Origin of the sequence: Bacillus cereus group sp. Sample62, from assembly GCF_036851315.1 — a bacterium.
Classification (GTDB): Bacteria; Bacillota; Bacilli; order Bacillales; family Bacillaceae_G; genus Bacillus_A; species Bacillus_A wiedmannii.
Genome location: NZ_JAFLPK010000001.1, coordinates 1,212,572 through 1,673,944 on the forward strand (window position 1 = coordinate 1,212,572; position 461,373 = coordinate 1,673,944).

Sequence of the window (461,373 nt, forward strand, 5' to 3'; positions counted from 1 at the left end):
AGGCGATATAAATCAATTACTTACAAGATTTCACATTACGAAAGATAACTTATTACAGTCTTTAATGACAGTTCGGGGGAATCAAAGAGTGACTAGTCAAAATCCAGAAGCAACTTATGAAGCGTTAGAAAAATATGGTCGTGATTTAGTGGCGGAAGTGAGAGCAGGGAAAATTGATCCTGTTATCGGTCGCGATAGTGAAATTCGACGTGTAATCCGCATTCTTTCACGTAAAACGAAAAACAACCCGGTTTTAATTGGTGAACCGGGTGTTGGTAAAACAGCAATCGTTGAAGGATTAGCACAGCGTATTGTGAAGAAGGATGTACCAGAAGGATTAAAAGATAGAACAATCTTCGCATTAGATATGAGTGCGCTTGTAGCTGGAGCGAAATTCCGTGGTGAGTTTGAAGAGCGTCTGCAAGCTGTATTAAATGAAATTAAAAAGAGTGAAGGCCGCATTTTATTATTCATCGATGAACTGCACACAATCGTCGGCGCTGGTAAAACAGAAGGTGCGATGGACGCAGGAAATATGTTAAAACCGATGCTTGCGCGTGGTGAACTGCATTGTATCGGGGCGACAACGCTCGATGAATATCGTAAATATATTGAGAAAGATCCAGCGCTAGAAAGACGTTTCCAACAAGTATTAGCAGAAGAACCAACTGTTGAAGATACAATTTCCATTTTACGTGGTTTAAAAGAGCGCTTTGAAATTTATCATGGTGTAAATATTCATGACCGCGCGATTGTAGCAGCGTCAGTTTTATCAGATCGATATATTTCGGATCGCTTCTTACCTGATAAAGCGATCGATCTTGTTGACGAAGCGTGTGCAACGATTCGTACAGAAATTGATTCTATGCCGACAGAATTAGATGAGGTAACGCGCCGCATTATGCAGCTAGAAATTGAAGAAGCGGCTCTTGGAAAAGAGAAGGACTTTGGTAGCCAAGAACGCCTGAAAACGTTGCAACGTGAATTATCGGATTTAAAAGAAGTTGCAAGTGGTATGAGAGCGAAATGGGAGAAAGAAAAAGAAGATATTCACAAAGTTCGTGACTTACGTGAACATTTAGAGCGACTGCGCCGTGAATTAGAAGAAGCAGAAGGTAATTACGATTTAAATAAAGCAGCGGAACTTCGTCACGGAAAAATTCCTGCAATTGAAAAAGAGTTAAAAGAAGCAGAAGAAATGGGCGCACATAATAAACAGGAAAATCGTTTGTTACGTGAGGAAGTAAGTGAAGAAGAGATTGCTGATATTGTTTCACGCTGGACTGGCATTCCTGTCGCAAAACTCGTTGAAGGTGAACGCGAGAAATTGCTAGGCTTAGAGCAAATTTTATCAGAGCGTGTTATCGGTCAAGAAGAAGCGGTAAGCCTTGTATCAGACGCAGTTCTTCGTGCGCGAGCTGGTATTAAAGATCCAAATCGTCCAATTGGTTCATTTATTTTCTTAGGACCTACAGGTGTTGGTAAAACTGAGCTTGCAAAAACATTAGCACAAACGTTATTTGACAGTGAAGAGCAAATGATTCGTATCGACATGTCTGAGTATATGGAGAAACACGCTGTGTCACGCTTAATTGGTGCGCCTCCTGGATATGTTGGATATGAAGAGGGCGGTCAATTAACAGAAGCGGTAAGACGTAAACCGTATTCAGTTATTTTGTTAGACGAAATCGAAAAAGCACATCCAGAAGTATTCAACATTTTATTACAAATGTTAGATGATGGACGCATTACAGATTCTCAAGGACGTACAGTAGACTTTAAAAACACGGTTATTATTATGACTTCAAATATAGGATCTGCTCATTTGTTAGATGGATTAGAAGCAGATGGCTCAATTAAAGAGGAATCAAGAGAACTTGTAATGGGGCAATTAAGAGGACATTTCCGACCAGAGTTTTTAAACCGTGTCGATGAAATTATTTTATTCAAACCTCTTACAACGAATGAAATTAAAGGTATTGTTGATAAAATTGTAAAAGAATTACAAGGTCGTTTAGCTGACCGTCATATTACGGTAGAATTAACAGACGCAGCGAGAGAGTTTGTTGTAGAAGCTGGCTTTGATCCGATGTACGGAGCTCGTCCATTAAAACGATATGTACAGCGTCAAGTTGAGACGAAATTAGCACGAGAATTAATTGCAGGAACGATTACTGATAACAGTCACGTAGTTGTTGATGTAGAAAATAACGAATTAGTCGTTCATGTAAAGTAAAATAAAAAAAGAGTTCGGATAAAATCCGGACTCTTTTTTTAGTGTTGTTCTACTGGCTCGTTTGGAATTGTAGCTGAAATTGCTAGTACTAATACCGCAAGAACAACTGAGAAAATAGACGCTTGGTTAAAATCGTATGTACCGCCAGTCATAGAGCCGATTACGTAGCTCATCATATGTACAAGTGCGAACGACCAAATTAATGCCCAAATGAAACGCATATTTTACACCTCTATTCGTTCAATCTGTCCTTATTGTAACACAATTGAAAAAAGAATATAGAAAAATATTTGTAGATTTTTCAACGCAAATTTGCATTCCGTTCATACATTATAGAAGAGTACTTTTATACGTTTAGAAAATAAGGCGGGGGAAAAATGAGTATTACGGAACGTTTTTTTTATTTAGAAAAAGAACCATGTGTCATTTATTTACCGGAGAAGCCAAATGGATTTTCTGTTATGCTTCTCGGTGATTATAACTACTTTATTGAGAATGGTACAAGTTTATGGACACAGCATGCAGGAAGATCTTATTTTTTACATGGCCTTATTGAGGAAGGCTACACGGTCTTTTCCTCTAATTTATACGGAAGACATTGGGGAAACGACCAATCTGTTCGTCTAGCAAAACGTTTATATGACGTTGTTTTGAGAAAAGAGACATTAAATGCGAAAATGCACATTATGGCAGATGGTATGGGTGCACTTGTAGCACTTGAAATGATGAACAAATACCCTGAATGTATACGCTCTGTCATTATGTTAAATCCGTGTTTAGATTTACCAGAATATGTGGAGTTTGAAAAAGAGCATAAGTTTTTTTACAAGAGACTCGTGAAGGAATTAAGTTTGGCGTATGATTCCAAAGAAGAAGAATTAGAATCCAAAATAAATAAGAAATCATTTACGCTTCTTCCGTCTTGTGTACCTGTTAAAGTTTTCGTATCAACACAAGAAAAAAGAGGAAGAAAACAGTTGTTACGTAAATATGAGAAAATGAGGCAATTCAATCAATGCGATACTTCTGTCTTATTCCATCTGCAAGATGTGAAATATAAAATGGTTAGGCAAACGACTGATTTCTTTAAAAAATATGAAGAAGAATTGTGAAGCTCCCATATACATAAATGAGGAGCTATTTGTTTCAAGGAGAAAGGGTTGGTGGTATGGAGCGCGTGCTAATTATAGGTGCACTTACGTTTGTAGGTTATCACCTTGTGAATAAAATGATTGCAGAAGAAGTAGAAGTGTACGGTCTTGATTTTGATGAATTCGAGAATATGACAAAAATTAATGAGGAGAAGTTATTGTTAATTGGGCGAAATGCGTTATTTACGTATTATTCGATAAGAGATGAAGATGGATGGAGATCAGTAGAAGGAGAGAAGTTCGATACGGTTTACTTTTGCTTATATGAGCCAAATCAACAAAGTGGTTTTCGGAATGAAAGAGTTATATTACAGTATTTAAAGCGGATTATAAGACTGTGTGCAGAACAGAAAGTGAAGTTAAATCTAATTTCTTCTATTGAAGTAGAAAACACAGATGAATCTGAAAATAAACGTTTATTTTCGAAAGTGGAAGAAGGATTGAAAAAAGGAGAGGCACCATATAGTGTATTTCGAGTTCCTACATTATATGGGCCATGGCAACCATCTTTTATGATGTATCATCAGCTCATTTTATCAGAACTGGATGAGAAAGAGTGCCATTATGCGAGTGAGGAAAACGGAAGTGATCTATTGTACGTGGAAGATGTATGTGAATACTTATGGGAAAATGGAATGAAAGAGGAGCATCTCGGCATATACAATTTACTTAGTGGTAAAAAGTCGTTATGGAAAAAAGGTATGAACCTTTTACGTGCAGCGGATAAAGTGAATAAAAAGAATGAGGAAGAACGAAATGATGCTGTCGAGGTTATTTCGATAAAAAGAAATACTCCGTTAGAATACGGTTTAAATAAACAATTGGCACATATGAAAAAATATAAAGAGTTATACGAAGGGTAGTGTACGTGTTACACTATTGTATGATTGTGAAATGAAAGTTTTTACGGAGAGGAAGAACGTAATATGAACGAAAAAAGCATGCAATTTTTACAAATCGCAATGAAGCATTTACCAGAAGCAAAGGCCATCTTAGATTCGAATGGAATTGCGCTTGATATGGAGAAAGCACAACCAGTATTAGAGTTATTGATGAAAGTTATGAACGAAGCATATGAGCTTGGGAAAGCAGAAAAAGAATAAAAAACATCTTTTTAGATGGAAGAGAGGCTCGAATCGTGGACAGAAGCGGTTCGGGCCTTTTTATATTTCGAAAGAAACAGAGAAAGGTATGTTTCTGTTTCTTTTAATAAACAATAAAGTGAATAATGCTGGATTTATGTTTTAGCTGAAATATATTCTAGACAAAAATACATTTATGTTTTAAAATTAGTACCAAGTCATAATAATTGATATAAAACGGAGGGCTGCGATGTGAACGTGGGCATTTTAGGGATCGGAAGATATGTGCCAGAAAAAGTAGTCACAAATCACGATTTAGAGAAAATCGTAGATACATCTGATGAATGGATTCGTACGAGAACGGGAATTGCAGAAAGACGCATTGCCGATGATACAATAGATACTTCATATATGGCGGTAGAGGCTTCTAAAAAAGCACTTGAAGATGCCGGGATTAGCGGAGAGGATATCGATCTGATTTTAGTGGCAACGGTAACACCAGATCGCGCATTCCCAGCAGTAGCTTGTGTCATTCAAGAAGCCATTGGCGCAAAACACGCAGCCGCAATGGATTTAAGTGCAGCGTGTGCTGGTTTTATGTACGGAATGATTACAGCGCAGCAATTTATTCAAACGGGAACTTATAAAAATGTATTAGTAGTTGGTAGTGATAAACTATCTAAAATTGTAGACTGGAATGATCGAAATACAGCAGTACTATTTGGAGACGGAGCCGGTGCTATCGTAATGGGGGCTGTTTCAGAAGGAAGAGGCGTTCTATCTTTCGAATTAGGAGCAGACGGAAGCGGCGGTAAGCATCTTTATCAAGACGAGTATGTTATGATGAACGGCAGAGAAGTCTTTAAATTTGCTGTTCGCCAACTTGGTGATTCCTGTCTTCGCGTGTTAGAAAAAGCGGGACTTACGAAAGAGGATGTGGACTTTTTAGTACCGCATCAAGCGAATATTCGTATTATGGAATCTGCAAGAGAGAGATTAAATTTACCACAAGAAAAAATGAGTATGACAATTGAAAAATTTGGTAATACATCAGCTTCTTCAATTCCAATTGCAATGGTAGAGGAATTGCAAAATGGACGTATTCAAGATGGTGATTTAATTATACTTGTTGGTTTCGGCGGCGGATTAACATGGGGAGCAGTTGCTCTTCGTTGGGGTAAATAAGGACTGAGAGAAAAAAAGGAGTGTATTTTGTATGGAGAAAAAGAGGGTCGTAATTACAGGACTAGGAGCTGTTACACCGATTGGAACAGATGTTGAAACAGCGTGGGAAAACATTAAAAAGGGTGTATCTGGAATCGGACGACTTACAAGAATTGATCCGGAACTATTTCCAGCAAAAGTAGCAGCAGAAATTAACGACTTTGAAGTCGAGAAATATATTGATAAAAAAGAAGCGCGCCGTATGGATCGCTTTACACAATATGCAGTAGCAGCAGCGAAAATGGCAGTTGCAGATGCAAAGCTTGAAATTACAGAAGAAAACGGACCTCGAATTGGTGTATGGATTGGTTCTGGAATTGGCGGTATGGAAACATACGAAGAACAATTTAAGATTTTTACTGAGAAAGGCCCGCGCCGCGTGAGCCCATTCTTCGTACCGATGATGATCCCAGATATGGCAGCAGGTCAAGTATCGATCGCAACAGGAGCAAAAGGAATTAACACTTGTTCTGTAACGGCTTGTGCATCTGGTGCAAACTCAATTGGTGATGCATTTAAAGCAATTCAACGCGGTGATGCTGATGCAATGATAACAGGCGGAGCAGAAGCGCCGTTAACAAGTATGGCATTTGCCGGATTTAGTTCAGCGAAAGCATTAACATTTAATGAAGATCCAGCAACAGCTTGCCGTCCATTTGATAAAAACCGTAGCGGTTTCGTAATGGGTGAAGGTTCAGGTATTTTAATTCTTGAAGAATTAGAGCACGCATTAGCTCGTGGTGCTCACATTTATGCGGAAATCGCTGGTTACGGTGCAACTGGTGATGCATTCCATATTACAATGCCGGCTCCTGGCGGTGAAGGCGGCGTGCGTGCAATGCGTCAAGCTTTAGCAGATGCAGGTCTACAGCCAGAAGATATTGATTACATTAATGCGCACGGTACAAGTACGGATGCGAATGAAAAGTATGAAACGATGGCAATTAAAGAAACGTTCGGTGAGCATGCGTACAAAGTAGCAATTAGCTCAACGAAATCAATGACAGGTCACTTATTAGGAGCAGCTGGTGCTGTTGAAGCGATCTTCTCAATTAAATCAATTACAGACGGAGTAATCCCTCCAACAATTAACTATGAAACACCAGATCCAGAATGTGACTTAGATTACGTACCGAATAAAGCGAGACAACAAGAAGTAAATGCAGTATTAAGTAACTCACTAGGATTCGGTGGTCATAACGCAGTATTAGTATTTAAATCGTATAAATAATAGATGAGATAAAGAGTTTTTTCGTAGCATATTACGAAAAAACTCTTTATTTATTTTTACGCCTTTTTCTCCTTTTGCATATACATAAGAAAAAGGAGGGATAAAGATGGGGATTGTTGAAACTGCTGAGTGGTTACATCTATATTATGGACGGCCAGAAAAGCTGTGTGAGAAGTTTACGAAGTATATCCCGCTGCCAAAAGAAAGATTGTATCGCTTTTTAATTTCTAAAGGTATGTATCGCCCGGTTATGCGAGGAGAACAGGAAATTAAAGAGTTAGAGAAGAAGGGAATTTGGAAAGAGTTACGTATGGAGTATGAGAAACTAAAAAATTGGTTAAAAGGTCCGGATGTCCCTGTCTTTATTTTATTATCAGATTCATATAATCGAACTGTACAAGAGGAGTATAACGGTAGGGCTGGATTATCTATGCGTCACGTTATTTTCTTATTCGTATGTGGACGGAATTCGGTGGAAGAATTAAAGGTGTTATTGGCGCATGAATATCACCACATATGCAGGTTACATCAAATTGAGACGAAAGAAACAGAATATACATTACTTGATACGATGATTATGGAAGGGTTAGCTGAGCAAGCAGTAACGGAAAGATATTCAGAAAAAAACAATGCACCGTGGACGATGTATCTTTCAAAAGAAGAGGCTATTTATTATTGGAAAACGGTTGTACATGAAAGAATAAGTATAAAACGAGGAACAAGGGAGCACGACATCTTATTAAATGGATTTCACTCTTACCCAAAGATGCTTGGCTATGCGCTTGGATTTCATATTGTCAAAGATTGTGTAACATTGGAAGGAGAAGATACACTTTCTTTATTATCTATAGATGCAAAAGAAATATTGAATAAAGCAAATACATTTCATATATAAAAAACAGGAGCTCTATTTCCTGTTTTTTTTAGTATTAATAGAAGAAAAAATAATAATTAGAATATATTTCCTTAGGTGGAATAAAGTTAAGAAAAATTGAACATAATGATTGATACAAACAGTAGTGAAGTGAGGGGTAGTGAATGTTATATCTACATGATGTATGGGTAAATTGGTTTGAAGGTGAAGAGAATGGGTATAACGTTTGTAATTTTTACGAATGGCGGAAAGATGATACGATTGAGCTATTAGATCAAGTGCCATTATTAAAAGTAGATGCCACATTATATCATTACATCGAGGACGAATTGTTAGAGCTTCCGCAAAAATTGTTGGAAGACGTACATCATAAGGCATATATTCGTAAAAATCATGAACGTTTGCAGCAAGAGTATTGCTTTGTTGTTACAGATGGAAAAGGAATTATTGCGATTGACACAATTGGTTACAATGTACCAATTCGAAAGAGCAGACTTATACCGCGCCAAGAGCAGATGGTATATGAGATGGTAGAAAACGTACAAGCAGAAAAGTATGAGTTCCAAGTAGAAGAAATGGAAAAAGAACATCATATTTTATCACCATCACCTTTCATTATGAATGGCTTAACTCGTAAAGAAAGACAGCTTAAACAATTATTATTTATGGCGTTAGATCAATTACATACAACGAAAAATACAGCAGAAATTCGCTATTGGTTCACAGAGTGGGATCCATCAGCATACGGAATGGTTCAACATATGGAATTTGAAGATATTTGGGCTAAACTGTATGATGAAGCGAAAACAGGCTGGTCTGAGAAGCACGAACAATTATGTGAGCGTCTCGTAAAAGGACAGCCATTTTTTGAAAAGTTATGGGAAATGGAAAACGAGCAAAAGGTAAATTAAAAAACCGCCAATTGGCGGTTTTTTAATTTGTTGTAACTTAGCTTCAGCGGCAAGAATATTCGGTGGCTTCGCGCCTTCCTGCGAGGCAAAAAGCGCCATTCCCCTCACATTCTAAGTGAGCCGCTTCCGCTTTATAAGAAATCCAGCTCCGGCGCCTAGCCCTTCGCTTTATAAGTTACCTACGTTTTCTACTTAATCCCATTGCGTTTTCTACTTTGCGTAGTTGTTTGAATGCAACGCGGTTTGCTTTTTCTGCACCTTTGTCTAGAATTTCGTCTAGTTCTGGTGAGTTGATTAGTTCGTTATATTTGTCTTGGATTGGACGAATTGCTTCTACGACTACTTGTGCTAGGTCGCCTTTGAAGTCTCCGTATCCTTTTCCTTCGTACATTGCTTCGATTTCTTCAACTGTTTTTCCAGAGAATGAAGAGTAGATTGTTAATAAGTTAGAGATGCCAGGTTTGTTTTCTTTATCAAATTTCACGATTCCTTCAGAATCAGTTACAGCACTTTTAATTTTCTTTTCAATTGTTTTTGGTTCATCAAGCATACTGATCATTGCTTTTGGGTTCGGATCAGATTTACTCATTTTTTTCGTAGGTTCTGTTAATGACATAACGCGAGCTCCTACTTTTGGAATACGAATTTCAGGAACAGTGAACACTTCACGGAAGCGTTTGTTGAAACGCTCTGCTAGGTCGCGTGTTAATTCCATATGTTGTTTTTGATCATCACCAACAGGTACGATTTCAGTGTTGTAAAGTAAAATATCAGCAGCCATTAATGGTGGATACGTTAGCAATCCAGCTGGAACTGAATCTCTACCAGAAGATTTATCTTTATATTGCGTCATACGCTCTAATTCTCCAACGTAAGCAACTGATTGCATAATCCATCCTAGTTGAGCGTGTGCTGGTACTTCTGATTGTACAAATAAAGTAGCTTTTTCTGGATCGATGCCGCATGCTACATAAAGTGCAGCAAGACTGCGAATGTTTTTACGAAGTTGTACGGGATCTTGAGGTACTGTAATCGCATGTTGGTTTACAATACAGAAATAACAGTCGTGTTCATTTTGAAGCTCTGTAAATTGCTTCATAGCTCCTAAATAGTTTCCAAGTGTAATCGTTCCACTCGGCTGAATACCAGAAAAGATAACTGACATAAGTAATTCCTCCTAAATTTGAATGCGTGATGGGGAAGAGAAGGCAAACAAAAAAGCCCATTCATCCCAAAAACTATAGGGACGAATGGACCGCGGTACCACCCTAATTATTTCACTACTGTGAAATCTCTCTAATCCATAATAACGTTTGGATATAACGCCAAAGCCTACTACTTTCGGTTCGGTTTGGTGCTCAAAAGCCCATTCCATACTGCGCAATTACTTGTTCACACCAGCCACAAGCTCTCTGAAATTGCCTCAATATGTACTCTTCTTTATCATCGCATACATATAAATTTATTTATTGTTACCTAAGCTCTTTTAATATGAAAGAACTAAAGTTTTATAACAAAATGTTTTGCTGATTATTATATCATATGGGATAGTGTTTGCAAACTACATCAAAATAGTAAAACTAATGAGGGTCGAGAACAACCCAAGAACGATACCGGTAATGCAAATTGGATACGTCCATTTGAATGAATATGTTTTATAAATACGTTCTTTCTTATCGGCAGGTTCCTCTACTTCTTCAATTAAAGACTCAATTTTTTTGTTCGTACCAAATACTCTTTGGAAGGCGTAAATTGTTACGTTAAAAAATCCATTTTGGAATATGAATAAAAAACCGCCTATAAGAATAAAAAATAGTGCGACATAAAACGATATGTTGACAAAATTCAACAAAAATTGCGATGAAACGAGGAATGCGCCAATACTAGAAGCGATTATCGCTATGAAAATTAGTATACAAGTATGAAAAAAAACTTTATTCAAAATGTTCCCCTCCGTCAAAATATTACTAGAATTATTATACTATAAAAGCTATAATATGTACTAGAATTAATTTTTTGAAAATTATACGCAATTAAAGGTCTGATTTCAAGATGATGGTAGCAATGTTAACGTATCCCTTTACAAAAAAATAAAAAAATAAACATTTTATTAAAAATTTTAACAAAAAAACAAAAAACTATATTCACAATTGTTATATTATATGTATAATGAAAATTGTAGAAACTTGGAGATTATTCTTTCAATTCTACATTTTTACAAGTGAGGGTACAGGAAGTGCAATTAGGGGAGGCAACACAACATGAAGAAAAAGATACCGTTATTACTTGCATCGACGTTGACTGTCAGTATGTTAGGAGCTTGTAGTTACCAAAAAGAGGATAATAAAGCAGGCGCAAAAGAAAAATCCTCAAACAAGCAAGTGTTAAATCTAACCGAGACAGCTGAAATCCCAACTATGGATACGACGTTATCAACAGATGCAACATCTTCTAACATCATGAATAACACAATGGAAGGATTATATCGTCTTGGGAAAGACGATAAGCTTGTTCCAGGTGTCGCTAAATCTTATGAGAAATCAGAGGATGGCAAAAAGTATGTATTTAAGTTACGTGAAGATGCGAAATGGTCTAATGGTGAACCTGTAACAGCGAAAGACTTCGTTTATTCTTGGCGAAGAGCTGTAGATTCAAACACGGGTGCCAAGTTTGCTTACATACTATTTGATGTTAAAAATGCGGAGAAAGTTAACAAAAAAGAATTACCAGTTGAAGAACTTGGTGTAAAGGCAATTGATGATCATACACTTGAAGTGGAATTAGATAACCCTGTTCCTTATTTTGTAAGTTTAACAGTCTATCCAACATTGTATCCTTTGAATGAGAAGTTTGTAACAGAACAAGGAGCCAAATTTGGATTAGAATCCAATACGACACTTTATAATGGTCCATTCGTATTAAATGAATGGAAGCATGAACAAAGTTTCCAACTTAAGAAAAATCCAACGTATTGGGAAAATAAAGAAGTAAAACTTGAGGAAATAAACTTCAATATTGTTAAGGATCGTTCAACTGCTATAAATTTATATGAAACGAAAGCGATTGATCGTGTCGTATTAACATCAGAGTTTGTAGATAAATACAAATCAGATGCTGACTTTAAAACGATTAAGAGACCATCTACACAATTTATTCGCTTAAATGAAAAGAATAAATTTTTAGCAAATAAAAATATCCGAAAAGCAATTGCAATGTCCTTTGAGCGTGAAAATATCGGGAAAGTTATCTTAAACGATGGTTCAGAGGGGATATATGGTTTTGTTCCGAAAGGCTTAGCAAAAGGTCCGAATGGAAAAGACTTCCGTGAAGAAAACGGAAAGCTTATAAAAGAGGATATTAAAGAAGCTCAAAAATACTGGGAAGCTGGTAAAAAAGAACTTGGTGTAGACAAAGTAGAGTTAGAGCTATTAAACTTTGATACTGATGATGCTAAAAAAATCGGAGAGTATTTAAAAGGCCAATTTGAAAAGAACTTACCAGGTTTAACAGTTTCAACAAAAATGCAGCCATTTGCACAAAAATTAAAACTTGAAGCAAGTGGAGATTACGCAATGTCATACGCGGGATGGAGTCCAGATTATATGGATCCAATGTCATTCCTTGAAATGTATACGACAGGTAATGCGCAAAACAAAGTAAATTATGCAAATGCAGCGTATGATGATTTAATTAAAAAAGCGAAAACAGAAGTTGATGTACAAGCTCGCTGGGATGCATTATTACAAGCAGAAAAACAACTACTTGAAGATGCAGCGATTGCTCCAGTATATCAACCAGGAAAAGCTTATTTACAACGTGGCTCAATTACTGGCCTATTAGAACATAAATATGGCGGAGAATTTAGCTATAAGTGGGTTGAACTAAAAAAATAAAAATGGTTTCCATCATGAATAAGGGTATATGCCTATGATGGGCATATGCTCTTATTTTAAAAAAATAAAAGTAAGAATATTTTAAACTATCTTATTGCTTTTGAGAAAAACGGGGAGGTGCTTGACTATGGGACGTTATGTATTAAAACGTTTCGTGTACATGGCTTTGACATTATTTTTAATTACTACACTGACTTTCTTTTTGATGAAATTACTTCCGGGTTCTCCGCTTAAAAACCAGGAGAAACTATCACCGGCACAAAAAGAAATCATTCTTGAAAAATATGGTTTAAATGATCCAGTACCAGTTCAATATGCACGTTACTTAGGTAACTTAGCAAAAGGTGATTTAGGGGTATCATTCCAATATGATAACCGTCCAGTAACAGATATGATTGTGGATCGTATTGGACCATCAGCACAACTTGGTTTACAAGCGATTATATTAGGAACATTTATCGGTTTAATTTTAGGAATCGTTGCAGCACTTCGTAACAATACGTGGGTCGATTATGGGGCGACAATTATTTCCGTACTCGGGATGTCGGTACCATCGTTCGTATTCGCCGCATTACTACAATATTTCGTAGGGGTAAAACTGGGGTGGTTCCCAGTAGCATTCTGGAAAGGGCCAGAGTTTACCGTAATGCCTACAATCGCTTTATCGATGGCAGTTATCGCAACAATCGCACGTTTTGCTCGTGCAGAGTTAATTGAAGTTATGCAAGCTGATTACATTTTAACAGCAAAAGCGAAAGGAATTAGCCAAGGCGTTATCATTATTAAACACGCACTTCGTAACGCGTTAATTCCAGTAGTAACAATTTTAGGACCAATGGTTGCAGGTTTAATTACAGGGACATTAGTTATTGAGCAAATTTATGCTGTACCAGGACTAGGGGAACAGTTCGTTAAATCTATTACAGTGAATGACTATACAGTTATTATGGGAACTACAATTTTCTATAGTGCGATTTTCATCTTAGTTATTTTCATTGTCGATATTTTATACGGAATTATTGATCCTCGTATTCGTTTAGCGGGAGGGAAAAAATGATGAAAGATGTACAAAAATTATCTCCAGATTTATTTCAACAAGCCAATCAAAATAATGTTGATAATGAAGTCATTGCCCGTCCAAGCTTAACGTTTTGGCAAGATGTAAGAAGACGTTTGTTCCAACATAAAGGAGCAATGTTCGGTTTCGTTTTATTAGCGCTTATTATATTACTAGCAGTTTTAGGACCGATGGTAAGTAAGCATTCTTATAAAGAGCAAGATTTAGGTCGTGCGAAATTACCACCGAAAATTCCTGTTATTGAAAATGTTCATTGGCTACCATTTGACGGTACAGATCAATATGGTGTTGACCAATATGAAAAACGTGATATTAAAGAGTATTTCTGGTTCGGTACAGATGATCTTGGACGCGATTTATGGACAAGAACATGGGAAGGTACGCGCGTATCATTATATATCGCTCTTTTAGCAGCAGCAATTGACTTAGTAATTGGGGTTGCTTATGGAGGTATTTCAGCGTTCTATGGCGGTAGAGTAGATAATATTATGCAACGTATTATGGAGATTATTAACGGTATTCCATACTTAATCATCGTTATTTTAATGGTAATCATTATGGGATCTGGTATATGGTCAATTACACTCGCAATGGCGATTACAGGTTGGATAGGGATGTCGCGTATCGTTCGTGGACAAATCCTGAAATTAAAAAATCAAGAATACGTATTAGCATCTCGTACATTAGGTGCAACAAATACACAGTTAATTGTAAAACACTTAATCCCGAACGTAATGGGACCAATTATCGTAATGACAATGTTTACAATTCCAACAGCAGTGTTTGGTGAGGCGTTCTTAAGCTTCATCGGTTTAGGTATTCAGCCACCATTCGCATCACTTGGTTCTCTTGTAAACGATGGTTATAAATCAATTCAAACGTATCCACATATGATGTTCATCCCAGCGGTTGTCATCAGTATGTTAATCTTAGCATTCAACTTAATGGCAGACGGATTACGCGACGCGTTAGATCCAAAAATGCGTAAGTAAAAGAGGGGAGAAGTAAAAATGAAAACATTGCTAGAGGTAAAAGATTTGCAAGTCTCCTTTGATACACATGCAGGTGAAGTACAAGCTGTACGCGGTGTTACTTTTGATTTGAAAAAAGGAGAAACATTAGCGATTGTAGGAGAATCTGGTTCTGGTAAATCAGTTACTTCTAAAGCGTTAATGGGATTAATTCCGAATCCTCCAGGACGTATTAAAAACGGTGAAATCGTATTTGAAGGTCGTGACTTAACGAAATTAACAGAAAAAGAAATGCAACAAGTGCGCGGTAAAGATATCGCGATGATTTTCCAAGATCCTATGACATCATTAAACCCAACGATGACAATTGGGAATCAAATTATGGAAGGTCTTATTAAACACCAAGGGATGAGTAAAGCAGACGCACGTAAAGTTGCGTTAGAATTAATCGACCTTGTAGGTATTCCGAATCCAGAAGCGCGTTTAAAACAATATCCTCACCAATTCTCAGGTGGTATGAGACAGCGTGTAGTTATTGCGATGGCGTTAGCTTGTAACCCGAAATTATTAATTGCCGATGAGCCGACAACAGCGCTAGACGTTACAATTCAGGCGCAAATTTTAGAGCTTATGAAAGACATTCAGCAAAAAACAGAAGCGGCAATCATTTTCATTACGCATGACTTAGGTGTAGTGGCAAACGTTGCGGACCGCGTAGCAGTTATGTACGCTGGTAAAGTTGTTGAAATTGGAACGGTTGATGAAATTTTCTACAATCCAAAACATCCGTATACTTGGGGCTTAATCGCATCTATGCCAAGTTTAGATGGTTCAGAAGAAGAATTATATGCAATCCCTGGAACGCCTCCAGATTTATTGAAGCCGCCAAAGGGAGATGCTTTTGCACCACGTAACCCACAGGCACTGAAAATTGATTTTGAAATGGACCCACCTTTATTTAAAGTAAGTGATACACACTATGCGGCAACTTGGTTACTTCACGAGCAAGCTCCAGAAGTAAAACCGCCGGCAGTTGTTGAAAAACGTATTCTTCAAATGAAAGCAGGTGAACAACATGACTAAACAACGTGAGAAATTAATTGAAGTAAAAAATGTAAAGCAGCACTTCGACGTGAGTGGTGGTGTTGTCAAAGCGGTTAATGATATTTCATTTGATATTTTCCGCGGAGAAACATTTGGTCTTGTAGGAGAATCAGGTTGTGGTAAATCGACAACTGGAAGAACGATTATTCGTTTATATGATGCAACTGCTGGTGAAGTATTGTTCGATGGTGAAAATGTACATGGTAAAAAATCACGCGCAGAGCTGAAGAAGTTCAACCGTAAAATGCAAATGATTTTCCAAGATCCATATGCATCATTAAACCCTCGTATGACAGTAGGGGATATTATTGCAGAAGGTATTGATATTCACGGACTAGCAAAAGGCAAAAAAGAGCGTATGGACCGTGTTCATGAATTATTAATCACAGTTGGTTTAAATAAAGAGCACGCAAACCGTTTCCCGCATGAATTCTCAGGTGGACAACGTCAACGTATCGGTATCGCTCGCGCACTTGCTGTAGAACCTGAATTTATCATTGCTGATGAGCCAATCTCAGCACTTGACGTATCAATCCAGGCGCAAGTTGTAAACTTACTGAAAAAGTTACAAAAAGAAAAAGGTTTAACATACTTATTCATTGCCCATGATTTATCAATGGTAAAATACATTAGTGACCGCATCGGCGTAATGTACCGTGGTCAAATCGTTGAGCTAACAACAAGTGAAGAGTTATATGCGAATCCAATTCATCCATATACTAAATCACTATTATCAGCAATTCCGCTTCCAGATCCAGATTATGAGCGCAATCGTAAACGTATCGTATACGATCCATCTCAGCATGATTATGCTAGTGAAGCACCGACAATGCGTGAAATTCGCCCAGGACATTTCGTATTATGTTCTGAAGCGGAGTATAAGAAATATAAAGAGATTTATCAATAATAAAAAAGCCAATCTTCCGTAACGGAAGATTGGCTTTTTTCTACTATATAATAAATTTGTCAACATTTCTCGGTAAGTCGATATATTTAAAGAATCGCAGATATAAGTTTCCTTTACTAATGAATACACCTTAATTAAAGGAGTATTATTGTGCCTGAACAGAAACACTCTCCTCTTGTTCTTCAGGTTTAACGAGTGCATAACGTTCCCACGCTCTACTTTTCCAGCGGAAGAACATAATGATGGCACGTGTCCATTCATCAATAGCAATCGCCAGCCAAATACCAACGAGCCCCATATCTAAATGAAAGGCGAAAAAGTAACCGAGTGGTAAACTCATTAACACCATAGAGAATGCTCCGATTAATACTGGGTACTTTGCATCACCAGCTGCGCGAAGTGAATTGATAATGACGATGTTCATCGTACGTCCCGTTTCAAGTAGTACACTTAGTAAAAGAACTGACGCACCTAACGTAATAATGTGCGGATTATCTGTAAACAGTCCCATTAATTGTGTACGGAATGTAACGACGAGACCGACCATACATAAAGTGACGCCAATTGCCCATTTTACACTTTTCCATACGCGTTCATACGCTTCGTCTTTTTCACCACCGCCAACGAGGCGTCCGATAATAATGGCTGTTCCCATACCAATCGCAATAGCGAATAAATAAGTGAACATAGAAATGTTCGTAGCGTATTGTCTAGCCGCTAATGATTCCGTTCCTAAATATGTTGCATAGTATAAGAAGACAATTTGGCAAGCTTGATACATAACCTGCTCAAATGCAGATGGAATCCCGATCTTTAAAATTTTCCCGATGTATTCTTTTGATAAGGTGAAGTAATATTGTAATTTCACACGATATTCCATAACGCGGTACAGTAACCAGAAGAAAACGATAAGCGCGATAAGTCGGCTGACAGCAGAAGAAATGGCAGCCCCTTGTACACCGAGCTCTGGGAAACCAAATTTCCCGAAAATGAGTACGTAGTTTCCAGCGATATGAATAATATTCATTCCAAGTGAAATAAACATCGCTTGCTTTGTGAAGCCGTGTACGCGGATAATTGCGGCTAATGAATTAATAATAGCTTGAAGGAAAATAGCTCCCCCGACGATGGATAAATAGTTTTGTGCATACATGAGTACATCGCCTTGTAAGTTCATTGCCATCATCATATGTTTTGAAAATAAAAGAAAACCAGCGCTTATAACGAGTCCGACCACTAAATTTAATGTGACGGCTAAAGCTGATATTTTAGATGCTTCCATAAAGCGTTTGGAACCGAGGTATTGAGATACGACGATAGCTGCGCCGTTCCCGATGACTTCTAGTACCAAAATAGCGATATGGAGATATTGATTCGCTGCACCAACCCCAGATACAGCATCGTCTGATAATGCACTTAACATGAAAGTATCAGCGATCCCCATTAACATAAATAGAAAAACTTCTAGAAAAATAGGCCATGTTAATAAGAATAAACTTAATTTCTCTGTCGGCCCGTTTTTTGCCTGAATTGCTGCCATGTCCGTCCCCTCTTTACCGATATCTATTTTTAGCAAAGTGTATCGTAACATACTTTCCTATCCTTTGCACTCATTTTAACCTACATATCTTTATTATGAAGGGAGCGCTATTTTATGATAAAAAGAGAAGGATAATTATGCAAAAAGTATTATGAGATATAAAATTTATTTTTCTCTGATAATTTAGAAAAATATAAAAATAATCATTTTTAACACTTTAGTAAGGATAAACGGCAATATGAAACGTTTACAAAGGTTTATTTTTTAACAGAAAATTTTAATAAAATAGAAATATAAATATACAAAAAATATATTTGTGTGTATAATATGAATTGTTAGAACATATATATATTTCTTTTTGTTTGAAAATGAAAGGGCTAACATTTTTGTGGAGGGTGGAAGTATGAAAAAAAAGATGCCAGTTTTTGTAGTATCAACAGTAGCGATGAGCATGATGTTAGGGGCATGTAGCTACCAAAAAGATGAACCGCAAGCGAACGCAAAAGGGGATAGCGGGAAAAGCGGTGCGAAACAAGTTATTAACTTAATTGAAACACAAGAAATTCCAACGATGGATCCAGCGTTATCAGCTGATGCAGTTTCTTCAAGAGTAATGACTAATACGATGGAAGGCTTATACAGTTTAGGAAAAGATGATAAGCTAGTTCCTGGTGTAGCGAAGGAATTCCAAAAGTCAGAAGACGGTAAAAAATATACATTTAAATTACGTGAAGATGCAAAATGGTCAAATGGTGAGCCTGTGACGGCGAAGGATTTCGTATACGCATGGAAAAGAGCGATTAACCCAGATACAGCTGCGAAATCAGCGTACATTATGTATGATATAAAAAATGCAGAGAAAATTAATAAAAAAGAGATGAGTCCGGATCAATTAGGTGTAAAAGCGATTGATGACTATACATTAGAAGTGGAATTAGACAATTCAATTCCATACCTTGTAGATTTAATGGTATATCCAATCTTCTATCCTGTGAATGAAAAGTTTGTAAAAGAGCAAGGTACGAAGTTTGGTTTGGAATCGAATACAACACTTTATAACGGACCATTTACATTAAGTGATTGGCAACATGAACGTAGCTTTAAAATGACAAAGAGCGCGTCATATTGGGACAATAAAGAAGTGAAGATTGAGGAAGTAAACTTTAATATTGTAAAAGATACGTCTACGCCAATTAATTTATATGAAACAAACGCAGTCGATCGAGCGACGTTATTAGCAGAGTTCATCGATAAATATAAAGGAAAACCAGATTTCCAAACAGTAGAAGATACATCTGTATTCTTCCTTCGTTTAAATCAAAAAGACCCAGCTTTAGCAAATAAAAATATTCGTAAAGCAATTTCACTTGCTTTTGAACGTAAGCCGTTCGTTGATACATTATTAAATAACGGTTCAAAGCCAGCGACAGGATTAATTCCTGATAACTTCATTAAAGGGCCAGATAAGAAAGACTTCCGTGCTGTAAATGGAGATATTGTAAAACCAAACGTGAAAGAAGCGAAGAAATATTGGGAAGCTGGTAAAAAAGAACTTGGTAAAAATGAAATCGAATTAGAGCTATTAAATGAAGACGTTGAATTATCGAAGAAAACAGGTGAATATTTAAAAGGTGAATTAGAAAAGAATTTACCAGGTTTAACAGTGAAAATTAAACAACAACCATTTGCGCAAAAACTAAAACTAGAAGATGCGGGCGATTATGTTATGTCATTCTCTGGATGGAGTGCAGACTTCCCAGATCCAGTTACATACCTTGATATGTTTGTAACGGACGGATCACAAAATAAAATGAAATACTCTAATCCGAAATATGATGAAATTATTACGAAAGCGAAGAAAGATGGAAGTGATGTAAATGCTCGTTGGAAAAACTTACTGGAAGCAGAGAAAATGTTACTTGATGATGCTGCGATTGTTCCAGTATATCAACGTGGTAGAGCGTACTTACAAAGAGAATCAATTAAAAATATGTACAACCATAAATATGGCGGCGATTTAAGCTTTAAATGGGCGTCAGTAGAGAAATAAGAAAAAAGCAGGTGATTACCTGCTTTTTTTAATATGTACGTTTCTTATAAATACCTTTCCCGCCAACTTGGTTCCAGCCGGATTGTACATCCAAACTTTTATTAACAAACTTCATCTTTTCTTTTCCGCCAAAGAGTTTTTCACCAATGCTATTTGTAATGACACCAATCAATGCTGTGATTCCGATGATGAGGGCAGCAACAGTGACAAAATCAATAAAAAAAGCAATCATTTGCAAATTCCCCCTTTGCCTGTCTGTATGTTTATTGTATGAGATAAAAGATAAAAAAGAAAGAAATGTCAGAAAAATAATTGATTTATTTTAGAAATCGTATAGACATGGATGAGGATGTTTGTTAAAATGAGAACAAGTGTTCTTTTTGATTCTCACTTGTATAGTCTTACATTTCTTAATTGATTTATCAAGAAAAGGTAAGAAAACGTTCTCTTTTTCATAGGGAAGATTATGGGGAAATATCTGTATATCACATGAAAAATCTATGACAAGCCAGTAATAAGAGGGTTGAAGGTTATTGTTGAAGTACAGCTGAAGTTAGTGTAATTATGTTACATAGCAGTGGAATACACGGAAGAGTTTTCTCAATTAGAAGGAAATTTACTGTATATTTCTTGCAAAATCTATTGTATAATGATTATAGAAGTTACTTATTAAAAGTAATTGTTGTTTGCTCAAAGTTGTTGCTTACATGAAATGTGATTTTTTGCACTTTGTTATCAGACAAGGTATCGTAAAAAATTGCTGAATTTAGAAATTTAAACTGTAATTAGTACAGAATTTGTACTCTTTAAGGAGAGTGAGCTTTGTATGGTAACATTATATAGTTCTCCAAGCTGTACGTCTTGTAGAAAGGCGAAATTATGGCTAGAGGAAAATCATATTCCTTATACAGAACGTAATATTTTCTCAGATCCATTAACGATTGAGGAAATTAAAGAGATTTTACGTATGACAGAAAGCGGAACGGATGAGATTATTTCTACTCGTTCAAAAGTTTTCCAAGAATTAAATGTAAATTTAGAGTCTTTACCACTTCAAGATTTATATAAGATGATTCGTGACTATCCAGGGATTTTACGTCGTCCAATTATGATTGACGAGAAACGCCTTCAAGTAGGTTACAATGAAGACGAAATCCGCCGTTTCTTACCACGTACAGTAAGAACGTTTCAATTACGTGAAGCACAGCGTCTTGTAAATTAATTATAATAATATGAAAACCTTCTACCTATTATATAGTAGAAGGTTTTTTTTAATGTTTCACGTTTCGTAATCGAACTTGTTGCACGATAATACCGATGAATAGAACAGTGAAAATGAATAAGAAAGGCATGCTTGTAGTGAAATTTGGATTATTATGAAAGAACGTTGCAAGCCTGTCTTCATGTGTAACCATTTTTCCTGCTGTATAGGCGAGAATCGCTGCTCCGCAATAAATGAGGAATGGAAAGCGTTCCATAAGTATTAAAATAAGTTTGCTACCCCAAATAATAATTGGAATAGAAATGAGTAAGCCGATTATTACGAGTAAAAATCTTCCGTGAGCTGCACCTGCAATGGCAATAACGTTGTCAAACCCCATAACGAGATCCGCGAATACAATTGTACGCACAGCTTGAAATAAAGTTGTTTTCCCCTGAATAGCAGAAAGATCGTTGCTATTATCAGTTAGTAAATTTACTGCAATTAATGTAAGTAAAACGCCCCCGATAAGTTGTAGAAATGGAATGTCGAGTAAATAGACAGCTAGTATAGTAAGGATAATTCTTAGTACGATTGCTAAAAGAGTACCAATCAAAATGGCTTTATTTCGTTTCGATTCAGGTAAATTTCGGCTAGCTAGTGCGATGACGATTGCGTTGTCACCACCTAATACAACATCGATACCGACAATCATAAGTACAGATGTTAAAAACTCTAAGTCCATTCGTCTGCCTCCATTTATGATGTATTAATAAGCGAACTGTATGTATGTGGTGAAGAGAGAGATTAAATCATCTTCTCTAATAAAAGTTTCACTTTATTACAGTGTACGGAGGAAGGTGGAAATGTATGTCCAAATTTTTCATGAGTGAGAAATCGCTATAATGATATATTTGTGTAGGTGGTCGAATGAAGATAGGCATATAACTATTTTTGTAAAATAAATCGATTTTATTTCCATTCTGGAGAATCTTATCATAAAATGAGAGTACAAGAATCTATTGATTTGTCATATGAGTGGGGAATCCCTTCATAACAATTATAAGCAGGAAGGGAGAGTTGTATTTTGGATATTGAAAGAATTAATGACCATACGATGAAATTTTTTATTACGTACATTGATATAGAGGATAGAGGATTTAATCGTGAAGAAATTTGGTATGACCGCGAACGAAGTGAAGAGCTCTTTTGGGAGATGATGGACGAAGCTCGTGATCATGATGATTTCTTTATTGATGGACCGTTATGGATTCAAGTGCAAGCAGTCGATAAAGGGATTGAAGTACTTGTAACGAAAGCAGAGCTTTCAAAGGATGGACAAAAGCTAGAACTACCAATAGGTGTAGATAAAATTATAGACATTCCTCTAGATGAAGGCATTGAATCATTATTCCAGCAAGAATTAGTGGAAGAGGTAGAAGAACAAGCCGGAACAAACTTTAACGAAGATGGTACGTTTGGCTTTTTAATTAAGTTTAATGATTTTGAAGATGTCATTTCATTAAGCCACCGTCTTATCTTTGAAGATATAAAAGATGAGCTGTATTCATTTGAGAACCGCTATTATGTATATGTGGAATTCGATGAAGTGCTACATGATGAAGAAGAAATTGATCGTATTTTAAGTATTGTTTTAGAATACGGAGAAGAATCAACTTTAACAATTCATCGTGTAAGTGAGTATGGGAAACAAATTGTGAAAGAGCGTGTGCTTGAAACAATTCGCAATAATTTTCCTGCTAAAACGTAGGCCGATTTCTGTAGTATGAAATCGGCTTTTTATATGAAGAATAGGAAAGCTTTCTTAGTAAGGAGGTAAGAGATGAAAAATACATTAAAGTTGATTTTCTTTGTTCTACTATTGTTCGCATTATTTGTTTCGTTACGTATGTTTATTGATGTAGCATTTTATTCGGATGTAATTGGGATAAAAGATGTTTCGATTTTAGGTATTATTAGTATTTTATTTACGGTATCTGCATTTTTAATTGGATGTGTTATTTTCTTAGAGAACCGTCATCCGTCTAAAACACTTACATGGCTCATTGTGTTAGGTATTTTTCCGGTATTTGGATTCTTCGCTTATTTATTATTTGGACAGAACTTTCGGAGGAAGAGAATGTTCCAAAAGAAGGCGTTGCTCGATGAACAAGCATTTTTACAATATAAGGGGCATGAAGATTACGAAGAACGGATTTTGCGCAATCATAAGCATCAAGAGCTGTTATTTCGTTTAGCGGACCGCTTAGGCGCTTTAAATATTTCATTTCAAACTGAAACGAGAACATTAACAAATGGAGATGAAACGTTTCAGGCCATTTTAGATGGATTAAAACGAGCGAAACACCACATTCATATGGAATATTACATTGTGCGTGATGATAAGCTTGGAACAGAAATTAAAGATATTTTAATACAGAAATCAAAAGAAGGTGTTGTCGTTCGTTTTTTATATGATGCGGTTGGAAGTTTTAGATTATCGAATTCATATATTGAAGAATTGAATGATGCAGGAGTAGAAATGATTCCGTTCTTCCCTGTGCGCTTTCCGATTTTAAACGATAAGATTAATTATCGAAACCACCGAAAAATCGTTATTATTGATGGAAATGAAGGGTTTGTCGGTGGATTAAATATTGGTGATGAATATTTAGGGAAGGATAAATATTTCGGTTTTTGGCGAGACACGCATTTATATTTGCGTGGTGAAGCTGTTCAAAGCTTGCAACTTATTTTCCTTCAAGATTGGTTTTATATGACTGGTGAGGCTGTGCTGGCCCCTGAATATTTACAAGCGAAAGCAGTTGAGGGTGATCATTGGGGAGGCGTACAGCTCGTTGCAGGTGGACCAGATAATAAATGGGAAACAATTAAACATTTATACTTTGCCATGATTGCTTCTGCGCGGAAATCCATTTGGATTGCGACGCCGTATTTCATTCCGGATGATGATATTTTATCCGCATTAAAGGTAGCGGCACTTGCTGGTATTGATGTCCGTTTGTTAATGCCGAGTAAGCCTGATAAGCGCACTGTCTTTTACGCATCGAGATCGTACTTCCCAGAGCTTTTAGATGCAGGGGTAAAGATATATGAATACGAAAAAGGTTTCCTCCATAGCAAAGTTGTCATTGTCGATTCTGATTTAGCTTCAATTGGGACTGCTAATATGGATATGAGAAGTTTTCATTTGAACTTTGAAGTAAATGCCTTTTTATATGATACAGACAGCATTCGAAAACTTGTTCAAGATTATAAAGAGGATATAGAAGAATCAAGTGAAATTCATGTCGATCGTTTTCATAAAAGGCGTCTTCATAGACGAATTGTTGAATCGACGTATCGATTATTATCACCTTTATTATAAAAAGAGATGTCCGAAATTGGGACATCTCTTTTTTAAAAGGAATTTGTAATAAATTGTAGAATATAAGGAGCTGAAAGGGTGTGATTCCGATGTTTATCGCCAAAAGAGAAAACGGAGAAAAAATTCATTTACTCTATCATCATGATGAAGAGCTTTTACATCGTATGCGTAAAATGGAAAGCTTCTTTTGCATAGCTTGCGGGAAGGAAGTGCAAATGAAATTAGGGAAACAAAAAAGTTGGCATTTTGCTCATAAGAAAATGGACGCGTGTCTTGCTTTTTATGAAGCAGAATCTATGTATCATATGCACGGTAAAGAATTGTTATATAGGTGGTTCAAACGTCAAAACTTTCCTGTGTATATAGAGCACTATCTTCCAGAAATTCAGCAACGACCAGATATTTTCATAAAGAGAGCAGGGAGAACAATTGCGATTGAATACCAATGCGCCAATCTCTCTATAGAGCAGCTGTACAAACGAACCTATTCGTATTGGCAAGCTGGTATACAGGTCATTTGGATCATTGGTGGAAATCAATTGAAAAGGCAATCAGTATATTGGATGAAATTCTCCTCATTTATGGCATTCTCCTTACAATCTTATCCTCAGCCATTTCTTATTTTCTTCTGTTCGAAACAAAAATCATTTATGAAATGCGCGTTTCTCACTTCATTTTCTACAAGCATCTCTTTCTCACATATTATCTATTTACCAACTGAAACGACTACTTTTGAAATGCTCTTTTCTCCCGTCTCTTTCCGAAAAGAAAGATTAGGTGAGGAATGGAAAAAGCGAAAGATCTATTTTCGGCAAAACGCTCTGCCGATTTGGAATTACAATCATAGGTCACTATTACGCCTCTTATATCAATGTAAATGTACCCCAGCAAATTTTCCTTCTGAAATCGGTGTGCCACTCCCGTCCTCATTTGCTTTTCAAACAAATCCATTTATATGGCAAGCTTTTCTATATATAAAGTGTATAGGTGAGCTTGCGGTAGGGGAGTGTATTTCCCTTCAATATGTATGTAGTTATGTGAAAACGTATACGAAAAGGCGCATGCTCCCGTACTTTTCACGGCATATATGGAAAGTAGCAGTTGCTGAATATATGACATTTTTATGTTATGCAGGTGTATTACAGAAAGTAGGGACTTATAAGTACCGGAAAAAAAGAGAGGTAGTTATGTTGAAAACAGAGGAGGAAGTTATAAAATCTGATGAAATTTGCTTAGCGTATGCCTTATCTTTATTTGAGGAAAAGTACAACATGAGAGAAGGAAAAGGGGATATAATAAAGACTGATCGTGAAGGAATTACATAAGAAAAATCGAATTGTATGTAAGTAGAGATATTTAAAGGAGGGCTTAAAGGATGTCTGAACAAAACACAGCAAAAACTTTACCAGATCGCAAAGAAATTGAAGAATCAAGTACGTGGCGATTAGAAGATATTTTTCAAACAGATGCAGAATGGGAAAAAGAATTCCAAGCCATTAAAGAGCTATTACCGAAGTTAACTGAATTTAAAGGGAAACTGGGTGACTCTGCGCACAATTTACTTGAAGCATTGCAATATGAAGATGAAATTTCAATGCGATTAGGTAAGCTATATACATATGCACATATGCGTTACGATCAAGATACAACAAACTCTGTGTATCAAGCGTTAAATGACCGCGCGACAAATTTATATTCACAAGTATCTAGTAGCACAGCATATATTGTGCCTGAAATTTTATCGATTTCAGAAGATACACTGCAAACATTCTTGAAAGAAAATAGAGACTTAAGTGTATACGAACATGCATTAGAAGAAATTACGCGTCAACGCCCGCACGTATTATCTGAAGCGGAAGAGGCTCTATTAGCAGAAGCATCTGAAGTAATGAGTGCGTCAAGTAATACATTTGGTATGTTGAATAATGCGGATTTGAAATTCCCATCTATTAAAGGTGAGGATGGAGAAGAAGTGGAAATTACACATGGTCGTTACATTCAGTTTTTAGAAAGTGATGATCGTCGTGTGCGCGAAGATGCATTCAAAGCTGTATATGAAACGTACGGAAAATATAAGAACACATTTGCAAGCACGTTAAGCGGAGCTGTGAAACGTAATAATTTCAATGCGCGTGTTCGTAAATACGATTCTGCACGTCAAGCGGCATTAAGTAATAACAATATTCCTGAAGCGGTGTATGATCAACTTGTTGAATCTGTAAATGATAATTTACACTTGCTACATCGTTACATTGATATTCGTAAGCGTGCACTAGGACTTGATGAGCTTCATATGTATGATTTATATACACCACTTGTACCAGAAGTGAAAATGAACGTGAAGTATGAAGAAGCACAAGACATGTTATTAAAGTCTTTAAACGTACTTGGTGATGAGTATGTTGACATTTTAAAAGAAGCATATGAAAATCGCTGGGTAGATGTGTATGAGAATAAAGGAAAGCGAAGCGGAGCATATTCATCTGGTGCATATGGAACAAATCCGTATATTTTAATGAACTGGCATGATAATGTAAATAATTTATATACACTTGCTCATGAGTTCGGTCATTCCGTGCATAGTTACTATACAAGAAAGACGCAGCCGCACGTATACGGTGATTATTCAATCTTCGTTGCGGAAGTAGCATCAACTTGTAATGAAGCACTTCTAAACGATTATTTATTAAAAACGACAGAAGATAAGAAAGAGCGTCTATACCTATTAAATCATTATTTAGAAGGATTCCGTGGTACTGTATTCCGTCAAACGATGTTCGCAGAGTTTGAGCATATTATTCATAAGAAAGTACAAGAAGGACATGCGGTTACGCCAGACATGTTAACGGAGATCTACTATGATTTAAATAAGAAATATTTCGGTGATGCTTTAGTAATCGATGAAGAAATTGGTTTAGAGTGGTCTCGTATTCCGCACTTCTACTACAACTATTACGTATACCAATACGCAACAGGATTTAGTGCAGCAACGGCTTTATCTAAACAAATTTTAGAAGAGGGGCAACCAGCAGTAGAACGTTACATTAATGAGTTCTTAAAAGCAGGAAGCTCAGATTATCCAATTGAAGTGCTGAAAAAAGCTGGAGTAGATATGGCATCTCCAGAACCGGTAAAAGAAGCGCTACAAGTATTTGAAGAGAAATTAAATGAATTAGAAGCATTATTATTTGAAGAGAAGTAATTGTAAAGACGAGGAATTTACCTCGTCTTTTTTTGTTTTAAATATTTTTTGTCGATATTTGTCGAAATAATAAGGTGAATTTCTTTCTTTTTTCTAAATTAGAAGGCAGTTTTACAGGTGATTTTTGTAGTTAAAACCCTTTAAATCGTTTTTTATGGTTGAAATAAGAGAGAGCGATGAAGATGACTCCAAATAAAAGAGGGAAGGCAATAATTTTAGGAAAAGCTTGTAGTAGAGAGAGGATGTACAAGAAAAAAGAAACGATGAAAGCTAGTAAGATAAGTAAAATATACGTTTTTTTCATACAGAACACCTCCAAAATAGCTTTTTTATAGCTTATTCAGAAATGAAAACGTTTAGAATGTGACAAAAGTGTGAAATTCGACAAAAGGGGTTGTCATCTGACGTCGAATCTTGTAATATAATAAGCGTGAACGAATTCACATACAAACATATACCCCTTTGTTTGAACGTGAAAATTTCTCCCATCCCCTTTAATATTTTTATAAGCCGTAAAGAAGAAGACCTGGTGTTTTACACCAGGTCTTTTTCTTTTGCTATCCATTTCCAATAACGCTCACATTTTACTTCAATCATTTGTACTTTTCGTTTCAGTTGTAATTTTTTCAGTTCACGCTCGATCTCTTGCTGCGAGCAGTCATATATAAATGCTACTTCTTTTGAAGATATAAATTGCGTTGCTTCTAGTAACACTTCTAAAGGTGGTAATGGTTCTGGCTCGATTTCACATTTTACAAGTTCTTTCAATAATTGTACGTATACGTCGTAGGAATAAGTTCCAGCGATTTTAATGCCTTCTTCATCTGAATTCGCATGAAAGAATACGAGAGAAGGTATTTCTGTAATATGCATCTCATTTGTAAATTTTAAGTCACATTGGAAAGCTTTTTTTGCGCTAGCGGAATGTAGGTCTTTTTTAAATTCTTCTACATCAATATCGCTATCTCTTGCACATGCAAGTAATAATTCGCAGTCAGGGTTTGATACATTTTCAAGGAAAATGTATTCTTGGAGTTTTCGCAAAAACTTCGAACCTGCTTTTCGGCCCTGTAACTCCGCTGCCTTAATTGCCATCGAAACTAAATATGGTGTTGACGATGCTTCTTGCATATGTACCTTTCCATCACATGAAAAACCTTGTAAACTTGTTGTCTTTTCCCACACAAATCGAATATTAGCAGGTTTATTCCATTTGTGTGAGGAAGCGTTCGTTCCGTCCACTTTTCCAGTTACGATATGACGAATAGAGAAGTATTTCCCGTATTCAAGCCATAGTTTAATAATAAAGGGCTCAATTTCCCAGCAATCTTTACAAAGTGGATCAATAAATAAATATGCTTCTACAGACTTATGCTCACATGCGGAAGGAGATGGCATATTTAAATGCGTTGCTTCCTGCTTATCCATTACACTTCACCTGTTTCGTTTGGAGTATTAACCATATGCTGAGCAGTTAACGCTAAACGTTCAAAAACGAACTCTCTTATATGACCGTGCACTCCTGTGTCATCCATTGCTTGCTCCATACATGATAGCCAAGCCTCTGCTCGTTTTGGAGTAATCTCAAACGGAAGATGGCGTGCTCTTAACATAGGATGACCATGTTCTTCAGTGTACAAATTAGGACCACCTAAATATTGCGTTAAAAATTGTTTCTGCTTCCTAGCGGTTTCTGTTAAATCATCCGGGAAGATGGGAGATAGGTCAGGGTGTTTACTGACATAGGAATAAAACGTGTCTACTAATATTGCAATGCATTGTTCACCGCCAATTGCTTCAAATGGTGTCATCGGTTGCTTGCTCATCCTTTATAAACTCCTTTTTCCATGAAATGTATATCTATTGTAGCAATGGAATGTTCTAGAGGGCAAATAAACAGCCTTCATAACGTTCTTTGCTTATTTTTCAAATGTAAAAGAATCTTTTCCTTTTAAAAAGTGAGATATATCCACTAGTAGAACGTATTCACTAGTGGAATTTTCACTTTAGCGTGCTTTGTTTTGTTTGGCAAGGAAAAAGCGTTTTACTTTATTATTTGTATGACGGATTGGTATGTCGTGCTGTTTTAATAAATGAATAAATGCAGCTTTTCCTGTTTCTTCATCTTGCACTTCAAATTCAATTTCATAATCATCGTGATTGTAATAGAAACTATGATCAAAGACAAGCGTTCCGCCTTCAAATAGTGTTTCGGCTCTTTCAGTTGTTAAACTACCCATATAAGTTAAAGTGGAAACAGGAATTTGTAATTTGTGTAGTTGATCCATTACAGCCCCTGGAATGATTACGTTTGTTTCCATCATCATTCTTGCTTCGTCTTCTGTTACGACTTGATGCGTTTCTAACAAGCCGACTTCTGCAGGTTGTTTCAATGTTAATGTATAAGTTTCTCCTTTATGACGAATACGAAGTGCAGAGCCAGCTTCTTTTAACGAGAAGCTCGTTGTTTCAAAGTAGTGATTCACCTGTTTCGTAAATACTTCAATAGAGAATGATTTACATAATGTATCGAATTCTTCTTCTGTAACAATATTTTTAAATTCAATTTCAATTTCTTGTGTCATTGTATGCGCGCTCCTTTTAAAAAATAATTCTTTACACATTATCGCTTTTTCATAAATTTGGTTCAATGTTTTATTTGTTTGCGTCCATGTTATGATACAATAATACTGTTAAGTAAGACAGGAAGTTGAGATGGAGGAGTTAGAGCATGCAAAATAAAATTCAAGTTAAGAGCGTAGAAAAGAGAGAGAATGCGCTTATTTTTTGTGCGGAAAATAATGAAATAGAGGTAAAGGAGTTAAGTGCGCGTAATCACGTACTTGTAGACTCAGACAATTTATCATTTTTATATATTTTAGAAAACGAATCATCTTTCATTTATGTAAGTATTCCGCACAAATGCTGGGAAGCAATGCATGAAGCGATGAATAACGATATAGTAATGTTCGTTCGTGTGAATGACGTTGAAATGGAATTAGAAAATTTAAAAGAAGAAGTAGAATATTTAGTTGAAAATATTGAAGGTAATGCAAATTACGGAGAAGAACTAGTAACTGCTGTAGAAAAAGTATTTCTATAAGCAAATGGATTGATTTTGGTGGTGGTTGAAATGAATCGAAATTGGGAAGAATTTTTAGCACCTTACCATCAAGCGGTGGCAGAGCTGAAAGTGAAACTAAAAGGAATGCGTACTCAATTTGCAATGTTAACAGAGCATTCTCCAATTGAGTTTGTAACAGGAAGGGTAAAGTCGGTTGCTAGTATTATTGATAAAGCGGAGAAGAGAAATGTACCGCTAGATCGGCTGAGAGAAGATATGCAAGACATCGCGGGCCTTCGAATGATGTGTCAATTTGTTGATGAGATTAAGCCTGTTGTAGAATATCTTCGAAAACGAAATGACTTTGAAATCGTGGAAGAACGTGATTATGTCACGCAAAAGAAAGATAGCGGCTATCGCTCTTATCACGTTGTCATTAGTTACCCTGTTCAAACGATTCAGGGAGAAAAAAAAGTATTGGTAGAAATCCAAATACGCACGTTAGCAATGAACTTTTGGGCAACAATTGAGCATTCTTTAAATTATAAATATAGTGGACGTTTTCCTGAAGATATTAAAATACGCTTGCAACGCGCAGCGGAAGCGGCGTTTTTATTAGATGAAGAAATGTCTTCTATTCGTCTTGAGATTCAAGAAGCGCAGAAAGCTTTTTCAAGAAAACAAGAAACGAAAGATTCCGAATCATAAACTAAAGGGTGTTGGGCGATGAAATTTACAATTATGTCAAAGGGAGATCAATCATCAGATACACTGGCAAGCACGATGAAAGAATACTTGCTAGATTTTGGATTTATAATGGATGAAAAGGAACCCGATATTGTAATTTCTGTTGGGGGAGATGGAACGCTTTTATATGCGTTTCATCGTTATTATAATCGATTGGATGAAACAGCATTTGTTGGTGTACATACAGGGCATTTAGGTTTCTATGCAGATTGGTTACCGACAGAAGTAGAGAAATTAGTAATTGCAATTGCTAAAACACCATTCCAAGTGGTGGAATATCCGCTTTTAGAAGTGATTATTCGCTATGTGAATGGGAGTAAAGAATCACAGTATTTGGCGATGAATGAAGCAACTGTAAAAAGTGCAGAAGGTACATTAGTAACAGAAGTAGAAATACGCGGAGAGTACTTTGAAACGTTCCGCGGAGATGGCCTTTGTATTTCTACTCCTTCGGGAAGTACTGCATATAATAAGGCGCTTGGCGGAGCGATTATTCACCCTTCTATTGAAGCGATTCAAATTGCAGAAATGGCATCTATTAATAACCGCGTGTTTCGTACTGTAGGCTCGCCACTCGTATTGCCGAAGCATCATACATGTGTGTTGAAGCCGGCTGCAGGAATGAACTTACAAATTACGGTGGACCATTTAACGATGGTTCATCAAGATGTGAAATCAATCCAGTATCGCGTTGCAAACGAGAAAGTACGATTTGTTCGTTTCCGTCCGTTCCCGTTCTGGAAACGAGTTCGTGACTCGTTTGTTGCAGATAAATAGAAAGGGTTTATATATTTGAACAGATTTACATTGAAATGGGATATAGAATCGGCTGAAGAGGGAACTTTAGTTAGAGAGTTTTTAAAAACAAAAGGGATTTCTAAAGCCGCCTTAACGGATATAAAATTTCGCGGCGGAGCTATTGAAGTAAATAATCAACATGCGAGTGTTCGTCATCAGTTGCAAGCTGGTGAAGAATTACGTGTCTTTTTTCCAGTGGAAGAAAGAAGTGAAGGGATGATTAAAGAAGATATCCCTTTATGTATTGTATATGAAGATGATGCGGTTCTTGTCATAAACAAAGAGGCGAACATGTCAACGATTCCGTCTAGAGAACATCCGGCAGGGAGTGTTGCGAATGCGCTCTTATCTCATTATGATAAGCAGCATCTTGCAAGTACGGTGCACATCGTAACAAGATTAGATCGTGATACTTCAGGGCTTATGCTTATTGCAAAAAATCGTTTCGTGCATCATCTTTTATCGAAACAGCATCAACAAAAAGCTGTGAAAAGAACATATGAAGCAATTGTTCACGGTGAGATGATAGAACGAGAAGGAACGATTGATGCACCGATTGGACGAAAATCGGATAGCATTATTGAGCGAACCGTTTGTGAAAATGGGCAAAGAGCAGTTACTCATTTTAGAGTGATGGATAGCACCAATCACAAGACGCATGTATCACTTGAGCTTGAGACCGGAAGAACGCATCAAATTCGTGTACATATGGCACATATAGGCCACCCGTTACTTGGTGATGATTTATATGGAGGACGAAGAGATGTGATAAAACGTCAAGCACTTCATAGTACATCTTTGACGTTTTATCATCCTATTTTAGAGAAGGAAATGTTTTTCACTACAACGATTCCAAGCGATATGGAAGAGGTATTAAGGCGTACTTAAAAAGGGAACAAAATTCTTATGAAACGAAGAATTTTGTTCCCTTTTTTCTTAGCGGAATAATATTAAAATTTGATTTTCACCCGTGCGCTTTATAACGAAAAAGCCACTTTCGGATTTTGTAGCAATGCCATCGTTATTTGGACGACAATATCCATGCGTTTCGCAAGTGCCGTCATCGCGTACTAACATTTGTCCAATTAATCCGACAGGAAGCCACTCGGTACGATCTTTTCTTGCTATATATTTGCAAGTCGGATCCCATCCTGTATTTAAAAGAGGTTGTATGTCTTGCGATTCCGTACGCACATATTGGCGTTTTCCAAAGTTATCTGTTTTATAGCGTTTTTGCCAACTTAAAGCACCGCTATTTCCTATAAGGGCGGGGGTTGCACTAGATATTCCTAAAATGAATGAATCGTTTGAAGTAGCGATCCGAATTTTTTCTTCGCTACTAAATGTAACGAAATAACCTACATCAATAAAATTATTGTCTGTTGTTTCAAACATTTGTGCAAAATCAGTTCCACTTGCATTGTAAGAAGCGCCATCAATATACATTTCCCCATTATGAGCAAGCCACTTTGCACCGATATTATGATCGGTTTCATTTGTGCCGTTTGCAATAAACCAAGAATAAGATTCTTCTGCTGTGCCGAAGCGCCCCATAATATGGCTACCTGCAAAATGAGCTGTTGATGTATGATTACCTTCCGCATGAGAAGAGAATCCGTTAGCGATAGTCGCGGTTCCCTCTGCATGTGCTGCTTCGCCTAAAGCGATTGTGTGTTTACCTTCCGCATGAGAATAAGAGCCACCTGCTGTCGTTTCACTTCCTTCACTATGGGAACTATGTCCAGTTGCTTTCGTTTTTGATCCTTCCGCATGAGAGAAAGAAGCTTTTGCGTGTGTAAGAAGTCCTTCTGCATGTGAAGCTGAACCCTCTGCATTAGAGTGAAGCCCCTCTGCATGTGCATACCGTCCCCCTTTTTTTACTTTTGTATTTTCAGGTGTAGGAGTTTGAATTATGATCGTTTTTTCTGTTTGTATATCATTGGATGGTGCTAATGCTTCTCTTATTTTTTTCACTTGATTTATAATAGCAGCTGGAATTTCTGATTCTGCTTTTTTATTTATTGCTACAGGGATGTCTTCTTCTGTATTTTTCTCTGTATGCTCAGAAGGCACAATCTGTTCAGTGTGAGTAGAGAGAGGTTTATTTTTTTGCTGCATCTTTGTTTTTCTATTATCGATTATGCGGCTCATTACAGCATTTTCTAAAGAGACATATTTTTGTTTAGCTTTGTTTTTGGGGGAAGCCCCTTGTCCGTCCGGTTCTTCTAAAGCTGCAGCTCGAATGCTGCACCAGTTGTTAATTCCGTACATGGGCAGATAAAAAGGCGGGCATTTTCTTTTTTGTTTAGAAGATTTTTTCTTCATTCTGTCACCTCCTGCGACAGTATATGCCGTGTAATTAAAAAAAGATGCACTTTATTGCATCTTTTTTTAATTACTTTACCTAGTTTTTATAGGAGAGCCGCCTAAATGATACGGTAATCCTCGTAATTTGTGAATGGTATCTAAATAAGGGTCGTTATGAAATTGGGCGAAATTTCTCAGGGACAAAAGACAGGGAGGAAGGGACGGAAACAGTCTCCATCTCAGGATAACGTAGTCCGGTTAGTTTGCCACCAAATACAGCGCCAGTGTCAATATTGACTGTATGATTTACGAAGCGAGGTTCTTTAACGGGTGTATGTCCATATACAATCCAATTTTTTCCTTTATATTCTTTTGCCCAGTCGCGCCGGACAGGAGAGCCGTCAGCATGTTTTTCTCCTGTAATATCGCCATATAATACAAAGGTTTGTACTTTTTTGTCTTGTCTTCCTATGTAATCTTGCCGAATTCCAGCGTGACATACAATTAACCTTTTCTCGTCGAGTACGTGATAAAAAGGAGAGTGCTCGTAAAGGGTGATAAATTTTTCTTTTATAATGTTTTGTTTATGAGAAGGCAGTGCTTCATATTCGGCAACAGTTGTTTCGAGTCCATGAGCGATTGTCACATTACGCCCAAGGAAAAAACGGTATAGTTTATTACAGTGATTTCCCGGAGCATAATAAGCTACTTTTTTATTTATAACAAGTTCCCATACAATTTCAATCATACGTAATGAATGAGGGCCGCGATCTGTAATATCACCAACAAATGCAATTTGGCGTTGATCAGGGTGAATTGGCAGATCACTATTCCAGTTATATCCGAGTTTCGTCGTTAAATCTTGAAACTCTTGAAAGCACCCATGAATATCCCCTATAATGTCATATTTCATATTTAAACCTCCACCATATTTTTCATTAGTATATCTAAAAAAGGATAGAGATAAAAATATACTGTTTTTGTTCGTCATTTAAACATAAAGATTTTCGTTCTTGAGCGAACGTTTAAAACGAATCCAATCGCTATCATGTATGTGAGTAAGGAACTTCCTCCGTAGCTCATAAGGGGTAATGTAATTCCTGTAATAGGTAGTAATCCGATGGTCATCCCGATATTTTGAAATACTTGAAAAGTAAACATTCCGATTGTACCAGCACAAATGTAACTACCGAAAGGGTCATTACTTTCTAAAGCGATATGAATCATGCGGAAAATAAGTAGGAAAAAAAGTGAAATAATAACACTTGCACCTAAAAAGCCGAATTGCTCAGCGACATTGGTGAAAATAAAATCTGTATGTGGTTCTGGAAAGTATACTTGTCCATTTCCCCAACCTTTTCCTTGCATTTCCCCTGATCCAGTAGCTAAGAAAGCTTGTCTTAATTGATAGCCTTGCGCATCATATTTGTATGGCGCTAACCAGCCGTAGAAGCGATTTAGTTGATATTCTTGTAAAATGTGTGCTTTAAAGAATTTTGTATGAGTGAAAAAAATATACGTTAATGTAACGCCAGCTACAAAAATACAAGAAACTAATCCGAAAATAAAACGCCAACGTATACCAGAAACTAGTATCATTGCTGCGAGCATAGCTGAAATTACCATTGTGTTCCCTAAATCAGGTTCCTTTGCAATAAGTAGTAGGGGTGGCAAACTTGTTGCACATATTTTTCCGAGTAATAAAAAATCGCCGTGTATTGTTCGGGAAAAATATTTCTCATTGTGATTTGCTATAATTCGTCCAGTGACGATAATTAAAAACAATTTCATGATTTCAGACGGCTGGAAATTTCCGATGCCAGGAAGCATGTACCAAGCGGTAGCACCTTTAATTGTAACGGCACCTGGTACTTGAAGTTCTAGTCCAATAAGTAGTACCAATGCAAAGCTATATAAATACCAAGCAATTTTTTGATAACGATCGAAATCAATAATCATAATCATACCAATGGCTATAAATCCAATGAAGTACCATTGGATTTGCTTTAATACAAAATTTACGCTTTGCAAAAATGGTGGTAAAGAGGCTTGTGCACTTGCAATTGCAAAGCAACTAACAGTCCCAATGGCAAATAAGATGAATAGTAATACGTAGTCTATTTGATATTGAGAATTTGGATCTTTCAATGTATGTATTCCTTTCTATCGCCTAGTAAGTATATGGATCATGTCATGGTAAAAATAATATACAAGCAGACTATGCATACATTTATTCCACTATTTGTGGGAAGTCATACATCACGAGGAAGGAATAGCTCCTCCCTTGTGATGGACTATATTGCACGGAGTTCTTTTGTAATGATATTTAAACAATAAGAAAGTCGTGCATGTGTATTTTTATCTGGAATGAGGTTTGGAAATAAATCGTAAAATTTGACCGCATTTTTATACCATCCGTAAGCTCTTATCAAACCTTTTTTATAATATTTAGTGTCTTGTAAGAAACCATACTTTTTCGAGGTTAAAACGAGCTGAGAAAAATCTTCACAGCCCTCAAGGAATTTGTGACGTACTTGCTGTCCAGTATGAAGACGGAATGAACTTAAGGGCTCAGTTATATACATCGCATCACCTTTTGAAAGTAAACTTATCCAAGAGGCCATATCAACACTACAACCATATTTTCTGCCATGTAAAGTGCCGAAAGGTTCCGTTAATAGGCTTTTTCTAAAGAGTACGATTGTAGGCTCACCGATAATATTTTGTCCTGCCATAAGCATACGGTTTCCAAAATCTTTCCCATTTAGTAGAGTATCTTCATCATATAATTTTTTCATGGAGGGATGTTGTTCAATTATATCTCCATTATCATCAATCCAAGTGCGATAGGATGTGATAAGTGCGAGATTTTTATTGAGGTCTTGTTGGAAATAAAACATCATTTTTTCGATTTTATTATTATAAAATGTATCATCGTCCATTAAGAAATTTATGTACTCTCCATTTGACTGTTCTAAGAGCATAAGGGCGTTATGAAATTGTCCTAGAGTAGAGGCATTTCGAATGTATGTTATATGTTTATGCTTATGTAAATAATGTCTGTATATTAATTTTTCTGTTTCATTATTTGTACTATCGTCCCCTACAATAATTTCAATATTTGAATACGTTTGCGCTAAAGCACTTTCTAAAGCAATTTTAAAATAATGTGGTCGATTATAGGTGGGAATAAGGATGGAAACGAGAGGCGGATTTTTTATATTATTCATATACAACTACCTTTCAGAAGTTTTTTGTGTAAGAATAATATCTTGATAACTTGTGTGTTCAGTTCTGCTACACCATGAACCATAATGAGGGGGGGACTGTATTTCTAGCCCATATTTATTTAATAGGGTACGAATATCTTCCTCAGGATAGGCAACTGCGAAATTAGGGATATCTTTATTTAGAACATAACAATTGTCAATTTGATGATAAAAACCTAACGTACTTAGTCCTGTATTTAAGTAATAGGATGATTCAGGGTTAATTAAAAAGAAAGTAATAAAACATCTCCCATCTTTTTTCAGAACTCGTGAAATCTCGCATACGTAATGTTCTAATTCTTTCGGAAGGAGATGGGTAAATACAGACGTTAAAAAAATAAAATCGAATGATTCATCTTCATATGGAAACTTGTATTGGGAAGCATCTTCTTTTCCATCGGGATTGTAGAATTGATTATATATATCGACATGTTCAAAATGGAAATTGTTACGGCGTGTAGAAATGTTATTTTTGCACCATGTAATTCCCGCATTGAATAAGTCAAATCCATAATAAGTACCTTCATCGCTTAAATAATTCATTAATGGAACCGCCATTCGGCCAATGCCACAGCCTACATCTAACACTGTTTCATTTGATTTTAAATTGCCAATTTCAATAAAATACTGCATAAACTCTTTTCCAACTTCTTCAAAATTACCACCTACATATTGAACGAGTTCTGGGGGTGGAATTAATGTGATTTTTTTCTCGTTTTCATTCATACATTCACTCCGTCCTTGTAGTAAAGTAGGGGATTTCTATTGTATATATAAGTTAATCATTTATAGTGAGGGGAACTTTACACAATTAGTTCTTATGAATAAGTAGTGTAATAGAACCCCTCAAAAAATAAAATTCTATTCTATTCTTTTCGCCAATAAATACCGAAATCATCAATCTTAGTAATAGGAGCTTTTAAGTTTCTTTCATTTCTGAAATCTGTTACAGCCTCTGCGCATGTTACCAATCCGTAATCATCAATAATAATATAGCCGCCTGTTGAAACTTTATCGTATAAGTTTACAAGACTATCCATCGTTGATTCATACATATCACCATCAAGGCGAGCAATTGCAATTTTTTCTACCGGTGCTGAAGGCAAGGTATCTTTAAACCAACCCTTTAAAAATTTCACCTGATCATTTAATAAATCGTATTTTCTAAAGTTTTCTTGCACTGTTTCTAAAGAAACTCGTAAGTAATCGAATGTGTGCAAATAATCACCGTAATCTTTCGGATATTGTTCTAAGTTAGGTGCTGGCAGACCTTCAAACGAATCGGCAACCCACACAGTACGATCCGTAATGTTGTTTGCTTGTAAAAAACCATTCATAAAAATGCATGATCCTCCGCGCCATACACCCGTTTCAATAAAATCACCTTCTATATTTTCCTTTACAACAGTTTCCATCGCCTCATGCAATTGATTCATACGTTTTCGACCAACCATACTGTGTGCTGCTCTTGGCCAATCTTTGCCACCTTGACGCTCACTTTTTGAAACGCTAGGATCAACGATTTTCAAATTGTGATTTTCTACGTATTGCTTAAGAAATAAAGGAAGTGGAACTGTAACTGGTTCATATGATAGCTCTTTAGATATATGTAGCGAAGCAGGTAAGTATGGTTCGTATTCTAACCATATTTCAAATAAAATTGTTTTCTTTAATAACTCGAGATAAAGCTGGATAGCTGATTTATTTTCCATATAAGTTCCTCCTGCGGAATGTCATACAACATTATGACTATGTAGAAAAGAAAGATTTAATGATTGAATTTACCAATGAAAAAGCAGTAAAACTGATATCAGTCTTACTGCTAAGTGCAAAATTAAGCTATTTTTTCAATAATAATTGATGCACTTGTACCAAGAGCTAGTGATAATCCAATTCCTGTAACAACTGCTTCAACGAGCGATGGTGTTGTAGTAATTTGTGTAATGGCTTGGATAACGATAGGAGCTCCAAGTGAAATTAAGCTTGTGCCTGCACCTGGTACAGGAATTCCATTAACTTGAATTCCAAGACTTCCTAATAAACTTACTGCCGCTGTATAAGCAATAACAGTAATTTTATAGAAACCAGTTTCACTAATTACGAAAGTATCGGCATCCATTTGAGAAATTGCTGTACCAAACTGAGATCCAACGGTATTAAATGGTACTGGATCATTAATCCCAAGAGCCAAAGAAACTGTAGCTGAGTTAAAGGCATACAATCCTGCTGGAAGTCCTAAGCCAGAAGGTCCAGTTGGTCCAGTTGGTCCAGTTGGTCCAGTTGGCCCAGTTGGTCCAGTCGGTCCGGTAGCGCCAGTAGCGCCAGTAGCACCAGTCGGTCCAGTAGCACCAGTTGGTCCAGTCGGTCCAGTCGGTCCAGTCGGTCCAGTTAGCCCAGTCGGTCCAGTCGGTCCAGTTAGCCCAGTCGGTCCAGTCGGTCCAGTCGGTCCAGTTAGCCCAGTCGGTCCAGTCGGTCCAGTTAGCCCAGTCGGTCCAGTCGGCCCAGTCGGTCCAGTCGGTCCAGTCGGCCCAGTTGGTCCAGTTGGTCCGGTCGGTCCAGAAGGTCCAGTTGGTACAGTTGGCCCAGTCGGCCCAGTTGGTCCAGTCGGTCCAGTCGGCCCGGTTGGAAGGGTAAACGGTGGTATTGGTGGTAATGTTGGTCCTACAAGATTAGGGTCAAATGCACTAGCTGATAAAGATTCATCGGGATTTAATCCATCTGAATAATTATTATTTGACATAAATTCACCTCCATAAAGCGTTCATTATATAGTAGATGCAAAACCGGAAGAAAATGACACGGACATTTGAATTATTGAAAAGAAATCTTAAACTGCTTGTGCAAGTTAAAAAAGTGGAAAGTTTATTGTATGTATAACATATGATTGATTTGGAAGAGGGTGATTATGTTGAACAAGCAAGGAATTACAATTAGTTTATGTATGATTGTTCGAGATGAGGAAGATACAATTGGTCGATGTTTAGACGCAGTAGAAAAAATCGTTGATGAAATTATTATAGTTGATACAGGTTCCATTGATCGAACGAAAGAAATTGTAGCTCAATATACCTCTAACATATATGACTTTCCATGGATTAATGATTTTGCGGCAGCTAGAAATTTTTCTTTTTCAAAAGCAACGCAAGAATATATATTATGGCTAGATGCTGATGATGTGTTATTAGAAGATGCTCAAGAGGCATTGAAGCTATTAAAAACAGAATTAGATTCTAATGTGGATGCTGTTTCGATGCCTTATCATCTTGTAATGGATTCTAATGGGAAACCTTTATACTGTACAAAAAGATATCGGCTTGTAAAGCGTGAAAAAGAATTTCAATGGTTTGGAAAGGTGCATGAGTATTTAGCTATTTTTGGTGAGATTTTTAATAGTAATGTTGCGATTACGCATAAGAAAGAAAAGAAAGTAACGAACCGCAATTTGAAAATTTTTCAGGATGCTGTAGCAGCTGGAGAAGAATTGAGTCCGAGAGATTTATTTTATTACGCGAATGAATCTATGGATAATCAAAAATACGATGATGCAGTTTTACTTTATGAAACATTTCTTAATCAAGATGAAGGTTGGTATGAAGAGAAAATTTATGCATGTGGTAAATTAGGGGATTGCTATGCAAAGCTTGGAATGTGGGAGAAGGCAGTTGAATCTTGTGTAAAGTCATTTCGGTATGATGTCCCTAGAGGAGAGAATTGTACAAGAATAGGATATATATATATGGATCAACAAAAATACAATGAAGCAATTTTTTGGTTTAAACTTGCAACAGAAGTGACAATGGCAACAGAGAGTCCTTTTCACAGTCCAGCTAGCTACACATGGATTCCCTATTTACAAATGTGTATTTGTTATAGCAAGTTAGGCGAGCAAGATAAAGCTTATTATTACAATGAATTAGCAGCTGCTTATGTTCCAAATAATGCTGCAATTGAATATAACCGCAAATATTTTCGGAGTGTTTTTGATAAACAATATAAGTCGTTATAGGTTGCATTTTTCTAGAAATGATGTATCACGATTCTAACTCTAATAGATTGGCTATATAGTAAAGTATCGGCAATGTAACCAGTACTGGTTACATCTATAGACTTTAGATGAGATTTATATTTCAAATTCAATTTGCATAAGGAGTGTGTAAAATGAATTCCCCAAAAAATTCTTTATACGAAGAAAAGTCCGGGCATTATTATAATGCAGTGAATCCGAATTTATTAAAGCATATAAAAAAGGAATGGAAAGAAGTTCTTGATATAGGTTGCTCGAGTGGTGCATTGGGAGCTGCCATAAAAGAAAATGGCACACGTGTATCTGGAATTGAGGCATTCCGAGAGGCGGCAGAACAAGCAAAAGAAAAACTAGATCATGTTGTTTTAGGCGATATAGAAACAATGGATATGCCGTATGAAGAGGAGCAATTTGATTGCGTTATATTTGGTGACGTATTAGAGCATTTATTTGATCCGTGGGCTGTAATAGAAAAAGTAAAACCATATATAAAGCAAAATGGTGTAATTTTGGCTAGTATACCGAACGTTTCACACATTTCAGTATTAGCTCCCTTACTTGCTGGGAATTGGACGTATACAGAATATGGTTTATTAGATAAAACACATATTCGTTTCTTTACATTTAATGAAATGCTACGAATGTTTTTAAAAGCAGGTTATTCAATTAGTAAAGTAGATCGTGTATATGTTGATCATAAAATGTATGAACCGCTTATCGAGGAGTTATATGGAATTTGTAAAAAATATCGTCTTGGAAGTGGGTTCATGGCTGAGACGGTTGTATTTCAATACATTATTGAAGCAGAAAAATCACAATTATGAGTACGGCAGATAAAACAATATTATTTGTTACGTGTATAAATGATCGGAAAATGTATGCACAATGTGCGCGACATATATTACAATTGCCAGTTCCTCCAGGATATACTATACAGTTTATGCCGATTCGGAATGCGAAAAGTATGACGAGCGGATATAATCAAGCAATTTCGCATCCAGCAAAATATAAAGTGTATATACATCAAGATGTTTTCATTGTAAATGTAGGATTTTTATATGGATTACTGCAATTGTTTCAGGAACATGAACATCTTGGAATGATTGGTATGATTGGAGCCCAATATGTTCCTCCAAATGGAATATGGAATGTAGGCAGAGGAGTTGTTGGAAAAGTCATCGGTTATATGAATGATTTATTTTATATGGCCAGTCAAGAAAAGCCGTACCATGAGTCAAAAACATTTATGCCAGTTGAATGTATTGACGGTTTATTAATGGCAACGCAATACGATATTCCGTGGCGTGAAGATTTGTTTGATGGGTTTGACTATTATGATGTGTCTCAATCATTTGAATTTAGAAAAGCAGGCTATACAGTTGGGGTTCCTGTACAGCGTGATGCGTGGTGCATTCACTATCATATAGATGTAAATATGACCAACTATGAAAAGTATAGAAAGATATTTGTGGAGCACTATATGTCAGATGTAAGTCAAGACGAATAGAGGGGCTACAAAATGAAAGATCATACGATATTAGTCGTTGTTTGTATAAATAATGAAGAGCTATTTGAACAATGCGAGAGACAAATACGAAACCTTTTTGTTCCCCCTGGTTATGTCGTACAAATTTTTCCGATACGAGATGCGAAAAGTATGGCAAGTGCATATAACCGAGCACTTTCATATCCCGCGAAGTATAAGGTTTATATACATCAAGATACTTATCTTATTAATCGTGAGATGTTTTATACACTTATTTCTCTTTTTAAAGATAACGAAAAACTTGGTTTAATTGGCGTAGCTGGTGCTCAATTTTTACCGAGTAACGGGATATGGTGGGAAGGAAAAAATTTAGTAGGGAAAGTGATTGAATACAGAAGACGGAATTATCAATTATTAAATTTGGATCAGCTGTTTTATGAGAATCAATCATTTATGTCAGTTCAAGCAATTGATGGATTATTAATGGCCACACAATATGATATTCCATGGCGAGAAGACTTGTTTCAAGGATTCCACTTTTATGATGTGTCGCAATCTTTAGAGTTTCAAAAGGCGGGTTATTTAATTGGTATCCCTAATCAAGCGAATTTATGGTGCATTCATTACAACGGGGATGAGTTTGATGCGGATACATATGAGAAGTATCGGAAAGTGTTTGTAGAACATTACAAAGATATACTATCTCCATCATAAGGGAGAGATGCAGGATGAAAGGAATTATTTTAGCAGGTGGAACTGGATCGAGATTATATCCCATAACGAAAGTAACGAATAAACATTTGCTTCCTGTTGGACGTTACCCAATGATTTATCATGCGGTATATAGGCTAAAACAATGTGAGATTACAGATATTATGATTATTACAGGTAAAGAGCATATGGGAGATGTTGTTAGTTTTTTAGGGAGCGGTCAAGAGTTTGGCGTGTCCTTTACGTATCGTGTGCAAGATAAGGCTGGCGGAATTGCACAAGCATTAGGGCTTTGTGAGGATTTCGTTGGGAATGATCGCAGTGTAGTTATATTAGGAGATAATATCTTTTCTGATGACATTCGTCCGTATGTTGAAGAGTTTGCAAATCAAAAAGAAGGTGCGAAAGTACTGCTGCAATCTGTAGATGATCCGGAGAGATTTGGCGTAGCAAATATTCAAAACCGAAAAATAATTGAAATTGAAGAAAAGCCGAAAGAGCCGAAAAGTTCCTATGCAGTTACAGGGATTTATTTGTATGATTCGAAAGTTTTTTCTTATATAAAAGAATTAAAACCTTCTGCAAGGGGAGAACTTGAGATTACAGATATTAATAATTGGTATTTAAAACGAGGGGTACTTACTTATAATGAAATGAGCGGTTGGTGGACTGATGCGGGAACTCATAATTCTCTTCAAAAGGCGAATACGTTAGCGCGGGATATAAACTTTGGTAAACAGTTTAACGGAGAATAGGTGAGAATATGAAAGTTGTAGAAATAAACTTTACCGACGCAAAATTGTTAGAACCGAGGTTGTTTGGAGATGAGCGTGGCTTTTTTACTGAAAGTTATAATAAGAAGGTGCTAGAAACATTAGGGGTTACGTACTCGTTTGTGCAGGATAATGTTTCTTATTCAGCAGAAGCGGGAACGATTCGGGGATTACACTTTCAAAAAAATCCGAAAGCTCAAACGAAACTTATTCAAGCTATGCAAGGAGCAATCTATGACGTTATCGTTGATTTGCGAAAAGATTCACCAACGTTTAAACAGTGGAGAGGATATATTTTAAGCGCGGATAACCATCGGCAATTGTTAGTGCCAAAAGGATTTGCACATGGTTTTTGTACACTTGTACCGCATACTATTGTTATGTATAAAGTAGATGAGTATTATAGTGCCGATCATGACTCAGGGGTACTTTGGGAAGATAAAGAGTTAGCAATTCCATGGCCGGTAACAAATCCTATTTTGTCTGACAAAGATCGAATATTACCGTTACTTCAGGAATGTGAAGATAGCTTTTGAGTAGGAGAGTTGTTTATGAATATATTAGTAACAGGTGGGGCTGGATTTATTGGAAGTAACTTTGTTCATTACATGTTACAAAGCTATGAAACATATAAAATTATTAATTACGACGCATTAACATATAGCGGGAATTTAAATAATGTGAAGTCTCTTCAAGGGCATCCTAATTACTCTTTTGTAAAAGGGGAAATTCAAAATGGAGAGCTGCTAGAGCATGTCATAAAAGAGCGAGACGTCCATGTGATTGTAAATTTCGCAGCTGAATCACATGTGGACCGTAGTATTGAAAATCCGATCCCTTTTTATGATACAAATGTAATTGGGACAGTCACATTATTAGAATTAGTAAAAAAATATCCACATATTAAACTCGTGCAAGTATCAACAGATGAGGTGTACGGCTCTTTAGGAAAAACAGGGCGATTTACCGAGGAAACCCCGTTAGCTCCAAATAGTCCATATTCTTCAAGCAAGGCGAGCGCCGACATGATAGCTTTATCTTATTATAAAACATATCAATTACCAGTTATAGTAACGCGTTGCTCCAATAATTATGGGCCGTACCAATATCCTGAAAAGTTAATTCCGTTAATGGTTACGAATGCGCTGGAAGGAAAAAAACTACCGTTATATGGCGATGGATTAAATGTAAGAGATTGGTTACATGTAACGGATCATTGTAGTGCGATTGATGTTGTTCTGCATAAGGGACGTATAGGAGAAGTATATAATATAGGTGGAAATAATGAAAAAAACAATGTAGATGTTGTGGAACAAATTATCTCTCTCTTAGGAAAAACGAAAGAAGATATTGCGTATGTTACAGACCGTTTAGGGCATGATCGTCGTTATGCGATTGATGCACAAAAGATGAAGAATGAGCTCGGGTGGGAACCGCAGTATACGTTTGAACAGGGGCTAAAAGAAACTGTGGAATGGTATGAATATCATATAGAATGGTGGAAACCACTAAAAGAAAAATAAGGGGCATATAAATGAAAGAACGGATTATCATAACGGGAGCAAATGGTCAATTGGGAAAGCAACTACAAGAAGAGTTAAATCCTGAAGAATATGACATATATCCATTTGATAAAAAGTTACTAGATATAACAAATATATCCCAAATGCAGCAAGTGGTACAAGAAATTAGGCCACATATAATTATTCATTGTGCAGCGTATACGAAGGTTGATCATGCTGAGAAAGAACAAGACCTTGCTTATGTAATAAATGCAATAGGAGCTCGCAATGTAGCGGTTGCTTCACAATTAGTAGGGGCAAAGTTAGTTTATATTAGTACCGATTATGTATTTCAAGGTGACAGACCAGATGGCTATCATGAGTTTCATAATCCATCACCGATAAATGTATACGGGGCTTCTAAGTATGCGGGAGAGCAGTTTGTCAAAGAGTTACATAATAAATATTTTATCATTCGAACATCGTGGTTATATGGTAAGTATGGAAACAATTTTGTGAAAACGATGATGCGGTTAGGAAAAGAAAGAGCAGAATTATCTGTTGTAGCGGATCAAATTGGTTCTCCTACTTATGTGGCGGATTTAAATGTGATGATTAATAAGCTCATTCATACTTCTTTATACGGTACGTATCATGTATCAAATAGAGGCTCATGTTCTTGGTTTGAATTTGCAAAAAAAATATTTTCGGATGCAAATATGAAAGTGAATGTATTACCTGTTTCAACCGAAGAATTTGGATCGGCGGCAGCGAGACCGAAATATTCTATTTTCCAACATAACATGCTACGATTAAATGGTTTTTCACAAATGCCTTCTTGGGAAGAAGGATTAGAGCGGTTTTTTATAGAAACAAAAAGTCATTAACAAAATTTAAGTTAATGACTTTTTTGTTTGCCTTTAAGAGGTTTTATGGTACTATAATTATAGTATCAGGTACTAATAACAAGTATAAGTAATTCTGGGAGGATATATCATGGAACTATTACAAGGGAAAACATTTGTTGTTATGGGCGTTGCGAACCAAAGAAGTATTGCGTGGGGAATTGCTCGCTCTTTGCATAATGCAGGTGCAAAATTAATATTCACATATGCAGGAGAACGTTTAGAAAGAAACGTTCGTGAATTAGCGGACACATTAGAAGGACAAGAATCACTTGTATTACCTTGTGATGTAACAAATGATGAAGAACTTACAGCTTGCTTTGAAACAATCAAGCAAGAGGTTGGTACAATTCACGGTGTTGCACACTGTATTGCTTTTGCAAATCGTGATGATTTAAAAGGTGAATTTGTAGATACTTCTCGCGATGGATTTTTACTTGCACAAAATATTAGTGCATTCTCTTTAACAGCTGTAGCAAGAGAAGCGAAGAAAGTAATGACAGAAGGCGGAAATATTTTAACGTTAACATATCTTGGCGGCGAGCGCGTTGTGAAAAACTATAACGTTATGGGTGTTGCGAAAGCTTCATTAGAAGCTAGCGTGAAATATTTAGCTAACGATTTAGGCCAACACGGCATTCGCGTTAACGCTATTTCTGCAGGACCAATTCGTACGTTATCTGCAAAAGGCGTAGGCGACTTTAACTCAATCTTAAGAGAAATTGAGGAGCGCGCACCACTTCGTCGTACAACAACTCCAGAAGAAGTTGGGGATACAGCAGTATTCTTATTCAGTGATTTAGCACGCGGCGTAACAGGAGAAAACATTCATGTTGATTCAGGATATCATATCCTAGGATAAATATAATAGTAATTTTTAAAGGACAATCTCTAAATGTTGAGGTTGTCCTTTTTATTTGTTCTTAGAAAGAACGATTTTTAACGAAAGTTCTTACCACGTTATGAATATAACTATAATAGTACACGATTTATTCAGCTACGTATGGAAGTGGGAGGGACGAGTGTGAAGAATAAAAATAAAAGTTCAACAGTTGGAAAACCGTTGTTATATATTGCGCAAGTAAATTTGGAACTTGCTGCACCGAAAATAAAAAGAATTATCTTAACAAACTTTGAAAATGAAGATCGAAAAGAGGAAAGTGATCGAAAAGAGGAAAGTAATAGAAACGAAAATATTGTAAGTAGTGCTGTGGAAGAGGTAATAGAGCAACAAGAAGAGCCACAAGTAGAAGAAAAAATAGCAGAAGAGGAACAAGTACAAGAGCAGCAAGAACAACAAGAGCCAGTGAGAACTGTCCCGTATAATAAATCATTTAAGGATATGAATAATGAAGAGAAGCTTCATTTTTTATTAAACCGCCCTCATTATATTCCGAAAATAAGGTGCAGAATAAAAACAGCTACAGTCTCATATGTTGGATCAATCATATCGTATCGTAATGGAATTGTAGCTATTATGCCGCCAAATAGTATGCGAGATATTAAGTTGTCTATAGATGATATCCAATCGATTAGTATGGCCGGCTTTTAAATATGTAAAGGTGGTAGAAAATCTTCTACCACCCCAATAGTTTTTTAGTTTACTTAACTTATTAGATAGAAACGTCGCGTAAGCACTGAATCGCACAGAAACAGCTTAAATCTACAGTGATACAAGTAGATGTCGATACTAATCTTGCATTTGGTACAGCTAAAAACGTACAAATTGGATCGTCACCAGGCGGTACAGGAGAACCGTCACCTAATACTACAGTTAACACACGTAAGACAGCACAGCTATCATCATCTACGCTTTCCACACGGAAAATTGGAGATCGGCAGCTAGTAAGGCTTGCAGATGGTGCAAATGCTTCAAAAGGTTCTCCAGTTTTTGTGTATAAAATAAAAGGGCGTGTATTTGCTACCGATGCAGTGTTGTGTGCACCTAAAAATGGAATTTCACAACCAGATCCACACGTTGTTGTAGAACAATCTTGTAATTCATTGATGAATTTTACAACGTCAACTACACAATGAGAAGAGCTATGGTGTTTATTTTCGTTACAACTCATTAATGTCACTCCTTATCTTCTTGTTTGTATTTACATTAATAAGATATTGGAGTCGAGGAGATTTGGTCACAATCTCAAGACCTTTTTTTTTAAATAGGCGAAAGAAGATAAGGGAAGGTGGAATCATGCTGTTTACAAGCTGGCTTTTATTTTTTATTTTTGCGTTAGCTGCCTTTAGGCTCACTCGTTTAATTGTTTATGATAAAATTACAGCCTTTTTGCGAAGACCGTTTATTGATGAATTAGAGGTTACAGAGCCGGATGGGAGTGTATCAACTTTTACAAAAGTAAAAGGGAAAGGATTAAGAAAGTGGGTTGGCGAATTATTAAGCTGTTATTGGTGTACAGGTGTATGGGTTAGTGCTTTTTTATTAGTTTTATATAATTGGATTCCTATCGTTGCAGAGCCGTTACTTGCATTATTAGCTATTGCAGGAGCAGCAGCAATCATTGAAACGATTACAGGATATTTTATGGGAGAATAATATATTTTCATAATACGAGAAAAAGCGGAGTTTAAAAGAATGAGGGAACGGAAATAAAGAGTTGTTCATATAGTAAATAGACAGAATTGACAGTAGAGGAGATGTTTGCTGTGAGTAATAGTCCAAGGCAAAATTCATATGACCTGCAGCAATGGTATCATATACAGCAACAACACCAAGCGCAACAACAGGCATACCAAGAACAATTACAACAACAAGGATTTGTGAAGAAAAAGGGATGTAATTGCGGGAAAAAGAAGAACACAATAAAACATTATGAAGAATGAAACACTCATATTACTGTGAGTGTTTTTTATTATAAATATAAAAAGCGGTATTTCTAATGAAGAAATACCGCTTTTTACTAGCTAATTTGTGCAACTGTTAATGCTGCAGCACGGATGTCTACAGTTCCAATTAACTCAACTGGTACAATTTGAATTAAATCACCAGGGTTTAAGTTAATAAGAATAACACCACTGGATACGTCTACTTCACCAGTACCAATAACGTTAGAACGAACTGCTGTACCTGATCCAGGAATAATGTTAGCTGGCGTACCTAATGATAAGAAGAAACGACCAGCTTCTGGTGCAACAGGTGAGTTATCAAGACTAATTGTTAATGTATAACTGATTTGATAAATACCAGCTCGTAGAATTCGAATGCCATCTCCAACACTTACTGTATCATTTATTACAGGAACAGTAATATTTGGGTTTGGACTTACGCTAGGTAATAGTAGTGGTGTGAATAGTGAAGCGAACTGAGGTGCAGACGCGTTGAAAGCAAAACCGAAGGCAGGTAGTGTACTAGCTGGTTTCGCCTCACAATCGATTTTAGTAAATTCGCAATCAGAAGAGAACATGTTTTTCACTCCTTTATCTGTTTCTACTTTCAGTTAATGAAAAGGACAGGTTCTATGTTCTAGACAAGTTCCCAATTTTATGAAAAATACATAATAATACCTTTTAAGCATGGATTGGGTGGCAGAAAACTCTGCCACCCAATCCATGCTTAAATTAATATTTAGTTTTATATAGAAACATCGCGTAAGCATTGAATAGCGCAGAAACAACTTAAATCAACAGTAATACAAGTAGATGTCGACACTAGCCTTGCATTTGGTACAGCTAAAAACGTACAGATTGGGTCGTCACCAGGTGGTACAGAGGTACCATCACCTAAAACTACAGTTAATACACGTAATACAGCACAGTCATCATCATCTATACTTTCTACGCGGAAAATGGGAGATCGGCAACTAGTAAGGCTTGAAGATGGTGCAAATGCTTCAAAAGGTTCTCCAGTCTTTGTGTATAAAATAAAAGGACGTGTATTCGCTACTGATGCATTGTTATGTGCACCTAAAAATGGAACTTCGCAACCGGATCCACATGTTGTAGTTGCGCATTCTTGTAATTCATGTATAAAACGAACGACATTCGATACACAGTTGAAATCACAATCATGGTGATGATGGTCTTCGTTACAATTGCAGCTCATTATGTTCACTCCTTATCGTGAGTTCTGACATACACTATTACAATATGAATGAGATATGGTTGATATTACGTTAATTCTTACGATAAAAGCAGGGAATTTATATAGTAGGGATGTACATAATGCAATATAAAAAAAGACATCCTTATTTAGTGGATGTCTTTTCAGGTAAATCTTTTCGCGCAGTATATAAAAAACGAGATATATCTAATTTTTTTCCTCTAAAAAATTGCGGAGAGGAAATGTAAAGTTCTTCTTTTGCACGTGTAATTGCGACATAAAGTAGTCGACGTTCTTCTTCTAAAGCTTCAGAAGTCTCTGTAACACGATCATTTGCATCTTTTAAAGAAGAAGTATGGGGAAGAATACCATCGCTCGCTCCAAGTAAAAAGACGCATGGAAATTCAAGGCCTTTTGCGTTATGAATAGACATAAGCGAAACAGCATTTTTTTCCGGCATTGTTTTTAATGCTTCCATTTCTTTTTGACCTTGAATTGCTTCATCAATAAATTGTAAGTATGCTGGAATATCGGTGAAACGAGTTGCTGACTCCATTAATTCTTCTAACATTTCTTCTTGTATATCTTTATGCATCGTAAAGGAAGAACGATCGTTACTTTGTAAGTACTCTAAATACTTTCCTTTACCATGAATAATTTCTTTTAATGCTTTTTTCGGTTCTAATTCTTTTATAAATTTAATAAAATCGATACGCTCATTTACCTTTTTTACTTGAAAAGGTTTCAAGCTCGGATTTAATAATAAGAAATGAAGAAGAGAAGGGAACCTCCCCTCACCATATTTCCATTGTTCACGTTCAATAAATGAAATACAATCATCACGCCCGATATACATAGTTGGCAATATATTTGAAAGTGATTCTAGTCGAAACGGTTCAATCACCAGTCTTAAATGATCTAATACAGGCTTAATTAAAGAATGTTCATAAAATGATTGACTCGCCCCGTGCTTAATAAACGGGATTTTGTGAATTGTAAGCTGATCAAGTAACGAACGGCTTACAGAATGTGTGCGATACAGTAAACAAAAATCTTTAAAGTTGCGTTCGCCGCTATCTACTTTTTCTTGAATGAGCTGCAAAATTTGATTTGCTTCATCAAGAGTCGTAGCAGGTCTTGCGTAAAAAGGTTGTACACCTTCTTCACGCACAGAATATAGCTCTTTATCAAAACGCTCCTGATTTAGTTTGATAACTTCATTTCCAAGCCCGACGATAAAAGGATTGGATCGATAATTCGTATTAAGTGCGATAATCGTAGTGTTATCAAATTCTTTTGGAAAAGATAAAATAATTTGGTGACTTGCTCCTCGCCAGCCATATATCGCCTGATCGTCATCACCTGCGATAAATAAATTATTTCTTGGCGTGGCTAACAATTTTACAATTTCATATTGTGCATACGATGTATCTTGGAACTCATCTACTTCAATATAGTGGAAACGTTGTTGTAATTGGGTAAGCAAAGGAACGTTATTTTCTAACATATAATATGTTTCTAATAAGATGTCATCGAAATCAATATAATTATATCGTTGTTTTACTTCTTCAAAACGCTCGTATACTTCTTTAAATTCTTGTTCAACGGGTGTTTTTGCTTTTACATCTTTCGGACGATTCAATTTGTTTTTCTCAAGTGAAATCATAGCGAGCATTGTTTCAGCATCATAATCGTCTTTTAGACGCAATTCTTTCAAGATTTTCTTTATCATAATTTGTTTATGTTTTTCGTTTGCTAAAATTTGCTGATTATATCCTTGACTACGAAGCAATTTTAAAAAGACAGAGTGGAATGTACCAGCAACAACGTAGCTACTTGCAGCACGATTCATACCTGGTAAATTTGCTACACGGTTTCGGATTTCTTCAGCTGCTTTTTGTGTAAATGTAAGCAATAAAATATTTCGTGGATGGACTTGTTTTACATTTACTAAATAACCTACGCGGGTTGTTAAAACAGATGTTTTTCCGCTTCCGGCACCAGCTAATGTAAGAACAGGACCTTCTGTCGTGCGTACGGCCTCTAATTGTTTTTCATTTAAAAAAACATTTTGTTGTTCGAGAGCGCGGAAATACGCTGCATCAGCATCTTCTTCCATAATTAAATGGGTAGATGTTTTTGGAATATGGTATGTTGCACGCGGAATGTCAGCGTGCGTTAATGATTTTTGTGAAAATTTTTCTTGTGTCATATATTCACCTTCAAAACTATAGCATCAACATTTAACTTTAGCGGAAGAAAAAGAAAATAGCAATGTAAAAAACAGGAGGGGATACCTCCTGTTTTCAAATTACAATTCTTTTATCATAACGATGTGAGGAATATTTGCTTCCATGAATACATCAGAATTCGTTACATATCCAAGTTTCTTATAGAAATCTTCAGCATGTGTTTGGGCATGCAGCTTTAATTTTGGTAGCGAGTTTTCATTCGCATACGCTTCAAGTGCATCCATAACAATTTTTCCAATGCCTTTTTTACGATGGGAAGCTAGTACACAAATGCGTTCCATTTTTCCTATTCCATCCAGTATGCGAAAACGACCAGCACCAACTGGAACATCATTATCATATATAACAACGTGTGTTGAAGTTTCTTCAAACTCATCATACTCTTCGTCAGCAGAAACTTGTTGCTCATTCACAAATACTTGCTTACGTACAGAGAATGCATCTCTTAGTTGTTCGTCCGTTTGTACGATCTGTGCGTGCAAATTAGTTGTTCCCCTTTCCAAGGTGGAATGTTTCGTATACAGTCCACGTTCCGTTTTCTAATTGATATAGAAGATGGAAGCGATCAATTGGTTGTTCATAATAGAAATCTTTCATACGTAATCGACCTAATACATCAGCATGCTCTGCATCTGATAAGCCTTGTCCGATTGTTAAATGAGGTACGAAAGCGTACTCGCGTTCTTGTATAAAGAATTCGCTATGCATCTCCTCATTTAAGAAAGTAAGTTCAGGTGTTTTTTCTACTTTAAAATAAAGAACATTATTAACAGGTGCGAATGAACCAACTTTTCCGACATGAAGAGTGAAAGGGTTCGTTTTACTTGCGATTGTATGTAACTCTTTTACAATCGATTCTAATTGTTCATCTTGCGTCTCAAAGGGTGTTTTCAATGTAATATGTGGCGGAACTAATGCGTAGTGCGGATCATAACGTTTACGCAATCCGTTCGCTTTATCTTGAATCATTTTAGATGGAAAAATTACAATGCCTAATTTCATGTTCCAATTCCTCCCTTTGTAAGTCTAGTTAGATTTTGAGAAAATAAATCTCTTCATCTATTATATCAAATTATTCTGAATACTGCTCTCTATTATTTCATTGATAGAATATGAGAGAAAGCTTTCGGTAAATCAGTCTGCCAATATTTCCACGTATGGTTACCTTCAAACTCTTCGTAATGCGTGATGAAATTTCTATCTGTCAGAAGCGTATTGAGCTCACGGTTCGGTTGTACGAAATCAGAAACTTGTCCATCAGTGCGTTTTACGGCTGTTTCTTCTGTCCCAATGACGTGATAAAGGTCTAGCGCCTCCGGATTTTTGAAGTCTTTCGCTAAGCTCATCACTGTTTCATCCACAAATGGTGATTGCATAACGACTTTACCGAATGTATGCGGATACATAAGTGCAGTCATGAAGGAAACTGTCCCGCCAAGAGAATCACCAATTAACACACGACCTTTTCCCATTTGGTACGTTGGATAATTTTCATCGATATATGGTGCAAGTTCATGAGCGAGGAAACGAATATACGCAGCGTTTTTCACTTCATTTGGGAAATATTTTTCTTTACGATCGTGTACATTTTTATATGGAATACCGACAATAATTGTACGGTCAATTTCTTCAGTTTCACGAAGGCGCTCAATTACACGGTGCGCTTTACCAAGCTGAAAATAATCTCTACCATCTTGTGCAATTACAACTGTATGTTTGTGCAGTGGTGTGTAATTTACCGGTAAGTAAACGAGAAGTGTAACATCTTCTTGAAGTGATGCGCTATAAAATGAAATTTCTTCAATTCTCCCTATTGTTTGATTCATGTAGATCCCCCTAAATAAAAATTTACTGTAATGATTGTAAGAGCGACGCTTGTAGTGAAAAAGAAAGAAATATTCACTAATAGGTGCTTTCGTTTCTATTTTACCATAATGGTACGAAGAATCTAAAAAATTAGTATTTAAGTTGTGAAAGAAAACGGATATAATGAAGTGGGATTTTTGACAGGTGAGAGGGGAGACGGAATTTGAAACAAGAAAGATCAATCGCACTACCATTAGCAATTTCCATTATAGCCATTTCATTCGCAGCAGTTTTTGTAAAGATGTCCTCAGCACCATCTTCAATATTAAGTATGTATCGATTATGGATTATCGTACTTATTATGCTGCCTATCGTTTGGAAAAAACGGGAAGAGTTTAGTAAGATTCAAATAAAAGATTGGGGATTTTTAATTGGATCTGGTTTCTTTTTAGCACTTCATTTTCTTTTATGGTTTGAATCTTTAAAGCATACGACAGTTGCTAGTTCGACTATTATTTTAGCGCTTCAACCAATCGTATCTTTAGTTGGAGGTTTTTTCTTATTTAAAGAAAGAACAACATACTCAGCCATTGCAACAATGGGAATAGCGATATTAGGAGTAATGTGTATTGGGTGGGGAGATTTAGGGTTAAGTGAACAAGCAATTTATGGAGATATATTATCCTTTTTAAGTGTAATAGCGGTTGTCGGTTATTTATTTATCGGGCAAACGACAGTAAAGAAAGTATCACACTGGATTTACAGCTTTACAGTCTTTGCATTCGCCGGTATTTTTATGGGGATTTATAATATAGTATTGCAAGTGCCTTTTACAGGTTATACGAAGTGGGACTGGACAGTTTTTCTTTTACTTGCAGTTGTGCCGACAGTGTCACACGTCATTAATAATTGGTTATTAAACTACGTAAATGCAACAACAATTTCAATGAGTATTTTAGGAGAACCCGTTGGAGCATCTATACTAGCGTTCTTCTTACTCGGTGAAAGACTAAATGTAATGCAAATTATCGGTAGCATGCTCGTATTGTTTGGTGTATCTGTTTTCTTACTACAGCAACAAAAACGAACAGCAAAAAATGTAGTAAACGAGCCGGCGTATACGCAGGAAATATAATGTTAGAGGAGAAAAGAGAAGTTGTGATACTTCTCTTTTTGTTTTACAGAAATATAGGGGAGGAAGGGAAGCTTAATGGAATTTCCATCAAAAAAAGATATATGGTTATATCCGATTTTTTTCGTTGTCATTGGAGCGTGTTTTGCTCCTCTATTTGCAGGAAAAGAGTATTTTCTTTTATTTTTTACACTTCCGTTAGCGATATTATTTATGTGGAGTTGGTTTTCGACAAAATACATCGTCGGAGAAGAAACAATTACAATTAGATCAGGTATCGTTAAAAAACGCATATTTATACGAGATATAAAACAAATTTCAAATACGAAAAATCCAATAGCAGCTCATGCATTGTCATTTGATCGACTTGAAATTGTTTACGGCGCACATAAAACAGAAGTTATTTCTCCTCAAGATAAAGACCAATTCATCAATCTCGTTACAAGTAAAAATTCACACATTGAAATCAAGTAAAAGAGTGGCTAGGAAGCCACTCTTTTACTTTGGATTTGTCATATAAGGTTGTACATGAATAATACATAGGTCACGGAACTTTCCTTCAGCAGTTGTGACAATTATGACTGCTCTTCCGGCACTTTTTCCAGCAATCGTTACCGTATCACCTTTTGGATACATTGTGATAACATCAGCATTCATATTTGTCCAAATAAGTTCTTTATTCGTTGCTTGCACTGGCAAAACGGAAGCTGATAACTCAGTGCTTTGTCCAGTTCTTACTTTCAACTTATTTTTTTCCATATGAACACCAATGACTGAAATAACAGAAGGAGCGATTGAAATTTTAGGTGGATTAGGTTGTATGTTCAAACAAGACGCAGAAGTATTTGAAATAGGTGAAAATTTTCGTGTTTGTTGTTGCTGGAAAGCTGCTAACATGTTGGAGTCCCCTTTCTGTATAAGTGCTGATAGTACTACTATAAAGGAGTAGTGTTATGTTTAATTTAACGAAACATAAAGAAATTGTTAAATTCGAGTAGAAGATTGTCGAACTTTCATAAAAAGAAAGCTCTGCTGATACGATAACAGCAGAGCTTTTCCTTTATAGATTATGACTATGTTGTTTTTCGAAATCCTCAAATTGCTCTTCAATTTCTTTTGAAGGTTGCGTTAGTAAACTAACAATTACGATTACTAGTAAACTAATAGTGAAACCAGGAATCATTTCATATAAGAATTCTTTTAAGAATTTGAATTGAGTCCAAATAATGACTGTAGCGGCACCAGAAACCATACCAGCAAGTGCGCCCCACTTCGTCATACGTTTCCAATATAAGCTTAATAAAATAGCAGGTCCGAATGAAGAACCAAATCCAGCCCAAGCGTATCCAACAAGAGCTAAAATCGTATCATTTTGTTTAAACGCTAATGCGCACCCAACTAATGCAATAACAAGTACAGCCATACGACCGACAAATACAAGTTCTTTATCAGAAGCAGAACGTTTAAAGAATGTACGATATAAATCTTCTGTTATAGCACTAGAAGTAACGAGTAACTGAGATGAAATTGTACTCATAACCGCTGCTAAAATCGCTGCTAATAAAAATCCAGTAATAAGTGGATGGAATAAAATAGTGCCAAGTTCAACGAAAATCGTTTCTGGATCAGAAAGTTTTAAACCTGCTTTTGAATAGTATGCAATACCGATAAGGCCAGTAAACATAGCTCCAGCAACAGAGAAAATCATCCAGCTCATACCAATGCGTCGTGCGCTTTTAATTTCTTTTACAGAAGAAATCGCCATAAAACGTACGATAATATGTGGTTGTCCAACATAACCAAGGCCCCATGCGAATAATGAAATAATTCCTAATACAGAAGTGCCTTTAAAAATATCTAATAATGCCGGATCGATAGATTTAATTGTTTCAAATGCTGGACCAAGTCCATTTACGTGCATAATTGTTACGACTGGAACAAGAATAAGAGCGACTACCATAATGATTCCTTGCACGAAGTCTGTCCAACTTACAGCTAAAAATCCACCAAATAATGTGTAAGCTACGACAACTCCACCAACGATAAGAAGACCAACATGGTAATTGAGTCCAAATGAATTTTCGAATAATACAGCGCCAGAGACAAATCCTGAAGCTACATAAAACGTGAAAAATATCATAATAACAAGTCCAGATACTAGGCGTAACATATGGGATTTGTCGTGGAAACGGTGTTCCAAAAATTCTGGGATAGTAATAGAGTTGTTTGCAATTTCAGAGTAGGTACGTAAGCGAGGAGCGACATAAAGCCAGTTTGCGTATGCGCCTAGTGTTAGGCCAATCGCAATCCAACTACTACTTAATCCAACGCTAAACATTGCACCGGGTAAGCCCATTAAAAGCCAACCACTCATATCAGCTGCTCCAGCACTTAATGCTGTTACTGCGGGGCCTAGTGTACGCCCGCCAAGCATATAATCTGTTAAGTTGGACGTTCGTTTATAGGCGAAATAGCCAATTACTAACATCCCGAGCATGTAAATAGAGATAGAAGTTAAAGTTAACATCTGCGTACTCATGTAGTTCCCCTTCCTTTTGTCATGTCTTTTGATGCGTTATGCATATTTATAATCTATCATGATTATTCTGAAAAATCCATACAGAAATACGAATTTTCAGAAATGTAAGCGTTTTTTGACATCGTTTTATTTTTTTAATATATAATATTCATGCAAAAAACCTTATTTTTAATAGAGTATTTATTATATTTACATAAAAAGAGGTTGTTTTGTCAATATAATATTGAAAGAAGAGAAAAATAAAATTCTTTTAAAAGTATTGACTTATGAAAAAAGTTAAGTCTATAATGAGTGCAACTTAAAAAAATGCAAGCGTTGATGAAGAAGAGTACACATGATGAACATGTCAGAGAGCTGATGGTTGGTGCGAATCAGTATGGGATTGATGTGGAATGGGCTTCGGAGCTTCCAAACCGAAACGAAAGAAGTAGGCTTTGGCGACATGATCTCATCGATACAAGAGACACGTATTGTTTTTGATACGGTAAAGTGCGTTACATTTGTAACGAATTAAGGTGGCACCACGGGAGTACCCGTCCTTTCTATAGGATGAGTACTCCCTTTTTGTGTACAAAAAATTAAATAAACGAAATCGTTTAAGTAAGAAGAGTACGTATATTGGAGACGTTACAGAGAGCCGGGGATAGGTGGGAGCCCGGTACGGTGCCATATACGGAATGGGCTTACGAGAGGTATGCTGAACAATTATTTTCAGTAGGCAACCCGGGTTCCGCCGTTACAAGGATAAGGTATATATTTTGTACCTGAACAAAGCGGGATGCTTTTGCGTCCAACATGAGGTGGTACCACGGTAAATTTATCGTCCTCTACATATTTTCGATATGTAGAGGACTTTTTTATTTTTCAGATTGAGGTGAAAGGCATGATGACAAAAGAGGAATTTATGAAGCAAAAAGAACAGGGAAGAGCATTTTTAGTAATCTTTGAAGAAGAAGGAGATAGCATTACGCCAATTTCTTTATATAGACGTATGAAGGGAAAGAAAAAGTTTTTATTAGAAAGCTCGCAGCTTCATCAAGATAAAGGACGCTATTCTTACTTAGGATGTAATCCATATGGTGAAGTAAAAAGCGTTGGTACGGAAGTGGAACGAACGATTTACGGCCAAACAGAAAAGCTGCAAGGTAACGTACTACAAGTGTTAGAAGAAGTAATCGCGTCAGCACAAGTAGACAGTCCATTTCCATTTTGCGGAGGAGCAGTTGGTTATATTGGCTATGACGTCATCCGGCAATATGAAAACATTGGAGCAGATTTAAACGATCCATTGAATATTCCGGAAGTACACCTTGTACTGTACCGTGAGTTTATCGTGTATGACCACGTACGCCAAAAATTATCATTTGTATATGTATGCAGGGAAGATGATGCAGCTTCTTATGAAGAAGTATATGAAAGATTGCAAGTATACAAAGAGGAAGTGCTACAGGAAGAAGCAGCGGAAGTAACTGAAATAAGGTCAACATTATCATTCACTTCTTCTATAACGGAAAAAGAGTTTTGTGAGATGGTAGAAACGGCGAAAGAACATATAAGAGCCGGGGACATATTCCAAGTCGTACTGTCACAGCGTTTGCAAAGTGAATGTATCGGTGATCCATTCGCGTTATACCGAAAACTTCGAATTGCCAATCCGTCACCATATATGTTCTATATCGATTTTCAAGATTATGTTGTACTCGGTTCTTCGCCGGAAAGCTTGTTATCAGTTAGAGAAGATAAGGTGATGACGAATCCAATTGCGGGTACGAGGCCGAGAGGGAAAACAAAGGAGCAAGATGCGGAAATTGAAAAAGAACTGTTAGAAAATGAGAAAGAACGAGCGGAGCACATGATGCTTGTAGATCTTGGGCGGAATGATATTGGCAGAGTAAGTGAAATTGGATCCGTGACGATAGATAAATATATGAAAGTAGAAAAATATTCTCACGTTATGCACATTGTATCTGAAGTTTACGGAACATTGCGAAAACAAATGAGTGGATTTGATGCATTAGCGTATTGCCTACCAGCAGGAACAGTGTCAGGAGCTCCGAAAATTAGAGCGATGGAAATTATAAATGAGTTAGAGAATGAAAAAAGAAATGTATACGCGGGTGCAGTTGGATACGTTAGTTTTTCAGGGAACCTTGATATGGCGCTCGCCATTCGAACGATGGTTGTAAAGGATGAAAAAGCATACGTTCAGGCAGGAGCGGGAATTGTTTATGATTCAGACCCAGTAGCTGAATATGAAGAAACGTTAAATAAAGCGAGAGCACTTTTGGAGGTAATGAAATGATTGTACTAATTGATAATTACGATTCATTCACATATAACTTGTATCAACTGTTAGGTGAATGCGAGGAAGAAATTGTTGTCGTAAGAAATGATCAAATAACGATAGGACAGTTAGAAGGGATGAATCCAACAGGAATTGTGCTATCACCAGGACCAGGAAAACCAGTGGATGCTGGCATTTGTATCGAAGTGATTCGTCATTTTTATAAGAACGTTCCCATATTAGGTATTTGCCTCGGACATCAGGCGATTATATCAGCATTTGGAGGAGAAATTGTTAGAGCGGAGCGCATTAAACATGGGAAAACATCTCGTGTGAAACATAACGGAATGTCAATCTTTTCATACGTGACACAGCCGCTAACAGCGATGCGCTACCATTCCCTTGTTGCAGCGCAAACGAGCTTGCCAGAGTGTTTTGACATACTAGCGACAGCGATGGACGATGGAGAAATTATGGCAGTTCGTCACAATTATTATCCGCTATTCGGATTACAGTTTCATCCGGAATCAATCGCGACAGAAGAAGGTGGAAAGTTAATACGTGCCTTTTTAACAGAAGTGAAGGAGGAGGAAAGAGTATGAATAACTATCTTCGTAAATTAGTGGAGGGACAACATTTAACAGAAGAGGAAATGTATAGAGCAGGGCTTCTTTTATTAAATGAAAACATATTGGAGAGTGAAATTGCAGCTTTCTTAGTCTTACTGAAAGCGAAAGGTGAAACAGCAGAAGAAATATACGGCCTTGTTCGAGCTCTTCGCGAAAAGGCATTACCATTTTCGAACCATATACAAGGAGCAATGGACAATTGCGGAACGGGTGGTGACGGTGCCCAAACGTTTAATATTAGTACAACATCGGCATTTGTACTGGCAGGAGCTGGCGTCAAGGTTGCAAAACACGGTAACCGTGCTGTATCTAGTAAAACAGGAAGTGCAGATTTATTAGAAGAACTCGGTGTAAATATTAGCAGTACGCCAAACGAAATTGATTATTTATTAGAGCATGTCGGAATCGCATTTTTATTCGCGCCAGCGATGCATCCAGCATTAAGGCGCATTATGAAAATAAGAAAAGAATTGAACGTGCCGACGATCTTTAACTTAATTGGCCCTTTAACAAATCCGGTGAATTTAGAAACACAATTCGTCGGCATTTATAAACGAGATATGTTACTACCAGTTGCGCAAGTATTACAGAAACTAGGTAGAAAACAAGCGCTTGTCGTAAACGGAAGTGGATTTTTAGATGAAGCATCATTGCAAGGAGAGAATCATGTTGTCATTTTGAAAGATAATGAAATAGTAGAAACGAGTATTGAGCCTGAGAAATATGGTTTCTCAGTAGTGAAAAACGAAGAGATTAGAGGCGGAGATTCGAAAGAAAATGCAAAGATTACGCTCGGCGTATTAAGTGGAGAAAAGGGTGTCTACCGCGATACTGTTTTATTAAATGCAGGTCTAGCCCTTTTCGCAAATGGAAAAGCAGAAACGATTGAAGAAGGAATTACACTAGCGGTGCATAGTATTGACTCTGGAAAAGCATTAGCCAAACTAAACTTATTAATTGCAGCAAGTCATGAAAAATTAGAAAGGGTGAATTAAAGTGGGGACGATTTTAGACAAAATTGTAGACCAAAAGAAAAAGGAAGTTGCGGCATTATATGAAATGTATACACCATTAAAAGAAAGTAGAAAGACACATTCACTTGTAGAAGCATTACAGCAGTTTACTGTCATTGCAGAAGTAAAGCGAGCATCACCATCAAAAGGGGATATCAATTTAAATGTTGATGTACGAAAACAAGTGAAAATATATGAAGAATGCGGCGCAGGAGCAGTTTCTGTTTTAACAGACGGTCAATTTTTTAAAGGGGCGTTTCACGATTTACAAACGGCAAGAGCAGAAAGCAATATTCCGCTTTTATGTAAAGATTTTATAATTGATAAGATTCAAATTGATAGAGCGTATGAAGCTGGCGCAGATATTATTTTATTAATTGTAGCGGCGTTAACGAAAGAAAAATTAAAAGAGCTGTACAGCTACGTACTAGAAAAAGGATTAGAAGCAATTGTTGAAGTTCATGATGAACGGGAATTAGAAATTGCAATCCAATTAAATCCGCACGTTATCGGTATTAACAACCGTAATTTAAAAACATTCGAAGTCGATTTAAGCCAAACAGAAAAGCTTGGAAAACGATTAAACGAGGAGAAATTACTTTGGATTAGTGAAAGCGGGATTCATTCAAAGGAAGATATTATTCGCGTCAAACGAGCTGGAGCGAAAGGTGTATTAGTTGGAGAAGCACTTATGACATCATCTTCTATTCATACCTTTTTTGAAGAGTGTAAGGTGAACATATGAAAGTGAAAATTTGCGGTATCACTGATGTTGAAACGGCAAACCGTGCTTGCGAATACGGAGCTGATGCAATTGGATTTGTTTTTGCAGAAAGTAAGCGGAAAATTACTCCAAGGCTAGCGAAAGAAATCATTCAGGAGCTTCCAGCAAACGTATTAAAAATCGGTGTTTTCGTAAATGAATCAGTAGAAGAGATCCAGAAAATTGCAGATGAATGCGGGTTAACGCATGTGCAACTACATGGGGATGAAGATAATCATCAAATCAGAAGATTGAATATTCCGTCTATAAAATCGCTCGGAGTAACTTCAGAGGATGATATGAAAAACGCTCAAACATATGAAGCGGATTATATATTGTTTGATAGCCCGAAAGAAAAGTTTCACGGAGGAAATGGAAAGACATTTTCATGGGAGCTACTCACACATATGCCAAAAGAGTTACGCGAGAAAACGATATTAGCTGGTGGATTAAACGCTCTTAATATAGAAGAAGCGATTCAAACTATTCAGCCATACATGGTCGATGTAAGTAGCGGAGTAGAGACAGAAGGAAAGAAAGATGTAGAGAAAATAAAACAATTTATTATAAAAGCGAAGGAGTGTTCCAAATGAATTACGCATATCCAGATGAAAAAGGTCACTACGGTATATACGGAGGACGATACGTTCCAGAAACGTTAATGCAATCTGTATTAGAACTAGAAGAAGCATATAAAGAAGCAATGCAAGATGAAGCGTTCCAAAAGGAATTAAATCATTATTTAAAAACATACATCGGAAGAGAAACACCGCTTTATTTCGCTGACAATATGACGAAGTATTGCGGCGGTGCAAAGATTTATTTAAAACGTGAAGATTTGAACCATACAGGAGCTCATAAAATTAACAATACAATCGGTCAGGCACTTCTTGCAGTACGAATGGGCAAGAAAAAAGTTGTCGCTGAAACAGGAGCAGGACAACACGGAGTTGCAACAGCTACTGTATGTGCCCTACTCGGATTAGAATGCGTCATCTTTATGGGAGAAGAAGATGTGAGACGTCAAAAATTAAATGTGTTCCGAATGGAATTACTCGGAGCGAAAGTAGAAAGCGTAGCGGCAGGTAGCGGTACATTAAAAGATGCGGTAAACGAGGCGCTTCGCTACTGGGTTTCACATGTACACGATACACACTACATTATGGGATCCGTTCTTGGACCACATCCATTCCCGCAAATTGTTCGTGATTTCCAAAGTGTAATTGGGAAAGAAACGAAAAAACAATATGAAGCGTTAGAAGGGAAATTACCAGAGGCAGTCGTTGCATGTATTGGTGGTGGTAGTAATGCGATGGGCATGTTTTATCCGTTCGTACACGATGAAGAAGTCGCTCTTTACGGCGTAGAAGCAGCTGGGAAAGGTGTTCATACAGAAAAGCACGCAGCTACTTTAACGAAAGGAAGCGTTGGTGTTTTACACGGATCGATGATGTACCTTCTGCAAAATGAAGAAGGACAAATTCAAGAAGCGCATTCTATTTCAGCGGGACTCGATTATCCAGGTGTTGGGCCAGAACATAGCTTGCTAAAAGATATTGGACGCGTTTCTTATCATTCAATAACAGACGAAGAAGCGTTAGAAGCATTTCAATTATTAACGAAAAAAGAAGGGATTATTCCGGCGTTAGAAAGCTCACATGCTGTCGCATACGCATTAAAATTAGCACCGCAAATGAAGAAAGACGAAGGACTTGTCATTTGTTTATCTGGTCGTGGGGATAAAGATGTAGAGAGTATAAAACGTTATATGGAAGAGGTGTAAAAAATGGGAGTAGAAAAAATTAAAGCAGCGTTTGAAAATGGTAAGAAAGCATTTATTCCGTACGTAATGGGCGGAGATGGTGGCCTTGAAAAATTAAAAGAAAGAATTTGTTTTCTAGATGAGGCAGGAGCGAGCATCGTTGAAATCGGCATTCCGTTTTCAGATCCAGTCGCAGACGGTCCAACGATTCAAAGAGCAGGGAAACGAGCGCTAGATAGCGGTGTAACAGTAAAAGGTATTTTTCAAGCATTAATAGAGGTAAGGAAAGAAGTGCAAATTCCGTTTGTGCTTATGACATATTTAAATCCAGTACTCGCATTCGGAAAAGAACGGTTCATCGAAAACTGTATAGAAGCAGGTGTAGACGGTATTATCGTTCCAGACTTACCGTATGAAGAACAAGATATTATTGCACCGGATCTTCGCACGGCAAATATCGCTTTAATCCCACTTGTTACCGTCACGAGCCCAATTGAGCGAATCGAGAAAATTACGAATGAATCAGAAGGATTTGTCTACGCCGTTACAGTAGCGGGCGTAACAGGAGTACGTCAAAACTTTAAAGATGAGATTCATAGTTACTTAGAAAAAGTAAAATCACATACGCATTTACCGGTAGTGGCAGGGTTCGGTATTTCAACGAAGGAACATGTAGAAGAAATGATTACAATATGTGACGGAGTTGTCGTTGGAAGTAAAGTTATTGAGCTGTTAGAAAATGAAAAACGAGAAGAAATATGTGAATTAATACAGGCAACAAAACAAAAAGAAGAGGCGTAAGTCTCTTCTTTTTGTTTTGCGTAATAAATGTTAAAATATACAGAAAATACATATAACTTAGAGGGTGAGAAAGCATGCTAAGACGGAAACTACTATATCTTCTTTTAACTGTACCATTATACGCTTGGCTCATTAGCATGACGAAAATAGAATTGATGGCTCTATTTTTAGGATATGTATTCATCTTTTCCAACTTAAATCGCATTCAAGAGCAATCTATTTTAGAAATATGTATATTTTCGATTAGTATAGAACTATTTAGTATCGTTTCGATTGTATTATTAAATGAATTATTCCGCTGGATCTATTCATTTGAATTAATGGAATTTGGAAATGTTGTATTGCAAGTAATATGTGCTTATATTATGTTTGTTGTGTTAGACAAAATAGTCGGACAGCAGAGCGTTTTTCAGGATAAAAGAAAATGGGAGTGAAAGGAGCCATTTGGCTCCTTTTTTGAATCTGTTGTAAAAACAATTGAAAATCATGGTATCTGTTATATAATAGTTAAAAATTGTATTTTTAATGAAAAGAGATGATAACATGGCCATATTGTTGGCACTTATCCCAATTATGATGATTTTCATTTGTTTATTTTTATTTAAACAAACGTCATTACGGTCCTCTTTAATTGCTTACGTTGTGTCTGTTGGAATCGTTTTACTCTCGCCAACGTTTCAATTAGGGATAAGTGAAACTGTGCACGCAACGATTAAAGGTTGGTTAATTTGTTTTATTGTCGGGTACGTTTTGTTTTTCGGTATTTTTTTATTTCACCTCATGAACAAAATGGGGTACATCGATCAAGTAGCACGTTTTTTAGAAGAAGTGACGCACGATCGTTTATTACAAATGCTTCTTATGTGTTTTGGTATTTGCCCGCTAATCGAATCAGTAAGTGGATTCGGAATTGGCTTTATGGTTGCAGCACCTATCTTTCTATCATTAGGCTATAAACCGTTTCAAGCTGTACTACTTTCATTTATTGGTTTACTAGCTAGTTCATGGGGCGCAATGGCAACTGGTACGATTATCGGTTCGCAGCTTATAAATATGCCGCTTACAACACTTGGTACAAATACGGCACTACTAAGCATTCCGATGTTTGCTTATTTCGTCATTCTTTCTTTACACGTTGTTGGTGGTTGGCAGGCTGTTATTGAAAAGTGGAAAGAAGGATCCGGTTTCTTTCTATTATTTTCTCTCGGAATCTATCTTTCTAACGCATACGTAAGTGTTGAACTCGCAGGTATATTAAGTTCTATCGTTACAATTACATTTGGTTTTCTTATCATTAAATTAAAAGGAAAAAGTGAGCAAAATTTAATGACAGAACATGCTGCGGCAACGGAGAGAGAAGTATCTATTATAAAAATTATTAGCCCTTATATATTCCTAACAGTTTGTATTTTACTTTCTCGCCTCGTACCAGCATTACATGATGTATTCAGATCATATGCAGTCCTTGATTTAAAATCATACTCTTATAAACTGGAGCTACTATATTCACCAGGATTTTGGCTCGGTATGACTTGCTTATTTACTATTATTTTCTTCCGCATTCCATCTCATATTATTAAACAATCACTCTCGCAAACGATAAAACAATGGATTCCTTTTGCGATTACAACGACAATGTTTATCGCCATTTCAGAACTAATGGGTGCATCTGGCATGCATTCATTACTGGCAAAAACAGCTGGTGAAACATTCGGTACATTTTTCGTTTTCGTTGCTCCGTTTATCGGCGGAATCGGTGGCTTTTTAACAGGTAGTAACGCCGGATCAAATGCGATGTTTATAAAACTACAAATGCAAACTGCGCAAAACGTAGCGCTTCCGTGGCAATACGTCACAACACTGCAAAACACCGCATCATCAGTGGCGACAATCGCTTGCCCTTCACGAATTACGCTAGGCGCGTATTTATGTAATATACCTTATCGTGAAAATGAACTATTAAAGAAGACGACGTTAATGATTTTTGGTGCGGTGTTACTTGTAGTGGTAGAGGTTATTTTTTGGTATATGTTGAGAAATTAAAAATCCTCCTAACATAGGAGGATTTTCTTTATGATTGGATAATGTTTTAAATATGAAAAGCTTCTATTAAATGAATAGGAGATGAAATGTATGCCCCTAAAAAACTACGGCGTGTTAAAAGGTACAGTTATACAATCTAAGATTGGAAAAGGGAAAACACCTCATTATCAAGTTCATTTACAAGGTGAAGCAGGAGTGGATTATCGTATTGCAATTAACGTAAAATCGCAAAGTTATCCGTCAGAAGTTTTATATTTTGCGAGCGACAATATTCGGTCAGAGGCGATTCATATTTTACCGACATTACCGTTCGGTTTTACAGAAGTAAAAAACAATGAACCGAAAGTAGCTTTAGACTACGTAAGAGGTAATGTATTTGATTCGAAACAAATGATTCCTTTACCTGCTGAAAAAGCAGGAGTGGATAATGATTTAAATGAAAAAATAGAACGTTATATAAAACGAGCAATAGAAGAAAAAGCAATTATTTATGCGTTCGGTGAAAGATGGGGACCAGAAGAACATACACCGGATTCTTACTTTCATTTCGAGCCAGGAAACGGTATACACGATATTCATATGAATCAAGGGAATGTAGAGAAATGGAAAGGTGATAATGGTATATGGCAAGACGGAGGAATACTTATTCACTTTGAAAAGGAAGAATCATGGATCGGTATTTTTCTTGCCTTCCAGTCGCAGTCATGGTGTACAGATGAAGAAGGACATGCTCGCGTTCCGGTTGAGCAATGTGATTATAAGAACAATAAGTGATGAGAAGAGGGCGTTCAAAACGAACGCCCTCCTCTTATTTTATAAAACCCAAAACTAACAAGTGTAGAAATACAAGAGAACAGCAGTGCCACGCTAGAAAACGCGATGAGGTACATATTATACTTCATCACTTTGCCAATTAGCTGGTTACTGTCGTACTGAAATAGTCCTGCGATTATGTTGAATAAAAATAATACGATAAACATGACGATCACACCGTCTATTGATCCTTTAATATCTGGTTTACTTAAAGCGATATGTGCAGAAATACAAATAGCGATAAATAAAAATAGCCAAAAGGAAGGATTCAATAAATTACTTATTGTAAATAAGCTTTTCAATAATACGAACGTCGACAAGAGCATGTTTTGAACCATTTCTATATTAATAGAAGTAGAAGCGATTGTTTTTTCGAGAGTTGTATTAAATAAGAAATATGAATTTGGTACGAAATAGCGCATTAAAAGGATTAACGCAGTAATACCAGAAATAATAGGACCGATTCCAATGAAGAAGTTCCCAATTCGTTGATATACACTTTTTTGATTGTATTGATGTTGTACGTAGCCTAAAGCACCTTGACTTGTATCCGTTGGGAAAAACTGCGTTGCTACAATTTTATGACGAAAAAGTACACACATAATGGCATGTCCAAGTTCATGAATAGGAACACCGATCCACGCCGTTAAAAGGAATCCTTTTCTTCCGAAAGCTCTCGACCAATACATGCGTGTGAGAGATTCTAAATAACCTAATAGAAATCCAATTACAATGATAACGCCAATTAAAGAAAATAATTGGATTACGCTTGTAAGGAGTATTTGAAAAATTGAGTTTACCAATTCCATTGTCTTTCATCCAATCTGTTAAAAATGTTATTTGTTCTGTTTCATAATAGCATTATTTTTCAAGATTGCTAGCACATATATTTTCTTTTGAAAGAAGGATTTCATAATCTTTTTCTTGTAGTCATGTTTTATGTCCAAAGTCATATATTGAATTTGTAACACCCTATACGGTATATGCTTAAGGAGGGAAGAGAGAATGAAATGTCCGGCGTGTCAGACGGAAAATACAGCAGAGGCAAAGTTTTGCGGGAATTGTGGACACTCGTTGACGGAGGAAGCAGTAGCGAGTGGTGCACAAGAAGATGAGCAACGAGCACGCGTAGCACCAGCAAAGGAAACTCGACCAAATGAAACGGTAGAGCAGGCGAAGCGGTTTGCGAGTGGCTATTTTCAGTTCTTTAAACATGCTTTCAAAGCACCGACAGCGATTATGAAAAGCGGTAAGGTTGAAGTACGACATGGAATTGTAAGTCTTGTTCTTATTTGTTTTTTAGGTGCATGTATTTTTTATAGAATGATGAGTGCTGCAGCAGCTGTTACGAAAATATTTGCACCAGATATAACTACTCCTACACTCTTTTTGGACTCTGTAACGGTCTTTTTATTTTTACTAATTTTAACTTTATTTGTCGGATTTATTATTTTTGTAAGTGGTAAGATGATGAAATCTTCTTTTTCGTTTCTTGAAGTATTTGGAATATGGGGAACGATAGCAACTCCGGCTATCGCTATATTAGTGCTTTCTTTTCTATTTAGTTTTTTATTAATCTTCTTCTTGCCAATCTTATTAGGGCTGGCTACAACGTATATGGGAATTAGTATAATTGTAGCTACAGTAAAACTAGATAACGGTGGATTAGATCTTGTCTATACTCTTTTTATCGCAAATGTTTTCATCGGAATTGCAACGTTTATCGTGTTTTGGTCTTACATAAACACGATAATTCAAACCTTTACACAGGGATTAACTGGCCTCTAAAGAAAAGGTGGTTGAATGGATGAATGTATGTACAAAGTGTGGACGCAGTTTGAAGATTGAATCTTATAATGTTGAACTCATCAAATCAAGAGAATAGAACACGTGAAAAAAGGTACAGTGCATAACTGTACCTTTTTTATGGTTTTTTATCTGAACCAGGATCCCTTGAGAAAAAGATATGAAAGAGGAATGTGACTTTACTTGCTCCTCCTGATGTACTTGCTTGCACATCAGATAATGCGCTAGATGTTAACACACCTTCAGAATGAGGGGGTACGACTATTTTGAGAGTATCATCTGATTCTGATGATGCAGTAACTGTTATTGTATCATCGGATAAGTTCAAAATTTTTACAGTACCGATTGGTAAGATGGACTTGCCAGCGTGTGATGCTGAAGCGAAGTGAGAGCCTTTCCAAATCGTTTGTGGGAAAGTTTCATCATTAGATAACCAAGCACGAGCACTATAAATGGTTGCGTTAATAGAAAATTCTTGATCAAGCGACAAGGCGGGTTTTGGTTCTTTCGGTTCCTCTGGAGTTTGAGCGAGAAGGCCGGCGCACATGTATGTTTCACCTACTTTCAATAGTTACTGTTATAGCATATTAAACATGTTGTTTATAAGACACGACACTTACCTATTAAGGCATAGGTTTGTGCACCAAATTTGAAGTTGAAATTCTCTTTCTTTACAATGGAAGTAGGTGTTATTTCTGTAAAATATGGAAAACGTAAAGAGTATGCAAAAAAGAAGGAGTGGTAAAGTGAACTATGTCATTATTGGCGGAGATGCAGCTGGTATGAGTGCAGCTATGCAAATTGTTAGAAACGATGAAAATGCAAATGTTGTGACGTTAGAAAAAGGTGAAATTTATTCGTACGCTCAGTGTGGATTACCATATGTCATTAGTGGTGCTATCGCTTCAACGGAAAAATTAATCGCGCGCAATGTAAAGACGTTTCGTGATAAATACGGAATTGATGCGAAAGTGCGTCATGAAGTAACGAAAGTTGATACGGAAAAGAAAATGGTGTACGCAGAGCATACAGAGACGAAAGATATTTTTCAATTTCCATATGACCGTTTACTAGTTGCAACTGGCGTACGCCCTGTTATGCCGGAATGGGAAGGACGAGAGTTACAAGGCGTTCATCTTTTAAAAACAATTCCGGATGCTGAGCGCATATTAAAAACGTTAGAGACGAATAAAGTTGAAGATGTAACCATTATTGGTGGTGGTGCAATTGGACTTGAGATGGCAGAAACATTCGTCGAACTTGGTAAGAAAGTAAGAATGATTGAGCGAAATGATCATATCGGTACGATTTATGATGCAGATATGGCTGAACATATACATAAAGAAGCAGGTAAACATAATATTGAAATTTTAACGAATGAAAATGTAAAAGCATTTAAAGGAAATGAAAGAGTGGAACAAATTGAAACGGATAAAGGAACGTATAAAGCAGATCTTGTTTTAGTATCAGTTGGAGTGAAGCCGAATACTGATTTTCTTGAAGGAACAAATATACGCACAAATTATAAAGGGGCAATCGAAGTAAATGCATATATGCAAACGAATGTGCAGGACGTATATGCAGCTGGTGATTGTGCCACACATTACCACGTTATAAAGGAAATTCATGATCATATCCCGCTCGGAACGACTGCTAATAAACAAGGCCGACTCGCTGGACTGAATATGCTTGATAAACGAAGAGCCTTTAAAGGTACGTTAGGTACAGGTATTATTAAATTTATGGATTTGACGCTCGCAAGAACAGGCTTAAATGAAAAAGAAGCAAAAGGGCTAAATATCCCATATAAGACGGTTAATGTAGATTCAACAAATATGGCCGGTTATTATCCAAGTGCTAAGCCACTTCACTTAAAATTACTATATCGCTCGGACACAAAACAATTATTAGGCGGACAAGTAATTGGAGAAGAAGGCGTAGATAAACGTATTGATGTAATCGCAATGGCACTTTTCAATAAAATGAGCATTCACGATTTAGAAGATGTCGATTTAAGTTACGCACCACCATATAACAGCGTTTGGGATCCAATTCAGCAAGCGGCAAGACGAGCGGAATAGCACTTTTTAAGTGCTATTTTTTCGTTAAAGGGGAATCGTCATTTTTGTCGAATGAAGAGGATTGGGAAATAGTTGCATATAGGGAAGGGGATTATTAAAAATGTTTGTAACACTTCAAGCAGTTCCAGAATCAGAAAAAGAAATATTACGTAATTTGTACGCACTATATCTTCATGACCTCTCTAAATTCACTGCTAACATAACTATTGGAGCGGACGGATTTTTTGAATACGAAGATTTGCATATGTTTTGGGTAAATGATGGAATCACTCCGTATTTTATTAAAAGTGACAATGATATTGTAGGGTTTTTATTGCTACTGGAACGTCCATACTTGAAAAAAGAAAATGACTTTAGCATAAATGACATTTTCATATTGAATCAGTACAAAGGAAAAGGAATCGGTAAACAAGTTATTGAGAATTTATTAAAGGAGAAAAGAGGACAATATTTCGTTATCGAACTTGTGAAAAATATACCAGCAGTTTCTTTTTGGAAGAAAGTATATAGGGAGCTAACCATCGAATTTGATGAGAAAACACAGTTAATCGATGATGAAGAATGTCTCGTTCAAACGTTTAAAATATAATGAAATCGGTGCCTCTAGTAGATTACTTTGAAATTTAACTTTATTTTGAATATACCGTTCGCCCTTGAAAACATAGTGCTTATCGCTTATATTTTCATATAGTATTTATTTTTAAATAAAGCAATGAACGAACCAGGGGGCACAGTATGGCAATTAACATGAAAACAATCGAAGAATGGATTGCTGAATCAAACGCAAGACAAGAAGAAGACTTTGGAAACGTTGTGGAAGAGATGAAAGAAGTATGCGTCGGACTTGATAATGCGACATTAATTTATACGAAAAATGTATTTTGTTTCGGTAAGAAAGTAGAAGTATTGTTCTTCTTCCAAGATCATGTCGTGATTGGACAAGAAAAAGAAGAATATGTTGAAATCGAAAAATTAAAGTATGAAGCAATTACACATAGCAACTTAAAAACAAATGACAAAAATACAACGTTAGAATTAAAGTTTGCTAATGGACAATCTATTAATTTAGATAGTTTAAATGATAACTACGGTACGAAAAACTGGTTATTTGCAAGACAAATTAAGAGTATCTTTAAGTTAATCTAGTAAAAAAGCACGCCGTCCACCGGCGTGCTTCTAATTACGCAAATCCCCTTTTAACCAATTCCGTGCTCGATACGCCCCAACAGGAATTTGAATGAGAGACGTTTCATTTCCAGTATCTATCCCGTATAACTGATCACATGAATTTGTATCAAAACTTAGTAATGGATGACCGCCCATCCCCATCGCGGTTGCGGCGAAAACGAGTTTATGGACGAGTATGCCAGCTTCCATTTGGTGAATACGGTACCCTCTATAGCCTAATGCACGTGTATAGTAATCTTTCTTTCCGACTACATGTAGGCAAAGCGGTACTTGAAAAAGATTCACGTTATCCATCGTCATACTAGATTGAAGGGGATAACGAAGGTCTCCATATCGAAGTGGTTGTATGGAATGCGTTTTACTGTTATAAGCGTAAGCACCGTTTTCTATATTTTTTACGTTATAAAAACATCCATATAAGGAAACGCGCGCATTTTCATTTACATACTGACCATCAAGGTCGTTGTAATAAGGGAAGGAGAGGCTCGCTTCTTGTAGTAAAGTAGCGAGCTCGGCTGCATCCCATTTCGTGAAAGTAAAGTCAGCATCAGGGGAATACCGTTCTTTACAAAGTTGTAAGAAATCATACGATAACCGTTCTACTTGCGGCAACTGTACAGCGTGCGCATGATGTTGATAGTGCTCTTCATGATGTAGTGTGTGGAAGTGTGCTGTCGATTCGATCATAGAAGCTTCATTTATTTTTGTTATCATAGGATGTTTATATACTTGCTTTGATCGAACGAAATATTCGTGTGCTAACGGCGGAATTTGCTGTAACAACTCATGAGAAGTAACTGTTTTATTTTCACGGTAATCATTGTGAAACCAATTAGTTTGCGATTCTGTACTTAAAGGAATAACAGCATACACACTTTCTTCGCTTTCTGACAGTCCGAGTAAATGATTGATTGCACGGTCTAGAAACTGAAAATATACGCCATTTGTGTAACCGAATTGTTTGGCACATGCAAGTAATTGTCCGATGAGAACACCGCTATCTAATCCTTGAAGTCGGTATGAAAAGTTATTGTATTTAAAGAAGTTTTTCCAAAACATAGTAGATACGAATGCAGCACCAAAACAAGACTGTATGTTACAACGATTGCCAAGTGCTTCCGAAAGATAAGAATCGAAATTTCCTTCACGAAGTAAAACAAGCCGGTGATGCGCGGCATCGTAATGGTAAATGCCGTCTGGATAATCGTCAATCTTTAAATATATATACAATTCATTTGGATATAAAGCGCCGCCTGAAGGGATAGATCTTCGGAATAAAATTTTCTCGCTATTTAGCTGACATAACTGAGTTAAACCGAATGAGTACCAAAGGTAATGACCAATTTCCTTCAAAGTTTGTGTAGTAGAAGAGTTAGGTAAAGATAATGGTATTTCTAAAGGGAGAGGGATGACAGGTACATTTCGATATAATTTATAAGGAAGTGGTGCATCTTCCCAGTCCACTTCATGATTCGGCATAATTTCATCGATAGAAAAATGGAGATGATGTAAAAAAGTATCTAGCTGCATAGAATCCCCTCCTTTACTATGGAAACGGATGCGGATGTGGATTTAATTGTTCATTCGTTAAAGGCTCAGCGCTATATCCAAGTGTCATCGGTACTGTATATACTCTATCTAGTCCTGTAACCCGAGTAAGATGGTGACCGAACGTCATCGGGAGCATGCCTGGAATAATGACTTTTACACAATGTAATCCGTTTTTTTCTATAAGGGGTACTGTTTGATCTACAACGATTACTTCAAGTCCAGATTGCTGCAGACGGTTTAAAAGTTGATGAAGATCGGATGTTAAATCTAGATCAACTGATTGTAATGCATTCATTTCTTGGAACGATTGCACAGGGGCATCGTCACGTAAAAGGAAGTGAAGCCGTTCTTCTGCTTCTTTCAATCCGTACAGCATACTATGGTCTTCCATTTTATTAACGAGATAAGGATCGTGTAAGCAGTTTTCGTAATGCTCTCTTTTTTGTTCGAGTTCATCGTCTGCTATTAGTAACATGCCTGCTATTTCATGGATGGCACTCTTTAAAGCGCGGACAGGGTCTAAATGAGAGCCTCCCGCACAAACAACGTTCATTCCATTTTCACGCGTATTTTTCGCAATTACCCATAAGCTTGGGATACCGTGTTCCATCGTTGCGTTAAAAGCATGTAACTCATACCCAGTAATCGTGTACAGCCGCTGAATCATTAATTGTAATTCCGTATCATTTGCTGAACTAAAATCAAGGCGGGGGAGAGGTAATTCGGCATACCAAGTGAGCAAAAAGGCGTCACGCTCTACAATTTCTAAAATGCCGTGAAAAATGGCTTCTTCTAAACTACCACCAATTGCACATCCATTTGATGTTTCATACACGAAAGCATCTCGATGACCGAGGCTATAATAAGCAATTGATTCAGGAACTAAAAGTGGCCGGTTTTGTAATAAAGAGTAGCCCCATACCCAGTTTTGTTCATAGTCAGGATCAAACGGCTTAAACGGAAAACTATTACGATTATAATGTTCATTTGTATGTACACCGAGCGAGAGTGGATTAAGTGCATGATCCTCTAACTCACGAAAACTGCCGTGTACATTTGTCTTTTTTCCTCGAGGTGACATACCACAATATCGTTCTAAACCTTCTAAAATAGCAGTTGCTTCACTTATTGCAAATGAATGAGTTCGGCCTGCAACACCCTCATTTCCAAACATTAATGGCATGTTTATAATAACGTCAGCAAATGGTAATAAAGAGTGCTGCATTTTTCCGTTTAACATACCGACCCGATAATCTAAATAATCTCTCGTTAAAAATGTGTTTAGTTCATGAATGGAACGACAGCGATATGCTGCTTCGCTTGTTTTTAAGCTCGGTTGTAACGAAATCGCTGCTGCATCTGCCGTATCATCAGGCAAATTGCTACATACAGGGCAGAGTGGATCGGGAAGAAAAGAATGCCGCGTACATTGCAGTGTTTGTAAGTTTAGTAAAATGAGTTCATTTTCTAAAGAAGAATGGTTATGAGTTAATATTTTCTCTGTTTCTGCACGAATAAGATGGCACATTTGTAACATGCCATTTTGGGTGGCACGTACATCACGCCTTGTTACATTATCTGCCTTTAACGCATATTTCCGCTGTAGTTCCCACATTTCTTGTTGATCAAAGCCAGCGATAAACCGGCGTCCATCAGAGCAGTTGGAACAGCCAGTTGCAAGAGGATGAATGTAAGGACCGATAATACCTTCACCAAATGAAGTGAATGCACGTAGCCATGGAATATGATTCGACCGAAACATTAGCTCGGCATCATGATGAATAGTAGAAGGAGAGCCATCATGTAATACGAGAGCGAGATGAATATTTTCAGGGAGTTCTTCTGTAAGGTTATGTTGGCGAATGATAGAATATTGTTTGCATAGTTGATCATGTACATAGTTTGCAAGTAAGCCATCTCCTATAAGCAATATATTTTGAGTCATAGACTGTCCTCCTTTGCAATTAATACACCGTACACACCATCTAAGTTTTCTTTCAAAAATGATTCAATGGCTAAATCAAACACGAATGGATAAAAATTATGTTCTTCTAAATGTTGCAAGGCAAGCTGTACAGATTGCGTGCTTGGAATTTCTTCTTCCGCTTGTATTTCCACTCTAAAAGAATCCGTGTCATATAAAATAATAGAGGATTCAGGCAAGATATTAGCTCTGTAAGGAGTCTCTTCATTTTGAATATGAAGAAGTGATAGTTGTAGTGCGTTTCGTAAGGCTAACGTCATATTAATATTAGATGCACCGTACCAGCGATCATTTATACCGATCCAAACGACAGGAAAGCTGAGAATCTCTTCACTTACTGCTATTTTAGGTGTTTCATGAATTGTAGAGAGAGCATCGTAATAAAATCTACAATGTTTATCATGAATTTCAGTTAAATCAATCGTCGTAATTTCTTCTAGCATATGTGACTGCCGCTCATACAATTTATTATTTAAATGTTGTTGTAGCGCCCGGTATACACCTTCTGTCATCGTTTCTCCAGCGCCAATACCGATATCATTATGTTCAGGAATAAGGCGATGCATAATTTCCGCTACGTATGTTTCAATTCCTGTTAAACCAGCTTCTCGGCGCGCTTCATTATGAGTTAAACCACCACAAGTCATAAGGGGCAGGAGGGAAGCAGGACCATCTGATAGTGGAGTAGCTACTTGAATATGGCATTGTGATAACGGTAATTGATATGAATCTTGTTCATCCCATACATGGAATAAACCAGCTTCTTTAGAAGTTAATGAGTCGAAAAAGCGGAATAAATCAGTTGAGGTATGTTGGTTGGACCGATGCTCAAGTTGTTCAGGAAGATTTTCTATCGTATCAATTGTAAAACTTTCATCAGTTGCGAGAGGATGTTTTATAAAAGGATGCCATGCTCCTTCGAGTGTTTCGTAATTTAATAAAAAGAATTGTGGTTCTTTTTCTCGGTAAGAATCATCAGCGACATGCTTAAGTAATTCAAATACGATTATATTTGCTAACATTGCAGATGGAAGTGGTGAAAATGATGCTGATGAATGTTCATTTTGTAAAGTTGTTTCATGTAGCCGATGCCATGCGGATTCCCAGCATTCTTCATGATTAGCTATTACGATAGGGCCCGCTATACCAAGTGCTGATAAACAGACGGCAGGTATGAAGTTCTTTCCTATTTCTCTACAAATCGTGTGAACTGCTCTTAGGCCTTCAATATCTCCATTTTGAGAAACATACAAAATCCAGTCGAAAGGCTCGAACACTTCATGAAGGGGAAGATCAATTGTCGTATCTATTTCCTGAACAAGGACATGATCATCAACTTCATGTGCAAGCTCTACTAGCTCATGAATGCGATCGTAATTTGTTTCCTCATAATCTGTAACAAGGTAATGAAAGGTAGGTAATCCTGATTCTAATAAAGAAGAAACTAAGGAAGTAAGCATATCTCCAGAACCAATTATAAGGACGTTTGCCGCGCGATACGTTTCGAATTTTAGAGCGCCTGAATGAGAATCAGCTTCTAAAAATTCAATTTGTGAAGCGTATCTATCAAGTAATGCGCTATTTAATGCATGAGGTGCATCTTGACTTACATCCCGAACGAAACCATTTTCATATAAAATCTCTCCAATTTCAAATACACGATTTTGATAGGGGAGAGGGAGACCATCGGTTATTTCTGCTAAAGAATAATTCCCGTTAAACATTGGCATTAATTTTTCAATCCAGTTGTAAATTCCATCACCGTCCATACGAAATGAACTGGCATTATTTCGAAAATAGACACCCCCGTTTGAGTCGGGGAGGAAAAAAGTATCCTTATTTACTTTAAGTTTTGCATCAATTGGAAGGTTATTCATTTTAATCCTCCTTACGTTTTAGGCATACATTATTAGCTTATGTTATGAAATTTGTCCCGTATGAACGCAATAAAAAAAGGCTGTAGAATAATTCATTCTACAGCCTGTGATAGATTATTAATCTATCAACCTTCTAATAATAATGATTTTGGATCTTCAAGCATATCTTTAACTGCAACAAGGAAGCTAACTGCTTCTTTACCATCAACAATACGGTGATCGTAAGATAGTGCAAGGTACATCATCGGACGGTTTTCCATACGCTCGTTATCAATCGCAACTGGACGTACTTGGATTTTATGCATTCCTAGAATACCTACTTGTGGGCTATTTAGGATTGGTGTTGACATTAGAGAACCGAATACACCACCGTTTGTAATTGTGAATGTACCACCTTGTAACTCTTTTAATGAAAGTTTATTATCGCGTGCTTTCAGACCTAAATTACGAATCTCGCTTTCAATTTCAGCGAAGTTCAATTGGTTAGCATCACGTACAACTGGAACAACTAATCCATCTGGAGCTGCTACTGCAATACCGATATCATAGAATTTTTTAATAATAAGCTCGTCGCCTTGAATTTCAGCATTTAATAATGGGAATTGTTTTAATGCTGCAACAACTGCTTTTGTGAAGAATGACATGAAGCCAAGACGTACATCATGTTTTTTCTCGAAAGCGTCTTTACGCTCTTTACGTAATTCCATGATTGCAGTCATATCAACTTCGTTAAATGTTGTTAACATTGCAGATGTTTGTTGAACTTCTACAAGGCGTTTTGCAATTGTTTGACGGCGGCGGGACATTTTCACGCGCTCAACTGGTTTTTCGAATTCCGTTTTTGCAACTGGAGCAGGAGCTGGACTTTTTGGAGCAGCTGGTGCTTCTTTTGGTGCGGCAGCATGAGCTTGTACATCGTGTGGTCTCACACGTCCAAGTGGATCTGTACTACGTACGTCGTTTAAGTCGATACCTAATTCACGAGCCATTTTTCTAGCAGCTGGTGATGCGATAGGACGGTTCGTATTCGGTAAACCTTGTAAAGCTGTAGTTTGCTCAGCATTTGGTGCCGCAGCTTTCGGTGCTTCAGTTGTTTCTTGTTTTGGCTGTTCAGCAGCCGGTGCAGGTGTACTTACTGCAACTGGTGCTCCGTTTGCATCTAAAATTGCGATAGTTGCACCAACTTCAACTGTATCCCCAGGTTCGCCTAGTAACTTCGATACAATACCTGAATCTTCTGCAATGATTTCTACATTGACTTTATCAGTTTCAAGCTCAACAACGCTGCCACCTTTCTCAACTTTGTCGCCTACGTTGATAAGCCATTGTGAGATAGTTCCTTCAGTAATAGATTCTGCAAGCTCAGGTACTTTAATTTCGATCATTTTAAATGTCCTCCCCTTATTTGCCTAACGGTGTGTTTTTTCTTCTTTTGTCTTCGGTAATCTCCATTTGTTAGCCTGCCCCCGGGCAGAATATCTGTCCGGGGAACAAGCTAGAAACCTTCGTTGTTACTTTCAGTTGCTGAAAACTTCAATTTCTTGTTTATCTTGACGGAAGTTATACTTCACATCTAAAGCGTGTGCAACAATTAGTTCTTGCTCAGCTTTGTGAGCGAATGGATCGCCGCCAGATGGGCTAGAGCGATCTGGGCGTCCAATATAACCTGTTTTCACTTTATCTCCAGCAAGTTCGAACAGAATTGGAGCCATGTAATGCCATGCGCCCATATTACGAGGTTCTTCTTGAACCCAAATAATTTCTTCTAAGTTTTTAAAGCGTTTAATAATAGATTGAACTTTCTCAGCAGGGAATGGGTACAGCTGTTCAATACGAACGACATGAACTTCATCTAAGTTATACTCATGTTTACCAGACTCAATTTCTGCTGCTAAGTCAATCGCCATTTTACCTGTGCTTAAAACAAGACGTTTTACTTTAGTTGGTTTCATGCCAAGGTTTTCTTGTTCTAGAGCAGGCTGGAAACGTCCTTCGCTTAACTGACTAGCAGTTGAAAGCGTAAGTGGGTGACGTAATAAACTCTTCGGCGTCATCAATACTAATGGTCGAACAGCTTCTGTTCCTAAGATAGATGCTTGACGACGTAAAATATGGAAGTATTGTGCCGCGCTCGTTAAGTTTGCAACTGTCCAGTTATTCTCAGCAGCTAACTGTAAGAAACGCTCTGGACGTGCACTAGAGTGCTCTGGTCCTTGACCTTCATAACCGTGCGGTAATAGAAGAACTAAACCAGATTTTTGACCCCATTTTGCTCTTCCAGCTGAAACATATTGATCAAATAATGCTTGCGCAGTATTTGAGAAGTCACCATATTGCGCTTCCCACATAACAAGAGTTTCTGGAGCGAATACGTTATAACCATACTCGTAACCAACAACAGCAGCTTCTGATAACGGACTGTTATGAACAGAGAAGGACGCATTAATGTTTGGTAAGCGATGTAATGGTGAATATGTTTCATTTGTATCAGTATCGTGTAATACGATATGACGGTGCGCGAATGTACCACGCTGTGAATCTTGACCAGTTAAACGAATTGGCGTACCTTCTTGTAAAATAGAAGCGAATGCTAATGACTCAGCAAGTGCCCATTCAATTTTACCGTTCTCTTCAAGAGCGTCTTTACGGCGTTCAAGAATTTTCTTTACTTTCGGATATACGTTAAAGCCTTCTGGCCAAGATAGTAGACCTTCATTAATTGCACGAAGTGAGTCAATCTCAACACCAGTATCAATTGGCTGAATGCCTTTTGCAACAACATCTGGCACTTTAACGTGAATTGTTGCAGCGCTCGTATCAGCTGGTGGTACTTGTGCATAGTCAGATTTTAATTGCTCTTGTATAAACTGAGTCATTGTTTCAACCTCATCTGCATTTAGAACACCAGCAGCTTGTAATTGATCTGCATAAATCGCTCTTACAGTTGGGTGGTTTTTAATCTTTTTGTACACTTGTGGTTGCGTAACTGCTGGGTCATCCATTTCGTTATGACCGTAGCGGCGGTAACCAATTAAATCGATTAAGAAGTCTTTTTTGAACAATGTACGATATTGAATCGCAAGGTTAGCAGCAGCAAGACAAGCTTCTGGATCATCAGCGTTCACGTGAACAATCGGAATATCGAAACCTTTTGCAAGGTCACTTGAATATTTCGTAGAACGAGAATCATAGCTATCAGTCGTAAAGCCAACTGCATTGTTTGCGATAACATGAATTGTTCCGCCTGTTTGGTACGCGTTCAATCTGCTCAAGTTCAACGTTTCAGATACAATACCTTGACCAGGGAATGCAGCATCACCATGAACTAAAATTACGAATGATTTTGAAGTATTTTGTTCTGGAAGACCAGATTTTTTACGATTCTCTTGAGCCGCACGTGCAAAACCTTCTACAACAGGGTTAACGAACTCAAGGTGACTTGGGTTATTTGCTAATGTAACGCGAGTGCTAACTTCTTCGTTACTAACGACTTGTTCTCTACCTAAATGGTATTTCACGTCGCCAGTCCAGCCAGAATTTGCGACTGCGCCTTCTATTTTTGCATGTTTGAACTCAGCAAACATGTGATTATATGGTTTTTCTAATACGTGTGCAAGTACGCTTAGACGACCGCGGTGAGCCATACCAATCATGACATCTTCTACGCCGCCCTTTGCACCTTCTAGAACAATTTCATCTAGAACAGGTACAAGCATATCAACGCCCTCGATAGAGAAACGCTTTTGCCCAACGAATGTTTTATGCAAGAATTGCTCGAAACCTTCAACAGCTGTTAAACGTTTTAAAAGAGCAGTTCGTTTTTTATTTGATAGTGGTTGACGCAATGAATTTGATTCCACCATTTGATGCAACCACGCGCGTTCTTCACTATCTTGTATATGAGAAAATTCATAAGCTAAAGATTTTGTATAAACGTCTTTTAATCTATGAATTACATCAAGTGCAGTGTGAATACCTTCTGGTGCATCTTGCCATACTGTTTTTGCTGGAATCGCTTTCAAGTCAGCATCGCTTAGTTCGTTCATTGCTTTCTCAAGAAGAGATTGTCCATTAGCAGCATCTTCCATCGGATTGATGTGAGCCAACGTATGCCCGAATGAACGAATCTGTTCAACAAGCTGAACGACTTTAAGAATTTTTTCAATGTTCCCTGTGTTTTGAGGAGAAAAATGTGTTGCTGTGTTGTCCCCTGTTACGACATCATCTTGAAACGAAGGAGCTCCAAAAATTTCAAAAAGCTCTTGTAATTCCGGATCAACAGAACCTGCTCCAGTTACGTAAAGATCATACTGCTCAATAACATAACCAAGGTTCGGACCATGGAACTTGGCCCAAGGGTTTGTCGTTGTATTCTTCCTCGTCATTTGTTTAAACCTCCCAATGCATATAATCCTTTTTCCATACAAAAGGTGCATTTTGCTCTTTTCAATAATTGATGAACCAATAATCAATGTAAATGTTTTCTTTACTCTTATGTTATTACAATAATTTACATAATACCAAACACTATTACTTATCTGTTTTGTAAAAAAACATTCACAATAACTTATCACCCAAGTTAATCTTTCATGTTATAAAGTAATTTTACAGAAAAATGGGGTGGATATATTTGGTATACCTACACGAATAACTAAAATTGTTGCATGTAAATATAAGTATAATAATTAGAATGTTTCGATAAAAACGAGTTCGAATTATGTATATTGAAATAATAAGCGCTTTCATTGATATTATACAACAATATAACGGAATGTAGTATAAAAAATAAAAAATTATGAATTTATCGTAAACTTTATTTAGATAGTGTTAAATATTGAAAGGAAAGTGAAGGATTTCTACAAAAAAAGTTGCTAAACATAAAAAATGCTTCATAAACAGTTAGTTTCTATAAATATGACGAAAAACACCGTAAAACCAATAACGCATTTTGTGGAATAAAGAGATGGATGAAATATTTTAAAAGGATAAAACAAATAGGGAGATATTAAATTTTAAAAATAGAGAGGAGGAGATATAGTAACAATTATTTACAGTGTTCCGCGTTTCATTTCAAAATAGACGTGCTGAAAATGAAAAGTTTCTTCTATATAAATAGAACGAAAAATAAATAAAATATATGTAAAGGAAACTTGACGTAAAGTTTACTTTACATATATACTCGATATAAGGGAGGAGGGAGGAATTTCCTTGGAAAATAAAATGGTCGAATACCGAAAAAAATTTGGACTATCTCAAGAAAAATTGGCTGAGAAACTTGGAGTTTCCAGACAAACCATCATTTCAATTGAAAAGGGAAAATACGATCCGTCACTTCCGTTAGCATTTGAAATAGCGAAAACATTTCAGACAACGATAGAACATGTATTTATTTACGAAGGAAAAGAAGAGGAGGAATAGGGATGAATTATTCACAAAAGTACTTTGTAATCATGGGAATTATTTTTCTATTTATGAGTGGATTTATGATATTAACAGGTATAATGACGCATTCTGCACCACCGGCTCCAACGTATACATTGCTTGCGATGATGATTATGTGTTTTTGCTTAAGTTACTTACATCCGCAATTTAAAGAAAAAGATGAGCGAATGAAACTCATTCGTTATAAAGGAATGTTCTTCAGCTTTTTTGCGCTAACGGCATATTATCTTCTTTTCTCTTTCGGTTTAAACTTAAAAATAATTACACTATCTGCTACTGAATTATTGAATATACTAATGGCACTTACGATGAGTACAGTTTTTATCTCATTTGTTGTTTTATCGAAAAGATATTAAGATGGAAGAGAGAAAGGAAGATTAACATATGCAAATGATGTATGCTTTTGGCATTGGACTTGTATTATTTTTAGCCGTATTCTTATTTATTCGGAAAGACGTTCAAGGTGGGACGTTAACGAAAAGAGGCTTTTATAAAATGATCGGCTGTTTAGTCGTTATGTTTATAGCGATCATCGTAATGATCGTTTTAATAAATCAGTCACTATAGAATGAACCTTACTTGAGTAAGGTTTTTTCTTTTTGTATAAAACCCTGAAAATCCCACTAAATCCATTTACTGCATATAATGGATATTATATAATTTAATAAAATGATAGATAAGGAGAATAGTATATGAATAAAAAAACTATCTTCTTTATAGCGATAAGTCTACTACTTATAGCTAGTATTACTTATATAATATGTAACAAACGAGAACATGTACCACCTATGTTAGTATGGGATGAACAAGAATACTATGTTACGAATGAACCTGTAAAAGCAGAAGAAGCTGGGCAAAAACTTGGCGAAGTGACGAAGAAAATTGAAACAAGCAAACAGCCTACTAAAGATAGTGAATCCAACACATTACAAGAAAAAATAGAAGTATTCACAATGATTGAAGAAGAAAAAGGTCCTCACTCACCTTTAATCGTAAAGGAGCCTTATAGTGATGAATATAGAGTAGTAAGACCGTTGTTACATGTACTATAAAGTGAAAAAGAGACTCATATGCAGACAGTAACTTCATATCCATGGTCGTTAAGAAAAATGTTTGATTTTTTCCTTTGCTTCATTCTTCCACCAATCGGTGCGATTTATATTTTGCTGAATCGAGAGGCGCTACAAAAGAGAGACTTCATTTTATATGTATTATTTGCTGCTATTAATATATCGCTTTGGTTATCGCTTATGGTCTTTGATCGGACTATGTGGATGGTAGCAGGGCATTATGTACTTGGAGCAATTGTTATTGTTGTTTCGAATATGAATAAGAGATAAGCCAGCAGTCTTAAAGTTGCTAGTTTTAATTTTGCTAATTATAATGAAGAAACAAATTTTTAATAGAGAGTAGTGGGCGTTATGAGATGGAAAGAGGGAACGTTTGAAAAAATAGAAACAAATGACTCGTCGATTGAGCAACTCATACATACATTCAAGGAACAAAACGTAAATGGCGGAGCGGTTATAAGCTGTTTTAAAGTACATAACGAAAATTTTTTCAAAGAAATACCACATTCGAAAGATGGACACGAGCACTTCTTTAGAAGAATCTTCAACTCTTTAGACATAATCAATAACTTAGAAGAGTTAAAAATACATACATCAGAAAAATATAAGTTTCATTTTGAAGAACATCTGGCAGTGATGCTTGATGGTAGCATTGCCGCTCAAATTTTGTGGGGCGGAGCATATGAAGGGTTTAAGGAACGACCAGTTATCGCAAAACAATTAGCAGTTAATCTATGTCAATATATGTTCCAAGATCGATACGAAGATATTAAAGTGTTCGAAAACTATCGCCCTTGGACAGATTGGTTTTACGATGTTGCGTGGGATGTTACTTGGATGGTTTTAGATAGTAAGGAGTGTAAAATGTGGATCATTTGTGCTACTGATACGGATTGATAGAAGAGGGCCTTGTAGGAATGCTGCAAGGCTCTTTATCTTTTGGGAATGAATAGAAAATGAATCATATAAATGCTATACTAAAAAATGTTTGTAATGTCAGTTTTATACTATTATATAGTGATGACTTACTAGAAAAGATAAGAGGAGAATAAACGTGAAAAAGATACAGAAATTATTGCTGTTAATGATGGTAATAGGATTAACAGTAGGTGTTTTAGCAGGATGTGCAAATCCGAAAGATACGACAGAAGAATTTTTAACAGCGATACAAAAAGGTGATGTTGAAAAGGCTCGTACATTTGTTGAGAATGACAAGGAATTTAATAAACTAAATGAAAAAACAGATGATGCTGAGGCAAAAGCAATGCTGAGTGCAATTACGAAAAACTTTAAATTTGAAAAGCTAGAAGAAGTATCGAAAAAAGATGACAAAGCAGAAGTGAAAGTGAAAATTACATCTGCCGATCTATCTGTTGCTGTAACAAAAGCAGTGGGAGAAGTTATGCCAATGGCCTTCGCTAGTGCCTTTAGCGAAGACAAAGAACAATCTGAAAAAGCGATTGAAAAAACGATGACATCAGCAATCGTCAAACACTTATCAGATAAAGATGCAATCATGGCAACTCGCGAAGTTACATTGAACTTAAAGAAAAACAAAGATGGCGACTATAAAATCGTTGCAGATGATAACTTGAAAGAAGTATTGTTTGCTAATGCGAAGTCTTTGGAGAAGATGTTTGGCGGGAAGTGATTGGCTTACATAAAAAAGAGAAACCATATCACGTAGAAGGTTGATATGGTTTCTCTTTTTTTTATGACCCCGGAGAGGCTCGAACTCACGACCTCCACCCTGTCAAGGTGGCGCTCTCCCTGCTGAGCTACGGGATCTTCAAAAATGATTATGTATTTGCACTTTTAATCATTATGTTAAAGCAATTATATATAATTAACTGAAATTTTACAATATTTTTATAGTAATCTTTTGAAGGGAAGTATTTGGGATCGTGCTAGTCGTGTATTAAGGAATATATAAGAAGAGAATGTAATGAAGAGTGGGTTCGAATAAAGCGGTTATATTATTTTTTCGGTACCAATCCAAAGGAACTTCATCACTTAAATCGACAAGAAAAGGGAATAAGAAGTGTAAAGGTAAGCTTAAAAGTTCTGGCATAGCGTTCAATGTTTTCTTTGATAGATACTGCCTCCTAAAACAATACGGGCAATCTTTTTCAAATGTCACGAGTATCGACCATACATCTTTTACTTTCCACTTCGTTTTACAATACGTACAACGCGCCATGGAGTTCCTCCTCATGTTAAGATTCATTCCAGTATATTCCATTTTATTGTACTAAAGTCAAGTGTATTTGGTGTGATAAAATGTAAGTTTATTGTTTTTTTAGATAGTAAAGCTATTAAATTTCATCACCTAAAACAAGCATAACCCCGTTCTGAATTTAGGACGGGGTTAAAATATAACAATAAAGCTAAGGGTTATTCAATGATCGTGCCCGATTGGTAAGGGCTAATAATCAGTGGGGGAAGACACCACTGATTAAAGTTTCACTGTATGTCCAGCTGTTTAAACATTGCCTAGGTAACTTCGCGTTAAGTTTGGGAGAACAATTTTTCCATTCTTACTGTATTTTTCGAATAACTCTGATAGGAGAGAAATAAAGTTTTTATACTCTTCGTCATTTTCTTTCGGAGCATAGGATCCTGATAAATTTCTTCCTAAGAAACCTTCATAATCAAAAAGTAAGTCATTTTGATATTCTTTAAACTCATACTTTCCATCTTTAAAAAAGCTTTTAAAAACTTCTGGAGTTTCTTCTATTCCACCGCTAAATCCTTTGAAATTTGGGCAGGTTTTCTGGCAAATATCTGCATTCTCTTTAATAATCGGGCTAGTTACATCTCTACTATTCCAAACAAGAGCAACATTTGCCTTTTGTTTCAAAATTCGTTGGCATTCGATTTTGAAAGCTTCTTTATCAAACCAATGAAATGCTTGAGCAACAGTTACTAAATCTACACTATTTTCTTTTAAAGTGGTATTTTCGGCAGTTGCTTTTATTGATTGAAAACGAGAATATTGGCTTAACGATTGCTCTGCCAGTTTTCTCATGTCATCATTTGGCTCAACTCCAATAACATGTAAACCACTTTCAAGCAGCTGGCGGCTAAATATCCCCGTACCTGAACCAATATCGGCCACAATTTGATTCTTATTTATTTCGTTAGTCGAAAGCAAATAATCAATATATTCATTAGGATAACTAGGGCGATATTTTGCATATATATCGGCCTTGTCAGTAAAATTTTCTGTTTTTTTCACCGCAATACCTTCTTTCCCGCGATATTATGTATAGAAATAGGAACCAAATAGTAATTTCCGCATCAGTCTCTAAGTTTACAACGTAAAAGTCCAGCTAAATGGAGCTGCCTTAGTTCTCTTATTCAAATTATACTATTTTCCATGATATCTTCCAAAAAAACCATGATTTCTTATTCATCTAAATGGTCTAATTGTTGAATAATATGACCATTTTTATATCGCACGAGGGGTATGTAGGATAAGCGGTTTCCATTTTCAATATCCCAATTGGCCAATATATCCTTTTTACAATTTACTTAAAATCATGTATAACAGAGATACAAGATTATTTTATAATTATTCAAGAGTAGAGGGAGAATTATTGTAATGGTAAGGAAAACGTTCAAGATGCGTGTATCTAAAAATAGAACGATTTCGATTAATGGCTCGATTCTTGATGTGGATGTTACACATGATGAGTTTTTACAAGAGTTTGTTGAGTGGGTCGATTCTAAAGGTTGGTCGTTTATGGGGATGACAGATGAGATTACACCCGAGGAAGCTAGTCAAAATTTAATAGATTCATTGATTGATGAGAAGGATAAGAAAGAATAATTCCTTCTTATTTTTTATTGTATATTTATGTTCTTTATCGTAAAAGTATGATATAGTAAAAAACAGTGAATATTCTTCCAATTTAATACAAATTACATATGGATTGGTAGGTTCGGTTTTTAAACTGTGAGAGTATAGTGAAAAGGGAGATTCATATGGTAAATTTTAAGAAAATTTTGGCTTTTATTACCGTTATTTGTTTATTTTTTTTGACACCTATGACGTTACGTGCTGAGACGAATGTTGGAGTGAATCCAGAACAAGTGGCACCACCACCTGCGGAAGGACCAAATGTTTTTAGTCAGTTTGCAACTGCGATTGATGCGAAAACTGGAGATGTTTTGTATGACAAAAACGCACATCATCGTGCATTTCCAGCTAGTATGACGAAAGTGTTAACAGCAATTTTACTTATGGAGCATACGAAGCCAGAGGATCAATTTACGTTTTCACAATTAGCATTAGATCAAGAGAAGAGTAATTATCAAATTGAGTTTCAACCTGGTGAGACGATTAATAGAAATACTGCGCTTATGATTTTAATGGTGCTGAGTGCGAATGATGTGTCGTATGCGATTGCGGAGCGTATTGGTGGAAGTGTTGAGAATTTCGCTCATATGATGAATGAGAAAGCGAAGCAATTAGGTGCTACAGATAGTCATTTTGTCACACCAAATGGATTGCATGATCCGAATCATTATACAACACCATTTGATATGGCTATGATTACGAGAGGTGTACAAAAGTATCCTGAGATTTTACAAGCGATGAATACGAAAAGGACGACAGTTACGACATCTAGCCAGACGGTTTCTATTTTTAATAAGTCTACTTATTTTGAAAATCCATATAGCATTGGCGGGAAGACGGGTTTTACAAATGAAGCGCGTAATACACTTGTTTTATTAAATGAGAAGGATGGCAATCGTATTATAAATGTAGTAATGGCTTCTCAAAGACCTGAAATTTATGAAGATTTGAAGCAGATGGCGGACTATTCTTTCGGTCAATTTGTGAAGCAAACTGTACTAGATAAACATAGCTGGCATCAAAAGGCAACGTATTTAAATAAAGATATCGATAGCGAGCTTGAAAAAAGTGCAGAGCTTATGCTTAAGAAAGATGAAGGGAAAAATGTGAGGACGATTTTCCGTGCGGCTTCATTAGATAAAGAGTCTTTGTATCATAAAGGAATTCATCGTGGTGAGGTAGTTGGTGCAGTTGATATTACGAAAAACAATCAAACAATTGCGACGATAAATGTTCTTTCTAAAGAAGATGTTACTTTTGCGATGCCTAAAAAAGATACGGCTACGCCTGAAGTAAACGAATCAAATGTGAAAATAATAAGCATTGGAATAGGTGCCGCTCTATTATTTGGAGCTATTTTATTTGTAGTGCTACGCCGAAATACAACAGGAATGAAATCAGAAGAAAAATAAATTACTAGTTAAAAGGCTGTGAAGAGACTTTGTCACAGTCTTTTTTTACATTAAAAATAACTAATAATTGTAAATTTTCTTATTGCATTTCTGTTATGTTCGTTATATTATTTACTTGTGTTCTTGTTAAAGAACAAGAGTGAATATTGCATACTTCAAATAATATAAAACAACGGAGAGGGAGAGAAACGATGAAATTAATTTGGAAGGTGATTAGCAACGTTATCTCATTTGTTTTATTTGCAGTAATGGTTTTATTAGCTTTTGTAGTTATTTCTTCAAAAGCGAGTGGTGGGGATCCAACATTGATGGGGTATCAATTTAAGAGCGTTCTTTCAGGATCGATGGAACCAACATTTTTGACAGGGTCAATCATTGCGATAGAGCCAACAAAAGATGGTTCTAAATATAAAAAAGGTGATGTTATTACGTTTAAAGAGAAAGATGACAAAATTGTCACTCACCGTATTATCGGTGTGAAGGATGCAAATGGAAAAGTAATGTATGAAACAAAAGGAGATAATAACAACGGACCAGATTTAGCACCAGTACTTGCAGAGAATGTAATCGGAAAGTATGCAGATATTACAGTTCCATACGTTGGTTATGGACTGAATTATGCGAGCTCAAAAGCGGGAGCAGCATTACTTCTTATTATTCCAGGAGTCTTTTTACTTGGCTATTCCGCGATTTCTATTTTTGGCGCTATTCGTAGCATCGACGGAGAAAAGAAAGAGAAAAAAGTAGAACAATCCGTCTAGTTATCTTAGTTATAATTTCCTACTAGGAAATTAACAAATATATATTATGGGGGATTTGGACATGACTTTAAAGAAAAAATTAGGGATGGGTATCGCATCAGCAGTACTAGGAGCAGCATTAGTTGGTGGAGGAACATTTGCATTCTTTAGCGATAAAGAAGTGTCAAATAATACATTTGCGACTGGTACGCTTGATTTATTATTAAATCCATCAACAGTTGTTAATGTATCGAATTTAAAGCCTGGTGATACAGTTGAAAAAGAATTTAAACTAGAAAATAAAGGTTCTTTAGATATTAAAAAGGTTCTATTAAAAACAGACTATAGTGTAGAAGATACGAAGAAAGACAATAAAGATGATTTTGGTAAACATATTAAAGTAACATTCTTAAAAAATGTAGACAAGCATGAAACAATCGTAAAAGAAACAACGCTAGATAAATTGAAGGGCGATACACTTACTGCGGTAAATAATGATTTAGCTGCTTGGTTCTGGGATGAAAAAGGTATTTCAGCAGGTAAATCTGATAAATTCAAAGTGAAATTTGAATTCGTTGATAATAAAAAAGATCAAAATGAATTCCAAGGCGATAAGTTACAATTAACTTGGACGTTTGATGCACAGCAAGGCGATGGTGAAACAAAATAATAAGGACGACAAAAAGAGACTATCAAAAGTGGTAGTCTCTTTTTCTGCTAAAAGTGAAATGTAGGAAGAAAAATAATTTTTTATATCATTTTATTATTCCCTTTATTATAATAAAGGTATAGTTCTTGATAAAGAACGAATTGTTCGATAGGAGAGATTAAAATGCTGAAGCCACCTCGGAAATTCAAAAAGATGCTTATTTTGCCATGTTTGTGTTCTATTACTTTTTATTTAGGCTCTCAAATAATGACTTATACAGAAGCAGCTTTCATTCATGAAACGAAAGTAGAGGCTACTATTTCTACAGCAAGTATTTTTCCAAAAACAGTTGATCAATTAACAGAACAAGCTAAGCAACATAAGGAAGTTATTTTGCATGAGTATGAAGGGATGAAGTCAAAATTAACTGTCACCTCTACTCAAGATTTAGAACAGGCGCTTGTTACGTGGAAGCAAGGGCGTGAGAAAATAGTTGCTGAGAGAGAATTGTTACAAAAAGTATATGTATCAATAGAAGGTCCTTACAATCAAGTGCAAGAAGAGTTAAAAGGTAATACAACCGAATCGAATAAGCAAGTATTCTCGTATGTGAATGCTGGTTTTCATATAGTGAAAGACAATTGTGAGTATGTTGATAAAGAGGTAAAGTTACAGGTGATTGATAAACAAATTCAAGATTTTGAGAAATTACTAGTAGAGGAAACAGCAAAACAAGTAAGTGAGGCTAAGAAACAAGAAGAAGCGAAAAAGCAAGAAGAGAGTAAAAAGCAAGAAGAAGCGAAAAAACTAGAAGAGAGTAAGAAGCAAGAAGAAGCGAAAAAACTAGAAGAGAGTAAGAAGCAAGAAGAAGCGAAAAAACTAGAAGAGAGTAAGAAGCAAGAAGAAGCGAAAAAACTAGAGGAGAAGAAACAAGAAGAAGCAAAAAAGCTGGAAGAGAAGAAGAAACAAGAAGAACAGAAAAATAAAGATAGCAAGTAAATACAGCAATATTTCAGAGCGAATAGAGGTTATAAATCCGAATAGGTGAGAGAGCATTGCGACTCACCTATTCGGTGTGTCTTCTTTATTTTAACAATACACGTCATATACGAGAAAACTGGTTGGCAGCATGATGGTGAAAGATAATAATTAGTATAGATAGTGAAAATTAAATACGTTTTTCTTTGTTTCTCAACAATTTTCCGAAAATTTAAAATGATATTGAGAAATAAAAATAACTGAAAATACTAATAAAAAAATGTTGTATTTATATAGAGTTGTTCGTTATAATGAACTTAAGGTTTTTAAAAGAGAACGAATATTAGCTAAGCTAATATAGTTTTCTTTATGTCCCTTATTGAAAAGATATAGGGGAAAAAATATAAAAAACAGCTAGGGGGAATTGATTGTGAGTCTGAAAAAGAAATTAGGTATGGGAGTTGCATCAGCAGCATTGGGGTTATCTTTAATTGGTGGAGGAACATTCGCTTACTTTAGCGATAAAGAAGTATCGAACAATACATTTGCAGCTGGGACGTTAGATCTTACATTAGACCCTAAAACGCTTGTAGATATTAAAGATTTAAAACCAGGGGATTCTATTAAGAAAGAGTTCTTATTAAAGAATAGCGGTTCATTAACAATTAAAGACGTTAAACTAGCGACAAAGTATACTGTGAAAGATGCAAAAGGCGATAATGCTGGTGAAGACTTTGGTAAGCACGTTAAAGTGAAATTCCTTTGGAACTGGGATAAACAAAGTGAGCCTGTATATGAAACAACTTTAGCTGATTTACAAAATGCTGATCCAGATCTTTTAGCTAAAGACATCTTTGCTCCTGAGTGGGGAGAAAAGGGTGGATTAGAAGCAGGCACAGAGGATTATCTGTGGGTACAATTTGAATTTGTAGATAATGAGAAAGAACAAAATATCTTCCAAGGTGATTCATTGAATTTAGAGTGGACATTCAATGCTAACCAAGAAGCTGGCGAAGAAAAATAATAAAAAAGCGGGTATCCCCCGCTTTTTTTATAAAGAAAAAGAAGTGCTGGTTGTTAGCACTTCTTTCTATTATTATTTTTGATTTTGCTTCCATTTTGTAAATTCAAGAAATTCACGAAATTGTTCTTTGGAGACACCTGAGCTCATCGCATCTTTAACGAGTTGTGTCCATTCGGAGTCTAAGTGATTTTCCTTTGTTATTTCATCATGAAGTAAAGTATCAACTGGAATTTGTAGAACTGCTGCGATTTTTTCAAGAAACTGAATGGAAGGGTTTTTTTGTAAATTTCGTTCTATAGAACTAATGTAAGATTTAGCAACACCAGCTTTTTCGGCAAGTTCAGTTAATGAAATACCTTTTTGTAAACGCAGGCGTTTTATACGTTCTCCAATCATATTTGCGCACCTTTCTATCAATATGTCGTCGTCTTATGATGTCATTATTATAACATAAACTTCTCTAAAAAGAACAAACCTATTGAGCCTGGCTTGATGGTTTCGTACGTTGGAAAAAATGTTCGATATCTTGCAGAGCGATACCAGCGTCTAAAGCTTCAAGTATTAAATCAATCCATTCTTGATCCAATGCGTCAGTCTTATCTTTGTACAAATGTAATTCCTCCCTAATTATCGGTCATAACTGCTGCTACAGAATACGTGATAATGCAATCGGATTTTTTATTTTTATGTAGTGAATTATCAAATATTTTGTAGATAAAACAAAGATAAAATCCCCATTAAATTCCCTCTATGGCGATTATAAAGTTTCTGACAAATATTTTCAATATTTTCAGAAAACATTGTTGAATTGTGATATATTCGTATGCTAACTATGGAATTTTTACAAATATATTAAAAACATTACATAATATGACTAAATATTGAAAAAATATTGAATTTTTAATAAAATTCAATTTGTAATACATATTTTTTATTAGGGGAGGAAATAAGGGATGAACAAGAAACCGTTCAAAGTTTTGTCATCAATCGCTTTGACAGCTGTGTTAGGTCTTTCATTCGGAGCGGGTGGCCAGTCTGCATATGCTGAAACACCTGTGAATAAGACAGCTACGAGCCCAGTCGATGATCATTTAATTCCAGAAGAACGTTTAGCAAATGCGCTAAAAAACCGTGGGGTAATTGATTCGAAGGCTTCAGAGACAGAAACAAAGAAAGCCGTCGAAAAATACGTAGAGAACAAAAAGGGTGAAAATCCTGGGAAAGAAGTATCAAATGGGGACCCACTTACGAAAGAAGCATCTGACTTTTTAAAGAAAGTGAAAGATGCGAAAGCGGATACGAAAGAAAAGTTAGACAAACCAGCAACAGGAACACCTGCAGCGACAGGCCCAGTTAAGGGTGGTCTAAATGGTAAAGTACCAACTTCTCCAGCAAAGGGAAAAGAATATAACGGTGAAGTTCGTAAAGATAAAGTACTCGTTTTACTTGTAGAGTACGCTGACTTTAAACATAACAATATTGATAAAGAACCTGGTTATATGTATACTGACGATTTTAACAAAGAACATTATGAAAAAATGTTATTCGGTAATGAGCCATTCGCATTAGAGGATGGCAGCAAAATCGAAACGTTTAAACAGTATTACGAAGAGCAATCTGGCGGTAGTTATACAGTAGACGGAACAGTTACAAAATGGTTAACAGTTCCTGGTAAAGCTGCTGATTACGGTGCGGATGGTGCGACAGGTCATGATAATAAAGGACCAAAAGGACCACGTGATTTAGTAAAAGATGCATTAAAAGCAGCTGTAGATAGCGGTATTGATTTATCAGAGTTTGACCAATTCGATCAATATGATGTAAATGGCGATGGAAATCAAAAACAACCGGACGGTTTAATCGATCACTTAATGATTATCCATGCGGGTGTTGGACAAGAAGCAGGCGGTGGTAAATTAGGTGACGATGCAATTTGGTCACATCGCTGGACTGTTGGACCAAAACCATTCCCAATTGAAGGCACACAAGCGAAAGTTCCATATTGGGGCGGAAAGATCGCAGCATTCGACTACACAATTGAACCAGAAGATGGCGCAGTTGGTGTATTCGCACATGAATATGGTCATGATTTAGGTCTTCCAGATGAGTATGATACAGATTATACTGGTGACGGTGAACCAATTCAAGCTTGGTCTGTTATGAGTGGCGGAAGCTGGGCTGGTAACATTGCAGGAACAACGCCAACGAGTTTCTCACCACAAAATAAAGAGTTTTTCCAAAAAACAATCGGTGGTAACTGGGCAAATATCGTAGAAGTAGATTACGAGAAATTAAATAAAGGTATCGGTCTAGCAACATATTTAGACCAAAGTGTTACGAAATCTAATCGCCCAGGTATGATTCGTGTTAACTTACCAGATAAAGATGTAAAAGCAATTGATCCAGCATTTGGTAAACAGTATTACTACAGCACAAAAGGTGACAATCTTCACACGAAAATGGAAACACCACTGTTCGATTTAACAAATGCAACGAATGCGAAATTCGATTTCAAATCATTATATGAGATTGAAGCTGAGTATGATTTCCTTGAAGTACACGCTGTAACAGAAGATGGTAAACAAACGTTAATTGAAAGACTTGGCGAGAAAGCAAATAGTGGAAAGGCAGATTCGACAAATGGAAAATGGATTGACAAGTCATATGATTTAAGTCAATTTAAAGGCAAGAAAGTTAAATTAACATTTGAGTACATTACGGATGGTGGTTTAGCATTAAATGGTTTCTTACTTGATAATGCGTCATTAACAGTAGATGGTAAAGTTGCATTCTCTGATGATGCAGAAGGTACACCGCAGTTCAAATTAGATGGATTCGCTGTATCTAATGGAACAGAGAAGAAAAAACATAACTATTATGTAGAGTGGAGAAACTATGCTGGTTCGGATAACGCATTGAAATATGCTCGCGGTCCAGAATATAACTCAGGTATGGTTGTATGGTATGCAGACTCAGCTTATATAGATAACTGGGTTGGTTTACATCCAGGACATGGTTTCCTTGGCGTAGTTGATTCTCATCCAGAAGCAATTGTTGGAACTTTAAATGGTAAACCAACAGTAGCAAGTAGTACACGATTCCAAATCGCTGATGCGGCGTTCTCATTTGATAAAACGCCAGCTTGGAAAGTTGTATCTCCAACGCGCGGAACGTATACGTATAATGGCTTAGCAGGCGTACCGAAGTTTGATGATTCGAAAACGTATATTAATAAACAGATTCCAGATGCAGGACGTATTTTACCGAATCTTGGCCTGAAGTTTGAAGTAGTAGGACAAGCTGATGATAATTCTGCAGGTGCTGTTCGTTTATATCGTTAATACAGTAAAACTACCGAGAGATTTTCTCTCGGTAGTTTTTTTGTGAGCAATGAATTTTATATGCAAGAAGAAATTATATATAATGTAACTTTACGAATAGAAATTTATTATATATGAAGTCTATATAAATAATGAAAGAATTGGATAAAAATAGTGGGAGAAGGTGAATGGATGATTGTTTCTTCTATTGTAAATAAACAAAAAGCATATTTTTATAATGGCCATACGAGAAGTGTAGAAGTGAGAAAGAATAATTTGAAGAAGCTTTATAAAGGCATTCAGCGTTTTGAAGAAGAAATATTTCAGGCATTGAAATTAGATTTAAATAAGTCAGTTCATGAGTCGTTTACAACGGAAGTTGGATATGTATTAAAAGAAATTTCCTTCCAATTGAAGCATATTTCATCGTGGAGTAAACCGAAGCGGGTTCGAACAGCACTCACTCATTTTGGATCAAAAGGAAAGGTAGTGCCTGAACCGTACGGTGTGACACTTATTATTGCACCGTGGAACTATCCGTTTCAATTAGCAATTGCACCTCTTGTAGGAGCGTTGGCGGCTGGAAATACAATTGTTTTAAAGCCGTCAGAGCTAACGCCAAACGTTTCCAAAGTGCTTACAAGGATGTTAGAGGAATTATTCCAAGAAGAGCTTGTAGCGGTAGTAGAAGGCGGTGTAGAAAAGAGTACGGAATTGTTAAAGGAACCGTTTGATTATATTTTCTTTACAGGTAGTGTCGGTGTTGGAAAAGTTGTGATGGAAGCTGCAGCGAAACGGTTGACGCCACTCACGTTAGAACTTGGGGGAAAAAGCCCATGTATTGTACATAAAGATGCAAAAATAGATGTAACAGCAAGACGAATTGTTTGGGGTAAGTTTTTAAATGCAGGGCAAACGTGTGTAGCGCCTGATTATATGTATGTGCATGCTTCGGTGAAAGAACAGTTAATCGAGGCATTACGACACGAAATTGCGGAGCAGTATGGAAAAGATCCACTAAACAATGACAATTATGTACGAATTGTGACTGAACGTCATTTTGACCGTTTATGTGCATTTTTGGAAGATGGTAAAACGGTAATTGGCGGGAACTATAAAAAAGAAACTTTACATATAGAACCAACAGTGTTAACAAATGTTACATGGCAAAGTACTGTTATGGAAGATGAAATTTTTGGTCCGATCTTACCAATTGTAGAATACGACAACATAGAAGAGGTAATTGGAACAATTCAGCAACATCCGAAGCCATTAGCGTTATATGTATTTTCTGAAGATAAAGAAGTACAAAAGAAAGTGACAAGTAATATTTCATATGGCGGAGGCTGTATTAATGATGTTGTCTATCATCTTGCAACGCCATATTTACCTTTTGGTGGTGTTGGAAGTAGTGGATTAGGTAGTTATCATGGGGAAGAAAGTTTTCGGACTTTTTCACATTATAAAAGCATTTTAGCCCAATCTACGGCATTCGATATGAAAATTCGTTACTCTTCTACAAAAAGTGCTTTAAAATTCATACGAAAGTTGTTAAAATGATGATGGTGTTTATCAGTAGGCGTAGCCGTATGATAATAGCCCCTTCGCAATGGAAGGGGTTTTTCTGTTCGACATATGTATCATGCAAAAATGAATCAAACATACTACATAAAGAATAGAAGAGAAGAGAACGCTGCTAAACAACCATTTTTGTTTGGATCGAAACAAAAAATAGTCTATAGAACATAAATATGTATTCATGAATATAAAAATTAAAATTTAAGGTAGATAGGACGGGAAAATGAAAAAGATTATTAAAGTTGAAGCAGTAGAAAAACATTTTGGAAATCAAGTGATTATCCCACCTCTTTCTTTAGACATTAAAGAAGGGGAATTTTTAACGATTTTAGGGCCGAGTGGTTGCGGGAAAACAACGTTACTTCGCATGATCGCAGGTTTTGAAACGCCAACTAAAGGGAATCTTTTATTAGATGATGAAAAGATTAACGATTTGCCACCATATAAGCGTCATATGAACTTAGTGTTCCAACATTATGCGCTATTCCCACATATGAATGTGGAGAAAAATATTTGTTTCGGTATGAAAATGCAGAAAGTACCGGCAGCAGAGCAGAAAGAGCGTGCTGAAGAGGCAATGCGTTTAACGCAGTTACTTGAATTCCGTAATCGTAAACCTGCAAAGCTTTCTGGTGGACAGCAGCAGCGTGTAGCAATTGCGAGAGCGATTGTGAATAACCCGCGTGTATTATTACTAGATGAGCCACTTGGGGCGTTAGACTTTAAGTTAAGAAAAGATTTGCAACGTGAATTGAAAAACTTACAACGTAATTTAGGAATTACATTCATATACGTAACGCACGATCAAGAAGAAGCAATGAGCATGAGTGATCGTATTGTCGTTATGAATAAAGGACATATTGAGCAAATCGGAACGCCGAAAGAAATTTACAATAAGCCGAAAACAATGTTCGTTGCGACATTTATCGGTGAAAATAATATTGTGAAAAACGGGGAAGGCTATGTAGCAATTCGCCCTGAAAACGTGAAGGTACGTTCGGTTGAAGAGCCGATTTTAAAAGAATACCATCTTGGACATATTGAAGACGTTGAGTTTGTTGGAAATATGGAAAAGCTGTATGTACGTGACGAGAAAACATCAGAATTACTAATGGCATATCAAACTGCTGAAGAAGCAGCGCAGTGGAGCATTGGAGATAATGTATACGTAGGCTGGGAGCAAGAGGACGAGGTGACCTTAAATTGAAAAAAGGGAAATTACTCGCACTACCGACAGTCGCGTGGCTGTTAATCTTCTTCCTAATTCCCCTTCTGTTTGTATTGGCATTTGCCTTTATGCAGCGCGGGGCATATGGGACAGTGGAAATGCAATTTACGTTAGAGAATATAGCTCGTGTGTTTGATCCACTATACATGGGAACGTTATGGGAAACTGTTAAGATTGCAGTTATTACAACAGTAATCTGTTTAGTAATTGGTTATCCATTTGCTTATACAATTACAATTGTTGATCGCAAATACCGTTCAATTCTTTTATTATTGGCAACGATCCCGTTTTGGATTAACTTCCTTGTTCGTTCATACGCATGGATTGTTATTTTACGTTCACAAGGTCTTGTAAACACATTGCTATTGAAACTAGGTATTATAAGTGAACCTTTAAATTTACTATATAACACACCTTCTGTAATACTCGGAATGGTCTATTCTTTATTACCATTTATGATTTTACCGGTGTATGCAGCGATTGAGCAGCTTGATAAGCGTAAGCTAGAAGCAGCTTATGATTTAGGAGCAACACCAGCAAAGGCATTTTGGAATGTAACAGTACCAATGACGATGTCAGGGATTGCTACTGGTTCTATTTTAGTGTTTGTTTCTTCTATCGGAATGTTTGTTGTATCAGACGTTATGGGTGGATCGAAAGTAGCATTAATAGGAAACGTAATTCAGAATCAATTCTTAGGAGCACGTGACTGGCCGTTTGGATCTGCGTTATCTATGATTGTTGTTCTATTCTCTGTTCTGTTAATTTACTTATATTATCGTGCAACGAAAGTATATAAATATGATGGGAACGGAGGGGAATAGGCAAAGATGAAGAAGTTTTTAGTTTCTTATTCTTGGTTAATTTTATTGTTCTTGTATTTTCCAATGATGGTTTTAATGGTATATTCCTTCAATGATTCTCGCATTAATGCGGAATGGGAAGGTTTTACATTCCATTGGTATACAGATTTATTTCAAAAGCAAGATGTTATTGATGCGTTTGTAAATAGTATGACGATTGCAATCGTAACGACGATTGTAACGACAGTTCTTGGTGTGATTTTCGCGATTGCATTACATCGCTATAAATATCGTTATGAAGGGGCTATTAACGGTCTTGTGTATTTACCAATTTTAATTCCTGATATTTTAATGGGATTATCTTTACTTATCTTATTTAGTCAATTAGGTATGGAACTTGGCAAAACAACAATTATTATTGCGCACATTACATTTAGTATTTCATTTGTTGTTGTTATTTTAGCAGCACGTCTTTCTGGTATGGGACGTGATTTAGAAGAGGCTGCGAATGATTTAGGAGCAACGCCGTGGCAAACGTTTCGTTATGTAACGTTTCCAGCAATTGCACCAGGAGTTGTTTCAGCTGCATTATTAACATTCACATTATCAATTGATGATTTTGTAATTAGTTTCTTCGTATCAGGACCAGGATCAACAACATTGCCATTATACATTTACAGTATGGTTAAGCGCGGAGTATCACCAGAAATTAATGCACTTTCTACAATTTTAATTGTGGCTATCGTAGGATTAATGGTTTTATCTGAAATCTTCCGTAACAAAGGTGCAGATGGTGAAGAAAACTCTGGAGGACACCTTCCTTTATAATACGAACGATATAGAAAGTACGAGGGGGTAATAAACCGATGAAATTAATAAAAAGATTAGCCGGCGCAGCGATTAGCTTTAGTCTTGTTGCTGGTGTACTTGCTGGTTGTGGTGAAAAGAAAGAAGAGTTAAACATTTATAGCTGGGCTGACAATTTTGATGAGCAAGTGCTAAGAGATTTTGAAAAGAAATATAACGTGAAAGTTAACTATGATAAGTACGCAAGCAACGAAGAAATGCTCGCGAAATTACAAGCTGGTGGCGCGAAGTATGATTTAATTCAGCCGTCTGATTACATGGTTAAAACAATGGCGAAAATGGATTTATTAGCGCCGTTAGATAAAAAGAATATCCCGAATATCGAAAATATGATTTCTAATTTCAAAACACCTGCGTTTGACCCAGAGAATAAATATTCTTTAGTATATACTTGGGGCGTAACAGGGATTGCATACAATAAAAAGTATGTGAAAGAAGCACCTACAAGCTGGGCTGATTTATGGAATGAGAAATATAAAGGGCATGTAACTTTATTAAATGATTCTCGTGAAGTGTTAGGAATGGGCCTTAAGAAGCATGGTTTCTCAAACAGCACGAAAGATGATGCACAGTTAAAGACAGCTGCGACTGATTTACAGAAGCTACTTCCAAACTTACTAGCATTTGATACAGATAATATTAAACAAAAATTCATTACAGAAGATGCTTGGATCGGAACAGTTTGGTCTGGAGATGCAGCATTTATTGCAAAAGATAATAAAGATGTAGAGTATGTTGTACCAAAAGAAGGCGGCACAATTTGGGCTGATACGTTAGCAATTCCAAAAGGTGCGAAAAACAAAGAGCTTGCAGAGAAGTTTATGAACTACTTATTAGATGAAAAAGTAAGTGTGAAAAACTACGAGTCAATTGGATACAGTAATCCTAATGAAAAAGCTCATCCTCTTCATAGTAAAGAATATCGTGAAAACCACATGATCTTCTTAACGAAAGAAGAATTAGATCGTACGGAATGGCTTGTTGATGTAGATGATAAGCTAAAAGACTATGATCGTTACTGGACAGAGTTAAAAACAAAAGGTAAATAAGTGAGAAAATGCGGTTTCTAAAGTAGAAATCGCATTTTTTCATAGTAGGAGGAAATCGTTTGAAAAAAAAGTTACATCAATATGAGGTAGTATGTATCGTTTTATTACTTACTGTATTTGGCATTGTTGCTTGGCGCGTACATGCGGGTGGCGTTACAGTGATGGATACATATGTCCGAGGAGTAGTAAAAGGATTACAAACAGAAAGTTCGCTTACATTTTTCTCAAACTATACAAAATTAGGGTCTGCCATTGGGATCTTAACTACGCTCGTTATAAGTTTGCTTGTTTTTTGGAGAAAACGTTTTTATGCTGCGATGATCGTGTATCCAATGGGCATTTTAATAACACATCTTGTGAATAAAGGGATAAAAGAAGTTGTGAAAAGGGAGCGGCCGTCGTTAAATGAAGCGTTGGATGCGCTTGGATATAGCTTCCCTAGTGGGCATGCAATGTTATCTATTATGACATTCGGGTTTCTTGCTTATATCATTGCGGCAAATTTGAAGAGTGTAACTGGGAAATATGTTATAACGATTTTCATGGGAATAGTAATTATATCGATTGGATTAAGTAGAGTGATTTTAAATGTACATTATCCAACTGATATTTTAGCTGGTTATTGCGTAGGTGGTATTTTGTTAATTATGGCGATTTACTGCCATCGTTTACTTACCGAGAGATTGGGACTTAATAAAGAGAGATAAAAAAACGGCTGGAAAAACTATCAATATAGTGTTTCCAGCCGTTTTTTGTTTGTACGAAGATGTGATACAGTATAAATGACAATTGAATTATTTAAAGTAGGTGAAAAAGTGTGAAAACAAATGTAAATAAAGTAGATAAGTGGGGGAAATTAGGAGCTTTTTTGTATCAGTTTCGTTATACAGTAATTGTAGCATTACTATTGGTTGCGATCGCACTCGGTATTTTCGCTCCAAAGCTGCCGGGAGTGTTAGGTGGTGATGGTTTCCAAACGGAAGGGGACTATCAAAAAACGAAAGAAATTTTAGATAAAGATTTTAAGAGGTCTCAAGACACACTTCTACTCGTTTTTGAAAAAAATAAGGGTGCTTCACATGAGGAATTTCAAAAGCAAGTAGAGGGAATTGTAAAGAATGTACAAGAGAAAGAGACATATGAATCTTTCCATCACCCAGTGCAAAATAAAGAAATGTTACAAGATGATATCGGCTATGCGACAATTTTATTTTCCGGGAAAACAAATAAAGAACGAATGGAAAAGACATTGCAATTTGCTGATAAAATCGAAAAGGAAAGTAATGCAGCATTAAAAGTAACGCCTACAGGGTTTCCAAAAATTAATCAAGAGATTAATGAAAGAACGCAAAATGATTTAAAAGTAGCAGAGATGATTGGGTTACCAATTGCATTTCTCGTATTACTATTTTCATTTGGTAGTCTTTTGGCATCTATTTTACCAATTGTAAATGGGGCACTTAGTGTTATTAGTACGATGGGCATATTATACTTTATAGGTAGTGATAAGGAACTATCTATCTTTGTGTTAAATGTTGCACCGATGATTGGACTGGCGCTATCTATTGATTTTGCGCTATTATTTGTAAATCGCTTTCGAGAGGAAGTTGCAAAGCGAACGGTAAAAGAAGCGATAGCAATTACATATCAGACAGCAGGGCGCGCAATCGTATTTTCAGGATTATGTGTATTTGTTGGATTATCCGGATTGTTTTTCTTTAAAATCGATTATATTCAGTCTGTCGCAATTAGCGGAATGATTGTTGTGATTATGAGTATTTTATTCTCACTCACACTTCTCCCAGCGCTATTATCATTAATTGGGAAACGAATATTAAAAAAGAATCAAGTAGCACATACACCGGCAAAGGCATGGCGTAAATTTGCGCAATTTGTAATGAAACATCCAATCGCAATGATTATTGTTGTTACAACATTTATTGTGATTTGCTTATTACCGTTACGTACAGCTAATTTGCAGTTCCCTGACGTAGAAGCTCTACCTAAACAAAGTGATACAAGAATTGCATATGAGAAGTACGAAGAGGCATTTAATAAAACTGCAAAAAAACATGCTGATGTTACGTTAGTGGTAGAGACGAAAAAAGATATGAAAGAAAAAGAAAGTTTACAAAAGATAGAAGAAGTCGTTCAACAGTTAAAAGATGATAAGAAAGTATATGAAGTTAGAAGCTTATACGACGGGTTAACTCGTATGAAAGCAGATCAAGTTGCTGGAATGTTAGAGTCGCCAGAAGCAGCGAAACTAGCTCCTATATTTGAAGCATATACGAAAGGAAATAAGACGACGATAGAAATCTTTTTGAAAACAAAACCACGTACTGAAACTGCTAAACAGTGGGTTCGTGATTTTAAACAAAATTATAAAGAAACAGATGTTACGTATTATTTAGGCGGGATGACGACGTTCCAACAAGAGTTAGAAGATGAAATTAAAGATAAAGTTGCAATTGGTATGTCTGTTATATTTGGATCGACCTTTGTTATATTATTATTTGCATTCCGGTCTATACTCATTCCGATTAAGGCAATTATTATGAATATACTTAGTTTAAGTGCAACAATAGGAATTGTTGTTTGGTTATTTGAAGGTGGGCATTTTGGTTTAGAAGCGAGTCCTGTTCTATTTGTCTTACCAATCTTCATTTTCGGTCTCGTATTTGGGCTTAGCATGGATTATGAAGTCTTTCTTATCTCACGTATTCATGAACTGTATGAAGAAACAGGAGATAACGATCAAGCGACATTAGAAGGACTTGTGTCAACAAGTAGAATCATTACATCAGCTGCGTTAATTATGATTGTTGTAACTGGTGCGTTTGCCTTTACTGATATTTTACCAGTACGGCAAATGGGGCTTGGCGTTGCATTAGCGATATTCCTTGATGCGACAATTATTCGTCTTATGCTCGTACCAAGTTTAATGAAATTGTTTGGAGACTGGAACTGGTGGTTACCATTTCGAAAGAAAAGAGAAAAATCATCGTAAAAAATACTCATCTTATAGATGAGTATTTTTTTATGAATAGCAAGACCTACATTTTGCAAATAGTATGTGATAAGAACATTACATATAAGTAGGTGAAGGCAATGTTTCGTTATTTTAAGTTTAAGCTAAATGATACAGTACAGTTTGCAGAAAACGATGGACATATGTATCGCATTGTCGGTTATCGGTTAGAAAAAGGATTTTATCCAAAAGATGAATGGACTCATATCATTTATGAATTGCTGAGAGATTTTGATGGGTATACGATGGATGCGGAAGAAGAAGAACTTGTAAAGGTCATTCAAGTAGAGGATGAGTATTACAAAATACAAGAAGTATCGGGCTATCGTTATCCAGTAAAAATGAAGCAAAAACAACACGTGATGAAAGTAGAAAAGATGGATGATTTATTAGATACGTATAATGATTATAAAAGATTGGCGGATTTCTTTAAAGATTTATCGTATGAGCAAAAAGCGGACGAAGTATTGCAGGAAATGAAACGGCGTAGAGCGTGAGGGGACAGTCTACTATAAGACTGTCCTCTATTTTTGACGGTGCATCAAATTGTGTTTTCCGTTACAATGAGAGAATCAATAGAAATAAGGTGATACAGTATGGAAACGAAGAAAAAGGGCGAATGGTGCGAAATTACTGTTCCAGCGAAATGGAATGGTATAAGTATTGATTCGTTATTAAAAATAGAATGGGAAATACCGAAAAAGTTGTTACATCAGCTTCGTATGGAAAAAGGTGTTACCGTTAACGGAGAACAGAGAAGATGGAATGAGCTTTTAAAAGAAGGCGATAAGTTACAAGTGCATATGTTTATGGAGGAAGAGTACGATGTAGAGCCTGAATATGGTGAATTAGATGTAATATATGAAGACGATCACGTACTCATCGTAAATAAGCCTGAGAAGATGGATACGCATCCTGCTGAAAAAGGTGGAACGGGAACACTTGCAAACCTCGTTGCCTTTCATTTTCAAATGCAAGGTTTAGAGACGAAGGTTCGTCATATTCATCGGTTAGATAAAGATACGACAGGTGGTGTCGTGTTTGCTAAGCATAGAATTGCTGGTGCAATTATGGATCGTTTATTAATGGAACGGAAAATTAAAAGAACATATGCGGCGCTTGTGGAAGGGAAAGTAAAAGGTAAGCAAGGAACAATTGACGCAGCTATCGGAAGAGATCGCCATCATGCGACGAGACGACGTGTTTCTCCAAAGGGGGACCAAGCAATTACGTATTATAAAGTAGAGAAGTATTTTAAAAAACAAAATGCTACGTTCGTAACGTTACAATTAGAAACAGGTAGAACACATCAAATTCGTGTTCATATGAGCTATCATGGTAATCCATTAGTTGGAGATGTATTATACGGTGGACAAACGAAATATATGTCCAGGCAAGCATTACATGCGATGAAGATTCATTTCTTGCATCCAATTACGAAAGAAGAGATCGAAGTGGATGTACCATTTCCGATAAAATTAAATAATATAATGAAAGAATTTCAAAGAATGAATGCATAAAGTGTAAGTTTAAATTTGAGAAAAGTAGATTCTTGCAGGAATTTCTCTAAAAGAAGCGAAGCCGTTAAGAGAAAAGAGAGGTGAGAATTACTTGGTCAAATATAAATATATACTAGGAATGTTTTTCGCTTGTCTTTTAGTTACTCTATGCCTCTATCCATACTTACCAAACTTTATGGCAGTACATTGGAATGAAAATGGTGAGCCAAACGAGTTTATGAGTAAACAAGTTGTTATAGCATTTATTCCTTGTCTTATTATTTTTTTACATGGATTCGTGTATATTATTTCACATAATGTATATAAGTTTAATGAAGGTGAGCATGTCATTATAAGTGGATTTCTAAAGACGATTACTTTATTTATGGTGTTTATCCATATGCTCATTCTCTTTATTAATTTTGGAAGCATGATATCCTTTCAGACAGGACTAACAATTGGAATTAGTATGTTTCTTTTTATGCTTAGTAAAGGATTTAAAAAAGTTAAGAGTACGGAAAAAGACCCAGTCAAATTACAAAAAATTCGTTTAGTGAGTAGGCGGATTTTTCAAGTGATGGCATGTAGTATATTGTTTTCCTTGTTTTTGAACTTGAAATGGGGATTTTATGTGTTACTTAGTGTAATAAGTTGTGGCTCTATTTTGTTTATGTTCTACATATTGTACTCATACATAATAGAAAGTTATGAAATGTAAAAAAGAGTCTTCTCATTATGAGAAGACTCTTTTAATCTATTTACTTCGTAATAAATTGTTGTGTCCAGTAGTTGCCGCTTTCTACATAGCCAACACCGATGTGAGTGAAGCCGTTATTTAAGATGTTTGCACGGTGTCCAGCACTGTTCATCCAAGCTTGTACTACTTCTTCAGGTGTACGTTGGCCTTGAGCAATGTTTTCACCTGCAGATGTATAAGAAATACCAAATTTCTTCATCATGTCAAATGGAGACCCATATGTAGGGCTGTTATGATCAAAGTAGTTATTCTTCTGCATATCTTCAGATTTAACACGTGCTACTTTGCTTAATTCAGTATCGATTTTTAGTGCTGGTAAGCCTTGTTTTGCACGTTCAGCGTTTGTTAATTCAACAACACGTTGTTCGAATTCGCTTAAAGATTTTGCTTCTTCAGCAGGCTTTTGCTCAGCAGGCTTTTGTTCAGCAGGTTTTTGAGTATTGTTGTTTTCAGCAGGTTTTTGAGCTTCTGGTTTTTGAACTTCTTCAGCAGGCTTTTGCTCAACTGGTTTTTGCTCAACTGGTTTTTGAGTTTCTGGCTTAGCTGTTGGTTGCTCAGTTACAACATTTTCAGTTGGTTGTTGACCAGGAATGAAGCAGTTTGGTTGGAAATTTCCTTGTTGCCATTGTGCTAATGACTCAACGCCCATAGATTGTAAGAATGCTTGTAATTCTTGTTGGCTCATTTGCTTCATCATCACTTTTGAATGCTGAATATTTTGAACCTTTATGTTAGATGGTTGTACTGTTGCAGCTTGTGCATCTAAAGATGATACTCCTAAAGTAAGAGCTGTTGCAGCAGCTACAGATAATAAAACACGCTTTTTCATGATGTGTGTCCCCCTATATAAAGTTTTAATTTGTTTTCACACGATTTGTTTTGACAGCCTGTCTGACTGACAAATTCATCGTAGCATACAATTTGCTAGAAAAAAGATGGAAAAAAATTCATAGACTTTAAAATTACCTAATTTATCCTAAGTGAAGAAAAGGGAAAAAATAAGAGAAACATAGAGTATAAAAGGAATTTCCAGCATTTTTATACTAGGTTTTAAGAGGCGGTTTTTGGATAAATGTACCTATATTGAAAATGAAGAATCCTATTGTATCAATGATTTGAGCGTTTTTTTGAGGAATATACTGGATTGATTTTTACAAAACTGTAATGTTCCTGTTGTTCTTTTTTATAATAAAGTAACATATTCTTAATCTTGTAGCGGACAAAAAAGCGGCTATCTCTTTACATAGACGAAGGAGATAGCCGTTTTCCTATTATTACGTATGTTACGAGTTATTACGAGTTGGTTTCAATTGCTTCTAATAATAAATCTACAATGTGAATTCCTCTCATTTTATGAGAAAGTCCTTCTCGTTCAATGCCTAATTTCATTTGTAGTAGACAACCTGGATTTGCAGTAACAATAGTTGCTGCTTCTGTTTCATGCACACGGTCCATTTTATAATCTAGAAATTCCATGGATAGTTCTGAATGAACAATATTGTAAATACCAGCAGAACCACAGCAGCGATCCGCATCTTTCATTTCACGGTATGTTGCGCCTTGAATTGCTTCTAGTAACATACGAGGTTCTGAAGAGGTTCGCATAACATTGCGTAAATGACAAGAGTCTTGATACGTAATAATTTGCGTTGGCAGTCGTAAGTCATTCCGTTTATGGAAATCTAGTTCTACTAGAATAGCAGTAATATCTTTAATTTTAGAAACAAACTGCTTTGCGCGTTCAGCCCACTCTGGATCATCTTTTAAAAGATAATCGTAGTCTACGAGGTAAGCTCCGCAACCACCTGCATTCGTAATAATATAGTCGATGTTTAAATCTTCGAATGCTTTTATATTTCGTTTCGCTAATTCTTTCGCTCCGCTCTTTTCACCAGCATGCCCATGTAATGCACCGCAGCAACTTTGTGTTTTTGGAATAACGATATCACAACCAGCTAACTGAAGAAGTTTTATCGTTGCGTTATTTGTTTCTAAAAACATCGTATCCATTAAACAGCCTGTGAAGAATGCAACTTGTTTCTTTTTTGTACTTTCAGCAGGTAAAAATTCAGGACGATCTTTCATTGCTTTCATTTTAGGGACTTTTGGTAAAACGAGATCCATCGTTGCAAGTGTTTCAGGGAATAACTTCATAATCCCTGTTTTATGTGTTAGCGTTTGTAAACCAGAACGCTGATAAAATCCGATTAGTCCTGTTAATGTTCTCATTCGATTTTGATGCGGGAATAGTCCTTCAAAAACGACTTTACGAACGGCCCTCACTGGCACCGAGAACTTTTTGTTTTGATTGATAATATCACGAGCTTCTTCTAATAAATGTCCGTAATTTACACCTGATGGACAAACAGGTTCACAAGCACGGCAGCCAAGGCAAACATTCAATGTATTTTCAACATCTTCATCTGGTTCGATTAAACCGTCAACGACCGCTTTCATTATTGCGATACGTCCTCGTGGTGAATGTGATTCTTTATATCCAGATTGAATGTAAGTAGGACAAGTAGGTAAACAGAAACCGCATCGCATACAGTTTAGTAGTTCATCTTCACTTAATCTTTCTTTAAATTCTTTTTGAATGTTTTCTTTATTTAATGTTGTCATCGTTCAACCACCACTCTTTTGCGAGTGTCTTTCGCGAACATCTTGCCAGGGTTCATAATGTTATTTGGATCGAAGGCTTGTTTAATTCCTTGCATGGCAGCAATACCTTCTTTACCTAATTTCATTTCTAAATACGGAGCTTTCATCGCACCAACACCATGTTCACCAGTAATTGTGCCACCAAGTTCAATTGCTTTCGCAAATATTTCAGCAAAAGCTTGTTCAGCTCGGTGCATTTCTTCTTCATTACGAGCATCTGTCATACAAGTTGGGTGTAGGTTGCCATCGCCAGCATGCCCAAACGTACAAATAGGAATATTATATTTTTTTGCAATCGCATTAATAGCTTCAACCATCGGAGCTATTTGTGAGCGTGGTACCGTTGCATCTTCTAATATTGTAGTAGGTTTTAATCTTGCAAGTGCTGATAGTGCACTACGGCGAGCTGTCCGAAGCGCATCTGCTTCCGCTTCATCTTTTGCAATGCGAACATCGACTGCATTCATAGAGCGGCAAACGTTAGCCATTTTTTCAATATCTCGATTGACAACTTCAGGCGGACCGTCTTGTTCGATTAATAAAATTGCTTTTACATCAGTTGGTAAACCGATTTGTGCAAACTCCTCTACTACTTCAATTGTTGGCTGGTCTAAAAACTCAAGTGTCGCTGGAATGATTTTATTTGCAATAATAGAAGAAACAGCACGTGCAGCTTCATTAATATCTTCATATAGTGCAAGCATCGTTTTCTTCGTTTCAGGCATAGGAACAAGTTTTAATATTGCTTCTGTTACGACGCCAAGTGTCCCTTCAGAACCGATAAATAAACGAGTTAAATCGTAACCAGCTACATCTTTTGCTAATTTACCGCCAGTACGAATAATATCGCCATTTGGTAAGACAAGTTCAAGACCCATCACATAATCACGTGTTACGCCATATTTTAATCCGCGTAATCCACCTGAGTTTTCATTAATGTTACCGCCGATTGTAGAAATTTTCATCGAGCTTGGATCTGGTGGATAAAATAAACCTTTTTCTTCTACCGCTTTAATAATATCAAGTGTAATTACACCAGCTTGTACAGTAATTGTTAAATTCTCTTCATCAATTTCTAAAATGTTATTCATATGGCGGAAGATAAGGACGATACCGCCTTCAAGTGGACATGTCCCCGCGCAAAGGTTTGTTCCAGAACCACGAACATATACAGGGATTTTGTGAGTGTTACATATTTTTAACACTTCAGCTACTTCATTTGTATTACGAGGAGCAATGACTGCATCAGGCATTGCTTGGAAGTTTGGAGTGGCATCATAACTATACGTTAAACGCCCCATATTGGATGTATCTACATTATCTTTGCCAACAATGGATACGAATGAATGAATAATTTGCTTTTCTAACATTGGAAATCCCCCTCAAACTGTTAACGTATTTAGTCATCATAAAAAACGTTGTAACAGTGCTTTCATTATAATGATAAAAAAGTTAGGGGATTCTTTCTATGTATAATCATCTAAAGATTAATCTTTTTTATCATTCTTTTTTGTATGATTATCTAATAAGAGGAGCGAGAAGTATAAAATGTTTAAGTCTTTGAATTGTTTCGGGTCAAGTCCTGTATGCTCCTCAATTTTTTTAAGTCTGTAATGCAATGTGTTAATGTGTATATGTAATTGTTCAGCTGTTTGTTTATAGGATTGGTTATAATCAATAAATAAGCGTAAAGTGTGCATAAGCTCAGGAGATGATAGTAAGTTTTCGATGGTGCGCCTTAGAAACTGTTCCCGCGTTTCAGCAGAAATATCTTGTAAGCACATTTCTAAACGTAAATCTTCATTAAATACAATTTTTTTCGTTTCAAGTGATACGGAAAGAGCTTGTAATGCTTGTTCGTACGATAAGTTCATATTGCTTGGTGTAACGGATTGTCCAATCCCAATATATAAAGGAATAGAAAACAAAGTTTCACAGTCTTGTTTTAATCTTTTTAAAAATTGATACGTTTGCTCTTTGGAGTTTGTGGCTGTAAATAAAATGAATCGATCATTTCCCCAGCGAACAAATAGATGCTCCTTTGTTAATAGATTGCGTACGTGTTGCCAAATCTTACGCTGAAGCATCGTGTCATTTTGATCGATAGAGAACAAAATAAGTTGTTTCTTCTTATATAAATCAATACCAAGTGTTTTTGCGCGATCGAGAAAGCTTGGAGACCAGTCTGTATTTTGAAGCCAATCAAAGACAAATGTTTCATAAGAACGGTGTTCAAGTTCTAGTTGTTCTAAAAAGTAGTTTTCGTGAATGAGTAGTTCGGTCATTTTACGTAATATTTCTCCGTATTGTGAAATGTTTTCAGGTTCGCCTGTAATTCCAATGACACCAATTACTTCGTCATGAAATAGTAAGGGGAGGTTCATACCCGCCTTTACGCCTTGCAAACGTCGTTCATCTTCTTTTGTAATAATGACAGTTTTCTTTTGTTTCGCGCATCGGAGTGCACCTTCATGAAATTGGCCGATTCTTTCTACATCTGTACTTGCGATAATAACGCCTTGTATATTAATGATAATGATATTTTCTTTAATTAACCTGCGTACTTCTCGTACAATTTTATTCGCTAAATCAGGAAAAAGCATAATTTGCACACCTCAAATTCTATTTGTTGTACATTATATATGTAAATGAAGTAAGAAAGGAAAATTTCACACTTTCCACACATTTATTTGTTATTTTACAATTATAACGAAATCATCCGAAGATGGAGGGAATCTTTTGAGAAAGTATGTTTTTCTTCTCTGTTTTTTATTTCTATTAGTAGGGTGTCAAGGAAGTACATATACACCGATTGCTAAAGATAAAAGTGTTATTATAACAACGAATATAAAAGAAGGTAGTATCAGTTTTGTTGATGAAAAAACTAAAAAATTAATTACGACATGGGAACTTAATGAACCAATGGCAGGAGTTGCACTACTTCCAAACGGTGAGGACATACTTGTATATGGCAAGCAGTTAGAGTACATGTATGTATATTCACTAGCAGAAGGAAGGCAAGTGGACAAATATAAAACTGGAAAAGGCATTGTAAATGTGATTGTATCCGAGGATAAAAAACAATTATTTGCTGCCGATCAAACTGCTCAAAAGGTAAGGTTCTTTATGATAAAAGGGAAAGAGACAGGGAGTGTATCAACAGGAAAAGGACCAATAACGATGGTAGAGCACGATAACCAGTTATCTGTATTAAACTTTTATGATACGAAGCTAACGACCATTGATACAAAGAAAAAAGAAGTGATACAATCCTTTATGATTCCCCCAGCATCAACGGGAGCGACAATTAGCCCAGATGGGAAAGAAATATGGATTGGCGGACATGGTGATGGAAATCAAGTCAATGAGAAAGTATTAGTGTATTCATTGCAAAGCGGAGAAATGGTACGTTCTTTACATGCTCCTTTTATGCCTGTGAATATAACGAAGGATAATAAGTATGTATATGCATTAAGTCACGGTTCGAATACGCTTAGAAAGTTTGATGTTAGCACGTATAAAGAGGTGGCTTCTGTAGAAGTAGGATCGAATCCATTTGCATTTTTGAAGAGCGGAGCAGAAGGATACGTAGCAAGCTATGATAGTGATGAAGTGTGTGTCATGGATATGAAGAGCTTGAAAATAAAACAAACAATTAAAGTCGGAAAAGGGCCGTTTCAACTCATAGAGAGGGAAGGGAAGAACAATGAGTAAATATAGGGTGCTAGTTGTAGATGATGAAAGTGATATGAGGCAGCTTGTTGGAATGTACTTAGATAATTTCGGATACGAGTGGGGAGAAGCTGAAAATGGAAAAGAGGCTCTAAAAAAATTAGAGACGGATCATTATGATTTCGTTGTATTAGATATTATGATGCCAGAGATGGATGGACTTTCAGTTTGTAAAGAAATTAGAAAAACGTCAGATGTACCAATTATATTTTTAACAGCAAAAGGTGAAGAGTGGAATAGGGTCAACGGCTTGCGTATGGGAGCAGATGATTATATTGTAAAGCCATTTAGTCCGGGAGAACTAATTGCTCGTATGGAAGCTGTGTTAAGACGTTATACAAAGCAGGAGCAACAAGAGGAGATTCAGTTTGGACCGATCCTTATTAATGAAAAAAGTAGGAAGATTGAGGCTGATGGTGAGCCAATTTCTCTTACAGTAAAAGAGTTTGATTTACTCTATTTTCTTTGCCAACATACGGGACAAGTATTTAGCCGGGAACAATTGCTGGAAAAGGTATGGGGATATGATTATGCCGGAAGTACAAGAACAGTGGATACGCACGTGAAAACGATGCGTTTGAAGCTTGGAGAAAGCGGGAACTACATTCAAACGGTTTGGGGTGTAGGCTATAAATTTGAGGTGTAACGTATGTTTACGATGGTACAGAAGCTTTGGCTTACAGTAGTATGTGCAGTATGTGTAACAGTTTCCTTTCTTTATTTTGTATCTTTATACTCGTATGAAAAACTATACGTTGATAATTTAAAAGATTCATTAGTAATGGAAGGGAAGCGTCTTGCTGCGCAATATGATAAGCGTGAAGGAATAGCAACTTTTGAAGAGAAAGTAAGAGCATTTGATCAAATATCTAGTTCAGATGTTCTTTTCGTATCTAATCCGCGTGATTTAAGCGCGTGTTTACCTTTTGATGTGCATCATCATTCTCTTATAAGTGAAGGGGACAGGCAAGCGTTATTAGATGGAAAAACTGTGAAAAAGATAGGGTATGAGGAACATTTTGACCGAAATATTATGGGGGTTGTCATCCCTGTTTTAGAAAATAAAAAGTTAGTTGGCATTGTATATTCTTATATTCCTTTAAAAAGTATAAAAGACTTAATATATGATATGGGCCTTATTTTAGCACCGTTAGCACTTGCTATGACTTTACTGACAATATGGATTGGTAGAAAGATTATTATTGCTATTACGAGACCGCTTTCGCAAATGGAACGAGTTGCCAATCATTTGGCTACGGGAGATTTCTCAGAACGGATTACAATTTCTTCCGAAGATGAAATTGGACGATTAGGAAAGGCATTTAATAAAATGGCAAATTCTTTAGAGACAGAAGACGTAAAGCGTAAGGAATTTTTAGCTAACGTTTCGCATGAACTAAGAACACCGCTTAGTTATATAAAAGGATATAGTGAAGCTATTTTAGATGGTGTAGCGAAGGGACCACAGCAGGAAAAAGTAACACAGCTCATTCATAAAGAAGCGGGTCGTATGCAGCGTCTCGTTCATGATTTATTAGATTTAGCACAATTAGAAGGTGAACATTTTCCGTTAAAGAAACAACCTATCGTTTTTTCACAATTGATTGAAGATGTGTTAGATACGTATGAGATTAAGTTTATAGAAAAGAAAATTCGTATTTCAACAAATTTAAATCCAGAAATCATTGTAATGATTGATGAGGATCGTATGCAACAAGTGCTTCATAACGTGTTAGATAATGCGATACGGTATACAAATCAAAACGGGGATATTGTGATAACACTCAGGCAGATAGATGAGTACTGTGAATTAAACATAAAAGATACAGGAATCGGTATTGAAACAGAGCATTTAGAAAATCTTGGTGAACGTTTTTACCGCGTTGATAAAGCGAGAAGTCGTCAACATGGTGGAACAGGTTTAGGCCTTGCCATTGTTAGACAAATTGTTCATATACATGATGGACAGTGGCGAATTGAAAGTGAAAAAGGGCATGGAACGACGGTTAGTATTAAATTGAAAATACAAGTTGAAGAAAGCATGTTCTAACGTGAAGGACATGCTTTTCTTCATGAGTGCAAACGAATAGAGGAATAAATATAAATTAATATCAAATAAATATTAAAAATTTGACGATTTTATGAACAAAACGTTTGTACTTCTTACCAATTCGTTCTAAAATAGTTATGATGCAAAGTTCTTATAAATCGTTTCAATTGTTGTTTGGAAGATACTGAGGTGATTTAACTGGAGTACAAATCTATTAAACCGAAAAAGATTTACGAAGAAGTATCTGAAGCTATTTTAACAATGATTAAAAATGGTACGTTAAAACCTGGTGACAAACTACTTCCTGTACATCAATTAGCTGAGCAGTTTCAAGTTGGTAGATCTGCTGTTCGTGAAGCGCTAAGTGCGCTAAGAGCAATGGGCTTAATTGAGATGAAACAAGGAGAAGGTACATATGTGAAGAATTTCGATTCTTCTTCATTAACAAAATCATTAAACAATAAATTATTAATGAAGAAAGAAGATATTTTGAACTTATTAGAAGTACGAAAGGTGCTTGAAGTGGGGGCAGTTCGAGCAGCTGCGGCAAAACGTACGGAAGATAATTTGCAAAATATGAAGCATTGGTTAGATGAAATGGCAAAGAGCATTGGGGATGAAAAGGCTGGCGAAAAAGCAGATTTTCAGTTCCATATGGGAATTGCGGAGTCTTCGCATAATAACATTTTGCTTGAACTCATGAATCACGTTTCAGAGATGATTGCTGAAACGATTGGTGAATCAAGACGCATTATTTTATATGGTGAACAAACAACATCAGAACGACTTATAGAAGAGCATCAAGTTATATATGATGCAGTGTTAAAGCAAGATGTAGAATTAGCGCAGCAAGCAATGCTAGATCATTTAACAAATGTAGAACATATTGTCACAGGTAAAAACGATATAAATTCGTAATTTAATCTTTTAAAAATCAAATTTTTTGATAAAATAGAGAAAGATTAAGTAAGCGTTTTCTTTAGAAGAGGGAGAGGATAGGCCATGGTTGAGCCTACTTCTTCTTTTCTCAGTCATCTGATGACCATATGTTTGTTGGTGGAGTTGTAAAAAGGGGGAGTAATAATTATGAAAGTTACTTTATTTGTTACTTGTTTAGTCGATATGTTTGAAACAAACGTCGGCAAAGCAACAGTTGAAGTGTTGGAGCGTTTAGGTTGTGAAATTGAATTTCCAGAAGCACAAGTTTGTTGTGGTCAGCCTGCTTATAATAGCGGCCATGTAGAAGCAGCAAAAGAAGCGATGAAACATATGATTGAAACTTTTGAAGATGCAGAATATATCGTTACACCATCTGGTTCTTGTGCGACAATGTTTCATGAGTATCCGCATGTTTTTAAAGATGATCCGAAGTGGGCTAAACGTGCACAAAAGGTTGCTGATAAAACATATGAATTTACACAATTTATTGTAGATGTTTTAAAAGTGACAGATGTTGGTGCAAGCTTACCAGGGATAGCTACTATTCATAAATCTTGTCATATGACACGCCTGCTTGGAGTAAAAGAGGCACCAGGAATTTTATTATCAAACGTAAAAGGATTAACTGTGAGAGAACTGCCAAACGAACAAAATTGTTGTGGGTTTGGGGGAACGTTTTCAGTGAAGATGACTCCAATTTCTGAGCAAATGGTAGATGAAAAGGTAGATAGTGCAATGGAAACAGGTGCTGATTATTTAATCGGTGCAGATTGTGGGTGTTTGTTAAACATTGGCGGACGTATTGAGCGTTTAGGAAAAGAAATAAAAGTAATGCATATTGCTGAGGTACTAAATAGTCGCTCATGAAGGGGGAACATAAGCTATGTCTATGAAAATCAGTGAGAAAAAATTTAATGATCGCGTTGGCGATGGAATTCAAGATTCTTTTATGCGCGGAGCAGTATCTTCTGCACAAACGCGCTTATATACGAACCGCTTAAAAGCAGCGGACGAATTAGGAAACTGGGAAGAGTGGCGTGAACTAGGTGAAGAAATTCGCCAACATACGTTAGAAAATCTTGATTATTATTTAATGGAGTTAAGTGAAAATGTATCTAAAAGAGGCGGACACGTGTACTTTGCGAAAACGAAAGAGGATGCAGCAAAGTATATTCAAGACGTTGCAAAAAAGAAGCAAGCGAAGAAAGTTGTAAAATCAAAATCAATGGTAACTGAAGAAATTAGTATGAATCATGCCCTTGAAGAGATTGGTTGTGAAGTGTTAGAAAGTGACTTAGGAGAGTATATTCTGCAAGTAGATAACGATCCACCTTCACATATTATTGCGCCTGCACTTCATAAAAATAGAGCACAAATTCGTGATGTATTTAAAGAAAAGCTTGGCTATGAAAATTCTGATGATCCATACGAAATGACAAAGTTTGTTCGTAAACAACTTCGTGAGAAATTTATGGATGCAGAAATTGGTGTGACAGGTTGTAACTTTGCAGTTGCAAATACTGGCTCTCTTTGTTTAGTAACGAACGAAGGTAATGCCGATCTTGTTATGTCGATTCCGAAAACTCAAATTGCAGTAATGGGTATGGAACGTATGGTTCCGACAATGGAAGAATTAGATGTTTTAGTGGGTTTACTATGTCGTAGCGCAGTAGGGCAAAAATTAACAAGTTATGTAACTGTAGCGGGACCAATTCAAGAAGAGGAAGTAGATGGACCAGAAGAATTCCACTTAGTTGTTGTTGATAATGGCCGCTCTCAAATTCTTGGATCTGAATTCCGCTCAGTATTGCAATGTATTCGTTGTGCTGCTTGTGTTAACGTATGTCCTGTATATCGTCACGTTGGTGGACATTCGTATGGTTCTATATACTCAGGACCAATCGGTGCGGTATTAACACCACTTTTAGGCGGATATGATGATTACAAAGAGCTTCCATATGCCTCTAGTTTATGCGGAGCGTGTACGGAAGCTTGTCCAGTAAAAATACCATTGCATGATTTATTATTAAAACATCGTCAAGTAATTGTTGAGCAAGAAGGACGTGCACCACTTGCAGAAAAATTAGCAATGAAAATGTTTAGTATGGGTGCATCTTCAGCAGCTTTATATAAAATGGGATCAAAAATGGCGCCAGCAGCAATGAGTCCATTTACATCTGGCAACCGTGTATCAAAAGGTGTTGGGCCACTTAAAAACTGGACAGATATTCGTGAATTCCCAGCTCCAAGTAAAGAACGATTCCGTGATTGGTATAAAGATCATAAGAAAGGCGGGGACAAATAATGACAGGATTAATTCAAAACCGTGAGTCCTTTCTAGATAATATTGCAAAAGAACTTGGACGTAAGCGGAAAACGGAAGGCGTAAAGCGTCCAACATGGAAAAGTAATGTGAATGTAGAAACGCTAAAAGATTATTCACAAGAAGAATTGTTAGAAGTATTTAAAAATCAATGTACAAACATTCATACAACTGTAGTGGAAACGACAAACGACCGTTTACGTGAAGATATTCAAAAAGTAATCGTGGAAAACGGCGGGGGACCTATTATGTTATCGGCAGATGAACGTTTTGATTCTTATGGATTGACTTCTTTATTTAAAGAAGAGCTTCCAAAGCAAAATGTTGAAGTGAATATATGGGATCCTGAGAAAAAAGAAGAGAATATGCGTATCGCAGAAAGAGCGAATATTGGAATCGCATTTAGTGATTATACTTTAGCTGAATCTGGTACGATTGTTGTACAAAGTCATAAAGGCCAAGGTCGTTCTTTACACTTTTTACCAACTGTTTACTTTGCTATTATTCCACGTGAAACACTTGTGCCTCGTATTACACAAGCAGTTCAGGATATGAACACACGTGTAGAAAATGGCGAGGGAGTAGCATCTTGTATTAACTTTATTACAGGACCTAGTAACTCGGCAGATATTGAAATGAATCTTGTTGTTGGAGTACACGGACCATTAAAAGCAGTATATTTCATCGTATAAAATAGGGGAAAGCAGGCCAGAAAATGGCCTGCTTTTTTAATAGAATAGAAATAATATGAAGTAGAAGTTCTCTCCTTTTTTTGCTATGTTCTTCTGGAAAGGAGAGGAAGGGATGTTCACTTATTTATATGCATTGTTAGTGGGGATGGTGTTTGGTTCTTTTTTTATGTTAATTGCGATGAGAGTACCACTTGGTGAGTCTATCATTACTCCGCGTTCACATTGTCATTATTGTAAGTATGTGCTAAAGCCAAAAGAATTGATTCCAATCATTTCTTTTTGTATACAAAGAGGACGTTGTACGAATTGTAAGAGGAAAATTTCAATTTTGTACGTAGCATTTGAACTTGTAACAGGAATGATATTTCTTCTTACTGTATATATGATTGGGGTGGAACGAGAGCTTATCATCATTATATCGCTTTTTTCGCTACTACTTATTATTTCAGTTACAGATTACATATATATGTTAATCCCCAATCGTATTTTAGTTTGGTTTGCCTGTTTACTCATTTTAGAATGTGTTTTTGTACCGTTAGTGACTTGGACAGATAGTATAGTTGGTAGTGGCGTTATATTCATTTTGTTATATTGCATGCAAAAGGTATATCCAGAAGGGCTTGGTGGAGGGGATATAAAATTACTTTCGTTACTTGGATTTATAGTGGGACTGAAAGGGATTTTTATGATTTTATTTTTAGCATCTTGCTTTAGTCTTTGTTTCTTTGGAGTTGGTATAGTATTAAAACGTATGAAAATGAGGAGCCAAATTCCTTTCGGTCCTTTTATTAGCCTTGGGGCAATATGTTACATGTTGGTCACGTATACAAAATAGAGAGGGGATAGAAAATGAATGTATATATGGATGATCAAAGAAGTTGTCCGTACGGGTATGTGCTCGCCACTACAGTAGAATGTGCTTTGCAAATGGTTCGGGATTATGATGTGAATATTCTTTCCCTTGATTTTAATATGGGATGGGGGGAAAGAAATGGATTAGATTTTGTAGAGGCTTTTTGTAAAGAGGGTTTATATGTAAATGAAATTCACCTTCATACGAATGATGTCATCGGTATGCACAAGATGAAACAGAGAATTAATAAGGGAAAGGAAGAAGGAGAAATTAATCCGCACCTTGTTGTTAAATATGTGGGGAGCTAAAAACTCCAAAGTAAAACTTTGGAGTTTTTAATGTTTCATATGTGCTTGTAACGGAATGATTTCTTCTTGTTGAGCTGCTACTAATTCAGTTTCTTCTTGTTTCACGTCAGGTTCTTTCTTTGTTAAGTAATGGTAAACCATACCGACAAATACGGACCCGCCGATAATGTTACCGATTGTAACTGGAATTAAGTTATGAATAGCACCTGCAAAAGAAATTGTCTCCGGATGCGGTGAAACTAAAGATAGAGCAAACAGTGATAAGTTTGCAATGCTATGCTCGTAACCAGATAAGAAGAATGTGAAAACGAGTAGCATCATCATCATAATTTTTGCTGTATCACCTTTAACTTGAGAAGGTAAGAAACACGCAAGACATACAAGCCAGTTACATAAAATTGCTTTAAAGAATAATTGCATTGTAGGTGTGTTCATTTTTCCTTCAACGACTTTATTCATTAAGTGACCGTGATCGATTGCTTCGAAAATGCCAGTTGCGTAAAATAGTAAGGCAAAGAATAAAGCGCCAGCTAAATTCCCTGCATAACAAGCAACCCAGTTACGAAGTGTATCAGAAATCGTTGTTTCTTTTCTTAAAGTTGCTACAGTGAAGTACATTGTGTTTCCAGTAAATAATTCAGCACCGCCATATATAATAAGTACGAGGGCAATTCCGAAAAACATAGAAGCAGCTAAATAAGTTGCTGGTGAATCTGCAATGTGAAAAAAGTTACCTAATTTAAAACATAGTACAATAATAAAACCGATATAAATACCCGCAAGTGCGGCACGAATGAAATATTGCATCGGGTTTGTATCTAGCATTTGTTTTTTGCTCTTAGCCAGTTTGACAACATAATCTAATCCTTGTTCTAGCATGAGTAATACGCTCCTTTAGTACATCATCTATAAATACTCCTTATATGAATAAAGTACATGGAATTGTTCTTAGTTTCAATAAGTTTGTGCAATATTTCACAAAAAGGACATACATACATTAAGAAAACGTTTACAAAAGATAGTATAATAGAATTTTTTCTGGACATTGAGAGGGGGAAGGAAAAAAAGAAAAAGCGCTGTAATTACAGCGCTTTTTCGTCTAAATTCTTTTCTACTTTTACTTCTACTTCTTTCGAGAAGAACCAACCGCCAACTGCGATTCCAACTAATACAATCCAGAATGTAAGTTTCCACGGAGTAGATTCTGGGAATGAATGCGGAATTACATTTAATGCAGGGTGTGCCAATGTATAGATTGCTAACTTCACACCAACCCAACCTACAATTAAGAATGCTGCAGTTTCAAGCCCTGGTTTACGTTTTAATATTTGTACGAAAGCAGTTGCTGCAAATCGCATAATGATTAATCCGATAAGTCCACCTACAAAGATAACAACGAATTGCCCAGTATCAAGACTACCAATTGTACCTAATCCTGTTTTTGGTAAAGTCATTGCTAATGCAACCGCAGCTAAAATTGAATCAACGGCGAAGGCAATATCAGCAACCTCGACTTTAAATACAGTCCACCAAAAGTTCTCTTGTTTTTTCTTTGCTTCTTTTTCTTCTGTGTCTTCATCCGTATTCTTTTTAACATACGTTTTAAATAAGTGATTACCAGCGATAAACATAAGGTAAATGGCACCGATTGCTTGCACTTGCCATACATCGACTAAGAATGAGATCATAAATAACGATCCGAATCGGAAAACAAATGCCCCCGCTAATCCGTAAAATAGTGCTTTCTTTCGTTTTTCTTCTGGTAAATGTTTTACCATAATTGCAAGAACGAGAGCGTTATCAGCCGCTAAAATCCCTTCAAGTGCAATTAGGATGAGTAATACCCAACCATACTCCAATAATAATGATACATCCATGTACATTCTCCTCTCATTTCTATAAGTACTAAATAAGTGAAGAATTTCCCCACTATTTAGTTTCCCCATACTCCTGCCTATTAACTTTGGAAGAATTTGGTAATGAATACAAAAAAGACCTCTGCCGTTAATAGGCAAAGGTCTTGCTAGACATATGTAATGAAAATGCCAACAAAGCCGGAAGAACTAAGTTCTACGTAATGACGACTTTGTTTCCAAGAAAGATTCTTGGACGCTACTCCCCTTTGGAGATATGCTATTGTACTTTCATTATATGGATAATTTATACGGTTGTCAACCTGTTAAAATATCTTCGTTCGGATATTTTATTTTTTGTTTCTTTTTACGTGCAAATGAAAAAGCCAATGTTAAAGGTCCCATCTTCCCAAAAAACATCATAAAGATGATAATAGCTTTTCCAATCATAGTTAAGTGTGGTGTGAAATTCATACTGAGACCGACAGTCCCAAATGCTGAAAATACCTCGAAAGCACTCATCAATAGAGGAACTCGCTCAGTAATACTTAAAATTAAAATAGCAAAAAAGATAAATGAAATGGAAATAATAGTGATTGTCAATGCTTTGACAATGAGAGTATCTTTAATAGATTTTTTAAACACGACAATATCATCTTGTTCTTGTAAAAATTTAAATACCCCAAAAAACATGATTAAAAAGGTTGTTAACTTAATTCCACCACCGGTTGAAGCACTACCAGCGCCAATAAACATAAGGAGCATCATTAATAGTAGGGAAGGCTTTGATAATGCAGAAATATCAACTGTATTAAACCCGGCAGTACGCGTTGAAACCGCCTGGAAATAAGCGGCCATTCCTTCTTCAAATGGGGTAAATCCTCTCATAGAAAGGGAATTGTGGAACTCGAATATAAAAATAAAAACAGTCGCAATAATATTGACGATTAGAGTAGAAGAGAGCATAAGTTTTGAGTGTAATGTAAGGTTTTTAAAATTTTTCTTTCTTTTTATATCTACGATTACTGTAAAACCAATCCCACCTAAAATAATGAGGGAGGAAATAACGAGATTGACAAGAATGCTATGAGAATGGGACATTAAATTATCGCTCCACACAGAAAAACCAGCATTGTTAAAAGCAGAGATCGAATGAAAAAAGCTATAATAGATCCCTTTAGCAATCCCGTATTTTGGTACCCATTCAAAAGAAAGAATCAAAGTAGCGATACATTCGACTGTAAAAGAGAATAAAAATAATGCTTTGGCAAGGCGAATGACGCCTCCAATGTTCGTTTGATTTAACGCTTGTTGTAACAAAATTCGGTTTTGAAGACCAATTTTTCTGCCGAGCATAATCGCAATTAAAACGGCAAAGCTCATAATGCCAAGTCCGCCCACTTGTATAAGCGTTAAAATGACACACTGTCCAAACAAAGTAAATACCTTTCCGGTGTCTACAACACCAAGCCCAGTAACAGTACAAGCAGAAACTGTTGTAAATAAAGCGTCGATCCATGAAATAGAAGTTGTTGTAGCAATTGGTAGTTTTAATAAGCATGTACCGATAACTGATAACATAATAAAAGACAAAGTAAGAACACGGGGAGGACTCATGCTAATATTAATCCGTTTCATGTTACATATCGTTCCTTTCAGTTTGCTCTTACTAGTATGTGAAAAAGCACGATTATGTATGTTAAAAATAGAAAGAGGCAGAGAATATCTGCCTCTAAGCCATAGGTTATTGTATTATCCACGTAATTGTTGTTGAGCTAAAGCGACAAGTCGTTTCGTTACTTCACCGCCAACTGAACCGTTAGAACGAGATGCTGTATTAGAACCTAAGCTAACACCGAATTCTTGTGCGATTTCATATTTAAATTGTTCAAGCGCTTGTTCTGCACCTGGAACTAGTAATTTGTTTGTTTTTACCATGTTGATACACATCCTTATAAGTAGTCCAGTTCAGCTAAGTACCTATCTAAACTGGTAACGTTATTTTATGTGGAAACGACGTACTCATACACGGAAGTAATCGGTGTGATTAGAAGTTATTGGATGAAAAAAAGAGTAGCAAATTTGCTACTCTTTTTTCAGTATTGTCGCTGTACCTTCCACGACAATATCACCTGATTGATTATATATGTTTGTTTGCAACGTAATGATTTTTTTATCGTCACGTTTTTTAATCACTTCTGCCACAACGCGAAGGGTATCGCCGATTTTGACAGGAGCACGGAATGAAACGTTTTGAGATAAATAAATCGTATTTTTTCCTGGGAGTTTCGTTCCAAGGACAGTAGAAATAAAACTTGAAACGAGCATACCATGGGCAATACGTTCTTTAAACATTGTCGTTTTTGCAAAAGAATCTAAAATATGAATAGGATTCACATCTCCAGTCAATTTTGCAAAATTGATAACGTCCTCATCCGTAATAGTTTTTGTAAGGGATGCTTGATCACCGACTTGAATCTCATCATAACGAAGCTCGGGAACAGTTTGTGCTTCTTGAAATGGATTCATTTTGGCCTCCTTCTTTTCCATATCGAAAAATGCCAGCCATCTTGATGTAGTAGGAGGAAGAAAGAGTTTTGTTTGTGCTGCAGTCAGCTCCCACATTTTTCTTACTTGATGGAAGTAAATAAATTTTTTGAGTTTTCCTCGAACTGCTTTGCGAGTTCTAGTTGTTTGGACTTGAACTCTCCCAAAAAAACATCTAACTGTTTTTGAACCTCGTCACGTTGTAATTGTTGTTGTTCAATAAATTGTTTAGTTGTTTCTTCAAATTGACCGCTAGTTTGAGTAAGAATAGACAAAGATGTTTTCGTAGGAGAAACAGTAAGTTGGTGCATTTGAGTAGAAAGTTCATTCCATTTCCCTTGCCACTCGTTAATTTGATCATTTAAAGAGTTTCCAGTTAATTGCTTCACGTAATCTGTATATTGGTTATTGAACTGAGCAGTGAATTGTTGTAGTTCTTTTTCTAGTTCATCTACTCCTGATGTTAATTTATGCAAAGCGTCTTGTTGTTGTTTTAACGTTTCTAAAGTAAGTTGTTCTAATTGTTTCCCAGCTGAAGAGAAGAGGGAAAGAGATTGAGACCAGTTTTTCCAAAATGCATCGACTAATTCGTATGGCTTAGTTTCCATTGTTTGACCTCCAAATGTTTTTTTGCATATTGTGAACGCAGATTACTCTGCTGTACCACCAGGTGAAGATGAAGAATCCTTTTCATCCTTTTCTGGAGAAGTAGAAAATGGAAAGAATGCATTGGTGTATAACGTGAAAAACGTCCGCAACATATTTTGATAATGTTCAAAAGAAGTCGCACATGTTGTTAAATATTGCTCTCCATATTCTGTTAAAGAATAAATTCGTTTCGCTGGCCCGCCTTCGCTTGTATCCCAAGTAGAAGAAATAAGGTTTTCTTTTTCTAATTTGCGTAGTGTTCTATACACATTACCTTGGTCAACAGAAGAAAAGCCGATGTCCATTAGCATTTGAATGAGTTTGTAACCATGAAGACTCCAGTCTTTTAGACAGAGAAGTAAGAAAGGAACTAAGAAGTTTTTTGGCATGGAGTTTGGTTGTTTCGCTTGGTTTTTTTCCAAACTTTCTGGGTGTTCTGGTTCATTATGTAGCATGATTGTGCATCACCTCATGAATCAGTTAGATGGAATTTTTTGCTTATAAGTGCAATTTACACCTATCTGTTTTTAATGTCAACACATTTATTGGAAAATAAAGAAAAATAAAATATAGACTTGAAGTTTTATTCAGAATATTAGAAAATAGTGAATAGGTTGAATTGTTTCAAAAACAAAAAAGGGAGTGTAGTCGAAGTGATTGATCAAAAATTCGATCCATTGCAAGCATGGAAAAATGCTTATGAACAAACCGAAACATTTTGGGGAAAAGCGCTCAATGAAACAATTAAAACAGAAGAATATTCTGCTTGGATGGGCAGCGTTCTAGATTTGAATTTGTTTTATCAAAAAGCATTAAATGATACGACAAAAAATTATTTAGAACAGGTGAATGTGCCGACGAGAGAGGATATTGCTAGAGTAGCTACGCTTGTTATCAATTTAGAAAATAAAGTTGATAACATTGAGGAAATTTTAGAAGAGAAAGTGGATTCATTAGGACAAGCTCCTACATTAAAGCGTGATGTTACGAAAGTAAAACAAGATATTCGCACGCTAGAAACGAAAGTTGATCAAATTTTGGAATTGCTAGAAAAGCAAAATGCAGTACTAGCGAAACTACAAGTACCTGTAAAAGAAGAAGTAAAGCCTGTAAATAAGCCAGAAAATAAAAAATGATAATCGCGTTTGTTTATAACGTGTAAAAGGGAAAGGGAGAATCTCTTTTTCATATATAAACAACGAAACATAATTAATATATGGACTCTATTCATATGAGTACCAAAATGATTCATAACAATCGTTCACAAATTCATTTAAGGGGGAAAAGAAATGGTTCAATTAAATGGCAAAGTAGCAATCGTAACAGGTGGGGCAAAAGGAATTGGAAAAGCAATTACAGTAGCATTAGCACAAGAGGGAGCAAAAGTAGTTATTAACTATAACAGTAGTAAAGAAGCAGCTGAAAACTTAGTAAATGAATTAGGAAAAGAAGGACATGACGTTTATGCAGTTCAAGCGGATGTTTCTAAAGTAGAAGATGCAAACAGACTTGTAGAAGAAGCTGTGAATCATTTTGGTAAAGTTGATATCCTTGTTAATAATGCTGGTATTACAAGAGATCGTACATTCAAAAAATTAAATCGTGAAGATTGGGAGCGCGTAATTGACGTGAACTTAAGCAGTGTATTTAATACAACAAGCGCGGTACTTCCATACATATCGGAAGCAGAAGAAGGAAGAATCATTAGTATTTCTTCTATCATTGGCCAAGCTGGTGGATTTGGACAAACAAACTACTCAGCAGCAAAAGCAGGTATGTTAGGATTTACAAAATCATTAGCGTTAGAACTTGCAAGAACAAATGTAACTGTAAACGCAATTTGCCCAGGATTTATTGATACTGAAATGGTAGCAGAAGTACCAGAAGAAGTACGTCAAAAAATCGTTGCGAAAATCCCGAAAAAACGTTTTGGTCAAGCTGATGAAATTGCAAAAGGTGTAGTATATCTATGCCGTGACGGTGCGTATATCACAGGTCAGCAATTAAACATTAACGGCGGATTATACATGTAATGAAGTAAGAAAAAAGTGCATATCCATAGCAGGAATGCACTTCTTTTTTTAGAAAGAAATTGACCAAAAAGGAGATAGAAAAATGACTACATTCGTAACGGAATGGGAAAAGCAATTGGAGTTGTACCCAGAAGAATATCGTAAAGCATATCGCCGTGTGAAAAGAGCGAGCGAAGTTTTATTACGCGAACCAGAACCACAAGTTGGTTTAACACCGAAAGAAGTTATTTGGACGAAGAATAAAACGAAGCTGTATCGTTACATTCCAAAACAAGAAAAAACACAGAGAGTTCCAATCCTATTAATATACGCGCTTATTAATAAACCGTATATTATGGATTTAACTCCAGGAAATAGTTTAGTGGAATATTTAGTAGATCGTGGTTTTGATGTGTATATGCTTGATTGGGGCACATTTGGTTTAGAAGATAGTCATTTGAAATTTGATGATTTCGTGTTCGATTATATTGCAAAAGCAGTGAAGAAAGTAATGAGAACTGCGAAATCGGATGAGATTTCTTTACTTGGTTATTGCATGGGTGGAACGCTAACTTCTATTTATGCGGCACTTCATCCGCACATGCCAATTCGCAACTTAATCTTTATGACAAGTCCATTTGATTTCTCTGAAACAGGATTATACGGTCCTTTATTAGATGAGAAATATTTCAATTTAGATAAAGCGGTTGATACATTCGGAAATATTCCGCCAGAAATGATTGATTTCGGAAATAAGATGTTAAAACCAATTACAAACTTTGTAGGTCCATATGTTGCTTTACTCGATCGTTCAGAAAATGAGCGCTTCGTCGAAAGCTGGAAATTAGTTCAAAAGTGGGTTGGTGACGGTATTCCATTCCCAGGTGAATCGTATAGACAATGGATTCGTGATTTTTATCAAAATAATAAATTAGTGAAAGGCGAACTCGTTATTCGCGGACAAAAGGTAGACCTTGCAAATATTAAGGCGAATGTCTTAAATATTTCTGCGAAACGTGACCATATAGCGCTGCCATGCCAAGTAGAAGCTTTACTAGATCATATTTCTAGCACAGATAAACAATATGTATGTTTACCAACGGGACATATGTCGGTTGTTTACGGTGGAACAGCAGTAAAACAAACATATCCGACGGTTGGAAATTGGCTGGAGGCGCGTTCTAATTAAAAAAAATCCAACTAGCGTATGTTAGTTGGATTTTTTTATGGGAAATAACAAAACATAGAAAGGAGAAATTTATATTTTAGGAGTATAATTATGAAACTTATGACTGGTAAGTTGTTTTGGAATACAGGAGTTTCTATACCTTGTTATCCAACGTTAGAAAATGATATGATATGTGATGTGCTTGTAGTCGGAAGCGGAGAAGCAGGTGCTCATATAGCGTATTCGTTAGCGAAAATTGGAATGCGTGTTACGCTCATTGAAAAACGAGCAATCGCATGTGGTAGCACAGCTGCTAATACAGGTTTACTACAATTTCTTCATGATAAATCGCTAACCTCACTTATCCATACATTTGGTGAAAAAAAGGGGGTACGAGCATATAAGCTTTGTTACGAAGCGCTACGAACAATGGAGCAAGTTGTACCGACTCTCGATATTGATCCCCAGTTTATTCCGCGAAGTAGTTTGTATTATGCAAGTAGAAATGAGGATGTATCGTTTTTACAAGAAGAATATAATACGTTACGCCATTATGGATTCCCGGTTGAATATTTTACCGATTCACATATGAAGAAGAAGTATTCATTTATAAAACAAGCAGCGTTATATACGCATGGTGATGCCGAAGTGAATCCGTATTTATTAGCACATAGCCTTTTGCATAAAGCAAATCAAATGGGAGCTACTATACTTGAGCATACAGAGGCCATACATATAAAAAAACGCCAAAATGATTTAATTTGTTACACGAAAACAGGAAATCAAATTGTAGCAAAGAATATTATTATGGCGACAGGTTATGAAGCACTTTTCGGAAAGAAAGAAAAAAATACAACAGTGGAAACATCATATGCAGTTGTGACAAATAAGGTAGATTCATTTGAAGGCTGGCATGAACAATCATTAATTTGGGAAACAGCACGGCCTTACTTATATTTTCGAACGTATCAAAACCGTATTATTGTAGGCGGATTAGATGAAGCAATGCAAATTCAAACAATTGGTGATACGAAATTATTGCATAAGCGTGATATCCTTATTAACATTGTAAAAGAGATGTTCCCGCAGTATAAGAATATACAGGCAGAGTACTATTGGGCGGCAGCATTTGGCGGTAGTCATGATGGTCTCCCTATTTTAAAAGAAGACAAAGAGATACATAATTTATTTTACGCATTGCCGTATGGAGGTAATGGAACTGTGTATGGAATGGTATTTGCCAAATTATTTGAGCAGTTATTTACAAATAAAGAAAGTGAAGATTTTTCTTTATTTAATCGATAGAAAAAAAGGTAGCGAAGTGATGGAATGAGAGATATAAAAAAGTTTTTACAAAAATTACGTCCTGTACAACTCATTGTTTTGTTTTATTTATTAGCAGTAGTTGTATCGGTGATATTGCTTAGTTTCCCGTTTGTTACGAAGTCTGGTGTGAAATGGACATTTATCGATGCCCTCTTTACATCTGTTAGTGCGGTAAGTGTTACGGGATTGTCTGTTGTTACGATTTCAGATACATTTACTACGGCAGGAATTATTATGTTAGCCCTTATTTTACAATTAGGCGGCTTAGGAATTATGGCACTTGGTACGTTTGTTTGGATTATAACGGGGAAAAAGATCGGTTTGCAGAGAAGAAGACTTATTATGGCAGATCATAATCAAGGGAATTTATCAGGCCTTGTAGAATTGATGCGTTCTATTTTAATTGTAATTATTTCGATAGAACTTATTGGAGCAATACTATTAGGTACAAGATTTCTACTTTATTTTCCAACTTGGCAAGAAGCTTATTTCCACGGTTTCTTTGCCGCTGTTAGTGCAACTACGAACGGAGGATTTGATTTAACTGGACAATCACTAATTCCGTACAAAAAAGATTATATTGTGCAAATGATTCATATGTTGCTTATTATTTTAGGAGCAATTGGCTTCCCGGTGTTAATGGAAGTAAAGCAATTCTTTAGTAAAAGGAAACAGCAACTATTCCGCTTTTCGTTATTTACAAAATTGACGACAACGACATTTTTTGCACTCGTTATCGTTGGAACAATTATGATTTTTCTACTAGAGCGAAATCAGTTTTTAGCAGGAAAGTCATGGCATGAAACAGTTTTCTATACATTGTTCCAATCTGTGACGACGCGAAGTGGTGGACTGGCTACAATGGATATACGTGAATTGTCACAACCGACGCTTTTATTTATGAGTATATTAATGTTTATAGGGGCATCTCCAAGTTCGGTTGGGGGCGGAATACGTACAACAACATTTGCTGTTAGTATATTATCGTTATACACTTTTGCAAGAGGCGGGAGAACAGTTAGAGTCTTCAAACGTCAGCTACATGAAGAGGATGTGCTGAAAGCATCTGTCGTTATGACGATGGGGATTTTATTATGTGCCACAGCACTCTTTATTTTATCTATTACGGAAAATGTACCGCTTATGAGTTTAATTGTTGAAGTGTGTTCTGCTTTCGGGACGACAGGGCTATCGACAGGTATTACGCCAGATTTAACAACTGTTGGTAAACTTGTACTCATTGTACTTATGTTTATTGGGCGTGTCGGTATTTTAACATTTATACTGGCTAGTGGTGGAAGAGAACAGCCACCTCGCTATAAATACCCGAAAGAGCGAATTATTATTGGATAGTATGAAACCATTCTACCTTTGTTAGGTAGAATGGTTTTTTAGTCGTTAATGCCAAATTGTGGATGCATAAAAGCGCCATTCTTATTATCCGCTTCTTTTTTTAGCAACTCTTGATTTTCTTCTGAAATCCACCCAATATCATTTGTGGGATGAATCCATTCTTCTCCAGCCATAATGGCAGGGTCAACTTCATCAGTCCAATTGTGAAGTGGACTATTCTCGGAATCATATTTACTGTCTCCGATTACGACGTCATATTGATTTATGAAAGGTTGTTGCATCTTCTTTCCTGTTCCTTTAAAAGATGGAAAATTCATTTGATGCGGGAGCGTTTCATCTAAAATTGGTGACTGAATTTTATCTTTCTTCTTCAAAATAATCGCTCCTTTTCTAATACTTTCTTCATAGGTAGTATTTCCATCTAGCGGCTCTTATGTACTTGTTAACACTTGCCAGTAATAATTATTTAATGTTGCTTCAAACTAGAGTAGAAAGTGAATTTTTGAGAGCAGGTGAATGTATTGGTAAAAAGAAAAGTGAAACAAAATGCGGCAATCAACAATAATAAAACTCCGAAAGAAAGCTTACCAGATGCAGAATTTGCATTAGAGTATGAAGGAGAAAATAGCGCGAAGTATGCAAATCGTAATTCAAAAAAAGGTAAACAAAAATGAGGCGTTTTTTACAAACGCCTCATTTTTTTGTGGGATTATAAAGGTTTTTTTAATTATTTGTAAATTTAGCGTTCATTATTGGCAGAAAAATGCGAAAAAACATAGAAGTAGCAACGTATTACACAAAAACAAACAACAAACAAAAGATTAATGTTGGTTTAATACTGCTTTTACACTAGTTGTTTATATTTGAGTTGTACATAAGATTTATAAAAGGAGAGAGAGACAGTGAAAAAAACAATCTTTAAAGCTGTAGCAACTGGAATGGTATTTTCGTTATTAATGGGGTGTGGTGCAAAGAAAGAAGAAAGTGCTGGGGCAAAAGTAAAGGATGATAAATTATCCGGATCATTAACTGTTTACACAGCGATTGAAGAAGAACTTGTACCAATGTATCTTGATTCTTTTAAACAGAAGTATCCAGATGTGAAACTGAACATTGTTCGTGATTCAACTGGAGTTATTACAGCGAAATTGCTAGCTGAAGGAAAAAATACACAAGCAGATGTTGTATGGGGAACAGCAGCGTCTAGTCTATTAGCTTTAGATAAAAAAGATATGTTAAAAGGATACTCTCCAAAAGGAGCGGATCGTGTTCTTCCGCAATTTAAAGATGATAAGCAACCAGAAAAATGGGTAGGTAATACGGCATTTATGACGGGGATTGCTATAAATAAAGAAGAATTAAAGAAGAAAAATTTACCGATGCCAGAATCATACGAAGACTTAACGAAACCAGAATATAAAGGAACGCTTGTTATGCCACATCCAGCTTCTTCTGGAACAGGATTTTTAACAGTTTCTGCATGGTTACAAATTATGGGTGAAGATAAAGGCTGGGATTACATGAAGAAACTTCATGATAATATGGCAACTTATACTCATTCAGGTTCAAAACCAGCTAAATTAGCAGGCGCAGGTGAATATCCAGTTGGCGTATCAATGGTTTATAGTGCTTTGAAAGAGAAACAAAAAGGTGCACCAGTTGAAGTTGTATTGCCGAAAGAAGGATTAGGTTGGGAAGTAGAAGCGAACGCACTTATTAAAAAAGATAATGCAAAAAATGAAAAATTAGCGCAAGCATTTTTAGATTGGGCAATTACTGATGATGTAATGAAGTTATACTTCGAGAAAAATGGATTCGCGACAATTAAAAATGATTATAAACTTCCAGATGGATTCCCTAAAGATGTGACAGAAAAGTTATACAAAAAGAATGACTTTAAATGGGCAGCAGAAAATCGTGACAAAATCTTAGAAAAATGGGAAAAAGAGTTTGGCCAAAAAGCAGAACCGAAAAAGTAAGTGAGTGGGAGAGAGAAAAAATGAGCGAATATTTATCAATTCAACACATTCAAAAACAGTTTGATGCATTTACAGCGTTAAAAGATATTTCTTTTACTGTGAAAAAAAATGAGTTTGTATGTTTATTAGGCCCAAGTGGTTGTGGGAAAACAACATTGCTTCGAATTTTAGCAGGGCTAGAAGAGGCGACAACAGGTAGTATAGCTGTGGATGGAAAAGATATTACAGCATTACCTCCTGGAAAGAGGAATTTCGGAATGGTGTTTCAATCGTATGCATTATTTCCGAATTTAACAGCACTTGAAAACATTGAATACGGCTTAAAGACAAAAAAATATGGAAAAGCAGAAGTAAAAGAGAAAGCGCTAGAGGCGTTAGAACTTGTAGATTTGCTGAATGTAAAAGATAAATATCCTGCTCAAATGTCTGGTGGACAACAGCAGCGAGTAGCACTTGCACGTGCGCTCGCTCTGTCTCCGGATATTTTGTTACTCGATGAGCCTTTATCTGCTTTAGATGCAAAAGTGCGTGAAAAGTTACGTAGAGAAATGCGTGATTTGCAAGAAAAAGTAGGAGTAACAACTATTATGGTTACGCATGATCAAGAAGAGGCATTAACGATGGCCGATAAAATTGTTGTAATGAATCATGCGGAAATTATGCAGATTGGCACACCAGAGGAGATTTATCAAAGACCAGCCAATCCATTTGTGGCAGATTTTATTGGTTCTATTAATTTCTTTTCGAAAAACAATGAAGAACATGCAATTCGTCCTGAGCATGTAACAGTTGTACAAAAGGATGGTATTAAAACGGTTGTGGAAAGCATGGAATTTCGCGGATCTGTATATCGGACGGAAGTGCGGGTCGTAGAAGAAAAAACACATCTTTATAACGAGAAAATTGTAGTGGATATATTGTCATCAGAAGTAGAAGCAACCGCAATTAGAAAAGGAAAGCCGATTCAAATCTCTTTCTCAGAAAATCATATGTTGTCATATGGAAAGAAGGTCATTGTATAGATGGAGATGTTAGAAGATTTCAAGGTAGAAAGTACGAAAAAAAAGATTAAGAGACGTATCGGTAAAGAAGAGTGGATACAAAGACTATTAATTATTGGTATGCTTCTCGCGTTTTTGATCATGCTTGTATTACCTCTATTACAATTGTTTACACAAGCTTTTTATGATAAAGACGGAGCTTTCATTGGTGTTGCGAATTTCAGTAAATATTTCACAACACCAACGCTAGTTCAATCATTACAAAATACGATATGGATTTCGGGCGCGACAACAATTATTGCAGTGACACTCGCTTTCGCTTACGCCTATGCGATCGCTCGTACGAATGTGTTTGGAAAGCGTGTATTTCAATATATTGCGTTGTTACCATTATTCGCACCAACGATGATGCATGGTATCGCACTGACATATTTATTTGGTAATCAAGGATTAGTAACGAAAGGAATGTTTGGTTTGTTTGAAGGGATACAAATCCCTTTATATGGACCAGTAGGAATTGTAATGGCTGAAGTCATGTATACATTTCCGCAAGCATTTCTTATATTATTAATTGCTTTTCAAGGCTCTGATTATCGTTTATATGAAGCTTCTAATATGTTAGGAGCGAGTAAAACAAAGCAATTTTTCACTGTTACTTTACCTAGTGTAAAGTACGGATTAATTAGTGCGATGTTCGTTGTGTTTACACTTAGTTTCACTGATTTTGGGGCACCAAAAATTGTTGGTGGGCAATATAATGTACTTGCTACTGACGTATATAAGCAAGTAATTGGGCAGCAAAATATGCCGATGGGTGCAACTGTCGGAATGATTTTATTAATCCCAGCTATATTTGCAGTTGCAGTTGATCGCATTACGCAAAGAAAGCAGGCGAATCTCTTATCTTCCAAATCAGTACCTTACAGAATAATAAATAATAAGAAACGAGATGTTATTTCATTCGTATATTGTAGCGTAGTAACGCTTATGATCATTCTATTATTTGTGGCAGTTGGTATTGCTGCAAGTGTAAAAGTATGGCCATATAATATGAGCTTTACATTTGAGCATTTTAATTTTTCCAGTTTAACAGGAGATGGACTTGAAGCCTTTAAAAATAGCGTAATTGTTTCAGCAATTACTGCGGTTATTGGAGCAGTTTTAACATTTATGTTCGCTTATGCGATTGAGAAAATTGATCAGCTACAATTTTTTCGAAAAGCAGGTTATTTTTTCTCTATCGTCCCTTTAGCGATACCAGGTTTAGTACTTGGGTTAGGCTACGTCTTCTTCTTCAGTCAACCAACAATACAAATCTTTGGACTTTCCGTAACGAACCCATTTCATTCTCTATACGGAACAATTGCTGTGCTAGTACTAGTCAATATCATTCATTTTTATTCTGTAACATTTGTTACGGCAACGACAGCTTTAAAGAAATTAGATCGAGAGTTTGAACTTGTTTCACAGTCGATGGGGATACCGTTTTATAAAACATTCTTTCGAGTTACGGTACCGATGTGTTTACCAGCCATTTTAGAAATGGTAATGTACTACTTCGTAAACTCAATGGTAACTGTCTCAGCAGTTGTATTCCTATATGCAGCTGATTTTAAACTAGCTGCCGTATCAATTGTAAATATGGATGATGCAGGAAATGTAGCACCAGCAGCTGCAATGAGTGTACTTATTGTCGTTACAAATATTGTAGTAAGAGTTGTATATGAATGGGGAACGAAAGCACTTCGTAACCGAACGTCACAATGGCAAAAAAGATAAATAAGAAGGGTGATGGATTAAATGAAAATAGAAGCAGTTATTTTTGATTGGGCAGGTACAACAGTTGATTACGGATGTTTTGCACCACTGGAAGTATTTATGGAGATTTTCCATAAACGCGGTGTTGCAATTACTGCAGAAGAAGCTCGTAAGCCAATGGGATTATTGAAAATTGATCATGTTAGGGCATTAACAGAGATGCCTCGTATTGCGAGTGAGTGGAATCGTGTTTTCGGACAATTACCAACAGAGGCAGACATTCAGGAGATGTATGAAGAATTTGAAGAAATTCTCTTCGCTATTTTACCGCGCTATGCGTCGCCGATTAATGGAGTAAAAGAAGTAATTGCTTCTTTACGTGAAAGAGGAATTAAAATTGGTTCAACGACTGGTTATACGAGAGAAATGATGGACATTGTAGCAAAAGAAGCAGCGCTACAAGGGTATAAACCTGATTTTCTTGTAACACCAGATGATGTTCCAGCAGGTCGTCCGTATCCGTGGATGTGCTATAAAAATGCGATGGAGCTTGGTGTATATCCAATGAATCATATGATAAAAGTTGGAGACACGGTATCAGATATGAAAGAGGGAAGAAATGCTGGTATGTGGACAGTAGGTGTAATTCTCGGCAGTAGCGAACTCGGCTTAACTGAAGAGGAAGTGGAGAATATGGATCCGGTAGAACTTCGTGAAAAAATAGAAGTAGTTCGCAATCGTTTCGTTGAAAATGGGGCGCACTTTACGATAGAAACGATGCAGGAACTCGAAAACGTAATGGAACATATCGAGAAACAAGAACTTATTATTTCATAAAAGGGGAATAGGATCATGACTGAAAATCACTATTTATTATTAACGCCTGGACCATTAACAACAACCAAAACAGTAAAAGAAGTTATGTTATACGATTGGTGTACGTGGGATGCTGAATATAACACAATGGTACAAGAGGTAAGAGCTAAACTTGTATCGTTAGCGACGAAGGAAGAAGAGACATATACAACTGTTCTCATGCAAGGAAGCGGTACGTTTTCAGTTGAAGCAGTGATTGGCTCTGTCGTTCCTAAAAATGGAAAGCTGCTCGTATGTACAAATGGTGCGTATGGTAAGCGAATTGTACAAATGGCAGAGATGTTACATATAGATGTGATGGTCAGTCAAACGGAAGAGTGGGAGCCTACTAATATTGCAGAAGTAGAAAAGATATTGCAACGAGATAAAGAGATTACACATATTGCAGTTGTTCATTGTGAAACAACAACAGGTATTATCAATCCAATTGTAGATGTATGTAAATTAGGGAAGCAATACGGAAAAGTAACACTGGTTGATGCAATGAGTAGTTTTGGTGGTATTGAAATAGATATCGCTGAGTTGCAAATTGACTTTCTAATTAGTAGTGCGAATAAATGTATTCAAGGGGTTCCTGGATTCGGTTTTGTTATTGCAAAGCGCGATGAATTGGTGAAATGTAAAGGGCAGGCACGTTCATTATCATTAGATTTATTTGATCAGTGGGAAACGATGGAAAATCAAAATGGGAAATGGCGTTTTACGTCACCTACACATGTTGTACACGCTTTTTATCAAGCACTACTTGAATTAGAAAAAGAGGGCGGAGTAGAAGCGCGTTACAATCGATATTATAACAATCAAAAAATATTAGTGAATAGAATGAGAGAAATCGGATTTAAGCCACTAGTAGATGAAAAATATCAATCGCCTATTATTACATCCTTCATTTATCCAGAAGAGGGGTTCGATTTTGGGCAGTTATATAATGAATTAAAGTGTGATGGGTTTGTTATTTATCCAGGTAAAATTTCAAAAGTAGATACATTCCGCATTGGAAATATCGGTGATGTACATGAGGCAGATATCAATCGCTTAGTTGATAGTATCGCTAAAGGAGTTGCTATAGGATGAAAGTATTTTGTTTAGGTGGAGCAGGTAAAATTTGTCGTGAAGCAATTTTAGATTTAGTACAATTTTCATCTTTTGAGGCGATTACAGTAGCTGATTTTAATGAAGAAGAGGGCCTGAAAGTGGTAGAATGGCTCAACGATCCTCGTGTTGATTTTGTGAAAGTAGATGTAACAAATCACGAGGATACGGTTGCAAAAATGAAAGGTTATGACATTGTAATGGACGGTACGACAATTAAGTTAAATGGATTGTCTACTCGATGTATTGCAGAAGCAGGTTGTCACGGTGTGAATTTGAATGGATTTGGTGAAGAAAATGAATTTCATTCTATATTTGCTCAAAATGAAAAAACGTGTTTACCTGGTTTTGGTATGACGCCAGGTGTAACGCAAATGATGGCAATGCATGCAGCAAATCAGCTAGATACTGTAGAGTCAGTACGTGTAAGTCATGGCTCGTACCGTCCAATTGCTTTTTCTGCATCAATTACAGAAACAACGACATATGAATATGATCCACATTTACCATCGCGTACAGTATATGAAGAGGGTGAGTTTAAGCAAGTACCGCCGTTTGCGCGTCCAAGAGAAATTGAATTACCGGCGCCTTATGGTAAGGCAACGCAGTATATAATACCGCATTCTGAAACGATTACGTTAGCAAAAGCACTAGAAAATAAAGGCGTCAAACTGATAGAGACGAGAGGAACTTGGCCAAAGAAAAATATGCAGCTCGTACGTGCTTTATATGATTATGGTATATTGCGTAATGATCGAGTTGACATAAATGGGAAAGAAATTGGCATTATGGATTGTATTTCGAAGTATTTATTGCAATCGAAAGAAGGGCAAGAAACAGAAATTTACGGTTATGCACTTCATGTAGAAGTAATAGGCATGAAAAATAATGAGAAACAAAGGCACGTATTATATCATACACACCCGTTATCTGATGGTTCTGTTGTAGGGTGGGAAAAATTAAGAGCTTATACGAGAAACGTCGGTATTCCATTTGGGATTGCTACAGAGTTAATCGCAAAAGGGAATGTAAATAAAGTTGGTGTTGTGACACCTGAGGAAGCTTTTGTAAATCCACAAATTATTTTTGATGAACTAAAAAAGCGTGGTATTCATATTCATGAAGAAGTTTTCACTGAAAAAGAAAGTTATAACTTTGTATAAGTAAGGCAGTTTATGAGGTAGAAATCAATGGGGTGAAGCTATGTCTGTAGTAGGTGAAGAAAGAAAGCGAACCATTCTTGAGAAGGTAGAGTTTAAAGGGAAAGTAAAAGTTTCAGAGTTAGCGAGAGAGTTTGCTGTATCAACAGAGACGATTCGTCGTTATTTAGAAGAATTGGATCGTGAAAAGAAGTTGAAGAAAGTGTATGGTGGAGCCGTCCAACTTCCGGGAGCTGGAATAGAGGCACCAATGTTAGAACGAGAGATGCTGCATATAGAAGAGAAGAAGAGAATTGGGTATAAAGCAGCAACGTTTGTGGAAGATGGAGATGTGATTGCGATTGATGATGGAAGTACACCACTTCAAATGGTGCCATATCTTGTTCATCGTAAAAATTTAACGATTGTAACAAGTTCATTTCCAGTAGCTACACAATTAATTTCTTCTATTAATAAAAAGATGTTTCACGGTGAGGTTTTATTTATTGGTGGAAAAGTCTCTCCAAAGCATTCACGTGTGTCAGGGTCTATTTCGCAGCAAGTAATCCAGCAATTTCATTTTCATAAAGCATTCGTTTCGATTGATGGATTGTTACCTGGTTTTGGGGTTTCTAGTTTTGAATTAGAAAAGGCGAAATTGTCAGAAGCGATGCTGAAATTAGCGGAGAAAACATATATTTTATGTGATCATACAAAAGTAGGGGTAAAAGGAAATTACCGAATAGCAGCATTTTCACGTATTCAACATGTAATTTGTGATAAGAAAATGCCCTATAGTTTTGAAGAGGAAGTCAAAAAGCATAATATTCAATGGACAATTTGCTAAATAAATTGAACTCCCACCTGTTTTTGAGGTGGGAGTTTTACTGTCCGCAAATAGCAGGATAAAAGATTTGTATGTATGCAAAAAGTGGACACATTTTCTCATCTCTTTCATATAATTTACCAATACAAAAAAAGTTGGTCGAAGGAAAGAAGGGAGAAGCATGTCAGAACGGATATATAATAAACTTGTATTGTATGCAAATATTTTGCAAAAAATTGGTTTTATTAATGAAAAAGAAAAAAGTGAAATTCTTCATATGCTAGGTAAAAAGGCCCTTTGATTAAAGGGTTTTTTATTTTTTATCTTTGGAAATATAAACTTAATGTAATATTATCATTGACAATGATAATGATATTCATTATCATTTATTTGTAGGTAATTGATAACGTTTATCAATTATAAAAATTATATATGATAGGGGATATTATTTTGAAAAAAAGTTATATTAAGGCGCTAGTAGTAGCCACAACATTAGCAATTCCATTTGCTACATACTCTACTCCAGCATTAGCAGCACTAAAAGCTGAAGCAAACCAGTCGGTGGCGGCAGCTAGTGAACGTACATACGATACTGAGATTAAAATATATAAGGATCAAAAAGATGAGCCATCTATGGTTTCTCAGTACATAAAAAATCCTAAAGTAGCAATTGAAAATGGGAAAAAAATCGTTACTGTAACAATACAAGATAGCGATTATTTTCAATATCTTAGAATAGAGGATAAAAACCAACCTGGTGTATTTCAGGATGTGAAAGTTTTATCAGAAGATAAGAGGAAAAATGGAACGAAAGTAGTCCAATTTGAAATTGGCGAATTCGAGAAGAAGCATAATATGCAAATGCATATACTTATTCCGGCCATCGGATATGATCACAAATATCAAGTTCAATTTGAAATCAAAGATCCAACTGTAGGTGACAAAGAAACAGAGAAACCAGATGATAACTCTAATTCAGGCAATACGGAAACAGATCATCCAGTTGATAGTCAAAATATGATAACAGATAACAAATTAAGAGAACTTGTTAATAAAAAAGTATTTAATAGAAAAGATTTAAATACACCAATTACGAAAGAGGAGTTATTACAAGTAAAAGACTTGTTTTTAAACACGAATGAGATTCTTGATTATAGTGCATTAAAATATATGCCAAATTTAAAATCTTTAACAGTTGCGAATGCGAAGATAACAGATCCGTCGTTCTTTGCGAATTTAAAGCAATTAAATCATTTAGCTTTGCGTGGTAATGAATTTTCAGATGTAACACCACTTGTTAAAATGGATAATTTAGCATCTCTTGATTTGAGTAATAATAAAATTACAAATGTTGCACCACTCATTGAAATGAAAAATGTAAAAAGTTTATATCTATCAGGCAACCAAATAGAAGACGTAACAGCATTAGCTAAAATGGAACAACTAGATTACTTGAATTTAGCAAATAATAAAATTACGAATGTTGCTCCATTAAGCGCGTTGAAAAATGTAACATACTTAACTTTAGCAGGTAATCAAATTGAAGATATTAAACCGTTATATTCATTACCTTTAAAAGACTTAGTATTAACGCGTAATAAAGTTAAAGATTTATCGGGTATTGATCAAATGAATCAATTAAATAAATTATTTATCGGGAAAAATCAAATTGAAGATGTGACACCACTTGCTAAAATGACCCAGCTTACAGAATTAGATTTACCTAATAATGAGTTAAAGGATATTACGCCATTATCAAATCTAGTAAACTTACAAAAACTTGATTTAGAAGCAAATTATATTTCAGACTTATCGCCAGTTAGTAAGTTGAATAAGTTAGTATATTTAAGTTTTGTTGCAAATGAAATCCGCGATGTTAGACCAGTAATAGAGCTAAGTAAGAAGGCTTATATTAATATTCAAAACCAAAAAGTCTTTCTAGAGGATACAGAAGTAAATAAAGAAGTAAAAGTACCTATATACGAAAAAGACGGCGAGGTATCTACCAAAATCCGTCTGAAGAGTGATGGTGGTACGTATAGTAATGGTGTAGTGAAATGGAGTACACCAGGTGAGAAAGTATATGAATTTGGGGTGAAAGATCCATTTGCGGATACAGGAATCTTCTTTACAGGATCTGTAATTCAAAATGTAGTAGAAAGTAAAGGGGACAACAATTCTAAAGAAGACAATACTTCTAAAGAAGATGAAAAAGTAGAAGTAGTAGAATTTAAAGATGTACCAAAAGGACATTGGTCAGAAGAAGCAATTCATTATTTAGCGAAAGAAAATATTTTCAAGGGATATGGAAATGGACAATTTGGATTTGGGGATAGTATTACTCGTGGACAAGTTGCGTCTTTAGTACAAAGGTACTTGAAATTAGAAAATAAAGTAGAGCAGAAAGAGAGATTTACAGATACGAAAGGGCATATGTTTGAGCAAGATATTGCCACAGTTGCGCAAGCTGGAATTATGCAAGGAGATGGTACTGGGGAGTTTCGTCCAGATGGAGTATTAACTCGATACGAAATGTCTGTAGTATTATATAAAGTATTTCAGTTAAAAGAAGATAGAAATAATAAAGTGAACTTTACTGATGTACCGACTGGTCATTGGGCAGAAGGATATGTGAAAGCGTTAGCGGATAATAATATATCAAAAGGTGATGGAAAAGGAAATTTTTTAGGTGATGATTTCGTAACACGTGAACAATATGCACAGTTTTTATATAACGCAATAAAGAAATAAAAGATGAGAAAATACGTTATTCTTTGATTTAAAAAGAATAACGTATTTTTTATGTACAAAATGAAATAGGGAATAGACAGAAGTATAGATATATGAATGGCCCATTTTAAAGAAGAGCTGTGAAACTATATTGACAAAAAGGCGTTCTCATGTGATAATTCAATTAAATTTTTAGAATAATCAAAAAATATTCCTTTTACATAGAAAGGATTCGAACATTATATAAATATTATGCCGGGGGTGACGAAATGTTATTTTTTCTAAAAAAATGGAATGAATTAAAAGATGTGAAATCTGAATTGGCACTTCGTGATTGGTTTTATGGTACAAAAATTAGTTTATCACTCTGTACGTCAAAAGAGCCGTTAACTTTTTTAGTAAACGTTGAGGGAAGAGATAAAGGGTTATTTTCAGAAGAAGACTTTATTGTTGTTAATTGTATGTGTGAGCCAGTATTTGAAAATGAAGGAAAACCAGCTGCAGAATCATTTATGCATGCGGATATTTATAAAAAAAGTAGTGCAGAATGTATTTTACAAGTGCAGACTGTAGATAGCCATTTAATATCAGAGTTATATGGAGAAACAGGGGAAGTAACATTCGATAAACGTAGCGTGGAACGTGTTTTTGGAAAAGAAGGTATAACAGAAATGACAATTCCCATTGTAGAAGATGAGAAAAAATTCGCTGATTTATTAGAAAATAATGTGCCGAATTTTATTGAAGGTGGAGGAGTAGTTCTTGTTCATAATTATGGCATGATTGTGTGGGGGAAAACTCCAGAAGAAGCGAAAAAATGGCTAGAGGGTATAGAATATTTAATGAATTACCATGTAAAGTTGTTAATGATAAAAGGTGCAAAGAGCTCTGTTATATAAAATGTTTGTGACGTCGTTACAAGTCAATAAAAAATGAAAGCGTTTTAAAAATAATTTTACTCATAAAATATAGGTCTCCTTATTATATATAGATTACATGTTGACATGTAAGGAGGAACATATTTTGCGAGTTAAATACCATTTTCTCCCAAAACAACAAGTGACATTTTGCAAAATGAACGATTCAGGTGAAGAGGCTTTGCACATTATGAATGAAACGGGATTTCGAGCAATCCCTGTATTAGCAGAAGATGAAAAGAAATTCATAGGGATTATTTATAAAGTAGATCTTTTAGAAAAGAAGTGTAATAGCGGATTAGAGAAATTAAGTACGGAACATATGCTGGGAGATTCCTCTGCATTTATTTTTGAAAAGGATTCTTTTTTTAGAGCATTTTATGTTATTCGTCGACTTCCATTTTTAGCTGTGCTAAATGATTATAATGAATTTGTCGGTATCTTAACGCATTCCAATATATTTGATGTTATTGAAGATTCATTCGGTATGCGGACGGGTGGTTATATATTAACAATTGCAACACAAGATTGTAAGGGAACGATTAAAGAACTTGGGACATTGTTGAAAGCATTTAATATCGGTGGATTATTTACGCTAGATAACGGTGATCAATATATTCGCCGCGTTATCGTAAATATAGCAGATGAGTTAAATGAAAAAAGATTAAAGCAATTAATCGAAAAAATAGAGAAAAAAGGATTCAGGGTGAGTCATGTAGATTATATTTAAGGTGAAAAGGAAAGGTACCAATTTGCTATATGCAGATTGGTACCTTTTTTAGTGCGAGTAATGAATCTTATTTTGAAACAGGAGGCGGAGATAATGCTAAATCAGATAAAAAAATAAAATCTGCATGTGCGCGAATGTTAGGAATAGAAGTTTCTATAACACGTGATGTAATTTCACCTGGAGGTCCAACGTGTCCGATAGCTACCATAATCGGTTTTTCTTGAAGTTTTTTTATGAGTAATTGGGCTTGTTTTGAAATATGTGCCGCTGTATACACATCATCAAAAAATAATTGGTTTTCAATAATAGGCACTCCTAATTCTTTCCCGATTTTTGGGACGACACTCTTAGGGTTTGTTTTGCTATCTAAATAAAATAAACCGTGTTTTTTACAAGCTACAAGTATAAGCCTTACAATTCTTTCGTCCGCGGTCACTTTTGATCCCATATGATTGTTCATGCCAATTGCATGTGGTACTTCTTGAATCGCTTGTTCGAGTCGGTTATTTATTTCTTCGTCGCTTAAATCAGTTGTAATTGCTTTTGGTCCAAGCCATTCTTTTTTACCTTTAATAGGTTCCATTGGCATATGTATAATAACTTCGTGCCCTTTCTTATGAGCCGCTATCGCATCTTCCTTTGTGGAAGGGAGAAAAGGCATAACGGCAACAGTCAGTGGAATAGGAAGTGATAACATTTTATCAGTCCCCTTCATATTATTGCCGAAGTCATCAATGACAATAGCGACTTTGTTTGTATGGGCCTTTGCTTGAACAGGAAACAAGAAGGATGGTAAGAACAGAGTAAATATAAGCAATGCAATCGTATATTTGCGCATATAAATATTTCCTTTCTATTTTATCCCGCTATTTGCGAGCGGTGAGGAATGAACAAAATCCCCAATGATTAAATTTCACTTTATCAATCATCATTATGTTTTGCGTTTTTACATAAATTAAACAAAAAATGTCGAAGAAAAGTATATGGAAAATAGAGAATCCGCTATTTAATTGGTATTTGTAAAAAAAGAAGATGAAAAAAATGTCTATTATTGCGAATGTATTTACAAAGATAGAATAATTTGTAATAATTCTCAAAGTGAGGGTAAAGATTTGTAAATTACAGGGAGAAAATGTTTAATTTTCTGATTCTTCAAATTCAAATATGATTAAGTAGTTAAAAGGCCAATGGAGAAGTAAAGTTGAGAGCATGGAAGTATAATAAGGGGGATATGAATGTTTACCGTAAAAAGGAAGTACACATTAGAAAAGCTTTCACGTGATATTCATATGAAACGTGAAGAAATGATTCAATTAGGTTTAACAAGTGGGTTAAATAGTATGGAGACAATTCAAGTGAGTCAAGAATTGGACAAGCTTATTTTACAGTACCAGTGTTATAAAGAAAAACAAACACCAAAATGGTTATCAATTATAAAGGTACCTATTTTTCAAATTGGGTATGAAGGGAAATCAAGTAATTTTTGGCGAATGCTTGTGGCTGGTTTTATGAAATAAGTATAATTACCCTTTTGGGATAAGGATAATTATACTAGGTGTAACGGAATTTCGATATGAACTGTAGTTCCTTCGTTTTCTATACTATCAATAAAAATATGCCCATTGTACATCTCTACAATTCGTTTACATATGACAAGTCCAAGACCGGTTCCAGTATCTTTATTAGTAAAGAACGGATGAAAGAGGTGTTTTTGAATATGTTTTGGAATCCCTTTTCCAGTATCTGTAACATTCAATTGTGCGTGTGTTTCATTGTTTGTTACGGAAATGGTCAATGTGTCACCAGAATTCATGGCTTCAATTGCATTTTTTGTAATGTTTAAAACCACTTGTTTCATATGGTCTTTTGAGCAACGGATATGAACAGGATGGTCTGGCAAATGTAAATGGAATACAATGTTATGTAGATTCGCCTCAGATTGAATAATTAATGCTACCTCATTTAGAATAGTTCTCACATCATATGTTTGTTCAATGATAGCAGTTGGCTTTCCAAGAATAAGAAATTCGCTTACAATTTCATTAATCCGTTCTATTTCTTGTTCGATGACGGAAAAATAAAACTGATCTTGTTCATCTTTATATTTCTCTTTTAATAGAGCGACGAGCCCTTTAATTCCGGTAAGAGGATTACGGATTTCGTGGGCTGTACTAGCTGCAAAAGTTCCAACCAATTCAATTTTTTGTAGTTCATTTTGTTGTCTTTCCAGTTTTGTTTGACGTTTTAACAACATATATTGAGCAAGTAAAAATAAAATAGACATTAAAAATAAAGTAGCTATACACTCTATTGCAACCCACTGATATAAAGTTTTTTGATGGATAGGCAATGGAGAAACAGAGACCTTCCAATTTAATCTTTTGAGTGGGGTAGTAAGCATGTTAGAATGCGCATCACTTGTTTCGTTATTATCATCGGTGAGAAAAACTACATCATGTTTATCAGTTACTTCAAAATGGTATTGTGGCTTAATGGCATTTAAAGATGATGAAATGTAGTCAAAGCGTAAACTTGCTAACAATAAGCCTGAGATTTTCTTCTGTTTATTGAAAATGGGAGAAGCAATCATAATAGCTTGATGTCCAAGAACACGATCTGTAATGACTGATGATACAGTTGTTTTCTTCGTTTGCAATACGTCTTGAATATATTTGCGATCTGAGACATCAACAGGTGGTCGGTCGCCTTCGGATGCGATTGTAATGATGCCTTCTGGTGTAGCGTAATATAAACCAGAAAAACGTGCATCGTTTCCATCCGTATCATGTACAATTTGTTTAACTCCATTTATATTTCCAGTCTCGGTTCCTACAACCTTTGAGAGCATTTCTAATGCGGAAATTGCTTCGCCAAGGTGATGATCTAAATAGTCTCTATATAAAAAGAGAACCGTGTGAGCAGATAGTTTGTTTTCCTGCTTCATTTTATACGAATGATATGAATAAAATGTAGCACCAATTCCTATCGTTGGTATAATAACAAGCACTATATATAAAACTATGCTGTGGAATTTGACTTTCAAATTTGGTACTCCTTCTTTTTTATTATCATTATATATAAACTATGTTAAAATTGTCATGTTTTTATTCAAGAATCATTCATAATATATTTGGGGAGAGGAAATGAATGAGTGAATACTCATTCGGAATTTACATGAAGTACTAAGTTGTTGTTTCTTTTTATTACTGAGAATTTAAGTGAAGGGTTGAAAGTTGTATGACATCAAATAATGAACGAGAAGATATTTCTCAATCTTTAAAAGTATTTATTGCATTATCTCGTGTACATCGTTCTGTTATGGATACTACAAATAAATCTATACAAAGTAACGGGTTAAATCCAACTGAATTTGCTGTATTAGAACTGCTATATCATAAAGGTGGTCAACCACTTCAGCAAATTGGTGAGCGTATTTTAATAGCTAGTGGCAGCATTACATATGTTGTAGATAAGCTAGAGAAAAAGGGACTAGTAAAGAGAATTCCGTGCCCGAATGACAGACGTGTTATTTATGCACAACTAACTGAATCTGGAGAGAGCTTTATTGCTTCTATTTTTCCAGGGCATGAGCAAGTTATACATCAGTCTTTTGAAATGTTAACGAAAGAGGAAAAGGATGAATTACTTGATCTATTAAAAAAGATTGGAAAATATGAAAAATGATAGTATGTTCCAAAAGAGCTTTGGATAAAGAGATCCAAGGCTTTTTTGTTTACATGTAATTATGACAGCATCTGCCGTATTTTGTTGAAGAATAAGAGGAGATTTGTAAGTAAGCATTGAATTATAGTAAGGATGCACATAATGGAGAGGAGGCTCGTTCATGTCATTTAAAGACTATGAATATAAACGGCCAAATATTGAAGAATTAAAAGAAAAGTTTACTGTTGCTTTAGAGAAGTTTGATAACGTAAAAACGGTAGAAGAACAAAAACAAGTCATCAATTCAATTAACGAAATTCGCAACGACTTCGGTACAATGGGGAATCTATGTTACATTCGTCATTCTGTTGATACGACAGATGCTTTTTATAAGGAAGAGCAAGATTTCTTTGATGAATTCTCTCCAGTTGTACAAGGATATGGTACAAAGTATTATAATGCGTTAATTCATTCTCCATTCCGTGAAGAATTAGAAGCGTATTATGGAAAGCAATTATTTGCTTTAGCGGAGTGTGATTTGAAAACATACTCCGATGAAGTTGTGAAAGATTTACAATTAGAGAATAAATTGTCTTCACAATATACGCAGTTATTGGCATCTGCAAAAATTGACTTTGCAGGAGAAGAAAGAACGTTATCACAGCTTATTCCATTTATGCAAGGGAAAGAAAGAAGTGAACGTAAAGTAGCAAGTGAAGCATATTACGGATTTTTAGCTGAGAATGAGGAAGAGTTAGATCGTATTTATGATGAGCTTGTTAAAGTGAGAACGAAAATCGCCAAATCTTTAGGTTTCAAAAACTTTGTTGAACTTGGATATGCAAGAATGTACCGTACAGATTATAATGCGGAAATGGTGGCGAATTATCGTCAGCAAGTACTTGATTATATCGTTCCAGTTACGACGGAATTAAGAAAACGACAACAAGCACGTATCGGTGTAGAGAAGTTAGCGTATTACGACGAAAACTTTGAGTTTGCTACTGGTAATCCAACTCCAAAAGGAGATGCGGATTGGATTGTAAATCATGGGAAAACGATGTATAAAGAGTTATCGGCTGAAACGGATGAATTTTTCAATTTCATGCTAGATAATGATTTATTAGATTTAGTTGCGAAAAAAGGAAAAGCTGGTGGCGGATATTGTACATATATTGAGAATTATAAAGCGCCATTTATTTTCTCAAACTTCAATGGAACATCTGGCGACATTGATGTATTAACACATGAAGCTGGTCATGCTTTCCAAGTATATGAAAGCCGTAAGTTTGAAATTCCAGAATACAATTGGCCAACGTATGAAGCTTGTGAAATTCATTCTATGAGTATGGAATTCTTTACATGGCCATGGATGAAGTCATTCTTTGAAGAAGATGCAGATAAATATTATTTCTCTCACTTAAGTTCAGCACTTCTGTTTTTACCGTATGGTGTATCTGTTGACGAATATCAACATTATGTATATGAAAATCCAGAAGCATCACCAGAAGAGCGTAAGACAGCATGGCGTAATATAGAGAAAAAGTATTTGCCGCATCGTGATTATGAAGATAATGATTATTTAGAGCGCGGTGGATTCTGGCAACGTCAAGGACATATTTATAGCTCGCCGTTCTACTATATCGACTACACATTAGCACAAATTTGCGCACTGCAATTTTGGAAACGTGCAAGAGATAATAGACAAGAGGCGTGGGAAGATTATGTAAATCTGTGCCAACAAGGTGGAAGTAAATCATTCTTGGAATTAGTAGAAGTTGCAAATTTAACATCACCATTTGCTGAAGGCTGTGTGAAAAGTGTCATTACAGAAATTGAAGCGTGGCTACATGCGATTGACGACACAAAATTGTAAAAAACATGCGCTTTTTTTCACATGTTTAACATCGACATAACGAGAAAATGATGAGATAATAAAAGAAAATTCAGAATACTAAAGAGGTGTTTCTAATAAGGAGCACCTCTTTTCACCAACAAAAAGGGGGGAAAGAATTATGCTTCAATCAAATATGGATGTGAGTTTAGAAAGTTTGGTGAACTCATTACAGTCTACTCGAAGCACGCTATTATCAGAAATTGAAATGTTAAATGATACAGAAGTGAATGTAAAGCCACGCCGTGATAAATGGAGTATTATTCAAATTTTGCATCACTTGCATTTAGTTGAACAATCAGTTACGTCTGCCCTTGTATATGCTTTACAAAAAAATGAAAGAAACACGACTCCATTTAAAGACCTCCAACTTACGCTTGATCGCACATATAAACGAGAAGCTCCTCAGCAAATGCAACCAACAGAAACGTTAATGAAAAAACAGCAAGGAATTCAATTACTAGAACATTCACGACAAGAACTATTACACGCGCTTCATAGTGTGATAGATGAAAAAGATTTATTTGAAAATGGATTAAAGCATCCTATTTTTAATGATTTGAATTTGTATCAGTGGGTTCAATTTCTTGATTTGCATGAACAAAGACATCTTACGCAGTTAAAAGAGGCGAAACACGCAATTTTGCAACGATAATCAGAAGGAAGTGGGAGACCACTTCTTTTTTGATACGTGCATAGTTTTCTTTCTTATTTTGGAATACTACATGGAGAAAGAACAGAAGGAGTTGAAAAGTATGTCCAAGAAAAAGAAAGAAGAAGAGCGCGCGTGGAAAGCACGTAAAGAAAATCAAAAACCACATGGTAAAGTGAAAGCCTTTGCTGAATTAGTTGAAGGAACAGAAAAAACGTGATGAGTATTTCATCACGTTTTTTGTATGAGTGGAAACGTTAATAAGAAGGTTGTACCTGTACCTTTTTCGCTTATAATATCAATTTTTCCGTTCATAGCTTGAACAACACTGAATACGACCATCATTCCAAGTCCAGTCCCCTTTTCTTTCGTTGAGTAGAAAGGAGAGCCAAGGCGCTTCACTTGTTCGGTATCCATACCGATTCCTGTATCTTTTATATATAACTGAATATGTTTATGAACAGGAACTAATGTGAAATAAAGATCACCGCCTTTTGGCATGGCCTCAATGCAGTTTTTTAAAATATTTAACAAGCATTGATTTAGTTTTTGTTTTTCTCCCGCGATAAAAAAAGAAGTGCTTTGCTTTATATAATGTGTACGCACATTTGCTAAATTAGCAAGCGGTGTAATTAACGATAATGCATGTAGTAGTTCTTCTTCTAACTGTAATCTTTGTTCTTTTTCAATACTTGGTTTTGCAAAGGTTAAATAATCTGTAAGAACGTGGTTTGCTTGTTCGATTCCGTTGATGGCTATGTCAATATATAATTTTCGCTCCTGCTCAGTACATGTATCTGATTGTAAAAGTTGCAAAAATCCTTTCGTTGAAGTTAATGGATTGCGAATTTCATGAGAGATAGACGCTGCCATTTCACCAATTAAATGAAATTTTTCAGCATTCATAAGTTCATTTTGGAGACGAACTTGAGTTTGTAATATGTGTAGTAAATATAAAATAAGGATCGTACCAAGTATCGTACATAACTCATACACAATAATATGTGGTATATACTCAGCCTTGTTTGTAACCTTTGAAAGGAAGAAAGGTATCCAACTAAATCCGTATGTGAGACTGTAGATAATAGCAAGTACTATTTTTATACGATTAGAAGTTTGGTTGAAAAATTTGTATGTAAATAATAGGACAATAAATAGAAGGATAGAACCGATAAGCGATGGGAAAACACCTATTCCTCCTAATAAGAAGCGGTATATATTTAATACAACTAATATAGATCCACCAGCAATAGGACCTCCGGTTAATGTACCGACAATTAATACGATATGACGCATATCAAATTGAAATCCATAATTTGTTTTTGCTGCGAAAGTGATACATAGTATAGTAACGAGGCAACATAATACAATAAATATAGCTGAATTTAATTTAGGAGAACGTTTCCCTTTTTGATTCCAAAATAAATGGTATACGAGCATTGTAACAAGGATGAATAATATATTTAAAAAGAGATAAATAATAAAGGGTTTCAGTGGAGTGCCTCCTCTCTTCTTACATTAAATTAATCATACTATAAAATGAAAGAAATGAGATGAGAAATAGCGGAAAAATCAGAAATTTTTTCTGCTAGTATACAATATGTTACAATAAGCTTTGTCAATGAAAGAAGGAATTCCGTGCATTGCACGGGAGAGGTTCGCGAACTCCCTCTATAAAAAACTATGGAAACAACAATATCTTTAGGTATTGTTTTGTTTTTTTATTGTGACAGTTCAAGAACGTTCTTTCTTCTTATTCGTAGTAGAGAAGGAGAATGAGTGAAATGAAAAAAGAAAAGGCAGTTGTTGTTTTTAGTGGAGGACAAGATAGTACGACATGTTTATTTTGGGCAATAGAGCAGTTTGCAGAAGTAGAAGCTGTAACGTTTAATTACAATCAACGTCATAAGCTAGAAATTGATTGTGCAGCGGAAATTGCAAATGAGCTAGGAATTAAACATACGGTACTAGATATGAGTCTATTAAATCAACTTGCTCCAAATGCGTTAACGAGAACGGATATGGAGATTACACATGAAGAAGGTGCATTGCCATCGACGTTTGTAGATGGACGAAATTTACTATTCTTATCATTTGCTGCTGTATTAGCAAAACAAGTTGGAGCACGTCATATTGTAACGGGTGTATGTGAAACTGATTTTAGTGGTTATCCAGATTGCCGTGATGTGTTTGTGAAATCGTTAAACGTTACTTTAAATTTATCCATGGATTATCCGTTCGTAATTCATACACCACTTATGTGGATTGATAAAGCGGAAACATGGAAATTATCAGATGAACTTGGAGCATTCGAGTTTGTTCGAGAAAAAACATTAACATGTTATAACGGAATTATTGGTGATGGTTGCGGTGAATGTCCAGCATGTCAACTTCGTAAAGCAGGATTAGATACGTATCTACAAGAACGCGAAGGAGCGAGTAACTAATGGATAACTTCTTTGGATTCCGCATCGTAGAAAATTTGCAAAAAATGGACAAGGATATTCAGCGTAAACAGCTTAAATATCATAATAAAAGAGTAATGGTCAGCAAGGAATTTACATTTGATGCAGCACACCATTTACACTGTTATGAAGGGAAATGTAAAAACTTACATGGTCACACATATAAAGTTGTATTTGGGATTAGTGGATATGTGAATGAAATAGGTCTTGCGATTGACTTTGGAGATATAAAAGAAATTTGGAAGAATGAAATAGAAATTTATTTAGACCATCGTTATTTAAACGAAACGTTACCAGCAATGAATACGACTGCTGAAAACATGGTCGTTTGGATTTATGAAAAGATGGCAGAAGCATTACTAAAAGATAATCGTGCGAACGAATATAAAGGAGCTCGTGTTGAATTTGTTCGTCTTTTCGAGACGCCAACTAGTTATGCGGAAGTAAGACGGGAGTGGATGCTCGATGAGTAAAATCCCTGTCTTAGAAATATTTGGTCCGACTATTCAAGGTGAAGGAATGGTTGTGGGACAAAAGACGATGTTTATCCGTACAGCTGGCTGTGATTATAGCTGCGCTTGGTGTGATTCTGCTTTTACGTGGGATGGATCGGCAAAGGATCAAATTAGACAGATGACGGCAGAGGACGTTTGGAATGAGCTTGTAGAAATTGGTGGCGAAAATTTTTCTCATGTTACGATTTCAGGTGGAAATCCAGCATTGTTGAAAAATATTGAGTTTCTTCTTTCTATATTAAAAGAGAATGGAATGCGAACGGCAATCGAAACGCAAGGGAGTAAATGGCAAGATTGGCTACTTCAAATTGATGAGATAACGATTTCTCCAAAACCACCAAGTTCGGCAATGAATACTGATTTTCAGAAGTTAGATGCTGTTATTCAGAAACTAGCAGGAAAAGATATTAGTTTAAAGGTAGTAGTATTTGATGATTATGACTTTGAGTATGCAGTTAAGATGCACGAACGTTATCCAGATGTTCCATTCTTCTTACAAGTAGGGAATGATGATACAAAAACAGTGGATGATACGATGTTGATTAAAAAATTATTAGATAAATATGAGTGGCTTATTGAAAAAGCGGTTAACTGTAAAGAAATGAATAATGCAAAAGTATTGCCGCAGCTTCATGCGTTAGTATGGGGAAATAAACGCGGAGTATAATGAGAAGGGATGTTTAAAATGGCAGGAAGATTAGATGAAGATTTAAAAGATGTAACATTATTAGGAAATCAAAATACAAAATATTTATTTGAATATAGCCCAGAAATTTTAGAGGTATTTGATAATAATCATCCAAACCGTGATTATTTTGTGAAATTCAATTGCCCTGAATTTACAAGCTTATGTCCGAAAACAGGTCAACCAGATTTTGCAACAATTTATATTAGCTACATTCCAGAACAAAGAATGGTAGAGAGTAAATCTTTAAAGCTATATTTATTTAGTTTCCGCAATCATGGTGACTTCCACGAAGATTGCATGAACGTTATTATGAATGATTTAATTAAATTAATGGATCCGCGTTACATTGAAGTATGGGGGAAATTCACACCACGTGGAGGGATTTCAATTGATCCTTACTGCAACTACGGTCGCCCAGGCACGAAGTATGAACAAATGGCAGACTACCGCATGATGAACCATGATCTATATCCAGAAACAATTGATAATCGTTAATATATAAATAGAAAGAAAGGATCTGTATGACATACAGATCCTTTCTTTCTATTATATTATGCATTTTGATTAATGACAGTATAGTTTTTATGACTTACAACTGTAAGAGGTTCCATATCTAGTTCTCTAAAATTTTCCATAATTGTTATATCTACAATAACGGAGTTTTGATTTACTTTTTGAACACGGCCTTGCATTCCACCTTTAAATTCAATGATATCTCCAGTTTCTGCGATCTGCATAAGCAACTCTCCTTGTTACAGTTTTCCAAAAAAAGAATAATTTTGGTTTTTTTTATTTCCTCTTATTTTGAACCATATTGTCTAGTTTGTAAATGTTTCCAAAGTAAAAATTCGAAAAATATTCACATTTTTTAAGAAAATATGCAAGAACTCCAAGTTATTAGAAAAAAAGAACGGTTTAAATGTTTACATCTTTATATAGGGGTATAATGAAAAAATGTACAATAACCTACTAAAGTGGGAGAAATTAGAGGTGGTAAAATGATGTTTGAATTTGTGGGGAGTTTTATAGCATTAACTTTATTTGTATTTTCTTATATAAATTTAAAAAAGATTCGTCATCATGAAACGACTACATATTTTGATGGGATGGATGGTATACATGCTTCAATCACACATGAGAGTGGCGGGGATATGTAAAGGTGTATAACTTTCTTTTTTTGCGTGGTATGATATGTAAAAATAGTACATAATAGAGTTCGTAAGTGATGAATGGAGAGTGGAAAGAATGAAGATTTCTTTTATTCGTCATGGTCGCTTAGATCGTACTATAGAACCAATGACGGTTACATCCTTTCATGAATGGATGAAAGGATATGACTTACATACTATAACAGAAAAAGCACCTATACCAATGGAAACAATGGAAGCGGTTGAAGCAGCAAAGTTGATTGTAACGAGTGATCAAAGGTGTGCTATACAGTCAGCAGCTGAATTAATGAATTCTTTATCTTTTATGCAAAATTCTCTTTTTAGGGAAGCTGAAATTCCGACGAGTTTTTATGCTCCAACATGGTTGAAATGTAAACCTAACGTATGGATGTTTATCGGGCGAACATTATGGATACTTGGTTACCATAAAGGTGTTGAGTCTTATAAGGAAGTAAGAGAGAGGGCAAGGCAAGCGGCTTACTTATTACACCGTTATGCTCTCGTACATGGAAGTATTGCTCTTGTAGGTCATAATTATATGAATGCAATGGTTGGTGCGGAGCTGAGAGCGATGGGATGGTCTGGTTCTCCTATTTTACATAGGAAGCCATGGGGATGTACAACCTATACATTCCACGAAGCGATGAATGGAAATGTATTAAATACAAAATTAACATAAAAGCACACGATTTATATATAAATCGTGTGCTTACTTTTTAAGATATAGAAATTTTGATGTTTAATGTTTTTACGAGATGTGCATAAGGTTCGCCTACAAGCATAACGATTTGATCTTTTTTATAACCTAGTTTTTCATATAGTGAATAGGCACGTGTGTTTTCTAAATTAACAAGTAATGCGATTTTTTCATGCTCCTGTTCAGTTGCATAGATTTCAGCAGCTTCAATTAATTTAGAACCGATTCCTTTTCCACCATATGCACTTGAGACCGATAATGTATCAATGTAATATTCATCAAGCTCAGCTTCTTTTTCTAACGTAATCGATTCATCTTTATGTAATTCTCTTAAGTGACGTACAATTGGTGCATCAAGCATTGTTGCTTCACTACCGTGATAAGCGACAATAATTCCAATCGCAATTCCGTCTTGTTCATATACAAAACAGTTTTCGTAGCTCAGTCGATTTCTCTTTTTTGAGAACCATGTTTCAAGTCCTAGTAATACTTCTGTCTCAACAGTGCTACCTGTGATTTTTTCAGCAATTTCGTGCAGAGCGTTATATAATAAAGGCGCAATTGCCATCGCATCTGTCTTTTTTGCTTTCCGAATCATAGTATCCCTCCTAGTTCTATTTATATATTGTAGCATAGTGGTATGGAACTTTGCATAATTGAATGTCGAAATGTTTGATATAGAGAAGTAGCTATGTTAGTATATGATATTTAGTGGACATATAGTAAAGTGATATCGTTTGTGAATAATGAAAATGAAATGAAGGTATAGCACCTGGATAATTTTACAGTTGTTGACCTATAGAATATACGATAAAATAAAATATTGCATAGAGGTGAAATACATGGATGAACAATTAGCAAATACAATTTTGGATCAGCTGAAAAATGGTGAAATAAAGGAGTATGTTGCAACGAAAGATGTATTTTATACGTTTAGGAAAGTTGTAGTAGGGCGTGAAGATTTTAAACATATTATTGGGAACGCGCAGCGCGGCGGACAAGTAATCTATACATATTCAGAAACGCCACGTTCGTAACTAGAAGAATATAGGGGAGGAGAATTATGGGCGATTTTAAACAAGGCATATTACCGCATTGGGATTATATGTGGAAAGATAGAGCCGGAAATAGGTTTATGGGGATGGTCATGTACCCAGAGAAACGAAAGTGTTCGGCAAAAATGCTTCAGAAAATAAAAAGAGCATATGAAGAGGCTGTAGAAATTAAAGTAACTGTACAAGTTCAACATACATTTCAGTACGTAGAAGGAATGATTGTGTACTTTGATGAAGAAGCTCCTGTATGTACAATGATTGATAAAGATGAAAATCCACATCATATATTTGTAAAAGATATTTTGCGTATTGAGCACTCTGAATAATCTTTTCATAAATAAGTTGAATTTCCATAATAATAATCTTTTTCTATAATAGTTATCTTTTAGTATGTAACGCGAACCGAAAGTATATGTATAATATTTAATAAACTAAAATTGATAAATGTAATCGTTTTTTAGAACAGATTATCGTTTCATGTCTGTTCTTTTTTGCGTGATGCTGGAGAAATATATTCCTCCAGCATTTGCCGTTTTATGACAAAAAATATTGACAGCTTTTTTAAAAATAAGGTTAAATTCGTTGACAACTTTTTTGAAAAGCACTTTATTGACATGAGTTTTAGAATGTTGTTTCATAGTCATTGTATTGAAAAAAATCGACTGTCTTGTCGAAAAGTAAAATTTAAAAAAAGAAAGAATTTATACATATATCTTGTGTCTTATTTTGAAACGTAATACAATATATAGAGAAATCAAGAAACAACATACAGAGAGTATAGATTGGAGAGGGAGGGTCGGAAATGATAGTTGCATATGATTCTATGACAGGAAACGTAAAGCGTTTCATCCACAAATTAAATATGCCGGCCGTTCAAATTGGTGAAGATCTAGTAATAGATGAAGACTTTGTTTTAATTACGTATACAACAGGTTTTGGCAATGTACCAGAACGTGTTTTAGAATTTTTAGAGCGCAATAATGAAAAATTAAAAGGCGTATCTGCAAGCGGCAATCGTAACTGGGGAGACATGTTCGGTGCAAGTGCTGACAAAATTTCTGCTAAATATGAAGTGCCTATTGTATCAAAATTTGAGTTATCAGGAACAAATAACGATGTAGAATATTTTAAGGAAAGGGTGCGGGAGATTGCGACACATTGAACTGAATAATGAAATCACGCAAATGCAGGACGGTTTTTATCAGCTTCATAAAGATAAAGAGGCATTAGAAGTCTTTATGGAAGAAGCTAGAGAGAATACCGTTCCTTTTAATAGCGTGGCAGAGCGAATGGAGTATATGAAAGAACATGATTACTATTACAACGTTCTGGACGAGTATAGCTTGGAGGAAGTAGAAGAGGTATATAACATCGCTTATGGTGAAAACTTCGAGTTCCAATCTTATATGGCAGCATCTAAGTTCTACAAAGATTATGCGTTAAAAACAAATGATCAAAAACAATACTTAGAAAGCTATGAAGATCGTGTAGCAATTGTTTCATTATACTTAGGACGCGGTGATGTTGCGAAGGCAAAACACTTCGCAAGCATGATTGTAAAACAAAACTACCAACCAGCGACACCAACCTTTTTAAATGCGGGACGAAGCAGAAGAGGAGAAATGGTGTCTTGTTTCTTGTTAGAGATGGATGATAGCTTAAATTCAATCGGCTTTAATATTAATACTGCAATGCAATTATCGAAAATCGGCGGTGGAGTAGCTTTAAACTTATCTAAGCTACGTGCACGCGGTGAGCAAATTAAAGGTATCGATAATGCTGCAAGTGGTGTAGTACCTGTTATGAAATTACTTGAAGATTCATTTTCATATGCGAATCAACTTGGGCAACGAAAAGGTGCCGGCGCAGTATACTTAAACATTTTCCATTGGGATATTATTGAATTCCTTGATACAAAAAAAATAAATGCCGATGAGAAGAGCCGTATTCAGTCTCTATCAATCGGAATTATCGTTCCAAGTAAGTTCTTTGAGCTTGCTGAGAAAAACGAACCTTTCCATGTTTTCGCGCCTTATACGGTGTATAAAGAATACGGAAAGCATTTAGATGATATAGACATTGATGAAATGTACGATGAATTAATGAGCAATCCGAAAGTGAAGAAGAAGCCGCTAGATATTAGTGCACGTGATATGCTTATTAAAATTGCTATGATTCAGCTTGAGTCTGGTTACCCATACTTAATGTTTAAATCAAATGCAAATAACCAACATCCACTGAAGGATATTGGAACTGTGAAGATGTCGAACTTGTGTTAAATATGTAGCACCTTCTAGTAGAAATGCTAGTCGAAAACTCCGTTAAACGGGGAAAGCCTCAAATTTGAGGTAACCTACCGTGCTAAATCTTATCTTAGAATGAAAATATAAAAGTTCAGAATGTATCTTATTATTTTGTATAGCAGAGTTATGGGACAACATAAAGTAATAAGAGACTTTCTGAAGTATGTAAGATAAGTAAAAGCCTAACGACTATCCCTTATGGGAGTAGAGCGCAAGCGATTGGCGTTCGAAAAGCGGAGCACCTAATCAGGTAATGCTGTAGGTGATGATATAGTCTGTCCTGTATGGTGACATACAGCAGTTGCATGAGCAACGGACTGAGGAGTAGCGGACTCGGTTGAACATTCGAGACAGAAATCTTCCAGCTTCAAGAAACTTCTGAAATAAATGATTACGGTACAGAGGATATTATCCGTCGTGATATTAACTGTAATTTAGGATCGTTAAATATCGTAAATGTAATGGAAAATAAAGAAATTCGTGAAGCAGTTCATGCGGGAATGGAAGCTTTAACAGCTGTGTCTGATATGACGATCATTCCGAATGCACCAACTGTGAAAAAAGCAAATGATGAGCTTCATTCAGTTGGACTTGGCGCAATGAACTTACATGGATATTTATCAAAAAATAAAATCGCATATGAAAGTGCAGAAGCGAAAGAGTTTGCTCGTACATTCTTTATGATGTTGAATTACTACTCTATTGAGAAAAGTATGGAAATCGCTAAAGAAAAAGGCGAAACATTTAAAGACTTCGATAAGTCTGATTATGCGAATGGCACATACTTTGAAAAATACGAAACGACAGATTACAGCCCAGTAACTGAAAAAGTTCAGCAACTATTTGAAGGAATTCATATTCCAACAAAAGAAGATTGGACAAGTTTAAAAGAGCAAGTGAAGAAGAATGGTTTATACAACTCATATCGTCTTGCTATCGCTCCAACACAATCTATCAGTTACGTTCAAAATGCAACTTCAAGCGTAATGCCAATCGTAAGTCAAATTGAATCAAGAACATATGCGAATGCGACAACATATTATCCAATGCCGTATTTATCAAAAGATACGTTCTGGTACTATAAATCTTCTTACGATATGAATCAGTTTAAATTAATTGATTTAATCGCAGAAATCCAAGAACATATTGACCAAGGAATTAGTACAATTCTTTACGTTAACAGTGATATTTCAACACGTGAGTTAGCACGTTACTACATTTATGCACATAAAAAAGGCTTAAAGAGTCTGTATTATACGAGAACACGTAAGTTAAGCGTGGAAGAGTGCGTAGCTTGTACCGTTTAATATAAAAAGTGAGACATCATGAGCAGGGTTTTCTGAACCCTGCTCATGCTTAGTTATCAATTTTTCATGTTTATTTAGAGAAGGGGCGATTGAATGCGTGCGGTAAACTGGAACAAAAAAGAAGATGATTTTAGTTTAATGTTTTGGAAGCAAAACATCGCTCAGTTTTGGACAGAAGAAGAAATCGCGGTATCTTCTGACAAAAATACTTGGGCACAATTATCAAAAGAAGAGCAGGTTGCTTATAAGCGTGTATTAGGTGGTTTAACACTTTTAGATACGAAACAAGGTGGCGAAGGGATGCCACTTGTACTTGTTCATCTTGAAAATTTACAAGCGAAAAGTGTATTAGCTTTCATGGGAGCTATGGAAGAAGTACATGCGAAGAGTTACAGTCATATTTTCACAACGTTAGCTACAGAAGAAGAAATCGATGATATTTTTGAATGGGTAGACAATCATCCATTACTTGAGAAAAAAGCTGGTATTGTTACTAGTTATTATCGTCGTTTATTAAAGCCTGAAGTAACAAAAAAAGAGTTATACATGGCAATGGTGGCAAGTGTATTCTTAGAAAGTTACTTATTCTATAGTGGATTCTTCTACCCACTTTACTTAGCAGGTCAAGGTAAATTGACGGCAAGTGGTGAGATTATTAACCTAATAATTCGTGATGAGTCAATTCACGGCGTATTCGTCGGTATTTTAGCACAACAACTCTTCGCAGAACTTTCTGCAGAAGATCAACAAGAAGTGCAAAAAGAAACGCAAGAGTTATTAATGGAACTATATGAAATTGAAATGGCATACACAGAAGAAATTTATACTTCTATTGGTCTTGTAGAAGATGTAAATCGTTTCGTTCGTTACAATGCGAATAAAGGACTTATGAACTTAGGGCTTGAGCCGAAATTTGAGGAAGAAGAAATTAACCCGATTGTTTTAAATGGTTTACGTACAGATACGAAAAACCATGATTTCTTCTCTGTAAAAGGAAATGGTTACGTAAAAGCAACGAACGTTGAAAAGTTAGCTGACGATGACTTCGTGTTTAATTTTTAATATATGATTATAAAGAAAAGCTGTCTTATTCATTGATAAGACAGCTTTTCTTTATGGATTTGTTTACATAACACTATTATTTTTGTATAACGAGTTCTGTTTAAAAAGTTCTATCCAGCAAATGGATAGAACTTTTTTGTAATTAAATGGGTATTTACAAACTATTTGTATCGGTGTATTATTTAACTAGTACACCGATACAAAAGGAGGGAAGAAATGAAAATAGAGTTTTCTCCAAATACACCCATTTACATTCAGGTAATGGAATACATAAAAAAAGAAATCGTAACAGGACATTTATTGCCTGGTGATAAAATTCTCTCTGTACGTGAATTAGCGAGTGAATTACAAGTAAATCCAAATACGATTCAGCGTACATTTCAAGAGCTAGAACGGGATGGGGTTGTTGTAACGCGTAGAGGAATGGGTCGATATGTAACGAATGAAGGGGAGAAAATTATGGAGCTGCGAAAAGAGATGGCGAAAGAATTACTTCATTCTTTTATAGATGGAATGGACAATTTAGGTTTTTCAGAAGAAGAAATTCTTACAATCCTTCGCTCTTCATTACATGAGAAGAGGGAGGAGAGCGAATGACAGAGTTATTAAAAATAGAAAACTTATGGAAGAGATACGGATTAAAAGCAGTAATCCGTGAATTAAACATAGAGATTACGGAAGGGAAAATTATAGGACTCGTTGGAGATAACGGGAGCGGGAAAACAACGTTATTGAAAATGATTGCCGGTTTGCAGCATCCTTCCGAAGGCAGTATTACAATCGCTGGTAAAAAGGTAGGATTAGAAACGAAAGAAATTGTTTCTTTTATGTCGGATAAACCAGTATTTGATAATTGGATGACGGTAAAAGATTCTTTATTTTTCTATCGAGATTTTTATAAAGACTTCGACATTCAAAAAGCGGTAGATACGATTGCGGAATTTAAAATACCGTTAGAAGAAAAAATTACAGCTTTATCAAAAGGTATGGTTGAAAAGCTACAAATTATTTTAACATTTTCGAGGAAAGCAAAGTTATACGTACTAGATGAACCGCTTGGCGGAATTGATCTCGTTTCTAGGGAACACGTATTGAATCTTATTTTACAATTTTATAGAGAAGATTGTACGATACTAATCTCAACTCACTTAATAAATGAAGTTGAAAATATTTTTGATGAAGTAATCTTTTTAAAAGATGGGGAAATTGTATTGTATGAAAATGTAGAAGAGTTACGTTTTCAGAGAGGAAAAGCTGTTACGGATTTGTTTAAGGAGGTGTTTAGTAGATGAAGGCCAGTTTAATATATATGTACAATGCGAATAAAAAACAAATTTTTATTTCGTTATTGTCATTCATATTTATTGCAGCTGTCGCTTTTGTAAGTATGGGGAATTATATTAAACAAGAATCAGGAGAAGTAAGGCAAATGATTACAATTGCTTTAGTATTCTTAGTTTATTTAATTTTTGCGGTATTAGTATTTCTGCAGGCGATGTCTGCGTTTGGGAAAATGACTGAAAGTAAATTATTTCGGTTAACACCGATATCTGGTAAAAAAATTGTTTTAGCAATATTGTCATATGCAGCAATTAGCTTAATGTGTTTTGAATTAATAGGTGTTATGTTTTTCTATAGTATTTCGATGAAAGTAATAAAAGGTACAGAACTCTATGAATTGTTATTTACCGAAAGTACACTTACACTAGATATGGTAAAGCAGTTATTTAGTAGCGTGTTATATGTATTTAATTTATCAAGTATATTGTTAGTCTTACTATTTATAGTAGCTGGCGTTAAAGTATTTTCTTTGAAAAAGAAAAAAATGGAGTATGTAATTGTTTTCTTCTTATTTTTACTAATGACGAAAGTAATCAATATGATATATGAAATGTTAGGCGGATTTGCACCTACATCTGCTTTTATCAAAAAATTAGTTTATATAGATGAATCGACAGATGTAAATCTCATACTATATCCAGAAAAACTTATGAATGTATATAGTATTGCTTTTTCAATCGGTATATTTATTCTACTTGTTTATATAACAGGTCGCATAATCGATAAAAAACTAGAAGTCTAAAGGAGGAATCGACATTGGGAAACGTAGTAGTAAAGTTAGAGAATGTTCGAAAAAAGATTGGTGGAACGGAAATTATCCGCGGTTTATCATTTGAAGTTCGCGAAGGGGAAGTGTACGGGTTTCTTGGACCGAACGGTAGTGGTAAAACGACGACAATTCGTATGATGACAGGTCTTATATCAATGACAGAGGGCGATATTACAATTTGTGGTCATAGTATTCGCACGGAGCGTGAAAAGGCGCTAGAGCAAATTGGAGCGATTGTAGAAAATCCTGAACTATATGATTATATGACTGGAATGCAAAACTTAAAGCATTTTGCGAATATGGCAATTACACCAATTAGTAAAGAGCGCATTGCTGAGATTGTAAAGCTTGTTGAATTAGAGCATGCGATTCATAAAAAGGTGAAAACATATTCACTTGGTATGAAACAACGTTTAGGAATTGCACAGGCATTACTTCATCAGCCAAAAATCTTAATTTTAGATGAGCCGACAAATGGATTAGATCCAGCTGGTATTCGCCAAATTCGTGATTATTTACAACGTTTAGCGAAAGAAGAGAATATTGCTGTAATCGTATCAAGTCACTTATTAAGTGAAATTGAACTCATGTGTGATCGCGTCGTTATTATTAAGCAAGGTGAGTTTGTGCAAGAGTACAACTTACATGAACAAGCGAAACACGATGAGACAGTAGTTGTAGCGTTTGAAGTAGATCAAGTACAGAAAGCAAATGAAATCATTAAAGGTAAGACGCAAGGAAATGTAATTGCAGTATCCGTAATGAAAGAAGAAATCCCACAACTTGTAAAAAAACTTGTAAATGACGATGTGCTTGTATACGGAGTTACTGTTCAAAATAAAACGTTAGAGGATGAGTTCTTAGCGATTACAGGGGGAGTGAAAGCGTAATGTTTAAATTAATTCAAAATGAATTTTTAAAGTTACATGCGAAAAAAGGTATGTATATTTTAATTGGTGTCATTGCAGTATTGGAGATTTTGGGAGTTTTAGCGATGCTGAAATGGGGAGACGGAAGTGAATTTAAAGGATCATATTTAGATTTTGCAAGTTCAGAGATTGGTTTAATTACTTTGTTTGCAACAATTTTTGGGATTACAATTGCTTCTCGTATGATTACTGATGAGTTCCAAAAAGGTACAATTAAGCAGTTATTAATCCGTCCAAGAAAACGAATTACAGTTTTATTCTCTAAATATATTACAGTGTTACTTACTATAGTATTTATCATATTTGCTAGCACTTTAATTGCAATGATTATTGGTGGAATTGTAATGGATGGTAGTAAAACAGAATTAACGGTAGGAATCGTAATGAAATCTACTTTATATCAAGTACTTTCACCGTTCTTCTTTGCGACACTTGCATTTTTCTTAGCAAACGTGTTTAGAAAGTCCGTATTACCATTAATTATTACGATGTTCCTCTTTTTCTTACAAGGACCAATTAATATGGTACTGATGATGTTTGCAAAAGGTGTAGCGAAATTTGTAGTGTTTTTCCATTTAAATTTAAGTGTGTACGATAGTAATAAACTAGTAAGTGGTGGAACGGAACCAACATTTACAGAGTTTACATTTACAACTTCATTATTACTTGTAGCTGCATACTTTGTTGTATTACTTGTAGCATCAAGTGCATTATTCCAAAAACGTGACGTATTATAATAAAAGAAATCCCCGCTTGTAAAAACGGGGATTTTTATTACATAAATTTCTCGTAGATTTCAATTGAAAGAAAAGAATGATTACTATATATGTTGTTCAAAAGTGTTTGAGACAAACAGGAAGAATTTCAACTATATTCATATTATAATTTAGTTATCACACCATTTATTTTATTATCTTTGGGGGTGTTCTATATGCACTATGCATTTTCACGTATAAGACTACGTAGCTTTTTTGGATGGATGATTATAGGGGTGTTCCTTACGATGATCCCATTAGGTCTATCAAATGTTTCTGAGAATACGATGGAGGTTATTTCACAAATAACATTATTTTTTGTATTTCCGTTATTTTGGTTATACGTAAAAACAAATAAAAATAATGTTGTATTTAACAGTTTTTTTGATAAGCCAGGACGTTTACCGTGGGGATTAATTGTATTAGCAACGATAATGGGAATGATTTTTTCAGTTGGTATATCTCATATTCAATTTTACATATTAGCACATACGTTACCGAATTTCTTAGTTACTATGTTAGAAGACGGAAATGTTATTAACACGAGTAACGTATATATGACGATATTTACTTTCATTTCAGCATGTGTATTAGCACCTATTATGGAAGAGGTTATTTTTAGGGGATTCTTTTTACAGCGAATGGCTTATAAATGGGGAATTAAAAAAGCTGTAATTATATCTTCACTTATTTTTGGTTTAGGACATTTTGATGTTATTGGTGCGTTCATGTTTGGTGTTGTAATGTGTCTTTTATACATAAAGACGAAAAATATATGGACGAATATCGCTGTACATGCTCTAAATAATTTAATTGCAACAAGTATGCAATTTATAGGTGGAGAAGAGAGTAGCGCAATCTCAATTACTGAATTACAAGCGCAAAGTAATTTATGGATTGGTATTGGTCTGACAGTTGTTGGGTTACTTTGGTTAATTCCTTACGTTTGGAAACAATGGCGTACAGTAAAAGAAGTTGGTGTGCCGCCGATACGCTTTATAAATGAGGAAAAAGTAGTGAGTGTATCACAAGAAAATGAAGTGTATAGTCAAGTAATTGTAACAGATAGACTGATGGCTGTAGAGCTACCAGATGAGGCTGTAAATAAGCTTCGATTAGAAGAAAATGATTATGTAACAGTATCTGTAGAAGAAGATAAAATTGTTATAAAGAAAGCACTTGATAGATAATTAAAAAGTAGCTCCTAAAGAGCTACTTTTTAATTTGTAATAATTTCTACACGAAAATTATTACCGTTCTTTACATATTTAATATCTGTAACGATACGGACTGTTTTTAAAATCTCCACTTTTTCACCAATTCGAGGGATAGTGGGAACATTATCCCAAATGCCAAGCAAGTCGTCTAATTGTGCTGTTTTTTCATAAAACCAGATTTTCAATGTAAAGCCCCTTTCTCGAACTTTATGTATTTTAATACATAATATATTATTTTTATTCTTATTGTAAGGGGTTTTTTTGTATTTTATGAATAAAAATAAATTAATCTTCTGGGAAGATATGTTCAATATCAGGAGTAAGAGATACTTCTGATAATACGATATGAGAAACTGTCGTTGCATATGAAGAAACATCATTGATAAAATCTTCAAGTTCAACGAGTGAAGGAACAGAAATTTTTACAATGTAGCATAAGCTTCCTGTTACTCGGTAACAAAAACTTGCAGATGGATAAGACTGAATAAACTGTTGCATACGTGTTGTATCACCATTTTTTAAAGTGATTTCTAAAATACAATCTAAAACAAGTCCTGCTTTTTTATAATCGATATCGATTGTGTACTTTTGAATCACGCCTTCACTTTCAAGTTTGCGAACACGTTCTGCAGTAGACGGAGCAGATAAGTTTACTCGTTTCGCCAATTCACGCATGGAAAGGCGACTATCATTATATAATTCATTTAAAATCTTTCGATCGACACGGTCTAGTTGCATTTGTAAATATACCTCCAGTAAAATAATAATTTTTGTAAAGTAAAAATATAAATTAAGATTCATATGAAATGTAAAGTGAACTTTATTTATTTTACAATAAAACGGAAGGAAATAGGAGGGGAAATGATGGAGAGAATTTCATTATCAAATGTAGGAGTTACAAAGTTTCAAAAGTTATTAGGGCATAATCCAGATCTATTACATTCATGGAGTATGGTAGAGAATACACTGTATAGTAAAGGAACTCTGTCGGCAGAGCTAAAGGAGCAAGTAAGAAGAACATTAGCGTACGGGAATGAATGTCCGTACTGTATGGCAAAGGGAAGACCTGATGATATGCAAAAGGTAGAAGAAATGAGTGTAGCAGTTACTTTTGCACATACATTTGTTCATGATAAAAAGGCAATAGATGATAATATGTTTCATGCATTGAAACAATATTGGACGGAAAAAGAAATTGTAGAGCTTTGCGCTTATATTTGTTTTATTACTGCGTCACAACAACTTGGTTTTCTGTTTCAATTACAGCCGAATGAAGGAGAAAATGATGACTAATCAAATAGCACTTATCATGATTGATGTACAAAAGGCGTTTCAGTTACCATACTGGGGCGAGAGAAATAATCTTTTTGCTGAAGAAAACATGAGAATGTTATTAGCAGAATGGAGAAAAAGGAAACGACCAGTTTTTCATATTCAACATGTAAATAAAGAAAATGCTCAATCGATGTTTTATGAAGGAGCGGAAACGGTGAACTTTAAAGAAGAGCTGAGGCCATTACCAGGTGAAGTGATTATTCAGAAATCTGTTAACAGCGCGTTCATTGGGACAAATTTAGAAGAGCAATTAAGAGAGAACAAATGTAATGCAGTAGTGGTTGTAGGATTAACGACAAATCATTGTGTGGAGACTACGACACGAATGGCAGGAAATTTAGGATTTACAACGTCTTTAGTGAGTGATGCAACGGCTACTTTTAACCGTAAAGGTCTAGATGGTAAAGAGTATAATGCAGAGGATATTCACAATATGACACTTGTAAATTTACATGAAGAGTTTGCTACGATTGTAACGACAAAAGAAGTATTAAAATTATTTTAAGAAAATAATTGCGAATTATGTAGAAAAAAATAAGAATATTTCGTATAATCTAAGTACAATCATTTTGAAATAGGGGTGGCATCATATGGAGCAAATTCCGGTAAAGAGAATAGAAGAAGTACTTGTTGTAGCAGGGGATGATAAACAGAAGCAAAAGGAATTTTATGAATTGCTCTTATCTACTGAGTTTTATGTTGCTGGTTCACTAGAAGCAGAGGACGGTGCAACAGAAGGAATACTTCGTTTGCGTCATTTCCAAGGAGAGGGTAGATGGATCGTTCCGTTCTTTACACAAATGGAATTTGTAAAAGACGTGTTGCCAGAAGGAACGCCCCTTATTACGATACGTGGAAAAGAATTATTTGGTAGCATTGAGAAAGATGCTACAGCAGTATTAAATGTTGGTACTGATATAAGTAAAACATTTACTCCAGAAGAAGTTGCAGATATCGCATCTGGACGAATTTTTAATTATTATAAATAAAAGGAAAAGCGGAATCGCTTTTCCTTTTTAATTTGAATACGGATTGGCTACGCCAGAAGAAATAGAGAGTGTTTTATTATTTGTATTTATTGTCGCTGTAGCTCCAAGAGGAATCCCGATGTTTGGGCTTATATGTCCAATCGGTAAACCGAATAGGACAGGTATATGATATGGTGCGAAATATTCATATAGTATTGTTTGCAATGATTGAGATGGTTTAGAAGGAGTGCAGTCGTGACAACTTGTAAAAATAACACCGCTACATTCATTAAACTTTCCAGATAAAAGTAGCTGATTTAACATACGGTCAATGCGATACGGTTCTTCCCCAATGTCTTCAAGCAACAAAAGTTTATTAGCCGTATTTATCTCATAGGGTGAGCCAATTATACTCGTTAATACAGTTAAATTCCCTCCCGCCAATGTGCCTGTAACTGTACATGGAGAGGTAGGTACGATACATTCTGAAGCAGATAAGATGGTTGAATACGGATGGAATAGTTGATTGAAAGAAGATAAAGAAAGAGAATCTACACCTTTACCTAATTCTTCAACCATTGGACCATGAAAAGTAACAAGCTTTGCATAACGTGAAAAGGCAGTATGTAAAGCTGTAATATCGCTATATCCCCAAAAGATTTTTGGATTCTGCTGAATGATTTCATATTGAATGTGAGGGAGGAGACGAGCACTTCCGTAACCACCTCGTGCACAGAAAATGGCCTTTACTTCATTATTTGTAAATGCTTCATGTATATCATCGAGACGAACTTGATCACTTCCAGCTAAATATCCATATTTCTCATAAACACTCTTCCCGATTATTACAGATAAACCCATTTCTTGTAATAGGGTTACCCCTTTTAATACATTTTCAATTGTTGGTGGGCCGGACGGTGCAATAACCATTACTGTATCACCTTGTTGTAACGCATTTGGATATATCATTGTTTTTAGCCTCCTTCCCTTTCAATATATTCGCTTCCTATGAAGTTCAACCCTTGTAAAAGGAGGGGAAAGTTTGTCAAATAAAGAAGATATAAGGGGAATAGGAGGAGAAATGATGTTTACAAGTCGCGTAACAGATCTATTACAAATTAAGTATCCCATCATTCAAGCAGGTATGGCAGGTGCGATTACGACGCCTGAGCTTGTTGCAGCTGTAAGTAATAGCGGAGGACTAGGAACGCTTGGAGCAGGTTATATGAGCCCTGAGCAAATTCGTGAAGCGATTTATAAAATAAGGGAACGAACAGATAAGCCTTTCGGTGTTAATTTACTGTTAACGAAAGAGATACAGATAGAAGAAGAGAAAGTAAACTTGGCAAAGGTATTACTTAGCGGAATGAATAGAGAATTCGGTATAGGGGAAGAAGAGGCGATAAAGCTCCCCAAAAGCTATAAAGAACAATTACAAGTGTTAATAGAAGAAAACGTACCAGTCGTTAGCTTTGCATTTCAAACGTTAGAAAAAGAAGAAATAGATGACTTAAAAAGAAGAGGAATAAAAGTCATCGGAACAGCTACTCATGTGAGAGAGGCGAGGGTACTTGCTGAATTAGGAGTAGACATTATTGTTGGTCAAGGTAGTGAGGCAGGAGGGCATAGAGGAACGTTTATTGGGAAAGAACAGGACGCTATGATTGGGACGTTTGCATTAATTCCGCAGTTAGTAGCGGCAGTCCCGCATATCCCAATTGTAGCAGCAGGTGGTGTAATGAACGGACAAGGGCTTGTTGCGGCATTTACACTGGGGACAGAAGCTGTTCAAATGGGATCAGCCTTTTTAACGAGTAAAGAAAGTATTACGCATGATGTGTATAAAGAAGCAGTGTTACGTAGTACAGATACGAGTACAACTGTGACCCGTGCGTTTTCCGGGAAATATGCGCGGGGTATTCGTAATGAATTTATAGAGAGACATGAAGGGAAAGAAGAAGGGCTTCCGATGTATCCAGTGCAAAATGTATTAACCTCTAAAATACGCCAAGAAGCAGCAAAACAAAATAAAGGAGAATACATGTCGCTTTGGGCAGGGCAAGCGTCATCATTAGCACGAATAGAATCAGCTCAGCATGTAGTGGAGCGAGTTATGAAAGAAGCAGAGAACGTAATCGAACAATTACAAAATATATATAGAAAAAGACCACTTGAATAATTCAAGTGGTCTTTTCATTAGTTTGCTTTATAAAATTGTTGGATGGCCTCATCGATATAAACCCAGCCTTTCCAACCTAAGTGCATATGATCTTTTAAGAAGTATTTATCATACTCATGATTTGAGAAGTCGGCAATTGGATAGCCAGCTTTCTCAATTTGCTCATGAACTTTCTTGTAGTACAATTCGCGACGTTCTTTCGGGAAGCCAGCGTAATCGTACCAAGGACCTTTTACAGGAACAGAAATGAAGAGTGGTTTTGCACCAGATTGTTTTAATAAATCAAGAACAATTTGTAAATCTTCATATTCTGGCGATTGATCATAAGCATCATTTTTTAAGTAGCCTTCACGTTGCTTTAACTTCTTCTTAATTTTGCTATTGAAGTAATCATCTTCGATACCATATTCGTTAGATCCTGATTCTACTGCACCAGTTTGATCTGCATGTTTACGAGCTTCTTCCCAATTCATTTGTTTTAATGAAGGGTCAAGTTTTTCTTTATGCGGTTTAATATCAAACATTGCTGTAAATAAATCTTTACGATCTAAAATGTTACGATAAATATAAGCGAAAGGTTTAGCAGCAAGTGCTTTTACTTTATGCTTTGTATCATCATAAACGATACCTTCAAGCGAAATTTTTAGTAAAGTTTCTTTCTTAACGATCTCAAAGTTTAATAAACGTTTTGCAATTTGCTTTTTCATTTCAGGCTTTAAGTCATCATTGAAAAGTAAGTGATAGCCTTGTTGTTTTGAAAAGTTAGGTGCAAAGTGTGTTTCATCAATACCTTGTGGTACAAACCATTGAGGAGAAAGAACAAATACCATTTTCTTATCTTTCAATTGATCCATTGTAGATGCAAAGTTTAACACATGTACAAGGTCTTGTGTTCCTCCGCGTCCAAGAAGGAATGGTGTGAACCCTTCAGGCTTTACTTTGAAATAATTTGATGGATGGAAAGCATCCATACGTGCGAATTCCGATGAACCGTACATCGGAAGGTATTTCGGGTCTGCTAACATCTTTTGCTGTAATATCATACTTTGAATCTTTTCTTCTTTTAAAGAAGTGGCAGCTTGTTCTACTTTTTCATCACTTAAAAGTGGAAGTAGGAAGCGCGTTGGAATAAGTAAGAATACAGCAAAAAGGGCCAATGCTAAAAGCATCGGACCAAATTTTGCTTTGTTCATCGGATTTCTTCCAACTTCTTAATAACCATGTTTGGTGTAGCCCACTCGTCACGGTCAAAATCAGAAATAGAAACTTCAATATCTAAACGCTCTTGGAATTCAACTAATAAAGATACTACAGCGAAAGAATCAAGAATACCTTCTTCAAATAATTGAACATCTAAGTTTTCTTTCACAATATCGTTTTCACATACTTCTTCTAAAATATCTAATACTTGCTCTTTAAATTCTGCCATTTTTAAAATCTCCTTTATATCCGAAATATATTATATGTGCAACTTCTTACTAGTATAAGAAGGGTGCATTAAAAGTATCTGTTAAGGTGTCCAGAGAAAATTAGGAAACCGAAACATACAACGTGGAACGTAATTACAATCGCAAGGACGTGTGTAAATTTATTGTTTGGCCAAAACTTATGCTTTTTGTTTTTGCGTTCGAAAATATCGAATAAAATAAACAGTGCGGCATGATAGAGACCATAAATAACATATTGCGCAACAGCACTTCCTTGGATGTGCCAAATTCCCATGATGAAAAAGTTTAAAAATGCACCGATATACGAAATTGTGTAGCGGTTTTTAATTAACTTTTTCTTCGTTGCAAAAAAGACGAAACGCATGTAAATAAAATCACGGAACCAGAATGATAAACTCATGTGCCAGCGGTTCCAGAAGTCTTTAATATTACGACTAAGGAATGGCTTATTAAAGTTTTCTGGCGTTTTAATTCCCATCATGTAACTGATACCAATTACGAACGCACTATAACCTGCAAAGTCAAAGAATAATTGCATGCTAGTAGCGTACATAAAAATCGTATTAGATAAAAGTGTATCTTGATTGGCGAATACTGCCTTTACAAGATATGTTGTTATCAAGTGCGCAATTATAAATTTATACAGAAAACCTTGGAAAATACGGTTAAGCCCTGTATATAGTAACTTTTGATATTCCTCAGCGCTAGGTGGCTTTTGGATATCTTTTTGGAATCTACGGTAACGATCGATAGGTCCACTTGAAATCGCAGGGAAGAATAAAACGAATTCCCAGAAATTAAAGAAGGAAAGTTCTTTAATTAAATTATCACGAACTTCAAAGACCATTTGTACTGCTCTAAATGTTACGTAAGACATACCTGCGAAAACAATAAAATGTAATTCAGGCACAAATGGTGCGATTTTTGCCAAAATAAGTGGCAAAATCGATAAAATAACAGCTATACAAAACATGAATGTACTATTATTTTGTTTTCTTAAAATTAAATAGCCTTTAATTAGGGCATATTGCCAAATAATAAATGCGGCTAACATAATCGCTTGCTTCGGTTTATCCGAGAAGATAATAGCAATCATGACTAATGTTAAAACGGCATTATATTTACGCAACATTTTACCTTTTAATCCAGCTATGATAGTAGGTATTAATAAAATGCCCACTATAGCGAAAAAATAAAATGATCCATATGCGGTCATGCTGTAACCTCACTCAATAATTTTTTGCGATCTACCTTTCCATTTGGTGTCATTGGAATAGAAGATTGATACATGAATTTACGTGGAATCATGTAGTTTGGTAATCGCTCATTGAGTTCTTTTTTGATTGCAGATGTTAATTTGAATTCTTTTTCAAATGAATGTTCGCCAGGAACAACAACCGCTAATAAATAATCGTATTTCTCACCTTTTTTAATTGGAACGATAACTGCTCCTTCTACGTAAGAACACGCACGAAGATGATGCTCAATTTCTTCTAATTCCATTCGATAACCATGCAGCTTAATTTGGAAATCAAGACGACCATTATAGAATAGAAGACCATTTTCAACATAGCCAGCATCGCCCGTTTTATAGGCGCGCTCACCGTCAATCATAGTAAATGCTTTTTCTGTTAATTCAGGGCTTCCTAAATATCCAACGCTTACGCTTGGACCGACAATTACGATTTCACCTTTTTCACCATCAGGTGCAATGGTGCCATCTTCTTTCATAATAAGAAGGCGGCAGTCTGATTTACAGTAGCCAACTGGAAGTGATTTGTATTGATCAAGCACTTCTTCTGTAACGTGAATACCTGTTACAGCGACAGTAGCTTCTGTTGGACCGTACGTATTCATAATTGTCGCTTTCGGGAAACGCTCAATTAATTTTCTAGCTACTTCATTTGGTAACACTTCACCGCAGAATAAGAATGTTTTCATGTTCGGTAGCATACTCTCAGAGAAAGATGCTTCCATTAAACACATCTCTGCGAAAGATGGTGTTGAAGTCCATACTTGTATATCCGATTGCTCTAAAGAAGCAAACAAGTCTTTTGGACGTGCAATCATATCTTTATCGATTGCCCAAAGTGTACCACCTGTTACTAAGGATGGGTAAATATCCATGACAGATAAATCGAATGAGAAAGGTGCTTGGTTTAAGAATACTTGTCCTGTTTGTAAGTTGAAATCTTCTACAGCCCATTTTGTAAAGCTTACAAGGCAGTTATAAGTAATCTGAACCCCTTTCGGATTACCTGTGCTTCCTGATGTGTAAATAATGTAGAAGTTCTCATCACCTTTTACCGCATGTTCAGGATTTGGAGTGTTCCCTTTATGAGTAAAGAAAATATCTTTTAAGTTGTCTTCACTTACAATGCGAACTGGTAAATCAGTTACAGTTACTTCAGTTCCTGATAAAAGTAGTTTCGCACCAGAATTTTCAGCGATACGTTGTACACGATCAGCTGGGATAGATAAATCTACAGGAATATAAGCGTGTCCAGCTTTTACACATCCTAAAAAGTTAATAATCATTTCAGGTTGCATATGGCCATACACCATAATTGGTGAACGATCATCTGGATACGCAGAAGAAATCCAATGTGCTAACGCATCAGAATCTTCCTTTAATTGTTTGTACGTAATTTTCGCATCTCGCCAAACAAAAGCAGTTTGATCAGGCGTTTCAATAGCCCACTTTTCAATTTGTTCTAATAACTTCATAACGTTCCCACCCTAAAATTCGTTGTAAATAAATGTACTTGTGTTTGTATCATGGAATCCATACAACCAAAGTAATGCAAATAAAATTGCAAGGTAATAAACCGTCTTTGCAACCCATTGTGTGAGTGGTCGAGACCATATCTCTTTTAATCTTTCCATGTCTTTCCCTCTCTTAATGAAATGATAGCTCTTTGTAGGTATCATGTCCTACATTATTGTGAAAAAAACAAAATTCCACATTTTAGGTAAAAATAAGTCAAAAGGCTCTTTTCTGATATTAGCACTAAATACTAAAAAAGAAAATCCCTAACTTAGCAATTATATTACATTCAGCATGAATTTGTAATGGGTTTGACATGTAAATAGGAAGTGGATTGTGTGAATGTATAAAAGTGGTCTGGGAGAATGTATAGAAATGTAATATTCGTTTGAGTTTTTCATAGTTAATGTATGAATTGTTAAAGTTTCATAAGAGGAGGAATTTCTGATGAAGAGGATGTGGAAGGATCTTATTTCAGAAGAAAACATTATTAAATGGAGACAGCATTTTCATAAATATCCGGAATTATCATTTCATGAAAAAGAAACTTCACAATTTATATATGATACATTATGCTCATTTTCTTCTTTTGAAGTAACGAGACCGACGAAGTATAGTGTACTAGCAATTAAAAGAGGGACGGGACAAGGGAAAGTAGTTGCGATTCGAGCTGATATAGATGCTTTACCAATTCAAGAGGAGACAAGGAAATCTTATACGTCTGTGAATAAAGGAATGATGCATGCATGTGGGCATGATGCTCACGCAGCTATTTTGTTAAGTACAGCAGAGGTGCTATCAAATATAAAGGAAGATTTCGTAGGTGAGATTCGTCTCTTCTTTCAGCACGCAGAAGAGGTGTATCCTGGCGGGGGACAAGAAATGGTTGAGGCAGGCGTGATGGATGGTGTTGATTATGTAATAGGTTTACATGTTATGTCTGGATTGGAGAGCGGGAAAATCGGAATTGCGTATGGACCGATGATGGCGGCACCGGACGTATTTACAGTTGAAATTCAAGGGAAAGGAGGGCATGCGGCGAGGCCAGAAGAAACGATAGATCCTATTGCTATCGGAGCGCAGATTATTACAAATTTACAACATATCGTATCAAGAAATACAAGTGCTTTTATGCAAAGGGTCGTTTCAGTTACGCAGTTTCATGGGGGAATGGCTGATAATATTATTCCTAATGCAGCAACTTTAATGGGAACTGTGCGTTCTTTTAATCAAGCGTTAAGAATAGAAGCAGAAGAGAAAATTGAGCAAATCGTGAACGGAATTACAAAGGCACATGGAGGAAAGTATACATATACGTATCGATACGGATATGATCCGGTTATTAATGATGAATATATTACGAAAGTAGTAGAAGAAAGTGCACTACATTTGTTTGGGAATGAGCGTGTTGTAAAGCTTGAACCTTCTATGGGAGGAGAAGATTTTTCAGCATATTTAAGAAAGGCACCGGGTTGCTTCATTAAATTGGGGACGGGGAATGAAAAGGTAGATACTTGTTATCCGCATCATCATCCGAAATTTGATGTAGATGAATCAGCTTTAATTTATGGAGTGGAATTATTTTTAGAGACAGCGATAAGACTACTAAAATCATAGAAAAGTATAAAAAAAGGCAACTGCGCTCTATCGCAGTTGCTTTTATTTCTTTCCGTCAGAGAGGGCTGAGAAAGAACTATGCTCATTTATAGTATATGAATAGCTAACGGACAAGCTTGTACATTTTAATCATTTTTTTAAAAATAGTTATTGACATTGATAATCACTGTCAATTAATCTAAGGGTAGTTGAAATTGATAATTATTATCAATAGGATGGATGAGACATGTTAATGAGAAAAAAATTTCACCTTCTGCGGAGGGGATTAAAAGATAAAAATAAAGATGTTGATCAGCATATGGAATGGCAACGAAATGTAATTCGTTCTGAATATGTAGATGAGAAGAGTCCGCTTCCAACAGAAAAAGAGATACAAGGTAAAAGGAGAGATTCAGTTGAGTAAGTTAGTAATGATTTTTGCAAGTATGAGTGGAAATACAGAGGAAATGGCTGATCATATTGCAGGTACAATTCGTGAAACAGAAAATGAAATTGAAGTTATCGATATTATGGATTCACCAGAAGCTTCTATACTAGAACAGTATGATGGAATTATTTTAGGTGCTTACACTTGGGGAGATGGTGACCTTCCTGATGATTTCTTAGATTTTTATGATGCAATGGATTCTATTGATTTAACCGGGAAAAAAGCAGCAGTATTCGGATCATGTGATTCGGCTTATCCGAAATACGGCGTGGCGGTTGACATTTTAATAGAAAAGCTACAAGAGCGCGGAGCTGCAGTTGTGTTAGAAGGACTAAAAGTAGAATTAACGCCAGAAGATGAAGATGTAGAAAAATGTTTACAGTTTGGAGCTGAATTTGTAAAACACCTTTCTTAATGGCAGAAGGGAGATGAAGAGCAAGTGCATGAGAAAATCGCAATCAAAACGATGACAGATTATCATTTGTATGATTTTATGCGTTGTCCGCATAAATTTTATTTCCGTCATATAAAAAGAAGAGAACCTTCTTCATTTGAATGGCAACAAATCGCACAAATGATTGTGAATCGAATTATTAATGAATATTACACACTACCTGCGGGCCAACAAACGAAAATCGTACTTTTAATATTAATAGAAAAGTATTGGAAAAAAGTAAGGATTAATATGTTTGCTTCAAAGACGGAGTATTATATTGTGTTAGCGAAGTTAACGGATCACTTATTACAGTTTGTTGAAAGAGATGATAGTCAGACACCGCCGTTATTTTTATATGAAAAATTTCAAACATATATGGAAGAGTTAGGTGTCCACATGTCATTGACATTAGAAGTTGGTGAGTGGAGTACTGAGTCGTTTGTAATTAAAAAGTATGTTGTCGATGCGGATGAGGAAATGCTTGCTCTTTGTCAAAAGTTAATGACAGTATTCAGTTATAAAGCTTTTGGAATTCTTCCCGGAAAAATTGAAGTTATTAATTTAATAGAAGGAACTAAGTATGAGTACATTCCGAAACAGGAAGATATTATAACTGGAATGGCTGATTTGTCTAGAATGAAAGAAATGTTACAACAACCTGAGCATTATACAGAGCGTCATTTTCGTTCTGAGTGTATGAGTTGTGCGTTTCGCAGGGAATGCCAAGGGGAAGAAGTAAAGAAAGAAGCGAAGCAGAAGAAAAATATCGTACATTAAAGGATGCAATTTTGCATCCTTTTTTGTTATTGACATGAAAAGCTTTTCATCATTTACCGTATATTTGTAGCAGATTTTAATAAAGGGAGGAATAATCAATGGAAGATGAAACGAAAGTATTTCAATGGTTAAAAGAACAGAATGCTCCTTTTGGAATTCAACTGCAAATTTTACAAGCATTTCAACTGTATCAAGTCATTGTTGAAATGGATAAAAAGTTAATGATGTATGAGGAGAGAGAATATCGGGAGAGAATGTAATGTCATCCCTGTAGTATTACTTTCAGTTGTTCAGTACCTTCTAGGAATTTAAGTTCATTCTTTGTTTCAAAGTTATAAATCATATTATGTAGTAAAGGACTGTATTGATAAAAGGTCGTGATGCGGTGAATGAGTAATGGATCATGGTGTGAAATAAGCGTACTGTATTGTTCATATACTGATGTAGTAAATTCATGTCCGAAATCATAATATAGCCCAGCAAAATCAAAGGCGGGATCTCCAATTTGAGCATCACCAAAATCGATAATACCTGAAATGGTTTTATTTTGGTGATCAAATAAAATGTGATGATGTGTAAAGTCAGCGTGAATAATGGTATTTTGAAAAGTGGATGTATCGATACATGTAAAGAAATTCTCGAATAAACAATTTAACGCTGATTTCTGGTATGAAGTAAGACTATTGGTAAGATATTGAGTTAATTTTGTTTGTAGCTCTTTCCAGTAGGTAAGTGTTTTTTCTGTAGGGAATTCTAATGCCTTCACAAGCTTTAAAGGAATACTATGTAGAGCCGCAAGGAAAGTCGCTAATTGTGTAATAATTACTCCAAGTTCTTTTTTCTCTAGCTTGGTAACTATTTCTTTTTTAAACGGTTCACCATGAATGAGAGTATAGTAACTACAAAGTGGAAAAGTATCAGCATCATTTTTATATAATAGGTGATACTTTGGAACCTCGATTTCTTGTAGCAAATGAGAGAGAATTATGCACAGTTCTTTTTCTAAAGGAATTCGCATTGCATATTCCTGTTTTCGCGGGAAACGAAACAGTAGCTCATCATTTACTATAACTGCTACATTATCCCATCCTTCTTCATTTTGTTTATATGAATGTATAGAAAGATTAGGCAAAGCTTCTTTTATATACTGTTTGTAAGAGTCCATAATTGTTCCTCATTTCTAAGTTAAGTTATTCTACTTTATGATATCAGAATTTTCTTTCTATATGTTAAAATATAACTATCATTATGAAGAAGGGCGGGAGTATTACGAAGAAAAGACTATTCCTCATTTCTCTATGTATCGCTTTTGGATTGTTTTGGTCATATAAAGAAGAGGTTTTTGCTAGCTTTAAACTGATTGATCAGTACGGATTAAATAATGAATTAAAGAACAAAAGTATAGAAACTTTAACTCATAATGAAATGAAAAAGGTAGGAGAACATTTTGTGACAGAGCAATTATCAGTGTTTGAGCTTAATAATAAAGAAGATATGAAACGAAAAGGTGAAGAACTATTTGTAAATAGAGGGTATGAACAATTAATAGGAAATTATTATCCAAATCGGTTTCGGGATTTAGAGTATAGATTTACAAACGAGGACATACGTGAAGTGACGGATGAAAGTTTTCGTTATCAAACTGCAGCGTACGTTGAGGGTACTGAAAATGGTAAGAGAAGCGAAATGAAATTGAATTATGAAATAAAAATTGTAAAGGTTAATAATATATTTAAGGTGTTAGAACAAAAACAGTATGTACAATAAAGTGAAACATGAATGAGTGCTACAAATAGCGGATAAAAAAATCCCCCAGTTCTTTGAGGGATTCTAAAGGTTTTCATTTTGTTGACCAAGTTCTTTTTGAGCAATATATAAATTTCCTTGCTCGACTTGTTTTTGAGTAAGAACAGAATCACCTGCATACCCTTTTTCTGTTTTCACAGTTCTTTTTGAACGATTGGAATTTTGTTTCTTCATATAATAGACCACCTTCCATCAAAAATAAACGAAAATGATGAGTACGAGTAACACAGCGGCAAAAATGGTAATGCCCATTAAAAACGAGATGTTTTTATTTTTAGGTGGCTTATGTACATCTTGTCGATATCCAGGTGAAATTTCAGGGGCGAATTCTTCATCGAATGATTGCTTTTTTTCTTTTTCGTCCATATGTATCCACCTTTCTTTTTCATTATGTTATACGTTCAAAGAAAAAATATGCATAAAGAAAACCGCCCCTCTATCGTGAGCGGCGGTTTTCTGTTGTATATTTTTTTTGAACTTGAAAGAGACGGACAAGAAGGAAGGTGGCGCCAAATGCTAGACCGATAATAAGACCGATCCAATATCCTTTTGCTGCCCAGTCAGTGTAAGTTGCTAATATGTAACCGAGAGGGAGACCTATTACCCAATAAGCGATTAATGTCATAATTAAGGAAACATTTACGTCTTTATAACCACGTAGTGCCCCTTGTACAGGAGTTGCAATTGCATCTGAAATTTGAAATAAAATCGCAAATATAAGAAATTCTTTTGCTAAATGATGAACTTGTATATCTGTCGTATAAATAGAAGCAATTTCATCATCAAAGAAGTAGAGAAGAATTGAATATAATAGGGCAAATACAAGTGCTAAGCCTATCCCGATAAATCCATATTGTTTTGCGTTATTATATCGTTTTGCTCCAACTTCGAATCCAACAGCGATGGTCATTGCCATTGCTAAACTTAAAGGAGTCATATATAACAAGGAAGCGAAGTTCATAGCTGCTTGATGAGCTGCGATTGTTGTCGTACTAAAATTACTCATCATAAGTGTCACTGCAGCAAAAATACTCGTTTCAAAAAAGATAGCAAATCCGATAGGAACGCCAAGTTTTAAGAACTCTTTCCAACTCGAAAGAGAAGGACGATATAATTGTTTAAAGATATTGAAAGATGCGAAAGGCTCTTTCGTACGAATAATAATAACGGTAATAATTAAAATGCACCAATAGGTTGCTGCAGAAGCAATTGCCGCTCCGACACCACCGAGTTTTGGAAAACCGAAATGACCAAAAATTAATACATAATTTAATACTACGTTAATTGGTAATGATAGTAATGTAATGATCATCGTTGTGCGAGTTTTTCCCAATGCATCAATAAACCCGCGTAAAACAGTGTAAGTAAATAAAGGGATAATTCCAATTGCAATAATACTTAAAAATTGTGCCGCAATACGTTCCACAGGTTCTTCCAGGCGCATGCCGTTTAAAATAGGTGAAACAGCGAAGAAACCGATAAGGATGACCACGAAACTAGCACAAATTGCTAAATATACTGCTTGTATGACAACTTGGGGAACATCCTCTTTTTTCTTTGATCCAACGAGTTGCGCAACAATTGGAGTAGTAGCCATTAAAATTCCTGTTAATCCGGTACTAACGGGAAGCCATATACTTGTTCCGATAGCAACACCCGCTAAATCAATAGGACTTGCGTGCCCTGACATTGTCGTATCGAAAAAACTCATTGCAAATAATGACATTTGCGTTACGAAAATCGGGAAAAATAGTAATACAAATTGCTTTAATTTTTGTGAGAATGAATTAGTTTCTTTCATAAAATCCCCTTTCCGCTAAAAAAACAAACTCTTACTATCATACAATTTAATCAAAAAATAGAAAAGAAATACGCGCATACAACATGTACAATCAATAAAAAAAGGATGCACTTTAAAAGGGGATAAGGTATTATGATAAGGTGTGAAAAATTACATATTCGTTATTAAGGAGGCACTACTCGTGGCTGATTGGTTAATTGGAATAATCATGGGGGCTGTTGAAGGTTTAACAGAGTTTTTACCAGTTTCATCAACAGGACATATGATTTTAACAGGTCATTTACTTGGATTTGACGACGAGAGAGCGAAAGTTTTCGAAGTTGTTATTCAATTGGGATCGATTTTAGCAGTTGTTGTTATATTTTGGAAGCGCCTATGGTCTTTAGTAGGTATAGGGAAAGTAACAGACGGACCATCGTTAAATTTATTACATATTATTATCGGGATGATTCCTGCCGGCGTACTTGGCGTATTGTTCCATAGTGCGATTAAAGAAGTTTTATTTGGGCCAGGCCCAGTTGTCATCAGTTTAGTGGCTGGTGGTATTTTAATGATTGTTGCTGAGAAGTTTTCGAAACCAAGTACAGCAAGAACATTAGATGAAATCACATATAAGCAAGCTTTTACAATTGGAATGTTCCAATGTTTAGCGCTTTGGCCAGGATTTTCTCGTTCTGGTTCTACAATAAGTGGTGGTTTATTAGCTCGCGTGTCACATACAGCGGCGGCTGAATATACATTTATTTTAGCAGTACCAATGATGGTAGCTGCAAGTGGTTTAGATTTAATTAAAAGCTGGGATATATTAAGTACGGCTGATATCCCATTATTTGCAACTGGATTTATTACAGCATTCGTTGTGGCGATGCTTGCAATTGTTTCATTCTTAAAATTATTAGCTCGTGTAAAACTAACACCGTTCGCTTACTACCGTTTCATTTTAGCTGCGGTATTCTATTTCTTCTTCATTATGTAATAAAAAAACTGCCGAGTTCGGCAGTTTTTTATTTTACTACTTTTTCCATCATGCTTTCCATTACATGTTCCCAAAGAGAAGTATCATCAGCTAATGTAGCACGGAAATTAGCGTACATTTCTTTTTGTTTCTCTTCGAATGTTGGATCTTCTTTTTCAGGCAATGTAGCGCGCATTGAAGTTACTAACTCTTGTACTTTTGGAGCGCGTGGTCCCCAAACGGCTTGTTCATTTCCATCTTTATCAATGAAAATAAAAATTGGAATGGCACGTGCTGTTCCATTTGTTAAATATTGATCCATTAATTCTAAGTTTTCATCGCGAATTAATAATCTCATATCAATATTTGCAACTTCAGAAATTCGTTTCATAACAGGTACGCATAAAAGAGCGTCACCACACCAATCAGCTGTTAATACGATAACACGCCAGCCATCATTTTGGCGTTCTTCTAATACAGGAAGTAATTCATTTGGAATTAAAAAGTTATTGTAAATGTGCAGTAGCTCGTATTGATTTACTTTCATTTCATTCACATATGTATCAAAGGACATACCTTTATCAGCCCATTGTTGTAAGTTCATAAGTAACACCTCTTTAGTATGATTTGTTTTCATTGTACCAATTTTTATATAGAAAAGCTTGTATTCTTACTCCTTCTTGTCACTTAATAATTTATTTAATAGGAAAAGGAATAGTACGACACATAATTCAGCAATGTTGGACAGTTGAACACTCTCTATCCAATCGTCGGCAGTATGAATGACGAACCAATCTATCGTAATTTCAATGATTGCAAAAAGAGTAATAGCCAGCCAATTTGGCATATTTTTTGTCATTGGATATAGCAACGCCTTGAGGAAACCGAAGGTAAAGAATGTAATACCGTCTAAGAAAGTGATTAATAAAAAAAATAGAAGTAAAGCAGTGCGTGATCTATACTCTATACCTGTAATATGAAAGATTCCTACATATACAAAGAATATAAATGCAAAAATTATAATGAGAAACAGAATAACAAAACCAATAATCAAAGTCTTATCTTTTAGATTGAGATTAGAAAATTTGTCTTCTTCACTCACTATTCCATCTCCTTTTTCTGGAAATTTAATTTTATTGTATCATGAAATGTATATTAAAAAACTACGAATTATGGGAAAATAAGGTGACAAAAAGTAAGATTTCATGTAAAATTATTAATAAGGTTTTTATTTAACTAAATGAAATAAAAGGGGCTGTCAAAATTGTCTCAAAATCGAGAGCAATTAATGGAAGAACTATCGACAAATGTTTTTGCTATGTTTCGCACGTTGCGTAATGATATTGGAAAAATATTTGGTGGTTACATACCGTGGAATGAGTTCATCGTCCTTAGAATATTGAACCGTACGAATAAAGAAATGGTATCACGTGTAGCTAATGAGTTAAATGTGTCGAATAGTCATATTACAGCTGTTACAGAAAAATTAATTAATAAAGGCTTTGTAACCCGTTCACGTTCTACGTCAGATCGCAGAGTTGTATATTTAGAGATTACAGAGCAAGGGAAAGATTTGGTTGCAAAAATGGAAGGGGAGAAAAAGAAATATTTACAAGAAAGATTCTCCGCACTTTCAGAAGAAGAAATGAATATAATGATATCTATTTCTAAAAAACTTATTTAAGCCATTACAAACAAGAAAACGCTTGCATTGTGGAGAAGAAGACCTTCCTTATATGAGGAAGGTCTTCTTTCGTATGTAAAAGATTATAAAAAAGAAAATATGTAACATACTATTAATAAAGGAAGGGGGCAGAAATATGACAAATCGAAATGGTAGTAAAGGGAGCGGAAATCAAGGCTCACCAAAATCAGGGCAATTTCAGCAAGAGTTTAGTGCGGAATTTGAGACTGGTAATGATAACAAAGGAAAAGAATATCGTTCGAAAAAAGGAAGTAAATCAAAAAAGGAGTGAATCATTTCACTCCTTTTTTGATTTAAGACGCTGCAGATTGATCCGTATTATATTTTTCTTCTGATTTTGCGACGATCATTGCGCAAATTGCATCACCGGAAATATTTACAGCTGTTCGTGACATATCTAGAATGCGGTCAATACCGATAATTAAGGCAATACCTTCTACCGGTAGATTTACTTGATTTAAAACCATTGTAAGCATTACAAGTCCAACACCTGGTACACCAGCAGTACCGATACTAGCTAGTACAGCAGTTAATACGACGACAGCTAATTGGGTCATAGTAAGCTCAACTCCGTATACTTGAGCGATAAACACAGTTGCTACACCTTGCATAATGGCAGTACCATCCATATTAATCGTTGCACCCAGTGGTTGTACAAAAGAACTTATCGCTTTTGGAACACCAAGTTTTTCTTGTGCTGTTTTCATTGCAAATGGAAGAGATGCATTAGAGCTAGATGTACTAAACCCAATTGCCATTACCGGTCCGAAATGTTTAAAGAAACGGACAATGCTTTCTTTTGCTAATACCTTTAATAATCCGCCATACACGAAGACGCCGTGAATAATAAGTACTAGCATAACGACAATCATATACTTGAACATCGCAGCGACGCCTGCAAGACCCATTTTACCAACGGATGAAGCGAGCAATCCAAATGTTCCGATTGGAGCTAATTTCATAACGAGATTAACAAGATACATCATTAATTCGTTGCCCTGTTCAAGTAATGAATGGATACCTTGGACCCGTTTTCCTAAAATAGCTATACCGAGTCCGATTAATACGGCAAAGGCAATAATTTGTAACATGTTTCCATCAGCCATCGCTTTTGCTGGATTATCTGGTACGATATTTAGCAATGTATCGACGAAAGATGTTTCGGTTTTTGCCCCTTCATATTTAAGCCCTTCTGTTTTAAAGTTACCGCCAGATCCTGGTTGAATAATCAGTGCAAATGTAACTGCAATAGAGATAGCAACGGCTGTAGTTAGAAGAAAGAATGAAATTGATTTTAAGCCGATTCTTCCAAGTTGTTTCGGGTCTCCAAGCCCAGCAGCCCCAAGCACGATAGAAATGAATACAACAGGAACAACTAGCATTTTAATGAGGCGAATAAACAATTGACCAAGTGGATTGAACACAAATTGATTTAATGGTTCAAAAATGGATGGTGCAGCTAAATTTAAAGTGAGTCCGACAACTAAACCGAGAAATAATGCAATTAAGATTGCTTTTGTTTGTTTCAATAAAACCCCCCCTTATTTTTGTGAAATTGCTTTCTACATTAATTGTACCGAAAAACTACCTATTTTGACAGTATTTTCTGAATATTTTGTGTAAAAATTTGTATTTAAATATAGATTGCTTTTGCTAAAGTAAGCAGAAAAGTTGGGAAATCTAGTTAGAAAACAAAGTAGACCATCACATAAGATGGTCTAGGGAAGGGGACAATTTATGTCAATTTAATTAGGGATGGAAGCTATTCAAAGACACTGGGGAATGTCTTATAAATTAGGGAGGAACAGCTTCGATACATATACTATAAAAGTTGGATGTGGCCTTGGTGTGAACATAGAGTGAAAGAGAGAGGGAGTTTTAAATAGAAGATAGAGTAAACAAAAAAATAAGACCATCACATAAGAGATGGTCAAGGAAGGGGACAATTTATGTCAATTTAATTAGGGATGGAAGCCATTCAAAGACACTGGGGAATGTCTTATAAATTAGGGAGGAACAGCTTCGATACATATACTATAAAAGTTGGATGTGACCTTGGTGTGAACATAGAGTGAAAGAGAGAGGGAGTTTTAAATAAGAGGTAGGGTAAACAAAAAATAAGACCATCACATAAGAGATGGTCAAGGAAGGGGACAATTTATGTCAATTTAATTAGGGATGGAAGTTGTTCAAGACACTGGGGAATGTCTTATAAATTAGGGAGGAACAACTTCGATACATATACTATAAAAGTTGGATGTGACCTTGGTGTGAACATAGAGTGAAAGGGAGAGGGAGTTTTAAATAAGAGGTAGAGTAAACAAAAAATAAGACCATCACATAAGAGATGGTCAAGGAAGGGGACAATTTATGTCAATTTAATTAGGGATGGAAGTTGTTCAAGACACTGGGGAATGTCTTATAAATTAGGGAGGAACAACTTCGATACATATACTATAAAAGTTGGATGTGACCTTGGTGTGAACATAGAGTGAAAGGTATGAGAATTTGAGAAATGATACATATAAAATGATTGTTGCGAGAGTTGTAGAGTACGAATAAATATAATAGAAAGTTTCTTGTCATAAAATGAAGTGGAGTTCGAGTATAAATAAAAGTTGAAATCTTTAAAAAAAAGGATTATGCTCAACTATATTATAAGAATATAAGGTTTATCCCGCTATGTAAGGTTTCTTATAAGCCTTTAGTTATGAGGGGAAAAGGGAGTTAGTGAATATGGAAGTAACAAAAAGACAAGGGCTGTATAATCGTTTTATACGATTAAATCCACCACAAATATTAGCATTAGGTTTTTTCTGCTTAATTGTGGTTGGCGGTTTGTTATTAAAGTTACCATTTGCAACGAAAGTACATATTAGTTGGGTAGATGCTTTCTTTACGGCAACGTCAGCAGCAACTGTAACGGGATTAGGAGTAGTAGATACTGCAAGTACGTTTACGATGTTTGGCGAGATTGTTATTATGTTTTTAATTCAAACAGGTGGTTTAGGTCTTATGACAATTGCCATTTTAATTGTTTGGGTATTAGGTAAAAAAATCGGGTTACGCCATCGATTATTAATCGGAGAGGCATTTAATCAGACAAATATAGGTGGTCTTGTAAAATTAGTAAAACGTGTCTTTATATTTTCAATTTGTATTGAGCTTATTGGAGTCATCTTTTTATCGTTTCGCTTTATTCCAGAGTTTGGCTTTGGAAAAGGTGTATACTATAGTATTTTTCACGTTATTGCATCTTATAATAATGCTGGATTTGCTCTATGGCCGGATAATTTAACAAGGTATGTAGGAGATCCTATTGTTAATATTGGGATTTGCTCTTTAATCGTAATAGGTGGTCTCGGTTTTACCGTATTAATTGATATATGGTATAGTCGTAGCTTTCGAAAATTATCACTTCATTCTAAAATCATGATTGTTGGAACGGTAGCGTTAAATGTTATAGCAATGATTGTGATTTTTGTATTGGAATATAATAATGTGAAGACGTTAGGGAATTTACCTTTAAATGAAAAGTTATGGGCTTCTTTCTTCCAAGGTATTACTCCTCGTACTGCTGGATTTAATACAGTTGACTACGGGGGAATGGAAGAATCATCTATATTATTTACGATGGTTTTAATGTTTATTGGTGCAGGAAGTGTATCAACAGGTGGAGGGATTAAATTAACAACGTTTGTTATTTTAGTTACATCCGTCCTTTCTTTCTTTAGAAAAAAAGAGGAAATCGTTTTATTTCAGCGCACAATTAAAATGTCAACAGTAACGAGAGCGTTAGCTATTGCTGTTGCCAGTCAAATACTCATTTTTGCAGCGGTATTTGTATTAATGCTTACAGAAAACTTCAGCTTTATTCAGTTACTATTTGAAACAATTTCAGCGTTTGGTACAGTAGGGTTAACGATGGGAATTACTGCAAAGTTATCAGCGTTTGGAAAATGTATTATTATGTTTGTTATGTTTTGCGGATTAATCGGACCGTTAACACTTGTCTTTTCTTTAGCACGACCAGCAAAACAAAAAATTAAATATCCATCGGAAGATGTATTTACAGGATAAGGTATCCCGCATAAAGCGAGATACCTTTTTCTTTTTAAAAAAGGGAGAACAATAATCCGACAAGCGCTACTCGGAATAAAATTGCAATGAGTGCAGCAATTCCGCCGACAATTGCAGCGATACCACCAGTTACAGTAGCTCCGCGATTATAAGCGTAAATCCCTAGTAATACAGAAACAAGACCAAATAATGTTGGGAAAGTGAAGAGTGATAAGATAGATAAAGCAAGAGCGATAAAGCCAGCAGTTGATCCAGCGGCGGACGATCTTACATCATCTTTATGATCCTTCTCATCGTAATCATAATCAATGCGCTGTGGTGCAACCTCAGCTGCATATTCTTCTTTATAGTCACTATAATCACTATCTATTCTATCTCTTTTTTTATACTCATCAAATTTCTCAGTCAAAGTCATGACTCCTTTCATAACAAGGTTCAATAGTAGTATGCATCTCTTTTTCTTTTTTATCCCGCTATTTGTGATCCGCAAACGCCCGATTGGTGAGGGTTAATACTTAATGGGTGATGAACAAAACCTCATTGATTAAAGTTTTACTTTATCCGAGCGTGTACAAGGCATAATTCTACTTAGAAGAGTGGAATTGTTTTTTGAAATAGGAAAAGTTAGTATGACTTCCTCTATTTTGGAAAGTATAAAAAAGAATAATGAGGAAAGGGTGCAATACATAATGGAACATCCAATTGAAAATTTAATGAAAACAGCAATGACTAATTTAAAAGAGATGGTAGATGTAAATACGATTGTTGGAAGTCCGGTTTCGACGGCTGATGGAAATGTAGTATTAACAGTATCTCAAGTGGCTTTTGGTTTTGGTGCCGGCGGAAGTGACTTTAAAGGTGATTTTATTTCCGAAAAACATAATAACGGACAAGGGCAGCATAAAGAGAACAAGCAAAGTCATCCATTTGGAGGCGGAAGCGGGGCTGGGGTTTCCATTAGCCCAGTTGCTTTTTTAGTAGTTGGTTCTAACGGTGTGCAAGTATTACACCTTAATAGTAGTACACATTTAATTGAAAAGGCTTTAAATACTGTACCAAGCACTGTAGATAAATTTGTAAATGGTCGCCAAAAGTGAACTTGCATTTTTTAGGAATTATGATATATTAGAAAAAGTGCGCTTTAGGATGATCGGAATAATTGAACTGTAAATATATATGATGTGTGGAATAAGGGAGAGGAATTTATGATTAATATCAAAAACTTAGTAGTTGGCTTATGTATGTTAGTAAGCGGTTTTGTTGTATATGTAATAAAAGAAAAAGCTCCATTCTAAAACAGACAAACCGTTACTGTCTGTTTTTAATTTGTAAAAAATGTTGACAAGTTATTGTATTGGTGTTAAAATTTTAATTCGTGTCTCGGTTACAGCTAGTGTAAAGTAAATAAATCTTATAAATATAATACGAAAAGTTTGCGAAAGATCGGGTAGTCTTACCAACAACTTTTGTGAACAAACCCTATAAATTATTATTGTAGGCTTTATATGTATACTAGTGAATCAAGGAGCGGTCAGTGGAACCGTAATGATGAGAGAGAGGTAGGGCTTTCATCCAGTATATGTTACTTTCCCGTTAGGTGAATATAAAAAAGAGGACTCCTTTTCAAAAGGAGTCCTCTTTCTTTTTTAAGTGCGGCTCTCAACTTGCTGACAAATTTCATCTGTTGTTAAACCATGAGCTGCAATTACCGATCCCTTAATCGATGCATCTGCAATACCCATCATATTAGAATCTTGCCCAGTTACAACACAACAATCGCACCCTTGTGCATCATGTTCGGAGCCCAGGGTAACAACTTCATGTCCCTGTTGCTGAAGAGCTTGTTGAACATCTGTTAATGAGTTTTCAACGCCAATTCTAGCCATAATTCTCACCTCCTACCATCTAGTTGCTAGTATGCTCTAGTACATCGCATATATTTATCCTGCTATTTACGGATAGCTTGATTCAAGTATCACTTTATTTAGTCGTTATATACACCAGTAAGCATTTGACTTACGAATTGATCGTTTAAAGTATCTTGGGCAGAAGAAGTATTTGAATGAATGTCAATTGAAGCAATAAAATTATTCTGTTCTTTATTATTTGGTTCTACCTCTACATAATTATCGAATTTACAAAAACCTTTCGTATCCATTAGATCAAATAGTTGAAGCATTTCTACTACCTCTTGTCTCGTTCCTTTAATTTGTACACACGCCATATTGATTTCCTCCTTCATTTTGACAAATTGTTTTTTAAAAATAGGATTATGATTACGAAACGAAAAATATGAATGTTATTTTTAGACAGCGTTATTTTTATTATTTTCCCCCTTTTTCAGCAAAAGTCGTTATATATTCCCGAATTTATAAAAACGGACGTCCGTTTATTGAATACAATAGATTCGTATCAATTGATGAAAATCCTTCTTTTAAACAAATATTTTTTTTAGTGGAAATTGACGAAAAAAATTTTTTGACTTTTTGTAAACGTTAACAATGCTTTTAAATCAATATAATCAAAGATGTACGTACGATTAAAAATTATAAATTTTCTAAAAATTCACTTGATTTATTTAGAAAGGAGAGTAAACTAGGAAACAATAAAAAATTCATAGAACATAGGAGGCGCTTTCCAGTGAACGAGCAATGGATTTTCTTAAATGGAGAATTTGTTCCAAAAGACGAGGCAAAAGTTTCAGTATATGATCATGGTTATTTATATGGCGATGGAGTATTTGAAGGAATTAGAGTATATAGCGGTAATGTTTTCCGTTTGAGAGAGCATCTTGTCCGGTTATATGAATCAGCAAAATCCATCATGTTAGAAATTCCATATTCTTTAGATGAAGTAACGAATATTGTTGTTGAGACGATTCGACAAAATAAATTATCTAATGGATACATTCGCCTTGTTGTATCGAGAGGAGCAGGAAATCTTGGATTAGATCCTGATTCTTGTAAGAAACCGAATGTAGTAGTAATTGCAGAACAACTATCTTTATTCCCGCAAGAATATTATGAAAAGGGGATTCCGGTTGTAACAGTTGCAACGCGCCGAAACCGTCCAGATGTTTTGTCGCCTCAAGTAAAATCTTTAAATTACTTAAACAATATATTAGTTCGTATTGAAGCGAAATTAGCTGGAGTACAAGAAGCACTTATGTTAAATGATCAAGGATACGTAGCTGAAGGCTCAGGAGATAACGTGTTTATTGTAAAAGGAAATAAATTAATTACACCACCAAGTTCTGCAGGAGCGTTAGAAGGCATTACACGAAACGCTATTTTAGAAATCGGTGAAAAACTTGGATATGACGTTAGAGAAGAGTTATTTACAAGACATGATGTATATGTAGCTGATGAAGTATTTTTAACAGGAACAGCTGCTGAAGTAATTGCTGTTACGACAGTAGATGGTAGAACGATTGGTTTAGGGCAAACAGGTCCACATACGAATCGTTTATTAGAAGAATTCCGAAAGTTAGTTGTAGAAGATGGGGAGAAGATTTACGAAGAAAATAAAGTTGGATAACAACTTTTTATAACATAAGAAAGCGTTGAGAGGGAGGAGTAGTTGATTGTGAAGCCTCACAGAGAGTCGGTGGTTGCTGAAAACCGATGGTTCACGTCGACGAACATCGCCCTTGAGTGCTAAGCTGAAGCATTTGTCTAGGCTTAGACGGTAGCTCCGTTATTAGCTAGACTCATTTATGGGTCACTGAGGCAAGAGTAATCTTGCGAAGAAGGGTGGTACCGCGAAATCTTTCGTCCCTTCAGCACATAGCTGGAGTGTGGACGTAGGATTTTTTTTATTGATAAAAGTTTTCAAAAAGGGGGCTTATAAGAACAATGTCTTCAAAAACGGAAGAGAAACTGGCAACTGGTGCACAGCTATTGTTAGAAGCATTAGAAAAGGAAGGAGTAGAAGTGATTTTCGGTTATCCTGGTGGTGCTGTTTTACCTCTTTATGATGCACTCTATGACTGTGAAATTCCGCATATTTTAACAAGGCATGAGCAAGGAGCTATTCACGCCGCGGAAGGATATGCCAGAATTACTGGCAATCCAGGGGTTGTCATTGCAACGAGTGGGCCAGGTGCTACAAATGTTATTACGGGTCTAGCAGATGCGATGATTGATTCATTACCACTTGTTGTATTTACAGGGCAAGTAGCAACGACGTTAATTGGAAGTGATGCTTTCCAAGAAGCGGATATTATGGGGCTTACGATGCCAGTGACAAAACATAACTATCAAGTGCGAAAGGCTTCGGATTTACCTCGAATTATTAAAGAAGCATTTCATATTGCTAGAACAGGAAGACCAGGCCCAGTCGTTATTGACCTTCCGAAAGATATGGTAGTAGAGCAAGGGGAACGATGTAATGACGTACAAATGGATTTACCAGGATACAACCCTAATTATGAACCGAATTTACTCCAAACAAACAAATTATTACAAGCAATTAGGGCTGCAAACAAGCCGTTAATTTTAGCTGGAGCAGGTGTATTACATGCGAAGGCTTCGAAAGAGTTAACAAGTTTTGCTCGTAAATATGAAATTCCTGTTGTGCATACATTACTTGGTCTTGGTGGGTTTCCGCCAGATGATGAACTTTTTCTAGGGATGGGAGGAATGCACGGTTCTTACACAGCCAATATGGCGTTATATGAATGCGACTTACTTATTAATATAGGTGCAAGATTCGACGATCGTCTTACTGGGAATTTAGCTTATTTTGCTAAAAAGGCGACTGTTGCGCATATCGATATTGATCCAGCCGAAATCGGAAAAAATGTGCCGACTGAAATTCCTATTGTTGCAAGTGCTAAACGAGCTTTGGAAGTATTACTTCAACCAGATGGAAAGAAAGAAAATCATCATGAATGGATCTCTTTACTAAAGAGTAGAAAAGAAAAGTATCCATTCTCTTATAAACGAAATTCGGAAAGTATTAAGCCTCAATACGCAATTGATATGTTATATGAAATTACGAAAGGAGAAGCGATTGTAACAACAGATGTTGGGCAACATCAAATGTGGGCGGCACAATATTATCCGCTCAAAAATCCAGATAAATGGGTAACTTCAGGAGGATTAGGAACGATGGGCTTTGGATTTCCAGCAGCAATTGGTGCGCAAATTGCAAAGCCTGAGGAACTAGTTATTGCAATTGTCGGTGACGCTGGATTTCAAATGACCTTGCAAGAATTAAGTGTGTTAAAAGAACACTCGTTGCCTGTTAAAGTATTTATCTTAAATAATGAAGCTTTAGGAATGGTAAGACAATGGCAAGATGAATTTTATAATCAAAGATACTCGTACTCTTTATTGTCGTGTCAACCAGATTTCGTCGCTCTTGCGAATGCGTATGGCATAAAAGGAGTTCGCATAGAGGATCCACTTCTTGCAAAGAAGCAAATACAGCATGCGATTGAATTACAAGAACCAGTCGTAATTGATTGTCGTGTACTTCAATCAGAAAAGGTAATGCCGATGGTTGCGCCGGGGAAAGGTGTTCATCAAATGGAGGGAGTGGAAAAAAGGTGAAGAGAATTGTTACAGCGACAGTTCGAAATCAAAGTGGTGTGTTAAACCGAATTACAGGTGTTATGACACGAAGACATTTTAATATTGAAAGTATTTCAGTAGGTCATACAGAGTCATCAGACATATCGCGGATGACGATTGTGGTACACGTTGAAAATGAACAGCAAGTTGAGCAGTTAATTAAACAACTTCATAAGCAAATTGATGTTCTGAAAGTATCAGATATTACAGAAGAAGCGATGATCGCAAGAGAACTGGCACTTATTAAAGTCGCAACTTCAGTAGCAAGAGCAGAATTATACAGTTTAATTGAGCCGTTTCGAGCCGCTGTAATAGATGTTGGGAAGGATTCCATAGTTGTGCAAGTAACAGGTACGCAGGAGAAAGTAGAAGCGTTAATTGAATTACTTCGTCCATACGGTTTGAAAGAAATTGCTAGAACAGGTGTAACAGCATTTACACGTAGTATGAAAAAACAAGATAAGCAAGTTATGTTAATTCAATAATCATTTAAATATAGGGGGAAATGAAAATGACAAAAGTTTATTATGAGAAAGATGTAACGGTAAATGTATTAAAAGGAAAGAAAGTAGCAATCATTGGATATGGTTCACAAGGTCATGCACATGCGCAAAACTTACGTGATAACGGATTTGATGTAGTAGTAGGTTTAAGAAAAGGGAAGTCTTGGGATAAAGCGAAAGAAGATGGATTTTCTGTATATACAGTAGCAGAAGCGGCGGAAAAAGCAGATGTAGTAATGATTCTACTACCGGATGAACTGCAGCCAGAAGTATATGAAGCGGAAATTGCGCCAAATTTAAAGGCAGGAAATTCTCTCGTTTTTGCTCACGGATTTAATGTTCACTTCGATCAAGTGAAACCGCCAGCTAATGTAGATGTATTTCTAGTAGCACCAAAAGGGCCAGGTCATTTAGTGCGCCGTACGTTTACTGAAGGCGGAGCTGTTCCTGCATTATTTGCAGTATACCAAGATGCAACAGGAGTTGCGACTGAAAAGGCACTTTCTTATGCTGATGGAATTGGAGCGACGAGAGCTGGTGTATTAGAAACGACATTTAAAGAAGAAACAGAAACAGATTTATTTGGAGAGCAAGCTGTACTTTGTGGCGGAGTAACTGCGCTAGTAAAAGCTGGATTTGAAACGTTAGTTGATGCTGGTTATCAACCGGAACTTGCATATTTTGAATGTTTACATGAACTAAAACTAATCGTTGACCTTATGTATGAAGGTGGACTTGAAAATATGAGATATTCAGTTTCAGATACAGCGCAGTGGGGCGACTTCGTATCAGGACCACGTGTTGTAACGGAAGATACGAAGAAAGCGATGGGTGCAGTGCTAGCAGAAATTCAAGATGGTACATTTGCAAGAGGCTGGATTGCAGAGCATAAAGCAGGAAAACCAAATTTCCATGCGACAAATGAGAAAGAGAATAAACATGAAATTGAAGTAGTTGGACGAAAATTACGTGAAATGATGCCTTTCGTACAGCCGCGAGTAAAGGCAGGGGTCAAATAATATGAAGCAGATTTTGTTCATGGATACGACGCTACGTGATGGCGAACAATCACCAGGAGTGAATTTAAATGAACAAGAGAAATTGCAAATTGCAAGGCAATTAGAGAGACTAGGTATTAATGTCATGGAAGCTGGCTTTGCTGCAGCTTCCGAAGGGGATTTTCAATCGGTAAAACGCATCGCAAATACCATTCAAAATGCTACAGTTATGAGCTTAGCTAGAGCGAAAGAAAGTGATATTCGAAGAGCATATGAAGCGGTGAAAGGTGCAGTATCTCCTCGTCTACACGTATTCTTAGCTACAAGTGATATTCATATGAAATATAAACTTTGTATGTCAAAAGAAGATGTATTAGATAGTATTCACCGCTCGGTTACACTCGGGAAATCATTATTTCCGACAGTACAATTTTCAGCAGAAGATGCAACGAGAACAGCAAAAGAATTTTTAGCTGAAGCAATAGAAGTTGCGATTCGTGCAGGAGCGAATGTAATTAATATTCCAGATACAGTTGGATATACAAATCCAGAAGAATATTATTCTCTTTTTAAATACTTAAAAGAATCCGTTCCTTCATATGAAAAAGCAATTTTCTCTTGTCATTGTCACGATGATCTTGGGATGGCTGTAGCAAATTCATTAGCTGCGGTTGAAGGCGGAGCGTTGCAAGTAGAAGGAACAATTAATGGAATTGGAGAAAGAGCAGGGAATGCGGCGCTAGAAGAGGTCGCAGTTGCTCTTCATATTAGAAAAGATCTCTATAAAGCGGAGTCATCTATGACGCTAAAAGAGATTAAAGCGACGAGTACATTAGTAAGCAGATTAACAGGTATGGTTGTACCGAAAAATAAAGCGATTGTTGGAGCGAATGCATTTGCTCATGAATCTGGAATTCATCAAGATGGCGTTTTAAAAGAAGTGACAACATATGAAATTATTGAACCAGCGCTAATAGGCGAATCTCAAAATCTATTTGTACTTGGAAAACATTCTGGACGTCACGCGTTTACAGAAAAAATGAAAGAGCTTGGCTATGAATTTACAAAGGAAGAACGAGATGCGGTGTTTGAAGCCTTTAAAAAATTAGCTGATCGCAAGAAGGAAATTACTGAGGAAGATTTACGTGCACTTATGCTTGGGGAAGCAGCATTTGCGGCTCAGCAATATAACATTACGCAACTACAAGTACATTTCGTATCAAATAGTACACAATGTGCGACAGTTGTGCTAAAAGACGAAGAAGGAAATGTATACGAAGATGCAGCCACTGGTTCTGGTAGTATTGAAGCGATTTATAATGCAATCCAAAGAATTTTAGGATTAGAATGTGAATTGGCGGATTATCGCATACAATCTATTACACAAGGTCAAGATGCACTGGCTCATGTTCATGTTGAATTAAAAGAAGGAACGCATCAAGTATCAGGTTTTGGTGTTGCACAAGACGTATTGGAAGCTTCGGCGAGAGCATATGTCCATGCAGCAGGGAAATTGAAATCTTTTATCCAGCTTGTGAAATAAGTGTTTGATAGGTGAGAGAAGCTTTCCTCACCTATCAAATTAAAGTTCTGAAAATTCAGTTAAAAGGAGTGTTGAAATTGGAAAAACGTATCGTTTGTTTAGCTGGTGATGGTGTTGGCCCGGAAGTTATGGAAAGTGCGAAGGAAGTATTGCATATGGTAGAGAGGTTATATGGGCATCATTTTCATTTGCAAGATGAGTATTTTGGCGGGAGTGCTATCGATTTAAATGGGCAACCATTACCGCAACGAACGCTTGCCGCCTGTTTAGCAAGTGATGCGGTTTTACTAGGAGCAGTTGGTGGACCAAGGTGGGATAGCACGAAAGAAAGACCAGAGAAAGGATTATTAGCTCTAAGAAAAGGACTTGGTGTATTTGCGAATGTTCGCCCTGTAACGGTAGAAAGCGCAACGGCACATTTATCGCCATTAAAAAAGGCTGATGAAATTGATTTCGTTGTCGTTCGTGAATTAACAGGCGGAATTTATTTTTCTTATCCGAAAGAACGAACGGACGAAGTAGCAACAGATACACTTACGTATCATCGTCATGAAATTGAACGGATCGTTTCTTATGCCTTTCAATTAGCGAGTAAGCGGAAGAAAAAAGTAACATCTATTGATAAGGCGAATGTTTTAGAATCTAGTAAACTATGGAGAGCTGTTACGGAAGAAGTAGCACTTCGTTATCCAGACGTTGAACTAGAACATATTTTAGTAGATGCAGCTGCGATGGAGTTAATTCGGAATCCAGGACGGTTTGATGTAATTGTAACAGAAAATTTATTTGGGGATATTTTGAGTGACGAGGCTTCCGTATTAGCTGGATCATTAGGAATGCTTCCATCAGCAAGTCACGCGGAAAAGGGGCCTTCATTATATGAGCCTATTCACGGATCAGCGCCTGATATTGCCGGAAAAAATAAGGCGAATCCAATTGCAATGATGCGCTCTGTTGCAATGATGCTTGGGCAATCGTTCGGATTAACGAGAGAAGGGTGTGCAATTGAAGAAGCAATTTCAGCAGTCCTTAAATTAGGAAAATGTACAGCAGATATCGGAGGAACTGAAACGACAACTTCATTTACGAAGGCAGTTATACAAGAGATGGAAGAGCAAGCGTTAGTAGGGAGAGGGAGATAATGGGAAAAAGGCTGCTAGATAAACTTTGGGAAAGACACGTAGTTACGACAAACGAAAATGGATTAGATTTATTATATATCGATCTTCATCTTGTTCATGAAGTAACATCACCGCAAGCCTTTGAAGGCTTGCGGCTTACAAATCGAACAGTCCGTAGACCAGATTTAACATTTGCGACGATGGATCACAATATTCCAACGAAAGATGTTTGGAATATTACCGATCGCATTGCGAAGCAGCAACTAGATACACTCCGGGAAAATTGTAAACAATTTCAGGTGCCGTTAGCGGATATCGGGGATGAAGAGCAAGGGATTGTTCATGTTATCGGACCAGAACTTGGACTTACACAACCAGGAAAAACAATTGTTTGTGGTGATAGTCATACAGCAACGCACGGTGCGTTTGGCGCGCTAGCATTTGGCATTGGTACGAGTGAAGTGGAACATGTATTGGCAACGCAAACGTTATGGCAACGCAAGCCGAAAGCGATGGGCATTGAGTTAAAAGGAAAATTACAGAAAGGTGTTTACGCAAAAGATATTATTTTGTATTTCCTTTCAAAGTACGGTGTAGCAGTTGGAACTGGATACGTAATGGAATTTTACGGAGAGACGATTGAGGCCATGGAGATGGAAGAGAGAATGACGCTTTGTAATATGGCAATTGAAGGAGGAGCAAAGGCAGGTATTATAGCACCAGATGAAAAAACATTTGCTTATGTAAAAGGACGTCAATATGCACCGAAAGACTTTGAAACATTCGAGCAGAAATGGTCTGAACTTTATACAGATTCAGATGCAATTTATGATTTACATATTTCGATAGATGTGACGGATTTAGCACCGTACGTTACGTGGGGAACAAACCCGAGTATGGGTGTTCGTATTGATGAAAAATTGCCAGAAAAGCAGGATGCAAATGACGAAAGAGCATTTTCTTATATGGGATTAAGCCCTGGACAAAGTATATATGACATTCCTGTTCAGCATGTTTTCATTGGATCTTGTACAAATTCCAGGCTTTCTGATTTAGAAATTGCTGCATCTGTTGTGAAAGGGAGAAAGGTAAAAGAAGGTGTGCAAGCACTCGTTGTGCCTGGATCCAAAAGAGTAAGAGAAGCTGCGATGCAAAAAGGACTACATCACATATTTGAAGAAGCTGGATTTGAATGGAGAGAACCTGGATGTTCAATGTGTCTTGGAATGAATCCAGATCAAGTACCTGAAGGAGAACATTGTGCTTCGACTTCAAATCGTAATTTTGAAGGAAGACAAGGAAAAGGGGCACGAACACATTTAGTTAGCCCAGCAATGGCGGCAGCAGCTGCGTTATACGGTCATTTTGTTGATATTAGAAAGGAGAGTTATGATGGAGCCATTTCGTATTCATAAAGGTACTGCCGCAGTACTGATGAATGATAACATCGATACAGATCAAATTATACCGAAGCAATACTTAAAGAGAATTGAAAGGACGGGATTTGGAAAGTATTTATTCGATGAATGGCGTTATGATAATAACCGCCATGAAAACCCTAATTTTCCGCTTAATGCACAAGACAGAAAAGGAGCAAGTATATTAATTACAGGTGATAATTTTGGGTGTGGTTCTTCAAGAGAACATGCACCTTGGGCACTTGCTGATTATGGTTTCCGCGTTATTATCGCCGGAGGGTTTGCAGATATTTTTTATATGAATTGTATGAAAAATGGTATGTTGCCAATTGTAATGGATAAAGAAATGCGAGAAAAACTTGCCAAAACGGATGCGAGAGAACAAATAGAAGTAGATTTAGAGAATGAAGTAATTACAACGAGTACGCACAGATTTCATTTTACGATCGAGAAAATGTGGAAAGAGAAATTATTAAATGGTCTAGACGAAATTAGTATTACGATGCAATATGAACAAGAAATTGTAGAGTATGAAAGGAAAGTAGCTTTATATTAAGAAATAACGGAATGTTCAAAATGTATTTACATTCAGAATTAAGTATTATATACTATGTAAAAATCAGAGGAGAAGGGGAGTAAGTATTATGAATATCGTGCAATCTTTTACAATGCTTACACAACTGCATCATCATACATAAAGCCCTTGAACCTAGCGTGAAAACGTGTAGGCACAAGGGTTATTCCCGTTGTACCTACACGCTACTAAAGAGCCTTGTAGGTATATTTTATCTACAAGGCTCTTTTTATTTTCGGTTTAGGTGCATGAAATAGGCATACATTAGAAAGGGAAAGGTGTGAGAATTTAGATGACAAAATGGAAACGGGCAAACCCAAATGGAACGAGAGATTATTTATTCGAAGAATGTACGTTAATTGAAGAAGTGGAGCAAAAATTAAGACGTACTTTTTTAGGGCGAGGTTATGAGGAAATAAGGACACCTACAATTGAATTTTATGATGTTTTTGCCTTTCAAAATAGACCGATAGATGAAGAAAAGATGTATAAATTTTTTGATGAAAAGGGACGGATTATCGTGTTACGTCCAGATATGACAATTCCTTTAGCGAGAGTGATGGGAACGCAGAGGTGGGATACGCCGCTTAAACTGACGTATGGCGGGAATGTATTTCGGGCGAATGAGTCCCTTACTGGAAAATATAATGAAATTGTACAAAGTGGTATTGAAATTATAGGAATTGATAATGTAAGAGCTGAAATTGAATGCGTCATAAGCGTCATTCAATCACTTCAAAAGGTGAAGGTGCAATCTTTTACAATAGAGATTGGGCAAGTGCAGTTATATAAATGTATTGTAAAAAAACTCTCCATTCATGAGGAAGAAGAGAGAGTACTTAGGACATACATTGAAAGTAAAAATTATGCGGCTCTATCAAATTTTATTAGAGAAAAGAAATTAGATCGATGTGATGAAACAGTAAGATTACTTGAGAAATTACCAAGGTTATTTGGGAATTTAGAAGTGATTGAGGAAGCAGAAAAACTCGCTTCAAGTAATGAAATGAAAATGGCGATTGCAAGAGTGAAAGAAATATATGAAGCAATTGAAAAACTAGGCTATGGATCTTACATATCAATTGATTTAGGTATGATCCAACATTTAGATTACTATACGGGAGTTATTTTCAAAGGGTATATATATGAAATTGGAGAAGAAATTGTTAGTGGCGGAAGATATGATGAGTTAATTGGAAATTTTGGAGAGATGCTGCCGGCTGTTGGACTCGCGGTGCAAGTCAATCAAATTGTGAAGGCGCTGCAAGAGCAACAAGAACCATATGAACGAAAGGGAATAGATATTATTATTCATTATGAGTTAAATAGATTAGCAGAAGCGGAAAGATTACGAATTTTACTTCAAAAGGACGGAAAAAAAGTAGAGCTATCCTTATTCTCTAATGTAAACGACACCTTTCAATTTGCAAGAAAAAATCAAATAGTAACGGTCGTTGAGGCGAAGAATGAATCGTTAGTGGAATATGTATGGAAAGAGAAATGGGTAGTCCAGAAAGAAGGAGAAACTTCATGCGTAACATTCAAATTGCGTTAACGAAAGGAAGATTAGAAAAACATGTGATTCCGCTCTTTGAGCAGATTGGAATTGATTGTTCGGAGCTCAAAAATAAAGGACGAAAGCTTGTCTTTCAAAGTAAAAATACAGATATCTCATTTATTTTAGTGAAAGCAGTAGATGTTGCTACTTATGTAGAACATGGAGTAGCTGATATTGGGGTCGTTGGAAAAGATATTTTAATGGAAAACGAGAAAGATATTTATGAAATGTTAGATTTAGGAGTGGGCGTGTGTAAGTTTTGTGTTGCTTCTATTCCGACGTATAATCCAAAGAGCTACCGAAAGAAACGCATTGCGACGAAATATCCACATATTACTTCTAACTATTTTCATGATAAAGGGGAGGATGTAGAAATTATCAAAATAGAAGGTTCTGTAGAAATCGCTCCTATTCTTGGATTGGCAGATGCAATTGTTGATATTGTGGAAACAGGAAAAACATTACAAGAAAATGGGCTCATTGTATTTGAGGAAATGTGTTCTATATCTGCTCGAATGATTGTAAATAAGGCTGCATTAAAAACTAAAAAAGACGAAATATTCAGTATTGTAAATATGATGGAGCAAGAAATTTTGTCAGGAAAATAGGAGGAATTGTAATGGAGATCGTTTGTGAAGATTTTCAAAAGGCGTTATCGAAAATAAAATTGCTACGAGAAAACGCTAATATAATAGAAGAAAATGTTCAAAAAAGTGTAAGTGAAATCGTTCGAAATGTAAGGGAGAGTAGGGATGAGGCCCTATCTTTTTATACAAACAAGTTTGATGGTGTGGAGATGAAAGAGTTTCGTGTAAGTGAAGAAGAAATAAAACAAGCGGGTATATTTGTAGAAAATTCATTTTTAGAAGCGTTACAAGAGGCGAAGAAAAACATTATTTCTTATCACGAAAAGCAAAAAAGGCAATCCATATTCGATTGCGCGAGTAAAGGCATCATTAGAGGGCAAATCATTCGGCCGTTAGAAAATGTAGGGGTATATGTGCCAGGCGGAACTGCTTCGTATCCTTCATCAGTATTAATGAATGTATTGCCGGCAAAACTAGCTGGTGTGAAAAAGATTGTAATGGTAACACCACCAAGGCAAGGAGGAATTGATCCACATATTTTAGTTGCTGCAAGTCTTGCAGGAGTAGATGAAATTTATACGATAGGTGGTGCGCAAGCAATTGCTGCTTTAGCATATGGGACGGAATCGATTCCGAAAGTGGATAAAATAGTTGGACCAGGAAATTTGTACGTCGCTCTGGCGAAACGAGAAGTATATGGAATAGTAAATATCGATATGATTGCTGGCCCGTCAGAAATTGTAGTTATTGCTGATGAAACCGGCAATGCAAAATATATTGCTGCTGATTTATTATCACAAGCAGAACATGACGAGAGAGCAACAGCAATTTGTGTTACAACGAATATAGAGTTAGCAAAAGAAGTAGAAAGAGAGATAGAAAGACAGTTAGAAACATTACCAAGAAGCGAAATTGCACGTGAATCGATAAATAGAAATGGAGCTATCTTTATCGTTCCTTCTTTAGATGAGGCGCTACAATTATCGAATGAAATCGCTCCAGAACATTTAGAGTTACATATAAAAGAACCGATGAATGCTCTAGCATATGTGAAACATGCAGGATCTATTTTTCTTGGACCATATGCACCGGAGCCTCTCGGTGATTATTTAGCAGGACCGAATCACGTGTTACCGACAAGTGGAACGGCAAGGTTTTTCTCACCGTTATCAGTCGATGATTTCGTGAAAAAATCAAGCTTTCTGTCTTATACGGAGGACGCGTTAAGAGATGTACAACATCATATTGTAGAACTTGCCAATAAAGAAGGGTTACATGCGCATGCGAGAGCAATTCAAATAAGATTTGAGGAGGAAGAATAATGCGAGAGTCTAGTCAAATACGTGAGACGACAGAAACAAAAATCAAATTAAGTTTGCAGCTTGATGAAGGCAAGAACGTTTCTGTACAAACGGGAGTTGGATTTTTTGATCATATGCTAACTTTATTTGCAAGGCATGGAAGATTCGGTTTACAAGTGGAGGCGGAAGGCGATGTATTCGTTGATGCGCATCATACAGTTGAAGATGTTGGAATTGTACTCGGAAATTGTTTGAAAGAAGCGTTGCAAAATAAAGAGGGGATTAACCGTTATGGCTCCGCATATGTACCGATGGATGAATCTTTAGGTTTTGTCGCAATTGATATTAGCGGGCGCTCATATATTGTATTTCAAGGAGAATTAACGAATCCGAAGCTAGGGGATTTTGATACAGAACTAACAGAAGAATTTTTTAGAGCAGTTGCTCATGCTGCCAATATTACATTACACGCTCGCATTTTATACGGAAGCAATACACATCACAAAGTTGAAGCTTTATTTAAAGCGTTTGGTAGAGCGCTTAGAGAAGCAGTCGAAAGAAATGCCAGCATTACTGGTGTAAATTCCACGAAAGGGATGTTGTAATTGATTGCTATTATAGATTATGGAATGGGAAATATTCGTAGTGTAGAACAAGCATTAAAATATATTGGAGCAGAGTACATCGTAACGAGTGATAAAGAAGAGGTTTTTAGAAGTGATGGAGTGATTTTACCAGGAGTAGGTACATTTCCGAAAGCGATGGATGTATTGGAAGAAAAAGATTTAGTGCGTGTGTTAAAAGAAGTTGGGAGTTCAGGAAAACCGCTGCTGGGCATTTGCTTAGGAATGCAGCTTTTATTTAAAAAAAGTGAGGAACTACAAGACTGTAACGGATTAAGTTTATTGCCAGGTGTTATTCGAAAGTTAAAGGTTCCTTATAAAATTCCACATATGGGATGGAATGAGTTAAAGAAAGAGGGGGAAATAGCGCTTTGGAATGGAGTAGAGGACGGTTCTTTCGTATATTATGTCCACTCTTATTACGCAGATTGTCCAAATGAAATTGTATATGGAATAAGTGAATATGGAGTGAAAGTACCTGGTTTTGTAGCAAAAGGAAATATATACGGCGCACAGTTTCATCCTGAAAAAAGTGGTGACATTGGGATGCAAATGTTAAAAAATTTCAAAGGGGTGGTAGAAGCATGGAAATCTTCCCAGCTATCGATGTAAAAGAGGGTCGATGCGTTAGACTTTATCAAGGAGAGTTTAGTAAAGAAACAGTAATGAATGAAGATCCGGTTGCGCAAGCGATTATATTCGAAAAATTTGGAGCGAAAATACTACACATTGTTGATTTAGATGGTGCAATTGCTGGGGAGTCAGTAAATTTACCCGTCATTGAAAGAATTTGCAAGGCAGTACGTATTCCTGTGCAAGTTGGAGGAGGAATTCGATCACTTGTAGCGGTAGAGAAGTTATTGTCAGTAGGTGTAGATAAAGTGATTTTAGGAACAGCTGCTCTTTATGATAAGGCATTTTTAGAAGAAGCCGTTCTTCTATATAAAGAGAAAATCATTGTTGGAATTGATGCGAAAAATGGTTTCGTAGCAACGAGAGGCTGGCTTGATGTGTCTGAAATTTCTTACATTGATTTAGCAAAGCAAATGGAGAATGTAGGTGTTCAAACGATTGTGTTTACAGACATTTCGAAAGACGGGACACTTGCAGGGCCGAATTTAGAGCAATTGGAGTTACTACAAAAAAGCGTGAGCATTCGTCTTATTGCTTCTGGAGGAGTGGCATCTATTCAAGATGTGAAAAAATTAAATGATATGAATATACACGGCGTCATAATTGGTAAGGCTCTTTATGAGAAAACGATTGATTTAGAAGAAGTGTTAGAGGTAACAAAGTTATGTTAGCGAAACGCATTATTCCATGTCTAGATGTGAAAGAAGGGCGAGTCGTAAAGGGTGTAAATTTTATAGGGTTACAAGATGTCGGTGATCCTGTTGAAATAGCTGCTTTATATAATGATGCGGGAGCAGATGAAATTGTATTTTTAGATATTACTGCAACGCATGAAGGACGAAAAACAATTATCGATGTTGTAGAAAAAACAGCTTCGAAAGTATTTATTCCTCTTACAGTTGGCGGGGGGATTTCAAGTGTTAAAGATATGTACAATTTACTAAGAGCGGGAGCAGATAAAGTTTCAATCAACTCAGCGGCAGTGCGAAATCCAAAGCTAATCGAAGAAGGGGCAGAATACTTTGGCTCACAATGTATTGTCGTAGCAATTGATGCTAGAAAAGTAGCAGAAGATAAGTGGAATGTATATGTGAACGGCGGAAGAGTTGATACGGGTATGGATGCAATCGGGTGGGCAAAACGCGTTGCCGAGCTAGGGGCAGGCGAAATTTTGTTAACGAGTATGGATGCAGATGGAACGAAAAACGGGTACGATCTTCGCTTAACAGAAGAAATTTCAAAAAGCGTTTCCATACCAGTCATCGCGTCAGGCGGATGTGGTCATGTTGATCACATTATAGAAGTTTTTCAAAAGACAACAGTTGATGCAGCACTTGCGGCATCCATCTTTCATTATGGTGAGGCGACAGTGCAGGACGTAAAGAGAAAATTAAGAAATGCAAACGTTGAGGTACGGTTATGAAACCTAACTTTTCAAAAGGATTATTACCAGCAGTTGTAATTGAAGAAGGGACAAAAGAAGTTTTAATGCTAGCTTATATGAATGAAGAAGCATATGAAAAAACGCTAGAAACGAAAAGAACATGGTTTTATTCCCGTTCAAGAAGGTCGTTGTGGAATAAAGGAGAAACATCAGGAAATGTCCAATATGTGCAATCTCTTTATTTAGATTGTGATCAAGATTCAATTGTTGTTGTCGTAAAGCAAGTGGGACCTGCTTGTCATACGGGAGAGAAAACATGTTTTCACTACCAAATTATATAGGGGGATACATATGGAAAATGCCTTTAAATTACTATTTGAAACAATTGAAGAACGAAAGGAAAATCCACTTCCTGAATCGTATACAAATTACTTATTTTCAAAAGGAGAAGATAAAATTTTAAAGAAAATTGGTGAAGAATGCACGGAAGTAATTATCGCATCTAAAAATAATGACAAAGAAGAATTAGTGAAAGAAATGGTTGATGTATTGTATCACTGCTTTGTTTTATTAGCTGAAAAAAATATATCATTAGAAGATGTTATGGAGGAAGTGACAGAAAGAAATGGGAAGCTTTCGCGAGTAGGGGACAGAAGTGAAATAGATACATTATAAGGGGGAAATGTAGATGAAGGTGGATTATCACATTCATTTAGAAGAAGGGCCATATTCAATAGGATGGCTAGCTAAAATAAATGAAGCATTGCAACATTATGAACCGCTTAAAGAAGAAAAACATTCTATGGAATGGCTTGTGAAAACACAAGAACGCCTGCAAAGACGTGTGAAAGAAGGGCCATTTACAACGAAATGGATTGATTTATATTTAGAAGAAGCTTTGCGAAAAGGTATAAAAGAAGTTGGTATTGTCGATCATTTATACCGTTTTTATGAAGCGAAAGAATACTATGAAAGATATGTCGATATAAGTGATTCAGGGCTTGGTCGTTTACAGAAGGAATGGTTAGACCAAGTAAGGGTAGCGTCACTGCATGATTTTACAAAGGCAATTGAAGAGGCGAAAGAACGATGGAGTAAACGAGGCGTGACGCTAAAACTTGGAATTGAAGCGGATTATTTTATTGGTGGTGAACAAGAATTACAATCTTTACTGGCATTAGGAGATTTTGATTATGTAATTGGTTCTGTTCATTTTTTAAATGGATGGGGATTTGATAATCCAGATACGAAAGAATATTTTAAGGAACATGACTTATATGCTTTATATGATACGTTTTTCAAAACGGTTGAGTGTGCAGTTCGCTCTAATTTATTTGATATTATAGCTCATCTTGATAACATAAAAGTATTTAATTATCGGTTAGATGAAAATGAACAACTTTCTTATTATAAGGAAATTGCGCGTGCGTTAGTAGAAACAAATACGGCAACGGAAATAAATGCGGGATTGTATTATCGCTATCCTGTGCGCGAAATGTGTCCGAGTCCGCTATATTTACAAGTATTAGCTAAGTATGGCGTTGCAGTTACTCTCTCCTCAGATGCTCATTATCCGAATGATTTAGGAAAATATGTGGAAGAGAATATAAAGACATTACGTAATCATGATATTTGTCACATAGCTACATTTACGAAACGAGTAAGAACGATGAGATTATTGGAAGAAGAAGTAACAATTTCAAAATGATCACGATTTTTTGATGAAAACCACCCTTTTTGTTCAAAATAAGAAAGAATAAAAAGGAGGGTAAGAAATGGCGAAACAACAACATAAACAAAATGTACAAGATGTACAAGGTGCACAACAACAGGCTTATACTTCTGAAACGAATGCTACATCTCAATCAGTTATTGAGGAACAAATTAGCGATACAGTTGCAGAAGGAACGATCGATGCAAAGCTTGGACAAGAATCGCAAGAGAAAGCATAAGAAAAGGGGAGAGATGAATCTCCTCTTTTCTTATGGGTAAAAAATGTCGATTTTCAAAACTATGATCAAATTCCTTGGTTTTTATAGGTGGATTTCTTACAATGAAAGATAAGTGATATCTTATTTTTTATAGAAGAGGTGTTAGTAGTGGCAAAAATATTAGTAGCAGGGAAAATTCCAGCAATTGGATTAGAACTATTAAAGGATCATGATGTAGAAATGTACGATAAAGATGCATTAATTTCTTTAGATGAATTAACAGATCGTGTAAAAGATAAAAATGCATTGTTAAGTCTACTTTCTACGAAGGTGACAAAAGAAGTTATTGATGCGGCACCTAATTTGAAGATTGTTGCAAACTACGGTGCTGGTTACGATAATATTGATTATTCGTATGCCGGAGAAAAAGGGATTCCGGTAACGAATACACCGAAAGTATCAACTGAAGCGACAGCAGAATTAACATTTGCACTTCTTTTAGCAGCTGCACGTAGAATTCCTGAAGGTGATACATTATGTCGTACAACTGGATTTAATGGATGGGCACCATTATTTTTCTTAGGCCGTGAAGTACATGGTAAAACAATTGGAATTATTGGCCTTGGAGAAATCGGAAAGGCAGTTGCAAAGCGTGCGAAAGCGTTTGGAATGAATGTTTTATATACAGGACCAAATCGAAAGCCTGAAGCTGAAAGTGAACTGGAAGCAACATATGTAACATTGGAAGAATTATTACAAACAGCAGACTTTATTACAATTAATTGTGCTTATAATCCGAAATTGCATCATATGATTGATGATGAACAGTTTAAAATGATGAAGAAAACAGCGTATATTGTAAATGCTTCACGTGGACCAATTATGAATGAAGCGGCACTTGCTCATGCATTAAAAACGAATGAAATTGAAGGAGCAGCTCTTGATGTGTTTGAATTTGAACCGAAAATTACAGAAGAGCTAAAAGGATTAAAGAATGTAGTACTTGCTCCTCACGTAGGAAATGCAACGTTCGAAACGCGTGATGCGATGGCTGAAATGGCAGTGAAAAATATTTTAGCCGTATTAAAAGGGGAAGAGCCTGTAACACCTGTAAATCAAAAAGTATTGGTTACAAAATAAAGTGAAGCTTTAATGAGAGTGGGATTTTACGGCATAAAAAGAAACCTTCCGGAATCGGAAGGTTTTTCTTATTTTTCTTTATTTGCTCTTTTAGACGGTCTTTGTCTAAGAAATTGAGATAGCATATACAAAATATATAGTGGAATAGCAATGAATAAGAAAACAGAAAAATTACCGAACCCTGTTTGGTACATTGTTATAATGATTCCAACTAAAAATAGTGTAATAATGATGCTATATCGTGGAATTGGTACATCTTTTAAACTTGGGATACGAATGCGGCTCACCATTAAAAATGCGAACGTTACAAATACTGTAATAAGAACGATTTTTGGAATGGTATGTGAAAATAATGTTAAGAAAGCAACAAGCCCTCCCGCTGCTGTAATCGGTACGCCAGTGAAATATTTCATTGAAGTAGAAGATGGTGTTACATTAAATCGTGCTAAACGGTATGCTCCGAAAAGAGGGAATAGTCCCGCTATGTATAGTCCGATGATTCCGTAATTGGAGAAAGATGTGTAATACATGAGAACAGCAGGTGCTGCACCAAATGTTACGACATCCGCCAGCGAGTCAAGCTCTTTTCCCATTTGTGAATCAACACGTAATAAACGAGCAACACGTCCATCAAGACTATCTAACATCATCCCGATAAGTACTAAAATAGCAGCTGATTTATAATATCCTAAAGATGCATAGCCGATTGACAAGAATCCACTATATAAATTTCCGAGCGTAAATAAGTTTGGAATAGCTGCTCTATACAAAATCTGATCCCTTGCTTTCTGTAATAAATTCTTAATTAGTTTATGAAATTTTACTTATTTTATCATACCATAAATTTCTTCCTCATACGAAAAAAATTCCCAATTTGTGAAAGATTTCATAGCGGAATGATTTGAAAAAAAAGTAAAAAAAGAAGCAACTTTTATAAAAGTTGCTTCTGGCGCTATTCAAATTTCGTTGTCATTGTTCCGGTTTTATAACGATTGTTAGGGTCGAAACGTAATAAGTCTCCATAAATGAGTTTGTCGGAGAGTTTCAATTCAGTTTTTGCTTTTTCAATATTTGGTTGACATAATGAAATGTCCGCTTCTTCACCTGTATTTCGTTTATAGCACATGTTTTTTGTATAAACATAGTTTTCCGAAACGAAGCTACCATCACGCATTACCATAAGTGGATCTTCTTCTTTAATAAATAGGTCAGTTCCAAATTCAACTGATTGATTTGTTTTAATACCAAGTAAATGAAGTAGCGTTGGTTTAATATCAATTTGACCAGATACTTTAGAAATGACTTTTCCTTCTTGACCAGGTACATGAATAATGAGAGGGACGCGTTGTAATTGCATAGAATCAAACGGTGTAATAGCGTCTTTCCCAAGGAACTGAGCCATAGCTGCGTTATGGTTTTCAGAAATACCGTAATGATCTCCATAAATGACAATAACGGAATTATCATACAGTCCTTCGTCTTTTAATTGTTTAATAAATAATTTCAGAGCTTCATCCGTGTAACGAACGGTTGGGAAGTAGCGGTTTACAACACCACTTTCCGAATTAAACTCATCAACATATTGATCTTCTGGATTTAGAAGAAATGGAAAATGGTTTGTTAAAGTAATAAATTTTGTATAGAACGGTTGTGGTAAAGATTTTAGCTTTGGAATCGATTGTTCAAAGAACTCTTTATCTTTTAATCCCCAACCGACAGACATTTGTTCTGTGCCTACGTAATCATTTAAATTAAAGTAACGATCATATCCAAGTGCAGGATACATTACATCACGATTCCAAAACGTTTTATCGTTGGAATGGAAGACAGCAGAAGAATATCCGTATTTTTTTAATTGTTCTGGTGTAGCTGTATATTCATTTGTTGCGTGAGTAAAGAATACAGAACCGCGGTCTAGCGGATAAAGTGAATTTTCAACGATAAATTCAGCATCAGAAGTTTTACCTTGTCCTGTTTGATGATAGAAGTTATCGAAATAAAAACTATCTTTAATAAATTCATTTAAAAATGGAGTAATTTCTTTTCCATTTATTTTTTTATTAATAACAAAACTTTGTGTAGATTCCATTGAAATCAAAATTACATTTTTACCTTTTGCAGCTCCAAATAAGTTTTTATCAACTTGCTTATCTTTTGAGTCTGTATAGTTTTTTATTTCAGAGAACCCGTCACCACTTGCAAATACACGTTCAGCTGAAGATTTAGATTGAAGTGTAATATCAAATAGATGATATGTGTATAAACCTAAATTTTTCACGACAGTTTGACGATCAAATGAGCGTGAGAACATTTGTGGTTTATAAATAACTGAAACAACAATTTGTAGTGCTAATAAAGCTGTTACACCGCTAAAGAAAGTTCGCTTCTCAGTGCGAGAAAGCGGCGTCTTGTCACAAAATGCCGGGAATTTACGCGAAAGAAACATTAAAATAATCGCATCTGCAAATAAAAGTAATGTTTTGTACGTAAAGAGTTCTTTTATACTTGTCCCTAAGTCAGCCATATTATTTGTTTGGAATAAAACTGGGAACGTAACGAAATCGTTATAAAACCCATAAAACATTGCATTTCCAAATAAAATAAAGGACAGTATAAAACTGATTCCAATTATAATTCGGTTTCGGTGCTTAGATGCAAGTAAAGCAAAACCGAAAAATAAAAGTAACGCAGCTAGCGGATTAATAAAAAGCATAAATTCTTCAAAGAAATTATCAATTTTAATATCAAATGCGAGCTTGTACACAATATATGTTTTTATCCATAATAAAACGACTGCAACGAGTGCAAATCGCAGTTTTGGAAACAGACGTTGTAGCATAATATACTCCTCTCCTAAAAAGCATGACAGTTCTTGTGAGCCGGTTTGGTTAGCGCCTCATTTTATATATACGAACAGTCCTTTGTTATTATGTTTATTATACTATGAGTATCATTATACGAAAATAAAAGAGAGTTGTGGGCTTTTTTATAATAATTGAGTAGAAAAAGGGCAGTGGGAGACAATAAAATGGAGTTTCTATGTATGATAATTATCGTGCGCAGAAAGAATCGTGTAATAATACGGAGGTTATAATGCGAAAATTATTATATTTTATAGTATGCAGTAGTGTTATACTTTTTGCTTCACCGAGTGTGTCGGTAGCCCAATATGATGCACCTCTTATGGAAGATGCCCTTTATTCTGTTTTATTTCCGAAAATAAATAAAGCAATTGAAAAACAATATGGGAATTTGAAACCTTATCAATGTCCTAAAATTATTAGTTTAAAAAAAGTGTATAGTGGTACATATTTATTTCAAGCAAGTATTGAAGTAACGAAGTATGAACGAGTTGCTGGGAAAATTGCTCCACCATTTGAGAAGGTAACGATTACATTTAATAATGAAGAAGGCGAATGGGAAGTGTCAAAGATTTCAGTAAAGCGCTTACCAAATGATACGAAATTAAACTGTAAAAAAACAATATAAAAAATTGTTTGACAAATAAAATGGTCCTTTGGTATTGTTAATAGCAACAATTAGATGTTTGAAAATTAAATAGACTTACCTCATCTACTCTCAAAGGTAGAGGCCGCGATAGGAAAGAGTAAGCTATGGGAGATTTAATGGAATCTGTGATCATAGGTTGAAAGGGACTATTGCCGAAATATAAGAATAACCATCTTATTCATATATTGGGACTACATTGAATAAATGTAGTACTGTCATAAGATTTCTTTTATGGAGAGCTATTTGGAGATGTTGATGCGGTTTCTTATTTTGAGGAGATAACAACTCGTTTATTTTTTCAATATATATTTTTCCTAATAAGAAACGCGTGTGAACATTGTTCCGCGCGTTTTTTGTCTATCTAAAAGCGTGCTGCAATGAATAGAAGATTGGGGTTATGAGTTTTAGAGGAAATAAGGGAGGAATTCAAATGTATTTACACGGCACAAGCCGAATCAATGGGCAAGGACACTTAGAAATTGGAGGGTGCGATACGACGCAGCTAGCAAAACAATACGGAACACCACTTTATGTATACGATGAAGAGTCTATTCGAGGAAAGTGCCGCGCGTTTCATCGTGCGTTTAAAGAAAGTGGTTTCTCTTATCAAGTAGCATATGCAAGCAAGGCGTTCTTGTGCATGGAGATGTGCCGAGTAGCTCGTGAAGAGAATATGTCATTAGATGTTGTTTCTGGTGGGGAATTATATACTGCGCTTCAAGCGGGATTTCCAGCATCTCGTATTCATTTTCACGGCAATAATAAAACAGAAGAAGAAATCGTGATGGCTCTGCAGGCAAATATTGGTTGTTTTGTCGTAGATAATTTCTTAGAATTAGAAATTTTGCATGATCTAGCAGTGCAACATGGGAAATTTGTGAACATATTAATCCGTGTAACGCCTGGAGTAGAGGCGCACACACATGAATATATTACAACAGGTCAAGATGATTCGAAATTTGGGTTTGGAGTTTCAAATGGTCAAGCGATGCAAGCAATTGAGCTTGCTTTACAAAAATCAAATTATAATGTGTTAGGAATCCATTCACATATCGGATCGCAAATATTTGAAACGGCTGGATTTGTTCGAGCGATTGAAGTTCTTCATCAATTTTTAGAACAGGTGAGAGAACGCGCGAACTATGTAGTAAAAGTATTAAATGTAGGCGGAGGATTCGGAATACGCTACACAGAGTCAGATACGCCATTAACTCTTGAGACATATGTGCGAGCTGTAACAAGTGCAGTGAGGGAACAATTTACAGTATGTAATTATCCCTTGCCAGAAATATGGGTTGAACCAGGACGTAGTATTGTAGGTGATGCTGGAACGACAATTTATACAGTCGGATCTGTGAAAGACATTCCTGGTATTCGGAAATATGTATCAGTGGATGGTGGGATGACTGATAATTTAAGACCTGCTTTATATAACGCTCGTTATGAAGCGATGTTAGCGAATCGAGGAAATGATGAGAATGAGGAACTTGTTTCGATTGCTGGGAAGTGCTGTGAGAGTGGAGATATGTTAATTTGGGATATTACTCTACCGAAAGTTGCTTCTGCCGATTTACTAGCAATTTCTTGTACAGGGGCATACGGGTACTCGATGGCGAATAATTATAATCGGATTCGTAGACCAGCTGTCGTCTTCGCGAAAGGCGGCACATCACAAATTGTTGTAGAACGCGAAACATATGAAAATATTATTGGGAACGATCGCATACGTATAAAAGAACTTGTTTAAATAGAGAAAAGGAGTTGTTCGGATGGGCAATTCCTTTTTTGTAAAATAAAATAATTAAAATATATCGGAAAACTAGGATTGAAAAAAATCAGAATTGTGATAAAATACAAATACAAAGCTTATCAAGAGAAGCGGAGGGAACTGGCCCGAAGAAGCTCGGCAACCTGCTTATAGAAAGCAAGGTGCTAAATCCAGCAAAATGGAATCCATTTTGAAAGATAAGGTAAAATATATTACCGAACAGTCTTTTCGAAATGGGAAAGATTTTTTTTATGAATAAAAAGGGGGGCTGTTCGCGTGAGTGTACGGGAACATTTTGAGGAAGTATCTGAGAAAATTCAAGCGATGCTTGCTGATATGAAATATGGTTCAATTACAATTGTTGTGCAAGATGGGAAAGTCATTCAATTAGAGAAAAGTGAAAAGGTACGTTTAAAGTAAAAAGCGCTGACTAGAAAAACTAGAGGCGGTTTTAACCTATTATATTAGGTTAAAACCGTCTTTTTGCTTTTACAGGGGGAAAGAACATGTTGACGTATGAAACGTGGGAAGAAAATAATGTTTCATTTTCAGAAGAAGATGAAACGAAAGGCGCGCTATCAGTATTAAGTTGGGCTTATAAAGAATATAAAAGTGAAATTGTATACGCATGTAGCTTCGGAGTGGAAGGGATGGTATTACTGCATCTTATAAACCAAGTAAATCCATCTGCTAAAGTTGTATTTTTAGATACAAATGTTCATTTTCGAGAAACGTATGAATTAATTCAAAAAGTGCGGGAACGATTTCCTTCATTAAATATTATAGAAAAACAGCCGGAACTTACACTTGATGAACAAGCGAGGTTGCATGGTGAGAAATTATGGGAAAGTAATCCGAACCTTTGTTGTAAAATTAGAAAAATTTTACCGTTAGAAAAATCATTAGCAGCGGAAAAAGCGTGGATTTCGGGCTTAAGGAGGGAACAATCAGAAACACGTAAGCATACAAAGTTTATAAATCAAGATCATCGTTTTCAATCGATTAAAGTTTGTCCACTCATTCATTGGACGTGGAAAGAAGTATGGCGATATGTATACAAACATAGCTTGCCGTATAACCCGCTGCATGATATTGGATATCCAAGTATTGGGTGTGAGAAGTGTACGTTACCTGTAGATGAGGGGGGCGATTCGAGAGATGGTAGATGGTCTGGGAAAGTGAAAACAGAATGTGGTCTTCATTACCAATAAGATGAATTTGAAAATAAAACTAAGAGAGGGTATAGAAAATGAGTATAAGAAACGAATTAGTAAACCGTATAGACGAGACATACGACGTATCACAAATTGAAAAAGAAATTCAACTAGACAACATTGCGTTAAGTGATTTAGAGCTATTAGCGACAGGGGGATATAGCCCGCTTATTGGTTTTTTAGGAAAGAAAGATTATGATTCGGTCGTAGAAACGCTTCGCTTAGCAAACGGGAGCGTATGGAGTATACCGATTACATTACCGGTAACAGAAGAAGTAGCAGAGAGTCTGAAAGCTGGAGAGGAAGTAAAACTTGTTAACGCCGGAAATGTATATGGTGTCATTCAAATAGAAGATATTTTTGTACCAGACAAGGAAAAAGAAGCGTTACTTGTGTATAAAACGAAGGATGAGGCTCATCCAGGAGTGAAAAAATTATATGAGCGACCGAACGTTTACGTTGGTGGAGCTATTATTCTTACGAAACGCTTTGAAAATAATCCGTTTCCTTCTTATCATTTAGATCCAATTGAAACGAGGGAAGAATTTAAAAAACGTGGTTGGAAAACAGTGGTTGGATTTCAAACGAGAAATCCGGTACATCGTGCCCATGAATACATTCAAAAATCTGCCCTTGAAATTGTAGATGGCCTCTTTTTAAATCCTCTCGTTGGGGAAACGAAGTCGGACGATATTCCTGCTGATGTAAGGATGGAAAGCTATGAAGTATTACTTCAAAACTATTATCCGAAAGATCGTGTCTTTTTAGGTGTATTTCCTGCAGCAATGCGTTACGCAGGACCGAGGGAAGCGATATTCCATGCATTAGTCAGAAAGAATTTTGGATGCACCCACTTTATCGTAGGGCGCGATCATGCAGGAGTAGGAGATTATTATGGGACTTATGAAGCACAAGAAATTTTTACAAACTTTACAGTGGAAGAGTTAGGGATTACACCGTTATTTTTTGAACATAGTTTTTACTGCACGAAATGCGAAGCGATGGCTTCGACGAAAACATGCCCGCACGGAAAAGAGGATCATGTCATTTTATCAGGTACAAAAGTAAGAGAGCTATTAAGAAACGGTGAGGTTCCCCCGAGTACATTTAGTCGTAAAGAAGTAGTGGAAGTGCTAATTAAAGGTTTGAAAAAAGAAGTAGTAACAGAATAGGGAGAGAATGAGATGGATACGAATATTACTTGGCATACAGCATCTGTTTCAAAAGATGAGAGAAGAGTAAAAAGTGGGCATCATAGTTTTGTAGTTTGGTTTACTGGTCTATCAGCTTCAGGTAAATCTACGGTGGCGAACGCAGTTGCTCGTAAACTATTTGAAAAGAATATTGGAAACTATGTACTAGATGGAGATAATATACGCCACGGTTTAAATAAAGACTTAGGTTTTTCTGAAAGTGATCGTATGGAAAATATAAGACGGATTGGCGAAGTGGCGAAGCTATTTGTAGATCAAGGTACTGTTGTTCTTACAGCGTTTATTTCACCATTTCGAGTAGACCGAAAACAAGTTAGGGATTTATTAGCTGTAGATGAGTTTATAGAAGTGTTTGTAAAGTGTCCAATTGAAGAGTGTGAGAAGCGTGATCCGAAAGGGCTTTACAAAAAAGCAAGACAAGGTGATATTAAAGAATTTACTGGTGTTGATTCACCGTATGAGGAACCAGAACAAGCGGAATTAATTGTAGAAACGCACAAGTATTCTATTGAAGAATGTGCAGAACAAATTGTGAAGTACTTACAAGAGCGTAGTTTTATATAGGGGGATAAAAAATGAGTTATGAAAAAGTATGGGCTAACAATGAAAAGTTAAATCAAACTGAGAAAAATAAATTAAAAAAAGATGGATTGGAAATCTTTAATGATATTCCTTACTATGCAGAGAATGGCTTCGAATCTATTCCGAAAGAAGAGTGGGACGCATTCAAATGGGCAGGGTTGTATTTACAACGTCCCAAAGAAGCTGGTTATTTTATGATGCGTGTAAATATTCCATCAGGGATTATTACGAATGCACAGGCAGAAGTGCTTGCTTCTATCGCTGAGGATTATGGGCGTGACGTAATAGATATTACGACAAGACAGGCGATTCAGTTTCACTGGTTAGAAATTCATCAAATGCCAGATATTTTTAAAAGATTAGCGAGAGTTGGGTTATCTTCAGCTGGGGCCTGTGGTGATATAACGCGTAATATTACGGGGAATCCACTTGCTGGCATTGATGCAAATGAACTGTTTGATACAACTGGTATTGTGAAAGAGGTATATGACTATTTCCAACATAATGAAGAGTTTTCTAACTTACCCCGTAAATTTAAAATGTCTATTAGTTCTAACATTTATAACTCAGCAAACGCAGAGATTAACTGTGTTGCATTTACACCTGCTACGAAAGAAATAGATGGCGAGAAAAAAGTTGGTTTTCATATAAAAGTAGGCGGTGGATTATCAGCTCGTCCATATTTAGCTGATGAATTAGATGTATTTGTTTTACCAGAAGAAGTGAAGACGGTAGCGATTGCGATTGCTACGATATTCCGTGATTTTGGATACCGCGAAAAACGTCATTTAGCTCGTTTGAAATTTCTTGTTGCAGACTGGGGAGCAGAGAAATTTAAAGAGAAACTGATAGAGTATACAGGGCCTTTACAAAGTAAGGGAGAAAGTGCTCTCAAAGGATGGAATGCAGGATACTTCTATGGTGTTCAAGACCAAAAACAAGATGGACTAAAATATGTAGGTTTTAATGTGCCGGTAGGACGTCTACATGCAGAAGAAATGTTTGAGATTGCAAGAATTGCTAAGCAGTATGGAAATGGACAGATTCGTACATGTAATTCGCAAAACTTCATTATTCCGAATGTTCCGCCAAAAAATGTAACAGGTTTACTAAATGAGCCGTTGTTTGAAGCGATATCAGCAAGTCCGAAATCATTTATTGGTCATGCGGTTTCCTGTACCGGTATTGAGTATTGCAATCTTGCTTTAGTAGAAACGAAAGAAAGATTACGCAAAATCGCAGAGTACTTAGATACACAAATTGCACTCGATGTTCCAGTTCGTATTCATATGGTAGGATGCCCGAATTCATGTGGGCAACGTCAAATTGCTGACATTGGATTACAAGGGGTGAAAATGAAAACGAAGGAAAAAGGAATTGTTGAAGCATTTGAAATATACGTAGGTGGAACGTTGTTAGATGGCGGTGCTTACAATCAAAAGTTAAAAGGGAAAATAGATGGCGAGGATCTACCTGATGTACTTGCATCATTTATAAGTTATTTCAAAGAGAATAAATTACCAGCTGAAACGTTTTATGATTTTGTGGGTCGTGTTGGTATAGAGACATTACAAATAGCGTTAAATACCGTGTTAGAAGAAGTAATAGCGTCTTAGGAGGGACAATATGGATTTATATCGATTTGAAGCTGTGTTAGTAAATAGTATTGTTCCGATTGTTGTTGTTGCTCAAAGTGAAGAACAGGCATTTAAGCTCGCGGAAATGGAACTTGAAAAGCATTTTTTACCGTTACCAGAAGTAAAGGAGATTTCCCTATTTGAAAAAAAGAAGATTCGAAAAGGTGCGGCATTTGTTATTCATGAGTAGGGAAAAGGTAATACGAAATAATGAAAACTTCCATTCGTATATAAGGATGGAAGTTTCACTTTAATAGTAGAAATGAGGAGAGATGATGGGGAAGGTTTATATCGTTGGTGCAGGTCCTGGTGATCCAGATTTAATTACTGTGAAAGGGTTGAAATGTATTGAGAAGGCAGACGTTATTTTATACGACCGTCTCGTGAATAAAGAGTTACTTTCATACGCAAAGCCTGAAGCAGATTTAATTTATTGCGGAAAACTACCAAATTATCACACGATGAAGCAAGAGACGATTAATACGTTTCTTATTAAATATGCGAAAAAGGGAAAAGTTGTAACGAGGCTTAAGGGCGGCGATCCATTTGTATTTGGTAGAGGAGGAGAAGAAGCTGAAGCGTTAGCAAAGCAAGGTGTACCATTTGAAATCGTTCCTGGTATTTCAGCCGGAATAGCTGCTCCTGCTTATGCTGGCATTCCAGTGACACATCGTGATGCAAGTGCAAGTTTTGCTATTGTGACAGGGCATCGGAAAGAAGGTGTTCAAGAAGAAGTGAAGTGGGAAAATTTAGCGAAAGGTGTAGAGACTTTAGCTGTATATATGGGGGTTAGCAATTTACCCTACATATGTGAACAACTAATGAAGCATGGAAAAGACAAAAGTACACCTGCTGCTATTATTGAATGGGGAACGACATCAATGCAGCGCACAGTTGTTGGGACGTTAGGAACAATTGTGGATGTTGCAAAAAAAGAACAAATTCAAAATCCGAGCATGATTGTAATTGGAGAAGTGGTCCGTTTTAGAGAAAAAATCCATTGGTTTGAGAAACAGACAGAAAGTACCTATCAAGTAAGTGGAGTGTTATAAAATGAAAGCCATCTTATATATATGTCATGGAAGTCGTTTGAAAGCAGCTAAAGAAGAAGCGGTTGCATTTATTACGTCATGCATGAACCGTGTAGAGGCAAGTATTCAAGAAGTTTGTTTTTTAGAGTTAGCGAGTCCAACGATTGATGAAGGGTTCCGTACATGTGTGAAGCGTGGTGCTACAGAGATTATTGTTATTCCAGTTTTTTTATTAGCGGCAGGTCATGTAAAAAAAGATATACCGTTTGAATTGGAAAAGTTAAATAATCAATTTTCGAATGTTAAAGTGACCTATGGTAACCCGTTTGGTGTATCAGAAACACTTGTGAAATCGGTGTATAGCGGAAGTGGTATTGAGCAGGAAGATAAGAATGAAGTGACGCTACTTCTCGTTGCAAGAGGGAGTAGTGATCCTGACGTATTAAGAGATATAAACTGGATCGCTTCTTTATTTCAACATGAAGAGAAAATTAAAAAAGTAGAGGTTTGTTATTTAGCGGCTGCCGAGCCAAAATTTGAGGAGAAGTTAAAGGAAGTTGTTGAACGAAAAGAAAAGAATATCGTTGTACTGCCTTACTTATTATTTACAGGTTTACTTATGAAACATATTGAAAAAGAAGTGCGCCAATATGAGTCGGATGAGATAAAAATAAGTCCGTATTTAGGAAAGAATGAAGCGTTTCAATATATGTTAATTCAGAAAACGAAGAAATTATTGAAGGGAGATCAATATGTATCCACTTACAGTGCGAGTTGAGAAGAAACGTGTTGTTGTCATTGGTGGAGGGAAAGTCGCGGGATTTAAAATTATTCCTTTACTAAAACAAGGTGCGGATATAATTGTGATAAGTCCTGAATTGGATGCGAATTTAGTGAAACTAGTGGAAGAAAAGCAAATTCGTTGGTATCAAAGGGAGTATGAAAAAAGTGATATTCAAGGTGCTTTTTTAGTTGTTGCAGCGAGTAGTGATGCCGTATTAAATGAACAAATTGCTGAAGATAGCACAGAGAATCAATTAGTAAATATTATTACGAACCCGGAAAGTGGCAATGTTCATTTTCCGGCGGCGATTCATCGTGGATTACTGAATGTGGCTGTTTCTACTGGAGGAGCAAGTCCGAAACTGGCAAAAAAAATACGTGATGATATCGCGAATAAATATGATGAGGCGTATGAATCGTATCTTGATTTTTTATACGAAGTTAGAATAAAAGTGAAAGAATTACAAATAGAGAAAAGAGAGAGAAATATATTGTTGCAAGAAGTATTAAAGTCGATATATGTTCAAAATGAACAAAAAAGAGAATTGTTTTTACAAGAATTAGAGAGAAGAGTTCATATAGGATAATGAATAAATTGTACTTTACAACTATAAAAATATAATTTATAATCACAAGTAACTTCAATAAATGAAATCGATGAGCAAGAAGAGTATGTATATTTGATACGTTCAGAGAGCTGGGGTAAGGTGTGAGCCCGGTACGATAAAATATACAGAATGGGCTTGCGAGAGGTATGTTGAACATTGTAGTAGGCAACCCGGGTTCCGCCGTTAAAAGGATAGAGTATCGGAATTTTCCTGTACTTGAACAAGTGGGATTTATCAATCCAATTGAGGTGGTACCACGGTATTTACATTACATATATCGTCCTCTACATGCATATTTGCGTGTAGGGGACTTTTTTATTTTCTAAAGGAGGTGTGCGAGTATGAAATGAAAGTGTATAATTAATAAAAGTTTAAATATTCAGAAAAGGAGAATTTATGATGAAAGAAACACAGCAATGGACGTCGAAAATAGGCTTTGTACTCGCAGCAGCCGGAGCCGCAGTAGGTCTTGGTGCCATATGGAAATTTCCATATGTTGCAGGTAATGGTGGGGGAGGCGCATTCTTCCTTGTATTTTTACTATTAACTGTATTTATAGGTATGCCGCTTCTTTTAGCTGAATTTGTTATTGGACGTAGTACGCAAAAAGAGGCAGTTACAGCGTATAAAGTATTGGTGCCAAATAGCAAGTTATATCCTTGGATTGGTCGCATGGGAGTTGTTACTTGTTTTAGTGTACTCTCTTTTTATAGTGTTGTAGGTGGATGGATTTTACTGTACTTATACTATAGTGTTACAGGGAGCTTCTGGAATGGTGTTGTTGATTATGGAAAATTGTTTGGTGAAACGATTTCAAATCCAGTAAGCGCGATTGGAGCGCAATTCATCTTTATGCTTTGTACCATTTTTGTTGTTAGTAAAGGTGTAGAAAAAGGCATAGAAAAAGCAAGTAAGTACATGATGCCGCTATTATTCATTTTATTTATTGCTATCATTATTCGTGCGTTAACACTTGATGGTGCTATGGCTGGGGTAGAGTTCTTCTTAAAACCAGATTTCTCAAAGCTGACAGCAGATACGATTTTATACGCGATGGGACAATCGTTCTTCTCACTAACAGTAGGTGCGTCAGTAATGGTCACGTATAGTTCGTACTTGAAGAAAGAAGAACATTTAGCGAAATCAGCAACATCTATTGTAAGTTTAACTGTTTTTGTTACAGTACTTGCAGGATTAGCAATTTTCCCAGCGATTTTCGCATTAGGCGTTAAGCCGACTGAAGGGCCAGGATTACTGTTTATCGTCCTTCCGGCAGTATTTGCAAAAATACCATTTGGACAATTTTTCTTTGTTATGTTTTTAATTTTATTCTTCTTTGCGACTTTAACATCAGCAATTTCAATGCTTGAAATTGTAGTAGCATCTGTTGCAAAAGGTAATGAGAAGAAGCGTCCGTCAGCATCATTATTAATTGGTATTCTTATTTTTGCAGTTGGAATCCCGTCAGCATTATCGTTTGGAATTATGAGTGATGTGAAAATATTTGGTAAGACATTCTTTGATTTCGTTGATTTTTCGGTAAGTAATGTATTACTGCCGCTCGGAGTACTAGCCATTTCGCTATTCGTACCAAATAAAATGAGTAAAGAGATGTTAATGAAAGAATTAGAAGTTACGGAAACGAAAGGGAAAACATTATTTAATATTTGGTTCTTCTTGCTTCGTTATGTTATTCCAGTAACTGTAATTATTGTATTTTTAAATGCGATAGGCGTATTTAAAATGTTTGCATAATAAAAAGACGGAGATTTCTCCGTCTTTTTATTATGTTGTAGGTGTATTTAATAAACGATTATATGCTTTATAGGCTGTGACGACTGCGATAAATGATCCGATTAAAAATAATGCTGAGCCGCCAAATGTAAATAGCCGGCCGATGTAAGTTTCTCTAGCTTCTTCTATTTTTTGTTGTAATTGTGTATTCATATGATTCACCCCGTAAAATATAGGCATTTAGTTGTAGTCTATGTAGAATGCCTATATTGTGTGAAGGATAAATAAAAAACTCGGTGTGCACCGAGTTTTTTTATAATCCGATATAAGGAGATGGATCTACTGCGTTTGTCTTACCGACATTCCATTCTCCAAGGTGAAGTTCGAAGTGTAAATGTTGTCCGTATGATTGGCCAGTATTACCCATAAATCCAAGTTGAGTGCCTTGTTTTACAGTTTGTCCATTTGATACAGAACGGCTACTCATATGAGCATATACTGTCGTATATGTTTTTCCATTTATACGGTGAGATAAGTACACAACGTTTCCGTAACTAGATGATAATTCCGAGCGGATAACAACGCCATCAGCAGCGGCAATAATTGGAACGGTTCCTGAAGCTGCGATATCGATTCCCTTATGGTTATCTATAGAGCGCACACCAAACCCAGAAGTTTTTGATCCAGCTGCTGGCTTAATAAATCCGCCAATATTTGTATCGTGTGGTGTTGGAGCTGCTTGAGCTGTTTGAGCAGATGTAGTAGCTTGTTTACGAGCTTCTTCTGCCTTGCGAGCTTCTTCAGCTTTACGAGCCTCTTCAGCACGTTTTTCTTCTTCAATTGCTTTTTGAACAGCTTGACGCTGGTTTTCTAAAATGCCTTTAGATTCTTCTAATCCTTCAATCTCTGAATCTACTTTTGCTACTTTCGTATGTAGATCGTTAATAAAGGTTTGCTGCTGTTGCTGGTTATTTTGTAATTCTTGCTGTTTTTGTTCTAATTTTTGCCCGGATTCTTTCAGTTGTTGCTCTTTTTTCTCAACAGCCTCTTTTTCTTTCGCCACAGCATTTTGATCAATTGTTTGTTTTTTCACAATATCTGTATCGTTGTTTAAAATTAAACTTACAGAGTACATATTATCAACAAGATCAGCGATATTTGTAGAAGTTGTTATTACCTCTGTAATAATATTTGTACGAGGTTTTTCTTGCATAGATTGCAAACGTTGCTTAATAACTTCCTGACGCGTATCTATGTTTGTTTGTAATTGCTCTATATGTTTCTTTTTTTCAGCGATTACTTGTTGTGTTTTATTAATTTCTTTTTTTGTATCGTTTAATTCAGCTTCGTTTTTATTAATAGAAGTAGTTAAGTCGTCAATTTTCTTTTGTAATTCTTGAATTTCTTTTTCTATTTGGTCTTTCTCAGCTGATTTATTTTGTAAGTCATTTTGTTTTCCTTCTAATTCAGATTGAATATTAGATAATTTATCTTGATTCGTTTCAGCATATACGGGTGAAAGTAGCGGAGAAACAAAAAACGTTCCTGCTGCTAAAACACTAAACGCTGCAAATTTCTTTTTCATGGTTGTCTGGCTCCTTTCCCTATGAATGTTATATATCATAAGAAGAAGAGTGTCTATCGTTGTAACCATAATGTAAAGAAAATTTTATAAAATTGCTAAGTTTTGTCGGAATTTATCATTTTTCAACGGTAATTGTCATGTTGGATGCGCTTTTTTATTCGTTCAACAAGGATGTATTTTTTGGATTTTATTGTAAAATAAAGGGAAAATGTATTTGTTTTATATAGTAAAATAGCAGATAGGAATCCAATAAAACACTGATAAGGAATCGTTCTCATGTGAGGTTTTCTGACATGGGTTTTGTTTTTGTCAAGAAAATTATTTGTGTTCAGGAAAAGTTATTTTGTTGTCAGATTTAATTTTTTGATTTATGATTTTTAACAGGGACAAAATGTAGTGAATTGTCGAATAATATGTAATACTCTTAATTTCAAGTTTTATAAATATAGAATGAGAGGTAGAGTGACACATCGAAGAGGGGGTTACAACAAATATGAAAAGAATAGGACTTGCATGGCAAATATTAATTGGTCTTGCGTTAGGTATTGCAGTTGGTGCGATTTTCTTTGATAATCCAGCTGTTGTGAAGTACTTACAACCAATTGGTGATATTTTCATCCGATTAATTAAAATGATCGTTGTACCGATTGTTGTAGCAAGTATTGTTGTTGGGGTTGCTGGTGTTGGTGATGTTAAAAAACTAGGCCGACTAGGCGGAAAAACAATTATTTATTTTGAAATTATTACAACACTTGCAATTGTTGTTGGTCTATTAATAGCGAATATTTTCCAACCAGGAAAAGGCGTAAATATGGATCAGTTAACAAAGACAGATATTTCGAAATATACACATACGACAGAGCAGGTACAAAGTCATTCATTTGCAGATACATTTGTAAATATTGTTCCAACGAACATTATGAAGTCATTAGCTGACGGAGATATGCTTGCTATTATCTTCTTCTCTGTATTATTTGGTTTAGGTGTAGCAGCAATTGGTGAAAGAGGAAGACCGGTTCTTCAATTTTTCCAAGGTGTAGCAGATGCGATGTTCTACGTGACTAACCAAGTTATGAAATTTGCACCATTTGGTGTATTTGCGCTAATCGGTGTTACAGTTTCTACATTTGGTCTTGCGTCATTAATTCCATTAGGGAAATTACTAATTGTCGTATATGGAGCAATGATCTTCTTCGTTGTAGTTGTCTTAGGACTTACAGCGAAAATATTTGGAATTAACATTTTCCAATTCTTTAAGATTTTGAAAGACGAACTGATCTTAGCATACTCTACAGCAAGTTCAGAAACAGTTTTACCGAAAATCATGGAGAAAATGGAGAAGTTCGGTTGTCCGAAAGCAATTACATCTTTCGTTATTCCGACAGGTTATTCATTTAACTTAGATGGATCAACTTTATATCAAGCAATTGCAGCTATTTTCTTAGCGCAAATGTACGGTATTGATTTATCTATTTCTCAACAAATTACATTATTACTTGTATTAATGGTTACATCAAAAGGTATTGCGGGTGTACCGGGCGTATCATTCGTTGTATTATTAGCAACACTTGGTACAGTAGGTATTCCAGCTGAAGGTTTAGCCTTTATCGCTGGTATTGACCGTATTTTAGATATGGCTCGTACAGCAGTTAACGTTGTAGGTAACTCTTTAGCAGCTGTAGTTATGTCTAAGTGGGAAGGTCAGTATGACGCTGAAAAAGGACAAGCCTACTTGAAAGAAATTTCTAATAAGCAAGCAGCTTAATTATAATTTGAACAAGCTCTCACATAATATGTGGGGGCTTTTCTATATAGAAGGGAAGCGGACGTAATGAAACGTAAATATGGTGACGGTTCTTCGTGGAAGCGACTAATAGAGAAGGATTATACGGTTAAGCAAGTAGAAGAAGGAATGCTAGGGATATTAGAAATAAAAAAGGTAAGAGAACCTAGTTGTAAAGAATATGATGGTAAAAAACTTTGTATTGCAGGGAATCAATATACGTGGATTCAATATTTCATAGACGGGAAAAACTTTGCGATTACAGCTATGTTAGATGATCAGAAAAAATTAGTGCAATATTATATCGATGTGGCGAAAGAATATAAAATTGACGAACGTGGTTTACCGTATTTTGATGATTTATATTTAGATGTAGTGTTATTACCGAACGGTAAAATATATGTACTAGATGAAGATGAGCTAGAGGATGCTTATAAAAGTGGCGATGTTACAAAAGAAGAGTATGAGTTAGCTTGGTACACTACGAAATGGATAATAGATGCAATAAAAAATAGTGAATATTATTGGATTTCAATATTGGAAGAAGAAATCAAAAAGTTAAAATGATTGTTGTATTCGAATTTTTGCATAATTACCAAAAAAATCTATACAAAAAATAATTGACTTTTGTTTTGTAAGCGAGTAAAGTTAGGGAAGAAATTATTATAAAAAATAAATATGAAACCTTCTTATAAAGAGAGGCGGAGGGACTGGCCCTACGATGCCTCGGCAGCGGACTCGATTTCAGAGTGCTGTGCCAAATCCAGCAAGCATGTGCTTGAAAGATGAGAAGAGCGTTTCTTATAGATGTATAAGACCTCTTCTCATTGGAAGAGGTCTTTTGTTATTCATTAGAAAAAGGTTGAAACTAGGGAGAGATGGTACTTTGAAAGAAACGAGAGGAAATGGTTTGGCTTTATTACCACTTGGGATATTTTTGGCGCTATTTATTGGTTCTGGAATTATTACAGGTGATTTCTATAAATTGCCGATACTTGTAGCAATTTCAATTGCTGTTGGGGTCGCTTTAGCAATGAATCGTAAAGAAAGCTTTAATGTAAAAGTAGAACGATTTGCTAAAGGTGCAGGGAACCCAGATATTATGATTATGGTTCTAATTTTTGTGCTTGCAGGAGCATTTTCTGAAACAGCAAAAGGGATGGGTGGCGTTGATTCTACAGTTAACTTAGCGTTATCCATTTTACCGCAAGGATTTATCGTAGCTGGAATTTTTGTTATAGGGGCATTTATTTCATTAGCGATGGGAACTTCAATGGGAACAATTGCTGCATTAGCACCGATTGCTGTAGGTATTAGTGGGCAAACTGATATCTCAATTGCACTTACGATGGCTACTGTTGTTGGCGGAGCGATGTTTGGTGATAATTTATCATTTATTTCAGATACAACAATCGCAGCTGTACGTTCGCAAGGAACAGAAATGAAAGATAAGTTTAAAACGAACTTTTTAATTGTATTACCAGCGGCTATTATTACAATTGTACTATTAGTAATCATTACTTTAGGAAGCGATACGCAGATTAAAGCGCATAGCTTTGACTGGATAAAGATTTTACCGTATGCAGGAGTACTTATTACAGCATTGCTTGGTTGGAATGTACTTATTGTGTTAACTGGTGGAACTGTACTATCTGGCGTTATCGGTCTTTTAGATGGAAGTTACACGTTAGAGAGTTTCTTTAAAAGTGTAACGTCTGGAATGGGCGGTATGATGGAGTTAGTATTACTTGCTATTTTAATTGGCGGTATGGTCGAACTGATTCAATATAATGGTGGCATTCAATATTTAATGAATATTTTAACGCGTAACATTCGTTCAAAAAAAGGAGCAGAGTTCGGTATCGCTGGTTTAGTAGGTATGACGAATATGTGTACAGCGAATAATACAATTTCTATTATCTTTACAGGTCCACTTGCGAAAAACATTGCAGATCAATATGAAATTGATCCTCGTAAATCAGCGAGTGTATTAGATCTTTTCTCATGCTGTGTGCAAGGATTAATTCCGTATGGTGCGCAAATGTTAACGGCAGCAGGATTTGCGGCGTTATCTCCGATTGAATTGTTACCATATGCATTTTATCCGATCTTAGTTGGAGTATGTGGAATCATTTCTATATTAATTGGTTTCCCGAGATTTTCTAAAGTGGCGGGAAAGAAAGAGTATCATAAAACAGCATAATGAAAAATGAAGTTTATTAAAAATAACGAAAGCCGTACAGAGAATGTTCTCTGTACGGCTTTTTATGTGCGATAAAAGAGTGAATCATCCTATTTTATCGCATATTTTTACAAAAGGCTGAATGCAACTCGGTCTTAAGTCTGAGTCGAAAACAGTTCTTAAGCTCGTTATGGAAAAGTGAAAAAATAGTTAAGATAAGAGTATCAAATCGAAGGGAGGCAAGCACAAGATGAAACAATTTCTAGCGTTTATCGCGGCCGGTATTTTGGCTTTAATTGCTCTTGGTAGTCTTGCTGGTATTGTAGGATTCGCAATCGGAGCAGGAGTTGTGTACTGGAGCTATAAATCATTTGTGCGAGCACAATCGTTTTTTGGAAAGTTAGCTTGGGGTATTGTAGGTTTAATTGGTTTATCCATTGCACTTTCGCACTCCCCAGCATTAATCGGTATCGCAGCATTAGTAGTTTTATACTACGGATACCGTGAGTGGAAAAAAGAAAAAAATGTAGTTGTTGATTCTGCACCAGAAAGTTCTAAACCATATAGCAACTTTGAAGATGAGTGGAACAAGTTAATGAAAAACTAATAAAAACCAAATAAAAACCAAATAAAAACCAAATCAAATTGATAAAGTAGAAGAGAGGAAGATTATAATGAAACAATCTTTATTCGGACGTGTACGCGATGCAATTTTAGCAGATTTTCATAATGTGTTAGATGAGAAAGAAAGAAAAAATCCAATCGCGATGTTAAACCAATATTTACGCGATAGTGAGCGTGAAATAACAAAAATTGAGAAGTTAATTGAGCGCCACAAAACATTAAAATCTAATTTCGCTCGTGAGCTTGAGCAAGCACGTTATTTCGTTAATAAAAGATCAAAGCAAGCGATCGTCGCTCAAGAAGCAGGCGAATTACAACTACATGAGCGTGCGTTAGAAGAAGTAGCGTATTATGAAGGGCAAGTAACTCGATTAGAAGAAATGTATGCAGGTGTTGTAGATCAAATTGATGAGTTAGAGCGTCGTCTTGCTGAGATGAAAAATAAATTAAAAGAAATGCACGCAAAACGTATGGAATTAATGGCACGTGAAAATATGGCACATGCAAATCGTCGTATGAATACAGCGATGCATAAAATGGATGAAAATAATCCATTCTTACGCTTTGAAGAAATTGAAGATCATATTCACGACTTAGAATCTCGTATAAATGAGGAGCATGAACGTGACACATTTGATATGAAGATTGCAAAGCTTGAGCGTGAAATGAAAGAAAAGAATGATGTATCGTTAACGAAAGAGTTAACAAAATAATAGTAGTATATTATAAAACAGGCTTATGATATAGTGATAGGAGAAAAGGTGTTGGAAAGCAATGCCTTTTCTTCTATGTATATGTGACAAGGAGGGGGGAGCTGAAATGAAGAAGCATTTTTCAAAAACACAATTAATGGGGATGCTCCTCATCATATTTGGATTCGGTCTTTTTCTTGATATGATACTTGGACATTTTGAACCAGGTGGTCTCATTTTTGCATTTATTATGCTTATGTTTGGAAGGCATTATCGTAAGAAGAATCGTTATGTACGGGGAAATGTATTTTTATTTGTTGGTGGTATCGTATTTTTATTCTTCTTATTTTCATCAGCAGCATTTGTTCTTGTCGTATTTGCTTGTTTAGCTTTAATTGGTTATCAACTGATTCAACAAGGACATCAGCAAAAAGCAATGAAAGTTGAAATTAAAGAAAAGGGATATATAGATGAAGAAAAACAAATATATCGTACAGAACCGTATATAAAAAATATGTTCGTAGGTAATGTACGAATGATGGATCATATTTATGAACTTGAGGATATTAACGTCCAATATGGTGCTTGTGATGTCGAGATTGATTTAACAACCGCGATGATTCCAGAGGGAGAAACGGTAATTGTTATTCGAGGTGTAGTTGGTAATATTCGTTTATATGTGCCATATGATATTGAACTGTCTTTAAATCATTCTGTTATTGTCGGACGTGTGCTTCTGCCAGGTCATGAGGAAACAGGATTTAACCGCAATGTTACATTTAGAACAGAGCAGTATAGAGAGGCTCCTCGTCGTATTAAAATTATTTCTTCGCTTGTCGTAGGCGATACGGAAGTGAGGAAAGTATAATGAAAAAACAAAAAAATATTTCATGGATGTATATTCGTTATTCTATGTTGTCCTCTGTTAGTATCGCACTTATTTGTACAATTGTATACGTATGGAAAAGCGAGCAACAAGTGTATGATTTATTATGGAAGGAATCCATCGCTTCTGTTCCAATTGGCTTGTTTATTATGACTACAAGTTTACTTATCGGGGGAATTGTAGGATATGCAATCGGTTACTATATAGAGCAGCGTGTACAAGGATTAAATACTTTTCTATTTGAAGTGGAGCGAGGGAATTTTCCGAGCGATGTTTCGTTTACTGCAGATGATGAATTTCATGAAGTGGAACGAAAAGTAATCGGCCTTGCTCGTCGATTAGAGGAGCAAGCTGGACTCTTTCAAAAAGTAACGAATGAACGAGCTCATTGGAATGAAGAGATGAGACAAGAAGCGATATCCCAGGAAAGGCATCGATTGGCGAGGGAGCTGCATGATTCTGTAAGTCAGCAGCTTTTTGCAATGTCGATGATGATGTCGGCTATTAATGAGCAAGTAGCTGAAATTCCAGAAACGACGAAAAAGCAGTTACATCTCGTTGAAAATATGGTTGTAAATGCACAGTCAGAAATGAGAGCATTGCTTCTTCATTTACGCCCAGTGCAGTTAGAAGGTAAGAAACTAACTGAGGGTATAGAAGAATTGTTAACAGAACTGTCTAGAAAGCAACATATGAAAATTGAATGGTTAATTGAGCCAATAGAATTGAAAAAAGGTGTAGAAGATCATTTATTCCGTATTGTACAAGAGGCGCTGTCTAATACTTTACGACATGCGAAGGCAAAGAAAACGGAAGTACGTTTACGCAAAATTGAGCAATATGCAATATTGAAAATTATTGATGATGGTGTCGGTTTTAAAGTAGGGGTCAATAAGGCTGGTTCGTATGGTTTAAGATCAATGCAAGAGCGAGTTCATGAAATTGGTGGTACATTAAAAGTGCTTAGTTTTCCAAATAAAGGTACACAAATAGAAGTGAAAGTACCGATTATGATTGAGAGAGGGGGAGAGTTATGATAAAGGTATTACTAGTGGATGATCATGAAATGGTTCGAATGGGTGTATCAGCATATTTATCAACGCAACCAGATATTGAAGTAGTTGGAGAAGCTGAAAATGGAAGAAAAGGTTCAGAGTTAGCACTGCAATTAAGACCAGATATTATTTTGATGGACCTTGTCATGGATGAGATGGATGGGGTTGAAGCAACACGTGCTATTATTCAGGAATGGCCAGAAGCGAAAATTGTAGTTGTAACGAGCTTTTTAGATGATGAGAAATTGTACCCTGTTATTGAGGCTGGGGCGACCAGTTATTTATTAAAAACATCAAGAGCGAGTGATATAGCAGACGCTGTACGAGCTACTTATGATGGAGAAACGGTATTAGAGCCAAAAGTTACTGGTAAAATGATGTCTCGTATGCGTCAGAAGAAAGAACAACCTTTGCATGAGGAGTTAACAGAAAGAGAGTCTGAAATTTTGTTATTAATTGCAGAGGGGAAAAGTAATCAAGAGATTGCAGATGAATTGTTTATTGCCCTCAAAACAGTAAAGACACATGTGAGTAATATATTAAATAAGCTAAATGTCAGTGACCGGACACAGGCGGTTATTTATGCATTTAGACATCAATTGACGAAATAAGAAGGAGGCTTTGACTATATATGGTCAAAGCTTTTTGTTGACGGCAAACTTTGTAAGCGTTATCATTATAGTGTTAACAGTACATACAAAGGGGAGAGAGTGTATGTTAGTTCAAACAATATTTGGAATGGATGAAACGAAAAAATTAGGTAACTATGTGAATGCGTTGCAAGCACTTTGTGAAAAATATGATATTGAAACAGATCGTATCGCAATTATTGAGGCAACAGAAGAATATTATTTATTTCTAGTAAAGCAAGAAGATTGCTATGATGTTGTAAAAGTAGAAACGGTGGATACGAATATTGATTACTATACGAAAGCTTATAAAGTAAGTAGCTTTAATCATACTTCTTATCAAATGTAAAAAAACTCCCGAAATGGGAGTTTTTTTATGATGCTTTCGATTCAGGTGAATGCTCCGTTAATGGTACTGTTTTTGCACCACTTAATTTTGCGATAGCAAAACCGATAATAGCCCCAACTAACGCTGGTACTAACCAGCCAATTCCTTCATTATATAATGGAATAAACTCAAAATAAGATGTGATAAATGAAACAGGAATATTCCCTTGTTTTAATCCGTCAAAAACGCTAACAACTGCTGTTCCGATTAAAGCACATACATAAACAGATCGATAGCCACCGAAATATTTATGAAGTAATGATAATAATACGAGTACAATTGCAACTGGATATACAACAAGTAAAATCGGAACAGAGATGGCGATGATTTTTGTTAAACCTAAGTTGGCAACTAATAATCCTAACAAGCAAATAACACTTGCTAACGTTTTGTATGAAAATTTTGTAAATAATGTTGAGAAATATTGACTGCACGCAGATACAAGTCCAACGCATGTTGTTAAGCAAGCAAGTGTAACGATAAGAGATAAAAGAATTAGACCATATGGACCGAATAATTGTTGTACAATAACGGTAAGTAGCTGTCCTCCATTTTTTGCGTATCCAAGAGAGACACTGGTTGTACCGAGCCAGCCAAGTGCACCATATACAAGTACGAGACCAGTAGCGGCAATAAGTCCTGCTTTCGCTGTAGCGATGGCAATTGCTTTACGATCACTCACACCTTTAGAACGAATGGCATTTACAACGATAATTCCAAATGCAAGCGCAGAAATGGTATCCATCGTTAAGTATCCTTCCATAAAGCCTTTGAAGATTGGAGAAGTTTGATACTCTTGCATTGCTGGTCCAGATTGTCCGAGGGGTGTAAATACACTTTTAACGAATAATAAAAAAATAGAGAGTAATAAAATAGGTGTTAATACACTTCCGATACGATCGACGAGCTTAGAAGGGTTTAAACTAAGCCAAAATACGATAGAAAAGAAGATGACTGTGTATAAAAATAGCACTAGGTTGCTAGAGCGAATAGTTTCTGGTAAGAAAGAACTAACCCCCATTTCATAAGCGACATTAGCAACACGTGGAATGCCCATAGATGGACCAATTGCAATGTATACAACTACCGTAAAGAAAATTCCGAATAATGGGTGAACATGACTTGCAAGTTGCTGCATTCCATTTCCTGATAAAGAAATAGCGATAACAGTAAGTAACGGTAAACCAACTCCTGTTAGTAAAAAGCCGATCATCGCTGGCCAAAAGTTTTCACCAGCATTTTGTCCAAGCATTGGAGGGAAAATTAAATTTCCTGCCCCAAAAAATAAAGAAAATAGCATAAGTCCTGTGAAAAAAACATGTTTTTTTGATACAGTGTTCATTGTTTTTCCTCCTTTTTTTGTAAATTCATTGTAAGAACACAAAAAACCCGTCCCTAAAGAAAGGGACGAGTTATATTTACCCGCGATACCACCCTAATTTATACATGTAGAAATAAATCTATATGTATACGGCTTTGCAACGTACAACATGATACGTGTTCCTTGTAACGGGGGACATCCGGTAAGAACTTACTTCAGCATTCGGTTCTACTTCTCGGAGATGATTTTCGGTTAAGCACTGAATGTTGGCTTTCAGCAAATCGCCAACTCTCTGGGGAACAGTCCTATAACGTACTCGTTCTCGTCAATGAATTTTAATTCAAGTATTCTGACAGTATTTTCACACGTTTTTTTTAGAAAGTCAACATATTTTTTGAGAAATATATTTACCTCTAGAAATATAGCTGAGAATATAAGGTTGAATGCTGTTTGTAAAAATGCTGTAAAACATTATAGGGAATTGTAAAGTTTATGGAGAAAATCGATATTTATAGGAGTAAAGAAGGGATTGTTTGAATTTACAGAGAATAATACAACAATCCACTTGCTGGAAAGAACAAACCAAAAGAGGTGACTGAAATGCTTGCGATGGGAGTATTATTTGGCATTATTGCTATAATTGGTTTTATGTGGTTATATTATTCGCGTTCGTTTAAACAAGCAGAAGTTTTACTCTTTCAAAAAGGTAGTTTGTTGACAAATCAGTCTAGATATTTAGTATGTCCGAAGTGTGGAAGTGCACAGGCCAGAAGTGGGGGATATCAAGAGTGTTGCAAAATTAGATTATGAAAGAAGGAAGCCTCACATTATTTTGTGAGGCTTCCTTCCTTACAATTTCATGGCGCTCCAAATTGTCCACCGATCTCTTTCAATAATAGGAGAGATATTTTGTAAGGCGGTCTGGATCTGTTGTAGAAGTTGAGAAAGTTCATGATCTGTTAATTCATATAGAATGGATCGACCTGTTCGAGGTGACAAATCTTGTAGCAATACTTCTACAGAATCATGTATTTTTCGTACTTCCCACTGTGTTTGAGTGGGGAACACGTGAAGAAAATATTGTTGTAATTCTTGTTGTATCGTGGTAGTTTTTGGCCGTCTTGTTGATTCTATTTCAATGAGTTTTGGAAAGGTAGAGAAAAAATATCCACGGATATGTTCGGGGCTTCCAGGAATTGTACAATCTTCAATGGTTCGGTCTTGTACAATAAGTACACCGTTTTTCTTTAATATACGAGAAGTTTCACGTAGAAATGTAGGAATGTCTTGTAAATGATGAATCACTGCGCGCGAAATAACAATGTCGAATGTATCATTAGGATAGGGAATGCTATGTGCATCACCGTGAATGAATGAAATATTTGGAAAGTCGCTACAATTTTCTTTTGCAGCTTGTAATATTTCTTTTGAAAAATCAAGTCCAATGACATTTTTTGCCCCCATAAGAGCAAGTTCTTTCGTATAAATCCCGCCACCACAGCCGATATCAATTATTTGCTTGTTTTGTATATTTGTAATACTTTTTATCATTTCCCCCCAAGAAATATGGGCGTTTCGCTGTGCATATGTGTATTTATTATTTGCATCATGAAAATTAATGGACATGAAAAAGACCTCCTTTCAATACTTAGTATAGCGTATTTTATAGTGTGTCACGTTTTTGTTTTTTATATGAAGATTATAAGAATTTCTTATTGTAAAAGGAGGATTAAGTTGAAAAGGAAATATGTAATGTTGTTATTTACTATGTTACTAGCATCTTGTGATCAAGTTGAGCAAAAAAAAGAAACAAAAAAAGTGGAAGAGACGGTGAATGAAGTGAAAGAAACAGTAGGGGTAACTGTTATACAAAAAAAACATAAAGAGAAAAAGTTACAGGAATCAGAAGCGAAGTTAGTAATAGACATTTTGGATAAAGCTGAGAAACAAGAAATAACAGGTAGCTTCGGTGAACCTGAATATGAAATACAAATTAGTAGAGATGGAAAAAAAGAAACATATTATGCATGGCTAAGAGGAGAAGACAGACGAGGATGGGTACAATATAAGAAAGCTATGTATATGCTGAATAAAAAAGATACGGAAAAGCTGTTGGCTATATTTCCAAATGTTTCAGAACAAAAAGAAGATGAGATGCAGGTAGGTCCTTTAACGGAAGTAACAAAAAAAGATTTGCAGATTACCGCATTTCATATTAAAGCAGGCGATCAAAAAGTGAATTATACGTTACGGTATACGATTTCACAATCACTATACAACAAATTAGAGAAGGAACAAGAATATTATTTACAAGTCGTTTTCCCAGAAAAAGTTCAAAAATTAATTGGGGCAAAAGAAAGTGAAAAAATTTCAGGTGAAAAGGTAAAGGAAGGATATAAACAGTATGAATTACAGGCTACTGTGCAGGTAAAAGATGCTTCAGAATCACAATTAAAGTCATTAGAAACATATTATGAAAATTATGATTTGAAAATATTAAATAGTAAAAAAGAAAAAATAGGTGTTTTTCAAAATATCATTCAAATTGTTAAAGAGTATGGTGAAAAAATGAATTTACAAAGATAAAGTGAAACTTTAATCAGCCCTGTCGGATCGGGATGAATGTAATTTGTAAAGTTTATATGGCCTTTCCTAGGAAATGATAATAGAGAGGGGGAAAACACCCCTCTCTATTACTTTGCTTTTGCAGATGGCTCATTCATTGATTTTCGTGTAATAAGAAAAGAAATCATAAGAGCGGAAAGGATGATAAGAGCAATAAATACGTGATTTGGCAACAAATCTAATAATAATACGTAGCTAACGGTATAAAAAATAAGAGTTGAAGCTAAAAACGATAGAGCGCCTATTATGAGAGATTGCAAATTCATCTTTATACACCTCCTTTTATTTATATTTTTGGCTAAAAATGGATTAAATAAACATTATTTCTAACGATAGAAAAAAATATGTCATAATAGAGAAAAGAACAAGCTTTCATGAACATGATTCATTAATGAGAGATAAAGGAGAGGAATATGAAAAAAAATAAAAAAGGATTATGGGGAATTATAGTTGCCATAGGTTTATTTTTACTTTCTAAGTTAAAGTGGGTATTTGCAATTTTTAAATTAGCAAAGTTTTCAACGGTATTTAGTATGTTTCTATCACTTGGTGCATACGCAGTTATATATGGTTGGAAATTTGGGGTAGCGCTCATTTATTTATTGTTTATTCATGAAATGGGCCATTTATGGGCTGCGAAAAGAAAGGGGATACCAACATCGCCAGCAATATTTATTCCATTTATGGGCGCTCTTATTGGGATGAAAGAGATGCCGAAAAATGCAAAAGATGAAGCTTACATCGCCTTCATGGGACCTCTTTTCGGATTGTTGTCATTTTTACCTGCGATTCCACTTTATATAATAACGAAAGAGCCATTTTGGGCATTAATTATTTTACTTGGAAGTATGATTAACTTCTTTAACTTGATTCCGGTTTCTCCATTAGATGGTGGACGAATTATCTCAGTTGTAAGTACGAAGATTTGGGGAGCGGGTCTTATTGTATTGCTCGGTTATGCCATTTACTTTAAAAGTATTTTGGGAGGATTTATTTTTATTATCGGCTGTATGGAATTATATAGAGTAATAAAGAGAGATGAGCCAATTAAGGAATTAGGATATAGAATTGATGGAATGAAAGAATATGTTGCAAGGCTTGAAGAGGAGTTAAAAGAAACAGGTGCGGTGCATCGAAATATATATATGATGCAACATGAAATAAATATATTAAGGCAAAAAGAAAGAGAGAAAGAATTAAAAGTAGGAGAACTTCAAAAAATTGAAGTGTTAGAGCATCTTTTACCAAAGTTTGAGCCGCTTGATTACGTTCCATATGAAGATGAAAAAGAAACGCATACAATTCATATAAGAGAAGTGTTTGAAATGTCAGAAAGAAAATTACAGGAATGGGAGACAGAAAAGAGACAACAGGAAAACTATTATAAAGTTGATATGAAAACAAAATGGACAGTCTTTGCTTGTTATATCGGATTAATGGCTATACTCGGTTACACAGCTTATGAAGGGTATATTGTTTTACAAGAACATTTACCAACGAGAAATGTATAGAAAAATATTGTCGAAATGATAGGAAGAATTTATACAGGAATTATATTTCTACGAGAGAATGTTACAAGTATAGTCATACATTGTAATATCTTTAGTAGAGAAGGAGTTCTGTATATGAAGAAATTGTTAATTGTATTCGGGATTATTATCGTAATGATCATTGCGAGCTATAGTCTTATGAAATTGCTATTACATTATGCGAATAAGCCTGCTGAGGTAAGTACAATAGCTCAAATAGAAGATGTGCAAGAAGAGACAAAAGTGCTAGATTTTATTCGTATGACGCATGAAAGTTATAATAATTTCTTAAATTACGGTAAAGCAGAGAATTATACAGAAGGGGACTGGAACCAATTTAAACAATGGTTTCAACAACAAGAGTCGACTTTAAAAAATATACATACAGAAATAAAGAATGAAAAAATAAAACGTGATGTAAATAGAAGCTATGAAATTGTAAAAAAAGGTGTGGAACTTCAAAATATTGAGTATGTAGTTTATGCACATCGTGTATACCATGACTTAGATATTATTGTAAATAAATATAGAGGTGAAACGAACATATGGGGGTATACAGAGTTTGGAGATGGGAAAGATATAAGGGTAATTGAACAAGCTATACAATCCAAATAATAAGCTAGCTAGAATTCTAGTTAGCTTATTTTCTTTTGTAAGTGCAATGTTCATATATTATTCACAAAAACACCGTGTTAATAGTGATTAAAATCACAATATGTACTATACAATTCAGTTAAACTAAAAACAGTTAAGGAAATAGAGGAGTGGGATACAATGTTAAGTGCAAAAACAATTGAAATCGTAAAGTCAACAGTACCATTATTACAAGAAAAAGGCGTTGAAATTACAACGAGATTTTATCAAATTTTATTTTCGGAACATCCGGAGTTATTGAATATTTTCAACCATACAAATCAGAAAAAAGGAAGACAACAACAAGCGCTAGCGAATGCTGTTTATGCAGCTGCAACGTATATTGATAATTTAGAAGCTATTATTCCAGTTGTAAAACAAATTGGTCATAAGCATAGAAGTTTAGGTATTAAAGCAGAGCATTACCCGATTGTAGGTACATGTTTACTACGTGCAATTAAAGAGGTCGCAGGTGCACCTGATGAAGTTTTAAATGCATGGGGAGAAGCTTATGGTGTTATTGCTGATGCATTCATTAGCATTGAAGCAGAGATGTATGAAGAAGCGGCACATAAAGAAGGTGGATGGAAAGATTTCCGTAACTTTGTGGTTGTTAAAAAAGTGAAAGAAAGCGACGTTATTACATCATTTTATTTAAAACCTGAAGATGGAGGGCAAGTTTCTTCATTCATCCCAGGACAATATGTAACGATTCAAATAAATATAGAAGGTGAAACGTATACACATAATCGTCAATATAGTTTATCGGATGCTCCTGGAAAAGAATATTATCGTATTAGTGTAAAGAAAGAAAAAGGTGTAGATACACCGGATGGTAAAGTATCTAACTACTTACACGATCATGTAGAAGAAGGGAATATGTTACCAGTAAGTGCACCAGCAGGAGATTTCGTATTAAATATGGATTCAACATTACCAGTTGTGCTAATTAGTGGTGGAGTAGGTATTACACCAATGATGAGTATGCTAAATACGTTAATTGAACAAAACTCAAAACGTAATGTATGTTTTGTTCATGCAGCGATAAATAGTAATACACATGCAATGAAAGAACACGTTGAGGCAGTAGATAATGAATACGAACAAGTTAAAGCATATACTTGCTATTCTGCACCAACTGAAAAAGATTTGGAAATGAAGAACTTTGATAAAGAAGGTTTCATTGAAGCTGAATGGTTACAAACTATCATTCCGACAACTGAAGCAGAATTTTATTTCTGTGGTCCCGTACCATTTATGAAGCATATAAATGCTGCATTAACTAATTTAGGTGTGGAACAAGAGCATATTCATTATGAATTTTTCGGGCCAGCAGCAAGCTTACAATAGATGAAGTTTGAAATAAGTAAAAAAACGAGGTATTATTTTACCTCGTTTTTTATTTGTTCTCGTAACAGCCGATTTACTGTTTCACGGCGTATACCTATGAGTTGACCGATTTCAGTTTGTGTTAATATTTCATATATAGGAATGTCACCTAAATATAGTGTGAACCATTCTTGTAAACGATGTAGACGTTCTTTCGGAGAGACGGTTGTCAATTGATCGATACGCTGTTGCATCATTCTTAATTTTGATTGTAGCTGCATAGCAATATTTGCATATGATGCAGGATTTGCCTGAAGTTGATCGTACCATTCATTACTAATTATAGGTTCAACTTCTGTTTTCATTAAAGCAATTGTTGTACCGTGATATTCCTTCGGTGAAATTAAAGAATGGTGAGGTATCGTTTCACCTGGAACGATAATGTTGAATAGAAATGGTGTTCCATCTGCTTCTATCCGTACTACTTTTAATAAACCTGTTTTTATAAAATATAAAGGACCGTCCTCGCCTTGACGGAATAGTACATCTCCTTTGTGTAGAATCAATGTTAGCCCCCCATTTAAACATTTCTATTTCTTCTATTTTAGCGTATATGTATAAAGACAATATGCTATTTAAACAGCAATTTCATTGACGAAATATATGCTATTACAGTAGTATACTATTTAGTGTGTAATAGTACTAGCAATGAATACGCTGTAGGGGGTTTAGTATATTGTTAGATGCGATAAAAATGACGGATATGAAAATTCCGGCGAATGCTATCATTCATGTAGAAGAGATGAAAGGTGGAGTCGTGTTATCCGTTGAAGTAGACGGCCAAATTATTTATACGATGGCTTATGATGAAGAAACAGATAGTTATGCTGAATTATATGATCGAAACGATAAGAGGGCGTGCCAAGTACATGAGGATTTTATGGGATGGTCACTTCTTCACTAAAAAAGATGTCAATATGACATCTTTTTTTATTAAAACGATAGAATATACAAAGAAATGAAATATAAGGATAAAATTTGTAATAAATGATTTTGCATTGTTAGCACTTTGTAACTGCAAGTGAATTATTTTTTCGCTATCATAAAGATAACAGTCGCAGTTATAGGAGTGGTCAACTTGAAGAAAGTACATATTTCCAATTATATGTTATTATGTGTTTGTTTAATTTTATTTGTTCTCTTAGGAGGATTTTTATATTCATGTGTATAAGAAAAACGCATTCTAAAAAGAACGCGTTATAAAAAAGAAGTAATAATTAATCTAGTTCCGAGAATAATTAATGTGATACGTAATAAATTAATTACGGCATTGCCACTTAATTTTGTATTAATATAAGCCCCGATTTTTCCGCCAATCCATGCACCAGGAATAAGAATTAATGCGTAAACCCAGCTGACATTTCCAAGGGAGATGTGAGTTGCAGAACTTACAATTGCTGATAAAAATACGATAAACATCGAAGTTGCTACAGCAATATGTGCTGGGAATGCAAAAAGTAGCATCATTGCTGGAACAAGTAAGGCACCGCCGCCAATTCCAAATAACCCAGATATAAAACCAACTATAAAGGCGATAAAGATAGCGAGAAGCGGTGGGAATTGATAGTGTACAGTGTTTCCTTCGTTATCTGTAAAAGAACGCTTAATTACCGTCATATTTGATAAAGAAAGGGGGTTTAATTTGTCTCGTAACATAAGAAGAATGGAGACAAAAATAAGGAAAATCCCAAAATATAAAGAAAATGTATCTTGGTTTAAAAATTTGTTTGCCCATGAGCCAATGATACCACCAGGGCCACTCCCGATAAATAAAATAAGTCCACTTTTGTAATCTACTCGTTTATGCTTCATATAAGTAAGGGTGGAAGATAGTCCTGTAAAAACGACTGTTACCATTGAAGTTCCTACTGCAAGTTGTGGTGATAGACTGTGTAATCCGATTAATAACGGAACAATAATAATTCCGCCACCAAGCCCGACTAGACTCCCGACTGTCCCGGCGATTAACCCGATGAAAAGTAACATGATGTATTCCAAAATTTCCAACTCCTCTATATAACTTATCCACCAATTATTATACACGCTTTTTAATAAGAAAAAGGTTTGTTCACAAAAAAGTCGTCTTCCTAGAAAAATAAGGAAGACGACTTTTAATTAAAAGATTAAGTGTAATAAAGCGTAAAATAATGCAGCTAATGAAGCTGAAATAGGAAGTGTAATAACCCATGTAATTAACATACGTTTTGCAGTTCCCCATTTTACACCTTTCACACGATGTGAAGCACCAACCCCTAAAATAGAAGAAGAGATAACGTGCGTTGTACTAACCGGTAAGTGAATGAATGTTGCGCCGAAAATAACAAGTGATGATGATAAATCAGCAGCTACACCATTTACAGGACGAATTTTCATAATTTGTCCACCGACAGTTTTAATAATTTTCCATCCGCCGACAGAAGTACCAAGACCCATTGCGATTGCACAACATAATTGTACCCAGAATGGGATGTCGTCAGAAGTATGATAGTTATTGGCCATAAGAGCCATCGTAATGATTCCCATTGCTTTTTGTGCATCATTCGTACCATGTGTATAAGCTTGTAATGCTGCAGTGAAGATCTGGAATATACGGAAGTTTTTGTTCGTTTTCGTTAAATTAAAGTTTTTAAAGACTACTTTAAAAATACTGTATACGATATAACCAATAACAAAAGCGATAATCGGTGAAATGATTAAAGCTTCAAGAATTTTTATAAACCCTTTAAGATTTAATGAGCTAATACCGGCAGCAGCGATAGCTGCACCTGCGATTGAGCCAATAATTGCATGCGAAGAACTACTTGGAATACCGTAGTACCAAGTAATTAAATTCCAAGCTATTGCCGCAAGCAAAGCAGCTAAAATTACAAGAGAACCATTTTGCAAGGCAAATGGATCAACGATATCTTTTGTAATCGTTTTTGCTACACCTGTAAATGTCATCGCACCTAAAAAGTTCATAATAGCTGCCATAATAATTGCATGTCTAGGCTTTAGAGCTTTCGTTGAAACAGCCGTTGCAATAGCGTTTGCTGTATCGTGAAATCCATTGATAAAGTCAAAAGCTAAAGCGCAAATGACTACTAAAACGGTCAGTATCAAGAGTGTATCCATGATCAAACTCCTTACGCGTTCTTCATAATAATTGTTTCTAATACGTTTGCAACGCTTTGGCAGCTATCCGCTACTTCTTCAAGCTCTTCGTAAATCTCTTTGTATTGAATAATCTTAATCGGATCTTTCTCACGAGAGAATAAGTGCTTAATCGCATGACGGCGAATATCATCACATTGTGATTCGTAATCCTTAATCTTAATCGCGTTCGTACGAATGTCGACTAACTTCTTTTTAGAAAGTAGTTCAACAGAATTTGCAATCTCAATCGCACATTGATTAATTGCTTCAACGAATTTAATCATGTATTCATCAGCTTCTGTAATAGAATACATTTCGAATAGACCAGCACTATGATCTAATCCGTCTAATACATCATCCATACTCATTGCAAGTTGTAGGATGTCCTCACGTTCAATTGGAGTAATAAACGCTTTGTTTAGCTCCATAATGATTTCGTGAATAAATGAGTCACCTTTTGACTCATACTCTTTCATGCGCATAGAAAACTCTTTTAAATCGCTAGCATTTTTAATTTTATACTCCACGAAAAACTGCGCGCCTTCTTTTAAATTTTCGGAAACATTCATTAACATTTCAGAAAATTTATCTTTTTTTGATTTAAATACCATTATTAGTTACCCCCACAAAAGTAATATATGTAAAATATATTGGCTAGTCAATTCTAACAAAAAACTGTCGTTTTTTAAAACATTTTATCGAAAAGTTTACAAAAACTTAACATAACTCTCATTGTTGTATTAATAATATTAATAATCAATAGTGAATATCTTACTTGTAGAATGTCCTTTTCTTGCAAAAAGTATGAATGTGAAAGAAAAGCTTTACACTATAGGAACGACTACGTTATTATAATAAATTTAAAAGGAGGTATATTCTTCCTTTTGAAAAGAAGAGTGTAAACAAACGAAGGAAGTGAACGAATGAAATTGAAGAACACTCACTTAAAAAAAATGCAGGAGTGGTTCAACAAGAGGAAGAAACTTCGTAATTCATTAATTGTATTAGGGAGTTTACTCGCTACTCTATTTATTGCTATAAATATAATAATTTCCATTCAAGACATATCTGAATTAAAACAAGCTGTTCCGCAACCGACCTTAATTTATGATGCAAATAATGAAGTTGCGACTAAATTAGCTTCTTCTAAAACAGAAGGTGTTAAAAGGAAAGATATTCCTGACATTATGGTTCAGGCAATTGTTGCAGTAGAAGATAAGGAGTTTTTTAACCATCACGGTATTTACTATAGTGGAATTATAAGTGCAGTTTTTAAAAATATTACAGCAGGAGAAGTTGTAGCAGGGGGAAGTACAATTACACAACAACTTGCAAAAAATGTATTTCTGACACAAGACCGCACATATTCTCGAAAAATAAAGGAATATTTTTTAACCAAAAAAATAGAGCGTACGTATACGAAAGATGAAATTATTGAAATGTATATGAACCAAATTTATTTTGGTGAAGGGGCTTGGGGTATAAAAAGGGCAGCTAAATCTTATTTTGATAAAGATGTAAAAGATTTAACGGTTTCAGAGGCTGCAACGATAGCTGGCTTGATTAAAGCACCGTCTGCGTATTCGCCCTATAAAAACTTTAATAAGTCAATCGAACGACGTAATGTTGTATTAAGTTTAATGAAAGAGCAAGGGTATATTTCTGACGAACAATATAATAAAGAAAAAGAGAGCGGTCTTGTGTTAAAACGTGGTGTTGATGATAAATACAAGGGGAAATACTCTCAATATGTAGACTATATTGTTCGAGAAGCGATGGACAAGTACGAATTAACACAAAATGAAATTTTGGCGGGTGGTTATCGTATTTATACAGAGCTTGATCCGAAAAAACAACAGGCAGTAGAAGACGTTGTGAATAATGAGAGTTATTTCAAAGATAATGGCTCAGACCAGCTTATGCAAACGGGTGTAGTTCTTATGAATCCAAAAACAGGTGGTGTACCAGCTTTAGTTGGAGGTAGAGGACCGTATCAGTTTTTACAGTTTAACCATGCAACCCAATTAAAAAGACAACCTGGCTCAACGTTAAAGCCTCTGGCTGTATATGTACCAGCGTTAGAGCAAGGGTATGAAGTATACGATATATTAAAAGATGAACCATTTAATATTAAAGAATATAAACCGCAAAATAGTGATCATACTTTTCACGGTGATGTGACAATGTATGAAGCTGTGGCAAAGTCGTACAATGTTTCGGCTGTTTGGCTATTAGAACAAATTGGATTAGATAAAGGATTAAAATCTTTAGAGCGATTTGGTATTCCATTAGTGCCAGAAGATCGTACGTATCCGATCGCTTTAGGCGGTATGCATGTGGGGACATCTCCATTTGTAATGGCTCAAGCGTATAGTACATTTGCAAATGACGGTGTCCAAGTGGAAGCTCATGCGATTAGAGAGATACAAAATGCTGAAGGTGAAACAATTGGAAAGTGGTATAAGAAAGAGACACGAGTGACGAGCGAGAAAATTGCTCAAAAGATGACATATTTGTTAAAAGGTGTTGTCGAAAAGGGAACGGGCGAAAAGGCGAAAGTTAATAATGTTGATACGGCAGGTAAGACAGGAACTACTCAAATTGTAAATGGACCAAGCACCGGTGCAAAGGACTCATGGTTTGTTGGATACACACCAGATTTAGTAGGTGCGATTTGGGTAGGATATGATAAAACGGATAGTGATCATTATGTTCCGGGGGGAAGTCAAATTACTACGACAATGTTCCGGGATATTATGAAAAAAGCGAATGCAAATCCAGCTCAAAAAGCATTCCAGTTATCGCTCATATCTGAGGCTGATTATAAAAAACAATTGAATACAATAGAAGAGGAAAAACGAAGAAAAGAAGAAGAGAAGAGAAGAAAAGAAGAGGAACAACAAAGAAAAAAAGAGCAACAAGAGTGGATTGATAAAGTGAAAGAATGGATTCCTTCATTTTGGTAAAAGAAAGAGGCGAATAACGAAATTCGCCTCTTTTTCGTATGAGAAATTAAGTGAACTTTTAATCGGTGGGAGGAGCTGTATCTATCTCTACGAGTTGTTAGCCCATATCAATTGGGATAAATAGTATTACTCGTTAAGTGTAACATTTGTACTGCCAAAGGATTGAGAATCGTATGTGACGATTATTTTTCCTTTACTAATAGGCTCGTAAAGTAATTCTTCTTCGTAATTACCATTATTTTCATTGTGGATAGAAAGTGTGATTTCATCGATTTTTTTATTTGTATACTGATCTTTAATCGTTTCAGCAATTTGAAGTAACGCTTCGGAACTAGAAGCTTTCGTAATAAGCATTCCTTTTATAACCTTTTTTTCATTCTTTGTGGTATTGGAATAAGGGATGTTGCTTTGTTTTGTATACAAAAGTTTGTATGGAACAGTTTTTCTCTCTGCTTTTGATATAGTGGAATATTTTAGAGTTAAAAAAAATCCTACACATAAAATAATGCATACCATAAGAGCAAACCAAATGCGTATTAGTGACATAACTCTCATTTTCATCCCTCTTTCATATCTTTGACTTCACTATTTATCATACAAAATGAGGATTAAGACAGAGTAAATTTGAGGTAAAGAAACGTAAAGAAGGAGCACTTATCCTCCCAAATAAGTGCTCCTTTCTATATAAAGAGAGATTTAATGCACGGTTAAACGATACATATTATTATAAATATACTTATTGATTGAAAATTAGTAAATTCGGAATACGGATAGTGTTGCAGTTGTATCACCTGTGTTAGGAATAGAAATAGTGTTTGCTGTAGGCTGTACAGCAATCGTTGTACCAGCTTGTAAAGTAACGATTGTAGAGAAAGAAACAGCACTACCGATAACGTTAGTTGAGAAATTACGATTAGGTGGTTGGCCATTGAATGAAATACCGAATCCAAATGGTGAAGATCCTGGGAAAGTTGTAGATGCTGAGAAACTAATATCATATACGCCTGTTTCTAAAACTGTTAAAGTATCTGAAGTATCGTTGAAAGAGATATTAGTTAATTCAAAAACTTGATTAAATTGGATGTTTGTTCCAGGGGATATAGTTTGTGGATTTGAGTTGCCGATAGCTGCGATAGTTACAGGAATTGGAGTACCCGCTGCTCCTGTTGCGCCAGTAGCACCTTGAGCACCAGTAGCACCTTGAGCGCCGGTAGCACCTGTTGCGCCAGCCGGACCTTGAGCACCAGTAGCACCTTGAGCGCCAGCCGGACCTTGAGCACCAGTAGCACCTTGAGCGCCAGTAGCACCTTGAGCACCCGCTGGACCTTGAGCACCAGTAGCACCTTGAGCGCCGGTAGCACCTTGAGCGCCGGCTGGACCTTGAGCACCAGTAGCACCTTGAGCACCCGCTGGACCTTGAGCACCAGTAGCACCTTGAGCACCCGCTGGACCTTGAGCACCAGTAGCACCTTGAGCACCCGCTGGACCTTGAGCACCAGTAGCACCTTGAGCACCCGCTGGACCTTGAGCACCAGTAGCACCTTGAGCACCCGCTGGACCTTGAGCACCAGTAGCACCTTGAGCGCCGGCTGGACCTTGAGCACCAGTAGCACCTTGAGCACCCGCTGGACCTTGAGCACCAGTAGCACCTTGAGCACCCGCTGGACCTTGAGCACCAGTAGCACCTTGAGCGCCGGTAGCACCTTGAGCACCAGTAGCACCTGTTGCGCCAGCTGGACCTTGAGCACCAGTAGCACCAGTTGCCCCTGTTGCGCCAGCTGGACCTTGAATACCTTGAGGTCCTTGAGGTCCAGTAGCGCCTTGAACACCTGCTGGTCCCTGAGCACCTTGAGGTCCTTGAGGTCCAGTAGCGCCTTGAGCGCCAGCCGGTCCTTGAGGTCCAGTAGCACCTTGAGCACCCGCCGGTCCTCGAGGTCCGGTAGCCCCTGTTGCACCAGTAGCGCCAGTAGCCCCTGTTGCTCCTCCGCCTCCAAGGCAACCTGATCCGTATTGAACTAGAATAGTTTGGATCTCTGTTATAAGTCTAACTAGTTTGTCGATCGTACAACAATCTACTTTGAATAACTTAGCGATATACAATAAATAATTAAGCAGGCTTTGTAGCTCAACGTACAATGCTCCGCATGAGAAAGGTGTTGTTCTTAAAATAGTTAATAGATTAGCAATAATAGAATTTCCAATTTGTTTTTGTGCTGGAGACAAATCTAAGCAATTGAGGAATTTTTGTAGGTTATTTAGGGCAGCAATCAAGTTATTGATATTGTTTTGAGAAGGGTTTTGAAAGACCGCTTGAATAGCTTGACCAAGAGCTTGAAGCAGTCTAACAAATTCTGTAAGTTCGGACTTAGAGATGTTAATATGACTACAAGCTCTGACTTCGCAACAATCATTACCATAAAATACTTTTCCTTTATTTTTATTGTTCATTTGTTCATTCCTTTCTTTCATAGAATCAATAGTCGTTACTATATATTAAAATGAAATTTATACTAAATTCGTGATGGACAAACTACCATTTCTAAAAAAATAAGAAATTGGCCCACCTAGTAAAAATAAGTAAGGTCTAGAGAAAGCTTTATATAATGTAAAGAAGAAAAATTCAATATAAAAAACTGCATGCTAATTGTTAGGAGTGTCTAACAATTAGCATGCAGTTTGTGGAGGATTACCTCATTTATATTCATTTAATCTTTCAAGAGTTGTTTTAGGTAAAATTGGAATTGAAATAGTGAAAGTTGTACCATCTTGATTACTGGTCATTTTTAATGTACCGTTATGATTTTGAATAATTTTCTTCGTTACTGACAAGCCCAGTCCTGTGCCCGAATCTTTTGTTGAGAAGAATGGATCAAAGATATACTCTTGAATGGCTGGTGGAATACCAATTCCATTATCAGTGAAAATAATACGAACAAAGTTATCTAGGCGATAACTAGTAATTTGGATAGAAAGTTTTTTTTCGCCTTGAGCATCGACAGCGTTCTGAAATAGATTTAAAAAAACTTGCACAAGTTCATGACGATCAATATGGACTAATACATCATCTAATTCGGTAGAAAAATTATAATCAATTGAAATGTTATGTAAAAAGACTTCACTAGCTAGTAACTGTTGAATATACTCACGTAAAAATGTATTAATAGGAAACGGTTCTCTTGTAAATTCGCGTGTTTTTGAAATAGCTAAAAATTTTGTAATAATACTATTTGCGCGGTCTAATTCAGGAATAAGTAAGTTTTTAAATAATTCTTTATTAGATGGAGAATTATTTTCTTGTAAAAATTGTAAATAACCTCGTACGGTTGTAAGAGGATTACGTACTTCATGTGCAATCCCAGCTGCAATTCGCCCTGCTAACGAAAATTTCTCTGCATCACGTTCTGTGTTTAAATAATGAAAGACACTAATAACTCTAAAAATCTCTCCGTTATAATCACGAATAATTCGGTTATTTAAAATGCCATAGTTTTTGTCTAAAACTTCTTCATTATATATTTCTGTTCCCGTTCTTAATGTTTCAAGAGCTTTAATTTTTTCTTCTGGCAATTGTAGTAATTGTTGAATTGGCTTTCCGATTATATCATTTCGTACTACACCAAAATCATCTGCTGCAGCTTGGTTACATAAAGTGATATTTCCTTTAGCATCAACAAAGGTTACATGATGTGAAAAAGCATCAAAAATATGAATAAAGTATGTTTCAAGTTGCTCAAATAAAAATAATGAATCGCAAGTAAGTTGAAAATCAGCCTCTTTATTCTCTTTTTTTATGTTTTGAATGGAATGAGTCGTTCTCGTTTTCTTTATTTGTAAACCAATATGTGGATTTTTGTATGTGAAATGATGTGGTAATTGATTCACAAGTTCTTCATAAAAACGTACTTTATTTTCTAATTCTTCTATTCGTTTTTCATGAGATACAATATCATCGTTTGGAAGCATAAATAAATAACCCCTCAATTTAAAAATTCTTCCATCTAGTATATCATATTTTTATACGGATACTCTTAAAGAAGGGGCTACTTAATAAAATTGATTAGCTGAAGTGTTCGGGAAGTGAGTAGAATGAATAGAAGGTGAAGTTAAAAAGGAGGGATATATTTGCTTTTCATTGGAGTGACAGGGTGGGGAGATCATGATTCTTTATATATAGATCCCTATGAAAATAGAAATAAATTACGAACATATAGTGAGTATTTTCCTATAGTGGAAGTGGATAGTTCATTTTATGCGATGCAACCTGCACGAAACTATACAAAATGGGCAATGGAAACACCGAAAGATTTTGCCTTTATAGTAAAAGCATATCAAGGAATGACAGGACATATGAAAGGTGAAATCCCTTTTTCTACGTTTGATGAGATGTTTGATGTGTACAAACAATCTATTCTGCCTTTAATAGAAGCCGATAAATTAAAAATGATTTTATTTCAATATCCCCCATGGTTTGATTGTAAAAAGAAAAATGTGGATTTTCTTCGATATACGAAAGAAAAAATGGAAGGTTTACCGTGTGCCATAGAATTTCGAAATCAAACATGGTTTTATCCCGAAATGAAAGATAAGACGATACAGTTTCTAAAACAGGGGAAATGGATTCATACAATTTGTGATGAACCACAGGCTGGAATAGGATCGGTACCACTCGTGTTAGAGGCTACAAATTCAGACATGGCACTTATACGTTTTCACGGTAGGAATGTTCATGGATGGCTTGATAAAGGGGAAAATTGGAGAGCGGTTCGTTGCTTATATCGCTACAACAATAAAGAATTAGAAGAATGGGTAGAAAGACTAGAGCAATTAAAAAAGAAGACAAAGGATATATATGTATTATTTAACAATAATTCGGGCGGAGATGCAGCGGATAATGCGAAACAGCTTATGAAAATGATGGACATTACATATGGTGAGCCGAAGCCCGAACAATTAAATTTGTTTGAATGATAATAAACAAGAAAGGCACTGTACAAACAGGGGGAATGTACAGTGCCTTTCTATATGAAAAAGAGGGGTAACAATGTTACTGAGCGTTTGGTTGATTCATCAATTGTTGGCTTCGTAATAAATGATAATGGTTATCATTATCATTGTCAATAGTTTTCCGAAAAATAAATAAAAAACTTTTTATGAGACAGTAACGGGTAGAAATATTCCTGATAAAAGGTTTGGCTGAAGCAAAGAAGTTTTTCGGGGCAGAATGCTAGTAAACTCCTGATAAAGTATCAAAAAAAAGAACAGCAATTAATGCTGTTCTTTTCCAGTGACGAATTGTTGTAAATCAAAAGGAGTTATCGCTTGGATAAATTCTTTTGAGATAAGTGTTTGAACAAGAGTACTCTCAGAAATGGAAGCACCTGTTTTCTTTTCATAAGCTTGTTTTAATAAATCAAGTTTTTCAGCCGTTTCTTTCGGTAATTCAATTGTTAATGTGTTCATAATTTCTCCCCCTTACTATTAGAGTACCACTACAATATAGGAGAGACAAGAAAAGAGAATGTGAAACATAAAAAAGGTTACCATTTATAAATGGTAACCTTTTTTATGTATAAGAGTTATTAAGCAATACCGATATACTTTAAAGTTTTTGATGGAGTACTATGATCAAAGAAGTGTTGTAAAAATGCGATATCAACACCTGATTTGTATGCGCAATATCCCCAAGTTTTTCGAAGTGTATGTGAGCTAATCCCTTCTAATCCAACTTCTTTTGCAGCTTTGTTTAAAATGTACCATGCATGTTGTCTCGTAATAGATTTTGTTCCTTTTTGAGACTTTAATAATGGTTCATTACGTTTCCAAGTTTTACGTTCTTTCATGTAGTCTTCGATCGCGTGCTGTAAGTCTTCATTTACAGCAAACCATTTATGTTTCTTTACTTTTTCATTGTAAAATAAAATGGAATGGCGAACATTTTCATGTTCATCGATTACATCACTAACTTTTAATTGTAAGATTTCACTTACTTTTAAGCCAGAATTTACAGCTAATACGAATAATAAGCCATCACGTTTCGAAGATTGTAAAAGTATATTTTTGATAGTTTCTAATTGTTTTTCATTTTGAATAGGTTGTCCTGCTTGTTTCATTTCACGCACTCTCCTCTTTTATGTGTGTAAAGGAAAGGATTAACTTGTTTCTTACTATAAAGGGAGAGTGTGAATTTCATGTGAACTCCTAGTGAAATTAAGACAAATTATTTGACTTCTTTTACTTTTTGTAAATTAAAGTAGAATACAACACTATTAGTCGTGTTATATACACCGTACTCGGCATGGTGGAGGTCTAAAATATTTTTTACAATAGATAACCCGAGACCGGTACCTCCAGTATGACGGCTACGAGATGCATCTAAACGGTAGAAACGATCCCAAATTTTTTCAAGACTTTCTTCAGGGATAGGGTTTCCTGTGTTTTCGATTTCGATTTTTACGGTATCTTCCAGTGCTATAACGGAGACTTGTATTTTTTCTTCATCGGGCGTATAGCGAATTGCATTGCTAAGTAAGTTCACAACGACTTGCTCAATACGACTACGATTCGCTTTAACGAATATAGAAGAGTCTACATCTACGTTTACTTGTAAATGCTTTTCCTCCATGCTAAATAATAACTTTGTATAGACTTGTTGAATTAATTCACCGATTGAGAATGTCGTCATATCTAGTTTGTACGTACCAGATTCTAGTTTTGCTAATTCTAACATTTCAATAATAAGTCTGTTCATGTTTTCTGTTTCTTCTAAAATAACATCTGTGTAATACGTCGTATCTTTACTAACGCCATCTTTAATTCCTTCTGCGAAACTTCTAATTACACTAAGTGGTGTTTTTAATTCGTGTGATACACCAGAAATGAATTCTTTTCGCGTTTTCTCTAATTGACGTTCACGTTCAATGTCTTGTTGTAATTTTGTATTGGCAACATTTAATCGATCGATTCGGTCTTTTAAGTTTACAGATAACGTATTAATACTACCGGAAAGCCCACCAATTTCATCGTCTGCTGTTACAGGTAATTTCTCGCTAAAATCAAAATTGGCCATTTTCTTTGTAACTCGATTCATTTTAATTAATGGTTTCACAATGATTTTTGAGTAGTAGAAGGATAATAAAATAATTACGAGAAATACGATGATTAAGGCATAGACATAATAATCCTTTAAAACGAGCATCGCTTCATTAACAGGTTGTAAAGATGCTATCGCAAAAGCGTATTCTGTAATTTTTCCATTTTCCACAATAGGTTTTACAAAGATACTATTTTTTATATTCTCTCCACCATCTATTATATAAGTGTTTAATTGGTGCGAGTTAGCAGTGCCATTTCTAATAATCTCTGCAAAATATTGAACGGCTTGTAATGTTTCAAAATCATTTGCAAGACGAACCTCGACTTTTGATGGAAGCTGTAACTTAGATACGATACCAGTAAACTCAATTTGAGTCACAGATCTGGATCGGCTTGTAATTCTATTTTTAGCAGGATTTCCATTAATGGATGAAAAATCTGAATTGATACGTTCGTTTTGCCATCGATTATAATTTGTTGTCAATTCTAGTGGTGTTATTGATTTGCCTTGTACCAAACCGACGACGTTTATCATACCATCTTTTTTTAATCCTAAGTTTTCGAATTTATTATATTCTTCGGGCGTTAAAAGATTATTGAGTGGAATGTAATATGTTTCATTATTTTTAGGATTAATTACATCAATGTAGTAATTGGTGTCACTTTTAATAATGCCATTAGAATCTAAAAATTGCATTTCAGCATTTGTTTTATCATGAAATTCTTGTTTTAGTTTTCTAATCTCCTCATAACTTTTACCACTTTTTTCGTAATTATCTACGAACTTTTCAAAAGCAGTTTGAACAGTTTTTACTTTTTTATTAATATAAAATTTCTCTAAAAATAGAGATTGTCCTAAGAAAAAGAGAAGGAAGATGATTGTAAATAATGTTGATGTTAATAAAAATAGTTTAAAGACGATACTTCTGTTTTTCACTGTGTCACCTCTTGTGAGAAATACTGTAAATGATTTCTTTATTATAACAAACGTTACAAAAAAGTAGAGGAGAAAATCTGTCTCTTCCGAAAGTAGTTTTTTATAAAAGGTCACATAAAAAGAACTCGACAGACGTATGACGAGTTCTTTAATGTATTATTGTTGAATTGCTGCATCTAAAGCAATTTCAATCATTTCGTTAAATGTAGTTTGACGCTCTTCAGATGTTGTTTCTTCACCAGTGAAAATGTGATCGCTTACTGTTAATACAGATAACGCATTTACACCGTATTTCGCTGCTAATGTGTAAAGAGCAGTTGTTTCCATTTCTACTGCTAGTACACCGTAATCTCCAAGTTTTTTAACCATGTCCATGCTTTCGCGGTAAAATACATCTGCTGTTAAAACGTTACCAACACGAACGTGTAAGCCTTTTTCAGTTCCAGCATCGTAAGCTTTCTTTAAAAGGTCAAAGTTTGCAGCTGGTGCAAAATCAAAACCTGGGAATGTTAAACGGTTCATATTAGAATCCGTACAAGCTGTCATTGCAATAATAACGTCACGTACTTTTACGTCTTTTTGAATCGCACCGCAAGTTCCAACGCGAATTAAATTTTTAACTCCGTAGCTTTGGATTAATTCGTTTACATAAATAGAAATAGAAGGAACACCCATACCTGTACCTTGAACAGATACGCGTTTTCCTTTATAAGTTCCAGTGAAACCTAACATACCACGCACGTTATTATAGCAAGTAACGTCCTCTAGAAATGTTTCAGCGATATATTTTGCACGTAATGGATCACCAGGTAATAGAATAGATTCAGCAATTTCGCCTTGTTTTGCTTCAATATGTACACTCATGAAAAGTCCTCCTTATAATGTATTGATAGAAATCAATATCATTTGCATTATACACTATCAATCCTTTCAATTAAAATCTTTTAATTATTTGTAATATGTGCAAAGCAGGAGGATTTCATAAATCATAATCTAGAATATATATGTAAGAAGTTTTGTATGAACAGAGACAATAAAAATGGTAGGTGATGTTTTGAAAAATCTTGTCATTGGACTTGTTGCTTTGCTATTTATTGTGGTAGGAGGATTTTACATAAAAAAGTATCAGGAAACTACAGAGACTGTAGGTGATGTTCAGGAAGTAAAATGGGATGTGTCAAATGGAAAAGGAAATGAGAAAGTAGATATTTCATTTCAATTACTAAATAATAAAAATAACGAAGTTCGTGGTGTGAATGATCAAATTCGGGCAGTTATTGTAGACGGACAATTAAAGCATGTACAACAAATGAAACCTACATTTGCAGGAAATGGATCCTATAAGGTATCTTCCAAAATAGCGAAAGATGAAGGATATACAATATTTTTATATGAAGACAAAAACAAATCTGTGAAATCATTTGCGAAGAAAGATTTTGGGAGAGAAATAGAGGAGGAAAATAAGAAAAAAGTAAAATTTTCAATCGATAGTGTACTTACAAAAAAAATAGGGGAGTATGAAGTTTCTCTTTTATTTGGTGCATTGCATCCAAATGAACCAGCGACGTTAACATTTCAATTCCAAGCGAAAAAGGGTGACAAATTGAAATTACATTCAGAGAGAGGAGAAGTAGAGGCGCTCTATATCGTGGATGAGACGAGAGAAAACTTTTTATATGCAATACCTGTTGATACAGATGAGCAATTACAATATCGTATTACATTTCCTGTAGAAGGAACGTATAAAATATGGGGAGATTTCTATATAAATGGTAAGAAATATGAAAAAGAATTTATTGTACAAGTTCAAAAACGAAAAAACAGCTAAATGCTTAGCTGTTTTTTCGTTTTCCTATTAATTTTGTTACAGAAAGCATTGTAATTGGTAAAGAATGATTCTTTCTAAATGCTAAATATTTACCGCTCCATGCTGGTTTATATTTTTCTTTAAAATGACGTAGCCCGCTGAAACTATACGTATAACGAACATTATTAAAGATGGCAGCAGCAACCCGTTCAGACCAGAAAGATTGTGTCGATAAACCTACATTTGAAAGTGGTGCCATACCAATATTAAAGGAATGGTATTCATTTTCTTTGGCCCACTGGAATAGGTGGATGAAAATTGCATCCATAATGCCGCTAGGCGCATCTGGATAATAGCGCATTAAATCAACAGACAATGATCCGTCTTGATATACGGGCATAAAGGTCGTGAATGCAATGATTTTTCCATCTGCATCAGATAATGTAGCGATAGGAGCACGGCTAATATATTCACGATCAAAGTATCCGAGTGAAAAACCTTTCTCTTTTTTTCCACCGAGCCACGCATCTGAAACTTTTCTTAATTCTTCAAATAATTCGTTTGAGAACGGTGGCTGATGAATAGAGAATGTATAGCCTTCTCTTTCAAAACGGTTGAAAGTCGCTCGCATACCGGCGCGTTTTTTTCCTGTTATTGTAAATGTATTTAAATCAACGACAGCTTCTTCACCAAGCTTAAAGAAGTTATAACCAAAATCATGATATAAACTCATCCATTTACTTTCGATTTGGTAGAATACACAAATGTATCCAAATCGATCAGCCTCAGCTAAAAACTCTTGTAACACAGTACGGTAGGAGGAAGGATCCCCAATTGGATCACCTAGCACAATAAGACGTTTTCCCGTTATAGAGAAGAGAAGGAGCGCTTTCCCATCACTACTGAAGAAGAATTGTTTATCTCCTAAAAACCCTAAATGACTAAGTACATTTCCGTCATGTTCATCTAAGAAGTTTTGCAACCTTTTATCATTAGCTGGTTGCCCGGGAAATTCATTTCGATAACGATTGGCAATGAGCGAGCCAATCAGTAAAAATGTAGGAACGAAAAAGGCTGCTGCTAATGCACTTCGTTTCACTTGTGTAATATTACGGACGACAAAATCAGGTTTAAAAGCTTCTTTTGCACCTGCAAATAAAATACCTAAGTTTTTATATAAATATAAAGTTATAAGTAGGAATATAAAAACTTTTACCATATCAGAAAGTGAGACTTCCATTTTCTCGCGTACAAACCTTTTACGAAGCATATATAATACAGCGAGTACGATTAATAAAATAAACGTTTCTTCAATATCAATTCCTTTTAGCGTATTAAAGATGGCTGCTCCGATTAAAGAAATAATCGTCATATAGTAAGAACGCTTTGTTCCATAATATATGCCTCGTGAAAGGATCAGGAGGAGAATACCAAATGTTAGTGATAAGCTAAAAGAAAATTGAATAAGATGTTTTGGAGCTAGAATATGTAAGGCGTGTGCTCTGTTTATACTTGTCGGTAGAATGGTCGATAAAATAACCATTAATCCAGCAAATACTGTTAAAGCAGCAGAGGCCCATGAACCTAGTTTTCCTAGAAAATCACGCTGCAAAGTCCATATAACACCAGTTGTTTCTAATGCAGGTGCAATAAAAGGTTTATCTTCAAACTTTTTAATGGCCACGCCTGTCATTTCAAAAGCTGCAAAAATAAGACCAAGGCAGAAAGGTAAAATATAATAGACGAGGCGATATAATAACATGGCAGGTAGTAATACGCCTGTATCAATGCCATACTGTCCGAGCCCAGTTAAAAAGACAAGATCAAATGAACCAAGTCCACCAGGAACAAGACTAACAACACCAGCTAAAGCAGCAATTACATACACACCTAAAAACTTTTGAAATTCGATATCGATACCAAATAATATTAGTATGACGTACATAACAATACCGGCAGATACCCACTCAACTAATGAAACTAATGAGTATAAAACAGTTGGGTTTTTCTCTTCTTCTCCTTCTTCTTCTTGCCCTTCGATTTGCTTTGGTTTTCTATTTTTTAGTTTAGAAAAGCCAATGTATATAGGGACGAAAAGGGCGAAGAAAATAAGAACAGGCCATAGCCACGGTTTTTCATGCAAAATAAAACTTGTGTCTAATATTCCAATAAGACCGAGGAAAGAAAGAATTGCGAGTCCGTTAATAAAAGCAGTTGTCATCCAGGCGATACTTTTAATAAGTTTGCCATTTTCTTTTATGTATGGACGATAAAGCATTGTGCGTACACCAGCTCCAACGAGACCACCAAACCCAATAAATCCATTTAAAGTATTAGCAATCCATGAGATACGAAAAATCTTTTGGACTGGTATATCAGCTTTTAAATAACGAAGCATAACATAGTCATAAAAGAACATTGTTGATACGGCAAATGCACCAAGTGTAATTGCTAAAAAGACTCCTCCGGTTGGAATGTTTTTAATTGTATTGATTGCTTCTAAAAAAGAAATGCCTGCTAATTCTTTTTTTGCTTGAAAGAATACAATTGTTAATACAACAAATGGGAAGATAATTTTCCCGATTTGTAAGAAACGTTTCCATGAAAACGACATAAATACAACTCTCCTTGTATAAGAAAACTGAGACAATAATATTATTATGACAAACTTCAAGAAAAATAAAAAGGTAAATTCCTGTATAGGGAAGCTATTTTTTATATGGGTTATATTTAAAAGAGTATTTCGTTTGTCAGAAAATTAAGTTAAAATGAATTGAAAGAAGGAAGTGAGGGGAAGTAGATGATTATAATAGGTTATGCGGGATATGAGTTAGAGAAAGCAAAACCTAATACATCAGAAGATTTCTTTAATAGATCTGAAGTGACATATATATTAAATAATAAAGAGAAAACTTTTTCCGTTTTATACGTTCGATATTTTGAAGAAGTTTTACAAGAAATTACTCCTTTTGAAGGAAATCCAGTATGTAAAGTAGAAGAACAAGACATATATTTACGGGATATTGTAGCGATATGTTGTTTACTGAAAGAGAATGAGCATCGCATGCAAAAACGTTTATATTTAAATAATATAGAAGCATTCCAACAATATTTTGATGAGGGAACAGTGGTGAAAGTACAAGAAATATTGGCTGAATTACATAAAAATAAAAGAGTAGAAATAGCGTGAAATGGCAAAGGAGAGGGAAAAAATGTCTAATCTAATGGTTGAAAATCAAACAGAACAAGTTTCTATGTTTTTAGAAGATGTTATTACTTTGATAACCAATTATGTAAATTATCATACGTTGCCTTCTTTATTAGAAGAAACACCAGCAGGGAACGAGCAATATTATAAAGGGTTATTAGCATCAATAAGACGTCTTCTCGTTTTTTGTGAAGAAGGACATGATGCATGTTTTGTTTTGTTAAATAGCCAGCCATTTCGAAAAACAGCAGCTGAGAAAATTTTATATAAAATTTATCATCAAGTAATTGCAGAGTTTTTCTCACCAAAGAGTGATCATTGGTATGAAAATAGTCGGTCTGCCTATACAGGGAAAAACTCCATCGTTTTTCAACAAACGCCACCAGCATCTATAGAGCAAGTGATGAAGAGTTTAGAAGGAAAATTTCAATTGATGCGTGAAGAACTAGAATATTATGAGACGGATTACCAAACAAAGATGTTACACAAATATTAATTGCGAAAAAGAAGCTAAGGGGACTTAGCTTCTTTTCCTTTTGTAAAGTTATATAAGGGATTTCCTTTGAATATATTTATGGGGATAGCATTAAGGAGGTGTAACATGAGTCAGCAAGGTGTATTTACAGATTACTTTCATGAAGTAGAAAGCTGGTGTGAAAGTGTTCTTCACGTATTAGATAGCCGTGCAATGGAAGTGTATGATGTCCATATGCTTGCTTATAAAATTCAAACGTTATTAGATCGTATGAAAGAGCATGAGTATGATACAGATGCAGAGTTTATGTATGAAATAAGTGATGATGTAGAACATATTCAGCATCATTTGCAGGAAGTATTTGTGCAAGGAGAAGAGGAATATGAACTATGTGAAAGAGGGGATAATGAACGAGCTGTTCCAATTGGAGGACATACACTTCCACCATTACCTTATCCGTATAATGCGTTAGAACCGTATGTTTCTAGAGAAATTATGATGTTACACCATGATAAACATCATCGCAGTTACGTGGAAGGATTAAATAAGGCAGAGAAGATGATGGAAGAAGCGAGAAAAACAAATCAATTTGATTTAATTAAGCATTGGGAAAGAGAAGCGGCTTTTCATGGATCAGGTCATTACTTACACACGATATTTTGGAATAACATGAAAAAAGATGGTGGCGGAAGTCCAAGAGGGGCTCTTTCACAACAGATTGAACAAGATTTTGGGAGTTTTTTACGTTTTCAAAAACATTTCACAGAAGCAGCTTCTAAAGTGGAAGGATCAGGCTGGGCGCTTCTCGTTTGGGTACCACGATCTGGAAGATTAGAAATTTTGCAGAGTACACTTCATCAATTATTTACACAATGGGATACGATACCGCTCCTCGTACTAGACGTGTGGGAACATGCGTATTATTTACAATACCAAAATCGAAAAGATGAATATATTAAAAACTGGTGGAATGTTGTAAATTGGCCTGATGTAGAAAAAAGATTTGAAAGTGCGAAACAAATTGAATGGACACCGTATTAGACGCAGGTTCTCTGCGTCTTTTTTATTAGAAGGAGAAAGAGATTTCGTTCATATTTTAAAAGGCCAAGCATACACTTGTACAAAAAGTGCCAAAAGGACGTGGGGGGGAAATATGAGACGAATTTGTGTAATAATCACGCTTCTTATTATGTACGCAAGCGTTATGCCAATTCCTACATATGCAAAGATGAACAGTAATGTCAGTGCTCGAAATGCTGTATTAATGGAGCAACAGTCCGGTCGTGTATTATACGGAAAAGCAGAACATGAGCCACAAAAAATTGCTAGTATAACAAAAATTATGACAGCCTTGTTAGCTGCTGAATCAGGAAAAATGAAAGAACTGGTATCGGTTAGTAATGAAGCGGTGAGAGTAGAAGGATCAGCAATTTATTTAAAGCCTGGACAGAAAGTGAAGTTAGAGGATTTAGTATACGGACTCATGCTTAGATCTGGTAATGATGCAGCACAAGTAATTGCTGAAAATGTAGGAGGAAGTATAGAAGGGTTCGTATATTTAATGAATGAAAAGGCGAAACAAATTGGAATGAAAGATACTCATTTTTCAAACCCACATGGTTTGGATGGAGATGGATCCCATTATTCATCAGCCTATGATATGGCACTTTTAACAAAGTATGCAATGGGGAACGAAACCTTTAAGAAGATTTTTGGGACAAAAACGTATAAATCAGATTCGTGGGATTATCCGTGGAAAAACAAACATAAACTCGTGACGTCTTATTATGAATTTGCGACAGGAGGAAAAACAGGTTTCACGAAGAAAGCAGGGCGGACACTTGTTACAACAGCATCAAAAGATGGACTAGATCTAATTGTCGTAACTTTGAGCGCTTCTAGCGATTGGGATGATCATATGAATTTATTTGATAAAGGTTTTGAACGTTTTAAGCAAACAAACGTTGTAGGACAAGGAGCTCTTGCTGAAATAACTGAAAAGAAATATGCCAATCATGTTTATACGAAAAATAGTTTTGCGGTGCCTTTAACTGAGCAGGAAAGAAAGAATGTCGTATTAAAAGTTGAACTCGATAAAAGTGCAAAACTTAAAGATGGAGTAAAGGTTGGGAAGACAGAAATTTATGTTGGCAATGAGAAAGTTGGAGAACGGAATTTATTTTATAGTAAACGAAAGTTAGTAGCTACAACGGGAATGTATTGGAATAATGTGAAAGAAATTTTTTCTCATATGATAGGTGTTGGGAGCGATGGTTAATCTCGTATGGGTAGCGATGGCAGTCATAGGGATTGTATATGCCATGATAAATGGAACGATGGAAGCGATAAATAAAGCCGTATTTGACGGGGCAAAAGATGCAGTAACAATTTGTATAGGACTTATTAGTGTATTAGTATTTTGGCTCGGTTTAATGAAAATTGCAGAGGAAGCAGGGTTGTTAAAAAAGTTAGTGTCACTTTTTATGCCGATAGTAAAAAGGTTGTTTCCAGAAATACCGAAAGATCATCCGTCAATGGGATTTATTTTATCGAATATGATGGCGAACTTTTTTGGATTAGGGAATGCAGCGACCCCTCTTGGTATTAAAGCAATGGAACAATTGAAAGAGTTAAATGGAGGGAAGGATTCGGCGAGCCGTTCTATGGTAACGTTTCTCGCGTTAAATACATCAGCGATTACTTTAATTCCTACTACTGTCATTTCGATTCGAATGACGTATGAATCAGCGAATCCTACTGAAATTGTTGGGGTAACATTCATTGCACAAGTACTCTCTATGATCGGAGCGATTTGGATTGACCGCTATTTTTACCGAAGAAGGAGTAGGAAGGGGCGGAAAAAATGAGCATTGTAAATACAATTTCATTATGGGTAATCCCTTGTGTAATTGGTTTTATCCTTTTATATGGCACGATAAAGAAAGTGCCAACCTATGAATCGTTCGTTGAGGGGGGAAAAGAAGGAATTCAAATTGCAATCTCCATTTTACCGTTTATGGTTGGAATGCTTGTATCTATTTCTATATTTCGAGCTTCAGGTGCATTAGATGCAATGATATCAGTAATGAAGCCGATGTTAGATTTAATTCATGTCCCAGCAGAAATTGTTCCACTAGCACTTATCCGCCCTATTTCAGGCTCTGCTGGTTTAAGTATTACGACCGATTTAATTGCCACATATGGGCCAGACTCGTTTATTGGAAGGTTGGCTTCTACGATGCAAGGGAGTACAGATACGACTTTTTATATTTTAACAGTATACTTCGGAGCTGTTGGAATTAGAAAAATGGGAGATGCATTAAAAGTAGGACTTTTTGCCGATTTAATCGGGATTATTTGTTCAATTGTGTTTGTTTCTTTAATGTTTAAGTAAGGCCGCTATTCATTTTTTATGCTATTTCGCTTATAATACGTATACGACCACTATTAAGGTGTTGCTTAATAGTGGTTTTTTTATGCGGTATTTTTGACAAAATGATGAACTTTTATTGTGAGCAATATGAAGAATATGGACAATAATAAAAGGTAAAAACATGATTTGCCCTTTATATGTTTATTATCATCGCTATGTTGTTTAAGTAAGATGAAGCGAAAAGCCGTCAAGCGTATGCGGTTGCCAAGTCTTTCTAATGTAAGGTAAGATAAATTCGAGGTGAAAAAAAGAAATGGAACGATTACAAAAAGTGATTGCGCAAGCAGGTATTGCATCGAGAAGAAAGGCTGAGGAATTAATTCAGCAAGGAAAAGTAAAAGTGAATGGAAAAATAGTGAAGGAGTTAGGAACGAAAGTAACTCCTCAAGATAAAGTAGAAGTAAATAACATCCCTCTTGAAAAAGAAGAACCTGTTTATTTTTTACTATATAAACCAACTGGCGTAATTTCAAGTGTATCAGATGATAAAGGAAGAAGTGTTGTAACAGACTTTTTCCCTGAAATTAGACAACGTTTATTCCCAATCGGACGCTTAGATTATGACACGTCAGGTGTATTATTGATGACAAATGATGGGGAATTTGCAAATGTATTAATGCATCCGAGATATAAAGTTGAAAAAACGTATGTTGCAAAAATTAAAGGGCCATTAACAGGTGAGAAAATTCGCATGTTAGAACGAGGTGTTGCATTAGAAGATGGGAAAACAGCACCAGCACAAGTGAAAATTATTTCTTGGGACAAGCGTAAAGAGACTGCAATTGTACAATTAACGATTCATGAAGGACGTAATCGTCAAGTACGCCGCATGTTTGAAGCGTTAGATTGTAAAGTAGTGAAACTAAAGCGTGAACGCTATGCCTTTTTAGAAGTGGGTAGCTTGCGACCTGGTGATGCGAGAGAATTGTCACCACATGAGGTGAAACAATTACGTGCATTGGCTTCTACAAAACCGCGCTAATCGATAGTGTGAAACTTTCACCAGTGGAATGCTCCGCTGGTGATTTATTAAAAAATACATATATTTATCACTCGTCGAAGAGAGGGGAGACAATATGAAAAAAAATCGCTTGTTATTTCGCGTTATTATTCTGCTCATTTTAAGCGGTGCTGTAGGATTTACACTTTATCAAGGATTTTTTGCTGATAAAGAGAAAATGCAAATTGGAAAAGAAGCACCTAACTTTGTTGTGACAGATTTAGAAGGAAAGAAAATTGAACTGAAAGATTTAAAGGGAAAAGGTGTATTTTTAAACTTTTGGGGCACTTGGTGTAAACCGTGTGAAAAAGAAATGCCTTATATGAACGAATTATATCCAAAGTATAAAGAAAAAGGCGTTGAAATTATTGCGTTAGATGCAGACGAAACAGATATTGCTGTTAAGAACTTTGTGAAACAATATGATTTGAAATTCCCAGTTGCTATTGATAAAGGAACAAAAATCATAGGCACATATGGGGTAGGACCATTACCGACAAGCTTTTTGATTGATAAAGATGGAATAGTAGTCGAACAAATTATAGGTGAACAAACGAAAGAACAGTTAGAAGGATATTTAAAGAAAATTACTCCGTAATAAAGAAAGCCTTTACATATGAGGTGCATCCTTATAGCGCCTCTGATTTAAAAATTCTGAGTATTGTGGTAACTTGAGGTTGGAATATACAATAGTACATATAGATATAGGGGCGGTGAGAGTGTTGAAAGAAATTAAGTGTGAATGTGGACATGTTAATCCAATAGGAACTGTTTTTTGTGAAGCATGTGGGAAACCATTTGAAGGCAATGAAAATATAAAACTATTGGATATGCGCTATGAGGGGAGTGCTCGGAGATCTCTCACACAAACAAAAACGATAGTCGATAAAATTTGGAGCTTTTTCTCTTCTGTAAAAGTGGGTGTATGGCTCATTGTAATCACTTTAGCTGCATCAGCGATAGGAACTATTTTTCCGCAAGAAATGTATATAACTCCAGGAATTGCACCAGCTGAATATTATAAGCAAGAATACGGATTTTTAGGGCAACTATACTATCAATTAGGATTTAATAATTTATACGGTTCATGGTGGTATATGATTTTAATTGCTTCAATTGGTATTTCACTTGTGATATGTAGCTTAGACCGTGTCATTCCACTTTATAAAGCTTTAAAGAAGCAAGGGGTGAAAAGACACCCTAGCTTTTTAAAGAGACAAAGATTATACGGCACTGGTACACCGCAAGATGGTGATTTGGAAAGAGTCCAAATGAATTTAAAGAAAACGAACTATAATGTGAAAGTGGAAGACGGTAACATTTTAGCTGAAAAGGGACGGTTTTCACGCTGGGGTCCATATGTGAATCATATTGGTCTCATTATCTTTTTATTCGGTGCAATGCTCCGTTTTTTACCGAGTATGTACGTAGACGAAGCGCTTTGGTTACGTGATGGTGAAACGAAAGAAATACCAGGAACGGATGGGCAATACTACTTAAAAAACGAGAAATTTATAAAGGAAGTGTATGATAAAAGCAAGGACAAGGAAGTTTTTGATGAAGCAATTGACCGTGTAGGTGATAAAATGATTGCGAAAAACTTCCAAACGAATGCTGTATTGTATAAAGCGGTCGGCGAAAATATAGCAGGACAAAAACCGAAATTAGAAAAAGTAAAAGAAGCGGAAATTCGAGTGAATGAACCGCTGAAATTTGATCAATTTGCTGTTTATCAAGTGGATTACAAAGAAAGTGAATTTAAAAGCATGTCATTCCATTTGCAAAACAAAGAAAATAATCAAAAGTGGGGACCGATTAAAGTAGATTTAACGAATCCCACAGAAAAATTCGATTTAGGAAATGGTTATTCTTTAGAACTATTAAGCTATTTTCCAGATTTTTATTTTGACGAGAATGGAAGACCAAATACGAAAACGAAATTACCAAACAACCCTGCATTTGTGTTTAAAATGTTTACGCCTGAAACACCAGATGGTGAAGTGAGTTTTGTTGGTATTCAGCAAAATATAGAACCAGATGGGAATAACAAATATAAAATGTCCTTTGCAGGTGTTGAAATGCAAAATGCAACAGCACTTACTGTAAGGAAAGATTTAACGCTTTGGATTCTCGGTATCGGAGGATTTATATTTATGGTTGGTGTGATTCAAGGGATGTATTGGAATCATCGCCGTATTTGGATACAACGCGTTAATGATGAATGGTGGATTGCAGGACATACGAATAAAAATTGGTTCGGTTTAAAGAAAGATATTGAAAGAGTACTAGAAGGTACAGCAATTCCGCAGCCGAGTGATAAAGTAGTGGATAAAAAAATTAGTTAAGGTGGGGAAACGATATGGTGCAAATAAGTAGTAACTTTCTCTTTACCGCATTTATTTTATATTTAATTGCAACTCTATTTTTCGGGGGAGCAATTAAAGAAAAGGGTCATAAATGGGCAAATATAGGAATAACGATTACAATTTTAGGGTTTATTGCACAAACAGTATATTTTGTTACAAGATGGATTGCATCAGGACATGCACCAGTTAGTAACTTTTTTGAATTCGGTACATTTTTCGGCATGATGCTTGTCGGATCATTTATTGTCATGTATTTTATGTATCGCGTAAGTATAATCGGACTCTTTGCATTACCAGTTGCGCTTTTATTAATTGCCTATGCAAGTATGTTTCCGAGGGAAATATCTCCGCTTATTCCTTCTTTAAAAAGTAATTGGTTACATATTCACGTGACGACTGCAGCGGCAGGACAAGCAATTTTAGCAATTAGTTTTATTACGGGCGTTATGTATTTATTGAAAAATGTAGATCAATCAACGAGAAGTAAACGTACATTTTGGTTAGAAACGGTAGTGTTCACACTTGTTTGTACAGTTGGTTTTATTGGAGTGACAACGGTATTTTCTAGTATGAAATATGAAGCGAAGTTTCAATGGATTGATAAAAATGAACAACAAGTGGAAATGAAGTACAATCTTCCGGCTTTAGTAGGACCGCACGAAGGAAAGTTATTGACAGAAAATAAATTAGAACCGACAGTTGAAGTTCCAGCGATTGTAAATGCGAAAAAATTAAATACTGTTATTTGGTCAGTGTTAGTTGGGACATTACTTTATATTGTATTAAGACTTGTTTTACGCAAACGAGTATCGGCAGCACTTCAGCCGTTAGTAAAGAATACAAATAGTGATTTACTGGATGAAATCGGATATCGTTCTATTGCAATTGGATTCCCAGTTTTCACATTAGGTGCATTAATTTTCGCCATGATTTGGGCTCAAATAGCGTGGACGCGTTTTTGGGGTTGGGATCCAAAAGAGGTTTGGGCGCTTATTACTTGGCTCTTTTATGCGGCGGTATTACATTTACGCTTATCAAAAGGGTGGCACGGAGAGAAGTCAGCGTGGTTAGCGGTAATTGGTTTTGCAATCATTATGTTTAACTTTATTGTAGTAAACTTAATTATCGCGGGTTTACATTCATACGCATAGAGAAATAAAATAGGAGAGTGAATGTCACTTTCCTATTTTATTTTTGTCAATTTTTCTTCTTTTTTGAGAAAAACATGACAAAGTAGCGATTGATTTTGTAAAATGATGTCGAGGACATTATATACTGTTCAAAAAAAATACATAGTTTTGGAAAAAAATTGAACAAACTTTATTATTCTTGTGAAGCATAATATGGGAAGTGAAACATTTAGAAGATTGCTTAAATAAACGAGAATAGCGCAACATATTAGTGTAGAAGGGTAGGTGTAAACCGTTGTGGTAAAAGTACGCAACGGGTAGAAATGGAAAATGAATCAAGAATTTTAATTGTAGACGATGAGGATCGTATTCGTCGTTTGTTGAAAATGTATTTAGAAAGAGAACAATACACAATTGAAGAAGCGGACAATGGTGATACAGCTTTAGAAATGGCACTGCAAAATGATTACGATTTGATCCTACTAGATCTTATGATGCCTGGTAAAGATGGTATTGAAGTGTGTAAAGGGGTACGTGAGAAGAAAGCGACGCCAATTATTATGTTGACGGCAAAAGGTGAAGAAGTAAACCGAGTACAAGGGTTTGAGGTAGGAACTGATGATTATATTGTGAAACCATTTAGCCCGCGTGAAGTAGTACTTCGTGTGAAAGCGGTCTTACGCCGTTCTGTACCAACAACGTTCTTTACACAAGATACAACGACAAAAGATGTTACTGTGTTCCCTCATTTAACAATTGATAATGATGCACACCGTGTTACAGCAGATGGTAATGAAGTAAACTTAACACCGAAAGAGTACGAATTACTATTATTCTTAGCGAAAGCGCCTGATAAGGTATTTGATCGTGAGCAATTGTTAAAAGAAGTATGGCAATATGAATTCTTCGGAGATTTACGTACAGTTGATACGCATGTAAAGCGTTTACGTGAGAAGTTAAGCAAAAAATCACCAGATGCTGCGAAGATGATTGTTACCGTTTGGGGCGTAGGTTACAAGTTTGAGGTTGTGAACGACTGATGCTTTGGAGAAGTGTAGTAGGGAAGTTATGGATGACCATATTACTTCTCGTTTCGTTTGTGCTTGGATTTGTTGCGATTTTGCTTTCACAGTTTTTTAGAACATATTACGTTGATATGAGTGAAGCTAGGCTTCAAAAAGTTGCAACAAGTGTTTCAGAGTTAATTGAAGAAGGTGCCGATGTAAAAACGATTGAGAATATCGCGTACAAATTCTCTGATCCCCTTTCAAGGATCATTATTGTAGAAGATGGTAAAGAAATATCTTCTTCGCCGAAACAAGAAGGGTTAGTCACTCTTACAATGGATGATTTGAAAGAAGATAAAGAATTAGCGGCTGTTTTTACAGACAAAAAAGAAATTAAGAATAACATTAGAAAAGCCTCTAATAGTAGAAAGAATAAAAACACTGAAAATGATATTATGATTGTCGGAAAACCAGTGCATTCAAAAAATCAAAGTGCAGTGTTCGTATACGAATCTTTACAAGTACCGATACAAGGTATGGAGAGAACGACTGATTTTATATTCTTATCAGCAGGGATTGCGATTATATTAACAACGTTCTTTGCATTCTTCTTATCTACTCGAATTACAGCACCACTCCGTAAAATGCGTGAGGTTGCTTTTGAGGTCGCGCGTGGGAAGTTTGATGCGAAAGCTCCTATGGTATCTCAGGATGAGATTGGTGAGCTTGCAACGGCCTTAAATCAAATGGGGAAACAGTTGAAGTTTAATATGAATGCCCTGCAGCAAGAAAAAGAACAGTTAGCTAGTATTTTAAGTAGTATGGCAGATGGGGTTATTACGTTAAATCAAGAAGGTGAAGTCGTTGTAATTAATCCGCCGGCTGAACATTTCTTACAAGTTTGGCAAGAGGAAAAGGAAGTAGAGCTCAGTAAAAAACTACCTTCTGAACTTGTTGAACTATTCCATCTCGTTGTAGAAAGTGAACAACAACAAGTGTTTGAAATTAATTTACAAAAAGGGAACTATGTAGTTCTTATGACGCCGCTTTACAACCAAACGAAAATTCGTGGTGCTGTAGCTGTATTACGTGATATGACGGAAGAACGTCGTCTTGAGAAGATGCGTCAAGACTTTATTGCAAACGTATCACATGAACTTCGTACACCGATGGTAATGCTTCAAGGGTATAGTGAAGCGATTTTAGATGATATTGTGCAAACGAAAGAAGAAATTAATGAGTTTGTTCAAATCATTTATGATGAATCCGTTCGTTTAGGTAAACTTGTAAATGAACTATTAGATTTAGCGCGTATGGAAAGTGGTAATGTAGAGTTACATATAGGTGAAGTTGATATTCATCCTTTCGTTGAAAAAATAGGTCGTAAATTCCAAGGAATTGCAAAGGATAAAGAAGTCGCATTAACGGTTGATTTCCAGAATCCAATTGAACAATACCCGTTTGATGCAGATCGTATGGAACAAGTATTGACGAATTTAATTGATAACGCAATTCGTCATACGAATGCAGGCGGACATGTAACGCTTGTAATTGATACGAAAAATAATGGTCTTACTTTTGAAGTACAAGATTCGGGCGCTGGTATTCCAGAAGAAGATATTCCATTTTTATTTGATCGTTTCTACAAAGCTGATAAAGCGAGAACACGTGGAAAAAAAGGTGGAACAGGGCTCGGGCTTGCGATTGCAAAAAATATTGTGCAAGGCCATGATGGTAAAATTGCTGTTTCAAGTGTTGTTGGAGAGGGAACTACATTCTCTGTATATTTACCGAATCGTATAATTTAGATATACGTTTTTAAAGTTGATAATGAATAAAGTTCTACTGTTTTTTATTTTTTTGTAAAATCAATTAAATAAATAGCAGTAGAACTTTTTTTCTATCTTAGTCGAATGAAGAATAGTAAGAGGGGTGTCGTGAAGCGATGAAATTATACACGAAAACAGGAGATAAAGGGACAACAAGTGTAATAGGTGGCAGAGTGGATAAAGATAATATCCGAGTTGAAGCATATGGCACGATAGATGAGGCAAATTCTCATATTGGATATGCAATGACTAAGCTACAAGGCGGATCTTTTGGAGATATTTACAATGAACTTGAAAATATTCAACATGAACTATTTGATTGCGGGGGAGACTTGGCGATAGTAGAGGGGAAAATTCCTTATAAAGTAACGGTTGAAATGGTTGAAAGCTTAGAAAGAATGATTGATTCGTATATAGAAGAAGCACCGCCGTTAGAGCGTTTTATTTTACCAGGTGGAAGCGAAGCAGCAGCTGCTATTCATATTGCACGTACAGTTGTAAGGCGAGCAGAACGATGTGTAGTGTCCTTGCAAAAAGAAGGGGAAATAAATGAAGTTGTTCTAAAGTATGTAAATAGATTATCTGATTATTTGTTTGCGGTAGCTAGAGTAATAAATGCTCGATTACAAGTAAAAGATGTGGAGTATAATCGCAGTGCAATCGTTTTTCGTGATAAAAAAGAGAAGGAAGTGGAGTGATTCACTTTCTTTTTTTTGTATACTTTTTTCTGTAATATACCAAAATAGAGAAGGTATGGTGTTAATTAGAAAACGGAGGATGTATATGAAAGTGTTAAAATGTGGCGTCATGTTATTGACGGTATTGTTTTTATCCCAATTACATGTGTACGCAGAGGGAAATCAATGGACATGGCCTGTTGAAGGGCAGATAAGTGATTATTTTGGGACAAGGCATGGAAAACACTACGGTATAGATATAGCGGCACCGATTGGCACGCCTGTGGCAGCTATTCAAGAAGGTAAGGTAACAAAGTCTTATTATTCAAGTAGTTATGGAAACGTTGTATTTATTAAACATGGAGAATATGAGGCCGTGTATGCACATTTAAATAAGAGATATGTAGTTCAAGGGGATTATATTTCAAAAGGAGAAATAATTGGAGAAGTAGGAAATACAGGAGAATCGAGAGGTGCACACTTACATTTAGAAGTTCATCAAGGAAGATGGACGATGGCGAAAAAGAATGCGATGAATCCATTACTTGTTCTAAATGAACAGAGAAATGAAGTTGTTTCCTCATCCTTATATGTCGTCCAAAAAGGGGACACTTTAGTTAGTATTGCACGGAAATTTAGTATGTCAGTTAAGGAAGTTAAAGATAAAAATGGACTGCAGCAAGATCGGATTTATCCGAATCAGCAATTATACGTAAAATAAAAAAAGAGCTAGTTAAACTAGCTCTTTTTTTACCAAAAAATAAAGACACATATAAATCCAGAAATAGCTAAGTAGCTATATAAGTAAAATACTTTCGTTCTTGTTTTTTCGTTCGTTCGAAATAGTACAATAGTTGGTTCAATTAAACCGATTGTCAAACAAAGTAAACCAAGAAGCATACAACCGATTGAAATGGAGTACAGGGCGATTTGTGGTGCTTGAAATGGAATCATCCATTTTAATAAAAATGCAATAAGTGCGGTGTAGCAAATGCTGCCGATGTATTTATTCAACGGTGCATTAGAACGGAAACCTGGAAGTTTTTTTAAGAAAGAGCGGGAAACAACTTCAGTTTGTAAAGATGTGTGCTCTTCAATTATTTTTTGAGCTTCTTTTCCTTTTTGGAAAAGGGATAATATCCAGTTTCGCTCACCTTGAAAAATAAATTGAGAAGTTGTCAAATAATGATCCACCTTCACTTTATTCCAACTCTTCCACGGGTGACGCTCACACAGTTTTAATTTACTCTCTGTTTTTTTATCATACTGATAAATACTGATGCCATCTTCATCGAAAGCAGCATAGTATGTCTCGCTTGAGAATGTGCCTAAATCAATTGGACAGTAGAAAAGTAATTCTTTTTTTAAGTAAAAGTATTCTTTTCTTAAGTTTTTTTTCATTGCTTCTCGAATAGAGTGTCTCTTTTCTTTTTTCATGACATTTCCTCCATAATCCAGAAAATGTTCTTATCTTAACAATTCAACATCTTATCACTTTTCATTATATATGACTAGGGGATTCGTAGGGGAAATGCCGAATACTAAAAAATCTGGGGTGTATTGTAAAATATAGTGATCGGTTTTAATTATATAAAATTAATAACTTATTTATAATAAGTTACACTTTTTTTGTTCACAATACGATTATGTTGTTGTATAATAAAGTGGAAAATAGAATATCGGTCTATCTTCGGGGCAGGGTGAAAATCCCGACCGGCGGTGATGAACTATATGTGATTTTGTTCTAAGCCCGCGAGCCGTTAAGGCAGGATTTGGTGTGATTCCAAAGCCGACAGTATAGTCTGGATGGGAGAAGATGGAGGTTCAAGCGTTCAAAAAAGATATGAATTTGAACGTCTGTTTGATGTGCCTTAAATTCTCCCTTTGTGTAAAACACAAAGGGTTTTTTCGTTCTATGAAAAAGTAGGCATAGCAGAACCTTTCCACTTTCCATGAGATGATCGATGGAAAAGGAGAGAGAAAGATGAAACAAAAAAACAGTGTAGTGCAGATGGTGAGTGTAGCGATGCTAAGTAGTATTGCATATTTACTGATGATGTTGGATTTCCCGTTTCCAGGGCTTCCGCCATTTTTAAAAATTGATTTTAGTGATGTACCAGCTCTAATTGCAGCAATTATTTTCGGGCCAGTTGCAGGGATAATTGTAGAGGCGATAAAGAATATTTTACATTACGGAATTCAAGGGAGTTTAACGGGAGTGCCAGTTGGAGAAATTGCTAACTTTATTGCAGGATGTTTATTTATTGGACCGGCAGCTTTCTTATTTAGAAAGTATCGTACTGTTAAGAGTTTAACGACAGGATTAATGCTAGGGACAATTACAATGGCGCTCATTATGAGTGTATTAAATTACATCATTATATTCCCAGCTTACACTTGGTTTTTAAATTCACCAGCTATGTCTAGCGAGGCTATAAGAACAACGGTTGTAACGGCAATCTTACCATTTAATTTGATTAAAGGAATTGTTGTGACAATTGTATTTATAGCGTTATTCTCACGCCTGAAAGTATGGGTGTTTGCAAAAATGAAAAATGCATAAAATATAAAATAAAACCATTAGTAGTATGGAACTACTAGTGGTTTTTTATTAAGTGGAATGAAAATAGAAAACAAAAAATATCCCTCATATTAATGAGGGATATTTTTTGAAGTTAATAAAAGACTATTCGAATTTTAAAGAGTCGCCATCAAATGATTCATCAGCAACTTTAATTGAGTCAGTTGGACAACCTTCGAATGCATCCATCATATCTTCAATTAATACATCTGGAATTTCAACGATACCTTGGTTATCGTCTAACGTTACAAATGCAATACCTTCATCATCATAATCATAAATGTCTGGTGCAGCAGCGCCGCAAGCACCACATGCGATACAAGTATCTTTATCAACGATTGTATATTTTGCCATCTTTTTTCCCTCCTGATAATATGTATGTGAAAAGCTCGCCATAAAAATTATAACCTTATTGTAAAACGGTTTTTAAAACTTTTCAACATAAAATTATAATGATAATCCTTATCAATTAGGGTGTCAACTAATTTTTGCATTATGTCATAAGATTTTCAAAATACGTAAATGTTATTTCGTTTGGTACAATATACTATATACAAGTACATAATGCCGATATGATAAGTTTATTGAGTAACATAGAATGGTGCAATCATACTAAAAAGTAATTAAGCTAGATTGAAAGGTGGAAGCGGTAATGCAACTACAATATACTGTATTGTATTGTTTAAAACAATTGAATGGTGAAAGGACCGTTTCTTCTATTTATTATTTATTAAAAGGAAAACGATCTTCGCAAACGTTACAAGATGGAAATATGTTCCGAATTTCATTTTTGTTTGGAATATATAAATCGTTAAATAGAACAGACTATGATCGTGAAGTTGCAAAGTTGTTGCAAGCAGATTTGATTCGAGAAATACATGAAAATACATATTTGTTAACATCTAAAGGTAAAATGCAGTTACATACATGGGAGGAAGTGTATGCTTTTCCCGTGCATTTACATGGTTTACACTATGGTGAATTAGGTGAAACATTTTGGAAACGATTATCATTAATTATTCAAACTATATCTAATTTACAACAGAATAATACGAAGTTTATTCCCATTCAACAAGATACAGAAATAATGATGTGGGTAAAACGTTTTTTAACAGGTATACCATATAGGCGAAGTGAATTGGCTAAAAGATTATGGAAAGAAATACATAATCTTTTAGGAAAAGGTGATGTGGTAGAAGCGACGATTGTAACATATAGATTAACAGGATATGAACGTATCGGTTGTACATTGCAGCAATTAGCGGAAATTACGAAACAAGATATATTCCGGGTGTATTTTTTATTTTGGGGTACAATTCATTTCTTTATACAAGAAGTTCACGATAAAGAAAATGAATTTCCGCTATTAGCTGAGATTATCTCTTATCCAAATGAGAGAGCTGAATTATTTAGTTTATCAACGAAAAAAACATATAATTTTTGGAGACAAGGACGCTCTTTAGATGAAATAGCGACAATTAGAAATTTAAAGGTTGCAACGATAGAAGATCATTTTGTTGAAATTGCTTTGCGGGAAAAAGAGTTTTCAATCGAGATGTTTATGGAAAAAGACAAAATAGATAAAGTAACAAAAGTAATTGAGGCATTACAAACACGTAAGTTGCGTGAGTTGAAACAAGCGGTTGGAGAAGGTATCTCTTATTTTGAAGTTCGTCTTGTATTGGCGCGGATGGAGGGTATAAATGAAGCTTGAGGAATATTTATATAGATGGTTTGGATATTCTGAATTTCGTACAGGGCAAAAAGGGGTAATTACAGATTTATTAGAAGGAAAAGATGTTATAGCAATGCTCCCGACTGGAAGAGGGAAGTCTATGTGCTACCAACTTCCAGGGCTAATGCAAGAAGGAACCGTGCTTGTTGTATCACCATTATTATCTTTGATGGAAGATCAGGTTACACAATTAAAGTATGTTGTGAAAAACCGAGTAATAGCATTTAATAGTTTTCGGACATTACATGAAAAAAGAGAAGCGATGAAAAAATTAGCTTCATATAAATTTATCTTTGTTTCACCAGAGATGTTGCAGTCGGAAGTGTTAATAAGAGAATTGAAGAAAGTTCATATTTCATTATTTGTTGTGGATGAGGCTCATTGTATTTCACAATGGGGTTATGATTTTAGGCCAGACTATAAAAAACTAAATGTAGTCATTGAAAATATCGGGTCTCCTACGGTGCTAGCATTAACGGCAACAGCGACAAAAGATGTACTCCGAGATATAGCAGAGAGTTTAGATTTGAAGAAAGTGACGCAGCATGTATACTCTATTGATCGTCCAAATATTGCGATGGAAGTACAATTTGTGGAGACGATAGAAGAGAAGAAAGAAGCGCTTTTGGATCAGGTGATGTATTTACAAGGACCAGGGATTGTATATTGCTCAAGCAGAGCGTGGACAGAACGTTTAACGGAGTATTTAAGAGGAAAAGGCGTGACTGGTGTCGCTTTTTATCATGGTGGTATGGAACATGAAGAGCGTATGTTAATTCAACAGCAGTTTATGAATGACCAGTTGCAGCTTGTAATATGTACAAGTGCTTTTGGTATGGGAGTAAATAAGTCGAATACGAGCTATATTATTCATTTTCATTATCCGACTAATATAGCTTCCTATTTACAAGAAATCGGAAGAGCTGGAAGAGATGGTGAACCGAGTATAGCTATCTTACTATGTAGTCCGTTAGATCACGATTTACCAATTTCAATAATTGAAGATGAATTGCCAAGTCAGTCGCAAATACAATTTTTATTCTCTTTACTACAAGAAAGAATGTTTCAAACGAAAGAATTACCAATAGAAGAGGTAGAAGAAATTTGTTATAATGCAGCAAGATTTAATGAACAATATTGGCGTTTTATCCGCTATCATCTTGAACAGCTTGGAATCATACAACAGCGAAAATTAAAATTAGAGAGCTTGTCAGATGAAATTATGAACAGATTAATAGCTGAAGTAGAAATAAGGATACGTAATAAATATAGTGAGCTAGAAAACATGAAATCGTGGATACAAGTGAAAGAATGTAGGCGTGAATATTTGTTACAACAGTTCGGTTATAGAAAAGAGAACGAGTTGAAAAATTGCTGTGACTATTGTGGTATTACAAAAACAGATTATAAAAAAAGACAAGCGCAACAATCGGATTTCGACTATAATTGGGAAACAGAGTTACAAAAGCTTTTCGGTCTAGAAAAGATGGGGGAATGATGAACATTCAAAGGCATAATATTGAAGATATGAGTCCGAAAGAAATAAGGCTGAATCTGTATATCACACAGTTCATTATTATCGGTATCGGTTGTTTACTAGCATATGTATTATTCCGAGATATAAAATCGGTGTATAGTCTGTGGAAGTGGGAACCGGTATCTATACTTATAATAGGCGGCTTGTTGGCGATTGGTATTGTGTTATTAGATTATGTTGCAATGCGAGTATTTCCAGAGTCTTGGTTTGATGATGGTGGTATTAACGATAGGATGTTTCAAGGAATGTCAGTTATGCACCTACTCGTTATTACGTTCATTATCGGCTTTGCAGAAGAATTTTTATTTAGAGGTGTAGTGCAGACTCACTTTGGAATTGTAATAGCGAGTTTAGTATTTGCAGTGTTACATATTCGGTATATAACAAAGCCATTTTTGTTTTGTTTCGTCTGTTTCATTAGTTTTGTCTTTGGTTATGTATTTGAATGGACAGGAAATTTGTTTATAACAATCTTTGCACACTTTCTTGTTGATTTTATAATGGGACTCCAATTAAGAAAATAAATGGAAGGTGGTGGTGAACAACATGAGAAAACGAATTCCTGATTTCGAAGAGGAATTAGAAGTTGAGCGAGTGGAAGAAAAAGAAAGTTTACCGCCGCGTAGTGAAATTCATAGAAATAAAGAGAAAAAAGAAAAGTTTAAAATGAATCATATTTTTGTCCGAGTTTTAACATTTCTATTCATATTACTACCAATTAGTATCTTATGGTATACAGATAAATATATTCAGGTGAAAAGTGATGGTAATAACGCTGGGAAAAGTGCGTTTGAGGTCATTTTCTTTGATTCAGCTAAATCTGAGTCTGAGGCAACATCTGAGAAAATAGTAACGCATACGGTAAAAGAAGGAGAAACTTTAGAAAGTATAGCGAAGCAATATTTTTCAGATGAAACTGGGATTGAAGTGATTAAAAAGTATAATGATTTACAAGAAGATGACGTGAATGTAGGTCAAGAAATAAAAATTCCGATAAAAGATAAGTCCGCAAAGCAGAATAGCTAGTAACATACCTACTATAAAAACGGAAGATTATCTTTATGAGGAAGGGAGTAAAAAATATATGATATGGATTATCTTATTAAGTGCTCTCATATGTATTGGTATTATATTTCTTCTTGTAATGTATACAGAAGCGATGCGTAATACTGTGTTAGAACATACTTTACTTTTTGAAGAATTTCCGAAAAGTTTTCAAAAAGTAAAGGTGTTTTTTATTTCTGATATTCATAGAAGGGTCATTTCGAGTTCATTAATTGAACAAGTAAAAGGAAAGGTAGACCTTGTGATTATTGGCGGTGATTTAGCGGAAAGAGGTGTCCCTTTTTCGAAAATTTCTGCAAATATACAAAAGTTAAGAGTGATAGCTCCTGTATATTTTGTGTGGGGAAATAATGATTATGAGATTGAATATCATGAATTAGATGCTTTGTTATTAGAAAATAATGTGAAAGTTTTAGATAATACAAGAGTTGTATTTGAGTCTGAACTAGGAGAAAAAATTTGTTTACTCGGTGTAGATGATGTTGGTTTGAAGCGTGATCGTTTAGATTTAGCGTTGGCTGATTGCGAAGAAGATGGTTTTCGCATATTAATTAGCCATAACCCTGATATAATAAATAAAATGTCTGGAAAAGAACAAATTTCACTTGTGTTAAGTGGACATACACACGGAGGACAGATTCGATTATTCCCATCTAAAAAATATTTAAAAGGTGGCGTATATAAGCATTCAAATATGACTCTTTTTGTTAGTAATGGGTATGGAACAACGTTGATTCCACTTCGCTTCCGAGCACCTGCTCAAACACATATTATTACGTTATGCGGAGGGAAATGATGCCAACTCTAAACGGGAAATATAACATAAAAGCTGTTTCGAATATAATTGGAATTCAGCCGAGTACGCTTCGTGCATGGGAAAGACGATATCAAATTATTGCCCCAAAGCGGAATCATGCGGGGCATCGATTATATACAGAAGAGCATATTCAAATTTTGAAATGGTTAATGGACAAGGTTTCTTCCGGCATGATGATTGGACAAGCAGTTCAATTATTAGAAGAGAATCGTTTGCAGAGTAATGTTCAAAAAGAAATACATTACGATAGAGAAGTTGTTTTAGTGGACGATTTACTGCAAGCTTTGTTAAAATTTGATGAAATTACAACTTCTGCATTGTTAAACGAGGCTTTCAGTATTTATGCAACAGAAAAAGTCATAGCAAGTATTGTTCTTCAAGTGTCAAATAAATTGTTAACGTTAAAAAATAATAATGAAGTTACAATGGTGCAATTCCGATATGTCGTATCATTTTTACAAACTCGTCTAGGAATGGTGTATCATAATGCATCATCATTTTCTTCTATACACAAAGTTGTCGTGTTAGAAAATAATATGTTGAAAGGGTTTGTTTTCTCAACGTATTTACGCTTAAAAGGATATGAGGTGATATATATTAGGTCAAGCTTAGTGAAAGATGGTATTTTGTTAGCTGTTGAGCAAATACAACCTACATATGTAGTAGTCTCTTTTGATGAGGAACGAGAACTTAAGAAGGCGATGAAAGACATGAATTTGTTGCAAGAAAAAAGTGAGAAACTTTCTGTTGGATTTATAGGAGAAATAGGTGCTCGAGATCAGTTGAACATTCAAACATGCCTAATTGGTGATACGAAAGAAGAATGGGATGATTGGTTAAAAATGTTAGAATAGTTGTTCGAAAAGAACCATCTATTTTCTATTTCATATAATAAAAATTATATTCATTGGTTACGTAGGGAGGGTATGAGATGAGGCTGGAACGATTAAATTACAATAAGATAAAAATTTTTTTAACATTTGATGATTTATCTGAACGAGGATTAACGAAAGAAGATTTGTGGAGAAATGCACCGAAAGTACAGCAATTATTTCGTGATATGATGCAAGAAGCAAATAAGGAACTAGGGTTTGAAGCGGATGGCCCGATTGCAGTTGAAGTATTTTCTCTACAAGCGCAAGGAATGGTCGTAATTGTAACGAAAGAACATCAAGATGTGGATACAGATGATGAGTTCCGTGACGAGTTTATTGAAATGCAAGTGACTCTAGATGAAAGCGAGCATATACTTTATGAGTTTGCTACACTAGATGACGTAATTAACCTGTCGAATCGTTTATATAACCTTGATGTAACTGGCGGAAAACTATATACGTGGGATGGGCGTTTCTATCTTTGGATGGAAGAAGAGGAGCAAGTTCAATTACTGAAGGCAGATTTTATAGCTATTTTAGCGGAATATGGTAATCCGTCTACAGCAACTATTTATCGTCTAATGGAGTATGGTAAAGAATTAATGGCTTCTCAAGCAATTGAACAAATACACAATTACTTTGTGAAAAAACAAAACCTTAGCTAATATAACAAAGCTAAGGTTTTGTTTTTTATTTGGAGAAACCTAAAATGTTGGTCTGAAAATGTCAAAACGATTAATGGTATAGCGGGAATCATAAATATTTGGGCGCTCTTTACTATACTTAAAAATATCTTCTTAAGTTGTTATATATAGGTAAAATAAAAAATATTTAAATATTTAAGTATTTTACTTTTCTAAAAGCAATAAAAGGACTATAATGATAGTGAAAACGCTTGCAACAGGAAATAGTTTGTATATATTTGTTAGCGTTTTCTATTGCATTCCAAATTTAACGGTGTATACTAGGCAATGAAGGTTTACTAAACAAGTGAAATTACAGGGGGTTTACTTACTATGGTAGCCGAAAAGGGAACTCAAACAAAAACACAACAACAAAGGGAACAACATTTTGAACTATTGAATTCGACACAAATTGTTATTAGTGAAGCATTAGAAAAATTGGGTTATCCAAACGAAGTATATGAATTATTAAAAGAACCAATTCGTATGATGACAGTGAAAATACCAGTTCGTATGGATGACGGGACTGTTAAAATATTTACAGGATATCGTGCACAACATAATGATGCTGTTGGTCCAACGAAAGGTGGAATTCGCTTCCATCCGAATGTAACAGAAAATGAAGTGAAAGCACTTTCAATCTGGATGAGTTTAAAATGTGGTATTGTTGATTTACCATACGGTGGAGGTAAAGGTGGAATTATCTGTGACCCACGTGAAATGTCATTCCGTGAGTTAGAAAGATTAAGCCGCGGTTATGTACGAGCAATTAGCCAAATCGTAGGACCGACGAAAGATATTCCAGCTCCAGATGTATTCACAAACTCTCAAATCATGGCATGGATGATGGATGAATATAGCCGTATTGATGAATTTAATTCACCAGGATTTATTACAGGTAAGCCACTTGTATTAGGTGGATCACATGGACGTGAAACAGCAACGGCGAAAGGTGTAACAATTTGTATTCGCGAAGCTGCAAAAAAACGCGACATTGATATTAAAGGTGCACGCGTTGTTGTTCAAGGATTCGGTAATGCTGGTAGCTTCTTAGCTAAATTTATGCATGATGCAGGCGCGAAAGTTATTGCAATCTCGGATGCTTACGGTGCATTGCATGATCCAAACGGATTAGATATTGATTATTTATTAGACCGTCGTGATAGCTTCGGTACAGTAACAAAACTATTTAATAATACAATTTCAAACAAAGAATTGTTAGAACTGGATTGCGACATTTTAGTTCCAGCTGCAATTGAGAACCAAATTACAGAAGAAAATGCTAATAATATTAAAGCGAAAATCGTTGTTGAAGCTGCAAATGGTCCAACAACATTAGAAGCAACTAAAATTTTAACAGATCGCGGAATTTTACTTGTTCCAGACGTATTAGCAAGTGCTGGCGGTGTGACAGTATCTTACTTTGAGTGGGTACAAAATAACCAAGGTTACTACTGGACTGAAGAAGAAGTAGAACAACGTTTAGAAAAAGTAATGGTAAGATCATTTGATTCTATTTATGAAACAGCACAAGTTCGTAAAGTGAACATGCGCTTAGCTGCGTATATGGTCGGTGTTCGTAAAATGGCTGAAGCAAGTCGCTTCAGAGGTTGGGTATAATATTATATCGTGAGAAAACGTGATTCCTTTCGAGGGAATCACGTTTTTTTGTTGAAGTATTAGTGTGAGGTGTTGTATATGGAAAATGAAATGATGGAACGAGTAGAACAATTAGAAGAAAAGGTTAAGAGGTTAGAGGGAGAACTCTCAAGAGCGATGAAAGCCCGAAAAACAAGTAACGTTCGGATGTTCGGAGAAGGACTACTGTTTTTAATATTTGGTGCAGTTGTAGTAGGGCCGATTATCGCTTTTGTAATCTCGATTCTTACTTGGATTGTTGAAAAATAAAATAAAAACAAAAAAGAACGCTTGTTCTACACGAACAAACGTGCTATACTTTCCTTAGATAAACAAAACGGAAATGATTTTAAGGAGAGATAAATGATGAAAATGACAGTAGACCAAAGATTTATGATGCCAGCAGATGTTGTAGAACGAGTGGAAGTATTAAGAAACAAACAAAGTAAGCGCGGCACATTATTGCAATCTGTAAATAAATTTTTCGGTTTAGATACGAAAGAAGATTGTGTTTGGTTTTACGGTTTTTATGGAGTTGCTGTAAGTATTTTATTATTTATGGTGTTCACATCAAATATTTTCGATTTTCTCTTCGCGTAAGAAATATGCGATAAGGACATTGCTACCGAATACATATATAAAGAAGTAAGGTAATCTTCTGAAGTGGGAGTTGGTAGTAATGGCGATGTTTCCTATAGAGCGTAACTATATTGGGTATGGAAGTTCACGACCGGGAATTCCTCTTTCTAAAGTAAGGTTTATTGTAAGTCATGATACGGGGAACCCTGGTAGCAATGCGATAGGGAATCGGGATTATTTTAATGAAATACAACCGAAAGCTTCGGCACATACATTTATAGATGATAAAACAATATTGGAAATTGTTCCTATAAATGAAGTTGCCTATCACGTTCGATATGGTGTGCCGACAGATAATGACTTATATGGTTATGATGCCAATAAGGCTGCCATTGGAGTGGAACTTTGTTATGGCGGTGATGTTAACTTTTGGGAAGCATATACCCGTTTTACATGGTATCATGCGTATTTATGTCAAAACTTCGGCTTGAATCCGAAGAAAGATATTGTATCACATAAAACACTTGACCCAGCTAGAAAGATTGATCCTGAAAATGTATTAGGGAAACAAGGTATTAAATTTCAGCAGTTTTTAGCAGATGTCTATCGGATGTACGTTTCGTTTAGATGACAAATATATGAAAAATGAATACAATAAAGATAGGTGCCTACTGCTGTAAGTAGGTTTTTTCTTGTTTTTATAAATAGCGTATTGGTAGAAGACTAGGAGTGAGCTGAGTATGCAGAAAGAAACAGCTATCATAATTGGAGGCGGTCCGTGCGGATTAGCAGCAGCAATTTCGTTGCAAAAGGTAGGGATAAATCCGTTAGTAATTGAAAAAGGAAACATTGTAAATGCAATTTATAATTATCCAACTCATCAAACATTTTTCTCTTCTAGTGAAAAATTAGAAATTGGTGATGTAGCTTTTATTACAGAAAATCGTAAGCCAGTTCGAAATCAAGCGCTTGCGTATTATCGTGAAGTAGTAAAGCGTAAATCTGTACGTGTAAATGCTTTTGAGCGAGTGGAGAAAGTACAAAAGGATGGAGAAGTTTTTCATGTTGAGACAACAAAGCGTGACGGAAGTACAGAAATATATATAGCGAAATATGTTGTTGTAGCAACTGGATATTATGACAATCCAAATTATATGAATGTTCCTGGCGAGGAACTGAAGAAAGTAGCTCACTATTTTAAAGAGGGACATCCTTATTTTGATCGAGATGTAGTAGTTATAGGTGGGAAAAACTCGAGTATAGATGCTGCGTTAGAACTTGTTAAAACCGGTGCGCGTGTAACGGTTTTATATCGCGGAAGTGAGTATTCACCAAGCATTAAGCCGTGGATTTTGCCGGAGTTTGAGGCGTTAGTACGAAGCGGCACAATTCAAATGCATTTCGGGGCTCACGTGAAAGAAATTACTGAACATACAGTAACGTTTACAGTCGATGATGAGGCATATACAATCCAAAATGATTTTGTATTTGCGATGACTGGTTACCATCCTGATCATAGTTTCTTAACGAAGATGGGTGTTCGGATTGATGAAGAAACAGGACGTCCGATTTATGCAGAGGATACAATGGAAACGAACGCTGAAAATATTTTCATTGCAGGTGTAATTGCTGCTGGAAATAATGCGAATGAAATATTTATTGAGAACGGTCGATTTCATGGGGATGCGATTGCGCAAACCATTGCGTCAAGGGAAATATAAAAAGAAGCTGTCGAAGTTTATTTCGACAGCTTCTTTTTAATTGTGCATAAACATATTTTGGATTGTTTCATGAGAATTTGTATTCTCTAATGCAACTAATAATTTAATACGTGCTTTTTGAGCATTTAAACCGTATGTGAATACAATGCCCATATCTTTTAATTGTTTGCCGCCACCTTCATATGAATATACATCTTGCACGATGCCGTTGAAACAGCGAGAAACTAATACGACAGGAATTCCTTTGTTGATTAATCCTTCTAGACTAGGAAGTGTTCTTGGAGGTAAATTACCTTGTCCAAGTGCTTCAATAACAATCCCGTCTACTGGAAGTTTTTCAATTGCTGCTAACAATGTATCGTCCATACCAGCGTATGCTTTTAGAACAACTACGTTTTTAGAAACCTTATTTACTGAATATGTTTCATGATGTACTAAAGCGTGATGGAATACAACGCCGCGCTTTGTTACCATACCAATTGGTCCATACTGTGGACTCTGGAATGTTGCCACGTTACTTGTATGTGTTTTCGTTACATTTGTAGCGCAATGAATTTCGTCGTTTAATACGACTAGAACACCTTTTTCAGCAGCTTCACTACAGCTAGCTACTTTTACAGCTGATAAGAAGTTATATAGACCATCAGCACCTAATTCATTACTAGAACGCATTGCACCTGTTACAACGATTGGAATAGTTGCTTGCACTGTTAAATCTAAGAAATAGGCTGTTTCTTCTAATGTATCCGTACCATGCGTAATGACTACGCCATGAATGTTGTCTTGTTTTACTCTTTCATCAATGATGACTTGTAATTGTAACATTTCGCTCGGTGTCATATGAGGAGATGGTAGATGGAACACATCTTCAACGATTAAATCAACATCGCCTTCTAAATCAGGAATAAATTTTAAAAGAGGATTTTTTTCACCTGGTTGTACGACCCCAGTTTCTTTATCTTCCTCCATTGCAATTGTTCCACCTGTGTGTAAAACTAGGATTCTTTTCAATGCTTATACCCCTTTCAAGTTGAAAAATACATTTAGAACATAACATGTTTTGAGTAAATTCGACAATGGAAATGTATAAAAGTACGCCTCGAAAATGACAATAAAATTAGCTGCTATATATACGATGTATAAAAGCATGAAACGAAATGTGGAAATATAGGATAGGAGGGAGCAATTACATTGAAAAAGATGGAGAGAATTTTTATTCGTATATTAATAATACAATTCATTTGTCTTTCTGTTGTACAATTGTTATTTATACATAAGTCATCAGTGAAATATTTATCTAAAATTGTTTATTATGAAGGTGTCATGGTAAAAAACAAAGCAGAAATCTTACAGGTGAATAGGTAGTTTTCATTTTCTTCTATGAAGGATTATGCTACAATAATTGAGGATTTAATGACGTGAAGCAAATGAGAAGAAGCAGGAGAATACCTGCTTTTCGTTTTGTTTTATAAGTGAAAAAATGAGGTGTTACAATGGATAAACGAATTTCAATTGCTATAGATGGTCCAGCAGCTGCTGGAAAAAGTACGGTTGCAAAAGTTGTGGCAAAGAAACTTTCTTACGTTTATATTGATACAGGCGCAATGTACCGCACGATTACATATGCAGCCCTTGAACAAAAAGTGGACATTGAAAATGAAGAGAAGTTAATGGAAGTTGTAAAGAATGTAAACATTGAGTTTCAGCAAGGAGAAAATACACAACTTGTATTTTTAAATGGACAAGATGTTTCTGAAGTAATTCGTACACCTGAGGTGACGAATCGAGTATCTATTGTGGCGAAACATCGCCTTGTTCGTGAAGAAATGGTACGTCGTCAACAAGAGTTAGCGGAAAAAGGCGGCGTTGTAATGGATGGCCGTGATATTGGTACACATGTGTTACCAGATGCTGAAGTGAAGATTTTTATGCTTGCTTCTGTTGAAGAAAGAGCAGAAAGAAGACATTTAGAAAATATAAATAAAGGTTTCGATTCTAATTTAGAGCAGTTAAAAAAAGAAATTGCTCAGCGTGATAAATTAGATTCAGAACGCGAGGTTTCTCCTCTAAAGAAAGCTGATGATGCATTGGAATTAGATACAACTTCTTTATCAATTGAAGAAGTTGTACAAAAAATTATGAGTATTGTTTCAGGAGTGTTTGCGAAATAAAGAAAGGGGGATAACCTCTTTCTTTTTTTGTTTATATAGAAGTGTAAAGGTTATGTGAATTGTGAGTCTCTTTCCTTGACAAATAATCGGATTTGTAAGAAGTTAGTAAAAGAAGGATAAAACTTTCAGAATATATTCGCTATTATATTTCAAAACATACTTTCTTCAAGATGATTTTGCTGTATACTATTTATATAGGTTTAATATATTTTCTAGTGAAATGTATGAAAACTGAGTATGTGATGATAAATTCTTAAACATGCAAATGAAAACATATGTTTTCATTTCGTATATACATAAAAAATGCTTTGTCAATTCTGTAGGGAGGTATTTCCATGGTAGAGAAAATGAATGAAGAAGTTATGAATTCAAAAGAATTACAAGTTGGTGACGTTGTTACAGGTTCTGTAACGAAAGTTGAAGAGAAACAAGTGCTTGTAAATGTTGGATACAAAACAGATGGCGTAATTCCAATTAGTGAATTAGCTAACGTTCATATTGAAAAAGCAAGCGATGTTGTAGAATTAGATCAAATACTAGAATTAAAAATTATTAAATTAGAAGAAGATGATCTTGTCTTATCTAAACGTGCTGTTGATGCAGAAAAAGCATGGGTAGAATTACAAGAGAAATTTACTTCTGGTCATGTATTTGATGTTACTGTAAAAGATATCGTGAATGGTGGATTAGTTGTGGACCTTGGTGTTCGTGGTTTTATCCCAGCTTCACTCGTAGAAGTACATTATGTAGAAGATTTTACTGACTATAAAGGCAAAACATTAGCCGTGAAAATTGTTGAATTAGACCGCGAAAAAAATCGTGTAATCCTGTCGCATAAAGCAGTAGTAGAATTAGAACTAGATTCTAAGAAAAAAGAAGCGATTTCTTCATTAAAAGAAGGAGACGTTGTTGAAGGAACAGTGCAACGATTAACGGATTTTGGTGCTTTCGTTAACGTTGGTGGTGTGGACGGTTTAGTTCATATTTCACAAATTTCACACGAACGTGTAGAGCAACCTGCTGAAGTATTAGAGCAAGGTCAAAAGGTAAAGGTAAAGGTATTATCTGTTGATGCTGATACACAACGTATTTCTTTATCAATTAAAGTAGCTCAGCCAGGACCTTGGGAGAATGTTGCTGGCGAAATAAAAGCTGGAGATATTCGTGAGGGAGTAGTAAAACGTCTTGTTACATTCGGTGCATTCGTTGAAATTTTACCTGGCGTTGAAGGTCTTGTGCATGTATCTCAAATTGCAAATCGTCACGTGAAAAATCCAAATGAAGTATTGGAAATGGGACAAGAAGTAAAAGTGAAAGTGCTTGAAGTCCATGTTGCAGAGAAACGTATTTCTTTAAGTATAAAAGAAACGCTTGAGGAAAATAATGTAATTGAGGATTACAGTCAGTATGAACCAAATGCTGATTCTGCTACTTTCCAATTAAGTGATATTATTGGTGAACAACTGAAAAAATTAAAGAAATAAAGAGGGGTACAAGTGGTAAGGGCAAAACGTAAATTAGATCATATTGAATACGCTCTTTCTACTGGTCAGTCTCGTACGCATGGCTTTCATGATATTGATTTGGTGCATCAAGGATTGCCAAATTCAAGTTATGACACAATAACATGTGAAACAAAAATCGGCGAACTTTCACTAAGTTCGCCGATTTTTATCAATGCGATGACTGGTGGTGGGGGAGAGAGAACGTTACATATTAATGAGCAATTAGCATATGTAGCGAAACATCATAATCTTGCTATGGCTGTAGGGTCGCAAATGGCGGCGTTAAAAGATGAAAGTGAGGCTGCTTCTTATAAGGTTATCAGAAAGGTAAACCCAAATGGTGTTTTCTTTGCTAATTTAGGTAGTGAGGCAACTATCGAACAAGCAGAGCGTGCCGTTGATATGATTGAAGCGAATGCATTGCAAATTCATTTAAATGTCATACAAGAGTTAACGATGCCAGAAGGGGACCGTGACTTTACTGGTGTACTTCAGCGCATTGAGAAAATTGTATTAAATAGTAAAGTTCCTGTCATTGTGAAAGAAGTTGGATTTGGGATGAGTAAGGAAACTGTACAACAGTTAGCGAGCATAGGTGTAACGGCAATTGATATAGGTGGACAAGGTGGTACAAATTTTGCTGCTGTTGAAAATGAAAGAAGACAGCGAATGCTTTCTTATTTTAATAACTGGGGCATACAAACTGCAACCTCGATTATTGAAGCAACCTCTACAAATAATAACCTCTCTTTTATTGCATCTGGGGGTATACAAACAGCGCTTGACGTAGCGAAAGCAATCGCATTAGGGGCGAATACAACTGCGTTTGCTGGATACTTTTTACGTATTTTAATGCAAGATGGTATCGAGAAGTTAGTGGATGAAATTGATCTTTTACATACAGATTTGAAATTTATTATGACAGCTCTTGGTGCAAAGACGATAGAAGAGTTACAGTCTGTACCTCTTGTTGTAACGGGCGAAACATATCATTGGTTAACGCAGCGTGGTATTGATACGACACATTATAGTAGAAGATAAAAAATCAACCGTTTGGTTGATTTTTTTGTTTTCTGTTCGTTTTAGTAATATAAGGTGAGGAATGGAATTAATATTCTATCAAAATAAAATTATTCCTATATAAATACTATCTTGTGCAAGTTGCGACTGAAAAAGAGGTTGGAAAATGTAGATGGTGTGCTACTGAATTATTGGGGAGGGTTTAATTTCGCAAAGGAAAAATAGGTGGAGATAAAAATAAGTCATAGAAAAATTTGGATGTTAAATGTTATTTTGATATAAGTAAAAATCATTAAAGTAATTATGTAAAAGACGGTTTCGTACAATATCGAAACCGTCTTTTTGTGTTCATTAGTGCTGATTTTGTTTTCGGGCTTGCTCTGGTGTATCCAGTCCAGTTGCACCCGGATATTGTAGTGATTGGTCACGATCAGATTCAACGCGGCGTGATTCTCTTAGTTTTCGTTCTTGACGATCTTTACCCATAATGAATAGCACCTCCTTATTAAAAGTGTTGCTGTTATATGAAAAAACTATGCGCGAAGAAAGTGGATTAACTTTCATAAAAAGTTCCCATAATGGAAAACATAGGAGGTGAAATGATGGAAGGGAGTACTTTTTATTTTTTAGCTTGGATAGGGTGGATTGTTGTAACTTTTTTTATGAAAAAGGACTCTATGCGGTGGAAGATAAGCGCTTGTATATTGATTTTTATTATTTGCTCTCCGTTACATGTAACGATTGCTTCATTCACGGTATCAGTAAATGCACTTTTGCTTTGTATTGTTGCTTTTATAGGAATCGCACTATATTCTATTTGGAAAAAATTATATAGCTTACTTTCGGCACTTATTATTGCAATGTTATATACAAGTTTTCATTTGTTAGAAGTATATGATCCGATTTGGATTGTGGTGGACAGGTTGTTTTTGTTAAGTGGTGCTCTTGTGTATGCATCGGTTTTATTGCATGAGGATCGCATATTGCGATTATGTTCTCTTTATATAGGAATGTTACAGGGGGAATTGTTAGTGACACTTATTTTTCGAAAACTACATTTTCCTTATGATTACGGAAGTTTAGCGTTTTTTGATATCGTCGCCGTTGCTACATTTTTCATGGCAATTTTGTTTTGGATTGCAAAAGCATCAGTATATATGGAACAGTTCAAGAGGAAAGCACGTAAAAGAAAGGCGAGGGTAATACATGACTGAATATACACCGGCCATTTTATGCGGAGTAATAGCGGGGACAGTAACGAGAGTGCTAATGCTCCGGACAGATACGCGTCAATATCCGACGAGGCTCCACGGAAAAATTATTCACGTTGCGATGGGGTTAATTGCAGCGGCTTTAGGAGCGATTGCGATTCCGTCAATTTTGAAAAAAGATTTTTCGGCTATTACATTTCTTACATTAGCAGCAACACAGTTTCGTGATGTGCGTAATATGGAAAGAAATACCCTTCAACAATTAGATGGATATGAGCTCGTACCGCGTGGAAATACATATATTGAAGGGATTGCATTAGTTTTTGAAAGTCGAAACTATTTGGCGATGTTAACGTCGTTTGCAACGACGTTTGCGTATATAGGATTCCATTCATGGATTGCTGGAGTAATTATGGCTATAATCGCATTTATTATCGCAAAAAAATTAATGTCTGGCAGAAGGTTACATGATCTTGTTGATATCGAGCATGTTCCACTTCGTTTTGAAGGAGCGGGGCTGTATATTGATAATATTTACATTATGAATATTGGATTGCCAGCAAGGCAAGAGGAAATTATGAAATATGGAATGGGCTTTATTTTAAGGCCGAAAACAATTGATGCGATGGTGACAATCTCAAACTTAGGACAACGACAAGCTATTTTACATGATGTTTCTGTTGCTTTAGGTATTTATAGAGATTCTGGTACGCCAGCGCTTGTGCCGTTAGCTAAGCGTGATTTAGAAGATGGTAGGGTTGGGATTTTTGTCTTGCCGCAAGATCAAGATGCAGAGAAAGCGATAGGTGTCATAGGGAATGTGCCGACGTTAGAAAGTGCTGTTCATATGTCATCGGAAGCCCCGAAAGGAAGGGGAGATAAAAGATGATGTTAGAAAGTGTAATTCTTGCGGTTATTACAACAACGCCGGAGAAATTTGCTGGTGGTGCCCCTTTGTTTACTTGTGAATCGACAGATGAGTTAGAATTTGTTGCAAATAATTTAGAGGCAATTTTAGATGGTATTGCGCATCGCTTACAAGAGAATGTATATATTATTGTGAAACATTAGTAACGTGTGGTATAATGTGAGGTGTTTTGATACGCTGAGAAATATTCTGGAATGCAAATCCCTTCTTGCACAAAGAAGGGTTTTTTACATAATAAACAGAAGCAAGTTGAAAGGATGAAAGTATATGCCGAAACCAGTAATAGCAATAGTAGGCCGCCCGAACGTAGGAAAATCTACTATTTTCAATAGAATTGTTGGAGAAAGAGTTTCAATCGTAGAAGATATACCAGGTATAACGCGAGACCGTATTTATAGTGCGGGAGAATGGTTAAATCATGAGTTTAACATTATTGATACAGGTGGAATTGATATTGGAGACGAGCCGTTCTTGACACAAATTCGTCAACAAGCGGAAGTAGCGATTGATGAAGCAGATGTTATCATTTTTATGACGAATGGTCGCGATGGTGTAACTGCAGCAGATGAAGAAGTTGCTAAAATTTTATATCGTTCTAAAAAACCAATTGTACTTGCGGTAAATAAGGTTGATAATCCAGAAATGCGTAGTGATATTTATGATTTTTATGCATTAGGATTTGGCGAGCCATTCCCGATTTCAGGTACACACGGTTTAGGACTTGGTGATTTGTTAGATGAAGCTGCAAATCATTTTCCGAAGATTGAAGAAGAAGCGTATGACGATGAAACAATCCGTTTCTCTTTAATTGGACGTCCAAATGTAGGGAAATCATCACTTGTAAATGCACTTCTTGGTCAAGAACGTGTAATTGTAAGTAATATAGCGGGAACGACACGTGATGCTGTTGATACACCATATAGTAAAGATGGTCAAGATTATGTAATCATCGATACAGCTGGTATGCGTAAAAAAGGGAAAGTATACGAAAGCACAGAAAAGTATAGTGTACTTCGTGCACTTAGAGCGATTGAACGTTCTGACGTTGTTTTAGTCGTTTTAGACGGAGAAGAAGGAATTATTGAACAGGATAAAAAAATTGCTGGATATGCTCATGATTCAGGACGTGCTGTTATTATCGTCGTAAATAAATGGGATGCAGTGAAAAAAGATGAAAAAACAATGAAAGCATTTGAAGAAAACATCCGTGCTCATTTCCAATTTTTAGAGTACGCACCGATTGTATTCTTATCTGCGAAAACGAAAAAACGTACACAAACATTATTACCAGTTATTAATGAAGTAAATGAAAGCCATAGTATCCGTATTCAAACGAACGTATTAAATGATGTAATTATGGATGCGGTAGCGATGAATCCAACACCAACTCATAATGGTAGCCGTCTGAAAATCTTCTATGCGACACAGGTTGCGGTAAAACCACCAACATTTGTTATATTTGTAAACGATACAGAATTAATGCACTTTTCATATGAGCGCTTCTTAAAGAATCGTTTACGTGAAGCGTTCGGTTTTGTAGGAACGCCGATTCACATTATCGCTAGAGCAAGAGACTAATGGAGAGGATGTGATTTTATGACAAAAATCACAGTAGTTGGAGCAGGTAGCTGGGGAACAGCGTTAGCGATGGTATTAGCTGACAATGGACATGATGTACGTATTTGGGGAAATCGTTCTGAACTTATGGATGAGATTAATACAAAACATGAGAATAGTCGATACCTTCCAGGAATTACATTGCCAAGCACAATCGCAGCCTACTCTTCTTTAGAAGAAGCATTAGTAGATGTAAATGTAGTACTTCTTGTAGTACCAACGAAAGCGTATAGAGAGGTATTACAAGATATGAAGAAATATGTAGCAGGTCCGACTACTTGGATTCATGCAAGTAAAGGGATTGAACCTGGTACATCAAAACGTATTTCGGAAGTGATTGAGGAAGAAATTCCAGAAGGCTTGATTAAAGACGTTGTTGTACTGTCTGGACCGAGTCATGCTGAAGAAGTCGGTTTACGTCAAGAGACGACGGTTACGTCTGCAGCAAAGCGTATGGAAGCTGCTGAGGAAGTACAAGATTTGTTTATGAATAGTTACTTCCGTGTATACACAAATCCGGATATTGTTGGGGTTGAGCTTGGTGGTGCGTTAAAAAATATTATCGCATTAGCTGCTGGGATAACTGATGGACTTGGATTAGGTGATAATGCAAAGGCGGCATTAATGACACGTGGTTTAACGGAGATTGCTCGTTTAGGAAGAAAAATGGGCGGAAATCCGTTAACGTTTGCTGGTCTAACTGGTATGGGAGACTTAATTGTAACTTGTACAAGTGTTCATAGCCGAAATTGGCGCGCTGGAAATATGCTTGGAAAAGGACACTCTTTAGAAGAGGTGTTAGAAAGCATGGGTATGGTTGTAGAAGGTGTAAGAACAACGAAAGCTGCTCACGAATTAGCAGAGAAAATGGAAGTTGAAATGCCGATTACAGCTGCTTTATATGACGTGCTATTCAATGGGAATAATGTGAAAGATGCAGTAGGCTCATTGATGGGACGTGTTCGAAAACATGAAGTGGAAGCTATACCTGACTTACTTTAAAGAAAAGCGACAGAAGTACATTTGTACTTCTGTCGCTTTTTATTTTTATGGGTCTTTTCACCATTTTTTTAATTTTGCATAGGATGAAGAGTAACTTGAGGAGAGGGTGAAAAGAATGGATAATAACATTTTTAATAACATTGAAAAAGAAGCGAAAGTGAATAAAGAAGATATTTTTAAATTAGCATCATCTGTACAGAATGCGAATTTACGTGATGAGACTGTGCTTCGTCAATTGATTCATCAAGTGGCTCTTATGGCAGGACGTGAAGTGCCGAAAGAACAAGAGGATCAAATTGTAAAAGCGATCATTAACAATAATATGCCCGCTGATTTTGGTTCGTTAAGCAAAATGTTTAAAAAATAAAATATAAGAAACAAAGAGTTTGTAGATTGCATATGATAGCCATGAAAGTATGGGAATAGAGCTGTTTTGGGCATATTTGGTCAACCGAAGCGAGAGATACACTCGCTTCGGTTTTATTTTTATTTAGATTAGTGGAAGATGCGAAAAAACCTGTTGATTAAAGTTATATATTCGTAATTTGTAGTAAAATGTTCTTTTTGTATTTGTTTAAACATTTTAATTTGTTAAAATAGTATAAAAATAGATTGATAAAAAGGGGTGTGTATATGTCAGAAGGGCTCATGAAAATGTGGTTTGCTTTAGGAGCAATTGGATTTATGTTTTTTGCAGTAAGTTTTATTTTACTAAGTAGATACAAAATAAAGAATAAATTTTTGAAAGGGATTACAGCGTTAGTAGCGTACACCCTTATGATTGTGTCAGGAATTGTTATTTTTCTTGTTGTATTTAGTGGACCTGTACAGCAGTAAAGGGAATGGTCTCGAAAATGCTACATACGGAGCAAGTTATATTAGTATGAAAAGGTGATTGCTAGTGAAAAAAGTCCATATTATTTTAATATTTTGTTGTATGAGCCTTTTAACAGGATGTCTGTATCCGAAAGAAAGTATGAAACAAAATGCCGTTCCTTATGAAGATCAGATACAGGTTGTTCAAAAAGCTGTAGTGACATTTAAGGAGCAAAATGAGGGGATATTGCCAATTAAGACGCGGGATATGAGTACGCCTATTTATCAAAAGTATCCAATCGATTTTCAAAAGATTGCTCCGCGTTACATACAAGAAGCGCCAGGAAATGCGTATGAAAGCGGAGGAGTATACCAATACGTATTAATAGACGTTGAAACAAACCCAACAGTAAAGTTAATTGATGTTAGGATGGCTGAACAAATCCAGGAATTATCATTAAAGCTTAGGATGTATCGAGATGAACATCAATATCCACCTTTTAAAAAGGTAATTTCAGATGGTGTGTATGAATTAGATTTCAAAAAACTAGGATATAAAGATGTACCGCAAGTGACAAGTCCGTATTCTGGTAAAGGGCTTCCTTTTGTAATCAATGAAAAGGGAGAAATTTATGTTGATTATCGAATCGACTTATATGAAGCGTTGAAAAAAAATGAAGGGCAATTTAAGGAGGGGGAAGATATTCGGAATATACTTTCGAAAGATTCTCCATTTGTACCTGCATATTCTTTACCGTATACGGTAAAGAATGGAGAACCAATTTTTTTAAAATCATAAGTCATGAACCTTTCTTCTAGTGAATAAGTTCTAGAAGAAAGGTTTTTTATGTTACACAACTTACGATGCAAACAAAAGGTATTTTTTAATAGTCATATGAAATTGGACAAAATTATATGATATATTGTCCGAACTTCTAGAATACCATTATATTATATCAGATATCATAGGCAACGTTAGAGAAGGTATTGGTTGACTATAAATGTGGAATTATTCCCAAAAATATTGAGGGAGGGAATCACTTGGAAAAGGTAGATATTTTTAAAGATATTGCGGAACGCACAGGCGGTGATATTTATTTTGGAGTTGTAGGAGCTGTTCGAACAGGGAAATCAACATTCATTAAAAAATTTATGGAACTTGTAGTTATTCCTAATATTGAGAATGAGTCTGACCGTCAAAGGGCGCAGGATGAACTGCCTCAAAGTGCTGCTGGTCGTACAATCATGACGACGGAACCGAAGTTTGTTCCAAACCAAGCGGTTTCTATCGAGGTAGATGAAGGTCTTGAAGTGAATATTCGATTGGTAGATTGCGTTGGATATACGGTTCCAGGAGCAAAAGGCTATGAAGATGAGAATGGCCCACGCATGATTAATACTCCTTGGTATGAAGAACCTATTCCATTCCATGAAGCTGCAGAAATCGGAACACGTAAAGTAATTCAAGAACATTCCACAATTGGTGTTGTAATTACAACAGATGGAACGATTGGTGAAATTCCAAGAAGAGATTATATAGAGGCAGAAGAACGTGTAGTAAATGAGTTAAAAGAAGTCGGAAAACCTTTCATTATGATCATCAACACTGTACAGCCGTATCATCCAGATACAGAGCAATTGCGCCAAAGTTTATCTGAAGAATACGATATCCCAGTCATTGCGATGAGTGTAGAGAGTTTAAGGGAAACAGATGTGTACAATGTGCTTCGAGAAGCGTTATTTGAGTTCCCTGTTTTAGAAGTGAATGTTAACCTTCCGAGCTGGGTGATGGTGTTAAATGAAGGGCATTGGTTACGCCAAAGTTATCAAGAAGCTGTTCAAGAGACTGTGAAGGATATAAAACGTCTTCGTGATGTGGACCGTGTCGTTTGGCAGTTTAGTCAGTATGAATTTATTGATCGAGCGAGCCTAGCTGGCATTGATATGGGGCAAGGCGTAGCGGAGATTGATTTATATGCACCAGATGAATTATATGATCAAATTTTAAAAGAAGTAGTAGGAGTAGAAATTCGAGGGAAAGATCATTTATTGAAGCTTATGCTCGATTTATCTCATGCGAAAGTAGAATACGATCAAGTGGCGGATGCCCTGCGTATGGTAAAGCAAACAGGATATGGTGTAGCAGCGCCTGCGTTAGCTGACATGAGCTTGGATGAGCCGGAAATTATTCGTCACGGTTCAAGGTTTGGTGTGAAATTAAAAGCTGTAGCTCCGTCTATTCATATGATTAAAGTAGATGTGGAGTCAACGTTTGAGCCGATCATTGGTACTGAAAAGCAAAGTGAAGAATTAGTTCGTTATTTAATGCAGGATTTTGAAGATGACCCATTATCAATTTGGAATTCTGATATATTCGGACGTTCACTTAGCTCTATTGTTCGAGAAGGCATTCAAGCGAAACTATCTTTAATGCCAGAAAATGCGAGGTATAAATTAAAGGAAACGCTAGAAAGAATTATTAATGAAGGATCTGGCGGATTAATTGCGATTATATTATAAGAAAAAATCCCTCTCATCGTAGAGGGATTTTTTTGATTTTCGCGTATAGAATAGCAAAATAAACAGTCATTATCTAATATATTGTTGTAAATTGTCAAGTTTCATCAGATTTTCACATTTTAAGAGTAACAATTTCCTTAAAAATATTGAATTATAAAGGAGAATCGTATAATATAGGCGTTGATAATGATTTATCTACATCTTTGTAGTATAGAATTTGCAAAAATTGCCTACAAATGAAAGTAAGACTCATTTTATGATCATTATACAGTCTTATCTTTGGGAGGAGGTGAATGGCATGAACAAGACAGATTTAATCAATGCTGTTGCAGAAGCAAGTTCCCTTTCTAAAAAGGACGCAACAAAAGCAGTAGACGCTGTTTTTGATTCTATCTTAGAAGCTTTAAAACAAGGTGATAAAGTACAACTGATCGGATTCGGTAACTTCGAAGTTCGTGAGCGTGCGGCTCGTAAAGGTCGTAACCCACAAACAGGTGAGGAGATTGAAATCGCTGCAAGTAAAGTACCTGCATTCAAACCTGGTAAAGCGTTAAAAGATGCGGTTAAATAATCCTTACATATTAACAGGGAAGAAGAGTTTCCTTTTTGGGAACTCTTCTTTTTGCTTTTAAAAACATAAATATGCTAGAATGTGTTCGTATCACTTTTAGGTTTTCGGGAGGGCTAGCGGATGGCAAAAGTTAATTTAGAACAAATTGAACATGCAGTACGCCTTATTTTAGAGGCAATCGGAGATGACCCAAATCGTGAGGGAGTACTTGATACACCAAAGCGTGTTGCAAAAATGTACGCAGAAGTGTTCGCGGGTATGCATGAAGATCCGAAAGAACATTTGCATAAAGTGTTCGGGGAAGATCACGAGGAGCTTGTACTAGTAAAAGATATACCGTTTTATTCGATGTGTGAGCATCATTTAGTTCCATTCTATGGAGTTGCTCACGTTGCATATATTCCGCAAGGCGGAAAAGTGACAGGGTTAAGTAAATTAGCTCGAACTGTAGATACAATTGCACGTCGTCCACAACTGCAAGAACGTATTACATCAACAGTAGCGAACTCTATTATGGAAGTACTAGAGCCGCATGGTGTAATGGTAGTAGTAGAAGCGGAACATATGTGCATGACGATGCGTGGTGTGAAAAAGCCGGGCGCGAAAACAGTAACAACAGCAGTACGTGGTGTGTTAGAAAATGATGCAGCGGCACGTAGTGAGATTTTATCTTTTATTAAAACGAAGTAAAGAAAAGTAGGAAACTGCTTTTCTTTTTTTTTTATGTAAATAAATGATATAGTTTTAGCAAGGCAGAGTGAGAATAGAAAGACTACTAAAAAGAATGGAAGATGTTATTTAGTTCGGTGGAAGTTTGGAAAGAGTAGCCAAGTTTTGGTTATAGAAAATAGAATGTATGTGTTATAATAAGTTTTATGAATTAGAAAACAAGGGTGATTTTTGTGTGTGACATCTACGGAGGGTATGCGGGTATAAGAGAGAAATTGATGGAGAAATTACGCCATCCTTATTTTATAAACTATATTGAAGAACCATTTATTGATGAAGAAAAAATAGCATTGTTATATGGTGCTTTAAAAAGTGCAAATTTACATATAGAACAAATTGAGCATTATGTAGTAACGATTATGCTTGTGCAAATTGCGCTTGATACACATGAAAGAGTATCAAATAAAGCAGGGAAAGAAGCAAATGAATCGCATAAACGTCGCCAGTTAACAGTGCTTGCTGGTGATTACTATAGCGGGTTATATTATTACTTACTGTCTATGAATCGTGATATTGTTTTAATTCGTGCGCTTGCTGAAGGAATTAAAGAAATTAATGAACACAAAATAATGTTATATCAAAAAGCGCATGAAACGATGGATGACATAATGGAAAGTGTAGTAACGATTGAGTCTGCACTCTTGCAAAAAACATGTGATCATTTCCATTTATCGCATTGGAAGCCGTTTATTACGTATGTACTAGGAAAAAACCGTCTTCAAAAAGAATGTGAACTGCATGCTGAAAAACAACATTCACCTGTTTTTCAAGCAGTTCAAGGGATTGCGAAGAATCAAGCGGAGGCAGAAACAGTTATTCATGGATGGATAATGGAACTCAGAAAGAAAGAAAATCAATTTTTGGAAAACCACACAGATATAAGTGAAATAAACTCTGTGTTAAGAGATAGATCGAAGACATAAGCAACTTTACATTGGAAGAAGGTACGAGCATGCAACAATCAAAAGAAGAAAGAGTACATGATGTATTTGAGAAAATCTCTGATAAATACGATGTGATGAATTCTGTCATTAGTTTTCAAAGACATAAAGCGTGGCGTAAAGAGACGATGCGCATTATGGATGTAAAACCAGGTAACAAGGCTCTTGATGTATGCTGCGGGACAGCGGATTGGACAATTGCGCTAGCTGGAGCGGTAGGTGAACAGGGTAAGGTTGTTGGTTTAGACTTCAGTGAAAATATGTTATCTGTCGGTAAGCAAAAGGTAGAGGCGTTACAATTAAAACAAGTAGAACTTCTACACGGGAATGCAATGGAACTTCCATTTGAAGATAACACATTTGATTATGTAACGATTGGATTTGGTTTACGTAACGTACCGGATTATATGCACGTATTAAAAGAAATGACGCGTGTAGTAAAACCAGGTGGAAAAGTAATTTGTTTAGAAACATCTCAACCAACAATGATTGGTTTTCGACAAGGGTATATTTTATACTTTAAATATGTCATGCCGTTATTTGGAAAGTTATTTGCGAAAAGTTTTAAAGAATATTCATGGCTGCAAGAATCTGCTAGTACATTCCCGGGTATGAAAGAATTGGCTCATATGTTTGAAGAAGCTGGACTTGAACGTGTACAAGTGAAGCCGTTTACTTTTGGGGTAGCAGCGATGCATTTAGGTATGAAACCAGAATCAAAATAGAAAAAAAGAAAAAAAGAAAAAAAAAGAAAAAAGAAAAAAGAAGTTTTAGGTTAAGGTGAACAATATGAAGTTACAACTTATGTACTCTTTTTTACGATCGGATATTAATGTGATAGAAAAAGAATTAAAAAAGACAGTTGCTTCTGAACAGCCATTGGTAGAAGAGGCGGCATTACAACTTATTGAAGCTGGTGGGAAGCGAATTCGTCCTGTATTTGTGTTGCTTGCGGGAAAATTTGGAGATTATAAGTTAGATGCAATTAAACATGTAGCTGTTGCGTTAGAACTTATTCATATGGCTTCTCTCGTTCACGATGATGTTATTGATGCTGCATTTTTACGACGTGGTAGTGCAACTGTGAATGCGAAATGGGGAGATCGTATTGCAATGTATACAGGGGACTATTTGTTCGCTAAGTCTCTTGAATGTATAACAAATATCGAAATTCCAGAGGCGCATCAGGCGCTATCGCATACCATTTTAGAAGTGTGTAAAGGTGAAATTGAACAAATTAAAGATAAGTACAATTATGACCAAAATTTACGAACGTATTTAAGAAGAATAAAGCGAAAAACAGCATTATTAATTGCTGCGAGTTGTCAACTAGGAGCAATTGCTGCTGGCGCTAATCGTGATACGGTAAATCGACTATTTTGGTATGGGTATTTTGTAGGAATGTCGTATCAAATTATTGATGATATTTTAGACTTCGTTTCCACAGAAGAGAAGCTTGGAAAACCTGCTGGTGGAGATTTACTACAAGGGAATATTACGCTTCCTGCCCTATACGCTATGGAAGATCCGATCCTTCGTAAGAAAATCATATCTGTACATGAAAATACAACAGCGGACGAAATGAAAGAAATTATTGAGGCTGTAAAAAATAGTGACGCTATTGATCAAGCATTTGCGTTTAGTGAACGTTATTTACATAAAGCATTAGAAATTATAAAACCACTCCCGCGTGGACAAGCGAAGTATGCATTACAAAATGTAGCAAAGTATATTGGGAAACGAAAATTTTAGTGTTTTTTCTAAAAAATAAAATAATCTCTCTATTTCAAAACTATTGCGCAATTGTGATAAGGGTGTTAATATGTGTGTGGGGATATACAATTACATACATAATTCAGAAGTGGAGAGATTTTTTATGGAAAAAACATTTCTAATGGTAAAACCAGACGGTGTACAACGTGCCTTCATTGGGGAAATCGTAGCTCGTTTTGAGAAAAAAGGCTTTCAATTAGTTGGTGCAAAATTAATGCAAGTCACTCCGGAAATTGCTGGACAACACTATGCTGAGCACACAGAGAAACCTTTCTTTGGTGAATTAGTAGACTTTATTACATCTGGCCCTGTATTCGCAATGGTATGGCAAGGTGAAGGTGTAGTAGATACAGTTCGTAACATGATGGGTAAAACAAGACCACATGAAGCAGCTCCTGGAACAATTCGTGGAGATTTCGGTGTAACTGTTGCGAAAAACATTATCCATGGTTCTGATTCGTTAGAAAGTGCAGAGCGCGAGATTGCTATTTTCTTTAAGGAAGAAGAATTAGTTGACTACTCAAAATTAATGAATGAATGGATTTACTAATTATTTTGAAATAATTTGTAAACGCTTTAATCACTGTTATAATAGTAGAAAGTGCAAGGAGAATAGGGGTATTCTTCTTGCACTTTTTTTTATTTCAATTAGTTACGAAGTTAGAGCTGTTATGATATATTGATATGTAAAGTAAAAGGCCTATCGGAGAATAAGCGAATGGCTGATCAAATATATAATTTCTTTCATATTTTTAGAGTAAGGAAAGATAATATCATTGCTTAATATAGCGAGATAAATACATATACGAAAAGAGGAATAACGTATGCGATATATTACAGCTGGTGAATCTCATGGTCCACAACTTACAACAATTATAGAAGGTGTTCCAGCAGGACTGCCTTTAGTAGCGGATGATATAAATGAAGAGTTAGCTAGAAGGCAAAAGGGGCATGGGCGTGGTAGACGCATGCAAATTGAAACAGATCAAGTGCAAATTGTAAGTGGTGTTAGACATGGAGAGACATTAGGTTCTCCAATTGCACTTGTTGTTGAAAATCGTGATTTTGCACATTGGACAAAAATTATGGGCGCAGAGCCTTTAACGGAACAAGAAGAAAAAGAAATGAAAAGGAAAGTAACAAAACCAAGACCTGGACATGCTGATTTAAATGGTGCGATTAAATATGGTCATAGAGATATGAGAAATGTACTGGAGCGTTCTTCAGCACGCGAAACGACAGTGCGTGTTGCTGCTGGTGCGGTTGCTAAAAAGGTGTTAGCAGAACTTGGTATTACAGTAGCGGGCCATGTAATTGAAATTGGCGGTGTACAGGCTAAGGAAATTACGTATAGTTCAATTGAAGAATTAAAAAGTATTACGGAAGCATCACCTGTACGTTGCTTAGATGAAGAAGCAGGTAACCAAATGATGAAAGCAATTGATGATGCGAAAGCAAATGGAGATTCAATCGGTGGAATCGTTGAAGTGATTGTGGAAGGAATGCCAATTGGGGTCGGTAGCTATGTGCATTATGATCGAAAACTGGATGCAAAATTAGCAGCCGCAATTATGAGCATTAATGCTTTTAAAGGCGTCGAGATTGGAATTGGTTTTGAAGCAGCGCATAGACCGGGAAGTGAAGTTCATGATGAAATTCTGTGGAATGAGGAACATGGATATACACGAAGAACAAATAATGCAGGTGGATTAGAAGGCGGTATGACGACTGGAATGCCAATTGTGGTGCGCGGTGTGATGAAACCGATACCTACACTATATAAACCTCTTCAAAGTGTAGATATTGAAACGAAAGAGCCTTTTACAGCGAGCATTGAACGTTCAGATAGTTGTGCTGTGCCAGCAGCTAGTGTCGTTGCAGAAGCGGTTGTGGCTTGGGAATTAGCGACAGCTTTAATAGAACAATTCGGATTAGATCGTATGGACCTTATTCGTGAAAATATTGAGAAACATAATGAATATGCGAGGGGATTTTAATGGGAAACATACATATTCAAACGAAATCAAAAGAATATGATGTACATGTAGGAAAAGAATCGTTGTCACATTTGACAACAATCATTCAAAACATGCAGCCATCTGTATCAAACATCATGATTATTTCAGATGAAGCTGTTGCAACTTTACATTTACAGACAGTTGTAGACGCGTTGCAAATAGAGCAAACAGTATTTTCATTCGTTGTACCGAGTGGCGAAAAAGAGAAGTCTTTTGAAAATTTCTATGCGGCTCATACGTCAGCTCTTGAAAATAAATTAGATAGAAATTCTTTAATTATTGCACTTGGAGGCGGGATGATTGGAGATTTAGCTGGTTTTGTTGCTGCGTCGTTTATGCGTGGAATTCGCTTTGTTCAAGTTCCAACGACTTTATTAGCTCACGATAGCGCAGTAGGTGGGAAAGTAGCGATCAATCATCCGTTAGGTAAAAATATGATCGGTGCATTCCATCAACCGGAAGTAGTTGTATATCATACGCCGTTTTTACAGTCACTTCCTGAAAAAGAGTGGCGTTCAGGTTATGCAGAAGTGATAAAACATGCTCTTATTGGCGATGTAAAGCTGTATCATTGGTTAAAAGAAGAAGTGCAAACATTAGCGGATCTTCGTGATGAGAAGTTAATCCATATATTAACGAAGGCAATTCCTGTAAAGGCAAATATTGTATCACAAGATGAAACAGAAAAAGGTGTACGTGCGCATTTGAACTTTGGACATACGTTAGGCCATGCTCTTGAAAAAGAACTAGGATATGGAAATATTACTCACGGTGACGGAGTAGCGGTTGGAATGTTATTTGCCTTGTTTTTAAGTGAGCAAGTGTACAAGGTTGATCTTTCCTATGAAGAGATGAAGCAGTGGTTCTTGAAGTACGGATATCCCAAAATGCCAAGTGATTTGAATGTAGAGCGCCTCGTTCAATTGATGAAACAGGATAAGAAAGCGAATGCTGGAGCGATTCATATGGTGCTTATGCAGGAATATGGGGTAGTGAATGTCGTATCTATTCCAGATGAGACTGTTCATATTGCGTTAGAGGCATTTCAAAAGGATATGGTTTAAAAGGTGCGAAGTGCTTGTTTAGAGGTATTCTCGTAATAGTGACGGTAATGATAAACGATTATAGTAAGGGATTATAACCGTATTGTAATTGAATAAAATGACTGGGGGAAGAAAAATGAGAGTGAAAGAGCAATTGTTAACTTTGAGAGCATATGTACCTGGGAAAAATACTGAAGAAGTAAAAAGGGAATATGGATTATCAAAAATTGTGAAATTAGCATCGAACGAAAATCCATTCGGTTGCTCAGCACGCGTAACAGAAGCATTAACTTCTTTAGCGAGTCAATACGCTCTTTATCCAGATGGATATGCATTTGAACTTCGGACAAAAGTAGCAGAGCAGTTAGGTGTCAAAGCAGAACAACTGTTGTTTGGTAGTGGATTAGATGAAGTCATTCAAATGATTAGCCGTGCATTACTACATGAAGGAACAAATGTTGTAATGGCGAATCCAACATTCTCGCAATACCATCACCATGCTGTTATTGAAGGAGCAGAAGTTCGTGAAGTATCACTTAAAGATGGCATTCACGATTTAGATGCGATGTTACAGCGAGTAGATGATAAAACGAAGATTGTATGGATTTGTAACCCAAATAATCCGACAGGTACATATGTAGAGAAACAAAACTTACTTTCATTTTTAGAATCAGTTCCTAAGTCAGCGCTCGTTATTATGGACGAAGCATATTATGAATATGCGGGGGCAGAAGACTATCCGCAAACATTACCACTTCTTGAAAAGTATGAAAATCTTATGGTTTTACGCACGTTTTCAAAAGCATATGGTTTAGCTGCTTTCCGTATCGGATATGCGGTTGGTAATGCAAATTTAATCGGGCAGCTAGAAGTAGCAAGGTTACCATTTAATACATCGACTGTAGCGCAGGCTGTAGCACTCGCTGCATTAGAAGATCAAGTATTTTTACAAGAATGTGTGAAAAAGAATGAAAAAGGATTAAATCAATATTACGCATTTTGTAAGGAATATAACGTATTTTATTATCCATCTCAAACAAATTTCATTTTCTTAAAACTCGGTATTCCTGGTAATGAGGCTTTCGAACGATTAATGAAGAAAGGATATATTGTTCGTTCTGGTGCTGCATTTGGTATACATGATGGTATTCGTATTACTGTCGGTTTGAAAGAAGAAAATGATGAAATTATAGAATTATTGAAAGAGCTTGTAAATGAGCAAGTAAAGAAAGAAGAAACATACTCTTAAGAGTTTGTGAAGGCTCCTAATATAGGAGTCTTTTTTATTTAAATGAAGGCCTGTAAAGCTTGATCCGTGCGTGTTAATAATTAATAAGGGAAGTTATTTGCACGGTAATGAAAGAAAACGGTACAATAGAAAGTAGTAATGCGGTATCGGTGTCATATTCGAATCGTTATCAGTGAAAGTACAAGAAGAAGTATGCTCATTCTAAAGATTGCGTTCATACACCTAGTTGCTTATGATAATGAACAGAAAATAATATTTGTTAGAATTAAAGGAGACGTTTATGCAAAAGTTTGAAGAAGCTGTTTCATATATTGAAAATGGTGAAGCGGAAAAAGGATTACAATTATTAAAAGAACAATTAAAAATTGCGAATGATGAAGAGAAGTATGATATCGCTCGCTATTATCATACACTTGGATTTACGGATGAAGCGTTAGCTATTACAGAAGACTTGCGTTTATTGTACCCGGAAGAAAGTGAATTCACTGTATTTTTAGCAGAATTATATATTGATCTAGACAAAGAAGATGAAGCCATTGAAGTGCTTCATGATATTCCAGAAAATGATGACTTATATGTTCAATCGTTATTACTTGTTGCAGATTTATTCCAAATGCAAGGTTTCGATGATGTAGCAGAACAAAAACTATTAAAGGCGAAAGAAATGATGCCTGACGAACCTGTTATTACGTTTGGATTAGCAGAGCTATATAGTAGTAAAGGTGAAGAACAAAAGGCAATCACTCATTATGAGTCGCTATTAGCAGAACATAAAGTCATGGGTGGTGTTGTCATTGCACTTCGCCTCGCAGAAACGTTAAGTGCGATTGGAAATTGGGAAGAAGCGATCTCTTACTATGAAGCAGGTTTAGAGGAACAAAAAGATATCCACTCATTATTTGGATATGCCTTCACATTATACCAAGGTGAAGAATACCAAAGAGCAATTGGTGCTTGGCAAGAACTAAAAGAATTAGATCCGGAGTATGCATCGCTGTACATGTATTTAGCGAAAAGCTATGAAAAAGAAGGAATGCTTCAAGAAAGCTATGAAACACTTCAAGAAGGAATTAAAGTAGATGAGCTTTCTGTACCATTTTATGTAGAATTAGCGAACATTGCGGCGAAATTAGGAAAAATAGCAGAAGCAGAGGAAGTGCTTCAAAAAGCGCTTGAGTTAGATCCAGGACATTTAGGTGCGATATTAAAATATGCGTATATCTTAAAAGAACAAGAAAAGTATGAAGAGCTAATTGCAGTTGTAGAGCGTGCGATTGATAGCGGAGAACCAGATACACAACTACTTTGGGATCTTGCGTTTGCAAAAAAACAATTAGAAATGTATTCGGATGCATTAAAACACTATGAAAGTGCATATACTTCTTTTAAGAATCATCCAGACTTCTTGGAAGAGTACGGTTATTTCTTATTGGAAGAAGGTATGCGAAAAGAGGCGAAAGAAGTATTTACTCAGTTAATACAACTAGACCCGACACAAATTCATATTGAAGAATTGTTATATAATTTAGAGGATTTTTCATAAGTTGGAAGGAAACTGAATGCCGCTTCTTGAATCTAAAAAGAAAAGAGAAAGACAGAGGAGGGACTTAATTGCTATGAATACCCCTGTTTCTGTAAACGAGAAGAAGGATTTTGTAAAATGGTTTTTGAATAATTACCAACTGAAACAGCGTGAATGCGTATGGATTTTGAATTATTTAATGAGTCATGACCAATTGATGCATAAAGTCCACTTCGTAGAGCATGCAAAATATTGTCCACGTGGTTTAGTGATGTCCGCGAATTGTGTGAAGGACACACCATTTCACTTTTTTAAACAAAATGTTATGACAACAGATGCTGAAAAATCGTTTCATGATATTCGTTTAAATCGAGATGAAGATATTTATATTCAACTCAATTTTAAATCATCGTTTCAAAATGCCAATTATGTAGCTGTATTAGAAGAAAACCCGTATTTACCAAAGCATATTGAAGTAAATGAAAAAGATCGTTTACTTGCAGAAAGATTTTTAGAAGAAAGTGTATTTTCTTTTAGAAGAGAACGTCTTTTGAAACAAATTGATGAAGCGCTGGATAAGCAAGATAAGGAAGCCTTTCATAAGTTAACAGCTGAGTTAAAGATGTTATAGAATTCATTTGGATTCATAAAATTTTACAAATTTCAGACTTTTTAAGAAAAACTACCTTAATATAGGTAGTTTTTCTTTTTTTACCTCTTTTAGTATGGTTTAATATATATAAAGTGAAAGTTCTGTCATTTGCAGGTGAGGGGAGGGAAGACATTTGAAATGGAGTGTAAAAGATGTGGAGCAGTTTGAGCAAGCAAGAGAGTATGTAGATACAGGTGTTATACCACTTTTATCAATTTCGGCAGCAAAAGAAATGAAAATGGTAGTAGAACAAGGTGAATTTATCGAATTGTTGAGTATGGAGTTGGAAAGAGAATATAAAGGAAGAGTACTTTTACTACCGGCATTTACGTATTTAGTAGAAAGTCAAAAAAATGAAAAAGGTCGTTTGCAAGAATGGACAAATCATTTGCAAAAGCAAGGTTTTAAGCATATTGCTTATGTTACAAGTGATTTTTCATGGAAAGAAGATATGCAAGAGTTACAAGGAGATTTATTTTGGTTTCCTTCATTAGCGTTAGAACAATTTAGTGATCAAGCGAAAAGAGAAGTTATTCATGCACATATAAAAAATATAATGGTGATGTTAGAAGAAAAATGGGGAAAGTAATAATAAACAGAAAGTTCTTATTATTATGAGTAGTATGATATTGACCTGTACCTAAGCGTATTATATCATGATAGTGTCCTAGTTTTTATTTTTTATATAATTTATCACGAGGGGACAATTTCTGATAGAGGGGGGGAATTTTCGTGGGCGAGAAAGAACATCGTGTATCAAGAAGACAGTTTTTAAATTACACCCTTACAGGGGTAGGAGGCTTTATGGCAGCGGGTATTTTAATGCCGATGACGCGATTTGCGCTTGATCCGGTGTTAAGAAAAGAAGCGGGAACGGATATGGTTGCTGTTGCACAAGTAAAGGATATTACAACAGAGCCGAAACGTTTCGACTTTAAGGTGAAGCAGGTTGATGGTTGGTACAAGTCCGAAGAGCCAAAATCAGCTTGGGTTCATAAAGATGAAAGCGGAGACATTGTTGCGTTCTCTCCAGTATGTAAACATTTAGGATGTACAGTTAACTGGAATTCGGACAAAGCACATCCTAATCAATTCTTTTGTCCATGTCACGGGGGCCGTTACACAAAAGACGGAATGAACATTAAAGGCACGCCGCCCCTTGCTCCGCTTGATGTATACGAGTCCAAAGTAAAAGATGGAACGCTGTATTTAGGCAAAGCGAAGCCAAAAGGGGGTGCAAAGTAGATGCTAAATAAAATTTATGATTGGGTAGATGAAAGGTTAGATATTACACCAATATGGCGTGATATCGCTGATCATGAAGTACCTGAACATGTAAACCCGGCACATCACTTTTCTGCATTCGTTTATTGCTTTGGAGGACTTACCTTTTTCGTTACTGTAATTCAAATTTTATCAGGAATGTTTTTGACGATGTATTATGTGCCTGATATTAAAAATGCTTGGGAATCGGTTTATTATTTACAAAATGAAGTTGCATACGGGCAAATTGTTCGTGGTATGCACCACTGGGGCGCTAGTCTCGTCATTGTAATGATGTTTTTACATACACTTAGAGTTTTCTTCCAGGGTGCGTATAAAAAGCCTCGTGAGTTAAACTGGATTGTTGGTGTTCTTATTTTCTTTGTTATGCTAGGTCTTGGTTTTACCGGATATTTATTACCGTGGGATATGAAAGCATTATTTGCTACGAAAGTAGGGATTCAAATTGCAGAGCAAACGCCGCTTATTGGTCCTTATATTAAAACATTACTCGCTGGTCATTCCGAAATTGTTGGCGCTCAGACATTAACTCGCTTCTTTGCTATTCACGTCTTCTTCTTACCAGCTGCACTTCTAGGTTTAATGGCCTTCCACTTCATCATGATTCGCAAACAAGGTATTTCCGGTCCGCTATAAGAGATTGCTAAATTAAAGGGGAAAGAACTAAAGGAGGGAGATTATGCATCGCGGCAAAGGGATGAAGTTTGTAGGAGATTCTCGGGTACCAGTAGCTCGGAAACCAAATATTCCAAAAGACTATTCTGAATACCCAGGAAAAACAGAAGCGTTTTGGCCGAACTTCTTGCTAAAAGAATGGATGGTTGGTGCAGTTTTTTTAATCGGTTATTTATGTTTAACAGTGGCGCATCCGTCACCACTTGAGAGAATGGCGGATCCAACTGATGCTGGATATATACCACTTCCAGATTGGTATTTCTTATTCTTGTATCAGTTATTAAAGTATTCTTATGCTTCTGGTTCATTTACTGTAATTGGAGCGTTTATTATGCCAGGAATTGCGTTTGGCGCATTACTGTTAGCTCCATTTCTTGATCGAGGACCAGAAAGACGCCCATTGAAGCGTCCTGTAGCAACTGGATTTATGCTTTTAGCAATTGCATCGATTATCTTTTTAACTTGGGAATCTGTAGCACACCACGACTGGGAAGCTGCAAAAAAACAAGGAGCAATTGTAAAAACAGCACCAGTTGATAAAAATGATGACGGCTATAAATTAATGCAAAAAAATACTTGTTTAACATGTCACGGTGACAATTTACAAGGCGGGGCAGCAGCACCGGCACTGCAAAATTTAACTTTAAAGCCAGAAGAAATTGCTAAAATTGCGAAAGATGGAAAAGGTTCAATGCCTAAAGGTGTATTTAAAGGTACAGATGAGGAACTGAAGAAACTTTCGGAATTCGTTGCAAAGTATAATAAAAAATAATAAAAAGCTGACTACAAAATTTGTAGTCAGCTTTTTATTTTGATGAAAGAAAGTTTACTATATAATAGAGTAGAGTTTAAGGAAAGAATGACTTTGTTTGAAAGGTGTTGGACATACAGCTTGGTTTACTTGTATGCAATGTTAAGACAACGCTCTATATTATTATTTTTATTAGTTGTTAACATATTAGGTACAATATACGGATTTATATGGTATGGAAATCAATTAAAAGAAACCTCACTTATATTTTGGCCGTTTGTACCCGATAGCCCGATGGCGAGTCTCTTTTTTGTCTTTGTTTTAATTGCTTTTTTAAGGAAGAGAAATTGGGGATTAATAGAGGCGCTAGCGATTGTTACTTTAATGAAATATGGTATATGGGCTGTTGTTGTAAATGCAATTATGATCTATGTAAAAGGTCCTATTGGTCTTATGGGGTATATGTTAATGCTTTCGCACTTTGCGATGGCAGTACAAGGATTGTTATATGCACCGTTTTACCGTATAAAAAAATGGCATTTTGCGGTAGCGGCTATATGGACATTACATAATGATGCAATTGATTATTTATTTTGGCAAATGCCGAGATATGGAATTATGCATTTGTTTGTAGAAAAAATTGGTTACTTTACGTTTTGGCTAAGCATCGTCACACTATGTCTTACATATTATTATTGCTTGCGTGAGAACCGAAAACAGTTTTCTTTATGATAGCTAGAACATTTAGGGGGAGAAAATGAAAAAAAATAAGAGTGGTACAAAAATATTGGATCGATTGATTACTATAATTGTTTCATATAGCATAGCATTTTCTATATTTGCACTCGCAACAACGGCGGTTGTATACGGAAAATGGCTATATTATTTTGAAATTGATTTTTTAAACATTCCAGATTTAGCGGATATGACGAAGGATGATATTAAAAGAAATTATGATGTGCTTATTACATATTTATCGCCGTTTTATGATGGAGCATTGCAGTTGCCAACATTAGATATGTCTACAAATGGACGTATTCATTTTGTAGATGTTAAAAATATTTTAGTAAAGATTCAATATGTAATGTATGCGACAATTATGATTTCAATAATAGGCGGGATTTATTTATTAAAAAAGAAAAATGAAAAGTTTTTACTGCACGGATCAATTTTAACAATTATGTTACCGATAGCGCTCATGTTACCGATCGCTATTAATTTTGAAAAGAGTTTTGTATTATTCCATAAGCTTTTATTCAGTAATGATTATTGGATGTTTGATATTGAAACGGATCCAATTATATTAATGTTACCAGAAGAATTCTTTATGCATGCTGCGTGTGCAATTTTATTATTTATTTTATGCGGCAGCATACTTTGTTACAGCTTGTATAGATATTTCGTAAAAAAGAAAAGGATTTCAAAGGAAAAATTCTCTGTTTAAAGAGAATTTTTTTGTTTGTAAAACGATAATATATTTTTCGGTCTAGTACTGTTCTATTCTTGTCCAAATTAACATATTTTGTACTAGTAGTTATAGGGGGGACCGTGATGAAGAGAACATTAATTGGATTAATAGCATTTCTAATTATAATGTTTCCGTTACGTATATATGCTGAAGAGTGGAGTGAACTAACAGGGTTGTTAGACGACTCATTACAATTAGTGAAGCGTAATGAAGATGAAAAAGCAGTACAAGTATTACAACATTTCTCCGAGCAGTTTGTTATAAAGGGGAATGAAAAGAAGCAAGAAGTAACGCCAGATCAAGTTAGAGTTATTTCTTTAGCTTACGACAAGGCGAAACAATCTCTCTCGGAAACAGATTTAGGTAAACAAGTTAAAATTGATAATGTGTTAGCCCTGCAGCTCGCTGTTGATGCGCAAGTGTCGAAATATCAACCACTTTGGATGGAAAGAGAAAGAAAAGTAATGGGTGCCTTTTCTCAAATGGAAAAAGCGATGAAAAAAGAAGATACGGGACAGTTTCAGCAAACGTTAAACACATTTTTACATGAATTTAATATTATTTATCCAAGTTTAATGATTGCCCTGCCAGAAAACGAAGTGCAGCGTGTAAATGCCCATTTATCTTATTTGGATGAATTTCGTAACGTTATGTTAAATACGAAAGGTGGGCAAATGCAAGTAGGAATCATTAAAGGGGATTTGCAAAAAATATTTCACACAGTAAAAAAAGATGAAATTGCACCCTCTCTCATTTGGTTTATGACAATTACTGGAGGTCTTATTTTATTCACATTAACTTATGTTGGATGGAGAAAGTATAAAGGAGAGAGAGAAAAAAGAAAAAGTAATGTACACTCTAAGAATAGATAATGCAATAAATAAAGATATGGATTGTAAGGTTTATTCATTGACAATGATGGCAGAAGAAAATAGAATGAGAAGTACTATAATTAAAACTTCAATGGAGGTTCATGATGTTTTATTTAATTTACTTCGCGATCATAATGATCATACCGTTGTATGCACAGTCAAGAGTACGTAGTGCTTATAGCAAGTATTCACAAGTTTATTCAACATCAGGTATGACAGGAGCGGAAGTGGCTCGAAAGATTTTAGATGAAAATGGATTATACAACGTAGCTGTAGAAGAAACACCAGGTCATTTATCAGACCATTATGATCCAACTGCCAAAACAGTTCGATTATCAACAGATAACTATTACGGTCATTCAGTTGCTGGTACAGCAGTGGCAGCACACGAAGTAGGACACGCAATTCAAGATGCAAAAGATTATAACTTTATGCGTATTCGTCATTCGTTAGTGCCTGTGGCGAATTTTGGATCGAATATATCATGGGTATTTATTATGATTGGTATATTTGCGACAATGTCAAAACTATTGTTATTAGGAATTATTTTAATGGCAGCAGGTGTTGTGTTCCAACTCGTTACATTACCAGTTGAGTTTGATGCATCAAAGCGTGCAATGCAACAAATTGAAGCGTTAGGTATCGTATCAACAGATGAATATGGCCAAGCTCGTAAAGTATTAAATGCGGCGGCATTAACATATGTAGCGGCTGCAGCTGTAGCGGTATTTGAATTATTACGTCTCGTATTAATGTATACTGGTATGCAGCGTAGCGACGACTAAAGACTATCATTTGATAGTCTTTTTTTTGTATTGTGGATTGAATTATATAATGTACTGCAAATAGAAATAATAGAAGCAATAGAAGTAATGCGGAAAGGCAGTGTGGGAAGTGAAATATCCAAGCCATTTAGTAAAACAAGTGAAAGAACAAAGCGCTTCTTATCAGTTAGAAGGCTTTTTAAGTGGACAAGGTCCTGAAAATCCAAAATTTATGTTGTTAGGAGAAGCGCCTGGTGAAACAGAAATTCATAATGGGATTCCGTTTAGCGGGAGAGCTGGAAAACAATTAATGGGTTTTTTAGAACGGATTCACGTTACAAGGGAAGAAGTATATATTACGAGCGCTGTTCGAAGTAGACCTTATAAGTGGCGAGAGAAAAAAGAACGAAATGGTGAAATCATACAGAAAAAGTATAATAGAACGCCAAATCAAGGAGAAATACTTGCCCATGCCCCTTTGTTAGATTATGAATTAGAGAAAATAGACCCGAAGCTTATTGTCACACTTGGAAATATCGGTCTTCAACGTTTAACGGGAAAAAATACAAAAATCACAGATGTGCACGGACAATTATTAAAACAGCCTATTCAAAAATTAAAGGATATGCAAAGTGCAGCGTTTACATGGTCAGAGCAAGAATATCATATCTTTCCGACTTTTCATCCTGCTTCCATTTTTTATAATCGGAGTTTATTGGAGCTTATTTATGAGGATTTAGAGAAACTTAAAAAATATGTAATAAAAAACTAGAAAAGCTAGAGAGCTTTTCTAGTTGCATTTATGTATGTAACGGATTTTTATTTTCATCTAATGTAAAACCTTCACCAACTACATCATGTACATCACTTACTGCAACAAAGGCATGAGGATCTACAGAAGTAATAATATTTTTTAATTTCACGATTTCATTTTTAGCAACAACGCAATATAATACGTTCCGCTCCACTTTTGTATACGATCCAACAGCTTTTAAAAAAGTAGCTCCGCGTTCCATATCAGATAAAATTTTGGCAGCAATTTCATCGTTTTTATCTGAGATAATAGTTGCTCCTTTCGCCGCATAGGCTCCTTCTTGCATAAAATCAATGACCTTCGCCCCGATAAAAACAGCAACTAACGTATACATGCCTTCGCGGTATGATAAATATGTAAGAATCGAGATGATAATGACGATAGCATCAAACATAAACATCGTTTTCCCCATACTCCAGCCAACATATTTATGAGCGAGTCTCGCGATAATATCTACACCGCCAGTAGTCCCGCCATATTTAAATATTATTCCAAGACCGATACCAATAAATGCCCCGGCGAATAAAGCCGCGAGTGTCATATCATTTTGTAAATTTAAATGTAAGTTCAGAACATCGTAACGTTGAAAAATCCATAGAAATAAAGATACGCTAAAGGTGCCGATTAGCGTATATAAAAATGTCGTTCTTCCAAGTAACTTCCAACCAATAATAAATATAGGGATATTTAAAATTAAGTTTGAGTAAGAAGGGTCAAACTTAAATAGAAAATACAATAATAGTGTAATACCGGTAAATCCACCTTCCGCAAGGTGATTTTCAATATTGATATTCACAATACCGAAAGAAAAAATAGCGGAACCGATTAAAATGAAAATGATATTTCGAATCTTCAAATTTGATGTCATATAGAAATCCCCCTAATTATGTAGATTGCATTGCTCCGCTGAAACGGTAAAACCTAATGATAAGTAATTTCTAGTTGTTAGTAAAATAGTGAAGGCTACAAAAATCCGATTGGTTTGGGCTGATCTTTTTCAAAAACCGCAAAAGAAAGTTTCCCTTTACCCCGTTCCAACGGCTGGTAGGGGATAAAGCTCTGAAGAAGGACAAACCAGCCGTAGGAACCCGATTGGTTCGGGCTGATCTTTTGCAAAAACCGCAAAAGAAAGTTTCCCTTTACCCCGTTCCAACGGCTGGTAGGGGATAAAGCTCTGAAGAAGGACAAACCAGCCGTAGGAACCCGATTGGTTCGGGCTGATCTTTTGCAAAAACCGCAAAAGAAAGTTTCCCTTTACCCCGTTCCAACGGCTGGTAGGGGATAAAGCTCTGAAGAAGGACAAACCAGCCGTAGGAACCCGATTGGTTCAACTAATCTTTTGCAAAAATCGCAAAAGAAAGTTTCACTTTATTATATTCTATCTAAAAAAGGGTCGCAAATAGGTGTTTGGCGGGGAATAATATTTGTCAAATGGCGATGAATTGGCTAACATGAAAGAGGAAGGATTAGAGGTGAATTGTATGGAAGCGAAAACGATGAAGGATATGCAGAAAGAAGTAGATGCATATATTGGTCAGTTTAAAGAAGGTTATTTCAGTCCGCTTGCAATGATGGCTCGTTTAACGGAAGAAATGGGGGAGCTTGCAAGAGAGGTTAATCATTATTATGGTGAGAAACCGAAGAAAACAACTGAAACAGAACGTAGTATTGAAGAAGAGCTTGGAGATGTATTATTTGTTATGATTTGTATGGCAAATAGTTTAAATATTGATTTAGAAACAGCACATAACATTGTAATGAATAAATTTAATACTCGCGACAAAGATCGCTGGACACGTATTGATGAGGGAGAGAAAGAATAATGAAAGAAATTAAAGTAATTATCGCTGGACCAAGAGGACGTATGGGACATGAAGCAGTCCTTCTTATGGAAAGAACCGAACATTTTAATTTAGTAGCAGCAGTGGATTATAAGCATGGTGGAGAGAAAATCTCTGATTTACCGGGCATGCCAGCGTTACAAGCGCCAATTTACGCAGATTTACATACTTGTTTAGAGGAAATAGAAGCAGATGTGTTGTTAGATTTAACAACGCCAGAAGTCGGGAAACAACACGTTACACTAGCAGTTGATCGTGGACTTCGTTCTGTTATTGGTACAACTGGATTTACAGAAGAAGAACTAAAGCAATTAACAGAGAATGCGAAAGAAAAAGCAGTAGGAACAATTATCGCTCCAAACTTTGCAATTGGTGCAGTTCTTATGATGAAATTCTCACAAATGGCAGCGAAGTACTTCCAAGATGTTGAAGTAATTGAATTGCATCATGATCAAAAATTAGATGCACCATCTGGTACAGCTGTAAAAACAGTAGAATTAATTCGTCAAAACCGTGAATCAAAGCAGCAAGGTCACCCAAATGAAGTAGAGCAACTAGAAGGTGCTCGTGGTGCAAATGTAGACGGCATTCACATTCATAGTGTACGTTTACCAGGACTTATTGCACACCAAGAAGTAATGTTTGGTGGAGATGGACAAATGTTAACGGTTCGCCATGATTCATTCAATCGTGCATCCTTTATGTCAGGTGTAAAACTATCAATTGATACAGTAATGAATTTAGATCATCTTGTGTACGGATTAGAAAACATTATTGACTAAAGGGGAGACAACGGATGAAAATTGCCTTAATCGCACATGACAAAAAGAAAAATGACATGGTTTCGTTTGCGTATGCATATAAACCAATTTTTGAGCAACATGAATTGTTTGCAACAGGGACGACAGGACTTCGTATTATGGAGGCAACTGGTTTAGTTGTAACAAGATTTCAGTCGGGTCCTCTTGGTGGTGATCAAGAAATTGGTGCCATGATTGCCAAAAATGATATGGATATGGTGATTTTTTTTCGGGATCCACTAACTGCTCAGCCGCATGAACCAGATGTAAATGCATTGCTTCGTCTATGTGATGTATATGCGATTCCACTTGCAACGAATATGGCAAGTGCTGAAATGTTAATGCACGCATTAGAGCGAGGAGATTTAGATTACCGCAAGTTTAGAAAATGAGGGGAACAATTATGAGTGGATTACATATATTAGCGTTTGGTGCTCATGCCGATGATGTTGAAATCGGCATGGCTGGTACCATTGCTAAATATACGAAGCAAGGGTATGAAGTAGGTATTTGTGATTTAACAGAAGCTGACCTTTCTTCTAATGGAACGATAGAATTGAGAAAAGAAGAAGCAAAGGCGGCAGCTCGTATAATGGGAGTAAAAACGAGACTGAATTTAGCGATGCCAGACCGTGGTTTGTATATGAAAGAAGAGTATATACGTGAAATTGTAAAGGTGATTCGTACATATAAACCAAAACTAGTTTTTGCGCCGTATTATGAAGATCGTCATCCAGATCATGCGAATTGTGCAAAACTTGTGGAAGAAGCTATTTTTTCAGCGGGAATTCGTAAATATATGCCAGAGCTTCCACCACATCGTGTGGAGTCTTTTTATTATTATATGATTAATGGTTTTCATAAACCGAATTTTTGTATAGATATAAGTGAGTACCTTTCTATAAAAGTGGAAGCATTAGAAGCATATGAAAGTCAGTTTTCAACAAGTAGTGATGGTGTGAAAACGCCGTTAACAGAAGGTTATGTTGAAACTGTGGTCGCTCGAGAGAAAATGTTTGGAAAAGAAGTTGGAGTCTTATATGCCGAGGGATTTATGAGTAAGAAACCGGTTTTATTACATGCTGATTTAATAGGGGGATGTAAATGAAATTAAAAATAGGTATTACATGTTATCCTTCTGTAGGTGGTTCTGGAGTTGTTGGAACAGAATTAGGAAAGCAATTAGCGGAACGCGGGCATGAAATTCATTTTATTACATCGGGTTTACCATTCCGGTTAAATAAAGTGTATCCAAACATTTATTTTCATGAAGTGACGGTAAATCAATACTCTGTATTTCAATATCCACCATACGATTTAGCGTTAGCGAGTAAAATGGCAGAGGTTGCACAAAGAGAAAACCTAGATATTTTACATGTGCATTACGCAATACCACATGCAATTTGTGCTTATCTAGCAAAACAAATGATTGGAGAGCGTATTAAAATTGTTACAACCTTGCATGGAACAGATATTACTGTGTTAGGTTCCGACCCTTCGCTAAATAATTTAATTCGTTTTGGTATTGAGCAATCTGATGTTGTGACGGCTGTCTCGCATTCATTAATTAACGAAACGCATGAGCTTGTAAAACCAAATAAAAACATTCAAACGGTATATAACTTTATAGACGAACGTGTATATTTCAAGCGTGATATGTCTCAATTAAAGAAAGAATACGGTATAAGTGAGAGTGAAAAGATACTAATTCACATTTCAAATTTCCGTAAAGTGAAACGTGTTCAAGATGTTGTTCAGGCATTTGCTAAAATTGTTACAGAAGTAGATGCAAAGTTGCTTCTTGTTGGAGATGGACCAGAATTTTGCACGATTTTACAGATAGTGAAAAATCTACATATTGAAGATCGCGTCTTATTCTTAGGGAAGCAAGATAATGTTGCAGAGCTACTTGCGATGAGTGATTTAATGTTGCTTCTATCAGAGAAGGAGAGTTTTGGTCTTGTTTTATTAGAAGCGATGGCGTGTGGTGTACCTTGTATCGGAACAAGGGTTGGAGGTATTCCAGAAGTCATTCAACATGGTGAAACAGGATATTTATGTGAAGTTGGCAATCCAGCAGGAGTGGCAAATCAAGCCATTCAGCTATTAAAGGATGAAGAACTTCACCGTAATATGGGAGAGCGAGCAAGAGCAAGTGTTTACGAGCAGTTCCGCTCTGAAAAAATCGTCTCACAATATGAAACGATTTACTATGATGTACTAAGGGATGACAAAAATGAAAAGATTTAAAAAAGCTAGCTCTATTATTGAGACTTTAAAGCAACAAGGACATGAGGCCTACTTTGTCGGTGGAAGCGTACGAGATCTTATTATCGATAGGCCGATTGGAGATATTGATATTGCGACATCTGCTTTACCAGAAGAAGTGATGGCTATATTTCCAAGACATGTTCCTGTTGGTCTTGAGCATGGAACTGTAATTGTGGTAGAAAATGGTGAACCTTATGAGGTAACCACTTTTCGAACAGAGAGCGAATATGAAGATTTTCGAAGACCTAGTAGTGTTCAATTTGTTCGTTCATTAGAAGAGGATTTAAAACGTCGTGATTTCACAATGAATGCAATTGCGATGACAGAAGAAGGCGAAATGGTTGATTTATTTGCTGGACAGGAAGCGATTCAAAAGAGAGAAATTGTGACAGTTGGCAATGCTGCGGATCGTTTTCAAGAAGACGCCCTGCGAATGATGCGTGGTATTCGTTTCGTAAGTACGTTAGGTTTTTCTTTAGAAATGAAAACGAAACAAGCAATTGAAACATATGGACATTTACTGGAACATATTGCAATTGAGCGAATTACAGTGGAATTTGAGAAACTGTTAACTGGTACATATTGCGTGAAGGGCTTGCAAGAATTAGTAGAAACGAAGCTATTTTCTCATCTGCCATATTTACAAATGTCAGAAGAGAGATTATTAAAAGCTACGCAGTATAACTGGGATTCTTTTGAAACGGACATTGAGGCATGGGCATTCTTCTTATATTGTATCGGAGAAGAGCATCCATCTGTCTTTTTACGTCAATGGAAGTTTTCGAATAAAAAAATAAAAGATATCGTCGCAGTTTTATTAACAATTCGTACGAGAAAGGAGAAGGATTGGGATACAGTCCTTCTTTATAAAACGGGACTTCATATCGCTGAAATGGCCGAAAGAGTATATGAAGCGATGATTGAAAGCTATGATCATACATCTGTTAAACGAGTACAAACGTTGTTTGAAGTATTGCCAATCAAGAGTCGCCAAGAAATGAATGTGACTGGGAATGATTTATTAAACTGGGCAAATAAAAAGCCCGGTCCGTGGGTTGCTGAAATGATTCAAAAAATTGAGGAAGCAATCGTACAAGGAAACGTAGTTAATGAGAAAGAGTGTATAAGGGAGTGGCTGCAAGAATGCAATCTACTATAAGAAAGCAGTTATTGCAAGTTTTTTCGGAAGCGGATGGCGCGTTTGTATCTGGCCAAACGATTAGTGATAAACTTGGTTGTTCAAGAACCGCTGTGTGGAAACATATGGAGGACCTTCGGAATGAGGGATATGAACTTGAAGCTGTGCGTCGATTAGGTTATCGCATTGTGGGTAAGCCAGACAAAGTAACTGCTAATGAAATTCAGTTAGGGTTACAAACGAAACATATTGGTAGAACTGTATATTTTGAAGAAACTGTTGAATCCACACAGCATATTGCAGCAAAACTTGCTTATGAAGGTGCAGAAGAAGGAACGATTGTTGTTGCAGAAGAACAAACATCAGGCAGAGGTCGTTTAAGCAGGAAATGGTATTCACCAAAAGGAACAGGAATTTGGATGAGTATTATTTTACGTCCATCAATCCCGGTTCATCATGCACCACAACTTACTTTGTTAGCGGCTGTTAGCGTTGCACAAGCAATTGAAAAGTGCATGGGTGTAAACGTAGGAATAAAATGGCCAAATGATATTTTAATTCAAGGTAAAAAGGCTGTAGGTATATTAACAGAAATGCAGGCGGATCCTGATAAAATTAATGCTGTCATTATGGGTATTGGTATTAATGCGAATCAAAAGCAAGAACATTTTGATGAGGAAATTCAGCATATTGCTACTTCTTTAGCGATTGAATCTGGTAAGCCAATTGTTCGTGCAGAGCTTATGCAACAAATCTTTTTACAACTAGAAAAATTATATGAAGAGTATTTACAAAATGGTTTCTCTGTTATTAAAATTCTTTGGGAAAGTTACGCTGTGAGCATCGGGAAAGAAATTACCGCTCGAACGATGAGAGAGACAATTATAGGGGTAGCAAAAGGAATTACAGAGGATGGTGTATTACTTCTAGAGGATCATGAAGGGAAAGTACATCACATTCATTCCGCGGATATCGAAATTAAGTAAAAGAAGTTCCTTTTTGGAACTTCTTTTCATTTGACTATTACTTTGCCTTCCATCCCTTTAAGAAGATGGTACCGGCATATTAATTCATATGTACCAGTATTTTTAGGTTTCACGGTAATATTTTTTTCTTTTCCTGACTCGACTACGACGTCAATGCCAAGTTTTTTCACTGTAAAGGTGTGCTCATTCTTACCTTTGTTTTTTAATAGCAATGTGGTTGACTCTTCAATTGGAATCGTGATGACGTTTGGCTGAAAGTAATCATCGTTTAATTCAAGCTCAATTACTTTCGTTGAATCGATAGGTTGTGTTACGACGTTAACTGAGGCAAATGCATGGAAGGAGCTAAAAGTTATCATCCCTACAATCATCACAAGCAGACCGGTGAATCGAAATAACCATTTGTTCATAAACATTCGCAATTCTCCTTTTGTAAGTACGTTCCTCAATTAACCTGCATCATTAGTTCACGAGTTATACAATGCATGTAAACAAAGCTATTTATCCTTTCTATGGGTGCGTTAGTTATGAAAATTTCACATACCGTAATGAGGATAAAAATTATTTTTTCAAAAAAATGTAGTAATTCCTTTTTGGAGTTTGCTATAATTAGTTCGAATGTGGGCAGTATCAGAGCGAACTGCACCATGATTCGAAGCAATACGAAAAATAATAACTTGGATTCTGCCTTGATCCAATAACGGACTGGGACAGAGGGATGAATAATGCCGACTAACACACAACCCTTCTGCCCTTTTATGGCCAGAGGGGTTTTTTATATGATTTCGGCCATCTCCTCTCTCCTGTATAAAGGAGGAGTAGTTTTTGAAAACAAAAACAGATTTTTTGAAGATGAAAGAGCAAGGTGAGCCGATTACGATGCTAACGGCGTATGATTATCCATCTGCTAAGTTAGCAGAAGAAGCTGAAGTTGATATGATTCTAGTTGGAGATTCCCTTGGGATGGTTGTGCTCGGCTACGATTCAACAGTACCTGTAACAGTAGAGGATATGATTCATCATACGAAAGCTGTACGCCGAGGAGCGAAAGAGACGTTTATTGTAACTGATATGCCATTTATGTCGTATCATGTGTCGCCTCAAGATACGATGGTGAATGCGCGCCGCATTGTTCAAGAGAGTGGTGCTCATGCACTGAAGGTAGAAGGTGCAGGGGAAGTGGTATCAACTATTCATTACTTGACGAATGCGGGAATTCCTGTCGTGGCACACTTAGGCTTAACTCCTCAATCTGTAGGAGTACTAGGTGGGTATAAAGTACAAGGAAAAGATGCTGAAAGTGCAAAAAAATTAATAGAAGATGCGAAGAGATGTGAGGAAGCTGGTGCGATAGCGCTTGTGTTAGAATGTGTGCCAATGCAGTTAGCGGAATTAATTTCTAAGCAACTAACAATTCCGACGATTGGAATTGGAGCAGGGAAAAAAGTAGATGGGCAAGTACTTGTTTATCATGATCTTATCTCATACGGCGTAAATCGTGTTCCGAAATTTGTAAAGCAATATACGTCTGTTCAAGAGGAGATTGTGCGAGGGATTTCACAATACGTTACTGAAGTAAAGACAGGGCAATTTCCAGAAGAAAAACATTCATTCACAATGAAAGAGGAAGAATGCTTAGCATTATACGGAGGAAAACAATAATGAAAATCGTAACTACAGTGCAAGAGATGCAGCAAATTACAAACGAACTTCGTATAAGTGGAAAAAGTATTGGTTTTGTTCCAACGATGGGTTATTTACATGAAGGTCATGCGACTTTATTACGTAAGGCAAGAGCAGAAAATGAAATTGTAGTTTTAAGCGTGTTTGTCAATCCACTACAGTTTGGGCCGAATGAAGATTTAGATCGATACCCTCGTGATATTGATAGAGATGAAAATGTAGCAAAAGAAAACGGTGTAGATTATTTATTTTATCCGAGCGTAGAAGAAATGTATCCAGCAGAACAAACGACAACAGTAGCAGTTGTGAAACGTACCGATGTATTATGTGGCAAACAAAGACCTGGTCATTTCGCTGGTGTTGCGACTGTACTAATGAAACTATTTAATATTACATTGCCAACGCGTGCTTATTTCGGTATGAAAGATGCACAGCAAGTTGCTGTCATTGAAGGATTTGTCGCTGATTTTAATATTCCGGTTACGATCGTACCGGTGGATATTGTAAGGGAAGTAGATGGATTAGCGAAAAGTTCTCGTAACGTGTATTTATCACAAGAAGAGCGTGAAGCGGCTCCTCATTTATACCGCAGTCTATGTATAGCGAAAGAAAGAATTGAAGCAGGCGAACGTAATGCAGAAATCATTACAACTCTTGTGAAAGAGTATATTGAGACGTATACGAAAGGCACTGTAGATTATGCTGATTTATATGCCTATCCTTCACTACAAGTAATAGATAAAATTGAAGGACGAATCATTTTAGCAATTGCAGTTAAATTTGAAAATGTACGATTAATTGACAATATAACATTAACGGTTAAATAAGGGGGAGCATCTATGTTTCGCACAATGATGAGAGCGAAGTTACATCGCGCTACGGTAACAGAAGCAAATTTAAATTATGTAGGTAGTATTACAATTGATGAAGATTTAATGGATGCAGTAAATATTGTAGAAAATGAAAAAGTACAAATTGTAAATAACAATAATGGTGCTCGCTTAGAGACATATGTTATTAAAGGAGAACGCGGTAGCGGTGTTGTTTGTTTAAATGGTGCAGCTGCAAGGCTTGTACAGCCAGGGGATAAAGTTATTATTATTTGCTACGGTTTAGTGGCAGAAGAAAATATTCATAACCAAGAGCCGAAAATTGCAGTATTAGACGATAATAATCAAATTATCCAAATGTTAGGCGCTGAAAAAGCGGGTACGATATTATAAGTAAGAAGGCTATCTCTATTACGGAGATAGCTTTTTTGTGCATCTTTTCATTAAGATGAGATAAAACGTGGTATAGTAACATTATATAATTTTGCGTTTGATAGGTAAGAAATTGAGGTGTTACATATATGAGTAAGCGTTATGTCGTTGTGGATTTAGAGACGACAGGGAACTCCTGGAAGGACGGGAAGGATAAAATTACCCAAATCGCAGCTGTTGTAGTGGAAGATGGAGAGATATTAGAGATTTTTTCATCTTTTATTAATCCGAAGAGAGAGATTCCGCCATTTATTACAGAATTAACAGGGATTGATGAGAGTATGGTTAAGCAAGCCCCGTTATTTCAAGATGTAGCCCCGATGGTTGTTGAGCTATTGCAAGGTGCAGCTTTCGTTGCACATAACGTTCACTTTGATTGGAATTTTTTAACAGAAGAATTAAGGCGTGCTGGATATACAGAAGTACATTGTCCGAAAGTTGATACAGTTGAGTTGGCGCAAATTCTTTTGCCGACGGCTGATAGTTATAAATTACGTGATTTAGCTAAACAACATGAATTAGAGCACAATCAACCGCATCGTGCGGATAGTGATGCTCTTGCAACAGCGGAATTATTTTTACAATTTTTGAATGAAATTGAAAATTTACCACTTGTCACCTTGCAATCGCTTTATGAATTGAGCGATGTTTTTCAAAGTGATATAGCGGATGTACTTTCTGAAAATATTTTAAAGAAAATGATGCATGGTAGAAAAGCGGCAGAGAGGTATGAAGTATATCGAAATATTGCGCTTCGAAAACGAAATTATGCTTTAAATCTCAGTGAAACATGTTCATCTAAATTTGATGCTTTCTTGCATAAGGCAATCGATAAACTTGAATTGAATATGCCAAAGTTTGAAAAAAGAGAAAGCCAACAGATTATGATGAAGGAAATATATACAGCACTAAGAGATTCTAGGTTTTCATTAATTGAAGCAGGAACAGGAACAGGGAAGACTCTTGCATATTTACTTCCAAGTATTTATTTTGCAACGAAAAAAGAAGAACCTGTCATCATAAGTACCCAAACAGTACAACTGCAACAACAAATATTAGAAAAAGAAATTCCATTATTACAGAAAATAATGCCATTTTCATTTGAAGTAGCTCTTTTGAAAGGAAGAAAGCATTATCTTTGTCTACATAAATTTGAATATGCTTTGCAAGAGGAAGAGAAAAATTATGATATGGCGCTCACAAAGGCAAAAATTTTAGTGTGGTTATTGCAAACAGAAACTGGGGATCGTGATGAATTAAATATTCCTGAGGGCGGAAAGTTACTTTGGAACCGCATTTGTAGTGATGTGCATAGTCCAGGCGGGATGCAAAGCAACTGGTATAGCCGTTGTTTTTATCAACGAGCAAAGAATAAAGCATTATTTGCAGATATCGTTATTACAAATCATGCGTTATTATTTCAAGATTTTTCATGTGAAGAACCACTATTTGCTTCATGTGAACATATTATTTTTGATGAAGCTCATCATATCGAGGAAGCGGCGAGTAGAACATTAGGTGAACAGTTCTCCTGTATGTATTTTCAATTAGTTTTATCTCGTCTTGGTACGCTAGAAACAGATGATGTACTTTCTAAAGTATATAAAATGATGAAAAAATCAGAGCAAGCCTCTCGTTCGACTTTCCGTATGGTGAGTCATAGTTTGAAGGAATTGAAATTTGATGCGGATGAGCTATTCCAAATGTTACGTGCTTTCATTTTTAAACAAACAAAGCAGGAACAAGGGATAAGCAATATGCCACTCATTTATCGATATAACACGGAAGTAGAGAAAGGTAAGTTATGGGATAGCATTACCGAGTTAACAAATCGTTTTGTATACGATGTAAGGAAATTATTGACTACACTTGAGAAGCAAGTTGATATATTGCAAAGTAAATTAGAATGGGAGATGCATGTTGTTACAGGTGAGTTTATGCATTTAATTGAGTTGTTGAGAAAGATGGAACAATCTTTACAATTACTCATTTTAGAAAAAAATTCATACGTGACATGGATGGAGACTGAAACGAAGGGAACAATTCATTCAACCGTTTTATATGCACAGCCTGTTCATATTGGTGAAAGGCTTGCTGATGAATTTTTCACACAGAAAAAGAGTGTTATTTTCACATCAGCAACGTTAACAGTAAACGATTCATTTGACTATATAAAAGAGGAGCTAGGTTTACATGATTTTGCTCCCAATACATTACAGGTTCCGTCACCGTTCCGTTTTGAAGAACAGATGAAATTAATGGTTTCAACAGATGTGCCTTTTATTAAGCAAGCAAGTAATGAAGAATATATTGAATCTGTGTCGGCACATATTGCAAAAATAGCGAAAGCTACAAAAGGTAGAATGCTTGTTTTATTCACTTCGTATGAAATGTTGAAAGAAGCGTATACGAATTTGAAAAATGATGAGGAATTAGAGGGGTATTTATTATTAACGCAAAGTGTGAATAATAAGAGCCGAAGTCGTCTCATTCGTAAATTTCAAGAGTTCGACAAATCAATTTTGTTAGGAACAAGTAGTTTTTGGGAAGGGATAGATATACCAGGAGATGCCCTTAGTTGTCTTGTTATTGTCCGGCTGCCCTTTACGCCTCCTCATCAACCGATGATGGAAGCAAAAGGAGAGTGGTTACAAAATCAAGGAGAGGACGTATTCGCTAAGTTAGCACTCCCGCAAGCAATCTTGCGTTTCAAACAAGGATTTGGTCGTCTGATTAGAACAAGTACAGATACCGGAACAGTATTTGTATTAGACCGTCGTTTGACAAGCGCTTCTTATGGAAAACGTTTTTTACAATCAATCCCAACTGTTCCGCTTTATGAAGGCCCTTTAGAAGAATTATTAGAACAATTAAAGGAACGACCAAATAAATAAAATTGGAAGAAAAATACGCCTGAAGTACATTTAAGCTTCAGGCGTAAAAAATGTGGGTAGGAGGAATTTTATTTTTCTTACTTCTTGTATACAAAATGTATTGGTTTTCGACTTGAAACCTTTTTTTGCAGTACATGTCCTGCTATAATAGATGGGTGATGAAGCAGGGGTTGTAAAGAATGTACTCTTATTGTAACCGTATTGCGTTCTTCTATAATTAGAAATTTTTGTGTAACGGAGGAGTTTTTTCATGGATAAGAAAATCGAAGTCCTATCAACGACGCGTCTTAAATATTCGTCTGACTTGTATAAAATCGTTGATAGTTTGAATCGTACGTTAAAAGAGCAGGACCTCATGTTCGGATTAGCATTAGACGAAAAAGATAAAGAAACAGCTGTATTTACGATTTACAGAACGTAGTGATACAATGAAAAAGTGGATCTTTGCAATCGTTATCGTAATCGTTGCTAGCGGAATATATGGGGCGTATGTTTATAATAAAGCAATGGAAAAGAAAATCCATAAAGAGGAAAAATCTGTAGAAATTGCAAAAGAAAAGGCAAAGCTTACAAAAGTAAAATCTGTAGATTATTATAATGGAGAATCTTCATATACAGTCGTACAAGGTGTAGACGAAAAAGGAGAACAAATTATTGTTTGGGTGCCTAATAAAAAAGGGAATGTCCTTGTGAAGAAAAAGAGTGAAGGTATTCCTGAAAAAGAAGCTTTGCAAAAGTTGGCTGAACAAGCTACAGGAAAAGGCGATGAGCCAAAGCCAAAGCCAAAAGAAATTATAAAAGTAAAATTAGGTGCTCAAAACGATATTCCGTTGTGGGAAATTACATATATTGATCAGGAAGATCGTTATACGTATTATTATTTAGAGTTTCAAAATGGGGCTTATGCTGGTCACTACAGCATTGAAAAATAGATGTAGGGGGAACTACAAATGAAATTAGCAAAGCGAGTAGCTGCTTTAACACCATCTGCAACTTTAGAAATTACAGCAAAGGCACAAGCATTAAAAGCAGAAGGTCATGATGTAATTGGATTAGGAGCAGGAGAACCTGACTTTAATACGCCAGAACATATTATGGATGCTGCACATAAAGCGATGTTAGAAGGACATACGAAGTATACACCAACAGGTGGATTACAAGCGTTAAAACAAGAAATTGTGAAGAAGTTTACACGTGATCAAGGAATTGCGTATGATCCATCTGAAATTATTGTATGTAACGGTGCAAAGCATGCATTATATACATTATTCCAAGTGTTGCTTGATGAAGGAGATGAAGTTATCATCCCAACTCCTTATTGGGTAAGTTATCCTGAGCAAGTAAAGCTTGCTGGAGGTAAGCCAGTTTACGTAGAAGGCCTGGAAGACAATGAGTACAAAATTACAGCGAAGCAGCTGCGTGAGGCAATTACAGAGAAAACGAAAGCAGTTATTATTAATTCACCGAGCAATCCAACAGGAATGATTTATAGCAAAGAGGAATTACAACAGCTTGGAGAAATATGTTTAGAACACGATATTTTAATCGTTTCAGATGAAATTTATGAAAAGTTAATTTATGGTGGAGCAGAATATACTTCGATTGCCCAGCTTTCTAATGCATTAAAAGAACAAACACTTATTATTAATGGTGTATCTAAATCTCATTCTATGACAGGATGGCGTATTGGATATGCAGCAGGAAATAAGCAGCTTATTAAAGCGATGACGAACTTAGCGAGCCATAGTACGTCAAACCCTACGTCAATCGCTCAATACGGTGCAATTGCAGCATATGCAGGCTCACAACAACCTGTAGAAACAATGCGTCAAGCATTTGAAGAAAGATTAAACATTATTTATGATAAATTAATTCAAATCCCTGGCTTTACTTGCATTAAACCACAAGGTGCATTTTACTTATTCCCTAATGTAAAAGAAGCTGTAGCTTTATCAGGATACGAAACTGTGGATGATTGGGCAAAAGCTCTATTAGAAGAGGAAAAAGTGGCTCTTGTACCAGGTACAGGATTTGGTGCTCCAAATAATGTTCGTTTATCATATGCGACATCTCTTGAACAAGTAGAGAAAGCATTAGAACGCATTCATACGTTTATGAAAAGTAAAGTGCAAGCTTAATTGTATATTTTATTAATGCAATACAAAAAACCTTCCTACATAATAGGGAGGTTTTTTTGACGAATTGTGGCAAAAAGAAATAGCGAAAGGTGTGTTATACTAGAGAGCGAGGTGTTTGGTGATGAAAAAGAAAATGATGTTACAGTGGTTTGAGCAGGGAAGCATTGCAATTCCAAAATTACTTATGATGCATTATAAAAAATTAGGGTTAAATGAAATGGAATTTATGGTTGTACTTCATGTACACACATTTTTAGAATCGGGCAATTCGTTTCCGACTCCGTCAGAGATTTCAGAACGGATGACGATTACTGAAATGAAATGTATGGAAGTAATTCAGACATTGATTCAAAAAGGTTTTTTATCACTAGAAGGTGGACAAAAATCAGAAGCGATGATGTGTGAAAGTTATTCTTTACAACCGCTATGGGAAAAAATATTGCATTTCTTAATGAATGAATCAGTAGAGGAAGAACAAAAAGAAATAAAACAACTGCAAGTAAATTTATATACAGTATTTGAAAGAGAATTTGGAAGACCACTTTCTCCGTTTGAATGTGAAACGTTGGGTATGTGGGAAGATCAAGATCAACATCATCCGAATTTAATTCAAGCGGCCCTCAGGGAAGCTGTAATGAGTGGTAAGCTTAATTTCCGATATATTGATCGTATTTTATTTGAGTGGAAAAAGAATGGTATTAAAACAATAGATCAAGCCCAAAACCAAGGACGGAAATTTAGAGAAAATCAACAACGAACGCAGCAAACGACAAAACAAGAGACGAAATTCACTGGGAAAGTGCCTTTTTATAATTGGTTGGAGCAGTAATATAGGAGGAAGTATATGTTAAATAAAACGCAAATTCGCTATTGTTTAGACACAATGGCGGATATGTATCCAGAAGCACATTGTGAATTAATTCATGATAATCCATTTGAATTAGTAATTGCGGTGGCGTTATCTGCACAATGTACAGATGCACTTGTAAATAAAGTGACGAAAAATTTATTTCAAAAATATAAAACACCAGAAGATTATTTAAGCGTGTCTTTAGAAGAATTACAACAAGATATACGTTCCATTGGATTGTTTAGAAATAAGGCGAAAAACATTCAAAAATTGTGCCAGATGTTGCTAGATGATTATAACGGGAAAGTTCCAGAAGACCGTGACGAGCTGACGAAATTACCAGGAGTAGGAAGAAAGACAGCGAATGTAGTTGTTTCGGTTGCATTTGGAATTCCAGCGATTGCTGTTGATACGCATGTAGAGAGAGTGAGTAAACGGTTAGCAATTTGTAGATGGAAAGATTCTGTGTTAGAAGTGGAAAAGACATTGATGAAGAAAATTCCAATGGATGAGTGGGGAGTTACACACCACCGTATGATTTTCTTTGGACGTTATTACTGTAAGGCGCAACGACCACAATGTGAAGAGTGCCGATTACTAGAAATATGTCGCGAAGGAAAGAAACGAATGAAGGGGAAATAAAAGATGGAGCGAGTTATAGAAATACCGAAAGAGTTTCGGTGCGTACCATTTTTTAAAGAGAGTGCGAATTCAATTACGTATCACACAGACCAATCTTTTGAAGAAATAATACAAAATACTTACTTTATACATGATATTGAAAGACAATATGAGCCATGGAATGAAATTGAAAATAGTATTCCTGTACTGTTGAATGTATGGAAAAGTAAGCATGAAGACATTGCCACACTATTTCGAAACAGAAATAAGCAAGAAGCTGAAGGTCCAATGATTCTTTTTGCGGCACATTTGTTATCGATTATATATTGGCTAAATGAGCAACCTGTTCATAGTTTGAATGAAATGGAAGATTTCACGAGTGAATTGGAAGTGCAACCAGTAAATTTTATGGAGCGATATTCGTTCATTATAAAGAAACCGAATAATTATCATTCCTATATTCAGTTAGCGCAGTTGTATATTGAAATAGAAAAGCTATATGTTAAGAAAATGATAACAAAAAAGAAGTCCTTTTCTCGTTAAGAGAAAGGACTTCTTTTTTTGTATTAAGACTCTGTTGTAACAACATTTCCGTCTGCGTGAGGTGTATCTCCTCCGGTATTTTGTTGTTGTTCTTGTTGCTTTTGTTGTTCTTCTTCAGCTTTTTTTCTAGCAGCCTCTTCTTCAGCTTTCTTTCTAGCAGCTTCTTCTTCGGCTTTCTTTCTAGCGGCTGCTTCTTCAGCAGCCTTTTTCTGAGCTTCTTCTTGTTGTTTACGTTGTTGTTCTTGTTGTTGCTGCTGTTCTTGTTGCTGTTGTTGCTCTTGTTGTTTACGCTGTTCTTCAGCAGCTTTTTTCTGAGCTTCTTCTTGTTTTAGTTTATCTTCATTAGCTTTTTTCTGTACTTCCTCATCAGCTTTTTTCTTAGCTTCTTCTTCGGCTTTCTTTTTGGCAGCCTCTTCTTCAGCTTTCTTCGGGTCTGGAGTTCCGCCAGGTGCAGTGAAGGATGCACCAATTGCAGGGCTTGTTCCAGTACCTTTTTTCGCTACTACAGAGAAGCTGTAAGTAACGCCTGGTTTAATACCACCAAGAGTAGCTTTCGTACCACTTATTGATAGGCTACCACTTGAGCCGTCAGTCGCTTTATAGCTTGCTGCATACGCATCAACTTCTGCTGGTCCAGACCAGTTTAGTGTAACTGTGCTAGCACCATCGAAAGTGACATTAAGACCACTAGGTGCATCTACTTTAATTTGCTTCACTGCATCTTTCTTAGCGCCTTTTACGTACAATTCACCATTTAATTCTTGTACAGAAGAAGGGCGTTCGAAACGAGATTTATCTGTAGCGAATTTACTCATCATTACTTGGAACATTTGCTGTGCAATTCTAGTATAACGATCACTAATGTAGTTTTCTGGGCCATTTTTTTCGTAACCAGTCCATACTGCCATTGTATATTGCGGTGTATATCCAGCGAACCAGCTGTCTCTGTTTGCATCAGCTGGAATACCGTATTCTTTTATAACGTCTTCGTCAAAGTTTTGTGTACCTGTTTTACCTGCTACGTCAATACCTGAAACGTATGCTGTTGGACCTGTACCACCAGAACCAGGTTTTACTACGTCACGAAGAACGTCAGTCACCATGTAAGCTGTATAGTCGTGCATTGCACGTTGTTCTTTCGGTTTAAAGTTTTTCTTTTTCCCGTCTGGGAAGATGACTTCTTTTACGAAGTGAGGCTTATTATACACACCGTCATTGCCAAATGCGGCATACGCCCCAGCTACTTGTAATGGAGAACTATCGTTACTACCAATTGCTGTTGATTCAAATGTTTTGCCGTCTTTAAATGTCATGCCCAAGCCTTCAGAAAACGCTTGTGACTTAGGAAGACCAACCGCTTGAGCTGTTTTTAAAGCCGGAATGTTTAATGATTTTTTCAGTGCTTCACGTAGTGAAACGTCACCTTTATAACTATTTGTTGCATTTCGTATTTTTTTACCATTGGAATACGTATACTCTGAGTCATTTAATTGATGGTATGTAGACCATTGTAAATTCTCAATTGCCGGACCATAGTCGAAAATTGGTTTCATTGTGGAACCGACTTGGCGTTTTAAATCAGTGGCCATATTATGACCTTTGAAAGTAGACTTACTTTCTTTACGCCCAGCTCCAATTGCTCGAACTTCTCCAGATTGTGTATCCATAAATACGAATGATCCTTGGAATTGATCGTTTGGATACTTAATAAGATTGCCATCCATAATTTTTTCAGCATAATCTTGAGCATCTTGGTCAAGTGTTGTATGAATCGTTAAACCATCTGAACCAATATTTACATCAGGATATTCTTTTTCAACTTCTTTTACAACCGCATCTAAAAATGCTTGATACTTCATCTCTGTTACTTCTGAAGATGGCTGAAGACCTTCAGTTACAGAGATTTTCATTGCGTTATTCATTTCATCTTTTGTTATATAACCATGTCGATTCATTAATGATAATACGACGTTACGACGTTGTGTCGCTCGTTCAACGTTGTCTTGTTTTGTTGGGTCATAAATATTAGGGCCTTGGGGTAAACCAGCAAGCATTGCAGCTTCATGTAACTGTAAGTCTTTTAAATCTTTGTTATAATATTTTTTGGCTGCTGTTGCAATACCGTACGAACGGTTACCTAAGTTAATCTTATTTAAGTACATTTCTAAGATCTCATGTTTAGAGTATTGTTGCTCTAATTTGTAAGATAGGTACCATTCTTGTACTTTTCTCTTCGCAGTTTTGTCCATCGTTAGAAAATAGTTTTTGACTACTTGTTGTGTAATCGTACTACCACCTTGAGACCCGAACCCTCCAGTGACATTTTCCATAACTGCTTTTGTAGTTCGTTTAAAATCAATTCCATTATGATCATAGAAACGTGAATCCTCAGTTGCAAGGAATGCACTTTCAACTACCTTTGGAATTTGATCATACGTAACGTGGGTTCGTTTTTCAGCACCGTATTCATAGAAAAAGTTCCCATTCTTATCAAGAAACTTTGTTGATAAAGGATTGACAAGTTTTGATTTGTCTAATTTTGGAGCGTCCTTCACCATAACAAAGAAAGCGGAAACGCTAGCTATAAGACCAACGATACCAAGAAGTAGACAACCTATAAGGAATTTTTTAAAAAAGGAGCCTTTTTTCTTTGGTTTTTTTTCTTTATTTGTTTCTTGCTTTTGATTTTTTACATGATTTCGTTCTGTACGAGAACGATAATTATCTGACATTATACTTTCTCCTACCTTTCATTCTCTCCCCAAAAGTCGAAAAAAGAGCCTTAGTGATGACTCTATCACGAAAAATAAACCGTGTCTAGTACACGGATATAATCAATCCGAGGGTGATAACCGCATGATAATAAAGATCCATGCTCTTCTATTTCTTCTTTCGTAATCGATTTCCGTCCACCAGTATTTTGACGATTCCAAAATGCAATAATATGTTTTGCATCTAGTAAATAAAGTTCATCAAAAAGTGTAAATTTAATAATAACAAATGCAATTCCATCATGCGCGATTACTTGCTTCATATGTTCAATTTGATGAAGGTGGAAGTTTTGAAGTGGAAAGCTGGTTTTATTTTTTGTTTCTTTCGCTTCAAAATCGATGTATTTCCCTTTGTATACACCGTTGTAATCTGTTGTAGAAGGTTGTTTAAAATACGCTTCTTTTACCACTGCAGCACTTCGAGCGGGGTAATCTACTTTTACAATTTGAAGAGGTGTAGGTTTTTTATGTACACATGCAATATTATGGGTTAAGTAATATTCATTTGTTTCATTCAATTCCTCTTCAAGGGACATACCTCTATTACTATAAGTATGTTTTTTAATTGGTGTTTTATGAGGTTGTGAAGCTTGATTGTACCGTTTTCCGTTTGGGTAACGAATGGTCATAGTGTGTCCACTCCCAACTTGCTAAGAATTACTTACAAAGGTGATTATAACAAAAAATGAAAAAAGATGTGACCTTTTTGAAGAAAGGTATGATGACGTATTTATGTTTACATGGAATGATTATGAAAAAATTAAACAATATCGTAAAAATATGGTTTGTACAGACGAAGAAAAAACAATCGTTTATAACATTAAGAGGGAAATAGAAATAGCTAATATGGACAACATTTCTCGAACACAGTCTTATCAAGAATATTATGTAAGGAACAGTGAAATTAGGTGGGCCTTTTTAGCAAGTATGGTCTCGAGAAATGCGGGATGGAATATGACTGATTTAAAAGGGAGATATTATGCTACTGTTTTACCTCAAACAGTAAAAAAACATTTGTTTCGGACTTATGAAGAAGCGAATTGGATTATTTTTTTAGATGCATTTCCTCAGCTATTGTTATACGAAGAAAGTAAGAGGAGGCAAGTACCACTATTCTATTTGTTACAATATTTTAACGTATCAATTTTCATGGAAAAAGAATGGGTTTATTTTTGGGAAAAAAAAGATATAAATAGGCTCATGACAGCGCTTATTATAAATGAGCAAAATAAAATTCAAAAACCAGTTATTGAGAATACATATTTTGAAAAACATGTATTCCATACTGCACTTTTTAAATTGCAAGAAATGCTTCATATTAGTGCTGTTATTTTTCCGACTGTTGAAGGGAGGATGTATGGTTTTTCAGTTTATCAATTTGAAACATTACAAAAGCGTATAGAACTAGGGCAGAAATTAGCGGAGTTACTGTTTCATCCGAATTATAAAAGTTTATTCCATAGGTTTGCATTGCAAACTATACACACAGGATCAAGAGCAGATTATGAATATTATGTAAGAGAAGCTAGAAAATCTTGTACGCCAGCCCTTAGAGAGGTTTATCCTGTCGTTGCACATAAGGAAATAAGTATGAGAGATTGGTTTTGTAGAGATACGGAAATAAATAAGTTGTTTTTACTGAAAGAATATAAAGGTGAAGTTGATATAACAGAATGGTATAAAAGAAAGAGGGAGCAAATCTATGTTGCTTCTATTGTAAATCGTTTTGTTAAAAGGATGGATGAGTTCGTGATATAATAAAAAAGAAGTCCCGTCTTCATAAATGAAGACGGGACTTCTTAATGTGAAGTAATCCTGCCGTGTATGCTAAGAATTTAATCTCAAAACGTAATGAATATAAGAGATTAAGGATGCTTCAGAAATTAGCTTGTTGTAAAAGCGCTAAAGCTTCACTTTATGTAGCAGGGAAGTTTGGACCATCTAACTTAGGGTTGCCGGTCTCGGGTTTATTTTGTTTGTTTTGTTTTTTCTTTTTTTCGTTTTTGTTCTTTGCCATTTTCATACACCTCCTTTTTGTATTGTTACCATTTCTATAAATGACATACAAAATGATTTCTTTGACGAATAACAACTAGTTTTGTCATGTGAGCAGGAGTGAGGATTCATTCGGCGAAATTACATGACAAAGGAAAAGCAAAGAAGGGGGCGTTTTATATATGGCGATGGTTCAGAAGGAAGATGTAATGAAAACAATGGATCAAATGTTAAGTTCTCTCGATTTGCTGGAAATGAATATAGGGATTAGAATGAATCATGCATTGAAGGATACGAGTGAAAAAATATGCAATAAGATAGAAATAACAGAAATGCATATTGAGCATATGGAAAATAAATTAGTGCATCACGAAGAAAAAGGGAATTGGGTGAAGGCATTTCAAAACGTCGTAGTGAGTGCATAATAAGGTGGGAATAAAATGAAGTATGAAGCATTAATACAATCTTCAGAAAAACTCATGCAGTATAATAATGAAGCGAATGTGAAAAAAAGAGAAATGATTGAGTACGATTTTTATAAGGATATGAAACCATTTGTAGATATGGTAGATGAGGAATTAAAAGTGTGGAAAGAATTAGCTTATAAATGGATTAAGGAAGAAAAACCGAAGTATATACATGTACAGCAAATTGATCAAGTGTACGATAATTTACAGACAAATGTGTTGCAATGTTTTGTAAATAAAGGTAAAGGTAAGCGATTCTTTGAAACACATCAAGCCATTTCGTATACTTTGCAAAATATAATTGAGCAATGTAAGTAACAAGAGGGGAAACCCTCTTGTTTTTTTATGCTTCTGTCATTGTTGTAGGTTTTGTTGCACCGTTTATTTCTAATTCTTTTATTAATGTTCGGTAATCTGAAATGCATATTTTTCCTTCGAGATACCAATGTCTCGCAAAGTCTAACAATTCATTTACATTCTCTGTGTAATACCCCTTTTTTTGAGAAAACGCTTGTTTTAAATCCCCTAATACCATGTTGATTCCTCCCCCATGAGAATCTTCTTCTTCATTATCATAGCATGGAAGGGTTTTCTTTTTTAATTTTTTAAAAATTTAAACTTCCGACAAAAATAGACAGATACTCCGCCACACAAATTATTTTACAAGTACATATTATATATGTAGAAACTTATGTGAAGGAGGAGAGAATGCATGTTTCAACAATCTAACGTATATCAGCAATCTAATCCATATGCACAGCAAAATATGTACCAATATAATACGGATACATATTTACGGTATAATATGTATCCTTTCGAGCCTAATTATGGAAATCAAAATTATTACCAGCCATTTGAAGTGTCGTTTATGAATCAACCACAACAACAGCAGCAACCCCATACGAATCAACAACAGCAGCCCTATATGGATCAACAGCAGCAACCCTATACGAATCAACAACAGCAACCTTATATGAATCAACAGCAGCAGTCCTTTATGGATCAACAACAGCAATCTTATATGAATTCACAATACTATATGCCACCACCATCTCCCTATGGAAATCAACAAGCGATGTTTTATCCACCAAAACAACCGTACCCGACGCAGAATAAACAAAAACAACAACAGCAACCGAGTCAATTTTCTAGTTTTGTTTCCCAATTTAAAAACTCAGATGGTAACTATGATGTAAATAAAATGATGAATACAGCTGGACAAATGATGAATGCGATGAACCAAGTGACGGGTATTGTAAAGCAAGTTGGAGGTTTTTTTGGTAAGTAATCTTGGGGGGTTGTCTATAAAAAGCATTACGTATAAAGCAGAAGGCTAGACAAATTTCCTTGTAATAAATGGGTATATATAACAAACGGCTTTCCCTCTTTCCTCATATTGTAAAGTGTAGTCAGATTTTTTTAACGAGAGAGGAGAGAAAAAACTATGCATCATTGTCATCCTTGTTTTGGAGGGCATAAGCCTGTAGGACCTATCTGTACAACTGCTCCTGTCATTCATCCGACGAAACAGTGTGTAACACATTCTTTTTCAACAACGGTGGTGCCACACATTTTCCCAACACATACAACACATGTTCATCATCAACAAATTAAAAACCAAAACTTCTTCCCACAAACAAATTCGAATGTAAATGTTGTAGACCCAATCGATCCAGGATTCGGCGGTGGATGTGGACCATGTGGTCATGGACATCATGGACATCATGGACATCATGTATCACCATTTGGTCCAGGACCAAATGTATCTCCGTTTGGACCAAACGTATCACCATTCGGACCAAATGTATCGCCATTTTTACCAAACAATGTATCACCAGTAGGTCCAAATATTGGACCAAACGTTGGTGGAATATTTAAAAAGTAAATGATATGTTAGAACTAGCGAAATGCTAGTTCTTTTTTTGTAATTGGAGTGTTAATATGAAAGTTATTGCTGTAACGGGATATAAGCCATTTGAACTTGGTATATTTAAAAATGATCATCCAGGGGTGGAATGTATAAAAAAAGCATTGCACCGAAAATTAACTACTTTTGTAGAAGAAGGTTTGGAATGGGTGATAATAAGTGGGCAGTTAGGAGTCGAATTATGGGCTGCTGAAGTTGTTTTTGAAATTCAAGTAGAATATCCAGATCTAAAATTAGCGGTATTTACTCCGTTTTTAGAACAAGAAGAAAGCTGGAAGGAAGATAACCGTGAATATTACGAATGTATTCTCTCTCAAGCAGACCATATTGATAGTATTACGAAACGGAAGTACGAAAGCCCGGAACAATTTAAATTAAAAAATCAATTTTTTATTGAAAAAAGTGATGCACTTTTAGCTGTATATGATGAAGAAAAACCAGGGAGTCCCAAATATATTGTAGAAGCAGCAAAGAAAAAAGGAGAAATAGAAAATTATCACAGTTATTTCATTCTTTTTTCTGATTTACAAGATATAATAGAAGAGGAACAGTGGAATAATGCTGAGTAATATGTAATATAGTACTCGTATATATGATTGACAAAAGGCATTGTTTCTGAAAAAATTTAGGTAATGAAAGTTTTGGCAAAAATTTGAGGTGAAGAAAATGATTTCGGATAAAATTAAATTAACGGCGAAAGATATTTTAGAAAAAGAATTTAAAACAGGCATGAGAGGCTATCAACAAGAAGAAGTAGACAAGTTTCTTGATATGATCATTAAAGACTATGAAGCTTTCCACAAGGAGTTTGATCAATTAAAGCAACAAAATGCTCGTTTAAAGCGTGAATTAGAGGAACAGAAATTAGTAGCAACGCAAGTGCCACAACAACCAGTTGTACAAACACCAGTTGCACAACCTGTATATAACAACACGAATACGGACATTTTAAAACGTCTATCTAATTTAGAAAAAGCTGTATTTGGAAGTAAGTTATACGAATAATTTCTAGTGGTAAAAAGGTTAAAGCATTTTACATAGAAAAAAACATTGCAAAATCTTTTTGTTTCCACTATACTAATGGATGTCATAACGTTTGGGTAATCGCTGCAACGCCAACGTTGTAGAGGAAAGTCCATGCTCGCACGGCCTGAGATGGCTGTAGTGTTCGTGCCTAGCCAATTCATAAGCTAGGGTATTCTGGCTGTAAGGCTGGTTTAACGGCAGGGAAAAAACCTAAGTCCTTTCGGATATGGTTTGACTACCTTTAAAGTGCCACAGTGACGAAGTCCTTGAAGAAATGATAGGAGTGGAACGAGGTAAACCCCGCGAGCGAGAAACCCAAATAATGGTAGGGGAATCTTTTCCAAGGAAATGAACGATGGGAAAGGACAGGTTGTATAACCTGTAGATAGATGATTGCCACCGGAGTACGAGGCGTGGGCCGTTTGCAGTACAAAGGAACAGAACATGGCTTACAGAACGTTATGAACCAACTATGAAATAACTCAGCTCTCCTTTGTTAGAGGAGGGCTTTTTATTTGTATGAAGTTATAAATTATGAGTTAAAATGGTTAATGAGAAAATTCTTCGTAAAATGTAATGATTAATAGGACAAATTGCTATTAATTATTGTTTAACTATACATAAGAGGTGAATGCAAATGGGAAAAGTTACTTTAATTGCAACAGCGGCAATGGGTATTGAATCGTTAGTTGCCCGAGAAGTTCGTGATCTTGGTTATGAATGCCAAGTGGAAAATAGCAAAGTAACATTTGAAGCAGATGAAAAGGCGATTTGTCGCACGAACTTATGGTTACGTACTGCGGACCGTGTGAAAATTAAAGTTGGCGAATTCAAAGCGACAACATTTGATGAGCTGTTTGAAAAAACAAAAGCATTAAACTGGGGAGATTATATTCCAGAGAACGGAGAATTCCCTGTAATTGGTAAATCGTTAAAATCTGAGTTGTTCAGTGTTTCAGATTGCCAACGTATCGTTAAAAAAGCTGTCGTTGAAAAATTAAAAACAACATATAAACGTACAACTTGGTTTGAAGAAGATGGTCCGTTATTCCGTATTGAGATCGCAATGCTCAAGGATATTGCAACATTAACAATTGATGCAAGTGGTGTTGGACTTCATAAACGTGGATACCGTATGGATCAAGGGGAAGCTCCATTAAAAGAAACATTGGCTGCGTCTTTAATTAAGTTAACAAACTGGAAGCCGGATCGTCCTTTCGTGGATCCTTTCTGTGGATCAGGTACAATTCCGATTGAAGCAGCATTAATTGGACAAAATATTGCACCAGGATTTAACCGTGGCTTCGCATCAGATGAGTGGGGCTGGGTTGGTAAACAAAACTGGCGTGAAGCTCGTCAAGAAGCTGAAGATTTAGCGAATTATAATCAACCACTACAAATTATTGGATCAGATATCGATCATCGTATGATCCGAGTTGCTCAAGACAACGCTGAAGAAGTAGGTTTAAGTGATTTAATCACATTTAAACAAATGCAAGTAAAAGATTTCACGACAAAAGAGGATTATGGATATGTTGTAACGAATCCTCCATACGGAGAACGTTTAAGTGAAAAAGCACTCGTTGAACAATTGTACAAAGAAATGGGACAAGTATTCCGCCCATTAGACACATGGTCAGCGTATGTATTAACAAGCTACGAAGCATTTGAAAAGTGTTATGGAAAAGATGCATCGAAGAAACGTAAACTATTTAATGGATTTATCCGTACAGATTACTACCAATACTTTGGAAAACGTCCACCGCGTAATTCATAGTATAAAACTCCTCCAGCGCGCATATACTGGCTATTATGTAATGCGTAAAGGAGGACGTGATATGGATAGTTTCCAATTATCGATGATTCAAAAAGCTATTCATCGTACGTATGATGAGATCGGGAAAGAAGTGGATAGCCAAGGTGCGATTGTAGATGAAATACAAAAAGCACAAGAAGAATATTTGTCAGCTCTTTCACACGAAACAGCGATTGATAAACGGTATTTAAAGTCATTAATATAGAAAAAAATTTTCCTTTTTCGAAAGGAAAATTTTTTTTCGTGTATTTCTATGTATGGCAACAGGGGAAAGTGGCTGCACACATATGAGTAGCAGTTGCTATATCTTTTTATAGAAAAACTTTTTGGTTGGAGGCTAAGGATGTTTACTGAGAAGAGATTACCATTTGAAGTAGGAAAACAAGATAATTTTTATGATAAGTTGAATGAATGGATTGGAGATGTGTTTTACGATATCCTTCCGGAAAAAGGCTTTGAAGAGCGTGATGAACAAATTTTTATGGCGTTTCAATTAGAGCGTGCTTTCCAAGAAAAGAAAGTAATGTTCGCAGAAGCGGGTGTAGGAACAGGGAAAACAATTGTATATCTTCTATATGCGATTTGCTATGCACGTTATACAGGAAAACCAGCTATTATCGCTTGTGCTGATGAAACGTTAATTGAGCAGCTTGTGAAAGAAGAAGGGGACATTGCTAAGTTATCTGAAGCATTAGGACTATCTGTTGATGTTAGACTTGCGAAATCAATGGATAATTATTTATGTTTACGTAAACTTGAAGATGTTATGAGTGGACGAGCTCCGGAAGTAATTGAAGATGTATACTACGAATTACCACAGTTTGTATTCGATCATGGTACGATGCAAAACTTTACTCACTACGGTGACAGAAAAGAATTTCCACTTTTAAATGATGAGGAATGGTCAAAAGTAAATTGGGATTACTTCCAAGATTGCTTCACTTGTGATTCTCGTCATCGTTGTGGTCAAACTCTTTCTCGTGAACATTATCGTAAAGCGGCAGATTTAATTATTTGTTCTCAAGATTTCTACATGGATCATATTTGGACGTACGATGCTCGTAAGCGTGAAGGGCAAATTCCATTATTACCTGAAAGTAGCTGCGTTGTATTCGATGAAGGACATCTTGTAGAATATGCAGCTCAAAAAGCTTTAACATATCGTTTAAAGCAAACGATGATGGAGCAACTTTTAACAAGATTGTTGCAAAACGATATTCGTGAAGAGTTTGCGCATTTAGTAGAAGAAACAATTTGGCAAACAGAGCGATTCTTTGATGTGTTAAAAGAAAATAAAAAGGAAATCGCCGGTTCTGATCGTTTAGAAATTACTGTGACAGAAAAAGTAACAGCAGAAGCGAAGAGACTTTATGCGAAAATTGGTGAAGTCGGTGATGCATTAGTATTTGAAAGTGAAATGCATACAGTAAACACGTATGACTTAAATATCGTTGATGAACATTTAGATGTATTAGAACATTCACTTCGTCTGTTCATGCACGAGAAAAATGTAATTACATGGGGCGAAGAAGGTGATGGAGCCTTCACGTTAGTGATTATGCCACGTGCAGTTGAAGAAGTATTACAAGAGAAAGTATTCTCGAAGAAAATCCCGTATATTTTCTCTTCTGCTACACTATCTAACAACGATTCATTCGCATTTACAGCAAATAGTCTAGGGGTAAAAGATTACTTATCATTCTCAGTTGCCTCACCGTTTGATTATGAGGAGCAAATGGCAGTAAATTTACTATCGCATACGAAAGAAAATGAATGGGAAAGAAAGTGTCAATATACACTTGAAAATATACAGAAAACAAATGGACGTACACTTGTATTATTCCGTACAACACAAGAACTTGCAGCGTTTAAAGAATATGTAAGTAAAGAACAAATGTCCGTTCCATTCCTATATGAAGGGGATCAAGAAATTAGTCAGCTCGTTTCTCGTTTCCAAAATGAAGAAGAGACTGTACTTTGTGCCGTTCATTTATGGGAAGGTTTAGATATTCCTGGTTCATCATTATCACATGTTATCATTTGGTCATTACCATTCCCTCCAAACGATCCTGTGTTTGAAGCGAAGCGTAAACATGTAAATGATCCATTCTGGGATGTAGATGTACCATATATGATTTTACGTCTTCGTCAAGGGATTGGACGTTTAATTCGTACGAGCGACGATAAAGGGGCTATATCAATCTTCTTATCTGATACAGAAGATGAGAAAGTGATAGAAGCGGTGAAAAACGTACTACCAGTAGAAGGTAAAGAATTATAAGGAAAAAGCTTGGCGCTTGCCAAGCTTTTTTTCTATTATAAAAGGGATTTAGAGTTCCATGTCGAATTAAGTTGGAGGTAGAAAAGGGAGGTTTTATACGATGACAGTAGCTACATATGAAGTAGAAAAACAATTTTTAACATATGTGAAGAAGATACAAAATTACGAGGAAGCATTAAGCTTAATGTTTTGGGATTTAAGAACAGGTGCGCCTAAAAAAGGTGTAGACCAGCGTTCAGAAGTAATTGGTATGCTTTCATCAGAAGTGTTTGTCATGTCGACTTCAGGTGAGATGGGAAATTATTTAACAGAGCTTGAAGCTTTAATAAGTGAAGATAAACTTTCTGAAACGACGAAGAAAATGGTTGAAGAGTGTCGTAAAGAATATGATAGAAATAAGAAAATTCCACAAGCGGAATACGAGGCGTATGTGAAATTAGAAGCGAAAGCGGAAAGTGTGTGGGAAGAAGCTCGGGAAAAATCTGATTTCGAAATGTTCCGTCCGTATTTAGAACAAATAGTTGAATTTAAAAAGAAATTCATTACATATTGGGGTTACGAAACATATAAATATAATACATTATTAGATATGTATGAGCCAGGTATTACAGTAGAAGTGTTAGACCACGTATTTGGTCAACTTCGTGAGCGTATCGTTCCGCTCGTAAAAGAAATATCGGAGTCACAAAAGAGATTAAAGACAAATGCTTTATCAGAACATTTTTCAAAAGAAAAACAAAAGAATTTTACATTAGAGTTATTAAAGCAATTGAATTATGACTTTGAAGCAGGTCGTCTTGATGAAACGGTACATCCATTTGAGATTACATTAAATAGAGGGGACGTTCGTATTACAACACGCTATGATGAAAAAGATTTCCGTATGGCAGTGTTTGGAACAATTCATGAATGTGGCCATGCTGTATATGAACAAAATATTGCAGAGAAATTCGAAGGTACACCGCTATGTAGTGGAACTTCTATGGGTATTCATGAGTCACAATCATTATTCTTTGAGAACTTTATCGGTCGTAATAAATCATTCTGGAAGAAAAATTATGATTTATTAAAAGAGTATAGCGATGGTCAATTCAATGATATATCAGTAGATGAATTTTATGATGCGATTAACGAATCGAAGCCATCGTTCATTCGTATAGAAGCAGATGAGCTTACATATCCGCTTCACGTCATGGTTCGTTATGAACTTGAGAAAGAATTATTTGATGGTACATTACAAGTGAAGGATTTGCCAGCGGCTTGGAATGATAAGATGGAAGCATATTTAGGAATTCGTCCGGAAAGCGATGCGCAAGGTGTATTGCAAGATGTTCACTGGGCTGGTGGTTCATTTGGATACTTCCCATCTTATGCGCTTGGTTATATGTATGCAGCGCAATTTAAGCAAAGAATGTTAAAAGACATTCCGAACTTTGATGCATTATTAGAAGAAGGAAATGTAACACCAATTCGTGAATGGTTAACAGAAAATATTCACCAATACGGTAAAACGAAAAAGCCACTTGAAATTTTAGAAGATGTGACAGGTGAAGGATTAAATGCAAACTACTTAGCAGATTATTTAGAAGAGAAGTATAAAGAAATTTATGGGTTATAAAAAAAGAGCTGCTTAATTGCAGCTCTTTTTTTCAAGGGGGATAGAAGAATGGCTTATACATATACAGTAATGACGCAAGAAGAAGCGGAAGAAATTGCATATAACTGGCATTATGAAGGGGAATATTCTTTTTATGATATAGAGGCAGATGAAGAAGATTTAGCTGAGTTTTTACATGATGAGAGTAGAGGAAATCATACATTTTCTGTACAGGAAAATGGCAATCTCATTGGCTTTTTTACTGTTTGTAAAATAAATGATAGAACGGTTGATATAGGTCTTGGAATGAGACCTGATATAACTGGAAATGGATTTGGTTTACAGTTCGTAAACGCTGGACTAGATTTTAGTAAAGAAAAATATGGTTGCAATTATATAACACTATCAGTAGCGACATGTAATGAGAGAGCAATTAAAGTGTATAAAAGAGCGGGATTTGAAGCTGTTGGAACGTTTATCCAGAAAACGAACGGTAGTTGTTTTGAGTTTTTGAAAATGAATTATATATGTAAAAATGATTAAGAAACAGAGGGGATCTTCTGTTTTTTTATTTTGAATTAGAAGTATAGGATACATATTTTTGTACTTGTTGTAATTGAGAGTTTTGAAATTTTGACAGAGGATGTGTATGATTGAACTTTAGTAGCAAATAGCAGGTTTAGCAAGGAGAGGTAGAATGATTACAATTAAAACGAGAAATGAAATAGATTTGATGCATGAATCTGGGAAATTACTTGCTTCATGTCATAGGGAAATTGCCAAAATGATGAAACCAGGTATTACGACAAAAGAAATTGATACGTTTGTTGAAGTATATTTAAAAAAACATGGTGCAACATCTGAACAGAAAGGTTACAACGGGTATCCATATGCGATATGCGCATCTGTAAATGATGAAATGTGTCATGGGTTTCCGGCGGATGTTTCTTTAACTGAGGGTGATATTGTAACAATTGACATGGTAGTAAACTTAAATGGTGGTCTTTCAGATTCTGCTTGGACGTATAGAGTTGGAAATGTTTCTGAAGAAGCAGAAATGTTATTGGTAGTAGCTGAGAATGCATTGTATAAAGGAATTGATCAGGCGATAATAGGTAATCATGTAGGAGATATTGGCTATGCGATTGAAAGTTATGTAGCAAATGAAGGTTTTTCTGTCGCAAGAGACTTTACGGGACATGGAATAGGTAAAGAGATTCATGAAGAACCAGCAATTTTTCATTTTGGGAAACAAGGACAAGGGCCGGAACTACAAGAAGGAATGGTAATTACAATTGAGCCTATTGTCAATGTAGGTATGCGATATTCGAAAGTAGATTTAAATGGATGGGCTACAAGAACGATGGACGGGAAATTATCAGCGCAATATGAGCATACAATTGCGATTACAAAAGATGGGCCAATCATTTTAACGACACTTTGAAATAATATGTAAGAGTTTACAAAACTCGAACAAAAATGATGTTTTTATAAAATTTGTACGTGTTTTATTAAGAAATGCTTTTCAAAGTATAAAAAGTGCGTTATAATCCATCTATAAAATAAATAGTTAGCTACACTCATATAATCGCGGGGATATGGCCTGCAAGTTTCTACCGAAGTACCGTAAATACTTTGACTATGAGTGAGGACGAATATATTTGCTTGTTTAGCATTCTTTTTTGCGAAACTCCAAAAGCGCGTCTCTCACTTGTAACGAGTGGTGGCGGCTTTTGGAGTTTTTTATTGCATAAGAGGGGGAACAAACATGAAAGTATTACAAGAAAAGATTTTGAACGAAGGAAAGGTTTTATCTGGTGACGTATTAAAGGTAGATGCATTTTTAAATCATCAAATTGACCCAGTACTTATGCAAGAGATCGGAAAAGAATTTGCTAAACGTTTTAAAGAAGAGAACATTACAAAAATCGTGACGATTGAATCTTCAGGCATTGCACCAGCAGTTATGGCTGCATTAGAGCTTGGTGTAAAAGTAATCTTTGCAAGAAAACGTAAATCGTTAACGTTACAAGATAATATGTACGTTGCAAACGTATATTCATTTACGAAACAAGAAACGAATGAAATTTCATTATCTCGAAATCATATCGATGAAAATGATCGTGTTTTAATTATCGATGACTTTTTAGCAAATGGTCAGGCTGCTTTAGGTTTAATGAGTTTAGTAGAGCAAGCAGGAGCAAGTATTGCAGGAATTGGGATTGTTATCGAAAAAGCATTTCAAGATGGAGGAAAGAAGCTTCGTGAACAAGGAGTTCGTGTTGAGTCACTAGCAGAAATTGCATCACTTGATAACGGCACAGTTACATTTGTACAGCAAGAAACTGCGGAGGTGAAATAAACGATGAAGCAACATCCATTTAAAATCGCATCGCTTGGTATGCAGCATATGCTTGCGATGTATGCTGGCGCAATTATCGTTCCGCTTATTGTGGGCGGCGGACTTGGTTTAAATCAAAAAGAGTTAACATATTTAGTCTCGATTGATTTATTAATGTGCGGCGTTGCGACAATTTTACAAGCATTATCAAATCGCTTTTTCGGTATTGGACTTCCCGTTGTACTTGGTTGCACATTTACAGCGGTTGGGCCGATGATTGCAATCGGGAAACAATACGGCGTGTCTTCTATTTATGGAGCGATTATTGCTGCCGGGTTATTCGTTGTTATTTTTGCGAAATTATTTGGAAAGCTTGTAAAACTGTTTCCACCTGTCGTAACAGGATCTGTCGTTACCGTAATTGGAGTTACACTTGTTCCAGCAGCAATTAATGATATGGCTGGAGGAGTAGGAAGTAAAGATTTCGGTAGTCTTGAAAATTTAGCGTTAGCATTTGGTGTATTATTATTTATCATCATTATGTATCGTTTCTTTGACGGATTTATTCGTTCAATCTCTATTTTACTAGGTCTATTGTTCGGTACAATCGTTGCAGCATTTATGGGGAAAGTAACTTTGCAAGCGGTTGGAGAAGCTGATTGGTTCCACGGTATTCAGCCATTTTACTTCGGTACACCAACATTTGAATTAACGCCAATTATTACGATGATTTTAGTTGCTTGCGTAGGGATTGTAGAAGCAACAGGTGTATATTTCGCATTATCTGATATTTGCAATAAAAAGATCGGTGAAAAAGAATTAACAAAAGGCTATCGCGCAGAAGGATTAGCGATGGTGTTAGGTGGTATTTTCAACGCGTTCCCATATACAACATACTCTCAAAACGTAGGACTTGTTCAATTAACTGGAGTAAGAAATCGCGTTATTATTTATACTTGTGGTGGTATGTTAATCGTTCTTGGATTCATTCCTAAAATCGCAGCTATTACAACAATTATTCCGAAATCCGTACTTGGCGGGGCGATGTTAGCGATGTTCGGTATGGTAATGGCATATGGTATTAAAATGTTGAGTAGCGTTGATTTTGGTAAACAAGAAAACTTATTAATCGTTGCATGTTCTGTCGGAATTGGGCTTGGGGTTACAGTTGTCCCTACATTATTCTCACAACTTCCTGAAAACATTCGTATTTTAACAGATAACGGAATTGTACTTGGAAGTGCTTCAGCAGTACTTTTAAATATCGTATTTAATATGGTGCCGCAGCGTAAAGTGAAAGTAAAAGAAGAGCCTGTAGCGATGCAAAGTGCAGTAAGAGAAGCATAAAAAAGCAAGGTCTCGTTATGAGACCTTGCTTTTCTTTTTAAGTGGCATCATTTTCCCGTACGTACCAAGACGCCAAATGTACTCAAGTGGCCCGTATTGATAACGTGACAGCCACCAGTGGCTAATAAAGATTTGTAACGTATAGAAACTAATGCAAAATAGAGGACCTACCCATAATGGAGCAAGATAATCATTTTTGAACAATAGTCCGAATACAAGTAATGTAACAATCGTATGTGAAATGTAGTTTGTTAACGCCATTCGACCAACATACTGGAACGGACGTAATAATGTTTGCCATCTTTCTTTTTGTAATAAACGCATGAGCGTGAAAATGTAGAATATGAATAATGTTTTTCCACTAAACATTGTAAAGACTTGCATATAAATTGGTTCATAAGATGGTTTTGATAAGAAATAACGGATCATGAAGAACCACATTGGTAATGTTAAAATGAACATAATAATTTGCCATTTTTTTAGCTTTGGATCTAACTCTTTCGTGCGGCGGAAAATATCCTTTTTGCCGGCGTATAGACCGAGTAAAAATAGCCCAACTGTTTCTGGGAGCATGAGTGCATTTAATACAATTCCATCGGCATAAAATGCATGGAAACGATTTTGTATTTGTGACACCCAGTCTTCCAATGGCATGATAGGTAAGGAAAACCCTAACTCTTCCTTTGGTAATAATGCAACCGTAATACCAGCCAGTAGCATAATGAATTGAAAAATACTTAATAAAACGATTGCCCATATTAAAATGGTACGAGGTTCTCTCTTATAAAATAAAAATAAGAAAAATCCAGCGATTGCATAAGTATGTAAAATGTCTCCGTCCCATAAAAGAACGTAATGTAAGAAACCAAATAATAATAAAATAAGTAAGCGACGAACAAATAAAGTTTTTGGGCGATCTGTTTTCGCTTCAGCACGAGTCATAAAAATGTAAAAGCCTAGGCCGAATAAAAACGAAAAGATAGTATAAAACTTTGTTTGAATAAACATATCGTAAAATAGACGGATATAGCTATCTAGCCCCTCATAAACTCCTGAAAGATCACGTGAGTCAATCCCAGCGATAACAGGCCAGTTAACAAGAAAAATACCTAGTACAGCTATCCCTCTAATAATGTCGATGGAGTGTATCCTCTCGCTTTGTGAAATATTTTGTGTCATTATTTTCCTCCTTGTTAAGTAATTCCCTTTTATTATACAAAATGTAAAGAGGAGGGTATATAGGTAATTTCCAATTTTTAAAACTGTTAAGATGTGTATTATGAGATATAATAAGAGTGCACAACAAGTTTTAACCTTCTTCAAAACAGGCAGTAAAGCTCCTTCTTATAAGGGGCTTTCTTTATGAAAAGTGTTGATAATGATTCTCTTTAATGATAAAATGTATTCAAAAGTGATAATCATTATCAAAAAGGTTGGTGCATGAGTATGGTATACGCATTAGTAGCAGGTACAGTCGCTGTATATGCAGTTATTGCAAAGTATGTTTTAACTGGAGTAGGAACAGCAAAATGAGTGATATGACATAAAATCCCTTTCATTTGTAAAAAGAATGAAAGGGATTTTTTATTTTTAATGAGAATATGCTGAAAATTTAGTATGATAGTAAAGTGAAACTGTAATCGATGAGGGGATGTATCTCCTGATGATTATGAGCTCGCAAATAGCGGGAAAAAGTATATACATCTTGGATAAAGGGGAACAAGGGGATGACAAACATAGTACAGACAAACGGTATGAAAAAACTTGTTTGTTTTTATGAAGAGTGGCAAAAACACGGCGATGCAGAGAATAGTGTAAAGTTGTTTGAGGTGATTCAAAAATATAAACAAGAACAGCTTATGATAGCGTTCTGCGGTCACTTCTCTGCAGGAAAATCAACGATGATGAATCATCTATATAAAGCGCAGTTGTTACCAACAAGTCCAATTCCAACAAGCGCTAACGTTGTCAAAATTGAAAAAGGAATGGATCGTGTTGTTGTAACAGTTAAATCTGGAGAACAGTACGAATATGACGGTGCATATTCAGCTGAAGAATTAAAACAAATTTGTAAAGACGGTGATGAGGTAATTGGTGTTCATATTTATCGGAATGATGCGCCAATTCCTGAGGGTGTTATGTTAGTTGATACACCAGGGATTGATTCAACAGATGATGCCCATCAATTAGCGACAGAATCAACGCTGCATCTAGCAGACGTAATTTTTTATATGATGGATTATAATCACGTCCAATCGGAAGTGAATTTGCAATTTGTTAAAGAATTGAAACAACGTAATAAAACGGTTTATCTAGTTGTAAATCAAATAGATAAACATAAAGAAAATGAATTATCGTTTGAGGATTATAAAGATAGTGTAAAACAATCGTTCTCTAACTGGGATATTGAAGTAGATGGAGTGTATTATACTTCATTGCGAATGATGAACCATACACATAATGAAATTGGGAGCTTAGAAACATTAATTACTTCTATTATGAAAGAAAAAGTGCAGTATGTAAGAGATGGAATGGAGCGAGAAACAGAATATTTAATGGGGGAACATTTCTCGTTTATTCTTTCAGAAAATGAAAAAGCTCTTTTGAAATATGAGGAAGAGCTAGCATCGCCGCTTTCTATTTCAGAGATAGTTGAAAAGAAAGAAGAGCTAACGGAAACTAAACAATGCGAGGCTAGTAAAGAATCTCATGTGAGAAACGAATTTATAAAAGGCTTACAAGCTATATTAGATAACGCGTATTTAATGCCATTTGAAATGAGAGAACTGGCAAATGCGTATTTAGAAACGAAATTAACTAAATTTAAGGTCGGTTTGCTGTTTGCGAAAGGAAAGACGGAGCAAGAAAAACAGAGACGTTTAGATGCTTTTTATTCTGCTTTGCAAAAGACTGTTGAAACGCAACTTGATTTTCATGTGAAAGAATTTATTGTTGCCTTCTTAAAAGAAGAAGGATTGTTCACAGAGGAAATTGGGAAAGACATATATGCTTTAGAAATTGCTTTTGGACCAGAAATGTTAGCTGAAGTCATTAAACAAGGTGCAGGTTTCACAGGTGATTACTTACTTCTTTATACAGCGGATGTAGCGAATGAACTGAAGAAACGTTATTTTACAAAAGCGCAGCAAATTTTTGATAAAAGTGCAGTCGTTTTAAAGCAAAAGGTGAAGGAAGCAGTTGCACGCATTGAAGAAGAGATTGAAAAATATATGATGTTGCAAACGGCAAAGGAAACGCAATTGCAATACAGTAACAATTTAGAGACATATGAAAGTTATTTGCAAAATGTTTGGCACGAGCGTGTTGCTACACCAGAAGGATTGCAAATAGAGGAGATATTGCAAAGTAAAACACAAATTGTTAGTGAGAAATTCACACTACAAGAGCAGGAAAGCGTAAACGATAACGTAATGGCTCGTGAGGAAGAGATAAAAGGAACGGCAGCTTTAAATATTCAGCGTATATTAGAGAAAGTGAAGAAAGCTGAAACGATATTAGAGCCATTGCCAGCGCTGAAACATGTACAACAAGAGGTAATAGAAAAAAGGCGTCGTGTGGAAACGAAACAATTTACAGTAGCGTTATTCGGAGCTTTTAGTGCTGGAAAATCATCATTTGCCAATGCATTGCTTGGTGGGAATGTACTTCCTGTATCACCAAATCCGACGACGGCAACGATTAATCAAATTTTGCCGGTTACAGAGGAAAAACCACACGGAACAGTAATGGTTCAATTCAAATCAAAGCAAGCTCTATTAGAAGATATGAAAGCTGTTTATAAGTTGTTTCATTATGAGATTACTACGTTAGATGAAGCGTTAGCACAAATTGATAAAGTTATGAAATATCCTTCACCAACTGGGAAGCAAAAAACAACATTTAGCTTTTTACGAGCGGTACAAAAAGGGTATGATACGGTTTCTGCTCATTTAGGGGAGCAAGTACAAGTTACATTAGAAGAGTTTTCTGATTATGTAGCGAATGAAGAAAAATCATGTTTTGTTGAGTACATGGAGCTTTATTATGATTGTGCTTTAACAAGGCAAGGAGTAGCGCTTGTAGACACACCTGGAGCGGATTCTATTAACGCCCGCCATACGGACGTTGCGTTCCAGTATATTAAAAACGCAGATGCTATTTTATTTGTAACGTATTATAATCATGTGTTCTCTCGTGCTGACCGTGAATTCTTAATCCAGCTTGGTCGTGTAAAGGATACTTTTGCACTTGATAAAATGTTCTTCTTAATTAATGCGGCCGATTTAGCAGAGTCTGAAGAAGAACTTGAAATGGTAAAAGGTTATATCGCAGACCAGCTACTGCAATACGGTATTAGAAATCCGCGTTTATTTGCAATTTCAAGTTTATGTGCACTTGAAGAGAAGCAAGGAAAGAATATTGAAAAAGAGAAGTACGGTATTTTACAAAACTCTGGGATTGCTAAGTTCGAGGAATCATTTACATCCTTTATGATGAGAGATTTAATGCTCGTATCTGTTCATGCTTTATATGGTACATTGCAAGGAGCAGATCAGCTTTTAGTAAATATGATAAACGGTGCAAAGCAGGGGAATGAAGAGAAAGAGAAGCAAACGAAAAAATATGAAGCAGAGCGTGATCAGCTACTTCATATTATTTCATCATATAGTGTGCTTGCTGAAGAGCAGGCGATGCAAAATGAAGTGAAAGAATTGCTTTATTACGTGCAACAGCGTCTATTCCTACGCTATAACGATGTGTTTACTGAATTTATTAATCCAGCATCGCTGCGAACGGATGGGAATGTGAAAGTGCAGTTGCAACAGTGCGTTATGGAATTAGTAGCATTTATTCAGCATGATTTACTACAAGAAATGCGTGCGACATCATTACGCCTTGAGAAATGGATAGATGAAGCGATGAAGCGTGCAAAGAATGAAATTGTGGTGAACTGTAAAGTAGAAAATGAATCAATTTCTATGAGTGGAACAGTGGATTATGAATATAAAGATATTGCACATAAAGAACCGTTCCCTTCAGTTGAAATAAAAGATTTCAAAAAAGCACTGGCGCATTTTAAAAATGAAAAAAGCTTTTTTGAAAAAAATGATAAAGCTTTCATGCAAGAAGAGGCTAAAGTTGTATTAGAGCCTTTCGTATCAAACTATGTAGCTGATGAAAAAGATTTATTTGTTCATCATTATAAGCAAGAGTGGGATTTGAAATGGAACTTATTCCAAAAAGTGATGCAGCAAGATGTGATGAATTATTATGAAAGTGTATTATTTGCATTGGCTGAAACAATTGATGTATCACTATATGAACAAAGTAAAGAACAATTGCAAAAGCAGTTAGTAGAGATTGAAAAAGAAATTTATGTGATATAGTCGTTATGAGAAAAAGATTCGTTCAATTTTCTTTTGCAATACTGTATCTAAAGATTTGACAAACCCAGCAAATTCATCGGTAGAAATCATATGAGTAAGAACGAGGCGTCTGCCGTCTGGTGTTTCACCGCATAAGACGAATGAAGAAAATTCATATGTTTTGTTTTCTACTACTAATTTTGGGTAGGAATACGTGTCGCTTTTCTTCTTCTTTCCATCAATAGAGATGACGTTGCACTTTTTCTCATTGTTGTCCATGGTGAATCCCTCCTTTCTATTATTTATGGTAGACAAGGAGGGTTTAGAACAATAGAGAAAGGGGAGTTTTTTATGTGTGTAGTAATAGAGTATATTTCGAAAGAAGCTATACCGAAACCTTTATTATTGCTTGCTGATCCAAGTGAGCAGCAAATTGATGCATATGTACAAAGAGGGATAACATATGTAGCTAAGCAAGAGGAGAGAGTTGTCGGTGTATATGTTCTTTTGGAAACAAGGCCGAAGACGATGGAAATTATGAATATTGCGGTTGTAGAGCATTTGCAAGGAAAAGGGATTGGAAAGCAGCTATTAAGTCATGCCGTAGAAACTGCTAAAGGGTATGGTATGTCAAAACTTGAAGTTGGTACGGGCAATTCTAGTGTTTCACAACTTGCTTTATATCAAAAATGCGGATTTCGTATTTTTTCTATTGATTTTGATTACTTTTCAAAGCATTATGAAGAAGAGATTATTGAAAATGGGATTGTATGTCGTGATATGATCCGGCTTGCAATGGAATTGAATAAGAACGTATAACTTATTTAGGGGGAAGAGAAGATGGAAGTACATAAAGCAATTACAGCACATTCTCGTAAACAAAATGAAAGTGTAAAAGCATGTTTACAATTAGATGCGCAGCGTGAAGCAGCTATTGAAGCAGCCGTATCTCTTGCATCAAAGGGGAAAGAATTTTCGGTTGATGTCATTAATGTTGTAACAAAGCAAATTAATGATCTTGCAAAAAATGGTGTTACACTGCAGCGTAAATTTGTTACAGAAGAAATGGTTATGGAGTATGTAAGTCGTTTGCAAGAGAAAGAAGGTCGTTAAAGATGATAGTTACAGTCGAATGGTTACGTGAGCATATAGAAGATGAGAATGTCCGTATAATCGATTGTCGTTTTGATTTAGCGAATCCTAATTGGGGTAGAGAAAAGTATGAGGAAGAACATATTCTTCATGCGTTATATTTTGATTTGAATTTAGATTTATCAAGTCCTGTAACAGAACATGGTGGTCGCCATCCATTGCCGAATATTGAGGAGTTTGCAGACAAGCTTTCACAAGCTGGTATTGATGAACATACGACAGTAATTGCATATGACAGTCAAGCAGGTGCAAATGCTTCTCGTCTCTGGTGGTTATTAAACTATGTAGGACATGAGAAAGTATATATATTAGATGGTGGATTTTCAGCTTGGAAAGAGAATAGACTACCGATAACAACGGAAATTCCTGTTGCTATACGAAAAACATTCAAAGCAAATGTACAAGGTCATATGCTTGTAACGATGGAAACGGTGAGAGAGAATATTCATGCAGGTGCAGATGTTACGTTAATTGATTCTAGAGAGCCAAAACGTTATGCTGGTGTAGAGGAACTAGTTGATCCAAAAGCAGGACATATTCCGACAGCAGTAAACTATTTTTGGAAGGATGGAATTGTACAATCAGGACAATTTAAGAATGAAGCTGGGCAACAAGAGCGATTCCGAAATCTTTCGAAAGATAAGGAAACAATTGTATATTGTGGTTCTGGTGTTACAGCCTGTCCAAATATCCTTGCATTGAAATTAGCTGGATTCCAAAATGTTAAATTGTATGCAGGTAGCTGGAGTGATTGGATTTCTTATCCAGAAAATCAAATTGCAAAAGAAGAAGATTAATCACTTGCATGCAAAAATAATTTGTATTAAAATAAGGTCACAAGCAAGAAATTGCTCGAAAAACTTTGTATTTTACACATTGGAAACAATGTGATAATATAACGACAAGTAAATAATACATCCTGCGGTGTACGTAACTTATTTATGTCTAAAACCGATGTTAGTTATACGGAAGCTCAATATTTAGCGACCATCATCAAGCCTTCCTTGTGGAGGAAGATGTACGGTAACTGTGAGGGCATCCACCTGCGAGTAGCGGGTTTTTGGACATTTACGAGGAGCGGCACGTGCGGGGGTCTTATTTCAACTAACATTATATAAAATTCCTACGGTGTACGTAGCTTATGTATGTCTTAAACCAATAAGTTTAATATGGAAGTTCAATATTTAAATGTAGCTAACATGCCATCTTTTTAAGAAGGAAGTTACAAACATTTGTGAGGGCATCCACCTGTGAGAGCAGGTTTATGGACATCTAGAGAGAACGGCATATGTGGGGCTATATAAAAACCTTACGTTTTATACGTAAGGTTTTTTTGTTGCATAAATGTATCCATGTTATCTCGATTCACCTGTGAAGTTTCCATAATAAATATAGCATTTTCTATCTTCATCAATCTCTCTTGAATCTAAAGTGAACTCCATATGCATGCCGTCGCGCTGAATATATATAATATCTGAATGAAGAGATGGTAAAATTTCTTCATAGTTCCATACATCTTTACTTTCAATCAAGTTTGAATTCGTATCCTTTAGCTCTCTAATTTCAAAACCGATGTGGAAGTAAGTAGGATCTGAAGGATCGTTAGAAAAAGTTTCTTGTTGAATATATATAACTACTGTGCCGTCTGGATCTACTGAAGTTGCAGTAACAACATATGTATTTTTATCTTTTATAAAATATTCACACGTCATGCGTGCAATGATTTCAGAATTAGAAATATTTGCGTAGTTCCATAAAGCAGGATACCTTTTCGTTTCATCATTAAGTCGATATTCTAAGCGCATGTTATCCCTCTTCTTCCTTTTTCTTCTACTTTATCATGCTATCTTATATAATAGGAATAGAATTTAAAAAGGGGAGTGCGAAGGTGACGAAAACGAAATGGCTAGTAGGTGGTGTCGTAACGTCTTTAATGACTGGCACCTTATTTGGCTGCGCACAAGATCTTCCCCCAAAACCGAATGATAATAGTTGTTCAGATTGGGATTGGGATGATGAACTTGGGGTATGGCAGTGTGATGATAGTAGTTCAGGTTATCGTGGGCATTATTTCTATGGTGGGAGTTACTATCAAAATAAATCCACTTTTAAAAATTCATCGGCGTTTAAATCTTATCAATCGTCTGCGGAATTTAAAGGTGGAATTGGAAGCGGTTCAAAGGGAGGATTTGGGGGCTAACATATGTCGCAATACATAAGGGATCGAAAAGAGTTTTATTCGAAATATCCGAATTTTTGGTCGGATTTATATGAATGTGAGTATAGTTTGTTTCATGTTTTCTCTATAACAAATCAGACTATGAAACAATTGCAATTAGCAACGGAACGAATGGGGAAAATATTTTTTAAGACTGCTAAACTTTTGCGGAATTTAAGTGACGAACAGCTTCTTGAACTTGGGTATCCTCCTGCAAGCTTATCGTTTATTAGAATGAAAGGATTATATCCTGAATCTGTTATTTCACGATTTGATTTCGTTTTAACAAGTGATAACCAAATTAAAATGCTTGAGTTTAATAGTGATACACCAACTTTTATTATGGAATGCTTTCAAATGAATGGAAAAGTTTGTGGAAAACTAGACTATGATGATCCAAACTTGGGTCAAGAACGCTTACTATCTTCTGGTGTTACAAAGGCCGTAATGGAAGCGACAAAGGGAATAGATAACCCAAATGTTGTTTTTACAGCACATCATGAACATATTGAGGATTGGAATACGACTATGTATTTGAGCCAGTTATGCCATGTTGAAAATAAAGCAGTGCCAATGTCAGAACTTAGAATTACAAAAGATGCTTTAGTGGATAGGGATGGAGTACAGATTGATATTTTATATCGTCAAACATATCCGATAGAAGATTTAATTGAGGATCAAGATCCTGAAACAGGAGACTTCGTAGGTGTGGAACTGTTGCAACTTGTAAAAGCCGGAAAGCTTTTTATAATAAATCCTTTGTCAGCATTTTTGCTTCAGCCAAAATCAATTCAGTGTCTTATTTGGGGGTTAGCAGAAGAAAAGGCCTTTTATACAAATGAGGAACAACAGTGGATTAAAGAATATATGTTACCTACATATTTAGAACCAGATTTATTTTTAGGAAAAGGCCCTTTCGTTCAAAAACCTTCATTTGGTAGAGAAGGAGACACAATTACCGTTCGCGATAAGGACGAAAATATTATGATTCAAAATGCACACCAAACGTATAAAGCGTCACTGCCGATATTTCAAAAGTATACAGAACTTCCAGTCGTATCTTTGGAAACAGAGAAAGGGATGGAGAAACTGTCGTATGTGTTTGGTTCGTTTTTAATTGCTGGAAAAGCGAGTAGTATCGGTATTCGCGCTGGGGAAAAAATTACGGGGAATGAATCGTACTATTTACCGGTAGGTATAAAAAAGGAGGAAAGTATATGATTAATTTTTTATTATATTTAGCAGTAACACTGGGCCTTTTATGCATTGGTCTGTTCCTCATGGAAGTGACAACGAAAGTAAAAGAATTTAAGTTAATGGCCCAAGGAAATAAGGCGGTAAGCTATGTACTTGGAGGACGATTACTTGGGTTAGCTATTGTTTTATATTCGACAGCAGCTAATTCCATTTCACTTCTTGATATGGTTTCGTGGGGAGCCGTTGGGATTTTTGCTCAAATTATCGTCTTTTATTTAGCTGAGTGGCTTACACCACGCTTTAATATAAACAAAAGTCTTGAAGAAGATAATCAAGCAGTCGGTCTTTTTCTTATGTTTTTATCGCTTTCCATTGGGATTGTAATTGCTGGTTGTATAACTTATTAAAACCTTTACGTTTAGACGTAAAGGTTTTTATTTTATATACGTTAGTTCGCCATACCTTTCGAAAAAATTGTAGGCTACTGTTGACATCTATTTTAAATAAGAGTAACATTTTCTATGTAATAAAAATAAGTCTCTGTTAGGTGAGGCTCCTGTATAGAGAAATGCTACTGCCCAAAAATGTCGAGAGACGCCAATGGGTCAACAGGAATGATCGAATTAAGGTTTTTCTTAACGTAGCTGGTAATGTACCTATGCTATACAGTGCTAAAACTCGGCGAGGGAGAGGTCCGTAGATTTCTAATTGTTTAGGAATCGTTTATTTGTGTATGCCAAGACCTTTACTCTTTTCGGAGTAAGGGTCTTTTTGTTACAAATCTATGAGTAACTTCATAGTATAAACTATAAAATTAAACGAGGAGGTGAGGAGCATGTCAAATTCTGACTCGGTTCCGTTACCCATATACTTCAAATCAAAAATATATGATGTAGGCAGGAAACGACTTGTTCCTCCCTCTATATTTATCATAATGTAGCGTTTATATGTATGTTTAAGCGCTAGACACTGTTACGGTAAAGTGGATAAATTGAGAAACAAAGCGTTTCTTCCTATGTTGTACAGGAGGAGACGATAATATGTTATATGCAAACAAAACTGTGGGTAACACGTCATATAAATTAAGTAAAAAATCAATGAAAGAACAAACAATGCTTCAAAAAAATAAAGATTTATTAATTGAAATCGCAACGAGAGATGTAAAATCTGTATTTGCGTATTTTAAAACAACAAGAGACGGATTATCTATGAAAGAGGCACAAAAACGCATTCAAGTATACGGCCGAAATGAATTAATTTCAAAAAGAGCGCGTATTGCGGAAGTAATAATGAAGCTAAGTGGAATGATTCCAGGTTTTTCAAAACAACATGTGCGTGATGGATTACAATGTGAGAAAATTACTGTGTCTCGAGTAGAATGTTCTAGTGTAACAGGTTTAAACGGTGAATTAAAAATGATGAATGTGCCAGTACAAGAGCTTGTTCCTGGGGATATGATTTTTCTTTCAGAAGGTGATACAGTACCAGCAGATGTACGTATCATTTACGCGAATGATTTATTAGTAAATGAATCCGTGCTAACAGGAAAAGATGCAAGTATTGAGAAATTTGAAAGTTGCTATCACCTTGAGCGTAAACGATTTATTCCTTTAAAACGAATGAAAGACTATAATCCACTTGAACTTGAAAACGTATGTTTCAAAGGGACTCATATTGTTGGCGGAAATGCAAAGGCTGTAGTTGTTTCGACTGGGAAAAATACGTATACAGGGATTCTTCATACTTGTTGTAGTAGAACGTCTTAATGTGTAAATGATGCTAAATATAAAAAAACAATGTATAATAGACAAAGTTGAAAAAACGTAGAATGGTAATCTATTTATATAACCTTACGTGATGACGTGGGGTTATTATTTTTTTGGTAGGAGAGGGATTATGAAAAAAGTATTATTAGTTGATGGTATGGCACTATTATTTCGTGCTTTTTACGCAACAAGTGTCTACGGACAATTTATGAAACGACAAGATGGTACCCCTACAAACGGGATTCATGGTTATATGAAACATTTATTAACAGCTATGCAAGCAATTGAACCGACACATATCGTAACATGCTGGGATATGGGTAGTACGACATTTAGAACAGAATCGTTCTCGAATTATAAAGCGAATCGTGTAGCACCGCCTGAAGAATTAATTCCGCAATTTGATTTAGTTCAAGAAATGACTGCGAAATTGTCTATTCCAGTTATCGGTATGAAAGGGTATGAAGCGGATGATTGTATTGGTACGCTTGCAAAGCAATACTGTAATGAAGCGGAAGTTTATATTTTAACAGGTGATACGGATTTACTTCAGCTTGTTGATAAGAACGTTACAGTTATGCTCTTGCGCAAAGGAATTGGAAATTACGAATATTACACACCAGAGAAAATCATGGAAGAAAAAGGCGTAGAGCCGTGGCAAATCGTGCATGCAAAAGCGTTTATGGGAGATACGAGTGATAACTATCCAGGTGTAAAAGGTATCGGCGAAAAGACAGCGTATAAATTGATTCAAGAGCACGGAACAGTAGCAACCGTACTAGAAAATGTAGCAACATTAACGAAAGCGCAGCGCACAAAGATTGAAAGTGATTTAGAGAACTTAAATATTTCATTACAATTGGCACAAATTCACTGTGAAGTTCCAATTTCATGTTTACTAGAAGAAGGATTACACACAATGGATGAAGAAAAACTTAGATTCGTTTGTGAAGAAATGAATTGGGGAAGACCTGAAATATTAATCAATATGCTATAAATAGTTTTGAAAGAGGGGTGTTATATAAGTCAAACTTTGACTTATATAACACCCCTCTTTTTGTTTTTACGAACAGTATCGTAGTAAATAAAATTATATTGAACTCAATTTTAAATATATAAATGTTTCGACAAAAATATTGATAGAAGTTGATGACGATAGAAACTTTTACAATGAAATGAAGCAATTTCAAAATGGTTTTAGGATGATCACATTTTTGTATGTTCACAAAGTTGTCAGAAAATAAATGAAATTTTCATATGAAGTTCAAATGGAATTCACAACAATCAATTATTATAAGGGCACACAGATAATTCCTTATCTTTTATATAAACCATCCCCCAAGGAGGACAATGAAAATGAGAAAAAAAGTGAGAAAATCTTTTAAACAATTATTAATTGAAAATAAACAATCACTATTAAATAATAAAGAAAATATGAAAGAAATTGAAGAGAGAATTGAGAAACGACATGTAGCATATAGTGGTGCCAATAATTAAATAAAATAAAAAAGATAGCCTTTAAAGGCTATCTTTTTTATTTTATATTGAAAAACTCTATTCCTCTCTTTAATTTTGTAACTATGCAAGATATTTTTATAGTGTTTTTCTGTCAGTATTATTCATTTTTCGAGGTTGTAATTGGTATATATCAATTTTGAAGATTCGCTATTCATAATATTACAAAAAATGTTACAATACATTCAAAATTAAGCTATAAAATCATTTTAATATGAAAAATTGGAATGAAAAGAAAGGAGAGGAATATGAATAATGGTGTCGCTTTGAAATGATTATTATCATTTCAGTAGGAGTTGATGTAAAACGATGGATAGGTATGAAGAACTGGATTCTATACGAGGAATTTCTTCATTGATAGTAATGATTGGCCATCATTTAATGATTTTTTCAGTATTTCAAAATTACAGTTATGAAGATAATAAACCATTTGTTATTTATCTATTAAAAGAAACACCTGCTCGTCTAATTTTTAGTAGTGGTAACGAATCTGTGATTATCTTTTTTGTTTTGAGTGGATTTGTGTTGTATAGATCCATTCAAAAAAACTACGATAGCTATGGATCATTCCTTTTAAAGCGTATATCTAGAATTTATATTCCATATATCGTAGCAATAAGTATAGCTATTTTATGCCAGACTACAATGAGTAAATATGGTATTTCTAATTTAAGTGAATGGTTTAATCGCTCATGGACGATTGAAAGTTCTTTAAGCTTAATAGCGCAACATATTTTATTGATTGGGAAATATAATACAGATGCATATAACGGCGTAATTTGGTCACTTGTTCATGAAATGCGAATATCGATAATTTTTCCGTTAGTTTTGATGGTTTGTTTACGAAAAACGTTGAGGCATTCATTATTGTCATTGTTTAGTTTTAGTATATGTTCTGTCGTGATTTTATTTTTATTTCACTCAAGTTTAACATTAACTAGTTATGCATTAACTCTGCATTACACAGTGCTGTTTTTACTAGGAGCACTAGTTGCGAAATATAAAAATAATTTAATAGTTTTTTATAGTAATCGTACTAAAAATGAGAAAATTGCATGGTTTTTATTTGCGGTTTTACTTTATATGTATGAAGGGCTTATTGGAGAAATTAATTTGCTTAATAATTTTATATTTCGAGACTATGTAGTAGGAATAAGTGCATGTTTATTTGTCATATTAAGCTTGTCAGTAGCAACTTTGTCATCCTTGCTACGTAATAAATACTTGTTATATTTGGGGAAGATTTCTTACAGTCTTTATTTATACCACATCATATCTTTATTTTCCCTAGTGTATATGCTTCATGAAATATTTCCGTTACCTATTGTTTTAATGTTATCGCTCATTCTTTCGTTTATACTAGCAATAATTTCTTATTTGTTTGTAGAAAAATTTGCATTCAGGATCGGAAAGTATATAACAAAGCAATCGAATTTAGAAAAGAAAAGAATATCTGTAGAAAGTGAGTTACAGGATGTCATTCAAACAAAGGCGGTGAAATAATTGAAGCAAGAAATTAGTATGAAGGATTTTCAGCAGCTATTGAAAAGAAGAGTAGTAACAATTATTTTGACGATGTGTTGTGTAACAGTTTCTTTAATTCTTATTTCTATGTATGTATTAAAGCCTTCATATCAATATTCAACGCAAATTCTCGTTGGGAATTTAGATGGGTTTAATAAGGAAAATGCAGTGAATAAAACACAGGAAAATAAGCAACTTGTAACGTCGTATGTTGATATATTAAAAAGTCCACTCATTATTTCAACGGTTAAAAAAAATTTAAAATTAGAGCAATCAATTTATGAATTAACACAAAAAATTTCAGTGGTGAATATGGACAACTCTCAAATCGTTACTGTTACAGTAAAAGATTCAGATCCTACAATCGTCAAAGAAATTGTAAAGTCATTGGCAGAACAATCTCAAAAAAGCTTTCAACAGTATACGAATGTACAGGGGATAAAAATATTAACTGACCCTGAGTTACAGGAAAAAGCTGAAAAGTTGTTTCCGAAATTACAACTTATCATTCCTATCTCTTTAATTGTTAGTTTTTTTGTTGGGATAGGTTTAGCTGTATTTCGAGATTATTTTGATGAGCGTATATACGTGGAACAAGATTTAGAGAAAATAACAACAGTATCTGTTATTGGTCACATAAATATGAAACCGAATAGAAAAAAGAAATCTACAGAAGTTGATGCGCAATCATCTATATATCGAGGTGAACATGTCGATGTTTAAGACAAAGAAAAAGCTGCCATTTAATTCGCATGATACTCTAATGAAAGAGCAGTTTTATACGGTGTATCACGAGTTGAAAAAATCTGGGAAACAAGTGTTCACAGTTACTTCAACGAAGGATAGGGGTGTTATCGCGTCGCTTATAGTAAATCTAGGGCTAGTGTTTGCAGAGATGAAAAAAAAGGTGTTACTTATCGATGTGAATTTTTCTGATCCTAAACTACATCTACTATTACAAAGCAATTATACGAAAACAGTGAACGATATAATAAACGATTCCCCTTGTAGTTATGAATCTTTTTCTAGTAATTTATCTAAATACTTATATTGTATTCCTGCCCAAAAAACAGTACACACCGGAACGCCTTTAGTTGCTACGGATGAATTTGATCATGTAATTGCGAAGTGGAAAGAAGATTTTGATTATATTTTCTTGTATTCCTCTGAAGTATTTGAGCTTCCTGCTACGCACATGATTGCAGGGAAATGCGATGGAGTGGTCTTAGCAGTTAAAAAGAGAAAAGATTCTCTGCGTACTGTACAAAAAGTAATAGCGGACATAAAGAGGAAAGAATGTGAATTAATAGGTATAGTTTTATATTCTTGAATGTGGGGGTAACGATCTATGATTCGTGAAACAAATCAAGCCAAGTTGTATGCGATTCCAGCTCAAGCAAAGACCAGTATGTTGAATCGAAGTATAAAGCGCTTGTTTGATATTATATTTTCACTCATATTGTTACTAGTAACGATACCAATTATGTTGTTCTTTTGTATTATGATTGCTTTCGAAACAGCAGGAGCTCCAATTTATTTTCAAGAACGTTTAGGGATAAATGGGAGGAAATTTAATGTATTTAAATTAAGGTCGATGGTAAAAGATGCTGAAATAAATGGACCACAATGGGCAAATGAAAATGATCCAAGAATTACTAAAGTTGGATCGTTTATAAGGAAAACAAGAATTGATGAGTTACCGCAACTTTTAAATATTTTAAAAGGTGATATGTCTTTTGTCGGACCAAGACCAGAGAGAGCGTATTTTTATAAACAATTTGATACGTATATTCCAGAATTCAAGGATCGTTTAATAGTGAAACCAGGGTTAACAGGATGGGCACAAATAAATGGAGGATATAATCTTGATCCGAAAGAAAAGTTGAAATTGGATATGGAGTATATTGAAATGAAAACGATTAAGATGGACATTCGGATTTTATGTAAAACCGTTTTAATAGTATTGAACGGTAATGGTGCAAGATAAATATATGTAAGTAGGTTGCTTGCAAAGGAGAGCAGGTATGGGTAGATCTATTTTAAATAATATTATCCATCTATTTTATAGCACGATTTTAGCTAATCTGCTTCAGGCTGTGAGTTTAATTGTTTTAGCAAATTTTTTTAATGCACAAAATTATGGGATGTTTAGTGTTGCCATAGCAGTGACGTTTGTTATGTTATTTTTTACAGATTTAGGACTTACGAATACGTTTCTTCGAGAAGGGGCAAAAGATGGAGTAGACTTAGAGACGATTGTATCGTCGTATATAAAAGTAAGGATGATTCTACTTATTTTTATTTCTATAATCGGCTATATTGCTATTCATTATATGTATGCGGATAGAAATTTGATTTATATGATGATAAACGTAATGTTTTTCATGTTAATAGGATTAACTTGGCAAAATATAGGGATTGCCTACTTTCAGCTGACGGAGCGTATGAAGTATATAGCGCTTATTAAAGTTGTATCAGCGGCAGTTGTCATTATCATTACATGTTTTTGTATTTTCGGAGAGTTACCAGTTTATATAACTGCTCGTTTATATGGATTTGGTTATATGATTGGTGGTTTATTCAGCATATATGTAATGAAAAGAAAGACGAATATGAACATGAAAGTCGTAATTCATAAAGCGTTATTTTGGCAATTGACACCTTTTATTATTAGTGGTTTTTTAATAATGAGTACGCCACAATTAGCACCTATCTTACTTAACTATACATTGCCATTAAGTATGGTAGGTGTTTTCGCAGTGGCGTATCGGATGCCAGCAGCTTTATATCAAGTGCCAGGGGTGATTGCAGGTGCATTTTATCCAGTACTCTTTAAGCACTATAATCAGAATAATTTAGAAGAGCATACGAAATTAAACTTACTTCAAATAAAATCAATGGCGATCGTGGGAATATGTATGACGATAAGTTTATATCATTTAGCGCCATACTTTATTTCTATATTTTTTCATGAGGAATGGATAAATGCAGTAGAGCCACTCCAAATATTATCATTTCTCATTGTGCTGCAAAGTTTAAATATTGCTATAGCTGACGGCTTAACAACGAGTGGACGTCAAAATAAAAGAACGGTTGTGCAATGTATAGCGTTAGTGATAGGTGGGATTATGCTTTATAGCTTTAGTAGTATTGGTGGAGTGATAGGAGCGGCTTATGCTATGGTTTTATTTGAAATTGTGGCTTTAGTTGGGTATATAGCGGTAAGTGTAGTGAAGAAAAAAATTGTATTCCAAATTGTAATACCGTATACAATTTATTTTGGCGTAACTTTTATTGGAGTGCAATATATATTGCATACATATCATTTCATTGCGCTCGTTCTGAATACGTTAATCGTAGTAGTTGGTATATTCCTGTATGATTATGAGCTGAAAAAACTTCTTCTTTCGTTTATAAGAAAAACACGCAAAAAGGATTATATTACGAAACAGGGGATATAGCCTATGGAAAATAATATGAAAATATCGATGAAATGGATTATGCTCTTAATATTATTTGTCATGTTAAGTAAATACAACATATATATTGGATTTTCGCTGAAGATATATATGATTTTTTTAGTTATATATTTATGTTTAACAGTTAAAAACTTTCATATTCAAAAGCTATATTTTCATGAAGTTGTATTTTTACTATTTTATTTCATCTATTGTTTCAGTGGAATTCTTTCTATATATTTACATGCTAGTATTCGTATGATTTTTGGTGTGCTACTTGTTTTAGGTTGTTATTTTATAATGAGAAATTTATTAGGAAATGTTGAAATAGCAACGCTTGAATCATCTATCGTCTATGTAGGATTCATATTTAATATTGTAAGCCTAATACTGTATATAGTCGGTTTACAGCACTTTGGATTATACGGTGGAGAAGAAAGAGAAATTTTTGCTGGACTATTAGTTGATAGAGGGTATCCAAGATTAATTGGTTTGCTAGATGATCCTAACATTTTTATTTTCTATAATACAATATTTTTTATGTATTATATGACAAACCTACATAATATGACGAACATTTTAGGATTGATTTTATGTGTTACGACAAGTTTATTAACTTTTTCAAGAGGAGGAATATTAGCACTTGTGCTTGTCGTTTTTGTATATGTATGTACATCTAGTTTTGCAAAAAAAATAAAAATAATAATGAGTTTACTATTGTTTGGTGTAGTGATTTTTAGTTTATCGAATAGTGTAATGGGTGGCCAATTGGATGACATATTGAATAAACGAATTTCTGATTTTTCGCATGATAATGGAAGCGGTAGATTTACATTATGGGAAGCTGCTTTTAAATATTATTTATCCAATCCATATATCGGAATCGGTGCGTTTAATTTTTCGAATTATTATGAGTTTCAATTTAACGAAAAATTATATGTGCACAATACATTTTTAGAAATTTTGTCTGAATCGGGTACAATTGGTTTTCTTTTATATAGCGCTTTTTTATTCATATTAATGTTCAAGTTAACGCAGTATACTTTGTTTCGTGAAAAACCGTATCTTTTATTGACCATGATTGCATTTTTATTTCAGATGATGTCATTGTCACTCATTATTAACGAAGCGTTCTTTTTATTTTTAGCAATGGTTGTAAAGTACATTTCAATATATGAAGGAAGGGGAAAGGTAGATGGTAAAATGTCTATCAGCACATAATAAGGCGCCTCATGTTTCTGTAATAACACCTTCTTATAATAGTATACGATTTATAGGTGAGACGATTTTATCTGTACAGAATCAATCATATGAACATTGGGAAATGATTATCGTTGATGACGCTTCAACTGACCAATCTCTTGCAAAAATTAAAGAGATAATAGAAGGAGACTCGCGTATTAGGCTATTATCATTAAAAGAAAATGTTGGTGCTGCGAAAGCTCGGAATTTAGCAATCAAAGAGGCGAGCGGAAGGTATATTGCCTTTTTAGATAGCGATGATATATGGTTGCCACATAAATTGAAGACGCAATTACTATTTATGGAAGAAATGAATGCGGCCTTTTCATATGCATCGTATAGTTTAATCGATGAAAACGGTAATGGATTAAATCGAGAAGTGAATGTACCAAAATCTGTTGACTATCATCGTTTGGCAGGAAATACAATTATCGGTTGTTTAACAGTAATGATTGATCGTGAAAAAATTCCGCATATTGAAATGCCTAGTGTGCAGCCGGAAGATACAGCGCTATGGCTAAACTTATTAGATGAAGGGCATGAAGCGAAAGGAATACAGCAAGTACTAGCGAAGTATAGAATTGTACAAAATTCTGTTTCGAGAAATAAAATTAGAGCGGCTTTTCGGTATTGGAAATTATTAAGGGAACAAAAACGACTGAATGCAGTGCAAATCTTTTACTATTTTAGTAAGTATGCTTTTCATGCCTATAGAAAAAATAAAATCAATGTAGTTGGGAAGGCGCAATTATGAATATACTGTTGATGACAGATAAATTGATAACTGGGGGAGCCGAGAGTTATTTTTGTAAATTGGAAAGCAATTTGCGTGATGAGAAATTTACGGTTTATACAGCTGCAGGTGATGGAGAACTATATGAATCTCTTACTAGAAAAGAAAATTTCATGTTACTTAGTCGATGGAATCATTTGAGAAATATTCATTACTTACGAAAAGAAATTTGTAAACGAAAGATAGAACTTATTCATGCAAATAGTTTGCGAATGGTATTATATTCCTTTTTGATTCAAAAGTTCATGAAAAAAAAGATAAAAGTCGTGTATACGAAACATAATGTAACGATATTAGAAAAGAAAATGCCAACTCTTTTTCGTTATTTTATAAATAAATATGTGAATAATATTATTACAGTAAGTGAGTTTGAAAAGAATAATTTAATTTCAATGCATGTAGCAGAAGAGAAAATAAAGACAATTTATAACGGTGTGGATATTGAAAAGTTTTTATTCCAGCAGAAAAAGAAAGAATCTATTTATAAAATAGGGATATTAGCTAGACTATCAAAGGAGAAAAACCATCAATTATTTGTAAAAATTGCAAATGTATTGAAAAAAAGAGATGATTTTTTGTTTTATATTGCTGGTGATGGACCAGAGAAAGAATCTATTATGAAAGAAATAGAAAAGTATGGATTGCAGCAAAGTGTAAAGATGTTAGGGAATATTTCAGAGCCGCATAGGTTTATAGGAAATATGGATGCCCTACTTTTATTATCTTTTCGTGAAGTGTTTCCAATGGTGGTAATTGAAGCAATGGCTACAGGAACACCGATTGTTTCAATAGATGTTGGTGGAATAAATGAAGCAATAGATGGAGAATCAGGTGTTTTGGTATCTGAATATTGCGAATTAGGATTTGCAAGTACGCTTGAGGAACTACAAGGAAATGAGGAAAAGGTGAATGGTATTAGACTGAAAGCACGAGAGAAAGCAGAGAGATATTTTTCATTAACTAAAATGATAGAAGAAACGAAAAGTATATATGAATTAAACAAATGACCGTGCAAGTCGTTTGTTTTTTTTATTATAGAAACTTTTAAGAGAAAACTCACATATTATATGAAAAAGGTAATATGAGGAGTGAATTTATTTTGTCAGAGTATATTTCATCACAAGGAGATTGTGCACCTGAAAATAGTGTCCATATTGATTGTTTTGGTGCAGTTCCAAACTCGGGAAATGATAGTTCAATAGCGATTCAACAAGCGATTGAATACTGTGTATCGAATCGGATTTCCACGGTAAGAATTACAGGCGTTAATACGTACAAAATTTTAAAGCCAATTATTATTAAATCAAACGTAAGACTAGAGTTAGATCCTACTGTAACACTACAAATTGATGGAGATTTTAATGCGTTTGAACTGCAACAAAATGCGTCTATTACAGGTGGTACAGTTCAAGTTATAAATCCAGTGTTTCAATCTGCTGTCATTTATGTTTCCGGCTCACAACAAATAGAAGTTCCTAATCACTCTCTTATATCAAATATAAATATAATAAATGCAACGTCGTCATATAAAGGTAAGGCTATACACTTTTATTGTCAAAAAGCATGGGATTATATTAGTTTCTTTCAAGTTAACTTTATTCAAATTAAAAACTTTCAAACTGCAATACATTTGAAGACAGAATATATAGATGATATAAATACACCTTGCTGGATTAACGCAAATGTATTTCAATCTATATTTATTGATGGATGTCAGTATGGGATAGAAGTTGATGGAAACAGTGATTTACCAAATGAAAGTTCAGGAAATACGTTTCATGATATTCAAGTACAATGTAGACAGCAAACGAACAAAGTCATTCGTTGTACGGGTGCCTATAATACATTTGATTGTATGATTTGGGATACGTACCGGATGAGTAGTGAACAGATTGTCATTGAATTTTCTTCTAATTCGCATCGTAACTACCTTTTTTCGAATTTACTTTCCACAACTATTGTAGATAAAGGACAATACAATGTTTGTAAGTCTACTTATGAAGAATCTCTTCGGATTCAGTTGCCGATTACGTTAAATAAACCACATTTAATAGGGAACCAAGATGATATATTAGTAAATGCTCCGCAGAAGTATACTGTTAAGCAAGTAAGTGGGAAATTACCTTACGGGGGGAATCTCGCAAATTGCTTTAATTTAATAGATGAACAAAGTGTAAACTATATCGATGTTCCAGATAGTAATCCAGTTGTGATTGAGCTAGATTTTACGAAAAATCCAATTAAAATGTTGAATTGTTTTGGAATGTATTTTGGATGGGGAGAGAGTCCAAAGAAAATTAAAATTGAATATGCATTAAGTGCAACTGGAAATTGGGTTGTTGCATCGGATGTTCCATTAAATGTAGGCGATACAATTATATCGAATATGAAGGCGAGTCAACTATATAAAGTAAGAATTACATTGAGTGGTTATTCTCAAGACCATAAGCGTTTTCGGATTAATCGTATGTTTGCAAGATCGTCGATGGAAAATGGGAATGCTTGGTTAGCGACAACTGGCGGAAGAATGTTTGGAGATATTGAAATAGAAGCAAGTAAAGGTATCATTATGAAGACTGCTAGTGGAGCGAAATGGAAAGTAACGATTAATGAGGCTGGCCAGCTTATTACGACTAAAATAACTTAAGATGATGATTGATTGTAAATGCTTGGACGAATTATTAGGTAGTACGATAAAGAAAATAAAAAAGAGATTGTAATTTGGTTTCAACCAAACTACAATCTCTTTTTGTTTAAATTAACGCCACCAAATCCAAGTCCAAAAGTAATTTCGTATATTTCGAGGGGTAATGCGTATAAAACGTTCGCCGTCAAAGAAACAATTGAAATTTGGAAGTGTTTCATCAGGATTTTTTGGAATAAAAGTGACAATATTTTCGTTGCTTGTAACGGTTACTGTAATTGGTGGTTCGGTAGGCGATACTTGAAGTTGTAACGAAATATTCGCCGTATTTTTAAATTCATTATTAACAGGTGGACTTATCACTTGTACTGTGAATAACACGATAATTGTTTCATTTGGTTCCAAATTAGTAGCGACTAGGAAACCGATATTTGGATTCGCTAGTGGAGAGCGTTCCTCATTAATAAAGACCGTTCCGTTCATAAATTGTAAACCTGCTGGAATGGTATCTTGTAACGAAACATTTGAAAGTGAAATATCAGAAGTATTCGTAATACGCACCGTATAATCAAAATATTGGTTTAAATAAGCTGAGCTGACGGAAGCGTTTTTTACTACTGTTGCAGTTATAAATTGAACTGGTATACGAACGATATTTGAATGAACAATAAAAGTAATAATTGGGTCCTGTGGTGTCAATTGGAAGGCGGCCGTGACGGAAGCGGAATTAATAATTGTACTGTTTGAAGGGATAGAAGTAACGAGAACTTTAAATGTTATCGTTGCTACTGAACTTGCAGATAAAGCTCCGATATTAATACCGGTGTCTGGCCGGATATTTGGAACCGGAGTCCCGTTAATTGTTACGCTATTTTCCATAAATGTTGTACCAGCTGGAATTAGATCTAGGACGGAAGTACTAATTGTAGGAATTGGTGAATGATTTATCACTTCTAATGTGAAAGTTATGATATCTCCTGTCGCTATGATAGATTTATCGGCTGTTTTTTCAATACTAACCATCGGATCAACTACTGTTGTTGTAACAGTATTTGTTTGCTTTGTAACGGTATTTATTTGCTTTGTAATCGTAATAGGTGGTTCGGTTGGGCCGACAATAGGCGTATAGGAAATAGTAGCATCGTTATTGATTGTAGATTGAAGAGTAGAGGAAGATATTGTAACTTGGAATGTAATAATAACAGATTCATTTGGAGCAAAGTTTCCTAACGTAATACCATTTTCAGGATTCGCATTAGGCTGATTGATTCCATTAATCGTAACACTACCAATAACGAATGTCGTATCTACTGGTGCCGTGTCTACTAGAAGAATATCTTCAATAGTGATATTACCACTATTAGTAATAGTAATGGTGTACGTTAAAGTTTGACCAGGTAAGGCACTCGTGAAATCAACTGCTTTTATGGCAATGACATTATCATTTTGAACGGTTGTTGTGACTGTATTTGTTGTCGTCGTATTTGTAACAGGTGCGTTATTTGGGTTGACTATATAGTTAAAGGTAGTAATTGCATTGTTGTTGAGTTCATTTGGTGTTGGGATAGAAGTCACAGAAACTTGGAATGAAGTAATAGCATCTCCACTAACAATTATAGTGCCAATTGGTATGCCACTTACTGGATTAACTCCCGGAAGAGTTTCTCCGTTTACAATAACGCTATTTTCTATAAACGTAGTACCTTGAGGAATAATATCTTGAATGATTACATCATTTGCTGCAACATTACCAGTTTGATTGAGTGTAATCGTATACGTTAACGTGTCACCGACTGTTGCAAATGCACGGTCAACAGCTTTATTACTATTCAAATTCGCATGATTAATTTCTGTTAAAGCAGCTGATGAAATAATAGTTTCTGTAATAGGTGGTCGATCTGGTAACGTGTATTGGTATTCAATTGTACTCGTGTTAGAGATTGGATTTGTTTGCGGAATCGAAGTAACACGTACTTGGAATAGAACAGTTGCTGTCGTATTAGGCGGAATGTTATCAATTTGTATCCCGCTAACTGGATTGTCATTTGGACGAGCGGTGCCATTCACGATAACACTATTCTCTATAAAGCTCGTATTTGCTGGGATGATATCTGTAACGATAATGTTATCAACTTGTATATTCCCATTGTTCGTGATGGAAATTGTGTAAGGGATAATCGTTTGTAGGTCAGCGTATTGGATAGGTGTTATTTTTGTTGCAATTACATTAGCAGAAATAACTTCAGTGAAGGTAATGTTACTAGTCGATATTTGTTCTTCTCCGTTCATCGTATAACGAGAAGTTGCTTGATTTTGAATACGACCGCTAGCTGGAAGAGCTACCACCGTAACGGAAAATGTGACTGGGATCGTAACGTTAGGAGCAATCGTTCCTACAAGTATACCTGCACTTGGATTCGCGTTAAGCTGAGGAATATTATTTACTAAAACGCTACCGTCTATAAATGTTGTTCCATCAGGGATATTGTCTGTAAATACAACAGCAGTAGCATCTGCATTTCCTATATTCGTTAAAGTTGTTGTATAAGTTAAAATGTCACCAATCGTTACAGAAGTTAAATCAACAGTTTTCAGTGAAACGATATCAGCGTCATTAATTTGGACGAAAGTAGTATTGGAAGTAGTAGATTTTTGAATTGGTGCAAAGTCAGGGTTGAAAATAAAATCGTAGACGATGTTTGCAGTATTAGGTGTTGGGTTTACAGCAGGTAAATTCGTAACGGAAGCTTGGAATGTTATTGTTGTCGATTGACCTGATGCGATATTAGGAATAGAAAAGCCGATATTCGGATCTGCTGCAGGAAGTACAGTGTTGTTAACTGTTACACTTCCCGGAATAAATACTGTTCCATCTTCTATAGTATCTGTAAAAAAGATGGAGTTAGTTGTAGTAGATCCGTTATTTTGAATGAATACTGTATATTCAATGGTGTCATCAATATTAGCTAATACTTTATTAGTGGATTTTGTAGCGATAAGAATCACATCAATAAATTGTATATTTGTAGTATTGGAAGAGGTCGTTTCTGAAATTGGTGGTGTGCTTTGTTCCGGTTTATATTCATAGTGTATAACAGCGATATTATTAATAGTATTTTGTGCAGGTATAGAGACTACATTTACTTGGAACGTAACGATAATCGTATTATTTGGAAGGATAATACCAAGATTGATACCGGTAACTGGATTTTCATTAGGTCTTGGTACGCCATCTACAAGGATGCTATTTGGAACGAATATTGTACCAGCAGCAATTGCATCAATTAGGAGAGTATTTGTAATAGGTACTGTACCAGCGTTTGTAACTGCGACTGTATACGTGATGATTTGACCGATACGTGTAATAGATCTGTTAGCGGATTTAATTGCACTAACATTTGCCGTCCGCACTTCAGTATTTACTGCATTTGATAATGATCTACGCTGAATAATCGGAGAACTAGGGTCAATTTGGTATTCATACGAAGTGTCTGAAATGTTAATGACTGTGTTGCCCTCTGGTATATTTGTAAGTTGTATTTGAAATGAAATAGTGACTGTTTCATTTGGTTGTATCGTGCTGAGAGTTACTCCATTTTGAGGATTTGCACCAGGCTGAATCACATTATTTATTGATAAGCTATCTTCAATGAATATAGTACCTTCTGGAATGTTGTCAATGAACACCGTATTGTTAGCTGGAACAGTTCCTATATTTTGTAGTGTATTTGTGTAGGTAATATTTTGCCCAATGGCTATGAAAGTAACATCCGCCTGTTTAACAGAAATAATATTTGCATTTTGAAGTGATGTTGTAACGATATTAGAATTTGCAGAGCGATTCACTGGTGGAGCTGTAGGAATACTTACATATTGGTAAGTTGCTGAAGATTGATTTACAATTTCGGTTTCAGTAGGTGGATTATTTGTTTGTACTTGAAATAGTATCGTTTTGGAACTGTTTGGTGGAATCGTTCCAATTGGTATTCCGTTTTCAGGATTTACATCTGGCTGCAGAACACCGTTAATTGTGACACTATCGGGGACGAATGTAGTCCCAGCTGGAATAGAATCTGTAAAAATAATATTTATTGCGTCAACATTGCCGATATTTTTCACTTCGGAAATATAAAGTATAGTTCCACCAATATCTACAGTTATTGGATTGGACGTTTTTGTAATTATCAATTGTGCTTGCACGAAATTTGTAATGACAATATTACTTGTAGATGTTTCAGTAACAGGCGGCTGGCTTGGATCTGGTTGAATTGTATATGTTGTATTAGATTGATTTGTAATCGATTGTTGCGAGAATGGATCGTTAATAAGAATTTGGAACGAAATAAGGTGAGTAGCGTTTGCTGCTAGGTTAGGCAAAGTAACACCTACGTTTGGATTGGCACCAAGTATAGCGGTTCCGTTAAGTGTAAAACTATTTTCTACGAATGTAGTCCCTTCTGGAATAGTATCTGAAAATATGAGATTAGTAGCTGGAATATTTCCGGTATTTTCTAGCGTTATCGTATAGGTCAAAATGTCACCGGTTGTTGCTTGTTGTGCATTGACAGCTTTTAAAGAAAGAACATTCGCATCCGAAATTTGTGTGAAAGCTGGATTAGACGTAATCGTTCGAGAGATGATAGGAGCAGTTGGATCGGCGATAAAAGTATAGTCAATACGGGCTATATTAGAAATTGGATTCACACTTGGAATGGATTGAACGATAACTTGGAATGTGACGGTGACGATTTCTGACGGCGCGATGGAGTTTAATGGTATTCCTACGTTTGGATCGGCACCTGGAATTGAGACGCTATTAATGGTCACGCTATTCGGAATAAATGCAGTTCCTTCTGGGACCAAATCTGTTAAAGTAACTGTATTTGCAGTTGTATTCCCGTTGTTTTGAACGACTACAGTGTAAGTGATTGTACCGTCAGTAGATTGTACGAGGGAATCTGTATTTTTAATTACAGATAGCGATGCATCAACGACAGCTGTAGTAACTGTATTAGATGAAGATGTTGCTGTAACTGGAGGTTGACTTGGATCTACAATATACGTGTAACTTGTAAGTGCTTGATTTATAATTGCTCCTTGCGGTGGAATAGAGCTTGCAAGAAATTGGAACGTAATCGTAGCAGAATCACCTGGTGCGATAATACCAACTGGAATACCGAGAGTTGGACTTGCATCTGGAAGTGAGATCCCGTTAAGCGTGACACTATTTGGAACAAATAATGCACCTTCAGGAACACCGTTAATGAGTAATACAGAATTTGCAGGGAAGTTTCCAGTGTTTGTTAATGTTGCAGTGTACGTAATTATATCTTCAATAGATACGATTGTTCGATTTGCTTCTAAAACAGTTGTAACAGTAGCGTTATTAATTTGTGTGGAAGCACTATTAGAAGTTATTGTGCCTGTAACAGGAGGAGCTGCCGGATCAACAATGAATGCGAACTGAATAGATGCAACATTTGTAATTGGGTTTGAAGGTGGAGTAGATGTAACTATGACTTGGAAAGTAACAGTTAAGGAATTACCCGCGCTAACGGTTCCGATATTAACTCCGTTATTTGGATTTGCACCTGGAATGGTATTTCCATTTACAGCAAAACTATTTTCAACAAAGGTCGTTCCTGCTGGAATGAGGTCTGAGAACTTTACATTCGTAGCGTTTGTATTGCCGCTATTTTGAATTAAAACGGTATAAGTGATCGTGTCTCCAATATTTGCGAAGGCTGTACTAGCAGTTTTTACAGCTGAAAGTATTGCTGAATTAATAGAAGTAACGAAGACATTCGTTTCCACGTTGCCAGGCTGAGCCTGTAATGCATTGCCTACGTTATATTGGAAGTTCACAAATCCTAAGTTTTGAAGTTCAGGAGTGAATGTTGTTGGATTGCTTACAATTTGAACTTGGAATATGATTGTTACAGTTTGATTTGGATTGATTGTATTTATGCCAACACCGTCAATGATAGAAGCGGATGGTAATGAAGTACCGTCAACAACAACTGATCCTGTCACAAATTGTGTCCATGATGGTAAAGGGTCTGAGAAAACAACGTTGTTAGCTGGAATATTTCCTGTATTCGTAATCGTAGTTGTATACGTAATCGTATCACCAATCGTTGCAAAAGCTTTATCTCCGATTTTAATCGTGTTTAAAATTGCACTTTCGATTTTTGTTGAAACAGTAGTAGAAGTAATGTTTTTTGAAACTGGTGGATTAGCTGGATTAACGATATGTTGAAAGTTAACGCTAGCTTGATTGGTAATTGGATTTATAGGCGGGATTTCATCTGCGATAATATTAAATGCCACAATGACAGATTGGTTTGGCGCGATATCACCAATTGGGACGCCTGTAATGATATCTGCATTTGGGATGCTAGTTCCGTTAAATGTAAAACTATTCGGTTCAAATGAAGTTCCATCTGGAATAAGGTCGGTAAAAATAACATTTGTTGCACTAACATTGCCGCTATTTGTAATTGTAACGGTGTAGATAATATCTTGCCCAATATCTACTGTTGACACATTTGAATTTTTTTGTGCAGTAAGGATAGCGCTATTAATTTGTGTGGTTGTTGTATTAGATTGATTAGAAGTTGTAATAGATGGCTGGCTAGGATCAATGACATAATGATATGTGATAGAAGCAGAATTAGAAATAGGATTAAGCGTAGGAAGTGTAGTAACAGTTGCTTGGAATGTGACGATTGCCGTATTACCACCATTAATGGAACCGATATTTACACCAGTAGATAAATTAGCATTTGGAATAGTTTGCCCATTAACTGTGAAACTATTTGGAACGAAACTTAAATTGCTATCAAGTATATCGATAACGGTAACATCAGTTGCGGTCACATTCCCGGTATTAGGGAGGTTAAGTGTAAATGTTATTGTATTACCAACATCCGCAAAGGTAAGATCTGCTGTTTTTGTACTTATAATAGTAGCGTTGTTTATTTGAAGAAGCGTAGTGTTGGAAGTAGCTGAACTTGATACTGGAGGATTAATAGGATCAACAGTAAACTCATATGTCGTTGAAGCAGTATTCGGTGCTGGATTAATAGGTGGAATGCTGTTCACTGTAACTTGAAAGACGATACTATATATTTCATTTGGTGGAAGTGCTACAAGTAATACACCTGTATTCGGATTCGCGTCAGGTTGTAAAATACCATCGACCGTTAATGTGTTAGGAACAAAAATGATTCCACTTGGTAATACATCTGTGAATACAATGTTGGCTGCATCTGTATTTCCTATATTTGAAATAGAAGTAGTATAAAAAGCAGTTTGCCCGACATCTGCAAAAGAGACACTTTCATTTTTTGTCATGGATAGTATTGCTTCTTTAATTTGTGTTGAAACAGGATTGCTAATTGAAGTTTCTGAATCAGGCGGTGAGACTAATTGATACGATGTTGATGAGAAATTTACAACTGGGTTTTCGGTTGGTAATGATGTTACGTTTACTTGGAAAGAAACATTTACTGTAGACCCAGCTGTTATAGATCCGATATTTACACCGTTCACAGGATTTGCACCACTTTGAGGAATTCCGTTAATAGAAAATGTGTTTGCAATAAATGCTGTTCCGCTCGGCACGGTATCTGTGAATATAACATTTTGTGCAGATGAATTTCCATTGTTTGTTAAAGAGACAGTATAAGTGAGTGTATCGCCGATGTGGCTAAATATTTTATCAACTTGTTTAGATGAAAGAATGGTAGCTGTATTAATTGTAGTGAACACTGAGTTTGAAGTAACATTTCTTGAAACAATCGGTGCATTTGGATCAGCGATAAATGTGTAAGAAGCAGTAGCAGAATTGGCAATAGGATTTTGAACAGGAGTCGAAGTGGCGGTAACTTGAAATGCTATAGATATTGAGTTGTTAGGAGCAATTGATCCGATTGTTATACCTGTATTAGGATCGAGTCCAATGTGTGTACTGCCATTGATTGTGACACTATCCGAAACGAACGTTGTACCGTCTGGAATAGGGTCAGTGAACGTAATATTCGTAGCATTTGTATTCCCACTATTCGTTAAAAGTGTCGTATAGGTAATAGTATCACCTAGTGTTACAAGTGTTTGATCAACTGATTTAATCATCGTTATCATAGCATCTAGTACAGGGTTTGTAACGAGGTTTGTTGAAGTAGAAGTGGTAACAGGAGCTGCGCTTGGATCAACAGTATAAGAGTATAAAATTGTATCGTTATCCATAATTGAACTTGAAGGGGGAACAGAAATAACATTTACTTGGAAAGTAACGGTTACTGTTTCGCCAGGAGCGATATTGGGTATATTGACTCCAAGTGCTGGCCGTGCACCAAGTTGCTGCATACCATTGATTGTGACCGAATTTGGTATAAATGTAGTGTTGGCTGGAATAGCGCTTGTGAAAGTAATATTCGTTGCTGCAGTATTTCCTGTATTTGTAATAGTAGTTGTATACGTAATCGTATCTCCGACAGAAATAATGGATTTATCAGCACTTTTTGTAGTAGTTAATATAGCACTATTAATAGTTGTCGAAACAGTATTAGATATATTCGTTTGTGTTACGGCAGGTTGGCTAGGATCGACCACATGTGAATACTGTACAGAACTAAAATTTGAAATTGGATTTATGCTCGGAATGTTTGTAACAAGTGCGTTAATAGTAATAAAGGCCATTCCGCTAGGGTTTATATTTCCAATCTGTATTCCGTTCCCAGGATTTCCGATTTGCTGTGTACCAGAATCGTTTGTAACAGTCCCCGATATAAATGTTGTTCCTTCAGGTAAAATATCCGTGAAAATTATATTTTGTGAAGTGACATTTCCAGGGTTACTTAATGTAATTGTATAAGAAATTGTATCCCCGATTGTTGCGAAAGTTTTATCTGCAGATTTAACTGCCACAATTTCCCCGGAATTTATTTGTGTCGAAACAGAATTGGATGTCGTATTTCTTGAAACGAGTGGTAAATTAGGTCCTGTCATAAATTGATAATCAATGGAAGCTCCGTTTACAACCGGTGAGTTTGGCCCCCCAGGTCCAATTGTGAAAATTGGATTTGGAATGCTAACTACTTGCACACGGAAGGTGACGTTTATAAAATCTCCTGCAATAATATCCCCAATTGGTATCCCATTCGCTGGATTTACCCCAGGTAATAAAACTCCGCCTACTCGAACGCTATCCTCTATAAATACTGTATTATTTGGAATCGGATCTGTAAAAATGATATTAGTAGCAGTTGTATTCCCTATATTTTCTAATAAAACAGTATACGTTAAAAATGAATTTCCAGGTGCGACGTCAGAAAAGATACGGTCCACACTTTTCGTTGCTCGAATGATTGCTTCGTTAATTTGGACTAAAGTTGGATTACTTGTAGCTGTTTCTGTCACCGGTGGCTGGGTAGGGTCAACAATTATAGAGTATGTTGTGCTAGATTGGTTCAATGTTGGATTTGTAGCTGGTATTGAGCCAACGATAGCTTGAAAGCTAATTGTTGTCGTTCCTCCAACTGGAATTGAGTCTAAAGAAATTCCGCTATCTGGTCTAAATCCAAGTTGTGGGAGAGTGTTAATTTGTACGCTATCAGGCACGAATGAAAGTTCAGGTGGTAATATATCGATAAAAACAGGTGTGTTAGCGGTAGTATTGCCGCTATTAGTGAGAGTAGTTGTATACGTAATGGTATCTCCAACGGTAGCAAATGCACTGCTCGCAGTTTTTGTTGCGATAACGGAAGCAGTATTTACTTGTGTAAAGGTTTTATTGGATTTAACTGTTCGTGAAACAGGCGGTTCATTTATATCTACAATAAAACTATATTGAAGTGATGATTTATTAGGGATTGGATTAGGGTTTGGAATCGTTGTAATGTTTACTTGAAAACTGAGTGTAACCGAAACATTTGAATTCAAGTTACCGATATTGATACCGTTTTGTGGATTTGTATTCGGAACGGTTACGCTGTTTATTTTAAAACTATTTGGGACAAAGGTAGTACCATTTGGAATGGAATCTGTAAATACAATATTGTTAGCAGTAGTATTTCCTGTATTTGTAACAACTGAGGTGAATGTAATTGTATCTCCAATTGTAGCGAAATTTGTACTCGCATTTTTATTTAAAACTAAAGTAGCATCAATAATTGGAGTAACCGTCGTATTCGTAATTGTACTATCAACAGCGGGTGATTGGTTTGGATTCACGGTGTATTCGTAATTTACAAGAGCATTATTTGTTAATATGCCACTAGGTGGAATAGCGAGGATTTTCACTTGGAATGTAATGAAAGTAGTGCCTCCTGGTGAAATATCTTCTAAATGAATACCTAATGAAGGATCTAATCCAGGTTGGGAAACGTTATTTATCGTAACGGAATTCGGTATGAAGGATGCACCTGGTCCAAGTCCATCTGTTAAAACTGTAGCACTAGCAGGAATATTTCCTGTGTTCGTAACTGCAATCGTATAAGTAACGATATCTCCAATTGCAGCTGTCGGTGTATTCACTGACTTCGTAGCGATAATAGTAGCATTATTAATTTGAGTTGTTATTACGTTACTTAACGTATTGGCGGATGCTGGAGGTAAGTTAGGATTTACGACATATTGGTACGTTGTATTGCTTTGGTTCGGGATTGGATTTGGACTAGGAATGGAATTTACGATTACTTGAAATGAGATTGTTACACTTGTATTAGGGTTTATTGGATCAATTGCAATTCCACTTGCTGGATTTGTATTAGGGAGTGTACTCCCGTTTACTGTTACACTATTAGGAATAAATGATGTCCCGTTTGGAATTACATCTGTAAATACTACATTTGATGCAAGTGTATTCCCGCTATTCGTTAAAGTAGTCGTGTACGTAATAATATCATTTACGTTCGCAAACTGTTTATCTACAGATTTTGCAGAGATAATCGTAGCGTTATTAATAGTTGTCTGTACAGTGTTAGAAGCAACCATCTGCATCACAACTGGTTTGGATGGATCATACGTGTATTGGAATGTAGTGCTCGATTGATTCGTAATCGGATTTGGACTAGGAATAGTTGGTACAGAAACTTGGAATGAAACAGTACGTGATGAATTCGCCCCTATCGTACCAATTAAAATGCCATTAGCAGGATTTGCATTGGCTATAGGGACACCGTTAATCGTTACAGTATTAGGAAGGAAGATGGTACCAACTGGAATAATATCTGTAAACGTTACATTAGAGGCAGGGATATTGCCGTTATTCGTTAAAATTGTTGCATAAGTTATAACATCGCTAACATCAGCGAAATTTGTACTTGTTAGTTTCGTAGCAACAATATTAGCGGTGTTAATTTGTGTCGTTACTATATTACTAGTAGCATTTCTCACAACAGCAGGTAAATTTGGATCTGCGATAAAGCTATATTGAAGTGCAACACTGTTTTGCACTGGATTTGGTGAAGGTATCCCATTCGTACTAATTTGGAAGACAATAGTTGTAATTCCGCCTGCTGGAATTGTGCCAACTTGAAGACCGACACTTGGATCTGCACCTAGTTGTAAAGTACCGCCTATAAAAATACTATTTGGTATGAGAGTCGTACCAGGAGGTAGTATATCAGTAACAACTACATTATTCGCTGGAGTATTTCCAGGGTTAGCTAGAGCAATGGTATATGTGATTGGTTGCCCAACATCAGCAATAGTTAAATCTACCTGTTTGACAATAACAACATTTGCTAAATTAATTTGTGTACTTACAGTATTACTTAAAGATGTTTCTATAGTTGGTGGATCACCCGGATTTAAAATAAAACTATACTGTGTACTAGATGAATTTAATGTTGGGTTTTGTGTTGGTAAAGAGGTGACAGTTACTTGATAAGAGACGGTAAGTGAGCTGTTAGCAGGAATGGAAGGTAACGGAACACCGACATTTGGATCGGCGTTATTTTGGAGTACACCATTAATAAGGAAAGTGTTTTGGATAAAGGTAGTACCGTCTGGATTCGGATCTACGAAAGTAGGACTATCAGCAGAAACACTTCCTGAATTCGTTAACACGACGGTATAAGTTAATACATCCCCTACAGTAGCGAACCCATTATCCACTGTTTTGGCTGAAATGACATTTGCATCGTTTACTTGCGTAAATGTAGTAGTTGAAGTAGTGTTCTTACTTACAGGCGAAGCGTTTGGATCAACGATAAAGTTATAAGAAATGGAGGCACTATTCGAAATAGGGTTTGGGTTTGGAATGCTAGTTATTACTACTTGAAATGAAGCTGTAATTGTAGTATTAGCATTGATGCTACCAATATTGATGCTAGCTGGTGTTGCGCCCGGCTGAGTACCACCGTTAACTGTAACACTGTTCGGTACAAAGGAAGTACCGTTCGCAATTGAATCGGATAGTAATACATTGTTTGCTGCAACATTTCCATCGTTTATAAGAGCAAAGGTATAAGTTAATATATCCCCAACTTCCGCAAACGTTTGACTTACAGATTTATTGGCATGAAGATTTGCTAGTCTAATTGTTGATGTAACAGAATTAGAATTTGCTGTTTTTGAAGTTGGTGGCAGACTTGGATTTACAGTATATAGATAAGAGGCGAAAGCATTATTAATGATAGGATTTTGGGCGGTAATATTGATGACTGTTACTTGGAAAGAAAGTGTAAAAGTAGCTCCGCCAGGAATTGTGCCGATAGGTAAAGCAACGAGAGAGTCTACATTTTGTAAAACGCCATTGAGTGTTACAGAACCTGGTGTTAGTATCGTTCCATTTGGTAGTGGATCTGTTAGTTGCACGTTAGTTGCAGCTGTATTTCCGCTGTTTGTAATAAGGATTGTATAACTTATCGTTTCGCCAATTGTGGCAAATTGTTTGTTTGTTGATTTTGTTAATGTTACATTCGCATTGTTAATTTGAGTGGAAACGAGATTAGAAGAAATATTTTTTGTAACGGGTGATTGGCTTGGATTTACAGTGTACTGATAAGAAGCGCTTGATCCATTAGATACGACATTTAGCGCGGGTATTGTATTTACAACTACTTGAAATGAAACATTTTTTGTTGTGCCAGTTGGGATCGATCCAATGTTCACACCAGTAGCGGGATTTGCGCCCACTTGTGTCGTGCCATCTATTGTTAAACTGTTAAGGACAAAAGTTGTTCCGGTAGGAATGATATCTGTAAAAATAACGTTGTTCGCATTCGTATTACCTGTACTTGTAAAGGAAACGGTGTACGTTAGTGTATCACCGATATCTGCGAAATTTTTATCTACTGCTTTTGCCATAGATACAGTAGCATTGTTCACTTGAGTAGAGACAATATTCGTCGTATCAGTCCCACTTACTGCCGGTTGATTTGGCACAGGAATGTATTGATATGTTGTTGTGCCACTATTTAATATTGGATTTGTTTGGGGGATAGAAGGAACGAATACTTGAAATGAAACAGTAGTCGTAGAATTAGCAGCAATGGTTCCAATGGATATACCATTAGCGGGATTCGCTCCAGCTTGAGTGACGCCGTTAACAGTTACACTCCCTGGAATGAAAGTAGTCCCGCTAGGAATCGGATCCGTATATATAACGTTCGTTGCTGCAATATTTCCTATATTAGCTAAGGCAATACTGTAAGTTAACGTTTCGCCAATATCGGTAAATATTTTGTTAACTGATTTTGTGCCATTAATATCTGCGAGGTTAATTTGTGTTCCTGCAGAGTTGCTTGTGGCAAGACCATTAAAAGTTGTTCCTCCGGCGATCGGTGTATATTGAAATGTAATATTAGCAGTGTTAGAGATAGGATTTTGGCTTGGAAGAGAAACGACAGTTGCTTGGAAAGTTACTGTACGAGAAGCACTATTATTAATTGTTCCAAGAGTTATACCGGCGGTAGGATTTGCATTTGTTTGTGGTACGTTATCTACTGTTACAGTACCAGGTATAAAAGAAGTACCGTTAGGGAGACTATCTATAAAAATAGCATTATTGGCGGGAAGAAGCCCGGTGTTAGGGATAGTAACTGTATAAGTGAGAATATCTCCAATTGCTGCAACACTTTTATTCACGCTTTTCGTTGCTTGTATGTTAGGTGAGTTTATATTAATTTGTAAACCGACTGTATTTAGCATATATGCGTCTCCGTTAGTTGTTAAACGGATTGCGGCGGACACTTGAGAATTTGTTAAATAAGGAGAAATATCAATAGAAGTAATGTCCCAGCCCTGTCTCCCAGCAGAGATGTTTGTGCTTGTAGAAGCACTTTGATTTCGTGTTCCAAATGTCCCAGTTGTATCTAAATTTCCGGCAGCATTATTCACTTGAGAACCGAAGAAATTATTTACAGCATTATTTGGCCCAGATAATGCATTTAATGAACTGAAATTTGGTCCGAATAATGCTTGATCCCCAGTTAAATCAGCATCCCCTTCAGTAGAACTTAAAAATAATCTCCCGCTTACAGGTCCCCCTGAAGGTGTTAAAAATCCTGAGACAGATACATCGGCACTACCAGTTTCTGCGGAAACACGGTTACCTGCTACATAAATCGTCAAGTTTCTTGCAGGTAATGTTCCGTTTTGATAAGCAACGATAAGTGTCCATCCAGCCGAATTAATTGTTCCGTTAGAAGCATCTATAGGGTCCACAAGTCCAGGGACAGAGCCGGTTGTATAAGAGCCAGATCCTCCCGCTTGAACGAGGGATGTTACATCTGCAGAACGTGTATAGAATCCAAATGTGATGGATCCGGAAACGAATGTTTGATTGGAAGCTGTAACAGCTGAAGGCGTAATTGAGTATGTTGAAACAGGTGTTGTAAAAGAAACAGGGTTCCCTAATACACTCGTAATGTTTTGATCACGAGACAAATAGTTGCCACCCCAAATGAGTTCTGCGTAAAGAATCGTACTACCAGCAGGGATATTTAAAAGAGCGGTAGAACTATTTTGTGTATAGTTTAACGTTGTCCCAGCAGGAAAAGTAGGTACTTGTAAAGCGGTATTCGTAGTTGCGAATGCACCAATTGCCCCGATTGTACCAGCACGGTTTTGATTGCTAATTTTACTTAAGCCTAAAGTATTTCCTGTAATAGCGAGTGCGCCGTTTGTGGTGGTAGAAAATCGATTCGTAATGGGCATGTTGTCACCTCATTTACAATATAGTCTTGGTCAAAATAGGATATGTGTGTGACAAATAAAGGGAAACATGTACGAGTTGATTTAGTAATAATGATTTAAATGTCTAAATAAGGGGTTGGAGAATGATTGGATTGAAACTAAGAGTGGAGCGTCTTAGAAAAGATAATATAAATGATATTGTTGCATTATCTTCTTATATTGGTTGGGATTATAACAGAGAAGAAGTTGAAACGATTTTTAATTCAGGTATTGTATATGGCGTATGGAATGAGAGAAAAGAACTGATTGCAAGCGCTGCAATTATATTATACGGAGAGGCGTTAGCGTCAATAGGAATGGTAATTGTCCATCCGGATTATAAGGAAAGAGGGATTGGAAAGGCGATAACGAGTTCTTGCATGAATAGCGTATCAGCTCGAACTTCAATTATGCTGATTGCTACAGATGAGGGGAAGCCTTTATACGAAAAGTTAGGATTTAGGGCAGTGAGCTATATTTCTAAATACATATGTAACTCGTACAATACGAATTCTAACTGTCAAGGAAATGAAGAATATGTGATGAATTATAAAGAGGGGGATTTAGAAGAAATAATAAAAATAGATGAAGGCGCATTTGGAACAAGTCGAAACGAGTTTTTAAAACAAAGAATTATGCAAAGTGATCAGTGTGTCGTTGTAAAGGATACAAAAGAAAATGTAGTAGGATACGGTATAAGTATACAAACGCTAGAAAATAAAATAATAGGACCGATCGTTGCTAAAAATGATGCAATGGCAATGAGAATAGTACATGCTTTAGCAAGAGGGCATGATGGGAGATTAAGAATGGATGTACCAAAAGGAAAGGACGATTTTCTGAAAGAGTTAGAGATTGCTGGTTTTCAAAAGGTGAATACACCACCAATAATGATGAAAAATAGTAATCAATTATTAAAAAGGAATAATGAGTTATATAGCATTGCAGCACAAATTTTTGGATAAAAAAGAATCCTTCTGAACGAAGGATTCTTTTTTATTAATCACGATATTGATCATGAATAGGTTGAAAGAGGTCTTCCTCAATATCTCTCACCATAGAAAAATGATCAACGTTATAATGTCCATGTAGAGTTTTATTATGATGACCAATAATTTGCTCTGCAGACAACACATTAGAATCAGTTGTTGAATGACCGTTTTTAATTAATGTAACGTCAAATCCTTGTACAGTCGCTGTTCTAACGGCGGTGTCAATGCAATGTTCCGTTTTACATCCACCGATAACGATATGATTAATTTTTTCTTCTTTTAAAAATTCAAGTAAAGAAGTGCCATAGAATGAGTTTGTTGCTGCTTTATTAATAAGGATTGCAGACTGAGGTACTTTAATTTCATTATGTACTTCAAATCCTTCTCCGCTACCAGAAGCAACATCGATATCTCTTACGAAAACAATAAGGGCATTTGCATCTATCGCTTTCTGTACGGCTGTATTTAGTGTAGATAATAACTCGATTTTACGAAAAACTTCTTTTTCTTGTTCATTTCCATCCATTAATTCTTGCTGCGCATCGATAATTAATAGTGCTTGTTTCATCGTGTCTCCCCTTTAATATGAAATAAGTTCCACTATACATATTCATTCATATTGCAAGGAAATCCTCTATTGTCTATGCAGTAGGCGATAGATTTACAAAGTTGTCAAAGAAATTTCATTCTCATAGCGTGTAAAAACATGTATGATAGGAGATGGAGAATTTTTGAGTAGGTGGGAATAACATGCAAACAGTAGAAGATTATCTTTCATTCTTACATACGAAAGGATTTAAATTATCAGAGGAAGCACAAGGATTTATTATGTTCGGACAAGGATATACTGGTGCATCTGATGGAATTGTGAACGCAGCAATAGAAGCGACAATTAAACATCAATTACAGTTTGATGGAAGTTATTTTGTTGCGTTATTAGAACGATTGAAAGAAGAAGAAATTACAGATAAAAAAAGCGCTAAGGCTTTTATGCGGAAGTTACAAGCGTAACTTCATGCAGCCTGCGCTTCTTTTTTTGCTTTGGAAGGTAATTCAACAAAAACCATGCCTAGGAAAATACATAGACATCCGATAATAGCAGAAACAGAAAGTTGTTCGTTTGCAACGAGAACGCCTGTTAAGGCAGCAAAAACGGGCTCCATTGCGAAAATGATTGCTACTCTCGTTGGAGACGTATGTTTTTGTGCTGATGTTTGAATAAAAAAAGCAATGGATGTCGCAAATAGGGAAGTTAGAAATAGAGCGAATAAAAAGGAAGAATTCGTCCATAGTGCTACTGAAAATAATTTTTCCCAATCTTCAAACAAAAAGGCGCAAATAGAAGAAAACATACCGACAGCTAATACTTGCGACGTGCTTAACAATAAAGGTGATATTTTCTTAGAGAAGAAGCCGTTAACAAGAATATGGGCAGCGAAAGCAACTGCGCAACCGAGAACGAGTATATCTCCAATGTTCAATTGAAAAGAATCACCGGCCGTTAGTAAGTATAAACCTGCTGTTGCTACAGCAATGCCAAGTACGATGAAAATGTTAGCTTTTTGTTTTAAAAAGATAAAAGACAAAATGGGTACCATAACGATACTAAGTCCTGTTAAGAAACCAGCTTTTGAAGAAGTTGTATAAAGTAAGCCAAATGTTTGTAATACATAGCCAACGCATAAAAAGAATCCAACGATTAATCCAGCGAGACTACTCTGTTTTATATCTTGTTTTGAAGCTTTTTTTGAGAAAACCATTTGAACGAATAATAAAATAATTCCAGCGAATAAAAAGCGAATACCATTAAAAGTAAATGGACCAACGAAAGACATAGCATTTTGAACGACAACAAACGTAGCTCCCCAAATAAAAGAGACAAATAATAACGCAAGAGGAGCAACCCAATCTTTTTTCACACTCATACCCCCGTTAATTTTGTAAGATAGCTTTTCTAGCTAATTCATCAGCAACTTTATTTTGACTACTTGGAATCCACTTAATAAAAAAGAGATCGAAACTTTTTATGTACTGTAATGCTTCCTCTAATAGTGGTGCAAACATTTTATTTTTTGCGTATTCTTTTTCAACAGCTCGCTCGACAAGTTGTGAATCTGTACGAAAAGAGACAATGTTATAATTATGCTCCGTGCAATATTTTAATGCCGCAAGTAAAGCGTGGTATTCTGCTTCATGATTGGACATTGTCCCAAGGGGCAATGATAATTGTACAGCTGGTTGCACCCCTTTAATAAACACACCTGCACCAGAAGGACCAGGATTTCCTTTTGATGCACCATCAATATATACTTCAATCAAAATGAGAAACCTCCATATTATAAGATGATCCCCTACTTATATATTTCTTTGAAGTAGGGGATAGAGTAACTTAGCCGATTGTTATACTATAACGACATGTAAATGTTTCATTCGCTTGTAAAGATTGAATTCCTTTTTTTTCCTTGAAATCTTTTGCTGGATTTACTTCATCAGCAATCCCGTACCAAGGTTCAATACATAAGAAAGGTGCGTTCTCGCCTGGTGTCCATACGCCAACAAATGGGAAGCCATCAAATTCTACTTTTACAAATTTATTATGTTTATGAGAACGAATAGAGATTTCATCCGTATTCATATTTTCAAAAATAAGCGCATCATTTTTGAATAAATCGTATGTAAGTGGTAATTCATTCGTATTTTCAGCGATTAATTGCTTTTTACTTGAAAGGTAAGGTCCTTCTAATACGCTTGTTTCTAAGTGTTCAGAACCATTAAATGATAAATGATAATCTGTAAATGATTCACCTTCTAATAACGGGAAGTTGAATCCAGGATGTGCCCCGATTGAGAAGAACATTTCTTTTGAAGTAGGATTATTCACTTCATATGTTACATGAACGATTTGTCCGTCTAGTTCATAAGACACGAGTAATTCAAATTCGTATGGGTATTTTTTTAATGTTTCTTCATTACTAGTAACGATATAAGTGATTTTCGTTTCACTTTGTTCTTTTACAGAGAATGTAAGATCACGAGCGAAGCCGTGTTGTGTTAAAGAATAAGGTTTACCATCTACGTAGTATGTATTATCTACTAATCGGCCGACGATTGGGAACAAAATTGGTGCACGGCGTCCCCAATAAGTAGAATCACCTTGCCATAAGTATTCAGTGTTATCTTCTTTTAAGCGAACGCTTTGTAATTCTGCACCCTTGTCAGAGATGGAAACGATCACTTTTTCATTTTGAATTGTTGCTGTCATGAAGTGAAACCTCCTAAATATTTCATATGTTTTATTATACGTTGTCCAAAAGAAAAAAGGTAGTTAATGATAGGAATCTATTGACGAAAGAGTGTGTATTGCGTAGAATATAATCTTGTTGCTTAAAAAACGAATAACGTGGTTCGAAACCATCCCACGTAAAAAAACTAAGGAGATTTTGTCATGAATATTAGAACATTAGTCGGTAATGGTATTTTAGCGGCATTATATATTGCTGTTTCTATGCTTATTCAGCCATTTGGCTTTACGAATGTACAGTTTCGTATTTCAGAGATGTTTAATCATCTTGTTGTATTTAATAAGAAAGCAATTTACGGAATTGTATTAGGTGTATTTTTAACAAATCTCTTTTTCTCACCAATGATCGCTTACGATTTAGTATTTGGAGTAGGGCAATCTATTCTTGCATTAGTTGCAACGATTATTTCTATGCGATTTATTAAAGGTGTTTGGGCTCGTATGATTTTTAATACAGTTATTTTTACAATTACAATGTTTATGATTGCAATTGAGCTTCATCTTGCATTTGATTTACCATTTATGTTGACTTGGTTAACATGTGCAATCGGTGAATTTGTTGTCATGGCAATTGGCATGCCTGTAATGTACTGGATTAATAAACGAGTACAATTTGAAAGATTTATGCAATAGATGAAAGAGCTATTCCTATAGGGATAGCTCTTTTTGTATGTAATCATATTGAATATAATGCTGTGACTCTTGATACAATATAATAAAATAAAGTGAGGCTTTCATTAGCTGACTACATATAAGAAGTCTTATATAAGGGGAATCTAGTATGAAATATAAAATTCATTGGTTGTATAAAACAAAGAGCGGATTGCAGACGGAATTAACGACAGATTATATGAACATAGAAGATGTATTGCAATTTGCAGAGGATTTCGTGAAAACAGGAAGAGTGAAAGAACTATCATTTTATGATGAAATGGATGCAGAATGGTCATTAAAGGAAATGAAAAAGCTGAGTAAACAAGTGGAGGAAGAGCCCCAAGAAATACTCGTTTATTTTGATGGCGGTTATGATGTACAGACGAAAGAAGCTGGAGTAGGTATATGTGTATACTATAAAAAAGGAAATACAAAATACCGAATTCGCCGTAATGCATATATAGAAGGTATATATGATAATAATGAAGCGGAATATGCATCATTACTACATGGCATGAATATACTCGAGGAATTCGGTATTAAGTATGAAGCAGTTACACTTCGCGGCGATTCTCAAGTTGTACTGCAGCAATTGGCTGGAGAATGGCCTTGTTATGATGAGCATTTAAATCATTACTTAGATCAAATTGAACAAAAAGCGAAGCAAATGAAATTAAAACTTGTATGTGAGCCGATATCTAGAAAACAAAATAAAGAAGCGCATCAATTAGCTACGCAAGCATTAGAAGGAACAGTCATTGATAGTCATAAAGAAATAACCGAATAGAGAGGTGCAAAGGTGGATAAAAAGCAACTCATTACAGAGGTAAATGACTTATTAGAAACGTATTGTGAAGGATGTTTTTTGCGAGAACATAATCGGAAAACGAATAGTAAATATTATGCCCATTCATTTTGTATTAGGCAATGTACAGTTGGAGAAACATTGAAAAAGTATGGAGAACAGTTATCATGAAAAAACATCCAGAGAAAATTCTCTGGATGTTTTTTAGTGTCTTGCTTCATTTAATTGATGCTCGCATTTACTTAATTTCTTTTCCTCATTCATTAAAAATGGCTCATCTAAATCTGTCGCAACAGATTTCATAATTTCAAGCTGAGAGCGAGCGGCTTCTACAGCAGTAGTCGCATGCTCTAATGTATCTGGATCCATTGAAATTGTCGCTGACCCTACCATTTTTTGTGCTGTTTCTACACGGAATTTCACTTCTTCAAAATCATTTACTTCTGATCCCATTATTACTTCCTCCTTTGTATATTGCGCATTTCACATAGTTTTTGCTCTGTAAAACGGAAATATACAAAGGAATAACAAAGGAGGTTACCAAGTAAGGTAACCTCCTGTTATATGTTGGATTAAAGTTTTACTACGTTAGCAGCTTGAGGTCCGCGGTTTCCTTCAGTGATATCGAAAGATACTTCTTGACCTTCTTCTAAAGCTTTGTAGCCGTCACCTTGAATAGCAGAGAAATGTACGAATACATCGTCAGCGCCTTCCATTTCGATAAATCCAAAACCTTTTTCATTGTTAAACCATTTTACTTTTCCTTGCATGCTACAATTCCTCCTAAAAACATTTGCTTTTTTCATTTAGTAAAATTCATTTGAAAGATAATATAAACTAAAAATGCTATAATCTTGAATATTCTGCTAAATGATTAATTTAAATATACACGAATTGGTAGAAATTAGTCAAGTAAGCGATTTTATTTTTTTGTATTTTTAAATAATTTTCCAGCCGAATTTTTAAATAGGTATAGGACAGGCCGAGTATGTAATATTCTTAATTGAATGCTTATACATAATGAGGTGAAAGAAAGAATGAATGAGTCTTATTTATTAGATAATGAAGGAATGAGAACGAGAACTGACATACCAAATTGGGTTACAAAAGAATTTCAAAATTTTTCGAGTGTCGTGCTAGAACCAACTTTCCCGTGTTATTTCGGCTTAACAGCTTTGAAAAAGAATGAACTTCGTTATTCATTTCTCTCTCATAATGATTGGAGTCATTTGCCACATACAATGTTATCTTTTTTAGAGTTAATGAAAGAGCGCCCAATTGTAAGAAGAGGATTCTTTCTTTTTGTGGAACCGGAATGTGAGGAACAATCACTAGAATATTATCGTGATTACTTTTGGAAAGTACTACAATATTTACATGAAAACGATGATCAAACATGGCCGAAGCAAATTCCAGAAGACCCAGACCATTACTTATGGGAATTTTCATTTGGTGGTGAACCGATATTCGCATTTGGAAATGCGCCAGCTTATAAACAACGAAAAACTAGGCATTTAGGAAATTCTCTCGTTATTGGATTTCAACCGCGCACCATCTTTGATGGATTAGAAGGGGATCGCCCTAAAGGAGCATATTCAAGACAAACGGTCCGAGATCGAGTTGAAAAGTGGGATCAGCTACCGAAACATCCTAACATTAGTCATTATGGTGATCCAGATCATCGTGAATGGAAACAATACTTCATAGGGGACGATGTAGAGCCGATAAAAGGAAAATGTCCTTTTCTTCATAAGTTAGAAAAGTAAGAGCCATCATCCAGATGGCTCTTTTGCATATTTTGGATAAAAAAGGGTATTTTAGTAGTAAATATTTTGATGAAAGCTAGTCTATTTTTAATCATTACATCATTACTTAATAGTAAAGGAAGTAGAAAGGATAGAGCGATGTTTGGAGCGATTATACAACAAATTGTATTAGGTATTTCATTAGCTGCGCCAGTAGGTCCGATTAATATTGAAATGTTAAAACGAGGAATTGAACGAGGTTTTTGGCATGCATGGGTTGTTGGAATTGGTGGAATGACTGCAGATATTTTGTTTATGCTTCTCATTTATTTCGGTTTATCTTCTGTGTTTATGTATACATATGTACAAGCTTTTATGTATTGCACAGGGTTTTTCTTATTATTTTATTTAGGATTTCAAAGTGTAAAACAAGGAATTTCCCACTCGAGTATGGAATATAAAAAGGAAGAGGTAGGTGGACTTAAACAATCGTTTATGGCAGGTTTTTTAATTGCGATATCCAATCCATTAAATCTTGTTTTTTGGTTTGGTATATACGGAAGTACACTTAGCTCATTGCTTACGAAGGTAACGAAACAAGAAGCCTTTTTGTACAGTCTTTGTATTATCGTTGGCATTATTTTATGGAATTTAAATATTGCTTTTTCTGTCCATTTTGGTAGAACTTTATTAAAGCAAAAAGCACTTGGCTATATAACAGCCGGAGCCGGTATTATTTTAGTAGGATATTCTATCCATTTTGCATACAAAGCTTTACAGTTGTTCACATAAGATTGAAGGGGAGATTTTCATGTATCGAACCACTATTGACGGAAAAGAAATTATTATTACGTTAGCACCAAAGATCCGAAAAGAAATTACTGATAGGAATCCACTATATGAAGCGGTATTTCATAATGCAGCAAGATTACTACAAACAAAGCAACCAACGTTTGCGCTAAATCATGAAATATTTGGGCTCATTATTGGAGAGGTACAAAGAGGAGAAGTAACAGTGTTTGCGGTGGAACATATTATTCCAAAGCAAAATATATTTGGATCGAACAATTTTTTCTCGACAATAGAGCAGCAGGCAAATTTGTAAAGTGAATAGAATAAAATAAAAAATAAAAGAAATAGTCGTAACGATATGTTGCGGCTGTTTTTTTAGAAAAGGGGGAAGGAAGATGAAGAGAGTGGGGAAAGAGTTCTTTTTACAACATGATATCGTTATTATGTATAGTATTTTATTTATTTTCATTATTATTTTAAAAATGCAATTTTTCACATGGATCGGTATGTTCGCGTGTTTGTTTGGGATTGTTTTTTATACGCTTAACGAATATATGACACATCGATTTTTATTCCATTTAAAGCCACCTAAAAATGTATTTTTATTAAAAATGTTAAGAAGATTACATTATGATCATCACGTATATCCAGATGATTTAAAACTATTGTTTTTGCCTGTATGGTTTAGTATACCTAGCTTTACTATATATTTACTTATAGCATATGGTATAACAAAAAGTGTTACTATTACACTTTCATTCGGAATTGGAATGATTATCATGCTTCTCGTTTATGAATGGAAACATTATATTGCACATAAGCCGATTCGTCCGTTCACTAAGTTTGGGCGATGGCTCAAAAAACAGCACATATTACACCATTATAAAAATGAAAAGTTTTGGTTTGGTGTTTCAAATCCAGTATTCGATTTCATATTTGGAACGCTTAAAGATGGAAAAGACGTTGAATTAAGCGAAACAGCTCGTAATTTAGAAAAAGAGAAAAAGGCAGAAGTAGTGCGATAAGCACTACTTTTTTATTCTGTTTTAATGGGCATCAAATCTTGACTGGTATGAGATTGAAGTACGTAAATTTTATGTTGAAAAAGTATATTAAAAACTTAGGGGAAAATGCCGAAAAATGTCTATCGAAAAATCTTTGCAGGAATGTATGGATTGTCTAAAATGGAAATAAGTTTCTGAATATTTATAAAATTTAGTCTTTAGGTATGCAAGGGGGAATTGTATTTCTAGTAAGAGAGGGGATCGGAGAATGAAACGAGATGATACGTCAGCACGTAAGTTACAAAATGAGGTTAATTATACAGAGGTTGTTCAGTCAGAAGAATTTCAATTGCTATTAAATACGAAAAAGAAGTTTATCGTTCCGATGAGTATTTTCTTTTTAAGCTTTTTTATTGCATTACCTATTTTAACATCGTATTCAAAGGTGCTCAATACACCAGCATTTGGGGATGTTACGTGGGCATGGGTGTTTGCATTTGCGCAATTTATAATGACGTGGTCATTATGTATGATTTATAGCAAAAAAGCAGAATCCTTTGATGAAATCTCGCAAAAAATTCTACAAGATATGCAAAAAGGGAGGGGCTGACTTTGAATATAACCGCTTTTGCATTATTTTTAATCATCGTTCTTGGTACACTCGTCATAACTTATTTTGCGTCGAAGAAAACGAAAAATGCGAGTGAGTTTTATACAGCTGGAGGGGGATTAACTGGTTGGCAAAATGGTCTGGCCATTGCGGGAGATTACATGTCTGCTGCGTCTTTTCTTGGTATAGCTGGAGCGATCGCATTAACTGGGTTTGATGGATTCTTTTATAGTATCGGCTTTTTAGTTGCTTACTTAGTTGTTCTATACCTTGTTGCAGAGCCGCTTCGAAATTTAGGGAAGTACACGTTAGCGGATATGATTGCGGCACGTTTTGATGCGAAAAAAGTTCGCGGCGTTGCAGCGCTTAATACAATGACGATTTCGATTTTTTATATGATTGCACAATTAGTTGGGGCTGGTGCACTTATTAAATTATTATTAGGGATCGAATATACGACATCAGTTTTAATCGTCGGTACATTAATGACAGTGTACGTTATTTTTGGCGGAATGACTGCGACGAGTTGGGTACAAATTGTTAAGGCTGTACTACTTATGGCTGGTACATTTATTATTTCTGTTATCGTTTTCTCCAAATTTAATTTTAGTGTGACTGAAATGTTCGCGCAAATGAAAACTGCTACTCCGTTAAAAGATTCGTTTTTAAATCCAGGAGTAAAGTATAAGGATGGTCTTGATACACTGTCTTTAAATTTAGGACTAGTTCTTGGTACTGCCGGATTACCACATATTCTTGTTCGTTTTTTTACAGTACGTGATGCAAAAACAGCACGTCAATCTGTTGTATACGCTACGTGGTTAATTGGCGCATTTTATATTATGACGATTTTCTTAGGGTTTGGAGCAGCGGCATTTGTAGGAAATGAGGCAATTATGAAAGCAAACCCTGCTGGTAATATGGCAGCACCTTTATTAGCTAAAGCGTTAGGTGGAGATTTCTTATTTGCTTTCGTATCAGCAATTGCTTTTGCAACTATTTTAGCAGTAGTGGCAGGACTTGTATTAACAGCAGCATCAGCATTCGCACATGATTTTTATAATGAAATTATTCGCAAGGGGAAATCAACGGAAAAAGAGCAAGTGTCAATGGCTCGCTATGCGTCTATTGGAGTAGCGGTATTATCCATTATACTAGCGTTATTTGCTCAAACATTGAACGTAGCATTTTTAGTTTCATTAGCATTTGCAGTTGCAGCGAGTGCAAATCTACCAGTTATATTATTCACAATATATTGGAAGCGCTTCAATACAACAGGTGCCATTTCGGGTATGGTTGTTGGTCTTGTATCAGCAATTGTTCTCGTAGCGTTAAGTCCAAATGTCTGGAACCCTTTAGCCGGAAAAGCTATATTTGTTGGGGAAGCGATATTCCCATATACGACACCTGGAATTATTTCAATTCCGCTTGGATTCCTTGCAGCATATTTAGGAACCGTGTTATCTAGTAAGAAAGAAGATGCTGCGAAATTTGATGAGATTCTTGTGAAATCTAATACAGGTCATGGTGTTAGTGATGCGTCTTCCCATTAAAAAGAGAAGGGCTTTTCGATATATAAGAAAAGCTCTTTTTTTCTTGTAAATATTACTGTATTGTAAGTAGGATTTTGTCTTAATTTTGTGGAATGAAAATAAGCAGGGAGAAAATTAAATCATCATGGCACCAGCGCAGCTTTTGTGAAAAATAAGTTGTTATGGAAGGTGGAAGAAATGATGAAAACGAAACAGACTGATGAATTATTAGCAAAAGATGAGCAATATGTTTGGCACGGAATGCGTCCCTTTAGTCCAAATAATACAATGGTAGGGGCAAAAGCAGAAGGGTGCTGGGTTGAAGATATACAAGGAAAACGATATTTAGATGGTATGAGTGGTCTTTGGTGTGTGAATAGTGGATATGGCAGAAAAGAGCTCGCAGAGGCGGCTTATAAGCAATTACAAACATTATCATACTTTCCGATGTCACAATCGCATGAACCGGCTATAAAGCTTGCTGAAAAATTAAATGAGTGGCTTGGAGGAGAGTATGTTATTTTCTTCTCTAATAGTGGTTCGGAAGCGAACGAAACGGCTTTTAAAATAGCAAGGCAATACTATGCTCAAAAAGGTGAACCGCATCGTTATAAATTTATGTCGCGTTACCGCGGATATCATGGAAATACAATGGCAACGATGGCAGCGACGGGACAAGCACAGCGTAGATATCAATATGAGCCATTTGCTTCAGGATTTTTACATGTAACGCCGCCAGATTGTTATCGTATGCCTGGAATAGAAAGAGAGAATATTTATGATGTGGAATGTGTAAAAGAAGTAGATCGCGTTATGACATGGGAATTAAGTGAAACGATTGCAGCTTTTATTATGGAACCAATTATTACGGGCGGGGGCATTTTAATGCCGCCACAAAACTATATGAAAGCTATTCATGAAACGTGTCAAAAACACGGTGCACTTCTCATTAGCGATGAAGTGATTTGCGGTTTCGGACGTACAGGAAAAGCATTTGGATTTATGAATTATGACGTTCAGCCGGATATTATTACGATGGCAAAAGGGATTACGAGCGCATATTTACCGTTATCAGCGACAGCTGTGAAAAAAGAAATATATGAAGCATTTAAAGGGAAGGGAGAATATGAATTCTTCCGTCATATTAATACATTTGGTGGAAATCCTGCAGCTTGTGCATTAGCGCTTAAAAACTTAGAGATTATGGAAAATGAAAATTTAATTGAGCGATCTGCACAAATGGGCTCGCTTTTATTAGAGCAATTAAAAGAAGAAATTGGAGAGCATCCACTTGTTGGGAATATTAGAGGAAAAGGTCTATTAGTTGGAATTGAACTAGTAAATGATAAAGAAACGAAAGAGCCAATTGATAACGACAAAATTGCAAGTGTTGTAAATGCTTGTAAAGAAAAAGGCTTAATTATAGGACGAAACGGCATGACAACAGCAGGATATAATAACGTCTTAACATTAGCACCACCGCTTGTTATTTCAAGTGAAGAAATTGCTTTTGTTGTTGGAACGTTGAAGACAGCGATGGAACGTATTTAATGAATCAAGCGAGCTGTAATATACAGCTCGCTTTTGTTTATTATGTGAAATATGATAAATTTTCAAGGGAAGGGGAATTATTATGAAGAAATATGATTCTAGTCAACATTATCACATCGGATATTATGAAGATGGATATGATTTAGAAGTGACGGCGTACAAAAGAATAAATGAACCAGTTTAGGATGCTTATATTTCCGCACTATGAGGCAGACGACTTTTATAAAAAAGTGGAGGAAATGAAACTAGGTGAATATATAGATGAATACGGCATTATGGTGTATTCATTTCGTAATGATATGGATGATGAAGAAGTGCGAATTATTTTTGAAAACTGGTTAAAAAAGAATGGAATTGTGTAAAGATAAAATGATAAAAGAGATTACTATCTTATAAGATAGTAATCTCTTTTTATTGTAGAAAGCTTATTTACTTGCTTTCACCGCTTTATCTTTTGCACCAAAAGTGTATTTTAACATTGGTGGTGTAATCATTGTAGTTAAAATAACGACAATAACGATAGCTGTAAAGTAATCTTGTGCTAATAGACCTGAAGAAAGTCCTGTTCCTGCGATGATAAGTGCAACTTCACCACGAGAAACCATCCCAGCACCGATAATTGCAGAAGACTTAGCATCAAATCCAGTCATTCGTGCACCGAATCCACAACCGATTAGTTTCGTTAATACAGCGATTACTGTTAATGCTAGGATGAACCAAATTTGATTACCAATACCGTCAAATGTAATATTCATACCGATACTAACGAAGAATACTGGAACGAACATAGCGTAAGCGATTGGTTCTACTTTCTTTTCTACCTCATGCTTGTAGTTCGTTTGAGAAATAGCGATACCAGCTGCGAAAGCACCGATAATACCAGCAATTCCTAATAATTCACCGAAGTAAGCGAATGAGAAACAGATGATAAGAGCCGCGCTCACGATAGACTCAGATACGCGAAGTGGTGATAACCAGCGCATGATCGCAGGAACACCTTTCCATCCGATTAAAATAATAGAAGCGAAGAATACAACTTTCTTCAAGATAACCATTGTTAAGTTAACATCGTCTGTACCTAAGAAGCTCATTGCAAATGCTAATAAAATAACGACAAGAATGTCATCAAATACAGCTGCGCCAAGCATCGTTGTACTTTCACGTGTTTTCATCTTGCCTAAATCGCGAAGTGTTTGAACTGAAATACTAACACTTGTCGCACATAGAAGTAATCCTAAAAATACAGCATTTCCTTGTTCCATTCCCATAACAAGACCAGAAACGTAACCACCTACGAATGGTAGAATGATACCTCCAAGTGCAACAGCTAAAGAAGAATTACGATTTGCGTTTAATTCCTCTAAGTCTGTTTCAAGTCCTGCCATAAACATTAAAAGAATAACACCGACATTACTTAATTGCGTTAGAAGTTCTGAATTTTCAATCCAACCTAATATAGCTGGACCGATAACGATACCGACAATTAGTTTACCTAGTACAGAAGGTTGACCTAGTCTAACACTAAGGTCACCAGCAAGCTTTGTACTTAATAAAATAAGTGCAATTTGAAAGAAAAATTCGAAGTCCATCTGATCCTCTCCTCATCATTTTTATTTTTATCATACGATTTCTCGGAATTTGCCTAATGAAAATATGTAAAAGCCATTAAACAAAGGGTCGTATTACAAGTTCTTTTGAACTCGTAACTTGAACCTGTAATTAATATATAATAAAATGTATGAAAAATCAATGGAAAAATAGCAGATTTTCATGATAGGATTCGATTTAGGTATGGAGGGAATCACTATATAATAAGAAGAAATAAGGCTACATTTTTTATGAATTGGAGAAGGGTATATGTTATTAAATAAACGTTTTACAATTGGAGAAATGGCAAAAATGCATAATATAGCGGAATCTACTTTACGCTATTATGATGAAAAGGGAATTTTTCATCCGTCCATTGTGGACCCGCAAACAAATTATCGCTATTACACAATCGATCAATTTTCACTATTAGATACGATTAAGTTTTTACGCCAATTAAATATTCCATTAAAGGAAATTAAGAAATATATCGATGAAAGAAATCCAGCATACGCACTCAATTTATTAGAAAAACAACAAGAAATGATGTTGAAAAAACAAAGAGAAATTGAGTATGCTTTGGCGAAAATGGAACATAGAATTCATTTAATTAAGGAAGCAACAAAAGCAAAAGCTGAACAAATGGTAATTAAAGAGATTCCGCAGCGGAAAATTACAGCAATTGCGGTTGCCCCGGATACGACGGATGATATGTTTGAGTACTATATTCATTCGCTGCAAAAAAATATGAGACAAATGGATGATAGCTTATTTTCTGGAGATATCGGTGTAACAGTTGCAAAAAAAGGATTCATGCAAAATGAGTTTCAAGCATATAGCAGTGTTTTTATTTTGTTGGATTACATGCCTTTTCAAATACATAGTTCAGATGAAATTAAAGAAGGCATGTTCGCATGTGTATATCATCATGGACCATATGAAGAAACGGATGAAACATATAAGAAGTTAATGAAATATATTGATCAAGAAGGATACGAAGTAAGTGGAGATGCGATTGAAATTGCATTAATTGATTGGTCTGTAACAGACAATCCAGAGGAACAAGTAACAGAAATTCAAATTCCTATAATGAAAAAACAAAGCAATAAGATGTAGGACTCGTATCATTACAAATTGGCATCAAACACAATAATTAAGTTACCTATTTTTTAATTCTCTATTGACCTTCAAGTAACTTGAAGGTTTAAACTATGAACAGAGCATTGAAAAAGGAGCATTTATATGATGGAAACAACAGAAAAATTAAGAGAAAAACCGATAAAAAGTTTATTTATTTCTTATTTAATACCAGCTGTTCTTGGAATGGTATTAATGTCAGTTAATATTGTGATTGATGCGGTTATGATAAGTAGGGGAGTTGGAGCAAACGGATTAGCAGGAGTAAACGTGGCTATTCCAGCGTTTTCAATTTTCTTCTCTATTTCATTATGGATTGGAATGGGCGGGGCAACGTTATATTCCATTGCACTAGGTGAAAATAAATTAGAAAGAGCAAGGTCTATTTTTACGCAATCCATGACGGTAGCTGTAATTATCGTAGGTGTTTTAGCAGCGATTTGCTTATGGAGAATAGAAGATTTAGCATACTTATTCGGTGCAAACGAAGTGATTTTACCGTATGCGTTAGACTATTTACATGTGTTATTAACATTTGGAATGATATACGTTTTAGAAAATATTTTAAGTACATTTATACGAAATGATGGAAATCCTAATTTAGCAATGGCAGGTCTAGTTGTAACGGCTGTATTAAATATAGTGTTTGACTATATCTTTATATTCATCTTTGGATGGGGCGTAACAGGTGCGGCTTCAGCGACTATTCTTTCAGCAGCGATTGGCTTCCTTGTATTATTAACACACTTCTTTAGAAAAAGTAGTATTTTAAAGTGGACGAAATTCCATTTTGAATGGGATACTGTTAAACAAATTATGGTAATTGGTTTCCCTAGCTTTACAGCAGAAAGTACAGTAGCGATAGTAACGATTGGTTTTAATATCGCGTTCGTTCAATACGCAGGAGAAGTAGGAGTCGCTTCCTATGCGATGGTGAATAGTATTCATGCGATGACATTACTATTATTTTTCGGCGTTGGAGCAGCATTGCAACCAATCGCTAGTTTTCACTATGGTGCAAATTTATCAGAGAGATTACGTGAAGGATTAAGGTTCGCTGTAAAAATTGCGGTAGTACTCGGTGGTATTGCAATAGTTATCGGATTATTCTTCGGGAAATATATTATTGGTCTATTTGATGTCCAATCTCCAGAGTTATTGGAGTTAACATTAACGGGTATTAGTTTGTTCTTTATCCAATATGTATTTTTAGGCTATAACATTGTGTATGGAGAGTACTTCCAATCAGTGCGACAAACGAAAAAATCAGTGCTTATTATAATGAGCCGAGGGTTACTATTTATTATTCCATTATTATGGATTATGCCAAAATTATTTGGGATAAATGGAATTTGGCTCGTTATGCCAGTAGCTGAAGTATTGACAGCGATTATCGTATTTACGATGAATCGTATGAAACATCCTGTTCCGTTAAATATGACAGGAAAGAAAGAAGCGATATAATGAAGAAAATCCCCTTGAGCAAGTAAGGGGATTTTTTTATTCTTTTAAACTAATCGCAAAAGATCCATCTGTTTCTTGAACAGACGCGAAAGCAACGCTTTTAATATTTGTGATGCCTTTTTCTTTTAATTCTTTATATAACCATTTTTCGTCCTTATGAATTAACTTTAAGTTATCGTATTGAATTTGCGAATCAACGATAAGGGCAATTGGTAATCCAGCATACGTAACATCTATGTTCAAATCTTTTGGAGTTAATGGTACAAGTTCACGCTTTGGTAAAATACTAATGGCTCCATTTGCTTCTAAAATAGCATATTCAATTTCATGAACGCTAGGGTATCCTGCAACGCGAAGGTTAGAAAGTAATTCAGCAATGGGATATCTACTTTTTTGTAAGTTCTCAAAAATAATGTCACCATGTTTAATTAAAATAATAGGGTGCCCGAGAATAAAACGATTTAGTTTGTTTAGTAAGCTTAATTTTGTAAGAAGCAAATGCAAACATGTAATAACGACCATACCGAGAAAAGCTTGCAAAGCACCAGAGACAGGTATGGCCTGAAAAGCTAAATAAGATAAAAAGATAATAGCACCAAAATCATGAGGAGTTAGTTGTGCTAAAGCAGATTTACCGAGCATTTTAAGTGATAGTAAAAATAAGATAAAAAAGAACGATACGTTACATAAAAAGAGAAGCAATAGAGACACTCCTTCGTGCAAAGTTGTACTTACTGTTCCCGAAAGGAATATAAATATTACTTTTGAGAGGATAAATTAGGTTGAATTGGAATTTGTCTGTATACAAACAAATAAATGGATATTATGATGAAAGAAGAAAAGAACATAGGAGTATATGGATATGAAAAAGAAAAAAATAATTAAGTATATTGTAGGAATTATAATGATTTGCGCCGTTTATGCGGGATTTTTACAATATAACATATATAAGCATGGACATATGAATGCAACCTACGATGCGGATTATATGATTGTGTTAGGCTCGAAAGTAAATGGAACGAAACCGTCGTACTCACTGCAATATCGTATTGATAAAGCAGCTGAGTATTTACAATCACATGAGAAAACAATTGCTATAGTATCTGGAGGGAAAGGAAAAGGAGAAGATATTTCAGAAGCATTAGCAATGAAAAATGGATTAATGAAACTAAAAATTGCAGAAGACCGCATTATAATGGAAGATAAGTCAACGAGTACAGATGAGAATATTAAATTCTCAAAACCGTTAATTCCGGACAATATGAAAAAGGGAATGATCGTAACAAACGACTTCCATATGTTTAGAGCGAAAAAAATAGCAGCAAAACAAGGTCTACAATTAGAAGGTCTCCCGGCCGAAACACCGAAGCGAATTGTCATTCCATCGAATATACGAGAGTATTTAGCTATTACGCAATATTGGTTTATGAATCGAATATAGAAAAAATAATCCCATCTGGAAGTCCAGGTGGGATTATTTTTGATGAAAATCTTACAAAGATGTCATGTTTATGAAAGGTAAAGCGATAGTTTCTAGAGTGGATTCCTGACATAATGAAGATAACAAAAACTATTTAGAGGTGAATCGGATGAAAGGAAATAATATATTATCTTCACTATGTTACTTTAGTATCTTTTTTGCACCATTTTTACTGCCAATTATCGTGTACTTCGTTGCGGAGGATGAAGTGAAGTACCACGCGAAAAAAGCATTTTGGTCACATATTTTCCCGTATGCGATTTTATTTGGTGGATTAGCAGTATCCGGCATATATGGTTTAAGATTCAACCAATCTGATGGCGCTGGAATTGGCATGATGATCACATATGCGGTGTTCATTCTTGTAGGGATTTATTACTTCATTTGGAATATCGTAAAAGGTATTAAAGTTTTGAAAACAGCGTAATAAGGCAAGAAATAATTTGGTGTAAACCTGTCGGTATTTGTTGGTAAGTCGATATATTCGAAAAATCGTTAATATAATTTCATTTACCGTACTAATAGACGTTTTAAAAAAGAGCAATTCAAAAAGAATTGCTCTTTTTGTGCTTATAAGTTGTGAATATTAAAAAAGATATGTTAATTTTTCATTATGAAGAGAAAAAAGGAGTGTTTTTCATGAATGAGATCATACATAAAATAGAGCAACACGTTTCAGTTCGTAAATATAAAGAAGAATCAATTCCAAAAGATGTAGTAGAAAGAATGGTGCAAGCTGCGCAGCATGCTGCTTCCTCGCATTTTGTACAGGCGTATTCTGTTATATATGTAACAGATCAAGACCTAAAAGTTAAACTAGCAGAGCTATCCGGAAATCGTCACGTGAAAGACTGCGCAGCATTCTTTGTTTGTTGTGCAGATTTAAAACGACTTGAAATGGCGTGTGAACAACATGGTACAGAAATAAAGCATGAAGGAGTAGAAGACTTTATCGTTGCGACAGTAGATGCTTCATTGTTCGCGCAAAACTTAGCGTTAGCAGCAGAATCGTTAGGATACGGCATTTGTTATATTGGTGGTATTCGTAATAACCCGAGAGAAGTGAGTGAATTGCTTCATTTACCGGATAAAGTATATCCTGTATTCGGAATGACAGTTGGTGTACCAGATGAAGATCATGGAGTGAAACCACGTTTACCAGTAGCGGCAATCCTTCATGAAAATGGATATGATGAAAAGAAATATGATGAATTATTAAACGAATACGATGAAACGATGAGCTCGTATTATAAAGAAAGATTAGCAAACAAGAAAAACGTAACATGGACGGAATCAATGAGTTCGTTTATGTCTAAAGAAAAAAGAATGCATATGAAAGAGTTTTTACATGAAAAAGGATTTAATAAGAAATGAGTAAAAAGGCAGACCTGAATGCAGGCCTGCCTTTTAATGAAGCTGAAGTGAAGGAGAACTTGCAATACTTTAAAAATGTAACAGAGGTTTGTGATGAAATGTTAGTTTAAGTGAAAATAAAAAGCGGCATAATAGCCGCTTTTTATCGTTTAAGTCTATATGTTTTTGTACAATCTAAAGCATATATTATTTTGAAAAACTTACTTATAACAAATGCAAACTTTCAATAAGAAGATACATACCCGTACAACTCAAAAGGATATACGTAAATATTTTGAAAATCCGTTGATTAAGCCATTTGAAAATAATTTGACCTATATACAAGCCTAAAAATACGATTGGAATTGCATAAAAACTTGATTCCCAAATTGTTTTGTTTGTGCCAGTAAAGAGTATTTGAGTTAGTAGACTAATGGAATATATGAATAGATAAAAAGCTAAAGTAGTTGCTCTCAACTTTTCTTTTTTCGTATCAGTTCCTGTAAAGTACAGTAACAGGGGAGGTCCGGGCATACCGATACTTGTCGTTAAAAGACCGGATAATCCACCCACTAAGAAATCTCTAGATTTTGTTGATTTAATTTTAAAGTTGCATATTAGCATCAACGTTAATAGTAAGAGCAGGATGCTAATTGCTAATTTAAAAGTGTTGATGTTAATGGAAGTGAAAATGAAAATACCAAAGGGAACACCAGCTATACTTCCGAAAATTAATCTTTTCAGTAGAATAAAATCAATGTCCATTCTTATTTTCCAGATGAGTGATATGGAAATAATTAATGATAAAATGATATTTATTTGTATAGCTTCTTGTGGTAGAAATAACATGAGTAAGAAAGGTGTTGCCATAATAGAAAAGCCAAAACCTGTACTTGTCTGTAAAATAGAAGCTACTAATATAATACATATGAAAATGAATATAATCTCCAAAATTGCCCTCCTACATAATCAGATCCAATACATATTTTAACATAAAGTGAAACTTTAATCAGTGGGGGGCTTGCTGCCCTTTAATACGCGAAAAAAAGCGACAACATAGCCGCTTTTTATCTTGCAGTTGATGATCCTGTAGCGTTAAAATATTTTTCTCGTGAAGGCGTCATTACCCGGATTGCTAATAAACAGGAAAGGGAAAGAATGAGTAATGAGCTACTTATTACAGTAATTTGAACGGAAAGAAATTGAGCAGACGCTCCAATTGCTAAAATGAAAAAGATTTGGATGAAATTTTTTATGGAATCAAACACGCTATCGATACGTCCTATCATATGTACAGGGATGTTATTTTGATAAAATGTTATAAAGCCGGTACCAGCAAATGATGAAGAAATGCCAAGTAAAATGAAACCGCCTGCCGCGACTATAAATGAATTTGAAAAGGCGAAAATTACATAACCTATTGCTGTGAAAATCATACCGAATCCGATACAATATTGAATCGGTAATCGTTTAGCAAAGAGAGAAACAAGAAATGAACCGAAAATATACGCAGCACCAGTTATACTAACAAGCATGCTATATTCCATGTCGGATAAAAACAGTACTTGTTTTGTGAATACAACTTCTTGTGAATCGAGCGCCATAGAAACAAGCATAGTGGCTTGAAATAAAACGAATATGAGAATGATGTAAGTTTCAGTTCGAGCGAATGAAAAAACTTGTTTCCAATCACTTCGTAATGTTTGTACGAAAGTATTTGCAACTTCTTCGTTTTGCTTTGTTTGTAGTGTAATGTTTGGCAAGAAGTAAATGAGAATGGTAGAAAGTAGAAAGGAAAGTGAGTTGCAGTAAATTACAAAGGGTGCTGAGTACGTGGTGAGAAGTATTCCAGCAAGGGCTGGACCGATAATAAAAGCCCCGCTTGTACAAAAGTTATTCCAAGCGTTGAATTGAGCGCGTTCTTCAGCTCGTATGAGCATTGTTCTATAAGAAAATGATGCTGGATCGAAAAATGATGTAGCAATGCGAGTCAAAAAGATAAAAATATAAATGGCCCAAATAGAATCAAATAGTGGAACACAGCCAATAAGAGCTGCCCGAATTATATCTGTGATGAGCATAATGGACCGTTTGTTTAATCGATCTACTATACTACCAGACCATATTTTTGTAACAACGGTGGCAATTGGACCTACAATCCATAATCCTGCTACAGCAGCAGGGGAGTTTGTGCTATTTAACACCATTATGTTTAAGGCGATGAGATACATAAAATCACCTAAACGAGAAATTCCTGTTCCCGACAATAATAATAATTTATTTTTCATGAACAAATGGCCCTTTCTTTCATTGTTTTTTAATCCTGCAGGAAATAGCGTATTCCTCTTCAGAGTTTGATTGACGAGCGGTTTTATTCTCCCAGCGTAATAAAACTTGTGTAACTTCCCAAGTAAGCTGTTGTAATTCCTCTGGAGTTAAAAATAAATGAGATACAATATGACTGCCTGTATTCGTTCCCTCTGTGCCGCTTTCTTCAATATAGAAATGAGCAGATTTTGCCTTGTAATATTTTTCAATAATTCCTCGTTTTTCTTTCGTTTCTACTAATTCAAGTAATCCTCCATCATATAAAATTTGAACGTGATAATGAACGCTACCAGCAGATTTATTTAGTTTAGTAGCTACTTGCTTTGCAGTGAGTGCTTCATCTTTTAAAAGGTGAAGAATTTGAATGCGAGTTGCGTTGGAAATGAGCTTTTGCTGCTCAGCTGAAATAGTAAGTCTATCGTCAAACATTATGACATCTCCTTTCTTATAATCTAAATTTATTGTACATTCTAAAAAAATAGAACGTAAGGTAAATAAATCGCCTTTTTCCTTTATATTTCGACATAAATAAAAATAGCATGTACATAAACATGCTATTAAGTGATAGTAGATTCTTCACTCAGTTTCCCGCGATAAAACAGGTAAAGCCATATAAAACTAACACAAATACAGCAGATAGCTAAAAGGCTACCAATAACTTGCGGAGAAAGGACTTCTAAAAGCGCTCCAGTAAAAAACATAGATAGCTGAATAAGAAATCCGTAAATGGAATAATGGAATGAAAAAACTTTACCCATCATATTTTCCTTCGTATAAGTTTGAAGTAATGTTGTATCAAGTGGAACGATGATTCCTCCTGCTATGCGCATACAGAGCAATGTAATGATACCGATAATAAGTTGATTGGACAAAATGAATCCGAGAAAGAAAATTCCTTGTAGGAAATAGGCCCAACCGAATACTTTTTTCATTTTTTCTTTATTTTTAGATATATAAAAGTTAACGAGGAGGCTTCCAATCATAAGCCCAGCCCCTTGAACCGTATATAAAATTCCAATATTGGTGTGGAAAATTTTTTCGGCATAGATCGTTATAAGTAGCTGATAAGCGCCTCCAATCATACCCCATGAAATGCCGACAAGAATTAACGTTAAAATGATTTTTGTTTGTAATATGTATGTGTAACCATCTTTTATATCAGTAAAAAATGGTTTTTTCTTGTTACAAATATCATGAGAAGGGACACTCATAGTATAGATAAAATAGGCTGAAATAAAGTACGTTAGGCTGTTGATTAAAAAAGCGAACTCAATATGTAAAGATTGTGCAAGGATTCCGCCCAAAGAAGCCCCCATAATAGACATAAAACTATTAATTGTGCTAGAAAGAGAGTTAGCAGTTACGAAATGATTTTGGTGTACGATATTTTTTAAGGTTGCTTGTTTAGCCGGCTCAAATAAACAAGAAAGTACGGATAAACATATATTAGAAATGAAAAAAATCTCAATTTTATATAGTGCAAATAAATAAGTGAGGACGATTATGCCTCGTAAAATATCGGTAAAAATAAGAATCTTCTTTTTAGGAAAACGATCTACAACTCCGCCTATGAAAGGACTAAGCAGAAGTTGAGGCAATCCTTTACTTATAAAGGTGAGTGCGATTATAAACGGAGATTCCGTTATGCTATAGATGAATGTTAATAAAGCTACAGTATGAAACCAATCTCCAAGTACACTTAACGTTTGCCCGTAAAATAGTTTATTGAAGTTTTTATTTGTTTTTAGAAGTGTGGAATAAGAAACTGACATAAAATTTAATCTTTATGTAATGATGATGCTTGAACTTGTTTTTTCCACTCGCTTAAGTACACTTTCTCCGCTGTAGGAAGTCCAATAGGTAATTGTGCAATTAATTCTAAACTATTTCCGTCAGGATCGTTAAAGTATACGGCGGCATGCGCTAATTCTGGAAAAACAATCGGTTCAATTGGTTCCATTCCAAAATCTTTTCGTGCTGAAATGCCTTTTTGATTTAGCCAATGAATCGCATTTTCTAAATCATGTAAGCTTACTTGAAAGGCGATGTGTCTTAAAGAGGGATGATAATTAACTTTGTATTCTGTGCCTTGCCAAAGACCGAGCCAACTTTCGTTTTCTTTAATCCAAAAGAAAGCAATATCATCTCCTCTTTTATATAATTTCAGTCCAAGTGATTCATAAAAAGATATTGATATCTTTAAGTTACTGACAGGTAAATGTGCTTCGTAAAGACCTTTAATCATTGTAATCCTCCTTAGTAAAACATTTCTTATTTCATAGTAAACGTTTTTTTATTAGTTGAAATCACAAAAAAGAGGGATATCACTTCATACGAAAGTATGAAAAAACAGCTCAAATATGAGCTGTTTTCGTATAGTTTTTCGTTCATTTGTTAAGGATAGGATATATTAGTATCCGTATCCGCCGCCACCCCAGCAGCTACATCCGATGATGATTAGAAGGATGAATAGTACGATAAGCAAAGCAAATCCACCGCCGAAACCAGCGCAACTTCCACCATAGCTCATATGTTTTCCTCCTTTTGAGTAAGTTAATCTATATAATTCATGGACTACTATATACAGTATGTTTTTTGTATGGAAAAGGAGCCAGTCTCTTTTGTAATTAGACAAACGCCTGTATGGTCATTTTGATTGTATATTGTGCTAGGGATATGTGAAGAAATCGTTATATATTTTGCGATTTGTTCATAAAAAATATAAAAATTGTAAAAAAACCCATTTTTATATTTTTTTATGAGAGGATTTGTACTATAATTTTACAAGTAATATTATGGGAAAAGGGAGTTTTAGTAAAGAGATGGAGATGGGAAAATTACACAATAAAATAGAAAACAAAAAAAAAGAGCTAATTCAACTTGTTGCTAGACATGGATTGGAACATGATAAAGTTTTGTTATTTAGCCGAGATTTAGATATACTTATTAATAAGTTTATGAATGTAAAAGATAAAGTACATAAATAATTTGCAGTTTTTTATATTAAGATATTTTGCGAAAAAGGAGAGAAAAGTATTTGGAACATTTACAAGAAGAGTTATATAAACAAATAAAAGAAGAAAAAGGTATTGTTACAGTTTTTTTAAAGAGTGGCGTTAGAATAGTAGGAGAAGTTGTTGCAATAGACAAATTTACCGTTTTAATGTTAGTTGATGGAAAACAACAACTGATTTACAAGCAGGCTGTATCAACGATAATGAAATAAGACACTCAAATTGAGTGTCTTTTCATTATCGTTTGCAAGCTTCCACGTCAATGCCAGCAGCTAGTAATTTCTTTTCGCCATCTTGTTCAATCATTTTTTGTAATTTAGATAGGAAAGAATCAAAGTTTGTATGCTTTGCTACTTGGAAAGTCATTTTATGCTCAATTGGTAGCCATGTATCAATATCAGCTTCGTTATGCTGAATTTTCACCTCAAGCTTATCAAGTGCGTTAGCTACTTTTGCTTCGTACGTTTCTTTCGCTTCAAACTCCATCCATAAATCATATAATTCCTCACCGAGAGAACCTTTTAATGTTCGTTTAATATTTAAAATGGCTTCTTGCTCATTTATTTGTTTTTGTAATTGTAATTCATGACTATTCATTGTATCAAAAGCAGGAATATCACCAGCTTCTGCTTCGACTAGGTCGTGAATGATAACCATTTTAAGTAATTTTTCAATATTTACTTTTTGATCTAAATAAGGCTCAACTAAAATGGCCATTAGAGACATGCGCCACGTATGTTCAGCAACGCTTTCTTGACGTCCGTTAGAAAGCCAGCTATGTCGCATTTCATATTTTAGTTTTTCTGCTAGTGCAATGACTTGTAAAATGTTATGTTCCATTGTAATCCTCCTCATATTTCCATACTGTAATTCTAATATGGAAATGAAATGTGTCAATTCTATGAGTATATTGCGATAAACAGATGATAAGCGTATAATACTTATTATATGTGAAAACGCATTATTAAAATAAAAAAATGTTTTATAAAAATGAAAAGGGAAGGGCAGGAATATGGGAGACGAAAATCAAGGATTTGCTAGACCACAAAGAAGAAAAAGGAAGTTTGACATTTCTAGCCCAGTCGGCATTATAGTAGGTTTTGCTATAGTGATAGCGGCAATTATGATTGGCGGCGGCGGAATAAAAGCTTTTAAAAACTTTTTAGATGTTTCATCTATTTTAATTGTCATAGGGGGAACTACAGCGACAATTGTTGTGGCATATCGATTTGGAGAAATAAAAAAATATACGAAAAGCATCTTTACTGTTTTACATAGAAAAGAAGAAAATTTAGAACAGTTAACGGATTTATTTGTTGATTTTTCTAAAAAGTCTAAAAAACACGGCCTACTTTCTTTAGAAGTTGATGGAGAGCAAGTAGACAATCCTTTTATTCAAAAAGGAATTCGATTAATGTTAAGTGGTTACGATGAAGATGAATTAAAAGAAGTGTTAATGAAAGATGTTGAAACGGAAGTGTATGAGTTAAGAAAAGGGGCAGCATTATTAGATAAAATTGGCGATTTCGCTCCAGCTTGGGGCATGATAGGGACTTTAATCGGTCTTATCATTATGCTTCAAAACTTGCAAGACACATCGCAAATTGGTACAGGGATGGCAGTTGCGATGTTAACGACGTTGTATGGGTCAGTACTTGCAAATATGATTGCAATCCCTCTTGCTGAAAAAGTGTATCGTGGTATTGAAGATTTATATACAGAGAAGAAGTTTGTTATTGAAGCGATTTCAGAATTATATCGCGGTCAAATTCCTTCTAAATTAAAATTGAAACTCGATACATATGTATACGAAACAAAGATAAAAAAAGTAAAACGAGCAGCCTAATATTTCAAGGAGTGGTATGGTTATGATGCAACGACCGCAAAAGGGATCGCCTCGTTGGATGACGACTTTTACAGATTTAACGATGTTATTATTAACTTTCTTTGTATTACTAGTTGCTACATCAAAGCAGGATGCAGTAAAATTGTCAAAGATGCTTGAAAAGTTTAGTGACGTGGAGCAAGTAGATGCAAAAGTAATGGGAAATACAATACCAGATATTTCACATGAAAAAAATGATGAAAAAATGGTCTCTAAAAAGAGAATGGACGAATTATATAAAAAGTTAAAAGCATATGTAGATAATAACGGTATTAGTCAAGTGAATGTATATCGAGAGGATACGGGAGTAAGCGTCGTTATAGTAGATAATTTAATATTTGATACGGGTGACGCGAACGTTAAACCGGAAGCGAAAGAGATAATAAGTCAATTAGTTGGATTTTTCCAATCAGTACCAAATCCGATTGTTGTTGAAGGGCATACAGATAGTAGACCTATTCATAATGACAAATTCCCTTCTAACTGGGAGCTGTCTTCAGCAAGAGCAGCTAATATGATTCACCACTTAATCGAAGTGTATAATGTGGATGATAAAAGGCTAGCTGCGGTAGGATATGCAGACACAAAGCCAGTTGTACCAAATGATTCACCGCAAAATTGGGAGAAAAACCGTCGCGTTGTCATTTACATAAAAGAATAGTATATTATCATTTTAATAATAAAATAATGAAAATACGAAAATTCTTTTAAAAAAATATTAAATTTTATCATTTTATTTTGTATAATGAGTGAGAATGATAAGGTGAAATATTAAGATATATTTATACATAGAAGGAGAGAATTAAAAAGAATGGCACATAAAATTTTAGTTGTAGACGATGCGATGTTCATGCGAACGATGATTAAAAACTTATTAAAAAGTAATTCTGAGTTTGAAATTATTGGTGAAGCAGAGAATGGAGTAGAAGCAATTCAGAAGTTTAAAGAACTTCAACCGGATATTGTAACATTAGATATTACTATGCCAGAAATGGACGGACTTGAAGCGTTAAAAGAAATTATTAAAATTGATTCAAGTGCAAAAGTTGTTATTTGTTCTGCAATGGGACAACAAGGTATGGTATTAGATGCAATTAAGGGTGGAGCAAAAGACTTTATTGTAAAGCCATTCCAAGCGGATCGCGTAATTGAAGCTTTAACAAAAGTAGCAAACAGCTAATATAGAAGGGGTGCCACAAGGAATCTAAACATTGATAGCGGATATGCGTGTGGCCCCCTTTTTTCTTGCTTTAAAACACTAAATTGTTATACATAAATGAAATGTTTGTTAGACAGGTAGGGGATGAAAATGCAAACAGATCTATTAAATATATTTTTTGAGGAATCAGAAGAACATTTACAATCGCTAAATGAAAATGTGCTAACTTTAGAACAAAATCCCACTGATATGGATGTTGTGGGAGAAATTTTCCGCTCAGCCCATACATTTAAAGGTATGTCAGCGAGTATGGAATTTACGGAAATGGCGGATTTAACGCATAAAATGGAAAACGTTTTAGATGAAATTCGTCATGGAAATATAGTTGTAAATGCAGAGATTATTGATGTGATTTTTGAGTGCATTGATAATTTAGAGAAGATGGTTGCAGATGTGCAACAAGGCGGAATGGGCAATATTGATGTAATTACAACTAAGCAGAAATTAGAAGCATTATTGAATGGCAATGTAGAAACTCCTGCGGAATATATTGAGCAACAACCTATAAATAATGATGATGCAGTTTCGCATGAAGTGCATATAACTGTTGAGCAACATGCTATTTTAAAAGCAGTACGTGCAATTATGTGTATTGAAGCACTGCAAAATGTAGGTAATGTACAAAAAACAGTTCCAAGTATTGAAGAAATTGAAGCAGATGCTTTCGGTTTTGAGTTCACAGTATTTATGGATACTGATCAAAGTGAAGAAGAATTAAAACAAGTAGTGCTTCATGTTTCTGAAATTGAGAAAGTAGAAGTGAAGCAAGGACATACATCAAAAGAAGTAGTCTCGAAAGAATTGGGTACACAAGAAGCTATGCAGGAAGATTTACAAGCGGCTACGCATGTGGAATCAACTAAAGAAGTATCGAAGCAATCTGCTAATGCTACACCTGCTAAAAGCGCTGCAAAAACGAAAAATGGTAAAGTGGAAAATCGTTCCATACGTGTTCAATTAGAAAAAATTGAAAGATTAATGAACATGTTTGAAGAAAGTGTAATTGAGCGTGGTCGTATAGATGAATTGGCACAAGCAATTCAAAACAAGGAATTAATTGAGCATTTAAATCGATTAGGCGATATTTCAAAAGATATTCAAAATGTACTACTAAACATGCGTATGGTACCAATTGAAACGGTATTCAATCGTTTCCCGCGTATGGTACGTATGTTAGCGAAAGATTTAGGGAAGAAAATCGATTTACAAATTACAGGTGAAGACACCGAAGTTGATAAAATTGTTATTGATGAAATCGGTGATCCACTCGTCCATTTAATTCGTAATGCAATTGATCACGGTGTTGAAACTGTTGAACAACGTCGTGATGCAGGGAAAAATGAGACAGGTACGATTAAATTAGAAGCGTTTCATAGTGGCAATCATGTCGTTATTCAAATTACGGATGATGGAAATGGAATTCATAAAGGGAAAGTATTAGAAAAAGCGATTAAAAATGGTGTTGTAACAGAATCTGAGGCAAATAAATTAACGGACCGTGAAGTATTTGATTTGATCTTCCAACCAGGATTTAGTACAGCTGAAGTTGTATCCGACCTTTCTGGGCGTGGCGTTGGATTAGATGTAGTGAAACATACAATCCATAGTTTAGGTGGACATTTAATTATTGATTCTGAAGAAGGAAAAGGTAGTACATTTAGAATTGAACTGCCATTAACGTTGTCCATTATTCAATCTATGCTTGTTCAAACGAATGATAAACGTTATGCTTTCCCTCTTGGTAATATTGTTGAAGCAATTCGGATTAAGAGAGAAGACATCCAATCCTTACAAGGAAAAGATGTGTTAAATTACCGTAATCAAATTATTGAAGTGAAGCATTTAAGTACTGTATTTGGTGAGAAAACAGTAGATGAGGCGTTTGCGTCATATGATGGTCAAATGGTTCCTGTGTTAATTGTTCGTAATACACATCGCAGCTATGGACTTATTGTAAACACAATTATCGGTCAAAGAGAAATAGTCCTAAAGTCATTAGGTGACTTCTTTGCAGAGAGTTCGAATTATTTCTCTGGTGCGACAATTCTCGGTGATGGACGAGTGGTCCTCATTTTAAACCCAGAAGGTTTATAATAGGAATGAAGGAAAGCTCCCCACTTGTATACAATTGGGGAGCTTTTTGGCTAATCGTTACTAATCTAAAAATGGGAATAAATACATATTAACGTTTTATATAATAAGTTTGTTAAAATAAAATGAGAGTTTATATCATTTGATAGAAAAACAGAAATGAGGAGGCAGAGAAAATGCCTGAGCAACACACAAAAGGGGATACGAGCACAATTGTGCTAGAAAAAGAAAATGAGCATTTAACGCCTCAAGAATGCGATATTCTTGGCGAAATTGCAAATATATCATTTGGTTCAGCTTCGACTGTATTATCAACAATCTTAAATAGGCAAGTAAGTATTACTGCTCCTCGCATAGAATTGGTAGATTTATATGATTCAAGCGACGTCGAAGTTCCACACGTTGTATTAAACATTCATTTTACAAAAGGATTAGATATGGAAAACCTTCTTGTCCTTAAGCAAGATGTTGCATTATCCATTGCTGATTTAATGATGATGGGAACAGGTGAAGTGGAAGACGGAAAAGAACTTGGTGAATTAGAGCTAAGTGCTGTACAAGAAGCGATGAATCAAATGATGGGGTTCGCAGCTACATCTATGTCAGAATTCTTTCAAGATACAGTAGATATGTCTCCGCCGACAATTAAAGTTGTAAAGTTATCAGAAGAAATGGAGAAAATTTCTGAGATTGATGGGAATCAAACGATTGTTAAAGTATCGTTTGATTTAAAGATAGATAATCTTGTAAACTCTAAACTTGTGCAAATTGTTTCAGTTGAACATGCGAAACGAATGGTAAATAAATTAATGCAATTATCTGGTGGAGTAGAAGAAAAAGATGAGCCAGCAGAAGTAGTGGAAACTGAGATTGTAGAAGAACAAGTTGAAAAAGAGCATTTAACACAAGAAGAGAAAGATGTCCTTGGTGAAATTGCAAATATTTCAATTGGTTCAGCTTCAACAGTATTATCAACACTATTAAATCAGCCAGTTACAATTAGTACGCCCAATGTAGAATCAATCAATGTTCGTCATTATGACGGAGTACCAGTCCCGTTTGTTATTTTAAATGTTGATTTTGTTGAAGGGCTAAAGAATGAAAATGTATTCGTATTTACGAAAGATGTCGCTTTAACAATGGTAGATTTAATGATGATGGGAACAGGGGAAGTTGATCCAGAGAAGGAGCTTAGTGAATTAGAACTGAGCGGTATTAAAGAAATCATGAACCAAATGATGGGGCATGCTGCGACGGCGATGTCAGAAATGTTTCAAGAAAAAATGGACATGACACCACCAAATGTTAAATTCGTAACGTTAAAAGAAGAAATGGAATATTTGGGAGAGTCAATGAAAGTGGACGAACTCGTCCAAATTACGTTCAACCTTGAAATTGGCGACCTGCTTCAATCGAAAATGTATCAAATTTTACCGATTTCAGAAGCGAAAGAAATGGTAAGAAGACTTCTATATCCAATGATGGAAGAGGAAGAAGAGATTGTTACGGAAGAAATTGAAGAAGAAAAAATTGTAGAACCTGTTGTGCAACCTATTGAATTTAAAGAAGTAAAACAAATGGAACCAGTATATATGGACACATCAATATTACAAAATGTGGAAATGAATGTGAAGTTTGTATTTGGAAGCACAGTGAAAACAATTCAAGATATTTTAAGTTTACAAGAGAATGAAGCGGTTGTACTGGATGAGGATATTGACGAGCCAATTCGTATTTATGTAAATGATGTATTGGTGGCGTATGGTGAACTTGTAAATGTAGATGGATTTTTCGGAGTAAAAGTGACGAAATCGCTATAAGTCGTTGAAATAGGAGTTTGAGCTAGTAGATGAAAAACGTAAAGTTTTTTCTAATGAGCTGGTTATTCATACATATGTATTTGTTCTTTCCTCTGCAAAGTCAGGCGGAAGAACAAATTGAGCCAGATCAAAAACTAAATAAAATGAATGTACAAGAAGAAAACAAAGAAGTTCAAGAGCAGCCAGAGCAAGTGGAAGTGAATCAAGGTAAAGAGGAACAACAAGAAGTAGCAAATGAACAAGAGGTCGAAAAAAAGATAGAAACGGATCAAGGGGTTATTACAGTAAATAAGCCAGAATTAAAAGTTGGCGAAGAAGTGCGGGTTATTGTAGAGCCGAAAGAGCAAAATGTTCAAAGTATAAAAGGTATTTTGCGCTTGCCAAAAAAAGGCGATCAGTATGAGCAAGAAAGAATGCTATCGTTTAAGTATGAAGAGGAAACAAAGCGATGGATTGCTAACTACAAGGTCGAAACTTTTGATTTGCAAGGTGATTGGAATCTTCAGCTCATTCAAAGTTCTAAAGAAACTGAGAAAGAAGAGCTTATAGAAAATGAAGTGAAAGTCCCATTTATTCGTATAAATAATGACACGCCAACAATAGATAAAGAACTGCCGAAGTTGCATAAAGTTACTGTTGACGAGGCGAAAGAGAAGCTAATTGAACGGAAAAAAGGCGATTCTATACGTGTGCGAGTGAAGGCGACAGACGTAGAATCAGTTGTGAAAGAGGTTCGTGTTACATTAAAAGGGAAAGAAAATAAAGAGATTACATTTTTATTAGATTACAATAAGCGCGACATGGATTGGCAAAAAGTATTTGAAATAACGGATGCGTTGCCAATCGGGACATACGAAATACTTGTAGAGATAGTGGATGCGGCCGGCAATAAACTGGTTGAGGAAAGTGAGTATAGCGTTTCTATTTTGGAGCAAAAAACAGAAGAGGATAAAAAGGTAGAAGAACGAAAGAATGAAGATAAATTAGAAGATAAGGAAGAACCTGAGAAAGAACCAGAGAAGCAGGAAGACTCAAAAATAGAGATCCCGCTCCTGGAAGAAAAACCGCCAGTTGTTCAAATTCCGAAGCAAGAAGAGAAAGTAAACGATCTTATAAAAGAACCACTGAAAGAGAAAGAAAAAATTACTTATGTTATAAAAGAGCCTCTCACAGACAACAAGGAAGTAAATAAAGCGAAGGCTCAAAAAGATAAAGATAATAACAATCAAGTCATTTCGAAAAAGAAAGAGAAACAAAAAGAGCCAGAAGATAAGAAAGAAGCTAAAAGTGAACCGGGAATACAGGCTTCTAATGTATTTGCTATCATGTCAGGTTTATTCGTATTGTTTTTAGTTTTAAAAAGTAATAAAGAATGGGGCTAATTATTTCATAGTAGTGGAGGCGCTTAAATGGAAATTAAACGTACGACAATTGAAGATAAGACGCTACAACCATTAAAACAGCCTGCAGCTATTTCGGAACATGAAATTCAGAAAGAACGAAAGCATAGCAATTTAGTGTTTACTGGACAGTCTAAGGTTATTTCGAAAAATAATGAAATAGGGATTTTACTTGCGAGTTTAGGTGATGGAAAGGTTATGAAGGAAATGCTTTCTAAAGAGATGGATACAGTATTACTACTCTTTAAAAAGTTACATACATTATCTGGAGAAGGAAAGCAAACAGAAAAAATATTTGAACAAGTAATGAGAAGCCTGCAAGGACTTGTGAAACAGGCGCATATAAAAGAACTTCCTTTGTTAGATGGAACGTATGATTTCGCAGAAGTACAACTATCATTTGGTAGAAAGGTACATATTCCGTTATTAGATGTAAGTGCACTCATTTCTAGAGTGGAAAGTGATTCTTCAGAAGGAAATATAAATTTAATGGTAACGGTTATTACTGCTTATATAACGAAATTGTCTAACGAAACCATTTTAATTAGCGTTACAGACCGCACTGCTAAAGAGCGGGATGTAAGCGTATGGAGAGCACTTGCAGAAATGAATATGACACAATTATCACAGGCTTTGAAACATACGATGCAAGAACATAAATGGTCTATGACGTTTCTTTTTCTCTTTGTATGGATTGTTGCTATTATTTTAATTCGAGTTATATAAAAAGGTCGTCACTTTACATTGTGACGACCTCTTTTATATTTTTTCGTAGAAGAATGTATCAAATCTCTGAAGATTATAACGTTCAGGTGTTAAAATTTGTTCGGTACTACCAACAAATAGTACGCCGCCTTTTCTTAAAGAACGACTAAACTTTTCATAAAGTTTTACTCTTGCTTCTTCAGTAAAGTATATCATTACGTTGCGACAAATGATTAAATCGTAATTTGTATCGAACGACTGCATTAACAGGTCGTGTTGTTTGAACGTGACGTTTTGCTTAATATTTTGATGTAATGAATATATATCATTCTCTTTTGTGAAATGACGCTCTTTCAAATCGATAGGTAATTCTTTTAAAGAACGTTCTGTATATTGACCGCGTTTTGCAGTTTCTAAAATGTGAAAATCAAGATCTGTTGCTTGTATTTCAAAACGAAATGGAGCTAGATGCTTCGATAAAATTAAAGAGAGTGTATATGGTTCTTCACCGGCAGCGCAAGCGGCACTCCATACTTTTAATTTTCCGTTATTTTGTTCAAGTAATTTTGGTAGTGCTTTCGTCTCTAACGTTTGCCAACGTTCTTTATTTCTAAAAAATTCTGAAACGTTAATTGTAATATAATCAATAAAACTTAAAAATAAATTTTGATCAGTACGTAAATTACTTAAAAAATTAGTGTAGTTCTCAAAGCCTTTTCTCGAAATAAAAGCATCGATTCTACGACGCATTCTATCTTGTTTATATGAAGCGATATCCATATTGAATTGTTGTTTAAAACTCGCGATAAAATGATCATAATCTTGTTCAATTATCATATTTATAATAGGCACAATAACGATATTGTGCCTCCCCCTTTACATCATACGGATTTTTTGTTCAAAGTTTTTTTTCATCTGTTTTTCATGTAAACCTGGTAAATCATAAATAACAGCATCAATTCCTACTTCTTTTGCAACGTCAACGGGAATGACAGATGTATGCTTGTCCCCATTATAAAAACAGAGAACTAAATCGGTATCTTCGATTATTTGTTTTACAAAAAACATATAATCCGATCGGTAAATGGAGTCGGAAGGATGATCAAAAGTAACATACTCGGCTCCATGTCTTTTTAAGTAATCAACGACCTCTTGAAATTCATCTGTTAATGCTTGTAACGGCTGTAGCGTGTAAAGGCATAAATTTTGGGCGAGTCTTTCGTTTTCGATGAAAAAACGAAGAATCTCATTTTCGATAGATTTATAACATAATATGTAAATTTTATGTTTGTGAGCATAGTCAGTTAAAAATTTTTTTATTTCTTCTTGATCTAATGCTGTTAATTGATTTGAACCACAAAGAAAAATATTCATAGATTTGTGCCACCTCATGCTAAATTGTAACATATCTTTTATAAAAAATAACTGCAAAATATTAGTGTTCAGAGTATAATTATAAATAACTGGATTTTACGATTAAGTTTAGGAAGAAATAAAAAAATAAATAGGTGATATATATGCTGCGTTCGATCTCGCATAATCCAATTTTATCGCATATACCGCCTGCTACTCAAATGCCGAAAGAAGCAAATGTCAGGACAGGACTTGCATTTTCGGATAATTTGCATGCAGATCCGAAAAAAGATAAATTGTTAGAACAAATGGAAGCATTTGTCGATAACATTGGAGAAATTAAAGAGAAAATTGAAATGGAATTAACGCTTGATAATGTAATGGAATACAAAAATACAGTAAAATCATTTTTGAATTTTTACGTAGATAATGTATTGCAATATAAAGATGTCATGTCTCGCCATCCGCGTTACGGATATTCACAGAAAATGACGATTGTGAAACAGGCGGAAATGGGATTAAATGAGTTAGAAGATGTTATGAATTTAATTAATACGAAAACGGGACATTTAGAAATGTTAAATCAAATTGGAGAAATCCACGGTTTAATTGTAAATTTAGTCTTGTAAAAGGGAAGGAAGCTATATGTACATACAATTATATGAAAAGCTCGTTATTATTCAAAAAGCATATGAAAACATTCAAGCGCTTGGGGAACAAATATATGAGAATTTAAAACATAAAAATGTAAATGCAGTTCAAAAGTTACAAGTAGAGCAATTGCAGTACATTGATGGTTTAAAAAAGTTATCAAGTTCATTTGAAGAAATAGTTGTTCAGTTTTGTAAAGAACAGGGCGTGGAATCATTTCGCGTAAGTGCGTTATTTTCGTATTTTTCTCATGAAGAAATTGAAAAAATGGAAGAATTACAAAAAAATGTAGCTGAATTAGAAGAGAATGTAAAAATGATTCTTTTGAAAAATCAATATTACTTAAACGTACTATTAAAAACTACAGAAAGTATTGTGGATTCCGTTTCTGAATATAATTTAGAGCGAAACAATAATTCACAAATCTTTATGAACGAACTATTGTAAAGGGGAAGTGAAACATAATGAGACTATCTGATTATAATACGCCGCTATCGGGTTTGTTAGCGGCACAAATGGGATTACAAACGACGAAACAAAATTTATCTAACATTCATACGCCTGGTTATGTGCGTCAAATGGTGAATTACGGATCGGCTGGAGCAAGTCATGGCTATTCACCGGAACAAAAAATAGGTTACGGTGTACAAACGTTAGGTGTTGACCGTATTACAGATGAAGTGAAGACGAAACAGTTTAACGATCAATTATCTCAACTCTCATACTATAACTACATGAATTCGACTTTATCACGTGTAGAATCTATGGTTGGAACGACAGGAAAGAATTCATTATCTAGTTTAATGGATGGCTTCTTTAATGCCTTTCGTGAAGTTGCAAAAAATCCAGAACAACCAAATTACTATGACACATTAATTGCTGAAACTGGGAAGTTTACAAGCCAAGTAAATCGTCTGGCGAAAGGTTTAGATACAGCAGAAGCACAAACGAGAGAAGATATTGAAGCGCATGTCAATGAATTTAATCGTCTTGCTGGCAGCTTAGCGGAAGCGAATAAAAAAATTGGACAAGCAGGTACACAAGTACCAAATCAACTTTTGGATGAACGTGATCGTATCATTACAGAAATGTCTAAGTATGCAAATATAGAAGTGTCTTATGAATCTATGAATCCTAATATCGCGAGTGTTAGAATGAATGGTGTTTTAACAGTAAATGGACAAGATACATATCCACTTCAATTAAATAAAGAAAAAGAACCAATGACTGCTGAAATTTACGGTTCGGAAATTCCTTTAACTAGCGGAGCAATCCAATCAGCGATCGATACGAAAGCGAAGATTGCTAGTTATAAGAAAAACCTTGAAGAATTAATGAGTTCTGTAAAGAATGAAGTGAACACGGTAATGGGGAAAGATTTCTTCGTTGGAGATCAAGCGAAAGATATGAAATTAAACCCTGAATTTGCAAAAGATGTTTCGAAAATGAAAATATCAGCTGAAACAGCAAATAAATTAGCAGCAATTACAGATGGAAATTATAAAGAAGGTCTTTCTTATAAACAAGCATTAGACCAATTCGTAGTTGGTGTTGCATCTGATAAAAGTGCAGTGAATGCTTATCAAAAAATTCATGGGGATTTATTAGAGGGGATTCAGCAAGAAAAGATGGGTGTCGAAGGTGTGAATATGGAAGAGGAAATGGTTAATTTAATGGCCTTCCAAAAATATTTCGTTGCAAACTCTAAAGCTATTACTACGATGAATGAAGTGTTTGATAGTCTATTTTCGATTATTCGATAAGTGATAGTAATTGATTGGAAATATATAAGGAGGAGATAGAAATGAGAGTATCTACATTTCAAAATGCAAGCTGGGCAAAGAATCAGTTAATGGATTTGAATGTGCAACAACAATACCACCGAAATCAAGTAACTTCAGGGAAGAAAAACCTTTTTATGAGTGAAGATCCACTTGCAGCAAGTAAATCATTTGCGATTCAACATTCATTGGCGAATATGGAGCAAATGCAAAAAGATATAGCGGATTCGAAAAATGTATTAACACAAACTGAAACTACTTTACAAGGTGTTTTGAAATCTGTAACGAGAGCAGATCAATTAACAGTACAAGCATTAAGTGAGCAAAATGGTGAAAAAGAATTGAAAGCAATCGGTGCAGAGATTGATCAAATTTTAAAACAAGTTGTATATTTAGCGAATACGAAAGAGCAAGGCCGTTATATTTTCGGTGGTGATAGTGCAGAGAAGTCACCATTTACAGAAGATGGTACATATCAAGGTGGACAAAATGATGTGAACTGGCAACTAAATGACGGTTATGAATTCAAAGCTTTCCGTAACGGAGAAGCGTTATTATCACCGGTTATAAAAACGTTAAAACAGATGAGCGAAGCGATGCAAAATGGTGACCAAAAAGCATTACAGCCGTTATTAGGAGAAAATAAGAAAAACTTAGATGGCATCATTAACCGTACAACTGAAGTTGGCTCAACAATGAACACAATGGAGACATTTAAAACAATTTTAAGCGAGCAAAACCTAGCGCTTCAAGAAAACCGTAAAGAAATTGAAGATGTCGATTTAGCGGTCGCAATTTCTGACTTAGCATATATAAACGCAACGTATGAAGCGACGCTTAAAGCAGTTAGTACGATGAGTAAAACGAGCATTTTAGATTATATGTAAACGAATAAGGAGTGATACAACATGGCAGGAACATTAACAGGTATTGGCGGTAGACAACAAATTTGGAACCTCGGAAATAATATGATTGATACTTCTAATCTCGTAGAATTAGAATTGCAAGCATTAAATATGAAAAAAACACCGTATACAACGGAAAAACAACAACTTACACAAGATAAACAATTATACACAAGTTTAAAAAAAGAATTTAGTTCTTTTACACAAACATTTAAAGACTTAGCGTTATTTAAAGGGAATGAAAAAAAAGTTACAACAACACAGGACGGCTATATTAATGTAATAGCTGATGGCGGAGCAATTGCAGGAACATTCAATATGACAATTAAGCAGCTTGCGCAACGTCATCAAATTGCTTCAAATAATATTAAAATTGATGAAAAATTACCTGCAGAAGAAACGCTGGAAATTAACGGGAAACCACTTAAAGTAACAACGGATATGACTTATAAGGACTTAATTAATAAAATTAATGATGGTGATTATGGTGTTTCTGCATATACGCTTGGTGGAAAAGTATTTATGTCTGCTAAAAAAGAGGGAATGGGAGGCGAAATTAAGTTTACAAGTGAAAAATCTGATTTATTCCAAAAAATGGGATTATCTACAGTGGATGGTAAAGCGATGAACGTCGTTAATGAGGCACAGGATGCAATATACAGTATTAATGGCATTGAAGGAAAAAGTGCTAGTAATACAATTGAAACACTCCCTGGTGTAAAAGTGGAGTTATTAAAAATAACTGAATCGAAGGTATCGGACGGTGGAACTGGTACAGAAACAAAAGGAATAGATTTAAAATTTACAGTAAGTGATTCAAACGTAACAGACGCATCCAACCTTATTAAAAAAATGGTGGCAGATTATAATAAAGCGGTTTCTACAGTAGATCTTTTTGCTGGAAAAGATGGAGCCTTCCAGGGACAAGTAATTATGCAAAGTATACGTCAAGTAATGAATAGTGTTGTAACATTTTCTCAAGATGATAATTATTTATTTACTTTTGGTATCCAAATAAAGCAGGATGGGACATTAGAAGTCGATGATGAAACTCTAACAAAGGCATTAAAAGAAAAGCCAGATACAGCTAAACAGTTTTTCTTTAGCTCAAATGGCTTAGGAAAAATGATGGAAGCCCCGCTTGAAAAGCTTTTCGGTGATAAAGGTGTCGTTGGGGAACGAGTAAAGAGTATAGATTCGCGTGTAAGTGATTTAGATAGAAAAATTAGCGATATTGATATGCAAAATAAACAAAAACAAGATGATATTGTGAAGAAGTATCAAAAGCTAGAGAGTACATTAGCAGCCCTAGATAGCCAATTAAAAACAATTAAAGCAATGACAAAACAAAAAAGTGATGATTAATGAAAGGTAAGGAAGTGATTCTATGCAAGCATGGCAACGTTATATGCAAAATGATATTATGACGAGTAATCCAATTAAAAATACAATTTTTATTTATGAAAGATGTATTGTAGAGTTTCGTAATTTAGAAGAGCTTTTACATACTTTTAAACTACAAGAAGCGGATGCACTTCTTGAAAAGTTAGAACGTATTTTTGAAGAATTAAAGCTTCAATTAAATCCTGAAATTACGAAAGATCTATATGATAGTTTATATGGCTTATACGATTGGATTAGCATTCAAATTCAAACGATGAAAGTAACACGTGAAGCCAAAGACATGGATGCAATTGTGAAAGTGTTACAAGATTTAATAGATGGTTACCGCGGAGCACTTGAAAATGAACAATGATATTTATCGGACGTTTGTCGGCTGTTTTAATGAAATCGGTGAATTGCAAGTGTCAGATGGAGAGTTTGCTGAGAAGAGTGAGATGCTAAATCGCTGGATGATGACATTGGATGAGGAAACACGTGCGCAAGTTGCAGCGGAAGTAAGCCCATTTATTATTAAAGCGGCACAGCATATTCGAGATAAGCAAAAGATTTTGGAAGAAATGATTATGACAAATGATGGGCGCATGAAAGCTAATTCATTTTACGGTAAATTTTAATGATTGAGTTTAGAAACGGATTCCCCTTTTAAGAGGGGATCCATTCCTTTGTTTAAATAAAGACTTCCGCTGATTGAGGTTTCATTTTATGACTGTAATGAAAAAATAGTAGTAATCTAAATAATATGAAAATGAACTTTAGTTTGTAGATCATATATTGAAATGTTTCATAGATTATTGCGTGTATACAGTTTTTTTGTATTCTTTTTTATATTTTTGTATTTTTCTAAAGACAACAATGGAAAAATGGAATAAAATATGTAAGGGTACATGATTGTTAATATTTTAATAAACGCATATAAGAAAATAAATAATGAAGTGAAACTTCCATCAGTGGATCATTAAGTTAAAAAAGAAAGGGTGTGGAATATGCCAGATTTAGTGAGTGATGTAGGCCATTATATGAATTATTTAGTGACGAAACGAAATACTGTTTCTAGTAATATTGCAAATGCGAATACACCCGGCTATAAAGCACAAGATGTAACATTTGCTGAGCAAATGAATAAAAGTAGTGCATTATATAAGAACAATGCTGCGGACTTAAAGAGCAATCCAAATTTATATCAAACGAATGAAATGCACTTACCGACAGTGAATACGAAAAATACATATGCAAAGATGCAAACAAAATCAATGCAAACGAATAAAGATGGAAATAGTGTGGATGTAACGACAGAAATGCTAGATTTAATGAAAGCAAATCAGTTATACGGTATTTCAGTTAACGCGATTAATACACAATATGCAATTAACCAAGCGGCACGCGGACGTTAAAAGTAGAAGGAGAGACAACGATGTTTCAGGCAATTAATGCAAGTGGCTCAGGGCTAACGACAGCGAGAAAGTGGATGGAAGTTACTTCTAACAATATTGTAAATGCAAATACAACGGCTGCTCCGGGGGCGAATTTATATGAGCGTCGTAGTGTAGTGCTAGAATCAAACAATAGTTTTGCAAATATGTTAGATGGGTCTCCTACAAATGGAGTAAAAATAAAAAGTATTGAAGCAGATAAAACTGAAAACTTAGTGTATGATCCAACACATCCGCATGCAAATGAAGAAGGATATGTACGTTATCCAAATATTGATGTGACTGCTGAAATGACGAATGTAATGGTTGCCCAAAAAATGTACGAAGCGAATACAAGTGTATTAAATGCGAATAAAAAAATGCTGGATAAAGATTTAGAAATCGGCCGAGGATAAGGGGGAATATAGTAATATGAAAATCCAACCAATGTTAAATACGCAACCATTTGGAGCAATTCAGTCAATTGGTGCACCGAAAACGTCTCAAACATCTGTAGTTGAGGGGAAAAAGTTTATTGATTTATTGGAAGATATGAATCAAACGCAAAACAATGCGCAAACAGCAGTATATGATTTACTAACTAAAGGAGTAGGAGAAACGCATGACGTTTTAATTCAGCAGAAGAAGGCTGAGTCTCAAATGAAAACGGCTGCTCTCGTACGTGATAATCTTATTGAAAATTATAAGTCACTAATTAATATGCAAATTTAGGAAAGTGGACGGGTGTGTTTAAATGGAAAAGATAAAAAATGTTATCCAATCGTTAAAAACGTGGCATAAGTTAGTAATCGGTGCTGCGCTTTTAGCGATTGTAACAGGAGCACTTTTATACTTCACCTTGCCAGATAAATATGTTGTTGTATATCAAAATTTAAATGATACAGATAAGCAAGAGATTACAGCAGAATTATCGAAGTTAGGTGTCGATTATCAGTTAGCGGCCGATGGATCGATTCGTGTGCAAAAAAATGATGCTCCATGGGTTCGAAAAGAAATGAATGGAATGGGCTTACCGTTTAATTCTAAAAGCGGTGAGGAAATTTTATTAGAAAGCTCGCTCGGTTCAAGTGAGCAAGATAAAAAAATGAAGCAAATTGTCGGTACGAAAAAGCAATTGGAGCAAGATATCGTAAGAAACTTTGCGACAGTTGAAACGGCAAATGTTCAAATTACATTACCTGAAAAAGAGACAATTTTTGATGAAGAAAAAGCAAAAGGAACAGCGGCAATTACTGTAGGTGTGAAACGTGGCCAATTATTAACGGCAGATCAGGTTGCAGGTATACAGCAAATGATTAGTGCTGCAGTTCCTGGCGTGAAAGCAGAAGAAGTAAGTGTGATTGATAGCAAAAAAGGTATTATCTCAAAAGGAGCAGATGAAGCGCATTCTACTAGTTCCTCTTCTTATGAAAAAGAAGTAGAGATGCAGCAACAAATTGAAGGTAAATTAAAGCAAGATATTGATGCAACGTTAATGACGATGTTTAAACCGAATGAATATAAAGTGAATACGAAAGTGTCTGTAAACTATGATGAAGTTACACGCCAGTCAGAAAAATATGGTGATAAAGGTGTACTTCGTAGTAAACAAGAGCAAGAAGAAAGCTCTACTGCACAAGAAGGAGCAGAGACGAAGCAAGGCGCTGGTATTACAGCGAACGGCGAAGTGCCAAACTACGGTACGAACAATAATCAAAATGGTAAAATCGTCTATGATAATAAAAATGGTAACAAAATTGAAAACTATGAAATAGATAAAACAGTCGAAACAATTAAGAAACACCCAGAATTAACGAAAACAAATGTTGTAGTATGGGTAGACAATGATACGTTAGTAAAACGAAAAATGGATATGACTACTTTCAAAGAAGCAATCGGCACAGCTGCTGGGCTTCAAGCTGATCCGAATGGAAACTTTACAAACGGTCAAGTTAACGTTGTAACTGTTCAGTTTGATCAGCCGAAAGAAGAGAAGAAGAAAGAACCAGAAGAAAGCGGTATAAACTGGTGGTTATTCGGTGGAATTCCAGCTGGTTTATTAGCAATTGGTGGTCTAGTATGGTTCTTATTAGCAAGACGTAAGAGAAAGAAAGAAGAAGAGGAATATGAAGAATACTTAGCAGAAGAGGAAATTGCTGCAAGTAATGAAAGTATCATGGAAATTCCTGAAGAAAAAATAGTACCAGAGCCAAAACCAGAACCAGAAGAACCGAAAGAACCAACGTTAGATGAACAAGTGCATGATGCTACGAAAGAACATGTAGAAGGAACTGCAAAAGTAATTAAAAAATGGTTAAATGGACAGTAAGGGAGGAACAACGATGTTAGATGAAATCTCCTCCAAAGAAAAAGCTGCCATCCTTATTCGTACATTAGAAGAAGGGGTGGCAGCAAAAGTCATTGAATATATGACGGCTGAGGAAAAAGAAGTATTACTTCGTGAAATCGCGAAGTTTCGTGTATATAAACCGGAAACGTTAGAAAATGTACTAGGGGAGTTCTTGTATGAATTAAATGTAAAAGAATTAAACCTAGTGACTCCAGATAAAGAATATATTCGTCGCATATTTAAAAATATGCCAGAAGACGAACTAGAAAAATTATTGGAAGATCTTTGGTATAACAAAGATAATCCGTTTGAATTCTTAAATTCACTTGCGGATTTAGAACCGCTTCTTACTGTACTTAATGATGAATCGCCACAAACGATTGCGATTATCGCTTCTTATATTAAACCGCAGCTTGCTTCTCAATTAATTGAGAGATTACCAGATCATAAGCGAGTAGAAACGGTAATGGGGATTGCGAAGCTAGAGCAAGTTGATGGTGAATTAATAAATCAAATTGGTGATTTATTAAAATCAAAATTAAATAATATGGCATTTAATGCAATTAATAAAACGGATGGCTTGAAAACAATAGTAAACATTTTAAATAATGTTTCACGAGGTGTTGAAAAAACAGTCTTTCAAAAGCTGGATGAAATGGATTATGAGTTATCTGAGAAAATTAAAGAAAACATGTTTGTATTTGAAGACTTACTCGGACTTGAAGATCTTGCACTTCGTCGTGTATTAGAAGAAATTACAGATAACGGTGTTATTGCGAAAGCACTTAAAATTGCAAAAGAAGAAATTAAAGAGAAATTATTTACATGTATGTCTTCAAACCGTAAAGAGATGATTCTAGAAGAATTAGATGGCTTAGGGCCGCTTAAGATGACGGATGCTGAAAAGGCACAGCAAACGATTACAGGCACAGTGAAAAAGCTAGAGAAGGAAGGAAGAATTATCGTTCAAAGAGGTGAAGATGATGTCCTTATTTAAAAACAGAATTCCGAAGAATTCTGTTTCTTTTTCTGAAGAAACGTATGAATTACAATTTCCAAAACCAATACCAGTTCAAGTCGAAGAAGAAATACAGGTGGACCATGAAGAGCTTCTTGCACAGCAACAATCATTACATACTGAACTGAATCAACTAAGGCAAGAACAGCAAACGCTAGAAAGAGAGCGTCAACAGCTATTGCAAGATAAAGAACAATTTCAAATGCATATTCATGAACAAATGGAACAGATGGAAGCAGCACGTATGCAGTTTCAAAAAGAACAACAAGAAACAGCATATGAATGGACAGAGTTATTATGGAATCAATCTTTTCATCTAGCAGAAAAAATCGTGAATCAAGCAGTAGATTCACGATTGCTTGATGTGTTACCCATTTTAACTGGTATCGTTCAAACGTTGCCTACTTCGTTTGAAAAATTAATCATTACCGTACACCCAGAAACATTTGAACGTATTCAAGAAGAGAAGGAAAATACGAAAGAGTATTGGTTACTACAATTAGTAGAATGGAAATATGATTTCTCCTTACAGTTCGGTGAATTTGTTCTAGAAGAAGAGAAAGAGTTTTTTGAATTTAAATTTGCACCTATATTTGCGAAACTTCGCCAGAAATGGGAAGAAGAGAAGGTATTTGAGGAGCAAAATGTATGAATCGACTATTAATGAATGAAAACCAAAAATGGAATACATTTATTGAAACGCCGTTTTATACGAAAGTCGGTAAAGTTCATAGTGTACAAGAACAGTTTTTTGTAGCGAAAGGGCCAAAGGCGAAAATCGGTGATGTTTGTCTCGTTGGAGAACATAGCGTCTTATGTGAAGTAATTGCAATCGAAAAAGAGAACAACATGTTACTTCCATTTGAACAAACAGAAAAAGTATGTTACGGAGATTCAGTTACACTAATTGCAGAAGATGTTGTTATACCTCGTGGTAATCATTTACTCGGAAAAGTGTTAAGTGCAAATGGCGAAGTACTAAATGAGGATGCAGAGAATATTCCATTACAAAAAATAAAACTAGATGCCCCGCCTATTCATGCATTTGAACGTGAAGAAATTACCGATGTATTTGAAACTGGAATCAAATCGATTGATTCTATGCTAACAATTGGCATCGGTCAAAAGATTGGTATTTTTGCAGGTTCTGGTGTTGGTAAATCTACTTTACTCGGAATGATTGCAAAAAATGCAAAAGCTGACATTAATGTTATTAGTTTAGTAGGAGAACGTGGCCGGGAAGTAAAAGACTTTATTCGAAAAGAATTAGGTGAAGAAGGAATGCGAAAAAGCGTCGTTGTTGTAGCGACGTCAGATGAAAGTCACCTAATGCAACTTCGTGCAGCGAAACTTGCAACGTCTATTGCTGAATATTTCCGTGATCAAGGTAATAACGTACTACTTATGATGGACTCTGTTACTCGTTTTGCTGATGCGCGTAGAAGTGTTGATATTGCCGTTAAAGAGTTGCCGATCGGTGGTAAAACACTCTTAATGGAAAGTTATATGAAGAAGCTGTTAGAGCGCTCTGGGAAAACACAAAAGGGATCTATAACAGGTATTTATACCGTACTCGTTGATGGGGATGATTTAAACGGACCTGTACCAGATTTAGCACGAGGTATTTTAGATGGGCATATTGTGTTAAAGCGTGAACTTGCAACACTTAGTCATTACCCTGCTATTTCAGTGCTAGACTCAGTGAGTAGGATTATGGAAGAAATCGTTTCGCTAACTCATTGGCAACTTGCAAATGAAATGAGAAAAATCTTATCTGTTTATAAAGAAAATGAATTGTATTTTAAATTAGGGACGATTCAAGAAAATGCTGAAAATGCTTATATTTTTGAATGTAAAAACAAAGTAGAAGGTATAAATACGTTTTTAAAACAAGGTCGATCTGATAGTTTCCAATTTGATGATATTGTTGAAGCGATGCACCATACAGTATAAGACCTCAGCCCAAGAGGTCTTATTTTTTTGTTTTTTAATATTTCACAGATTTTTTTGGAAAAAAACTATATAATAGAAAAAGAGAACGTTATAATAGGAAGGGGCTATGAAAACAGGTGGATAAGCAGCAGTACGACACGATAAAATTGCAAATAAATCAAGAAAAAGAACAGATTTTGAAAGAAGTGTATGAATTAACAGGTGAAAAAAGAAAAATAGAACAAAAAAAAGAATATGATTTATATGTAGTAAAATCGCGTAGTAAAGTCGTACAAACTGGGCAGCGTATAATGGCCGGTATGCTTTCGTCACATACGTTTTCACCTGAAAGAATAGAAGAATGGAATCGGAAAATTAAAAAAACGGAAGATTTTATTCGAAAAAATGAAAGCCTTTTAGAGCAAGTAAAAGAAAAAGAACGTGTCATTGATGAGATGTATCAAGAAGGTTGTAGAAAGCTTGCTAAAGTACGAGAAAAGCAGGAAGAAAAAATGCTTCTTGATTTGAAAATGTGTATGAATGGATGAGGTGAATATAGTGATACAGTCTGTATTACCGGTGCAACAAAGTTTACCTCCGCAAAAAGAAAAAGGGCTAGAAGTACAATCAAAAAGTGAAGATTCTTCATTCGATCGTACGATGAGAATGGAAAATAAAAAGCAGCCGAAAACGGAGAAAATGAAACGAGAAGAAGCACCAAAAGAAGAAAAAAAAGAATATATTCTTTCTAAACAATCAGTAACGAAAGAAGAGCCAATTGTAAAGAAAGAAGAAAAAAAAGAGACAGAACAGTTACTATTAGCTGTATCTGAGCAAATGGTTGCAATTGAACAATTACGTGTGCAGCCGGAATTGTTATATCAATACATACAAAAAATACAAGAGCTATATAAAGAATATGGCAATATAAAACTTAACGAATTACCCGCCAATGAATTACAACAGTTGCAAGAGCTTCTTTCAAATATGAATATCAAAAATGCTATATGTTTAGAAGATACAATGCAAATGGTATTAGACAAAATGAAGATGCCGGAGCAAACGATGCAAGTATTGAAAGTGGTAGAAACAGAAACTTGTAATATCGCAAAAAAACAAGAAGATTCCAAAGACTTAGATGTAGATCTTCCAAAAGCTGAGGGCGATGATGTAAAGATAGAGTTGCCGGAAGGTGATGTGTTAAACGATTCGAGTTCAACGGGTGCGGAGTTATTAAATAAAGCAACGGGTACGGATCCAATAGGAAAATCAAATAGTGGCGCTGAGAAAGTTACGTTACCTGACTTAGGAAAGAAAATGGAAGCACAAGTAGAAGCGTTGCAAAAATTTGTAGTGAAACAAGAGCGTGTTTTATTTCAGTTAAATCCAGAAAAACTTGGCACATTAACGGTGTTTATGAAAAAACATGGAGATCAAATTGATGTTCACGTAGAAATGGAAAAACATGATGCGAAAAAACGTGTTGAAATCATTTTTGATGAATTGAGACTGAAGTTAAAAGAAAAAGAAATCAATATTCAAATTAGCTATTCAGATAAAGATGAAAATCGAAAAGAACAGCGAGAACAAGAGCAAAGACAAAAACAAAAATTAGCAAGTACGAAACATGAAAAACAACATTCAAAAGAATTTGCGGGATTATTGGAGGAATAAAGTGTGCCAACAGTTGGATTAAATACAACGAGTACAAATCATATTCCGTTACAAGCAGGAGCACAAACAAAAAACGCATCTGTTACTGGTGCACAGTCGACAGCTCAACAAGCAAACGGAGTATCAGCAAGTACTCAAAAAACACCCGGTATTATGGATAAAGATGATTTCCTGAAACTTTTCTTAGCAAGCTTTCAACATCAAGACCCGTTTAATGCGATGGATATGAACCAAATGATGAACCAAACAGCACAGCTATCGCTTATGGAGCAAGTACAGAATATGACGAAAGCAGTAGATAAACTGCAATCAACGATGTATTCGACGGCTCTTGATGGAGGGATGAAGTTTTTAGGAAAGTACGTTAGAGGTGTAAGCAATAATGGAAAGCAAGTGACTGGTCAAGTGGAAACAGTTCGACTTGCTGAAAATAACGATGTGCAACTTATTGTTGATAATCAAGTTGTCTCACTTCGTTTCATAGAGAGGGTTTCTGATAAACCGATAACAGAAACTAATCCGGAAGATGAGAAGAAAGATGATATAGAAAAAAATGAAGAGGTTAAGCAAGATTAATAAAAGGAGTGTACAAAGGTTATGATTAAAGCGTTATATACAAGTATTACAGGGATGAATGCAGCACAAAATGCATTAAGTGTTACTTCAAATAATATTGCAAATGCACAAACAGTTGGATATAAAAAGCAAAAGGCTATTTTTGATGATTTGCTATATAATAATACGGTTGGTTCACGTGGTGATGGTGCTTATGCTGGTACGAATCCAAAGAGTATTGGTAACGGTGTAAAGTTCAGTGGGACATCTACAGATTTTAGTGATGGCTCTATTACTTTAACTAGTGATAAGATGGAGACAGCGATAGAAGGAAACGGTTTGTTTTTAGTTGGTGATCGTAATGCTGGAAATGTAGAGTATACGAGAAAAGGGTCTTTTGGTGTATCGAAAGATAGCTATGTTACAAATACAGGTGGACAGTATGTACTAGGTTATGGTGTAAAAACAGGAACACAAGAAGTAGATTTTTCTTCACGACCAAGCCCAATTCATATTCCAATGGGATCAGCTGTTGGTGGGATTGAAACAGATAAAGCGACAATAGGCGGAAACCTTCCTAGAAACCAAAATGCATTATCTCACGAATTCACAGTTTTTGATGCGGAAGGAAACTCGTTAACGTTACGTGTAAATATTAAACAAAAGACTACAAAAGAGACTGTAGATGGTAAAGAAGTTGAAAAGCCAGTGCCAGGCGAATATACATATTCAGTTTCTGTAAGAAATGATTCTAAAAACGAAAAAGAATTTAAGCCTATTGAAGGTATGCCGGACAACAAACCTCTTATATTTGATACATTAGGGAATTTAAAGCAAACAGATGAACCCGTACAAAAAGATCCAGTAACTGGTGAAATTACTAAAGGTGGAACGGTTGATATTCCTTTTGGAAAGGGATTGAAACTGGATTTAAGTGGTTTAACAAATTATCCGACAGGGAAAACTATTTCTACAACAGAAGTAACGGGGCGTCCAGCTGCAATTGCAAATGACTACTCTATTTCTGACGGCGGTTTCGTTATGATGAAATATTCAGATGGTAGTATGAAAGTTGTAGGACAACTAGCTATAGCTACATTCCCGAATTCAGGTGGATTAATGAAAACTGGGAATGGAAATTACGTTGCGACACCATCAGCGGGTATTCCGGGGATAGGTGTTGCTGGTGAGAATGGTGCAGGTAATGTACGAGGATCAGCAAAAGAAAGTTCAAACGTAGATTTATCAGTAGAATTCGTTGACTTAATGCTTTATCAACGTGGATTCCAAGGAAATGCGAAAGTAATTAAAGTGTCAGATGAAGTATTAAATGAAGTTGTAAACTTAATTCGATAATATATCATAAAGTAAAATTGTAATGTAGTAGAAAGGGTTTTTTATTCGTATGACGACAAGACAAGAGCGAATTTTACAATTGCCTTTTTTCGAGAATAAACGTGAACTTGCAGAGCAAGTGTTGAAAATGGAAAGAGAAGAGCATATATATTTACCTGATCAATTTGAAATTAAGCAAGTACCTGCATATTCATTTGGTGAAAAGCAATCAATTATTGGCCGTATTCATGAGTTTTATTTCGTAAGTGTTGGTAGCGAAGGAGAATGGAAGTATCAACTGTTTAAGGACGAGATGAAGTGCCGTGAGTTTTTTATTACACTATCAGGGATAACGGATCAGCAGATTGCATTTTGGTTCAATAACATCGAGTTATTGAAAAGCTCTTAAAAAGATCTAAAAAGACCTTAAAAGCTCTTTTTAGGGTTGAAGAGAGGACCTAGCGTTGTTTTGGAGCGGTTAGTGCCTAATAGGGCCGCGACTGGTGTGTAAGGACAGAGGTATGGAGAGTTACTAGGGTAGTATAAGAAGAGGTAAGCAAAGTTTAGTGTGGATAAACAGTTATGATCCAGACGAGCTCCTATTTGTAAGAATAGAGCTATGGAGGCGTACGGAGATGGTTGGGAATGAGATAATCATTTCATTTTAGGCCAGTGCCTTCTAGATAGTATGTGACGATAGATTTCTATAAAAGGAGAGGTGAGGAGGATGGCGCAGAATAAGTATCGCGTTACATTCATTTCGCCAAGTGAGGTTGAGCAGCGGACTGTAATGGCGGCGAGTAGTTTGCCAGATTTAATTCGTAAAGTAGAGAGTATTATTGCAGATCCGAACGGTTACTTTGTAAATGATAAAAAAAATAATTGCTATTTTAAAGTGATTAAAGAAAATGTTACGTTTATTCAATATGAGTTACTGTTTTCGGATAAGGAAATTCATATTGAAAAATTAAAACATATAGCACCATCTATATTGAAACAATTATTTAAAAAAATAAATGATCCAGAATTATATGCGCTTGCGCTACTTGATGTTGATATAGCGACGAAAGAATATGTGCTAGAAGAAATGGATTCGGAGCTAAGAATAAGAGTAGAAACGGAGCTTTCGAAAAAGTGGGAAGCAATGCCGACAGAAATTGTAGGAGCACAAGAAGTATTATTAGAGGCACTTGCTTCGTTTATACAAGATTAAGCGTCTTTTAAAATAAATCGTTCGACTATCTATATTTTTCATATAGGTAGTTGACTTTTTCGGTTTAATAAAGCTTAATAATTAGATATACGGAATTAATGGAAGGGGAGCGACACCTTTATGTCACAAGCACAAAGTATTTTATTAGAAAGTGGAACAAATGAATTAGAGATTGTCACATATACTGTTGGTGAAAACCTATTTAGTATTAATGTAATGAAAGTACGTGAAATCATTAATCCATTCCCTGTTACAACTGTTCCAGAATCTCATCATGCAGTTGAAGGTGTTGTTCAAGTACGTGGTGAAATTTTACCTGTTATTAATTTAGCAACGGCTCTTAATTTAAAATCAACAAAGCCACTTGATCAAACGAAATTTATTATCTCTGAATTAAACCAAATGAAAGTTATTTTCCGCGTTGATGAAGTGCATCGTATTCAACGTATTTCGTGGGAACAAATTGATGAGCCAGCTTCATTATCTATGGGACTAGAGGAAACGACATCTGGTATTGTAAAGCTAGATGGAAAAATCATCTTACTATTAGATTACGAGAAAATTGTATGTGAAATTAGCGGTACTGGCTATGACAATAAATCACTTGCAGGTTTAGAGCAAAAAACGGATCGAGCTGAAAAAGTGATTTATATTGCAGAAGATTCAGCAATGCTTCGTCAAATATTAGAAGAAACATTATCATCAGCTGGATATACGAAAATGAATTTCTTCAGCAATGGTGCAGAAGCATTAGCGCAAATTGAAAAATTAGCGAAAGAGCAAGGGGAAAAAATGTTTGAACATATTCACCTGCTAATTACTGATATTGAAATGCCGAAAATGGACGGACATCATTTAACGAAAGTTGTTAAGGATAGTGAAGTAATGAATCGTTTACCGGTTATTATTTTCTCTTCATTAATTACAAATGAATTATTCCATAAAGGCGAAGCTGTAGGAGCAAATGCGCAAGTAAGTAAGCCAGATATTCAAGAGTTAATTGGCTTAGTTGATAAGTTAGTGCTGTAAAAAACGTTTTGAAAAGCTTTTTTTAGCTGGAATAGAAGCTCTAACCATGCGTGGTGGCGGTCAGTGCCTAATAGAGCTCGATGCGATGTGAGACCAGATATATGGAGTGGTTTTAGGTCAGTAGAAGAATAGAGCCTTTGATTGAGGGTTTGAAGAACTGATATACAACTCTATTTTTTAGTAGGGATGAGGGAACTAGCCACGTGTAAGTAGTACTGGCTAGTTCCTTTTTTGTATTCTATACTCTGCTGTACAGGTAGAAAGATTAAACATTTCTGGAGTGTTTGTGGCTGTATAAATAGTCTCTATTTCGAGATTTTCAATTCGTTTAATGAATAAATAGCGAGCTTGTTTATTTGAAAATATAAGAGAGCGTATTTTTGGAATATGCTAGTAAGGTTGCGTAGTAACGCAAACTTTTTCGGTGAAAATATATCCGAAATACCATATAATATAATTAATATGTAATTATACATATTAATTAAAAATAATTTTTCTATTTCTATACTTTCTATACATTTTTGTATGTTTAATATTTGACAGATAATTTCGAAATGTTATAATATGGATATGTAAAAATTGCTATTTTCTGAAAAGACATGGGAGTCAGATGAGAATTGTGAAAGGATGAGGGGGAGTGGCACAGATTATGTATCACCACACAGCAATCAATGTATTAAATCTTTTACAAAACATGTCAAATAATAAAATGAACGATGTACAACTAGAAGAGGAATTAAAAAAAATAGAGAAACAATTCCGAGTAGAGTATGAAGAATTAGTTGATTTATATAATAGAATGGTATTATTTCAAATAGATATAGAAAAAAATGGCGGGATGCGGGCGTATGAAAAATCTACAATTACATGGCTGAAGTCTGAGTTAGAGTTACTGTATGAAGTGTATCAATTTTCCCAACGTCACGGTTTAAACATTATTAATATTTCAAAATACGTCAGTAAAAAAGAGCTAAATCTTTTTCCAAAAACAGCAAGCCAATTGCAAAATACGTATTACAAATTAAAAAAATGTGAAATACCGTTTGAAAATATTGAAAAACAAAAACCAGGACGAAAGCGAAAATATGCTCCTGTAAAAGAACCAATTGTTGAAATAAAAAAAGAAAACAAACAAGAATTTAGAAATGAAGTTCCAAATACAGAGAACGAAAAAAATCTTGTAACAGTTATATCTGGTATTGTTGATAATTTTGAAACGATTAGTCAGTGTAGTGAAAGAAAAGAGCATGAACTACATCAGTTCATGGAAGGAATCTATAAGCTTTCTAGCATGGCTGCAGAGCGTTCAAAAGGTGAAAAGAATGCTCGTGGACTTGAAGGCGAGTTACATGTATTACGAGCTGAAAATGAAAGACTAAAGCGAGAAAAGGAAGAGCTTGTTCATGATATAAAAGACATGACGCATCATTTAATTCATTTCATTACGAGCTCTGATATTGATCAAATTCGCACATTGCCTTTCTTCGTAAAAGAATGTAAACAAGATTTGCATAAATTAGGGTTATATAATGCACAAGACGGTAAAATGAAAATTATGGTTGATCGTAGTGGACAGGTTATGACTGTAACGCAGTAATAAAATTTGGGTACAAAATAAAAGGGAGATACATAGTTTATATGTATTTCCCTTTTGTTTTGTATGGAATCGTTTCAAAGAAGGAAGATGCTTTTTTAAGATTGTAGTAACTTGGAAACCATTTGCGGTATTTGATTTGCTTGTGAAACCATACTAAGTGCAACTTCAGTTAACAATTTAAACTTTAAAAAATCGCTCATTTCCTGCGCCATATCCGCATCTTCAATTCGAGATGCAGCATCTGTTAACGCCATACTTTGGTTGTTTAAATTTTCAATATTAAACTGTAAACGATTCATCATAGTCCCAAGATCAGCACGATGAAGTGATACATTTTGTAAAGCCTCTTCAATTTTACGAATTACCGCTCTTGCTTCTTGTTCTGTTGAAATCTTGATGTCATGTTGTGTAGGGGAAGGGGGGATATGTTTCGTCATATTTACTGTATGACCGATATCGTCTAATGTAACAGGACGGTTTTGGCCGTCGAACACGGATAAATCATTAAACTCAGTCGTCTCGCCAATATAGCTAATTTGTTCTGTTAAAGATTGAAACTCTTTATTCAGTGAATCACGGTTTTTATTTGAATTTGTACCGTTTACAGATTGGACAGCTAAATCACGCATACGCTGTAAAATATTCGTCACAGTTTGAAGTGCAGCTTCGGCTGTGCGAAGCATCGATATTGCATCCTCATTATTACGAATTGCCACGCGCATACCACTCGCTCGTGCATGCATACGAGTCACAATTGCAATATTGGCTGGATTATCAGAAGCATGGTTTAACTTCTTACCAGTCGCCAAATGCTCCATTGCAACATTCATACGCTTCTCATTTTCATACAACGACTGCCTAGCATTCATACTCAAAACATTCGTACCAATACGCATAATAGACACTCCTTATAAAATTAATATAGTCAGTGTTCTAAAGCTAATAAACGGATATGGAAGTATAAAAGGGTTTGTACTTACTTTATCTTTTTGTTTTCATACACAGGACCAGGCTAGAATCAGCCCTGACTGCTTCTAAATATGGCTAAATCTTCTCTTCCAGCTAAGAAAAGCCTTTAATCTATCTATATAGAAAAAATAAACCTCTCCGCAAGCAGAGAGGTTTATTCAGGAAACTAACTCAAATGGCTTATTGTAATAATTTAGAAACCATTTGTGGAGTTTGGTTTGCTTGAGAAAGCATGCTGATTCCAGCTTCGTTCAAGATTTTGAACTTAGTCATTTCAGACATTTCTTTCGCCATGTCAGCATCTTCGATTTGAGAAGCAGAAGCTGCCATAGAGTTTTCTTGGCTCTTAAGGTTTGTTACGTTAAAGTCAAGGCGGTTTAATGTAGCACCTAAAGTAGCACGGCTAGAAGCAATTGTTTCTATTGCTTTGTCGATTTTTGCAACAGAAGAAGATGGATCGAATGCTGTTGCCGTAGGTGCTACTAGTGTTGCAAATTCTGTATTAATCTTTTCTGCAGCAGCTTTGAGAAGAGCATCAGTTTTAGCTGGATCAGCTACTACTTTATCATAAGCTTTGAAAGCATCTTCCATTTTTTCTACTTCTGCTGGTGTATAACCTGATTTGACTTTATTAAAAGCATTTTTTGCATCTGTAACGTCTTGAGCTTGTACTGCTGTATCTGCAGCAGCAGTTGCTAGTCGTTTCATAGAATTATTAAGTGTATCAAGATCATTTTTGTTAACTGTGTTTGAACCAATTGCTAAATCTTTAATATCTAAGTTTGTAAGTGATGCAGAATCAAGTGAAATTGTAATTTGTTTAGTTTTATCATGTGAGTCAAGAGTTTGGATATTAATAGTACTATTAGATCCGTCTAATAGTTTTTTGTCGTTAAACTCAGTGTTGTCCGCAATGTATTGAATTTGTTCTTTTAATTGATCGAATTCTTTTTGCATTGCAGCTTGGTTTTTATCAGTATTAGTACCACTTGCAGATTGGTTTGCAAGGTCACGCATACGAAGTAAGATGTTTGATACAGAGTTTAAAGCTGAGTCAGCTGTACGAATTAAAGACATACCGTCTTCTGTATTACGAGCTGCAACGTTTAAGCCACCTTCACGTGAACGCATACGAGTTGCGATTGCAAGACCTGCCGCATCGTCAGAAGCGTTGTTGATACGTTTACCGCTTGATAAACGGTCCATAGAGTTGCTCATTTTAGCTTGGTTTTGGCGCATGTACTCTTGAGTACGCATGCTATTAATGTTTGTATTAATTCTCATGTTAAGAACCCCCATTTTTTTATATTGACTTTTCTGCAAATTGAAAAACGGTAATATGCGAAAAAATCAATTTCGAGATTTATTGTAATCCTTGCTACAACGGGTGTCAACTAAAAATTCGAATTAATAAATATAAAAAAATAACAGTTTAACAATTTAGTCGTTTTTTTATTACAATATTATTAAAAGGATTATTGCAAACTTTAAAAAAAAACTCTAATATTAGATTATCTTTGTTTACCGAAAAGGTGATATTATGATAGTTGGAAATATAGTAAAAGAAGTGCTTGCATATAAGAAGGGACAAATTCAGCAAAAGCTAAGTAGTCCACAAGCATTCGTTAGTAGTCGTTTTCAAGAGAAGTTGCAGAGTGAACCTGCGAAGGAGACGAAGGGTACTGCGCAGCCGACAAGTGTAGAGGATATGAGTCAGCCGGTACAATCTACGAAAATAGAAACGGTCGTAAATAAACCGGAACAATCTATTAATAAAGTAGAGGAAGCGAGTAAGCCTGAAGAAAAAGCTGAAACGAAGAACGTAGATGAAGTGCAAGTCGCACAAAAAGAGTTTGAACGACGTTTCCCAGAAACGAAAAATGAGGCTGCTGATACGTGGGAATTAACGAAGAAGTATAATATTCAAAAAATACGTTCTTCCAATGAGGGGAAGTATGAGGATATTATTGATCGCACTAGCCGTACATACGGAATTCCGAAAACGTTAATTCAAAAAATGATTGAAGTAGAGTCTAATTTTAATCCGAAAACGGTGTCACATGCAGGTGCGATGGGTCTTATGCAGCTTATGCCAGCGAATGTGAAAGAGATGGGTATAAAAAATCCATTTTCACCAGCTGAAAGTATTGAGGGTGGTGTGAAAGAGTTAAGCGGTTATTTAAAGAAAAATAACGGCGACTTAGTATTGGCACTTGCTTCTTATAATGCTGGCCCTGGTAATGTGAGAAAGTACGGAGGCGTACCACCATTTAAAGAAACGCAAGGATATATTAAAAAAATATTAAATATCGACGTTTCAAAATAAGAAATTTCATATAGAGAGAGAACATGAAATTTTCGTGAACATGATATGGGAGTTGGCTAGATTTGAAATTACAAGATGATATTCCGTTAACAATTTATTTTGAAATCGGAAATACGAAAAAGAAAATTGAAGATTTGCTTCATATTACGAAAGGTACATTGTATCGTCTTGAAAATTCAACGAAAAATACGGTGCGTCTTATGCTTGAGAATGAAGAGATTGGAACCGGAAAGATTTTGACGAAAAACGGGAAGATGTACGTTGAAATCGTTGAATTGAAAAGGTAGGGAAGGGGATTGTCATGAGTGGCGAAAAATTAAGCCAAGAGCAAATTGATGCCCTGCTGAAGGCGGTAAATGAAGGCGAGGAAATGCCAGCTTTCGCACAAGAAGCAGGGAAGCAAGAGAAATTTCAAGAGTATGATTTTAATAGACCGGAGAAGTTCGGTGTTGAGCATTTACGTAGCTTGCAAGCAATTGCTTCTACATTTGGTAAACAAACGTCACAGACGTTGTCAGCGCGTATGCGTATTCCGATTGAGTTAGAGCCTTCTACGGTTGAACAAGTTCCATTCACGAGTGAGTATGTGGAGAAAATGCCGAAAGATTATTATTTATATTGCGTTATTGATCTTGGCCTCCCGGAGCTTGGAGAAATTGTTATTGAGATTGATTTAGCGTTCGTTATTTATATTCATGAATGTTGGCTTGGTGGAGATAGTAAGCGTAACTTTACGATGCGCAGACCACTTACCGCATTTGAGTTTTTAACACTGGATAATATTTTTATGCTCCTGTGCAAAAATTTAGAGCAATCATTTGAAAGTGTTGTGGCGATTGAACCGAAATTTGTAACGACGGAGACAGATCCGAATGCATTAAAGATTACGACAGCAAGTGATATCATTTCATTACTGAACGTAAATATGAAAACAGATTTTTGGAATACGACGGTGCGTATTGGTATTCCGTTCTTATCTGTTGAAGAAATTATGGATAAGTTAACGTCTGAAAATATTGTCGAACATTCTTCGGATAAGCGTAAAAAGTATACGTCTGAAGTGGAAGTGAAAGTAAATCAAGTGTATAAACCTGTTCACGTTGCAATTGGCGAGCAAAAAATGACAATGGGTGACATTGAACAAATTGAAGAAGGCGATATTATTCCGCTTCATACGAAAGTTTCGGATGAATTACTTGGTTATGTTGATGGAAAGCATAAATTTAATTGTTTTATTGGAAAAGATGGAACGCGTAAGGCGCTCTTATTTAAAAGTTTTGTAGAGTAGGAGGATCCATATGAAGCATGAAGTATCTCCTGTATCATTAATGGGATTAGAAGATTTTGCAGGAAAGCGAAATGAAACAAGTAAAGCACATATTGATACTGTTTCAGACATTTCGATTGAACTTGGTGTAAAGCTTGGGAAATCATCTATTACGCTCGGTGATGTGAAGCAATTAAAAGTGGGCGACGTCCTTGAAGTAGAAAAAAACTTAGGACATAAAGTAGATGTGTATTTAAGTAATATGAAAGTTGGCATTGGGGAAGCGATCGTAATGGACGAGAAGTTCGGTATTATTATTTCTGAAATTGAAGCTGACAAGAAGCAAGCTGCGCTTATGAAAGCGCAAAGTCAAATGCAAGATAAAGAGTAGAGGAGGAGTCATATGTCGTATATGACGACCTTATTTCAAGTCGTTTTACTGTTTGGTGCGCTCGGCTACGGTGCATATTATATGACGAAAAAGACGCGCAAGCAGCAGTTTTTTAAACAAGGTGAGAATGGCCATATTCAAGTAAAAGACGGCGTGTATTTAAATCATCAAACGAGCGCCTTTTTATTTGAAGTGGACGGCAAGCAAGTGTTCACTGTTATTAGTAATAACGGTGTGCAATCTGTGCAATTAACAGGAACAGGAAATCAGTTTCAACAAGCGCTAGAAGACGCGGTGAAGAGTGAAACGAAAAAAGTAGAGGATCCATCATGAGAATAAAGAAACAGTTATCATTATTAGCCGTTATTTTCGTATTTTCTATCGTTTTTTCAATTATTTTTGTAAATCCAGCGTATGCAGCCCAAAACGGTTTTATTAATTTCGAAAATGGAAAAGAGTTTACGAGTAATTCAAGCGTACAACTATTTGCACTCGTTACCCTTTTATCATTATCTTCATCTATCGTTCTATTATTTACACATTTTACTTATTTTATGATCGTTCTTGGGATTACACGTCAAGGACTTGGGGTAATGAATTTACCACCAAACCAAGTACTTGTTGGACTTGCATTATTTTTATCACTCTTTACGATGCAGCCTGTACTTGGGCAGTTAAAGAGCGATGTGTGGGATCCGATGACGAAAGAGAAAATAACTGTAAGTCAAGCTGCGGAGACGACCGCTCCGATTATGAAAGAGTATATGTCAAAGCATACGTATAAGCATGATTTAAAAATGATGCTGAAAGTGCGCGGAGAAGAGTTGCCGAAAGATTTGAAAGATCTTTCCTTATTTACGCTCGTACCATCCTTTACGTTAACGCAAATTCAAAAGGGATTGTTGACGGGGATGTTCATTTATTTAGCGTTTGTATTTATAGATTTGATTATTAGTACACTGTTAATGTACCTCGGGATGATGATGGTACCGCCGATGATTTTAAGTTTACCGTTTAAAATACTCGTTTTCGTATATTTAGGTGGATATACAAAAATCGTCGACATTATGTTTAAAACAGTCGCCTGAAGCGTTTGATGCTATGTGATAGGAGTCATATAAATGAATACGTCACCAATTATAGATATTTTTCAAACCTTTTTTTATAAAGGGGTTATGATTTTAATGCCGGTTGCCGGCGTAAGTATGATTGTCGTTATTATCATCGCTGTCATTATGGCGATGATGCAAATTCAAGAGCAAACGCTGACGTTTTTACCGAAAATGGCGAGTATTGTGCTCGTTATTATCATTTTAGGTCCGTGGATGTTTCAAGAGTTAACGACGCTTATTTTAGATTTATTTGATAAAATTCCATCGCTATTGCGTTCGTACTAAGATGGGTGAACTGAAATGAATATGGAATTATGGGCGGCGACGTTTTTTGCGTTTTGCCGCATTACTTCATTTTTATATTTTTTACCGTTTTTCTCAGGTCGATCCATTCCAGCAATGGCGAAGGTTACAGTTGGACTTGCTCTTTCCATTACAGTGGCTGATCAAGTTGATGTCTCTCACATAAAGACAACTTGGGATGTTGCAGCTTATGCAGGTACGCAAATTGTAATTGGATTATCGCTTTCAAAAATTGTAGAAATGCTGTGGAACATTCCGAAAATGGCAGGGCATATTTTAGACTTTGATATCGGTTTATCACAGGCAAGTTTGTTTGATGTAAATGCAGGATCACAGTCTACTTTACTTTCAACCATTTTTGATATATTTTTTCTTATTATTTTTATTTCACTTGGCGGCATTAATTATTTCGTTGCCACGATTTTAAAGTCGTTTCAATATACAGAGGCGATTTCAAAATTGCTGACGACTAGTTTTTTAGATAGTCTACTCGCAACGTTATTATTTGCCATAACATCAGCGGTTGAAATTGCTCTTCCACTAATGGGAAGTTTGTTCATCATTAACTTTGTTTTAATTTTAATCGCAAAAAACGCTCCGCAATTAAATATTTTTATGAATGCATTCGTAATTAAAATTACATGTGGTATTTTGTTTATTGCGATGAGTGTACCGATGCTCGGTTATGTGTTTAAAAATATGACAGATGTATTGCTTGAGGAATATACAAAACTATTTAACTTTTTCTTAACGAAGTAGGGGGACGCGCATGGCAAAGGATAATAAAACAGAAAAGGCCACCCCGCAGAAGCGTAAGAAATCGCGTGAAGAAGGGAATATTGCCCGGAGTAAAGATTTAAATAATTTATTTTCCATACTTGTATTAGCAGTTGTCGTTTACTTTTTCGGAGATTGGCTCGGCTATGAGATTGCAAATTCTGTAGCGGTACTGTTTGATCAAATTGGAAAAAATACAGATTCGACCGAGTATTTTTATTTAATGGGTATTTTATTACTAAAAGTATCAGCGCCGATATTAATACTCGTATACGCTTTTCATTTATTTAATTATATGATTCAAGTCGGTTTCTTATTTTCTTCTAAAGTCATTAAGCCGAAAGCGTCGCGTATTAACCCGAAAAACTATTTTACGAGATTGTTTAGTCGTAAAAGTTTAGTAGATATTTTGAAATCACTATTTTATATGGGGTTAATTGGTTACGTTGCTTACGTTCTCTTTAAAAAGAATTTAGAGAAGATCGTTAGTATGATTGGATTTAACTGGACTGCGTCACTTTCTGAAATTATTAGGCAAATTAAATTTATCTTTTTAGCTATTTTAATTATATTAATCGTTCTTTCTATTATTGATTTTATTTATCAAAAATGGGAGTACGAACAAGATATTAAGATGAAAAAAGAAGAAGTAAAAAGAGAGCATAAAGATAATGAAGGGGACCCACAAGTAAAGGGGAAACGAAAAAACTTTATGCATGCGATCTTGCAAGGGACAATTGCGAAGAAGATGGATGGTGCAACGTTTATTGTAAACAATCCGACTCATATTTCGGTCGTACTTCGTTACAATAAACAGCTTGATGCGGCGCCAATTGTCGTTGCAAAAGGGGAAGATGAGCTCGCATTATATATACGAACGCTTGCCCGTGAACAAGAAATACCAATGGTGGAAAACCGTCCGCTTGCTCGTTCTTTATATTATCAAGTCGAGGAAGATGAGACGATTCCAGAAGATTTATACGTAGCTGTAATTGAAGTTATGCGCTATTTAATTCAAACGAATGAACTTGAAGTATAATAGCGCGGTTGGAGGAGATCTCTTGTGTTTAAGATAGATTCTGCAAGAACCTATTTTTCTATCTTTTTAGCAGCGTCATTCGTAGTGGCGCTCTTAATTCCACTTCCACCATTTATACTTGATATCGTTATCGTTTTTTTACTAAGTATGTCAGTGCTTATTTATATGCGAGCAACAAGTATTAACGAGTGGGATGAATTAAAGTCATTTCCGACGATGCTGTTATTAATCGGGATTTTCCGCGTATCGATTAACGTATCGACGACGCGAGCGATTTTGACAGACGGAAATGCGGGGCATGTTATTGAAGAGTTCGGTCAGTTCGTAATTGGCGGGAACTTATTAATTGGTATCGTTATTTTCATAGTATTAATCATATTCCAGTTTATCGTTGCAAACGGTGCGTCTCGTACAGCTGAAGTTGCAGCTCGTTTTACACTTGATTCTTTACCGGGGAAACAAATGTCGATCGATGCTGATTTAAACCAGCGTATTATTACTGAAAAAGATGCACAGGCAAAACGAAAAAAGTTAAATATGGAAACAGAGTTTTACGGAGCGATGGATGGTGCCGGGAAGTTCATTAAAGGGGACGTTATTTTCGGGATTGTCATTTTATTCGTAAACATTATTTTCGGTTTAATTGTCGGCATGATGCAGCAGGGCATGAGCTTTGCTGACGCAGCTATTCACTATACACAGTTAACTGTCGGTGACGGAATTGTAAACCAAATTGGTTCGTTAATGCTTGCGATTTCAACTGGTATTATCGTAACACGTGTATTTGATGGTTCAGCGGATACAGTAACAGAAGGTATCTTTAAAGAGTTATTAGCACATGAAGTTGTTGTATATGCGCTTGGTGGTTTATTTATAGCAATGGGTATTTTTACTCCGCTACCATTTCTACCATTCGCACTCGTTGGTGGAACAATTATTTTCTTAGGAATTCGCAATAAAAACCGAATAAAGAAAGAAAAAGAAGATGAGCTTCAAAAAGAATTAGAAATGATTCAAGGCGAAGATGAGCAACTGCAACAAGTGGAAGATTCATTCGGAGTATTTACAGATAAATATCCAATTATTGTAGAGCTCGGTTTAGATTTAGCAGCACTTGTAAAGCAGAAGATTAACGGGGAAACAGCTCGTGATAAAGTTGTTCTTATGAGGAAGTCGATTATTACTGACCTTGGTATTAACGTTCCTGGCATTAACTTTAAAGATAATACGAGTTTTAGACCACGCGGACGTTACATTATTCGTATTAAAGGGGCGAAGGCAGCAGAAGGTGTTTTAAAATCAGGTTACTTATTAGCACTGAAAACACCGAACGTAATGGCCGATTTAGATGCAGAACCAGCGAAAGATCCAATTTTCGGTGAAGATGGATATTGGATTTTAGAGCATATGGTACAAGATGCACAAATGAAAGGCTATCAAGTATTAGAGCCGCTTAGCATATTAATTACGCATTTAGATGTTGTCGTTAGACGTAATCTTCATGAGTTAATTCAGCGTCAACATGTAAAAGACTTAATTAACTCGCTTGAAAATGATAACGGCGTTTTACTAGAGGAGATTAAGAAGAAAGAAATTGACTTATCACTCGTTCAAAATGTTATTAAACAATTGCTAAAAGAGGGTATTTCTATTCGTGATTTACCAACTATTATCGAAGGTATTATTGACGGAAAAGAAATTTATCAAAATCATGTAGACGGTGTAACGTCATTCGTCCGTGAATGTATTTCAAAAGTGATTTGTGAAAATGCAAAAAATCCTGACGGTAAAATTTATGCGGCGCTCTTCTCAGATTCAATAGAGTTAGATGCGGATGTTGTAAATAATTCATACCAAGGTTACTTATTAAACTGGGATTTAGATTTAGAAACACGTGTTGTTGAACAAGTACAGCGTGTCTTTAAACAAGCTCGTTTAATGGGAAGAGAACCAGTATTATTAACGCGTAGAAAAGATTTCAGATTTGCGATTGTAAGACTTCTTGAGCGTTATCAAGTAGAAGCACAAGTACTTTGTATTAGTGAATTAGCACCGGAAATTGTTGTAGATCAAATTGCCTATATTGAATAGTAGGGGGTGAAGTAATGGAAAGTACAGAAAAGAAAGAAGCGTTAATGCGAATAAAAGCAGCTTCGAAAAATGAATTGTATCGAAAGTTATTTGACCAATATGGTACAGATTATTATTACGTTGTCGATGAAAGTGTAAAACGAAACATCCCGTTTTTTTGGAAAAAGAATTATGAAATGTTAGTTGCTTTTCCAGAGGATAAACAGGAAGAAGTGAATGAAGGCACAGCTCAATTTCATGAACAACTAATGGATGTTGTAAATGATTCTTCAGAACAAATTGTGAAGGCGAACGGAATTCAATCGGTACTGCACAATTTAGAAAACGTGACGACTCCTATGTCATATGCGGCGATGCAAACAGGAAATAGTGAAGAGTGGACAAGAAAGAAAGAGAAACTATTAAAGCTGTTTGAAAAAGGTATCGTCGTTGTGAAACAGACGGAAGAAACGAAAGTAACGAAAAAGCAAAAAGCTGTGAAAAAAGTTGTTCCGGTCAAGAAAGAAGAAGTGGTTGTAAAAAAAGAAAACCAAGAATCTGTACCTTTTATTATTCAAAAGGTAATTCGTATGCTAGAACAAAACGATGTAGAACAATACTTCATTCATGCATATGCTGAGAAGTTAAAAGTGAAGTTTGAGAATGCAACGATGATTACAGAAGAAGAAGTGATCGGATATATATTGGAAGATATGAGATCCCATTTCAACACGGAAAACGTTTTTGAAAAAGAAGTGCAAACAATTGCATTAATCGGTCCAACTGGAGTTGGAAAAACGACGACACTTGCGAAAATGGCATGGCAGTTTCACGGAAAGAACAAAACGGTCGGTTTTATTACGACAGATCATTCGCGCATTGGAACAGTACAGCAACTGCAAGATTACGTAAAAACAATGGGATTTGAAGTAATCGCTGTACGTGATGAAGCTGCAATGACAAGAGCGCTTACGTATTTTAAAGAAGAAGCGCGCGTCGATTATATTTTAATTGATACCGCCGGAAAAAATTATCGTGCGTCAGAAACAGTAGAAGAAATGATTGAAACGATGGGACAAGTAGAGCCAGATTATATTTGTTTAACGTTATCAGCTTCGATGAAAAGTAAAGACATGATTGAAATCATTACGAATTTTAAAGATATTCATATTGATGGTATCGTATTTACGAAATTTGATGAAACAGCAAGTAGTGGTGAATTATTAAAAATTCCAGCAGTATCATCAGCTCCAATCGTATTAATGACAGACGGACAAGACGTGAAGCAACATATACATATCGCTACAGCTGAACATTTAGCGAAACAAATGTTGCAAACATCATAGAAGAGAGGTGAAGGATAAGGCAACTGCCTTATTCAAACGATTATGAACGGTCTTTATATAGGTTCTATGGGTATGATGAATTACATGCAGCGTATTAATGTTCATTCGAATAACGTTGCAAATGCTCAAACGACAGGATTTAAAGCAGAAAATATGACTTCTAAAGTGTTTGATGTACAAGACACATATCGCCGCGGAGATGGTGGTGTGACAAATATCGGTTCGACTGATTACGCTGTAGTACCAGCTGCAACGCATGTGAACTTAGTACAAGGAAATATACAAATGACAAATAGTGCTACAGATTTCTTTTTAGATGACGGTACGGCCGGCACATCATCATTTTTCGTTACATCTAAAAACGATGAAACATTTTTAACGAGAGATGGTAGTTTTACATTAAATAGTGATCGTTATCTGCAAACATCATCTGGTGCTTATGTTATGGATGTAAATAATGAACGTATTCGTATTCCAGAAAATGTTGATTTCTTCGTATCTAATAATGGAGAAATTTATAGAGAAGTTAATGAGGGCACTGAGCTTAAACCAGATCATAAGAGAGTAGTAATTGCACAATTGCAAACAAAAACAGTAGATGCAGAAGCAAATGCACGTCTCGTACAAAGAGAGAACAAAAGCTTTGCGCTAGCTGAAGGGAATATTGCTGATTTACCGAACGGAACAGGGACAGTAAAAAACCATATGCTAGAAAATTCAAATGTAGATATGACAAAAGAGATGGCTGATCTTATGACAGATCAAAAAATGATTTCAGCGTCACAACGTGTTATGACTTCATTTGATAAAATTTATGAAAAAGAAGCGAATGAAATATTGAGATAAGAGACTTCCCATAGCGGAAGTCTTTTTTTATTATTGCTTTTATTACAGTTACATCATAAAATGATAATGATTATCAATATCATTTTATCTATTTTCATAAGAATGGAATCTCATAATGATAGCAACATTTGTTTAACTAAGTGAATTAAAAATAAGGGGATGGTGTATATGTCTACAAAAAATCAACTTTGCATTGGATTATGTTTAATTTCGAGAAAGAAAGAGGAAGAGTGTATATTTGATTCGGGAGTTGATGAACAAGTAGAGTTAGCGAAACGAGCAGAAAAATCGAAGTTAGATTTTGTTTTCAAGGCAGATTATTTAGTGGCGCACCCAGATTTAATCGCTCGTAATAAAGGAAATGTCATTTTGGATCCGACGTTACTATTTACTGCTATTGCGTACGCAACAGAAAAAATCGGAGTCGTTACGACGGCTTCAACTTCGTTTTATCCACCATATATATTAGCGAGGCAATTACAATCTTTACACTGGATTAGTAACGGACGAGTAGGTTGGAATATTGTTACATCTATTGACGGCGCTGAAAACTTTGGTGAGGAAGGAATGCCATCATCTGAAGAGAGATACGCGAAAGCGGCAGAATGTACAGCGTTAGTAAGAAAACTTTGGGGTAGTCACCCTAATGAAGTATTGAAAGTAGATAATCCTGATGTTATTAGAGAGATGGTACAGCCAATAGAGCATAATGGTGAATACTTTAAGGTGAAAGGTCCACTTAATATTCCGCAGCATATGTCAGGGGAAATGCCATTATTTCAAGCGGGTGCTTCAGAGTCAGGCCGGAATTTTGCTGCTTCTGTTGCGGATGCAATTTTTGCTGCAACGCCAGATGTAGAGTCAGGAATGGAACTGCGTCAAGATTTAAGAAGAAGAGCCGAACAGCATGGCCGAAAGCAAGAGGATATACGCGTATTACCTGGATTATATTTCTTTATCGGTGATACATATGAAGAAGCATTAGAAATGCATAGGCAAGCTCATCAACATCTCACAAAAGAAAAGAGATATGCGTTACTTGAAATGGTTCTCGGACTAGATGCTAGAGGAATTCCACTAGAAAGTAAGATTACGGAAGAGATGCTGCCAAGTCGAGATCAAACTGTTCGCAGTAAAACACACGCTGAATTATTACGGAACTACATTATTAAAAATGAACCAATACTTGAACAAATACTAGAACGACCAGAAGTTGTTGGATCGGCTCATTGGGTTGCGGTTGGTACAGCGCAAGACGTTGCGAAACAAATTATGGATAGATTTGAGGCAGGAGCGTTAGATGGATTTATTGCTATTCCAGGAGGACCGCCAAAGTCACTAGATCTATTCTTTAGTGAAGTTATTCCTTTATTCGTGAAGGCCGGTGTATTTAGAGAAGAGTATAAGGGTTCTACTTTACGTGAACATCTGGGGGAGAACTTATCAAATGCTTTGCAGTTAAAATAAGTAGAATAGTATGTAGAAAAAGCCTTTCATAAGAAGGCTTTTTATTTTTAGTTTAAATTTCAGAATTATCAATTGACTTTATGAGTCTGTTTTTTTATATTAGTAGGTATAGTAATAACTACTAATATCCATGCAGCGTTTTGAAGTGAAAGTTATATAGATTGTGAGGGGTTATCGATGGATGAAATTATAAAGGAATTACAAAAGTTAGGTTTTTCCCAGTACGAATGTAAAGCGTATATTGGCCTACTAAAACATTCCCCAGTAACTGGGTATGAAGTGAGTAAACAAACAGGGGTGCCTCGTTCGATGATTTATGAAGTGCTCGGTAAATTAATGGATAAAGGAGCGGTGCATATCGTTCCGTCAGAACCTGTGAAATATGTACCAGTACCAGCTACCGAATTAATGAATCGAATGCGAAAAGATTTTGAGAAGTCCTTTGAATTTTTAGACGAGAAATTAAATTGTTTAGAGCAAGAGCGACAAATAGATGTAATTTCGCATATTCGTTCAAATGATCGTGTATTAAAAGAAATATGCAATATAATTAGTAGAGCAAAGGAAGAGTTATGGATTTCTGTATGGGAAGATCAAGTGCATGAAATTGAGCCATATATTCGTCAAAAGGAAGAGGAAGGTGTACATATATTTTCAATCTTATTTGGCGCTCCAAATACAAAAATAGGCGCGACGTTTCACCATAATTATATGACGCCCCACGTTGTTGAAAAGAGAATGGGTGGTCATTTAACTGTTATTGCTCGTGATGGAGAGGAAGTATTAATTGCGAACTTCTCAAATGATAGCACGTCATGGGCCGTTACAACGTATGACCCAGCTTTAGTTCTCGTTGCTACAGAGTATGTGCGGCACGATATTATGGTTGAAGAAATCACGAAGGAATTTGGAGCTGATAAGTTAGATACGTTGTGGCGTGAAAATATAGATTTAGTTCATGTCGTAACAGGAAAACGAACTTTAGAAGGAATGGAGGGTGATAGAGATGAGTAAAGCTCAGGCACATGTAGTTTTGCAGAGCGATGATACATTTCAGCAAGGAGTAAAAGATTGTTTACCAACTGTATTTGGTTATTTGAGCATCGGCATAGCAGCTGGTGTAATTGCAAAAACAGCGGGTTTCTCCATCATTGAAATTGCGTTTATGTCCACTTTAATTTATGCAGGTTCTGCCCAATTTATATTAGCTGGTATGTATGCAGCTGGCGCTCCTGCTTCAGCAATTATCTTCACTGTATTTTTTGTTAATTTACGCCATTTATTAATGAGTGCAGCGCTTGCGCCGTATTTTACGAAAATTCCTCTATTTAAAAACTTAATCATCGGTTCGCAAATTACAGATGAAACTTTCGGCGTTGCAGTGCAGCATGCAGCGCAAAAAGGATACTTAGGTGAGAGATGGATGATCGGGCTTAACGTAACAGCGTATTTAAATTGGATTCTTGCTACTATTATTGGCGGGCTGTTTGGTGAATGGATACCAGATCCGCATACGTACGGGATGGATTATGCATTACCAGCGATGTTTATCGGATTATTTGTACTTCAGCTCATCAGTAGTAAACCGAAACTAGCAATTCATCTTACTGTTGCAATTGTAGCGATTATAATCGCATACGTTTCACACTTATTTATGCCAGATAGTATAGCGGTTATTATCGCAACATTACTAGCTGCGACGATTGGAGTTGTGATTGAAAAATGGAAATGAGATTAGACGTACTATTACTTTTACTAGCAGCTGGAGCTGTCACACTCGTGCCACGTATTTTACCTCTACTCGTATTTAGCAAACTACAGATTCCAGACTGGGGTTTAAAATGGTTAAATTACATACCAATTGCGATATTAGCATCACTTTTAGCACAAGTGCTATTTATGCATGAGACGATGCAGTGGGATTATCTTATCGCAGCAATCCCAACATTTCTTGTTGCGATATATACTCGTAGTTTATTAGGTACAGTATTAACGGGAGTGATTGTGATTA

General features: G+C 35.6%; 487 protein-coding genes, 1 tRNA gene, 3 other RNA genes, 4 pseudogenes, 9 riboswitches and 6 other annotated features (2 of these 510 only partly in view). Of the genes and pseudogenes, 370 read left to right on the forward strand and 125 right to left on the reverse strand.

The window, feature by feature from the left end; genetic code table 11:
• Positions 1-2,236, forward strand: partial view of an ATP-dependent chaperone ClpB gene (gene clpB, locus J0835_RS06060; protein WP_087979781.1) — the 3' portion only. The gene continues 365 nt to the left of window position 1, outside the view; only the last 2,236 of its 2,601 coding nucleotides appear in the window; its start codon lies off the left edge, out of view; it ends in the stop codon at positions 2,234-2,236.
• A 38-nt stretch (positions 2,237-2,274) separates the two neighbouring features.
• Here clpB and J0835_RS06065 read toward each other — a convergent pair whose 3' ends face one another.
• Entirely contained in the window at positions 2,275-2,457 is a 183-nt protein-coding gene (locus tag J0835_RS06065; protein ID WP_001211113.1) for a YjzD family protein, read from the reverse strand.
• A gap of 156 nt (positions 2,458-2,613) precedes the next feature.
• Here J0835_RS06065 and J0835_RS06070 point away from each other — a divergent pair, with 156 nt between their 5' ends.
• The 7 genes from J0835_RS06070 (at position 2,614) to J0835_RS06100 (ending at position 8,709) form a co-directional block, all read left to right on the forward strand.
• Positions 2,614-3,348, forward strand: coding sequence for a hydrolase (locus tag J0835_RS06070; RefSeq protein WP_048545174.1), 735 nt, complete (start codon positions 2,614-2,616; stop codon positions 3,346-3,348).
• Positions 3,349-3,377: 29 nt separating this feature from the next.
• On the forward strand, positions 3,378-4,250 hold the full coding sequence (locus tag J0835_RS06075) for an NAD-dependent epimerase/dehydratase family protein (RefSeq protein WP_140386698.1): 873 nt from the start codon (positions 3,378-3,380) through the stop codon (positions 4,248-4,250).
• A gap of 63 nt (positions 4,251-4,313) precedes the next feature.
• Positions 4,314-4,490: a ComZ family protein gene (locus tag J0835_RS06080; RefSeq protein ID WP_048559636.1), complete on the forward strand. Its 177-nt coding sequence runs from the start codon at positions 4,314-4,316 to the stop codon at positions 4,488-4,490.
• A 231-nt stretch (positions 4,491-4,721) separates the two neighbouring features.
• On the forward strand, positions 4,722-5,654 hold the full coding sequence (fabH, locus tag J0835_RS06085; protein WP_001100551.1) for a beta-ketoacyl-ACP synthase III: 933 nt from the start codon (positions 4,722-4,724) through the stop codon (positions 5,652-5,654).
• A gap of 31 nt (positions 5,655-5,685) precedes the next feature.
• A complete protein-coding gene (fabF, locus tag J0835_RS06090; protein WP_000412643.1) occupies positions 5,686-6,924 on the forward strand; it encodes a beta-ketoacyl-ACP synthase II in 1,239 nt (412 codons plus the stop codon).
• A gap of 106 nt (positions 6,925-7,030) precedes the next feature.
• Positions 7,031-7,819: a DUF2268 domain-containing protein gene (locus J0835_RS06095; protein WP_087979783.1), complete on the forward strand. Its 789-nt coding sequence runs from the start codon at positions 7,031-7,033 to the stop codon at positions 7,817-7,819.
• A 143-nt stretch (positions 7,820-7,962) separates the two neighbouring features.
• Positions 7,963-8,709: a YjbA family protein gene (locus J0835_RS06100; RefSeq protein ID WP_087979784.1), complete on the forward strand. Its 747-nt coding sequence runs from the start codon at positions 7,963-7,965 to the stop codon at positions 8,707-8,709.
• A gap of 175 nt (positions 8,710-8,884) precedes the next feature.
• On the opposite strand, the gene trpS is transcribed toward J0835_RS06100, so the two are convergent.
• Positions 8,885-9,874 (reverse strand): tryptophan--tRNA ligase, encoded by a 990-nt coding sequence (gene trpS, locus J0835_RS06105; protein ID WP_000110999.1) that lies wholly within the window; start codon positions 9,872-9,874, stop codon positions 8,885-8,887.
• Between the two features lie 74 nt (positions 9,875-9,948).
• Positions 9,949-10,165: a binding site (T-box leader), on the reverse strand.
• 105 nt (positions 10,166-10,270) lie between these two features.
• A complete protein-coding gene (locus J0835_RS06110) occupies positions 10,271-10,651 on the reverse strand; it encodes a DUF3899 domain-containing protein (protein ID WP_087979785.1) in 381 nt (126 codons plus the stop codon).
• A 319-nt stretch (positions 10,652-10,970) separates the two neighbouring features.
• On the opposite strand from J0835_RS06110, the gene J0835_RS06115 reads away from it, so the two are divergent.
• The 5 genes from J0835_RS06115 (at position 10,971) to J0835_RS06135 (ending at position 16,662) form a co-directional block, all read left to right on the forward strand.
• Positions 10,971-12,602, forward strand: coding sequence for a peptide ABC transporter substrate-binding protein (locus J0835_RS06115; RefSeq protein ID WP_087979786.1), 1,632 nt, complete (start codon positions 10,971-10,973; stop codon positions 12,600-12,602).
• Between the two features lie 127 nt (positions 12,603-12,729).
• Positions 12,730-13,659 (forward strand): oligopeptide ABC transporter permease, encoded by a 930-nt coding sequence (opp3b, locus tag J0835_RS06120; protein WP_000534165.1) that lies wholly within the window; start codon positions 12,730-12,732, stop codon positions 13,657-13,659.
• Complete coding sequence (opp3C, locus tag J0835_RS06125; protein WP_000974097.1) at positions 13,656-14,672, forward strand: oligopeptide ABC transporter permease; 1,017 nt, start codon at positions 13,656-13,658, stop codon at positions 14,670-14,672. Before opp3b ends, opp3C begins: the two co-directional genes overlap by 4 nt.
• An 18-nt stretch (positions 14,673-14,690) precedes the next feature.
• Positions 14,691-15,734 carry an ABC transporter ATP-binding protein gene (locus J0835_RS06130; RefSeq protein ID WP_000854346.1) on the forward strand — a complete coding sequence of 348 codons (1,044 nt, stop codon included), beginning with the start codon at positions 14,691-14,693 and terminating at the stop codon, positions 15,732-15,734.
• On the forward strand, positions 15,727-16,662 hold the full coding sequence (locus J0835_RS06135) for an ABC transporter ATP-binding protein (RefSeq protein ID WP_048559565.1): 936 nt from the start codon (positions 15,727-15,729) through the stop codon (positions 16,660-16,662). The genes J0835_RS06130 and J0835_RS06135 overlap by 8 nt, the downstream gene beginning before the upstream one ends.
• Positions 16,663-16,807: 145 nt before the next feature.
• Here the strand turns inward: J0835_RS06135 and J0835_RS06140 are convergent, their stop codons facing one another.
• Positions 16,808-18,253, reverse strand: coding sequence for an MATE family efflux transporter (locus J0835_RS06140; RefSeq protein ID WP_140386699.1), 1,446 nt, complete (start codon positions 18,251-18,253; stop codon positions 16,808-16,810).
• A gap of 352 nt (positions 18,254-18,605) precedes the next feature.
• On the opposite strand from J0835_RS06140, the gene J0835_RS06145 reads away from it, so the two are divergent.
• Positions 18,606-20,252 carry a peptide ABC transporter substrate-binding protein gene (locus tag J0835_RS06145; protein WP_087979788.1) on the forward strand — a complete coding sequence of 549 codons (1,647 nt, stop codon included), beginning with the start codon at positions 18,606-18,608 and terminating at the stop codon, positions 20,250-20,252.
• Positions 20,253-20,280: 28 nt separating this feature from the next.
• Here J0835_RS06145 and J0835_RS06150 read toward each other — a convergent pair whose 3' ends face one another.
• Entirely contained in the window at positions 20,281-20,484 is a 204-nt protein-coding gene (locus tag J0835_RS06150) for a hypothetical protein (RefSeq protein WP_000559978.1), read from the reverse strand.
• Positions 20,485-21,078: 594 nt separating this feature from the next.
• Here J0835_RS06150 and spx point away from each other — a divergent pair.
• The gene (gene spx / locus J0835_RS06155) at positions 21,079-21,474 is read left to right on the forward strand and encodes a transcriptional regulator Spx (protein ID WP_000258267.1); all 396 of its coding nucleotides are present in this window, start codon (positions 21,079-21,081) and stop codon (positions 21,472-21,474) included.
• Between the two features lie 49 nt (positions 21,475-21,523).
• Here spx and J0835_RS06160 read toward each other — a convergent pair whose 3' ends face one another.
• The gene (locus tag J0835_RS06160; protein WP_087979789.1) at positions 21,524-22,198 is read right to left on the reverse strand and encodes a TerC family protein; all 675 of its coding nucleotides are present in this window, start codon (positions 22,196-22,198) and stop codon (positions 21,524-21,526) included.
• Positions 22,199-22,540: 342 nt separating this feature from the next.
• On the opposite strand from J0835_RS06160, the gene mecA reads away from it, so the two are divergent.
• From mecA to pepF, 4 genes are all read left to right on the forward strand, one after another.
• Positions 22,541-23,224 carry an adaptor protein MecA gene (gene mecA, locus J0835_RS06165; protein ID WP_087979790.1) on the forward strand — a complete coding sequence of 228 codons (684 nt, stop codon included), beginning with the start codon at positions 22,541-22,543 and terminating at the stop codon, positions 23,222-23,224.
• 72 nt (positions 23,225-23,296) lie between these two features.
• Positions 23,297-24,841, forward strand: a complete 1,545-nt coding sequence (locus J0835_RS06170; protein WP_000799207.1) for a cardiolipin synthase — start codon at positions 23,297-23,299, stop codon at positions 24,839-24,841.
• An 80-nt stretch (positions 24,842-24,921) separates the two neighbouring features.
• Complete coding sequence (locus J0835_RS06175) at positions 24,922-26,166, forward strand: competence protein CoiA (RefSeq protein ID WP_087979791.1); 1,245 nt, start codon at positions 24,922-24,924, stop codon at positions 26,164-26,166.
• Positions 26,167-26,216: 50 nt separating this feature from the next.
• A complete protein-coding gene (gene pepF, locus J0835_RS06180) occupies positions 26,217-28,043 on the forward strand; it encodes an oligoendopeptidase F (RefSeq protein WP_087979792.1) in 1,827 nt (608 codons plus the stop codon).
• A gap of 130 nt (positions 28,044-28,173) precedes the next feature.
• Here the strand turns inward: pepF and J0835_RS06185 are convergent, their stop codons facing one another.
• The 4 genes from J0835_RS06185 to J0835_RS06200 form a co-directional block, all read right to left on the reverse strand.
• Positions 28,174-28,347, reverse strand: a complete 174-nt coding sequence (locus J0835_RS06185; RefSeq protein WP_087979793.1) for a hypothetical protein — start codon at positions 28,345-28,347, stop codon at positions 28,174-28,176.
• A 230-nt stretch (positions 28,348-28,577) separates the two neighbouring features.
• On the reverse strand, positions 28,578-29,471 hold the full coding sequence (locus J0835_RS06190; RefSeq protein WP_087979794.1) for a ClpXP adapter SpxH family protein: 894 nt from the start codon (positions 29,469-29,471) through the stop codon (positions 28,578-28,580).
• Positions 29,471-29,869 (reverse strand): globin domain-containing protein, encoded by a 399-nt coding sequence (locus tag J0835_RS06195; RefSeq protein WP_000043382.1) that lies wholly within the window; start codon positions 29,867-29,869, stop codon positions 29,471-29,473. Before J0835_RS06195 ends, J0835_RS06190 begins: the two co-directional genes overlap by 1 nt.
• Positions 29,870-30,049: 180 nt before the next feature.
• On the reverse strand, positions 30,050-30,628 hold the full coding sequence (locus J0835_RS06200) for a CYTH domain-containing protein (protein WP_087979795.1): 579 nt from the start codon (positions 30,626-30,628) through the stop codon (positions 30,050-30,052).
• A 146-nt stretch (positions 30,629-30,774) separates the two neighbouring features.
• Here J0835_RS06200 and J0835_RS06205 point away from each other — a divergent pair, with 146 nt between their 5' ends.
• From J0835_RS06205 to J0835_RS06220, 4 genes are read left to right on the forward strand one after another with little or no spacing between them, the layout of a single operon-like run.
• Positions 30,775-31,146 (forward strand): hypothetical protein, encoded by a 372-nt coding sequence (locus tag J0835_RS06205; protein WP_087979796.1) that lies wholly within the window; start codon positions 30,775-30,777, stop codon positions 31,144-31,146.
• Positions 31,147-31,176: 30 nt separating this feature from the next.
• A complete protein-coding gene (locus J0835_RS06210; RefSeq protein ID WP_001081480.1) occupies positions 31,177-31,815 on the forward strand; it encodes a GTP pyrophosphokinase in 639 nt (212 codons plus the stop codon).
• Positions 31,816-31,833: 18 nt separating this feature from the next.
• A complete protein-coding gene (locus tag J0835_RS06215; RefSeq protein WP_000673190.1) occupies positions 31,834-32,631 on the forward strand; it encodes an NAD kinase in 798 nt (265 codons plus the stop codon).
• A 15-nt stretch (positions 32,632-32,646) separates the two neighbouring features.
• Positions 32,647-33,540: an RluA family pseudouridine synthase gene (locus tag J0835_RS06220; RefSeq protein ID WP_087979797.1), complete on the forward strand. Its 894-nt coding sequence runs from the start codon at positions 32,647-32,649 to the stop codon at positions 33,538-33,540.
• Positions 33,541-33,588: 48 nt separating this feature from the next.
• Here J0835_RS06220 and J0835_RS06225 read toward each other — a convergent pair whose 3' ends face one another.
• The 7 genes from J0835_RS06225 to J0835_RS06255 all read right to left on the reverse strand — a co-directional run bounded on the left by J0835_RS06225 (position 33,589) and on the right by J0835_RS06255 (position 40,968).
• Positions 33,589-34,977, reverse strand: a complete 1,389-nt coding sequence (locus tag J0835_RS06225; RefSeq protein ID WP_087979798.1) for a peptidase G2 autoproteolytic cleavage domain-containing protein — start codon at positions 34,975-34,977, stop codon at positions 33,589-33,591.
• Between the two features lie 154 nt (positions 34,978-35,131).
• Positions 35,132-35,872 carry a bis(5'-nucleosyl)-tetraphosphatase PrpE gene (prpE, locus tag J0835_RS06230; protein WP_087979799.1) on the reverse strand — a complete coding sequence of 247 codons (741 nt, stop codon included), beginning with the start codon at positions 35,870-35,872 and terminating at the stop codon, positions 35,132-35,134.
• A 74-nt stretch (positions 35,873-35,946) separates the two neighbouring features.
• Positions 35,947-37,107 (reverse strand): FtsW/RodA/SpoVE family cell cycle protein, encoded by a 1,161-nt coding sequence (locus tag J0835_RS06235; RefSeq protein WP_087979800.1) that lies wholly within the window; start codon positions 37,105-37,107, stop codon positions 35,947-35,949.
• Between the two features lie 146 nt (positions 37,108-37,253).
• On the reverse strand, positions 37,254-38,189 hold the full coding sequence (locus tag J0835_RS06240) for a glycosyltransferase family 2 protein (RefSeq protein WP_087979801.1): 936 nt from the start codon (positions 38,187-38,189) through the stop codon (positions 37,254-37,256).
• Between the two features lie 6 nt (positions 38,190-38,195).
• Positions 38,196-38,954: a class I SAM-dependent methyltransferase gene (locus J0835_RS06245; RefSeq protein WP_087979802.1), complete on the reverse strand. Its 759-nt coding sequence runs from the start codon at positions 38,952-38,954 to the stop codon at positions 38,196-38,198.
• 140 nt (positions 38,955-39,094) lie between these two features.
• The gene (locus J0835_RS06250; protein ID WP_087979803.1) at positions 39,095-39,940 is read right to left on the reverse strand and encodes a TylF/MycF family methyltransferase; all 846 of its coding nucleotides are present in this window, start codon (positions 39,938-39,940) and stop codon (positions 39,095-39,097) included.
• Between the two features lie 122 nt (positions 39,941-40,062).
• The gene (locus J0835_RS06255; RefSeq protein WP_333728114.1) at positions 40,063-40,968 is read right to left on the reverse strand and encodes a BclA C-terminal domain-containing protein; all 906 of its coding nucleotides are present in this window, start codon (positions 40,966-40,968) and stop codon (positions 40,063-40,065) included.
• Between the two features lie 165 nt (positions 40,969-41,133).
• On the opposite strand from J0835_RS06255, the gene J0835_RS06260 reads away from it, so the two are divergent.
• From J0835_RS06260 to J0835_RS06305, 10 genes are all read left to right on the forward strand, one after another.
• Positions 41,134-42,234, forward strand: coding sequence for a glycosyltransferase (locus tag J0835_RS06260; RefSeq protein ID WP_087979805.1), 1,101 nt, complete (start codon positions 41,134-41,136; stop codon positions 42,232-42,234).
• A 152-nt stretch (positions 42,235-42,386) separates the two neighbouring features.
• Positions 42,387-43,076 carry a class I SAM-dependent methyltransferase gene (locus tag J0835_RS06265; protein WP_087979806.1) on the forward strand — a complete coding sequence of 230 codons (690 nt, stop codon included), beginning with the start codon at positions 42,387-42,389 and terminating at the stop codon, positions 43,074-43,076.
• Positions 43,073-43,759 (forward strand): glycosyltransferase family protein, encoded by a 687-nt coding sequence (locus J0835_RS06270; protein WP_087979807.1) that lies wholly within the window; start codon positions 43,073-43,075, stop codon positions 43,757-43,759. The genes J0835_RS06265 and J0835_RS06270 overlap by 4 nt, the downstream gene beginning before the upstream one ends.
• A 12-nt stretch (positions 43,760-43,771) precedes the next feature.
• The gene (locus tag J0835_RS06275) at positions 43,772-44,452 is read left to right on the forward strand and encodes a glycosyltransferase family protein (protein ID WP_048561505.1); all 681 of its coding nucleotides are present in this window, start codon (positions 43,772-43,774) and stop codon (positions 44,450-44,452) included.
• Positions 44,453-44,466: 14 nt separating this feature from the next.
• Positions 44,467-45,204, forward strand: a complete 738-nt coding sequence (locus tag J0835_RS06280) for a sugar phosphate nucleotidyltransferase (protein WP_087979808.1) — start codon at positions 44,467-44,469, stop codon at positions 45,202-45,204.
• Between the two features lie 8 nt (positions 45,205-45,212).
• Positions 45,213-45,758, forward strand: coding sequence for a dTDP-4-dehydrorhamnose 3,5-epimerase (gene rfbC, locus J0835_RS06285; protein ID WP_087979809.1), 546 nt, complete (start codon positions 45,213-45,215; stop codon positions 45,756-45,758).
• A 15-nt stretch (positions 45,759-45,773) separates the two neighbouring features.
• Positions 45,774-46,745, forward strand: a complete 972-nt coding sequence (gene rfbB, locus J0835_RS06290; protein WP_087979810.1) for a dTDP-glucose 4,6-dehydratase — start codon at positions 45,774-45,776, stop codon at positions 46,743-46,745.
• A gap of 11 nt (positions 46,746-46,756) precedes the next feature.
• On the forward strand, positions 46,757-47,611 hold the full coding sequence (rfbD, locus tag J0835_RS06295; protein WP_087979811.1) for a dTDP-4-dehydrorhamnose reductase: 855 nt from the start codon (positions 46,757-46,759) through the stop codon (positions 47,609-47,611).
• 109 nt (positions 47,612-47,720) lie between these two features.
• The gene (gene fabI, locus J0835_RS06300; RefSeq protein ID WP_000421885.1) at positions 47,721-48,491 is read left to right on the forward strand and encodes an enoyl-ACP reductase FabI; all 771 of its coding nucleotides are present in this window, start codon (positions 47,721-47,723) and stop codon (positions 48,489-48,491) included.
• Positions 48,492-48,632: 141 nt separating this feature from the next.
• Positions 48,633-49,181: a spore coat CotO family protein gene (locus tag J0835_RS06305; RefSeq protein ID WP_087979812.1), complete on the forward strand. Its 549-nt coding sequence runs from the start codon at positions 48,633-48,635 to the stop codon at positions 49,179-49,181.
• A 61-nt stretch (positions 49,182-49,242) separates the two neighbouring features.
• On the opposite strand, the gene exsY is transcribed toward J0835_RS06305, so the two are convergent.
• Positions 49,243-49,701 carry an exosporium assembly protein ExsY gene (gene exsY, locus J0835_RS06310; RefSeq protein WP_001277748.1) on the reverse strand — a complete coding sequence of 153 codons (459 nt, stop codon included), beginning with the start codon at positions 49,699-49,701 and terminating at the stop codon, positions 49,243-49,245.
• A gap of 125 nt (positions 49,702-49,826) precedes the next feature.
• On the opposite strand from exsY, the gene J0835_RS06315 reads away from it, so the two are divergent.
• Together J0835_RS06315 and J0835_RS06320 are read left to right on the forward strand one after the other, a co-directional pair.
• Positions 49,827-50,186: a DUF1360 domain-containing protein gene (locus J0835_RS06315; protein WP_087979813.1), complete on the forward strand. Its 360-nt coding sequence runs from the start codon at positions 49,827-49,829 to the stop codon at positions 50,184-50,186.
• A gap of 101 nt (positions 50,187-50,287) precedes the next feature.
• Positions 50,288-50,473 (forward strand): hypothetical protein, encoded by a 186-nt coding sequence (locus J0835_RS06320; protein ID WP_033657682.1) that lies wholly within the window; start codon positions 50,288-50,290, stop codon positions 50,471-50,473.
• A gap of 77 nt (positions 50,474-50,550) precedes the next feature.
• Here J0835_RS06320 and exsF read toward each other — a convergent pair whose 3' ends face one another.
• The 6 genes from exsF to J0835_RS06350 all read right to left on the reverse strand — a co-directional run bounded on the left by exsF (position 50,551) and on the right by J0835_RS06350 (position 55,767).
• The gene (exsF, locus tag J0835_RS06325) at positions 50,551-51,054 is read right to left on the reverse strand and encodes an exosporium protein ExsF (protein WP_000492937.1); all 504 of its coding nucleotides are present in this window, start codon (positions 51,052-51,054) and stop codon (positions 50,551-50,553) included.
• A 167-nt stretch (positions 51,055-51,221) separates the two neighbouring features.
• Positions 51,222-51,692: a spore coat protein CotY gene (gene cotY / locus J0835_RS06330; protein ID WP_001277699.1), complete on the reverse strand. Its 471-nt coding sequence runs from the start codon at positions 51,690-51,692 to the stop codon at positions 51,222-51,224.
• A gap of 142 nt (positions 51,693-51,834) precedes the next feature.
• Positions 51,835-53,901, reverse strand: a complete 2,067-nt coding sequence (locus J0835_RS06335) for an ATP-dependent helicase (RefSeq protein ID WP_000191181.1) — start codon at positions 53,899-53,901, stop codon at positions 51,835-51,837.
• 99 nt (positions 53,902-54,000) lie between these two features.
• On the reverse strand, positions 54,001-54,423 hold the full coding sequence (locus J0835_RS06340) for a GNAT family N-acetyltransferase (protein WP_000543285.1): 423 nt from the start codon (positions 54,421-54,423) through the stop codon (positions 54,001-54,003).
• 1 nt (position 54,424) lies between these two features.
• Positions 54,425-54,943, reverse strand: coding sequence for a YjcG family protein (locus J0835_RS06345; protein WP_000765870.1), 519 nt, complete (start codon positions 54,941-54,943; stop codon positions 54,425-54,427).
• Between the two features lie 92 nt (positions 54,944-55,035).
• Complete coding sequence (locus tag J0835_RS06350; RefSeq protein WP_001076851.1) at positions 55,036-55,767, reverse strand: alpha/beta hydrolase; 732 nt, start codon at positions 55,765-55,767, stop codon at positions 55,036-55,038.
• A 203-nt stretch (positions 55,768-55,970) separates the two neighbouring features.
• On the opposite strand from J0835_RS06350, the gene J0835_RS06355 reads away from it, so the two are divergent.
• Positions 55,971-56,882 (forward strand): DMT family transporter, encoded by a 912-nt coding sequence (locus J0835_RS06355; protein WP_064476792.1) that lies wholly within the window; start codon positions 55,971-55,973, stop codon positions 56,880-56,882.
• 75 nt (positions 56,883-56,957) lie between these two features.
• The gene (locus J0835_RS06360; protein ID WP_087979814.1) at positions 56,958-57,353 is read left to right on the forward strand and encodes a PH domain-containing protein; all 396 of its coding nucleotides are present in this window, start codon (positions 56,958-56,960) and stop codon (positions 57,351-57,353) included.
• A 24-nt stretch (positions 57,354-57,377) separates the two neighbouring features.
• Here J0835_RS06360 and J0835_RS06365 read toward each other — a convergent pair whose 3' ends face one another.
• Entirely contained in the window at positions 57,378-57,776 is a 399-nt protein-coding gene (locus J0835_RS06365) for an Ig-like domain-containing protein (protein WP_087979815.1), read from the reverse strand.
• Positions 57,777-57,939: 163 nt separating this feature from the next.
• The gene (putP, locus tag J0835_RS06370) at positions 57,940-59,418 is read right to left on the reverse strand and encodes a sodium/proline symporter PutP (protein ID WP_087979816.1); all 1,479 of its coding nucleotides are present in this window, start codon (positions 59,416-59,418) and stop codon (positions 57,940-57,942) included.
• 306 nt (positions 59,419-59,724) lie between these two features.
• Positions 59,725-59,962 (forward strand) — a binding site (T-box leader).
• A gap of 42 nt (positions 59,963-60,004) precedes the next feature.
• Positions 60,005-60,249 (forward strand) — a binding site (T-box leader).
• 52 nt (positions 60,250-60,301) lie between these two features.
• Here putP and trpE point away from each other — a divergent pair.
• The 10 genes from trpE (at position 60,302) to J0835_RS06420 (ending at position 69,487) form a co-directional block, all read left to right on the forward strand.
• A complete protein-coding gene (gene trpE, locus J0835_RS06375) occupies positions 60,302-61,720 on the forward strand; it encodes an anthranilate synthase component I (protein ID WP_140386700.1) in 1,419 nt (472 codons plus the stop codon).
• The gene (locus J0835_RS06380; RefSeq protein ID WP_087979818.1) at positions 61,717-62,304 is read left to right on the forward strand and encodes an anthranilate synthase component II; all 588 of its coding nucleotides are present in this window, start codon (positions 61,717-61,719) and stop codon (positions 62,302-62,304) included. Before trpE ends, J0835_RS06380 begins: the two co-directional genes overlap by 4 nt.
• Positions 62,301-63,326, forward strand: a complete 1,026-nt coding sequence (trpD, locus tag J0835_RS06385) for an anthranilate phosphoribosyltransferase (protein ID WP_087979819.1) — start codon at positions 62,301-62,303, stop codon at positions 63,324-63,326. The genes J0835_RS06380 and trpD overlap by 4 nt, the downstream gene beginning before the upstream one ends.
• 1 nt (position 63,327) lies before the next feature.
• On the forward strand, positions 63,328-64,089 hold the full coding sequence (trpC, locus tag J0835_RS06390; RefSeq protein ID WP_087979820.1) for an indole-3-glycerol phosphate synthase TrpC: 762 nt from the start codon (positions 63,328-63,330) through the stop codon (positions 64,087-64,089).
• On the forward strand, positions 64,086-64,700 hold the full coding sequence (locus J0835_RS06395; RefSeq protein ID WP_087979821.1) for a phosphoribosylanthranilate isomerase: 615 nt from the start codon (positions 64,086-64,088) through the stop codon (positions 64,698-64,700). Before trpC ends, J0835_RS06395 begins: the two co-directional genes overlap by 4 nt.
• The gene (gene trpB, locus J0835_RS06400) at positions 64,697-65,890 is read left to right on the forward strand and encodes a tryptophan synthase subunit beta (protein WP_087979822.1); all 1,194 of its coding nucleotides are present in this window, start codon (positions 64,697-64,699) and stop codon (positions 65,888-65,890) included. The genes J0835_RS06395 and trpB overlap by 4 nt, the downstream gene beginning before the upstream one ends.
• Before the next feature lie 3 nt (positions 65,891-65,893).
• Positions 65,894-66,670: a tryptophan synthase subunit alpha gene (trpA, locus tag J0835_RS06405; RefSeq protein WP_087979823.1), complete on the forward strand. Its 777-nt coding sequence runs from the start codon at positions 65,894-65,896 to the stop codon at positions 66,668-66,670.
• A 74-nt stretch (positions 66,671-66,744) separates the two neighbouring features.
• The gene (locus tag J0835_RS06410) at positions 66,745-67,104 is read left to right on the forward strand and encodes a DUF4029 domain-containing protein (protein ID WP_087979824.1); all 360 of its coding nucleotides are present in this window, start codon (positions 66,745-66,747) and stop codon (positions 67,102-67,104) included.
• Between the two features lie 109 nt (positions 67,105-67,213).
• Entirely contained in the window at positions 67,214-68,713 is a 1,500-nt protein-coding gene (locus J0835_RS06415) for an L-lactate permease (protein WP_087979825.1), read from the forward strand.
• Positions 68,714-68,803: 90 nt separating this feature from the next.
• The gene (locus J0835_RS06420; RefSeq protein ID WP_087979826.1) at positions 68,804-69,487 is read left to right on the forward strand and encodes a DUF2278 family protein; all 684 of its coding nucleotides are present in this window, start codon (positions 68,804-68,806) and stop codon (positions 69,485-69,487) included.
• Between the two features lie 14 nt (positions 69,488-69,501).
• On the opposite strand, the gene J0835_RS06425 is transcribed toward J0835_RS06420, so the two are convergent.
• The gene (locus tag J0835_RS06425; RefSeq protein WP_046958289.1) at positions 69,502-70,335 is read right to left on the reverse strand and encodes a hypothetical protein; all 834 of its coding nucleotides are present in this window, start codon (positions 70,333-70,335) and stop codon (positions 69,502-69,504) included.
• Between the two features lie 196 nt (positions 70,336-70,531).
• Between J0835_RS06425 and J0835_RS06430 the strand changes: the two genes are divergently transcribed.
• On the forward strand, positions 70,532-71,314 hold the full coding sequence (locus J0835_RS06430) for a zinc ribbon domain-containing protein (RefSeq protein ID WP_087979827.1): 783 nt from the start codon (positions 70,532-70,534) through the stop codon (positions 71,312-71,314).
• A gap of 136 nt (positions 71,315-71,450) precedes the next feature.
• Here J0835_RS06430 and J0835_RS06435 read toward each other — a convergent pair whose 3' ends face one another.
• A complete protein-coding gene (locus J0835_RS06435) occupies positions 71,451-71,879 on the reverse strand; it encodes a hypothetical protein (RefSeq protein ID WP_048567043.1) in 429 nt (142 codons plus the stop codon).
• A 199-nt stretch (positions 71,880-72,078) separates the two neighbouring features.
• On the opposite strand from J0835_RS06435, the gene J0835_RS06440 reads away from it, so the two are divergent.
• The 3 genes from J0835_RS06440 (at position 72,079) to J0835_RS06450 (ending at position 74,559) form a co-directional block, all read left to right on the forward strand.
• Positions 72,079-73,413 (forward strand): FAD-dependent oxidoreductase, encoded by a 1,335-nt coding sequence (locus J0835_RS06440; protein ID WP_087979828.1) that lies wholly within the window; start codon positions 72,079-72,081, stop codon positions 73,411-73,413.
• A gap of 100 nt (positions 73,414-73,513) precedes the next feature.
• Entirely contained in the window at positions 73,514-74,002 is a 489-nt protein-coding gene (locus J0835_RS06445) for a GNAT family N-acetyltransferase (protein ID WP_087979829.1), read from the forward strand.
• Positions 74,003-74,148: 146 nt separating this feature from the next.
• A complete protein-coding gene (locus J0835_RS06450; protein ID WP_087979830.1) occupies positions 74,149-74,559 on the forward strand; it encodes a DUF3908 family protein in 411 nt (136 codons plus the stop codon).
• Between the two features lie 30 nt (positions 74,560-74,589).
• Here the strand turns inward: J0835_RS06450 and J0835_RS06455 are convergent, their stop codons facing one another.
• From J0835_RS06455 to odhA, 5 genes are all read right to left on the reverse strand, one after another.
• Positions 74,590-76,131 carry a SagB family peptide dehydrogenase gene (locus tag J0835_RS06455; RefSeq protein WP_087979831.1) on the reverse strand — a complete coding sequence of 514 codons (1,542 nt, stop codon included), beginning with the start codon at positions 76,129-76,131 and terminating at the stop codon, positions 74,590-74,592.
• Between the two features lie 16 nt (positions 76,132-76,147).
• On the reverse strand, positions 76,148-78,097 hold the full coding sequence (locus J0835_RS06460; protein WP_087979832.1) for a TOMM precursor leader peptide-binding protein: 1,950 nt from the start codon (positions 78,095-78,097) through the stop codon (positions 76,148-76,150).
• On the reverse strand, positions 78,094-80,013 hold the full coding sequence (locus tag J0835_RS06465) for a putative thiazole-containing bacteriocin maturation protein (RefSeq protein ID WP_087979833.1): 1,920 nt from the start codon (positions 80,011-80,013) through the stop codon (positions 78,094-78,096). Before J0835_RS06465 ends, J0835_RS06460 begins: the two co-directional genes overlap by 4 nt.
• A gap of 125 nt (positions 80,014-80,138) precedes the next feature.
• Positions 80,139-81,398, reverse strand: a complete 1,260-nt coding sequence (gene odhB / locus J0835_RS06470; protein WP_087979834.1) for a 2-oxoglutarate dehydrogenase complex dihydrolipoyllysine-residue succinyltransferase — start codon at positions 81,396-81,398, stop codon at positions 80,139-80,141.
• A 132-nt stretch (positions 81,399-81,530) separates the two neighbouring features.
• Complete coding sequence (gene odhA, locus J0835_RS06475; protein ID WP_087979835.1) at positions 81,531-84,398, reverse strand: 2-oxoglutarate dehydrogenase E1 component; 2,868 nt, start codon at positions 84,396-84,398, stop codon at positions 81,531-81,533.
• 823 nt (positions 84,399-85,221) lie between these two features.
• On the opposite strand from odhA, the gene J0835_RS06480 reads away from it, so the two are divergent.
• The 7 genes from J0835_RS06480 (at position 85,222) to J0835_RS06510 (ending at position 88,176) form a co-directional block, all read left to right on the forward strand.
• Positions 85,222-85,431 carry a helix-turn-helix transcriptional regulator gene (locus tag J0835_RS06480; protein ID WP_002202726.1) on the forward strand — a complete coding sequence of 70 codons (210 nt, stop codon included), beginning with the start codon at positions 85,222-85,224 and terminating at the stop codon, positions 85,429-85,431.
• A 2-nt stretch (positions 85,432-85,433) separates the two neighbouring features.
• A complete protein-coding gene (locus J0835_RS06485; RefSeq protein WP_002140897.1) occupies positions 85,434-85,811 on the forward strand; it encodes a hypothetical protein in 378 nt (125 codons plus the stop codon).
• Between the two features lie 28 nt (positions 85,812-85,839).
• Entirely contained in the window at positions 85,840-86,022 is a 183-nt protein-coding gene (locus J0835_RS06490) for a DUF3976 domain-containing protein (protein WP_001178300.1), read from the forward strand.
• A gap of 125 nt (positions 86,023-86,147) precedes the next feature.
• A complete protein-coding gene (locus J0835_RS06495; protein ID WP_087979836.1) occupies positions 86,148-86,507 on the forward strand; it encodes a hypothetical protein in 360 nt (119 codons plus the stop codon).
• Positions 86,508-86,525: 18 nt separating this feature from the next.
• Complete coding sequence (locus tag J0835_RS06500) at positions 86,526-86,795, forward strand: hypothetical protein (protein ID WP_140386701.1); 270 nt, start codon at positions 86,526-86,528, stop codon at positions 86,793-86,795.
• 81 nt (positions 86,796-86,876) lie between these two features.
• Positions 86,877-87,422, forward strand: a complete 546-nt coding sequence (locus J0835_RS06505) for a hypothetical protein (protein ID WP_140386702.1) — start codon at positions 86,877-86,879, stop codon at positions 87,420-87,422.
• 157 nt (positions 87,423-87,579) lie between these two features.
• Positions 87,580-88,176, forward strand: a complete 597-nt coding sequence (locus J0835_RS06510) for a DUF4878 domain-containing protein (RefSeq protein ID WP_140386703.1) — start codon at positions 87,580-87,582, stop codon at positions 88,174-88,176.
• Between the two features lie 64 nt (positions 88,177-88,240).
• Here J0835_RS06510 and J0835_RS06515 read toward each other — a convergent pair.
• The 3 genes and pseudogenes from J0835_RS06515 to J0835_RS06525 all read right to left on the reverse strand — a co-directional run bounded on the left by J0835_RS06515 (position 88,241) and on the right by J0835_RS06525 (position 89,763).
• Positions 88,241-88,313 (reverse strand) — tRNA-Val (locus tag J0835_RS06515).
• 193 nt (positions 88,314-88,506) lie between these two features.
• Positions 88,507-88,725, reverse strand: a pseudogene (locus tag J0835_RS06520) (hypothetical protein); the annotation flags it as partial.
• Positions 88,726-89,007: 282 nt separating this feature from the next.
• Positions 89,008-89,763 (reverse strand): class I SAM-dependent methyltransferase, encoded by a 756-nt coding sequence (locus tag J0835_RS06525; RefSeq protein ID WP_087979846.1) that lies wholly within the window; start codon positions 89,761-89,763, stop codon positions 89,008-89,010.
• 366 nt (positions 89,764-90,129) lie between these two features.
• Between J0835_RS06525 and J0835_RS06530 the strand changes: the two genes are divergently transcribed.
• The 6 genes from J0835_RS06530 (at position 90,130) to calY (ending at position 95,190) form a co-directional block, all read left to right on the forward strand.
• Positions 90,130-90,357, forward strand: a complete 228-nt coding sequence (locus J0835_RS06530) for a hypothetical protein (RefSeq protein WP_000251858.1) — start codon at positions 90,130-90,132, stop codon at positions 90,355-90,357.
• 155 nt (positions 90,358-90,512) lie between these two features.
• Entirely contained in the window at positions 90,513-91,799 is a 1,287-nt protein-coding gene (locus J0835_RS06535; RefSeq protein ID WP_087979848.1) for a D-alanyl-D-alanine carboxypeptidase family protein, read from the forward strand.
• 191 nt (positions 91,800-91,990) lie between these two features.
• Positions 91,991-92,560 (forward strand): signal peptidase I SipW, encoded by a 570-nt coding sequence (sipW, locus tag J0835_RS06540; RefSeq protein WP_087979849.1) that lies wholly within the window; start codon positions 91,991-91,993, stop codon positions 92,558-92,560.
• A gap of 61 nt (positions 92,561-92,621) precedes the next feature.
• Complete coding sequence (locus tag J0835_RS06545) at positions 92,622-93,209, forward strand: CalY family protein (RefSeq protein WP_087979850.1); 588 nt, start codon at positions 92,622-92,624, stop codon at positions 93,207-93,209.
• 162 nt (positions 93,210-93,371) lie between these two features.
• Entirely contained in the window at positions 93,372-94,187 is an 816-nt protein-coding gene (locus J0835_RS06550) for a DUF4047 domain-containing protein (RefSeq protein ID WP_333728115.1), read from the forward strand.
• 409 nt (positions 94,188-94,596) lie between these two features.
• Positions 94,597-95,190 carry a biofilm matrix protein CalY gene (calY, locus tag J0835_RS06555; RefSeq protein ID WP_087979852.1) on the forward strand — a complete coding sequence of 198 codons (594 nt, stop codon included), beginning with the start codon at positions 94,597-94,599 and terminating at the stop codon, positions 95,188-95,190.
• Positions 95,191-95,262: 72 nt separating this feature from the next.
• On the opposite strand, the gene J0835_RS06560 is transcribed toward calY, so the two are convergent.
• A complete protein-coding gene (locus J0835_RS06560; protein WP_087979853.1) occupies positions 95,263-95,586 on the reverse strand; it encodes a helix-turn-helix domain-containing protein in 324 nt (107 codons plus the stop codon).
• Between the two features lie 79 nt (positions 95,587-95,665).
• Positions 95,666-95,800, reverse strand: coding sequence for an anti-repressor SinI family protein (locus J0835_RS06565; RefSeq protein WP_060630024.1), 135 nt, complete (start codon positions 95,798-95,800; stop codon positions 95,666-95,668).
• A gap of 343 nt (positions 95,801-96,143) precedes the next feature.
• On the opposite strand from J0835_RS06565, the gene inhA1 reads away from it, so the two are divergent.
• The 11 genes from inhA1 (at position 96,144) to J0835_RS06620 (ending at position 109,283) form a co-directional block, all read left to right on the forward strand.
• Positions 96,144-98,531, forward strand: coding sequence for a M6 family metalloprotease immune inhibitor InhA1 (gene inhA1, locus J0835_RS06570; protein ID WP_087979854.1), 2,388 nt, complete (start codon positions 96,144-96,146; stop codon positions 98,529-98,531).
• A gap of 171 nt (positions 98,532-98,702) precedes the next feature.
• A complete protein-coding gene (locus J0835_RS06575) occupies positions 98,703-100,070 on the forward strand; it encodes an aldehyde dehydrogenase (RefSeq protein WP_087979855.1) in 1,368 nt (455 codons plus the stop codon).
• Positions 100,071-100,311: 241 nt separating this feature from the next.
• Positions 100,312-101,295, forward strand: coding sequence for a spermidine/putrescine ABC transporter ATP-binding protein PotA (potA, locus tag J0835_RS06580; RefSeq protein WP_000720323.1), 984 nt, complete (start codon positions 100,312-100,314; stop codon positions 101,293-101,295).
• Positions 101,292-102,140 carry a spermidine/putrescine ABC transporter permease PotB gene (gene potB / locus J0835_RS06585; protein WP_000715495.1) on the forward strand — a complete coding sequence of 283 codons (849 nt, stop codon included), beginning with the start codon at positions 101,292-101,294 and terminating at the stop codon, positions 102,138-102,140. The genes potA and potB overlap by 4 nt, the downstream gene beginning before the upstream one ends.
• Positions 102,141-102,146: 6 nt before the next feature.
• Positions 102,147-102,947 carry a spermidine/putrescine ABC transporter permease PotC gene (gene potC / locus J0835_RS06590; protein WP_087979856.1) on the forward strand — a complete coding sequence of 267 codons (801 nt, stop codon included), beginning with the start codon at positions 102,147-102,149 and terminating at the stop codon, positions 102,945-102,947.
• A gap of 38 nt (positions 102,948-102,985) precedes the next feature.
• Complete coding sequence (gene potD, locus J0835_RS06595; RefSeq protein WP_087979857.1) at positions 102,986-104,035, forward strand: spermidine/putrescine ABC transporter substrate-binding protein PotD; 1,050 nt, start codon at positions 102,986-102,988, stop codon at positions 104,033-104,035.
• Between the two features lie 59 nt (positions 104,036-104,094).
• Complete coding sequence (locus J0835_RS06600) at positions 104,095-104,742, forward strand: phosphatase PAP2 family protein (protein ID WP_087979858.1); 648 nt, start codon at positions 104,095-104,097, stop codon at positions 104,740-104,742.
• 110 nt (positions 104,743-104,852) lie between these two features.
• Positions 104,853-107,045 carry an MMPL family transporter gene (locus J0835_RS06605; protein WP_087979859.1) on the forward strand — a complete coding sequence of 731 codons (2,193 nt, stop codon included), beginning with the start codon at positions 104,853-104,855 and terminating at the stop codon, positions 107,043-107,045.
• 101 nt (positions 107,046-107,146) lie between these two features.
• On the forward strand, positions 107,147-107,563 hold the full coding sequence (locus J0835_RS06610) for a histidinol dehydrogenase (protein WP_087979860.1): 417 nt from the start codon (positions 107,147-107,149) through the stop codon (positions 107,561-107,563).
• Positions 107,564-107,662: 99 nt separating this feature from the next.
• Positions 107,663-108,586: an RluA family pseudouridine synthase gene (locus J0835_RS06615; protein WP_087979861.1), complete on the forward strand. Its 924-nt coding sequence runs from the start codon at positions 107,663-107,665 to the stop codon at positions 108,584-108,586.
• A gap of 91 nt (positions 108,587-108,677) precedes the next feature.
• Positions 108,678-109,283, forward strand: coding sequence for a DUF1648 domain-containing protein (locus tag J0835_RS06620; protein WP_087979862.1), 606 nt, complete (start codon positions 108,678-108,680; stop codon positions 109,281-109,283).
• A gap of 40 nt (positions 109,284-109,323) precedes the next feature.
• On the opposite strand, the gene J0835_RS06625 is transcribed toward J0835_RS06620, so the two are convergent.
• From J0835_RS06625 to J0835_RS06640, 4 genes are all read right to left on the reverse strand, one after another.
• Positions 109,324-110,151, reverse strand: coding sequence for a CAP domain-containing protein (locus J0835_RS06625; RefSeq protein WP_087979863.1), 828 nt, complete (start codon positions 110,149-110,151; stop codon positions 109,324-109,326).
• Positions 110,152-110,615: 464 nt separating this feature from the next.
• Positions 110,616-111,944, reverse strand: a complete 1,329-nt coding sequence (locus tag J0835_RS06630; RefSeq protein WP_087979864.1) for a (Fe-S)-binding protein — start codon at positions 111,942-111,944, stop codon at positions 110,616-110,618.
• Positions 111,941-113,353: a glycolate oxidase subunit GlcD gene (gene glcD / locus J0835_RS06635; protein WP_087979865.1), complete on the reverse strand. Its 1,413-nt coding sequence runs from the start codon at positions 113,351-113,353 to the stop codon at positions 111,941-111,943. Before glcD ends, J0835_RS06630 begins: the two co-directional genes overlap by 4 nt.
• Positions 113,354-113,470: 117 nt before the next feature.
• Entirely contained in the window at positions 113,471-114,586 is a 1,116-nt protein-coding gene (locus J0835_RS06640) for a CdaR family transcriptional regulator (protein WP_087979866.1), read from the reverse strand.
• Between the two features lie 136 nt (positions 114,587-114,722).
• Between J0835_RS06640 and J0835_RS06645 the strand changes: the two genes are divergently transcribed.
• From J0835_RS06645 to J0835_RS06685, 9 genes are all read left to right on the forward strand, one after another.
• Positions 114,723-115,697, forward strand: coding sequence for a YncE family protein (locus J0835_RS06645; RefSeq protein WP_087979867.1), 975 nt, complete (start codon positions 114,723-114,725; stop codon positions 115,695-115,697).
• Positions 115,690-116,361 carry a response regulator transcription factor gene (locus J0835_RS06650; RefSeq protein ID WP_000049878.1) on the forward strand — a complete coding sequence of 224 codons (672 nt, stop codon included), beginning with the start codon at positions 115,690-115,692 and terminating at the stop codon, positions 116,359-116,361. The genes J0835_RS06645 and J0835_RS06650 overlap by 8 nt, the downstream gene beginning before the upstream one ends.
• Before the next feature lie 3 nt (positions 116,362-116,364).
• Positions 116,365-117,765: a sensor histidine kinase gene (locus J0835_RS06655; protein WP_087979868.1), complete on the forward strand. Its 1,401-nt coding sequence runs from the start codon at positions 116,365-116,367 to the stop codon at positions 117,763-117,765.
• A 228-nt stretch (positions 117,766-117,993) separates the two neighbouring features.
• Entirely contained in the window at positions 117,994-118,683 is a 690-nt protein-coding gene (locus J0835_RS06660; RefSeq protein ID WP_254913065.1) for a FadR/GntR family transcriptional regulator, read from the forward strand.
• Between the two features lie 168 nt (positions 118,684-118,851).
• Entirely contained in the window at positions 118,852-119,571 is a 720-nt protein-coding gene (locus tag J0835_RS06665) for a (Fe-S)-binding protein (RefSeq protein WP_000869144.1), read from the forward strand.
• Positions 119,572-119,587: 16 nt separating this feature from the next.
• Positions 119,588-121,009, forward strand: a complete 1,422-nt coding sequence (locus J0835_RS06670; protein WP_087979869.1) for a LutB/LldF family L-lactate oxidation iron-sulfur protein — start codon at positions 119,588-119,590, stop codon at positions 121,007-121,009.
• On the forward strand, positions 121,009-121,719 hold the full coding sequence (locus J0835_RS06675; RefSeq protein WP_087979870.1) for a LutC/YkgG family protein: 711 nt from the start codon (positions 121,009-121,011) through the stop codon (positions 121,717-121,719). The genes J0835_RS06670 and J0835_RS06675 overlap by 1 nt, the downstream gene beginning before the upstream one ends.
• A 112-nt stretch (positions 121,720-121,831) precedes the next feature.
• Positions 121,832-122,554, forward strand: a complete 723-nt coding sequence (locus J0835_RS06680; protein WP_087979871.1) for a prepilin peptidase — start codon at positions 121,832-121,834, stop codon at positions 122,552-122,554.
• A gap of 14 nt (positions 122,555-122,568) precedes the next feature.
• Complete coding sequence (locus tag J0835_RS06685; protein WP_087979872.1) at positions 122,569-122,880, forward strand: cyclic-phosphate processing receiver domain-containing protein; 312 nt, start codon at positions 122,569-122,571, stop codon at positions 122,878-122,880.
• A gap of 27 nt (positions 122,881-122,907) precedes the next feature.
• Here the strand turns inward: J0835_RS06685 and J0835_RS06690 are convergent, their stop codons facing one another.
• The 7 genes from J0835_RS06690 to phaQ all read right to left on the reverse strand — a co-directional run bounded on the left by J0835_RS06690 (position 122,908) and on the right by phaQ (position 128,383).
• Positions 122,908-123,759: a formate/nitrite transporter family protein gene (locus J0835_RS06690; protein ID WP_087957942.1), complete on the reverse strand. Its 852-nt coding sequence runs from the start codon at positions 123,757-123,759 to the stop codon at positions 122,908-122,910.
• Between the two features lie 203 nt (positions 123,760-123,962).
• Positions 123,963-124,757: a TerC family protein gene (locus J0835_RS06695; RefSeq protein ID WP_000383309.1), complete on the reverse strand. Its 795-nt coding sequence runs from the start codon at positions 124,755-124,757 to the stop codon at positions 123,963-123,965.
• 90 nt (positions 124,758-124,847) lie between these two features.
• Positions 124,848-125,013, reverse strand: a riboswitch (yybP-ykoY riboswitch).
• A gap of 38 nt (positions 125,014-125,051) precedes the next feature.
• Complete coding sequence (locus J0835_RS06700; protein WP_087979873.1) at positions 125,052-126,371, reverse strand: TrkH family potassium uptake protein; 1,320 nt, start codon at positions 126,369-126,371, stop codon at positions 125,052-125,054.
• Between the two features lie 114 nt (positions 126,372-126,485).
• Complete coding sequence (locus tag J0835_RS06705; protein ID WP_000241212.1) at positions 126,486-126,671, reverse strand: alpha/beta-type small acid-soluble spore protein; 186 nt, start codon at positions 126,669-126,671, stop codon at positions 126,486-126,488.
• 147 nt (positions 126,672-126,818) lie between these two features.
• On the reverse strand, positions 126,819-127,262 hold the full coding sequence (locus tag J0835_RS06710) for a MaoC family dehydratase (RefSeq protein ID WP_087979874.1): 444 nt from the start codon (positions 127,260-127,262) through the stop codon (positions 126,819-126,821).
• A gap of 101 nt (positions 127,263-127,363) precedes the next feature.
• The gene (phaP, locus tag J0835_RS06715; RefSeq protein WP_000448584.1) at positions 127,364-127,888 is read right to left on the reverse strand and encodes a polyhydroxyalkanoic acid inclusion protein PhaP; all 525 of its coding nucleotides are present in this window, start codon (positions 127,886-127,888) and stop codon (positions 127,364-127,366) included.
• A gap of 42 nt (positions 127,889-127,930) precedes the next feature.
• Positions 127,931-128,383, reverse strand: coding sequence for a poly-beta-hydroxybutyrate-responsive repressor (gene phaQ, locus J0835_RS06720; protein WP_000903018.1), 453 nt, complete (start codon positions 128,381-128,383; stop codon positions 127,931-127,933).
• Between the two features lie 198 nt (positions 128,384-128,581).
• Here phaQ and phaR point away from each other — a divergent pair, with 198 nt between their 5' ends.
• The 5 genes from phaR (at position 128,582) to J0835_RS06745 (ending at position 133,787) form a co-directional block, all read left to right on the forward strand.
• Positions 128,582-129,064 (forward strand): polyhydroxyalkanoic acid synthase subunit PhaR, encoded by a 483-nt coding sequence (gene phaR, locus J0835_RS06725; RefSeq protein ID WP_076536096.1) that lies wholly within the window; start codon positions 128,582-128,584, stop codon positions 129,062-129,064.
• Positions 129,065-129,217: 153 nt separating this feature from the next.
• On the forward strand, positions 129,218-129,961 hold the full coding sequence (locus J0835_RS06730) for an acetoacetyl-CoA reductase (protein WP_002117312.1): 744 nt from the start codon (positions 129,218-129,220) through the stop codon (positions 129,959-129,961).
• Between the two features lie 82 nt (positions 129,962-130,043).
• Positions 130,044-131,129 carry a class III poly(R)-hydroxyalkanoic acid synthase subunit PhaC gene (phaC, locus tag J0835_RS06735; protein ID WP_087979875.1) on the forward strand — a complete coding sequence of 362 codons (1,086 nt, stop codon included), beginning with the start codon at positions 130,044-130,046 and terminating at the stop codon, positions 131,127-131,129.
• Between the two features lie 90 nt (positions 131,130-131,219).
• The gene (locus J0835_RS06740; protein WP_087979876.1) at positions 131,220-132,413 is read left to right on the forward strand and encodes an NAD(P)/FAD-dependent oxidoreductase; all 1,194 of its coding nucleotides are present in this window, start codon (positions 131,220-131,222) and stop codon (positions 132,411-132,413) included.
• A 24-nt stretch (positions 132,414-132,437) separates the two neighbouring features.
• Positions 132,438-133,787 carry a TrkH family potassium uptake protein gene (locus J0835_RS06745; protein WP_087979877.1) on the forward strand — a complete coding sequence of 450 codons (1,350 nt, stop codon included), beginning with the start codon at positions 132,438-132,440 and terminating at the stop codon, positions 133,785-133,787.
• Positions 133,788-133,825: 38 nt separating this feature from the next.
• Here the strand turns inward: J0835_RS06745 and J0835_RS06750 are convergent, their stop codons facing one another.
• Positions 133,826-134,161 (reverse strand): DUF3905 domain-containing protein, encoded by a 336-nt coding sequence (locus J0835_RS06750; RefSeq protein WP_140386704.1) that lies wholly within the window; start codon positions 134,159-134,161, stop codon positions 133,826-133,828.
• A gap of 147 nt (positions 134,162-134,308) precedes the next feature.
• On the opposite strand from J0835_RS06750, the gene J0835_RS06755 reads away from it, so the two are divergent.
• The 11 genes from J0835_RS06755 (at position 134,309) to cbpA (ending at position 146,835) form a co-directional block, all read left to right on the forward strand.
• Positions 134,309-134,461, forward strand: coding sequence for a hypothetical protein (locus J0835_RS06755; RefSeq protein WP_000240799.1), 153 nt, complete (start codon positions 134,309-134,311; stop codon positions 134,459-134,461).
• 228 nt (positions 134,462-134,689) lie between these two features.
• A complete protein-coding gene (locus J0835_RS06760) occupies positions 134,690-135,766 on the forward strand; it encodes a putative 2-aminoethylphosphonate ABC transporter substrate-binding protein (protein ID WP_087979879.1) in 1,077 nt (358 codons plus the stop codon).
• A gap of 20 nt (positions 135,767-135,786) precedes the next feature.
• A complete protein-coding gene (locus J0835_RS06765; RefSeq protein ID WP_087979880.1) occupies positions 135,787-136,788 on the forward strand; it encodes a putative 2-aminoethylphosphonate ABC transporter ATP-binding protein in 1,002 nt (333 codons plus the stop codon).
• Entirely contained in the window at positions 136,789-138,546 is a 1,758-nt protein-coding gene (locus tag J0835_RS06770; protein WP_140386705.1) for a putative 2-aminoethylphosphonate ABC transporter permease subunit, read from the forward strand. It begins immediately after the preceding gene.
• 21 nt (positions 138,547-138,567) lie between these two features.
• Positions 138,568-139,362 carry a phosphonoacetaldehyde hydrolase gene (gene phnX, locus J0835_RS06775; protein WP_087979881.1) on the forward strand — a complete coding sequence of 265 codons (795 nt, stop codon included), beginning with the start codon at positions 138,568-138,570 and terminating at the stop codon, positions 139,360-139,362.
• A gap of 15 nt (positions 139,363-139,377) precedes the next feature.
• Entirely contained in the window at positions 139,378-140,475 is a 1,098-nt protein-coding gene (gene phnW, locus J0835_RS06780; RefSeq protein ID WP_087979882.1) for a 2-aminoethylphosphonate--pyruvate transaminase, read from the forward strand.
• On the forward strand, positions 140,472-141,656 hold the full coding sequence (locus J0835_RS06785; protein ID WP_087979883.1) for a saccharopine dehydrogenase family protein: 1,185 nt from the start codon (positions 140,472-140,474) through the stop codon (positions 141,654-141,656). Before phnW ends, J0835_RS06785 begins: the two co-directional genes overlap by 4 nt.
• Before the next feature lie 40 nt (positions 141,657-141,696).
• Positions 141,697-142,479 carry a DeoR/GlpR family DNA-binding transcription regulator gene (locus tag J0835_RS06790; RefSeq protein ID WP_000117658.1) on the forward strand — a complete coding sequence of 261 codons (783 nt, stop codon included), beginning with the start codon at positions 141,697-141,699 and terminating at the stop codon, positions 142,477-142,479.
• Between the two features lie 429 nt (positions 142,480-142,908).
• A complete protein-coding gene (locus tag J0835_RS06795) occupies positions 142,909-145,209 on the forward strand; it encodes an NEAT domain-containing leucine-rich repeat protein (RefSeq protein ID WP_140386706.1) in 2,301 nt (766 codons plus the stop codon).
• A gap of 248 nt (positions 145,210-145,457) precedes the next feature.
• Positions 145,458-146,087 (forward strand): class II aldolase/adducin family protein, encoded by a 630-nt coding sequence (locus tag J0835_RS06800; protein ID WP_087979885.1) that lies wholly within the window; start codon positions 145,458-145,460, stop codon positions 146,085-146,087.
• Positions 146,088-146,211: 124 nt separating this feature from the next.
• Positions 146,212-146,835: a cyclic di-AMP binding protein CbpA gene (gene cbpA, locus J0835_RS06805; protein WP_001264215.1), complete on the forward strand. Its 624-nt coding sequence runs from the start codon at positions 146,212-146,214 to the stop codon at positions 146,833-146,835.
• A 67-nt stretch (positions 146,836-146,902) separates the two neighbouring features.
• Here cbpA and J0835_RS06810 read toward each other — a convergent pair whose 3' ends face one another.
• Positions 146,903-147,673 (reverse strand): divergent polysaccharide deacetylase family protein, encoded by a 771-nt coding sequence (locus tag J0835_RS06810; protein WP_087979886.1) that lies wholly within the window; start codon positions 147,671-147,673, stop codon positions 146,903-146,905.
• A 397-nt stretch (positions 147,674-148,070) separates the two neighbouring features.
• On the opposite strand from J0835_RS06810, the gene J0835_RS06815 reads away from it, so the two are divergent.
• Positions 148,071-148,352: an aspartyl-phosphate phosphatase Spo0E family protein gene (locus J0835_RS06815; RefSeq protein WP_000495532.1), complete on the forward strand. Its 282-nt coding sequence runs from the start codon at positions 148,071-148,073 to the stop codon at positions 148,350-148,352.
• A gap of 29 nt (positions 148,353-148,381) precedes the next feature.
• Here J0835_RS06815 and J0835_RS06820 read toward each other — a convergent pair whose 3' ends face one another.
• Positions 148,382-149,878: a DUF3149 domain-containing protein gene (locus J0835_RS06820; protein ID WP_087979887.1), complete on the reverse strand. Its 1,497-nt coding sequence runs from the start codon at positions 149,876-149,878 to the stop codon at positions 148,382-148,384.
• 194 nt (positions 149,879-150,072) lie between these two features.
• Between J0835_RS06820 and J0835_RS06825 the strand changes: the two genes are divergently transcribed.
• From J0835_RS06825 to J0835_RS06840, 4 genes are all read left to right on the forward strand, one after another.
• Entirely contained in the window at positions 150,073-150,519 is a 447-nt protein-coding gene (locus J0835_RS06825; protein WP_000203345.1) for a MarR family winged helix-turn-helix transcriptional regulator, read from the forward strand.
• Between the two features lie 160 nt (positions 150,520-150,679).
• Positions 150,680-152,374 (forward strand): M3 family oligoendopeptidase, encoded by a 1,695-nt coding sequence (locus J0835_RS06830; protein ID WP_087979888.1) that lies wholly within the window; start codon positions 150,680-150,682, stop codon positions 152,372-152,374.
• A gap of 139 nt (positions 152,375-152,513) precedes the next feature.
• The gene (locus J0835_RS06835; RefSeq protein WP_087979889.1) at positions 152,514-153,047 is read left to right on the forward strand and encodes a DinB family protein; all 534 of its coding nucleotides are present in this window, start codon (positions 152,514-152,516) and stop codon (positions 153,045-153,047) included.
• A 100-nt stretch (positions 153,048-153,147) separates the two neighbouring features.
• The gene (locus J0835_RS06840; protein ID WP_000038254.1) at positions 153,148-153,264 is read left to right on the forward strand and encodes a DUF6254 family protein; all 117 of its coding nucleotides are present in this window, start codon (positions 153,148-153,150) and stop codon (positions 153,262-153,264) included.
• A gap of 11 nt (positions 153,265-153,275) precedes the next feature.
• Here J0835_RS06840 and kinB read toward each other — a convergent pair whose 3' ends face one another.
• Positions 153,276-154,484, reverse strand: coding sequence for a sporulation sensor histidine kinase KinB (kinB, locus tag J0835_RS06845; protein ID WP_087979890.1), 1,209 nt, complete (start codon positions 154,482-154,484; stop codon positions 153,276-153,278).
• A gap of 207 nt (positions 154,485-154,691) precedes the next feature.
• Positions 154,692-154,735: riboswitch (PreQ1 riboswitch) on the forward strand.
• 93 nt (positions 154,736-154,828) lie between these two features.
• On the opposite strand from kinB, the gene queC reads away from it, so the two are divergent.
• Genes queC through queF form a run of 4 tightly spaced genes read left to right on the forward strand, consistent with a single transcriptional unit; the run spans position 154,829 to position 157,207 of the window.
• Entirely contained in the window at positions 154,829-155,491 is a 663-nt protein-coding gene (gene queC, locus J0835_RS06850) for a 7-cyano-7-deazaguanine synthase QueC (RefSeq protein WP_087979891.1), read from the forward strand.
• Positions 155,491-155,982 (forward strand): 6-carboxytetrahydropterin synthase QueD, encoded by a 492-nt coding sequence (queD, locus tag J0835_RS06855; protein ID WP_000368411.1) that lies wholly within the window; start codon positions 155,491-155,493, stop codon positions 155,980-155,982. Before queC ends, queD begins: the two co-directional genes overlap by 1 nt.
• Positions 155,975-156,691, forward strand: a complete 717-nt coding sequence (gene queE / locus J0835_RS06860) for a 7-carboxy-7-deazaguanine synthase QueE (RefSeq protein WP_087979892.1) — start codon at positions 155,975-155,977, stop codon at positions 156,689-156,691. Before queD ends, queE begins: the two co-directional genes overlap by 8 nt.
• Positions 156,692-156,709: 18 nt before the next feature.
• Positions 156,710-157,207: a preQ(1) synthase gene (gene queF, locus J0835_RS06865; protein ID WP_000918895.1), complete on the forward strand. Its 498-nt coding sequence runs from the start codon at positions 156,710-156,712 to the stop codon at positions 157,205-157,207.
• Positions 157,208-157,263: 56 nt separating this feature from the next.
• Here the strand turns inward: queF and J0835_RS06870 are convergent, their stop codons facing one another.
• On the reverse strand, positions 157,264-157,449 hold the full coding sequence (locus J0835_RS06870; protein ID WP_001165081.1) for a YkvS family protein: 186 nt from the start codon (positions 157,447-157,449) through the stop codon (positions 157,264-157,266).
• A gap of 237 nt (positions 157,450-157,686) precedes the next feature.
• Between J0835_RS06870 and J0835_RS06875 the strand changes: the two genes are divergently transcribed.
• Together J0835_RS06875 and J0835_RS06880 are read left to right on the forward strand one after the other, a co-directional pair.
• On the forward strand, positions 157,687-157,869 hold the full coding sequence (locus J0835_RS06875) for a hypothetical protein (RefSeq protein ID WP_140386707.1): 183 nt from the start codon (positions 157,687-157,689) through the stop codon (positions 157,867-157,869).
• An 88-nt stretch (positions 157,870-157,957) separates the two neighbouring features.
• Positions 157,958-158,560: a histidine phosphatase family protein gene (locus tag J0835_RS06880; protein WP_087979894.1), complete on the forward strand. Its 603-nt coding sequence runs from the start codon at positions 157,958-157,960 to the stop codon at positions 158,558-158,560.
• Between the two features lie 37 nt (positions 158,561-158,597).
• Here J0835_RS06880 and J0835_RS06885 read toward each other — a convergent pair whose 3' ends face one another.
• Entirely contained in the window at positions 158,598-159,176 is a 579-nt protein-coding gene (locus J0835_RS06885) for a GNAT family N-acetyltransferase (RefSeq protein ID WP_087979895.1), read from the reverse strand.
• 244 nt (positions 159,177-159,420) lie between these two features.
• On the opposite strand from J0835_RS06885, the gene J0835_RS06890 reads away from it, so the two are divergent.
• The 12 genes and pseudogenes from J0835_RS06890 (at position 159,421) to J0835_RS06945 (ending at position 169,289) form a co-directional block, all read left to right on the forward strand.
• Positions 159,421-159,615, forward strand: a complete 195-nt coding sequence (locus J0835_RS06890) for a hypothetical protein (RefSeq protein ID WP_000344283.1) — start codon at positions 159,421-159,423, stop codon at positions 159,613-159,615.
• A gap of 26 nt (positions 159,616-159,641) precedes the next feature.
• Positions 159,642-159,959, forward strand: a complete 318-nt coding sequence (locus J0835_RS06895) for a hypothetical protein (RefSeq protein WP_000502200.1) — start codon at positions 159,642-159,644, stop codon at positions 159,957-159,959.
• Positions 159,960-160,435: 476 nt separating this feature from the next.
• The gene (gene nrdI / locus J0835_RS06900; protein ID WP_000634376.1) at positions 160,436-160,795 is read left to right on the forward strand and encodes a class Ib ribonucleoside-diphosphate reductase assembly flavoprotein NrdI; all 360 of its coding nucleotides are present in this window, start codon (positions 160,436-160,438) and stop codon (positions 160,793-160,795) included.
• Positions 160,782-161,909: pseudogene (locus tag J0835_RS06905) on the forward strand (ribonucleotide reductase N-terminal alpha domain-containing protein); the annotation flags it as partial. The gene nrdI and the pseudogene J0835_RS06905, both read left to right, overlap by 14 nt.
• A gap of 383 nt (positions 161,910-162,292) precedes the next feature.
• Positions 162,293-163,243, forward strand: coding sequence for a ribonucleotide reductase (locus tag J0835_RS06910; protein WP_306461252.1), 951 nt, complete (start codon positions 162,293-162,295; stop codon positions 163,241-163,243).
• Positions 163,244-163,336: 93 nt separating this feature from the next.
• Positions 163,337-164,305 carry a class 1b ribonucleoside-diphosphate reductase subunit beta gene (gene nrdF / locus J0835_RS06915; protein WP_087979898.1) on the forward strand — a complete coding sequence of 323 codons (969 nt, stop codon included), beginning with the start codon at positions 163,337-163,339 and terminating at the stop codon, positions 164,303-164,305.
• Between the two features lie 216 nt (positions 164,306-164,521).
• Positions 164,522-164,902: a GntR family transcriptional regulator gene (locus J0835_RS06920; RefSeq protein ID WP_087979899.1), complete on the forward strand. Its 381-nt coding sequence runs from the start codon at positions 164,522-164,524 to the stop codon at positions 164,900-164,902.
• On the forward strand, positions 164,899-165,597 hold the full coding sequence (locus tag J0835_RS06925) for an ABC transporter ATP-binding protein (protein ID WP_087979900.1): 699 nt from the start codon (positions 164,899-164,901) through the stop codon (positions 165,595-165,597). Before J0835_RS06920 ends, J0835_RS06925 begins: the two co-directional genes overlap by 4 nt.
• The gene (locus J0835_RS06930) at positions 165,594-166,388 is read left to right on the forward strand and encodes an ABC transporter permease (RefSeq protein WP_087979901.1); all 795 of its coding nucleotides are present in this window, start codon (positions 165,594-165,596) and stop codon (positions 166,386-166,388) included. Before J0835_RS06925 ends, J0835_RS06930 begins: the two co-directional genes overlap by 4 nt.
• Before the next feature lie 14 nt (positions 166,389-166,402).
• Positions 166,403-167,305, forward strand: a complete 903-nt coding sequence (locus tag J0835_RS06935) for an ABC transporter ATP-binding protein (RefSeq protein WP_000528799.1) — start codon at positions 166,403-166,405, stop codon at positions 167,303-167,305.
• On the forward strand, positions 167,305-168,081 hold the full coding sequence (locus J0835_RS06940) for an ABC transporter permease (protein ID WP_000475441.1): 777 nt from the start codon (positions 167,305-167,307) through the stop codon (positions 168,079-168,081). The genes J0835_RS06935 and J0835_RS06940 overlap by 1 nt, the downstream gene beginning before the upstream one ends.
• Positions 168,082-168,275: 194 nt before the next feature.
• A complete protein-coding gene (locus J0835_RS06945; RefSeq protein WP_087979902.1) occupies positions 168,276-169,289 on the forward strand; it encodes a CPBP family intramembrane glutamic endopeptidase in 1,014 nt (337 codons plus the stop codon).
• Positions 169,290-169,318: 29 nt separating this feature from the next.
• Here J0835_RS06945 and J0835_RS06950 read toward each other — a convergent pair whose 3' ends face one another.
• Together J0835_RS06950 and J0835_RS06955 are read right to left on the reverse strand one after the other, a co-directional pair.
• Positions 169,319-169,501 (reverse strand): DUF3913 family protein, encoded by a 183-nt coding sequence (locus J0835_RS06950; RefSeq protein WP_000707104.1) that lies wholly within the window; start codon positions 169,499-169,501, stop codon positions 169,319-169,321.
• A 100-nt stretch (positions 169,502-169,601) separates the two neighbouring features.
• Positions 169,602-170,054 (reverse strand): Lrp/AsnC family transcriptional regulator, encoded by a 453-nt coding sequence (locus J0835_RS06955; RefSeq protein WP_001175492.1) that lies wholly within the window; start codon positions 170,052-170,054, stop codon positions 169,602-169,604.
• 63 nt (positions 170,055-170,117) lie between these two features.
• Here J0835_RS06955 and J0835_RS06960 point away from each other — a divergent pair, with 63 nt between their 5' ends.
• The 3 genes from J0835_RS06960 (at position 170,118) to J0835_RS06970 (ending at position 171,640) form a co-directional block, all read left to right on the forward strand.
• Complete coding sequence (locus tag J0835_RS06960; RefSeq protein ID WP_097857431.1) at positions 170,118-170,609, forward strand: carboxymuconolactone decarboxylase family protein; 492 nt, start codon at positions 170,118-170,120, stop codon at positions 170,607-170,609.
• Complete coding sequence (locus J0835_RS06965; RefSeq protein WP_140386708.1) at positions 170,602-171,156, forward strand: cysteine hydrolase family protein; 555 nt, start codon at positions 170,602-170,604, stop codon at positions 171,154-171,156. The genes J0835_RS06960 and J0835_RS06965 overlap by 8 nt, the downstream gene beginning before the upstream one ends.
• Positions 171,157-171,241: 85 nt before the next feature.
• Positions 171,242-171,640, forward strand: coding sequence for an SseB family protein (locus J0835_RS06970; protein WP_087979904.1), 399 nt, complete (start codon positions 171,242-171,244; stop codon positions 171,638-171,640).
• Positions 171,641-171,667: 27 nt separating this feature from the next.
• Here J0835_RS06970 and J0835_RS06975 read toward each other — a convergent pair whose 3' ends face one another.
• A complete protein-coding gene (locus J0835_RS06975) occupies positions 171,668-172,588 on the reverse strand; it encodes a S66 peptidase family protein (RefSeq protein ID WP_087979905.1) in 921 nt (306 codons plus the stop codon).
• A gap of 115 nt (positions 172,589-172,703) precedes the next feature.
• Here J0835_RS06975 and J0835_RS06980 point away from each other — a divergent pair, with 115 nt between their 5' ends.
• A complete protein-coding gene (locus tag J0835_RS06980; RefSeq protein WP_087979906.1) occupies positions 172,704-173,798 on the forward strand; it encodes an NAD(P)H-dependent flavin oxidoreductase in 1,095 nt (364 codons plus the stop codon).
• A 17-nt stretch (positions 173,799-173,815) separates the two neighbouring features.
• Here the strand turns inward: J0835_RS06980 and dltD are convergent, their stop codons facing one another.
• The 5 genes from dltD to J0835_RS07005 form a co-directional block, all read right to left on the reverse strand.
• Positions 173,816-174,991 carry a D-alanyl-lipoteichoic acid biosynthesis protein DltD gene (gene dltD / locus J0835_RS06985; protein WP_048544965.1) on the reverse strand — a complete coding sequence of 392 codons (1,176 nt, stop codon included), beginning with the start codon at positions 174,989-174,991 and terminating at the stop codon, positions 173,816-173,818.
• A complete protein-coding gene (gene dltC / locus J0835_RS06990; protein WP_000807310.1) occupies positions 174,988-175,227 on the reverse strand; it encodes a D-alanine--poly(phosphoribitol) ligase subunit DltC in 240 nt (79 codons plus the stop codon). The genes dltD and dltC overlap by 4 nt, the downstream gene beginning before the upstream one ends.
• A 68-nt stretch (positions 175,228-175,295) precedes the next feature.
• A complete protein-coding gene (dltB, locus tag J0835_RS06995) occupies positions 175,296-176,462 on the reverse strand; it encodes a D-alanyl-lipoteichoic acid biosynthesis protein DltB (protein ID WP_087979907.1) in 1,167 nt (388 codons plus the stop codon).
• Positions 176,459-177,973 (reverse strand): D-alanine--poly(phosphoribitol) ligase subunit DltA, encoded by a 1,515-nt coding sequence (gene dltA / locus J0835_RS07000; protein ID WP_000770515.1) that lies wholly within the window; start codon positions 177,971-177,973, stop codon positions 176,459-176,461. Before dltA ends, dltB begins: the two co-directional genes overlap by 4 nt.
• Before the next feature lie 12 nt (positions 177,974-177,985).
• Positions 177,986-178,132: a teichoic acid D-Ala incorporation-associated protein DltX gene (locus tag J0835_RS07005; protein WP_000440293.1), complete on the reverse strand. Its 147-nt coding sequence runs from the start codon at positions 178,130-178,132 to the stop codon at positions 177,986-177,988.
• A 328-nt stretch (positions 178,133-178,460) separates the two neighbouring features.
• Here J0835_RS07005 and amaA point away from each other — a divergent pair, with 328 nt between their 5' ends.
• From amaA to J0835_RS07030, 5 genes are all read left to right on the forward strand, one after another.
• Positions 178,461-179,630 carry an N-acyl-aliphatic-L-amino acid amidohydrolase gene (amaA, locus tag J0835_RS07010; protein WP_087979908.1) on the forward strand — a complete coding sequence of 390 codons (1,170 nt, stop codon included), beginning with the start codon at positions 178,461-178,463 and terminating at the stop codon, positions 179,628-179,630.
• Positions 179,631-179,856: 226 nt separating this feature from the next.
• Complete coding sequence (locus J0835_RS07015) at positions 179,857-180,033, forward strand: hypothetical protein (protein WP_000929010.1); 177 nt, start codon at positions 179,857-179,859, stop codon at positions 180,031-180,033.
• Positions 180,026-180,472 (forward strand): flavodoxin, encoded by a 447-nt coding sequence (locus J0835_RS07020; RefSeq protein ID WP_087979909.1) that lies wholly within the window; start codon positions 180,026-180,028, stop codon positions 180,470-180,472. Before J0835_RS07015 ends, J0835_RS07020 begins: the two co-directional genes overlap by 8 nt.
• Before the next feature lie 24 nt (positions 180,473-180,496).
• A complete protein-coding gene (locus J0835_RS07025; RefSeq protein WP_048561412.1) occupies positions 180,497-181,270 on the forward strand; it encodes a hypothetical protein in 774 nt (257 codons plus the stop codon).
• A gap of 98 nt (positions 181,271-181,368) precedes the next feature.
• Positions 181,369-181,530, forward strand: a complete 162-nt coding sequence (locus tag J0835_RS07030; protein WP_087979910.1) for a hypothetical protein — start codon at positions 181,369-181,371, stop codon at positions 181,528-181,530.
• A 2-nt stretch (positions 181,531-181,532) separates the two neighbouring features.
• Here the strand turns inward: J0835_RS07030 and J0835_RS07035 are convergent, their stop codons facing one another.
• Positions 181,533-182,435, reverse strand: coding sequence for an aminoglycoside phosphotransferase family protein (locus J0835_RS07035; RefSeq protein WP_087979911.1), 903 nt, complete (start codon positions 182,433-182,435; stop codon positions 181,533-181,535).
• 83 nt (positions 182,436-182,518) lie between these two features.
• On the opposite strand from J0835_RS07035, the gene J0835_RS07040 reads away from it, so the two are divergent.
• Entirely contained in the window at positions 182,519-183,037 is a 519-nt protein-coding gene (locus J0835_RS07040; protein ID WP_087979912.1) for a biotin transporter BioY, read from the forward strand.
• Between the two features lie 63 nt (positions 183,038-183,100).
• On the opposite strand, the gene J0835_RS07045 is transcribed toward J0835_RS07040, so the two are convergent.
• From J0835_RS07045 to J0835_RS07055, 3 genes are all read right to left on the reverse strand, one after another.
• Positions 183,101-183,250, reverse strand: a complete 150-nt coding sequence (locus tag J0835_RS07045) for a hypothetical protein (RefSeq protein ID WP_000744621.1) — start codon at positions 183,248-183,250, stop codon at positions 183,101-183,103.
• An 18-nt stretch (positions 183,251-183,268) separates the two neighbouring features.
• On the reverse strand, positions 183,269-183,442 hold the full coding sequence (locus J0835_RS07050; RefSeq protein WP_087979913.1) for a 2-isopropylmalate synthase: 174 nt from the start codon (positions 183,440-183,442) through the stop codon (positions 183,269-183,271).
• 70 nt (positions 183,443-183,512) lie between these two features.
• Positions 183,513-184,877: an MATE family efflux transporter gene (locus J0835_RS07055; protein ID WP_087979914.1), complete on the reverse strand. Its 1,365-nt coding sequence runs from the start codon at positions 184,875-184,877 to the stop codon at positions 183,513-183,515.
• A 181-nt stretch (positions 184,878-185,058) separates the two neighbouring features.
• Between J0835_RS07055 and uppP the strand changes: the two genes are divergently transcribed.
• Positions 185,059-185,853, forward strand: a complete 795-nt coding sequence (uppP, locus tag J0835_RS07060; RefSeq protein WP_087979915.1) for a bacitracin resistance undecaprenyl-diphosphatase — start codon at positions 185,059-185,061, stop codon at positions 185,851-185,853.
• Positions 185,854-185,881: 28 nt separating this feature from the next.
• Here uppP and J0835_RS07065 read toward each other — a convergent pair whose 3' ends face one another.
• Positions 185,882-186,469 (reverse strand): thioredoxin family protein, encoded by a 588-nt coding sequence (locus J0835_RS07065; protein WP_002070995.1) that lies wholly within the window; start codon positions 186,467-186,469, stop codon positions 185,882-185,884.
• A gap of 33 nt (positions 186,470-186,502) precedes the next feature.
• A complete protein-coding gene (locus J0835_RS07070; protein WP_087979916.1) occupies positions 186,503-186,934 on the reverse strand; it encodes a YrvL family regulatory protein in 432 nt (143 codons plus the stop codon).
• A 162-nt stretch (positions 186,935-187,096) separates the two neighbouring features.
• Between J0835_RS07070 and J0835_RS07075 the strand changes: the two genes are divergently transcribed.
• Complete coding sequence (locus J0835_RS07075; RefSeq protein ID WP_000081442.1) at positions 187,097-187,516, forward strand: MarR family winged helix-turn-helix transcriptional regulator; 420 nt, start codon at positions 187,097-187,099, stop codon at positions 187,514-187,516.
• A gap of 136 nt (positions 187,517-187,652) precedes the next feature.
• A complete protein-coding gene (locus J0835_RS07080) occupies positions 187,653-187,808 on the forward strand; it encodes a hypothetical protein (protein ID WP_000184931.1) in 156 nt (51 codons plus the stop codon).
• Between the two features lie 22 nt (positions 187,809-187,830).
• Here the strand turns inward: J0835_RS07080 and J0835_RS07085 are convergent, their stop codons facing one another.
• Complete coding sequence (locus tag J0835_RS07085; protein WP_087979917.1) at positions 187,831-189,066, reverse strand: dicarboxylate/amino acid:cation symporter; 1,236 nt, start codon at positions 189,064-189,066, stop codon at positions 187,831-187,833.
• 1,207 nt (positions 189,067-190,273) lie between these two features.
• Between J0835_RS07085 and J0835_RS07090 the strand changes: the two genes are divergently transcribed.
• On the forward strand, positions 190,274-191,617 hold the full coding sequence (locus J0835_RS07090; RefSeq protein ID WP_048561403.1) for a TrkH family potassium uptake protein: 1,344 nt from the start codon (positions 190,274-190,276) through the stop codon (positions 191,615-191,617).
• Between the two features lie 34 nt (positions 191,618-191,651).
• Here the strand turns inward: J0835_RS07090 and J0835_RS07095 are convergent, their stop codons facing one another.
• Positions 191,652-192,044 carry an imidazole glycerol phosphate synthase gene (locus tag J0835_RS07095; protein ID WP_073517663.1) on the reverse strand — a complete coding sequence of 131 codons (393 nt, stop codon included), beginning with the start codon at positions 192,042-192,044 and terminating at the stop codon, positions 191,652-191,654.
• Between the two features lie 202 nt (positions 192,045-192,246).
• Between J0835_RS07095 and ytfJ the strand changes: the two genes are divergently transcribed.
• Both ytfJ and J0835_RS07105 read left to right on the forward strand, forming a co-directional pair.
• Positions 192,247-192,714, forward strand: coding sequence for a GerW family sporulation protein (gene ytfJ, locus J0835_RS07100; protein ID WP_002096773.1), 468 nt, complete (start codon positions 192,247-192,249; stop codon positions 192,712-192,714).
• Positions 192,715-192,822: 108 nt separating this feature from the next.
• Positions 192,823-192,912, forward strand: coding sequence for a hypothetical protein (locus J0835_RS07105; RefSeq protein ID WP_000608225.1), 90 nt, complete (start codon positions 192,823-192,825; stop codon positions 192,910-192,912).
• 351 nt (positions 192,913-193,263) lie between these two features.
• Here J0835_RS07105 and J0835_RS07110 read toward each other — a convergent pair whose 3' ends face one another.
• Together J0835_RS07110 and J0835_RS07115 are read right to left on the reverse strand one after the other, a co-directional pair.
• Positions 193,264-193,503, reverse strand: a complete 240-nt coding sequence (locus J0835_RS07110; RefSeq protein ID WP_000101010.1) for a YkuS family protein — start codon at positions 193,501-193,503, stop codon at positions 193,264-193,266.
• A gap of 98 nt (positions 193,504-193,601) precedes the next feature.
• Positions 193,602-193,841 (reverse strand): DUF3911 family protein, encoded by a 240-nt coding sequence (locus J0835_RS07115; RefSeq protein WP_087979918.1) that lies wholly within the window; start codon positions 193,839-193,841, stop codon positions 193,602-193,604.
• A 68-nt stretch (positions 193,842-193,909) separates the two neighbouring features.
• On the opposite strand from J0835_RS07115, the gene J0835_RS07120 reads away from it, so the two are divergent.
• From J0835_RS07120 to J0835_RS07220, 21 genes are all read left to right on the forward strand, one after another.
• Entirely contained in the window at positions 193,910-194,116 is a 207-nt protein-coding gene (locus J0835_RS07120) for a hypothetical protein (RefSeq protein ID WP_106382757.1), read from the forward strand.
• Positions 194,117-194,257: 141 nt separating this feature from the next.
• Positions 194,258-195,154 carry a branched-chain-amino-acid transaminase gene (gene ilvE / locus J0835_RS07125; RefSeq protein ID WP_048544941.1) on the forward strand — a complete coding sequence of 299 codons (897 nt, stop codon included), beginning with the start codon at positions 194,258-194,260 and terminating at the stop codon, positions 195,152-195,154.
• Positions 195,155-195,170: 16 nt separating this feature from the next.
• Positions 195,171-195,398 (forward strand) — a binding site (T-box leader).
• A 73-nt stretch (positions 195,399-195,471) separates the two neighbouring features.
• Positions 195,472-197,172 (forward strand): acetolactate synthase large subunit, encoded by a 1,701-nt coding sequence (gene ilvB, locus J0835_RS07130; protein ID WP_087979919.1) that lies wholly within the window; start codon positions 195,472-195,474, stop codon positions 197,170-197,172.
• A complete protein-coding gene (gene ilvN / locus J0835_RS07135; protein WP_000822948.1) occupies positions 197,169-197,678 on the forward strand; it encodes an acetolactate synthase small subunit in 510 nt (169 codons plus the stop codon). Before ilvB ends, ilvN begins: the two co-directional genes overlap by 4 nt.
• A 20-nt stretch (positions 197,679-197,698) precedes the next feature.
• Positions 197,699-198,715: a ketol-acid reductoisomerase gene (ilvC, locus tag J0835_RS07140; protein ID WP_140386709.1), complete on the forward strand. Its 1,017-nt coding sequence runs from the start codon at positions 197,699-197,701 to the stop codon at positions 198,713-198,715.
• 1 nt (position 198,716) lies between these two features.
• A complete protein-coding gene (gene leuA, locus J0835_RS07145; protein ID WP_087979921.1) occupies positions 198,717-200,237 on the forward strand; it encodes a 2-isopropylmalate synthase in 1,521 nt (506 codons plus the stop codon).
• A 77-nt stretch (positions 200,238-200,314) separates the two neighbouring features.
• Positions 200,315-201,379, forward strand: a complete 1,065-nt coding sequence (gene leuB / locus J0835_RS07150; protein WP_087979922.1) for a 3-isopropylmalate dehydrogenase — start codon at positions 200,315-200,317, stop codon at positions 201,377-201,379.
• Positions 201,379-202,773 (forward strand): 3-isopropylmalate dehydratase large subunit, encoded by a 1,395-nt coding sequence (gene leuC, locus J0835_RS07155; RefSeq protein WP_087979923.1) that lies wholly within the window; start codon positions 201,379-201,381, stop codon positions 202,771-202,773. Before leuB ends, leuC begins: the two co-directional genes overlap by 1 nt.
• Positions 202,751-203,332: a 3-isopropylmalate dehydratase small subunit gene (gene leuD / locus J0835_RS07160; RefSeq protein WP_087979924.1), complete on the forward strand. Its 582-nt coding sequence runs from the start codon at positions 202,751-202,753 to the stop codon at positions 203,330-203,332. Before leuC ends, leuD begins: the two co-directional genes overlap by 23 nt.
• A 310-nt stretch (positions 203,333-203,642) precedes the next feature.
• Positions 203,643-204,905: an ATP phosphoribosyltransferase regulatory subunit gene (hisZ, locus tag J0835_RS07165; protein ID WP_087979925.1), complete on the forward strand. Its 1,263-nt coding sequence runs from the start codon at positions 203,643-203,645 to the stop codon at positions 204,903-204,905.
• Positions 204,881-205,516, forward strand: a complete 636-nt coding sequence (hisG, locus tag J0835_RS07170; protein ID WP_001244476.1) for an ATP phosphoribosyltransferase — start codon at positions 204,881-204,883, stop codon at positions 205,514-205,516. Before hisZ ends, hisG begins: the two co-directional genes overlap by 25 nt.
• Before the next feature lie 11 nt (positions 205,517-205,527).
• On the forward strand, positions 205,528-206,817 hold the full coding sequence (gene hisD / locus J0835_RS07175) for a histidinol dehydrogenase (RefSeq protein ID WP_087979926.1): 1,290 nt from the start codon (positions 205,528-205,530) through the stop codon (positions 206,815-206,817).
• Entirely contained in the window at positions 206,817-207,401 is a 585-nt protein-coding gene (hisB, locus tag J0835_RS07180; RefSeq protein ID WP_048561394.1) for an imidazoleglycerol-phosphate dehydratase HisB, read from the forward strand. The genes hisD and hisB overlap by 1 nt, the downstream gene beginning before the upstream one ends.
• Entirely contained in the window at positions 207,402-208,031 is a 630-nt protein-coding gene (gene hisH / locus J0835_RS07185) for an imidazole glycerol phosphate synthase subunit HisH (RefSeq protein WP_087979927.1), read from the forward strand.
• Positions 208,004-208,723, forward strand: coding sequence for a 1-(5-phosphoribosyl)-5-[(5-phosphoribosylamino)methylideneamino]imidazole-4-carboxamide isomerase (gene hisA / locus J0835_RS07190; RefSeq protein WP_087979928.1), 720 nt, complete (start codon positions 208,004-208,006; stop codon positions 208,721-208,723). Before hisH ends, hisA begins: the two co-directional genes overlap by 28 nt.
• Positions 208,717-209,475, forward strand: a complete 759-nt coding sequence (gene hisF, locus J0835_RS07195; protein ID WP_087979929.1) for an imidazoleglycerol phosphate synthase cyclase subunit — start codon at positions 208,717-208,719, stop codon at positions 209,473-209,475. Before hisA ends, hisF begins: the two co-directional genes overlap by 7 nt.
• Positions 209,472-209,777 carry a phosphoribosyl-AMP cyclohydrolase gene (gene hisI, locus J0835_RS07200; RefSeq protein ID WP_087979930.1) on the forward strand — a complete coding sequence of 102 codons (306 nt, stop codon included), beginning with the start codon at positions 209,472-209,474 and terminating at the stop codon, positions 209,775-209,777. The genes hisF and hisI (J0835_RS07200) overlap by 4 nt, the downstream gene beginning before the upstream one ends.
• Positions 209,778-209,787: 10 nt before the next feature.
• Entirely contained in the window at positions 209,788-210,111 is a 324-nt protein-coding gene (gene hisI / locus J0835_RS07205) for a phosphoribosyl-ATP pyrophosphatase (RefSeq protein ID WP_087979931.1), read from the forward strand.
• Positions 210,112-210,124: 13 nt separating this feature from the next.
• On the forward strand, positions 210,125-211,144 hold the full coding sequence (locus J0835_RS07210; protein WP_087979932.1) for a histidinol phosphate phosphatase domain-containing protein: 1,020 nt from the start codon (positions 210,125-210,127) through the stop codon (positions 211,142-211,144).
• Between the two features lie 67 nt (positions 211,145-211,211).
• The gene (locus tag J0835_RS07215; RefSeq protein ID WP_087979933.1) at positions 211,212-211,388 is read left to right on the forward strand and encodes a DUF4025 domain-containing protein; all 177 of its coding nucleotides are present in this window, start codon (positions 211,212-211,214) and stop codon (positions 211,386-211,388) included.
• Between the two features lie 147 nt (positions 211,389-211,535).
• Positions 211,536-212,507 (forward strand): NAD(P)-dependent oxidoreductase, encoded by a 972-nt coding sequence (locus J0835_RS07220; RefSeq protein WP_087979934.1) that lies wholly within the window; start codon positions 211,536-211,538, stop codon positions 212,505-212,507.
• Positions 212,508-212,575: 68 nt separating this feature from the next.
• Here the strand turns inward: J0835_RS07220 and pssA are convergent, their stop codons facing one another.
• Complete coding sequence (gene pssA, locus J0835_RS07225) at positions 212,576-213,277, reverse strand: CDP-diacylglycerol--serine O-phosphatidyltransferase (protein ID WP_000285422.1); 702 nt, start codon at positions 213,275-213,277, stop codon at positions 212,576-212,578.
• A 182-nt stretch (positions 213,278-213,459) separates the two neighbouring features.
• Positions 213,460-215,346 (reverse strand): LTA synthase family protein, encoded by a 1,887-nt coding sequence (locus tag J0835_RS07230; RefSeq protein ID WP_076536219.1) that lies wholly within the window; start codon positions 215,344-215,346, stop codon positions 213,460-213,462.
• Positions 215,347-215,600: 254 nt separating this feature from the next.
• On the opposite strand from J0835_RS07230, the gene J0835_RS07235 reads away from it, so the two are divergent.
• The 12 genes from J0835_RS07235 to J0835_RS07290 all read left to right on the forward strand — a co-directional run bounded on the left by J0835_RS07235 (position 215,601) and on the right by J0835_RS07290 (position 226,609).
• Entirely contained in the window at positions 215,601-215,996 is a 396-nt protein-coding gene (locus tag J0835_RS07235; protein WP_170957616.1) for a DUF3888 domain-containing protein, read from the forward strand.
• An 89-nt stretch (positions 215,997-216,085) separates the two neighbouring features.
• Positions 216,086-216,267: riboswitch (Lysine riboswitch) on the forward strand.
• Positions 216,268-216,447: 180 nt separating this feature from the next.
• On the forward strand, positions 216,448-217,764 hold the full coding sequence (gene lysA / locus J0835_RS07240; RefSeq protein WP_087979936.1) for a diaminopimelate decarboxylase: 1,317 nt from the start codon (positions 216,448-216,450) through the stop codon (positions 217,762-217,764).
• Positions 217,765-217,880: 116 nt separating this feature from the next.
• Positions 217,881-217,989: riboswitch (SAM riboswitch) on the forward strand.
• Positions 217,990-218,061: 72 nt separating this feature from the next.
• Positions 218,062-218,205 (forward strand): YezD family protein, encoded by a 144-nt coding sequence (locus J0835_RS07245; RefSeq protein ID WP_000116163.1) that lies wholly within the window; start codon positions 218,062-218,064, stop codon positions 218,203-218,205.
• A gap of 86 nt (positions 218,206-218,291) precedes the next feature.
• Complete coding sequence (locus J0835_RS07250) at positions 218,292-218,996, forward strand: phosphoadenylyl-sulfate reductase (protein ID WP_087979937.1); 705 nt, start codon at positions 218,292-218,294, stop codon at positions 218,994-218,996.
• Positions 218,997-219,034: 38 nt separating this feature from the next.
• Positions 219,035-220,171, forward strand: coding sequence for a sulfate adenylyltransferase (gene sat, locus J0835_RS07255; RefSeq protein WP_087979938.1), 1,137 nt, complete (start codon positions 219,035-219,037; stop codon positions 220,169-220,171).
• A 12-nt stretch (positions 220,172-220,183) separates the two neighbouring features.
• Complete coding sequence (gene cysC, locus J0835_RS07260; RefSeq protein ID WP_087979939.1) at positions 220,184-220,777, forward strand: adenylyl-sulfate kinase; 594 nt, start codon at positions 220,184-220,186, stop codon at positions 220,775-220,777.
• An 11-nt stretch (positions 220,778-220,788) separates the two neighbouring features.
• Positions 220,789-222,411, forward strand: coding sequence for a nitrite/sulfite reductase (locus J0835_RS07265; protein ID WP_087979940.1), 1,623 nt, complete (start codon positions 220,789-220,791; stop codon positions 222,409-222,411).
• A gap of 10 nt (positions 222,412-222,421) precedes the next feature.
• Positions 222,422-222,622, forward strand: coding sequence for a DUF3906 family protein (locus J0835_RS07270; protein WP_000366917.1), 201 nt, complete (start codon positions 222,422-222,424; stop codon positions 222,620-222,622).
• A gap of 85 nt (positions 222,623-222,707) precedes the next feature.
• A complete protein-coding gene (cobA, locus tag J0835_RS07275; protein ID WP_087979941.1) occupies positions 222,708-223,484 on the forward strand; it encodes a uroporphyrinogen-III C-methyltransferase in 777 nt (258 codons plus the stop codon).
• A gap of 1 nt (position 223,485) precedes the next feature.
• Positions 223,486-224,241 (forward strand): sirohydrochlorin chelatase, encoded by a 756-nt coding sequence (locus tag J0835_RS07280; RefSeq protein WP_087979942.1) that lies wholly within the window; start codon positions 223,486-223,488, stop codon positions 224,239-224,241.
• Positions 224,216-224,833, forward strand: a complete 618-nt coding sequence (locus J0835_RS07285) for an NAD(P)-binding protein (protein ID WP_087979943.1) — start codon at positions 224,216-224,218, stop codon at positions 224,831-224,833. The genes J0835_RS07280 and J0835_RS07285 overlap by 26 nt, the downstream gene beginning before the upstream one ends.
• Before the next feature lie 61 nt (positions 224,834-224,894).
• Positions 224,895-225,142 (forward strand) — a binding site (T-box leader).
• A 111-nt stretch (positions 225,143-225,253) separates the two neighbouring features.
• The gene (locus J0835_RS07290) at positions 225,254-226,609 is read left to right on the forward strand and encodes a sodium-dependent transporter (RefSeq protein WP_140386711.1); all 1,356 of its coding nucleotides are present in this window, start codon (positions 225,254-225,256) and stop codon (positions 226,607-226,609) included.
• Positions 226,610-226,639: 30 nt separating this feature from the next.
• On the opposite strand, the gene J0835_RS07295 is transcribed toward J0835_RS07290, so the two are convergent.
• A complete protein-coding gene (locus J0835_RS07295; protein ID WP_001096003.1) occupies positions 226,640-226,801 on the reverse strand; it encodes a hypothetical protein in 162 nt (53 codons plus the stop codon).
• A gap of 100 nt (positions 226,802-226,901) precedes the next feature.
• Positions 226,902-228,173 carry a murein hydrolase activator EnvC family protein gene (locus J0835_RS07300; protein WP_087979945.1) on the reverse strand — a complete coding sequence of 424 codons (1,272 nt, stop codon included), beginning with the start codon at positions 228,171-228,173 and terminating at the stop codon, positions 226,902-226,904.
• A gap of 493 nt (positions 228,174-228,666) precedes the next feature.
• Here J0835_RS07300 and gltP point away from each other — a divergent pair, with 493 nt between their 5' ends.
• From gltP to J0835_RS07345, 9 genes are all read left to right on the forward strand, one after another.
• Positions 228,667-229,938 carry a glutamate/aspartate:proton symporter GltP gene (gene gltP / locus J0835_RS07305; RefSeq protein ID WP_061678636.1) on the forward strand — a complete coding sequence of 424 codons (1,272 nt, stop codon included), beginning with the start codon at positions 228,667-228,669 and terminating at the stop codon, positions 229,936-229,938.
• Positions 229,939-230,004: 66 nt separating this feature from the next.
• Positions 230,005-230,523 (forward strand): DUF402 domain-containing protein, encoded by a 519-nt coding sequence (locus tag J0835_RS07310; RefSeq protein ID WP_087979946.1) that lies wholly within the window; start codon positions 230,005-230,007, stop codon positions 230,521-230,523.
• A 119-nt stretch (positions 230,524-230,642) separates the two neighbouring features.
• Positions 230,643-230,748: riboswitch (SAM riboswitch) on the forward strand.
• A gap of 94 nt (positions 230,749-230,842) precedes the next feature.
• A complete protein-coding gene (locus J0835_RS07315) occupies positions 230,843-232,159 on the forward strand; it encodes a Na+/H+ antiporter NhaC family protein (protein ID WP_087979947.1) in 1,317 nt (438 codons plus the stop codon).
• Positions 232,160-232,388: 229 nt separating this feature from the next.
• Complete coding sequence (locus J0835_RS07320; protein ID WP_048370510.1) at positions 232,389-232,745, forward strand: lmo0954 family membrane protein; 357 nt, start codon at positions 232,389-232,391, stop codon at positions 232,743-232,745.
• Between the two features lie 67 nt (positions 232,746-232,812).
• Positions 232,813-233,475: a PspA/IM30 family protein gene (locus J0835_RS07325; RefSeq protein WP_087979948.1), complete on the forward strand. Its 663-nt coding sequence runs from the start codon at positions 232,813-232,815 to the stop codon at positions 233,473-233,475.
• A gap of 106 nt (positions 233,476-233,581) precedes the next feature.
• Complete coding sequence (liaF, locus tag J0835_RS07330) at positions 233,582-234,322, forward strand: cell wall-active antibiotics response protein LiaF (protein ID WP_087979949.1); 741 nt, start codon at positions 233,582-233,584, stop codon at positions 234,320-234,322.
• Complete coding sequence (locus tag J0835_RS07335; RefSeq protein WP_087979950.1) at positions 234,322-235,377, forward strand: sensor histidine kinase; 1,056 nt, start codon at positions 234,322-234,324, stop codon at positions 235,375-235,377. The genes liaF and J0835_RS07335 overlap by 1 nt, the downstream gene beginning before the upstream one ends.
• Complete coding sequence (locus tag J0835_RS07340; RefSeq protein WP_000598709.1) at positions 235,374-236,006, forward strand: response regulator; 633 nt, start codon at positions 235,374-235,376, stop codon at positions 236,004-236,006. The genes J0835_RS07335 and J0835_RS07340 overlap by 4 nt, the downstream gene beginning before the upstream one ends.
• Positions 236,007-236,016: 10 nt before the next feature.
• A complete protein-coding gene (locus J0835_RS07345; RefSeq protein ID WP_140386712.1) occupies positions 236,017-236,373 on the forward strand; it encodes a DUF3992 domain-containing protein in 357 nt (118 codons plus the stop codon).
• 25 nt (positions 236,374-236,398) lie between these two features.
• Here the strand turns inward: J0835_RS07345 and brnQ3 are convergent, their stop codons facing one another.
• Positions 236,399-237,754 (reverse strand): branched-chain amino acid transport system II carrier protein BrnQ3, encoded by a 1,356-nt coding sequence (gene brnQ3, locus J0835_RS07350; protein ID WP_087979952.1) that lies wholly within the window; start codon positions 237,752-237,754, stop codon positions 236,399-236,401.
• A 58-nt stretch (positions 237,755-237,812) separates the two neighbouring features.
• Positions 237,813-238,071 (reverse strand) — a binding site (T-box leader).
• Positions 238,072-238,333: 262 nt separating this feature from the next.
• Here brnQ3 and J0835_RS07355 point away from each other — a divergent pair.
• Positions 238,334-238,543, forward strand: a complete 210-nt coding sequence (locus J0835_RS07355) for a hypothetical protein (protein ID WP_000880630.1) — start codon at positions 238,334-238,336, stop codon at positions 238,541-238,543.
• 39 nt (positions 238,544-238,582) lie between these two features.
• On the opposite strand, the gene J0835_RS07360 is transcribed toward J0835_RS07355, so the two are convergent.
• Positions 238,583-239,359 (reverse strand): class I SAM-dependent methyltransferase, encoded by a 777-nt coding sequence (locus J0835_RS07360; protein WP_087979953.1) that lies wholly within the window; start codon positions 239,357-239,359, stop codon positions 238,583-238,585.
• A 108-nt stretch (positions 239,360-239,467) separates the two neighbouring features.
• Here J0835_RS07360 and J0835_RS07365 point away from each other — a divergent pair, with 108 nt between their 5' ends.
• The gene (locus tag J0835_RS07365; protein WP_140386713.1) at positions 239,468-240,319 is read left to right on the forward strand and encodes a hypothetical protein; all 852 of its coding nucleotides are present in this window, start codon (positions 239,468-239,470) and stop codon (positions 240,317-240,319) included.
• Between the two features lie 107 nt (positions 240,320-240,426).
• Here J0835_RS07365 and J0835_RS07370 read toward each other — a convergent pair whose 3' ends face one another.
• A complete protein-coding gene (locus J0835_RS07370; protein ID WP_001053353.1) occupies positions 240,427-240,624 on the reverse strand; it encodes a hypothetical protein in 198 nt (65 codons plus the stop codon).
• A 147-nt stretch (positions 240,625-240,771) separates the two neighbouring features.
• Here J0835_RS07370 and J0835_RS07375 point away from each other — a divergent pair, with 147 nt between their 5' ends.
• The 3 genes from J0835_RS07375 to hmpA all read left to right on the forward strand — a co-directional run bounded on the left by J0835_RS07375 (position 240,772) and on the right by hmpA (position 243,870).
• Positions 240,772-241,869 carry a site-2 protease family protein gene (locus J0835_RS07375; RefSeq protein ID WP_087979954.1) on the forward strand — a complete coding sequence of 366 codons (1,098 nt, stop codon included), beginning with the start codon at positions 240,772-240,774 and terminating at the stop codon, positions 241,867-241,869.
• Between the two features lie 114 nt (positions 241,870-241,983).
• Positions 241,984-242,502 carry a hypothetical protein gene (locus J0835_RS07380; protein WP_087979955.1) on the forward strand — a complete coding sequence of 173 codons (519 nt, stop codon included), beginning with the start codon at positions 241,984-241,986 and terminating at the stop codon, positions 242,500-242,502.
• 159 nt (positions 242,503-242,661) lie between these two features.
• Positions 242,662-243,870, forward strand: a complete 1,209-nt coding sequence (gene hmpA, locus J0835_RS07385) for an NO-inducible flavohemoprotein (protein ID WP_087979956.1) — start codon at positions 242,662-242,664, stop codon at positions 243,868-243,870.
• Between the two features lie 32 nt (positions 243,871-243,902).
• On the opposite strand, the gene J0835_RS07390 is transcribed toward hmpA, so the two are convergent.
• Entirely contained in the window at positions 243,903-244,415 is a 513-nt protein-coding gene (locus J0835_RS07390; RefSeq protein ID WP_087979957.1) for a Crp/Fnr family transcriptional regulator, read from the reverse strand.
• Between the two features lie 170 nt (positions 244,416-244,585).
• Between J0835_RS07390 and J0835_RS07395 the strand changes: the two genes are divergently transcribed.
• Positions 244,586-244,813 (forward strand): hypothetical protein, encoded by a 228-nt coding sequence (locus J0835_RS07395; protein WP_000882906.1) that lies wholly within the window; start codon positions 244,586-244,588, stop codon positions 244,811-244,813.
• A gap of 293 nt (positions 244,814-245,106) precedes the next feature.
• On the opposite strand, the gene J0835_RS07400 is transcribed toward J0835_RS07395, so the two are convergent.
• The 3 genes from J0835_RS07400 to J0835_RS07410 form a co-directional block, all read right to left on the reverse strand.
• Entirely contained in the window at positions 245,107-245,907 is an 801-nt protein-coding gene (locus J0835_RS07400; protein WP_000455764.1) for a sulfite exporter TauE/SafE family protein, read from the reverse strand.
• A 117-nt stretch (positions 245,908-246,024) separates the two neighbouring features.
• Complete coding sequence (locus J0835_RS07405) at positions 246,025-247,023, reverse strand: inorganic phosphate transporter (protein WP_000380274.1); 999 nt, start codon at positions 247,021-247,023, stop codon at positions 246,025-246,027.
• Between the two features lie 11 nt (positions 247,024-247,034).
• The gene (locus J0835_RS07410) at positions 247,035-247,655 is read right to left on the reverse strand and encodes a DUF47 domain-containing protein (protein WP_000231446.1); all 621 of its coding nucleotides are present in this window, start codon (positions 247,653-247,655) and stop codon (positions 247,035-247,037) included.
• Between the two features lie 312 nt (positions 247,656-247,967).
• Between J0835_RS07410 and J0835_RS07415 the strand changes: the two genes are divergently transcribed.
• Complete coding sequence (locus J0835_RS07415; protein WP_087979958.1) at positions 247,968-250,010, forward strand: transglycosylase domain-containing protein; 2,043 nt, start codon at positions 247,968-247,970, stop codon at positions 250,008-250,010.
• 126 nt (positions 250,011-250,136) lie between these two features.
• On the opposite strand, the gene J0835_RS07420 is transcribed toward J0835_RS07415, so the two are convergent.
• The 3 genes from J0835_RS07420 to J0835_RS07430 all read right to left on the reverse strand — a co-directional run bounded on the left by J0835_RS07420 (position 250,137) and on the right by J0835_RS07430 (position 253,973).
• Entirely contained in the window at positions 250,137-250,565 is a 429-nt protein-coding gene (locus J0835_RS07420) for a hypothetical protein (protein ID WP_001265570.1), read from the reverse strand.
• A 195-nt stretch (positions 250,566-250,760) separates the two neighbouring features.
• On the reverse strand, positions 250,761-252,458 hold the full coding sequence (locus J0835_RS07425; RefSeq protein WP_333728116.1) for a Gly-Xaa-Xaa repeat protein: 1,698 nt from the start codon (positions 252,456-252,458) through the stop codon (positions 250,761-250,763).
• 243 nt (positions 252,459-252,701) lie between these two features.
• Complete coding sequence (locus J0835_RS07430; protein ID WP_087979960.1) at positions 252,702-253,973, reverse strand: ATP-binding protein; 1,272 nt, start codon at positions 253,971-253,973, stop codon at positions 252,702-252,704.
• Between the two features lie 159 nt (positions 253,974-254,132).
• Here J0835_RS07430 and J0835_RS07435 point away from each other — a divergent pair, with 159 nt between their 5' ends.
• Positions 254,133-254,978: a DUF72 domain-containing protein gene (locus J0835_RS07435; protein ID WP_087979961.1), complete on the forward strand. Its 846-nt coding sequence runs from the start codon at positions 254,133-254,135 to the stop codon at positions 254,976-254,978.
• A gap of 297 nt (positions 254,979-255,275) precedes the next feature.
• Here J0835_RS07435 and J0835_RS07440 read toward each other — a convergent pair whose 3' ends face one another.
• The 4 genes from J0835_RS07440 to deoD all read right to left on the reverse strand — a co-directional run bounded on the left by J0835_RS07440 (position 255,276) and on the right by deoD (position 258,903).
• Positions 255,276-255,470: a DUF3924 domain-containing protein gene (locus J0835_RS07440; RefSeq protein ID WP_001094861.1), complete on the reverse strand. Its 195-nt coding sequence runs from the start codon at positions 255,468-255,470 to the stop codon at positions 255,276-255,278.
• Positions 255,471-255,589: 119 nt separating this feature from the next.
• On the reverse strand, positions 255,590-256,120 hold the full coding sequence (locus J0835_RS07445; RefSeq protein WP_000806231.1) for a tyrosine-type recombinase/integrase: 531 nt from the start codon (positions 256,118-256,120) through the stop codon (positions 255,590-255,592).
• 107 nt (positions 256,121-256,227) lie between these two features.
• Positions 256,228-258,039, reverse strand: coding sequence for a sensor histidine kinase (locus tag J0835_RS07450; protein ID WP_087979962.1), 1,812 nt, complete (start codon positions 258,037-258,039; stop codon positions 256,228-256,230).
• Between the two features lie 156 nt (positions 258,040-258,195).
• A complete protein-coding gene (deoD, locus tag J0835_RS07455) occupies positions 258,196-258,903 on the reverse strand; it encodes a purine-nucleoside phosphorylase (protein WP_000110707.1) in 708 nt (235 codons plus the stop codon).
• A 175-nt stretch (positions 258,904-259,078) separates the two neighbouring features.
• Here deoD and J0835_RS07460 point away from each other — a divergent pair, with 175 nt between their 5' ends.
• Positions 259,079-259,867: a hypothetical protein gene (locus J0835_RS07460; protein WP_140386714.1), complete on the forward strand. Its 789-nt coding sequence runs from the start codon at positions 259,079-259,081 to the stop codon at positions 259,865-259,867.
• A gap of 4 nt (positions 259,868-259,871) precedes the next feature.
• Here J0835_RS07460 and mprF read toward each other — a convergent pair whose 3' ends face one another.
• Positions 259,872-262,460 carry a bifunctional lysylphosphatidylglycerol flippase/synthetase MprF gene (mprF, locus tag J0835_RS07465; protein ID WP_087979963.1) on the reverse strand — a complete coding sequence of 863 codons (2,589 nt, stop codon included), beginning with the start codon at positions 262,458-262,460 and terminating at the stop codon, positions 259,872-259,874.
• Positions 262,461-262,646: 186 nt separating this feature from the next.
• On the opposite strand from mprF, the gene J0835_RS07470 reads away from it, so the two are divergent.
• From J0835_RS07470 to J0835_RS07535, 14 genes are all read left to right on the forward strand, one after another.
• Positions 262,647-263,036, forward strand: a complete 390-nt coding sequence (locus J0835_RS07470; RefSeq protein ID WP_087979964.1) for a hypothetical protein — start codon at positions 262,647-262,649, stop codon at positions 263,034-263,036.
• A gap of 22 nt (positions 263,037-263,058) precedes the next feature.
• Positions 263,059-263,550, forward strand: coding sequence for a YpuI family protein (locus J0835_RS07475; protein WP_016088674.1), 492 nt, complete (start codon positions 263,059-263,061; stop codon positions 263,548-263,550).
• A gap of 105 nt (positions 263,551-263,655) precedes the next feature.
• Positions 263,656-264,570 carry a superoxide dismutase gene (locus tag J0835_RS07480; protein WP_087979965.1) on the forward strand — a complete coding sequence of 305 codons (915 nt, stop codon included), beginning with the start codon at positions 263,656-263,658 and terminating at the stop codon, positions 264,568-264,570.
• 112 nt (positions 264,571-264,682) lie between these two features.
• A complete protein-coding gene (dacB, locus tag J0835_RS07485) occupies positions 264,683-265,807 on the forward strand; it encodes a D-alanyl-D-alanine carboxypeptidase DacB (protein ID WP_087979966.1) in 1,125 nt (374 codons plus the stop codon).
• Entirely contained in the window at positions 265,800-266,396 is a 597-nt protein-coding gene (gene spmA / locus J0835_RS07490) for a spore maturation protein SpmA (protein ID WP_000247806.1), read from the forward strand. The genes dacB and spmA overlap by 8 nt, the downstream gene beginning before the upstream one ends.
• Positions 266,393-266,923, forward strand: coding sequence for a spore maturation protein SpmB (spmB, locus tag J0835_RS07495; RefSeq protein ID WP_000029511.1), 531 nt, complete (start codon positions 266,393-266,395; stop codon positions 266,921-266,923). Before spmA ends, spmB begins: the two co-directional genes overlap by 4 nt.
• A 292-nt stretch (positions 266,924-267,215) precedes the next feature.
• Entirely contained in the window at positions 267,216-267,944 is a 729-nt protein-coding gene (rluB, locus tag J0835_RS07500) for a 23S rRNA pseudouridine(2605) synthase RluB (protein ID WP_000440552.1), read from the forward strand.
• A gap of 94 nt (positions 267,945-268,038) precedes the next feature.
• Positions 268,039-268,560 (forward strand): thiol-disulfide oxidoreductase ResA, encoded by a 522-nt coding sequence (gene resA, locus J0835_RS07505; RefSeq protein ID WP_000742204.1) that lies wholly within the window; start codon positions 268,039-268,041, stop codon positions 268,558-268,560.
• Positions 268,561-268,681: 121 nt separating this feature from the next.
• Complete coding sequence (gene resB, locus J0835_RS07510; RefSeq protein WP_087979967.1) at positions 268,682-270,307, forward strand: cytochrome c biogenesis protein ResB; 1,626 nt, start codon at positions 268,682-268,684, stop codon at positions 270,305-270,307.
• 14 nt (positions 270,308-270,321) lie between these two features.
• The gene (resC, locus tag J0835_RS07515; protein ID WP_087979968.1) at positions 270,322-271,479 is read left to right on the forward strand and encodes a cytochrome c biogenesis protein ResC; all 1,158 of its coding nucleotides are present in this window, start codon (positions 270,322-270,324) and stop codon (positions 271,477-271,479) included.
• Positions 271,480-271,781: 302 nt separating this feature from the next.
• Positions 271,782-272,498: a DNA-binding response regulator ResD gene (resD, locus tag J0835_RS07520; RefSeq protein WP_000426862.1), complete on the forward strand. Its 717-nt coding sequence runs from the start codon at positions 271,782-271,784 to the stop codon at positions 272,496-272,498.
• Entirely contained in the window at positions 272,498-274,273 is a 1,776-nt protein-coding gene (gene resE / locus J0835_RS07525) for a sensor histidine kinase ResE (RefSeq protein WP_087979969.1), read from the forward strand. Before resD ends, resE begins: the two co-directional genes overlap by 1 nt.
• A gap of 137 nt (positions 274,274-274,410) precedes the next feature.
• Positions 274,411-274,992 (forward strand): cob(I)yrinic acid a,c-diamide adenosyltransferase, encoded by a 582-nt coding sequence (locus J0835_RS07530; RefSeq protein WP_087979970.1) that lies wholly within the window; start codon positions 274,411-274,413, stop codon positions 274,990-274,992.
• Positions 274,993-275,077: 85 nt separating this feature from the next.
• The gene (locus tag J0835_RS07535; protein ID WP_000866129.1) at positions 275,078-275,692 is read left to right on the forward strand and encodes a peptidoglycan DD-metalloendopeptidase family protein; all 615 of its coding nucleotides are present in this window, start codon (positions 275,078-275,080) and stop codon (positions 275,690-275,692) included.
• Positions 275,693-275,721: 29 nt separating this feature from the next.
• On the opposite strand, the gene J0835_RS07540 is transcribed toward J0835_RS07535, so the two are convergent.
• Entirely contained in the window at positions 275,722-276,408 is a 687-nt protein-coding gene (locus tag J0835_RS07540) for a hypothetical protein (protein ID WP_000711800.1), read from the reverse strand.
• 245 nt (positions 276,409-276,653) lie between these two features.
• A riboswitch (FMN riboswitch) is annotated at positions 276,654-276,793 on the forward strand.
• A 162-nt stretch (positions 276,794-276,955) separates the two neighbouring features.
• On the opposite strand from J0835_RS07540, the gene J0835_RS07545 reads away from it, so the two are divergent.
• Positions 276,956-277,534: an ECF transporter S component gene (locus tag J0835_RS07545; RefSeq protein ID WP_087979971.1), complete on the forward strand. Its 579-nt coding sequence runs from the start codon at positions 276,956-276,958 to the stop codon at positions 277,532-277,534.
• 123 nt (positions 277,535-277,657) lie between these two features.
• Here J0835_RS07545 and J0835_RS07550 read toward each other — a convergent pair whose 3' ends face one another.
• Positions 277,658-277,906, reverse strand: coding sequence for a ferredoxin (locus J0835_RS07550; protein WP_001151994.1), 249 nt, complete (start codon positions 277,904-277,906; stop codon positions 277,658-277,660).
• Positions 277,907-278,204: 298 nt separating this feature from the next.
• Here J0835_RS07550 and J0835_RS07555 point away from each other — a divergent pair, with 298 nt between their 5' ends.
• The 12 genes from J0835_RS07555 to J0835_RS07610 all read left to right on the forward strand — a co-directional run bounded on the left by J0835_RS07555 (position 278,205) and on the right by J0835_RS07610 (position 288,202).
• A complete protein-coding gene (locus J0835_RS07555) occupies positions 278,205-279,266 on the forward strand; it encodes a helix-turn-helix domain-containing protein (RefSeq protein ID WP_087979972.1) in 1,062 nt (353 codons plus the stop codon).
• Positions 279,256-280,785: a RecQ family ATP-dependent DNA helicase gene (locus tag J0835_RS07560; protein WP_000763005.1), complete on the forward strand. Its 1,530-nt coding sequence runs from the start codon at positions 279,256-279,258 to the stop codon at positions 280,783-280,785. Before J0835_RS07555 ends, J0835_RS07560 begins: the two co-directional genes overlap by 11 nt.
• Positions 280,785-281,348: a CPBP family intramembrane glutamic endopeptidase gene (locus J0835_RS07565; RefSeq protein WP_087979973.1), complete on the forward strand. Its 564-nt coding sequence runs from the start codon at positions 280,785-280,787 to the stop codon at positions 281,346-281,348. The genes J0835_RS07560 and J0835_RS07565 overlap by 1 nt, the downstream gene beginning before the upstream one ends.
• 22 nt (positions 281,349-281,370) lie before the next feature.
• A complete protein-coding gene (locus tag J0835_RS07570) occupies positions 281,371-281,850 on the forward strand; it encodes a LysM peptidoglycan-binding domain-containing protein (RefSeq protein WP_087979974.1) in 480 nt (159 codons plus the stop codon).
• Positions 281,851-281,908: 58 nt separating this feature from the next.
• Complete coding sequence (locus tag J0835_RS07575; protein ID WP_087979975.1) at positions 281,909-282,685, forward strand: metallophosphoesterase; 777 nt, start codon at positions 281,909-281,911, stop codon at positions 282,683-282,685.
• Positions 282,685-283,560, forward strand: coding sequence for a MerR family transcriptional regulator (locus J0835_RS07580; protein ID WP_140386715.1), 876 nt, complete (start codon positions 282,685-282,687; stop codon positions 283,558-283,560). Before J0835_RS07575 ends, J0835_RS07580 begins: the two co-directional genes overlap by 1 nt.
• Before the next feature lie 77 nt (positions 283,561-283,637).
• Positions 283,638-284,246 (forward strand): genetic competence negative regulator, encoded by a 609-nt coding sequence (locus J0835_RS07585; RefSeq protein WP_001235391.1) that lies wholly within the window; start codon positions 283,638-283,640, stop codon positions 284,244-284,246.
• Positions 284,247-284,597: 351 nt separating this feature from the next.
• Complete coding sequence (gene gudB / locus J0835_RS07590; protein WP_000225171.1) at positions 284,598-285,884, forward strand: NAD-specific glutamate dehydrogenase; 1,287 nt, start codon at positions 284,598-284,600, stop codon at positions 285,882-285,884.
• 78 nt (positions 285,885-285,962) lie between these two features.
• Positions 285,963-286,172 (forward strand): hypothetical protein, encoded by a 210-nt coding sequence (locus J0835_RS07595; RefSeq protein ID WP_087979977.1) that lies wholly within the window; start codon positions 285,963-285,965, stop codon positions 286,170-286,172.
• 93 nt (positions 286,173-286,265) lie between these two features.
• Complete coding sequence (locus J0835_RS07600) at positions 286,266-286,502, forward strand: DUF3961 domain-containing protein (protein WP_001983018.1); 237 nt, start codon at positions 286,266-286,268, stop codon at positions 286,500-286,502.
• 79 nt (positions 286,503-286,581) lie between these two features.
• Positions 286,582-287,112 carry a peptidoglycan recognition protein family protein gene (locus J0835_RS07605; RefSeq protein WP_001240648.1) on the forward strand — a complete coding sequence of 177 codons (531 nt, stop codon included), beginning with the start codon at positions 286,582-286,584 and terminating at the stop codon, positions 287,110-287,112.
• A 109-nt stretch (positions 287,113-287,221) separates the two neighbouring features.
• A complete protein-coding gene (locus tag J0835_RS07610) occupies positions 287,222-288,202 on the forward strand; it encodes a YpdA family putative bacillithiol disulfide reductase (protein WP_087979978.1) in 981 nt (326 codons plus the stop codon).
• A 36-nt stretch (positions 288,203-288,238) separates the two neighbouring features.
• Here J0835_RS07610 and ansA read toward each other — a convergent pair whose 3' ends face one another.
• Positions 288,239-289,213 carry an asparaginase gene (gene ansA, locus J0835_RS07615; RefSeq protein WP_087979979.1) on the reverse strand — a complete coding sequence of 325 codons (975 nt, stop codon included), beginning with the start codon at positions 289,211-289,213 and terminating at the stop codon, positions 288,239-288,241.
• Between the two features lie 180 nt (positions 289,214-289,393).
• Between ansA and J0835_RS07620 the strand changes: the two genes are divergently transcribed.
• From J0835_RS07620 to J0835_RS07635, 4 genes are all read left to right on the forward strand, one after another.
• Entirely contained in the window at positions 289,394-289,567 is a 174-nt protein-coding gene (locus J0835_RS07620) for a YpfB family protein (RefSeq protein ID WP_023521499.1), read from the forward strand.
• Between the two features lie 128 nt (positions 289,568-289,695).
• Positions 289,696-290,373, forward strand: a complete 678-nt coding sequence (gene cmk / locus J0835_RS07625; RefSeq protein ID WP_000361262.1) for a (d)CMP kinase — start codon at positions 289,696-289,698, stop codon at positions 290,371-290,373.
• Between the two features lie 335 nt (positions 290,374-290,708).
• Positions 290,709-291,857 (forward strand): 30S ribosomal protein S1, encoded by a 1,149-nt coding sequence (gene rpsA / locus J0835_RS07630; protein ID WP_333728117.1) that lies wholly within the window; start codon positions 290,709-290,711, stop codon positions 291,855-291,857.
• Between the two features lie 12 nt (positions 291,858-291,869).
• The gene (locus tag J0835_RS07635) at positions 291,870-292,919 is read left to right on the forward strand and encodes a type 2 isopentenyl-diphosphate Delta-isomerase (protein ID WP_087979981.1); all 1,050 of its coding nucleotides are present in this window, start codon (positions 291,870-291,872) and stop codon (positions 292,917-292,919) included.
• Between the two features lie 330 nt (positions 292,920-293,249).
• Here J0835_RS07635 and J0835_RS07640 read toward each other — a convergent pair whose 3' ends face one another.
• On the reverse strand, positions 293,250-293,384 hold the full coding sequence (locus J0835_RS07640; RefSeq protein ID WP_000513900.1) for a YpzI family protein: 135 nt from the start codon (positions 293,382-293,384) through the stop codon (positions 293,250-293,252).
• A gap of 116 nt (positions 293,385-293,500) precedes the next feature.
• Here J0835_RS07640 and J0835_RS07645 point away from each other — a divergent pair, with 116 nt between their 5' ends.
• The 29 genes from J0835_RS07645 (at position 293,501) to J0835_RS07785 (ending at position 318,076) form a co-directional block, all read left to right on the forward strand.
• A complete protein-coding gene (locus tag J0835_RS07645) occupies positions 293,501-294,112 on the forward strand; it encodes a YphA family membrane protein (RefSeq protein ID WP_087979982.1) in 612 nt (203 codons plus the stop codon).
• Positions 294,105-294,998 (forward strand): YIEGIA family protein, encoded by an 894-nt coding sequence (locus J0835_RS07650; RefSeq protein WP_000141603.1) that lies wholly within the window; start codon positions 294,105-294,107, stop codon positions 294,996-294,998. The genes J0835_RS07645 and J0835_RS07650 overlap by 8 nt, the downstream gene beginning before the upstream one ends.
• Complete coding sequence (locus J0835_RS07655) at positions 294,995-295,180, forward strand: capping complex subunit for YIEGIA (protein WP_000979052.1); 186 nt, start codon at positions 294,995-294,997, stop codon at positions 295,178-295,180. The genes J0835_RS07650 and J0835_RS07655 overlap by 4 nt, the downstream gene beginning before the upstream one ends.
• Before the next feature lie 124 nt (positions 295,181-295,304).
• The gene (gene der, locus J0835_RS07660) at positions 295,305-296,615 is read left to right on the forward strand and encodes a ribosome biogenesis GTPase Der (protein WP_001125888.1); all 1,311 of its coding nucleotides are present in this window, start codon (positions 295,305-295,307) and stop codon (positions 296,613-296,615) included.
• Between the two features lie 18 nt (positions 296,616-296,633).
• Complete coding sequence (locus J0835_RS07665; RefSeq protein ID WP_000161770.1) at positions 296,634-297,656, forward strand: NAD(P)H-dependent glycerol-3-phosphate dehydrogenase; 1,023 nt, start codon at positions 296,634-296,636, stop codon at positions 297,654-297,656.
• 115 nt (positions 297,657-297,771) lie between these two features.
• The gene (locus J0835_RS07670; protein ID WP_000369753.1) at positions 297,772-298,023 is read left to right on the forward strand and encodes a stage VI sporulation protein F; all 252 of its coding nucleotides are present in this window, start codon (positions 297,772-297,774) and stop codon (positions 298,021-298,023) included.
• A gap of 266 nt (positions 298,024-298,289) precedes the next feature.
• Positions 298,290-298,493, forward strand: a complete 204-nt coding sequence (locus J0835_RS07675; RefSeq protein ID WP_087979983.1) for a DUF2768 domain-containing protein — start codon at positions 298,290-298,292, stop codon at positions 298,491-298,493.
• 64 nt (positions 298,494-298,557) lie between these two features.
• Entirely contained in the window at positions 298,558-299,271 is a 714-nt protein-coding gene (locus J0835_RS07680; protein WP_098273456.1) for a hypothetical protein, read from the forward strand.
• A gap of 242 nt (positions 299,272-299,513) precedes the next feature.
• Entirely contained in the window at positions 299,514-300,992 is a 1,479-nt protein-coding gene (spoIVA, locus tag J0835_RS07685; RefSeq protein WP_000416522.1) for a stage IV sporulation protein A, read from the forward strand.
• Positions 300,993-301,290: 298 nt separating this feature from the next.
• A complete protein-coding gene (locus tag J0835_RS07690; protein ID WP_001043860.1) occupies positions 301,291-301,563 on the forward strand; it encodes an HU family DNA-binding protein in 273 nt (90 codons plus the stop codon).
• 120 nt (positions 301,564-301,683) lie between these two features.
• Positions 301,684-302,253: a GTP cyclohydrolase I FolE gene (gene folE / locus J0835_RS07695; RefSeq protein WP_001151478.1), complete on the forward strand. Its 570-nt coding sequence runs from the start codon at positions 301,684-301,686 to the stop codon at positions 302,251-302,253.
• Positions 302,254-302,465: 212 nt separating this feature from the next.
• Positions 302,466-303,215: a heptaprenyl diphosphate synthase component 1 gene (locus J0835_RS07700; protein WP_140386716.1), complete on the forward strand. Its 750-nt coding sequence runs from the start codon at positions 302,466-302,468 to the stop codon at positions 303,213-303,215.
• Positions 303,216-303,244: 29 nt separating this feature from the next.
• On the forward strand, positions 303,245-303,958 hold the full coding sequence (gene menG, locus J0835_RS07705; RefSeq protein WP_087979985.1) for a 2-heptaprenyl-1,4-naphthoquinone methyltransferase: 714 nt from the start codon (positions 303,245-303,247) through the stop codon (positions 303,956-303,958).
• A gap of 64 nt (positions 303,959-304,022) precedes the next feature.
• A complete protein-coding gene (hepT, locus tag J0835_RS07710) occupies positions 304,023-304,985 on the forward strand; it encodes a heptaprenyl diphosphate synthase component II (RefSeq protein WP_048561342.1) in 963 nt (320 codons plus the stop codon).
• A gap of 124 nt (positions 304,986-305,109) precedes the next feature.
• Positions 305,110-305,556 (forward strand): nucleoside-diphosphate kinase, encoded by a 447-nt coding sequence (ndk, locus tag J0835_RS07715; RefSeq protein WP_333728118.1) that lies wholly within the window; start codon positions 305,110-305,112, stop codon positions 305,554-305,556.
• 274 nt (positions 305,557-305,830) lie between these two features.
• Positions 305,831-307,003, forward strand: a complete 1,173-nt coding sequence (aroC, locus tag J0835_RS07720; protein ID WP_087979986.1) for a chorismate synthase — start codon at positions 305,831-305,833, stop codon at positions 307,001-307,003.
• Complete coding sequence (gene aroB, locus J0835_RS07725; protein ID WP_048561341.1) at positions 307,003-308,088, forward strand: 3-dehydroquinate synthase; 1,086 nt, start codon at positions 307,003-307,005, stop codon at positions 308,086-308,088. Before aroC ends, aroB begins: the two co-directional genes overlap by 1 nt.
• Positions 308,089-308,203: 115 nt before the next feature.
• Positions 308,204-309,316, forward strand: coding sequence for a histidinol-phosphate transaminase (gene hisC, locus J0835_RS07730; RefSeq protein ID WP_087979987.1), 1,113 nt, complete (start codon positions 308,204-308,206; stop codon positions 309,314-309,316).
• A 280-nt stretch (positions 309,317-309,596) separates the two neighbouring features.
• On the forward strand, positions 309,597-310,859 hold the full coding sequence (locus J0835_RS07735) for a tetratricopeptide repeat protein (RefSeq protein ID WP_087979988.1): 1,263 nt from the start codon (positions 309,597-309,599) through the stop codon (positions 310,857-310,859).
• 73 nt (positions 310,860-310,932) lie between these two features.
• Positions 310,933-311,469, forward strand: a complete 537-nt coding sequence (locus J0835_RS07740; RefSeq protein ID WP_001095922.1) for a ReoY family proteolytic degradation factor — start codon at positions 310,933-310,935, stop codon at positions 311,467-311,469.
• A 154-nt stretch (positions 311,470-311,623) separates the two neighbouring features.
• Positions 311,624-312,079 carry a YpiF family protein gene (locus J0835_RS07745; RefSeq protein WP_000872168.1) on the forward strand — a complete coding sequence of 152 codons (456 nt, stop codon included), beginning with the start codon at positions 311,624-311,626 and terminating at the stop codon, positions 312,077-312,079.
• A 143-nt stretch (positions 312,080-312,222) separates the two neighbouring features.
• A complete protein-coding gene (gene qcrA / locus J0835_RS07750; protein ID WP_087979989.1) occupies positions 312,223-312,735 on the forward strand; it encodes a menaquinol-cytochrome c reductase iron-sulfur subunit in 513 nt (170 codons plus the stop codon).
• Positions 312,736-313,410, forward strand: coding sequence for a menaquinol-cytochrome c reductase cytochrome b subunit (qcrB, locus tag J0835_RS07755; protein WP_000932700.1), 675 nt, complete (start codon positions 312,736-312,738; stop codon positions 313,408-313,410).
• Positions 313,411-313,453: 43 nt separating this feature from the next.
• Positions 313,454-314,221 carry a menaquinol-cytochrome c reductase cytochrome b/c subunit gene (gene qcrC, locus J0835_RS07760; RefSeq protein WP_000554601.1) on the forward strand — a complete coding sequence of 256 codons (768 nt, stop codon included), beginning with the start codon at positions 313,454-313,456 and terminating at the stop codon, positions 314,219-314,221.
• A gap of 120 nt (positions 314,222-314,341) precedes the next feature.
• Positions 314,342-314,932: a DUF1405 domain-containing protein gene (locus J0835_RS07765; RefSeq protein WP_140386717.1), complete on the forward strand. Its 591-nt coding sequence runs from the start codon at positions 314,342-314,344 to the stop codon at positions 314,930-314,932.
• Between the two features lie 25 nt (positions 314,933-314,957).
• Positions 314,958-315,644, forward strand: coding sequence for a lipoprotein intramolecular transacylase Lit (gene lit, locus J0835_RS07770; protein WP_087979991.1), 687 nt, complete (start codon positions 314,958-314,960; stop codon positions 315,642-315,644).
• 107 nt (positions 315,645-315,751) lie between these two features.
• The gene (ypjB, locus tag J0835_RS07775) at positions 315,752-316,540 is read left to right on the forward strand and encodes a sporulation protein YpjB (protein ID WP_000831598.1); all 789 of its coding nucleotides are present in this window, start codon (positions 315,752-315,754) and stop codon (positions 316,538-316,540) included.
• A 101-nt stretch (positions 316,541-316,641) separates the two neighbouring features.
• Positions 316,642-317,325 carry a zinc metallopeptidase gene (locus J0835_RS07780; RefSeq protein WP_073517780.1) on the forward strand — a complete coding sequence of 228 codons (684 nt, stop codon included), beginning with the start codon at positions 316,642-316,644 and terminating at the stop codon, positions 317,323-317,325.
• Positions 317,326-317,434: 109 nt separating this feature from the next.
• Positions 317,435-318,076, forward strand: coding sequence for a uracil-DNA glycosylase (locus J0835_RS07785; protein ID WP_087980799.1), 642 nt, complete (start codon positions 317,435-317,437; stop codon positions 318,074-318,076).
• A 28-nt stretch (positions 318,077-318,104) separates the two neighbouring features.
• Here J0835_RS07785 and J0835_RS07790 read toward each other — a convergent pair whose 3' ends face one another.
• Complete coding sequence (locus tag J0835_RS07790; protein ID WP_087979992.1) at positions 318,105-318,986, reverse strand: YitT family protein; 882 nt, start codon at positions 318,984-318,986, stop codon at positions 318,105-318,107.
• Positions 318,987-319,599: 613 nt separating this feature from the next.
• On the opposite strand from J0835_RS07790, the gene J0835_RS07795 reads away from it, so the two are divergent.
• The 7 genes from J0835_RS07795 to J0835_RS07825 are packed head-to-tail and all read left to right on the forward strand — an operon-like array spanning position 319,600 to position 325,154.
• The gene (locus J0835_RS07795; RefSeq protein WP_001992677.1) at positions 319,600-319,941 is read left to right on the forward strand and encodes a nucleotide pyrophosphohydrolase; all 342 of its coding nucleotides are present in this window, start codon (positions 319,600-319,602) and stop codon (positions 319,939-319,941) included.
• Positions 319,941-320,741 (forward strand): dihydrodipicolinate reductase, encoded by an 801-nt coding sequence (gene dapB, locus J0835_RS07800; protein WP_087979994.1) that lies wholly within the window; start codon positions 319,941-319,943, stop codon positions 320,739-320,741. The genes J0835_RS07795 and dapB overlap by 1 nt, the downstream gene beginning before the upstream one ends.
• Positions 320,742-320,755: 14 nt before the next feature.
• A complete protein-coding gene (mgsA, locus tag J0835_RS07805) occupies positions 320,756-321,151 on the forward strand; it encodes a methylglyoxal synthase (RefSeq protein ID WP_000684762.1) in 396 nt (131 codons plus the stop codon).
• An 11-nt stretch (positions 321,152-321,162) separates the two neighbouring features.
• Complete coding sequence (gene bshB1 / locus J0835_RS07810; protein ID WP_087979995.1) at positions 321,163-321,867, forward strand: bacillithiol biosynthesis deacetylase BshB1; 705 nt, start codon at positions 321,163-321,165, stop codon at positions 321,865-321,867.
• Positions 321,864-323,009 carry an N-acetyl-alpha-D-glucosaminyl L-malate synthase BshA gene (gene bshA / locus J0835_RS07815; protein WP_087979996.1) on the forward strand — a complete coding sequence of 382 codons (1,146 nt, stop codon included), beginning with the start codon at positions 321,864-321,866 and terminating at the stop codon, positions 323,007-323,009. The genes bshB1 and bshA overlap by 4 nt, the downstream gene beginning before the upstream one ends.
• Positions 322,996-324,189 carry a CCA tRNA nucleotidyltransferase gene (locus J0835_RS07820; protein ID WP_087979997.1) on the forward strand — a complete coding sequence of 398 codons (1,194 nt, stop codon included), beginning with the start codon at positions 322,996-322,998 and terminating at the stop codon, positions 324,187-324,189. The genes bshA and J0835_RS07820 overlap by 14 nt, the downstream gene beginning before the upstream one ends.
• A complete protein-coding gene (locus J0835_RS07825) occupies positions 324,174-325,154 on the forward strand; it encodes a biotin--[acetyl-CoA-carboxylase] ligase (RefSeq protein WP_087979998.1) in 981 nt (326 codons plus the stop codon). Before J0835_RS07820 ends, J0835_RS07825 begins: the two co-directional genes overlap by 16 nt.
• 26 nt (positions 325,155-325,180) lie before the next feature.
• Here J0835_RS07825 and J0835_RS07830 read toward each other — a convergent pair whose 3' ends face one another.
• A complete protein-coding gene (locus J0835_RS07830; RefSeq protein WP_087979999.1) occupies positions 325,181-325,570 on the reverse strand; it encodes a cupredoxin domain-containing protein in 390 nt (129 codons plus the stop codon).
• A gap of 409 nt (positions 325,571-325,979) precedes the next feature.
• Between J0835_RS07830 and panB the strand changes: the two genes are divergently transcribed.
• The 10 genes from panB to J0835_RS07880 all read left to right on the forward strand — a co-directional run bounded on the left by panB (position 325,980) and on the right by J0835_RS07880 (position 335,145).
• Positions 325,980-326,816, forward strand: coding sequence for a 3-methyl-2-oxobutanoate hydroxymethyltransferase (panB, locus tag J0835_RS07835; protein ID WP_000853116.1), 837 nt, complete (start codon positions 325,980-325,982; stop codon positions 326,814-326,816).
• A complete protein-coding gene (gene panC, locus J0835_RS07840) occupies positions 326,816-327,664 on the forward strand; it encodes a pantoate--beta-alanine ligase (RefSeq protein WP_087980000.1) in 849 nt (282 codons plus the stop codon). The genes panB and panC overlap by 1 nt, the downstream gene beginning before the upstream one ends.
• A 12-nt stretch (positions 327,665-327,676) precedes the next feature.
• On the forward strand, positions 327,677-328,060 hold the full coding sequence (gene panD / locus J0835_RS07845) for an aspartate 1-decarboxylase (protein WP_087980001.1): 384 nt from the start codon (positions 327,677-327,679) through the stop codon (positions 328,058-328,060).
• A 128-nt stretch (positions 328,061-328,188) separates the two neighbouring features.
• A complete protein-coding gene (gene dinG, locus J0835_RS07850; protein WP_087980002.1) occupies positions 328,189-330,993 on the forward strand; it encodes an ATP-dependent DNA helicase DinG in 2,805 nt (934 codons plus the stop codon).
• A gap of 250 nt (positions 330,994-331,243) precedes the next feature.
• A complete protein-coding gene (locus tag J0835_RS07855; protein WP_000358354.1) occupies positions 331,244-331,414 on the forward strand; it encodes a YpmA family protein in 171 nt (56 codons plus the stop codon).
• 7 nt (positions 331,415-331,421) lie between these two features.
• On the forward strand, positions 331,422-331,925 hold the full coding sequence (locus J0835_RS07860; RefSeq protein WP_087980003.1) for a cell wall elongation regulator TseB-like domain-containing protein: 504 nt from the start codon (positions 331,422-331,424) through the stop codon (positions 331,923-331,925).
• An 18-nt stretch (positions 331,926-331,943) separates the two neighbouring features.
• The gene (gene aspB / locus J0835_RS07865) at positions 331,944-333,131 is read left to right on the forward strand and encodes an aspartate transaminase AspB (RefSeq protein WP_000761544.1); all 1,188 of its coding nucleotides are present in this window, start codon (positions 331,944-331,946) and stop codon (positions 333,129-333,131) included.
• Positions 333,132-333,252: 121 nt separating this feature from the next.
• On the forward strand, positions 333,253-333,960 hold the full coding sequence (gene dnaD, locus J0835_RS07870; protein ID WP_087980004.1) for a DNA replication protein DnaD: 708 nt from the start codon (positions 333,253-333,255) through the stop codon (positions 333,958-333,960).
• Positions 333,961-333,975: 15 nt separating this feature from the next.
• Positions 333,976-334,623, forward strand: coding sequence for an endonuclease III (gene nth / locus J0835_RS07875; protein WP_002158563.1), 648 nt, complete (start codon positions 333,976-333,978; stop codon positions 334,621-334,623).
• A gap of 3 nt (positions 334,624-334,626) precedes the next feature.
• Positions 334,627-335,145 (forward strand): YpoC family protein, encoded by a 519-nt coding sequence (locus tag J0835_RS07880; RefSeq protein ID WP_087980005.1) that lies wholly within the window; start codon positions 334,627-334,629, stop codon positions 335,143-335,145.
• Positions 335,146-335,168: 23 nt separating this feature from the next.
• On the opposite strand, the gene J0835_RS07885 is transcribed toward J0835_RS07880, so the two are convergent.
• Together J0835_RS07885 and recU are read right to left on the reverse strand one after the other, a co-directional pair.
• Positions 335,169-337,877: a penicillin-binding protein 1A gene (locus J0835_RS07885; protein ID WP_087980006.1), complete on the reverse strand. Its 2,709-nt coding sequence runs from the start codon at positions 337,875-337,877 to the stop codon at positions 335,169-335,171.
• Positions 337,878-337,942: 65 nt separating this feature from the next.
• Positions 337,943-338,545 (reverse strand): Holliday junction resolvase RecU, encoded by a 603-nt coding sequence (gene recU, locus J0835_RS07890; RefSeq protein WP_000155591.1) that lies wholly within the window; start codon positions 338,543-338,545, stop codon positions 337,943-337,945.
• A 103-nt stretch (positions 338,546-338,648) separates the two neighbouring features.
• Here recU and J0835_RS07895 point away from each other — a divergent pair, with 103 nt between their 5' ends.
• Positions 338,649-339,674 (forward strand): DUF2515 domain-containing protein, encoded by a 1,026-nt coding sequence (locus J0835_RS07895; RefSeq protein ID WP_087980800.1) that lies wholly within the window; start codon positions 338,649-338,651, stop codon positions 339,672-339,674.
• A gap of 157 nt (positions 339,675-339,831) precedes the next feature.
• On the opposite strand, the gene J0835_RS07900 is transcribed toward J0835_RS07895, so the two are convergent.
• Positions 339,832-340,008 carry a hypothetical protein gene (locus J0835_RS07900; protein WP_001982922.1) on the reverse strand — a complete coding sequence of 59 codons (177 nt, stop codon included), beginning with the start codon at positions 340,006-340,008 and terminating at the stop codon, positions 339,832-339,834.
• 85 nt (positions 340,009-340,093) lie between these two features.
• On the opposite strand from J0835_RS07900, the gene J0835_RS07905 reads away from it, so the two are divergent.
• Complete coding sequence (locus J0835_RS07905) at positions 340,094-340,336, forward strand: hypothetical protein (protein ID WP_001252042.1); 243 nt, start codon at positions 340,094-340,096, stop codon at positions 340,334-340,336.
• A 15-nt stretch (positions 340,337-340,351) separates the two neighbouring features.
• Positions 340,352-340,696, forward strand: a complete 345-nt coding sequence (locus J0835_RS07910) for a YppE family protein (protein ID WP_000872967.1) — start codon at positions 340,352-340,354, stop codon at positions 340,694-340,696.
• 25 nt (positions 340,697-340,721) lie between these two features.
• Here J0835_RS07910 and J0835_RS07915 read toward each other — a convergent pair whose 3' ends face one another.
• The gene (locus J0835_RS07915) at positions 340,722-340,913 is read right to left on the reverse strand and encodes a YppF family protein (RefSeq protein ID WP_000242661.1); all 192 of its coding nucleotides are present in this window, start codon (positions 340,911-340,913) and stop codon (positions 340,722-340,724) included.
• Positions 340,914-341,090: 177 nt separating this feature from the next.
• Here J0835_RS07915 and J0835_RS07920 point away from each other — a divergent pair, with 177 nt between their 5' ends.
• The 13 genes from J0835_RS07920 to pbuX all read left to right on the forward strand — a co-directional run bounded on the left by J0835_RS07920 (position 341,091) and on the right by pbuX (position 352,713).
• A complete protein-coding gene (locus tag J0835_RS07920; RefSeq protein ID WP_087980007.1) occupies positions 341,091-341,666 on the forward strand; it encodes a YppG family protein in 576 nt (191 codons plus the stop codon).
• Between the two features lie 156 nt (positions 341,667-341,822).
• The gene (locus J0835_RS07925; protein WP_000546280.1) at positions 341,823-342,263 is read left to right on the forward strand and encodes a CotD family spore coat protein; all 441 of its coding nucleotides are present in this window, start codon (positions 341,823-341,825) and stop codon (positions 342,261-342,263) included.
• A 56-nt stretch (positions 342,264-342,319) separates the two neighbouring features.
• Entirely contained in the window at positions 342,320-342,874 is a 555-nt protein-coding gene (locus J0835_RS07930; RefSeq protein ID WP_000862919.1) for a DUF1273 domain-containing protein, read from the forward strand.
• Between the two features lie 97 nt (positions 342,875-342,971).
• Complete coding sequence (gene gpsB / locus J0835_RS07935; RefSeq protein ID WP_000622425.1) at positions 342,972-343,310, forward strand: cell division regulator GpsB; 339 nt, start codon at positions 342,972-342,974, stop codon at positions 343,308-343,310.
• Between the two features lie 87 nt (positions 343,311-343,397).
• An RNA gene (gene rnpB, locus J0835_RS07940) (RNase P RNA component class B) lies at positions 343,398-343,788 on the forward strand.
• Between the two features lie 180 nt (positions 343,789-343,968).
• Positions 343,969-345,108, forward strand: coding sequence for a THUMP domain-containing class I SAM-dependent RNA methyltransferase (locus J0835_RS07945; RefSeq protein WP_087980008.1), 1,140 nt, complete (start codon positions 343,969-343,971; stop codon positions 345,106-345,108).
• Positions 345,109-345,169: 61 nt separating this feature from the next.
• Positions 345,170-345,352, forward strand: a complete 183-nt coding sequence (locus J0835_RS07950) for a DUF3921 domain-containing protein (RefSeq protein WP_000376887.1) — start codon at positions 345,170-345,172, stop codon at positions 345,350-345,352.
• Between the two features lie 138 nt (positions 345,353-345,490).
• Positions 345,491-347,428: an ATP-dependent DNA helicase gene (locus J0835_RS07955; protein ID WP_087980009.1), complete on the forward strand. Its 1,938-nt coding sequence runs from the start codon at positions 345,491-345,493 to the stop codon at positions 347,426-347,428.
• A gap of 100 nt (positions 347,429-347,528) precedes the next feature.
• Positions 347,529-349,046 (forward strand): carboxypeptidase, encoded by a 1,518-nt coding sequence (gene ypwA, locus J0835_RS07960; RefSeq protein WP_087980010.1) that lies wholly within the window; start codon positions 347,529-347,531, stop codon positions 349,044-349,046.
• 48 nt (positions 349,047-349,094) lie between these two features.
• On the forward strand, positions 349,095-349,568 hold the full coding sequence (locus tag J0835_RS07965) for a GNAT family N-acetyltransferase (protein ID WP_087980011.1): 474 nt from the start codon (positions 349,095-349,097) through the stop codon (positions 349,566-349,568).
• A gap of 154 nt (positions 349,569-349,722) precedes the next feature.
• Entirely contained in the window at positions 349,723-350,469 is a 747-nt protein-coding gene (locus tag J0835_RS07970; RefSeq protein WP_087980012.1) for a type I methionyl aminopeptidase, read from the forward strand.
• Positions 350,470-350,585: 116 nt separating this feature from the next.
• Positions 350,586-350,687, forward strand: a riboswitch (purine riboswitch).
• 106 nt (positions 350,688-350,793) lie between these two features.
• Positions 350,794-351,387 (forward strand): xanthine phosphoribosyltransferase, encoded by a 594-nt coding sequence (locus J0835_RS07975; protein WP_000866483.1) that lies wholly within the window; start codon positions 350,794-350,796, stop codon positions 351,385-351,387.
• Between the two features lie 3 nt (positions 351,388-351,390).
• Positions 351,391-352,713 (forward strand): xanthine permease PbuX, encoded by a 1,323-nt coding sequence (gene pbuX, locus J0835_RS07980; protein WP_087980013.1) that lies wholly within the window; start codon positions 351,391-351,393, stop codon positions 352,711-352,713.
• Positions 352,714-352,728: 15 nt separating this feature from the next.
• On the opposite strand, the gene J0835_RS07985 is transcribed toward pbuX, so the two are convergent.
• The gene (locus J0835_RS07985) at positions 352,729-353,892 is read right to left on the reverse strand and encodes a DUF418 domain-containing protein (RefSeq protein WP_087980014.1); all 1,164 of its coding nucleotides are present in this window, start codon (positions 353,890-353,892) and stop codon (positions 352,729-352,731) included.
• A gap of 548 nt (positions 353,893-354,440) precedes the next feature.
• Here J0835_RS07985 and J0835_RS07990 point away from each other — a divergent pair.
• Positions 354,441-358,100, forward strand: a complete 3,660-nt coding sequence (locus J0835_RS07990; RefSeq protein ID WP_087980015.1) for a dynamin family protein — start codon at positions 354,441-354,443, stop codon at positions 358,098-358,100.
• A gap of 3 nt (positions 358,101-358,103) precedes the next feature.
• Here the strand turns inward: J0835_RS07990 and J0835_RS07995 are convergent, their stop codons facing one another.
• Positions 358,104-358,358, reverse strand: coding sequence for a DUF3931 domain-containing protein (locus J0835_RS07995; RefSeq protein ID WP_000369740.1), 255 nt, complete (start codon positions 358,356-358,358; stop codon positions 358,104-358,106).
• A 72-nt stretch (positions 358,359-358,430) separates the two neighbouring features.
• Here J0835_RS07995 and J0835_RS08000 point away from each other — a divergent pair, with 72 nt between their 5' ends.
• The 5 genes from J0835_RS08000 (at position 358,431) to ssrS (J0835_RS08020) (ending at position 360,532) form a co-directional block, all read left to right on the forward strand.
• Positions 358,431-358,898 (forward strand): GNAT family N-acetyltransferase, encoded by a 468-nt coding sequence (locus J0835_RS08000; protein WP_087980016.1) that lies wholly within the window; start codon positions 358,431-358,433, stop codon positions 358,896-358,898.
• A gap of 21 nt (positions 358,899-358,919) precedes the next feature.
• Positions 358,920-359,192: a YpbS family protein gene (locus J0835_RS08005; protein WP_000451807.1), complete on the forward strand. Its 273-nt coding sequence runs from the start codon at positions 358,920-358,922 to the stop codon at positions 359,190-359,192.
• A gap of 2 nt (positions 359,193-359,194) precedes the next feature.
• Positions 359,195-360,028, forward strand: a complete 834-nt coding sequence (locus tag J0835_RS08010; RefSeq protein WP_087980017.1) for a sulfurtransferase — start codon at positions 359,195-359,197, stop codon at positions 360,026-360,028.
• Positions 360,029-360,144: 116 nt separating this feature from the next.
• Positions 360,145-360,327, forward strand: a non-coding RNA gene (ssrS, locus tag J0835_RS08015) — 6S RNA.
• Between the two features lie 21 nt (positions 360,328-360,348).
• Positions 360,349-360,532: non-coding RNA, 6S RNA (gene ssrS, locus J0835_RS08020), on the forward strand.
• Positions 360,533-360,586: 54 nt separating this feature from the next.
• Here the strand turns inward: ssrS (J0835_RS08020) and J0835_RS08025 are convergent.
• A complete protein-coding gene (locus tag J0835_RS08025; protein ID WP_087980018.1) occupies positions 360,587-361,036 on the reverse strand; it encodes a hypothetical protein in 450 nt (149 codons plus the stop codon).
• A gap of 83 nt (positions 361,037-361,119) precedes the next feature.
• Between J0835_RS08025 and J0835_RS08030 the strand changes: the two genes are divergently transcribed.
• The 15 genes from J0835_RS08030 to J0835_RS08100 all read left to right on the forward strand — a co-directional run bounded on the left by J0835_RS08030 (position 361,120) and on the right by J0835_RS08100 (position 375,591).
• Entirely contained in the window at positions 361,120-361,431 is a 312-nt protein-coding gene (locus J0835_RS08030; RefSeq protein ID WP_000169032.1) for a hypothetical protein, read from the forward strand.
• A gap of 3 nt (positions 361,432-361,434) precedes the next feature.
• On the forward strand, positions 361,435-362,670 hold the full coding sequence (locus tag J0835_RS08035) for a glutathionylspermidine synthase family protein (protein ID WP_087980019.1): 1,236 nt from the start codon (positions 361,435-361,437) through the stop codon (positions 362,668-362,670).
• Positions 362,667-363,053 (forward strand): DUF350 domain-containing protein, encoded by a 387-nt coding sequence (locus tag J0835_RS08040; protein WP_000606858.1) that lies wholly within the window; start codon positions 362,667-362,669, stop codon positions 363,051-363,053. The genes J0835_RS08035 and J0835_RS08040 overlap by 4 nt, the downstream gene beginning before the upstream one ends.
• Positions 363,054-363,178: 125 nt before the next feature.
• Positions 363,179-363,344: riboswitch (M-box (ykoK) riboswitch) on the forward strand.
• 342 nt (positions 363,345-363,686) lie between these two features.
• On the forward strand, positions 363,687-364,412 hold the full coding sequence (locus J0835_RS08045) for a P-type ATPase (protein ID WP_087980020.1): 726 nt from the start codon (positions 363,687-363,689) through the stop codon (positions 364,410-364,412).
• 130 nt (positions 364,413-364,542) lie between these two features.
• Positions 364,543-365,409, forward strand: a complete 867-nt coding sequence (locus J0835_RS08050; RefSeq protein ID WP_087980021.1) for a 5'-3' exonuclease — start codon at positions 364,543-364,545, stop codon at positions 365,407-365,409.
• 359 nt (positions 365,410-365,768) lie between these two features.
• Positions 365,769-365,909 carry an FbpB family small basic protein gene (locus J0835_RS08055; protein WP_046955196.1) on the forward strand — a complete coding sequence of 47 codons (141 nt, stop codon included), beginning with the start codon at positions 365,769-365,771 and terminating at the stop codon, positions 365,907-365,909.
• A gap of 327 nt (positions 365,910-366,236) precedes the next feature.
• A complete protein-coding gene (locus tag J0835_RS08060) occupies positions 366,237-367,430 on the forward strand; it encodes an acyltransferase family protein (RefSeq protein WP_087980022.1) in 1,194 nt (397 codons plus the stop codon).
• Positions 367,431-368,174 (forward strand): YveK family protein, encoded by a 744-nt coding sequence (locus J0835_RS08065; protein WP_087980023.1) that lies wholly within the window; start codon positions 367,431-367,433, stop codon positions 368,172-368,174.
• The gene (locus J0835_RS08070) at positions 368,161-368,781 is read left to right on the forward strand and encodes a CpsD/CapB family tyrosine-protein kinase (protein WP_140386718.1); all 621 of its coding nucleotides are present in this window, start codon (positions 368,161-368,163) and stop codon (positions 368,779-368,781) included. The genes J0835_RS08065 and J0835_RS08070 overlap by 14 nt, the downstream gene beginning before the upstream one ends.
• Before the next feature lie 18 nt (positions 368,782-368,799).
• Entirely contained in the window at positions 368,800-369,438 is a 639-nt protein-coding gene (locus J0835_RS08075; RefSeq protein ID WP_087980024.1) for a sugar transferase, read from the forward strand.
• 37 nt (positions 369,439-369,475) lie between these two features.
• Positions 369,476-370,912, forward strand: coding sequence for an oligosaccharide flippase family protein (locus J0835_RS08080; RefSeq protein WP_140386719.1), 1,437 nt, complete (start codon positions 369,476-369,478; stop codon positions 370,910-370,912).
• Between the two features lie 3 nt (positions 370,913-370,915).
• The gene (locus tag J0835_RS08085) at positions 370,916-372,130 is read left to right on the forward strand and encodes an O-antigen ligase family protein (protein WP_087980026.1); all 1,215 of its coding nucleotides are present in this window, start codon (positions 370,916-370,918) and stop codon (positions 372,128-372,130) included.
• Complete coding sequence (locus J0835_RS08090; RefSeq protein ID WP_087980027.1) at positions 372,105-372,905, forward strand: glycosyltransferase family 2 protein; 801 nt, start codon at positions 372,105-372,107, stop codon at positions 372,903-372,905. The genes J0835_RS08085 and J0835_RS08090 overlap by 26 nt, the downstream gene beginning before the upstream one ends.
• Positions 372,902-373,951, forward strand: a complete 1,050-nt coding sequence (locus tag J0835_RS08095; RefSeq protein ID WP_087980028.1) for a glycosyltransferase family 4 protein — start codon at positions 372,902-372,904, stop codon at positions 373,949-373,951. Before J0835_RS08090 ends, J0835_RS08095 begins: the two co-directional genes overlap by 4 nt.
• A 92-nt stretch (positions 373,952-374,043) precedes the next feature.
• Entirely contained in the window at positions 374,044-375,591 is a 1,548-nt protein-coding gene (locus J0835_RS08100; protein ID WP_140386720.1) for a hypothetical protein, read from the forward strand.
• A gap of 111 nt (positions 375,592-375,702) precedes the next feature.
• Here the strand turns inward: J0835_RS08100 and J0835_RS08105 are convergent, their stop codons facing one another.
• Positions 375,703-390,756, reverse strand: coding sequence for a DUF11 domain-containing protein (locus tag J0835_RS08105; RefSeq protein ID WP_087980030.1), 15,054 nt, complete (start codon positions 390,754-390,756; stop codon positions 375,703-375,705).
• A 122-nt stretch (positions 390,757-390,878) separates the two neighbouring features.
• Here J0835_RS08105 and J0835_RS08110 point away from each other — a divergent pair, with 122 nt between their 5' ends.
• Positions 390,879-391,739 carry a GNAT family N-acetyltransferase gene (locus J0835_RS08110; RefSeq protein ID WP_087980031.1) on the forward strand — a complete coding sequence of 287 codons (861 nt, stop codon included), beginning with the start codon at positions 390,879-390,881 and terminating at the stop codon, positions 391,737-391,739.
• Between the two features lie 34 nt (positions 391,740-391,773).
• Here the strand turns inward: J0835_RS08110 and J0835_RS08115 are convergent, their stop codons facing one another.
• Positions 391,774-392,334 carry a cysteine hydrolase family protein gene (locus J0835_RS08115; protein ID WP_087980032.1) on the reverse strand — a complete coding sequence of 187 codons (561 nt, stop codon included), beginning with the start codon at positions 392,332-392,334 and terminating at the stop codon, positions 391,774-391,776.
• Positions 392,335-392,516: 182 nt separating this feature from the next.
• Between J0835_RS08115 and J0835_RS08120 the strand changes: the two genes are divergently transcribed.
• Positions 392,517-392,777 (forward strand): DUF6123 family protein, encoded by a 261-nt coding sequence (locus J0835_RS08120; protein ID WP_001195212.1) that lies wholly within the window; start codon positions 392,517-392,519, stop codon positions 392,775-392,777.
• Between the two features lie 2 nt (positions 392,778-392,779).
• Here the strand turns inward: J0835_RS08120 and J0835_RS08125 are convergent, their stop codons facing one another.
• From J0835_RS08125 to J0835_RS08135, 3 genes are all read right to left on the reverse strand, one after another.
• Positions 392,780-393,685, reverse strand: coding sequence for a DMT family transporter (locus tag J0835_RS08125; RefSeq protein ID WP_140386721.1), 906 nt, complete (start codon positions 393,683-393,685; stop codon positions 392,780-392,782).
• 13 nt (positions 393,686-393,698) lie between these two features.
• Positions 393,699-394,085 (reverse strand): reverse transcriptase-like protein, encoded by a 387-nt coding sequence (locus tag J0835_RS08130; RefSeq protein ID WP_000573873.1) that lies wholly within the window; start codon positions 394,083-394,085, stop codon positions 393,699-393,701.
• Positions 394,086-394,155: 70 nt separating this feature from the next.
• Entirely contained in the window at positions 394,156-395,028 is an 873-nt protein-coding gene (locus J0835_RS08135) for an aldose 1-epimerase family protein (RefSeq protein WP_087980034.1), read from the reverse strand.
• A gap of 132 nt (positions 395,029-395,160) precedes the next feature.
• A riboswitch (PreQ1 riboswitch) is annotated at positions 395,161-395,205 on the forward strand.
• A 6-nt stretch (positions 395,206-395,211) separates the two neighbouring features.
• On the opposite strand from J0835_RS08135, the gene J0835_RS08140 reads away from it, so the two are divergent.
• The 3 genes from J0835_RS08140 to J0835_RS08150 all read left to right on the forward strand — a co-directional run bounded on the left by J0835_RS08140 (position 395,212) and on the right by J0835_RS08150 (position 396,697).
• Positions 395,212-395,700 (forward strand): QueT transporter family protein, encoded by a 489-nt coding sequence (locus J0835_RS08140; RefSeq protein ID WP_001026468.1) that lies wholly within the window; start codon positions 395,212-395,214, stop codon positions 395,698-395,700.
• A gap of 148 nt (positions 395,701-395,848) precedes the next feature.
• On the forward strand, positions 395,849-396,508 hold the full coding sequence (locus J0835_RS08145) for a ribonuclease H family protein (RefSeq protein WP_087980035.1): 660 nt from the start codon (positions 395,849-395,851) through the stop codon (positions 396,506-396,508).
• 12 nt (positions 396,509-396,520) lie between these two features.
• On the forward strand, positions 396,521-396,697 hold the full coding sequence (locus J0835_RS08150) for a zinc-finger domain-containing protein (protein ID WP_000358801.1): 177 nt from the start codon (positions 396,521-396,523) through the stop codon (positions 396,695-396,697).
• 33 nt (positions 396,698-396,730) lie between these two features.
• Here the strand turns inward: J0835_RS08150 and J0835_RS08155 are convergent, their stop codons facing one another.
• Together J0835_RS08155 and cspB are read right to left on the reverse strand one after the other, a co-directional pair.
• Positions 396,731-396,979, reverse strand: a complete 249-nt coding sequence (locus J0835_RS08155) for a DUF2564 family protein (RefSeq protein WP_000534395.1) — start codon at positions 396,977-396,979, stop codon at positions 396,731-396,733.
• 119 nt (positions 396,980-397,098) lie between these two features.
• A complete protein-coding gene (cspB, locus tag J0835_RS08160) occupies positions 397,099-397,296 on the reverse strand; it encodes a cold shock-like protein CspB (protein ID WP_001161731.1) in 198 nt (65 codons plus the stop codon).
• Positions 397,297-397,563: 267 nt separating this feature from the next.
• On the opposite strand from cspB, the gene J0835_RS08165 reads away from it, so the two are divergent.
• The 8 genes and pseudogenes from J0835_RS08165 to J0835_RS08200 all read left to right on the forward strand — a co-directional run bounded on the left by J0835_RS08165 (position 397,564) and on the right by J0835_RS08200 (position 404,122).
• Positions 397,564-398,292: a YqcI/YcgG family protein gene (locus J0835_RS08165; protein WP_001005945.1), complete on the forward strand. Its 729-nt coding sequence runs from the start codon at positions 397,564-397,566 to the stop codon at positions 398,290-398,292.
• A 138-nt stretch (positions 398,293-398,430) separates the two neighbouring features.
• The gene (locus tag J0835_RS08170; protein WP_087980802.1) at positions 398,431-399,063 is read left to right on the forward strand and encodes a LysE family transporter; all 633 of its coding nucleotides are present in this window, start codon (positions 398,431-398,433) and stop codon (positions 399,061-399,063) included.
• A gap of 19 nt (positions 399,064-399,082) precedes the next feature.
• Positions 399,083-399,376, forward strand: coding sequence for a hypothetical protein (locus J0835_RS08175; protein WP_000286360.1), 294 nt, complete (start codon positions 399,083-399,085; stop codon positions 399,374-399,376).
• Between the two features lie 82 nt (positions 399,377-399,458).
• Positions 399,459-400,088, forward strand: coding sequence for a sterol desaturase family protein (locus J0835_RS08180; protein ID WP_087980036.1), 630 nt, complete (start codon positions 399,459-399,461; stop codon positions 400,086-400,088).
• A 247-nt stretch (positions 400,089-400,335) separates the two neighbouring features.
• Positions 400,336-400,677, forward strand: a complete 342-nt coding sequence (locus tag J0835_RS08185; RefSeq protein ID WP_000817375.1) for a DUF485 domain-containing protein — start codon at positions 400,336-400,338, stop codon at positions 400,675-400,677.
• A 2-nt stretch (positions 400,678-400,679) separates the two neighbouring features.
• Positions 400,680-402,230 (forward strand): solute symporter family protein, encoded by a 1,551-nt coding sequence (locus J0835_RS08190; protein ID WP_087980037.1) that lies wholly within the window; start codon positions 400,680-400,682, stop codon positions 402,228-402,230.
• Positions 402,231-402,410: 180 nt separating this feature from the next.
• Positions 402,411-403,760 carry an aspartate aminotransferase family protein gene (locus J0835_RS08195; protein ID WP_140386722.1) on the forward strand — a complete coding sequence of 450 codons (1,350 nt, stop codon included), beginning with the start codon at positions 402,411-402,413 and terminating at the stop codon, positions 403,758-403,760.
• Positions 403,761-403,842: 82 nt separating this feature from the next.
• Positions 403,843-404,122: pseudogene (locus J0835_RS08200) on the forward strand (DUF3986 family protein).
• Positions 404,123-404,185: 63 nt separating this feature from the next.
• On the opposite strand, the gene J0835_RS08205 reads toward J0835_RS08200, so the two are convergent.
• On the reverse strand, positions 404,186-405,349 hold the full coding sequence (locus tag J0835_RS08205; protein WP_087980040.1) for a cation:proton antiporter: 1,164 nt from the start codon (positions 405,347-405,349) through the stop codon (positions 404,186-404,188).
• A gap of 268 nt (positions 405,350-405,617) precedes the next feature.
• Here J0835_RS08205 and J0835_RS08210 point away from each other — a divergent pair, with 268 nt between their 5' ends.
• Both J0835_RS08210 and J0835_RS08215 read left to right on the forward strand, forming a co-directional pair.
• Entirely contained in the window at positions 405,618-406,463 is an 846-nt protein-coding gene (locus J0835_RS08210) for a MerR family transcriptional regulator (RefSeq protein ID WP_087980041.1), read from the forward strand.
• Between the two features lie 129 nt (positions 406,464-406,592).
• On the forward strand, positions 406,593-407,948 hold the full coding sequence (locus J0835_RS08215; protein WP_087980803.1) for an MATE family efflux transporter: 1,356 nt from the start codon (positions 406,593-406,595) through the stop codon (positions 407,946-407,948).
• Positions 407,949-407,984: 36 nt separating this feature from the next.
• On the opposite strand, the gene J0835_RS08220 is transcribed toward J0835_RS08215, so the two are convergent.
• Positions 407,985-408,650 (reverse strand): DUF421 domain-containing protein, encoded by a 666-nt coding sequence (locus tag J0835_RS08220; protein WP_000923941.1) that lies wholly within the window; start codon positions 408,648-408,650, stop codon positions 407,985-407,987.
• Between the two features lie 160 nt (positions 408,651-408,810).
• Here J0835_RS08220 and J0835_RS08225 point away from each other — a divergent pair, with 160 nt between their 5' ends.
• From J0835_RS08225 to J0835_RS08240, 4 genes and pseudogenes are all read left to right on the forward strand, one after another.
• Positions 408,811-409,389 carry a YdcF family protein gene (locus J0835_RS08225; RefSeq protein ID WP_087980042.1) on the forward strand — a complete coding sequence of 193 codons (579 nt, stop codon included), beginning with the start codon at positions 408,811-408,813 and terminating at the stop codon, positions 409,387-409,389.
• Between the two features lie 148 nt (positions 409,390-409,537).
• Complete coding sequence (locus J0835_RS08230; RefSeq protein ID WP_087980043.1) at positions 409,538-409,855, forward strand: DUF4870 domain-containing protein; 318 nt, start codon at positions 409,538-409,540, stop codon at positions 409,853-409,855.
• 212 nt (positions 409,856-410,067) lie between these two features.
• On the forward strand, positions 410,068-410,802 hold the full coding sequence (gene nfsA / locus J0835_RS08235; RefSeq protein WP_087980044.1) for an oxygen-insensitive NADPH nitroreductase: 735 nt from the start codon (positions 410,068-410,070) through the stop codon (positions 410,800-410,802).
• A 32-nt stretch (positions 410,803-410,834) separates the two neighbouring features.
• Positions 410,835-410,912, forward strand: a pseudogene (locus J0835_RS08240) (glutamine amidotransferase); the annotation flags it as partial.
• Between the two features lie 94 nt (positions 410,913-411,006).
• Here the strand turns inward: J0835_RS08240 and J0835_RS08245 are convergent.
• The 6 genes from J0835_RS08245 to J0835_RS08270 all read right to left on the reverse strand — a co-directional run bounded on the left by J0835_RS08245 (position 411,007) and on the right by J0835_RS08270 (position 415,639).
• A complete protein-coding gene (locus J0835_RS08245) occupies positions 411,007-411,732 on the reverse strand; it encodes a sulfite exporter TauE/SafE family protein (RefSeq protein WP_087980045.1) in 726 nt (241 codons plus the stop codon).
• Between the two features lie 116 nt (positions 411,733-411,848).
• Entirely contained in the window at positions 411,849-413,069 is a 1,221-nt protein-coding gene (locus J0835_RS08250; RefSeq protein ID WP_087980046.1) for an MFS transporter, read from the reverse strand.
• A gap of 19 nt (positions 413,070-413,088) precedes the next feature.
• Positions 413,089-413,538 carry an ArsR/SmtB family transcription factor gene (locus J0835_RS08255; protein WP_000459092.1) on the reverse strand — a complete coding sequence of 150 codons (450 nt, stop codon included), beginning with the start codon at positions 413,536-413,538 and terminating at the stop codon, positions 413,089-413,091.
• 128 nt (positions 413,539-413,666) lie between these two features.
• A complete protein-coding gene (locus J0835_RS08260; RefSeq protein ID WP_087980047.1) occupies positions 413,667-414,881 on the reverse strand; it encodes an MFS transporter in 1,215 nt (404 codons plus the stop codon).
• Positions 414,882-414,886: 5 nt separating this feature from the next.
• A complete protein-coding gene (locus J0835_RS08265) occupies positions 414,887-415,354 on the reverse strand; it encodes a VOC family protein (RefSeq protein WP_087980048.1) in 468 nt (155 codons plus the stop codon).
• Between the two features lie 165 nt (positions 415,355-415,519).
• Positions 415,520-415,639 (reverse strand): YjcZ family sporulation protein, encoded by a 120-nt coding sequence (locus tag J0835_RS08270; protein ID WP_000120179.1) that lies wholly within the window; start codon positions 415,637-415,639, stop codon positions 415,520-415,522.
• A gap of 238 nt (positions 415,640-415,877) precedes the next feature.
• On the opposite strand from J0835_RS08270, the gene J0835_RS08275 reads away from it, so the two are divergent.
• Together J0835_RS08275 and hfq are read left to right on the forward strand one after the other, a co-directional pair.
• The gene (locus J0835_RS08275) at positions 415,878-416,096 is read left to right on the forward strand and encodes an aspartyl-phosphate phosphatase Spo0E family protein (protein WP_033656016.1); all 219 of its coding nucleotides are present in this window, start codon (positions 415,878-415,880) and stop codon (positions 416,094-416,096) included.
• A gap of 50 nt (positions 416,097-416,146) precedes the next feature.
• The gene (gene hfq, locus J0835_RS08280) at positions 416,147-416,335 is read left to right on the forward strand and encodes an RNA chaperone Hfq (protein WP_071743559.1); all 189 of its coding nucleotides are present in this window, start codon (positions 416,147-416,149) and stop codon (positions 416,333-416,335) included.
• A 25-nt stretch (positions 416,336-416,360) separates the two neighbouring features.
• Here hfq and J0835_RS08285 read toward each other — a convergent pair whose 3' ends face one another.
• A complete protein-coding gene (locus J0835_RS08285; RefSeq protein ID WP_064476552.1) occupies positions 416,361-416,963 on the reverse strand; it encodes an HD domain-containing protein in 603 nt (200 codons plus the stop codon).
• Between the two features lie 172 nt (positions 416,964-417,135).
• Here J0835_RS08285 and J0835_RS08290 point away from each other — a divergent pair, with 172 nt between their 5' ends.
• The 7 genes from J0835_RS08290 (at position 417,136) to J0835_RS08320 (ending at position 425,264) form a co-directional block, all read left to right on the forward strand.
• Positions 417,136-417,969, forward strand: coding sequence for a flagellar motor protein MotP (locus tag J0835_RS08290; RefSeq protein WP_048566818.1), 834 nt, complete (start codon positions 417,136-417,138; stop codon positions 417,967-417,969).
• Between the two features lie 22 nt (positions 417,970-417,991).
• Positions 417,992-418,669, forward strand: coding sequence for an OmpA family protein (locus J0835_RS08295; RefSeq protein ID WP_048566819.1), 678 nt, complete (start codon positions 417,992-417,994; stop codon positions 418,667-418,669).
• Between the two features lie 150 nt (positions 418,670-418,819).
• The gene (locus J0835_RS08300) at positions 418,820-419,188 is read left to right on the forward strand and encodes a response regulator (RefSeq protein WP_000940570.1); all 369 of its coding nucleotides are present in this window, start codon (positions 418,820-418,822) and stop codon (positions 419,186-419,188) included.
• Between the two features lie 129 nt (positions 419,189-419,317).
• The gene (locus J0835_RS08305) at positions 419,318-421,321 is read left to right on the forward strand and encodes a chemotaxis protein CheA (RefSeq protein ID WP_087980049.1); all 2,004 of its coding nucleotides are present in this window, start codon (positions 419,318-419,320) and stop codon (positions 421,319-421,321) included.
• A 173-nt stretch (positions 421,322-421,494) separates the two neighbouring features.
• The gene (locus J0835_RS08310; RefSeq protein ID WP_001115029.1) at positions 421,495-423,138 is read left to right on the forward strand and encodes a flagellar motor switch protein; all 1,644 of its coding nucleotides are present in this window, start codon (positions 421,495-421,497) and stop codon (positions 423,136-423,138) included.
• 29 nt (positions 423,139-423,167) lie between these two features.
• Positions 423,168-424,520, forward strand: a complete 1,353-nt coding sequence (locus tag J0835_RS08315; RefSeq protein ID WP_087980050.1) for a transglycosylase — start codon at positions 423,168-423,170, stop codon at positions 424,518-424,520.
• Between the two features lie 27 nt (positions 424,521-424,547).
• Positions 424,548-425,264: a hypothetical protein gene (locus J0835_RS08320; protein ID WP_087980051.1), complete on the forward strand. Its 717-nt coding sequence runs from the start codon at positions 424,548-424,550 to the stop codon at positions 425,262-425,264.
• A 33-nt stretch (positions 425,265-425,297) separates the two neighbouring features.
• On the opposite strand, the gene cheR is transcribed toward J0835_RS08320, so the two are convergent.
• Together cheR and J0835_RS08330 are read right to left on the reverse strand one after the other, a co-directional pair.
• Positions 425,298-426,080, reverse strand: coding sequence for a protein-glutamate O-methyltransferase CheR (gene cheR, locus J0835_RS08325; protein WP_048561275.1), 783 nt, complete (start codon positions 426,078-426,080; stop codon positions 425,298-425,300).
• A gap of 39 nt (positions 426,081-426,119) precedes the next feature.
• On the reverse strand, positions 426,120-426,617 hold the full coding sequence (locus tag J0835_RS08330; RefSeq protein ID WP_087980052.1) for a flagellar motor switch protein FliG: 498 nt from the start codon (positions 426,615-426,617) through the stop codon (positions 426,120-426,122).
• A 143-nt stretch (positions 426,618-426,760) separates the two neighbouring features.
• Between J0835_RS08330 and J0835_RS08335 the strand changes: the two genes are divergently transcribed.
• The 22 genes from J0835_RS08335 to J0835_RS08440 all read left to right on the forward strand — a co-directional run bounded on the left by J0835_RS08335 (position 426,761) and on the right by J0835_RS08440 (position 445,449).
• Entirely contained in the window at positions 426,761-427,225 is a 465-nt protein-coding gene (locus J0835_RS08335; protein WP_000946323.1) for a YaaR family protein, read from the forward strand.
• A gap of 16 nt (positions 427,226-427,241) precedes the next feature.
• On the forward strand, positions 427,242-427,694 hold the full coding sequence (locus tag J0835_RS08340) for a hypothetical protein (protein ID WP_075308879.1): 453 nt from the start codon (positions 427,242-427,244) through the stop codon (positions 427,692-427,694).
• Between the two features lie 17 nt (positions 427,695-427,711).
• Positions 427,712-429,010 carry a flagellar hook-associated protein FlgK gene (flgK, locus tag J0835_RS08345; RefSeq protein ID WP_087980053.1) on the forward strand — a complete coding sequence of 433 codons (1,299 nt, stop codon included), beginning with the start codon at positions 427,712-427,714 and terminating at the stop codon, positions 429,008-429,010.
• 41 nt (positions 429,011-429,051) lie between these two features.
• On the forward strand, positions 429,052-429,915 hold the full coding sequence (locus J0835_RS08350; RefSeq protein WP_087980054.1) for a flagellar hook-associated protein 3: 864 nt from the start codon (positions 429,052-429,054) through the stop codon (positions 429,913-429,915).
• A gap of 21 nt (positions 429,916-429,936) precedes the next feature.
• Entirely contained in the window at positions 429,937-431,298 is a 1,362-nt protein-coding gene (locus tag J0835_RS08355; protein WP_087980055.1) for a flagellar hook-associated protein 2, read from the forward strand.
• A 22-nt stretch (positions 431,299-431,320) separates the two neighbouring features.
• The gene (locus J0835_RS08360; RefSeq protein ID WP_087980056.1) at positions 431,321-431,689 is read left to right on the forward strand and encodes a flagellar export chaperone FliS; all 369 of its coding nucleotides are present in this window, start codon (positions 431,321-431,323) and stop codon (positions 431,687-431,689) included.
• Positions 431,679-431,951: a hypothetical protein gene (locus J0835_RS08365; protein ID WP_001058080.1), complete on the forward strand. Its 273-nt coding sequence runs from the start codon at positions 431,679-431,681 to the stop codon at positions 431,949-431,951. Before J0835_RS08360 ends, J0835_RS08365 begins: the two co-directional genes overlap by 11 nt.
• Before the next feature lie 369 nt (positions 431,952-432,320).
• Positions 432,321-432,728, forward strand: a complete 408-nt coding sequence (gene flgB / locus J0835_RS08370) for a flagellar basal body rod protein FlgB (protein WP_087980057.1) — start codon at positions 432,321-432,323, stop codon at positions 432,726-432,728.
• Between the two features lie 20 nt (positions 432,729-432,748).
• Positions 432,749-433,162, forward strand: coding sequence for a flagellar basal body rod protein FlgC (flgC, locus tag J0835_RS08375; RefSeq protein WP_042511534.1), 414 nt, complete (start codon positions 432,749-432,751; stop codon positions 433,160-433,162).
• A 16-nt stretch (positions 433,163-433,178) separates the two neighbouring features.
• Positions 433,179-433,478 (forward strand): flagellar hook-basal body complex protein FliE, encoded by a 300-nt coding sequence (gene fliE, locus J0835_RS08380; protein WP_000701682.1) that lies wholly within the window; start codon positions 433,179-433,181, stop codon positions 433,476-433,478.
• A gap of 22 nt (positions 433,479-433,500) precedes the next feature.
• Positions 433,501-435,075: a flagellar M-ring protein FliF C-terminal domain-containing protein gene (locus J0835_RS08385; RefSeq protein ID WP_048566831.1), complete on the forward strand. Its 1,575-nt coding sequence runs from the start codon at positions 433,501-433,503 to the stop codon at positions 435,073-435,075.
• A 13-nt stretch (positions 435,076-435,088) separates the two neighbouring features.
• Positions 435,089-436,093 (forward strand): flagellar motor switch protein FliG, encoded by a 1,005-nt coding sequence (locus J0835_RS08390; protein WP_000883360.1) that lies wholly within the window; start codon positions 435,089-435,091, stop codon positions 436,091-436,093.
• Positions 436,080-436,766, forward strand: a complete 687-nt coding sequence (locus J0835_RS08395) for a FliH/SctL family protein (RefSeq protein WP_087980058.1) — start codon at positions 436,080-436,082, stop codon at positions 436,764-436,766. The genes J0835_RS08390 and J0835_RS08395 overlap by 14 nt, the downstream gene beginning before the upstream one ends.
• The gene (gene fliI / locus J0835_RS08400; protein ID WP_087980059.1) at positions 436,763-438,067 is read left to right on the forward strand and encodes a flagellar protein export ATPase FliI; all 1,305 of its coding nucleotides are present in this window, start codon (positions 436,763-436,765) and stop codon (positions 438,065-438,067) included. The genes J0835_RS08395 and fliI overlap by 4 nt, the downstream gene beginning before the upstream one ends.
• A gap of 116 nt (positions 438,068-438,183) precedes the next feature.
• Positions 438,184-438,594 carry a hypothetical protein gene (locus J0835_RS08405; RefSeq protein ID WP_048566834.1) on the forward strand — a complete coding sequence of 137 codons (411 nt, stop codon included), beginning with the start codon at positions 438,184-438,186 and terminating at the stop codon, positions 438,592-438,594.
• 10 nt (positions 438,595-438,604) lie between these two features.
• Entirely contained in the window at positions 438,605-439,720 is a 1,116-nt protein-coding gene (locus J0835_RS08410; RefSeq protein WP_140386723.1) for a flagellar hook-length control protein FliK, read from the forward strand.
• A gap of 3 nt (positions 439,721-439,723) precedes the next feature.
• On the forward strand, positions 439,724-440,296 hold the full coding sequence (locus J0835_RS08415) for a flagellar hook assembly protein FlgD (RefSeq protein WP_001143483.1): 573 nt from the start codon (positions 439,724-439,726) through the stop codon (positions 440,294-440,296).
• 21 nt (positions 440,297-440,317) lie between these two features.
• Positions 440,318-441,631, forward strand: coding sequence for a flagellar hook protein FlgE (gene flgE / locus J0835_RS08420; protein WP_087980061.1), 1,314 nt, complete (start codon positions 440,318-440,320; stop codon positions 441,629-441,631).
• Between the two features lie 49 nt (positions 441,632-441,680).
• Positions 441,681-442,019 (forward strand): DUF3964 family protein, encoded by a 339-nt coding sequence (locus J0835_RS08425; protein ID WP_000213334.1) that lies wholly within the window; start codon positions 441,681-441,683, stop codon positions 442,017-442,019.
• A 318-nt stretch (positions 442,020-442,337) separates the two neighbouring features.
• Entirely contained in the window at positions 442,338-442,823 is a 486-nt protein-coding gene (locus J0835_RS08430; protein ID WP_000068322.1) for a hypothetical protein, read from the forward strand.
• A 120-nt stretch (positions 442,824-442,943) separates the two neighbouring features.
• On the forward strand, positions 442,944-443,852 hold the full coding sequence (locus tag J0835_RS08435) for a chemotaxis protein (RefSeq protein ID WP_064459934.1): 909 nt from the start codon (positions 442,944-442,946) through the stop codon (positions 443,850-443,852).
• A 649-nt stretch (positions 443,853-444,501) separates the two neighbouring features.
• Positions 444,502-445,449 carry a DNA-binding domain-containing protein gene (locus J0835_RS08440; protein WP_097864569.1) on the forward strand — a complete coding sequence of 316 codons (948 nt, stop codon included), beginning with the start codon at positions 444,502-444,504 and terminating at the stop codon, positions 445,447-445,449.
• 95 nt (positions 445,450-445,544) lie between these two features.
• Here J0835_RS08440 and J0835_RS08445 read toward each other — a convergent pair whose 3' ends face one another.
• A complete protein-coding gene (locus J0835_RS08445; protein ID WP_087980063.1) occupies positions 445,545-446,345 on the reverse strand; it encodes a flagellin N-terminal helical domain-containing protein in 801 nt (266 codons plus the stop codon).
• 253 nt (positions 446,346-446,598) lie between these two features.
• Positions 446,599-447,702, reverse strand: a complete 1,104-nt coding sequence (locus J0835_RS08450) for a flagellin N-terminal helical domain-containing protein (RefSeq protein WP_087980064.1) — start codon at positions 447,700-447,702, stop codon at positions 446,599-446,601.
• Positions 447,703-447,958: 256 nt separating this feature from the next.
• On the opposite strand from J0835_RS08450, the gene J0835_RS08455 reads away from it, so the two are divergent.
• The 16 genes from J0835_RS08455 to J0835_RS08530 all read left to right on the forward strand — a co-directional run.
• Entirely contained in the window at positions 447,959-448,744 is a 786-nt protein-coding gene (locus tag J0835_RS08455; RefSeq protein WP_087980065.1) for a lytic transglycosylase domain-containing protein, read from the forward strand.
• A 62-nt stretch (positions 448,745-448,806) separates the two neighbouring features.
• On the forward strand, positions 448,807-449,031 hold the full coding sequence (locus J0835_RS08460; protein WP_000775712.1) for a flagellar motor switch protein FliN: 225 nt from the start codon (positions 448,807-448,809) through the stop codon (positions 449,029-449,031).
• Between the two features lie 14 nt (positions 449,032-449,045).
• A complete protein-coding gene (fliM, locus tag J0835_RS08465; RefSeq protein ID WP_001994815.1) occupies positions 449,046-450,032 on the forward strand; it encodes a flagellar motor switch protein FliM in 987 nt (328 codons plus the stop codon).
• A gap of 10 nt (positions 450,033-450,042) precedes the next feature.
• Positions 450,043-450,402 (forward strand): flagellar motor switch protein FliN, encoded by a 360-nt coding sequence (gene fliN / locus J0835_RS08470; protein WP_048561255.1) that lies wholly within the window; start codon positions 450,043-450,045, stop codon positions 450,400-450,402.
• Between the two features lie 12 nt (positions 450,403-450,414).
• Positions 450,415-450,735 carry a hypothetical protein gene (locus J0835_RS08475; protein ID WP_000121176.1) on the forward strand — a complete coding sequence of 107 codons (321 nt, stop codon included), beginning with the start codon at positions 450,415-450,417 and terminating at the stop codon, positions 450,733-450,735.
• Positions 450,732-451,490, forward strand: a complete 759-nt coding sequence (locus J0835_RS08480) for a flagellar type III secretion system pore protein FliP (RefSeq protein ID WP_001220586.1) — start codon at positions 450,732-450,734, stop codon at positions 451,488-451,490. Before J0835_RS08475 ends, J0835_RS08480 begins: the two co-directional genes overlap by 4 nt.
• A 33-nt stretch (positions 451,491-451,523) precedes the next feature.
• On the forward strand, positions 451,524-451,799 hold the full coding sequence (locus tag J0835_RS08485) for a flagellar biosynthetic protein FliQ (RefSeq protein WP_001098085.1): 276 nt from the start codon (positions 451,524-451,526) through the stop codon (positions 451,797-451,799).
• A 15-nt stretch (positions 451,800-451,814) separates the two neighbouring features.
• Positions 451,815-452,576, forward strand: coding sequence for a flagellar biosynthetic protein FliR (locus J0835_RS08490; protein WP_001055715.1), 762 nt, complete (start codon positions 451,815-451,817; stop codon positions 452,574-452,576).
• A 10-nt stretch (positions 452,577-452,586) separates the two neighbouring features.
• The gene (flhB, locus tag J0835_RS08495) at positions 452,587-453,633 is read left to right on the forward strand and encodes a flagellar type III secretion system protein FlhB (protein WP_048561253.1); all 1,047 of its coding nucleotides are present in this window, start codon (positions 452,587-452,589) and stop codon (positions 453,631-453,633) included.
• A 24-nt stretch (positions 453,634-453,657) separates the two neighbouring features.
• Entirely contained in the window at positions 453,658-455,724 is a 2,067-nt protein-coding gene (gene flhA, locus J0835_RS08500; protein WP_000472554.1) for a flagellar biosynthesis protein FlhA, read from the forward strand.
• A gap of 14 nt (positions 455,725-455,738) precedes the next feature.
• Positions 455,739-457,049, forward strand: coding sequence for a flagellar biosynthesis protein FlhF (gene flhF, locus J0835_RS08505; protein ID WP_087980066.1), 1,311 nt, complete (start codon positions 455,739-455,741; stop codon positions 457,047-457,049).
• Between the two features lie 42 nt (positions 457,050-457,091).
• Complete coding sequence (locus tag J0835_RS08510; protein ID WP_087980067.1) at positions 457,092-457,895, forward strand: flagellar basal-body rod protein FlgG; 804 nt, start codon at positions 457,092-457,094, stop codon at positions 457,893-457,895.
• 168 nt (positions 457,896-458,063) lie between these two features.
• On the forward strand, positions 458,064-459,362 hold the full coding sequence (locus J0835_RS08515; RefSeq protein WP_087980068.1) for an NtaA/DmoA family FMN-dependent monooxygenase: 1,299 nt from the start codon (positions 458,064-458,066) through the stop codon (positions 459,360-459,362).
• 177 nt (positions 459,363-459,539) lie between these two features.
• A complete protein-coding gene (locus tag J0835_RS08520) occupies positions 459,540-460,376 on the forward strand; it encodes a TrmB family transcriptional regulator (RefSeq protein WP_087980069.1) in 837 nt (278 codons plus the stop codon).
• Positions 460,369-461,094 (forward strand): AzlC family ABC transporter permease, encoded by a 726-nt coding sequence (locus tag J0835_RS08525; RefSeq protein WP_087980070.1) that lies wholly within the window; start codon positions 460,369-460,371, stop codon positions 461,092-461,094. Before J0835_RS08520 ends, J0835_RS08525 begins: the two co-directional genes overlap by 8 nt.
• Positions 461,085-461,373, forward strand: partial view of an AzlD domain-containing protein gene (locus J0835_RS08530; protein WP_000425949.1) — the 5' portion only. It continues 23 nt past the right edge of the window; 289 of the gene's 312 nt are visible here — the first part of the coding sequence; it begins with the start codon at positions 461,085-461,087; its stop codon lies beyond the right edge, outside the window. The genes J0835_RS08525 and J0835_RS08530 overlap by 10 nt, the downstream gene beginning before the upstream one ends.

Coding starts and splice junctions, on each gene's coding strand:
- J0835_RS06065 (WP_001211113.1), bottom strand. CDS start 2,457: ATGCGTTTCATTTGGGCATTAATTTGGTCGTTCGCACTTGTACATATG.
- J0835_RS06070 (WP_048545174.1), top strand. CDS start 2,614: ATGAGTATTACGGAACGTTTTTTTTATTTAGAAAAAGAACCATGTGTC.
- J0835_RS06080 (WP_048559636.1), top strand. CDS start 4,314: ATGAACGAAAAAAGCATGCAATTTTTACAAATCGCAATGAAGCATTTA.
- fabF (WP_000412643.1), top strand. CDS start 5,686: ATGGAGAAAAAGAGGGTCGTAATTACAGGACTAGGAGCTGTTACACCG.
- J0835_RS06095 (WP_087979783.1), top strand. CDS start 7,031: ATGGGGATTGTTGAAACTGCTGAGTGGTTACATCTATATTATGGACGG.
- J0835_RS06100 (WP_087979784.1), top strand. CDS start 7,963: ATGTTATATCTACATGATGTATGGGTAAATTGGTTTGAAGGTGAAGAG.
- trpS (WP_000110999.1), bottom strand. CDS start 9,874: ATGTCAGTTATCTTTTCTGGTATTCAGCCGAGTGGAACGATTACACTT.
- J0835_RS06115 (WP_087979786.1), top strand. CDS start 10,971: ATGAAGAAAAAGATACCGTTATTACTTGCATCGACGTTGACTGTCAGT.
- opp3b (WP_000534165.1), top strand. CDS start 12,730: ATGGGACGTTATGTATTAAAACGTTTCGTGTACATGGCTTTGACATTA.
- opp3C (WP_000974097.1), top strand. CDS start 13,656: ATGATGAAAGATGTACAAAAATTATCTCCAGATTTATTTCAACAAGCC.
- J0835_RS06130 (WP_000854346.1), top strand. CDS start 14,691: ATGAAAACATTGCTAGAGGTAAAAGATTTGCAAGTCTCCTTTGATACA.
- J0835_RS06135 (WP_048559565.1), top strand. CDS start 15,727: ATGACTAAACAACGTGAGAAATTAATTGAAGTAAAAAATGTAAAGCAG.
- J0835_RS06140 (WP_140386699.1), bottom strand. CDS start 18,253: ATGTTACGATACACTTTGCTAAAAATAGATATCGGTAAAGAGGGGACG.
- J0835_RS06145 (WP_087979788.1), top strand. CDS start 18,606: ATGAAAAAAAAGATGCCAGTTTTTGTAGTATCAACAGTAGCGATGAGC.
- J0835_RS06150 (WP_000559978.1), bottom strand. CDS start 20,484: ATGATTGCTTTTTTTATTGATTTTGTCACTGTTGCTGCCCTCATCATC.
- spx (WP_000258267.1), top strand. CDS start 21,079: ATGGTAACATTATATAGTTCTCCAAGCTGTACGTCTTGTAGAAAGGCG.
- J0835_RS06160 (WP_087979789.1), bottom strand. CDS start 22,198: ATGGACTTAGAGTTTTTAACATCTGTACTTATGATTGTCGGTATCGAT.
- J0835_RS06170 (WP_000799207.1), top strand. CDS start 23,297: ATGAAAAATACATTAAAGTTGATTTTCTTTGTTCTACTATTGTTCGCA.
- pepF (WP_087979792.1), top strand. CDS start 26,217: ATGTCTGAACAAAACACAGCAAAAACTTTACCAGATCGCAAAGAAATT.
- J0835_RS06185 (WP_087979793.1), bottom strand. CDS start 28,347: ATGAAAAAAACGTATATTTTACTTATCTTACTAGCTTTCATCGTTTCT.
- J0835_RS06190 (WP_087979794.1), bottom strand. CDS start 29,471: ATGGATAAGCAGGAAGCAACGCATTTAAATATGCCATCTCCTTCCGCA.
- J0835_RS06195 (WP_000043382.1), bottom strand. CDS start 29,869: ATGAGCAAGCAACCGATGACACCATTTGAAGCAATTGGCGGTGAACAA.
- J0835_RS06200 (WP_087979795.1), bottom strand. CDS start 30,628: ATGACACAAGAAATTGAAATTGAATTTAAAAATATTGTTACAGAAGAA.
- J0835_RS06205 (WP_087979796.1), top strand. CDS start 30,775: ATGCAAAATAAAATTCAAGTTAAGAGCGTAGAAAAGAGAGAGAATGCG.
- J0835_RS06210 (WP_001081480.1), top strand. CDS start 31,177: ATGAATCGAAATTGGGAAGAATTTTTAGCACCTTACCATCAAGCGGTG.
- J0835_RS06215 (WP_000673190.1), top strand. CDS start 31,834: ATGAAATTTACAATTATGTCAAAGGGAGATCAATCATCAGATACACTG.
- J0835_RS06225 (WP_087979798.1), bottom strand. CDS start 34,977: ATGAAGAAAAAATCTTCTAAACAAAAAAGAAAATGCCCGCCTTTTTAT.
- prpE (WP_087979799.1), bottom strand. CDS start 35,872: ATGAAATATGACATTATAGGGGATATTCATGGGTGCTTTCAAGAGTTT.
- J0835_RS06240 (WP_087979801.1), bottom strand. CDS start 38,189: ATGAATAATATAAAAAATCCGCCTCTCGTTTCCATCCTTATTCCCACC.
- J0835_RS06245 (WP_087979802.1), bottom strand. CDS start 38,954: ATGAATGAAAACGAGAAAAAAATCACATTAATTCCACCCCCAGAACTC.
- J0835_RS06250 (WP_087979803.1), bottom strand. CDS start 39,940: ATGGAAAATAAATCAGCTATCCAGCTTTATCTCGAGTTATTAAAGAAA.
- J0835_RS06255 (WP_333728114.1), bottom strand. CDS start 40,968: ATGTCAAATAATAATTATTCAGATGGATTAAATCCCGATGAATCTTTA.
- J0835_RS06260 (WP_087979805.1), top strand. CDS start 41,134: ATGTTGAACAAGCAAGGAATTACAATTAGTTTATGTATGATTGTTCGA.
- J0835_RS06265 (WP_087979806.1), top strand. CDS start 42,387: ATGAATTCCCCAAAAAATTCTTTATACGAAGAAAAGTCCGGGCATTAT.
- J0835_RS06270 (WP_087979807.1), top strand. CDS start 43,073: ATGAGTACGGCAGATAAAACAATATTATTTGTTACGTGTATAAATGAT.
- J0835_RS06275 (WP_048561505.1), top strand. CDS start 43,772: ATGAAAGATCATACGATATTAGTCGTTGTTTGTATAAATAATGAAGAG.
- J0835_RS06280 (WP_087979808.1), top strand. CDS start 44,467: ATGAAAGGAATTATTTTAGCAGGTGGAACTGGATCGAGATTATATCCC.
- rfbC (WP_087979809.1), top strand. CDS start 45,213: ATGAAAGTTGTAGAAATAAACTTTACCGACGCAAAATTGTTAGAACCG.
- rfbB (WP_087979810.1), top strand. CDS start 45,774: ATGAATATATTAGTAACAGGTGGGGCTGGATTTATTGGAAGTAACTTT.
- rfbD (WP_087979811.1), top strand. CDS start 46,757: ATGAAAGAACGGATTATCATAACGGGAGCAAATGGTCAATTGGGAAAG.
- fabI (WP_000421885.1), top strand. CDS start 47,721: ATGGAACTATTACAAGGGAAAACATTTGTTGTTATGGGCGTTGCGAAC.
- J0835_RS06305 (WP_087979812.1), top strand. CDS start 48,633: ATGGAAGTGGGAGGGACGAGTGTGAAGAATAAAAATAAAAGTTCAACA.
- exsY (WP_001277748.1), bottom strand. CDS start 49,701: ATGAGTTGTAACGAAAATAAACACCATAGCTCTTCTCATTGTGTAGTT.
- J0835_RS06315 (WP_087979813.1), top strand. CDS start 49,827: ATGCTGTTTACAAGCTGGCTTTTATTTTTTATTTTTGCGTTAGCTGCC.
- J0835_RS06320 (WP_033657682.1), top strand. CDS start 50,288: ATGTTTGCTGTGAGTAATAGTCCAAGGCAAAATTCATATGACCTGCAG.
- exsF (WP_000492937.1), bottom strand. CDS start 51,054: ATGTTCTCTTCTGATTGCGAATTTACTAAAATCGATTGTGAGGCGAAA.
- cotY (WP_001277699.1), bottom strand. CDS start 51,692: ATGAGCTGCAATTGTAACGAAGACCATCATCACCATGATTGTGATTTC.
- J0835_RS06335 (WP_000191181.1), bottom strand. CDS start 53,901: ATGACACAAGAAAAATTTTCACAAAAATCATTAACGCACGCTGACATT.
- J0835_RS06345 (WP_000765870.1), bottom strand. CDS start 54,943: ATGAAATTAGGCATTGTAATTTTTCCATCTAAAATGATTCAAGATAAA.
- J0835_RS06350 (WP_001076851.1), bottom strand. CDS start 55,767: ATGAATCAAACAATAGGGAGAATTGAAGAAATTTCATTTTATAGCGCA.
- J0835_RS06360 (WP_087979814.1), top strand. CDS start 56,958: ATGGAATTTCCATCAAAAAAAGATATATGGTTATATCCGATTTTTTTC.
- J0835_RS06365 (WP_087979815.1), bottom strand. CDS start 57,776: ATGTTAGCAGCTTTCCAGCAACAACAAACACGAAAATTTTCACCTATT.
- putP (WP_087979816.1), bottom strand. CDS start 59,418: ATGAGTACGCAGATGTTAACTTTAACTTCTATCTCTATTTACATGCTC.
- trpE (WP_140386700.1), top strand. CDS start 60,302: ATGATGACAAAAGAGGAATTTATGAAGCAAAAAGAACAGGGAAGAGCA.
- J0835_RS06380 (WP_087979818.1), top strand. CDS start 61,717: ATGATTGTACTAATTGATAATTACGATTCATTCACATATAACTTGTAT.
- trpD (WP_087979819.1), top strand. CDS start 62,301: ATGAATAACTATCTTCGTAAATTAGTGGAGGGACAACATTTAACAGAA.
- J0835_RS06395 (WP_087979821.1), top strand. CDS start 64,086: ATGAAAGTGAAAATTTGCGGTATCACTGATGTTGAAACGGCAAACCGT.
- trpB (WP_087979822.1), top strand. CDS start 64,697: ATGAATTACGCATATCCAGATGAAAAAGGTCACTACGGTATATACGGA.
- trpA (WP_087979823.1), top strand. CDS start 65,894: ATGGGAGTAGAAAAAATTAAAGCAGCGTTTGAAAATGGTAAGAAAGCA.
- J0835_RS06410 (WP_087979824.1), top strand. CDS start 66,745: ATGCTAAGACGGAAACTACTATATCTTCTTTTAACTGTACCATTATAC.
- J0835_RS06415 (WP_087979825.1), top strand. CDS start 67,214: ATGGCCATATTGTTGGCACTTATCCCAATTATGATGATTTTCATTTGT.
- J0835_RS06420 (WP_087979826.1), top strand. CDS start 68,804: ATGCCCCTAAAAAACTACGGCGTGTTAAAAGGTACAGTTATACAATCT.
- J0835_RS06425 (WP_046958289.1), bottom strand. CDS start 70,335: ATGGAATTGGTAAACTCAATTTTTCAAATACTCCTTACAAGCGTAATC.
- J0835_RS06430 (WP_087979827.1), top strand. CDS start 70,532: ATGAAATGTCCGGCGTGTCAGACGGAAAATACAGCAGAGGCAAAGTTT.
- J0835_RS06435 (WP_048567043.1), bottom strand. CDS start 71,879: ATGTGCGCCGGCCTTCTCGCTCAAACTCCAGAGGAACCGAAAGAACCA.
- J0835_RS06445 (WP_087979829.1), top strand. CDS start 73,514: ATGTTTGTAACACTTCAAGCAGTTCCAGAATCAGAAAAAGAAATATTA.
- J0835_RS06450 (WP_087979830.1), top strand. CDS start 74,149: ATGGCAATTAACATGAAAACAATCGAAGAATGGATTGCTGAATCAAAC.
- J0835_RS06455 (WP_087979831.1), bottom strand. CDS start 76,131: ATGCAGCTAGATACTTTTTTACATCATCTCCATTTTTCTATCGATGAA.
- J0835_RS06460 (WP_087979832.1), bottom strand. CDS start 78,097: ATGACTCAAAATATATTGCTTATAGGAGATGGCTTACTTGCAAACTAT.
- J0835_RS06465 (WP_087979833.1), bottom strand. CDS start 80,013: ATGAATAACCTTCCAATTGATGCAAAACTTAAAGTAAATAAGGATACT.
- odhB (WP_087979834.1), bottom strand. CDS start 81,398: ATGATCGAAATTAAAGTACCTGAGCTTGCAGAATCTATTACTGAAGGA.
- odhA (WP_087979835.1), bottom strand. CDS start 84,398: ATGACGAGGAAGAATACAACGACAAACCCTTGGGCCAAGTTCCATGGT.
- J0835_RS06485 (WP_002140897.1), top strand. CDS start 85,434: ATGAATTATTCACAAAAGTACTTTGTAATCATGGGAATTATTTTTCTA.
- J0835_RS06490 (WP_001178300.1), top strand. CDS start 85,840: ATGCAAATGATGTATGCTTTTGGCATTGGACTTGTATTATTTTTAGCC.
- J0835_RS06495 (WP_087979836.1), top strand. CDS start 86,148: ATGAATAAAAAAACTATCTTCTTTATAGCGATAAGTCTACTACTTATA.
- J0835_RS06500 (WP_140386701.1), top strand. CDS start 86,526: ATGCAGACAGTAACTTCATATCCATGGTCGTTAAGAAAAATGTTTGAT.
- J0835_RS06505 (WP_140386702.1), top strand. CDS start 86,877: ATGAGATGGAAAGAGGGAACGTTTGAAAAAATAGAAACAAATGACTCG.
- J0835_RS06530 (WP_000251858.1), top strand. CDS start 90,130: ATGGTAAGGAAAACGTTCAAGATGCGTGTATCTAAAAATAGAACGATT.
- J0835_RS06535 (WP_087979848.1), top strand. CDS start 90,513: ATGGTAAATTTTAAGAAAATTTTGGCTTTTATTACCGTTATTTGTTTA.
- sipW (WP_087979849.1), top strand. CDS start 91,991: ATGAAATTAATTTGGAAGGTGATTAGCAACGTTATCTCATTTGTTTTA.
- J0835_RS06545 (WP_087979850.1), top strand. CDS start 92,622: ATGACTTTAAAGAAAAAATTAGGGATGGGTATCGCATCAGCAGTACTA.
- J0835_RS06550 (WP_333728115.1), top strand. CDS start 93,372: ATGCTGAAGCCACCTCGGAAATTCAAAAAGATGCTTATTTTGCCATGT.
- J0835_RS06560 (WP_087979853.1), bottom strand. CDS start 95,586: ATGATTGGAGAACGTATAAAACGCCTGCGTTTACAAAAAGGTATTTCA.
- inhA1 (WP_087979854.1), top strand. CDS start 96,144: ATGAACAAGAAACCGTTCAAAGTTTTGTCATCAATCGCTTTGACAGCT.
- J0835_RS06575 (WP_087979855.1), top strand. CDS start 98,703: ATGATTGTTTCTTCTATTGTAAATAAACAAAAAGCATATTTTTATAAT.
- potA (WP_000720323.1), top strand. CDS start 100,312: ATGAAAAAGATTATTAAAGTTGAAGCAGTAGAAAAACATTTTGGAAAT.
- potC (WP_087979856.1), top strand. CDS start 102,147: ATGAAGAAGTTTTTAGTTTCTTATTCTTGGTTAATTTTATTGTTCTTG.
- potD (WP_087979857.1), top strand. CDS start 102,986: ATGAAATTAATAAAAAGATTAGCCGGCGCAGCGATTAGCTTTAGTCTT.
- J0835_RS06610 (WP_087979860.1), top strand. CDS start 107,147: ATGTTTCGTTATTTTAAGTTTAAGCTAAATGATACAGTACAGTTTGCA.
- J0835_RS06615 (WP_087979861.1), top strand. CDS start 107,663: ATGGAAACGAAGAAAAAGGGCGAATGGTGCGAAATTACTGTTCCAGCG.
- J0835_RS06625 (WP_087979863.1), bottom strand. CDS start 110,151: ATGAAAAAGCGTGTTTTATTATCTGTAGCTGCTGCAACAGCTCTTACT.
- J0835_RS06630 (WP_087979864.1), bottom strand. CDS start 111,944: ATGACAACATTAAATAAAGAAAACATTCAAAAAGAATTTAAAGAAAGA.
- glcD (WP_087979865.1), bottom strand. CDS start 113,353: ATGTTAGAAAAGCAAATTATTCATTCATTCGTATCCATTGTTGGCAAA.
- J0835_RS06640 (WP_087979866.1), bottom strand. CDS start 114,586: ATGCTTTTTCCTGATTTAGCGAATAAAATTGTACGAGAAGTACGCAGG.
- J0835_RS06650 (WP_000049878.1), top strand. CDS start 115,690: ATGAGTAAATATAGGGTGCTAGTTGTAGATGATGAAAGTGATATGAGG.
- J0835_RS06655 (WP_087979868.1), top strand. CDS start 116,365: ATGTTTACGATGGTACAGAAGCTTTGGCTTACAGTAGTATGTGCAGTA.
- J0835_RS06665 (WP_000869144.1), top strand. CDS start 118,852: ATGAAAGTTACTTTATTTGTTACTTGTTTAGTCGATATGTTTGAAACA.
- J0835_RS06670 (WP_087979869.1), top strand. CDS start 119,588: ATGTCTATGAAAATCAGTGAGAAAAAATTTAATGATCGCGTTGGCGAT.
- J0835_RS06675 (WP_087979870.1), top strand. CDS start 121,009: ATGACAGGATTAATTCAAAACCGTGAGTCCTTTCTAGATAATATTGCA.
- J0835_RS06680 (WP_087979871.1), top strand. CDS start 121,832: ATGTTCACTTATTTATATGCATTGTTAGTGGGGATGGTGTTTGGTTCT.
- J0835_RS06685 (WP_087979872.1), top strand. CDS start 122,569: ATGAATGTATATATGGATGATCAAAGAAGTTGTCCGTACGGGTATGTG.
- J0835_RS06690 (WP_087957942.1), bottom strand. CDS start 123,759: ATGCTAGAACAAGGATTAGATTATGTTGTCAAACTGGCTAAGAGCAAA.
- J0835_RS06695 (WP_000383309.1), bottom strand. CDS start 124,757: ATGGATGTATCATTATTATTGGAGTATGGTTGGGTATTACTCATCCTA.
- J0835_RS06700 (WP_087979873.1), bottom strand. CDS start 126,371: ATGAAACGGATTAATATTAGCATGAGTCCTCCCCGTGTTCTTACTTTG.
- J0835_RS06705 (WP_000241212.1), bottom strand. CDS start 126,671: ATGGTAAAAACAAACAAATTACTAGTTCCAGGTGCAGAACAAGCGCTT.
- J0835_RS06710 (WP_087979874.1), bottom strand. CDS start 127,262: ATGAATCCATTTCAAGAAGCACAAACTGTTCCCGAGCTTCGTTATGAT.
- phaP (WP_000448584.1), bottom strand. CDS start 127,888: ATGGAAACTAAGCCATACGAATTAGTCGATGCATTTTGGAAAAACTGG.
- phaQ (WP_000903018.1), bottom strand. CDS start 128,383: ATGCTACATAATGAACCAGAACACCCAGAAAGTTTGGAAAAAAACCAA.
- J0835_RS06730 (WP_002117312.1), top strand. CDS start 129,218: ATGGTTCAATTAAATGGCAAAGTAGCAATCGTAACAGGTGGGGCAAAA.
- phaC (WP_087979875.1), top strand. CDS start 130,044: ATGACTACATTCGTAACGGAATGGGAAAAGCAATTGGAGTTGTACCCA.
- J0835_RS06740 (WP_087979876.1), top strand. CDS start 131,220: ATGAAACTTATGACTGGTAAGTTGTTTTGGAATACAGGAGTTTCTATA.
- J0835_RS06745 (WP_087979877.1), top strand. CDS start 132,438: ATGAGAGATATAAAAAAGTTTTTACAAAAATTACGTCCTGTACAACTC.
- J0835_RS06765 (WP_087979880.1), top strand. CDS start 135,787: ATGAGCGAATATTTATCAATTCAACACATTCAAAAACAGTTTGATGCA.
- J0835_RS06770 (WP_140386705.1), top strand. CDS start 136,789: ATGGAGATGTTAGAAGATTTCAAGGTAGAAAGTACGAAAAAAAAGATT.
- phnX (WP_087979881.1), top strand. CDS start 138,568: ATGAAAATAGAAGCAGTTATTTTTGATTGGGCAGGTACAACAGTTGAT.
- phnW (WP_087979882.1), top strand. CDS start 139,378: ATGACTGAAAATCACTATTTATTATTAACGCCTGGACCATTAACAACA.
- J0835_RS06785 (WP_087979883.1), top strand. CDS start 140,472: ATGAAAGTATTTTGTTTAGGTGGAGCAGGTAAAATTTGTCGTGAAGCA.
- J0835_RS06790 (WP_000117658.1), top strand. CDS start 141,697: ATGTCTGTAGTAGGTGAAGAAAGAAAGCGAACCATTCTTGAGAAGGTA.
- J0835_RS06800 (WP_087979885.1), top strand. CDS start 145,458: ATGTTATTTTTTCTAAAAAAATGGAATGAATTAAAAGATGTGAAATCT.
- J0835_RS06810 (WP_087979886.1), bottom strand. CDS start 147,673: ATGCGCAAATATACGATTGCATTGCTTATATTTACTCTGTTCTTACCA.
- J0835_RS06815 (WP_000495532.1), top strand. CDS start 148,071: ATGTTTACCGTAAAAAGGAAGTACACATTAGAAAAGCTTTCACGTGAT.
- J0835_RS06825 (WP_000203345.1), top strand. CDS start 150,073: ATGACATCAAATAATGAACGAGAAGATATTTCTCAATCTTTAAAAGTA.
- J0835_RS06830 (WP_087979888.1), top strand. CDS start 150,680: ATGTCATTTAAAGACTATGAATATAAACGGCCAAATATTGAAGAATTA.
- J0835_RS06835 (WP_087979889.1), top strand. CDS start 152,514: ATGCTTCAATCAAATATGGATGTGAGTTTAGAAAGTTTGGTGAACTCA.
- J0835_RS06840 (WP_000038254.1), top strand. CDS start 153,148: ATGTCCAAGAAAAAGAAAGAAGAAGAGCGCGCGTGGAAAGCACGTAAA.
- kinB (WP_087979890.1), bottom strand. CDS start 154,484: ATGCTCGTATACCATTTATTTTGGAATCAAAAAGGGAAACGTTCTCCT.
- queC (WP_087979891.1), top strand. CDS start 154,829: ATGAAAAAAGAAAAGGCAGTTGTTGTTTTTAGTGGAGGACAAGATAGT.
- queD (WP_000368411.1), top strand. CDS start 155,491: ATGGATAACTTCTTTGGATTCCGCATCGTAGAAAATTTGCAAAAAATG.
- queE (WP_087979892.1), top strand. CDS start 155,975: ATGAGTAAAATCCCTGTCTTAGAAATATTTGGTCCGACTATTCAAGGT.
- queF (WP_000918895.1), top strand. CDS start 156,710: ATGGCAGGAAGATTAGATGAAGATTTAAAAGATGTAACATTATTAGGA.
- J0835_RS06870 (WP_001165081.1), bottom strand. CDS start 157,449: ATGCAGATCGCAGAAACTGGAGATATCATTGAATTTAAAGGTGGAATG.
- J0835_RS06880 (WP_087979894.1), top strand. CDS start 157,958: ATGAAGATTTCTTTTATTCGTCATGGTCGCTTAGATCGTACTATAGAA.
- J0835_RS06885 (WP_087979895.1), bottom strand. CDS start 159,176: ATGATTCGGAAAGCAAAAAAGACAGATGCGATGGCAATTGCGCCTTTA.
- J0835_RS06890 (WP_000344283.1), top strand. CDS start 159,421: ATGGATGAACAATTAGCAAATACAATTTTGGATCAGCTGAAAAATGGT.
- J0835_RS06895 (WP_000502200.1), top strand. CDS start 159,642: ATGGGCGATTTTAAACAAGGCATATTACCGCATTGGGATTATATGTGG.
- nrdI (WP_000634376.1), top strand. CDS start 160,436: ATGATAGTTGCATATGATTCTATGACAGGAAACGTAAAGCGTTTCATC.
- nrdF (WP_087979898.1), top strand. CDS start 163,337: ATGCGTGCGGTAAACTGGAACAAAAAAGAAGATGATTTTAGTTTAATG.
- J0835_RS06920 (WP_087979899.1), top strand. CDS start 164,522: ATGAAAATAGAGTTTTCTCCAAATACACCCATTTACATTCAGGTAATG.
- J0835_RS06925 (WP_087979900.1), top strand. CDS start 164,899: ATGACAGAGTTATTAAAAATAGAAAACTTATGGAAGAGATACGGATTA.
- J0835_RS06930 (WP_087979901.1), top strand. CDS start 165,594: ATGAAGGCCAGTTTAATATATATGTACAATGCGAATAAAAAACAAATT.
- J0835_RS06940 (WP_000475441.1), top strand. CDS start 167,305: ATGTTTAAATTAATTCAAAATGAATTTTTAAAGTTACATGCGAAAAAA.
- J0835_RS06945 (WP_087979902.1), top strand. CDS start 168,276: ATGCACTATGCATTTTCACGTATAAGACTACGTAGCTTTTTTGGATGG.
- J0835_RS06955 (WP_001175492.1), bottom strand. CDS start 170,054: ATGCAACTAGACCGTGTCGATCGAAAGATTTTAAATGAATTATATAAT.
- J0835_RS06960 (WP_097857431.1), top strand. CDS start 170,118: ATGAAATGTAAAGTGAACTTTATTTATTTTACAATAAAACGGAAGGAA.
- J0835_RS06965 (WP_140386708.1), top strand. CDS start 170,602: ATGACTAATCAAATAGCACTTATCATGATTGATGTACAAAAGGCGTTT.
- J0835_RS06970 (WP_087979904.1), top strand. CDS start 171,242: ATGGAGCAAATTCCGGTAAAGAGAATAGAAGAAGTACTTGTTGTAGCA.
- J0835_RS06975 (WP_087979905.1), bottom strand. CDS start 172,588: ATGATATATCCAAATGCGTTACAACAAGGTGATACAGTAATGGTTATT.
- J0835_RS06980 (WP_087979906.1), top strand. CDS start 172,704: ATGTTTACAAGTCGCGTAACAGATCTATTACAAATTAAGTATCCCATC.
- dltD (WP_048544965.1), bottom strand. CDS start 174,991: ATGAACAAAGCAAAATTTGGTCCGATGCTTTTAGCATTGGCCCTTTTT.
- dltC (WP_000807310.1), bottom strand. CDS start 175,227: ATGGCAGAATTTAAAGAGCAAGTATTAGATATTTTAGAAGAAGTATGT.
- dltB (WP_087979907.1), bottom strand. CDS start 176,462: ATGACCGCATATGGATCATTTTATTTTTTCGCTATAGTGGGCATTTTA.
- dltA (WP_000770515.1), bottom strand. CDS start 177,973: ATGAAGTTATTAGAACAAATTGAAAAGTGGGCTATTGAAACGCCTGAT.
- J0835_RS07005 (WP_000440293.1), bottom strand. CDS start 178,132: ATGGAAAGATTAAAAGAGATATGGTCTCGACCACTCACACAATGGGTT.
- amaA (WP_087979908.1), top strand. CDS start 178,461: ATGAAGAGGATGTGGAAGGATCTTATTTCAGAAGAAAACATTATTAAA.
- J0835_RS07015 (WP_000929010.1), top strand. CDS start 179,857: ATGTTAATGAGAAAAAAATTTCACCTTCTGCGGAGGGGATTAAAAGAT.
- J0835_RS07030 (WP_087979910.1), top strand. CDS start 181,369: ATGGAAGATGAAACGAAAGTATTTCAATGGTTAAAAGAACAGAATGCT.
- J0835_RS07035 (WP_087979911.1), bottom strand. CDS start 182,435: ATGGACTCTTACAAACAGTATATAAAAGAAGCTTTGCCTAATCTTTCT.
- J0835_RS07040 (WP_087979912.1), top strand. CDS start 182,519: ATGAAGAAGGGCGGGAGTATTACGAAGAAAAGACTATTCCTCATTTCT.
- J0835_RS07045 (WP_000744621.1), bottom strand. CDS start 183,250: ATGAAGAAACAAAATTCCAATCGTTCAAAAAGAACTGTGAAAACAGAA.
- J0835_RS07050 (WP_087979913.1), bottom strand. CDS start 183,442: ATGGACGAAAAAGAAAAAAAGCAATCATTCGATGAAGAATTCGCCCCT.
- J0835_RS07055 (WP_087979914.1), bottom strand. CDS start 184,877: ATGAAAGAAACTAATTCATTCTCACAAAAATTAAAGCAATTTGTATTA.
- J0835_RS07065 (WP_002070995.1), bottom strand. CDS start 186,469: ATGAAAACAAATCATACTAAAGAGGTGTTACTTATGAACTTACAACAA.
- J0835_RS07080 (WP_000184931.1), top strand. CDS start 187,653: ATGACAAATCGAAATGGTAGTAAAGGGAGCGGAAATCAAGGCTCACCA.
- J0835_RS07090 (WP_048561403.1), top strand. CDS start 190,274: ATGGAAGTAACAAAAAGACAAGGGCTGTATAATCGTTTTATACGATTA.
- J0835_RS07095 (WP_073517663.1), bottom strand. CDS start 192,044: ATGAAAGGAGTCATGACTTTGACTGAGAAATTTGATGAGTATAAAAAA.
- ytfJ (WP_002096773.1), top strand. CDS start 192,247: ATGACTTCCTCTATTTTGGAAAGTATAAAAAAGAATAATGAGGAAAGG.
- J0835_RS07105 (WP_000608225.1), top strand. CDS start 192,823: ATGATTAATATCAAAAACTTAGTAGTTGGCTTATGTATGTTAGTAAGC.
- J0835_RS07110 (WP_000101010.1), bottom strand. CDS start 193,503: ATGGCTAGAATTGGCGTTGAAAACTCATTAACAGATGTTCAACAAGCT.
- J0835_RS07115 (WP_087979918.1), bottom strand. CDS start 193,841: ATGGCGTGTGTACAAATTAAAGGAACGAGACAAGAGGTAGTAGAAATG.
- J0835_RS07120 (WP_106382757.1), top strand. CDS start 193,910: ATGAATGTTATTTTTAGACAGCGTTATTTTTATTATTTTCCCCCTTTT.
- ilvB (WP_087979919.1), top strand. CDS start 195,472: ATGTCTTCAAAAACGGAAGAGAAACTGGCAACTGGTGCACAGCTATTG.
- ilvC (WP_140386709.1), top strand. CDS start 197,699: ATGAAAATGACAAAAGTTTATTATGAGAAAGATGTAACGGTAAATGTA.
- leuA (WP_087979921.1), top strand. CDS start 198,717: ATGAAGCAGATTTTGTTCATGGATACGACGCTACGTGATGGCGAACAA.
- leuC (WP_087979923.1), top strand. CDS start 201,379: ATGGGAAAAAGGCTGCTAGATAAACTTTGGGAAAGACACGTAGTTACG.
- leuD (WP_087979924.1), top strand. CDS start 202,751: ATGGAGCCATTTCGTATTCATAAAGGTACTGCCGCAGTACTGATGAAT.
- hisZ (WP_087979925.1), top strand. CDS start 203,643: ATGACAAAATGGAAACGGGCAAACCCAAATGGAACGAGAGATTATTTA.
- hisG (WP_001244476.1), top strand. CDS start 204,881: ATGCGTAACATTCAAATTGCGTTAACGAAAGGAAGATTAGAAAAACAT.
- hisD (WP_087979926.1), top strand. CDS start 205,528: ATGGAGATCGTTTGTGAAGATTTTCAAAAGGCGTTATCGAAAATAAAA.
- hisB (WP_048561394.1), top strand. CDS start 206,817: ATGCGAGAGTCTAGTCAAATACGTGAGACGACAGAAACAAAAATCAAA.
- hisA (WP_087979928.1), top strand. CDS start 208,004: ATGGAAATCTTCCCAGCTATCGATGTAAAAGAGGGTCGATGCGTTAGA.
- hisF (WP_087979929.1), top strand. CDS start 208,717: ATGTTAGCGAAACGCATTATTCCATGTCTAGATGTGAAAGAAGGGCGA.
- hisI (WP_087979930.1), top strand. CDS start 209,472: ATGAAACCTAACTTTTCAAAAGGATTATTACCAGCAGTTGTAATTGAA.
- hisI (WP_087979931.1), top strand. CDS start 209,788: ATGGAAAATGCCTTTAAATTACTATTTGAAACAATTGAAGAACGAAAG.
- J0835_RS07210 (WP_087979932.1), top strand. CDS start 210,125: ATGAAGGTGGATTATCACATTCATTTAGAAGAAGGGCCATATTCAATA.
- J0835_RS07215 (WP_087979933.1), top strand. CDS start 211,212: ATGGCGAAACAACAACATAAACAAAATGTACAAGATGTACAAGGTGCA.
- J0835_RS07230 (WP_076536219.1), bottom strand. CDS start 215,346: ATGCTACAACGTCTGTTTCCAAAACTGCGATTTGCACTCGTTGCAGTC.
- J0835_RS07235 (WP_170957616.1), top strand. CDS start 215,601: ATGCGAAAATTATTATATTTTATAGTATGCAGTAGTGTTATACTTTTT.
- lysA (WP_087979936.1), top strand. CDS start 216,448: ATGTATTTACACGGCACAAGCCGAATCAATGGGCAAGGACACTTAGAA.
- J0835_RS07250 (WP_087979937.1), top strand. CDS start 218,292: ATGTTGACGTATGAAACGTGGGAAGAAAATAATGTTTCATTTTCAGAA.
- sat (WP_087979938.1), top strand. CDS start 219,035: ATGAGTATAAGAAACGAATTAGTAAACCGTATAGACGAGACATACGAC.
- cysC (WP_087979939.1), top strand. CDS start 220,184: ATGGATACGAATATTACTTGGCATACAGCATCTGTTTCAAAAGATGAG.
- J0835_RS07265 (WP_087979940.1), top strand. CDS start 220,789: ATGAGTTATGAAAAAGTATGGGCTAACAATGAAAAGTTAAATCAAACT.
- J0835_RS07270 (WP_000366917.1), top strand. CDS start 222,422: ATGGATTTATATCGATTTGAAGCTGTGTTAGTAAATAGTATTGTTCCG.
- cobA (WP_087979941.1), top strand. CDS start 222,708: ATGGGGAAGGTTTATATCGTTGGTGCAGGTCCTGGTGATCCAGATTTA.
- J0835_RS07280 (WP_087979942.1), top strand. CDS start 223,486: ATGAAAGCCATCTTATATATATGTCATGGAAGTCGTTTGAAAGCAGCT.
- J0835_RS07285 (WP_087979943.1), top strand. CDS start 224,216: ATGTATCCACTTACAGTGCGAGTTGAGAAGAAACGTGTTGTTGTCATT.
- J0835_RS07290 (WP_140386711.1), top strand. CDS start 225,254: ATGAAAGAAACACAGCAATGGACGTCGAAAATAGGCTTTGTACTCGCA.
- J0835_RS07295 (WP_001096003.1), bottom strand. CDS start 226,801: ATGAATACACAATTACAACAAAAAATAGAAGAAGCTAGAGAAACTTAC.
- J0835_RS07300 (WP_087979945.1), bottom strand. CDS start 228,173: ATGAAAAAGAAATTTGCAGCGTTTAGTGTTTTAGCAGCAGGAACGTTT.
- gltP (WP_061678636.1), top strand. CDS start 228,667: ATGAAAAGAATAGGACTTGCATGGCAAATATTAATTGGTCTTGCGTTA.
- J0835_RS07310 (WP_087979946.1), top strand. CDS start 230,005: ATGAAACGTAAATATGGTGACGGTTCTTCGTGGAAGCGACTAATAGAG.
- J0835_RS07320 (WP_048370510.1), top strand. CDS start 232,389: ATGAAACAATTTCTAGCGTTTATCGCGGCCGGTATTTTGGCTTTAATT.
- J0835_RS07325 (WP_087979948.1), top strand. CDS start 232,813: ATGAAACAATCTTTATTCGGACGTGTACGCGATGCAATTTTAGCAGAT.
- liaF (WP_087979949.1), top strand. CDS start 233,582: ATGAAGAAGCATTTTTCAAAAACACAATTAATGGGGATGCTCCTCATC.
- J0835_RS07335 (WP_087979950.1), top strand. CDS start 234,322: ATGAAAAAACAAAAAAATATTTCATGGATGTATATTCGTTATTCTATG.
- J0835_RS07340 (WP_000598709.1), top strand. CDS start 235,374: ATGATAAAGGTATTACTAGTGGATGATCATGAAATGGTTCGAATGGGT.
- brnQ3 (WP_087979952.1), bottom strand. CDS start 237,754: ATGAACACTGTATCAAAAAAACATGTTTTTTTCACAGGACTTATGCTA.
- J0835_RS07355 (WP_000880630.1), top strand. CDS start 238,334: ATGCTTGCGATGGGAGTATTATTTGGCATTATTGCTATAATTGGTTTT.
- J0835_RS07360 (WP_087979953.1), bottom strand. CDS start 239,359: ATGTCCATTAATTTTCATGATGCAAATAATAAATACACATATGCACAG.
- J0835_RS07370 (WP_001053353.1), bottom strand. CDS start 240,624: ATGAATTTGCAATCTCTCATAATAGGCGCTCTATCGTTTTTAGCTTCA.
- J0835_RS07375 (WP_087979954.1), top strand. CDS start 240,772: ATGAAAAAAAATAAAAAAGGATTATGGGGAATTATAGTTGCCATAGGT.
- J0835_RS07380 (WP_087979955.1), top strand. CDS start 241,984: ATGAAGAAATTGTTAATTGTATTCGGGATTATTATCGTAATGATCATT.
- hmpA (WP_087979956.1), top strand. CDS start 242,662: ATGTTAAGTGCAAAAACAATTGAAATCGTAAAGTCAACAGTACCATTA.
- J0835_RS07405 (WP_000380274.1), bottom strand. CDS start 247,023: ATGGATACACTCTTGATACTGACCGTTTTAGTAGTCATTTGCGCTTTA.
- J0835_RS07410 (WP_000231446.1), bottom strand. CDS start 247,655: ATGGTATTTAAATCAAAAAAAGATAAATTTTCTGAAATGTTAATGAAT.
- J0835_RS07415 (WP_087979958.1), top strand. CDS start 247,968: ATGAAATTGAAGAACACTCACTTAAAAAAAATGCAGGAGTGGTTCAAC.
- J0835_RS07420 (WP_001265570.1), bottom strand. CDS start 250,565: ATGAGAGTTATGTCACTAATACGCATTTGGTTTGCTCTTATGGTATGC.
- J0835_RS07425 (WP_333728116.1), bottom strand. CDS start 252,458: ATGAACAATAAAAATAAAGGAAAAGTATTTTATGGTAATGATTGTTGC.
- J0835_RS07430 (WP_087979960.1), bottom strand. CDS start 253,973: ATGCTTCCAAACGATGATATTGTATCTCATGAAAAACGAATAGAAGAA.
- J0835_RS07440 (WP_001094861.1), bottom strand. CDS start 255,470: ATGAACACATTAACAATTGAATTACCGAAAGAAACGGCTGAAAAACTT.
- J0835_RS07445 (WP_000806231.1), bottom strand. CDS start 256,120: ATGAAACAAGCAGGACAACCTATTCAAAATGAAAAACAATTAGAAACT.
- deoD (WP_000110707.1), bottom strand. CDS start 258,903: ATGAGTGTACATATTGAAGCAAAACAAGGCGAAATTGCTGAATCTATT.
- J0835_RS07460 (WP_140386714.1), top strand. CDS start 259,079: ATGGTAGGTGATGTTTTGAAAAATCTTGTCATTGGACTTGTTGCTTTG.
- mprF (WP_087979963.1), bottom strand. CDS start 262,460: ATGTCGTTTTCATGGAAACGTTTCTTACAAATCGGGAAAATTATCTTC.
- J0835_RS07470 (WP_087979964.1), top strand. CDS start 262,647: ATGATTATAATAGGTTATGCGGGATATGAGTTAGAGAAAGCAAAACCT.
- J0835_RS07475 (WP_016088674.1), top strand. CDS start 263,059: ATGTCTAATCTAATGGTTGAAAATCAAACAGAACAAGTTTCTATGTTT.
- J0835_RS07480 (WP_087979965.1), top strand. CDS start 263,656: ATGAGTCAGCAAGGTGTATTTACAGATTACTTTCATGAAGTAGAAAGC.
- dacB (WP_087979966.1), top strand. CDS start 264,683: ATGAGACGAATTTGTGTAATAATCACGCTTCTTATTATGTACGCAAGC.
- spmA (WP_000247806.1), top strand. CDS start 265,800: ATGGTTAATCTCGTATGGGTAGCGATGGCAGTCATAGGGATTGTATAT.
- spmB (WP_000029511.1), top strand. CDS start 266,393: ATGAGCATTGTAAATACAATTTCATTATGGGTAATCCCTTGTGTAATT.
- rluB (WP_000440552.1), top strand. CDS start 267,216: ATGGAACGATTACAAAAAGTGATTGCGCAAGCAGGTATTGCATCGAGA.
- resA (WP_000742204.1), top strand. CDS start 268,039: ATGAAAAAAAATCGCTTGTTATTTCGCGTTATTATTCTGCTCATTTTA.
- resC (WP_087979968.1), top strand. CDS start 270,322: ATGGTGCAAATAAGTAGTAACTTTCTCTTTACCGCATTTATTTTATAT.
- resD (WP_000426862.1), top strand. CDS start 271,782: ATGGAAAATGAATCAAGAATTTTAATTGTAGACGATGAGGATCGTATT.
- resE (WP_087979969.1), top strand. CDS start 272,498: ATGCTTTGGAGAAGTGTAGTAGGGAAGTTATGGATGACCATATTACTT.
- J0835_RS07530 (WP_087979970.1), top strand. CDS start 274,411: ATGAAATTATACACGAAAACAGGAGATAAAGGGACAACAAGTGTAATA.
- J0835_RS07535 (WP_000866129.1), top strand. CDS start 275,078: ATGAAAGTGTTAAAATGTGGCGTCATGTTATTGACGGTATTGTTTTTA.
- J0835_RS07540 (WP_000711800.1), bottom strand. CDS start 276,408: ATGAAAAAAGAAAAGAGACACTCTATTCGAGAAGCAATGAAAAAAAAC.
- J0835_RS07545 (WP_087979971.1), top strand. CDS start 276,956: ATGAAACAAAAAAACAGTGTAGTGCAGATGGTGAGTGTAGCGATGCTA.
- J0835_RS07550 (WP_001151994.1), bottom strand. CDS start 277,906: ATGGCAAAATATACAATCGTTGATAAAGATACTTGTATCGCATGTGGT.
- J0835_RS07555 (WP_087979972.1), top strand. CDS start 278,205: ATGCAACTACAATATACTGTATTGTATTGTTTAAAACAATTGAATGGT.
- J0835_RS07560 (WP_000763005.1), top strand. CDS start 279,256: ATGAAGCTTGAGGAATATTTATATAGATGGTTTGGATATTCTGAATTT.
- J0835_RS07565 (WP_087979973.1), top strand. CDS start 280,785: ATGAACATTCAAAGGCATAATATTGAAGATATGAGTCCGAAAGAAATA.
- J0835_RS07570 (WP_087979974.1), top strand. CDS start 281,371: ATGAGAAAACGAATTCCTGATTTCGAAGAGGAATTAGAAGTTGAGCGA.
- J0835_RS07575 (WP_087979975.1), top strand. CDS start 281,909: ATGATATGGATTATCTTATTAAGTGCTCTCATATGTATTGGTATTATA.
- J0835_RS07580 (WP_140386715.1), top strand. CDS start 282,685: ATGCCAACTCTAAACGGGAAATATAACATAAAAGCTGTTTCGAATATA.
- J0835_RS07585 (WP_001235391.1), top strand. CDS start 283,638: ATGAGGCTGGAACGATTAAATTACAATAAGATAAAAATTTTTTTAACA.
- gudB (WP_000225171.1), top strand. CDS start 284,598: ATGGTAGCCGAAAAGGGAACTCAAACAAAAACACAACAACAAAGGGAA.
- J0835_RS07595 (WP_087979977.1), top strand. CDS start 285,963: ATGGAAAATGAAATGATGGAACGAGTAGAACAATTAGAAGAAAAGGTT.
- J0835_RS07600 (WP_001983018.1), top strand. CDS start 286,266: ATGATGAAAATGACAGTAGACCAAAGATTTATGATGCCAGCAGATGTT.
- J0835_RS07605 (WP_001240648.1), top strand. CDS start 286,582: ATGGCGATGTTTCCTATAGAGCGTAACTATATTGGGTATGGAAGTTCA.
- J0835_RS07610 (WP_087979978.1), top strand. CDS start 287,222: ATGCAGAAAGAAACAGCTATCATAATTGGAGGCGGTCCGTGCGGATTA.
- cmk (WP_000361262.1), top strand. CDS start 289,696: ATGGATAAACGAATTTCAATTGCTATAGATGGTCCAGCAGCTGCTGGA.
- rpsA (WP_333728117.1), top strand. CDS start 290,709: ATGGTAGAGAAAATGAATGAAGAAGTTATGAATTCAAAAGAATTACAA.
- J0835_RS07640 (WP_000513900.1), bottom strand. CDS start 293,384: ATGGGTAAAGATCGTCAAGAACGAAAACTAAGAGAATCACGCCGCGTT.
- J0835_RS07645 (WP_087979982.1), top strand. CDS start 293,501: ATGGAAGGGAGTACTTTTTATTTTTTAGCTTGGATAGGGTGGATTGTT.
- J0835_RS07650 (WP_000141603.1), top strand. CDS start 294,105: ATGACTGAATATACACCGGCCATTTTATGCGGAGTAATAGCGGGGACA.
- J0835_RS07655 (WP_000979052.1), top strand. CDS start 294,995: ATGATGTTAGAAAGTGTAATTCTTGCGGTTATTACAACAACGCCGGAG.
- der (WP_001125888.1), top strand. CDS start 295,305: ATGCCGAAACCAGTAATAGCAATAGTAGGCCGCCCGAACGTAGGAAAA.
- J0835_RS07665 (WP_000161770.1), top strand. CDS start 296,634: ATGACAAAAATCACAGTAGTTGGAGCAGGTAGCTGGGGAACAGCGTTA.
- J0835_RS07670 (WP_000369753.1), top strand. CDS start 297,772: ATGGATAATAACATTTTTAATAACATTGAAAAAGAAGCGAAAGTGAAT.
- J0835_RS07675 (WP_087979983.1), top strand. CDS start 298,290: ATGTCAGAAGGGCTCATGAAAATGTGGTTTGCTTTAGGAGCAATTGGA.
- J0835_RS07690 (WP_001043860.1), top strand. CDS start 301,291: ATGAACAAGACAGATTTAATCAATGCTGTTGCAGAAGCAAGTTCCCTT.
- folE (WP_001151478.1), top strand. CDS start 301,684: ATGGCAAAAGTTAATTTAGAACAAATTGAACATGCAGTACGCCTTATT.
- menG (WP_087979985.1), top strand. CDS start 303,245: ATGCAACAATCAAAAGAAGAAAGAGTACATGATGTATTTGAGAAAATC.
- hepT (WP_048561342.1), top strand. CDS start 304,023: ATGAAGTTACAACTTATGTACTCTTTTTTACGATCGGATATTAATGTG.
- ndk (WP_333728118.1), top strand. CDS start 305,110: ATGGAAAAAACATTTCTAATGGTAAAACCAGACGGTGTACAACGTGCC.
- aroC (WP_087979986.1), top strand. CDS start 305,831: ATGCGATATATTACAGCTGGTGAATCTCATGGTCCACAACTTACAACA.
- aroB (WP_048561341.1), top strand. CDS start 307,003: ATGGGAAACATACATATTCAAACGAAATCAAAAGAATATGATGTACAT.
- hisC (WP_087979987.1), top strand. CDS start 308,204: ATGAGAGTGAAAGAGCAATTGTTAACTTTGAGAGCATATGTACCTGGG.
- J0835_RS07735 (WP_087979988.1), top strand. CDS start 309,597: ATGCAAAAGTTTGAAGAAGCTGTTTCATATATTGAAAATGGTGAAGCG.
- J0835_RS07740 (WP_001095922.1), top strand. CDS start 310,933: ATGAATACCCCTGTTTCTGTAAACGAGAAGAAGGATTTTGTAAAATGG.
- qcrB (WP_000932700.1), top strand. CDS start 312,736: ATGCTAAATAAAATTTATGATTGGGTAGATGAAAGGTTAGATATTACA.
- qcrC (WP_000554601.1), top strand. CDS start 313,454: ATGCATCGCGGCAAAGGGATGAAGTTTGTAGGAGATTCTCGGGTACCA.
- lit (WP_087979991.1), top strand. CDS start 314,958: ATGAAAAAAAATAAGAGTGGTACAAAAATATTGGATCGATTGATTACT.
- ypjB (WP_000831598.1), top strand. CDS start 315,752: ATGAAGAGAACATTAATTGGATTAATAGCATTTCTAATTATAATGTTT.
- J0835_RS07780 (WP_073517780.1), top strand. CDS start 316,642: ATGATGTTTTATTTAATTTACTTCGCGATCATAATGATCATACCGTTG.
- J0835_RS07790 (WP_087979992.1), bottom strand. CDS start 318,986: ATGACATCAAATTTGAAGATTCGAAATATCATTTTCATTTTAATCGGT.
- J0835_RS07795 (WP_001992677.1), top strand. CDS start 319,600: ATGGAAGCGAAAACGATGAAGGATATGCAGAAAGAAGTAGATGCATAT.
- dapB (WP_087979994.1), top strand. CDS start 319,941: ATGAAAGAAATTAAAGTAATTATCGCTGGACCAAGAGGACGTATGGGA.
- mgsA (WP_000684762.1), top strand. CDS start 320,756: ATGAAAATTGCCTTAATCGCACATGACAAAAAGAAAAATGACATGGTT.
- bshB1 (WP_087979995.1), top strand. CDS start 321,163: ATGAGTGGATTACATATATTAGCGTTTGGTGCTCATGCCGATGATGTT.
- bshA (WP_087979996.1), top strand. CDS start 321,864: ATGAAATTAAAAATAGGTATTACATGTTATCCTTCTGTAGGTGGTTCT.
- J0835_RS07820 (WP_087979997.1), top strand. CDS start 322,996: ATGAAAAGATTTAAAAAAGCTAGCTCTATTATTGAGACTTTAAAGCAA.
- J0835_RS07825 (WP_087979998.1), top strand. CDS start 324,174: ATGCAATCTACTATAAGAAAGCAGTTATTGCAAGTTTTTTCGGAAGCG.
- J0835_RS07830 (WP_087979999.1), bottom strand. CDS start 325,570: ATGTTTATGAACAAATGGTTATTTCGATTCACCGGTCTGCTTGTGATG.
- panC (WP_087980000.1), top strand. CDS start 326,816: ATGAAAATCGTAACTACAGTGCAAGAGATGCAGCAAATTACAAACGAA.
- panD (WP_087980001.1), top strand. CDS start 327,677: ATGTTTCGCACAATGATGAGAGCGAAGTTACATCGCGCTACGGTAACA.
- dinG (WP_087980002.1), top strand. CDS start 328,189: ATGAGTAAGCGTTATGTCGTTGTGGATTTAGAGACGACAGGGAACTCC.
- J0835_RS07855 (WP_000358354.1), top strand. CDS start 331,244: ATGGATAAGAAAATCGAAGTCCTATCAACGACGCGTCTTAAATATTCG.
- J0835_RS07860 (WP_087980003.1), top strand. CDS start 331,422: ATGAAAAAGTGGATCTTTGCAATCGTTATCGTAATCGTTGCTAGCGGA.
- aspB (WP_000761544.1), top strand. CDS start 331,944: ATGAAATTAGCAAAGCGAGTAGCTGCTTTAACACCATCTGCAACTTTA.
- dnaD (WP_087980004.1), top strand. CDS start 333,253: ATGAAAAAGAAAATGATGTTACAGTGGTTTGAGCAGGGAAGCATTGCA.
- nth (WP_002158563.1), top strand. CDS start 333,976: ATGTTAAATAAAACGCAAATTCGCTATTGTTTAGACACAATGGCGGAT.
- J0835_RS07880 (WP_087980005.1), top strand. CDS start 334,627: ATGGAGCGAGTTATAGAAATACCGAAAGAGTTTCGGTGCGTACCATTT.
- J0835_RS07885 (WP_087980006.1), bottom strand. CDS start 337,877: ATGTCAGATAATTATCGTTCTCGTACAGAACGAAATCATGTAAAAAAT.
- recU (WP_000155591.1), bottom strand. CDS start 338,545: ATGACCATTCGTTACCCAAACGGAAAACGGTACAATCAAGCTTCACAA.
- J0835_RS07895 (WP_087980800.1), top strand. CDS start 338,649: ATGTTTACATGGAATGATTATGAAAAAATTAAACAATATCGTAAAAAT.
- J0835_RS07905 (WP_001252042.1), top strand. CDS start 340,094: ATGGCGATGGTTCAGAAGGAAGATGTAATGAAAACAATGGATCAAATG.
- J0835_RS07910 (WP_000872967.1), top strand. CDS start 340,352: ATGAAGTATGAAGCATTAATACAATCTTCAGAAAAACTCATGCAGTAT.
- J0835_RS07915 (WP_000242661.1), bottom strand. CDS start 340,913: ATGGTATTAGGGGATTTAAAACAAGCGTTTTCTCAAAAAAAGGGGTAT.
- J0835_RS07920 (WP_087980007.1), top strand. CDS start 341,091: ATGTTTCAACAATCTAACGTATATCAGCAATCTAATCCATATGCACAG.
- J0835_RS07925 (WP_000546280.1), top strand. CDS start 341,823: ATGCATCATTGTCATCCTTGTTTTGGAGGGCATAAGCCTGTAGGACCT.
- J0835_RS07930 (WP_000862919.1), top strand. CDS start 342,320: ATGAAAGTTATTGCTGTAACGGGATATAAGCCATTTGAACTTGGTATA.
- gpsB (WP_000622425.1), top strand. CDS start 342,972: ATGATTTCGGATAAAATTAAATTAACGGCGAAAGATATTTTAGAAAAA.
- J0835_RS07945 (WP_087980008.1), top strand. CDS start 343,969: ATGGGAAAAGTTACTTTAATTGCAACAGCGGCAATGGGTATTGAATCG.
- J0835_RS07950 (WP_000376887.1), top strand. CDS start 345,170: ATGGATAGTTTCCAATTATCGATGATTCAAAAAGCTATTCATCGTACG.
- J0835_RS07955 (WP_087980009.1), top strand. CDS start 345,491: ATGTTTACTGAGAAGAGATTACCATTTGAAGTAGGAAAACAAGATAAT.
- ypwA (WP_087980010.1), top strand. CDS start 347,529: ATGACAGTAGCTACATATGAAGTAGAAAAACAATTTTTAACATATGTG.
- J0835_RS07965 (WP_087980011.1), top strand. CDS start 349,095: ATGGCTTATACATATACAGTAATGACGCAAGAAGAAGCGGAAGAAATT.
- J0835_RS07970 (WP_087980012.1), top strand. CDS start 349,723: ATGATTACAATTAAAACGAGAAATGAAATAGATTTGATGCATGAATCT.
- J0835_RS07975 (WP_000866483.1), top strand. CDS start 350,794: ATGAAAGTATTACAAGAAAAGATTTTGAACGAAGGAAAGGTTTTATCT.
- pbuX (WP_087980013.1), top strand. CDS start 351,391: ATGAAGCAACATCCATTTAAAATCGCATCGCTTGGTATGCAGCATATG.
- J0835_RS07985 (WP_087980014.1), bottom strand. CDS start 353,892: ATGACACAAAATATTTCACAAAGCGAGAGGATACACTCCATCGACATT.
- J0835_RS07990 (WP_087980015.1), top strand. CDS start 354,441: ATGACAAACATAGTACAGACAAACGGTATGAAAAAACTTGTTTGTTTT.
- J0835_RS07995 (WP_000369740.1), bottom strand. CDS start 358,358: ATGGACAACAATGAGAAAAAGTGCAACGTCATCTCTATTGATGGAAAG.
- J0835_RS08000 (WP_087980016.1), top strand. CDS start 358,431: ATGTGTGTAGTAATAGAGTATATTTCGAAAGAAGCTATACCGAAACCT.
- J0835_RS08005 (WP_000451807.1), top strand. CDS start 358,920: ATGGAAGTACATAAAGCAATTACAGCACATTCTCGTAAACAAAATGAA.
- J0835_RS08010 (WP_087980017.1), top strand. CDS start 359,195: ATGATAGTTACAGTCGAATGGTTACGTGAGCATATAGAAGATGAGAAT.
- J0835_RS08025 (WP_087980018.1), bottom strand. CDS start 361,036: ATGCGCTTAGAATATCGACTTAATGATGAAACGAAAAGGTATCCTGCT.
- J0835_RS08035 (WP_087980019.1), top strand. CDS start 361,435: ATGTCGCAATACATAAGGGATCGAAAAGAGTTTTATTCGAAATATCCG.
- J0835_RS08040 (WP_000606858.1), top strand. CDS start 362,667: ATGATTAATTTTTTATTATATTTAGCAGTAACACTGGGCCTTTTATGC.
- J0835_RS08045 (WP_087980020.1), top strand. CDS start 363,687: ATGTTATATGCAAACAAAACTGTGGGTAACACGTCATATAAATTAAGT.
- J0835_RS08050 (WP_087980021.1), top strand. CDS start 364,543: ATGAAAAAAGTATTATTAGTTGATGGTATGGCACTATTATTTCGTGCT.
- J0835_RS08055 (WP_046955196.1), top strand. CDS start 365,769: ATGAGAAAAAAAGTGAGAAAATCTTTTAAACAATTATTAATTGAAAAT.
- J0835_RS08060 (WP_087980022.1), top strand. CDS start 366,237: ATGGATAGGTATGAAGAACTGGATTCTATACGAGGAATTTCTTCATTG.
- J0835_RS08070 (WP_140386718.1), top strand. CDS start 368,161: ATGTCGATGTTTAAGACAAAGAAAAAGCTGCCATTTAATTCGCATGAT.
- J0835_RS08075 (WP_087980024.1), top strand. CDS start 368,800: ATGATTCGTGAAACAAATCAAGCCAAGTTGTATGCGATTCCAGCTCAA.
- J0835_RS08080 (WP_140386719.1), top strand. CDS start 369,476: ATGGGTAGATCTATTTTAAATAATATTATCCATCTATTTTATAGCACG.
- J0835_RS08085 (WP_087980026.1), top strand. CDS start 370,916: ATGGAAAATAATATGAAAATATCGATGAAATGGATTATGCTCTTAATA.
- J0835_RS08090 (WP_087980027.1), top strand. CDS start 372,105: ATGGTAAAATGTCTATCAGCACATAATAAGGCGCCTCATGTTTCTGTA.
- J0835_RS08095 (WP_087980028.1), top strand. CDS start 372,902: ATGAATATACTGTTGATGACAGATAAATTGATAACTGGGGGAGCCGAG.
- J0835_RS08105 (WP_087980030.1), bottom strand. CDS start 390,756: ATGCCCATTACGAATCGATTTTCTACCACCACAAACGGCGCACTCGCT.
- J0835_RS08110 (WP_087980031.1), top strand. CDS start 390,879: ATGATTGGATTGAAACTAAGAGTGGAGCGTCTTAGAAAAGATAATATA.
- J0835_RS08115 (WP_087980032.1), bottom strand. CDS start 392,334: ATGAAACAAGCACTATTAATTATCGATGCGCAGCAAGAATTAATGGAT.
- J0835_RS08120 (WP_001195212.1), top strand. CDS start 392,517: ATGCAAACAGTAGAAGATTATCTTTCATTCTTACATACGAAAGGATTT.
- J0835_RS08135 (WP_087980034.1), bottom strand. CDS start 395,028: ATGACAGCAACAATTCAAAATGAAAAAGTGATCGTTTCCATCTCTGAC.
- J0835_RS08140 (WP_001026468.1), top strand. CDS start 395,212: ATGAATATTAGAACATTAGTCGGTAATGGTATTTTAGCGGCATTATAT.
- J0835_RS08145 (WP_087980035.1), top strand. CDS start 395,849: ATGAAATATAAAATTCATTGGTTGTATAAAACAAAGAGCGGATTGCAG.
- J0835_RS08155 (WP_000534395.1), bottom strand. CDS start 396,979: ATGGGATCAGAAGTAAATGATTTTGAAGAAGTGAAATTCCGTGTAGAA.
- cspB (WP_001161731.1), bottom strand. CDS start 397,296: ATGCAAGGAAAAGTAAAATGGTTTAACAATGAAAAAGGTTTTGGATTT.
- J0835_RS08165 (WP_001005945.1), top strand. CDS start 397,564: ATGAATGAGTCTTATTTATTAGATAATGAAGGAATGAGAACGAGAACT.
- J0835_RS08170 (WP_087980802.1), top strand. CDS start 398,431: ATGTTTGGAGCGATTATACAACAAATTGTATTAGGTATTTCATTAGCT.
- J0835_RS08175 (WP_000286360.1), top strand. CDS start 399,083: ATGTATCGAACCACTATTGACGGAAAAGAAATTATTATTACGTTAGCA.
- J0835_RS08180 (WP_087980036.1), top strand. CDS start 399,459: ATGAAGAGAGTGGGGAAAGAGTTCTTTTTACAACATGATATCGTTATT.
- J0835_RS08185 (WP_000817375.1), top strand. CDS start 400,336: ATGAAACGAGATGATACGTCAGCACGTAAGTTACAAAATGAGGTTAAT.
- J0835_RS08195 (WP_140386722.1), top strand. CDS start 402,411: ATGAAAACGAAACAGACTGATGAATTATTAGCAAAAGATGAGCAATAT.
- J0835_RS08205 (WP_087980040.1), bottom strand. CDS start 405,349: ATGGACTTCGAATTTTTCTTTCAAATTGCACTTATTTTATTAAGTACA.
- J0835_RS08210 (WP_087980041.1), top strand. CDS start 405,618: ATGTTATTAAATAAACGTTTTACAATTGGAGAAATGGCAAAAATGCAT.
- J0835_RS08215 (WP_087980803.1), top strand. CDS start 406,593: ATGGAAACAACAGAAAAATTAAGAGAAAAACCGATAAAAAGTTTATTT.
- J0835_RS08225 (WP_087980042.1), top strand. CDS start 408,811: ATGAAAAAGAAAAAAATAATTAAGTATATTGTAGGAATTATAATGATT.
- J0835_RS08230 (WP_087980043.1), top strand. CDS start 409,538: ATGAAAGGAAATAATATATTATCTTCACTATGTTACTTTAGTATCTTT.
- nfsA (WP_087980044.1), top strand. CDS start 410,068: ATGAATGAGATCATACATAAAATAGAGCAACACGTTTCAGTTCGTAAA.
- J0835_RS08250 (WP_087980046.1), bottom strand. CDS start 413,069: ATGAAAAATAAATTATTATTATTGTCGGGAACAGGAATTTCTCGTTTA.
- J0835_RS08255 (WP_000459092.1), bottom strand. CDS start 413,538: ATGTTTGACGATAGACTTACTATTTCAGCTGAGCAGCAAAAGCTCATT.
- J0835_RS08260 (WP_087980047.1), bottom strand. CDS start 414,881: ATGTCAGTTTCTTATTCCACACTTCTAAAAACAAATAAAAACTTCAAT.
- J0835_RS08265 (WP_087980048.1), bottom strand. CDS start 415,354: ATGATTAAAGGTCTTTACGAAGCACATTTACCTGTCAGTAACTTAAAG.
- J0835_RS08270 (WP_000120179.1), bottom strand. CDS start 415,639: ATGAGCTATGGTGGAAGTTGCGCTGGTTTCGGCGGTGGATTTGCTTTG.
- J0835_RS08285 (WP_064476552.1), bottom strand. CDS start 416,963: ATGGAACATAACATTTTACAAGTCATTGCACTAGCAGAAAAACTAAAA.
- J0835_RS08290 (WP_048566818.1), top strand. CDS start 417,136: ATGGGAGACGAAAATCAAGGATTTGCTAGACCACAAAGAAGAAAAAGG.
- J0835_RS08295 (WP_048566819.1), top strand. CDS start 417,992: ATGATGCAACGACCGCAAAAGGGATCGCCTCGTTGGATGACGACTTTT.
- J0835_RS08300 (WP_000940570.1), top strand. CDS start 418,820: ATGGCACATAAAATTTTAGTTGTAGACGATGCGATGTTCATGCGAACG.
- J0835_RS08305 (WP_087980049.1), top strand. CDS start 419,318: ATGCAAACAGATCTATTAAATATATTTTTTGAGGAATCAGAAGAACAT.
- J0835_RS08310 (WP_001115029.1), top strand. CDS start 421,495: ATGCCTGAGCAACACACAAAAGGGGATACGAGCACAATTGTGCTAGAA.
- J0835_RS08315 (WP_087980050.1), top strand. CDS start 423,168: ATGAAAAACGTAAAGTTTTTTCTAATGAGCTGGTTATTCATACATATG.
- J0835_RS08320 (WP_087980051.1), top strand. CDS start 424,548: ATGGAAATTAAACGTACGACAATTGAAGATAAGACGCTACAACCATTA.
- cheR (WP_048561275.1), bottom strand. CDS start 426,080: ATGATAATTGAACAAGATTATGATCATTTTATCGCGAGTTTTAAACAA.
- J0835_RS08330 (WP_087980052.1), bottom strand. CDS start 426,617: ATGAATATTTTTCTTTGTGGTTCAAATCAATTAACAGCATTAGATCAA.
- J0835_RS08335 (WP_000946323.1), top strand. CDS start 426,761: ATGCTGCGTTCGATCTCGCATAATCCAATTTTATCGCATATACCGCCT.
- J0835_RS08340 (WP_075308879.1), top strand. CDS start 427,242: ATGTACATACAATTATATGAAAAGCTCGTTATTATTCAAAAAGCATAT.
- flgK (WP_087980053.1), top strand. CDS start 427,712: ATGAGACTATCTGATTATAATACGCCGCTATCGGGTTTGTTAGCGGCA.
- J0835_RS08350 (WP_087980054.1), top strand. CDS start 429,052: ATGAGAGTATCTACATTTCAAAATGCAAGCTGGGCAAAGAATCAGTTA.
- J0835_RS08355 (WP_087980055.1), top strand. CDS start 429,937: ATGGCAGGAACATTAACAGGTATTGGCGGTAGACAACAAATTTGGAAC.
- J0835_RS08360 (WP_087980056.1), top strand. CDS start 431,321: ATGCAAGCATGGCAACGTTATATGCAAAATGATATTATGACGAGTAAT.
- J0835_RS08365 (WP_001058080.1), top strand. CDS start 431,679: ATGAACAATGATATTTATCGGACGTTTGTCGGCTGTTTTAATGAAATC.
- flgB (WP_087980057.1), top strand. CDS start 432,321: ATGCCAGATTTAGTGAGTGATGTAGGCCATTATATGAATTATTTAGTG.
- flgC (WP_042511534.1), top strand. CDS start 432,749: ATGTTTCAGGCAATTAATGCAAGTGGCTCAGGGCTAACGACAGCGAGA.
- fliE (WP_000701682.1), top strand. CDS start 433,179: ATGAAAATCCAACCAATGTTAAATACGCAACCATTTGGAGCAATTCAG.
- J0835_RS08385 (WP_048566831.1), top strand. CDS start 433,501: ATGGAAAAGATAAAAAATGTTATCCAATCGTTAAAAACGTGGCATAAG.
- J0835_RS08390 (WP_000883360.1), top strand. CDS start 435,089: ATGTTAGATGAAATCTCCTCCAAAGAAAAAGCTGCCATCCTTATTCGT.
- J0835_RS08395 (WP_087980058.1), top strand. CDS start 436,080: ATGTCCTTATTTAAAAACAGAATTCCGAAGAATTCTGTTTCTTTTTCT.
- fliI (WP_087980059.1), top strand. CDS start 436,763: ATGAATCGACTATTAATGAATGAAAACCAAAAATGGAATACATTTATT.
- flgE (WP_087980061.1), top strand. CDS start 440,318: ATGATTAAAGCGTTATATACAAGTATTACAGGGATGAATGCAGCACAA.
- J0835_RS08425 (WP_000213334.1), top strand. CDS start 441,681: ATGACGACAAGACAAGAGCGAATTTTACAATTGCCTTTTTTCGAGAAT.
- J0835_RS08430 (WP_000068322.1), top strand. CDS start 442,338: ATGGCGCAGAATAAGTATCGCGTTACATTCATTTCGCCAAGTGAGGTT.
- J0835_RS08435 (WP_064459934.1), top strand. CDS start 442,944: ATGTCACAAGCACAAAGTATTTTATTAGAAAGTGGAACAAATGAATTA.
- J0835_RS08440 (WP_097864569.1), top strand. CDS start 444,502: ATGTATCACCACACAGCAATCAATGTATTAAATCTTTTACAAAACATG.
- J0835_RS08445 (WP_087980063.1), bottom strand. CDS start 446,345: ATGCGTATTGGTACGAATGTTTTGAGTATGAATGCTAGGCAGTCGTTG.
- J0835_RS08450 (WP_087980064.1), bottom strand. CDS start 447,702: ATGAGAATTAATACAAACATTAATAGCATGCGTACTCAAGAGTACATG.
- J0835_RS08455 (WP_087980065.1), top strand. CDS start 447,959: ATGATAGTTGGAAATATAGTAAAAGAAGTGCTTGCATATAAGAAGGGA.
- fliM (WP_001994815.1), top strand. CDS start 449,046: ATGAGTGGCGAAAAATTAAGCCAAGAGCAAATTGATGCCCTGCTGAAG.
- fliN (WP_048561255.1), top strand. CDS start 450,043: ATGAAGCATGAAGTATCTCCTGTATCATTAATGGGATTAGAAGATTTT.
- J0835_RS08475 (WP_000121176.1), top strand. CDS start 450,415: ATGTCGTATATGACGACCTTATTTCAAGTCGTTTTACTGTTTGGTGCG.
- J0835_RS08480 (WP_001220586.1), top strand. CDS start 450,732: ATGAGAATAAAGAAACAGTTATCATTATTAGCCGTTATTTTCGTATTT.
- J0835_RS08485 (WP_001098085.1), top strand. CDS start 451,524: ATGAATACGTCACCAATTATAGATATTTTTCAAACCTTTTTTTATAAA.
- J0835_RS08490 (WP_001055715.1), top strand. CDS start 451,815: ATGAATATGGAATTATGGGCGGCGACGTTTTTTGCGTTTTGCCGCATT.
- flhB (WP_048561253.1), top strand. CDS start 452,587: ATGGCAAAGGATAATAAAACAGAAAAGGCCACCCCGCAGAAGCGTAAG.
- flhF (WP_087980066.1), top strand. CDS start 455,739: ATGGAAAGTACAGAAAAGAAAGAAGCGTTAATGCGAATAAAAGCAGCT.
- J0835_RS08510 (WP_087980067.1), top strand. CDS start 457,092: ATGAACGGTCTTTATATAGGTTCTATGGGTATGATGAATTACATGCAG.
- J0835_RS08515 (WP_087980068.1), top strand. CDS start 458,064: ATGTCTACAAAAAATCAACTTTGCATTGGATTATGTTTAATTTCGAGA.
- J0835_RS08520 (WP_087980069.1), top strand. CDS start 459,540: ATGGATGAAATTATAAAGGAATTACAAAAGTTAGGTTTTTCCCAGTAC.
- J0835_RS08525 (WP_087980070.1), top strand. CDS start 460,369: ATGAGTAAAGCTCAGGCACATGTAGTTTTGCAGAGCGATGATACATTT.